Below are 369,701 nucleotides of genomic sequence, written 5' to 3'. Positions count from 1 at the left end.
TCCCAAGCTCCCCATGCGAGGAACTTGCGTATCCGGTATTAGCTACCGTTTCCGGTAGTTATCCCAGTCTTACGGGCAGGTTGCCTACGTGTTACTCACCCGTCCGCCGCTAAGTCAATCAGGAGCAAGCTCCCGATTAACTCCGCTCGACTTGCATGTATTAGGCACGCCGCCAGCGTTCGTCCTGAGCCAGGATCAAACTCTCCAATAAAGTGTTTGACTTGCTCATTGAAACAAACTGACGAGATTTAAATCTCATTGTATTACTCACTCGTTGTTCAGTTTTCAAAGATCAACTTTCGTTATCGTCTTATCGGCGACAACTTTTATATCATATCACTTCAGCAAGCTTAATTGCAAGAAGTAAATCCTTCCATTTCGCTTACCGCCTACCGTTCATCCGGCAGGACATCTAATATATCATATCAACGAGGTTGGGTTCAAGGCGTAAGTTTTTCCAAACTATCTCATCACTTGTACGTTCCAGCTCCGCTCCGTCCCTTTCAAGGTCATTAATTTGCGATAACTTCCGTGGGGCGGATAATTAATATATCATTCTCGCAAGTTAACGTGCAAGGAGCAAATCTTTCCAAGCGTGATCAAACAAAAGTAATTCATTCGCCCTTTAAAAACTTGCATCTTGCAAACAATTGATGCTATAAATGAAGCAAGAGGTGAGTTCACAAATGGAGAATCCACGTGAGTTGTTCCAAATCATGACCCGTCGTTTCGGACTACTAAACCGGAATTGCTGCACCGTAGGCGGCTGCGACATCTCCTTGGTTCAAAGTCATATCTTATATGAGATCGACCATCGCCATAAACCGTCCATGCAGCAGATCGCCGACGCACTCGGTACGGATATTACGACGTTTAGCCGCCAGATCCAATCTCTAACGAAGCTGAACCTGGTAGAGAAAACGACCGACCCCGACGATCGCCGAGTCCAAACCTTATCACTGACTACCGAAGGCAAGTTCATCGCTACGACCATAGATACGCAGATGAATGAATATCTGGATGAGGTCTTTTCCTATATGAGCGAGTTTGAAAAAGAATCCGTCCTCCGTTCCGTTAAGCTATTTAACGATGCCATGGCCAAGTCCAGTAAGTGCTGCGCTCCGGTCACCGGTTGCTAATGTACCAACAAACAAAAGCCGGCTTGCGATTCACACCTTACCGTGAATTCGCCGCCGGCTTTTCGCCATTCGTCAAATATTCATGAATTCAATTGGTTCTCCGCTTCCGCCAATGCCGCCTGATCTTCGGCCAAATCCTCTTTAGCTCGCTCCATCGGCTCGGGATTCATTCGGCCATCAACTTGGGCGATGGCGTTCTCCGCTTTTTCGATAGCGTTGCGGGCGCCCTCCACCGTTTCTTCACTAGGATGCGATTGAGCCTGGGTTACCGCACGATGCGCTTTTTTGACCGACTGCTGCGCGAGTGAGATGGGGTTTTGCGATTGCATGCTGGAAAACGGGTTTTCCATGTTCAGCCTCCTCTAGCGATAATGCTCTTAGGATGCGAAGAAAAGGCTGAAATCATGCACGACGCTAAGCCATATCATCTTTGCCGAAAAGCCTGTTCCTCCCTCTCACGTAGCTCCACACGGCGGATTTTCCCTGTGTTGGTTTTCGGCAAATCATCGATAAATTCAATTTGACGCGGATATTTGTAGGGCGCGGTCCATGTTTTAACATGGGCTTGCAGTTCTTTTACCAATTCAGCGCTGCCCCGGACACCTTCCTTCAGCACTACAAAGGCTTTGACGATATGACCGCGCAGTTCGTCCGGACTCGCTACCGCCGCACATTCCTTCACGGCCGCGTGCTTCATCAACGCCTCTTCCACTTCGAACGGGCCGATCGTATAACCGGAGCTAATAATAATGTCATCCCCGCGTCCCTCGTACCAGAAATACCCTTCCTCGTCTTTTTGTGCCCGATCCCCAGTCACAAAATAAGAGCCGCGAACATTCAGCTCCCTCCGTTCGGGATCCAAATAATACGCTTTGAACAAGGCGGGCATGTCGACATGAACCGCAATATTCCCTACGACTCCGGTTGGCAGAAGCAAACCTTCCTCGTCAACGATTTCCACTACGCCCGGTGAAATGGCTTTGCCCATCGAGCCGAGCCGTATCGGGGTGTCATTCAGGTTTCCGATCAAAAGAGTACTTTCCGTTTGACCATAACCGTCACGGATCGTGATATCAAACACATTTTTGAACTTGCGGATCACTTCCTGGTTTAACGGTTCCCCAGCTGAAACGGCGCTGCGTAGACCGGACAAATCGTAATGCTCGAGTCCATCGGTCTTTGACATGATCCTATACTCCGTTGGTGTACAGCATAATACCCGGATGCCGTATTGTTGAATGAGCTTCAAATACCGCCCCGCTTGGAAAGAACCATGATACACGAATCCCGTCACACCGTTCCCCAGAACCGACAGAAACGGGCTCCAAATCCACTTTTGCCAGCCCGGTGCCGCCGTTGCCCATACGGTATCGTCGTCCCGGATATCCAGCCAGGATCTCGTAATACGTAAATGCGCATACCCCCACCCATGACTGTGCATGACGCCTTTCGGATTTCCTGTCGTTCCGGAAGTATAGGCCAACACAGCCATATCATCGCGATGCGTCTTGACGGCTTCAAAAGTATCCGGCTGCCCATCCATCAGGGCTTCGATCGGGGTCCAGCCGTTCGAGTGCGTGTCCTTCTGTGCGTCGGAACCTACTAATAAGCGGAAGGCGAGCGACGGCAAGTCATCGCCAATCTTATCGACCTCCGCCGTCACGCCATGCCATACGACTACTGCACGCGCCTCAGAATGACGCAGACGGTAAGCCAGGTCCTTCGCCCGCAGCATTTCCGAAGATGGAATGATCGTCACTCCCAACTTCAAGCAAGCCAGGTAGATCGCATAGGCCATAATATGTCGGGGCATCATTACCAACACGCGGTCACCTGGCTGCAATCCCAATTCACTTAATCCGCCGGCTAAACGGTTGGCCATAGCCACCAACTTTCCATACGTAATTTCCTCGTACTCCCCTTGTTCACTGAGCCATTTTAGTGCGATTTTTTCAGGATCATGACGTTCCATTTCCGCGGTAACATTGTAGTATTCGGGAGCGATCCACTGTTCATATGGTTTCAAATTACCAATCCCCTTCAAAACTCACCGTATCGAGTTCTATTTATATGAGAAACTCATCTATGGAACTCATTATACCACGTAATAGTACCAGGTTCTAAAATCAGCCTTATCCAAGTGTGCCAATAAAATGACAATCCCCGTCATAAGTAAAAAAAAGCCCGTGAAGACACGGGGTTATACCTTATTGGCTATTGGTTTTTGTTCGCGGCTTTATTGATTCGTTTCCGTTTAAGCGTCCCTGCTCGTCGCAGCTCGCGCTCCAGTATGGCCTGGCGGTACAACTCCAACAGCTGGCGGCTAGGTTCATCCCAGCCCAGCTGGCTCGCCTCTGCCCGGGCCTCGGCGCCCATCCGGCGCAGCCGCTCGCCGTCTTGCAGCGGCTGCGCCGCCCTTACGAGCCCGTCCGCTGCGCCGGGCTCGTACAGAAAGCCGGTCGTCCCTTCGGCGACCTGCTCCCGGGTGGGCGCGCTGGCGGCGGCGATCACGGGCAAGCCCGAGGCCATCGCCTCCAGCAGCACCAGCCCCAGCGTTTCCGTGGCCGACGGAAACGCAAACACATCGCTCGAGGCATACGCCTCCGCGAGCTCTGTCCCGTGCAGGAAGCCGGTAAACACGGTGCCCGTACCGGCAAAATAAGCTTCCAGCTCAGGGCGATGCGGGCCGTCTCCAACGACGGCCAGCCGGAATCCGCTGGAAGCGGTCAGGAGATCGCGCAGCCGCTCGATCTCCTTCTCCGCCGCCAGGCGGCCGACGTACAGCAGGAGCCGTTTCTCCGGCTCCCCGCCGGACAGCCGCAGGCGCATGGTTTCGCTGCTTCGATGCGGGCCGAACAGCTCCGGATCGACGCCCCGCTTCCATAGCCTCACGTTCCGAAACCGCCGCGCTTCAAGATCCCCCCTCACGGCCTCCGACGTGCAGAGGTTCAGGTCCGCGCGGTTATGCAGCAGACGCAGATAGCCCCATAACGCCGGCTTCAGCCAAGGCAACTTATAGAAATCGGCGTATTGCGGAACGTGGGTATGATAGGAAGCAACAAGGGGATAGCGGCGTCCGAACCAGACGCCGGCGGCGCCTAACATCGCCGGATTCACCACATGAACTACATCCGGCGAGAACGCGCGCAACAGCTTGCCCACCTTGCGCCCAGGCAGCGAAAGGGGAAGATTGGGGTAAAGGAAGAAGCGAAATGACGGGATGCCGTAAATTTGTGCCCCCGCAAAAGCCCCAACACCTTGGTCGGGTGCAATAACGATCACTTCATGGCCCTGCCGTGTAAGCCAACGAATGCAGTGCGTTAACCGAGTAACAACCCCGTTCGTCGACGGAAAAAACGTCTCCGTCACCATCGCGATCTTCATAGACGGCTCGCCTCCTTGTTATCCCCACTTTACGCTGGGGAGCACATTATCCTTCACAACGCGGTCTTGATATCGCACGGCCGTACGAAAAATATCCAGCAGCACCTCGTCCGTCAACAGATTCGGCTCGAGTCCCAGCTCCTGCAGCTTGGTGTTCTTGGCGTGGTAATAGTGGGCTTCTTTTTCGATCCGCGGATTCTCCAAATGGGCGATGCCCACAGGGTATCCTTCACGCTCCGCCACCCGCTTCACTCTCTCGGCCAAATCCAGCACGGAGAACTCCTCCGTAAACTGATTGAACACGCGGAACTCCCCGCGATCCGCCGGATGATTCGCCGAAATCTCTATGCATCGGACCGTATCCGTGATGTTTAGAAATCCCCGGGTTTGCCCGCCACTCCCATACACGGTCAAATCATGCCCAATCGCTGCCTGGATGAGAAACCGGTTCAATGCCGTCCCAAACACTCCATCGTAATCAAAACGGTTGATTAGGAGCGGATCCAGCTGGGTTTCCTCCGTATGCAAGCCATAAACGACACCTTGGTTCAAATCCGTCACCCGGATGCCCCAAACTCGGCACATAAACATCAGGTTGTGGCTGTCATGCACCTTCGACAGGTGATAAAAGGAACCCGGCTGTTTCGGATAAGGCAGCACGTCCTTCCGGCCGTTATGTTCGATTTCGATGTAGCCTTCTTCGATGTCGATATTAGGGGTTCCGTACTCCCCCATCGTCCCCAACTTGATTAAATGACAATCAGGGGCAAACTCGCGAATGGCATAGCCGACATTTAACGTCCCAATGACATTGTTGGCCTGGGTGAACACCGCATGTTCGCGGTCGATCATCGAGTAAGGAGCAGAGCGTTGTTCGGCAAAATGCACGAAGGCATCCGGACGCACCTGGCGCATCACTTCGGCCAGAAAATCATAATGATTCAAGTCGCCGTTGAACACGCGGATCGTTCGTCCCGTCAGCTCCTTCCAGCGTTCCACCCGCTCCTGCAGCGAAGCGATCGGGGTCAAGGAATTGGAGCGCAGCTCCTCGTCCCATTTGCGTCTTGCCATATTATCGATGATGGCCACCTCATGTCCACGTTTGGATAAGTACAGCGCCGTCGGCCACCCGCAAAAACCGTCGCCGCCCGCTACGATCAAGCGCATCGAAATCGACCTCCTTCATGACGTCATGAATAAATTTAGGTTAAACATAACACCCGAATATTAAGGAGGCATAAACTGACCGGACCCAAATTAGGTCGCCTCGTTGCGTATAAACTCACAGCACCATTCGCTTCCAAACTCCGCTAACAAGTCAAAGAACTCTGCCGTGACTATACATTATCTCTCTAGCTTCTTTCTAAAGGAACGTAGAGCCGCTATTTGAGTATTTCTCAGTCATTTCCCAATTTAACGGAACTAGAAGCCGCTATTCGCCTAAAAAGGCAGCTGCTGGGGCCAATTTCGACGAAATAAGGTCTCCTCGTTCCGTTAGAGCTCATAGTTTCGTATTTGCAGCTAAATAACGTCTCTCAGTTCCGTTAGCGATTAGCGGAGTGCTCTCGGCATCTTTTTTCACTCCCCGCCCGTTCGTGCTACAATAAGTATTGTTTGTACATAGGAGAATGAACGATACGGGAGGAGTCACAACAATGGAAGCTTTCGAGGTTCTTCTTGAAAAATACGCCGAATTGGTCATCCGGGTTGGCGTCAATATCCAGCCCGGCCAAAACTTGATGCTTACGGCGCCGCTGGAAACCGTGGACTTTGCACGGTTGCTGGTGGCCAAAGCCTACGACGCGGGAGCCAAATACGTTCACGTCGACTGGGAGGACGAGCAAACGACCCGCATCCGCTACGAGCATGCGTCGGACGAATCCTTGTCCTATTATCCGCAGTGGCTCGCAGACATGGCGGAACAATTCGGGGAGGAAGGCGGCGCGATCCTGCGGGTTAAGGTGCCGGATCCCGAGCTGTTCCAAGGCATCTCATCATCCAAAGTGTCCACCGCGGTCAAAGCAGCGGCCAAAGCACGCGAGAAGCATTCCGCCCAAACGCGCAACAACCGGATCACCTGGTCGCTGATCAAAGCCCCGACCCAGGCCTGGGCGAACAAAGTGTTTGCCGATCTGCCCGAAGAACAACGAATCCCGGCCATGTGGGAGGCGGTATTCCACATGAACCGCGTCGACCGCGAGGATCCGATCGCCGCTTGGCACGAGCATATCAAGCAGTTGAAGGAAAGACAGGAACATATGAATGCCAAGCGGTACAAGAAGCTGCATTACCGCGCTCCGGGCACTGATCTTCAGGTGGAGCTGCCCGAGGGTTATTTATGGCTGGGCGGCGGTGATTACAATGCGGCCGGCGACTATTTCGTCGCTAATATGCCAACTGAGGAAATTTACTCCATGCCGCATCGCACCGGTGTGAACGGTACCGTAGCCAGCACGATGCCGCTGAATTTGAACGGCCAGCTCGTCGAAGGTCTGACGCTGACGTTCAAGGACGGCAAAGTGGTCCGTTATGACGCAAAATCCGGCCGGGAGCATATGGAAAACCTGCTCCATACGGACGAAGGAGCGATGCATCTTGGCGAAATCGCTCTCGTGCCGCACGACTCGCCGATCTCCCGGTTGAACCGGATATTTTACAACACCGGAATCGACGAGAACGCCTCCTGCCACTTTGCTCTCGGCAGCGCTTATCCCGTTAATATCGAAGGCGGCGCCAAGCTAAGCAAAGAAGAATTGCTTGCCAAAGGCGCCAACGTCAGCCTAACGCATGTCGACTTTATGATCGGCTCCGCGGAGCTCGATATCGACGGCGAGCTGGCGGATGGCACGATCGAGCCGGTGTTCCGCCAAGGGAACTGGGCGTAAACCAACCCATTCGTAACGAAAAAGCTCTCCTCTCCGCCAAGCGGAAAGGAGAGCTTTATGTTTCCCTAAGATTTCATCCCGGTGTAAATCTGAACCGCATCTCGCAGAAACTCGGCCATACCTGGCTGGTCCTTATCATAATAAGCTTTAAAGCGCTCATCATCCACGTACATTTGAGCCAGCCCGGCATGAGCTTCTTTGCTGTACTCGCTCCAATAGAACGTCAGCCATTGCTTATGCAAATCAGCGGCTTTCTGGGCAAGTTCGCCGGCGGGGTCGCCCGTCTTGAAAGCCTCAGCCAGAGTAGCATTTACTTCGTTCGACAGCTGCGTCACCTTCTCGTATTCCTCTTCCGTCATGTTCATCAGCTTCCGATTGGACTTCTCGACCTGATCTTCCCCGTATTTTTCGCGGATTTCCCGGCCATATTTCTGCTCGTTTTCCTCGATCAGCTGTTTTTTGAATCCTTGGAATTTTTCTTGATCGCTCATTGAGATTCTCCCTTCCTGCGACGCAATCGTTTTTTCCACATTGGCAATTAAGGCGTCCAATTGCATGCGTTTGTCAAGGAGTTGATTACGGTGTTCTTTCAGCGCACGGGGACCATCAAAACCGGGATCGGTGACGATCGACCGGATAGCCTCAAGGCTTAAGCCCAGCTCCCTATAGAACAAAATCTGCTGCAGCAGATCCACTTCCCGCTGACCGTAGATGCGGTACCCCGACGAATTCGTTCTTGCCGGCTTCAGAATACCGATCTCATCGTAATAACGCAGCGTCCGGGTGCTAATACCGGCAAGCCGGCCCAGCTTCTGAATGGTGTATTCCATGTGCTCACCTCCTGACAACACTCATGATAAACGTTGACGTAACGTGAAGGTCAACTCTTTTTTTATAAGAAATTTTAGCCCCAACTCGGGCGTGCGGCAACCACCGTTTCTCCGGTAAGGATTGCCCGTTCAATCATCATTCCGAGATAATGATCCTGCGCCGCTTCCCATAATCCATAAAAAGCGGGACCGCCTTGAGCATATTCGCCCATCTTCTCCAGACAGGCCGCTATGGCTAGCTCGTCATCATATAATCTGGCCGGCGCAAACGGATTCGTATACAACCACTGTTCTCCGCCCAATATGCCTTGCAGATAGTACCCTTCCTGGTTCTCTTGTTCGCCCTTATTAACCCGCTTTAGCTCCAACTGCAGCGGAATCGTATTCTCTTGTTGGATCAATACCCGCGAATCGAAGATTTCCCCGCGTTCGCCGCGGATGCAGCAATGATTGGAGCGGATCCAGGAGCGATGCTGGTCGCGAGTAAAATCGTAAATCCCCAGCCGATCGCCAAAATCGAGCCAGGCCAGCTCCCGAACGGAAGGGACAAGTCGATCTTCCGCAGGCGGACCGCTGCGCGTCGGTCCCTGCACCCAATTCGAATCAAATCGCATTGCGCGAATCCGCACTTCTTCGAAGGTAGCTCCCAACAGCCGGCGAATCAAGCTGACACCGTGGTACAAGTGAGAGATGGATACGGTTGCCTCAGTGATTCGTCCCAGCCGTCCCGAATCGATCAACTGGAGCCGAGCTTGCTGGAGCGGGTGTAAATGATATTGCTCCGCTACCTGGATCCTTGCGCCTCTCCCGCTTAGCCGCGAGTGAAGCAGCTCCAACCCGGCAAGGTCGGACGCCGGCGGCGTTTCCGAGAGGACGGGAATTCCCGTCTCCGCCAGTTGCAGCAGATAGGACAGCACCTCCGAGCCGCTGACCGCTAACACAATAAAGTCCTGCTGCTCCTGCTGCAGCAGAGCTTCAACCGAGCGGTAGGTCCGCACGCCCCACTGCCGCTCCATCGCCTGCGCTTTCATTTCGTCGCGGACGACCAAACCTCCGATTTGAAATCGATCCGGAAGCGCCTGAGCGATCCGCAAATAGTACTGGGCCCGAAAGCCCGACCCGCCGATGAGGCTGAAAGTGACCGGCATGCTTGCTTCCCTCCTTCGCGTTCTTCACGCCATCGGGTGAAACCGAGGCGCCTTCCTGAGAATGCTCTCCTGCGCGTAAAAGATCGAATCCTTCGGCAGCGGCAACGAAACCGGCTTCCCGGTTGCGGAGGATTCATAAATCGCCATGATGAGCTCGATCGTTTTTCGTCCCTCATTTCCGTCGATCAGTACCTGCCGGCTACCCGTTTCAATGGCGCGCAGCACGTCGTCAATTTGCCCGGCGTGCCCGGTATATTGCAGTGGTGCGACCTCTGCGGCCACTTGCTGGATTTCCGCTTCCAGGTCCGGATTCCGCTCCGGAAAACCACCATCCCCTTCGGCTGATGCGTATACCTGCCACGGCATTCCCACCTTGGCGTGCTCCCCCTGAAAGACAAGCCGCTGTTCTTCGCCATGATGGACGACCGAGCTGGTCACTTGAGCCAGACTACCGTCCGGGAACTTAAGGATCGCGATAGACAAGTCTTCAACCTGCGAATTGCCGTGCGACGTATTGGCGGTTACCGCTAGGACTTCCGAAGGCATCCCTCTGATCCACAGCAGCAAATCCAGATGGTGCACCGCATGATTCATTACACAGCCGCCACCTTCAGCTTCCCACGTTCCCCGCCATTCGACATCGTAATAGCTGCGTCCGCGCCACCAATAGGAATTAGCCTCGGCATGGACGATGCGGCCCGTCAATCCGGTATCGATCACCTGTTTAACCTGGCGGATCGGGTCATAGAAACGGTTTTGTCCGACGATGGATAAGAGTGCATGGCCTCTAGCCGCCGCCTCCAGCATCCGGTCGCATTCAGACAGTGAGGGGGCCATTGGCTTTTCGACCAAGACATGCTTGCCCGCCAACAGGAATGCCGAAGCTAGATTTGCGTGGGTAGACGGAGGGGTGCACAGGGACACCAAATCCACCGAATCAGAGTTCACGATTTCCTCGTAATCCGAATAAATCTCGCAATCCAGGCTAAAACGTTCCTTCAGCTTCTGCGCCTTCTCTCCGCTCCGATCAACCAGCGCCGTGATCCGGCAGCGGTCCCTAAAGCGGGTAAATGCCTCAAGATGCGTTACGGCAATCGAGCCGGTGCCGACAAGGGCGACATTGATCATGATTTCTCTCTCCCCTGGTTGTCTATTTAATCAAATCGGTTGGGTTCATGCCGGTAATTTTTTTGAACAAAGTGCTGAAATAGGGCACGTTCTTGTAGCCGACCCGCTCAGCTACCTCATAGACGAGCATCGTACGCTGCAACAGCAGCTCGCGTGCTTTTTCGATTCGAACCCGGGTCAGATAGTTGTTGAACGTTTCGCCGGTGATGTTTTTGAAAATGATCGACAAGTGGTTGCGTGAAATGTAGAGCTTCTCCGACAACTCCGCCAACGTGATGTCCTCGGCATAATGCTCATGGATATAACCGGTCATGTAATCCACCACCTGCCGGTGTTTGTTGTTTCCCCGCCATTGGCGGCTGCTGCAGATGAGCGTGATTTTGTCCGACAGCCATTCCGTGAGCTGCTCCGGACCGGTCAAACCAACCAGCTCCTTCGTAATCTGTTCACCGGGCACGAGATCATTAAGCAATACGCCGGCTTCATAGAGACAATACGTAAATACCCCCCACAGCTCGCTGGCGAGGATTTGCACCGATTCAGGCGTCATCGCCTTCTGAAGCTCCAACCGGCTCATGTAATCCGCAACCAGCTTCTTGGCCTCCGCTTCCTGAGACGCTTTCATCGCGGAAGCCAATTCCACATAGAACTTGACCGAAAACAAATTGTCCGCGAACACGTAATCGTCTTCGTCCTCTTGATAAGCGTAAAGCGCGTAGGCCGGATCCCGCCGTCCCGCCCTTAACTCGATGGCACGGAACGCTTCCTCCGTCGACTCCGGAATCTGAAGCCATTGCCGCTTAACGCCTCCGATCCCCACTCGTACGACTAGCTTGAGATAACATTTGATCGCATTAATCAGCTTCACGCCCAGCTCATGCAGCTTCTTGTCTAACAGCTCCGCCGGTTCCTCCGGCCGCGGATGGACCATCAACACCGCCCTCGTACTGTGCAGTTCGGTATATTCCACGGAACTGAACATTTTGCGAGCTACCTCGCAAGCGATATTGCGGATCGCAAACCGGAACAGATTCCAGTCCGACAAAGAAAATTCACTGACGCGCGCATCCCGGACCAGGTCGATGCCAATAGTGACATGGCTGAAATCTGTCCAATACCGATAGGGTTCCGGCAGACGACCCGCTTCCCGGTAGGAGCTGTCCAGCGTGCCAACGACGGCAGAACGGACCCACTCTTTTTCGATGAAGGGTTCATATAAGCTGAGCTTACGCTCCATCTCGCCTTGCTTCTGCCGGCTCTCTTCCTCCTCGGTTAGCTCGCCGATCACCTTGGTTAAGATCGTCTTCAGCGTTGGCACGCTAATCGGCTTGGAGACGTAATCGCTGACATTAAAGCGCAGCGCTTGCCGCGCATGTTCGAAATCCGAATAACCGCTGAAAATAATGACCTTACCGTCATACCCGTCCTTGCGCAGCTGTTCGATCATATCGATGCCATTCATCGCCGGCATATAAATGTCCGTGATCACGATATCCGGTTCGGTTCGACGAACCACATCCAGCCCGTCTGCGCCGTTCAGCGCCTCTCCAACCCATTCCGCCCCCAACTGTTCCCACGGAATGGCGCGTTTCATACCTTGCAGCACTTGGCGTTCATCATCGACGATGGCGATTTTCCACATCCTCAATTACCTCCTTGGCTGTTCTCCTAGATGATCTTTACGAGAGTCCCGCTCACGCGGCTGGTCCCGGTTCTATCGGTTCACCAAGCGGGGGCACCGGCGGTTCCAGCAGTTTCGGCAGCGTAATAACGACACGGGTGCCGCCTTCCGCACGTTCGGATAATTCTACGCCGTAAGCGCCTTCAAAGTAACCGGCAATCCGCTCCCTCACATTGCGGACGCCATACCCTCCGGTCCGCCGTTTACGCTCGCGGTCTACGGCCTGTTTCAGTCCAGCGCCGTCGTCTTCGATCGTAATGGTAAGCAAATCCGGCTGCTCCTCCAGTTTGATCCAGACCTTGCCGCAGGAACGTCCATTAAACCCATGGACGATGGCATTTTCCACGAACGGCTGTAGCGTCAGCTTCGGGATAAACAACTCCTGAATGGAGAGCGGCGCATCAATAACGTAGTCCAACTCTCCCCCGCCTCCGGCTTGCCAGCGCAGCTGTTGAATCTCCAGATAGCAGTGGATATGTTCCAGCTCCTCGTCGATCGTAATGAAGCTATTGCCATTGGACAAGCCGATCCGGAACATGCGCCCCATCAGCTCGAGAATCCGGCTCAGCTCGTCTTGCCCTGCTTCAATCGCCATCCAATTCAACTGATCCAGCATATTGTACAGAAAATGAGGGTTAATGTTGGCCTGCAGCGCTTCGATTTCCGCCTTACGCTGCTGTTCATACCGCCGCTGCAGCGAGCGGTACAGCTCTTCGATCTGCTCCATCTGCTTGCGGTACCCGTCGAAGAGATATCCAAATTCGTTCTCGTAATCGTCCGGCAGATCCACGGGATGACCACCGCTGCCGGCAGGGCCACCGCCTCCCACAAAATACTGACGCATCGCCATGACGAGACTCTTGATCGGCTTCGTAAATTGGCGGCTTAAGTAGAGAGTCAGCAGCAATGCCAACAAAATAGCGATAACTCCTATCATGCCGATGACCAGCGCCAGTCGGAAGCTGCCTTTCGTAATTTCGCTCCAAGACGTGATTTCCACGAGCATCCAATGGGAATCGCGCATCTTGGAATACACCAGCAGCGAGTCGCCCAGCTCCCGCTGGCCCCGAATATGCATATACCCGGACTGGTCGGTTTTCACGTCGATCCACTGGGACAGCTCGGTATGCTCCGGAACCTGACCGGTTTTCACCGTCTGCTGCCCCAAAGTGTCAATCATCATCCGGTTGACCGGCGCGGAATGCCCGGCCAGCAGCTGTTCGATCTCCTTCGCTTTGACGTGGACGACCAGCACGCCGAGGTACTTGTCCTCTTCAACAATTTTGCGCGCGAAGCTAAGCACTCGCACATTCCCTTGGAAGCTGGGGATTTCATGCTCACGGGACCAGGCGAAGTCGTTCTTGTCAAGCGCCTCCGCCCACTCCTGTTTGGCCAGATCGCCTAAACCGCGGAATTGGATATAGCTGTTGGCGTCCCCCCGCAGCGGACGCTCCATATATAAGTCGATTCCTTGAATGATCGGAATCGAATAAGTCAGATTGGCTAAGGCACGCTCCACGCTGACGGACCGGCGATGCCGGTCGTATTCGTCCTGCCGGTCGCGCAGAAACGTAATGAGCTCATTATCGCGGGATGTCGACAACGAGATTTGCTCGATCGTCACCAACCGGGTGGTGATTTCGTTGTTGAGCTCGTCCAGCAGCAGCTGCTGATAATGGGAGCTGGTCTTCGCCAGCTCATTGGACGAAATGCGGTAGCTGGCCCAGGCAATACAGGCTAATACGGCTACGATAAAGATGGCAAAACTGCGAAAGAATAAACTATCGATCCGGAACTTCTTGAACGGATTCGTCATGCTCAAGACTGCACTCCCTTCAGGTGTAAGGAAAAAACGGTAAAGCCGCGAAGGAAATTCACGCTTTACCGTTATATAATTGGCCGTCCGCCGTCCCTATCCCTTTATTCCGGTTGTGGCAATCCCCTCGACGAAGTATTTTTGCAAGAACATAAAGATCAAGGTAGCCGGAACGATGGATACGAGCGACATCGCCAGCAGTTGCCCCCATTCCTGAGCCGACTGGGAATCGTTGATCATCCGCAGCGCCAGGCTGACCGTGTATTTATCCACCGAGTTGAGATACAGCAGATGTCCGAGGAAATCGTCCCAGTTCCAAAGGAAGCAGAAGATCATTACGGTCACGATAGCCGGAACCATCAGCGGCATGACGATCCGGAAGTAAATGCCGAACCAGGAACAGCCGTCGATTTTCGCCGATTCATCCAGCTCCTTCGGAATGCCGCGTACGAACTGGATCAACAGGAAGACGAAGAACGTCCCGCCTGCGCCGCCTGCAAGCATATGCGGTACGATAAACGGCCAATACGTGTTCACCCAGCCAAGTTGGTGGAACAAGGCGTATTGCGGAATGATCAGTACCTGCCCCGGCATCATCAAAGTGAGCATAAACAAGGAGAACCAGAGGTTTTTCAGAGGAAAATTCAGTCTCCCGAACCCAAACGCGACAAGCGTGCTGGATACCAGCGTCGCTGCGATGACCGCCGCCTCCAGGGCAAACGTGTTCAGGTAGAAATCGGTAAAGGAATGGCCAGGCACCGAATTCCAGCCTTTAACGAAGTTGCTCCACTGCGGGACCGAAGGAAAAATATTCGGTGAAGCCAGCTCGCCATTTGTTTTGAGCGACGCGCCGATCCACCAAAGCACCGGATAGACCATCACCAGACTGAACGAGATCATGAAGAAGTGCCGGATCAGCGGCTTCCATTTAAAAGTCATTTGGCTTTTCTCCCTTCCGGTTCCGTTTCGTAGAACACCCAGTATTTCGATGTCCCCGCGATGATCAGCGTAGCCACAACGATCATGATCAGCATAATCCAGGCCAAAGCCGAGGAATAACCAAGCTGGTACCGGCTAAACGCCCGCTCGTACAAGTAGAGCGCATAAACATAAGTCGAGTTCATCGGGCCGCCGTTCGTGATGACAAACGCCGAAGTAAACATTTGGAACGCGTTGATGACGCCCATGACCAGGTTGAAGTACAGGACCGGGGACAGCATCGGCAGCGTGATGTTGAAGAACTGGCGAACCTTGCCGGCGCCGTCCACGGCGGAAGCCTCGTACAGATCGCCCGGGATTTGCTTGAGGCCCGCCAGGAAAATGACCATCGACGAACCAAATTGCCAGACCGTAAGCAGAACCAACGTGCTTAACGCCGTATCGGGACTGGTAATCCAGCCTTTCCCCTCAAGGCCAAACGCTCCGATGATTTTGTTGAAGATGCCGTCCACGCCAAAAATATTACGCCACAGCAACGATACGGCGATACTGCCTCCGATCAGTGACGGGAAGTAAATCGCCGTGCGGTACAACCCAATTCCCCGCACCGCCCGGTTCAGCACGATGGCGACAAGCAGCGCCGCGATCAGCTTTAATGGAACCGAAGCCAAAACGTACAGGAACGTAACCTTGACCGAGGTGACGAACTTGGAATCCGCCGTAAATATCAGTTCGTAATTTTTGGTACCTACCCAGTTGATCGGCTCCAACAGCGTGTAATCCGTAAACGAATAGTAAAGCGATAAAATCAGCGGGTACGCGGTCAACCCGAGAAAACCGAGCAACCACGGCGAAATAAATAAATAGCCGGCGACCGGGGCATTCCATCTTTTCAGGAATTGCCGGCGCTTCTTGATTCCTGGCGCGTCTTTGACGGCCAAGGCCGCGGAACTTTTCATGCTTGCTTCACCTCTGCAGTTTCTGAGTGCTTATAACTCAAGTATAGGGCGGGCCCGCGGCCGGTTGTAGAAGAGGAATCCTCGAAATCTTTTAAAATATCACGAAAAAATCAATACATCCGTCGACCCTGCTGATCGGGAATGCCGCTTTTACGATAGAAGTACGTGTTGATTTGATCTCTCCATTCCTTGGCATGCTCCGCCTGCTCCGCCAATCGCTCAGCGACCTGCCGATGCAGCGGTTCTTCGATCAGGCCGGACAATCCCGCCCACAGCTCCGCCAGCTTCCCGGCTTGCTCGACCCCTTCGAAATGGGTATCGTAAATATGCTGGATGACCGTCTTGCCGGATTGCAACACGTGGGTGTAGGGAACGTGATGGAAGAAGAGCAGCAGCTCGTCCGGACAAGTCTCCAGCGTTTCATAGCGACTTTGATTCGGCTCCGCATATTGTGACGTGTAACCCGTTCCCGTCGCGATCGTCCGATCAACGCCGATGCCGCGGCAATCCGCGAAATGATACGTCCCCCACATCGAGTATTCATAACCGTCCACATTAGGACCGTAATGGTGGTTCGGATTCACCATAAAGCCGATGCCCAGCGGGGCCGTATACCTTTCGTAGATACTCCAGGACTCCATGAGGATGCCGCGAATGACCTGGATCACCCGCTCGTCGCTGCCGAATACCAGCCGAATCCATTCATCCGCAATGCCTTCGGCGCTAAGCTCCGGATTCCAAGCCAGCCGCCCGTACCCGTAAAGATTGGCCTGTGCCAGTAAATGCCCGGTCCAGTTGGCGTCGCTGCCGATATTCGATACGGCGGCGAATCCGCTGTAACGGGAGGCGTGCAACGTACCGTCCACGATCCGTTTGACGGTCGATCCTTCGCCTTTCAGATGGCTGTCAAAGTCCAGTACTTCCTTCCACTGGGGTACGAGGTAGCAGACATGGTGTTGCTGCCCGGTATATTCTTGGGTGACCTGAAACTCGATCATTTGGTTCGTCAACGGCATCGCGCCCAGCAGCGGCGATACCGGCTCGCGCACCTGAAAGTCGATCGGACCGTTTTTGATCTGCAAGATGACGTTCTCTTTGAATCGCCCGTCCAGCGGGACGAAATGATCGTAGGCGGCCCGTGCCCGATCCGTCTTGCGGTCTCTCCAGTCCTGCTTGCAGTTGTAAACGAAGCATCGCCAGATCACGAGCCCGCCGTAAGGCTCCAGCGCCTCGGCCAGCATATTGGCGCCGTCGGCATGATCCCGCCCATAGGTGAACGGTCCCGGCCGGTTCTCCGAATCCGCCTTCACCAAGAACCCGCCAAAGTCCGGGATCGTTCGGTAAATCTCCGCTGCGCGTTCGCGCCACCAGGCCGCAACCTCCGGGTCAAGCGGATCGGCGGTAGATAACCCGCCGATTTCCAGCGGGGCCGCGTAATTGATGCTGAGGAACAGCTTGATGCCGTACATGCGGAAGATCTCGGCCACCTTGGCTACCTCTGGCAATAACGCCTCTGTAATCAGCTCGGTTTCGATCCGGTGCACATTCACGTTGTTGATGGCAATCGCATTGATGCCCGTCGAGGCCAGCAACCGCGCGTAGTCGCGAAGGCGCTCCAGGTTCTGCGTGAATCGGTTGTTTTCGTAAAAAATCGAGGAACCGGCATACCCACGCTCAATGCTTCCGTCCATATTGTCCCATTGATTCAGCATCCGGAGCCCATTCACCGGACGTTCCACGATATTTAACCCTTGCAGCGATTGTCCGGTACCGATGCGGCGAAGCACATCAAATGCGCCGTACAGCAAACCGGCGTCGCTATCTGCGCCGATGGCGATCCGCCCAGAACTACCGGGTTCATGCCGCAGAGCATACCCCTCCCGGCCCAGCCTCAAGCCAGCCTCCCCTTCCGGGAACATGCCGTCGATGATCGGACTGCGTCCCAACCGCCCCAGCACAAAGCAAGGAGCATCCCCCGCGTGCTCCAGGACGGAGACCTCACGCCCCAGCATCCCGCTTAATCCTCTGGACAACTCCCGGGCCGCGGTATGCGCCAACGGTTCATCGGTTCCCTCGACGACGATGCCGCGAAATTCGTTGAACTCTTCTCGTCGCTCGCCCGGTTCGATGCTTCGGTACCGTAGCCAAGCGTCATATCCATATTCCGCTTTTGCGGTTACTTTGTTCATGGTTTCTCCCCCTGTCAGATCCAATGAAATAACGGTTCATTCTCGATTACATGAACCGGAAGGGATGGAAAGGCAACGCGGAGCACGCGGGCCAGCCGTTTCATTCCGGGCGTTTCGCTCGGACCATGGCCCAGGAAGATGATCGCTTTGCACCTGCCTTGATAAACGGCGTCACGCACGTACTCCGGTGTTTCCCATTCCGGGCCTTCCCCGGCGATGATCAAGTCAACTTCCCTGAGCAGCGGGATCGCCAGTTCGCCACCGCCCCGGTAACCGACCAGCACTCCCACCTTGCGGCACAGCATTTCCGGATCGCCCGTGAACCGTACATACGGGAGGTTTAGCTTCACTTTCAGCAGGCGTGCCACCTCCTCAAGCGTTGCGGCTTGGAGCTCCAGTACCGCGGAAGCCGGTTGGTATTCGCACACCGCGTCCTGCCAGTCCAGTTCCTCGATCAGCCCGGACGTAATGCCGTCCGGCGTCTCCCGGTGAATACCGTCATGGTACCGTAGCACCGCGAGACCCAGTTCCTCCAGCCGATGCTTCTTATGCCAGACGACAGGGTCCTCTTTCAACGTATTTCCGTCTGAGCGATGGCTGTAAAATACCCCCTCGTGCGAAATCAACAAGTTCGCTCCAAGCGAAACCGCCTGTTCAATGGCCGCCTGCGTCGCCATAAACGTGACGGCGATCCCTCGCACTTCCTCATCCGGCCTGCCGATAACGAGACCGTCGACGGTTTGCTCTATCGATTCCGCCGGCATCAGCCGATCCAGAATATCCTGAATCCGGTACATGATCTCCGCGCCCCCTTCCCCTCACCTCGGTAAAAATCAGCCCGGAACGGGAATCCGGTTCCGGGCTGGGATCGAACGTCTTATTCGTAAGCCGCAGCCGCTTCTTTCAGCTGCTTGTAGGCTTCTTCCGGCGTGATCTTGTTAAAGCTCAATTGATCGTGCACCAGTGGGAAATCCTTATCGATGTAATTCGTCCAACCACCTGCACCGGCAGTCCAGGTTTGACCGTCGATCTCGGTCGCGCGGAGCAGCCCCATGCCGACCTTGTCGACGTCGCTCATGCTGGATTCCAGCGCAGTTGCATTGTCCTTGTTGACCGGCAAGCCCCGAGATGTCTTCAGAATTTGTGCCACTTCAGGATCATTGACGAACCAATTGATGAACGCTTCAGCCTCGGCTTTATGCTCAGAGTTGTCGGAGACTGACAGATACATCGACGGTTTCAGCCAACCGCCGGCTTCTTCCGCCCGCGGCATCGTTACCAACGCGTAAGCGCCTTTCTTAATGCTGTCCCATGCGCTGTAGTTGTTGGAGAAGCTATAACGGAACAAGATTTTCCCTGCGACCATCAGGTCCATTTGCGGGTCAAACTCTTTGTCAGAAGAGTTGACGTCCGCTGGCGGTACCAGCCCTTCCTTGCGAAGCTCCTCGAAATGCTTGGTCCATTCCAGGAAGGACGTTTCATCGATGTTGAACTTCCCGTCTTCCGTAATGACCATGCCTTTGCCTTTACTGTACTGATAAGCCGAGTACATAAAGTAGTTGGCCGCATAATCCTTTGTGAAATATTGACCGTCTGGCAGCTTGCCTTTCAACTCTTTCGCCAGCGCGAAGAAATCATCCCAAGTCCAGCCGTTCTCCGGATTTTTGACGCCCAGCTTATCCAGCGCCGCTTTGTCGTAAATCATCCCGAAAGCAACGGAACCCAGAGGTACGGCGTATTGCGTGCCGTCCAGCTGTCCGCCGGCTAACAGTTTTGGGTCGATCTTCGACACATCAACCGCATCCAGTGGAGCGAGTTGCTTGCGGTTTGCCCAATCCGGCGCCCAACCTGGATCGAGCTGAACGATGTCCGGCGCGTTTTTCGCTGCCGCTTGTGTGGACAGCTTGTCCAAATAACCGTCCATACCGGAGTATTCCGGTTCGAACGTGATGTTCGGATTGTTTTTCGTATACAAATCAAGGGCAGCCAAAGTTGCTTCATGCCGTTCCTGAGACCCCCACCACATGATCCGTAGCTTGACGGGTTCATTCCCCGATCCTGTTGCCGCATTGCCTTCGGATTTTGCTCCCGTCGGCTCTGCCGCATTGTTGTTTCCGCCACCGCAGGCAGCCAGCGACCCGACCAGGGTAACTGCCACCAGCGCCGTCAGTAAACGCTTCCATTTGAACATTGATAACCCTCCCATTTGAATCGTAAGTATCTGCTTTACAACCTTTATAGTAACGACTCCGAATGGAAGTGGGTATGAGAGCAATGCACGATTTGTTTTAAAATTACCCGATAATGTCGATTCACCTAAACCTGCCCTTTCCTTATTTAAAATAAGCTCCAATCCAAGGTTCGCGACAGCCGCTCGATCAACTGCACCCCCGCGATGCTGTTGCCTTTGGGGTTTAAAGCCGGGCCTACGACTCCTATCCCGTATCGTCCGGGCACCAGCGTCAAGATCCCGCCGGACACGCCGCTCTTGGCCGGCAGCCCCGCGCTGATGGCAAATTCGCCGGAGCCGTTGTACATCCCGCAGGTGACCATAAACGTTTTGGCAATCTGCACGTAACGCCGCGGGATCAGCGTCTTTCCCGTCAAAGGATCGGCCCCGTCTAATGCCAGCACCAGCGCCATTCGCGCCAAATCCTCGCAGCAGACCTTGATCGAGCAGTGGCGGAAGTAGATGTCCAGCACCTCTTCCACGCCACAGCCCAAGATCCCTTTATCCAGCAAAAAATAAGCCATCGATCGGTTCAAATGTCCCGTCTCCGACTCTGAGCGGTAAACTTGTTCATCGTAATTCAAACCGGAATTTCCGGCCAATTCCCGAAAAAAATCCAGAATGCGCGCCGACTTCTCCTCCGCATTCGCCCCCTTGATCATCGAGGAGACTACGATCGCGCCGGCGTTGATCAACGGATTAAACGGTATCGCCGGCTGCGCCAGCTCCAGCTTCATGATCGAGTTGAAATGGTCGCCAGTTGGCTCCATCCCTACTTTGGAAAATACGGCGGCTTCCCCATGGTCCATGAGCGCTAGAATCAACGTAAACACCTTCGAAATGCTCTGCTTCAGTTGATCCCATTCGTTCATGACCATGGCGAACCCCCATTCTAAATTACGGCTGATCGTTCAAGCGTTGCTTCGCTAAGCGGATCATCTCCTTGACCATCGAACCGCCGATCGCGCCGCCTACCTTGCCGGCTTTCGCCGAAGTCAAATCGCCATTATCGCCTTCCCTGAGCGTCACGCCTAACGATTTGGCCACTTCATACTTCACGTCATCCGGCCGCTCCGGGTTGATGTTGTACCCCTCGCGCATCATCACTTCCGCCTTGAACCGGCTAAGTCGAACCGCCGGATCCGAATCCTGCTGGCCATTTCCGCCGTTCCCTTTTGTTTGTACCATGGATATCCCTCGCTTTCAAGTGAGAATTATCCAATAGGATTCCCTGTTTACTGGCCCCCCATCCGGTGAACCTTTCTTCATAAATTTAGCGGAATCTGGTAATAGTAGGATCATTGTTTATGAGTTGTGTAGGAGGTGGAGTTATTTTGCACGAAAAAATTAGCGTTGGCCAACTTGCTTCGATTGTCATCTTGTTTCAAATCGGTAGTTCCTCATTATTTCTGCTGGCCAGTGAAGCCAAACATGATGCGTGGATCTCTGTCGCCATTGCGATGATCCTTGGGATGGGCATCCTGATATTTATCACGATGCCGATTCAGAGTCGCGCCCCACATTGGGATCTGATTGAAATACTGACTCGTTATTTCGGCAAATACCTCGGTTTTACGGTAGGCTTGGCTTACGTCGGATATTTCATTTACAAATCGGTTCGTAACGTGAGGGAGTTCGGAGATTTGGTCATTTTGTACCTGCTGCCCGGAACCCCGCTGGACGTCGTGATGATTGTGCTGTTGGCCGTTGGGGCTTACGCCATTATCCAAGGCATCGAAGTATTCTTTCGGGTAGGACAATTAGTGCTTCCCTGGCTGCTGTTGATCTATCTTGTGTTGTTTGGCCTTATGATCGTCTCCGGTCTTGTTAATCTCAAGCAACTGTTGCCCCTAATCGAACAGGGATGGATGCCGATATGGAACGCCGCCGTCCCTGAAGTCATCTCTTTTCCTTTCGGGGAAATGGTCGTATTTCTTATCTTCTGGAAACATGTCACCCAGTTTAACGACTTCAAAAAGTTTACCCTGATTTCCTATACCTTCTCCGGCATTTTTATCGTTCTTACCAATGTGCTGATTATCGCCGTACTAGGTGATTTGTCAGGGGCCTATATCATCCCGTTCATGTTTGGGACCAGCTTGATCGAAATCGGCGGCATTCTGGAACGGATGGATCCGTTCGTTAGCTTGCTGCTCTTCGGAGGTGTTTTCTTCAAGCAGGCGACCTATTATTTGGCGGCGGTTCTGGCCGCGGCGCAGTTGTTCAAAGTAAAACGCCAAGTAATGGTCGTTCCCGTAGGTATAGCTATCTTTGCCGGAGCCAGAATGTTCAAAAGCTATATGGAGCAAATCCAATTTGGCTTTGAACACAACCTGAAATTTCATTTTCCGATTTTTCAGATCGTTTTGCCTATCCTCCTGTTGCTGGTCATGCTCCTTACACAAGGGTTCAAACGCAAACGGGACGCTCCTCAAAATGAATGAAAAGGAGAGAACGACGTAATGCAAAAGCGCAAGGAGAAACACGCCTCGCCTCATCCATTAGCTTTGCGGCTGGAAGATAATCTGGATAGCCTGCGGGCCGCTGCCACCAAACGTTCGGATCTTGTGATCCGTTCTTTTCATGTTCCTGGCAACAGGAACCAAATGGAATGCGCACTAGTATATATCGATGGACTTGTCGACCTCACATCGATCAACGAATCGCTGCTTCACCCACTCATGAACGTCCTATCCGCCCATGCCGGGGATTCGGCGGGAAGATTCGCTGCGATTCAAAACTGCGCTTCTGCTGCAGGGCCTGCTGTTATCGTGGAGGACATGGAATCGCTGTGGCAGCAAATCATGCAGGGGGATACCGTCATTCTCGTGAATGGGTATCCACAAGCCGTCGCGTCAGGCACATCCGGCGGTGAACGAAGAAGCATCACAGAGCCAACAACGCAAAATGTGATCCGCGGTCCAAAGGAAGCATTCACGGAAAGCCTGCGTACGAATACGTCTTTAATCAGCCGCAGGCTAAAATCGCCGAATCTCCGCATCCAAAACAAAGTTATCGGAGAGCAAACCCAAACCAACGTATCTGTTTTATATCTTGAAGGCATTGCGGACGAGTCCGTTGTCCGTGAAATTCAAGAACGCCTCGACCGGATCCAAACCGACGGTATCCTGGAGGGAGGATATATCGAAGAATTTATCGAAGATGCGGCGTTAAGCCCTTTCCCTACGATTTTTAACACGGAACGTCCCGATGCTGCGACGGCTGGCTTGTTGGAGGGACAAATCGCTATCGTCGTTGACGGTTCTCCGTTCGTGCTGCTTGCCCCCGTCACCTTCTTTACTTTTTTCGATTCCAGCGAGGATTATTATCAGCGGTTTTACATCGCTTCGTTCCTGCGTTTGCTCCGTTTCGGCGCTTTTTTCGTCTCTCTGTTGCTGCCCTCATTATATATCGCCGTGACGACGTATCACCCGGAAATGCTGCCCACAACCCTGCTGGTTAGTTTGGTCGCCCAAAGAGAAGGCGTTCCTCTCCCCGGCCTGATCGAGGCGTTCTTGATGGAAATTACGTTCGAAGTGCTAAGGGAGGCGGGAATTCGCATGCCGAAAGCGATCGGCTCAGCGATATCGATCGTGGGGGCGCTCGTACTGGGTCAGGCGGCTGTGGCGGCTGGCCTAATTTCCGCCGCTATGGTCATCATCGTCTCTTTTACGGCGATCTCGAATTTCGTGATCCCGTCCCCGAACCTGTCGGTCACCGTGGGACTTATCCGTTTCGCGTTGATGTTGCTGGCAGGAACCTTGGGACTGTACGGTGTCATGGTCGGGTTGATGCTGCTTTGCATTCACCTTGCTTCCCTACGCTCGTTTGGCGTGCCGTACCTCATGCCGGTCGCTCCCTTGATTTGGACGAATATGAAGGACGTATTCATTCGCTTTCCATTATGGAGCATGCGTACCCGTCCCGACGGCATTGCCGGTAACAACCGGCTACGGCAAAAGAAGTCTCTCAAACCCCAACCCCCCCGGCAGAAACCGGAAAAGGAGTGAAATCATGATTTTTCCACTCAACAGGTTGAAGATGATCTTCGCGTTTGTTATATGCCTTTTCCTTAGCGGATGCTGGAGTCACAAGGAACTGACGGATTTAGCGATCGTGTCGGCAACCGGCGTTGATCGAAAAAATAATCAATGGGAGTTGACCTATCAACTCGTTACTCCGGCTGCCTCCGCTTCAGGCACATCAGGGGGCAATGCGAACTCCGGTCCGCCGATCAGTGTGCTATCGATTCAAGGAGACACCTTGCGGAAGGCACTGGCTAACAATGAATTGGAGAACACGCGTCAGTTACATATCGGGAACAACCGCGTATTCGTAATCGGCGACGAAGCAGCTAAATATGGGCTTTATTCGCTGATTGACACGTACTTGCGGAATCCTCAAGCTAGGGAAACCGTCAACCTTTTCATAACCAAGGATAATCCCCGGATCGTTGTGTCCCAATTGATGTATCTTGAAAAGAACACCGGTGAAGGCATCCACAAGTTGATTGATAGAGAAACCAAAAACACCTCTATCCTTCCAAAAGTCAATATGTACAACTTGGCTACTCAAACGGCGGGAGCGTCCAAATGTGCCGTGATCCCTGAACTGCTGGTTTCCGGAAAAGGCGAGCCAGGTTCAACTAAAGCGCTCGAAAACACAATAACGGCCTCCAAAGTGAAATTGGGTGGGCTGGCTATTTTGAAGAAAGGCAAACTGGTCGGATGGGTCAACCAAAATGAGGCACTTGGAATCGCCTTTATTCGCAATCAGGTGAACAAGGCCGTAATTTCCTTCGAATTTAGCGGAGACAAGGAAGGTCACAAGTCGAAATCCACGTTTGAGATCTCGGACTCCTCCACCCGGCTAAAGATGATTCGCAAGGAAGGGCAGGTCATCGTGACCGCAAACCTGAAAGTGAAAGGCACGATCACGGATACCAACTCCCCATTCGATGCGATTGATCCGGGAGTGGTGAGAGAATTGGAACGTGCTATTGGAGACAAGTTGCTGCGTATCGTTCAGGAGGGGTGGCATGCCGTTAACCGCATGCAGGCGGATGTCGTTGGGTTCGCCGACATTTATCACCGCAAATATCCGCGGAGATGGCAAGCGATCAAAGAGGACTGGGCTGTTGAATTCGCTAAGATTCAATTCGAACCAACGATCAAGGTAACGATTGAACGCGTGGGATTGATGAATCAATCCTATCAGAAGCTAGTAGAGGAATAACGTTTGTTTGACATGAGGTTGACAAATGTCATAGTCCGGCAGACTGATAAAAAAGATAATTTAATCCGATAAATATATTTTATGAAACTTCCTACACTCAAATGAAAAGAAGGCATAGACATGAATTTGGATCAGTATCGCCCGATCATCGAAAAACCGCTTCGAGCTTCCTTGAAACCCGCACAGGAGGTTGGTGTCATCCTGCTATCAGCCTTGTTTGTCGCCGCTGGGCTCGACTTGTTCTTGATCCCACATAAATTGCTGTCCGGGGGGGTTACGGGCGTTGCCTCCATCATCAGTTACTTGACAGGGTGGAATATCTCGATCGTTTACTTTCTGCTTAACGTTCCATTGATATTATGGGGCTGGAAAGCGGTTGGGCGACGTTATATCGTGCTTAGCTGCATCTCCGTCGTCAGTACCACCTGGTTTATCTCTATCATCCCCGAGGTGCAAGTCACCCATGATCCGATTCTTGCGGCGGTATTCGGCGGTATTATTTCAGCGGCGGGCATCGGATTTTCGCTGCGCGTTGGGGGCTCAACCGGAGGCTTTGATATTCTCGGATCCATCGTAACGCGAAAAAGGGACGTTCCCATGGGGAACATCCTCTTTCTGCTCAACGGACTCGTCATTTTGGCGCTCGGCTTTTTTCAAAGCTGGGACTTAGCTCTGTATTCGATGTTATCCACCTTCGTGAAAGGCAAAGTCGTCGATATGATCCATGTTGGGCATATCAAGGTGACCTGCTTCATCATAACGAAACGCAAGGAAGAGATGCTCTGCCAACTGCGTAAGCTACATCATGGCATCACCTGCCTTCATTCCGAAGGCGGATACCGTGAAGAACAGAACTATACGTTGATGACCGTAACGACCCGGTACGAACTGGCGGCCGTCCGAAAAGCCGTGGTTGACACCGACCCTCACGCATTCATGAATGTGGTCCAATCCATTGAGATTCTCGGACGGTTCGCCAGACCGGTCAAATAACTTGGCTTATTTATCTAGCTCATAGATTTGATAAAGTTCGTCAAGCATCAGATTAGCCGCTTTAATACCGCCTGCCGTGTTCCAGATGGCATCGTCGACTTTGTAGGTCTTTTCGTTCTTGACGACGTTCAAATTTTTCCACAAGGGGTCATTTGTCCAGTCCAGCTCGGTCTGATTCGCTTTCCCGTCGCCCGTTTCATAGGTGAAGTAGAACAACCGGTCAGCATCCACTTCCGGCAGCCGTTCCTTGGTGATCTCATCGACAAACGTATCTTTGGCGTTTAGCGTCATTGGATTTCTGGCAATCCCCAACTGTTCAAAAATAATGCCTGAGAACGTGTTCGTGTGGTATACGCGCGTTTTGCCATCCATAAACCGGACAACGGATACGGTATCTTTCAGCTTATCGCCGGCTTTGGACTTAAAGTCGTCAATCCGCGCGTCATAAGCGCTCAACAGCTCGTCGCCTTTGTCGCTCAAGCCCAAGGCTTCCGCATATAATTTGAAATTGTTCATCCAATTTCCCCGCAGGTCTTCGGACATCACCGTAGGAGCGATGGCCTGCAGCTGCTCGTAAACTTTTTCCTGGCGCATTTTGTTGCCGATAATGAGATCGGGCTGCAATCCGGCGATGAGCTCCAGGTTCGGCTGGCTTTCTTCGCCTACGACGGTAACCCCCTCCATTTCATCCTTGATATGGGGGTACCAGGGGTCCCCTGTCCAGGAACGAACCGCTCCAACCGGTTTAACGCCCAATGCGAGCAGCGCTTCCGTTCCTTCGTTGGTCAAAATCACGACCTTTTGCGGCGTCCCCACGATTTCGGTCTCGCCCATCGCATGTTTTACGATTCGTTTGCCATCAGCGTTCGCGTTACCGCTCCCTTTCGCGTTCTCTGCAGCTACGTTCCCCTCTGTTCCGTTATTGTTAGACGCCCCTTGATTCCCGTCCTTCCCGCAACCCGCAACTACGAGCGCAAGCACTAATACAACAAAGGCCCACCAGATGGAACGACCGCGATAAGTGTAAGCCTTACGAGTATGATTCATGATTATTCTCCCCTTCAAAATGAGTCTATCTCTTATCACTGATAATGATTATCATCTTCAAAAAATATAGGGCATTACCGTCCGATTGTCAATACATTAAGAATGATTCTCAACCTCATTGACAGTCTCCTCCCCATCTTCTAAGATTTAATGGACATGATCTATTCGATCGGAAAGTGGGAAAATGCCTCATGAAAGGTTTAGGCTTGTTGATTTGTGCTTTGATCTTGACCGCAGCCCTTGTATGCAGCATCAGCTTTGGCGTGACGGACATCCCTTTCCCTACCATTTGGGAATCCTTTGTCCATCCGAACGGCAGTAACGAACACTTGCTTGTTCAAACGGCCCGTGTGCCGCGCGCTTTTATCGCTGCAGCCGTCGGTGCCTGTCTCGCCGTGGCCGGTGCGCTGATGCAGGTGATCACACGTAACCCGATCGCTTCGCCCAGCACACTGGGCGTCAATTCCGGGGCGGCCTTCTTTATCATCCTGGCATCGGGATGGCTTGGCCTATCGGGCATGCAAGCCTTAACTTGGGTTGCTTTGGTTGGAGCGGCCCTTAGCGGCGCGGTGGTTTTCCTCTTAGGAAGCCTCGGACGAGACGGCATGACGCCGCTTAAGATTACGCTCGCTGGCGCTTCGATGGCGGCGTTCTTTTTCTCGTTAACCCAAGGCTTGATGCTGTCCGACGGCAAAATGTTCGATCAAGTGCTCGTCTGGTTAGTCGGTTCGGTAGCGGGACGAGGAACGGAGCAACTCCTTAACGTCTTACCTTATATGGGGGCTGGGTTCCTCCTTGCCCTTCTGCTGGCTCGACAACTTAACGTACTGGCGATGGGAGATACCGTGGCACAAGGGCTCGGTCAACGTACAGGCCTCATCAAGACGATGGCTGCAATCGCAGTCATCCTGCTTGCCGGAGCCTCTGTGGCCGTGGCCGGACCCATCGCATTTGTCGGAATTATCATTCCGCATATCGTTCGCCACTTCGTCGGCACGGATCACCGCTGGATTCTACCTTATTGCGCTGTATCCGGAGCTTTGCTGCTCGTTTCTGCCGACATCGGCTCCAGATACATTGCCATGCCGAAGGAAGTCCCGGTCGGCGTCATGACCGCGATTTTGGGCGTACCGTTCTTCGTATACATCGCCAGAAAAGGGGTGAAGAACTGATGGCCAAACCTGGTAAAACCTCATCAACCCACATCAATTCATCCCTGCAGGCGAAGAAAAAAAGAACCCTTTGGATTTGCCTGCTCCTGTCCGCCCTTTGTCTCGGTATGATGGTCATCAGTGTGGGGGTCAGTAGCCACTATCTTCCTCCCCAGACCGTCATGAAAGCCTTGTTTGGCATGGCCGAACCCGGCGAACAAGTCATCGTCATGAATCTCCGCTTGCCGCGAATCTTGGTAGCCGTGCTGGTCGGGGCTTCCTTGGCTGTGGCCGGAGCCATTTTGCAAGGCGTCATCCGAAATCCGCTCGCTTCGCCAGACGTTGCCGGGATTACCGAGGGCGCCTCGTTGGGAGCAATCCTGTTTATTTACCTATTCCAGGGTTCCATCTCGATTCACTGGATGCCGCTCGCGTCGATCCTTGGCGCGTTTATCGTCACGGGGTTATTGTACGTGTTGGCCTGGAAGAACGGTGCGTCTCCGCTGCGAATCATCCTCATCGGGATCGGCGTCTCCGCTGCCATTAAATCGGTATCGTATATGCTGATCATTTCCGGTCCGATGCAGCTGGCGAACCAGTCCCTCACGTTCATGACCGGCAGCATCTACGGCGTCTCCTGGGAAAACGACGTGCTGACGCTTCTGCCTTGGACAGCCTTATTGCTGATCCTCACCTGGCTGCAGGCACGCCAAGTCAACATTCAGGCCTTGGGCGACGATATCGCCACCAGCGTTGGCTCGCGCGTACAACTGCAGCGACTGCTGCTGATCGTGCTCAGCGTTTCGCTCGCAGGCGCTGCGGTGGCCATCGGCGGCGCGATCGCCTTTATCGGCCTAATGGCCCCGCACATGGCCCGCAGGCTAACCGGGCCATCCTTCTCCAGCGTGCTCCCGGTCAGCGCGTTGCTTGGAGCATTGATCCTGCTTGTCGCGGATCTGGTTGCGCGGACCGCCTTTTTGCCGCGCGACGTTCCTGCCGGCGTGTTGACGGCGGCGATCGGAGCACCGTTCTTTATGGTACTGCTGTATCGCAACCGAAATCGCTTCTAACGAACGAAAGCCGGCGCCCATTTAAGGGTCGCCGGCTTTCTTTTCATCCTATGTGATTTACGATCCTGCACCCCGGTACCTCTTAACCCCGTAATTCCAGGCGGTCAGGCCGATCGCCAGAAATACGAGGCCTACCAACGGGGTCAGCCAAGCCATTTGCCGCATCTCCTCCCGCTCCAGGAACAGCGAAGCCGGATAGACCCCAACAAAGGCAAACGGTAAAATCCAGGTTAGAAGCACTTGAATCGCCCGGTTGTAAATCGTTACCGGGTACCGCCCATATCCCTGAACGTTATACATCAACGGCAAGATGCCGGTTGGCGCGTCGGAGTAAAACGACAACGAGGTTAGCGTCGTATAGATTCCGGTATATATTGCTACTGCACTGAGCGTAAACAGCAGCATTGCGGGAATCGTCCACCACTCGAAGCTGAGACCTAACTGTCCTCCGCTGATCGCCATGATGATACCTCCGATAATCGAGCCGACTAGCGCCGGTGGGTCCACGTTTTCCAGGAAGATCTGGAACAGGTTATATGCCGGACGTGTCATTATCCGGTCCATTTCGCCTTTGACGATATACCGTTCGCTGAAATTCCATAGATTGACGAAGCAGCTAAACACGCCGAACGGAACCATAAAGAAGCCGTAAACGAACACCACTTCGCTCTCGCTCCAACCGCCCAGGCTGTTGGTGTGCATAAAGATGACAAAGATAAAGATCAGGTTTGTTGCCTGAAAGAGTAAATCGGAGATCACCTCCACCCAGAAGTCGGCGCGGTAGGTCATTCGGGTTTTCATGTAATTTTTTAAGTATTCGCCCATGAGGCCCAAGTAGTACATGCTTCCTTAACCCCCTTGCACGAACAGGCGCTTCCGCGAGGCACGGTACAGCCCAATCATCGGTATGAGTAGGATGACGAACCAGATAACCTGAATACCAAGCACGTTCCAAATCGACGACCCTTGAATCCGACCTGTAAACACCGAACCCGGCAAATACGTGATCGCCTGGAACGGCAGGAACGACATGATGCCGCCAAGCCAAGCTGGAAACAGGCTAATCGGAATGATCAGGCCTGAGAACAAATCAACGACAACCCGTTTCATTCGCATAAAGCCTTCGTTATTTTCCACGAAAAAAGACATAAGCCCTGTAATCACGTTCAGCTGCGAGTTGATCAGAAAGCTGAAGAACAGCATCACGAGAAAACCGATCCAAGCACTGGACTCGGTCGGCAGCTTGACCGGAAATAACAGCATGGCAATCGCCATGCCGGGAACCATCAGCATGATGAAACGGAACATGCCTTCGCCGAGGCCTTGCATCATTTTGACGAGGATATAGTTATAAGGGCGAATAAATTGGATGGCGATGCTACCGTCACGGATGTCCGTGGAGATTTCCCGATCCAGGTTGTTGAAATAGAACGCACGGGCCATCCACGAAACGGCTAAGTAAGTCGTCATCTGCGAGGCAGTAAAACCACCCAGCTCGCCGCCGCTCCCGTAGATCGCCTTCCACGTAAAATAGTAAACCCCGATGTTGAGCGAATAGATCAAGATACCCGAATAGTAGTTCACCCGATACGCCAGCATCGTCAAGAATCGGATGCGGATAAAATCGAGGTACGCCCCCCACTGGTTAGACATGGATGACCGCACCTTCCTTACTCTCCGTTTCCGCGTCCGCCGGTTTATCCGCCGAACCGGATTGGTAAATGCTACGAACGATTTCGTCGGTGTTGGTTTCGATGATTTTGATGTCGGTGATGTCCGCCTGGCCAACAACCTGTCCCAGCACCTCAGAGACACCAATATCCCGCGGGATCCAGACTTTGGCGTTCAGGTCGTTCTCCGCCGTCCAGATCACAGGCAGCGCTCCCGTCCAGCCCCGCAACTGTTCGAGTTTGGTAGCCGTCCCGAACTGGAACAGCACTTCCTTGCCCGTACCCCAACGGTCCTTCAGCTCTTCGAGGCCGCCATCATAAATGATCCGTCCGTCGTCGAGCATAATAACCCGGGAGCAAAGCGCCTCGATATCCTGCAGATCGTGAGTTGTCAACAGAATCGTCGTGCCGTACACGCGGTTCATATCCTTCAGGAAATCGCGAATTTCCGATTTGACCACGATGTCTAAACCAATCGTCGGCTCGTCCAGAAAGACGATCGAAGGATTGTGCAGTAACGCCGCAACCAGCTCGCAACGCATCCGTTGCCCCAAGCTCAGCTTGCGTACCGGGCGGTTCAGTAGTTCCTGTAGCTGAAGGCGTTCCACCAGTTCGTCCAGCCGTTTCTTGTACTCGGCCTGCGGCACCCGGTAGACCTTGCGCAGCAGCTCGAACGACTCGATCACGCCGATGTCCCACCAGAGTTGACTGCGCTGTCCAAAGACGACCCCGATATGCTGCACGAACTTCTCGCGCTCGGCGTGCGGCACGAATCCGCCAACCTTCAAATGTCCCGATGTCGGTACCAAAATACCGGTGAGCATTTTGATCGTCGTCGATTTGCCGGCCCCGTTCTCCCCGATATATCCGCAGATCTCCCCCTCCGGAATCTGAAACGAAATATCTTTCACGGCGGCCACTTCGTTGTATTCCCGCTTAAATAAATCAAGAAAGGCCCCTTTGAGGCCTTCGCGGTTTTTCTGCACCTTAAATGTCTTGCGCAAATCGCGCACTTCAATGGCAGCCATGGGTATCCCTCGCTTTGAATCAATTTATAGTCCGCTAAAAATTATATAGTAACTTCCATCAAAGCACCATACCCTCTTTCCACCATTATCCCTTTTGATCAGAGAACAAGAGTATGCCCGTACGCCCCTTGTCCTTGCTCCCTTAACGAAAGGGATAATCGTGCAAAACAGCAAATAGAAGCACTATGCGATGAACCTGGGCCTATCGCTTTACACTTATAGGTTGAAGCGATAACCAACGCCCCAGATTGTTTCGATATACTGTGGCTTTGACGGATCGCGCTCAATTTTCTCCCTTAATTTGCTTATGTAGACGGTGACGGAAGCCAGGTCGCCCAGCGAGTCCATCCCCCATATTCTTTCGAATAAATCATCCTTTGAAAATACCCGGTTCGGGTGCATCGCCATAAACAGCAGCAAATCGTATTCTTTTCCCGTTAGTGCAAGCTCTACGCCGTTCACCGACACCTTTCGCGACATTTTATCGATATACAAACCGCGAAGGCGAAGTTCGTCTTTGTCTGCCGGGCGTGAATGGTTCGTCAACCGCTCATACCGCGTTAAATGCGCCTTGATACGGGCCATGAGTTCACCTACGCTGAACGGCTTGCTCACGTAATCGTCAGCACCTAAGCCGAGACCGCGGATTTTATCGATGTCTTCCTTCTTGGCGGAAACCATCAGGATTGGGATTTCCTTGGCCTCGCGTACTTGCTTGCAGATTTCATAGCCGTCCACCCCCGGCAACATCAGGTCGAGCACAAGCAGGTCGTACGATTCCGAGAGCGCCAGCTGCAACCCCTCGTCTCCATTAGCGGCGATATCCGCCGCATATCCGCTCGCCTGCAAATAATCCCGCTCCACCTCTGCAATCACGGGATCGTCTTCAATAATCAAAATCCGTTTCATTTACGTTCACCGTCCGTCCGTGAATATGCCTGCCGTGGCAGCGTGAATGAGATCGAAGTTCCCACGCCGGTTTGGCTGTCTGCCCGCACGATGCCGCCGTGCGCTTCGATAATTTGTCGTACGATGGCAAGACCCAGACCGCTGCCGCCGCGACCGCTATGACTGCTCCGCGATGATTCGGCGCGGTAGAACCGCTCGAACACCTTCGGCAATGCCGCTTCATCGATGCCGGCTCCATTGTCCCGGATGCGAACGAGAGCTTCGCGAGGGCTAGCCTCGAGTTCCAGGGTCAAGCGTGGGTCGGGCTTATTCATATAATGCAAACTGTTTTCCGCAATATTCATGAGCACTCGCTTCAGTTTATCCCGATCTGCGACGACGTGAAGCGGGTGCTCGGCGGTGGAGATAAACTTGATCTGCACCTGTGCGAATCGGGGGTCGGTCTTCATTTCTTCACTGAAGCTCTGCAGAAAACCAACTACATCCATCTGCTCGAAGTCAAACGGCAGGCGCTTCAAATCCAGCTTAGAAAAGAGGAAGAGCTCCTCGATCATCCGGTCCATATCATTCGCTTTCTGTCCGATCATCGCGATGTATTTGTCGCGTTTCTCCTCCGTATCGGCCACGCGGTCTTGAAGTCCCTCAACGCAAGCCTTGATCCCGGTGATCGGGGTTTTCAGATCATGTGAAATATTAGACAACATTTCCTTGCGGTTCTCCTCGTACTGGAGTTGTAAATGGATCGAATGTTTCAAACGCTCGCGCATTTCCTCGAAAGCTTCCCCCACTTCGCCAAACTCATCCTTGCGCTGCATCAAAAGCGGATAGTCCAGCTGGCCTTCTTTGATGCGTTCCGCCGCCCGTTTAAGCGTGTACAAGGGGCGTAAAATGCTGCGGGACACGAAAAACGTCAGCAGCAAGTTGGTGAGCGCGACGATAAGCAGAAGCGAAATAAACATCATCGGCATAAACCACGACATTTTGCCGAGCAATGGATTTAAATCCGATAAGAGATATAGGGTTCCGGTGCTCTGATCGCCAAATACGAAGTCTACGCGCTCCGCCTTGTAGCGGCCGCCTATTTCAGGACCCCGGCTCATCATCCATCGAGATCGTCCTTCCTGATCCGTATCGACCCGAGCCAATTCGTCTTCTAAGCCTTTATGATCCACATCGGAGGAGGCATAAGTCACTACGCCGCTCCGGACGATCACGAGACCCGCTTGAAGTCCCTGCAGCGTCTCCCCCGTACCCGCCACGAATTTCGGGTCGGCCAATAGCTCGGGATCCTGCTCGGCAACGAACTTGACCCCGTTCATCAGCTGTTCGCGTTCATTGATCTTCTCCCAAAATTCCGACAATGCATGCCCGTGGAACTGAAAGCCGTCTCCACCCCGGCCAGAAGCGTCTCCGGCGCCGAAGAAGACGCGCGTTAGCACCAGGGCGGTGATCAGCGTCAAAAATAGGGGAATCAACACCATCGCAATGTAGGATAAAATCAATCTTAGTCGGATCGTCATCAGAGGCGGTTCCTTTCAAGGAGATCAGAATGACTTGCGCTCAAATCGGGTGACGCTGCTTACATATGCCATCATACTATAAGCGAGCAAAATGAAAAACGATTGCAGCAATTTGCCGATCCCGGCTCCGTTACCCATCCATGATGCGTACCAATCTGTGTAGGCAAACGGCGACCAGATCGCAATCGCTGGGAACAGAATCGGCAGCAGCTTCGCGGCGGCGAATACGACAATCATGGAGCCCAGAGCAGCGGCGCTATTTGAGAAGAACATCGCAATCCATACCGCGATGAGACTAAGTACCGCCATAGGAACAACGGACACCGCATAGGCGATCAGGTTATCCGTCCATTCCAGCATCGATGATGATGAGAACGTCAGCAGACCGCAGACCGCGGAAGTCACTCCGGCTGCGGCTAAGATCGCTGCTGCAGCCGAGCAGAGCGCCAACGCCTTGGCCGCGAACAGCTTGGCGCGAGTCACGGGGCGCACCAGTGTTAATTTCATCGTTCGAGCGGCTGTCTCGCCGGGAAACAAATCGGCAGCCGAGATAAACAAATAGAGCGGGAGCAAGAACCCGGTTAGCAGATTCAGGGTGATTATGGAGACCTGCCCCCCGAGCGCGGCAGTCAGCCCCATCATACGGCCAAGAGATGAGATGCCTAGTGTTAAAACCACCGGAACTAGGATGGCCAGCGCCAGAACCGCCTTGGTTCTTTTTCGCAACCACAGTTTCTCCACCTCGTTACGCCAGCTAGCCAGCAGTGCGTTCATGTAGATCTTCTCCTTTCCCTGATTGGATCGCATCCAAATAGTAATCTTCCAACGTCACGTCCGGCGGCACCAATTCAAAACGGAGGCCAAAACGAATCAAATCCCCGCGGTGAAGGATTCCAACCGTAGTCACGATCGGTTCAAGATGGCTTAGCATATGGCTGGAGATCACAAAAGCAATCCCCTCTTCACGTGCCAACCTGGAAATCGTTCCGCGAAGCTCCACCATTCCTTCAATATCCAGCCCGTTCGTCGGTTCATCGAGGATCACAAGCCGCGGCTCATGCAGCAAGGCTGCCGCTAGCGCCAGACGCTGCTTCATCCCTAACGAATAGTGCTTCGCCCGTTCGTTCTGATAAGGCGCCAACCCCGTCATTTCCAGTACTTCCTCGATTCGCGAAGCCGGCACATTCGGATAGTAGCGAGCGGCCTGACGAAGGTTCTGCTTCCCCGTCATATAGTCGTACGCATCTGCCGCCTCGATCACGCAACCTACTCGGGTCATCGCCTGCTCGAAGTGGTTATTCAAATCGTAGCCGAATAGCCGAATGGTTCCTTCGTCGGGACGGCAAAGGCCCGTCATCGCCTTAAGCAGGGTTGTTTTGCCAGCCCCATTTTGCCCGAACAGCCCAACGATGTCCCCAGCTTTGACGTTCAGACTTACCTGGCCGATTCCGCGTCCGTTGCCGAAACGTTTACTAACCCCTAGTGCCTCCAAAATCGTCTCCACATCCACCAACTCCTATCGATCCATTCTAGAAAACGATGCCGGGCCGCCTGGCCCGACACCCGGTAACTCCATGATTATCGATGCCAATGCGGCATATGTTCCTGGCGTTCGATCGTTTCGACCTGCTTCCCGGTCAAGTCCACGGTATCCGGCATTGTTTGTCCAAACCCGGACAGATCAAAGCTGGCTTTGACGACGAGCTCATGCGTTTGTCCTGCGTCGTCTGTTCCCCGCACGAGTATTTGTCCTTGCTGGTGTTCTACATATTGTTCCTTGTTGATCTCCGCGTCAAAACGGATATCCTCAACCTTCACGTCCTTCGTTAACACCGGAAAATCGAAATCCGTCATAGAAGGATGCATCGACATCATCCCTGTAGAAGGCGCTCCGGTCATCCCGTGTTCCATGTGTGCATTCTGGCCGCCTTCAGCCATCATTTTGTCGACCGTTGCCATATGTCCGGCTGCGAGGGAGCCTACCGCTTGCACGATCGCTGGAATTTGGCTGCCGGTTAAATGCAGCGAGGTTTGTTTGCCGCCGGATGGCAGTTCCTGCACCGTAGCCAAATCCGTGATGTTACCCACTAAAGCTTCCATCAATTGTTCTGCATGCTGCGGAGGATCAAAGTCCCCGTCACCGAATCGCTTCTCCTCTTCTGCAAGGGGCAGAACTCGATAAATGTCGGCATCGTCGCCGCCAACGAACACCATTTTTCCGTCTTGCTTATACGCTTGGAACGTCTGGGTTCCCGAAGTCCCGGTTACCTCAATGTTAGCACTCAGGGTGTCCTTCTCCTTGTTCAGCTTGACCTCCAACTTCGCGTTCGCAATTGTCTTGCCGTTGTCGGTCACGACAATGCTTCCTTGGTTGGTCAAGCTTGACGCGGTATACGTCTGTTTGATCGCGGACTTATAAGTTTCGTACCCCGACGTTCCCGCCATGGCAGACAATCCGCTGCCGAGCAGCAGGGCGGCCCCGATTCCGAACACCGCTCCTCGCTTCATCCATTTTTGGTTCATCTTCTTCTTCCTTTCCGTATGGTTTTGTCTTTCCTTTATAAGCTTAGCCCACGGCTCTAAAGCGCTTCTAAACGAAATCTAAAAAAAGTATAAAAAAGCCGTCCCAAAGTCGAGTTACAGACTTTGGAACGGCCATTCACTTGTTGTGATCTTCAGTCGGGAGGATCTCTTCGGACCGCTGCTGCAATCCGGTCGATTCGGTTCGTCCAAATCCAACCGGTATATCCCGCCGGTAGCCGCTTGACATCCTCCGGCATATCGAAGCCGCTGGAGAAGTCGCTACCGTCGCCGCCAACCAGGATGACGCGCGTGTTCGCCCGTTCCATGCGGCTCAGGAATTTATCCGGCCATCCCCACAGCCAAGGCGCGATTTTCTCAGGGATGTGCAGCTCGGTGTTTCGACAAGCGTCGGGGATGTATCCCGACCATCCGGAAGCTTCGTAAGACAATAGACACTGTTTCAACGTCGCTTTGGACATGACCCGTGTATCCGGCAGCAGTTCCTTTAAGATGGCGATCGGTTGGTCACCGCCGTAAACAGTCAGCAAGTCCCGCTCTTCCTTCTTTAGGGTAGAGAGGTAAGCGGCAAGTTGCCTACCTTCCTCGGGGTCGTCGCTCTTGATGTGCAACAATAGAGCTTTACCCGAAAAATGCTCCACAACCTCGGGCAACGAGGGCATCAGCCCAACGCCCTTGCCACGGAACGGATACGTCTTGCCTTGATCGGCCGTATATCCGTAACCGATGTCCAGCATTTTCAGCTCGGCCATCGTGTAGTCCTTGGTTGTTCCTTCGGCATTCGTCCGGCAATCCAAAGTCCAATCGTGGAACACAGCGAATTGCTCATCCTTGGTCGGCTTTAGATCCAGCTCCACCATGTCCGCGCCTGCCGCAAACGCCGCTTCCATGGAAGGCAGCGTGTTCTCTAGATACTCATGCTCCGGCTCGTAAATCCGCTCGGCTGTACACGTATCGTTCTCAATCCCTTCCATCGGGAAGGTTTGCGCCAGCCCGCGGTGGGCTAACAGCTTCGCCTCACCGTCGCGGGCGGCGATCAAATGCGGCGTATTGTTCAAATAAACGAATGCGATAAAGAGAAGCACAATCCAAAACGTTCTAGTTCTAAAGATATTCCTGATCTTACGCAAACCAATTCCCCCCCGATCCTCCCCATCCAAATCTTACTCTGTCTCTAATATATATCCGCTTCCTCGGATCGCATTGATCTGGAACGTGTCTCGGCCAAACTTCTTGCGAATCCGATAGATCAGCGTCGTCAGCTCGTCGATCGTCACATCCGGCAGCCCGTCAGGGCCGGGATTGCGGTCGTACCACACCTTTTGCTTGATGTCGTGAATCGTCACCAGGCGGTTCGGGTGCTCATGTAGCAGTCTGAGCAGTAAATATTCTTTTTCGGACATCGAGATTTTGACCCCATCCACGATACACTCGCGTTTCTCCCAATGGATCGTAACCGGTCCCTCCAGCGCCTCCGGATGTGCCGAGCTAACCACCGGCTCAAACTCCAGCGTCTGTTCCCCAGGCGAATAGGAAAAATGCAGTACACTCGTACCCCGCGCTAATTTCAGGATGTCGTTCGTTTCAAGCACGTACGGGGCATGCGCGATCATACGTACCCCGTTCAGCTCCGTACCATGGCGGCTTCCCATATCGTAAGCAACCGCCCGGTCCCCTTCCTTCCGAATCAATAAATGCTTGCGGGAAATAAAAATGTTCGTGAACGCCATATCCGGAAAGTTATCCGAAGAAGTGCGCCCGATTTCCGTCACATCTTGATCCAGATATAAGCAGGTCCCGGGACGAAACGGGTCGCCGCGAAGAATATAAATACAGGCAAAGGTATCCACACCTAGTCCCCTCCAATTGGTCATCCATCATCATCTTATCTTAAGGGACGGGCAAAGAATATGGCAACCGTAGTGATATTATCCTCACAGCTGGCTGATAGAACCCCTCGTTTTTCACCGGGCGTTTTTCTGTTATCATAAGAGGAGAACAAAAGGCGAACACCTGACGAACGGAAATGACCGAGAGAGGAATCAATCCATGAGCTTACAATTAACGCAGCGCGTCATCAAATTGTTATGCGGCCGGATCGCTTACGAGCGTGGAGAGGCTTATTACCGAACCGGCAAGGTAACCTTCCTCCGAATGGACCACGGCTCCCGCGTTTATGAAGCGGCGGTGTCCGGGACCGGCCACTATCATGTTGCGCTGCAGATCGATCAACACGGCGACGTGCATGCGGAATGCAATTGCCCCGCCTTCTACTCTTATAATAACTACTGCAAACATATTGCCGCCGTCTTGCTCGGAGTGCACGACATGCTGCAGGGCGGCAAGTCACCGGTTCGTCCCTCCCGGTCATTACTGCAAGAGGACTGGACGCAGGGCGACGACCTGAATTTCGCAGGGGAGGCTTGGAACGAATCTTTAAGCATGATGCAGAAGAAACAACCCGGCGACATCCCCTCCCGCGATATCTGGATCGCACGAGATATGATGCGCTTGTTCGAAGAGAACGCCCAGCCGCCGCTCCGGACAGGAGTGAGGTTCGACCAGCGGACGCCGCTGGAAGCCGAATTTACGCTCCGACCGGTGCCTTACGGATATCGTAAATACTTGCTCGGACTGGAGCTAAAGATCGGCGAGAAGCGGCTTTACATCGTCAAGAACATTCGTGATTTTCTCGATAAAATCTCGCGGCGCGAGCCGTACAGCTTCTCCAAGCATTTTAATTACGATCCGGAACGTTACGCCTTCAGGCCGGAGGATGAAGCGATCCTGCAGAAACTAGCGGAGATCCAGCGTAATGAGCAGATGTACCAGGAAAGCTTAGGGGGATACACCGCCAAATCCTACGGTCACTCCGATCGATTGCTGCCGGTGCCGCCGTTTTTTTGGGACGGTCTTCTTCCCCTGCTAACTCAGGCACCACTCGTGCATTTGGAACATGACGGCCAAATATGGCCGGGCCTAACGGTGACGAACGAAACCTTGCCGTTAAGTTTTGAGCTTGGTCAGTCCGGTGACGAAAGCTATCAATTTTCCGCACAGGGCCTCGATGAGGTGACGGTGTTGGATGCCTACGGCGTCATTCTGTCGGAAGGCAAGCTTATCCGGCGACCGCCGGCGCAAACCCGTCGTCTCGCCGAGATGAAGCATATGCTCGCAACCGCCCGGAAGCAGCATATCCTGATCTCGCCCGATCAAATTGAGCCTTTCGTAGAACGGGTGCTGCCTGGTCTGATGAAGCTTGGATCGGTAAACGTTGAGCAAAAAGTCGCTTCTCGTATGGTACGAACTCAGTTAAAAGCCCGGGTGTATCTCGACCGGGTCAAAGATCGATTGCTGGCCGGCTTGGAATTCCAATACGGGGATGTTGTGTTCAACCCTTTGGAAGAGCCTGGCTCAAAGAGAGGGACCGATTTGATTCTCCTTCGCGATGGTGAACGGGAGCGGGAAATCCTCGATTTGATGGAGTCCGGCTTGTTTGCGCGAACGGAAAGCGCCTATTTTCTCGACAATGAGGAGGCGGAATACGAGTTCCTGTACCATGTCATGCCGGAACTCGAGAAGCTGGCGGAGATCTATGCGACCTCGGCTGTCAAAACACGGCTGATTCCTGATCTTCGTCCGCCGAAAATTTCCGTTGAAGTGGACGAGCGAACGGATTGGTTGGAGTTCCGCTTCAGCATGACGGGCATCGGTGAATCGGAAATCCGCGGCTTGCTAGAAGCTCTGGAGGAGAAACGTCGCTATTACCGGATGCCCAATGGAGCGCTCATGCCGCTGGAAAGCGAGGAGTTTCAGGACATTGTTCGCTTCTTAAACGAATTCGGTTTGCGCCAAAGCGAGATCCACGGACCGGAGTTCCGGCTGCCGGTACTTCGTGGATTACACATCCGGGATGACCAAGGACAAGGCGGGACGGTGAAGCTCGGCAAAGCTTACCGTGAGCTGCTGCATAACCTGCAGCATCCCGACAATCTGGATTTTCCGGTACCGCCGCAGCTTTCCGACGTACTTCGAGATTACCAGGCCTATGGCTACCAATGGCTGAAAACGATGGCCCACTACCGCTTTGGCGGCATTCTCGCCGACGATATGGGACTAGGAAAGACGCTGCAAAGCATCGCTTTCCTCGTCTCGGTACTGCCGGAAATCGCCGAGTCCGGTCAGCCGGCGCTGATAGTGTCCCCTGCTTCGTTGGTATATAACTGGCGTAATGAGATGACGAAATTCGCTCCGGATATCAAGGCGGTCATCGCCGATGGGAGCAAAGCCGAACGGGTGCGGACGCTGCGTGAAGCGTCGCAGGCGGATGTGATCATCACCTCCTACCCGTTACTGCGCCGCGATATTGAACAGTTTGCCGAACTATCCTTTCATACGTTGATTTTGGACGAAGCCCAAAGCTTCAAAAATTACGCCAGCCAAACGGCCCAAGCGGTGAAGAGCTTACAGGCAAAATACCGGTTCGCCTTGACCGGTACCCCGGTGGAAAATTCGCTGGAAGAATTGTGGTCGATCTTCAGCGCCGTGTTTCCCGAATTATTCCCAAGCCGGCAAGCGTTTAACGATCTATCCCGGGAGACGGTGGCGAAACGAATTCGCCCCTTCCTCTTGCGGCGGTTGAAAATCGACGTGCTGAAGGAGCTTCCGGAGAAGATCGAGTCCCTCCAGGCTTCGGAGTTGCTCCCGGAACAAAAGAAGCTGTACCTTGCCTATTTGGCCAAGCTGCAGCAGGAGACACTCAAACATTTGGACGAGGACACTTTCGGTCAAAACCGCATTCGTATTTTAGCCGGGTTGACCCGGCTGCGGCAGCTTTGCTGTCACCCGTCGCTGTTCGTCGACGGGTATGACGGAGGTTCGGCGAAGTTCGATCAGTTGATGGAAATGATTGAGGAATGCCAAAGCGCCGGCAAGCGCGTGCTGATTTTCTCCCAATTTACGGAGATGCTTGGGCTTATCGGCCGTGAGCTGGGTTATCGGGGGCAACCTTTCTTTTATCTCGACGGAAAAACCCCAGCGGCCGAACGGGTGGAGCTCTGCAACCGATTTAACGACGGAGAACGCGACATGTTCCTGATCTCGCTGAAGGCCGGCGGCACCGGCTTAAACCTGACCGGCGCGGATACGGTCATTCTCTACGATTTATGGTGGAATCCCGCGGTCGAGCAACAGGCCGCAGACCGAGCCCATCGGATCGGACAGAAAAATATCGTTCAGGTCATCCGTCTGGTCGCGCAAGGCACCGTGGAGGATAAAATGTACGAGCTGCAGCAAAAGAAAAAAAACCTCGTCGAAGAGGTACTAAAGCCAGGACAGGAGACGTTATCCGCGCTAACTGAGCGGGAAATTCGCGAAATTCTGATGATTTAGCCCCATCACAAATAAGGGTTCGGGACCGCCATACCGTATTGGCGTTCCCGAACCCTCTTCTTTTACTGCCCCGTAACTTCGAACTCGTAAAGCGAATAGCCGTAAGGTGTCCCCCGCTCGATGCCGTACATGCGGACATACCTCGCCGCCTGGGGAGCCAGAGGAATTTCGTCGAGTCCCCCATCCCCGCTTGAGGTCGAATACACCTCTTGCCAATGCTCGGGCGACCCGCTGTCGCTAGAGATTTCGATTTTATATCGCTTGGCGTAAGCTACCTCCCAGCGCAATTTGACGCCGGTGATTTGCTGCACCGAACCCAGATCAACGTAAATCCATTCCGGGTCATTGCCTTCTCGGCTAGCCCATCTCGTCATCTGGTTACCGTCCACCGCTTTTCCCGATTCGAATCCAACCCCTTCAACCGTGCTGGAGACGGTCGTTTTATTCAGGGCTAGGTTAGGTGCTTCCGGTACCGGTGAGCCTCCAGGTTTCCACCAGTTGCCTGTAAGGAACAGCATATTCAATAAATTGTAGCTGTCACTGAAATAATCCTCTTTTTTGTTCTTCATCCAATCCCAGCCGGCGTTCACCCATGCCTGGTTCGCGGGGTTCGCCGTTCCCGCTGATATGAAGGGAGAGACGAACACCGCGGTGGCATAATCGCCAAAAGCCGTACCGTCAAGTTTATATCCGTTTTTGATGTTAGCCGGAGATCCGCCGGTTTTCCCTTTGATCCAGCCGGCCATTTTATCGGCTAGCGCTTTCGCTCGTGGATCGCCGTAGAAAGCGTAATCCATGACGATGCGCAGCGGCACCCGGCTGGCGTTATAAGCATATTGATTCGTTTCCTTGAACTCGTCCAGATACCATTCCGGAGCCGGCTTCGGCGGATTACCCACCACAAAGTCGGAAATAAGTCCCGTATTCGGCGAATAAGTTGATGTAAACTGCTGGTACACGTCATATAGATTGTCAATTACACGAATCCACGTCTCATCTCCGGTCACCTCGTAAAAGGCTCGCAGATGACTAAGCATCCAATCCGATGGGCGCGTATTCAGGGCGTCTTTGCCGTCCCAATCGCCCAGGTTCAAGCGGTAACCGGACGTCACGTAGCTGGCTTTAATGCCGTCAGTGATCATTTTCTTCGCTTCCTGCAAGTAATTGACGGACCCGCCCGACCCCCATTGATTATGCGCCAAAATCAACGAGTACGCGATATCGAGGTCCCCGTCGGTGGCCGAGCCAAAATGCCCTTGGGCTGCTTTGCTGTCGGCCACAACCCAACCCATCAAGTTCGGGTTGCCGCTGCTTTTGTACGCGCGAGCCGTCTTGAACAGCCCGTCGTAAATCGCCTTGGCGTTCGGATCATATCCGGCCATCAGTACGGTAATAATCATGCCGTAGCCTTGGCCTTCTGAGGAACCGAGCGCCGTAAATCCATCAGGATCGCCGGTGATGTCTCCCTTCACGTAATAACCACCAGGCAAAGAAGTTAAATTACTTTTGAGATAAGTCGCTTTCCAATAGTCATAGTAGGCTGTAACCGCCTGATTCATCGCGGCTTGGGTCACTTGGCTGGGCTTCAAAATGCCCGGATAGCTGACCTGCTGCGGGAACGGCTTCAGTTCGCCAGCTGCGGAAGCCGGAGAAGCCGGACCTACCGCCCCCACGGAGGCCGTAACGAACAGGCATAACAAGAAAAGACAAACCTTTTGGAGCATCATCTCATTCCTCCTCAAATCGAAAGTGTAAACCTAATCTTTCGTTAAGCGTCTTCGGAATTGCTTATCATGAAGCAGCAAGGATGTCTTACTTGTATTTTATTACAAATCCCAACGATAATAAACCGGACAACTCCTTCCGAAACATGATGTTTGTAAATGCGGCGATCGGGATACCCTAAAGAAGGGTAATGCCACCAATGCAGACCGACATAAGGAGGATCAACATGGAACATCAGAATGAACAGGCACGCGATGAGGCCGAGTTGCGGAATAAACTGGACCAACAAGGCGACTCGTTAGCCGAGAAGAAGAAAATGGAGAACGGCGTGGATATCGAACCGGAAGCGGATGAATGGGTCGCCAAGCCGGTGCCGTTTACCGACACGGATTCCGCGAAATAATGGCTGCTTCCACGAACTGTCCGCAGGGCCCGCTTGGGTTCCTGCTTTTTTTATGCCTTTCTTTGCTCCCCGAGAACAGGATAACAGGCTTAGCAGACGAATATCTTTGTATCAGAAGCAAAAATCGACCAAGGAGCGTGGATTTATGGAAGCGTTTGCGAAGGGTCTTCTAAAGGGAAAGACAATCCTGATTACCGGCGGCGGCACAGGACTAGGCCGGGCCATGGCGGAACGGTTCCTGCAGCTCGGGGCGAAGGTCGCCATCTGCGGACGTCGCGAGGAAGTATTGCGCAGCGCGGCTGAGGAGATGACGGCCGGCTGCGGTGGCGAGGTGCTCGCACAGCGCTGCGATGTGCGCGATCCCGAACAGGTACGCGCCTGTGTCGACACCGTTTGGCAACATTTCGGCAGCATCGACGCGCTGGTCAATAACGCGGCTGGTAATTTCATTAGTCCGACGGAACGCTTGTCGCCGCGCGCCGTCGACGCCGTGCTGGGCATTGTGCTGCACGGCACGTTTTATATGACGCTGGAGGTCGGGAAACGTTGGATTGAGCAGGAACGAACAGGGACAATGCTGAATATCGCCACCACCTACGCTTCGACCGGCTCGGGTTACGTCGTACCCTCCGCGGCAGCCAAAGCTGGCGTCTTGGCCCTGACCCGCTCGCTGGCCGTCGAATGGGCTCCTTACGGCATCCGCCAGGTAGCAATTGCTCCCGGTCCGTTTCCGACCGAGGGAGCCTGGTCCCGCCTCTCACCGACGCCAAAACTTGCGGAGAAGATGCTGGGACGCGTCCCGCTTGGCCGAACCGGCCGCCCTGAGGAATTGGCGGACCTAGCCGCCTTTCTACTATCGGACGCCGCAGCCTATATCAATGGGGAGGTCATCACAATTGACGGCGGCGAATGGTTGCGGGGCGCCGGCCAATTCAACGATCTTGCCGAGGTCACGGACGAGGAGTGGGATCGTCTCTCTGAGCTGACGCGCAAGGGGAAATAGATGGCTACTTGGGGAGGGGACAGCAAGAGGCAGGAGTAAAACTAGACCATTTGCTGCTCTTCCTCCCCTCCCCTTTTATTTTTGCGAACCAGCATGAGGATCATCAGGATCACCGGCAACCCTATTTGGATGATGGGGTACCATTTCAGGACGACGTCGATTCCTACCCACAGGTGGTGCGTAAAATTGGGAGAGATAAACGACATCCCGAGAATCGCGATCGCAAACGGGATAACCCACTTTTTATAAGGCGTGCCAGTGATCCGCGAGCCCCCTGCCACCGCCCCGATATAGAAGAGAACCAGCTTGGTTCCCAGTCCGATAAACAGGACGAGTACGAAGAGAATATCCATTCTTTCGAATACCTCAACCAATTCGATCTGCTGTACGACCTGCAATAAAGGGAAAGTGAGCGTCTCCGCCAGCTTTGGGCCTAACACCAGAACATTGATCTGATTGACAAGGATCAGGAATAACGCGGTTAATCCGTATGTGACCAGAATGGACCTGCGGAGCTTCTTTTCATCATGGATCATCGGAAAAAAGACCAGAAACAGCACGGTCTGCCCAAACGGGAATGATATGACGTCTGGAACGTTTTTCATCACGGGTTGAAGTCCGTTCTCCAATACGGGGAGCATGTTCTCGACATGGATCAAGCCAACCCCCGCAATCATCGAGATGAGGATAAAATAACTGATCATGATGAATGGGATCATGACCAGACAGCTCAGAAACACGGCATGAGGTCCATATCGGACGCTGTTGGCGATCACCAGGGTGGCGATCAGGATGATAATCCCAATAGGAGTTCGATTTAATAGCATATAAGAGGCAAGTTCACCTAAATCCCTCAGGTTGCGCGAAGCCTCATAGGCGAAATACGCCGCAAAAACACTACCGAAGACCGTACCGGTAACCTTGCCGAAATAGGTTCGGCATAACTCGAATAAGTCCCGCTTCGGGTCGAGGCGGTGAATGGCCAGATGCATCAGGAGCAGCAGCAACCCGGCCAGCGCCCCCAGGAGCATCACCAGCCAGGCATCCTGCTTCGCTTCGGCGCCGATCTGAAATAAGGTGGTGCTTCCGACCTCGAACAACGCGAAGCTGGAGATAAACTCCGGCAGTCTACTCTTCTTAAAGCCCATGAGGCACGCCTTCCTTCCTTCCTCCGGTTCATTTCTGCTCCGAGTCCTGATTCAACAAAGTATCGAACGATTTTTTGGTCAGGCCGGGACGTTGCAACTTCACCTTTACGCGGATGTCCAATTCGATCCGGGTTAACTCCTCGCCCCAGTCGTTTTGCAGCTTCTTCCATGTCTTCGGATCTTTGCGATGGATTTTATCGGCGAATCCGGGCAAGTCGACCCGCAGTTTACGGCTCGCTTCCCATCCCAATTCGATTTTGCTCCTTATCTCCTCCGCCACCGCCTTTTCGATTACTTTAATGCTCTGCGGCTTGGACAAATCCTCTGCACACATAAATTCCATCAGCAAATCGCCGCTCGCTTCCGTATCCACCTGCATGTTGTAATGCTGCTCCCCGGACCGGATCGGCGTCACCTTGGTTTTGGCGCTGGTAATCCGCACTGTTCCATCTTTTTTCTTGGTCTGAGCTCCCGAGCAGGAGAAGGATAGAGTGCTGCCCTTGACTTGATTCGTCAGCCACGAGATTCCGTAACTCTCGTTGCGGGATAGGTACCCGACGAGCCGGTTTTGATGAAACACACCCAACCGTTCAACCTTCATTTTAACGGGTGGCGAAGTGGTTTTATTGACGTCCAGCGATTCCAACGCCTTGGCGTTTCCTTTCGTGACGATGATCTCCGGTACACCGACCGTCTGTGCGTCGGAAACCAGCTTCTGAGCCATTTGAAATACATTAACGACTGGAAAATAAGAAGAGGAGCTGTTTTGCTTCCGCAAAATCTCGGCCAGAGCCGTACCCGGAATTTTTTCCGGAGGGACCATTTTACGTAATATTTCTCTTGCCTTGCCGTCCGTTACGGCAACGAGCACGGTTTCGCGAGCATCAATGTTGCGAAAATACAAATCGAGGATTTGCTCAATGCCCGTTTCGGCGACCTCCCTCCCGATCACGATGATGTCGGTATGACCGAAATACAACCGGCGCGGGTTTTCCGTATATCCTCGGTCGGCGGCCTCGCGAATCGTATTTCCCTTCGTCGTGAACACGTACACGCTCGGCTGAGAGCCGCCGCCGGCGCTTCCTCCGCCTTGGCTTGCCCCGCTAGCCGACGGGATGATCACCTGATAAGTCATCTCCCATTCATCTCCGCTGCGATCAAAGCCGTTGGCTACGGTAATGCCCAATTCGTCCAACTCCGTGCGGTTCCAGCAGCCTGCCGTCGCCATGCACACAAGGACGGCAGCGCAGCACAACAAGATTCGGCGCATCTCGCACTCTCCTAGGATTTATTTGGGTCCTCTTTCGGACCGTTCCCTTGTCTCACCTGATTTTGGATACTGATATATTCCGGACGCTTATTCATTCTGGGCCAAGGCAAACGGATAAACACATCCTTAATGTTGGACCAGCTTAGCGGAGCGACCGGCAGGAAATAAGGAACTCCAAAAGATTGAAGCGAGACCAAATGCATCAGCAAGGGGATTATGCCGGACAAGATCCCATATAGACCAAAACTCCCTGCCAAAATCATGAGACCGAAGCGAATCAGCCGCACAGCCGACGACATGGCAAACGTAGGAATGACGAAATTAGCAATGGCCGTAAACGACACGATAATGACCATAACGGCAGAGACAAGTCCGGCTTGAACTGCGGCTTGTCCCAATACCAGCGCTCCCACGATCGAAATCGCAGGACCCACTACCCGCGGCATTCGAACGCCGGCTTCCCGAATCACCTCGAAGGTAATTTCCATCAGCATCGCTTCCAGGAGCGCCGGAAGCGGCGTGCCTTCACGCTGGGCCGCGATGCTAATTAGCATCGTGGTGGGGAGCATCTCCGGATGAAACGTCGTAACCGCAATATACAGGGATGGGAGCAGCATCGCGACCAAGAAGGAAAACAAACGAATATTCCGCAGAAAAGAAGAAATATCGTACCTTTGGTAATAGTCTTCGCTGGATAGGAAAAACTTAAAAAACGTCACCGGACAAACCAACGCGAAAGGAGTACCGTCAATAAGGATGGAGACCTGTCCATCCAATAAAGAACCGGCTACGGTATCGGGACGCTCGGTATTTATAATCGTCGGAAACGGGGTGAAGGCACGGTCTTGAATAAACTCTTCGATATAACCGCTCTCCAGAATGCTGTCGGTATCGATGGCATCCAACCGCTTCAAGACTTCCTCCACTACGGAAGCCTGGGCGATTCCCCGGATATAAGCCACGACTACCCGAGTTTGGGTATATGTGCCGATGACACGATTTTCAAGGCGCAAATCCGGCGTTCTCAGCCGTTTGCGGATGAGTGATAAGTTCGTCGAGATGTCTTCCGTAAAACCTTCCTTCGGTCCGCGAATCACGGTCTGGGAGGACGGCTCTTCGACGGATCGTCGCGATCCGCCGGGGATGGATACAAGCAGGGCGCCTTCCACTCCCTCAACGAGGACTACCGCTGCTCCGGTTAGCATGCCGGATAGCATCTCGCGCTCTGTGCTTGCCAGCTTTACGCTTCCCGCGCTAATGGAATCCGCGAACTGCTCCTTCGAACTGGCCTCTCCCCCTTCCTGAATCATGTCTTCGAGGTTACTCATCAGCTCGCTTAACAGCTTAGGATCAGTCAAGCTGTCGATATAACTGACGACAAATTTCTCATTCGCCATTTTGCGGATGTGGACATCCGGGCTGTTTCCTAAAGCTTCCTGGATCATAACGACCGTATCGCTTGGGGGCCCGTCTATTGGACAGCTAGCCGCTTCATTGGGTCCCTCCGTGATCGATTCCGCCTTGTCCTTCCGCCGGATATGGGGCGGCCGATTTCGGTTGATTCTTCTCATTCCGTGCCTCCGGATCTAAGCAGTTGTAATTTGTAATATGTGCCAAATCCAAATTAGGTATGCGTTCGGAGGGGAGAAGTTCACATCCCAACAAAAAAACTCCGGCTAAATGCCGGAGCTTTGCATGTTGTAATCAGCCTGATTATCGCTAGGGTCCAAGGAAGTCTCCCGCTGCATGCGGCGCATACGCTTCGTCCACTCAACCACGAGATAAAACACCAAGAACAATCCCATAAATCCTGCGGAATATCGGTACATTACGGCATAGTTGGTTCCGGAAGCGATAGCTCCCAAAATAACGGCGCCAACAGCGACGCCAAAATCCATGGAGTTATAAAACATGCTGTTAGCGCTCCCGTATTGCTCGGGCTTGCAAGTACGAAGCATCCAGGCTTGAATCGTCGGCTGGATCGCGCCGAAACCTAGTCCGTACAGCAGCGACGATAGGATTAACATTGGCAGGTTCGTTGTGTAGGAAAGGATGAACATACTTGCGATCACGAGTAGCGCGGACGGGATCAGAACGGCGGCATGACCTCTGGCGTCAAAGATCCGCCCGGAGATCGGACGAATGAGGACGACCGTCACCGCGTTAAACAGGAAAAACAATCCGACCTGATCCAAGTGGATAAACTCGCCGAACAGCGCTATAAAACTCAAGAGCCCGCTGTAGGTAACAGCTAGAATCATATTTAGCAGAGCAGGAAACACAAGCCCACGGTTAAACGCCGGACGTTGTTTCGCGTTGGTATCTTCTTCGCCCTGCGTCGCTCTGGGCTGCCGCTGCTCCTTCTCTTTCATCGGCCGAATCGCGGGAAGCGCCCGAGTTAGCAGCAACAACGGAAACATTAGCAGCACGGCAGTTGTCCCTATCAGCGTTAGTGTTCCAAAACCTAACTCCCGCATGACATTCAAGCCGATCATCGGACCGATCGACATGGCCAGGCTACTGGATAACCCGAAGTATCCAATACCTTCCCCCATGCGTTGGAGCGGAATGATCCGCGAGGCAAAGGTTGGCAGCAGCGTACTACCAATACCGAAGCCGATCCCGTAAACGGCCCTGACCAGCAGAAGAGTGCCTACCGATCCGGCAGCGCTGTTGAGGACCGTCGCCACCGCCGCAATAATTAACCCGATGAACAATAGCACATTGGGCGATAGTTTGCGCAGCAGCCCCGCCGCCAGAAACCGCGTTAGGATGGCCGACCCGGCAAATACGCTGGTCACAAGACTAACCTGAAGATCGCTTGCGGCAAACTCGCTTTTTACATAAGACGAAAACGTCGACAATAGCATATGCAAATTTAAGAACAACAAAAAAGCAGAGATCGTTAATGAAATAAACGATCTCGTCCAAAGCCGTTCCGATTCAGGTTGTTGATTCGATGGTAAGCTCATATAATCTCTCTCTCTCCTTCTCCTTGCACTTATTTCTCTACTTCGTCAAATTGGGAGTCGCTGAAATGAACATGAATGCGTTGAAGCAAATCCATCAACAATTCGTACTCCTCACCGCTCATCATCCGCTTGACCTCATCGGTCACGCTTTGCTCGATCGGCGCCGTTTCCCGGATGATCTCCTTCCCCCGCTCCGTACTGTAGACAAAAAAGGATCTACGGTCCTGCCGCCCCGGTTCCTTGAATACCAACCCCTTACTCTCCAGAAGGTCGATAATACGGGTTGTCGTCGGCTTGTCTTTCCCGGTTCGATCCGCGATCTCCTTCTGAATCAAGCCGTTTGCTCTATCGATCTGGTTCAGCACGGACCACTGCTCCGCCGTGATATCATAGCCCTTCAGCCGATGCTGGAGCAAAGCTACGATTTTTCGGTAAGAGACGCCCATGATAAATCCCACCGCCAGTTCGCTTTGCGATTGATCCGTCGTCATACGAATTTCGCCCTCTCATATAGTTGTCATAACAATTATATGTCATTGAACTAATTACGTCAAAGTACGACAAAACTGCTAATGTCTATTTTCCGGTACACTAGGTGATCATCTTCTCCCTTTGCGAGACAGAAGAATACACTACCCTATATGAAATTGAAGGGGATATTCACTTATGAAATCTTCACGGCACTCACGTCATGTCACAAGTAAATGGAAAAAGAACGCGGTCTTAATGCAAAGCAGCAAGCTGCGGGCCTACCTCCCCGAAACTCGCCGATTCAGTAAAGAACATCTATCAAATATGCTAATGAAGCATAAAATGGTCTACGTTAAACCCGTGAACGGCACTTGGGGAAATGGGGTCATGCGAGTGGAATACCGACCTCACCAACGGCAGGGAAGCTACCAATTCCAGCTTGAGAAAATCGTTCGATCCTACGGTTCGATTGACGAGTTATACGCTTCGATCAAGAAGCATAAATTTCGAGGCAGCTACCTCATTCAGCAAGGCATCGATCTTCTCAAATACGACCAACGTCGATTTGACCTGCGCGTTATGGTTCAACGCACCCCGCAGAAAGTCTGGACAACGACAGGGATCATCGGCAGATTAGCTCATCCGAAGAAGATCGTCACCAACTATCACAGCGACGGAAAGCTCGTGGCTGCAGAGAAGTTGCTCACTCCGTATCTGAAGGGTCCTCGCCTCAAGTCATACATGAGTACGCTGCAGGATTTTGGCGAGGATATAGCCGATCACTTGAAGATCACGTTTCCCGGGCTGAGAGAAATCGGGGTAGATGTGGCAATTGACCAAAAGCTGCGTCCCTGGATCCTGGAGGTCAATACTTCCCCTGACCCCTTCATCTTCCGGAAACTGAAGGACAAGAGTATCTTCCGCACGATCATGAAATATGCCCGGGCTTATGGAAAATATAAATAAACACAAACAAACGAAACCGGACGGAAATGGCAATCCTACTGATGCCTTCCGTCCGGTTTTCGTTTGTTCAAGAGCCAAACTGCTTGTAGATTCCCATCAGCTTCCCGGCGGTTTGCTTCCAGCTAAACCGCTCAACGGCATCCTTCCGCGCTTGCCTGGACAACTTCGCAGCCAGCTCGCGATCTCGCGCCAGCTTCAGAATCCACTTGGCATGATCTGCCGGTTTGGCATACGCGTCTACCAGATAACCGTTCGCCCCATGCTTAATGATCTCCCCGATCCCTCCAATATTAGAAGCAACGACGGGAAGCCCAGAAGCCATCGCTTCAACGTTTACGAGTCCAAACGCTTCATGCTCTTGGGAGGGGCATGCGAACAAGTCGGCCTCGCGGAACTTGCGGTGAATGGCGCGATGCGGAACTTTTCCGGTGAACCTCACCGGAACCCCTCTTGCTCGTGCCAACCGTTTTAGTTCCTTTATATAACCTGGCCGGCCGCCTCCGATGACCGTGAGGTCGATCGCTCCATATTCTTGACGAGCGAGTCCGACCGCCCGAATCAGCACCGGGACCCCTTTCCGCGGGATCACCCGGCCGGCGAACAACACGCGGAACCGGCCCCCCGAACGGCTGGCTCTCCCCTCCGCCGGTCTGAACCGGCCGGTATCGACGCCGAGATAGACCTTTCGTAATTTCCCCGCATGGCGAGGGAAACGCGCGGCCAAACTCGCTTTAAGCGAGTCGCTGTTAGCGATGATCAGATCCGCTTTACCCAGACTTTCGTTCACCCGCGCCGTAGATTTTACGAAAGTTAGTGAATGCAGAAATAGGGTAACTGGAGTATGAGGAAACATGGCCTTGATTTTGGCCATGTAATGCGGGCGATTATCGACCTGGATCAAATCGTAGCGCCGTCCCCGGATGTATCGCAAGACCGATGCGATATAGCGGCTTGGGCTGCCGGTGTTTACACGGACGATCGTGAGTCTCCCCATCCTGCTGACATGTGGCAGACCACGGCCTGTTCTGCTGATTAAGGTTACCGTGTGGTTAAGCGCCAGCTGTCTGGCGATAGCCAGCATGCTGATTTCCACGGAACCGCTGCCGGGAACCGGTATTTGCTCGGGCGCCACCATTAATAGGTTCATAGGCTCCTCCTTGTGCATATGGCTTGCATCTATTTACCATATGCACAGATCAAGCCTCCCGCGCCGAGGCAATCACCCAAGCTGTCAGGTCACGCGGAACGTTCCCGTCCCAAAGGCGCAGATTTCCCCCTGGTCCAGCCGGGCATACGCCATCGTCGTCACCGATTTGCGCGATACGTGGACCATCTCCGCAGTCACGGTTATCCGTCCCTGTTCGGCTTTTGCCACATAATTCAAGTTCAAATTCGTTGTGACGACGCTTGCTTCGGGCTTAGCGATCATCGCTAGCAGTCCCATGGCCGAATCGATCAGCGTCGCGTGAACGCCGCCATGCACGATGCCAATCAAATTGAGATGTTGCGGACGGATGTCCAAGGTCATAACTACCCTGCGTTCGTCCGCTTCTTCCACCTGGCAGCCAAGGTAATCGACGAACGAACCGACCGCGGCTTGATTCCAAAGCTCCAGGCGCTGCCGCAGTTCTTCTGAATCCGCTTTCATTTCTTACGACCTCCCGTTCTTGTCGCCGCGTATTTTTCTCGTCCTCGGTTGACTGACCTTTCAAGTCTCCCAAGACCTCCGCTTAATTCGCTCGCGGCGGTTGCTGTCGTTCCGCTTCCTCTTCTACGAGCTTGCGGCGCAGCACTTTACCGGCAAGCGTTTTGGGCAGACTGTCGCGGAACTCATAAACCTTCGGCACTTTGTAGGCGGCCAGCTTTTCCTTGCACCAACGCTTGATGGCGTCCGCATCCGGAGGAGTACCTTCCTTTAAGACAATGTAGGCTTTGACAGTCTCTCCCCGATACGGATCGTAAATACCGGCGACGATCGCCTCCTCCACATCCGGATGCTCAAACAGTACCTCTTCAACTTCACGCGGATAGATGTTATAACCGCCGGCAATAATCAAATCCTTGCGTCGGTCCAGGATATAGAAGTAACCATCCTCATCCATCCGTCCCAAGTCGCCGGTCAGCAACCAACCGTCGCGCAGGGTCTTGTACGTCTCCTCCGGACGGTTCCAATACCCGCGCATCACCTGGGGACCATATACGGCGAGCTCCCCGATTTCACCGACCGGAACTTCCTCGAGCGTGTCCGGATGCACGATCATGGCGTCGGTGTCGGGAAAAGGAATGCCGATCGACCCGCTCTTCCGTGTCTCCCAGATGTTGTTGGCATGGGTGACGGGCGAAGCTTCAGTCAATCCGTAACCTTCGATCAGTTTCCCTCCGGTCACCTCCTCGAACCGGGTCTGCACCTCTAACGGCAGCGGTGCCGCACCGCTTACACACACATTGATCGAGGATAAATCGTACCCCGCGATGTCTTTGTGGTTAATAATAGCCACGTACATCGTCGGCGCACCTGGGAATACCGTAGGTTTCTTGTTATGGATCGTCTGAAGTACCTGATTGATGTCAAAGCGCGGCAGCAGCATCAAAGTACCACCCAAAGCGACCGATTGATTTAACAACACCGTCATCCCGAACACATGAAAAAAAGGAAGCGCGGCCAAATATTTCTCTTTCCCCAGACGGGAACGGTAGAACCAAAGCTGATTTTGTATCGTGTTAGCTACCAAATTCATATGCGTCAGCATGACGCCTTTGGCAAACCCCGTCGTCCCGCCGGTATACTGCAATAAGGCCAAATCCTGTTCAGGATCAAGCTCGACACGGCAGGGCTCAGAGCTTCCGCCGGTAAGAAATGCGGGGAACGCGAGCAGCCGGTCATTGTAGTTTAAATGGACGGCCATTCCGTCTTTCTTTGCCTTGATCGGATAAAGGAGGTTCTTGGGAAAAGGCAAATAATCCTTGATCGATGTCGCAATGATGTATTCCAGCGGGCGCAGCTTTGTCGCTGTCCTCACGCGTTCGACAAGTGGATCGAGCGTGACCATGACGCGGGCACCGGCATCGTTAAGCTGATGTTCCAGTTCCCTAGGCATGTAAAGCGGGTTCGTCATCACCGCAATGCCGCCCATCATCAAGGTTCCGTAATAAGCAATCACTGCCTGCGGGCAATTTGGCAGCATGATGGCTACCCGGTCGCCCTTGCGAATGCCCAGCTTCCGCAGGGCATTCGCAAACCGGTACGTCTGTTCCAACAAAACACGGTACGTCATTTTCTTTCCCATGAATTCCAGAGCCGTTACTTCGGGATACCGATCGGCGGAAAGTTCCAGGAAATGCGCGAGATTTTGCTTTGGATAATCATAGGTGGGCGGTACTTCAGCGGGATAAAACTTCAGCCAAGGTTTCCTTGTCATACGCCTGCCTCCCAACCTCGCAAATTTTACAAAACGTATTTCTCTGCTTCAATCACTTTGGCGGCGATTTGCCGTTTTAATGACAGCGTATTCATCGCCGAACGCTTTGTCAATTTCTTGAGGATGGACAGCTGGGTGCGCAACAGGTCCCCTTGTTCCATGTAGCTTAACGCTTCTTTGGCCCAAGCTTCGATCTTGCCGAATTCTTCGTGGATGAACACACTCGTCATCGCAATTGGCAGCGCCGCTTTATCTTCACCGGCACTCGCAATGAGCTTCTGTGTGCGGAGCAGCGCACTTTCCATCGCATAAATGGCGATCATGATATCCGCCAAGTGGCTCAGTAGCTCTTGCTCACGCTCCAGCTTCAACTGATATTTCTGCACGGCCTGAGCTCCGGCCATCAGGAAGATCTTTTTGGACATGGACAGCAGATGCGCTTCCTCCTCCAGCGTCCCTTCGAAAGTCCGGCTTGGCATCGGCTCCATCAGCTCCAATTGCAGTTTCTGTGCAGCAGGGAGCAGCGGCAGTTCACCTTTCATCGCGCGTTTCACCAAGCTGCCAGGGATCAGAAGGCGGTTGATTTCGTTTGTGCCTTCAAAAATCCGGTTGATCCGCGAGTCGCGGTAAATCCGCTCGATCCGATACTCCTGCGTAAATCCGTAACCGCCGTGGATTTGCACTCCTTCGTCCGCAACGAAATCCAACACCTCTGAGCCGAATACTTTGTTGATTGAGCATTCCAATTGATATTCGGCGATCGCCTTGGCCGATTGATATCCCACGTCGGTACTGCTATGATCCACTTCAGCCAACCCGATATCAAACAGGCCGGCGGTGCGGTACACCATGCTTTCCAGCACGAACGTACGCGTATTCATCTCTGCCAACTTTTTGCCGACCAGCGGGAAGGACGAGATTTTTTGCCCGAATTGGGTCCGCTCGTTGGCGTATTTCGAAGCATATTCGATCGCATCTTTAGAGGAGCCCAAGCAGCCGGCAGCCAATTTGAATCGTCCGATGTTCAGGATGTTAAAGGCGATTAAATGGCCTTTGCCAACTTCCCATAGAAGGTTGTCAACCGGCACCTTCACGTCTTCCAGAATCAACGGGCATGTGGAGGAGCCCTTAATCCCCATCTTCTTCTCTTCCGGTCCGATGCTGACCCCCTCCATGCTCCGCTCCACAATAAACGTGCTGAAGTCCGTGCCGTTCACTTTGGCGTAGACGATGAACACGTCGGCGAAACCGGCATTGGTAATAAACTGCTTAGTGCCGTTCAAAACATAATGCGTGCCATCCTCCGACAACACGGCCGTCGTTTTGGCGCCTAACGCATCGGAGCCCGAGGAAGGCTCCGTCAGGCAATAAGCCGCGAGCAGCTCGCCCGTCGCCAGCTTCGGCAAATATTTCTGCTTCTGCGCTTCGGTCCCAAAATACACGATCGGCAGCGTCCCGATCCCAACATGGGCCCCGGCTGAAAGCGCGAACGAAGAAGCTTTGGTCAGCCTTTCGCTGATCAACGTCGTGCTGACTTTATCGAGCCCCATGCCTCCGTAAGCCTCGGGAACATCAGCGCCGAGCAACCCTACCTCGCCTGCTTTGCGCAGCAAATCAGCGGTCAGCTCGTAATTCAAATGCTCGATCTCCTCGTCCCTCGGGAGGATTTCCGCCTTCACAAATTCCTCCGTCGTCTCCCCAATCATCCGCTGCTCTTCGCTGAAGTCCTCCGGCGTCACAACCCGGTTGCAGTCAATGTCCGCGATGACGAAGCTTCCGCCTGCGATTTTTTCCATCGTTTCGTTGCTCATGCGATCCTCTCCTTCATTTAATTAATGGGATGAACTTCTAATACACCAGCCGCACCCATGCCGCCGCCGATACACATGGACACAACCCCATACCCGCCGCCGCGGCGGCGCAGCTCATGAATCAGCGAGATCGACAACTTCGTGCCCGTACAGCCCAGCGGATGCCCCAACGCGATTGCGCCGCCATTTACGTTCACTTTGTCCTCATCCAAGCCCAACTCGCGGATCACGTGCAGGCATTGGGAGGCGAACGCTTCGTTGATTTCAAACAGATCGACATCCTTCACGGTGATGCCGGCTGCGGAAAGCGCCTTCGGAATCGCCTTCACCGGACCAACGCCCATCAGCTCCGGCTCTACGCCGGCTACCGCAAAGGAACGGAACGTCGCCAGCGGCTGAAGTCCAAGCGATTCCGCTTTCTCCCGGCTCATCACGACGACGGCCGCCGCCCCATCGTTCATCGGGGAAGAGTTCCCCGCAGTCACGGTACCGCCTTGCTTAAAGCTGGGTTTCAGCTTGGCTAGCGCCTCCGCGGTCGTGTCGCCGCGTACGCTTTCGTCGGTGTCGAAGACAAAGCGCTTCGCTTTCACTTTCCCGCGCTCATCCAGGCTGCGATGCTCTGCCTCAAATGGAACGATTTCTTCCTTAAACTTGCCTTCGGCGATCGCTCGTGCCGCCTTCAAATGCGAGTTCAAAGCGAAGCGATCCTGGTCCTCGCGGGAGACGCCAAACCGCTCCGCGACGCGTTCCGCCGTATGGCCCATCGCCATATAAGCCTCGGGCATCTCGGCAACGATCCGCGGATTCGGCGACACCTTAAACCCGGTCATCGGAACATGGCTCATGCTTTCTACTCCGCCGGCAATCAGCACATCGGCCTGCCCGAGCATGATCCGTTCCGCCGCGAAAGCGATCGCCTGAAGTCCGGACGAACAAAAGCGATTGATGGTTAAAGCCGGCACCGTCACCGGAAACCCGGCGTATAAGGACATGATGCGCGCGAAGTTTAGCCCCTGTTCCCCTTCCGGCATCGCGCATCCGATGATGATGTCCTCAACATCCGCTTTGCTAAGGCCGGGAGCGCGCTCCACCGCGGCTTCCAACACGATCTTGCCCAAATCATCGGCGCGCGTTTGGGTCAAGCTGCCTTTCTTGGCTCTGCCCACCGCCGTCCGAGCTGTCGATACGATTACAGCCTCTTTCATCGTCTATTCACTCTCCCCCTCATTTAGTTCCGCAACGGTTTTCCTTTGCTCAGCATGTGCTGCATCCGCTGGCGTGTCTTCGGCTCCCCGCACAAGCTCAGGAACGCTTCGCGTTCCAAATCAAGCATGTATTGCTCCGTTACATACGTTCCCGCCGGCACGTCGCCACCAGCAAGCACATGGGCCAGTTTGTTTGCGATCAGTAGATCGTGGTCGCTGATGTACCCGCCCTCGTGCATGCCAAGTACACCCAGCTGGAGCACCGCTTTCCCTTCGGAACCGACGACGCGGAACTTCGTTTCGGGAATCGGCTCATACCCGCTTCCCGCCAGCTTCAGCACAGCCTGCTTCGCCTCATAGATCGTATGGTCGGGATTCAGCACGACCCGGTCGGAAGGTTTAAGCAGCCCCAGTCGTTTGGCATCATGGCCACTGGTTGAGACGGTGGCAGTGCCCACCGTTTGGAAGTAATGATTGAGATAAGGCTGTATGTCGGCTTCGGCGATGGATGCTTGCTGGCTGGCACGTAGCGCCAGTTCCTTGCAGCCTCCGCCCGCCGGAATCAGTCCAACGCCGACCTCAACGAGCCCGTAATAGGTTTCGGCGGTGGCAATGACCTGATCGGCCGGCATGCAGGCCTCCACTCCGCCGCCCAGCGTCATGCGATGCGGAGCAGCGATCACCGGCTTCTCGAATCGTTTCAAGCGGTACATCGTGTTCTGAAACAGACGAATGATGTCATCGACTTCATCCCATTCCTCGTCCTGCGCTTCCATCAGGAGCAGCATAAGATTGGCGCCTACGCAGAAATTACGCCCTTGATTGGCAATGACAAGGCCTTCGAAGTTATCCCTTACTTCGTCCATGCTTTGCGAGATCATCTGCAAAATATCCGCACCGATCGCATTGTTCGGCGAATGGAACTCCAGGCAGGCCACGCCGTCACCGAGATCGATCAGACTCGCGCCGCTGTTGCTGCGAACAACCTTGTTCTGCGACTTCAGATCGCGAAGCGTAATTTGTTCTGGCGGGAGCTCAACGGGGGTATACCCGCCAACTGCGGCTTGGAATAGAGAGCCGCCGTCTTTTTTGTAGAACGAGGTATTCCCTTCTGCGATCCAATCCTTGACCCAGGCCGGTACCGCCAGCCCTTCGGCCTCCATTTTCTCAACCGAGCGGACTAACCCGATGGCATCCCATGTTTCGAACGGGCCCAACTCCCAGTTGAAGCCCCACTTCATCGCCTCGTCGATTTCGCGGATGCTGTCTGCGATTCCCCCCCGTTTGGCGGCGGAGTAGATCAACACCTGCTTGAGTACATCCCAGGCTAACTGCGAGTAGCGATCCTGAGCACTGAGCAGCGCTTTCGTCTTGGCAGCCGCGCCTTTCGCCAGCTTGGCGGCTTCCAAGGAAGCGGACGCTATCTTGCGTTGCGGGCCGTAGTCCATCGTCTGGAGGTTCAGGGACAAAATCTCGCTCCCCCGTTCCCCCTTAATTTTCCGATAGAAACCCTGCCCGCTCTTCTCCCCAAGCCAGCCCCGAGACACCATATCTTTGAGCGTAGCCGGTGCAGCAAACACCACTTTCTCCGCTTCGTCTGTCACATTTGCGAATACGTTATCGGCCACATGCAGAAACGTATCCAATCCAACTAAATCCAAGGTGCGAAAAGTAGCGCTCTTCGGACGGCCCATCGCCGGTCCGGTGACCGCATCCACCTCTTCGACGGTGTAACCCTTCTCCTCCATCTCACGCAGAGTAACCAGCAGCCCATAAGTGCCGATCCGGTTGGCGATGAAGTTTGGCGTATCTTTCGCGAGCACGACCGTTTTGCCAAGCGTGCGCTCGCAGACACGGCGTATATCAGCGACCAACTTCGGGTCGGTCGTTTGCCCGGGGATGATCTCCAGCAGCTTCATATACCGCGGTGGGTTAAAGAAATGCGTGCCGAGAAAATGCTTCCGAAATTCCTCGGATCTCCCTTCAGCCATCGCGTTGATCGAAATACCCGACGTGTTAGAGCTGACGATCGTTCCCGGTTTCCAGTAGCGTTCTACTTGGGCCAGCAGCTTCTGCTTGACCTCAAGATTCTCGACGACGACCTCGATGACCCAATCCACCTCGGCAATAAGCGCTAGATGATCCTCCAAGTTGCCGGGCGTGATCCGCTGAGCAAAAGCGTTGTCATAAAGCGGGGCGGGTTTCGTCTTAGCCAGCCCGGCGATGGCCGCCGTAGCCAGTCGATTGCGCACGGAAGGATGGTCGAGCGTAAGTCCAGCGGCCATCTCCGCGTCGGTTAACCGCGGAGGGACGATGTCAAGCAGCAGGCAAGGGATCCCTGCGTTTGCCAGTTGGGCAGCAATGCCGGAGCCCATAATGCCGGAGCCGATAACGGCTGCTTTGCGGATCGGTTTGTTCATTTGATCTACCTCCTATTTCAATGGAATTTTCATTGAGATAACACCGGAACCGGTTCGTTTGCCTGTTCGCCAAACACCGATAACTCTAAGATTTCGGCGATGTCCCGTGCCTTCACCTGATCGTCCACTTCCTTGAGTTTCGTGCCATCCTCCAGCATCGTCAGACAGTAAGGGCACGCGCTGCTGATGATACTGGGTCGAACCTCCAGCGCTTGTTCGGTACGGGCCAGGTTGATCCGTTTGCCATCGCTTTCCTCCATCCACATCAGCCCGCCGCCAGCACCGCAACACATCCCGTTCTCCCGCGACCGGGCCATCTCGACCAGCTCCACGCCTGGAACGGCTCGTAGCACCTCCCGCGGCGCGTCGTAGACGCCGTTGTATCGACCGAGATAACAAGAATCATGGTAGGTGACCACCTCATTCACCCGATAGGACGGTTTTAACCGACCCTCTCGGATCAGTTGCTCCAGCAGTTGCGTATGGTGAAGCACTTCCACCTCCTCCAAACCGAATTCGGGATATTCATTTTTCAGCGTATTAAACGTATGAGGGCAAGCGGTGACGATCTTGCGTACGCCATATCGTTGAAACGTCGCAATGTTCTCCAGGCATAGCTGCTGAAACAAGAGCTCATTGCCCATTCGGCGAGGTGTGTCCCCAGAGTTTCGCTCCTCGTTGCCAAGGATGGCGAAATTGACACCGGCTTCGTTCAGTAGCCGGACGAACGCCCGCGTGATTTTCCGGCTGCGTAAATCGTATGAGCCCATCGACCCAACGAAGAACAAAATGTCGAAAGCCGGATTATCCTTGACAGTTGGCACGGGGATTCCCTCCAGCTCGCCGGTCCAGGCGGCGCGGTCATTGCGGCTAATCCCCCAAGGATTGCTTTGGCGCTCGATGTTTTGCATCGCGCGCTGCCCTTCCGCGGGTACGCTGCCCTGCATCAACACCAGATGGCGGCGCAGGTCTACGATTTTGTCAACGTGTTCATTGCCTACCGGGCATTGATCTTCGCAGTTGCGGCAAGTCGTACAAGCCCAGATCTCCTCCTCGGTCATGACGTCGCCGATAAGTTCAAGGTCGGTTACGGCTTTGCCTTGGGCGGCCACCTGCCAAGTCGCCTTCTGCCAATCCAGCGTCGGACGAATGTCGGTCACGCCCGAAGCATCACCCCAAGCCGGTGCCACGTCCCCAGCACCTACCGCTACGGCATGAACGCCAGCGGAGCCGAACACACTCGCCGGCACCCACGGCGATTTACCTGTCACCGCGGCTCCTTTCTCGGTGAGATGATCCCGCAGCTTCGTGATCAGATGCATCGGCGACAGCGTTTTGCCGGTGCTTGCCGCGGGGCATACATTGGTACAGCGGCCGCATTCCACGCAAGCGTAGAAGTCGAGCATTTGCTTTTGCGTGAAGTCCTCGATGTTGCCAACGCCAAAGCTTTCCGCTTCTTCGTCTTCGAGGTTTAGACTTTGCAGCCGGCCATGAGGTTCACGGCGGCGCAACCAGATGTTGATCGGTGCGGTGATCAGATGAAAGTGCTTCGACTGAGGAACATAAACAAGAAAGGATAGCAGGATTAACAGGTGCAGCCACCAGAACACATAGAAGACGGCTTCAGCCACGGTGGAAGGTAGCCCGGCGAATACGGCGGCGATAGCTGACGATACGGGAGCGTACCATGAAAACTCGAGTCCCATCCCGACGCGTTCGAAAGCTAGCGATAACAGTACCGAAACCATTAGCGAGTAAATAAATATCACGACGATGCCCGGTTTCCAACCTTTCTTCAATCGCGGAAGCTTCTCGATATAACGGCGGTAAGCAGCGTAGCCCATGGCGAGCAGAATGGCCAGCGCGGTAAATTCCTGAAACCACCCGAACATCTCATAAGCGGGCAACGGTAAATGGCCTCCGCGCGATAGTCCTTTTACGATTAAATCGATCGCCCCGAACTGCAGCACGATAAATCCGTAGAACACGACAAGGTGCATCAATCCGCTTTTGCGGTCCTTAAGCAGCTTCTTCTGCCCAAACACCTGCGACCAGAACTCGCCTTGGGCGCCTTCTCGCCTTGCGCGAAAATCGATCGGTCGGCCGAGCCGCAGATAAAGGAAGCGGCGGAATACCGCCTGATAGAACAGAAACACGGCGTATCCTGTGACAGCGGCGAATAGCAAAGCGTTTAGCGTTAGCCAAAACGTGACCATGATTCGCACGTCCCTCCTTTTTGGCATTTCATTTCATTGGAAAGATTTCGTTGTTGGATGGTTCATTGGTGGGTTCGTTTGTCGCGGTTGAGATGGGCGCTAGAGTAGGACAACTTCGGTAAGCGTTTACAAAGTGGAGTTTAATTAAAATCTTAAGGATTCAACCTTGACAACCGATGTGTTGTTCCCCTAAGATTAAGAAAATGAATGACGGTTCATTCAGCTGTTTTAAATTTTAACATTGAGGTGGCCCGATGACAAGTAGGAAACAGGAAAAATTTGAAATGATTTTGGATGGCGCGGAAAAAGTCATTGCGGAGAACGGATTTCACGGCTCCCAGGTGTCTAAAATCGCCAAAGAGGCTGGAGTCGCAGACGGTACGATTTATTTATATTTCAAAAATAAGGAGGATATCCTGATCTCCCTCTTTCAAGATCGGTTGGGGAAGCTCGTCGAGCTGTTCCATCAGAGTATCCGCGAAACGAACACGGCCGAGGAAGCACTACGTAAGGTGTGCGAAATCCACTTCACCCATCTGGAGCAGAACGTGAATTTTGCTTATGTCACCCAAATCGAATTGCGCCAAAGCTCTCTAGAGTTGCGCAAGGCCATCGGCCTTGCCGTGAAGCCCTATATCACCTTGATCGAGCATATCTTGAAAAGGGGGATCGAGGAAGGTGCATTCCGTACCGACCTGGATACAAAGCTGTCACGGCAGTTGATTTTCGGAGCGCTGGACGAGGTCGTCACTTCCTGGCTCATTTCAGGCATGAAGTATTCTCTCACTGGCCAGGTGGAGAACACCGTAGACTTTTTTCTGCGTGCGATTAAGAAGTAAATTTCATGCCTAATTCTATTTTTATTTTGAAAGGAGTTGGCAAGCATGCATGTGGTCGTCATCATGAAACAAACTTTTGACACGGAGGAAAAGATCGTCATTACTGACGGGAAAGTTAGTGAAGATGGGGTTAAGTTCGTCATCAATCCTTATGATGAATACGCAGTGGAAGAAGCACTGCGCTTGAAAGAGGCATACGGCGGTACGGTAACGGTCGTATCGGCCGGGCCGGAAAGAACGACGGAAGCGTTGCGCACCGCGTTGGCGATGGGCGCTGACGAAGCCGTACGAATCGCCACAGAGACGCTGGATACGGACGAATATGGGATCTCTCGCCTGCTCGCCGCCTTCCTGCAAACCCTGAACTATGACCTCATTTTAGGCGGCAACTTCTCGGTTGATAACGGGGCGGGTCAAGTCGCTGTGCGGCTCGCCAAACTGCTCGCTCTCCCCCACGTCTCGTCGATCACCGAGTTGATCGTGAGCGGAGACCGCGCAACGGTCGTCCGAGACGCGGAAGGCGACGCTGAAACGCTAGAGGTGACGCTACCCGCCGTATTGACCGCGCAACAAGGATTAAACGAGCCGCGTTATCCTTCCCTTCCCGGGATCATGAAAGCCAAGAAGAAGCCGTTCCGCGAACTGGCGCTGACCGATCTGGAGCTAAGCGAAGGTGATATTAAAGCGAAAACGCAGCGACTTAACCTCTCCTTGCCCCCGGCACGTCAAGCTGGTAAGCTGCTGGCCGGCTCACCCGCCGAGCAAGCGGCGGAATTGGTTCGGTTGCTGCACTCCGAGGCTAAGGTTATTTAAATCAAAAGGAGGCGTTAACTCATGAGCAAAACATACGTGGTGATCGTCGAATCGAAGGACGGAAAACTTCGTCAGGTTTCCTTGGAAGCGCTTCACGCCGCCAATCTGCTGCGGGAGGATGGCGATAACCTCACGGCTGTGCTGCTGGGTCACCAAATGGATGATACGGCAGCCGAACTGGCTCGTCATGTCAACGGCCAAGTATTGGTGGTGGATCATCCCGAGCTCCAAGCCTATCAGCCGGAGTTAGCCTTCGAAGCGGCGATGCAAGCACTGGCCGCCTTGCCGGACGAACCGAGACTGATTCTGCTCGGGCATACGGCCATTGGCCGCGATCTCGCCCCCCAGCTTGCCGCACGGCTTGCCTGCGGGCAAATCTCCGACGTTACCGCCATTACCAAGGACGGCGACGGCATTTCTTTTACACGTCCGCTATATGCGGGCAAAGCCTTTGAGCAAACCAGGCTGTCAGACGGCACCGGAATCGTAACCCTTCGTCCGAACAACCTTCCTCCCGCTGACCCAGCCTCTGCCGCAGGCACAATCGTTCCATTGGAGTTCACTCCGCCTACACCTCTGAGTATCATCCTCAAAGACGTGGTGCGCAAGGTGTCCGGCAAGGTAGATCTCACCGAAGCGAAAATCGTCGTATCCGGAGGACGCGGTGTCAAAAGCGCCGACGGCTTTAAGGTGCTGGAAGAACTGGCAGACAGCCTCGGCGGAGCCGTCGGCGCCTCTCGCGGCGCCTGCGATGCCGGTTACTGCGACTATGCGCTGCAAATCGGCCAAACCGGCAAGGTGGTCACGCCGGAAATTTATATCGCTTGCGGGATCAGCGGTGCGATCCAGCATCTAGCCGGCATGAGCCAATCGCGGATCATTATTGCGATTAACAAAGACCCCGAAGCGCCAATCTTCAAGGTCGCCGACTACGGGATCGTCGGAGATTTATTCGAGGTCGTCCCTTTGTTAACCGAGCAATTCAAGCAAGTTTTCGCTGAACGCACCTCTTAGGAAACGAATGCCTGCATCTTCCGATGCAGGCATTTTCAGCATTTGGAGTTATTGGAACATTTGAAAAAACGACCGCAGCACCTTGCCAAAGCTGCCCATTCTTGTACGGACTTTTCGCGGACGTTCAGAAACGCCTCTCACCGCAAAGCATTGGGGTCCGCCAGGTCTTTTCAATAACTGATGGAACTCCTGGATCTCTCTTTCCCTCCGGTAAAATTCCTCATAATTCATAGGACAACCTCCCTACCTGTAGGACTGGTTACGCCCACTCCTCTGGATATTTCCATTATCTTCTTCAAAAGCAGGAAGAAAAAGAGTATACTATTCCAAAGTCATTTCCCCTTTTTTTGTCGAGAAGTGAGCGATGGGAGCTAAATGGAGGTGTATTGGTGTGTTGACCGCAGAACGTTATATGGCACTGTTGGATCATTATGCCGAGTCAAGAGGCGATTCGGCGGAACCCCGCGAAGTTGAGGTGGCGTTGGATGATTTAACAAAGCTGTTTCACTGTACGGAGCGAAACGTGAAGCTGATTATCCGCAAGCTGCAGGAGGAAGGTCTGATCGAATGGTCTCCTGGGCGGGGGCGCGGGAATCGCTCACGTTTGGTTTTTCGGGCTAACCGGGAAAATTTCATCATTGAACTTGCCCAAAGGCTAGCGGAAAAAGGGGAATATCGATCGGCGTTTGAATTCCTGCACCAGCACGAGGAAGACATCCATGCACGGGAGCGGTTCATTCAATGGCTGAATGACCAGTTTGGGGTGGAAAAACAGCTGGCCGCGGGCCAAAGCTGTAGGGACATCTTTCGCTTACCGGTGTATAAAGCCCCGCTAACATTGGATCCGGCGCATCTGTTTTACGGCTTCGATTCCCATCTCGTGCGGCAAATCTTCGACCGACTGGTTCAGTACGATCAAACGAAGGGCCAGGTCGCCGGCATGATCGCTCATCACTGGGAACATGACGAGACCGGTACGTCTTGGACGTTCCATCTGCGTAAAGGCATCCGTTTCCATCATGGAAAAGAGCTCACCGCCGAGGACGTCGTTTTCACCTTTTCTCGGCTGCGGGAGAATTCGACGAATAGCTGGTTGATGACGACTGTACAGCGAATCGAAGCCCTTGATACGCGAACCGTCTTATTCACATTGCATCAACCGAATTGGCTGCTTCCCCGTCTGCTCTGCTCCTCCTGCGCTTCCGTCCTTCCCGCCGATTTACTCGGTAAGGACGAAAATGCGTTTTGGCAGTTTCCAAGCGGCACGGGCCCTTTCCGGCTCACGCATTGGAGCCCGAACCGGATGGAACTGGAGGTGCATGCAGGATATTTTCTAGGTCGCCCTTATTTGGACGGCGTAACCTTAGTTTTTCTGCCCGACGATATCCCGAATTCCTCCAAGTTGAAGTGGGAGCAGTTGATTGTAAACGATTCGCGAGTTCCCGCCCGGGCCGGTGACGATTGGAAACGCATCGAGACCTTAAGTCGGGGCTCTAGCATGATTTCCTGGAACCGCAATCGACTTGGACCGCAGCAATCGCTCGCTTTTCGACAGGCCGTGAACTTAGTGATCGACCGCCCCGGGATGATTCAGGCCACGGGCAAATCCGGTTATCCGGCGCGTAGCTTCCAACCGACCAATGATACGACTCTGGGCATCCACCGACACGACCCGGCGGCCGCCCGTCAGTTGCTGGAGGAATCGGGATATACAGGCGAGCCTTTCCGCCTGGCAGCCCATCATCTTGAACGAGAGGAAGCAGAGTGGATCAAATCGCAATGCGCTGCGATCGGGATCCCAGTCGAAGTTGTGTACCATAGCAAATCCGAGATGGCAAAATCGGCTGCACGGGAATCCGATGCTATTTTAATGTGCCTCATATTCGCCGAGGACGAGGTGTGCGAACTGGAGAGCTATTTGCAGGAAGACAGCTTCATCCGTCTGCATATGCCGCCGGAGTTAAGCCGCTGGGTGTTTGGCATGGTGGACGAGGTTTTTGCGTCCGACAACCCCGAGAAGCGTCGGGCTTTGCTGCAGCAGATCGAATTACGGCTTCAGGAGGAGGCGCAGGTCACCTTCCTGATCCATAGCATGTTGAACACTTACGTCCACCCGTCCATCCGCGGACTTGTGATCAACAATCTGGGCTGGATGGACTTCAAGGATATTTGGCTCACTTCCATAAGCTAAATTCACTATGAAATTTCGAGGGTTACATGGAAATACGATAAAAAGCGTTTGGTCGATTGACCAAACGCTTTTTTTTCGCAACATAACTGCTCGGCTCCCTATTTGAACACCTTCATGCGGCTCTCGATCGGGGTGAATTCTTTGTCGCCCGCCGGAGCTTCAATCTTGCCAAACGGCATTTGCGCGATCAGCTTCCAACTTTCCGGAACGGCCCATTCCTTACGCACCTCATCGTCGATTAGCGGATTGTAATGCTGCAGGGACGCGCCAATGCCTTCATCCGACAGTGCTGTCCAGACCACATACTGCAGGAGGCCGTTGGATTGCTGTGACCAGACCGGGAAGTTGTCCGCATATAGAGCGAATTGCTTCTGAAGCCCTTCGATTACCGCCTGATCCTCATAGAACAACACGGTACCGCGGCCGGCGCGGAAGGCAGCCATTTTCTCTTCCGTAGGACCAAAGCTGTCCGCCGGAACCACTTTGCGCAACGACTCTTTCGTAATGTCCCAAAGTTTATCATGTTGCTCGCCGAACAATACGACAACCCTGCCGCTTTGCGAGTTAAACGAGGATGGCGAATAAAGCACCGCGTTTTTCACGATCTCCTCGATCCGATCCTCGGAAATCGGAATGTCTTTGCCTATGGCATATATGCTTCTTCTCGTTTTGACGGCATTCCAAAAATCGCTCATTTGTTTCATATCGCTCCGTTTCTGCCTGGTTTAATGGGAATGGAACCCCCCTTAATGTGTCCCATCTTACGAAAAACCAATCCGCTCCGAAGCAGTTCCTTTTACTCGCTAATTAACTTTAACCCCATTGCTGCACCTAAGATAAATGCGATAAACAATAATCGCCGCCACTCCCGGGATTCCCCGTAAAGGATCATCCCTGCGACGGCGCTTCCCGCCGTGCCAATCCCTGTCCATACCGCATAAGCCGTCCCCATGGAGATGGTTCGCATCGCTAAGGTCAGGAACAAGAAGCTGAGCAAAAAACCGCCCGCCATCCAGGCATATGCACCAAAGCTCTTCCGGGTATTGATTTTATTTATCCCAATCACGCCCAGCACCTCGCCAAATCCGGCAACAACAAGCAGAATCCAATCCATCAGTTAGGCCTCCCTTCCTGTTGCGACTCCTCATCGGTTACCAGCTTCAGCCCGACTACGCCGACAAGCAGCAGCAGAATGAGCAACAGCTTGATCCATCGGAACGGTTCCCCAAACAAGGTCATTTCGGCGATCACCGTACCGGCTGTACCAATCCCCGTAAAAACGGCATATACCGTGCCGATCGGAAGCCGGCGTCCGGACAAAATAAGGAGATACATACTCATCACAATGCAGACCGCCGTACCGCTCCAACTTAGCACATCCCCGGCATGCTTTAGACCGATCACCCATCCGATTTCAAATAAGCCGGCGATCCCGACTAACCCCCAATCGCGCTTCATGCTGCAAGACCCTCTCCTTCTGAAAAAAATAAAGCCCGAAAGATATCAAAAAGCGATATCTCCCGGGCTTTTGTCCCTCCGTGTCCACGGCACTTCAACTGCCGCGCGTTCCCTCTTGGACCAGTCCGGCAGTTTGATCCGCCGCGGAACCCTAGGTAACGATTCGAAAGCTATCTTAACCGATTCCCGGTGCGGGGTCAAGCAAAGTTCATATTTTATGTATCAAAATTGCTACTCCAACAAAATGCTGCGTACTTGTAAGTTGTAATCCCATCGACTAACATGGATATTGACAGTTTATTGATGACTTTGATACTGCTAAGGAGTGAAGTAGATGAGTGCCCAACTCTTTTCCCCGTTTACCATCAAACAGGTGACGTTTAATAACCGGATCGTTATGTCTCCCATGTGCCAATATTCTTCCCCTAATCCTGACGGAAAAATCGACGATTGGCACCGGGTCCATTATGCGTCCCGCGCCGTCGGCGGCGTTGGCTTGATCCTAATCGAAGCGACGGCCGTCGTACCGGAAGGTCGGATCACCTATCGGGATCTTGGCATCTGGAGCGATGAACACATCGCCGGGCTGAAGCAGCTCGTAGACCTAGCCCATCAAAATGGCGCTAAGATCGGCATCCAGCTAGCTCATGCCGGACGGAAAGCTGAGCTCGAAGAGACGATCATCGCCCCTTCCGCCATACCGTTCCCGGAGAAGAAAACGCCGAAAGCCGCGGATGCCGAGGATATTCGTCGGATTATCGAAGGCTTCCGCGAAGGAGCCCGCCGCGCCAAAGAGGCCGGTTTTGATGTCATTGAAATCCACGGAGCCCATGGCTATCTGCTGAACGAATTCCTTTCCCCGCTTACCAACCACCGGGAGGACGAATACGGCGGCAATGCCGACGGCCGATACCGGCTTCTGCATGAAGTGATCGAGGCGGTCAATTCGGTTTGGACCGGCCCGTTGTTTGTACGTGTTTCCGCGAACGAGTACGCTCCCGAAGGCAACTCGCTGGAGCAATATATCGATTATGCCCGCCGCATGAAGGCGCAAGGCGTCGATTTGATCGATTGCAGCTCTGGCGGATTGATTCCCGCACAAATTCACGCGTTTCCGGGATATCAAGTGAACTTGGCCGAACAAATTCGCCGCCAGGCGGACATCGCCACCGGTGCCGTTGGCCTCATCAGCGAGCCGAGCCATGCCGAAGAGATTCTCGGCAACGGTCGGGCGGACCTGGTGTTCCTCGGCCGCGAGCTGCTGCGTAACCCTTATTGGGCCTATAATGCCGCCAAAGCACTGCGCACGACGCTTGAGCGTCCGGTACCGTACCAAAGAGCCTAAGTTTCATCCTTCAGTAAAGTGAATTTGTCCATCGAACCGAGGAGTTGTTCTTGAGATATGATGAATCACCGTTCCCCTTCTAGAATTCTGATCATGACGGCCGTAGAAGCTGAGCAACAGGCCGTCCTTCGCGGTCTCGGCAGCTATGATGGCGCCGATGTACAGTTGGCCGGTGTCGGCCCGGCATCGGCCGCGGCGGCAACAGCGGCCGCGCTCGCTCGTGCTGGCCAAGTCGCTGATGGCGCGTACAGTCTCGTCGTCAGCGCCGGGATCGGCGGCGGATTCGCCGAGGTTGCCGGCATGGGTTCGCTCGTCGTTGCGAGCGAAATCATCGCCGCCGACCTCGGCGCGGAAACGCCGGACGGCTTCGCCGGCGTGGACGAGCTGGGCTTCGGCTCGCCCCGTATCGCCGTGGCGGACAAGCTCTCGGCTCGCTGGGCGGAGGCGCTTCGGACCACCGGACTGTCGGTACACTACGGTCCGATCTTGACGTTGTCCACCGTGACAGGAACGGCGGATACGGCACGCTCGCTCATCGAGCGTTACCCCGGCGCCGGTGCCGAAGCGATGGAAGGCTTTGGCGTCGCCGAAGCCGCTCGCCAATTTGGCATTCCCGTGCTGGAGCTGCGCGCCATTTCCAACGCTATTGGTCCGCGTCAGCGGGAATTGTGGAAAATAGGCGATGCCCTGCAGGCTTTAGAGCAAGCTTGTGCAAAACTACCGGAGGTGTTGCTATCATGAAAATCGCTTTTTCTCCCTGTCCAAATGATACCTTTGTGTTCCATGCCTGGGTTCATGGCTTGATCCCGGGTGCGCCTAAACTGGATGTGACCTATGCTGATATTGATATCACGAACGGGTGGGCAGCTTCCGGTACTGGACCTGAAGTGCTGAAAATTTCTTATGCTGCCCTTCCTTGGGTGCTGGACGAGTACGCGTTGCTTCCTTGTGGCGGGGCACTGGGCCGGGGCTGCGGACCGCTGGTTTTGACGGCAGGCGCAGCCTCACCTTCCGCCCTGTCGGGTCGCCGCGTCGCGGTTCCCAGCGAACGGTCCACCGCCTATCTGCTGTTCCGGCTATGGGCAGCGAAGCATGTTCCCGGCGGCATCGGCGAGATCATCGTTATGCCGTTCGATGAGATCATGCCCGCTGTTAAGCGCGGCGACATCGACGCCGGCCTTGTGATCCATGAAGCCCGCTTCACCTATCAAAATTATGGGCTGAACCTGCTCCAGGACCTGGGGAACTGGTGGGAAGCCGACACGGGTTTGCCTATCCCGCTTGGCGCCATCATCGCCCGTCGTTCACTGGACCTTGCTTCGATTGCCCGCTGGACGCGGGAATCCGTGCAATACGCCTGGGCGCATCCGGATGCTTCGGCCGCTTATGTAATGAGCCATGCGCAGGAGATGTCGCCCGAGGTCACGCAAGCACATATCGGACTGTACGTTAACCCGTACACGGCCGATTTAGGCGATGACGGATACGCGGCGATCCGCGGGCTACTGGATCGAGCGGCTGCCGAAGGTTTAGTGCCTAAAGTTGATCCGGCCAAGCTGAAAATTGCCTTTTAGCGCAAAACGGCGGCTTTGATTTTTGACTTCAAAGCCGCCTCATTTATTCACTATTTTGTAACGATTTGACTGATGACACCACGCAGAAGAATATTAGTTACAGTGGATTGTATTTCTTCTCCTTGATCCCGCAAATATATCCAACTATGGTAAATAGATTGAAATGCATGGGATACTGTCTGAGTATCACAGGAAAAACGCACGCCGTGGTCATACAATGTTTGAGCAGCATCGAAATTCTGTTCCCTGAAGGCGAATAGCCGTTCTTTTGAAACCTTGCGAGCAATTAACTCTACGGTTGTTGTATCCATATAAGTTAGAATCGGATATTGAATCATCATTTCGTACATAGCCCCAAACACCTGCAAAATACGTTCCTCGCTTGGTAAATGACTATTGGAATCTAAAATGATATTGAGTTCAGCAAATATTTTCTGCTGTATGTTCTGAACGATGTCTAAATACAGATATTCTTTACTTTCATAAAAGGTATAAAATGAGGCTTTTGCAATGCCGGTGGCTTCTACCAGATCATCAATTGTCACTTTTTTCATCCCGTATGTTGTAAATAGTCTTTCTCCTTCTGTGAGGAGCTTCTCCTTTATTCGCTTCTTCTCCTTTTCGCTAAAACGCGGCATGTCACCATCTCCATGTGTAGTTACTGTTTAAATCGAATGTGTAGAATTTGGCTTCTGTTTTTGGTTGCAGGCAAAATATTCAGTAACCGAAGTATCATAGGCTGACGATCTTTTAAAAGATTTCCTGCACTCCAGTATTGAATCAATTCAACACTTGGATGCAGCCTCTCCATCTCTTTTGCTTGATCGATTCCCCATAAAAAAGTACTGCTAATTTTTTTATGGATAAAATAGCTGTGAACAACATCGAAAAACATATGAGCTCCGGGGTATTGGGTTGCCAAATGTGTCAGTAGTTGCAGCACATCCTGTTCCATGAAATACATAAGCAGGCCCTCTGCAATAATAACGATCTTACTGTTTTCGTAAGGATGGATTTGATCCGTCCATGTTGTGTTTAGTACAGATTGAGGTATAAATTGAAATCGTTCATTTTCAGAAAAAAATCGGCTTCGGAATCGAATTACATCCGGCAGATCAAGATCATACCACTTCAAGAGGCCGTTATCCACTCGGGATATTCGCGTGTCTAATCCTGCTCCCAGATTGATAATAGTCGCGTTTGCATTCTGGGATAGAATACGTTTCACCTCGTCATCAATAATCTTTGTGCGCGATAGAATACCCAATGTTGATATCGAACCACCATCTGTTATTTTATCTTCCAGGTGCAATGTTCTAAGAATTTCTGCTGATTTTTCATCCAAGAAGATGGGGTTCTCCCTTGCGGTTTCAGTAGCACGCGCTACCAAAGGGATAAATAATGTTTCGGATATTGGCGATAAGTCAATGGTATCTATTGTTCCCATCGTTTTCACCCCCATTTTTAAAAATGGTGCCGCAGACAGTACAACTTCTCTGGTCGGGTTTCACATGATTATTCCCGCAGGTCTGACATTCGAACAAACCGTTGCTTAGTGGTACGCGTGTTTGGGAATTGGCTTCAAAGAATCTATCCCTTTTCTTGTCTTGATAAAGCTCAACTTTAAGCAGTGCAAAAAGAACTAGGAGTATGATAAGACCCAATACCGAAGACATCTTCACCAATAGTTGAAACTGCACAAGACTTGTCGTTATCCAAAGTAAGTGGCTGGTTACTGGTATTACGATTAAGCATATGGCTGCTGCGCAAAGTATCTTGTGACCATAGCCGATCGAATTGATTTTTTTCATTCGCCATCCCTTATATATACTATATAAATATTTTAGTATGTATAGTTTATTTGTTATTTTGGCCATTGTCAAGATATCCAAAGTATTACAGTAAATCGTCTGCCTTTCTCCATAAAAAAACAAGGGATCGCTAGGGTTAGCGATCCCTTGTTTTTCGAGCTCCTTGTTTGCTACTCTTCTTCGCAACCTTACGCCCCACCGCCGAACCGTTTGCGATACCCGCACTTCCGGCATAGCTCCTCCACCGCTTCGCGCCGGGAGAACCCATCGTAGAGCCGGTTCGCTCGTTCACCCTCCACAATCTCCGAGAATGGTGTCTGATACACATTCCCAAGGTTGATAACGCCTTCCCCATCCAGACAGCATGGGATCACCGTTCCATCCACAAGAATCCCGGCCTGGTTGCGCAACGCATGGCAGAAGCCTTTTCCATCATCCTCCGGCGCCTGCAGATCCGGCCATTCAAATTCATGATCCTGGTTAAGATAGATCCGCTCGGCTAACCTAACGCCGCTTCCGGGCATAACCTTCTCCTCGATACGGTAATCGAGATCGAATTCTTGTTCGATGATTTCAAGGGTCTCACGATTGCGCATGCGCTGGAGGTTCGTTTCATTGTCCTGGGTCAAATTCCATAGGCGGAAGGAAACAATGAGATCCGATGAAGCGACCGCTTCCCGGACGAAAGATAACACGCTCTTCAGGTAACCTTCCCGGTCGGTTGAGCCTTCATGTCCGTCAAAGCTATGCAGCGAGAAATTCATCTGCCGCAGCGCCGGCTTGCCCAACAGCTTGTGACGAACTTTGGGAAGCAGCGTACCATTGGTTGTAATGTTCACCTTAAAACCTTTTTCATGGCTGATATCGAGCAACTGGTCGATCTTGGGATGCAGCAGCGGCTCGCCTTTTACGTGAAAATAAATATAGTCCGTATGTGGCTTGATATCGTCCAGAATCTTGCGAAAATCCTCAATTTTGATAAACTGCGCCTGACGATGGGTCGGCGGGCAGAAACTGCAGGCCAAGTTACAGATACTGGTCGTTTCGATGTAGAACTTTTTAAACTTTTTCATGGTGACCTACTTCGTTAAAATTTTTAGTTTATGACCTATTCTATCAATTTATCAGCATCAATAAAAGAGCATATGGTCTTTGTCCGCCTTGTAGTAGTCCAGACGATCATTGAGCGTGCCGGTGTGGAATTCGAACATGTGACCGTCCGGGTCTAGAAAATAAATCGATTTCTGATCCCGAAGGTCTCTCTCGCGTCCCGGCAGCACTTCAACATTCAATGCCCGGAGCCGATTCAGAAACGCGTCAAAATCCCCCGCTTCGATAGTAAAAGCGATATGGGTGTAGGTACGATACTCCTTATTCCGTGGAATGTCCTCCTGATTCAGTGCAATCCATAGCCCGTCCAAGTCAAAATAGGCCAGCTTGCGGCCTTTAACTAAAGGGGTCGCCCCAAAGACTTGCTCATAAAACGCCATGGATCGATCCAAATCGGATACGGAAAAGCAGAAATGATTAATGCCCTTAACCTTCAACCGATTTCCCCCTATCAACTTATGGCTTGGGCAGTAATTTGTACGTTTTCCAGAATGATTGGTGTACCTGCGACTATCATATCCTGACCCAGCTCCAACGTCAAAACTACGGGTTCCACCGTGTACAAACGGCCTTCCTGCAACATGCCGTTGATGAAGAGATTTGCGTAGGAGCCTGCACCGGTTCCGGCAAATGCCAACGGCGGGCTGCCCTCGTCATCCGTAAACTGATTGGCGGGAATGTCGACGGTTCCGGTCAAATCGGCAAGGGGCGCATAAAAGTAGCGATACACAGCGGAAGTAACTAGGACGGCGCCTACCGGTGGCCCCGGTGGCCCTTGCGGTCCCGGTACGCCTGGTGGTCCTGCTGGCCCCTCGGGTCCTGCTGGCCCGGCCGCTCCCGGCGCGCCCTGCGACCCCTCGGGCCCCGCTGGCCCGACCGCTCCCGGTGCACCCTGCGGCCCCTCGGGTCCTGCTGGTCCGGCCGCTCCCGGTGCGCCCTGCGGTCCCTCGGGCCCCGCTGGCCCGGCCGCTCCCGGTGCACCCTGCGGCCCCTCGGGTCCTGCTGGCCCGGCCGCTCCCGGTGCACTCTGCGGCCCCTCGGGTCCCGCTGGCCCGACCGCTCCCGGTGCACCCTGCGGTCCCTCGGGTCCTGCTGGCCCGGCCGCTCCCGGTGCACTCTGCGGCCCCTCGGGTCCTGCTGGCCCGGCCGCTCCCGGCGCGCCCTGCGGCCCCTCGGGCCCCGCTGGCTCGGTCGCTCCCGGTGCACCTTGCGGTCCCTCGGGCCCCGCTGGTCCGGCCGCTCCCGGCGAGCCCTGCGGCCCCTCGGGCCCCGCTGGCCCGGCCGCTCCCGGCGAGCCTGGCGGGTCCGCTGGCCCCGGCGGATCGACTGCTCCGCGCGCTTCGTCCGAGGCCGGCATCAGCCCCTTCGCGCTCGCCAGACGCTCCATCCGCCGCAACTCCTGGCGATAGCGCTCCAGGAGTCGCATCGCTTGCCGGATCTGTCTACGCAAAGGGGACACACGTCCTTTACTGCGCCCGCGGCGCTCTCTTGCCGCGGATTTCTTTTTCCTTATGGACGTAGCCAGCCGTTTACGAACGCGGATCTTCCCGCTCAATGCGCCTCTACCCATTCTCATCCGATTCTTCCCCCTGGTCGACCTATCTTCCTTCGAACCTTACTTTCGTATCCTATGATCGACCAGCCGGAGGCGCATGGGCGGATCTCTCGAAGCCAATCCCTTAAATTCCATGTTCAACGGAGGCGTAATGCCGTTTCTATTCAGGCATTCACGACATTATATGTATTGTATCGAATCTATCGATACTATCAAAGATTAGGAGGTGGATTTATGCCTGTAATTAAACCCGTTTTTACAGCGGTAGCTTCCATTCCGGTCGCTTCGGGAGGCGTCATTACGACAACAGTGACGCCAACGGTTACCCGCTACTTTGCTTCCTTGACGCCGGGTATGATCGGCGCAACCGATACAACCATCCCCGCCGCCAGCTTCGTGGACGACGCCGATGCCGCGATTACCGACTTGCCGACGCTCACCGGCAGCGATTACTTTAACGTGTACATCAACGGCGTCATTCAGCAAGCCTCGTTGTCGACACTGTCGACGGCCAGCCTGGTGATGAGCACGGTGGACGTATCGGCCGGGACCCCTATCCAGCTAGAAGTCGGAAGCTTCGGTGGCGTCGCTTCAACAATTACAACGCAGCCCACGATTTCCGCGCCAACGATCACAATCATCACGTAATCGTTATTGACGAGCTGTCCCCCAATCGCATAAAATGGTGCCAACGCAATAAGGCGATGGAGTTCGCCTGAACCGCTCGATTTGAGCTGATGACTCCTACCAGATCCTCTGGTAGGAGTCTGTCTATTTTCAGGAGGTTGATTGCATTGAACATCTTTGCTTTAATCCTCGGCGGTTTCTTCGGGACAATCCTTCGTTATGGGCTGTCCTTCTGGATTCCAACTGCCGGGGCTTTCCCCTTGCCTATACTATTGATCAATTGGGCTGGATGCCTATTTCTCGGCTGGCTTTTTACCGTTGCCGCCATCAGGAATATCCGTCCGAGCGTGCGCATCGGGGCTGGTACCGGGTTCACTGGCGCGTTTACGACATTCTCCACCTTCACGGTGCAGACCGTAGACGCCATACATACCGGACACCTGGCAATAGCACTCGCCTATCTATTGGCCAGTTTGATCGGCGGTCTTCTGATGGCTTGGGCCGGGGTCAATTTAGGCCAAAGAATGCGCATCTCTAAGGCAGGTGAAAACGCATGACCGTCATTGTTGGACTTGGCGGGATCCTCGGAACGCTTCTGCGTTACTATCTAGGGCAGTGGATTTCATCTCGGTCCGCCCATCAGGGCTCGCTTTTCCCTTGGGGAACATGGGTCATCAATCTCAGCGGCTCCCTCCTGCTTGGTATTTTGGCGGGATTGCACACGCAGCATTCGATCCCCGCGTGGATCTGGTTGATGCTCGGAACCGGCTTCTGCGGCGCTTACACGACCTTCTCCACCTTTGGTTACGAGACGATAACGTTGATCGGAAAAGGATATAAACGCCAAGCTGTCCTCTATGTACTTTCCTCTGCGCTGCTTGGCGTGGCTTGTGCTTGGCTGGGCGGCTGGCTTGTAGCATAAATGTAAAGACGACCGAAGCAAGGCATACGCCCGTATAACGATCATGCGTACCGACAGTTGCATACTATACAGCAAATCCGCGATCATGCGAGAAAAGGTGATTTCTTTTGGCCAGTTTTCGTAAAGCTTATTTACTGAAGCAGCGCATTGCCGGAAACATGCTGAGGAAGAACGGAGTCCACGGCATTGGCGTCGGCCTGCGGGACCCCAAACGCCCCAAACGAGGCGCAGCTATCATTGTATATGCCGATGCCCTGTCAACAACCGTCGCCTCCAAAAAAAACGCGAAGTCAAAACGCACCCCCGCTTTACCTCGTTATCTGAAGCCCCGTGACGGCGTGCCGATTCGTATCGTACGCTCTCCCCGCTTCTGTAAACGAGGCAGTAACGGAAATGGCGGTAAGTACACCCGTCGGATCCGACCCGTTGTGGCCGGATACAGTGTTGGAACGGCCGATGCTTCCGGCACGGCCGGCCTCATCGTCAGCAGTGACGCAAACGGGTGCAGCCGCTTGATCCTGAGCAACAACCACGTCCTCGCCGATAACAATACCGGGTGTTTCTCGCCGACGCTCCAGCCCGGCGGCGCCGATGGAGGCACAACCGCCAAAGACCGGATCGGTCAGTTGGAACGTGTCACCAAACTGAGGAAGAAACGGCCGAATTATCTGGATGCGGCGACCGCCAAGCCCTTCAGACGGTCTTTACTAAAGCCGGTTTATGCCGTCTATGGCGCCGTCCCCGGCCATGTCCGTTCCTATAAAATAGGCGACCGCCTCAAAAAAGTCGGCCGCACTACAGGGGTCGTGACCGGCACGGTGGAATCGATTCATACCGATGTACAGGTGGATTACGGGGATTACGGCAATTTGGGGACGATCACCTTCAAGGATCAAAGCGTTATCCGCGGCAAGCGACCGGTCTCCCTGGAAGGCGACTCCGGCTCCGTTTGGCTGACGAACAAAGGTAACCTCGCAGCAGCGGTCAATTTTGCCGGATCGGAGAACGGGATGCTGTCCATCTCCTATCCCATCGAATGGTTTATGCAGGTATTTGGCGCTCGCGTGGCCAAACCGCGTAAAGGCCGGATGCTTCGACCCCAAAGGGGGAAGAGCGGAAAATATATGTGTATCCGACCGTTGCCTGCAAAACTCGTGAAATCCCTACGTCCGATTCACGCTTCTCCCCGCCCTCACCGGCGGCACGTATAGGAAATAATAAAAGCTCCCTAAGGGATTCCTTAGGGAGCTTACAATGTTATTCCATAAAATCCTTCAGCCGCTTGCTTCGGCTTGGATGCCGCAATTTGCGCAGCGCCTTGGCTTCAATCTGGCGAATCCGTTCCCGGGTTACGCCAAACTCCTTACCAACCTCTTCCAAAGTCCGCGTACGGCCGTCATCCATCCCAAAACGCAGCCGCAGCACATTCTCCTCACGTTCAGTCAGCGTATCCAATACTTCCTCTAACTGCTCTTTCAAAAGTTCATACGCCGCAGCTTCCGCCGGTGCCGGAGCATCGTGATCCTCGATGAAGTCGCCTAGGTTCGAATCGTTCTCTTCCCCGATCGGCGTTTCCAGCGATACCGGCTCCTGCGCGATCTTCATGATCTCGCGCACCTTATCCGGCGTCAGATCCATCTCTTTGGCGATTTCCTCCGGAGTTGGCTCGCGCCCAATCTCCTGGAGCAGCTGTCGCGAAATACGGATCAGCTTATTGATGGTTTCCACCATATGCACCGGGATCCGGATCGTTCTGGCTTGGTCAGCGATCGCACGGGTGATGGCCTGACGAATCCACCAAGTCGCGTAGGTGCTGAATTTGAACCCTTTTGAATAATCGAACTTTTCCACCGCTTTGATGAGACCCATATTGCCCTCTTGGATCAGGTCCAGAAAGACCATTCCGCGCCCAACATAACGGCGGGCGATACTTACAACCAATCTCAAGTTCGCTTCGGCCAGACGGCGTTTTGCTTCCTCGTCCCCGTTTTCGATGCGCTGTGCGAGCTGGATTTCCTCCTCCGCAGATAACAGAGGCACCCGTCCGATTTCTTTCAAATACATTCTTACCGGGTCATCGATTTTAATCCCTGGCGGTAACGTCAGATCGTCGGTATATTCCATTTCATTATGCTTCAAGTCCTCAGTCATCTTCCAGACCCCCACCCTAAAAAATGAAAAAAATGCGAAAACCATTCTATATCTCTAAAACCTGTATATCCATTTGACAATTCATTGGTATTATGCTACTATTGAGGAGATTATTGCGTGTGTGCCTTGTGAGTGGCTATCCGTCATTTTACCACAGTTCATTAGCTCATACAAGTTTTATTTTTTATTATGTTCATGGAACGAGACGCTGATCCCTGAGGATCAGCGTTTTTTGCGTCCCTCTATTCTTCTTATTCGACAAAGGTTACTCTCGATCCTCCCAAGCCCGGAGTAATGCACCTTGAAAAATTTCCAAAGGCTGAGCACCGGATACGGCATACTTGCCGCGTAACACGAAGAACGGTACGCCGCGAATCCCGAGCCGTCTCGCTTCGTTCTCATCCTCACGGACTTCATCCGCATACGTATTTTGCTCCAGTACATCCCGAACCGCGGAACCATTCAGGCCAACCTCTTCAGCCAAACGCACTAGCGTTTCATGTTCTCCAATATGCAGGGAATCCGTAAAATAAGCTCGGAATAAGCGCTCGTTCATTTCCTTGGCTTTGCCCTGCTGCCCGGCATAATGCGCCAACCGATGGGCTTCGAACGTATTCGTCGGCACGATCGTATCGAAATTATACGTCAACCCTTCCGTTTGAGCCTGTTGCGCCACATTCCGGTTCGACTCCTGCGCCTGTTGTAGGCTGAGGCCGTATTTGACCGCCAATAATTCATGGATGCTCGATTCCGTGTCCTTTGGAGCACCCGGATCCAGCTCAAAACTGCGGTATACGATTTCGATTTCATCCCGATAATCAAATAATTCCAGCGCTTTCTCCAAGCGGCGTTTGCCGATGTAACAAAACGGACAGACAAAGTCCGACCAAACTTCGATTTTCATGTCAATCTCCTCCTTTTTCCAAACACCCTCTACCGGATCAGTCCCCATTCACGTGCCTGTTCCTCGGTAAGGATAAATTGTTCCTGCTCCCAAACCTCGTCCTCTTTGGTCAGTCCGAACGAAGCTCTGACTTGCGGCCAAATCCCCTTTTCCACCGCTTCACTTTGCGTAATGATGATTTTCAATCCGGATCTTCCTTCCAAGTTAAGAGTTTGTCAATTAAGATTACCCGAATTGAAAACCTTCAAACGTACCTCAATCCGTTACCCCATCCCAATCATATGGAAATTATATGCGTTTATGCAGCGCCTCATTTCGCAAGATGTGACTTGCCTGTCCATGGCGGCTATAATAGGACGTGAAGGATATCTTTTCCATTAGAGGTGATTGGAATGAAAGTTACTTATTGGGGACACTCCTGTATCCAGGTGGACACGGGGAAGCATCGACTCGTCATCGATCCGTATCTAACTGAGAATCCGACCGCTGCAGCGGCCGCCGAAGACATTCAAGCCGATTACGTCCTTCTTACCCACGGTCATTCCGACCATATCGCCGATGCGGAAAGCATCGCCCGGCGAAACAACGCCCCAATTATTGCCATCGTTGAGCTAGCCGATTATTTTGCCACTGCCGGACTGCAAACCGTAGGCATGAACCTTGGGGGTTCTCGCACGTTCCCCTTCGGGAGGCTGAAGTGGGTACCGGCGCTTCACAGTACCTCCGTCAACCGAGACGGCGTAAGCTTATATCTAGGCGTCGCTGCGGGCATTCTGCTCGACTTGGACGGGTTTACATTGTACCATGCGGGCGATACCGCACTTTTTAGCGACATAAAGCTGGTAAGCTCCCGACGGCCGGTCGACTTGGCGTTCTTGCCGATCGGCGACCATTTTACCATGGGACCCAACGATGCTCTGATTGCAGCCGAATGGATTGGTGCCAAACACGTCGTACCTGTGCATTACAATACGTTTGACGCAATCGCCCAAGACGGTGAACGGTTTGCGGCAGAGCTAGAGCGAATCGGTATACAAGGTCACGCCCTGAAACCAGGGGAATCTCTGGATACATTCTAGGCGTTGAAAACAGCAAATTGTTGCGTTTCCTGCAGCAATTTGCTGTTTTTTAATCCGCCAATTCCTTCCCCCGCGTCTCAGTCCCAAGTAAGAACACCGCCAGTGCGCCGACCAGAATCGTCACGAAGAACATCCAGAAGATACTCCCAATCGCGATTTCCCGGGCGACCAACATGCCAACCAGGTACGGGGCGATAATGCCGCCGATTCGGCCAAACGAAGCGGCTAATCCAACACCGGTCGATCGTACTCGGGTCGGGTACAGTTCCGGCGTATAAGCGTACATCCCGCCCCAAGCACCAAGATTAAAGAAGGATAAGCATATGCCAGCCGCGATCAGCATCCCTTCGCTTGTCGCGTTTCCGAACCAAGCCGCGCTGACCGCCGTTAGCAGCAAGTACAACACCAGCACGAACTTGCGACCGAATTTCTCGATGAAATAAGCAGCCGTAAAATATCCCGGCAGTTGGGCTAACGTCATAATTAACACATATTCAAAGCTTTTCACTAGGCTGAAACCTTTCAGTACCATCACCGAAGGCAACCACAAAAACATACCATAGTATGAGAATACGACAGTAAACCACAGAATCCAGAGCATCACGGTCGAGCGGCGGTGCGGAGAAGCCCAAACCGACTTAAACCGTTCCCCGAAGGAAGGCCCCTGCCCTTTACTATTCCTCACCTGCTCCTTAAATCGGACCGGATCCTGAATGGACTTACGCAGATACAGCGCATAGATCGCAGGAACGGCGCCGATGATAAAAGCGGCCTGCCAACCGTAATCCGGAATGATGAAATACGAAATCAATGCCGACGCGATCCATCCTGCGGCCCAGAAGCTTTCCAACAGGACGACGGCTCTTCCGCGTTCAGCAGCTGGGACCGATTCGGACACCAGCGTGGATGCGACAGGCAGCTCCCCGCCGAGGCCAAATCCAGCGATAAAACGCAGCACACACAGCATGGCAAAGCTCGTGGCTGCGGCAGAAAATCCGCTAGCGACGGAGAAAATCAGCAGAGTCCATAACAAGACGGATTTACGTCCGAACTTGTCCGCCATATAACCGGCAATGGCCGCGCCAAAGGCCATCCCTACGGAGTTGATTGCCGTAAAGAAGCCGGTCTGCTGCGGCGTCAAGCTCCATTCCACCGCCAGAGCGGCGGCAATAAACGAAATGATACCGACGTCCATCGCGTCGAACATCCAACTGAGCCCTGCGCTGAACAGCAGCTTCCGCCGTTTTACAGCGGGTTTTCCAGATACGGCCTGTTCTTGAGCATTCAAACGGCTCTCCCCCTATCCCATCTTGTTCTCTCTTTAGCTTATCCAAATAGGCGGTTGATCCATGCTAGGGCGTCATGCCGCTTTTCTTGTTTGATATGGACCGATTTCGAACCACAAAAACGATCCCCAACACGATGAGAAATACGGCATAGGATACGATCAGCTCCCGAAGGTTCACTCCGGGGAAAACAATCGATGCGCTTAATATGCCAAACAACCAAATGCTCGACAGATTACCGACCAGATTGGACCAGGTGTATGATCTCATCTTCAGGTTGGAAATCGCCGACATAAACGAAATCAGATTGTTTGGCATGATCGGAACCGTACGAAGAAAGATCACCGCCCACACCCCGTAGCGGTCCAGCCCTTTTTGCCATTTTTCGTATTTCTGCAGCTTGCCCATCCACTTGCGGTTAAACCAGTCGGCAAAGAAATATCCGCACATCAAATATACAATCATCCCTGCCGCCGTCCCGGCAATCCAGCTCGCCAATAGGCCGTTCATGATCCCCAACAGGGAAATATGCAGCATGACGATCGTAGCAAATGGGAAAACTCCAAAGATCCCCTGCACCACGGCAAGCGGGATGGTGAGAAGGAGGATGGAGTACCCGCCTAGATGGGTCGTCTCCAAAAACCAGTCCGTCAATTGCTTAATCCATTCGTTCAAATGATTCGTTCCCCATTCCCCAAAAACTATTACGCCTGAACGCGGTTCCCCAAGATGATGAGATCCCGTTCCACACCATCCAAATTGGCTACACGGGGCAGGTGTGCCCAACGCTCGAAGCCAAACTTGCCAAGAAGTTTGAGGCTGGGTTCGTTGTGACCAAACACGAAACCGAGCAGCGTATGAACACCAATCCGAGGACAAGCCGCAATCGCCCGAGTCAGCAAGATTCCGCCGATCCCTCGAGATCGGTAAGCTTCGGAGATGTAAATGCTAATCTCCGCCGTACCGTTATAAGCCGGACGCCCGTAGAAAGATTGGAAGCTGAGCCAGGCGATGATCTGCCCCCCGGATTTCATGACCCATAGCGGCCGGAAATCGGGAGAGTGCTCTTCAAACCACTTCTGTCTGGCGTCGACGGTCACCGGCTCCAAGTCGGCCGTGACCATCCTTCCCGCAATGGTTTCATTGTAAATCGAAACGATGGCTGGCAAATCCTCGAGGATCGCGTCCTCAATCCTATAGTCAAAGTCCAAATGTTCGGTCATATGTAAGTGCTCACGATCCTTGAATGATTTTGTTGTAGAGCTTGATCATGCTAAAATGCATGCCTTCATGATACGTCGTAAAGTTGATTAGTTGCCCTACGGTCTCAATCCGGTAGCCGCTGGAAGTCGAATAAGGTTCGATGGGTTCCTTAAGTAGTCCGGATAATACCGTTCTTACCCGTTCAGGCTGTGCTTCCAGCACCGCAAGAATATCGTTCAAACTTGGACTTTCCGAAGTCCATTCCAACGGTGACGTTCCATTGGCAAACAGCTCTTGATAAATCTCCGGAAGCTCCGATGTTCTTCCCGTAAAGGTAAATGCATATTTATCCGTGACTAAGGCAAGATGTCCCAAATTCCATAAAATATGATTGCGGAAACCTGCAGGGACAACCAGCACCTTTTCCTCGGGTAAAGTTCTAGCCAGCTTCAAGGTTTGAGTTCGTACGAATTCAAGCTGCCGCCAAATGGCTTGTTCCATATTCTTCCCCTCCTAGTCGGTTTCGTGCTTAATCTGTACGTAATGTTCCACCGTTGGGAACGGGTCGTAGAAATGATGAAGCAGCGCTTTCCATTCCTGGTATTCGGGCGACTGCCGGAAACCGACCTCATGCGCGGTGATCGACTGCCATCTCACCAGAAGAATATATTTATTCTCCGTCTCCACGCATTTGTGGAGCTCATGTCCCAAATAACCGTCCATCCGACGAATCAGTTTAGAAGCCTTGCGGAAATTGCTCTCGAAATCATTTATCATTCCCGGCTTCACCTGCAGTTGAGCTACTTCAAGAATCATCCTCTACATCCCCTCCGTTCAACTGATTATAGCACGGACTTAGCGCTTTATGAATCCAAATTGCGGCAATTGAACCTTCCCCCATCGCTACGCTAACTTGTTCGGCATGAACCCCCAGATCGCCGGCAGCCCAGACACCGGGTACGCTCGTTTGCTTCGTGCGAGGGTCGGTTTCCACGTGTCGATTGCCGGAAATGGGTACACCCAGCTGAGCCGCTAACCTGGAGTGAACCTCATTGCCGCCAAAAGCGATAAATCCTCGTTCCGCCGCGAAGCTTCGACCATCCTTCAGCATTACGCTGCGGATAAAACCTTCGGTGTGCTGTACCTCGACGATTTCTCCTTCCTCGTAGCGGATCTCCCGTTCCGCCATTAGGTGCAGCAGCTCCGGCGCAACATCCGATCGTTCGTGATTGATATAAGTTAAATCTCGGGTACGTTCCGCCAATAGAAGCGCCATCTCCGCCCCGGTGCGGCCGGCGCCCATTAATACCGTTTTCCGGTCTTGGATCTCGTACCCATCGCAATCTGGGCAGACGTATACGCTCAGCCCTAGCGTTGGAACCATACCTGGGACATCCGGAAAACGATCAAGTACGCCGGTGGCCAAAAGCACCGTCTTGCCGGTATACCCCGTTCCGCTTAGCGTGACAACCTGAAACCGCCCTTCTCGCTTCTCGGCTCCAGTCACCGTATCCAGCACAAATTCCACACCGTAAGATTCCGCTTGTCTTCTTCCCCGGTTGCGAAGCTCTTGGCCCGAAATCCCTTCCGGAAAACCTAACAGGTTATGATACTGTTGACATAACGTCGATCTCCCAAAACCGGCGTCAATAACCAACACTTGGTGCGCCGAATATCGCCCTAATTGGATGGCAGCCTGCAATCCGGCGATTCCGCCTCCTAGGATTAAGCAATCATAAACTTTGGTTTGTTCCATTTGCATGTCCCACTTTCCGCATGATCTTAATTGACTTATGAAATGAAGTTGATGTATAGCCGCATTCCCGTCAGGAGAAATTAAGTGTGAGCCACAAGGAGGTGTAAGTATGGACAAGTTTCTCGTCAAATTGCTTGGAAACGGGATCATCCTCATCGCCATGTTGATGATCTTAAGCAACGCCTCATTTATATCGGCGCTGCTGACAGCTTTAGCGTTGTCCATTCTAGCCTATTTATTCGGGGATCTCTTCGTCCTTCCTCGGACGAACAATAGCATTGCGACCCTTGTGGATGCGCTGCTCGTTTTCGTCTTTCTGTGGGCGATTGCCGCCAACGCGGAGTGGACGTTATCCTTCGGCGAAATGCTGACCATTACGCTGATGGTAGGCGTATTCGAATGGTTCTTGCACGGTTGGCTGCTGCGTGATGGAATTCGCCGGGACAGCAGCGTGAGAGTACGCGATTCACGATAAATGACTTTACAAAAATAAAAGCGCGAGTAAGGAGATCTTCTCTCCATACTTGCGCTTTCTTATTTTTGCAACGTCATTTAACTTCCCAGCATCACGCGGTCGTCGGAAAGCTTGTGTCCGCTGATCCGCTCAAATTCGCCTAGCAGACGTTCCATCGTCAAATCGCGTTTCTTCGTGTCGTCCACGTCGAGGATGATGCGGCCGCCGTCCATCATGATTAGGCGATTGCCCAGCCGAATTGCCTGCTCCATGTTGTGGGTAACCATCAACGTGGTCAACTTCAGTTCGCTGACGATCTCCTGCGTCAGCCTCGTCACCAGCTCGGCGCGGGCCGGGTCCAGCGCGGCGGTATGCTCGTCGAGCAGCAGCACCTGCGGCTCGGTGAACGTCGCCATCAGCAGGCTGAGCGCCTGGCGCTCCCCGCCGGACAACGTGCCGACCTTGGCGCGCAGCCGATTCTCAAGCCCGATACCCAACCGGCGTAACTGCTCCTGGAACATCGCCCGGCGCTTGACATTCACGCCTAAACCGAAGCCGCGTCGTTTCCCACGAGAGAACGCCATTGCCAAATTCTCCTCGATCGTCATATGCGGCGCGGTACCGGCCATAGGGTCCTGGAAGACGCGGCCGATCCACTTGCTTCGGCGATGTTCCGGGAGGTGACCGATGTCGACACCGCCAAGGCGAACCTCGCCGGCATCCGGTTTGATCACGCCGGATATCATATTCATCAGCGTGGATTTACCGGCGCCGTTACTGCCGATGACCGTCACGAAATCGCCCGGACGCAGATGCAGATTGACATCGATCAACGCGATTTTCTCGTCCGGCGACCCGGGGTGAAACAGCTTTGATACCTCGGTTAACTTCAGCATCAGAACCCACCCCCTACGCTCTTATGGCCAGGGGTTTGCGCGATTTCAGCCGCGCGCCGGCGGGCGATCGATTTCTGCTTCATGTTTCTTTGCACAGTCGGAAGCACCAAAGCAATGATGACGATTACGGCGGTGATCACCTTCAAATCCGTTTGCTCCAGCCATTCGATCCGGAGTGCCAAGGCAACAACGACCCGATAAACGATCGATCCAAGCACTGCCGCCAGCGTGGCCCAAAACACCGTCCGCGCCCCAAAGATCGCTTCCCCGATAATGACGGAGGCCAGCCCGATGACGATCATCCCGATGCCGGACGAAATATCGGCGAATCCGGATTGCTGGGCAATCAGCGCCCCGGACAAAGCCACAAGCCCGTTGGACAAACTGAGTCCGAGAATAATGGTATAGTCCGTGTTGGCACCAAAGCTACGGATCATTCGCTTATTGTCACCGGTGGCGCGCAGCGCAAGTCCAAGCTCTGTCCGGAAGAACAGATCTAGCAGCAGCTTGATGGCGATGACTACGATTGGCATGAATACCAGCGGCGACACCGAGCTGAACAACGTGGTCTCCCCAAGCAAGCCCACGTTCGGTTTACCCATGATCCGCATGTTGATGGAATAGAGCGCGATCATCATCAAAATCCCGGACAACAGTCCGTTAATCCGTCCTTTGGTATGGATGAGGCCGGTGATGGCCCCAGCGGCCAAGCCGCCAAGGAAAGCCGCGATCGTGGCGATCCACGGCGAGCTTCCCCCCGTAATCATCACGGCCGCGATGGCTCCGCCGGTCGTAAAGCTTCCGTCCACAGTCAGATCCGGGAAATCGAGAATTCGAAAAGTGATATAGACGCCAAGCGCCATGAGCGCGTACAGCAGGCCGGATTCCAGCGCCCCGAGCAGCGAGTTTAACATGATGAGTACCTCCCCCGAGAATTTAGGAGCGAGTGCTGCCTATTCGATCAGATTGTTGGCCTTATCCGTGATTTGGTCTTTCATAGCGTCCGTCACTTCAATGCCTTGCTCGGCCGCCGCTTTCAGGTTCATGATCAAGTCGAGTTTATCCGGTACGGTGACCTTCAGATCGCCGACTTTTTTCCCGTTTTTCAACACATCCACAGCCATTTGGCCTACTTGGTAACCATGGTCATAATATTTGAAACCGATCGTGGCAAAAGCACCCTTCTCCACCGTATCCCGATCGCTCGAGAAGAAGGGAATGTCGTTCTCGTTAGCCACCTGGATTACGGTACTAACCGCTTCAACGACCATGTTGTCCAGCGTAATGTACAGCGCATCCACCCGGCCAACCAGCGATTCGGCCGCTTGTTTGACTTCCGATGTATTCGTCACCGAGGCTTTGACCAATTTGATGCCGTGGGCGTCCAAAGCTTTCTCGGCATGGTTTGCCATGACGACCGCATTCGGTTCGCCTTGGTTGATGACCAGTCCAACCGATTTCACGTCTTTGAAATTCGCGGCGATGAAGTCCATCAGCTTGGTAATCGCCTCCGGGTTCGTATCGGAAGCGCCGGAGATGTTCCCGCCCGGATGATCCAGATTGTCGACCAATTTGGCATCGATCGGATCCGTTACCGCTGCGAATAGAATCGGCGAGTTCTTGACCTGCTGCGCAACGGCTTGCGCCGGAGGCGTGGCGATCGCGAGGACGAGATCGTACTTCTCGCCGGCGATTTTTTGCGCGATGGTCGTATTGTTCGTTGGATCTCCCTGCGCATTGTTATAATCCAGCTCCAGGTTGTCGCCTTCGACGATACCGGCGTCTTTCAAAGCGGCAAGGAACCCTTCTCTCGTTGCGTCTAGGGAAGGATGCTCCACGATTTGCGAAATCGCGATTTTGTAAGAATCCTTGGTTGGCTCCGCTGCATTTCCCGCTCCCGCGGAATTCTCCGTTCCGGTGCCGCCGGCATTTCCCCCGTTGGCTGCATTCCCCCCGTTCCCGTTTGTATTGTTGCCGCAAGCGACAACGCCCACCAACAGCAGCGACATGGCAAGTAAAACTCCAAGCTTCTTCTTCATATTTCGTTTCCCCTTTCTCTCTCATGAAATGATAAATGATGACCCAGGAAGGTTGAACCAGCAAAACATGATCCGATTAACGCTTTTGTCGATAAAAGGATTAAAGTGTCTATGGACAACCATTCGCCCAACGTGGACACGAAGTATTATTCCTATATTAAATGGTGGTCAATTATCCGTCAACAAAAAAGAGCCAACCTAAGCACGACCGGTACCCCGGCCTTGCTCAGGCAGCTCTTCTTCAACTTCAGATCATTTTTTGGCATCCATATAAATATGTTTAGCCTCGATCGCTTGAGGCGTGATCTCGAGCACGCCAAAGCTGTATTTCGGCTCCCGCCGCTTATCGGTTGGCGAACCAGGGTTGAACCACAAGACACCTCCGCTTTTGGCTAGATAGGGTTTATGGGAGTGACCGAACAGCACGGCGTCCACTGGCTTCCCCGCAAATACGCGCTCGGCATTGTCCTTAGCTCCATGCCCGCCGCCGGGCAGATGGCCGTGAGTCAGCCCGATTCGCCTTCCGCTCAGCTCAAGAATTTTGTGCTGACCGAACCGGCGGATGATGTCCACCGGGTCGTTGTTACCAGCCACCCCGTCGACCGGGGCTATTGCTGCTAACTGTTCATAAACGTCCATGGTCACCCAATCGCCCAGGTGGAGAATCAGGTCGCAGGTTTTAAACGTTTGCCGCAGCTTCGCGGGCAGCTCCGTCCCGCGGCGCGGCATATGCGTATCCGACACGACTCCGATGCGCATAGGCCGTTACCTCAACGGCGAAGCAGCCATACGCACATAGGTGTGCCGCCGCCCGCGGATCGCGATCGATAACGCTTGAATGTTCTCCGGGACGGCCATCCCGGCGAAACCGCCGTCTCCGATATGGAATACGTCCGCCCCCGCCCGTTTAGCGCTGAGCGCAATCTCCCGAACCGTTGCTTCGTCTGCGCCTTCCTGGCTCGTGCCGATCGCCGCTAAGGCCAGGGCACCCCTCGCCTTGACCTCTGCGATGATCTGAGCCAGATCTTCCTCCCGCACGCCGGGAACCGTGCCCGGGGCAGGCAGCAGGACGACGTCCGCGCCGGTTTCGGCGAACCCGATCGCCGCCTCCCGATCAAGGACGCTGCCGCGGGTGCCAGCCCCGTGCATTTTGCCTGCCAGAATCAAACCGCCGAATTCCCGTTTGGCCAAAGTGATCGCCTGCTGGATGCGTTCGTGGGTCACGCCGGTTTTCGGGTTGCCCGTCAGGCAGACGAAATCGCAGCCCAGCCGCTTGGCTTCCGCTAAGCTCCGTGCCGTTGCCCGCCGTCCTTCGGGCAGCTGGTTCAGTGACTCGACCGCTTCGGCAGAGTCATCAACCGGCTCCAGATTGATACCGATCGGCAGCCCCGTCAACCGCTTTAGTTCGGCGATCGGATTTCGCGCCTCTGGCTTCTGTTCCCCGCCGCCGACTTCCGGCGCAAACAAATCCCTAGCCTCGATGCCGCGAACCTGCGGCTGAAACACGTCAAAGACGTTCAACAAGATCATATCCGCACCGAAAGCCTTCGCGAGTTCTGCGTTGGTTAGCTCCGGCAACAGCGGCTGCGACGTGACCACCGTCTCCGCGATCACGGTACGTCCTTCCGCCGCCAACATCGCTCCCTTTAAGGCTTTGCGATCCATTCGCCGGAAATCCGATGCCCGGCAGTCCAATATCCGTTTCAAACTCTACCCCTCCATTCAACGATGAAATGAAACCCATGCTGTGTTCAGTGTAGCATGCCAGGAAACCACAGACTACGCCATTTTCACGAAGATGTGATTCGTTTTAAATAGACTCTGGCCTCATAAGGACGCAGCCGCAAGTGGCGTAAATCCTCATGAACCTGCGGGGCGTAATTGGAGATCAGGAGTTCGATGTCCCGCGGTTTCATGACCTCCTCCGGCCATTCAAATATCGGCTCATCAGCACTAAAGTTTAAAATCACCAACAACCGGCTAGCGTTTAACGAACGGGTAAACACGTAAATTTCCGGATGGTCGGGAAGCAACAGCTCATATTCGCCGTAAACGATCACGGCATGCTGCTTTCTTAATCGAATCAGCTCTTTATAGTAGTGATAGATCGAGTCCGGGTTTCGGCGTGCTTCCTCAACGTTGATCCGATCGTAATTCGGGTTGATACCGATCCAGGGGGCTTCTGCGGTGGTAAAACCGGCCTGCGGCCCGTTATCCCATTGCATGGGGGTTCGAGCGTTATCGCGACTTTTGAGGTGAATCGCTCGAAAGATGTCTGCTTCCGGAACACCCTTTCTTTGTTGCTCCTCATAGAAGTTAAGCGTCTCCACGTCGCGATATTCCTCAATTGAGGCGAACGCGGCGTTGGTCATTCCGATTTCCTCCCCCTGATAAATGTACGGTGTCCCTTCCAGCATATGCAGGAAGGTGGCCAGCATTTTGGCCGATGGGACTCGGTATTCCTCCGAATCGTTACCGAAGCGCGAAACCGAGCGCGGTTGATCGTGGTTGCCTAAATAGTTGGCATTCCAGCCCCGGCCGTGCAGCACCGTCTGCCAGCGGGTGATGACTTCCTTCAAGTCCGTCAGTTTCCACGGAACGACGTCCCATTTACCGCTGCCGGCAGAACCGGCATCCAGAAACATATGCTCAAATTGGAACGTCATATTCAGCTCGCGGCGGTCGTCTCCCACATAGTCCAGCGCCTCCTCGGGGCCTAATCCGGATGTTTCGCCTACCGTCATAATGTCATAGGAATACAGCACGTTATCATATAAGTTTTGCAGGAGGGTATGTACGTCGTCGAGGTTGGAGAAGAGCTCGTAAGCCCGCACCGTCGGCATCTGCTGCGGATTGTGCGCGTCCGGCAGCCCTTTCGCCTTGGCGATATGCGCGATGGCGTCGAACCGGAAGCCGTCCACGCCCTTTTGGAGCCACCACTGGATCATGTCGTGCAACTCGCGGATCACGGCTGGATTTTCCCAGTTCAAATCGGGTTGATGTTTAGAATACAAGTGCAGGTAATATTCGCCAGTCCGTTCGTCGTACTCCCAAACCGAGCCGCTGAAATACGACTCCCAGTTGTTTGGCGCTCCGCCGTTTTTCCCCTGCCGCCAGATGTAATAGTCCCGCTTGGGATTGTCCGTGGACTGACGTGATTCCAGAAACCAGGGATGCTCGTCCGAGGTGTGGTTCAGCACCAGGTCCATCATCAGCTTCATTCCCCGCGCATGCAGACCCTCTAGCAGCTCGTCGAAATCCTCCATCGTGCCGAAGGCGGGATCGATTTTGCAATAATCGCTAATATCATAGCCGTTATCATGCCCGGGCGATTGATAGATGGGACACACCCAAACCACGTCGATCCCAAGGTCCTTCAAATCATCCAGCTTGGACAGAATGCCGCGCAGATCTCCCACTCCGTCCCCGTTCGAATCCTTGAAGCTGATCGGATAGATTTGGTACACGACGCTTTCCTTCCACCAAGTCCGCTTCATGTTCGCCGCCCTTTCTCCATTTTCCTTTAGCTATTTGCACCCGTCCGCATTTGTATTACAAAAAAAGCCCAGGAACCTGAAGTTCCTGAGCTTAACTGTACAACCTTAGGCGTACTGCTCCACCGCCTGCACGTATTTGCGATGCACTTCCGCTCGTTCCGATTCTAGCTTGCGTTTGGCGGTTTCCAGCTCACGTTGCACTTCACTTACCGCCATGGTTTGGTTCCGGACTTGATCCAAGCTGTCGTTGATTCGTCCCTGTACCAGCCAATCCGAGAAGAAATCGTCAAAGAAATAGTCGGAAAATTTCAACAATCCGCCGATTTCCAGATTCGTCGAAATGTTGGCCCCAATGTCTTTGAGCTCGCGCTCAAAACGCTGCAGGCTTTGCCGCGCCGTATGGAGATGGCTCATCGCCTCGTCAATCCGTCCGTGCTTGATGTGCGTGGACAACATCCCGCCTCCCAGCATATCGTACGTCCCCCAATTTTTCGCCGAGCGGAGATCCTCCTCTGCTGCGCTTAAGTCGCGAAGGGCCGATTGGCCTGCGCGTACCGCCTCGTCCACCTCTTTGAGCTCCACAGTGAGGACCGCTTCGCGTTCGACCAGCTCTCTCAGTTCGTAATTCTCCTCCAGGATTTGCCGTTCCTTGGCTTGAAAAACCCGCTCGTATTCGTTCCGCCAAGAACCGAGGTCTAGCAGCCTGCGCTCGATCTCGGAGATTTGACGCTCCATATCCCGAACCGCTGCTTCTGCGGCATCATACCTCACCTTCGCCTCCAGCACTTCCCGCTGCTCCCGATCCAGCTTCTCAGCCTTGTTGCCAAGTACAGTAGCCAGCAAGTTGGATAACGACATCGCCGATAGCTTGCGAACGTCCTCTTCCTCTGCGGCTAACTTCGTCTGCCATCGGTTCCGTTCTTCTTGCAAACCGGACAACTCCTGCTGAAGATCTTTGAGGCGCCGTTGCCATTTCTCCTGGTTCCGGCCTTTCTCCTTGAGCTCTGCCATCCGCGCGTTTAAATCCTCGAACATGCTTGGTTTCTCCCTTCACCGCCGGAAACAACCATCCGGCCTAAGTGGTTTCGATATCATGTTCTACGTTGTTCGATACGGTAATGTTTCAGAGCGCCTGATTCCAAGCCAACGCGCCGTTCGCCTCCGCGCTCTTCACGATTTCCTCGCACAGCCGATGGGTTTCCAGCGAGTCCTGCAACGAGATGGCCGGAACCTTACCTTCGCGAACGCAGCTGATAAAATGATCGATGATTTGCACGAACCCTCGCCGATACAACACCGGATCCCAGTCCTTGAAGGTCGATCGTTTAGCTTCGCCGCCGGCAAAATGCTCGGTGGTATTCAGCCCGTCCACCCGCCACTTCTGGCCGGGGCTCATCGCCTCGAGGATTTCATCGTTGGTCCCCGAGTCGCGATTCATGATTCCGATACAGGTGAAGCCTTCACCTTCCAGTTGGAGTGTGACATGATACAGCTTCCCATCTTGAACCCGAGTTGAGACATGGAAGTTATGAACTTCTCCCGGGGCCAAGAACCGCAGGGTATCCACTACATGAATATAATCATCCAACACGAAGCGGCGGGCGTAGTCCGCTGAAGGAGTACGGTTCTTCTGCAGCAGCACCAACCGACGATCCGGCTGTTCCTTTAAAGCTGCATTCATCGGGGCAAACCGACGGTTAAATCCCGTCATGAGCAGTACGCCTTTCCGTTCAGCCAGATCACTGAGCCGCTTGGACTCCTCGAACTGATAAGCGATCGGCTTATCCACGTAAACGTGGATTCCGTTCTCAATCAGCTGCTCCACAATGGCCGGATGAGACTCCGTCGCCGAGTGGACAAACGCCGCATCTACGCCGGATTTCACCAAGTCATCCACGCTGCCCGACGTTTCCGGGACGCGGTATTTTGCCGCCAACTTGGACCTTGTCTCTGGATTTCGTGTACTAAAGATGAGGTCGATATCCTCCCTCGCCGTAATGACCGGCAAATACGCTTTTTGCGCGATATCGCCGAGTCCAATCATTCCGATGCGCATCCGTTTAGCCTCCTGAAGGTACATTTCGTGAATTCGTTAGGTGGTAATCGTTCCCTACCATTCTGGCACAGGAAAAAGAGGATGTAAATTTGCTGCAGAAAAAAAGTGAACCCCCATGAACCTCATGGGGGCTTGTAGGTACTCCAATATTAAACGAAGGAAGGTCTTCTCAGATCCACGTCTCCCGTGAGGACCTTTACATATTCCTTATCTCCACCTTCAACGGAAGGACCAATATAAAGAATGCCTTTATTGCGACTTGAAATCACATCTCGCCTACCCTGTCCCTTCGTGCTCTTAGCCTCCAACAGCGATGGGGACTGACGTTTCGAAGCTTTGGACACCGAGTTCGATCCTTGTCTGAGTTTCATGTTATCACGCTTCATACCGAATCCCCTCCAAGGATATAATGAATGGTTCGCAAGAGTTCATTATTATGATTTACGATGATGCCTAATTGGTGTTCGGTCAAGTGATGCCTACCGGAAAAATGAACCGAGAGAACATGTTCTTTACCTAAAGGATAGCATAGGATGTATACCTGTTCAACTTCAAGTCGGCTAAAGAAAGCCCATTTTGAGGTTAAATACGCATCTACCACATAAATCGGCTGATGGCCGGACTCCACAAGTGCTTGGTTTTCGTGAAAGGTATAAAACCGGCCTTTTCCGACGTTTCCGCCAACTTGCCCAATTCCGTCATCCCCCTGTGCCTTCCAGAGAGCTGCGCCGGTAACCAGATAATCCGGAGGAGGAAGGATGGACGTCCGGATAGCCTCACTCAAAGCGTTATAACGCTCCTCCTCGTTGGGGATGGATAGATTCTTGTTATAAGTCCAGAAGAGATGCAGGATCCGGCGTTTGCGTTCCAGTTCCAATTCCATTATCGCAATGTCATCGCGCGGGTCTTGGTAACATCCTTCAGCTTGAATGGCTTTCATGAGGAATTGGCAGGCTACAGAAACAGCCGCCTCCTCATTTCCGTCCGTTCGCACCTCGTAATTCAGTAAGGTCAAGCCTTGGAGGTCGGATAAAAGATGATATTCCGATATGTTCTCCCCTTGGATTAGCTCCTCGCTCTCTCTTACTTCTTGAGGGACAATCGCGAACACCCGCCGTCGCCCCAATCTCCCCCAAAACAAACCCATTTCAAAAAGCGTATTATCCCGGGTGATAAAAACAAATTTCCCTCGATAAAGCGCGACGTCATCCGGTGCAAAAATAAAAACTCCAAAATCATTCTTGCGGAGTTGTTTTTCAAGAGACTCCATCGTGTAGTCATTGCCTCCGAATGCGCCGGCATACCATGGGGTGACCTGGGCGTATCGGTTGATTTGGGCATGGATCCCATTCGCGATCGCCATCGCTTCTCTTGAAGATCCAATGAAGACATTTGGCTTTATCACATCCACAGCTCCTTGAAAAACGATTCATCTTTTCCTAATTATACCACTGTGATCCGTTTTGAGTAGCTCTATTTAGCACCTGTTCCCTTTGGGAGCATCACAATTTCCACTCCCGTTTACATACGCCCTTTCGTAGACATCGTGTATAAGTCATTGATGCGAACAGGAATGTCGAAAGCAACATCACAACGCACAAACAACATTTCATTGATATATTCTCGGATTTGTTCAAGCCAATACCGGAAGTAAACAAGCGACTTCGGGTAAGCTTCAATCCTCGATGTATTCTTACGGGATTTCGGAGCGTAAACCAACTTATAGGATATATGCAGGAAATGTTCCCCTGTATTGATTTTGATGCTGTATTGATATCCCCGTTCCCCCACCGTCATCCTGACCCCGTAGAAATGACAGATTCGTTTGTGGAACTCATTGAAGAAATCCCAATATACGTCTGTAAAGTCAATGACAATGCGGTCGATGGTTACAGTGACCCCTTTCATGTGCCGCCCCCTCCCGATTTTTTTCATGAATTTCGGGCTTAATCAGAGGGCAGGTGGCTAGCCTTTAACACATGTCCTTCCCGTTGTGAAATGTTCAGTTCAGTCCTGACAATATAGTGGTCGGACTATCCTGCGAATTTGTTGCGATGCTCTCGACACTATATCCATCGGGGTATCTATTCGCAAAGTTGCGCTTAATTTGGAAAAACCGCAAGAAAACGAAGATAACAAAAACAGGTCAATCATGGTGGTATCTAACCATAATCGACCTGTCTAATGTAACGGAGTGCCGTTATTTAGGTTATAAAATTCAAGCGTTGACGTGCGTACAAACACATTGACGAAATCTCTATACGGGTATTACATGGGTTATATGTGTTTTTGGTTGAATGGTGGGTTCATTCGGCACTGGGTAGCCCCACTAAATAAGAAACCTTGACTGCATGAAGCCAGTCAAGGTAGTAACATTGCCTATTTTCTTTGAAACCGATGTATCCAGTCTCTAATATCTCTCTCATCATGTAGGTATTCATCAGGTGAATCTTTCAAATCTATACCGGATACAATATTTAATAATTCCCATAATTCCTCGTCTTGCACTTCATAATCATCATTCATTACATACTGAGCTGCATAGTCAGCAACCTCTTCTCTTTGAAGTTCGTTAATCAAAACAAGTTGTAATTTAGTTAGCAAATCTTGAATAGAAGGCAGGTTCATAACATCACCATTTTCCAGTGTATTTCCCCTTACTATCAAATTGATAATGAACTTTTTTTCCATTCGTCACTTTTGTATCCGGACGGACTTGTCTTATATTACTTGAATGGTCAACTGTTTCATGCCATGTTCTCTTATTTCCATTTGACGGATTCCACTCCCTAACTACTCGCCTTCCTGCCATTTCGCCTTGTTTTGTTGCAGGTGTTACTTCCCCATAATTCCTAGTTCGACCGTCAGGCAACTCTTTTACAGATGCTTTCCCATACTTTTCTGCCTGCTTATAGTGTGTTTTCAATTTGTCGTATTGGGCAGCACTATGAGCAGCATTTCCCGTCCCCTAAGTTGTAATCTTAAACTTGGGAATAAAGAAGGTGGCAACTGATTCTTCCAATTACCACCATTATATCAGCTTGCCTGACGCTCTGTTAGAGTTGCCGCCGCCCGATACTCTGTCTTGTTTTTCATCATGCTGTAGATGATGTTTACGAGCCTTCTCATGACGCATATCAGGGCTTGCTTCTTCGTCTTGCCTTCGGCTAGCTTCCGTTGGTAGAACTCGTAGAAGACAGGATTCCGTTGCTTTTTGTTTTCACCTTTAGCGACTTGGATTTGTTGAACGGCTAGGTTATGGAATATAGCGTTCAGCACTCGATTGCCTTGTCCGCTTGCTTGGTCTTTGCCCTTGCCGCCCGAACTAAAGCGGACAGGAGCGATTCCTGCGAAACGGGCTAGCTTATCAGCGTTGGAGAAGCGGCGAATGTCTCCAATTTCAGCGACCAGTTCCGCCGCTGTAACGGTACTGATTCCATCCATAGACTGCAACTTAAAGTCGGTTTCAGCCAACACCTGATGAAGCTGTTCTTCCGTCTCTTTAATTAGTTCTCGACTTCGCTTCATGTCCTGAACCATGTTCACGACAAGGAAGTCTCTTGACGCTTGGTAGTTCCGCTTTGTCTCTCCGTCTTTCTTCACCAGTTCCAAGATTTCCTCTGCTTTACGAGTAGAGCAGGCATTTCGGCTTGCTTTGCGGAGATAAATCGCTAGTTCCTCCGCTCCCACCGATTCCAAGTGATGCGGAGCAGGGTACTTCTCCCAAAAGGCTAGAGCCGCTTTACCGTCAATGTCACAGAAGAACTTCTTGTAGGAAGGATAATGATAGCTTAACTGCTGATGTAATTGGTTCTTGAGCGTAGCGGCATGTTTGACAATAGCGTTCCGCCTTGCCACCAGTTGCCCGATTGTCCAATACATATCCTGTGGATTTGCATCCGGCAGTTCATCGAGCCTTGCAAGCAATACCTTGGCGATGCAGTAAGCATCCCAACTATCACTCTTTTGGGTCGTAGCATAACTTTTGCGTTCGTTATAGGACAGAGCAGAATTAACTTCCTTAACGATTTGCTTCTTCTCGACAAGGTGAACGGCTAAGGCTCTGCCATTGCCGCCCGTATCCTCTAATCTATAGACAGGGGTCATTTCTTTTGGCGTATGCTTCTTGACGAACTTCATCAAGTCCTCAAATGCTGATGGCTTATTCTCGATTTGGACTTCGCCCAGTTTCGTATTCCAACAGTCGATAATGACCGCTGTATGATGGGCTTTATGCAGGTCTAAACCAACGTAAACATGACGCATTTTGTAATGCATAAAAGAAATCACCCCTATGTACGAATTGTTAGTTGGCGTGATGGGTAAAGAATGGGGGCAACCTCAGTTCAAGCGTTAACCTTATGGTTCGCATCGGGACGCAAGCCTCTCCAATCAATACTTGTCACAGAATGGCTTCATGTAAGCCATGGGCTTCTATATTTCCATAGCGGTATGTACCGCTATAAAAATCACGTTTGTCCAAGATTCGTTTGATTTGCACTTTAGTAAACAGTCTGCCTTGCCCAGTAGTAAAGCCTTCTTCATTCATAGCTTCGGCAATTTGGGTCAATGACCATGCCGGATGTTCTTCCTTTAGCTGAAATACTTTGCGGACGGTTCGGGCTTGCTTCTCGTCTACTTGGATGTACTTCTGACCATTCTTTGCCTTGTAGCCGAAGGTGGCTCTCCCTCCGGCATAGCCGCCCTGCTCCGCTTTCTTGTAACGCCCTCTGCCTAGCTTAAGGGCGATTTCGAGCCGTTGATACTGGTCAAGCAGTTCCATTAAACCGTTAACCAGGAAATCATTCGGGTCTTTCTTGTAAATACTGTAGGTCGGCTGTTCGATGCTCCGAACGTCCACCCCATGCTTCTTGAATTCTCGATGCACCAACACTTTCACAATGTCAGACCGCCATAAACGGCTTGTGTTGAGGACGACAACTGCATCAATGGGTTGGGTAGACAGGGTGGCTAACATGCTCTGAAAGCCGATTCTATCCACTTCAAGAGCATCTTCGTTAACCTTCGCCCCACTGATACCTTCATCGCTGTATAAGTTCATCAGATTCCATCCTTGCTCCTGACAATAGGAGCGGATTTCATCCTGTTGGTACGCTAAACTGTAGCCATCTTTGGCTTGTCCACTCGTTGACACTCTGACATAACCGATGACATTCATGGTAATTCCTCCCCCACCGTTACAGAAATCTCAATTATTGAAACGGTACTCCGTATCACATCTTTATTATAGAACGGTATTCCGTTGCAATCAATGATTTTCTAGTGATATGATGGAGAAAACACACTACTTACCCGTAACGGTAATGCGTATCGGAGGTAAATATGCCAGTTCGGTTACGTCTTAGAGAAATTCTTGAAGAACGAGGAATAAGTCAACGAGAACTTGCCCGTAGAATGAATATCCGTTCTAGTACCGTCAGTCATCTTTGCTCAGATAAAGTCAATGCCGCTTACTTCGATACATTGGAGCAGATTTGCAGAACGCTTAACATCAGCCTGAACGAACTTCTTGTACTGGAAGATGACTAACCTTTCCCGACAAAATCGCACAGGGGAGCGTTACTGCTTCCTGCCATTGCTTCGCCGCTAGTTCGTTCAGGTCAAGTACATCCTGCATTTTCATTTGATTCTGAATTTGCTTTCGGTAGTAAGGTGAAGTATCTTGCGGTAGAAGTTCTCCTTGCTGAATCTCCTGAACAAGTCGCCCCACCTTCGGGGTGAACTTGGACAAGTCTGAAAGCACAGCACATAGATACTTACTGTTAAACTGCGGTGGAAACTGAACCAGTGAAGCAAGTGGTAGCTTGCCCATAGGTGCATATACAATTTCCATCCTCGTTTGCTCCCCCTTAATTCCCTGCCGCCCAGTCTCCATCAACTGACGCTTCTTGTCATACACCCGACAATAGCCATCCTCCTGACGCTGATGTTTGCCATTGTAATAACGAGTTCCTTTGAACAGTCGTAGCTTGCGACCCTTCGTTGACATTGTAAACAGGTCATTGATGGGAACAGGAATGTCGAAAGCAACATCACAACGCACAAACAGGATTTCGTTGGCATAATCTCGGATTTGTTCAAGCCAAGACCGGAAGTAAACAAGCGACTTCGGGTAGGCTTCGATTCTCAATGTATTCTTACGAGTTTTCGGAGCGTATACCAACTTATAGGAGAGATGCAGGAAATGCTCTCCTGTGTTGATTCTGATTCGGTATTGAAAACCTCTTGCCCCTACCGTCATCTTGACCCCATAGAAATGACAGATTCGTTTATGGAACTCATTGAAGAAGTCCCAGTATACGTCTGTAAAGTCAATGACAATGCGGTCGATGGATACAGTGACCCCTTTCATGTGCCGCCCCCTCCCGATTTTTTTGATGAATTTCGGGCTTAATTAGAGGGCAGGTGGCTAGCCTTTAACACATGACCTTCCCGTTTTGAAATGTTCAGTTCAGTCCTGACAATATAGTTGTCGGGCTATCCTGCGAGTTGGTTGCAATGCTCTCGACACTATATCCATCGGGGTATCTATTCGCAAAGTTGCGATTGATTTCAAAAACCTGTGAGAAAACAAAGATAACAAAAAACAGGGCAATCATGGTGGTATCTGTCCATAATCGACCTATTCGGTGTAACGCTTTTACGTTATTTGGGGTATATTATTCAATCTTCGTTGTGCGTACACCGGATATGATGAAATCTTTATACGGGTATTACATAGGTTATCTGTGATATAGGTTGAATGATGGATTCACTCGTCACCCACCCCCACCAAAAAAAAAGAAACCTTGAAAGGCATAAGCCAATCAAGGTAATCTTGTTATTTAATCTCGGGTTTCATAGTTGTTACCGACTTATAAAAATCGTTTTTTACTTTATCTAAAAAATCTGCAAGTTGATTGGGGTCTTGCTCATTATATCCTTCAATAACCCAACCTAAGGTCTCTGTAGGTGCATTTAACCACGGAGGACTAGACTTCGGCATAAAAAAGACTGTCAAATCTTCATCATACTCATGATTAATTGCCCACGCTAGAAACTCAATCGTTTGCCATCCTTCAAGAGACTGTTCAATATCAAATTTCACATACCAAGTCCCTTCTTCCCATTGACCTGGTTGCGGATTGGTGTGTCCTCCACAACTCCCAATGGTTTGAATGGCTTCAAATGAATTTAATACGTTGACCAAGTTTTTTATATTTTCATCTAGTTCATCCTGCGGTGCTTTCTTTGTATGTTCAGCCATTGAGGTCCTCCTTTATTTATTTTCCTTTCTTACGACCCTGATATTTGTCAGCAGGTGTCCATTGGTCAGGGTAATTTTTAGCACCCTTACTTGTATTACAACTTTTACAAGCCGTTTTCAAGTTAGCAGGGTCATTTGCCCACTTTTGTCGCTCTGCCTGCGTCATGTTTTTGCCACCATTTTGGTAATGGGATTTTAATGACGGGTTATGGTCTGCTTCCGGTTTAACTTTACTGCCGCAATACTGACAAGTATAGTTATCACGCTTCAAGGTTTCATCTCTAGCTTTTTTGGACGGAGTATTTCCATAATGTTTAGAACGATTGTATGCTTCTCCCGTCCCCTTAGCCTTCTTTGACACGCTATTAACAGTTTTTGCGATCTTAACTGCTTTTCGAGCTGTCTTGACCTCGCCCAGTCCAGGAACTGCATTGGATAGTCCATTGCTCAGGATAGCTTTCCCGAGGTTGAGTTTGGTGCCAGTGGATTTGGCTATTGTATAGTCGATCGTTACATCGACCGCGGTCTTCACGATTACCTTACCTGCGTAAATTGCAAGCGGAATCAGGAAGGCGAAGTTCCCTGTCGGGTCGCTATAGGCTAGCGGGTCATTGTGGGCGTAGGTGTACAGATTCAAACTCAGCGGATTCTTTAGGTCGCCTTCAAACGTATCCTCTTGCAAAAAACGCGCTGTAACAGGATCATACCACCGTTGCCCCAGGTTTAACAATCTTGACGTATCATCCCAATATTCCGATGAATATCGGAACGGATTACTTACCGTCTCTTGCTTGTAAAGCGGTTTCCCCCAGATGTCGTACTCGTACTTGTTCTGTATGTTGCCGGCTTGATCCCGGAGTTCGACGACATCGAAATGCCCATTCAGGAGATAAGTCGATCGGGAACCTGAAAAAACATCCACCCGCTCCAAAAGTGAGTTGCCATACACGAATGTAGTAGGGGAGGTATAGAGGGTTCCGTTTAATCTCGATTCGCTGATTAGCTGATCCTCGTCCCAGTAGTACCGGGTCGTTTTGCCGTTCTCGGTTCGCTCATACAGTTGATCGTCCCCGTTGTACTTATAGATCACAATCTTATCGTCTGTCGTCACTTTCGTTAAGCGATTCCATTCATCGTACTCGTAAGTGAAATCTTGAAAGTCGATCGTAGCACTGGTATCGAGGCTTGTGCGATTGCCCCTTGGATCGTAACCATAACTCTCATTAAATTGCGAACTTGTCACTACTCGGCCTAATGGATCATAGGTGTACGAGAATGTCTCTTCGTGATCCGTTCTCGACGTCATATTCCCGTTATAGTCGTAGCTATAGGAATAATTGTTTAGAACGGTTCCGCTTGAATCTTTGTGCTGGACTCCGGCGAGATCAAATCCGTCATAGGTGTATTCTGTTGCTAAACCATTGCCATGGAGAACTTTCTTGATTTTGTCATTTTTGTAGTACTCGTAGCTTGCACTTGTCTGATTTTTGGCCTTAACTGTAGAGACGCGGTTTACATTGTCATAGGTGTAATCAATAACTTGGTTGAATGGAGTAACGATTTTGGTTCTATTGGATCTGAGATCATACTCAAACGTAATACTTTTCGAATCAGGATAAGTCTTTTTCTCCAACAACGAAGTATAAGGATTATAAGCATAGATTGTTGTACCGGTTTGATCCGTCATACGGGTTCTTTTGCCTTCGGCATCATACGTGTAACTCACGCTGTCTGACGGACCCGCACGAGTGAGCAATCGGTTCTTACTGTCGTAAGAATAAGTGAAACGTCGATCCATCCGGTCTATCAGAACGGAGAGATTGCCTTCTTCGTCATAGTACATCTTTTTCGTATTTCCGGTCTCATCCGTATAAGAGATTATATCGCCTCGTTCATCAAACACTTTTTGGATTGTACGATTATCCGGAAACTCAATTCGCGTCTGATTACCAAAGCCGTCATAGAAATAACGGTACTGCTCTTGTTTAGGAGTTAGAACTCCTATTAGTTGGCCGAGTGCGTCGTAATGGTAGTTGGTAATGTTATTTAATGCATCTTGTGTCCGGATTAAATTGCCGGCATTATCGTATGCATTGGTTTGTTTTGAAACAAATACGCCGTTCTCTTTCTCCTTCTCTACCCATACTCTGCCAAGCTTGTCATACGCCCGAAGCACTTCATTTCCTTCTTCGTCGGTCTCTCTAGCGGTGTTGGCAATATCGTCAAAAGAGACAGTGCTGTAGCTGTTGTCCGCATTCGTCGTTCTTATGAGCCGATCCCAGCGATCATAAGAATAGGCCACTCTGTTGCCATTCGGATCCTCTTCCCATATTTTACGGCTGTAATCATCATAACCGGACTTAATCTTGGCATTATACACTCCGTTAATGAACAAGCCCGACTCTATGACTCGCCCTAAAGAATCCCACTTCGTTCTTGTTTTCGCTCCCATTTCACTGGTGGTGTCGATGGTGTTCGCCCTATCGTCATAAGCAACGACAAACGAAGAATTATCCGGATTTATTATTTTCGTTATTCGGTCCAACTTATCATACAAATAACTCGTCAGGTTTCCCCTGGGATCCGTAAAACTTGCCATTGTTCCTGTCAATTTATTGTATGCCGCATTCGTGCTGGCAGTGTGAACTGTTCCGTCGATATCTTTATATGTGGAAGTAGAGCTCGTTGCGAAAGCAGAACCCAATGCCGGATTATATCCATAAGTGGTAACTGCTTCTTTATTACCATCGTAGTCTTTGGATAGTATAACATTGCCGTACGTGTCATAATTATAGGTTGCTCTTTCTAGCAATTGACCCGATGCATTGTTATTCCGTAATTGATAATCGGTCACATCACCCTGAACGTTTCTGGTTATTCCTACATATAATTGCAACCCGCTGTTAACCGGCCAAATTTCCGAATTGCGCAGTTTAGTAACTGGATCATACGTATATCTAACCGTATTATTATAAGGGTCCGTTTCGCTCAAAATATTCCCGTAATCATCGTATGTGACAGAACTGGTTATTCGTTCGGATTGTCCTGCATTGGATGTATAGTAGGATGTCGTTGAAATCGGATATGGAATCTTTCTCGCTTCATCGAATACTTGATCCGTAACTTTCCTGGTAATTAAGTCCGAGCTTTCAAGTCGGGTATTGTATATCATTGGAGCGGTTTGGTCGTTAATGAAATCTTTTTTGTAGTTGTATACCGTCTCTAATTGGTTCATAAAAACTTTCGTCGAAAAATAAGAGTCCGTGTTCGCCGTGCTCCCAATGTCAGTCGGATATACAAAAGATGCCTGGTTAATGTTATGAGTGGTATTATCCGAAAACGTTATGATTTCTCTGCGGGAAGCCAGACGGTATGCCTCATTGACAGAATTCGTACTTGTATAACGTTTCACTGGATTGGATTCAAACTCGTAAACCGTTTTTGCTCCTGTTGGATGGGTGACCCCCGTTAATAATGCATATGGATTCTCTGTAATTGGTGTTGTTCCGGTTAAATCAAATTTTGCGGTTCTGATTTGATAATCATAAGTAGTTACTCTCCCGATGGGGTCAATGATTTGAGTCAATACTTCCTTATTATTTTTCGTTGCTTTATTGTAAACCACTTGACGATCACCCATCGTCAGTATTACTTGTGATGTTGAGTAAGTTATAGAGATCTTATTACCAATTGCATCGATTATCGATGTCAACACGTTACCGTATGCACTTATGTTCGTATAGAAGAATTGTACCGGGTTGCCATAGGCGTCGGATATTTGGATAACTTTCCCTTCAGCATCGAAATATTGCTTGACTCCGCTGATCGAGTCCAAGCGATAGGCCGAGCGTAATCCACTAACGATAAGCGATGTATCTGACTTGAAGCTTAAGTCTTTCCAGGGATAATCCTTTAGATTACCGTTCTCTATCTTGTAAGTACCGCCACTTGCAAGGTGTACAAAAGTCCCATTGTCAAAAGTTAGGTAGGGAATGTTCCAACTCCAGCCCTTACCGATCGGGAACCGTTTATCTTCTACGGGGTCCTTAAGGCGGTTCAAATAGTAACCGCTTGAACCCAGGTAATCATAGTCTGTCCCCGTGCCCGAGACCGTACCGCCCCTATACATTGAGCCAACCGGATATGAGTTGGCTACATTTAATGCTTGACTATACGTTGTATAGGGACCGAAATAGTCGTAGTAAGAATCATAACCTATTAATACTGTTCCGGAAGAAGTTGTTGCGCTCAAATAGGAAGTCTGTACGTACTTTCTGTCATATTGCTTACACATGTCCTCTGTCGCGGTTTTAGTTCCCAAAGCATTATAGGCGCGGTCCCTCTCTGCCTGTGTGGAATAAGTACTGTTAAAAGGCCCCTCCCACCACTCCGCCTCTGTTAACAAAAATTGGCCGGTACTACATACAAACTTATTTTTATAAACATGATAGCTATAGGATAGATAATACTCTGTACGGGTAACGGGCACGTCATAGTATACGAGCGCCCAATAGTCGTAGTAGTCTACACTATTATAAGTAACATCACTCTCATATAGTTGGGACGAGCTGGAATCATAGGTTCGGTTTAAGGCAAAGCTGTTACCGTTACGACCAGGCAGAATCAAGTCCGTTTCCGAATAGGATAAAGCACCGGTGGCAGTTGAAACATTCTCGGCTTCCAACTCGACTTGGTAGGGGGCTTCGTCCATTTTGAACCTGACCAGTTCAAGCTTTGGTTCTTCAGGCTGCGGCGGTAATCCCAATACACGGAAAACGTTATTCTCTCTTAAATCAACATCTTTAACATCAGAAGTGATTGTGCTCTCTGTTTCCTTTGATTTATTGAGGATCGTTCTCTTCTTTGCCTCGATTGCTGCTTGTTCGAAAGGAATATTCTCAGACTTGGATCGACGGATGACCCCTTCAACTTCCTCAAGCGTATAGCCTTCGTCAAGCATCTTCTGAATCTGGTCAGATCCTACATTCCATTCTTGAGCCATGGTAAGCAAATTTCGGGCGGCCGTTTCCTCGTTGAAAACCGTTAATGCAGACTGCATCTCTCGATCTTTTTTTCGGACAATACGGGTTTCTAGCTCCCTGAGAGTCGCATCAGGTTGTTCCCTTTCTTTTATTCCTAGCTTCGTGGCTTTTGATTCTTTACTGGACTGGTTCTTTAGTGTTGCTTCCATACTCCGTTTTTCATTTTCCAGTTGTATTTGGAGTTGGTTATTGATCCATTCGTTTTCCTCCGCTTCAAGCAAGGCCTTTTCATTCTCTTCACGCCGATCTTCATAGATACCTGGGGGTAATATTAGTTGTTCGTCAGTAATGTACTGATTTACTGGCTCGGAATGAACAGCTTCCGGAAAGATGGATATGAGCAACACAGTGACCAATATCCCCGAAATAACTCTCTTCGTTCTAAAAAATATCATAAAAAACCTCCTATCGTATCAAGGCAATTTGCACACAATTCTTTATTCATCAATGATTAATTGTTAAGTACTTTTGAGTGATTGATAGTGTCGATTCATTTGTCTTGAACAGAATATCGTCCACATAAAGCCTTGCGTTTCCGTCCATAGCGATACCACTTACCATAATGTATACCGCTGCACTCACAGCATTTTCCGGTACTATTCCTACTTCATTAAGTTGGATATAGTCGTTCGTAACCGATGGCTGTTCCAAGAACTTGCCGGCGATATATTCTCCCGCTTCGTCATAGAAATCGACATAAAATACAACAGTTGTCCCGCTCAATTCGTCTATACGAAGGTAGCCCTGCAGTTCATAGCTTTTGTTCGCTCCTACAGCCAATGTTTGATACAGCCCTGCAGTCTGCCCTTCAGCGAGTCCTGCAACACTGATTTTCTGAGCTTTTGTCCCGGATTGGACCGGGGTATCCACGATCTCGAAGTCTGCTCGTGCTCCTTCGCTCCATTGCGCACTCCATGAATCACCGACTCCGTCGCCCCCTGTGTACTGTTCGAATCCGCCGTTGCGAAGCAAATTCGCACTGTTCTGCCGTGTACTAAAAGTTAAGGTTACAGCATTGGAAAGTCCGTTCCCTTCCGAATCTTGCACCGAATCCTTTGGGATTGTTAATACAAACATGCTTCCTTCGTTCAGTGAAATTGTGGGGGCAACCGTCAAAACCTGTTGTTCGATTTGCATTGTCGTTTCTACGATTTCTTCTCCACGCTTTAAGGTGATTGCCGAATACTCCGTTCCTGCCGTTACAGGCTTATTGAACGTTACCGTGATTGGTTGTTGCGGATCTACTTCCTGTTCCCCTTCTGTCGGATTTGTCCCCAGCATTTGAAGTTGCGCCGTGCTTGTCTTAAAGAACAGATCATCGACATATACCGTTCCTGTCCCGGTTTCCCCGGTCCCCTCAACCATGACATATACAGCCGCACTTCTGGCATCCGCTGGTACGGTACCTACTCCTTGGAGGTAGACATACCCATCCGTCACAGTTTCCTGTTCCAAAAATTTGCCGGTGATATATTCCCCAGCTTCATCATAGAAGTCAACATAGAAAATGACGATAGCTTCGGTCAATTCGTCTACGCGAAGAAATCCCTGCAACTCATAGTTTTCGTTCGCACCTACAGGCAACGACTGATACAGTGCCGCTGTCATCCCTTCGCTTAGCCCTGTAACGCTTATTTTCTGGGCATTTGTCCCGAATTGGACCGGGTCATTCACGATTTCAAAGTTTGCCTGGACGCCCTCGCTCCATCGCGTACTCCAGAAGTCTCCAACCCCCTCATTTCCCGTGTACTGTTCGAATCCGCCGTTTCGAAGCAAATTCGCGTCATCCTGCCGTGTACTAAAAGATAAGGTTACAGCACTGGAGAGTCCGTTTCCTTCCGAATCTTGCACTGCATCCTTGGGGATTGTTAATATAAACGTGCTTCCTTCGGCCAGTGAAATTGTGGGGGTAACCGTCAAAACCTGTTGTTCCATTTGCATTGTCGTTTCTATTAATTCTTCTCCACGCTTTAAAGTGATTGCCGAATACTCCGTTCCTGCTATTACAGGTTTATTGAATGTTACCGTAATAGGCTGCTGAGGATCTACTTCCTGTTCACCTTCTGTTGGTGTTGCGCCTGAAACTTCTAGCTGTGTATCGCTTGTCTTAAAGAACAAGTTGTCCATGTATACCGTTCCTGTCCCGTCATCGCCAGTTCCTCCGACAGCTACATAGACGGCTGCTTGAACGGCATTCGCCGGTACTACACCTTCACCACGGAGATTCACATACTCGTTCGTAACTGCTGACTGTTCCAAGAACATACCGTTAATATATTCTCCCGCTTCATCATAAAAATCGACATAAAATACAACAGTTGCCCCACTCAATTCGTCTATGCGAAGGTAGCCCTGCAATTCATAGCTTTTGTTCGCCCCAACAGCCATTGCTTGATACAACCCTGCAGTCTGCCCTTCAGCGAGTCTTGAAACACTGATTTTCTGAGCTTTTGACCCGGATTGGACCGGGGTATCCACGATCTCGAAGTCCGCCTGTACGCCTTCGCTCCATCGCGTACTCCATGAATCACCGACTCCCTCGCCCATTGTGTACTGTTCGAATCCGCCATTACGTAGTAAATTCGTAGTATCTCGTGTGGTAAAGATTAAGTTAACATTATTAGGAAGTAGCTCCCCTTCTGCACTAAAAGCACCTTTGGGTATAAATAACGTAAACGTGCTTCCTCCAGGCAGAGGAACTGTTGGTATAATCATCAAAACCTGCTGTTCAATTTGTAATGTCGCTTTAATGATTTCCTCTCCACGCTTTAGTTCGATTGCTCTAGACAATCTTTCAGCCTTTACAATCTTGTTGAATTTTATTGATAGCGGCAGTTGCGGATCTACATCCTGTTCTGAGTCCATAGGATTTGTCTCTACCACTTGAAGCTGGGCAGCGCTTGTTTTAAATAACAGATCATCCACATAGATAGTCCCCGCCCCGTCTTGACCGGTACCTTTAATAGCTATATAAATAACACCCTTATGTGCATTAGCAGGAACAAATCCATGATCATCCAAAGCTATGAATGTCTCTGTTGTTGATGTTTGTTCAATTTCCTTGCTAGAAATGAAAATATTGTTTTGGTCATAAAATTCAATATTAATGGATGCATGAGCATTAACTATAGAATCCACGTGTAAATATCCCATAAATTCATATTTATGAGATGGGGTAAGCGATATTTCCTGGGATATTGCTGCTGCCTTCTCGTTAATTAAACCGGACACATTTAACTTTTGTGAATATAAGCCCGACTTTACTGGCTGATTTGCACCCTCAAAGGTGGCATGGACGCCATCATCTACTCTAACTGACCAACTCTCTGCTACCTCGCTACTTCCGCTATAACGTTCAAATCCTGGGTTTCTTAGTTTATTTCCATTACCTATTAATTTGGCGGTTATCCGATTTCCAGATTTGTCGTAGGTATACTGAATTTGATTTTGATCATCATAAATTAACCTGGTAAGTCGATTTGCTTCATCATACTGATAAGTCTCTGCAAAAACCGGGAGAGAACAAAGAAGTAACAATAGGGTTAGAAAGATCGGAAGGACTCTGAAACATTTCACAAACAATAATTTCATCCCCTTTACATATATTCAATTATCGCTAGGACAAGGAGTACAAAGTGAGTTAAATGGTAACTTGTGGAGGATTTTGAGGATAGGAGAGATTATTAAAATATATTTGTCGTTTCTACTGCCTTTCGATATACTAAGTATAAGGTCATCCTGTTATTAACGATAGAGTTATATTCTGTTATTTATAGTCGATTTATGTTGAAATCATTAATGATTAATAAAGAAATAAATAAAGACATCCTTCGAGTCTCCTCGAGAGGATGCACCAATCCAATCTAGTTTCTCAATTCATAATTGTTATCCTGAAAGCTATTTGTCCCTGGATCACAATCTGTGCTTTCTACTCCTCTATACACCCGCCGATATAGAACACCGATCATAGCCGAGATGAATCCACTCGCCAGCAAATATACACATAGACAATTCCCAGCCCCCCGCTAAAAAGCTCATCAGCAATAGCAAGACCCCAAATAGGAAATTGAGCAGTGCGGCTTGTCATGCGCTTCCGCACTGCGCTGGGTGAACGTTTGGCGGGCGCCCCCGACCAGTTCGGCGAACGGACCGGTCAGCACACAATGACTAGCATCAGAATGGCAGGCGCAAAAGCGATGGTCAATCCGAGAGTACCGATCCACATGGCATGGTTTGATCCAGCACCAACGTGATAAAAGCTACGATATACAAAACATCCGCTACATTGGACAAGGTTTGCGAACTCCATAACCCAAAGAAAGACCGTTTCACCACTTATCACTCCTTCATTCCAAACCAAATAACCCGGGGATCCCGGGGTCAAAAAAACAGGTCAGGTTAAAGAGTGAAGAATCAAATCGGTCTCATGCTTACGCTCCGTTTACAATAGAATGATATGATGAGGAAAAAACGCCGTTTGGCGCATGTAGATACATGGAAAGGAGCTGCACCGCTTGAAGTCTGATCAAGTACCCCCTACTGAGATGGTACAACCGAACCCCGGACGGCTCCGCCGCATGTTCGAGATCTTCGCCGTCTCCTCCAAGCTGGGATTAACCTCTTTTGGCGGACCGATCGCCCATCTTGGCTATTTTCATGAGGAGTATGTGAACAAACGGAAATGGATCGGGGAACAAAAATATGCCGAACTGGTCGCGTTATGCCAATTCCTGCCGGGACCGGCGAGCAGCCAGGTTGGCATGGGCATCGGCCTGTACCGAGGCGGTATAGCCGGCGCTTTGGCAGCTTGGGTCGGTTTCACGCTGCCCTCCGCCGTGGTGCTTGTGCTGTTTGCCCTGCTGCTGCAAGGGACGGCGCTTGCCGACAGCGGTTGGCTGCACGGCCTGAAGCTCACGGCGGTCGCCATCGTCGCTCAGGCGGTGTGGAGCATGGGCGTGAAGCTCGCCGCCGGGCGCAGTCGAGCGACCATCGCCGCCTTGGCCGCCGCCGCCACCTTGCTCTGGCCAAGCGGCCTGACGCAGGTGCTGATCATCGCGGCGTCCGCGCTGGTCGGCTTATGGCTGTACCGCAGCAGCCCAGCCTCAGGTGCTTCGCCTGCACACCCCGGCGAGGAGCCGCAAAACGGCATCCGCCTCCGCCGCTCCTGGGCTGTCGCAAGCCTGGCCGCCTTCGTTGGTTTGCTTGGGCTGCTGCCATTGGTCAGCAGATGGTGGCCGAACCTCGGGCTGCAGCTGTTCGACGTCTTCTACCGTGCGGGCTCGCTCGTCTTCGGCGGCGGTCATGTCGTGTTGCCTTTGTTGCAAAGCGAAGTCGTCCCTCGGGGCTGGATCGGCGAAGCGGACTTCCTGTCCGGATATGGCGCAGCTCAGGCCGTTCCGGGTCCGCTGTTTACCTTCGGCTCCTATCTGGGGGCGTCCATCCACGGCGTCCCCGGCGCCATACTGGCTACCATCGCAATTTTTCTTCCGGCGTTCCTGCTGGTCGTTGGGGTACTTCCCTTCTGGCATCGGCTGCGCGGCATCCCTAAGGTGGGGTACGCGCTTCAGGGCGTAAACGCCGCGGTTGTAGGCATCTTGCTCGCCGCCTTATACGATCCGATCTGGGTGTCCTCCGTGCAGGAAACCGGCGACTTCATCGTCGCTTTGCTGTTATTCGCCATGATAATGTTCTGGAAGCTGCCGCCATGGGTAGTCGTTGTCGCCGGAGCGGCAGGCGGGGCATTTCTCGGTTGGATCGGATAAAGCGGATAGGTTAACTAAGCCGACACGTTAAGGCTCGTAAATCATCTTCCGCGTCATCCCGCCGTCCACCACCAAATGAGCGCCGGTCACGAACGTATTGTCCGGGTGAGTCAAATACAGGCAAGCCCGGGCAATATCCGCCGGAGTTCCAACCCGGCCCGCCGGATGCTGCTCGTGATCGATGTCGCGGAGTGCGCCGTAATCCTCGGTCTCGATCCATCCCGGGCTGATACAGTTCACGCGGATCCCGTCAGGACCAAGCGAAACGGCCAGCGCATGCGTGATCGACACGATGGCCCCCTTGGACGCGGCGTAGGCCTCCGAGCCCGGTTCAGACATGATCGACCGCGTTGAGGAGATGTTCACGATCGCTCCTCCCCGGCCGCTTCCCTTCACTCGCTTCGCCATCTCACGGGAAGCCAGAAACGTACTTCGCACATTCGTGTTCAGGACATCGTCCCATTCCTCCACCGTAAGGTCATAGGTTGATTTAAACCGGGATATTCCCGCATTGTTAATCAGAATATCGATCCGCCCCAGCTCGCGCTCGGCCGTTTCCATCAACCGAACGATATCCGCTTCCTTCCGTACATCACATGGCACGAATAAGGCACGGCCCCCCGCCCGCCGGATCGCCTCAGCAGCCGATCTACCGGTTTCCTCATTCAGCTCCGCCAGCACGACAGACGCGCCTTCCTGGGCGTAAGCTTCCGCGACACCGCGGCCGATGCCTTGGCCCGCTCCTGTTACGATCACCGTTCGATTTGCCAAAGACATCTCTTGAAAGTCACTCCTTATGTCCAACTGCTGCAATGTGTCGGATTAACTCCGGCAGCCACTCGTCCAGCGCTTCGAATCGGTACCCGGCTTCATGCGCTTTCGAATTGTCCATCACCCATGAGGCCGGGATGCCAAACGGAGATTGATGCTCCTGAGCCGTTTCGCGTTCGACCAAGGCCGGTTTACCGGTGATGTTCTCGATTAAACGAAGGATGCCGCCGATCGTAATATTCCCATCCGAGCAGGCGTTCATTGGCCCCGTAACCCCGGTTTCTCCCAGCCAAGCCAGAAATTGGGCCGTCTCTGCTGACGTAATGAAAGACATCGCCGCTTCCAGGTTAGGTACGCCGATCGGCAGCCCTTGCTGTACATGCTCAACATGAAAATGCAGCCGGCGCGTATAATCATCCGGCCCTAAGACGATCGGAATCCGCAGTGCGCTCACCGGAAAATCAGCCTGCTGGAACAAAGCGGCCTCAGCCAGTCGCTTCCCTTCCCCATAATCGAAAGCCTGTTTATCCCCGAGTTTCAGCTCATAACCGTAGGGATCGAAGTCCGCTTCGGCCAAGGGCACTTTGCCTAACTTATAGACCGATAAGGTGGAGGTCAAGATATACTGCCCGACGCGCCCTTTGAATGCCCGCACCGCGGCCAGCGCTTCGTCCGGTGAATAACAGATGTTATCGTACACGACATCCCAGGGCCCGGCCGCAGCCGCTTCCCGTAGGGAGTCCTCGTTGGTTCGGTCCATCCGAAGCTGTGTGACCGGCGCATCAAACCGAACCTCCGCTAGCCCACGTGTGGCTACCGTGACATCATGTCGGCCGGATTCCGCCAGCCGATTGACGAGTCTTTTTCCGAAATAACGCGAGCCGCCTAACACTAATATTTTTGCCATCCCTATTCCTCCTCCATCACCGACAGTTTCCCGTTATCGGGTCGTAAACGTGCTTTTCTTCAAGGACAAGGCGCTTAACATCCCGAAGAAAAAGAACTGCGGATCTCTCACAATCTCGAAATAACCCACAATATAAATCTGTTTGACGTAGATCGTGATGATCGGATAAATCAGCAGCAGGAAGCTGGGCACAAATACAAACGCAAACAGCGGGCGATGGAACTTCCGCCGGTTCGGGAAGCCGTTCAGGAAACTTAAGTACAATCCAAACGCCAACCCGTACACGATTTTGCCGATCAAGCCGTATTCGATTTTATAAAGAGTTTGTGTCTTGTGATTCATCATGTCGGTGAACTGATTTCCGTAATACATCAGCACCAGCGCTCCGATCATCCAGACGAAATAATAGAAATAACCTCTCGAGTTCTTCATGTATCCTACTCTCCCTATGTATGGATCAAAACCAGTAACAATCAAATTTTACCATGAAATGCGGGAGGGTAGCAGGAAGTTTTGTGGGTGGGAGTGACTGCGCTTGAAATCCTAACGGACCTCATAGACCTTATTCGAACCATTTCGTGCGTGTAAAAAATCTAACGGACCCCAATGACGTTATTCATCCTGATTTGTCTCTGTTAGGAGCAAATCCTGGAATATAAGGTCTCTGGAGTCCGTTACTCATCCATTTCAAGCATTCTGACTCATTTAACGTCACCTGAGTCCGTTAGAACAGGACGAAGGTTCCCGATCATCGCATGTGCGACGTGTCGCCCGTCCTCCTCCTCGACCAGCACCAGCCGCGGCCAGCGGCTGAGCCAGGCCTTGCCATTGACACGCTGCCGGAACACAGCGTCATCATGGAAATATGGGCCCTGCCGGACTTGAAGCGACAAGAGGTCAGCCAAACCCAAAGGCGCAAGGATCTCGACCTCTCCCTCAGCGTCTAAGCGAGCGCCCACCGCTGTCGCCGTTTCGGGCCAGCGCTTCATCGCGTCCTCGACCGATAGGTATGGCGCCGCACCATTGCGCAAATGCATGCGCGCCTGATTTTTCGCCGACCAATTCAGCCGCGGGTTGCGTTCGCGTAACTTTGCATCATAGGCTTTCTCCGCCTCTTCATCCAAACACAACGGATCAAAGTAGAGAACATCCGCATCTTGCAGCGGCGTCCGAACGGTATAGCCATGCAGCACATCCCAGACAAAGTTTCGGATATAACCGGCGGCAATGCAGCCTTGGGGCAACCCCATTTCGGCGACAAGACGCAAATCGGCCATCATTTCGGTCTGTTGGCGGATCGCCTCACGCAACCCCTCCGCATCAGCGATTCCCGGCAACATCAGCTTGTCGCCTCCTGCTGCTTTAACGCCTCATCCTTCGGCAGCAGCACAGCGAGCAGACCGATTAGCGGCAGCAAGGAGCAGACCTGCATGATGAACAGGATGCCCGATTGGTCGGCAAAATTGCCAAGCACGGCGGAACCCAAGCCGCCAAGGCCAAACGATAAACCAAAGAACAGGCCCGAGACGAGTCCTACCTTCCCCGGCAACAATTCCTGCGCATATACGACGATGATCGAGAACGCCGAGGACATGATAAAGCCGGCGATCACGACCAGCACGCCTGACCAGAACAAATTGGCATAGGGCAGCAACAGCGAAAACGGCGCGGTCCCGAGAATGGACACCCAAATGATGTTACGCCGACCATAGCGGTCCGCCATCGGTCCACCGAAGAACGTACCGACTGCCGCTGCAGCCAAGAAAGCGAAGATATACCACTGAGCGGTATCCTTGGCTACCCCATAATGATCCATCAGGAAAAACGAATAAAACGTCGAGATGCTGATCGAATACACGTTCTTGGAGAACAGAAGTAGAACCAGCACGGTGATGGCCAGCATGACCTTCCCCCGGCTAAGCCGGCTCTTCGGCTGGGCAACTTCGCCGCCAGTAGCCGCAGATCCGACAGCACGAGGCTTGCGTGGCTTCAGATCTTGCCCGCCATACCATCTCGCTACGTAAAACTGGATGACGATCGCGGCGACCGCCGCCAGGGCGAACCAGGCTACGCTAGTCTGACCCAAAGGGATAAAGATCAAAGCGGACATGATGGGACCTAAGGAAGCGCCGAGGTTCCCGCCGACCTGAAATATGGATTGCGCCAGTCCTCGTCTCGAACCCGCCGCCAAATAAGCTACGCGCGAAGACTCGGGATGGAATACCGACGATCCCAGCCCGATCGAGGTGACCGCGAGCAGGATGAACGCATAGCTTGGGGCAAACGCCAGCATGACGATGCCCGCCAGCGTAAAGCAAACCCCCAGCGGCAGGATGTACGGCCGGGGCCGGACATCCGAGTACAAGCCCACCAAAGGCTGAAACAAGGACGCCGTCATATTCATGGCGAACGAAATCCAGCCGATTTGCCCGTAGGATAAGAGAAGCGATTCGCGCAAGACCGGAAATAAGGCGGGAATTGCCGATTGCATCGTGTCGTTCAACAAATGCACGGTGCTGATTGCGAATAGAATCGGGTACACCGTAAATGCGGGATTTGCCGCTTTGACGGCAGTTGTCTGGTTCATCTTGACCTCACTTCATCTGAATTGAAATGGTTTAATTGGTTATTTGGGAATGTTAGTATCCGGATCCGACCCGAAGCGCTGATTGCGGTTTAACCCGTCAATCGCCAGGATATCCTCCGTACTCAGTTCGAAATCAAATACATCGGCATTTTCGAGGATCCGAGCTTCACGCACCGATTTCGGAATGGTGACCACACCCAGTTGCAAATCCCAACGCAAAATGACCTGGGCCACGGTTTTTCCAACCTTCGCGGCGATGCCTTGCAAGGTTGCATGCTCCAACAAATGGCCTTGACCGAGCGGCGACCAGGCTTCCAATTGAATGCCTTTATCCCGGCAATAGCTCAGCAGATCCTTTTGAGTCAAGTAGGGATGGAACTCCACTTGATTGACCACCGGCACGACCTTCGCTTCGGACAGCAGGTCCTCCAAATGATGAATTTGGAAATTGCTGACGCCAATTGCTCGCACCTTGCCTTCTGCGTACACTTGTTCCAGCGCCCGCCATGTCTCCTTATATTTCCCCTTCACCGGCCAATGTACCAGAAATAAATCCAAATACTCAAGACCCAAGCGCTTTAGGCTGTCGTCAAAAGACTTCAACGTCGTTTCGTACCCCTGCTCCGAGTTCCAGACCTTCGACGTGATAAACACATCTTCCCTTCGGAGGCTATTCTCCCGCAGTGCACTCTGGACGGCTTGGCCCACTCCCTCTTCATTGCGATAAGCGGAAGCGGTGTCAATACTGCGGTATCCATGGCGGATGGCCGACTTGACGGCTTGCACCACTTCATCGCCTTCTTTGGCCTTAAAGACGCCGAGCCCCAGCCAAGGCATTTGGACTCCGTTGTTTAACGTTACGGTATCTTGCAAATGATTAGGCAAAGTAGTCATTGGATAAGTCCTCCTTCATTAAAGGCGATTTCTGGTAATATCCTACATCAAAAGGGCCTAAATGAACAGGGAACAAAAGCAAAAGACTGCCCGAAGGCAGCCTCTTGAGGATCGATATAAGGAGTATCAGGCCGTTTCACGGGACCGGCGCAACTTTTGTCTGGCGCGGTACAACACGATTTTGAAATGGGATAACGAGATGCCCATGAGATCCGCCGATTCCTGATAAGAGAATCCATGCACATCGTAAAGCAGCACCGCATGCTGCTGATTAGGCTGCAGCAAGGACAATTGCGCATAAAGCTCCCGACGGTTCTCCTCGCCGAGCACGGATTTTTCCGGCGTATCCTCGCTCGGATAGCGGTGAAAGAATTCATTTTCGTAAGTAGACGACCGGCTTTCCTTGCGCAACAAGTCGATATAGGCATTGTGGGCAACCCGAAGCAGCCATGCCTTGGCCCTCTTCCCATCCGCCTCGTGAAGATGCATCAGCGCCCGGCAAAAGGTCTCCTGCATCAAATCCTCGGCAACATGCGAATTACGGCACATGCTATACAAATATCGAAATACGTCATTTTTATATTCGCGGTAAAGTAAATCCATAGAACGAGTCTTCATTGGTTGATTCCTCACTTTCTCTCCCAGCTTTCAGGGCAAGGCTCTCTTTCTCTTTTATCTTGATCTTTTAGCATGATCTTTGCCTCGCTTCGTCCATTATGCCGAATAGAGTTTGCGTCCCGTCTAAGAAATTGTTAAGTTTTCCTTAAGAATTTACTGCGTTTTCGTTAAACAAAAAGACGCCTTACGGCGTCATGGAGTAAATCCAGATGAATTTTTCGCGCTGTCTCGGTGTAAACGGACCGTAAAAGCCGTGCGGTATTCGTTACTGTCTGCGGATATCGTACCTTGATGCAGATCCACGATATGCTTGGCGATCGCAAGACCGATGCCGGAACCGCCCGTATGGGAAGCACGCGACTTCTCTACGCGGTAGAAACGGTCGAAGAGATGCGGTAAGTCCGCTGTTGGGATCGGATCGCCGTAATTGACGACCTCCGTGACGATCTCATCGTCCTCCTGCCAACCTCGGATGTCCAAATACTTACCGTCGTGCCCGTACCGAATGGCATTGGTAATCAGATTCTCGTAAACCCGGCGAAGCTTGTCCCCGTCTGCTTGAACGTACAGCGTCCCTTGCAGGTACAACCGGCATTCCATTCCGTTCTCCTGCAGCTGCCAGCCGAAATGAGCGGCCATTTGATGGAGCATTTCCACGAGATTAATCCGCGTAAGCTGCAGCTTCATCTCTTTATTCTGCATCCGGGTGTACTCGAACAAGTCCTGCAGGAGCTGCTTCAATCGAAGCGATTCCTCATAGGCCATGCTGACGTAATAACGCAGCTCGACCTCGTCGCGATAACGGTCCTCTTCGATCAGCCCCAAATAACCAGTAATGGAGGTGAGCGGGGTACGCAAATCATGAGAAACGTTCGTGATCAGTTCGTTTTTCGTTTGTTCCGCCCGTCGCTCGTCCTCGATCGAAGTGACTAGCCGATCAACCATACGATTGATGTCGGTGGCGAGCTGCCCAAGCTGCCCGACGTTCTCCACGGGAATTTTCCGCACGGAACCGGCTTCGATTTTATGTACTTCCTCAATCAGCAGCTCCAGGTACTTCTTCTCATGACGGCGAATGCTGCGGCGGTAAAAATACAATGAAAACAACATGAGAATCGGCACGCCCGTCAAATAATAAGCTTCCGGGAAACCGATGTTCCGGTTAATCCAAAGGACGACGTTGTATACCGTCATGCTCGGGAAGAAGAAAAAGAACAAACGCGCCAGCAAAATGAGCAGGAACAACGAGATTAACGAAGCGACGATCGTCCAAAACAACCAGGCTAGAAAACGCAGGCTAGCTTTCAAGTTTGTAGCCGACCCCCCATACGGTACGAATCAGCTTCTCCCCGTCCATTTCCTTCTCCAGCTTATCCCGGAGACGGCTGATATGCACCGTTACGGAATTGCTGCTATCCAGATATTTATCCTTCCAGATCAGCTCGAAGATCTCCTCGGAACCAAACACCCGCCCGGGATGGCTGGCCAGCAAATACAGAATGCCGAATTCGATGGGCGTCAACTTCAGCGGGTTGCCATCCACCGTCGCGGAATGTGTTTCTTTATCAATCGAAAGCGAGGCAATCTTGATGATATGCTCCTGCGGTGTCTGCGGCGTTCCCGTCGGTTGTGCTGCGTAAGAGGAGCGGCGAAGCAGCGACTTCACGCGAGCGACCAACTCCAGCGGATTAAACGGCTTCACCATATAATCATCCGCTCCGGTCATCAGCCCGGTAATCTTATCCATATCGCCGTCCCTCGCGCTTAACATGAGGATTGGCGTAGTCTGCGATTCGCGAATCTTCATGCAGACGGAGATGCCATCGAGACCGGGAAGCATGACGTCCAGGATCACCAGATCAACCTCATCCTGCTCGGTGATCTCCAGCGCCCGTAAACCGTCCTCCGCCTTCAATACGTCATAACCTTCATTCGTTAAATATATTTCGATCAGTTTTGCGATTTTTTCATCATCATCGACAATCAAAATTCGTTTACTCATTCATCCAATCATCCTTTATTTGAGCTGGTTAGACACGAGCACAGTAACATCATACCATGTCTGTTGCCCCCAGATACAAATAAAAGGTTACAATTTCCCCCGGTTATGGTTTCCAGCGGAAAGGGATGGCGACCCTGAAACTCGAGCCTTTTCCTCTCTCGGAGACGACGGTAATCTCCCCTTCATGGATGTCCACAATTTTCTTGACGATGGAGAGTCCAAGCCCGCTGCCCCCACTGCTGCGTGTGCGGGATTTATCCGCTTTGTAGAAACGCTCGAAGATATGGACCAAATCCGGCTCGGATATGCCAATCCCGTTATCCGTCACGGTGACCACTGCCTTGTCCTCTTGGGTCATCAAGGAAACTCCAATCTCCCCGCCCTCCGGCGTAAACTTGATACCATTGTGCAGCAAATTCATCCACACTTGGCTCAGCAGGTCTTCGGCCCCTTCGACCTCAAGCTTGCTGACATCCAACTGAATTTGAATGTTCTTGGCAAGCCACTGGGGTTCGCAGGCCAGCACCACGTTTTGCAGCTGGCGATCGAGCCGAAACCGGTTCGTCTGCAACGAACCCCGGTCTGCCTCGAGGGAGGATAGCTTCAGCAAATTGTCGCTCATTTGCGATAAGCGGCGGCTTTCCGATTCGATGATCTCCAGGTAATGGTTACGTTTCTCTGGAGACAGATCCGGCCTACGCAAAGCTCTGGCAAATCCGCGAATCGAAGTCAGCGGAGACTGGATCTCATGCGACACATTAGAGATGAAATCCTGTCGCATCGTTTCCATTTGCCCCAGGGCTCCAGCCATTTCGTTAATGCTGTTCACGATGGTTTCGAACTCCCGAAGCTTCTCGAAGCCCTCCAACCGAACGGTAAAATCCCCATTAGCGATGCGGCGTATCCCGTCGATAATGGCATTCAGCATCTTCAGTTGATGAGGCCGTAACAGAAGGGAGATCAGGAAAACGATCAAGAAAAATAACAGGACTCCAAGAACCACATTCAACAGATCCATGACATAAGCAGAATAAGGGGGCCCTGCATTTCGGTAAATCGCCGAGGTAATCCAGCTGGCTAAGGTCCAGGTCGCCCCAAAACCGATGAAGATGAGTAGGACCTGGCCGATTCGGAGCAAAATCTTACCTACTCTCCTCCAGAAGGTCAACGTTCACCCACCTCCAGACGGTAGCCAAGTCCACGAATCGTGCGGATCTTGAATCTGAAGCTCTCCTCGGGGAACCGTTCACGGAGACGATTGATATGCACGTCGAGCGTACGTTCATTCCCCTCGAAATCATACCCCCAAATTTCCTCGATCAACTGCTCTCGGGTGAGAGTGCGCCCCGCATGACTGCCAAGCTTAAACAGCAGCTCGAATTCTTTGAGCGGCAGCGTAATTCGATCTTCGCCGCGATCTGCCTCAAACGTCTTGCGATTCATTCGCAGCGAACCGATCGTTACGGTCTGAGATATCGACACCTGATAACGCTTAAGCAGCGCCTTCACCCGAGCGATGAGCTCTGCCGGTTCGAATGGTTTGACGAGATAATCGTCCGTACCCAGCTCAAAGCCCTTAACCACTTGGCGGGTTTCTCCTTTAGCTGTCAGCATAAGCAGCGGCATCTCATAATCCCGGCGCAGCTCACGACATAACTCCCAGCCGTCCATCTCCGGCATCATGATGTCCAGGATCACCAGGTCGATCCTTTCCGATTCCACCAGAGCTAACGCCTCGCGGCCGTTCCCCGCCTCCTTGATCTGATCCATCCCCGCTTCCTCCAGGAATAGACGAACCAGCTCCCGAATATGCGGGTCGTCGTCAACGACGAGAATTTTAACCATGGTCCTTCCCTTCTTCCTCGTTCGTGAACTCCTCCGTCCCTTCGGCGCTTGCGGCGATTTGCAGCTGCTGCGAGGCAAACTCACGATACATGGCGTGTTGGTGCAGCAGTTGGTCGTGTGTTCCCCTTCCTGTCACTTTCCCTTTTTCGATAAAAATCAGCTGGTCCGCCCCTACGACCGTGGATAGCCGGTGAGCGATCACGATCGTCGTCCGGCCTTGCATCAGATTTTTGAGCGCCTTCTGCACGACGAATTCTGAGCGGCTGTCCAGGCTGGAGGTGGCTTCATCCAGCATGAGGATCTTCGGATCGCGCAGCAGTGCCCGCGCGATCGCGATCCGCTGCCGTTGCCCGCCTGACAGCTTGACCCCGCGTTCACCGACATCGGTATCGAACCCCTTCGGCAGCTCGGCGATAAAGCCGTCGGCATAAGCCATCTTCGCCGCCTGTTGTACTTCCGCTTCGCTAATTTCACGCTCGATGCCGTAGCAAAGATTCTCACGGATCGTTCCGGCGATAATCGGGCTTTCTTGTGAGACGTACCCGATCATGCCGCGCCAGGAGCGAAGTGTAAATGAATCGATCGATTCTTCTCCCAGTCGGATGGTGCCCTGCTGCGGCACATAAAACCGCTCCAGCAGGGAGAATAACGTCGTTTTCCCGCCGCCGCTGGGGCCGACCACCGCCGTTACCGTCCCCGGCTCCATCGTAAAAGAAACCTCCTGGAGCACCGGCTCGTCCGGCTTATACCCGAAGGTGATCCCGTCCACGATCAATGGCCGGTCAGCCTTCGTGATCTCTTGTCCTTCACCGAAAGGCTCCTCCTCCGCATCCAGCGTATGAAGAATCCGCTCGGTCGCCCCTTTCGCTTTCTGCAGTTGGGTGAAGAATGTCGTGAGCTGCGTCATCGGCATGACGATCTGCACAAGATACAAAATAAATGCTACCAATTCCCCGGCTGACAACCCGCCGCTTGCGACCTGCATCCCGCCATAGCCGATCACCACGACAAGCAGCATCATCATAACGAAGGCCATGAACGGGCTAATCCAAGCCATGACTTTGCCTTCGCGCACCCCAAAGGAGAGCAGCTTTCCGATCGCCTGGCTACCGTTTTCGTACTCCTTCCGCTCCGCGTTAGAAGACTTAACCAACCGAATTTCCGATAGGACTTGACTCAAAACCGCCGTAAAAGAGGCCGTCTCGTCTTGCATGGCGAGCGAAATTTTATACATCGTTCGGCCTAACGGCACGAGGATCAAAGCGGCCAAAGGAATCACCGCAAACATGATTAGAGTCATTTTCCAGTTCAAATAGAACAGGACGGCCACCGCGCCGAGGATGGAGATGATTCCGCTGAAAAAGCCGGCAACCTGCTCGGAGATCAACGCTTTGATGATCCCGGTGTCGTTGGTCATCCGGCTGACCGACTCCCCGGTCCGGTTATTGTCGAAGTAGGATACTGGCAAGCGAAGCATTTTATTCCATAAGCGATCCCGGAGACCGGCGACCATTCGCTGTCCCGTATAATTCAACAGAAAGATCGATAAGCCTGAAGCGACGGACATCCCGATGAAAGCGACGCCGATCCAGACGATCTGCAAACCGCTGATCGAAGACAGCGAAAAGCCGTCGACGAGATTCTTCGTGAACATCGGGATCACGAGGCTGACCAGCGTCGACAGCAAGCTGAGCACGATCGCCACGGCAAACAGACGCAGAGGGGGCTTCGTTTCCCGAAGAAGACGAAAAAAAGCTTTGGAGCCTACCCCTCCGTTGTTCACCGTACGATCCGTATCCATCGATTTAGCGTTATTCCTTGGCATGAGATTCTCTTCCCTTCTATCTCTATCTGAAGCAAGATGAGCCGAAAGCGCTGGCCCTAGGAAAAGACTACATTGGGAATGTAAACTGAAGTTAAACCAAACGTGCAAAGAGACTATAGATTTTCCACTTCAACGCTGATGACATGCTCGATCGTACGCAGAAAATGATAAAGCTCCGTCGTATACTCCTTCTCCGATGCGGTAATCACCATATCCACCCGTTGACGTCCTTCCTCCAGATCCTTGATTTTCAGACGTCGGATCCGGTGTTGGTTCGCTTTGGCCTTCCGCCCCTTGTTGTCCTTACGCTCGATAATGCGGATCAACTCCGTCACGTTTCCGTGATCCTCCATGACAATTTTGATGGATACGTCGCGTTGGTTCAGTTTATAGGGTCCAATCCATTTAATAACGTAGGGGACGAAATTCACCGAGAGGATCAGCAAAATGACCGTTAGCCCGGCTTCCAGATAAAATCCGGTCCCGATAGCGATCCCGATTCCCGATGCAGCCCAAATCATCGCCGCAGAGGTGAGGCCGGAAATCCCCTCATTGCTCCGGCGTAGAATCGCTCCAGCCCCCAGGAAACCAATCCCGCTGACGATTTGCGCGGCCAGCCGCATGGGGTCCATGTTCGGATGATCCGGGCCGGCGAATTTGGCGAAGGCTTCAATCGATACGATCGTCACCAGGCAACTGGCGATACAGATGACCATACTCGTTTTGATCCCCAGCGGTTTCTGTTTCAATTGCCGGTCGATTCCGATAAACAAACCAAACAATAGGGCCAAACATAACTTTAAAACCATTTCCAATTCGTTGTACATGATGCGTCGCAACTCCTTCAATTATATAAGGTGAGTATAATTGTATTCGGTAAGCCGGCGCAAATGGATTAATTCCGCCTCGGCGGACAATGAAAGGCAAAAAGAAGTCTGAACCGTCAATGAAACGGCTCAGACTTCTTTTTAGGCAAGATCGTGGAATTAGAACTTCGCTGCCAGCTCGGCTGCGCGTTTTACACCGTCCTGGATGATTTCCTCGGCACGGTCCGGGAATTGGTTGTGTCCCTCAACAACTACGGCTTCCGGATCGTTAATCCCCCAGAAGGCCAGCGTGTTCTTCACATAGTTCAGGGACATTTCCAGCGCGGTCATTGGACCTTCGGAATAAACGCCGCCGCGTGCTTGCAGCAAAGCGACCTTCTTATCGCCAACCAGGCCAACCGGACCTTGTTCGGTGTATTTGAACGTTTTGCCGGCTTGGTTCAGGTAGAACAGGTACGTCAATAGCTGCGCCGGAATGGTGAAGTTCCACAGCGGGAACGCAAACACGACTTTATCGGCTTGCAAGAACTGCTCCAAGTAAGCATTGGCCACTTCGGCGGCTTGTTGCTCCTCTGGCGTAGTTGGCATTCCTTTGCCGACTTTGAACAGCCCGTTCAACATATCCAGGTCATAATACGGCAGGTTAACCTCGAACAGGTTTAACTCAGTAACGACATCCGAGGGATGCGTTTCTTTGTAGGTTTGCAGGAAGCTTTCGTACAGCTTCACAGTGGCGGATTGATCCGCCGGGCGATTATTGGCTTTCACGAATAAAACTTTAGACATATCTAGTTTCCCTCCATTATTCATGTTCTCTATTGTTATCTTCTTTCTTTTTCATAGTTACTTTAAAATAAACTGTAACTAATCGAACAATAGTTATGATAATGGGTAACTAATCATTTGTCAATTACAGTTGCTTGTATTTTTTGCGAACCTGTTCAGCAGCCGCTGTCATTTGCCGCAGGGAGGCGACGGTCTCCTCTTGCCCTCTGGTTTTTAAGCCGCAATCTGGGTTGATCCAAAACAATCCCGGGTCCAGCACTTGAAGCGCGCGCTCGATCAAAGAGACCATCTCGGCTTCGGTTGGTACACGCGGGCTATGGATGTCGTAAACGCCAAGGCCAATCCCGAGCGGGTACGTCTGCTTCTCAAAGCTGTGAATCAACTCGCCATGGCTGCGTGAGGTTTCGATCGAAATGACATCGGCGTCCAACGCTCGGATCTCCTCCAGGATATCTTCAAATTCGCAGTAGCACATATGCGTATGAATTTGCGTTGTATCCAAGACCGAGGAGGTAGTCACCCGGAACGCTTCTACCGCCCAGTCCAGATAGTTCGACCAATCCTTCCTCTTGAGGGGGAGACCTTCGCGCAAGGCGGGCTCGTCCACCTGGATCATCCCGATACCGGCCTGCTCTAACGCTTCGACCTCCTTACGTAAGGCTAAGGCAATTTGATAGGCGACCTGCTCCCGGGATAGATCGCTTCGAACAAATGACCAGTTCAAGATCGTGATCGGTCCCGTTAGCATCCCTTTAACCGGCTTAGCCGTCAGGCTTTGGGCATAGGCGGTTTCCTTGACGGTCATCGGCTCGGCGAACTCGACATCCCCGTAGATCACAGGCGGCTTGACGCAACGCGTACCGTAAGACTGAACCCAGCCCCCCTGCGTAAATGCAAAGCCCGGCAGCTTCTCACCGAAAAATTCCACCATATCGGTGCGTTCAAACTCGCCGTGGACCAACACATCAAGCCCAAGTTCCTCCTGGATCTCGACCCATTTGCGAATCTCCTCCCGGATAAATCCCTCATATTTCTCCCGGCTACACTCGCCTTTACGCCATTTCTGCCGCGCTGCCCGAACCTCGGCGGTCTGCGGGAAACTGCCAATCGTCGTTGTGGGCAGGAACGGAAGCCGCCATGTCGCCTGCTGTAAGAGCCGCCGCTGTGCAAACTCGCTAGTTCGCTCCGCCGGGGCTACAGCAGCCTGCACCGCCGCCGCCCGCACCGCAACACGGCTCCGGGCCGGATCTGCGGCGAGTGCGGCCAGCGCACGGCGGTTCTCCGCGAACTGCACCGGTTCGGGTCCCTCACTGCTTGCCGCCTTGCACAAGCTCGTTAGCTCCTCCAGTTTCTGCTCGGCAAACGCCAGCGCCTCGCGTAACACCGGGGATAAGCGCTCTTCGCCCGCCACGGATACCGGGACGTGCTGCAAGCTGCAGGAAGGCTGCACGATCAACCCCGGTTCTCCGGCTAACATAGAAATCTCTTTCAACAGGCTTAGCGTTTCGTCTAAATCTGTACGCCAAATATTCCGTCCATCGATAAGCCCTGCACCAAGTGTCTTGCCTGCAGGAAATCCGTAGCGACGCAGTGCCTCCAGGTTCCCGTCCCGGCCGTGCACGAAATCCAGTCCCAAGCCATGCACCGGCAGATCTGCAAGCGAAACGTACCTTTCGACGGCATCGAAATACGTTTGCAGCATGATCCGCAGATCAGGGACTTCCCGGGCGATCGTCCGATAAATCAAGTCAAGCCGGCGAACGTCCTCTTCGGTTAGAGAGACGGCCAAAGCCGGTTCGTCCATTTGCACCCATGTGGCGCCAGCCGCTTCCAACTCTCGTAATACCTGTACGTATAAAGGCAATAATTTCTCGATCCAGTCATCGACTTGGTCCGCCGTCTCTCCTTTAGACAATTTCAACAAGGTGAACAACCCAAGCACCACGGGTCTACCTTCTATGCCCAGCTCCTGTTTGGCTTCCAAATAAGCCATAAGCGGGCGGTTGACGATTACCCTCGGATCCCGACGCCCCAGCTCAGGCACGATATAATGGTAGTTGGTATTAAACCACTTCGTCATCTCGCTAGCCGCCGCCTGGTCATTCCCCCGGGCAATGGCGAAATACAGATCCAGCGGCAATTTGTCGCTGTTCCAATCAAACCGCTCCGGTATCAGTCCGAACATCGTCGCAGTGTCTAATACGTGGTCGTAATAGGTAAAATCACCGACCGGGATCACGTCAATCCCCCGATCCCGCTGTAAACGAAGATGACCCAGCCGGATTTCCATCAAGCGATCATGCAGCTCTAACTCTGCAATTTTCCCTGCCCAATAGGCTTCAATTTGCTTCTTCCATTCCCGTTGTCCGCCGATTCTGGGATATCCCAGATTTCCGCTAACTATGTTCATGTTCCCCATGTTGACTTCCTCCTCATCGTTTGGCTTGATGACACCCATAGTTTGCAACACAAAAAAGGTCCCCGATAGCAACATAGGCTAAAGAGGACCTTCGATCATTTGTTCGATGGCTTGCATCTTTAACACCTCCCTATCTCCCGTAGGTACAGCAGTGCCGTTGAAATAGGCAGGTCTCCTGACTTCGGCATCATCGCCGGAAGCGGCCTTCCCGGTGACTTGATCACCAGTGGCATTCGATGCATCCGACTCCTCCGTTACAGTGGCGGGACCGCGCCGGCATTGCACCGGACTTCCCTTTTAAGCTCCGGCCAAGCAAGGCCGGAACACCTATTTCCGCGATATTCGGTTGGAATATACCTCCCATCTTACTTGATGTCCCAGGCGAATACAATACCAAACACATCGGAATTTAAATATTTATGACAACATTTTCGACAACTTTCAAGTGATTAATATCACAATTCGACTCCCAAACCCATCGTACGATGAAACTAATCAAACAAGAATGCCATGGGCTTACACATAAACGACAGAAAGAGGAATGACTCATGAAATCTCGGAACATTCTGAAGTGGTCCTTACTAGGTTTGTCCGGTCTGGTCATGATCGCAGCCGCCTGGTTTGCGTTCCCTTCAGAGGAGCCTCCAGTCCGTGAAGCCGCTCCTCATGAGGAAGCGCAGCATATCAATCATCCGCCAGTCGAGCCGGTCGTCCATCGCGAGAGAAATACCGTACACATCGAGATGACCGCTCAACGAACCGACATTGAGATCTCGGAAGGCGTCATCTATAATGCCTGGACGTTTAACGGAACGGCACCTGGCCCGGTATTGCGCGTAAAGCAAGGCGATCAACTGGAATTTACGCTCAACAATTTAGACCCTGAAATGCCGCATTCGATGGATTTTCACGCCGTCCATGCCGCTCCCAGCCAGAAGTTCGTCGAGGTGATGCCTGACGAGCAAGGAACGTTTACCTATCCTGCAGATACACCCGGCGTGTTCATGTACCATTGCGGAGTAAGTCCAGTACTGCTTCACGTAGCCAACGGAATGTATGGGATGATCATCGTCGAACCGAAGGACGGTTACCCTACGGATGCGGATATCGATCAGGAATATACGATCGTCCAAAGCGAATGGTACGCGGAGAACGATATGGATGCTTTCCAACAAGGCGATCCGGAATATGTCGTATTTAACGGCGATGACCACACGCTAAAAGAACATCCCTTCCTCGCCAAGGTTGGCGATAAGGTTCGGCTTTACGTTGTGAATGTGGGCCCCAACCATGTATCTTCCTTCCATGTGGTCGGCACCACCTTTGATCACGTCTATCTGGATGGTAACCCAAAGAATGAGCTGTACGGCATGCAAACCGTGCTGCTTCCGGCGGGTGGAGGTGCAGTTGTCGAGTTTACCGTCACAGAAGAAGGCGATTATCCGATTTTAACCCATCAACTGAACGACGCTTATTTGGGGGCTACCGCCATCCTGCGGGTGACTCGGGATGGCAAGGATAATGGAGCACCGGCGATGAGCCATTAAGAAACGATAACCCGATTGCAATCTCATGAAAGAGGTGAAGCTCAATGGAACGACAAGAGGCCAAAATCGTTGAATTGGACGTCCGGGAGCAGCTCAAGAGTAAAATGGAGCCGTTCCAGCTGATCATGGACACCGTAAAAACGCTGGGGAAAGACGATATCTTCGTATTGCACGCCACCTTCAAACCCACGCCATTGCTTGGTTTTCTGAAGATGAAGGGGCTCGTCGGCCAATCGGTCATGCACGACAAGGAACATTGGATAACAACGTTTGTCCATAAGAAAAATAAATCCTGGTTGGAGACCGTCGATGAGGCTAAGGTTGCCCCAAAGGCGCAGAACGCTTCGGTCGAACGCTCCTCCAACCTCATTGAACTCGACAACCGCGGACTCGAACCTCCGCAGCCAATGGTGCGAACGCTGGCCGCCTTGGATCGCTGCAAATCTGGCGACGAGGTGCACATTCATAATGACCGGGTACCGGTTTTTTTAATCGAAGAATTAAACAGCTTGGGCTGTACCTACACGGTAGAAGAACAACCGGACGGAACCGCTAAAGTCCAAATCCGCAAACCTTAAGGAGGTGAACCTGATGCCGGCCATGTCCCGCTTGCCCTTTCTATTTATCGTTACGGGGATCTTCGGATTCGTCCTGTTTCACGCCACTTCTTTCATGTCTCTCACGGGCTGGCTCGGTGATGACATTCGAGGCCCGGCCGGCTGGTTCCAGGTCCATCTGTTCGTACTGGGATGGGCGACCATGCTGGCCATGGGGGCTGTCTATCAATTGATTAATGTGATCCTGCAGTCCAACTTATACAGCGAGCGTCTTGGGTATATTCATTACGCGCTGTTTTCCGTAGGGCTGTTCGGACTGCTGTTTGGCTTCATTCAAGGCGATACGTATTGGATCGGCGGTTTTGCGACCGTAGCGTTCTCGGGCATCGTCCTGTTCGTCTGGAACATGGCCGCTACGCTGCGACGAGCCGGAACGTGGAACGCGATCACGATCAGTACGGCTTGCGCGGTCCTGTATCTGCTGCTCACGGGTTTATCCGGTATGGCGATGGGGATTAACTTCGCTACCGGTCTTTATAACAACTTGCACGAAAATCTGTTTGGCACTCACATCTGGCTGGGCACTTTGGGCTGGTTCGGGCTTTTGATTACCGGATTCAGCTATAAGTTATTACCGATGTTTTATTTGTCCCATGATTATCCAACCCGCCTAGAGTACGTCGTCCTAGGTTTCTGGAACGCGGGCGTCTTGCTGGGAGCGACCTCTTTCCTGTTCGGATTGCCGACAGGCTACAAAGTCGCTGCGCTGTTGTTAATCGTCTTGGCCGTACTAAGCTTTAACGTCCATCTGCTGCAAATTCGCAGCAAACGGCATAAGCGCAGCCCCGGCGCAGGCATTGAGTGGACGGTAACGGGGAGCCAAATCTTTGCGATTTTTGCTGTAGTGTTTGCAATACGGGCGCTCGTATCCCCCGATCACTTGCTGGACAGCCGTACCGTGCTTACGGTCGGTTGGGTTTATCTCGGTTGCTGGGTTTCGTTCACCGTACTTGGATACATGTCCAAGATCGTGCCGTTCCTGTGGTGGACCCACAAATACGGTAAACAAGCCGGCCGCCCGGGAACGCCGCTGTTGGCCGATCTGCTTGATGAGCGGAAAGCGAATCTGGGCTTGACCTTGATCCTATGCGCCAATTTAACGGTTCTCGTCGGCCTGGTCCTCGGGTCGCAGGTTGTCATCGCCGCCGGTGGTGCCGTGCTGTCGATGGTTTCGGTGGCGTACATCGCATTGATTGCGCTAGTTTTTGCTCATTAATGACAATATAAACGGAGGTACTATCCATGAGTAGAATTGATCAAATCCGCGAAAGTCTACGTGAAGTTTATGATCCCGAGTTGGGAGTCAATATCGTTGATCTTGGGCTGGTTTACGATATTCGGGAAGAAGAAGACCAGGTATACATCCAAATGACCTTAACAACGCCAGGTTGCCCGATGCATGATACGATCGTCGGTGGCGTTCGCTGGGTGCTCAGCGATCAGCTCGGAATCCAGAATCCGGAGGTCGATATCGTGTGGGAACCGCGCTGGTCACCGGAACACATGTCGGAGGCGGCGAAGGAGCAGTTGGGGTATTTTTGAGGACGGACTAAGCTCATGACCTTATCCTCTAATCAAAAAAAGCTGGCGGCCTCATCTTGTGATGAGCCGTCAGCTTATTATTTTACGATCAAGGTACCTTTCATTTCCTTATGATTCTTACCGCAGGAGATGTTGCAGGAATACTCGAAGGTCCCAGCTTGATCCGCCGTGAAGGTCATCGTCTTGCCACCCCGAACTTCCTTATTGTATCCTTTGATTTTTAGCGAATGCATCCCCTGTGTATTTTCCAGCGTAATCCGCACGGTATCGCCCTGCTTGACCTTGATTTCGGTTGTGTCGTATCCCGATGGGCTGGCATGGACGGTAAACGACTTCACCGGTCCTTTCGCTTCCGTCGCCGGCTCCGAACCGCCGATGTAGCGCCCCGGGGCGTCGGTGCACGCCGATAGCAGAAGCATTCCGCCTAGCAAGCAAACCGCAGCCTTCAGACGATGGTTCATCCGCTTCTCCCCCTTCTTTAACTAGGAACTAATCCTAGTTTAGAACGGATAGCAATCACGACTTGTGATTTCCATCACAACAACATCGCCTGGCATATCCGTACGGAATATCAGCTTCGACGATCGATCCATCCCTGCTCCAGAGCATATCGCGTCAATTGAACCCGATTCTCCAAATGCAGCTTCTGCAGAATGTTTTTCAGATGGTTTTTGACGGTCTGGTCCGAAATGTGCAGGACCCCAGCGATCTCCCGATTGGTCATGCCTTGGGCTACCCAACCAAGGATTTCCCGTTCGCGGGATGTTAACGGAGGTTGTTCGCCGCTTTCCTTCTTGGTCACCGGAAACTCCTGCAAAATACGCAAGGCCAGCTCACTGGACAAAGGCGCTTCATCGCTGGCTATAGCTCTTAAATACTCCAGCCACGTCCCGGGCTCCAGATTTTTGAGCAGATACCCCTGAGCCCCCTGCTTCAGCGCTTCAAACAGATGAGCGGCGTCATCCGACACCGTGATCAGGACGATCTTCACGTAAGGGTAGCGCAGCTTGATCTCACGGGTTGCCTCTAAACCGTCTTTTCCAGGCATACGGATATCCATTAGGATCAAATCAGGCATCCAACGCTCCGTTTGGGCCATCGCCTCATCTCCATTTTCCGCATAAGCCACAATTTCGAACGTTTCATCCTCGGCCAAGATCTCCCCAATGGCTTCCCGCGCATGAGGGTGATCGTCAACGACCAGTACCCGGACCTTCATCACAACCGTCTCCTCCTCGAATTTCGATCGTTGTTCTTCCCGGCCGGGAAGCGACAAGCAATTCCCAACCCATCTCGTTCGCCCGCTCCCGCATAATTTGCAGACCGTAGCGGCCATTCTGAGCATCTTCCGGCGTAAAACCACATCCATGATCGATGATTTTCATGACGAAGTTGTGTTGATCTCCCAATGACGTGATCTCGATATCTTGCACCCTCGCATGCTTCGCTGCATTGACAACCGCTTCTCGCACACAGGATAACAACTCCATCTTCGCTTTCGGCAGCCAATGGGTTTCCTCTAGATGCCAATCCAAACGCAAAGTGAGCTGCTGCTCGGCGGCGATCCGGCGGACGAGCGACGACATTGAAGTTTCATCTGTTTCGCCTTCCTTCACATTCGACGGAATTCGAAGGTCAGATATGGCTTCGCGCACATAACGATTCACTTCATGAATCGTTTTGCGCAGTTCATTCCAGTCATAAGCTCCGTTTGACGCCGGCTGCCGGCGTTCAGCCCGGTCCACTTTCACAGAGAGCAAAAACAACGATTGCGCAATGCCGTCATGAAGCTCCCGTGCCAGTTGTTCCCGCTGTTCCAGCCGAACCTTCAGCGCCCTTTCCCGCTGCAGTTCCTCCTGCATGCGTTCCAGGTAAGCAAACCAGCGGTACAACAAGGTAATGCTCACTGCGAATAAAAGGATCGGCGTTAACACATTACCCAGCTCCATTGACACATAAGGCATGAGAAACTGGTGACGCACCACCTCCCATACCCCGACAACCAACGTCGGAACGATCAAAATCAGCCATTTCGTGAATTTGTAAGACATCAAAGAATCTCCTTTAACCCGTCTTCCATCGACTTAACTTTACTTAAGTCGAGGCCCGGCTGACAAGGTTTAGACAGAATTTTGAATCCTTTCTCCCGTTTGAACCGTAAAATAAAAAAGCAAGGCGGAAGTGCGATTCCGCCCTGCTTTGTATAACGTGCGTTGCCTTACAGCAATTTTTTGATGTCATCCTTGATCGCTTCGGATTGTGGTCCGAACACGACTTGGACTGCGCCTTTGCCGAGTCTCATGACACCCGATGCGCCCAGCTGTTTCAAAGCGGCATCGTTGACCTGTTTATCGTCCTTGACGACGAGGCGAAGGCGGGTAATGCACGCATCCACGGACTCAATGTTATCCGGTCCGCCAATGTTGGCCAGGATTTTGGCCGAACGGTTGTCGCTGCTTACCTTACCTGTTCCGGCAGGGGATTCCTCGACCACTTCGGCAATGTCTTCTGCGTCTTCACGACCTGGCGTTTTCAAATTAAACTTGACGATCATAAAGCGGAAAATCACATAGTAAACGACTGCCGTAACTAGACCAATCGGAATGAGCAGCAACGGCTTGGTCGAGATTTGATAGTTGATCGCATAATCGATGAAACCGGCAGAGAAACCGAAGCCCAGTTTCATGCCGACCGCGTAAGTAACATAAGCCGCGATCCCCGACAGAACAGCGTGAACGGCATAGAGCAGCGGAGCAACGAACATAAAGGCAAACTCCAACGGCTCCGTGATCCCTGTCAGGAAAGAAGCCAATGCGGCCCCCAAGAAAATGGAGCTAACCATTTTGCGTTTTTCCGGTTTAGCCGTATGAATAATCGCAAAGGCAGCGGCCGGAAGACCAAACATCATGATCGGGAAGAAGCCGGTCATGAACATACCCGCCGTTTTGTCGCCGGCGAAGAACCGGTACAAGTCGCCGTGAATGACGTCGCCAGCGGCATTGGTAAAGTCTCCGATTTGGAACCAAACGATCGAGTTGATGATGTGGTGAAGACCAAACGGAATCAGCAAGCGGTTGGCAACGATATGAATAGCCGAACCGAAGCCGCCCAAGCTGGTTACCCAATCTCCGAAGATATCCAGGGCGGTTTGAACCGGGCCCCAAATCAAGCCGAAAATCAACCCGACAACAACCATCGTTATCGCGGTAACCATGGGAACAAAACGTTTGCCGCCGAAGAACCCTAACCAATCCGGCAGCTTGATATTATGGTACCGTTTGTAAAGATAGGCCGAAATGCAACCTACGATAATCCCGCCAAGAACGCCCATGTCCAATTTGGTATCGGCGGATTGCATGAGTCCTGGGAAAATGCCGGGTACTCTACCAAGCACGTTCAGCAAAATCAGATGACCGATAACAGCGGACAAAGCGGCTACCGCGTCTCCGGCCAAACCGATCGCTACGCCGACAGCAAAGATGAGCGGAAGATTGTCGAAGATCGTTCCCCCGCCTGCTGCCAGGAACGGAGCGATATACGTGTTGAGAAATCCCCCTACCCCATCCCCCAGGTGAAAATCCTTGATGTAGTCGATGCTGCCGAACCTGAGCAGAATCGCCGCCGCAGGCAGTGTTGCAACCGGCAGCATCAATGACTTACCGATTTTCTGGAGAAAAGCTAGCATGCACAAACCATCCTTTCCTTACTACCTAAATTTTATTGTAAAACCGCCTTCAAAATGACGTTTCCGCCTGCCGTCACAGGACCGGTGAGGGTTTCCACGCTGTTCGTCACTTCTCCGGCGTTTGTTACTATAATTGGGGAAATCAATGGATACCCCGCCTCACGAATGCTCGCGAGATCGAATTCGATCAGCAGCTGACCCGTTTTCACCTTGTCTCCCACGGCGACATGGGCGGTAAAGCCCTCGCCTTTGAGCGACACCGTATTAATGCCGAGATGGAACAGAAACTGCAAGCCAGACGGATGCTCCATCATCACGGCATGGTTGCTCTTGATGACATGAACGATTTTGCCGTCAAACGGAGCCACCAGCCGTCCTTCGGTGGGCTCGACGGCCAACCCCGGCCCCATATGTCCTCCGGCAAATGCCTCGTCTGGCACTTGCGTGAGCGCCACGGCCTCTCCCGTTAGCGGCGATAAGATCTCTAATACTTGATTCTCGGTGCTTTTCTTTCTCCATTTGGAAAACAAGTGACTCTCCTCCTATCTGACTTCCTATATTCTGGCAACTTTACGGGAACTCTATGCCTGTTCTCGAGTGACCAGGAGAAACGGGCGCAAAAAAATAAGAGCCAAGAAAAGAAGCCTATATAAAGTAGGACTGCTTTCCTTGGCTCATGCCCATTCTAGATCAACGGTAACACGCCAAAAGTCATTTGGTTTTCGGTTATGTGACTATAATAATTCAAGCTCTCCTTAGCGTCAATAGAAAAATTGAAAGCGTTCACGCAATGTCAGATATTCGAAATTTTAACTATCAAATCTCTCCCTTTCTCGTCCTGCTCAAGGCTTCATTGTGCCTGGAACAAAGCCGGCACCTTATCCGGTTCCCAGCCCGGCAGCGAAGTGTGGGCTTGTATCACTTTATAGGTTACGCCGTTATACGTCACGAGTTGATTGACGGTGTATGCGGTATAAGGCGCCCACGTCGCCGGACCCGTACCTGTCGAATCCGTCGTTGCGGTCACTGCGCTGCTCGCCGGAGAGCTGTTGCCGGCCGCGTCTTTCGCCTTCACGGTAAATGTGTAGGAAGTCGAAGGCGCGAGGCTCGTGAGGGTAGCCGACGTCCCAGTCACCGTCGTGGCCAATTGATTGCCATTATACACCTCATATCCGGCCACACCGACGTTATCGGACGAAGCGCTCCAGCTCAGACTCACGCTGGACGAAGTTTTGGCCGTTACCGTAACATTGCCCGGAGCAGTCGGTGCCGTCGTGTCGCCCGGGTTCGTTCCCGGATCGGTCGTTACCGAGAGCGGAGCGCTGGCCTGTGAGACATTGCCCGCCGCATCTCGTGCAACAACCGTAAAGCTATACGCCGTAGCAGGTGCTAAGCCGTTGATCGTTACCGTCGTCCCCGATACGCTGGCGGCTTGCGTTCCGTTCCGGTAGACATTGTACCCAACAACGCCCACGTTATCAGAAGACGGCTGCCAGGTTAACGTCACAGAACTGGACGTTTTGGAGGATGCCGTAACAGAAGTCGGCGCAGTCGGAGCTATCGTATCCACCGGCGGTGTCACGCCTCCGCCCAAGTCGTTTCTCAGCTTAGTTTGCAGCGTTTTGTTACGGTCCCCGCTCAGTTCCCAGAACATCGCGCCGGCGAGGCCGCGATCCTTGATATAATCGGTTTTGAAGCCGACCGATTGCGGATCATCATAGGAGATAAAACGCCGGTTGGACGGATTATACAGGTAAGGCACCTTGGCCGTATCGTTCCAATAACGGGTATACCCGTTTTTATTAATGTAGTTCGCTTCTAAATCGTAGAAATCAAACGAGCCGGCTTCCCAGGTTCCGATGGATGAAGCCCCGCTGGCGCTTTGGTATTGTCCGTTACCCGCGTTGTTTACCCCATCCCAACCGCGACCGTAGAACGGAATGCCAAGCACCAATTTATTCGCAGGCACGCCTGCGTTCAAGTGACCTTGTACCGCCGTGTCGGCATTAAATACCGAAGCGCTTGGGACGCCTGCGTTACCTGCCGCCGGATCGTTGTACAACGGTGCATTGTGAGCAGTAATCTGTTGCCAGCCGCCGTTGAAATCATAGGTCATAATATTGATCCAATCGACGATGGAGGCGATATTGCCTAGCTCCGTATTGCTGACGAAGGAAGGGGAAGCCCCGGAAGCGATCGTCAGCAAATATCTCTTGCCATCGGCAGCCCCGGCCACATCCAGCTTGTTCCGGATTTCCCGCAGCAGCTTCGTATAGTTTTGCTTATCCTCCGAGCGATAACTATTGCCAGGCAACCCGCCGGATACCGGGTATTCCCAGTCCAAATCGATGCCGTCAAAATTGAACTTGCGCAGGAAGTCGACGGCGGAATTGGCGAACGTCTCGCGCGTAACCTGGCTGGCGGCCACATCGCTGAAGCGGTTCGACCAGGTCCACCCGCCCACCGAGATGATCGTCTTCAGGTGTGGATTCACCTGCTTCAGCTTGTTCAGCTGATGGATATTCCCGGCGATAGGCTGATCCCAGGTGTCGCCGGGAAATTGCTTACCGGCATCGATCCAGGGATCACCTAGCACGATCGTGCCATTAGGCACGTTGATGGTTTGTCCTTTCTCGTCTTGAGTCGGCCAGGTTACCGGATTCGGCCCGGCGGGGTCGGGATTGCCATGGCGGCCGTCCCAAGCGATGTCTGCGAAAGCATAATTGATATGGGTGATCTTGGAGGCATCGATATCAAAGACATTAAAATTGCGGGCATAAGCGCCCCAAGATGGATAATAGGCAACGATTTTGTAGGGGTCGGCCGCCTGAGCGGCCTTCGGCTGGAGCAGGCCGCCTGGGAGCAGCAGTGATAAGGCGAGACAGGTCATGGTAAACAACTTCCACTTCTTGGCGAAACTTCGGGTTCTCATTAAATGCATCACTAAAATCCCTCTCTTTCAATCGAAGTTGGAATGGAATAAAGCTAGCAACACCCTTCCTCTTGATTTACCCATTGGATTACGCCTGCCGCGGCCAATCACCTCCTAAAAGTCCCCGCATCTCTACATATCCGTAAGTTTCCAAAGAGAATGTCCCGGCGCCAATCGAAACTCTTCGAAACGCTTACAAATCTATTAAATCATAATAGAATTGGTGAATAAAGGATAAATTTCTATTATTTGATCGCATTCACGCATCACAAAAAAACGCAGCGATCCGAGAAGATCGCTGCGTTTACGGCGTGTGATGACACACGGTTAGGTCAATGTATTCGATTTTTCAAATAGAAATCTAGCTTCCGTCAGCTTCCCCCACGTATTTGTATGAAAATTCATATATCATTCGCTAAATCGGCTGATTTGAACAAAATATACTCGATTTTTCGCATACAAATCCTATTTCTTAACCAGCGGTTCACATCCACTCTAGCTTAACGTTGTCCGTCCGGACGAACCCTTCGGGTCGCAGTCGCCTGGAGCGGGTCATCCGGCCAGTAATGCTTAGGGTAACGGCCCTTCAGATCTTTTTTCACTTCGAAGTACGTGTTTTGCCAAAAACTTCGCAGATCCGAAGTCACCTGAACGGGTCGGCTAGCCGGTGATAACAAGTGAAGCGTAATGGGAACCCGCCCGAACCCGATCCGCGGAGTTTCCATCATGCCGAATACTTCCTGTAGACGGACAGCGGCATAAGGAGCCTGAGGCCCATCGTAATGAATCTGAATTTTGGAACCGCTGGGGACATGTAAATGTGTCGGCGCTTCCGCGTTCAGCTCTTGTTGCTGAGACCAGCTTAACAGGTTCTCCAGAATGTTGTATAGAGAAAGCGCCTGCAGGTCCGCCCGCTTGCGAACGCCGGACAAATACGGCGCCAGCCACGTCTCGGCGGTTGTTCCCAACGACTCGTCGGAGACGTCCGGCCACTCGTTGTTAAGGCGATACAAGAACATGAGGCGCTCCTGCAGCTTCCGAGCCTTCTCCGTCCACGGCAGAATGGCGACGCCTTTGGCGGCGACCGCATCGAGCAATGCCCCCGTGATCTGATCGGGGCTAGGTGCTGGGTCTGGCTGCTCCCTTAGTACGATCGCGCCGAACGTCCGACGGATTCGAGCACGTACCGTACCGGAGACGTCATCCCATTCTGCACTTCGTTCCTCGGCGATTTCCGCCGCGTGATGGCGGTAGAGGTCCTCCTCTTCCAGCGGCGCCGCAAGCAAGATCCGGCCTTCCGCTCCCTCGTCGTCAACCTCGGCAATCGCCAAGAACGCCGCCGAGCCCAGCGAATCCTTGACGAGCAGTTGAGCGCCCCGCCCGTTTCGCAGCAAATACCGCCCGTCTGGACGACGGCTAGCGATCCGATCCGGATAAGCGAAGGAAACAAGCAAGCCGCAGCTGCGGTCAAGGTCCGTTTGAACGGACGATCCGGTCGTGCGGATGGCCGGAGTTATGGCCGGGGCGGCAAGGCCGGCGGTAACAGAGGCGCCGGCCGCTTCTTCGCCGTCCGGCGGCTCGTAATCAGGGTCGTCCGCGGCCTCCGGGACGACCGCTCCGCCGAGCTCGGCGGACGTATCGAGCGAGCCGGACGGTGCATAGCCGTCCGGCTCCGCAAACGCGAGCCGCTCCAGCTCGGCGAGCCGCTGCTCCCACTGGCGGGCGAGCGCGGCGACGCGCCGCAGCTCGTCCGGCCCGGCCGCGCGCCCGGACGCGGCCAGCACCAGCGCCAGCCGGCCGCGCAGATCCGCGTCGCGGCTGGCCGGCCCGCGCAGCAGGTCGCGCTCTTCGAGCAGCGCGGCCAGCGCGCAAGCCGGCGCGCCGAGCCCAAGCTCGCGCGCCCGCAGGAGCATATGCGCCAGGCGCGGGTGCAGCCCGAGCGCGGCCATGCGGCGGCCGTGGGCGGTGATGCGCCCGGCCGCATCCAGCGCGTCCAGCTGGCGCAGCAGCTGGACGGCGCGCGCGTACGGCGCCGGCGGCGGCGCGTCGAGCCACGCCAACTCGTCCGGAGCGGCGGCGCCCCACGCCGCCAGCTCCAGCGCGAGCGGCGCGAGGTCCGCCTCGAGCATTTCCGGCGGCGTCCGCGCCGCCAGCAGGCGGTCCTCCGCCTCGCTCCAGAGGCGGTAGCACACGCCGGGCGCCGTTCGCCCGGCACGCCCCCGCCGCTGGTCGGCGGAGTCGCGGGCCGCGCGCGCCGTCACGAGCCGGCTCATGCCGGTGCGCGGCGAGAACAACGACGTGCGGCGGAGACCGCTGTCGATCACCACCGTCACGCCGTCCACCGTCAGGCTCGACTCGGCGATCGACGTCGCCAGCACGACTTTGCGCCGCCCCGCCGGCGCGGGTTCGATCGCCCGCCGCTGCTCCGCTTGCGGCAGCGCGCCGTACAGCGGCGCCAGCATGACGTCGGCGGGTAACCCGCCGCCCGCCAGCAGCGACTCGGCGCGGCGGATCTCCCGCGCGCCTGGCAGAAACACCAGCACGCTGCCGTCATGCGCCGTTAAGGACCGGCGAACGGCCCGGTCCACCGTACGTTCCAGCGACTCCTTAGGTGTGCCCGGCGCATACACCGTCTCCACCGGGAACATCCGCCCCCGGCTTTGCACGACCGGCGCGCCATCCAGCAAGTCCGCGATCGGCCCGGGGTCTAGCGTCGCCGACATGACCAGCAGCCGCAAATCGTCGCGTAGCAACTGGCGGCTTTGCCAGGCCAATGCCAGTCCGAGATCGGCATGCAAGCTACGCTCATGAAATTCGTCAAAAATAATCAAACCGGTTCCGATCAACGCCGGATCTTGCTGCAGCAGCCGTGTCAATATCCCTTCAGTCACGACCGTAATCCGCGTTTTCGCCGATACCCGGCTGTCTCCCCGCATCCGGTAGCCGACCGTCTCACCAACGGCTTCACCAAGCTGGGATGCCATATATACAGCAGCGGCCCGAGCTGCTAACCGACGCGGTTCCAGCAGCAGGATCCGCTGTCCTTCCATCCAAGGTTCGCTTAGCAGCGACAGCGGCACCCGCGTCGTCTTGCCCGCACCGGGCTCTGCCAGCAGTACGGCAGTTCCCGAACGGCCAAGCGCCGTTTTTAGTTCAGGTATAACTTCATCAATAGGCAAAGGAAGCTTTGTCATGATTCTCTCCTTACGGGTTACACTATGAAAACATTTTACCATATGGAGCAAGGTCTTAAAGGACTGGAGGGCAAACATCATGTTCAAGCTGCTCGTCATTTTTCTACTGATTGCCTTAACCGCATTGTTCGTCATCATGGAGGCTTCCCTGCGTGCCCTGCGCCCACGAACCATCGAGGCTTGGGAACGGGAAGGACGTCGCGGTGCGGCAGCACTCCGGGCCTTGTCGGAACGAATCGATCAGGCATTGTCGACCTGCCAACTGGCGATCACAGCCAACTCGTTGACACTGGGATGGCTTGGCCAACCAGCTGTCCGCAGCGTGCTGTCGCCTTCGTTTGCCTACCTTCCGTTATCCGCCACAGTGGAAACCTTCTTCTCCTTTCTGATTGCCTTCGTGTTGATCACCTACTTGCATGTCGTGCTTGGCGGATTGGTCCCTCAGGTGCTGGCCGCCCAGCGCGGAGAAGCCATCCTCTTGACCGCAGCCCGGCCGCTGTTAGGGCTGAGTACCCTGCTGTCCCCCTTCCTCTGGCTGCTCAATCGTTCCTCCCGCCGTATCGTTTCGCTTCTTGGCCTAAAACCCGCAGCGGAATGGAGCGACGCGCATAGTGAAGAGGAACTGCGGATACTGCTGAGCGAAAGCCTGGAAAGCGGTCAAATCAACAAGAATGAGTACAGCTTCATGAACCGGATCTTCACCTTCGACGAGCTGCTCGCCAAAGACATCATGGTCCCGAGAACCGACATGGTCTGTTTGGATGCGACCAAGTCCCGCGAGGAAAATTTGCGAATCATTCGCCAAGAACAATATACGAGATTCCCTGTTATCCGCCAAAATAAAGACAATATTATCGGCGTCATCAATACGAAAGCGTTATTTCTAGCCCCTGACAATCAGGCGGGGGCTCCTTTGGCTTCGTTGGTCCGGCCGGTGATGACCGTCTCGGAGAACATTCCCCTCCCTGCTTTGCTGACTAAGATGCAAAAGGAACGTACGCATATAGCCGTACTGATCGACGAATACGGCGGAACAAGCGGAATGGTTACGATTGAGGACATTCTGGAGGAAATCGTCGGCGACATTCGGGATGAATTCGATGCGGAGGAAGAGCAGGAAATTACGGAGGTTGCAGCGAATCACCTCATCGTTGACGGCAAAGTTTCGGTTTCGTTAATCAACGATTGGCTGGACGCCGAGTTGGAGGAAGAGGATGCGGATACGATCGGAGGCTGGATCTATGGCCAGAACCTTGATATTGAAGTAGGAACGCAGCTGGTCTATGGGGACTTGCAGTTTACAGTACTGGAACGCGAAGACAGCCGAATCCGCAAAATCGACATCGAGAAGCTGGAGCCTCCCGCCCCCGGCAGCTCCTTCAAACCGGAGAGCAGCGGCGAACCCCGCGAGCCCGAAGCACGCTTGTAAAAGTACCTCCCGCCATGGACCATTAGAAGCAATCGGACGAATGTATGCGAAAAATCGAATAGAATCCAACGTGATCGGCGACTTCTTCGAAATGAATATGATATTTCATATCCATTTGCGCAATTAGAGCACGTAAGAGTAGAATCTATATGAAAAACCGAATAGACTTCGGAATTTTTAACGTCAGTTACATTTTATAAGCGAAAAATCGAATTCAATCTAGGATAAACCAAGGAAGTGAAGCAACATGAAACGCGGTCGTTTTGCACCTACGCCTTCCGGCGACATGCATTTAGGAAATGCCAAGATTGCGCTGTTATCCTGGCTGCAAATGCGTGCGGCCGGAGGGGTCTTCGTGCTGCGCATTGAAGATATCGACACGCAGCGCTCCAAGCCAGAGATCACGGAACGGATCATCACCGATCTTCGCTGGCTGGGACTGGATTGGGATGAAGGTCCGGGCGCTTCAGAAATTTCCGGACCGTACTATCAAAGCCAGCGAACCGAGCTCTATGAGGAAGCACTCGGGAAGCTTGACGCGGACGGACGGCTGTACCCGTGCTTTTGCAGCCGGGCCGAGCTGCTGGCCGTGGCCGGTGCGCCGCACGGATTATCCTCGGAAGGCGCGCCCTATCCCGGCACCTGCCGTAGCTTAAGCGCGGAAGAACGGGAACGTCGGGCGCAGCACAAAGAGCCGTCGCTTCGCTTCGCGATCGACCCTGCGGCCGTCAGCTTCGTCGACGGCATCGCCGGGCCGCAGGTTTTCCCGCCGGGAAGCGGCGGTGATTTTGTGGTGCGGCGAGCCGATCACCTGTACTCTTATCAGCTGGCGGTGACCGTTGACGATGCTCGGATGGGCATCACCGATGTCCTGCGCGGCGACGATCTGCTGGATTCGACTCCGCGTCAGCTTCACCTCTATGCTGCGTTAGGGCTCACGCCGCCGACGTTCGCCCACGCCCCGCTCATTCTCGGCGAGGACGGACGGCGGCTGGCCAAACGTCACGGTGATCTGGGGATCTCCGCGCTCCGTGCCGCCGGCACAAAGCCGGAAACGGTTATCGGCTGGCTCGCCTACATCAGCGGCTTACTTGACCAACCGGAAGACGTATCCGCCAAGGACCTGATTCCCGGCTTCCACTTGGACCGAATATCGCGGGAACCGTTTGTGTTGACCGAAACGATGATACGACAACTGCTTCCCGGTACCTCCCTGTCGTAAGCTGCCCGCCCCAGGCCCCAGCACCATGTACCTCCTACTCCAGCTTCCGGCGGATCGCCTCTTCATACTGCCGGAACGCCGGATTCGTCAGCAGACCGCGCTCGTCAGCCAGCAGGTTTAACCGCAGACGTTGCTCCGACAGTTGCTTCTTCAAGGCCTGCTTCTCCGGCCCCTCCTCACAGGCGGCCAGCAGGTCGGCGAGCCGGACCATCTCCTGCTGCAGCTGGATTTCTTCGGGGACATACCCAGCATTTTTCATCAACTTATAAGCCATCCTGAGGTCCTCCGGAACTCCGGACAAATCTTCAACTTTCAGCGGCTTCCCCTTCCCGGGTAAATCGTCGAACTCCCCGCGCGCCATCGCTTCCGCAATTTTTTGTTCCGCCAACCATGACAGCAAGCCAATTCCTCCCCTCAGGGCTTTTCAGCAGAAATCATTAAAAACATGGGTCTTCGTAATTCATCCACCATTTCAGGAGTGTTTCTCAACATTTCTTCGGAAGGAATGGGTTCATTCACCGCTCTAATCCTGAAACCAGCTTGAATTAAGTTATTGAGATAGGTGGACAACGTTCGGTGATATTTTATCACGTTATCGGTTAGAAATGAGGTTTCACGAACCCCCTCATTCTGGTAGGTATCGACCGCCCAATGCATGCGATTTCCTTGGTCATCATAGTACCAATCTTGTTCGGCTCGAGAAGTGAAAATTGGATGTTCAACGGAAAAAATAAATACACCTTTCGCCTTTAGGCAACGATAAACCTTATTACAGATAGCTTCAAAAGACTCAATATAGTGGAAGGCCAATGAACTAATAACTACGTCGAATTGCGCTTCAGAAAAATGAATATCTTCAATCGGCAGTTTGATAAACGTAATCATAGGGTCATCCGTCAGTTCACGGGCTTTTTGAAGCATTTTCTCGGATAGGTCTACTCCGACCACCGAACTTGCTCTCTGCTCGCGAGCATATCGGCAATGCCACCCAAAACCGCAACCTAAATCCAGGACACTCTTGTTTCGCAAATCGGGTAACAAGGCTTGCAATACATGCCATTCCCCTGCCCCTTCCAGACCTTTCACTGAACGCGGCATTTTTTCATACGCCGAGAAAAAATTCGCATCATCATACTTGTTTTGCTTCATCATCCAGCCCCCTTACATGGTTCATAATCGAGTATCGTTGTACGGGCGCGTCCACGTCAAGAACGCCCGAGAAGGTCATTTCCTGACAGTCTCGGGCTAAGGCATCCAAACTCGGTCGGTCTTTGCTCCCGCACACATACTAGAGCGGCGGCATGACCACAGCAATGCGGTTATCCTCTATAACAGCGACTCTGCCCCATCAATCACGATCCGTGCGCCGGTGATGTGGATCGCTTCATCGGAACCCAGAAAAGCGACGAGATCCGCGACATGTTCCGGTTGGCCCGGTCCGTCCGCCAGGGGCTGCGACCCCTCCGGATATTTAACCGGGATAATGATTTCCTGCAGCTCCTTGCTCTTCTCCGTCGAAGCGTCAATGTTGGTGGAAATGGCGCCTGGGCTGATGGCATTCACGCGAATTTTGAATTGGGCCAGCTCCAGAGCCAGCATTTTGGCAAAAGCCACCTGCCCCGCTTTGGTTGTACTGTAAGCCGACATGCCAAAGCCGGAAAATGTATCATTCCCGTTGATGGAGCTGGTAATGATGATGCTTCCGCCGCCCCGTTGTTTTAAATAGGGGACGGTATATTTTACGGTTAAGAACGTGCCCGTCAGATTGATGCTTAGCGTCTTCTCCCAATCCTCGAAGCTTAAATCTTCGACCGGTGCCAGCTTGCCGTTGATGCCCGCATTAGCGAATACGACATCGATGCCGCCGAAGTGCTCGGCCGCTTCGCGAACCGCCTGCTCAACCCGATGCGGGTCTGCCACATCGACGTCATACGCTTGGGCCGCCCCTTCGCGGATGGCATTGATTTCACGTGCCGCCTGCTCCGTGCGCTCATCCAGCAGATCGAACAACGCCACCTGCGCCCCTTCGCTGGCCAACTTCACCGCCGCCGCCTTACCAATGCCGGAACCGGCTCCGGTGATGATCGCCGTTTTCCCCCGGAACCGTTCGCGATTCGTCGTCTGATTGCTTGTCATGGCTTCACACTCCTGAGATGAAAATGGGTTCTTGGGCGATAATCTTCCTGCCTTTATCCAGATTACCCATTTCGGGGTGTTTTTAAGTCAACCCGACGCGATTACAAATCCCGACGGGCAAAAATCATGCGGGAGATGAGATAAGAAACTACGAGGGCCAGGATCCCCACGCTAGCCCCGAGAAGACCTGTTACAACGGGATGGGTGGAGATGGAAGCCGACAATTGCAAGCTATCTTCGTCGCTCAACAAGTTAGACGAGAGTTGGCTTCCGATCATCACCACGATGATCATCGCCACATTCAAATATTGCGCACCTTTCAAACCCAGCCAATAGTAGATCGGGATATAAATCGCCATAAACACGATTTGCGCCAAGAAGATCCCAAGCATTTGACCGAAGTTGAAAGTTGCCGGCTGGCCATGAACCACGTTCGCCCCGGTGTTTAACAGAATGCAGAACACAAAAGCGATCAGCATTAAAACAAAGGCGGAAACGTATTTGGATAAAACGAGATAACTCCGGCGTACGGGTAAATTGACTAGAAATTGATGATTGGGAAGACGCATATCTGCATTCAGCGCCAGAATCAGCACCATCCCCGGCAGCATGCCGTACAAAGGCGAACCATCCGACTGCACGAACCCGGAGAACACCACCATATAAATGAATAGAAGCCAGAGATACCGCTGCAACAGCAGGAAGTCCTTACGAACAAGATGAATGAGGTTAGGCATTCACTTTCCCCCCTTTTGCCGTAAAATACATAATCTCTTCCAGCGTGGGACGCTCGAACAATGCATGAGTCCCAAACAGGGCATGAGCCCGCTCCTGGTCTTTGGCCAGCGCCTCGAAACCTACTGCCGTTTCCCTTACGCCGATCAATTCCCGTTTTACATCGGTATCCAGGAGTTCGCTGCTCCCCTTAACGATCACGTAGCGTTCCAGTACCTCGTCTTTGCTGTCGGAGAACACCAATTCGCCGCGGTTCAGGAACGTCACGTAATCCGCTACACGATCCAGGTCGGTCGTGAGATGGGTCGAGAACAGAATCGTATTGTTTTCGTCCAAAATATAATCCGCCAACAGATCGAGGAGCTCTCGGCGAAATACGGGGTCTAATCCGGCCGTCGGCTCGTCCATGATCAGCAGCGTCGGATGGTGCGCCAGTGCCAATGCAATGGCAAACTTCATTTTCATCCCTTTGGAGCAATCCTTGATTTTTTTGCGTTTCGGCAGTTCAAACAGCTCCATGTACTTCGTAAACAATGCCTCATCCCAGCGTTCGTAAAAGGGTGCGACGATCCGCTTCATCTGCTCCATTGTCAGATATTCGTAATAAATATTCTCATCGGAGATGTATCCGATCTGTTGCTTGTAACTGCCTTCGTTCCCCGTAACGGGGTGACCAAGAACGTTGATTCGCCCTTCTTCCGGCAACACCATCCCCATGATTGCCTTAATCACCGTGCTTTTCCCCGCTCCGTTAGGCCCAATCAGCCCGGTAATGTACCCTTGCGGTATGGAGAAACTTAATCCCGACAACGCAAAGTTCCCGTAATGCTTGACGAGCCCTTCCACCTCAACTGCATTCATCCTTTAGCGCCTCCTCCTACTTGATCCAATAGTTTGATCCACTCGATCAGTTCATCCGTTGACATCGGAAGGCTTTTGGATTCTTCCAGAACTTCCCGAAGCTTGCTTTCCAGCGCTCTGAGTCGTTGCTCCCGGATAAATTCTTGATTTCCGCCGGAAACGAATGACCCTTTACCGACGACCGAATCGATTAAGCCTTCCTGCTCCAAATCGTTGTAGGCTCGCTTCGTTGTAATGACGCTGATCTGCAAATCCTTAGCCAACTGCCGAATGGAAGGTAACGCTGTCCCCGGCGCCAGCTTACCTTGCAGGATCGCATCGCGAATTTGCGTAACGATCTGCAGATAGATCGGTTCACCCGAGGAATGGGAAAGCAAAATATCCATGCTTCACCTTCTTGACTGGTTATTTTGTTAACAGTGTATATAAACAATATATACATTATTAACACTAAAATCAATTCCTGTTCATAAAAAAACAGCTGTCACTAACAGACAGCTGTCTCGCCTTCGATCTCTATATCATTCGGGTGATCCCTTCATTCAGCTTCGATCGCCTGATGGAACCATTTCAATAGAATCTCCTGAAATTGCTGACGGGGTGTTGGTGTCGCAATCATCCAATCTTCCTCATCCTTGGCGCTATATCGAATCAGCCAGTTCATATGCGTATTGTTCATAAACTGCATCTGCTGCAATTCCCAACACTCTCCGCTGTATGCATAGAACCGGATCTCGCCTTGGGCTAACGGGGTCTTTATACATTTCGCCAAGGCTATACTTCCTTCCATATCGCCCGTCATGTCCGCCAGGAGGGCGGCAAGCTGATTTCGATCCAGCTCTCCAGTCTGGTTCATCACCGTATCAAACTGCTTCTTGGACATCATCAATGCGGGAAGCTCGCCCGGCGTCCGTGAATTCCATTTCATCCGGCCGGCCAACGCGCCGCTAAGCGGCTTCCCCCCGTTTGTCCGTTCGATCGATAAACCGCATGTCTCTTCAGCCAATCTTTCCAACCGGATCACCTGATCGCCAGCGATATGTAGATATTCTTCATAGCTCCGTTTCCCGCATGTGTAGGTCAGGCGGCAAGCTTTGCCTGAGGCGGATGCCACGACCAAATCGTCCAGGACATGCTGCGGTAAGCTTAACCGATCTCCTTGCGTCGATTCCGCCATATAACCCTTACTTCTCAGCGTCTCTCTTACGTCTCCGGTATCCGGGTCGGGCGTCTCCCGCAAAAAGACATGAAAGGGATGGTTCGGATCCAACCATAGGTTTATACCCAGCCGCTCTGCCAAGTACAACCATTCGCTAGCTTGAAGCACCACTTTTTTCTTGCGGGGAGAATCCGTAATCAACATCCGTCCACCTCCTTCAAATTGGGTCTTGCTTACGCAGTTCGACGCAGTAATCATACCACTATTCGATTTCCCGATGCTCGGAAATTTTTGCCAATCTATTACATTGTACCCATGAAAATAGGAGGTGAAGCATAATTTTCATAGAACATGAAACTTTTTAATTCGAATGTCCGTATTAGTTGTATCGGGCGTTCAAACCACGACTTCTGTCCTGAATTGCCTGTTGTCATCAAACATTTATCTAAACATAATGTTTTCTTAATCTTTTTTTAAGATTTATATTCTACAATGTGTACTATGAAACCACTGTATAGAGGTGATTCTTATGAAAATCTTGATCAACTTCCAAAACAACCTGGTACCGGTTTACTTCAATGTCGATAGCAAGCAGCCTGTGCAGCGTACTTTGAAACTACTGACGAGCGCGCTCGAGTACAAATATTATAATGGCAAGCAAGCGTTGCAGAAGTGCCTAAACTCCCTCATCAGCATTGAAATCGAGGGTTCAGAAGCCATCTTGCACAGCAAGAGCGAGTTTGACTCTCTTGCGCTATCTCTCTATTAATCTAGCGGCAAATCCATAGCAAAGGCTCCGTGCTTCAGCTTATCGCTGAATCGCACGGAGCCTTTTTTTCATTTCGTCGATCATCATGAGTTGGACAATTTCCGTTCCTTCGGGCGGCCGCTTCCAAACAGCGACTTCCATCGGAGGGTCGCCGCCGTGATCGCCAGCAGCAAACCGTTCAATACGAACACAATCGGGATGGAGATCCATCCTCCCAGCGCCCCGCCGGCAATGGGCCCAACCATATTCCCGAGTTGGCTGGCCGATTGGTTCAGGCTGAAGGCGCGCCCGCGAAATTCCGGTTTCGTCGCCTGTACGATTAAGGCGTTTAGCGCCGGGAACACGGCGGCAAAGAACAAGCCGTAAACAAAGCGTAACACCCCGAAGCCGACGAGAGAGTGAAAGAAATGCTGCAAAATATTGCCAACTCCGCCGCCGATCAAGCCGATCATCAGCGTATTGCGGTAGCCGATCCGCTCCCCGATCTTGCCCCAGAGTGGAGCAGCGATTACTGTGGAGATTCCCACCGCCGAGAAGATGATGCCTGAGCTAAACGACGCGTTGGAAGCTGAAGCTCCTAGGTCAAGCACGTACAAAGAAAGCAGCGGCTCGAGTACCATCACCGAAGCGGTTACGATGAGGACGACGAACAGCTTCCCCATCAGCGGACGATTGGCCGATGCTTCCTTGAGATCGTCCAGCACATGCGAACGCTCGCGGTTGCGGTCAAAGTTCTGCTCCTTCACGAAGATCAGGGCAATCAATGCCGAGATCAACACAACGCAGCCCGACGCCAAAAACGACTCCCGATAACCGATAAACTTGCTGAGCGAACCGCCGACCAGCGGCCCGATAATGCCTCCTGCCGCCCCGGCCGTCGACATGATTCCAAGCGAATAGCCTACATGCTTCTCCGGCGTATTCGTTGCTACCAGTGCGATGGCGGAAGGCACATATCCAGCCAATAGACCGGATAAAATGCGAACGGCAATCAGCTGATAAGGATCTTTGACGAAGAAGTAAAGGAGGTAAACCGCACTTAAGGCAAACCCGGAACGGAGCAACATCGGCTTCCGGCCATACTTGTCCGATAGGGACCCCCAATACGGAGAGATCAAAGCGCCGGCCAAAAATGTAATGCCGAACGCGACCCCCGACCAAAGGGTTAGATGCTCGGTTACCCCAAGATCGTGCGCGATAAACAAGGACATGAATGGAATGACCATAGAATACGCGGTGCTGCAAAAAAATACGCCAAGCCACAGCACGTACAGATTTCTTTTCCAGGGGAAATTCACTTGATCCACCCCCAGCGTTGTCACTTTCTAGCCCTGGAACAACCCGTTATGTATATTTTAGCACGATTTCTTGTCAAGCGTTTCGGATGATTTCAGATTTCAAGGTTTCCGCGGTATAATGGACTGTGTAATTATAGGATTATCCATACCCTATAACCGCTTTGGTAAACGCTTACTTTGCGTGTGCCTGAGGCGGCATAATGAAAAGGAGCATGAGCGTTATGGCACTGTTTCAATGTCGTTTTTTCTCGGAAGTGTTAGGCCTCAGTACCTCGATGACCGTCATTTTGCCCGAACCCGCACAATCGCAAATCGGGATGTCCGCTCCCGGAGTGGCCGGGCCTTACCCAACCCTCTATCTGCTGCACGGGATGTCGGACGACGATTCCATCTGGTTGCGTCGCACCTCCATCGAGCGTTACGTTTCGGGTTTAGGGCTGGCTGTCGTTATGCCTCAGGTCGATCTGAGCTTCTATTCGGATATGGCCTACGGCAACCGCTACTGGACTTTCGTCAGCGAGGAGCTGCCGCGATTGTGCCGGTCGTTCTTCCCGTTGTCTGAGCGGCGTGAGGATACGTTTGTCGCCGGTCTCTCAATGGGCGGTTACGGCGCCTTCAAGTTGGCGCTGCGCAAGCCGGAGACGTTTGCCGCCGCGGCCAGCTTGTCGGGCGCGCTCGACATCGCGAACAGCCAGCATGGGTTGTCGCCGCTGTTCCAGCGCATTTTCGGCGAGTCTGGGCCGCAGGGGACAGATAACGATCTGCTGACGCTGTTGGACCCGCTCGCTCAAGACTTACAGAACGGCAAGCTGGTTCCCCGGTTGTATCAGTGCTGCGGCACGGAGGATTTCCTGTACGAAGATAACCAGACGTTCCGCGAAGCTTGCACCCGTGCCGGCCTGCCGCTGACCTACGAGGAAGGCCCAGGCTCCCACGAGTGGGGCTATTGGGACGCGAAAATCCAGGACGTGCTGAAATGGCTGCCGATTCAACCGAAGTAAGATAAAAAAATAGCCGGTCGGGAATTATCCCTGACTGGCTATTTTTGTTTGTTCCTGACCTTGCGGGTTGGCCTACTCCCAGTCGCTAGCGTATCGTCTCCGTTGCTCGCCTTTGCCGCGCGTCTCCTGTCGGCCAGCTTTGCTTGATGTTGCGGCTCGCACGGAGCGTTGACGGGATTGCTCCTTTTCCGCCTGAAACTTCAGCTCCCGCTGCGTTTTCAGATAGTTCTCAAACCGTTTGCGCTCAAGCTGTCCGCTTTGCAGGGCCTCCCTGACCGCACAGCCGGCTTCTCGTTGGTGACGACAATCCCCGAAACGGCATTGCTTCGCCAGCTCCTCGATGTCGCCAAACGCCTCGGACCACCCGCCTTCGTCGTCCCACAGCTGCAGCTCCCGCATCCCCGGCGTATCAATCATGACCGCGCCTTGCGGAAGCACAAACAGCTCGCGATGTGTCGTCGTATGCCGTCCCCGGCTGTCGTCCTCACGTATAGCCTGAGTTTTCTGCACTTCCTCCCCTGCCATCCAGTTTAGAATGGTCGACTTTCCGGCCCCAGATGATCCGGTAAGCGCGACCGTAACTCCGGGTTTCAGCAAAACGTCTACTTGCTCCCTGCCTAGGTCCTCCAAAGCGCTGACCGCAATAACGGGCACGCCGGGCGCAATCGATTCCGTCTCGGCGACGTAACGCTCCGGATCATCGCATAAATCGGCTTTGCTCAGCACGATGACCGGTGATGCCCCGCTGTTCCAGGCCATGATCAAATAACGCTCTAATCGGCGAAGATTAAAATCCATGTTCAGCGCGGCGACGAGAAACAGCAGGTCAACATTGGCCGCTACGACTTGTTCCGTCGGCACCGACCCGGCTGCCCGACGGGAGATTCGGCTGCTTCGTGGAAGCAAGCCGTGAATGACGGCATCTCCGTCCGATTCGCTAAGAAAGCGCAATGCGACCCAGTCTCCTACCGCCGGGAACTCACTGCGTTCACCCAGCTCATATTGCAGACGACCACTCATTTCCGCCCAGCCCTCTCCTCGCTCCGAAGCGACCCGATACTTATGGCCGTGATCGGCGATGATCCGCCCGGGCCAGACTTGCTCTATCCCCAGTCCGCGAAAAGCATTCTCCCGCTCCGCGTTCCATCCTAGTTCTTGTAAATTCAATTCCTTTTCCTCCTTGGGCTGCTTGCCTCAAATCAATAATGAATGACCTTCCGACGTTCCGTCTTCTCGTCTCCTTGGCGATCCCATGGCTCGCTGCTGCGGCACCTCGCATGCAGCCATATAAAAAGCCGCGGGGACCCATCGTCCCGCGGCTTCAGTTCAAGGCCCACCGTCACCCTAAGGGGACGGCGGACATAAAAAAGCCGCGGGACGTGATAACGGTCCCGCGGCTTCGCGCTGCTTGCATTCGAATAGACTTCCGCTATTCGATCGGATGCAGCGCCTTATTTTCCCGCCAAGGAGACCGTATTTACGCGCACTTCAAGTACCTTCACCATAAATAACAGCCTCCTTCATAAGAATTTGTACACATCATATAGGATGACGGCGGACTTTGTCAATCCTTTCCTGTCCCGCACGGCTCCTGTTCGTATTGTTCCAGCAGCGCTGGGATTTCATTCAGCTCCGAAATCGTCCGCCAAGGCTTGCCGCCTTCGAGCGTCTCGTCCCAATCGTGCTTGCGCCGCAGCCAAATGCCACGGATCCCCGCCTGCGCTGCTCCCCAGATATCGTTGCGGGGATGGTCGCCAACGATCACTGTCTCCCCTGGCAAGGACCCCAACCGCTCCAGGGCCAGCTCATAAATCCGCCGATCCGGCTTACGGATCTCTACGTCCCCGGACACCACGATCGCATCGAAAAACCGGCGAAGGTGAAGCAGATCGATTTTTGCATGCTGCAAATGACTGTACCCGTTCGTGATGATTCCAAGCCGAAGTCCCTTCGCTCGGCAAGCCTGCAGGGTATGCTCCGTATGGTCCATCGCTTTGGCATGGGTCATATAATGGCGGTCGTAATAGGCCTTCAGCTCCTCTATCGTGGTCTCCTTACGCCAAGGAAGCCAATCGATCAGCTCCTGAAAAAAGCCCTCCTTCGGCCTATATCCATCTTTATCTCGCTCAATCATTTCCGCAACCAGCTCTTCCCGGCGTGTCTCGTCCATCGGTACCAGGCATTCTCGCACGAGTTGCAGCGCGAAGCTGCGAAAGGTGTAATCGCGATCCATCAACGTATTATCCAGGTCAAACAAAACGGCTTTTAGCTGCAATCCACTTTCCCCACTTTCCCCAGTTGTCTCTCTCTATTGTAAAACAGCCTGTCAAACAAAAAGCGCACCCCCGGCTCCCCGGGAATGCGCTTCAACGGTTATATCACCTGTTTCGGACGATGGGTCAACATCATTTCCTGATCAGTTACATACAGCGGGAAGGGAGGCAGCTCTTTCAAGTAATGCTCCCGCAACAACAGTCGGCAATCAACTTCCAACTGGCGCGATTCGTCCAGCACCGGAAGCTTGCCTTGATCCTCAACATAGTTGTCCACGGCGGCTTGCACAAGATCCAGATAATACGGGATCTCGCGTTCTTCTTCCGCAAATATTTCATAGGTTTCTCTCGACAAGAAAAAGCGTTGATCTGTAATTCCGCCCAAATAACGCGACAGGCGTTTCATATCCAGACTTCCGTCCGGCAGCAGCAGCGATAACCGGTTTATGCCGTCAGGCATATCGGCTTCATAACGAAGCACAGCGCGTCGAACTTCGTCCAGCTTAACCTTTATGGCTTCAGGGACCAAGACACGGGCAGGTTTGCGTTTTCTAAACCAGGACAGCATGTTCGGCACCTCCTAAACTTCCTTTAAATTTTAGGTAACCGCTTACACTATTAGTGTACTCTAAAAATGTGGGTTTGAACCTTCGAAATCCAAGATGTCATAGGATTGCCACATCATTCTCCCTTTGCCAAGGCCAGCGGATGGTTGGCAATTCCGAGGTATTTGCGGTAGGATGGAATTGTTTTGAAAAATCGTTTGAAATCTATGTAAATGAGGAGGTTCCCATGCTGGATGTCATCATCATCGGAGCTGGGCCGTGCGGTCTATCGGCAGCCATCGAATGCCAGCGTCGCGGACTGCAGGTGCTTGTTCTAGAGAAACATTGCCTTGTCCATTCCATCTATTCATACCCGACGTATATGCAGTTTTTTAGTACGGCCGAACTGCTGGAAATCGGGGATGTCCCTTTTGCGTCGGCAAATGATAAACCTTTCCGCCATGAGGCGCTGGCCTACTACCGCAAAGTGAGCGATCATTATGACGTACCCGTGTTGGCCTATGAAGAAGCGAATGAAGTCGTGCGGCAGACGGACGGCACGTTTGTGGTCCGCTCAGAGAAACGCGGCGGCGAGCCGGCGGAGTATCAAGCTAGACATGTCATTATCTCGACGGGGTATTTCGATCACCCCAATATTTTAGGCATTCCGGGAGAAAATACCGACAAGGTCACGCATTATTTCCAGGAGGCGCATCCTTATACCGGTACGAAGGTCACGATTATCGGCGGCAGCAACTCCGCGGTGGATGCCGCGCTGGAGCTAGTCCGCGTGAACGCTGAAGTCACCGTCGTGTATCGCGGGGATGACTTGTCCGGGAACATCAAGCCTTGGGTGCGGCCGTTGTTTGAAAGTGCGGTGAGCAAGGGGAAAATCGCCCTGCGTCTGAACTCGCGGGTGATCGAAATCCTACCCGACCGCGTTGTCATTCAAGAGGCAAACGGCGAACGGACGGAGCTCGCCAACGATTTCGTCTTGGCGTTAACCGGGTTCCGTCCCGACCGCAAGCTGTTATTCTCCGCCGGAGTCGACATGGCCGGCGACATGGAGAAGCCGGTGTTCGATCCAGAGACCATGGAGACGAACGTGCCTGGACTTTACGTTGCCGGGGTAATTGCATCCGGACGTAACGCCAACGAGGTCTTCATTGAAACCGGACGCGGCCATGGCAAGCTAATCGCCGAGCATATTCTCGGTTCGAGAGCATCAAGCAACGAATAAGAATTTAACGGATTTCACCGCAGGAGGTGGATCATGAACCAAATCGATATGACAGCCCTGCTTCTTCTGCTGATGGCTGCGCTCGGTATTTTTAGCAATAACATGCCGATTACCGTAGCGATGATCGTACTGCTGCTGCTTCGCGTGCTGCATATGCACTATACCTTCCCTTGGCTGGAGAAATACGGCCTGACGCTTGGCATCGTCATTCTCACCATCGGCGTAATGACGCCCGTCGCCAGCGGCAAAATCTCCATCCAGACGTTGTGGGCTTCCTTCTTCCATTGGAAGTCCCTGCTCGCGATCGGCGTCGGCATGCTTGTCGCCTGGCTTGGCGGCCGCGGCGCAACCCTGATGGGCAATCAGCCGACCGTCGTCGCCGGGTTGCTGATCGGCACGGTGCTCGGCGTCGCTTTCTTCCGCGGCGTCCCCGTTGGCCCTCTGATCGCCGCCGGCATTTTGTCGCTGGTGATCGGGAAGCTGTAGCGGAGCAAAAAAGGTTGTTCTACCGGCAATCGATGCCGGTGAGAACAACCTTTTTTTTATTTTGGGGCTGGTTAGGACGCCCACGATCTGGCCTGCCCTGCTGCACCAAGATATATAGAGTTAGAGTTACTATTTCACCTTATTCCCTCATCATTGCCCGTTTTGAGCCAAAATAGAGCGAAATGATCACCTTAGTTGACACCAAACGCCTTTATTTCGCCCAAACTCCGAGTAATAGAGTTATGTGTTCACCCTAAAGGTCTCATAGAAGCGTCCAATGTGTGGAATAGGGTGATTAGATCACGTTATGTTTCTACAGTAACGGTTGAATACAGGTACGACTGGTGAATAACGGAACTTATTACCGTTATTTCTCCTTATTCAGCTAAATCGGAGACATTAGCAGTAAAATATGTTCTTATTCAGCTCAGAACCGGCAAAAAAACGGCATCCAAGGGGTTAACTCCGAGAAATAACGGAACTTTTTACCCTTATTTCGCCTATCCGGGCTTAAAAGGTTGAAATAACGCCCTTTTAGGGCCTTATTTGTACGAGAGGAGGAAAAGGTGTGCCTTGCCTTGCCTCAACTCCCCTAACCTCTCCTCACCCCAGCTCCCCGCTCTCCGCCGGGCTCAGGTGCTGGATGTTGTATAACTGCGCGTACACGCCGTCCGGGTTCGCCATGAGCTCGTCGTGCGTGCCGCGCTCGGCGATTTCGCCGTTCTTCAGGACGATGATCTGGTCGGCGTGGGTGATCGTCGACAGCCGGTGCGCCACGATCAGCGTCGTGCGGGCGTGCGACAATTGCTGCAACGACTGCTGGATCAGGTGCTCCGACTCCAGGTCGAGCGCGGACGTCGCCTCGTCGAGGACGAGGATCGGCGGATCCTTTAGGAAGACGCGAGCGATGGCAATCCGCTGCTTCTGCCCGCCGGAGAGTTTGACGCCACGCTCTCCGACTTCGGTGTCGTAGCCCTGCGGCAGCTGCATGATGAACTCATGCGCATTGGCCGCGCGGGCGGCCTCGATCACCGCCGCCTCGTCCGCGTCCGGGCGGCCGAATAAGATGTTGTCGCGCACGCTGCCGCTAAACAGGAAATTGTCCTGCAGCACCATGCCGATCCGGCTGCGCAGGCTTTCCATCGTCCAGGCGCGGACGTCCCGGCCGCCCACCGCCAGCGTTCCCCGCTGAACGTCATAGAAACGTGGAATGAGTCCGACCAACGATGATTTCCCGCCCCCGCTCATGCCGACGAACGCGACCGTTTGGCCGGGATTGACTTCGAGCGAGATGTCTTTGAGCACCCAATCGCCGTCTTCGCGATATTTAAACCACACCTCCCGGAACATCACGCCATGGCTACCCTGCGGCAGTACCGCCGCATCCGGCGCATCGTTCATGTCATACGGCTCCTCCAGCAACTCCAGCACCCGTTCCCACGATGCCGAAGCCTGTGTCAACGTCGTTGATGAATTGATCAACCGTCTCAACGGGGCATAAAGCCGATCCAGATAGCCAAAAAAGGCCACAAACGTACCTAACGTCAAATCCCCGTAAATCACCTGATAACCGCCGTATCCGATCACGAGCAGCGGCGCGATGTCGGTGAGCGTGTTGATGATCGCAAATGTCCAGGCGTTCCAGCGGCTGTGGGCTAGCGCTTTTTGCAGAAACCGGCCGTTGGTGCCTTCGAATTTGTTCCGGTCATGCCGTTCCAAGGCAAAGCTGCGGATGACCGAGATGCCCTGAATGCGTTCGTGCAAATAAGCCTGAATCCCGGCAAGTGCCGCGGAGCGGTCTTTGGTCAGCTTCTTCAAGCGCTTGTACAGCACTTTCACTGCGATCGCGTACAATGGGAAAATCGCAATCGCCACAAGCGTCAGCCACGGGTTCAAATAAAACATAAAGCCAAGCACAAACACCAGGGTAAACATGTCGAGCCAAACATTCATCATGCCGACTTCGACGATGTTCTTCGTCTGCTCGGCATCGTTGATGAAGCGGGAGATGATCTCCCCCACCTTCGTATTCTGGTAATACCGAAGCGATAACCGCTGCAGGTGGGCATACAGCTTGTTGCGTAAATCGAATAAGATCCGTGCCGTGATCAGTTGGGCAAAATACTGCCGCGCATATTCCACCGGACCGCGCACGATCACGAATAGAAACAGCGTTGCCCCAAGGATGATTATCAGCTGCGAGACCTTCTGGTCCAGCTCGATCCCGCCGTTCAACAAGATATCGTCCACGACGTATTTCTGCACCAGCGGCAGCAAGGACGGGATACCGAATTTCAGCATCCCGATAAACAAAGTGAGTAAGATCCATTTCGTATAAGGCCTAACGAACGTAAAATAGGCTTTCCAATGTTTCAATTTATGAGCACATCCTCTATTTGTTTCTATCTGGGCTGCACGAATGAAGCCAGCTTTCGTACCAGACTCTCAGCGTATTCGTCCAATCGACGAGCGAGATGCTCCGGCGTTAACGCGTCTAGCCCCAAATCCGGCCACCCTTGGTATACTTCCGGGGGACCCGGCAGCGTTTCGATCAGGCATAGCATATCCCAATAGGGATCGTTTACGTTACATCCGTCCTCCCGAGCTACGGAAAGATAGCTTTCCAAAAAGGCATCTGCCGCCTCCACGCCGTACATTTGTACGAGATTCAATCGGCAATGACCGGTGTCGATCCCGGTTGGGCCCATGCAGGCATTTACCCAATCGACTACGCCGCTAACTTCCCCCTCCTGCCAGAGCACATTCGTTGGATGATAATCGCGATGAATGAACTGCGGCCGGTACGGTGAAGATAGTCCCTGAACGCGGTCGATGATCCTCCCCCACGCCTCGGGAACCCGGGTCCACTCTGGCACAGTCAAACGGGACACCTCGTTGTAAGTAAAATAGCTCCATTCGATCGGCGGACCCTCCGCCGCGTGGATCTCCGCCAGCTTCCAGGCGAGGCCGCCCAGCCAACCCGGCAGATCCGCCGGGTCCAGCACCACCCGACCGGGCAGCCGGGTCATTAGCACGGACGGCAGGCCGCAGGCGCCGCCGTCCGGATCGCAGGCGACCCACCGCGGCGACGACAGTCCCGACGCGCTCGCCACCTGCAACGCAGCCGTCTCGTGCAAAGCGAGCTCCGGCTCTTCTCGCAGCCACTCCGTATTGGTAAATTGCCTCAGTACCGCTTCGTGGCAGTGATCACCCTGTTTTATTTTCAACCCATAAACTGCTGATGAAATGCCGCCCTTCAGGGACGCTGCTGAGATAACCTTAGCCCCTGGACCCACTCGTTCCTCCACCCAGAGGAGCGTTTTCGTCGAAAGCCCAGCGAATTCTCCCACCTGATTCTCATTCATCTCCGGTTGCCCCCTCTCCTTAGATAAAAGCCGATTTTCGCGCTACAAAGCTGAATTTATCCAATGGTTGTGGTATACTCCTTAATAAATTGAGTTGTCGCAAGCATTTCATGGGCAGCTACGAGTAACAGGCCGTTTTAGGAGGATGACCATGTCACGCCGATTTGTGATCGAAGCCGTGATGGTGGCGATATATGGTGAATTGCTGGTGCCGGGTGCGCCTGTGGAATATATTGTACCTTACACCACCGTCATGGAGCTTTATGAATTTCAAAACAGTCCGGAGCCGCTCATGAACGACCCCGTCGACGATATGCACGTGAAGCAGAAAATCAGCGAATTGATCGCTTATCTCGAGGAACCGCTGAACCGCAAGAAACTGGAGCGAGCGCTCACCGTCCCTTGGTCCAAGAGCCCTTCGATCCTGTTCGGCGATCATGTGACCTGGACCGTAGTCAACGCGGTAGACAACGAGCAGTACGGCGAGTTTCTCGATCCGATCGAAACGGAAATCGTGCTGACCGCCCAGCGAGAGAACGTGCCGATCCTGACCGATCAGCTCGAGCTGATCCGGCGGATTATCGAAGCAGAGGTGCCGGTGCAGGTTTACGATATCGGCGATTTCGAATATGCGATGGAAGACAGCATCATTTGATGCTTGATGGGCCGTTCTCGCCCGCTCCATCAAACAAAGGAAAAGGCCCGTAATTGACGGGCCTTTTTGTTCTTTCGTTAGCTTCGAAGCCGCTGAACAACGGCTCAGCCTAATTCAGGGCCGCAGCCTCGTATTCATACTCAATGTCGCCCAATTGCTGATCATAAGTGACATTAAGGTGGTACCCGTCCAGATACCACAAATCCTGGTTCTCCATGTAGAACGTGATGCCCTCTACTTCCGCTTTGAGCCCAGGTGATACAGGCTGATCAACATCAATTCCCAGTGAGAATCCCGGGTGCAGCTTGCCGCCCGCACTATATCGTGCAAAGAAGCGTACGGCCTGCCCCGCCTCAAGTCCAAGCTCCTGCTTAAACCATGCGGCAGCTTCATTACTCACGTTAATCATCCGCTTCTTCCTCCTCTTCATTCATCCCATCTTCTCGGTGACAAATACGAACTTTTCATTCCGTTACATCCAAACTTTTAGCTTTATTGTAGACGAAACTGGGCAAAAAGCCAAACCTTTGTTCGATGTGGTTAGGGATTATTGGATAGTTACTGAGAAAAATAACGTTTGACATCTTCTTTAATGCGGTGCTAAAATCGGGAACATACGAGATCGCTTTCAAGTAATTACCAAATGAGAAAGGGTGAGCACGGTGTTGAAATTCAAATTTATGCCTGCGTATCGCGATGCGCATCACATCAAACAATTAAATACCGGAGCAACCCCTGTAGGCTTGGATGAATCTATGCGCTGACCGCCCCTTATCTTTTAAAGGGTATAAGCGATATCATACACGCGAAGGTTGCTTGCTATAAGTAACGGACGCGACATATGTTATGGTTTTAAGGCATATCGTTTTCGGACGATATGCCTTTTTTGCGGTTTTTTGCTGGTTTAGGACACTTGTAGAGGTTTTCCGGGTAGCTACGCAATCGGGAATCAAAGGAGGAAACCCCATCATGTTTTCGGTATTAAAAAATTTGGGCTGGTTTTTCAAGCGCGAAAAAAGACGTTATATTATCGGCTTGTTCCTGCTCATCCTTGTGGGCGTTGTGGAGCTGGCTCCGCCGCGGCTGCTGGGCAGCGCGATCGATGAGATCGTGGCCGGCACCGTCACTTGGGCTTCGTTAACTCAATATATTTTACTCATTATCGGCGTATTGATCTTAATCTATCTCATCACGTACATATGGATGCATTCCCTGTTTGGGGGATCGAACCTCGTCGAGCGGCTGCTGCGGACCCGGTTCATGAGCCATTTGCTGCGGATGACACCGCCGTTCTTCGAGCGGAGCCGCACCGGCGACCTGATGGCCCGGGCGACCAACGATTTAAGATCGGTTGCTACCACCGTAGGCTTCGGGATGCTGACGCTAACCGACTCGACGGCGTACCTTACCGTGATCTTTCTGGCGATGAGCACGCTGATCAGCTGGAAGCTGACACTAGCTGCGATCATTCCCCTCCCTTTCATCGCCTTAGCGATGAAAATTTATGGGAAGATCATCCACGAGCGTTACACTCTGGCGCAGGATGCCTTTGGGGACATGAACGACCAGGTATTGGAATCCGTAGCCGGCATTCGCGTCATTCGCGCCTATGTGCAGGAACGTCATGATGAACAACGTTTTGCGGATATAACGGAAGACGTTTATAAGAAGAATTTGGCGGTCGCCAAAGTGGATGCTTATTTCGAGCCAACGATCCGTTTATGTGTTGGGCTCAGCTATGCGATTGGTCTCACCTACGGCATTTATCTCGTATTCCATAATGAATTGACCCTGGGCGATCTCGTATCTTTCAACATGTACCTGGGGATGATGATTTGGCCGATGTTTGCAATCGGCGAGCTGATTAACGTCATGCAACGCGGCGGCGCATCGCTGGACCGGGTCAACGAAACGTTGAACGTGAAGCCCGATGTTGAAGACGTTCCGAATCCGGTTCACGTTAAAACGCCGGAGACGATCGTGTTCAAGGATGTCACCTTCCGCTATCCGACTTCGACCATTAACAATCTCGAACAGATCAATTTGACGATTAAACGCGGCGAAACACTGGGCATCGTCGGGCGTACCGGCAGCGGTAAATCCACGTTGCTCAAGCAGCTGTTACACGAATATCCGGCAGGTAGCGGCGAGCTGAGCATCTCCGGCGTGCCGATTCAGCAAATCGCGTTGAACCAGCTTCACGGCTGGATCGGATATGTGCCGCAAGAGCAAATCCTATTCTCTAAGACGGTGCGGCAAAACATCCAGTTCGGCTACCCGGGCGCATCCGATGAGAAGATCCTCGAAGCGATCCGCACGGCTGCCTTCGATCAGGATCTCGGCACGTTATCTGACGGCCTGGATACGCTCGTCGGCGAGAAAGGCGTCGCCCTTTCCGGCGGCCAGAAGCAGCGGGTCTCCCTGGCTCGGGCGTTTATCGCCGATCCGGAGCTCTTAATCCTCGACGACGCCTTGTCTGCCGTTGATGCCCGGACCGAGGCGCGGATCATCGAGAACATCCGCAGTGGGCGCTCCGGCAAAACGACGCTCATCTCCACGCACCGCCTCTCCGCCATCGAACATGCGGATTGGATCGTCGTCTTGGAGAAAGGCAAAATCATCGAAGAAGGTACCCATGAAACGCTGCTGCAGTTAGGCGGCTGGTACCGCGAACAATACGAACGTCAACAGGTGGAATCCAACCTGACTGACGGGGAGGTGTCTTAAAACCATGCACACCCATACGGGAAAAGCACTTTTCAAATACGCCTTAACGGCGAAAAGAACATTTATCCTCGCGCTCGTCATGCTGGCGATCGGCGTGGCTGCCGAACTGGCGGGGCCGTTTATCGCCCGCTCGATGATCGACAATCACATGCTGGCGATCGAGCAACCGTTCTACGAAACAACGGGGCAAGACGCATCTACCGTTGACTACGATGGGCGTACCTTTAAACGGGGCGACCGTTTCGCAGGTAGCGAGGTCAAAGGCACCGAAGTCCGTGTGCTGCAGGTCGGCAGAAGCTTCGTGTTCGTTGATGCGTCCGTCCCGGACGTCTCCGGTGACCGCAGTTACGACAATGGCGTTCTGACCCTGACCGGAAAGAACGGCGTAAGCAGCCAATATCCGGCGCAAAAACTAAGCGCGGCAGGCCTGTTTGCTTTTTACAAACCGGAAGTGCCTGGCATCATGTCGCTCATCATCTGGTACCTCGTGTTTCTGGCCATTTCCATCGTGATGGAATTCGGCAAAACCTACTGGCTGCAATCCTCGGCCAACCAGGTCATCCGCAAGCTGCGTATGGACGTCTATGCTCATATTCAGCGGCTGCCGGTGCATTTTTTCGATAATCTGCCGGCCGGAAAAGTCGTCTCCCGCGTCACCAACGACACGGAGGCGGTAAAGGAATTGTTTATCGCCGTATTGGCGAACTTCTTCTCCGGAATCATCAACATGCTGGGCGTTTACGTCGCTTTGTTTATCCTGGACGTACGGCTCGGACTCATCTGCTTGTTTGTTGTTCCGATCATTTACCTGTGGGTCGTTTACTATCGCAAGTTCGCGACGAAATACAATACGATCATCCGCTCGCGGCTAAGCGAGATCAATGCCATCATTAACGAATCGATCCAGGGGATGTCGATTATCCGAATTTTCCGCCGCGAGTCGCAGACCAAGGAAGAATTCGAGAACCTGAACAATGATTACATGAAACACCAAAACAAGATGTTGAACCTAAACGCGTTCACTTCACACAACCTGGTGAATGTGATTCGTAATCTGGCGTTTGCCACCGTGCTCTGGTATTTCGGCTCGGCGCAGCTTGACGCGACGAGCGCGATATCGCTTGGCGTGCTGTATGCTTTCGTCGACGTACTTGGCCGATTGTTTCAGCCGATTACCGGGATGGTCAATCAGCTCGCCGCCCTCGATTCCTCGATGGTATCCGCCGGACGGGTGTTTGCCCTGATGGACGAACCGGGCGAAGATGTCGTTGATGGTTCGATGCCGCGCTACAAAGGAAATGTAGAGTTTAAGGATGTCTCGTTCGCCTACAAGAAGGACTATGTGCTGAAAAATATCTCCTTCGAGGCGAAGCAAGGTCAGACCGTTGCGTTGGTCGGTCACACGGGCTCCGGCAAAAGCTCGATCATCAACTTGCTCTTCCGGTTTTATGACCCGCAAAAAGGCACGATCACGATCGACGGACAGCCGGTAACGGAGTTGCCGAAGCAATGGATCCGCCAGCATATGGGGATCGTGCTTCAAGATCCGTACCTGTTCACCGGGACGATTCTTTCGAACGTGACGCTGGGGGATGAGCGGATTGCCCGCGAGACGGCGGAGAAAGCGTTGATCGACGTTGGCGCCGACCGGATATTAGCCCACTTGCCAAAAGGCATGGACGAACCGGTCGTGGAAAAGGGCAGCACGCTGTCCGCCGGCGAACGTCAGCTGATCTCCTTCGCTCGGGCGCTTGCGTTCGACCCGGCAATCCTCATTCTCGATGAGGCGACCGCCAACATCGACACGGAAACCGAAGCGCTCATTCAATCCGCGCTGGAGGTACTGAAACGCGGCCGGACGACGTTTATCATCGCCCACCGCCTCTCCACGATTCGCAGCGCCGACCAGATTCTCGTCTTGCACCGCGGCGAAATCGTCGAACGCGGCACGCACGAAGAACTACTCGCCCTGGGCGGACGGTACTATCAAATGTACCGGCTGCAGTTGGGGACTACCGAGGCCCCAGCCGCTCCAGGAGCCGGACCTGCAATCTCGCCGGTAGCGAATCCGAGCTAAATGCATGGGGAAGACAAAAACAACCGTTCCTTCAACCTTAGGAACGGTTGTTTTTTTGATGTAAAGGCAAACGCTTGATTTCAACTTGGCTTTCTGCGTCATACCCCACCCAAATGAGCCAATCGTTGGCTTCCAGGATCTCGATAAACTTACTCAAGCGCGGCATAAGCGGCTCGGCGCTTTCCCCAAGTTTGGCAAGGACCGCTTCGGCAATCTCCCCAACGGTATGCGTTCCGTTGCAGCGGGTCACAACCACACTCCCAAGCTCGTCGAGATGCACGTAAATGATCCGAATCCAGCGAATTGTATATGAAAAACCGAATACAATCCGCCCTTTTCGCCGAATCTAGCAGATTGTATATGAAAAATCGAATAAAAATCGCCCTTTTCGCCGAACCCAGCGAATTGTATATGAAAAACCGAATACATTTCACCCTTTTCGACGAATCCAGCGAATTGTATATGAAAAACCGAATACAATCCGCCCTTTTCGCCGAATCCAGCGAATTGTATATGAAAAACCGAATACAAATCGCCCTTTTCGCCGAATCCAGCGGATTGTATTCGGAATTTCGAGTCCAGGTCTGGCCTTACTCAGGTTCGGCTTGCTTCCGTTCCAGTTCTTTCAACTGGTGAGCGAGCACATTCCGGTCGAAATGCTCGCCGATAAATACAGCCACATCGGGAACATTCCCCTGAGGGGTGACTTTTAAGTAATCGGCTTCCCGGTAGGCATACTGAAACAGGAAACGACTGGCCGTATCCGTAAATCGTAAGACGCCCTTGCCGCGATAGACTTCCCGGGGCAATTCGGCGATAAAACGTTCGAAGTCCTCGCTGTCCACCGGCCCGTCAAAATAGTGCGTGTATACAGTGACATGCTCGTGCGACGCGTGGGTATGTGCGTGGTTGGGATCATGATTATGATCATCGTTGTTATCGTGATTATGATCATGTCTGTGATCCTCGTAGCGAGCATCGTTATGATCATGGCTCTGATCGCGGCTGTGATCATGATGATTGTGTAGAAGATAATGATCCGACTTCTGAGCCGCTTCGCCGTTTTGTATGTACGCTGCACCGCGTTGAGTTGTTGGGTCGATGTTGTTTTGCCCATCTGCCGCCTTCCATAGTAGCGACAAATCCACATCGCATTTCACCGCCGGGATGATTCGGGCATAAGGATTCGTGCGACGCAAGAACTCCGACATTTCCCGCTGACGATCCGGTTCGAGCAAGTCGATTTTGTTCAAAACCAGCACGGAGCCGCACCGGATTTGCTCCACCATGAGCCGGTACGTTTTTCCTTGCTGCGATGCGTGCAAATCGGCCAGATGGGCCGCATCGACGACGGTGACCATCGGCTTAATATCCAATTTGAGATAAAGCGAAACCTCGGTTACCGCATCGAAGATTTCCATCGGATTCCCCGCACCTGTCGCCTCAATCACGATCAAGTCCGGCTTCTCCCCTTCGATCAGTTCTGCCATCTGCACACTTAAGTCGCCGCGAATGGTGCAGCAGATGCATCCGCCCAGCATTTCAGCCATCGGTACTTCGCTTGAAACGAGCAGACCATCGAGGTTCACTTCCCCAATTTCATTCATGATCACGGCCGGACGAAGCCCCTGCTCCATCCAATGACGAATCAACCGCTGGAGCAGCGTCGTTTTGCCGCTTCCTAGAAAACCGGATAATATATAAACGGGTGTCACCATGTTTCCCACCTCATCTCTGATAATCTAAAGCATAAATGCATACGAATGCGAGTTTACACCAACCTTACAGGACATGCAACTACATTTCCCGTACAACCCAAGTCCGTCAAACATGATACAATGTAAATAACATCCAAAGAAAGGAAGCGAACACGATGAGATCCGTCGATGAACACCGGATGGAAGCGCCGGACGAGGTATCATGTCTGGTAATCACCGTCTCGGATACCCGTACGGAAGAGACCGATACGAGCGGTCGGCTGATTCAAGAGCTGCTTCGAGACAACGGGTATCATGTTGCCCGCTATACTATCGTCAAAGACGATTATGACGGCATTCGCCAACTGCTGAGGGAAGCGGCCTCTGACCGAGCGATTGAAGCCGTTCTGCTGAGCGGCGGCACCGGCATCGCTCCGCGGGATACCACCTACGAGGCTGTACGCAGCCTGCTCAACAAGGAGATGCCAGGGTTTGGGGAAATTTTCCGCTACCTTAGCTTTACCGAAGATATCGGTTCGGCCGCCATCCTCAGCCGGGCGATTGCTGGAACGATCGGCGATATGGCCGTCTTCTCCATGCCCGGATCGCAGGGCGCCGTCAAGCTGGCGATGCAGCGCATCATTCTACCCGAGCTGCGTCATGTCATGCGCGAAATCTACAAGAAGTAAAAGGCGAAAAAACCAACTGCTCCCCAGTCCGGAACGAAGGGTAGCGGTTGGTTTTTTTATAGGCAGGCCATTGGCACTTACTCTGGACGATCCCTCATTTGCTCCAGTAACTGTCCGAATACCGCCTTCATTTCCTCCCGGTATTGGCTGTCCTTCTGTGCGCTTGACGCGTAGACTAAAGCGGTGTTGCCCTTGGCTGAGATCAACGAAGCTTGATTGGATACCGAATCGGCCGCGATCTCTCCTTTTCCATTCCCGCTTCCGTAAATTTCGGAGATTTCGCGAATTCGATCCTGCTCATTGGGAAACACATGCACGATGATAAAATGCCGCGCATCTCCGTTAATAAAATAACTGTAGCTAATATTCCCGTCCAGCCCTTCGGCATAGGTTTCATGCGTCAATCGAATCCCCCGCTGCGCGCATTCCGCTTTCAAGGCTTGCAGCATCGCTGTGTTAAGCGTCGTGCCGCTCGTTAGTTGGCGTTCATTCCCCTGCCGGTAGCTTTGCATATTATATTTGCTCATTTCATCCTTGGCTACCCGCTGCAGGTTGCCGCATCCTGTCGTCAATGACAGCGCCACGGCCATTCCCAATCCAACCTTCCACCATCTCATTGGCATCCCATCCTTTACCCTTAGCTTGTAAGCCAGCTTCAGCCGATGGTGTTAGGTTGTCTCAACAGCCCCCAAATTATACCATATGGATGATTAGTTTAAGGAAATGACCTGACGGCCGATGGCTTTGCCGGCCAAAACTGTATTCAGAGCTTCTGGCAACTGCTCTAGCGAGTACTCGGTAATGCCCCCGGTCAGCACCTGTTCCGGCTTCCACTCGCCGGACAGAAGCTGCCAAAGTCGGTGGCGCAGCGGCTCCGGACAAAATACGGAATCGATGCCAAGCAGATTAATCCCCCTCAAAATAAACGGGTACACGGACGTTTCGATCCCACCGCCACCGGTCAGCCCCGACAAGGCTACAGATCCGCCGTAGCGTACCGATTTAAGCAGGTCAGCGGTCATCGCACCGCCCACCGGGTCGACAATTGCAGCCCAACGCTCTTTGCTGAGCACGCCTTTGGCTCCCGAAGCCGCTTCCTCGCGGGAAAGGACTTCGGCTGCACCAAACGCGACCAGCTTCTCCCGCGATTCCGGCTTTCCGGTGACCGCGGTTACGGCGAACCCGAGCCGGCTGAGGATCGCCACGGCCATGCTGCCAACACCGCCGGTGGCGCCTAGGACGAGCACGGGACCTTGTCCGGGCGCCAATCCGTTGTCCAGCAGCCGCCGTACCGACAACGCTGCCGTAAACCCGGCCGTCCCGATCGCCATCGCTTCCCGGGGCGAGAGCCCATCCGGCAGCGCCACCAACCAGTCGCCCGGTACGCGGGCGACCTCGGCGAACCCGCCCTCATGCGTGACGCCCAGCCCATAGCCGGTGCATAGCACCCGATCACCGGGCTGGAATCGTGCATCGCGGGAGGCCATAACCTCTCCGGCCAAGTCGATGCCAGGGATAAACGGATAGGTTTTCACGATTTTTCCCTCCGGAATACTCGCCAAGCCATCTTTATAATTGACACTGGAATAATGTACTTTGATCGTCACGTCGGCATCGGGAAGCGCCGAAACGTCCAACCGCTCGACCCCCGAACGGAACCCGGATTCGTCCTGGTGTACGCGATACGCGCGAAATGGTTGATCCATTCGTATATCCTCCTAAACTCGTTCATCTTCTACTTAACGAAAAAAGCGGCATATGCCGCTTCTTCCGGGTTGAATTTGAAAGCTTCAAATAAAGGTTTAAAAAGTCGGGCTTTCAGCACCTAGAAGGTTGGATAAAGCTAGGGACTGAGTAGCGGAGCGTACATGGAGGTACGTGAGCAACAGAAATGTTACCGTAGGAAACATACATCGGAAGCATCCGCTTGGCCCGGCTGAATTCAAGATTCGAGGTCGAATCCCCTTCTTGGTCCTGCTTCGTGATCAAAAGACGACTTTTTAACTACCTTACAAATAGGGGTTTTCGTGTTTGGCTTGGAGAACCTTCCAACGCCGCTCCACTTCTTGCTCGAATTCCGCCAATGCCTCGGCGTTTTCCGGCTTGGTCAAGTGGCGGGTTTTCCCCATCGTCTTCAACCAATCCGTCAGCGGAACGCGATTGTTCTTCTCTTCCGGATTGTACGTAATCGTCGTTTGCCCATGCTCCACCTCGTACAGCGGGAAGAAGCAGGAGTTGACGGCCGCGTCGATGATATTGGTGCCCTGATCGTCCGGCGAAATCCAGTTGAGCGGGCATGCTATCAGTATTTTACCATAAACCAAGCCTTCGTTCTGCGCGTACCACTGGGCTTTGGCTGCTTTTTTCACCAAATCCTGCGGATAGGCTTCACTGCCGGTAAAGACATAAGGGATATTCGTTGCGGCCATGATTTGCGGTGTGTCTTTGTGCTGGAACGCTTTCCCCTTTTGCACCTTGCCGATGTTCGAGGTGGATGTGCGATGACCGAGCGGCGTCGAATACGACAACTGCGCCCCGGTGTTCATGTATCCCTCGTTATCATACTCGATAATGATCATTTTATGACCGCGCAATGCGGCACCGATCGCCGGCCCCATGCCGATGTCCATCCCGCCGTCACCGGTAACCATGACGAAGGTGAAATCTTCTTTGAGACCTAACTCGTCAAGCTCGCCGCGGCGTTTTCTCTCCCAGAACATTTCGACGACGCCGGACAAGGTGGCCGCCCCGTTCTGGAACAGGTTGTGAATGTAAGTTGCTTTATGAGACGAATACGGATAGCCGGTCGTTACCACCATCGCGCAACCCGTATGGAACAGAGCGACGATATCGCCTTCGATCCCTTTGAAGAACAGCTCCAGACCGGAGAAAATCCCGCAGCCTGGGCAAGCGCCGTGTCCCGGTGCAATTCGCTTCGGTTTCTTTGTTAACGCGCGCAGCGGCGGAATCCGTACACCCAGCTTCCCGGTTTCTTCATTCTTGGTGACCGTGATCAAGCCGGTCTTCAGGTCTTCGAATTTCAGCGGATTCATCACCCGTTTCGGTGTCTTCTCCGGATCCCCTGGCGTATGGCCGTAGTAATCGAACGGGATTTCCACCCGGCCCGCTTTCGCCGCGTCAATCGCCAATTGGAACAAGTGATGCCCGTCCTCGGCATAAAACTCCTTGCCGCCAAGGCCATAAATCCGGCCGATCACCTGAGTCGTATGATTGCCGTGGGTAAACAGAGCGGCTTTGATCTCATTGACCATGTTCCCGCCATAAGCGCCGTAGGAATCGCCGCGGTCGCCAACTGTAATCGCCTTGACGTTCTTCAATGCTTCGGCGATTTGCTTCTGCGGGAAGGGACGAATCATGTTTGGCGCGATCGAGCCGGCTTTGATGCCTTGGCGGCGCAAATCGTCTACAACGTCCTTGATGATCTCGGAGGCCGAGTTCATCAGGAAGACCGCGACTTCTGCATCCTCCATCCGATAGAGATCGAGCATTTGATATTCGCGTCCGGTCAATTCGGCATACTCGCCTGCGATCCGTTCGAAGACATGTTCTGCATTATACATCGCAACAGATTGCTGGTAGCAGTTATTAATGTAATCCGGTTCATTCATGTAAGGGCCAACCGTAATCGGATTGTTGCGGTCGAGCGTATGCGGGAAATTACCCGGTGGCCGATCGCCAACAAATTTCAGAACATCTTCCTGATTGGCGAAGGTGTGTACACGCCGTTTCTGGTGAGAAGTAAAGTATCCATCAGAGGCCACAAGCACAGGTAGCCGGACTTCCGGATCCTCGGCCAGCTTAATCGCCATCAGGTTCATATCGTAGACGGCTTGCGGATCGCGGCACATCAGAATCGGCCAGCCGGTGTTCAGCGCAAAATACAAGTCCGAATGGTCGCCGTGAATATCCAGCGGCCCGGAGATCGAGCGGCAGACCAGGTTCATGACCATCGGAAACCGTGTCCCCGATTGGACCGGCATCTGCTCCAGCATGTATAAATAACCTTGGGCGCTTGTCGCATTGAATACCCGGCCGCCGCCGGTGGAAGCGCCGTAGCAAATACCTGCCGAGCTGTGCTCCCCGTCCGACGGGATCAGCTTGATGTCATGCTGACCGTTCGCTTTCATCAGATCGAGGAATTGGGCTACCTCGGTAGATGGGGAAATCGGAAAATACCCCATAATATGATAATTGATCTGGCTGGCCGCATAGGCTGCCATTTCATTCCCCGACTCATAAACCACGCGCTGCTCGATCGTGCCGGAGCGGCGTTCTTTTTCCAAATCGATCGCCATTGTCAAAATACCACCTTTCCCGCTTAATTAGCGAATCGCCAAATCGAACAGATGCGGCACGCGATGCGAGTCTGCGTACCCCTCTTCTTCCCGCTCCCCGGATAAAGCATCGGTCGGGCAGGCATGAATGCATTTCAAGCAACCTTTGCAATATTGATAGTCGATCCCTTTGAGGAACATTTGCGGACGACCCTTCTTGTCGGGACGCTCCTCCCAGACGAAACAATTATCCGGGCAAACGTTGTCGCATTGGGCGCAATGAATACATGTCTCTTCTTTGAAGTGCGGCATCATCCCGGAACGGGAAATGCTGAGGTCCTTCAGAATGCTGTTCCCCGGATTGATGACGATCCCGCCGATCGGCTGGGTTTCATATCCAAGCACCGGCGTATCCGCCCGGACGAAGGCCGGCATGCTGACACCTTCCGGTAAAGCGAAAGTTTCAAATACAACTTCGTTGTAGCCCCGCTCAAATGTCGCCAAGGCCGGAGCTACCGTTTGCGGATATTTCTTCTCCAGCGATTTGCGGATGACGTCCTTCATCGTTTCCGGATCAAGGAACGGGCAAAGCCGGAACATCGCACCAAGCATCGCCATGTTCACCCGATTCTTCTCTTCCAGCGCGATGCCGGTAGCGTCGATGACCGCGATCGTGCCGCCAATCAGCTTCATTTTCTCCTTCAGTTGCTGAGGGGTTTTGCGCGAATTGACCAGCACCGTACTATCCTCGTAAATCCCGCTGATCACGTTCACCGTCTTCGCCAGCGCCTCTTGAAAAATCCCCACGATATGCGGGCGTTCCACCGGCGACGTATCGCGGATCGGCGTATCCAAATCGCAGAAGCGGATATGCGCCTTTACCGGCGATCCCTTTTTCTCCGAGCCATAAGAAGAAAAGCTGACCCCATTCAGTCCGGCTCCTTCAACCCCGGCTTCGGCCAGCATTTTCCCTGCCAGGTTCGCACCCAGCCCCCCAATGGATTCCAAACGGATTTCAAAAAATCCCAGCTCGTTTAATTTCGGTAATTGTACCACGCGCTTGACTCCCTTCTTCGCAAATGCGAGTTCATCACGACGTAAATAAGTGCAAAACATCACACAAAAAGATATCTTTCTTAATTTTAAAATTTATCATAGATGCGATGTGACTTATGTAACAAAAGTCATATAGACATTCTTGTTTGGGCGAATACACCACACTGTCACGCGATGAATAGGATAGCGCAGAACTAATTTCCAGGAGGAACCTAAAGGATGATTCCAAAGTACCCTTATTACAGTTCCAAAACAGTATGCGAGGAGCAGCCGATCTCCTTCCCGCCACAGCATCAACCGAGACAACCGGGGCTCCAAACGTTGATGGCGCCGCCCCCCATTTCGGAGAATCCCGCTTATGTCGGAAGCGGCAAACTGAAGGACAAGGTCGCCATCCTGACCGGCGGCGACAGCGGGATCGGACGGGCCACGGCTATCGCCTTCGCCAAGGAAGGGGCGGATCTGGCTATCGTGTACCTCTACGAACACGAGGATGCCCAAGCCACCAAGCGGCGCGTTGAAGAGTTGGGCCGACGCTGTCTGCTGATCCCCGGCGATTTGCGTCAAGAAGCTTTCTGCAGAGCCGTTATCCATCATACCCTTCAGCAGTTCGGCAAAATCGATATCTTGGTGCTCAATCAAGCCGTTCAATATCCTCAGGGGCAAGGGATTGAGGCCATTACTACCGAACAGCTGCACCAAACCTACGCTACCAACATTTTCCCTCACTTTTATATGACCAAGGCGGCGCTTCCCTTCTTACGGTCCGGAAGCACAATCATCAGCACGGCTTCGATCACCGCTTACGCCGGCGCACCGTTGCTGATCGATTATTCCTCCACCAAGGGCGCGATCGTCTCCTTCACTCGCTCTCTGGCGCTATCGCTCGTCGATCGGGGCATCCGCGTCAATGCGGTGGCACCGGGACCGATCTGGACCCCGCTGATCCCTTCCAGCTATTCCGCGGAATACGTCTCTACATTCGGCCTCGAAACCCCGATGAAGCGAGCCGGACAGCCGTTTGAGCTGGCACCTGTGTACGTATTCCTGGCCTCCGACGATTCCAGCTTCGTGACCGGGCAAACGATTCACGTCAATGGAGGCGCAATGATTACGAGCTAACGAATGGCGGTAAACGAAAAGCACCCTTTCCGAATGGAAAGAGTGCTTTTCGCATTTCATTTTCGATTTAATGTCCCGCCATCAAGCTGGGATCTGCTTGAGCTCCTTCGACCGCTTGGTCCTTGGCGGCTTCAGGTTGCTGCTTCGGTTTAGACAGCATCAAGGTCAGCAGGAATCCCACCGCCGCGATGCATGCCGCCAGGAAGTAAGTATCTCCAAAGCCGGATGCCGCGGCTTCCAGCGGATTTCCGCCTTGTGCTGCTTTCGTCATATGACTAGTAATCTGCGAGGTTAGATAACCCGTTAGGCCTGCCACCGCAAAGGAGACGATCACCTGTTGCGCGGCCGTCATAAGCGGGGTAACCCGGGCGACCAAATGACGTGGCGCAGAGTTAAGGATATGCGTATTGAGCGGCATCATCGTTAACCCCATGCCACTGCCCAGCAAGCCCAGCGGCACCAGTACCATCGCCAAAGAAGTGTCTGCCGTGATTCGCGACAGCAGGAACAATGCCGTGGATACGACGCCGAGGCCGATAAAAGCCAGCGGACGTGCTCCAACCCGGTCAAACAATCGTCCGCTGATCGGCATGAACAATGCCGACATGAGCGCTTGAGGCAGTAAGAGGATCCCCGTCTCCAGGGCATTGTAGCCTCTCACTTGTTGCAGGTATAACGGAGTAAGAATCATTGAACCGAACAATGCCGCTTGAGCGAACCAGACCAGGATGATCCCCCGGGTAAAATGGGATGAACCGAACACCCGTAGTTCCAGGAGTGGTTGCTTATGTCTAATTTCAACGAGAATGTAAAGAAGTAAGGCAAGGGCTCCGACGCTAAGACCGATGATTGTCGTCGCCGAAGTCCAACTCGTCCCCCCTTCGCTGACTCCATAGGTCAACATCGCAAAAGCGATCGGAGCCAGAATCATCCCTAGTTTATCAAGCTGCGGTGCTTCCCGACGTTCGGACTTAGGCAAGAATCGGAGCCCGATGAGAAAGGCTAGGATCCCGATCGGCAGATTAATCAGAAAAATCCAGTGCCAGCTTACGTTCTCCACCAGCCAACCGGACAATACCGGCCCCAGCGCGGGTGCCAGCAGCATCGGAACGCCTAGTGCCCCCATCACCGCTCCCCGCTTCTCGGGTGGCGCCAATTTAAACACCATCGCAAACCCAATTGGCGATACCATCCCGCCGCCTAGGCCTTGAATGATGCGAAATACGATTAATTGCTCTGGCGTTTGCGCCATGGCGCATAACACGGACCCAACCGTAAACAACGCGATCGTCATGAGAAAAATCCGTTTCTCCCCAAATTTATCGGTCATCCAGCCCGCTAAGGGAATCACGGCAGATAATGCCAACGTATACCCGGTGATCGTCCATTGCACCGTCTTCAAGTCGGTGGCGAAGAAGTCGACCAGTTTCGGTACGGCCACGTTAACTACCGTGCTGTCCAAGATCACCATAATCATCCCGACGATCACGGCCATCAGGGGCGCGATAATCGAACGGATGGAAAATTCCTTGGTTTCGATCGAACTTTCCACAGTTTTTGGCATTCTCTCACTCAGCTTTCTCTTTAGTTTAAACACCGTTTTAAACAATGTTTAAATCAAATTTAAACGGATGCCCCGATTTTGTCAAGACACCGATCTCCGGTAGCTCCTTCAATTTCTGGTTGGCACCCCCATCGCCTTGTTCTTGACACCGCATGTGAAAGCGTATTATGTTGAATTTAAACATCTTTTAATCCTACCTTGACATTTGTTATACTTGGCAGAAGAATGGATGGCATAAAGGAGCGGTACGATGAGCAATTGCGCGGAGGGGCTATCGACCAAACAGAATATCATTCAGGCAACAATGGAGCTCATTAAGACGGAAGGGGCCGATCAGGTCACCTTGCGTAAAATTACCGCTGCTGCCAATGTCAATCTCGCCCTGGTGAATTACTACTTCGGCTCGAAAGACAATTTGATCAACGAAGCGTTAAAGCTATTGTTGACTTCTTTTCAAGCGAACTTTTCCGTTCTGGACGACACCTCGCTTCATCCCAAAGATCGATTGAAGGCGTTTCTGCTACAATATGTTGAGTTGGTGCTTCGATATCCCGGATTACTGCATGAAGTTCTGGGCAAAGGCCGGATTACCTTCGAATCTCGACAGGATTTCACCAGCTTTATGAAAACGACCGGATTCGGCAAGATCAGCGGTACTTTGGAGGAAATTACGGGCGAAACCGATACGGAAATCCTATATATTATGATGATGCAAATTAATGCAGCCGTGTTGTTCCCGCTGGTGTTGTCGAAGCAGATTAAGCACTTGGAGAACCGACCAGGTAAAGAAGCCGTCGAGCGGCAAATCGATATTTTGTTTGCGCACTATTTTGCGAAATATGAGTCCCGTCGTTAACTTGTCGAATCCGGCGGCCAAACCGCCGATTTATAGCGCTTTTTGCGCTTTCCCGAGAAATAATTTCCTAGCAAAAAAGATCGCTCCGCCGGTAAGGCGAGAAGCGATCTTTTTGTGTTGCAGGACGTATCGAACGGCTCTACTCCTCTTGATGGCCCAGATAGTCCTCGATCATCTTTTGCTTTAATTCCCATGCTTCCTGACTTAAGCTGATGCGGTAAAACTCCGGATTCAACTTACGCAGATACTCCGGCCAGAACAAATCCAACTGCTCTCGGTGATACTGACGGATTTGGTCCAGTGTCGGCAGCTCATACACGAGCTGACCATCCACGAAGATCGGTTGCAGCATGGCTACGGCTTCGTAGTTTTTCACCGACTTTTTGATGTAAGGATGTACTGGGTCGAACAACCGAAGGCTGCCGCCCGTCCGTGCTTGCTGCTCCTGCGGAAAACAGATGTAATCCGCAATCGCTTTACCGCTGTCTTTACTAACGATCCGCAGTACGTCCTTCTTGCCCGGGGTCGTGACTTTCTCCGGATTGCCCGAGATTTTGATCGTTGGCTCCATCCGTCCGTCCTTCTCCCGTTCTACAAGCTTATAGACCCCGCCCAGTGCCGGTTGGTCCGCCGCCGTAATCAACTGGGTCCCCACGCCCCAAATATCGATCTTTGCCCCTTGGGCCTTCAGGTTAAAAATCGTATTCTCGTCAAGGTCGTTGGACGCGACGATTTTGACATAAGGCAAGCCGGCATCATCCAACATTTTGCGGGCTTGGATGGAGAGGTAAGCCAAATCGCCGCTGTCTAGGCGGATGCTGCCGAGCCGCTTGCCGGCGGCTTCCAGCATTTTTCCGGTATGAATCGCATGCGGGACGCCGCTTTTCAACGTATCAAACGTATCGACCAGCAGCGAAACCTGATCCGGCAACGCCTTCGCGTATATCTCGAAGGCTTCCTGCTCCGAATCGAAAATCTGCACCCACGAATGAGCGTGCGTCCCTTTGGTTGGAATGCCGAAATTTTCACCGGCCAGCAAATTGGACGTTGCGTCAAAACCAGCTACATAGGCGGCCCGTGCCCCCCAAATAGCCGCATCGGCCTCCTGTGCCCGTCGGGTGCCGAACTCCAGCAGCACGTCGTTCTCGGCGACCCGCTTGACCCGTGATGCTTTGGTGGCGATTAAGGTCTGGAAATTCATGAAGTTTAACAGCGCCGTCTCGACCAGTTGGGTCTCCGTGATCGTCCCTTCCACGCGAATCAACGGCTCGTTCGGGAAGCAAAGTGCGCCTTCCTCCATCGACATCAATGTGCCTTTAAATTCGAACCCGCGCAGAAGGTCCAGAAATTCCGGCTTATAGTGCTCCTCCTGTTTGGCCAAATAAGCTAGATCCTCTTCGGTAAACCGGAGCTGCCGAATATAGTCCACGATCCGCTCCAAGCCTGCAAACACCGCATACCCGTTGCCGAACGGGAGCTTGCGGAAGTAGGCTTCAAACACCGTCTTTCGCAAATGCGTTCCGTTCATCCAATGCGCGTAGATCATATTGATCTGATATTTATCGGTATGCAGTGCTAAACCCGTGGTTGGCATCCCTGTTCATCCTCTCTGGGTGTTGGTTACGGCGGCTCCCAAACTGTTGCGGAAATGGCCCAACGCCCAGGTATGCCCATCCGGGTTGAAGCTGGCTACCGCATCTTCATAAACTGTAATGGCGAATCCTTTGTTGTAGGCGTCCACCGCCGTATGCAGCACGCAAATGTCTGTACACACGCCGATCAGATGCACTTCCGTAATCCCGCGCTCTCGCAGTTTCAGTTCCAGGTCCGTCCCGCAAAACGCGCTATATCTAGTTTTGTCCATCCAATAGATCCGGTCCTGGTTCAGCTTATATACTTCAGCCAAACGGCCATATAAAGCGCGCCCTTCCGTATCCCTCAAATTATGGGGCGGGAATAACTTCGTCTCCGGATGCCACTGATCTTCCCGTTCGTGCAGATCAACGGCCATGACGACAAAATCGCCTTGCGACGCAAAAGACTCCGTCAACCGGCAAATCGCCGGTTCGATGTCGATTGCCGGTTGGCCAACCGGAAGGTTGCCGTCCACAAAATCATTCGTATAATCGATGACGATCAGAGCTTTCATGATCTCACTCTCCCTTCGTACTATCCATTCACCGACAGCCGCTAGTTATGTAGTTCTTGCTTGGGATTAGGTATAGATGGACAGCTGCGGTGTGAAATCGGTAAACCGGTACAACTGGGCAGGACGCTGCGAATACTGGTTGGATAACATCGGTTTGCCCAATTCGTCATGGACTTCCTCCAGTATCCCCTGACGGCTCCGCGTCGATGTAATTTTACGGATAAAATTCAGCTCTGCAAAGTCCGGAACAACGGTTTGAATCACCTGATACAATTCGCCTAACGTAAAATGCGGAGGCAGGAACTGCTTGGCGATCGTTGTATGCAGCATTTGTTGCTGGATGCGTTTATAGGCGTCCTGCAAAATTTCGCGGTGGTCGAAGGCAAGCTGCAAATCCTCCAAGGCCTCGTGAACGGTAAAGAGACCCACTTCCTGTGCATCATCTGCCGATTGTCGTTTCTCCAGCACCCATTCTTCCACCAGCGCGAAAAAGGCATGGGAGATAATCCAACCGCGTGGATCCCGCCCCGGCTTGCTGTACACGCCTAGATACTCCAGATGGGAGCCGTCAACGCCGGTTTCTTCCTTCAGTTCGCGGCGCGCCGTTTCGTACAGCGATTCATCCTCCTGCGAGAAACCGCCCGGCAAAGCCCAGGCACCGGCAAATGGCCAGCTCCGTCGGCGGATCAGCATGACCTTCAGATCAAAGTGCGGCAGCGATTTGGTCGATGCCTTTCGTTCCTGCCTCGTCAACGTAAACATGACGATGTCGGCCGGGATTCCGTCCGGCGTCCGATATTTTTTAACCTCATTAACTACCTGCTTTTGTTCTTCGTTCATCACGTATCACCACATCGTCTAGGATAACGCCGGCCGACCAATAAGTCCGGCATTTGCGAATTCATGCGATATTAACCTGCCGACGGTTCCTTCGCTCATTTCGGCAAACGGAATGTTGCCGTCGATATGCAACCAAGGGTTCCTTCTTCGTTGCGAACCTCGGAGCGTAACGTCATAGTCCGAAAAGTTTCATGCAACGGAAATGCCGACACCACGAGTTCTCCTGTGCGCATCGGACTCAAGAAATTGACATTTAAATGGGTTGTCACGCCGAGCTTGCCCTTAACCGTGGCCACCAGTGTCCCCATCGCTTGATCCATCATGGACGACAGCACACCGCCGTGCACAATGCCCATGGAGTTGAGATGGGCTGCTTCTGCCGTCAGGCCGAGCTCCACTAGCGTTCGATCGGCTGAGATGAGGCGCAGCCCCAAAAGCCCCCAGAACGATTGCTCGTCGCGACGTAGTACTTCTTCACTCCAATTCACGTGTTGCCCCCCTATCCTTGCTTCTCTCTGTATTATAATATTCCGAAGAGATGGTGCTTCAAACAACCACCTCCATAAAAAAAGCGGAGGGATTGCCTCCGCACCGACTGTTTCGCTTTACTCTCCGTAACCGGAGGAGACGGCCGGCTCGCTACCCGACTCGACATTTACTTTGCTGGCTACCGTATCGCGAATGACGGAGACGACCAGCTGGAGCAAATAGTTGATATCGCTTTGGCTTTGCTGGAACTCCGTTACGATCGGAATCCCATCCAGTTCGTCCTGCAGTTCCTCGATTTCGCGTTCGATTTTTTGAACCATCGCTTGATTCTGGAACGTCTCGAATGCGACGATTTCTTTCTGCTTCTTCTTTATCGCACTGATCAGCGTCTGAATGCGTTCATGCTGCTGAACCAGCTTCTCCGCTTTTTGAAACTGCTGTACTTCCTCGCTGGTGCCGATCAATTCGGCCAATTCCTTAGCTTTACTCATAATATCCTCGCGAATCACAAGATCCCGCGAATCGAATTTTGGAATTCCGCAATCGGTTTGATCTTTATGCTGTTCCACCGTTTTTAACCTCCCCTGGGTTACGCCAATTTGGCGGTTTGCTCTACAAGATTGCCTTTGATGTACCAAGTCATCGGATCGGTGATCTCCACTTGAACAAATGTACCGATCAATTCCGCTCCGCCCTCGAAATGAACAAGCTTGTTGCTGCGGGTACGGCCAGACAACACATTGGTGTTGTTCTTGCTTTCGCCTTCGACCAGTACCTCAACGATCTGTCCGCGCTGCTCCTCGTTGCTGACGCGGCTGAATTCATTAATGGTATCGTTCAGCCGAGCAAGCCGTGCCTTTTTCTCTTCCATCTGAACGTTGTCTTCCATCACAGCAGCCGGCGTCCCCTCCCGCGAAGAGTAGACGAACGTATATGCCGAATCGAATCCAACCTCGCGTACAAGGGACAACGTATCCTCGAACTGCTCCTCGGTTTCACCCGGGAATCCGACGATGATATCCGTCGTCAGCACGACATTCGGAATTTTCACTTTGATTTTGCGCACGAGTTCGAGATAATGCTCGCGAGAATACTTCCGACTCATCTTCTTCAACACTTCACTGCTGCCGGATTGCACAGGCAAATGAATGTGCTCCACCAAGTTACCGCCTTTGGCCAGTACATCGATCAACGCATCGTCAAAATCGCGTGGATGCGATGTCATAAACCGGACGCGCGGAATATCGATTTGGCGGATATCGTCCATCAGATGGGCAAAAGTATAGTTAATGTCGGTAAAGTCCTTGCCATACGCATTGACATTTTGCCCGAGCAGCGTCACCTCTTTATAGCCTTGGCGCGCCAGTTCTCGCACCTCTGCAATGACGTCCTCCGGACGACGGCTGCGCTCCTTGCCGCGGGTAAACGGCACGATACAATATGTACAGAACTTGTCGCATCCGTACATGATGTTCACCCACGCCCGCATGCCTTCCCGTTTCTTCGGCAAGTTCTCGATGATGTCGCCTTCCTTGGACCAGACTTCGACCACCATCTCTTTGCTGAACAATGCCTCCTGTATCAGATGCGGCAAACGGTGAATATTATGCGTGCCAAAGATCAGATCCACGAACCCGTGTTTCTGCAGGATGCGCTTGACCACGCCTTCTTCCTGTGACATACAGCCGCAAACGCCCAGCAGCAAATTCGGCTTCTCCGTCTTCAAGCCTTTGAGATGGCCTAATTCGCCAAACACCTTATCCTCTGCATTCTCCCGAATGGCACAGGTATTCAGCAAAATGATATCCGCAACTTTACGATCTTCGGTCGCCCGGTAACCCATAAGCTCCAGCAAACCTTTAATCGTTTCGGTGTCATGCTCGTTCATCTGGCAACCAAATGTATATACGATATAATGCTTGCCGTTACCGATCCCCTTCAGCTCGTCGGGAACCGCGTTCTCGTACAGGACCTGTACGTCTTCTTTCCCCCGCTGCTTCTCCATGCGATGGTTCGGTTCGGACAAAATTTGAATATCCCGGCCTCGGATTCGGATTTTCTTCCCGTGTTCATCCTCCGAAATGACCCGGGCGTCCGAGAAGTCAAAATATTTGGAATAATCTTTCGTTTCCTTAGCCATGTTGCCCGTTCACTCCTTTACCTGATCTATCTTCGTTCCTTATGGGCATCATCATAATACCTAAAAATGCATTACACTAAATTATAACATGGGCGGGCTTGGATATCCAGATAAAGGCCCTCGCCCCGCTAAGCCGGACGCATTCCTGCGAATGATAAATGAAACGCCAAAAGGCCCGTCCGAGAGAACGGGCCTGGTTCGATTCATCGTTTAAAATCCCTTGTATTGTGGTTCTTCGCTTTCCAGCTGCGAGACGCGGCTTTCCACTTGAGTCACGATTTGTTGAGTTTGTTCCGCACATTGCGTAAACAGATCTTTCGCTTGTTGGTTTTGCGTGTTTAAAGCGAATTGCTCCAGGTTCGCTTGTGCACTTTTTAAGGACGCTAAGGTCGTTTTGACTTGAGCTGCTACTGTCATTATTTCACCACCTTTATTTTTGCTTGATGCTTTGAACAAAGCATAATTTCACCTTTCCAAAACGGATTCATACGCGTCATCTTCCTTCCACATTTTGTCTTACTAAATTTACGCATCCCCGCGCATAATTGGGTTATCTCGACTTGGATTGTCTACGAAAGGAGTATTCCCCATGCCGATGTGGTTGGAAGTCATCGTCCGAACGCTGGTGGCTATCGTCGTTTTGTTCATTCTCACCCGTCTGCTCGGAAAAAGGCAAATTTCTCAGCTTACCTTCTTCGAGTATGTTACCGGGATCACGATCGGGAGTATCACCGCCTATATTTCACTGGATATTAACACCGACTGGTATCTCGGATTGATCGCAGTTACCGTCTGGTTTCTCGTCTCCTTCGGTATCGAATTCCTGCAGCTCAAGAGCAAGAAAGCGCGGGATTGGCTCGACAGCAACAGCACGATACTCATTAAAGACGGCAAAGTTTTGGAGGATAACCTGAAGAAGGAGAAGCTGACCAACGAAGAACTCATGGAGCAGCTAAGGAAGAAGAGTATTTTCAAAGTTGCCGAAGTGGAATTTGCAGTTATCGAGCCCGATGGACAGATCAATGCGATGTTGAAGAATGAATATCAGCCTCTCACACCATCCCAATTGGGGATCAAGGTTGCTCCCGAGCATGAGCCGCAAACGGTGATTATCGACGGTAAAATCATGGACGAGCCGCTCGCGACGCTGGGACTCAACCGGAAGTGGCTGAATACCGAGCTGGAGAAGCTTGGCGTTTCGCTGGATAACGTCAATTTGGGGCAAGTCGATGCCTATGGCCAGTTTTACGTTGACTTGTATGACGATCAAATCACCGTACCGCAACCTCAAGAAAAAGCCGTTCTGCTATCTCAGTTAAAAAAGTGCGAAGCCGATCTGGAGCTGTTTGCCCTTTCGACGGACGAAGAAGCGGCGAAGAAGCTCTATGGGGATTGCTCGGCCAACCTGCAGCAGGTCATCGATCAAGTCAAACCGTTATTAATCCAATAGGAGGATGGGGAGCATGGCCAAGAAAAAAAATAAGCAGTTGACCCCGACGCAACAGCAATATCAACGGCTGGCGAATGCTCATGAGCCGAAGCGTCCGGTGGCCGTCAATTGCCTGCGGGCCTTTTTGGTCGGCGGATTGATTTGCCTGATTGGAGAATGCATCCGACAGGCCTTTATCCATTTTGCTGGGATGAGCGAGAAAGCGGCTGCTAATCCGACGGTCGCCATCCTTGTGATCGTCTCCGTCCTACTCACGAGCTTGGGGGTTTATGATAAAATCGCGCAATGGGCTGGGGCCGGTACAGCCGTTCCTGTTACGGGGTTTGCGAACTCGATGGCTTCAACGGCGATCGAACATCGCCCTGAAGGACTGGTGCTTGGGGTCGGTGCAGGGATGTTCCAATTAGCGGGCTCCGTGATCGTATTTGGGACGGTGGCCGCTTTTATCATCGGGTTAATTTATGCCGTGTTTGTCCCAGGGTATGCCGGAGGAGGGCACTAACATGCTGAAGGGCCATCAAAGCTGGGTATTCGAAAACAAGCCAAAAATTATCAGCACGGCCACTGTCGTTGGACCTTTTGAAGGGCAAGGGCCGCTGGCCGAAGATTTCGACGTAATTCATGCGGACCTCTATATGGGCCAAGACAGCTGGGAAAAGGCCGAAAAGACGCTGTTGGAGGAGTCGGCTCAACTGGCGATCAGGCATGCCGGCTTAACCAAGGAGCAGATCCAGTTCTATTTCGGCGGTGATCTGATGAACCAGATCATCAGCAACAGCTTTGCTGCACGGACGCTCAGCATTCCCTACATCGGCATGTTCGGCGCCTGCTCTACCTCGATGGAGACGCTGGCAATGGCTGCTTATGTCGTCAATTCCGGCGGTGCGAAATACGTTGTGGCCGGGACATGCAGCCATAACGGCAGTGTGGAGAAGCAGTTCCGCTACCCGACGGAATATGGTTCACAGAAGCCGCCAACCGCCCAATTCACGGTTACCGGTTCGGGTTCCGCGGTGGTGTCTCCCGAAGGAGATGGGCCATCGATCACATCCGCCACCATCGGCAAGGTTATCGATATGGGGATCACCGACCCGTTTAATATGGGCGCGGCGATGGCTCCGGCGGCCGTCGATACGATTCAAGCCCATTTTCGCGATCTGCAAATCGAACCCTCCTACTACGACTTGATCGTCACCGGAGACTTGTCCAAGGTTGGTTATGCCATCGCCAATGACTTGTTCGTCCGCTACAACATTCCGATCAAGCAAACCACCTATCAGGATTGTGGAATGATGATCTATGATTACGAGAAGCAGCAAGTCCAGGCCGGTGCCAGTGGCTGCGCCTGCTCCGCGGTCGTCACTTACGGGCATTTGCTGAACCGGGTCAAGCGTGGTGAGTTAAAACGAATCCTTGTTGTGGCTACCGGCGCGTTGCTATCTCCCCTTTCCTTTCAACAAGGGGAGAGCATTCCCTGTATTGCCCACGCGGTATCCATTGAGGCGTAAGCTTCACGCCAAAAAGGGCTTGACCCTGGCTTAAGTAGCCTAGGTCAAGCCCTTTGTTTATTCGTTCACCTTATCCGTTCAGTCGACGATTTCCGCCGTATCGCCTGTCTTGGCACCGGCCGCATTCGCTTCGTCCGTGTCGATGTGCATATCAAGTGCAAAGTTGTCGGACACGCGGGCGATGACGTTCTCAAGCACCAAACCGCGTTCGCCGCCCAAGCGAACCTTCAGGAGCTGCTTGTCTTTGATGCCCCATTTCTCCGCATCGGAAGTATGGAAGTGAATATGGCGCGCTGCAACGATTACGCCTTGTTCCAGTTCGATTTCACCAGTAGGTCCTACGACCTTGATGCCAGGTGTGCCTTCAATGTTACCGGACTCGCGCACCGGTGCTTTGACGCCGATGGCGAAGGAATCCGTGCGGGAAATTTCCAATTGGGAAGCCGGACGAGCTGGACCCAAGATGCGGACTTTGTCGAACTGGCCTTTCGATCCGATGACAGCCACTTGTTCATTTGCGGCAAATTGCCCCGGTTGCGACAAAGGCTTGAATTCAGTTAATTGGTAGCCTTGTCCAAACAAAATTTCAATATGCTCCTGCGTCAAATGGATATGACGCGCGGATACGCCGACAGGTACAGTTTTGCTCATGTCTACAAACACTCCTCGTAAATTCTCTATATCGATGACGATTCACATCGCTACTCATTATACACCTAATGACGAAAAAAAGGAAAAGGCGTCCATCGGAAATGGACGCCTTTAACCCCATTATTTAAATTCTGCTACAAGATTGTCAAACTCGCTTTCGGACAACGCCAGCGATTGATATGCCAGCGGCTCTTCCTTGAAGCCGTGTACGAGATCCTCGTAGCTCTTCTTCGCTTTGTTTTGATAGATCAGCCCGGTAATCATGCTGTTTGTCTCCATCAGCTTCGCCATGGCCATCGCCCGGTTGCTTGGATCATAATCCGGAACGGTCTCTAGATTGATGATGTTCTCTTTGAACCAGTCGTACGTGTTCACCTTGTTGAAAGTAACGCATGGGCTAAACACGTTGATCAAGGAGAAGCCTTCGTGCTGGATCCCTTGCTCGATCAGCGACGTGAGCTGCTTCAAATCGCTGGAGAACGACTGGGCCACGAAAGTGGCGCCGGACGCCAAGGCGATTTCAAGCGGTGACAAGGTCGATTCCACCGAGCCTTCCGGGGTACTCTTCGTCTTGAAACCTTCGCCGCTGCGCGGGGAGGTTTGCCCTTTGGTCAACCCGTAAATCTGGTTATCCATCACGATGTAAGTGATGTTGACGTTACGGCGAATCGCATGCACCGTATGGCCCATCCCGATCGCGAAGCCGTCGCCGTCGCCGCCGGAGGCGATAACCGTCAGATCGCGGTTCGCCAGCTTTACACCTTGGGCAATCGGCAGTGCGCGGCCATGAATCCCATGCAGGCCGTAGGCATTAATATATCCAGAAATCCGACCGGAGCAACCAATCCCGGAAATGACGGCAAGGTTCTCTGGTTCAAGACCTACATTCGCCGCGGCGCGTTGGATAGCGGCTTGAATGGAGAAATCGCCGCAGCCCGGACACCAGTTAGGTTTAACGTTGTTACGGAACTCTTTAAACGTTGCCATTTTTCACCAACTCCTCCTGCGCTTTATTCCCGGATGCCTTCTTGCATTCCTCGTAGACTTCCGAAGGAAGGAACGGATTGCCGTTATATTTCAGTACATTCACGATCTTATCGTGGTAGCCGATGTTTTGTTTAATCAAATTCGCCAATTGGCCGGTAGCATTGTTCTCCAGAACGACCACTTTCTTCGCCTTCGCGATTTGCGGCAACACCTGCTCGGTTGGGAACGGATGCATCAGTCGCACGGTCATGTGGTTCGTCTTCACCCCGTCTTCGGACAGGTGTACACGGGCTTGATCAATCGTTCCTCCCGTTGAACCCATGCCGATAATGAGCAGATCCGGTTCGGCGTGTGGCGCTTGCAGGTGAACCGGGTTAGTGACTTCAAGCTGAGCAATCTTCCGTAGACGTTTATCCATCATTTTCTTCCGGTTAACCGTACTTTCCGACGGACGTCCGGATTCATCATGCTCGACCCCGGTCACATGGTGAATGCCATTCTTCTCACCTGGCAATACCCGTGGGGAGATGCCATTCTCCGTGAAGGCATAACGGTTAAACATGCTGGAATCGTCGCGATCCGGAATATCCTTCACAAGGTAGCCGCGATCAATCGAAACCTTGCTGTAATCCAGCATTTCGCACGACTGCTTACCAAGGGATAATTGCAAATCCGTAGCTATGATCACCGGCACTTGGTATTTTTCAGCCAGATTGAAGGCTTCCACTGTATCATAGAAGCATTCTTCGATCGAGCTTGGTGCAATGACGATCTTCGGAATTTCCCCATGCGTGCCATAGATCAGTGCATTGATATCGCTCTGTTCCTGCTTTGTCGGCAAACCTGTACTTGGACCGCCACGCTGCGTATCGACGATAACAACCGGTGTCTCGGTCATCCCAGCCAAGCCGATCGCTTCCATCATCAGGGACAGACCGGGTCCCGCCGATGCCGTCATTGTACGGACACCTGCATAACTCGAACCGATCGCCATCGTAATCGCCGCGATTTCATCCTCCGTTTGTACGACCGTTCCGCCGAATTTCGGCAATTTCTTAATTAAATATTCCATAATTTCAGAAGCCGGTGTAATCGGGTAAGCACTCATAATCCGGCAGCCTGCGGCTACAGCCCCTAAGCCGATCGCATCGTTGCCGATCATGAACAGCTTTTGCTTACCGTCAGCGGGCTCAAGCTTGAATTCCTCCAGAGGACCTCCTGCGAGTTCCAGTACGAAATCCGCTCCCCGTTTGACCGCTTCGATATTCTTCTCAACAATCGCTGGCCCTTTACGGCCGAATTCCTCTTCCACCGCTTTATTGAATACTTCTAGCGGAAGTCCGAGCAACGCCCAGGATGCACCGGAAGCTACCATGTTCTTCATCAGTGAAGTCCCAAGTTCTTCGGCAATACTGGTAATCGGCACCGGGAACAAACGAGCATCCACGCCCTCCGGTACCGTCGGGTTAAACTTGGCATCCGCCACGATCACCCCGCCGCTACGCAGCTCCTGTGCATTCAAATCGATACTTTCTTGGTCAAAAGCGACTAAAATGTCCAAGTCGTCGGAAATCGCGCGAATCGGCTTGGTACTGATCCGGATTTTGTTATTCGTATGACCGCCTTTAATACGGGAGGAGAAATGCCGATACCCGTACAAATAATATCCCAGCCGGTTCAAAGCCGTCGAAAAAATCCGATCCGTACTTTCAACGCCCTCGCCCTGCTGTCCACCGATCTTCCAAGACAATTGACTAATCAAGATCGCCCACCCCTTTAATCGTATCGCAATGGAAAAAATAGAATAATAATGAAGTTTGAATGTTAACGTGCAAGAGGTCACATTCTAACCCCTTGTTTGTGAACATTCTGTTTCAGAGTCATGTCAATTTTATGTCTCAACCTGGTAAAAAGCAAGCGTTTTCTAGCCTTTTTTCATATAGTAGTTTTCGATCAATTCGTTCTCACAATTGGATGAATTAAAGCGCTTACTTGTGAGAAGGCAACCAAGCGCGCAGGAACGCGGCTGCGTTGTCGTACAACCATCCGCGGACAAGCTCTTCCGGATAATATTTGAGCAAAGTATCCTGCCAAACGGTGTAATGTCCCGAATGTCGGAAATCGGTTAAGTGCGATTCAATCCCATCGAAATCGGACCCGAACATTAAGTTAGACGATCCCCCTAACGAACAAATCCGCTCGATATGTGGCAGCAAATCTTTGCTGGACGCGCTTCGCCCCTCTTTAACAAACCACGGTACGGTAGTCACGCCGATTAGACCGCCCAGCTTGATGATCGCCTGGATCTGATCGTCGCGAAGATTCCGGGCATGCGGGCAAACCTGGTACGCGTTGGAATGGGAAGCGATAAACGGCTTGCCGGCTGACTCCGCGAGCTCCTGAAGCTCCCAAAATCCTTTGACCGACAAATGCGAGACATCCAGAATGATTCCGAGCTCATGGCAGAGATTGACCAGCTCCAGACCGGCTGGCGTAAACCCGCCGTTTCGCGGCTCCATGACCCCGTCGGCGGCCCAGTTGGCATAATTCCAGGTCAGTCCGAGAAAGCGAACGCCTTTCTCATAACATACGCGGACATAATGCAAGTTACCCTCCAGCCCGTCCGCCCCTTCCAGCGACAGCAGCCCTCCGATGGCCTCCCCACGCTCCAAGGCATCCAGATCCTCCACAGATTGTACGGGAAGCACCCCCATAGGTTGAACGCGTTCTTGATAGACATCGATTTGTTCTAGGATATGTTCCATTTTCGGGGGGCCCAGCCGCTGAGACAGAAAAATCGCGAACGTTTGCAGCTTCACCCCGCCCTCTTTCAAACGGCGTAGATTTACATCGAGGCGGCGATCCTTCGAAAAATCCAGCTTAGGATCTAGCTGCAGTTTGCTTAAGGCGTCGCAATGAAAATCAATGATCGGTCTCGTCATGATCCTTCCTCCTTCGTTACGTATAGTTTGCCGAAAAAGACAAAAAAGCCTGTCTACGGATGTAAACAGGCATCATCTCTATTAAAACGTTATCTCGGTTCTACGATCAATTTAATAGCGGTACGATCCTCGCCATCGATCACGATGTCGGTAAAGGCTGGAATGCAAATCAAGTCCACGCCGCTTGGCGCGACGAATCCCCGGGCGATCGCTACGGCTTTGATGGCTTGGTTTAGAGCCCCCGCCCCAATGGCCTGAAGTTCAGCAGCGCCACGTTCTCTGAGTACGCCAGCCAACGCGCCGGCAACGGAGTTGGGGTTGGATTTTGCTGAAACCTTTAATACTTCCATGGTTAGTACCTCCCTGGGAATATTCGTTGGATTCCACTACTTAGAAGATATTCGTGAGAATTCGGGATATTCCTTCTTTTTCTCGGAGGAGAAGTTTCGGGAGGCCTTGTTCCTAGGGACTTCCTGGCGTTTCACCGCATCGCCGTGGAATCGTTTTCCGGTTTCCTAATCCATCAACCATTCGTCTTCAAGCAAGCGAATTTTTTGAATTTTCTTCGCCTTCCCCGTGGAGTCATCGATATCGACGATCACGGCGTGGAAATGCCATTTCCCCTCGCAGACTTGAAACCGGACGGGAAGCTGGGTTGTGAACTTGCGCAGCACCGCCGTGCGTTCCATGCCTAGAATGCCTTCGCGTGAGCCGACCATGCCGGCGTCCGTCAAGTAAGCTGTTCCCTGCGGCAGAATCGTATCGTCGTTGCTTTGCACATGCGTATGCGTCCCCACGACAAGCGAGGCACGGCCATCCAGATGCCATCCCATGGCGATTTTTTCTGATGTTGCTTCAGCATGGAAATCGACCAGAATACACTTGTGCTTCTTGGATAGCTGACTAACAATCTCATCAGCAGCCCGGAATGGATCGTCGATCGCCGGCAGAAAAGTACGGCCCATCAAATTCACCACAGCCAGTTCCTTGCCGCCTGCTTTGATCACGGTAAATCCCTGCCCCGGCGTGCCTGGCGGATAATTAGCCGGCCGGACCATGCGCGGCTCGTCATCGATGAAATCGAAAATTTCTTTATTGTCCCATGTGTGGTTGCCCATCGTTAAGCCGTGTACGCCTTGGTCGAAAAACTCTTTGGCGATGTTGGCGTTAATGCCCCGGCCCGCCGCGGCGTTCTCCCCGTTAGCGATAATGATATGCGGGTTATATTTCGATTTTAAATGAGGAAGCGTGGCTTTCAGTGCTTTCCTCCCCGTATTTCCGACGATGTCTCCGATAAAAAGAACTTTCATGGTGGTTCCCTCCTCTGACCAATGACCCTAAGATCGCATGGACTTGGGGTCGTCCAGGCAATGAAAAAGCGGCCCGCGAGGGGCCACTTTTCAGCATAACCTTTACTTGGCGTATTCAACCGCCCGCGTCTCGCGGATGACGGTAACTTTGATATGTCCCGGATAATCCAGTTCACTTTCAATCGTCTTGGTAATGTCACGCGCCAAGCGGAATGCTTCCGCATCGTCGATCTTATCCGGCTGCACCATTACGCGTACCTCGCGGCCCGCCTGAATGGCAAACGATTTCTCGACACCTTCGAACGACTCGGAAATTTCCTCGAGCTTCTCCAACCGCCGAATGTAGGTTTCGAGTGTTTCCCGACGTGCACCCGGTCTTGCCGCCGACAGAGCATCGGCCGCGCCAACCAGCATGGCAATGACAGAGGTGGCTTCGCAATCGCCATGATGAGAGGCAATGCTGTTAATAACCACCGGATGTTCCTTATACTTCTTAGCCAGTTCCACACCGATTTCGACATGAGACCCTTCCACTTCATGATCAAGCGCTTTACCGATATCGTGCAGCAAACCTGCCCGTTTGGCAAGAGCGATGTCTTCGCCCAACTCTCCAGCCATCAATCCGGTCAGATAAGCGACTTCCATCGAGTGTTTCAGTACGTTCTGACCGTAGCTTGTCCGGAACTTGAGTCGTCCCAAAATCTTGATCAAATCCGGATGCAGGGCATGCACGCCCACTTCGAACGTAGCTTGTTCGCCGTATTCGCGAATGCGTTCGTCCACTTCCCTGCGGGATTTCTCGACCATTTCTTCGATCCGGGCCGGATGAATCCGTCCGTCCGCCACCAATTTCTCCAAGGCGGTCCGAGCGATTTCACGGCGAATTGGGTCAAAGCCCGACAAGATCACCGCTTCCGGTGTATCGTCGATAATGAGATCGATCCCAGTCAAGGTTTCGAGTGCGCGGATATTCCGGCCTTCCCGGCCGATGATCCGTCCCTTCATCTCTTCGTTCGGCAGCGTTACGACAGAAACCGTCGTCTCCGCCACATGATCGGCAGCGCAACGTTGAATCGCCAGCGTAATAATCTCGCGGGATTTCTTATCCGCTTCTTCCTTCGCTTGCTGTTCAATGTCTTTAATCATCTGCGCGGTTTCATGGCGTACTTCCTGCTCCACGTTGTTCAAAATGATCGAACGGGCATCTTCCATCGTAAGGTTGGAAATTCGCTCCAGTTCCTGAACCTGACTCTTGTAAATCAAGTCGATTTGCTGTTGTGTTTCTTCGATTCGTTTCTCTTTGCTGACCACTTGCTCTTCTTTACGTTCAAGCGATTCTAATTTTTTATCCAGCGACTCTTCTTTTTGCAACAATCGTCTTTCTTGTCGTTGTATTTCATTCCGACGTTCACGAATGTCTTTATCAGCTTCGGCTCTAAGCTTATGGACTTCGTCCTTAGCTTCCAGAACCGTTTCCTTTTTCAGTGCTTCTGCGTCCTTCTTGGCATTCTCCAAGATTTGACTGGCCGCATGCTCTGCACTGGAAATTTTAGCTTCGGCAAGAGACTTGCGAATAAAATACCCGATCACGAACCCAAAGAATAAAGCGGCTGCAACGAGAACGATCCAGATTCCAGCGTTCAATCTGTTCACCTCCCCGTTGTTTCCTCCAAGGCATTCCTTGGGATGTTTGCAATTGTAGTTACTTTTCGTTTCTAGGTTCATCATTCATACAAAAAATTCATGACTTGCCCATTCAGTTCAGCAGTTCATGCTGCAATGCATGACCCTTCCGCTATTCAAGCGGCGGCACTTTGCCTTCATGATTAGAGAACATAAATCCTATCGCAGACCCATAATTTTGGAAGGAAAAAAAGGGCTTCTCACGATATGGATTCATGTTCATTTTATTATTTGACAAAAGATATTGTCAAGCTAATGACAGGAGTTCCCTCCCGTCCTCTTATTCTTCGTCCCATTCGTCCATTCCATGCATTTGTTCCCGGTTGCCGAGTTCGCGCATAACCCGGGACACAACGCCTCCACTAAATCCACGGCGCTGCAGGAAAGCCCCCGTTTTGCGTTTGCGGTCAAGCGGTTCTCCCGTCGTCCCTTGCCACTTCTTCAATCCTAGCTGAAGAGCGCTCTCAAACTCGTCATCTTCACTAACTTCGCCGAGCGCTTCCTCGATATGCGACTTAGAGACGCCTTTCTGACGTAGTTCATGCTTGACCCACAGCTTTCCCTTTCCACGCAGCTTAACGCGTTGAGAAGCCCATTCCTGAGCGTATACGGCGTCATCCACGTAACCTTCCGACTGAAGGCGGACAAGAACGTCCTGAATCGTCTCCTCACTCCAACCCTTTTCCCCTAGACGTTGCGCGATCTCGTACGTCGTTCGCGGTTTCAAGCTTAGATACTTCACAGCGTCGGCATATCCCTGCTGGCGCTCGTCAGCCGCTACGATTTCCTCTAGGTCTACTTTGGTAAATACCGCGCCTTTAATCATGCGGTATTTGATCATCACGTCCTCATGGACCTCCAACGAATAAACGCCAAATGAGATTCGATAACGATACTTCGGCCGCTTCAGCATCATCACGGACGTAATCACCAGCTCGACGTCCTCGGGGAAGGCGTCCAAACCGGCGGAGTCTTCCGTTTCCGCCCCGTCCGGATCCCGGTTGACATCTCGCGGCCGCGGTTCCCAGAACGACTCGTCGGAAATATCTACGATTTCTTCTTCGCTACGTTGGCCGGAGGAAGATCCGCCTCTTCTACTCGCGGCTTTTCCGCGCGATTGTCCCCACGTACTCACATCAAATCCCTCCGGTTCAGCCTAAGCTATTCATCGATTTCCCAAGTACTGCAAAAGCGCCCTGCCCCGGCGATTTACCGACGGTCAGAGCGCTTGATCATTACGGCTTAACGAGCTTATTCTTCTCCAAGCAGCGCTTGCTCTTCCTCAAGCTCCGCTTCCACTTCGTTGGGCGAAGCCGGAGCTACCGACGTAGTCAAATTACTGGACTCGCGGATCTTCTGCTCAATCGTATTCGCGATCTCCGGATGTTCCTTCAAGAACTGCTTTGCGTTCTCGCGACCTTGTCCAAGGCGTTCGCCGGAATACGAATACCAGGCACCGCTCTTGTCCACGATATCCAGCTCCGTCCCGATATCGATGAGACTGCCTTCTTTGGAAATGCCTTCCCCGTACATGATATCGATCTCGGCCTGTTTGAAAGGAGGAGCGACCTTGTTCTTCACGACTTTGATCCGAGTCCGGTTCCCCACCATGTCGTTGCCCATCTTGATTGTTTCAATACGGCGCACATCCAAACGTACCGTGGAGTAGAACTTCAGCGCGCGTCCGCCTGGCGTCGTCTCCGGGTTGCCGAACATTACGCCAACTTTCTCGCGCAACTGGTTAATAAAGATCGCGATCGTCTTCGACTTGCTGATTGCCCCCGACAGCTTCCGCAGCGCCTGTGACATAAGGCGGGCTTGCAAACCAACGTGCGAGTCCCCCATTTCGCCTTCGATCTCCGCTTTAGGCACCAGTGCCGCAACGGAGTCGATGACGATAACGTCGACCGCGCCGCTGCGCACGAGCGCTTCGGCGATCTCCAACGCTTGTTCCCCCGTATCCGGTTGGGACAGCAGAAGTTCGTCGATGTTCACGCCCAGCTTGCTGGCATAAGACGGGTCCAATGCATGCTCGGCGTCGATGAAGGCAGCTTGTCCACCGATCTTCTGAACTTCAGCGATCGCGTGCAGCGCTACCGTCGTTTTACCGGAAGATTCCGGCCCATAGACTTCGATAATCCGTCCGCGAGGAAGTCCTCCGGTACCCAGGGCGATATCCAAGGCGATCGATCCGCTCGGGACGATCTCTACCTGCATATGCGTTGATTCTCCAAGTTTCATGATTGAACCTTTACCGAATTGCTTTTCTATTTGGCGAAGCGCCATCTCCAGCGCTGCTTTACGATCTGACAATCAGCTCACATCCTTAAATTAGATATAAATCATCGGATACTTAAATAACATAAATTCATTATAATTCATGGCCATTTGTAACTTCTCACGTATATCATTGTACCTTGTTTTGGTATGTTTGCCAAGCGTTTTTTCGAACATACATTCGTAAAAAAAATCTCCCCCTTCCCAAACCTGGACTCAACCCTTCCAAACCCTCCCTTACCGTAAGGGAGGGCCCGCTGCCCTTGGGCATCCCGCAAACTGGACTGACGTTGGAGGGACTGAGGCGCTCGCTAGACGCTCTCCCCTTCCGAGGATTCGCTGACTTTGGCGCATGGCACGCTTTACAAGGCTCTATAGACGCCGTTCCCTTCGGAAATGCGCTCACCACGGCGATAGAGTTATGTTACATCTAGATATGTATGAAATTTCATATATAATTCGTCGAAATTGGCTGTAATTACGGATTATACTCGATTTTTCATATATATTTGCTGATGTTGTCCCACTAGGGCAGGATTATATTCGATTTTTCATACATAACAAGCAAATTAGTTCTCAGGGGGCACCATTATATATGATTTTTCGAACAGATTCTTGCCCCCACCACTCGCACCACAACCTAGTCTGACGACAGCCGGCACTTCCTACTTACTTATCTTGCTTAGTTACCTCTCATTAGTTATCTACTTAATTGCCTCCTTAGTCACTGCTTGGTTCTCACTCTCATCCCCTCCCCATAGTTACTCCAACAACAAAAAAAGAACCGCAGCACAACTGAAACAGTTTGCTACGGTTCTTCCGTGCCTTGATTATATGTCATAATCTTCCATAGTGCAAGCACCTACTTATTCACTTGCCTAGCGTGTTGCCGAAGAGCTTCCCAGCCCAGCCCTTTCGTCCCCAGCCCCTCACTCACTTCTGAATGAAAGGGATAAAGGTCAAAGGGAAGCTGACGATACGCTATTGACGTCATTATCCTGCAACGCTCTCCACAACCGATACAACAATGTCTTTGCGGCACGTAGCCGGATCGTCTCGCGGTTACCCTTGAGGTTCAATTCAAAGACTGAGGTATCCGCACCCCGGCGCGAGATCGCAATGTACACCAAACCGACAGGCTTGCGCTCGGAATGGGCCGGACCCGCCACGCCGGTGATCGACAGACCAAGGTCGGTGCCTACGGTGAGGCGTACCTGTTCCGCCAATACCTTGGCGGTTTCCGCACTGACCGCGCCTGGGGCGCCGTCGCCCTCCAGCAGGTCATGCGGCACGTTCAGCAGCTTCTCCTTCATCTCATTGGAGTAGCACACGATTCCGCCGGAGAACACAGCCGAGCTGCCCGGCAGCGCTGTGAACATTTCCATAAGTAGTCCGCCGGTGCAGCTTTCGGCAGCACTTAGCGTTAATCCGCGAGTAGCCATCAAATCGAGAATCGTCTTCTCGATCGGCTCATCCACGTTAGCGTACAGATGCTCCGGCAGCCGCGAGGCAATCTCCCGCTCCATCGCATCTAGCTTTACCGTCGCATCCGACTCGCTTGCCGCTTTGGTGGATACGCGAATGGTCACTTCGCCCTCCTTCGCATACGGCGCAACCGTCGGATCACTTTGAGCCTGGATGAGGTCGAGCAAATGCGTCTCCAGCGCCGATTCTCCAATCCCGGCGAATTTCAGCATCCGCGAATAAATCGGCATCTCGCCGGTCAGCACATGCTCCAGAATCCAAGGCTTCGCCTGTCGCTCGAACATTGGCTTCATTTCCTTCGGCGGTCCAGGTAACACGATATAAAACTTTCCGTCTACAGAAAGCGCATTGCCCACAGCTAATCCCGTTTCATTCGGAAGCGGTGTGCCTCCTTCAATAGCCAGCGCCTGGCGACGGTTGTTCTCTGTCATCGGGACTCCGCGGCCTTGGAAGAATCGCTCAACGTTCGCCATCGCTTCCGAATCGATATAGAGGGTCCGTCCCAACAGCTCGGCCAGTGCTTCTTTAGTCAAATCGTCCTGCGTCGGACCGATCCCGCCGGTAAAGATCAACACATCGGCCCTCCCCGAGGCCGTTCTCACCGCCTCCGCCAGCCGTTTCATGTTATCTCCAACCACGGTCTGAAAATAAACGTCCATCCCCAACGCCGCAAGTTCTTGCGACAGATACTGCGCATTGGTATTTACAATTTGGCCGAGCAACAGTTCCGTCCCGACCGCGATAATTTCCGCTCTCACCTTCGCATGCCTCCTTCACCTTTCCGGCCGACCGAACGCCAACATCAGTTTATGCTTTGGAAAAAGAAAGCACGCTCTTATTTTTTACGAAATAATCGATGCCCGAATACAGTGTGATGACGGCCGCCAACCACATCGCAACATCGTCGAGCGGGAACGAAAGCCATTCGAATGGAAAGTTGTTCAGCAACAACGCGGAAATCGCGATGATTTGCGTAATGGTCTTCGCCTTCCCCCACTTGCTGGCTGCGATCACGGAGCCCTCCAACAGTGCGACTTCACGCAGGCCGGTTACGGCGAATTCACGGCTGATGATGACGACCGCGATCCAGGCGTCACATTTGCCCATCGCCACAAGACCGATCAGCACGGTGCCAACAAGCAGCTTATCGGCTAGAGGATCAAGCAGCTTGCCTAGATTGGTGACCAGATTATATTTGCGGGCGATGTAGCCGTCGATCCCATCCGTACTGGCCGCAACGATAAACAGAACCGCTGCGATCAACTGATGGACCGGCAGCGAGTAAACGCCGAGCGTAATCTCATGGGACAGCCACCCGGCGTCGACCAGCAAGAAGACCAGCATCACCGGAATCATAAAAATACGGGTTAATGTGATACGGTTGGGCAAATTCACAGGACGGCCTCCCCGGATAGATCATAGTCAAAAGCATGCGTAATCCGCACCTTGGTCAGTTCCCCGAGCCCGACGGGGCAATTCGTAACGAATACCTCGCCGTCAATTTCAGGAGCATCGTATTGCGAGCGGCCCACGTAAACGTCGCTGCGGCCGTCGTAACGCTCGATCAAGACGTCCAGCACCTCGCCGACAAACTTGCCGCTGTTCGCATTAGCAACCTCTCGCTGAATCTCCATCAACGTGTTGGCTCGCCACTCCTTCACAGCCTCGTCAACTTGGTCCGGTAAACGCGACGCCGGCGTATCCTCTTCCTTGGAATAGGTAAAAACGCCAAGCCGATCGAACTTCACCTCGCGCACAAACTCACATAACCGCTCGAAATCCTCCTCGGTTTCCCCGGGGAACCCGACGATCAAGGAAGTGCGCAGCGAAACATTAGGAATCCGTGCACGAATCTTGGCAACTAGCTCACGGATATCACGGTTCCGTCCAGGGCGGCGCATACGCTTCAGAATTGCGTCTTCGCTGTGTTGCAACGGCATATCTACATATTTGCAAATTTTCGGATTCGTCGCCATCATCTCGATCAGCTCGTCCGTAAAAAAGCCGGGGTAAGCGTAATGCAGACGCACCCACTCAATCCCCTCCACCTGGGTTACCCGGTCCATCAGCTCAGCCAGTTTAAACTCCCCATATAAATCGGTACCGTAATTGGTCGAGTCCTGCGCGATAAGGCTGATTTCCTTCACGCCTTGGGCGGCCATGCTTCGCACTTCCTCAAGGACGGATTCCATTGAGCGACTGCGGAACTTCCCGCGCATGATCGGAATGCTGCAGAACGTACAATTGTTGTCACAGCCTTCGGCAATTTTCACGTAAGTCGTATACCGGGCCGTGGTCAGTTTGCGTGGCAGCGCCTGTTCATAATTAAAGACAGGATTGCCAACCAGCGCCGGCTTCTTGCCCTTAAGCGCCTCGTCGACGATCCGGTTGATGTGGTGAAAATCCCCCGTACCGACGATTCCGTCGATCTCCGGCATTTCATCCATTAATGTTTGCTTATATCGCTGCGTCAAACATCCGGAAACGATCAGCGCCTTCAGCCGCCCGCTTTCCTTTAGATCGGCGAGCTCAAGAATCGTGTTGACCGACTCTTCTTTGGCTGCATCGATAAACCCGCAGGTGTTGACGATTATTACGGTTGCGTCTTCGCGATTATCCACCAAAGAGTAGCCACGCTGATCAATCAGGCCCGACATAATTTCCGAGTCAACCAGATTTTTCTCGCAGCCGAGCGTCACGATTTTTACCTTTTCTGTCATGAACCATTTCCCCCATCGCCTAAAAGCCAGAGTTCCCGTCATACGAACGATTGAACAACCTCTACAAGTATAATATTCCAGTACCGATGCTGTCAAAAATATGAAAATGGCCTCCGCAGCTCAAAACCGGCGCCGCAAGAGACCTTTAAGAGGTTGTGCACTTTACGCTCTATTTAAAGTTGGTGAACTGCAAATCCACCGTCAAATCGGCTTTGCGTAACATCTGCATGATCTCCTGCAAATCATCTCTGCTTTTGCCGGTAACGCGAATTTGGTCGCCTTGGATCTGGCTTTTGACCTTCAGCTTGGAGTCGCGGATCAAGATGTTGATTTTCTTGGCATTCTCCTGGTCGATCCCCTGCTTCAGGTTAATCCGCTGCCGTACCGTGCCGAGCGAAGCCGGTTCAATCTTGCCATAATCCAGATTCTTGATCGGCAAGCCTCGCTTGATCATTTTCGATTGCAGGATGTCGATGACGGCGCCCAGCTTATAATCATCGTCGGAAACGATCACCAGCACGTCCTTCTCCAGCTTAAGCTCGCTTTTACTCCCTTTAAAATCAAACCGGTTTGCGATTTCCCGTTCGGTTTGATCGATCGCGTTGGTCAATTCCTGCATGTCCATTTTTGAAACGATGTCGAAAGAATTTTCCGAAGCCATAAGTCACATTCCTTTCTCGGTTTCCAATCTTTTCATAATTAAATTATATGTAAAAAAATTCGCAAAGTCGAGTATCCCTGTCATTGCGGTCTCCTGACAGCCAAAAAAGCGCCGTTAGACCGGACCGGTCTCAACCGCGCTCTTCGTTCTCGAACAAGCAGTTGGCCGGGTTCCCGCCTTCGCTTATTCGCTCCCTGTCGTTGTTTCGTTGTTGGTAACGGTACCGTCGGTTTCGGTCCCCGTATTACCTGCGGTACTGCCGCCAGTCCCATCATCCAAACTGAGGAAGAATCGGGATGTCGTCTTGCCGTCCTCGATCGGTTGTTCCGCTACCGCAATCGCGGTCTTAGCCGAATTCCCCGACAAAATGTACAAACCTTCCGGTACAACGTCATACGTCAGCACGTCGCCGTCTTTGGTTTTTCCGAAATACAGCTTTTCCCCGCTTTTGCTTCCTTTGCGAACTTCTACCCAGCTTTCGCCGCTTGCCGTTATAACGACCTGTACCGGCTGGGTTCCGGGATTTTGAATCTTGTATTTCGTTGTGCTGCCTTCTGTTCCATCCGGGACGACGGTAATTTGATTGCCGGGTTCATTACCCGGGGTTTCATTGCCCCCATTCCCCATATTACCTGCATTGGTGCCGTTGTTCGTCCCCGGATCCGTTACAGTATCCGTCCCGTTTCCGGCGCCCTTGTTTCCGCCCACGGCATCGCCGGCCGTTCCGTTCCCCGCATTCGTGCCATTTTGATTCCCATTTGTTGGCGTTTTCCCTTGAGTCACCGGCGTAGGATCCGGCTCCTTATTCCCCTCGGCTTCATCCTTGTTGTTGCCCCAGACCGAGAAATACATATAAATAACAATTAAAATCAGCACGGCAAACGACCACATCAGCGTGGTGGACAACCATTTCGAGTTGCGATCGTTGTGCTGCCGGCTGCGTCGTTTTTGAATGACCGGTTCCATCGTGGGTTCCGGAGCTGAAGAAGGCACATTTTGCCGATGTTCGGCAAGCAGTTCGTCCGCATCCAAGCCAACGGTTTCCGCATACGTTTTAATAAAAGCCCGAACATAGAAGCTTCCAGGCAGAACCTTATAATCACCCATTTCGATGGCTTCCAAATATCGTTTGCGAATCTTCGTCATTTCCTGTACATCATCCAGCGACAAACCTCTGGCAAGGCGGGCTTCCCTTAACTGCTGGCCCAATTCCGACACGACCATCACCTCCTGCTATGCTATGATTAATTATGCGGCAAACCCTTACAGATCGTCCGTATAAATTGTCGTGAACGTATCGTAAACGATTTGCTCCTCCGGATTGTTACGCAATTCTATAATAATGTCAAAATTGTCATAACTGTATTCAGACTCTTTAACAAATACATCCGGATGCTCTATGACTTTGGTCGAAGGCATGGACATCAACTCCTGTAAGAGCTGATGATGCTTTTCATTGGAACGTAACGTACTGATGATACCGTCTATAATAAATACATTGTGGGGATCCATTTCGTTCTCAGACAATTGGCTGCGTACCGTTTGCCGCAAGAGCGTTGAAGATACAAACGTCCATCGCTTCATGGCGCAGACGCTGCCGGCAATAATCGATTCCGTCTTGCCAACGCGAGGCATGCCTCGGAGTCCAATCACCTGATGTCCTTCCCGCTTAAACACCTCTCCGAGAAAATCAACCAAAATCCCTAGTTCATCCCGAGTAAACCGAAACGTCTTACGGTCATCGGAATCCCGGTCGATGTATCGGCCATGGCGCACGGCCAACAAGTCGACAAGCCGTGGATTGCGTAAAGCGGTCACCGTAATGCTGTCCACCTTGTTCAACAACTGGCTGACTTGATCGATTTTGCCGTCATCGTCCGTTTCCAGAAGTAGTCCTCGAGTCTTACCTTCAACGCCGTTGATCGTCAAAATATTGATCTCCAGCATCCCTAACATGGAAGCGATATCCCCCAAAAGTCCCGGACGATTCTTATGTATTTTGTATTCCAGATACCATTGTTTCTCTACCATCCCAGACACCTTCTCCATATCCTCATGCATCATTCGACAAAATAGGTCTTAATTCCTGCTGTTTTGCAAAAACAATTTGCAAAACATTTCTTACCAATATTGATATTACATGTTCATATGTGTTTTATGATATATAAAATGAAAATGAAAGGCAAGCGGGTGGGAAAAATGGGGGAAAAGCTCCCGGAACGGGAGCTTTTCAAGTGCCAAACTATGCGTTTTTCTTGGCCAACTTCACCATCAAACGGGCGATGGTTTTCCGCTCTTCTTCACTACCGACATCCCAAATTTCTTTGAGGGCACGGTTGGATTCGTTTTGCGGATCGACTTTGTCGTCCAGAAAACCACCGATTTCATAAGCAAGGTTGGCGATCGCCTCTTCGCTGAAACCGGCTTTTTCCGCATGCTCGACGCGTTCACCCAGGAATTTCTTCCATGTATCAAAATTTTTGAGTACCGTTGACATGATTAAATCCTCCTTCGCTTGGCGATTTAAAATCAACAGTCGTAATATGCGAAAAACCCGTGGGTTTTATACGCGAGCCGCGGAATAATGCGGATAGCAAAACCTGCGAATCAAGGGGCGATCAGGTAATCCAGCCGCCATTCGGGCTAATGATCTGTCCCGTGATATAACCCGATTCCGGTAATGCCAAAAAATAAACAAGTGACGAAACCTCCTGCGGCGAACCTAGCCGTCCCGCCGGGATATCCTCCTCCAGCTGGCGGAGTTCTTCCTCGTCAAAGCGTTCCATCATCTCCGTCTTGACCGCGCCCGGAGCCACCGCATTCACGGTGACGCCGGAGGGGGCCAGTTCTTTGGCTAACGCTTTGGTGAATGAATTAACTCCGCCCTTTGCCGCTGAGTACACCGCTTCGCAGGAGCCTCCTGATATTCCCCAAACCGAGGACACGTTGATTATCCGCCCAAAGCGCTGACTGATCATATGCGGCATGAACATCTGGCTGCACAGAAACACGCTTTTTAAATTGACGTTCATCACGTCGTCCCATTCCTCTTCAGTTACATCGGACAGCAGCGCGTAATGCGAGATCCCCGCATTGTTAACCAAAATGTCGGGATACAGCCCGTAATTCTCGAGCCTTTCCTTCATCCGCAAAATTTGCTCCTTGCTCCGCAAATCAGCAGCGACTGTATAAGCCTTGGCTCCAAGCTCTAGGCATTTGCGAGCCACTTCATTCGCCGCCTCGTGCGAGTTCATATAGTGAATGACCACGTTCATGCCGACCGAAGCAAACCGCAGCGCCACCTCGGCGCCGATCCCTCGGCTTGCCCCGGTGATCAGTACGGTCATGTCCGCGATATTCTTTCCTAACCCATGATCAACCGCCATTTACGGACTCACCACGATCGATACGGCCAGCTGTTCCCAATCGATATGCTCGCGCAACCGTGCATTGATGTCTTCCAGAGTAAGCGATTCGTAAAGCGGCAGTACCGCGAAGAGGTCGCCGCCCCGGAAGTTGTAACGGGTGAACTCGTGAGCGATGTTCTCCGGCGAATTCAACATGCGTAAATAACCGCCGATTTTCTTCTTGCGCGCCCGTTCGAAATCTTCTTGATGGAATCCGGAAGCCAGCAGGGCTTCGGTCTCTTCTTTAATCACGGCCAACATCCGGTCCGGATCCTTGGTGTCTCCACCGATCGCTGAGAAAGCGTAATTGGGATTGCTGTTGTATTCATGGCCAAAGCTGTCGGAGATCAGATCCATGTCATACAGCTTTTGATACAGCTTCGTACTGGCCCCAAACAACAGATCGAGCGCCAGCTTCGTGGCGAGGTCTCGGCGCAGCAACTCCTCGCCGGTCAAGCCAAGCCGCGTCTCCTTAAAACCGAACAAGCATTTCGGCTGTGACACCGGCAAGCGGGATTCCCGCCGTTTCTCGGACACTCCCTGCGGCTCTGCCTCAAATAGACGATCAATCGTTCCCTGCGGCTTATATTCTTTCTTCGCCTGATTGTCCCGGACCAGCTTAAACACTTCTTCGGGATCGACCCCCCCAACGACGAACAGCAGCATATTGCTAGGGTGATAAAAGGCATTGTAGCACGTATACAGCGTCTCCTTGGTGATCGTTCCAATCGATTCCACCGTGCCGGCAATATCGATATGAACGGGGTGCACCTTGTACATCGCCTCGATCAAGCCGAAATACACCCGCCAATCCGGGTTATCCCGATACATGCCGATCTCCTGACCGATTATCCCTTTTTCCTTCTCGACGTTCTGGTCGGTAAAGTAAGGGTGCTGCACGAAATTGACCAGCGTTTCCAGGTTAGCCGGAATGTTCTCCGTCGCGGAGAACAGATATACCGTTTGGTCGAAGCTGGTAAAGGCATTAGCGGAAGCGCCTTGAGAAGCAAAAGTGGCAAAAATGTCCCCTTCCGGCTCCTCGAACATCTTATGCTCCAGAAAATGCGCGATGCCATCTGGAACCGCGATGTCCTCCTGCCCTTCTACCCGGAAATGATTATCGATCGATCCGTATTTGGTCGAGAACGTGGCGTATGTTTTCTGGAAGCCCGGTTTGGGAAGCACGTAGACCTGCAGTCCGTTCTCCATCGTTTCGCGATACAGCGTTTCCTGCAAAGCGTCGTAACGTATCGTTTCCATCCGCCTACCCCTCCTTCTGGCCTGTCAAAAAGTATATCGTATCGAGCTGGACGGTTTCCGCGGCCGCCACAACATCCTTCGGCTGCACCTGTTCCACTTGACGGAGCAGTTCCTCCGCCGGACGGTCTTTGCCGGACAAGACGCGGTTGAAATCGTAGGCGATCATTTCAAAAGCGGAATCCTGCATCTCCAGTAAGCTGTTGCGGATCATCGCCTTGGTCTGGGACATTTCCAGCTCGCTGATTTCTCCAGCGCGCATGCTCGCCAGCTGGGCTTCGATAATGCGAAGCGCCTTTTCATAGTTGGCGATTTCAATCCCCGATTGAATGGCAACGATGCCTTTATGCCCGTCGTAACGCGAGGCTGCGTAATAGGCCAAGCTCTCTTTTTCACGGACATTGATAAACAGTTTGGAATGCGGGTAGCTACCGAGAATGCCGTTATACAGCAGCAAAGAAGCGTATCGCTCATCTCCGTAAGTGATCGGCGTGCGGAGGCCCAAGTTTAATTTGCCTTGATTAACATCAAGAGCTTCCTTGACCGTCCGAACTTCACCGCCTCGGATATGGACCTGCTCCGGCTCATATTCCGGCGAGATCGATCGACTCAAGCTGAAGTGCTTGGAGACCAACTCCTCCACCTCGGCTAATGTCGTATCGCCAACCACATACAAGTCCATGTGGGCCTGCTGCAGCCAGTTCTGGTAGGAGGCGTACAAAGACTCCGGCGTAATTCCGTCCAATTGGCTCCGCTCTCCAAGCGGGTGAAGACGGTACGGATCGTCCTTAAACATCTCTTCTGTGCAGCGTTCAGCGGCGTAACGAATCTTATCGTTGATGATCCCTTCCAGCTTCTTGCGGACCGACTCCCGTTCCGAATTGACGTATGTCGAGCGGAAGGCACCGTTTTCCTTGGCTGGTTTGGTCACGACTTCGCCAAGGAAAGCAAAGCTTTGGCCGAGGAGCGAATGGTTGCTCTTCACGAAAGAATCGTTGATTGTATCCATCCGGAACTGAACCATCTGGTAGTTGCCACGTTTATATACATCAAAGCCGAAGCCCGCCCCATACATATGCTCGAGCTGCTCGCGGAACTGCGTGGTTTCCGGGTAGGATTCCGTACCTCGGCGCAGCACGAACGGAGTGAGGGCGGTAGCGGTTACCGTTTGCTCTTGCAGCGGCAATCCCGCGTAGAGGGAAATGGCAAATGTTTTGAATCGGTTGGTCGGCAGGACGTGAAGCCGGATATGGCCTACGGAGCCGCGCTCAAATCGCGTTTTGTTCAAACCCAAAACTCCTTTACTAGAAAGTCAGTTCCATTCTATACCAATTCAAAGGAAAGAAGCAACCTGACGACAAGCGGCTGCTCCTTCGATAATCAACTATTTACATACAGAAAATATGCTCTCCGATCGTCTTGACCTGCGGTCGCGACCAGATCCATTTCGAGGTCGCCGTTCTTGGGTTGAAATAGTAAATGCAGCCTCCCGACGGATCCCAGCCATTTAGCGCCTGCTGTACGGCTTTGCGGGCTTGTTCGTTAGGCTCCAGCCAGATTTGACCGTCCGCAACAGCCGTAAATGCGCCAGGCTGAAAGATGACGCCGGACACGGTGTTAGGAAAACTCGGCGACTTCACCCGGTTCAAGATCACCGCCGCTACGGCAACCTGGCCTTCAAACGGCTCGCCGCGCGACTCCCCGTAAACGGCGTTAGCCATAATCCGCAAATCGTTCTCCGACAATCCCATGGCGTTGGAGGCGGACAGATCCGCGGATTCCGCTTTCACTTTACCTGCACCGCCACCCTCTCCACCGGTTTTATTTCCCGTTCCGGTTTGAGGTTTCGCCGCCCCACCGGCATTGGCGTATTCCATGCCTGGCTTCCAGTTTTTCGTGGCGTTGTAAAGCTTTAACTTCGTTTTGGGGCCAGCGAGGCCATCCGCCTCCATCCCAAACTCCGACTGGAACCATTTGAGGGCGTCACGCGTCTTGGGACCAAAGTAGCTGTCTAACTTACCGTGGTAAAAACCAAGATAAGAAAGCCTCCCCTGCAGCTCATACACGTCTTTCCCGAATGCCCCATAATCGATAACCTGCTCACTGAACGCGGGCTGTGCTTTATAGGTATTGACTTTGCCTTCGTCAAGCGTATGCCGGAGTACGTTCGCTCCGTATCCGATTCCGAACAAAAGCAGCACTAAACCGGAGGCAAACCAGATCTTCGCTTTCTTCATATGTTTAGCTCTACCTCTCTTTTTAGAAGTTGTTCAACAAGGATGGGTGACTTTAGTATGACAAGCGTCGTCCCTTCCTATGCACCCTAAGTTTCGAGTACTCCTAAAAAAAGAAAGGGGAAGGATTCCCCTAATCCTGACAGATCAGGAGGAGATCCTTCCCATTTTGTATTGCTCCATTGACATTAATACTTCTCTTGGTTTACTGCCTTCATAAGGTCCGACGATCCCTCGCGCTTCCATGGAATCGATCAGTCGCGCAGCCCGGGTATAGCCGACGCGCATCCGCCGCTGTAACAGCGAAACGGAGGCTTGCTTCGCTTCTAGCACGATCTGGACGGCTTGATCATAAAGCTCGTCCAACACCTCTTCCGCCTCGTGCACTTCATCGTCGACCTCGGGAACCAAGCTTTCGTCGTATTCGGCTTGACCTTGCCCCCGCACAAAACCTACGATGGTCTCAACTTCCTGGTCGCTCATAAACGCGCCTTGCACCCGTATCGGCTTAGAGGCGCCCATCGGCATATAGAGCATGTCCCCGCGACCTAGCAGCTTCTCGGCGCCCGCCATATCGAGGATCGTCCGTGAATCGACCTGAGAGGATACCCCAAACGCGATCCGCGACGGGATGTTGGCTTTGATGACGCCGGTAATGACGTCGACCGACGGCCGCTGCGTGGCAATAATCAGATGGATGCCGGCAGCACGGGCCATTTGTGCCAGCCGCGCGATGGCATCTTCGACATCGCTGGCCGCGACCATCATCAAGTCCGCCAGCTCGTCCACGATGACCACGATGTAAGGCAAGATGGACTCCGGTCGATCCGCCATCATGTGATTGTAGCCTTCGATGTTCCGCGCTCCCGATTTGGAGAACAACTCATAACGTTTCTCCATCTCAACGACGATTTTCTTAAGTGCCAACGAAGCTCGCCGGGGATCGGTGACAACAGGGGTCAACAGATGCGGAATCCCGTTATAGACATTGAGCTCGACCATTTTGGGGTCGACCATCATAAATTTCACTTCATCCGGCTTTGCTTTGAACAAGATGCTGGTGATAATGCCGTTAATGCATACCGATTTCCCTGAGCCCGTCGCTCCGGCTACCAGAAGGTGAGGCATTTTCGCCAGGTTTCCGACGATCGTCTGACCGGAAATATCGCGCCCGAAAGCAATGCTCAGCTTAGATTCCGCATCCATAAACGTCGGCGTCTCCATCACCTCACGCATCGTGACCAGCGATACCTCGTTGTTCGGCACCTCGATGCCGATTGCGGATTTGCCCGGAATCGGCGCTTCCATACGGATATCTTTAGCGGCTAAGGCCAAGGCAATATCGTCCGTCAAATTGACGATTCGGCTGACCTTCACGCCGATATCCGGCTGAATTTCGTAGCGCGTCACCGCCGGTCCGCGCACAACCTCCAGCACCCGAGCTCGAACGCCAAAGCTTTCGAGCGTGGCCTCCAGCTTGCGGGCGGTCTGCATGTAATCGGCTTGATCACCGGATTTGCCCGCTCCGGCCGGTTTGGAGAGAAGCCGGAAGGAAGGCATTTTATACGGCTTCGGTGCCGGTTTAGGCGGAGGGGGCGGAGCAATTTCTTCGCTAGGGCCAGCAACGCCACCCTCTTCTTCGAGTCCTGACTCGCCACGGTTCACAGCATCGGCGTTCCCTACTAATGCGTCGTCAAACGCATCGTCAGCTTCCCGCTCTGCTAAGGAATCGTCATGGAGGTCGGGGATACCTCGCTCGGCTTCTTCTCCATCCTCATCGTGGTGCAGGCCTTCCCGTTGAATATGATCGAAGAAATCGCGGATGATCGGGCCGGTGTCGTTGCCGCGATGATCCTCCAGTTGACCTCTCTCCGTCCCTTCTTCCTTGCCGATGTAATTCAGCTCATTCCAATTGATTTCCGCTTCAGCGGTATGTTCGGCAGCCTCGACGTCTCCCTGTTCATCCGGATTTGGCGGTTCTATCCCTGGTTCATCCGGTCTTCCCCTAAAATTCAGCAATTGGAAAAATACCGGCTTCTTCCGAGTTGAAGCAATTACAGCCTCGTCATTATCGTGAGGTTCCTCCTCCGGATCATCGTAAGAGGTTACCGCCGGGGTCGATTTCTCTACCCGCTTGGCTTTTCCGCGTACCGGTACAGGACGCAGCATCCGCATTTTCTTCCCAAGACTCTCGCCTAACACGGCCAATTTAGAACGCAATATGCGGAATAGATCAACGTAGGACAGTCCTGTGACCAGCATAAAGCTGATGGCCAGCAGCACGATCATAATCAGCTTGGCACCGGCCATGCCAAACAGAGAGTATAGCAAGGCGAATTCCAGGGCGCCGACATAACCGCCGCTGATATCCAGCCCCAGCAAGCTCATCCCAGAATCGCTCACAGCGGGCTGAAACAACGCCGCTTGCAAATCGCGATGAATCTGGCCGAGAACGTTGCCCGTAGACAAAGGGACTGCCGGAGCCAGTTTATGCTGCATGGCCGAAATCGTACTCATCAATGTCAGCGACAGCACTGCCAGCAGCACGCCGCTGCGGCGGGCGTTCCAGCGATTAGGCCATTTTCGATTAATCATGACAGCTAGTCCTATGTAAATGCCGATCACAGGGATCACAAAATAAAATTTGCCGAGGATCAACGCGGCCATTTTCGATAACGTTCTTCCTACGGCAGCCTCCCCGGACAATGCGATAATGGATAAGGTAATCAGGATGATTCCGTATATTTCGTATTTGAGCATGCTGCCAATGGCAGCCTTCTTCTTCTTCCGTTTCCGTGGCAAACGAAAACACCCCCTAGATGAATATTATACCATAATCACCGAGGGGGGACCTAGAGAAGATACCGTTGACGGCATTTATCTCATTTCAATAAAGTTGGAAAAAAAGCGATTTGCCGCCCGGGCGCCAGCTCCGGGTTCAAATAATCCTCCAGTTGGCAGCGCAGCAACCGTACGATCGTCGCCCGGTTACCGACTTCCATCCGCACCTGCATCAGTACGCCGTTCAACTCGATTTCTCCGTACGCCTCTTGATTCTCTGCATTTTCCCAGTAGGCTTCTTCCGGAAGAATGGTGTAATGGGTCATTGTGTGATCCCTCCCGCTTGTCTCCGGGATTCGATCAACGAATTCAGCTGGGTCAACCCCTCGCCGATACCTCCGATCGCATCGATAAGCCCATACTTCACGGCATCATTGCCTCCAACTGCAGTTCCGATGTCCCGATTTAACTCTCCGGTTTTGAACATCAGCTCCTTGAACAACTCCTCTGTGATATGCGAGTGTGTCGTGACGAACCGCACGACACGCTCCTGCATTTTCTCGATATATTCGAACGTCTGGGGTACCCCGATGACAAGCCCCGTCATGCGAATGGGATGAATGGTCATCGTCGCGCTTTCGGCAATTAGCGAATAATCGGAAGCCACCGCAATCGGAACCCCGATGCTATGTCCCCCTCCGATGACGACAGTAACGGTCGGTTTGGACAAGGAAGCGATCATCTCCGCGATCGCAAGCCCCGCCTCCACATCGCCCCCTACCGTATTGAGAATAATTAACAGTCCTTCGATCCGTGGATTCTGTTCAGCCGCAACCAGTTGAGGAATCAAATGCTCGTATTTGGTTGTTTTATTTTGCGGCGGCAATACCAAATGCCCTTCGATCTGACCGATGATCGTCAAGCAATAAACATTGGATTCACCTGGTGTTGGTACCGCTGTTTGTCCCAGCTGTTGAATCATTTCCGGTACCGTGGCCTCTTTCTTCTCGGCCTCGTTTGGCGGCAGCTCGGATTCGCTGCGAACGGTTGATTTGCTCAGGTCCTTGTTCATGGTCAAGCCTTCCTTTCGGTGTCGGCATATCCGACGAAGTCTCGTTACGCTACGCAACCCTTAGTATGCCGACAACCTTCTTCACTCTATACAAAACATGAAAAAGCCTCCTCTCCTGCAAGGAACCGTCCAATTACCGGCAGGAAAAGAGGCGACTGTGTGCTATACGATTGTTATACTTCCATAATGATCGGCAAGATCATCGGTCTACGGCGCGTTTGCTCATACAAGAATCGGCCGAGCGCATCCTTGACGTTGGTTTTCAACGATGCCCACTCGTTCACGTTCTCGCTCATCAGCTTCTCGAGCGTGCTGGATACGATCCGATTCGCCTCATCCAGAAGCCCTTCCGATTCACGGACATAAACGAAGCCACGGGAAATGATATCCGGACCGGACACGATCGTACCGTCCTGCTTGCTAAGCGTAACGACGACAACCAGGATGCCGTCTTGGGACAACAGCTTGCGGTCGCGCAAAACGATATTGCCGACGTCGCCAACGCCAAGTCCATCGATCAGCACGTTGCCGGCAGGCACTTTCCCTGCTTTACGGGCTACGCCGTTCTGAATCTCGATGGTATCCCCGATATCAACCAGGAAAATGTTATCCGGCTCCACGCCAACCGACTCGCCGAGTAGCGCGTGTCTGCGCAGCATCCGGTATTCCCCGTGGATCGGAATGAAATATTTAGGCCGCATCAAATTCAGCATCAGCTTCAATTCTTCTTGGCTGCCGTGACCCGATACGTGCACGCCGGAGTTCGATCCGCTGTAAATGACTTCCGCGCCGAGGCGGAACAGCTCGTCGATCGTCCGTCCAACATACTTCTCATTGCCCGGTACTGGAGTTGCCGCGATGATAACCGTATCCCCGGGAAGGATATCGACCTTCCGGTGCGTCGAGCGAGCCATCCGCGTTAAAGCGGACATCGGTTCCCCTTGGCTGCCCGTGCACAGAATGACTACGCGGTCCGCCGCCATCTTGTTAACTTCCTCCGGCTCGATGATGATTCCGTCCGGAACGTTCAAATAACCAAGTTCTTCTGCAATCGTTACGACGTTAACCATGCTGCGTCCGATAATCGTCAGCTTCCGGTTCGTTGCGTACGCCGCGTCGATGACTTGTTGAATGCGGTGCACGTTGGAGGCGAAAGTCGCCACAACGACGCGTTGCTTCGCTTTATGAAAAATATCGCTAAGAACGATGCCGACATTCTTCTCCGAAGGCGTGAAGCCCGGTCTCTCCGCATTGGTGCTATCCGATAAAAGTGCTAAAACCCCATTTTTCCCGATTTCGCCCATCCGGTGCAAGTCCGCATATTGATCATTGACTGGGGTATGATCAAATTTGAAGTCGCCGGTATGAACCACGTTGCCTTCCGGGGTTTCGATGCATACGCCAACCGAATCCGGAATACTATGATTTGTCCGGAAGAACGAAGCTTTCATCGTCGTTCCGAGCTCGATCACGGAATCGGCGTTGATCAGCACGCGTTTCGTTTCGCCAAGCAGCCCCGCTTCCTTCAGCTTATTCTCGACAAGCCCTAAAGTCAGTTTTGTTCCGTAAACCGGAACGTTTAAGTTCTTCAACACATATGGCAAACCGCCGATATGGTCTTCGTGTCCGTGCGTCAGCACGATGCCTCTTACTTTATCGCGGTTCTCCGTCAAGTAAGTGATATCGGGAATGACGATGTCGATACCAAGCATGTCCTCTTCCGGAAACTTAAGCCCGGAGTCGATGACCACGATGTCATTGGCATATTGAACGACATACATGTTCTTCCCAATTTCTGCGACGCCGCCCAATGCGAAAATCGTCAATTTTTCATTATTCATTTTTTTAGACAAGTGAATCTAACCCTCCTAATTATTTTGGACGTTGTATCGAAAATTCCTATGGAAATGGCTCCGACCACTGCGTTTGATTACCAATCTTTGATTGCAGGAATAAACAACCGCCTCGATCAAGACGGTCTGGCCGTGTCTCCAAATCATCATCTAAATGGTTGTTCAATCAAGCTATGGTAATGCCACATTGCTTCATCCAGCTTACAGCGATTTAGCATAACGAACTCCGCCTTCGCTTGCTGATGTAAGCCATTCTCTTGAACGAGCCATTTAATTTAAAAATTCACCGCACCCAGTCACTTGAAATCATTATACATGATTAAATTGGCAAAAAACAAGTCAGATGCTTTACCTACGTTTAACGTTACCTTGCACCATGACAAAAAAACCGATGCCTTCGTTGGAGGCATCGGTTTATGGAAATGCAGAACATTTTTGGTTAAAAAGCAAGATGGAACCGTTTAGAGCATGCTGCGAATCCGCAACGCTTCTTCTTCATTCGGCGGTACAAGCGGCAGCCGCACTGAACCAACGGGATGACCGGTCTCGTTTAACGCATATTTCACCGCAACCGGATTCGGGCACTCGAACAAAACCTTGAATAACGGCAGGAGCTCCCGATGCAAACGGCTTGCTTCATCGACATGTCCGTTGAAGAATTGAACGACCATCTCTTTAATCGTGCGGCCAGCAACATGGCTGGCGACGCTGATGACGCCGTAAGCCCCCACTGCCATCGCCGGCAGTGCAGAAGCATCATCCCCCGAGTATACTCTAAAATGGTCTGGTGCCTGAGATACGATCGTGGCGATTTGATCGAGCGGCGCGCATTCCTTGGTAGCCACAATGTTAGGAATCTTCGCCAGCCGCAGCGTCGTATCTACGCTTAAACTGACCACCGTACGGCTCGGTACGTTATACAGAATGATCGGCAAGCTCGTAACGGCCGCGATCGCTTCAAAATGGCGGAAAAGGCCTTCCTGATTCGGCTTATTATAGTACGGGGCGACCAGCAGGATTCCGTCAACGCCGCATTTTTCGGCTTCACGCGTCAAATTTACGGAGTGAGCAGTATCGTTGCTGCCTGTGCCAGCGATGATTTTGCAGCGCCCGGCCACATGCTTCACCGTAAAGGCAAATAATTCAAGCTTTTCTTCGTCCGTTAGCGTAGGGGACTCTCCCGTTGTTCCGCTTACGACAAGGCTATCGGACTGTTGCTCTTCCACCAAATAGTCGATCAGGCTTGCGGTCTGGTCCCAGTCAATTTTCCCTTGATCATTAAAAGGCGTTACCATGGCTGTAATTACTCTTCCGAAATCAATCACGCCATTTCCTCCTCCCGTCTCCCGCTTCGCTTTATTATTACTGCCCTATCAGCATTCCCTGCCTTTTCCCTATGCGATCCAACGATTTCGAGGGTTAACGACCCAGTTCAAATTTGGCATGCAACGCCCGCAGCGCTTGCACCATATCGTCCTTATGCACCAGCACCCAAATCGTGGTATTCGAATCTGCCGATTGCAGAATTTGAATCCCATGCTCGGTCAATGCTTCGACAATTTTTGCCATAATCCCCGGTACCCCGTTAATCCCGCCGCCGATGACCGAAACCTTGGCACAGCCGGTGCAGATTTGAGGTGAAAGCTCCAACGACTTCAATACCGCTTCAGCCTTGGCCGAATCTTTGTCAAACACGGTATAAACGACGCCTGTCGGGGTCACATTAATAAAATCAACGCTGATGTCATTCTCCGCCATCGTCTTAAACACTTGCAATTGCAGGTTATCCGGGCCCTTGCCAGCCGATTCCACCCGAATCTGCGTCACGTTCGCCACGTAAGCGATCCCAGTCACGTAACGGTCTACGATCCCGATCTGGACATCCTTAAACCCTTCGGGGTTAGCGACCAGCGTACCTTCTCCCTGCGAAAAAGTCGATCGCACGCGAACAGGGATCCCCGATTGCATCGCGATTTCCACCGCACGGGGGTGAATGACCTTCGCGCCCTGATGCGCCATGTTGCAGATTTCTGCGTAGCTGACGTATTCCAGCGGCTTCGCATCCTCGACGATCCGCGGATCCGCGGTTAATATCCCATTCACGTCCGTGTATATGTCGACCATCTCAGCGTGCAACGCAGCTCCCAAGGCCGTTGCGGATGTATCGCTACCTCCGCGTCCCAACGTCGTGAAATCGCCGCCCTGATTTTGACCCTGAAATCCCGTCACGATTACGACATCCTTCTGCTTCAGCTCTTCCAGCACCCTTGTAGGGACGATATCCAGAATTCTTGCATTGCCGTACTGGCTGTCCGTTCGGAAACCGGCTTGGGCTCCGGTTAACACGACGGAGGAAATGTTCCGCTCGGTTAACAGACTGCATAGTTTGGCTGCGGAAATAATTTCACCACAAGCCATTAACAAATCTTGTTCGCGAGGCGGCAAATAGCCATCCCCCTCGGCAACCAAATCAAGCAAAGTATCTGTCGCGTAAGGATCGCCTTTGCGGCCCATGGCCGAAACCACCACGACGAGCCGGAAACCGTTATCCAGTTCCCGGCGTACGTGTGAGATGACATGGTCTCTTGCTTCCTTCGTTGAAAGAGACGTGCCACCAAATTTTTGCACCAAAATGCGCATGGATATTCCTCCAGTTAATAAGTGCGGAGTAAAGCGATGACTTCATTCCGTAAGATTTAGTAAGATTAACGAACCCAGAGCTTCGAAAACATACCCCTTCGCCGCAATGATCTCCGCGATTGTAAACGGCATTCCATGCTGCGCCTTTGAGCAAATTGTTCCGATACTTTCTACCTTTGTTGTTGAGTCCGTCCTGAGAAAATCGCGGCGTGTAACGGCCTGCATGGGTTACTTGAGCACCTGGCATGCCCTCTGCTGCCGATTACCCATGAAAGCGTTCGATAATCAGCGGTTGCAGCTGTTTGCCTTCAAGCGCAGCATAGCAAGCTTCAGGTACCAGTTCCATATTGGCTACCAGCGAATTCGGTTTACCGATCGGATTATCTTGACCGAATGGAACGAAATACACGTTTTTAGCCACGATTAATTTAGCGATGTTCGCCAAATTAAAACCTAAACCGTCATTAGTCGACACCGCGATGACGAGTGGACGCCCGTTTCGCAGTTGGGCTTTCGCCGCCATAAGCACGGGACTGTCCGTAACGGCGTTAGCCAACTTGCTCGTGCTCGTTCCCGTGCAGGGCGCGATAACCAAAACGTCGAGCAGCTTGCTTGGACCCAGCGGTTCAGCTTCGACAATTGAAGAAATAATATCATTCCCTGTAATATCTTTCAACTGTTTACGCCAATCTTCTGATTTACCGAAACGGGTGTCGGTCGTAAGCACCGACTGGGATATGATCGGCACAACCTTCGCCCCTCCGTCAACAAAACGCTGAATCTGAGGCATCACCTCAGCAAACGTACAATGCGAGCCCGTAATGGCGTAACCTACCGTTTTTCCCTGCCAATTCACTGTTCATCCCCCCGTAATAAATACTCATCCAAAATCGACTGACAAATCGTATTTGCCATAATAATTCCAGCCGTTTTGGGAGCGACGATACCGGGGATGCCAGGGGCTAAAATCGCCTTGACTCCGCGCTTCTCGGCGAAACGGAAATCCGTCCCACCAGGCGCCGAAGCAAGGTCGATGATCACCGCCGTGCGGGGCAGTTTCGAGATGATTTGCGCTGTGACTATCATAGTCGGAATCGTATTAAAAATCAAGTCAACATCCGCTACGTTAGCGGCCAAATCCCTTGTGGCAAAAGGCTTCCAGCCCATTTGCACCGCTCTGGCCACGTCGTCTTCCCGGCGTACCCCTACCCTTACATTCGCTCCCAAACCCTGCAGCGTAGCCGCCAGCGTAAAACCTGTTCGCCCAATCCCCAGCACGATGCAAGTCGAACCGTGAATGGTAATGTCCGTATTCTGGATCGCCATCATCACGGCGCCTTCCGCTGTCGGAATCGAGTTATAGATGGCGACGTCGTCACGATCGAGCACCTCGATGATCTGGAAACCGTGATCCGTGCTCATTTGCTTCAAGAAGCTTTTGGCAATCCCGGTATAGACCAGTGTGCTTTTTCGAATAGCTGCGAACCATTCGTGTTTGATGACCAGTTGTTCCGCAGAGAACGGCGCTGGGACAACGCCGTGGTCATCGCAACCGATTACCGGAAGGATGATGACGTCGGCACCGGCCAGCAATCCTGGACTTAACGTCTCCTGCGATACTCCCTTCAGCGGGGTCTCCAACCGATCAAAGCCAACAACCCGTACCGTTGCGTCTAGTTCCAGACATTTGTTGATGACCTCCACCTGCCTGGCGTCACCACCGAGGAATACAATCGTTATTCCAGTCAGCATTCTTAGACGGCACTCCTTCCAAGCAACACAGTATAGAGCATCTTATGCCGTTGCCCACGAAGTGGTGAAAAGGGAGGATCCAGGATATGTAAATCGTCATAGCAGCACGATGACTCCCGTTTATCAAGCCGCTTTTTCTTTGCTTTTGAAGAACTTATGGTGTAACTTCAAGATCCTCACACCGGTATCAGCTCTTATTTACCCTCCCTGCTATACTTGGATTTACCTTTATATTGGACGCCCCAAGGCCCGGTTGTTATAAGGACAATGGCGTCATTACAACGAGGTGATCTTGTTGTCGAGTTGGGTGGGCTTACGCCTTCACAGCTATTAATCGCGCTTTCCAAGGGAGCACCTGCTGTGAAAAATGAACATTGGTTAAAAATGATGGGGTGCAGGAGAAGAAGAACATTCGGAATGTAGCTGTAGATTTACGAGACCATACGGAGGGTTAGTTCGGCGCCAAGACATTATTGAAGAACGAGACGCCCAAATGGAGAAGTTAAAGGAGATCGCAGCTGCTGCAGTTCAAGGGAATAGCCACAATAGTATAAGATCGTGCGGTGTTGGGCGGTTTCTCTCATGTACTAGTCCTGGAGAAAACAAGGGACATTTAGGTCGCTATTTCAACCAAATCCCTCTAAATCTCAATAATAGAGGACATTTAGGGCTTAATTCTGAGCTGAACTGGGCCTATTAAGCAACTTTTAAGAGCGATGAATGAAAATAAGGGTAAAAAAGTCCTTTATTTCGGCTATAACCCCTGCTTAACCGAAAATAAGAACCTTTTTTACCCTTATCCACTAGTTACCTACAGAAGAAATGCAGGTTCAAATATGCCCTTTGCTCCTACGCTTTACTTCGTTCCCGTATGGCCAAATCCACCGTCGCCGCGAACGGTCTCAGACAGCTCGTCCACTTGAACGAGATTCACCTCAGGAACGATCTGGAACACCATCTGTGCAATCCGTTCATTCCGCTGAATCACAAACGGCTCCTGCCCGAGGTTGATCAGCAGTACCTTAATTTCGCCGCGATAATCGGCATCGATCGTACCCGGCGTGTTTAGACACGTAATCCCGTGCTTAAAGGCCAGACCGCTGCGCGGACGGATTTGCGCCTCTAGGCCGCCGGGCATCGCAATGGCGATCCCGGTCGGCACGAGGGCACGTTGCCCCGGCTGGAGCGTCAGTTGCTCCGTAACGGCAGCATAGAGGTCAAAGCCGGAGGCTAGCTCCGACATTTTGCGAGGCAGTTCAATATCTTCATTTCCCGCTAAACGGTTAATTTGTACTTCAAACGACAAGTTCATCTCTCCTTACTCCCGAAATCACACGATCCGAGGAACCCACCATCGCAAGCGAAAACGGTTGGCTAAACATAGCCTTCATCACCTGATTGACATCGTCCATCGTCACCGCCTCGATCCGGGCGATCATTTCATCCAAGGTATAATGTCTGCCGAGCATCAACTCGTTCTTGCCGAGTCGATTCATCCGGCTTCCGGTGCTCTCCAGGCTCAAGATCAAGCTCCCCTTCAATTGTTCCTTGCCTTTACTCAGCTCACCGACGGTAATCCCGTTGACCGATACGTCGTGCAGGATCTCCTTGGTCAAGTCCAGCACTTCCTTGGTCTGGCGAGGCGCGGTTCCTGCGTAAACCGTAAATAATCCGCTGTCTGCATGCGAGCTATGATAGGAGTACACGGAATACGCCAAACCGCGTTTCTCGCGAATCTCCTGGAAGAGGCGCGAACTCATGCCACCGCCAATCGCATTGTTAAGCAGCACCATGGCGTACTGCTTCTCTTCGCCAACCGATAATCCCGGAAAAGATAAGCAAATATGGTTCTGCTCTGTTTTCTTGCGATGAAATCGGAGTCCACCAAGAAAATCGGGTGATTCCAACGCGCTGGAACTTCCTCGGTTCGAAAAGTCTCCGAAATATTTCTCTAGCAGATCGATCACGTGATCGTCTATGTTGCCGGCAACGCTGATGACCGTGTTCTCGATCGTGTAGTGCTCCCGCATATATTCCCGAAGATGCTCGGATTCCATTGCGCGAAGCTGCTCCTCGGTTCCTAAAATCGGCAGCGCCAGCGGATGTTCCCCGTAAGCCGCCTGTGACACGAGGTCGTGCACCATATCGTCTGGCGTATCTTCGTACATGGAGATTTCTTCGACGATCACGTTCTTCTCTTTCCGCAACTCTTCCGCATCGAACAAGGAACGGAAAAACATGTCCGACAACACGTCAACCGCGATCGGTAAATGCTCATCCAGCACTTTGGCATAATAACAGGTATATTCCTTTGACGTAAATGCGTTTACATTCCCGCCGATCGCATCAAATTGCTCTGCGATATCCTTGGCGCTGTACCGCTCCGTACCTTTAAATAACATGTGTTCGATGAAATGTGAAATTCCGCCCCGTTCAGGGCTCTCATTGCGGGAGCCGGTTTTGACCCAAATACCGAACGAGACAGAACGACAAGTCGGTATTTTCTCCATAACCACCCGAAGGCCGTTTTTCAATTGCGTTTTCTTCACGAGAGGCCCTCCTAAATGTTTTGCAAAGCATTTCTGTGCATCGTTAATAAATGCATCCCTATCCTACCAAAAAAAGGCGGCAAGCTCAACTCTGAGGAACCTCGGCTTCGATCCGGTCCGGCGACAACGTCTGCTCTACCGTGCCTAGCGTCAGCCCTTTACTTCGGATGGCCTGAATCATCCCCTCAATCGCATCCCGGCTGGATGCCGTCGGATGCATCAGAATGAGCGTTCCCGGCTCCACCTTGCTGCCGATCTTACTGATGATGCTGGATGCCGGCGGGTTTCTCCAATCCACTGTATCCAAGGTCCACAAGACCGTCTTGAGCCCTTGTTCTGCTGCCAGTTTAACGGTTTGCATATTATAATCGCCCGAAGGCGGAGCAAACCAGCGGTTCTCCACGCCCAGCTTCTCCTTCAACAGGTCTTTCGTCTTGGAGATCTCGAGACGAGCCCGGGTTACTTCCAACTGGCTCATATTCGGATGCGAGTAGGCATGATTTTCAATTTGATGACCCCGCCGCTTGATTTCAGCGGCCATCTCTTCATTCTTCTTTAACCAGCTGCCATCGAGGAAGAAGGTAGCTTTCACCTTCGACTTATCCAACGTATCAAGCATAGGCACAAGATATTCGTTGCCCCAGGCGACATTGATCATCAGCGCCGCCATCGGCTTATTCGGATTCCCCCGGTATATCGGCTGGGCACCCAGATCATCCAGATTCACCTTCGGTTTCAGCTCGCGATATACGTATTCGATTTCAGCACCTTCTGGTTGCTGCTTGGCCTTGGCGTAGGTGAGTTCAATATCCACCTCACGGCCGTTATAACCGGGAATGGCTTTCCAGACCCGGTCGACGACGGCGTCCACCGGCGCAATCCGCCGCTTTGCGGCCTCATCTCGGATTTGAGCCAGAAGTGGATCTGGAGCCTTCGTAGCCCCGCCGCTTTCTTGATCTTGCAAGCCTTTAGCGCCAGGGCCTCCGGCCAGGTCGTTAATCAGGCGGAAGGCGAAGCTGCCGCCCTCTCCCTCTGAGCTTTCCGCGACAAAAGCCCGAATGCCAGCAAACTGCCCCAGTATCATGACAAAGGCAATGCATATCGCGATGACCGCAAACTTGTTCCGACCCATGCTGAAGCTCATCCCCTCAAACGGTTTTTGTCCCCATCATATGTTGACAAGCCCGTAGATATGCTTCCTTTCCGGAAGCATTAAAAAAGAGCCAGAATTGATTCATTCTGTCTCTTTTCCCGCAAGGATGGCCTGCGTCGTCAAGCTGCGTTATTTAGTTGGAAGAGGATTTTTCCGTTTCTGCGGTTAGTACCGCTTTGCGGGAAAGATTTATCCGTCCTTGGTTGTCGATCTCGGTTACCTTGACAGTTACCGTATCACCGATCGCCACGACGTCCTCCACTTTAGCTACGCGTTCCGTGGACAACTGGGAAATATGCACCAAACCGTCTTTCCCCGGCAAAATCTCGACGAAAGCGCCGAATTTTTCAATCCGTTTGACGGTACCTACATAAATTTCACCGACCACGACTTCCTTGACGATCCCTTCGATAATCGAACGCGCTTTGCTGTTCATCTCTTCGTTCGTAGAAGCGATAAATACGCGGCCGTCTTGTTCGATATCGATTTTCACGCCGGTTTCCTCGATGATCTTGTTGATGATCTTGCCGCCTGCCCCGATGACATCGCGGATCTTGTCCGGATTGATGTGCATGATAACGATCTTCGGCGCGTAAGGGGACAAATGCTCCTTCGGCTTTTGAATGCGCTCCATCATTTTGGACAGGATAAACATCCGACCTTCTCGGGCTTGTTTCAAAGCATCGGTCAAAATCTGCCGGTCGATTCCGTCGATCTTGATATCCATTTGAATAGCCGTAACGCCTTCCGAAGTGCCTGCCACTTTGAAGTCCATGTCTCCGAGATGATCTTCCATCCCTTGAATGTCAGTCAGGATAGACACGTGCTCGCCGTCTTTAATCAGACCCATCGCCACCCCGGCAACCGGAGCTTTGATCGGAACGCCCGCATCCATCATGGCCAGCGTGCTGGCGCAGATGCTCGCTTGGGACGTCGAACCGTTGGATTCCAATACTTCCGATACAAGACGAATCGTATACGGGAATTCGGTTTCCGGCGGAATCACCTTCGACAACGCGCGTTCGCCTAGAGCGCCGTGACCGATTTCGCGGCGGCCCGGAGCCCGGAGTGGACGAGCTTCACCAACGCTGAACGGCGGGAAGTTATAATGGTGCATAAAGCGCTTGGATTCTTCCAGATCGATGCCGTCAAGAATTTGAACGTCACCCAGTGCCCCCAGCGTACATACGCTCAACGCTTGCGTTTGACCGCGGGTAAACAGACCGGAGCCATGCGTACGTGGCAACAGATTAATATCGCATTCGATCGGACGAATTTCTTCCAATTTACGACCGTCAGGGCGCACTTTATCATGGGTAATCAACCGGCGTACTTCTTCCTTAACGATGTCATGCAAGACTTCCTTCACATCGGCAAGCAATTCCGGCGATTCTATGTATTTCTCTTCGAAATGAGCCACCGTTTCGTCGTTGATGGCATCAATCGCATCCTGACGCGCATGCTTCTCGGCAATTTTCACGGCTTCAACCAGACGATTCTGGGCCAAAGCGCGAACTTCCCGGTTCACATCTTCATTCACTTTATGGAGCTTCACTTGCATCTTCTCTTTGCCGGCTACTTTCACGAGCTCTTCGATGACGGCAACGATATTCTTGATTTCATCATGGCCGAACATGATCGCCTCGAGCATCACCTCTTCAGGCACTTCGTTGGCTTCCGCCTCCACCATCATGATGGCGTCTTTGGTACCGGCTACAACCACGTAAATGTCACTGGCTTCTTGCTCAGCCACGTCCGGATTAATCACGAATTGCCCGTTAACCCGTCCAACCGCTACGCCGCCGATCGGCCCGTTAAACGGAACATCGGAAATGCTCAGCGCTGCAGAAGTCCCAATCATTGCCGCAATTTCCGGCTCGCAGTCTTGATCCACGCTCATGACCAGGTTTACGATTTGCACGTCGTTACGGAATCCTTCCGGGAACAGCGGGCGAATCGGACGGTCGGTCAAGCGGCTAGCCAAAATGGCCTTTTCGCTCGGACGTCCTTCCCGTTTAATGAAGCCACCGGGAATTTTACCGACTGCATAAAGTTTCTCTTCATAATTGACCGTCAACGGGAAAAAGTCCAAGTCCTTGGGCTCCGAAGAGGCCGTAACCGTACAAAGCACCGCCGTATCTCCGTAGCGGACCATGACGGCCGCGTTTGCTTGCTTGGCCAATCGGCCGGTTTCCAAAATGAGAGGTCTCCCCCCCAAATTCATTTTCACTTGATTCTGCATGAAATCCCTCCTTATCACCATTACAAGTTCGGTACTGAGTTCATTATTTCCTGCTTTTCGGCAATTCATAAGATGAACGGCTGTCTAGCAATAGAAAGATGTCCTCATAACAAAAGCTCCTGAAGGAGCTGATCGTGGAAGCTTATCGTAACAAGCCCCTAAATGGGTAAAAAGCAACCCGGCCGCACACGCACGCTTCGCCAGCGTCCGCCATGCAACTAGGCTGCTTTTATCAAACTTTCGAATTAACGACGCAATCCAAGTTTCTCGATCAAAGCGGAGTAACGTCTCACGTCTTTGTTCTTCAGGTAAGCCAACAACTTACGACGTTGACCAACCATCTTCAGAAGACCGCGACGGGAATGATGGTCCTTCTTGTGCGTACGCAAGTGGTCCGTCAAATTCACGATGTTCTCCGTAAGGATAGCAATTTGCACCTCAGGGGATCCGGTATCGGACTCATGAGTTTTGTGCTCTTGGATCAATTGTTGTTTACGTTCTTGAGTCAATGCCATCCTGTTCACCTCCTTTATCTCAAATCGCCGTTAGCCTCGTCGCCGGCGGTGAAACCGCGCAACCAAGCCAAGGTTCTGCTGCCGCTTGGAAAAAACATGTTCTTCCGCATGACAACGTTACATAGTATATCATAGCCGATAGGCAAAGTAAATGCCAAGTCCGGCTTGATTACGGGGAAGTCTTCAGCAGACGTTTAGCGGTATCTGCATCCCGTCCGATTTGGGCGATCAACTCATCCAGCGAAGTGAACTTGCGCTCCTCACGGATATAATGAACCAATTCCACGGACAAGCTCTCATCATAAATCTCACCGGAAAACTCAAATAGATGAGCTTCGAGCCAAAAGATCTTCCCATCCTCATGAAAGGTTGGCTTGACCCCAACGTTCATCACACCGGTGTAGGTGGTGCCGTTGTGGGTAACCCGCACGGCGTATACCCCGCTGGCCGGCACGACATAGTGTTCCGCCAGTTTAAGGTTCGCTGTCGGAAAACCGAGCTGGCGCCCACGCTTTTCACCGTGCATGACCGTCCCTCTCAGCGAGTACGTCCGACCAAACCAGCGATTGGCTAACTCGATTTCGCCCTCCTGCAGTGCCTTACGAATACCCGAGCTGCTGACCTTCTCCCCATCGATCAGGAACGGCGGCACCGTGTTCACGTCCAGAACATTGCCGCTCAACTCGCGAAGCATCCCTGCGTCTCCTTCACCCCGGTAACCATAGCGGAAGTCAAAGCCAACAACCGCCGTGTGTACCTTAAGCGGCACCAAGATCCCGGATACGAAATTTTGCGGACTCACCCGGGAGAAGGCATCGTTAAATTCAACGATATATACGAAATCCACGCCCATTTCCCGTAAAATTCGCTCCTTCTCCTCCGGGGGCGTCAAGTAGCCGTCATAATCGCCTTTCTTCATGACCTCCTTCGGATGCGGATGGAACGTCATGACGGAGGCGGGAAGGCCTAGTTCGCCAGCCAGCCTGACAGCAGAATCAATCACGCTGGCATGCCCCAGGTGAAGCCCATCAAATTGACCGATCGCCAGCACTTGCGGGCGAGCATTTTGTTCAATAAATCGTTCGGTTAGTGGATATGATAATCTTATCGTTTCCATGATCGTGTCACCTGCAATTTCCCTCGGAATGCGCATTTCATGAGTCCTATTCGGGTAAAAACACTTTGACTGCCTTCACAGCCATCGTCTCCTCTTCCACCCGGAAAATGCCTAAAAATTGATGTTCTGGGCTGTAAAGCCGTACGGTTTCACCGCGTTTGACCGCTGGAGATACGACGGTAGAAGACAGCCGTTGACCTTGCAATGCCGCTTTAACCTTATCGGCCTCGACGATATGGGCCGGCAAATGCTCCACAGCTCTATCAACCGGCAGTAAATGCTCTTGCAGCGTTCCGCCCGCGACATGCCTCGCTACCTCGTCCAGCGTCAGACAGTGCGACTCCGCGATGCCGGCCGACATTGTCCGCTTTAACTCGGTCATCGCAGCAGGGACGCCTAGAGCTCGCCCGATATCGACGCACAGTGTGCGGATGTAAGTCCCTTTGGAACATAACGCCCGGAAAGAAATCCGAGGATGAGGTCCTTCCGGATGGAAAGCCAGCAGCTCCAATTCATGAATCGTCACTTCGCGGGGCTTACGCTCCACGGTTTTACCTTCCCGCGCCAACTCATACAATCGCTTGCCGTCTTGCTTCAGTGCGGAATACATCGGCGGAATCTGTGAGATCGTTCCAATGAAACGGGACAATACCTGTCGAACTTCCTCTTCCGTGACCCGAACTTCTTCCACTTGTTCGATGATTTCGCCCGTCATGTCCTCCGTATCCGTAGCAACGCCAAGCACTAGAGTCGCCTCATATTCCTTCGGCAATTCTTGCAAATATTCAACCATTCGCGTTGCGCGACCTAGACATAACGGCAACACGCCTGTGACTGCCGGGTCTAGCGTGCCGGTATGACCGATCCGTTTCATCTTCAGAATGCCGCGGCATTTGGCGACCACATCATGAGAAGTAAACCCAGCCGGCTTGTGGATAGGCAATATGCCTTCGTATGCATTCATAACTGCAGCCTCACTTGTTCCAGAACCCTTGGGATGATCGTCTCCAAGGTACCCTCGATGCGAGCACCAGCAGCACGGACATGTCCGCCTCCACCAAAGCTTTGGGCGACCCTTGCCACATCGACGGTCCCGGCGGATCGCATGCTCACCTTAACGGCATGTTCGTTAATGACTTTAAACAGCAGCCCTACTTCGACCCCTTGAATATTCCGCGGATAATTGACGATGCCTTCCATATCCTCGTGAACCGCACCGGTCGCTTTCAAATCTTCGTCATCTACGGATACCCAGCCAATCTTCCCGTCTTCCGTAAGCTCAAGACCATTTAGTGCCCGGGTCAGTAAGCGCAGCTGCGGCAACGTCATTTGCTCCAGCAACAGCTCGGATAATCCGGGACCGTCTACGCCGTATTCCAACAGTTTGGATGCGGCCGCCATGACCTTCGGCGACGTGTTGGAATACCGAAACCCACCGGTATCCGTCAACAAACCTGTATAAAGCGCTGTTGCAGCCGACTCGTCCAATTCGAGTCCCATATAAGCAAGAAGATCGAATAAGATCTCGGCAGTGGCTGCCGCGCTCGGTACGACGAGATTGACCGAACCGTAAAGATCATTGGTCGGATGATGATCAATATTCAGCAGCTGCGCGCCTTCGGCAAACCATTCGTGCGTGGTACCTACTCGTTTGAAATCGGCGCAATCCACGCAAATCACATGATCAAATTTACGGTCAAGCGGCGTGACCGACAAGTCGAGAATTTCCTCCGCATGCCAAAGGTAACGCATCCGCTTGGGGATCGGCCCTTCGTTGACCATCACGAATTTTTTGCCCAGACATGACAGAAGCCAGCCCACCACAAGGGTGGAACTGACTGCGTCACCGTCCGGCTGAACATGCGACACGATGAGGAAATGATCATTCTGAGTCAAAAACTCCTTGCTCTGACTCAGCTCCCGTTCATAGGTCGTCTGCATAGCCGTCTCCTTCTAGAGGACATCAAAAACTCATCTTTGGATCACGATGTATTTCATGTAGCCATTCGACATCGAATCTTGAACTCACCAGGTCCCTCCGTTGCTCACGTAGGCTTACCTACGCTCCGCTACTCGGTCCCCGGTTCATCCAACCTTCTCGGTACTGAGAAGCTGAGTTTTTGATTCCATTTGAAATATCATTCTTCATGTTACATATCATTCTTCGTGCTCGTGCGTGATTTCGCCGAGAATCTTCTCGATCCGGCTGCCGTAAGCGATGGATTCGTCGATCTTGAAGATCAACTCCGGCGTATGACGCAGCCGAATTCGTTTTCCGATTTCGGTGCGTAAGAAGCCAGTTGCTTTCTCTATCGCTTTTAAGGATTCGTTTTTCTTCTCTTCGTCGCCAAACACACTGAGATAAACTTTGGCCTGTGACAAATCGCTTGTCACATCGACCCCGGTCACCGTGACAAAACCGATGCGCGGATCTTTCAGTTCACTCTGGATGAGCACGCTAAGTTCTTTCTTAATCTGTTCGCCTACGCGGCCGGTACGATTTTTGGCCATTTTAGACACCCACCTTACTTCGGTTCAACCTTTTCCATGATGAACGCCTCAATGACGTCGCCTTCTTTAAGGTCATTGTAATTGTCCAGGGTAATCCCGCACTCGTAACCTTGGGCGACTTCCTTGGCGTCGTCCTTGAAACGTTTCAGTGAATCGATTTTTCCTTCGAATACCACAATCCCGTCGCGAACCAAACGCATTTCCGCAGAGCGGGTTATTTTGCCGGAAGTCACCATACAGCCGGCGATGGTCCCGACTTTGCTGATCTTGAACGTATTGCGGACCTCAGCGTGGCCGATAACGGTTTCCTTGTAAACCGGATCAAGCATCCCTTTCATGGCTTGCTCGATCTCTTCGATCGCATTGTAAATGACGCGATGCAGTCGGATATCGACCTTCTCTTGCTCGGCCGTCGCTTTCGTTTGGTTGTCCGGACGAACGTTGAAACCGATCACGATCGCGTTCGAAGCCGCCGCCAAGATAATGTCGGATTCGGTAATGGCACCGGCACCGCTATGGATGATCTTGACACGAACACCTTCGACTTCGATTTTCTCGAGTGAACTTTTGAGCGCTTCAACCGAACCTTGCACGTCGGCTTTGATGATAACGTTAAGATCTTTAATTTCGCCTTCCTTGATGTGGCGGAACAGATCATCCAGTGTGACGCGCGTATTCGAGCCCAGATCGGACTGACGCTGCGTAATAGCCCGCTTGTCGGCAATTGAACGAGCCTTGCGTTCGTCTTCGAATACCATAAACGGATCGCCGGCTTGAGGCACTTCGTTAAGACCGGTAATTTCCACCGGCGTTGATGGGCCAGCTTCCTTTAAACGACGTCCACGATCGTTAACCATCGCACGAACACGGCCGAAGCAATTACCTGCGACGAAGGCGTCGCCGACTTTCAGCGTCCCGTGCTGAACCAGTATGCGAGCAACCGGACCGCGGGATTTATCAAGTTCGGCTTCGATGACCGCGCCCCGAGCGCGTTTATCCGGGTTGGCTTTGTACTCATTGACTTCCGCTACGAGCAGAATCATTTCAAGTAAGCCTTCCAATCCAAGTTTTTGCTTCGCCGAGACATTGACGAAAATCGTGTCGCCGCCCCATTCTTCCGGCACTAGTCCATATTCTGTCAATTCCTGTTTCACTTTATCCGGATTGGCGTCCGGTTTGTCGATCTTGTTTACAGCAACGATGATTGGCAATCCCGCCGCCTTGGCATGGTTTACCGCTTCGACCGTCTGCGGCATCACACCGTCGTCTGCAGCAACCACAATGATCGTAATATCAGTTAACTGCGCACCGCGAGCACGCATCGCCGTAAACGCCTCGTGGCCCGGGGTATCTAGGAACGTGATCTTCTTGTTGTTGATCTCAACTTGGTAAGCACCGATATGCTGCGTAATCCCGCCGGCTTCGCCGCCGGTCACGTTCGTCGAACGGATGGCGTCAAGCAATGTGGTTTTACCATGGTCGACGTGGCCCATAATGGTCACGACAGGCGGACGTTCCTTCAAATCTGCTTCCTCGTCAACCTCTTCCAGCGTTTCGAAACGGTCTTCTTCAACCGGAATTTTCACTTCGACCTCAACGCCGAAATCTCCAGCAAGCAGCAAGATGGTATCGATGTCGAGCTCTTGGTTGATCGTTGCCATCACACCAAGCAAGATCAGTTTTTTAATAACTTCGGAAGCGTCCTTGTGCAACAATTTGGCGGCTTCGCCAACCGTCATCGTACCGCGTACGATAATCTTCTTCGGCGTATTGTCGATCTTCTCACGTGGTGGCTGCTGCGGGCCTTTGCCGCGTCCGCCCTTGCCACCGCGGTTATTTCTATAATTGCCGCCGTTTCGGTTATCGTCAAAACCTCTTTGGTTTCTGCCGCCATTATTGTTGTTGTTATTTCCTCTTCTCTGACCTTGCCCCTGGCTTTGGCCTTGACCTTGGCCTTGGCGCTGGCCTCCGCCGTTCCCGCCACCATTATTATTATTACTTGGCGTAAAGCTGCGGTTTTGCTGCTGCGGTCCGCGATTTCCGCCACCTTGGCCTTGGCCTTGGCCTTGGCGTTGTCCGCCATCATTACGTGGTTGGCCACCTTGACCTGGTCCCCGGTTGCCTTGCGGGCTCCGGTTCGGGCCAGATGAATTCGTCCCGCCTTGGCCTTGTGGACGAGAACTTTGATGATTACCGCCGTTCGGACGGCTCGATCTTTCCTGAACAGCTGTGCTGCCGCTTGTATTGTTTGGGTTTGTTTTTGGTTTATTATTCATGCTTACCTGCTTTTCCTGTTGATTTTGGTTTTTAACGGGTGCGTTTGCGCTGCTTTGTACTTGGCGTCCATGATCTCCGCGATGACCGGAAGGTTCTCCGGATGAGGCTTTCGGTGTTTGGCTTCCTCCTGCGGAAGCCGGTGCCGGCGATTTGGCAGGAGAATCGTTTCGTCCCGAGTTTTCTCGTTTCGCTGCCGCATTGCTCTTAATATCCTTGAAAAACTGTTCCACACGGCCAACGGTATCGTTCTCCATCACGCTCATGTGATTGTTGACCGGGATATTAAGACGCTTAAGAATCGTAATAATTTCTTTGCTGCTCATGTTGAGCGATTTGGCGTATTCGTACACCCTGAGCTTATCTTGTTTTTCTTGTTTACTCAATATACTCCACCTCCGATGTTTTCAAGATCGCTTTGCGTATCAACTCGGTAAACCCCTGATCGATGAGAGCCAGAACGACCCGTTCCGGCTTGCCGACACTCCCCCCGAGCGTTTCCCGGTCGAAACCAATCATGAGCGGGATCTTGTAGGTCCCGCATTTGTCGCGGAATTTCTTCTGCGTATTGGCTGAAGCATCCCCTGCTAAGATCACAAGCTTAGCTTCTCCCGATCGAATCGCTTTCAGGACGATTTCGTCACCTGTCACCAGTTTACCCGCCCGCATCGCGAGGCCAAGTCCGGACAACGGCTGGGCCTTATTCATCTTCGTCCTCTTCCTCCGCCCGCGCCTGAGCAGCGAGGAATTCATCCTCCACAGCCAGGAAATCGCGAGCCAGCTGCTCATAAACCTCGGCCCCGACCGGAGCTTTCAAAGCACGGTCAAGCGCTCGCGACTTATGGGCAAGCTTGAAACAGGCGGATTTGCCGCAGAGATAGGCGCCTCGACCCGATTTTTTGCCCGTCAGGTCGATGGATACTTCACCCTCTGGAGAACGCACGATGCGGATCAACGCCTTCTTGGGCATCATTTCCTGGCAAGCCACGCATTTGCGCAGCGGTACTTTTCTTTGCTTCATCCTTGCCACCCCCCGATTAGTCCACGGAGATGGAATCCTGAGGCAATTCGCCTAGATCGGTTTTTTCTCTGCCGAATTCCTCTTCCGCTTGGGTTTCGCTCTTAATGTCGATTTTCCAACCGGTCAATTTGGCTGCGAGGCGAGCGTTTTGTCCTTTAATGCCAATCGCCAGCGACAGCTGGTAATCCGGCACAATGACGCGAGCCATTTTCTCCGCCTCAAACACCTGAACTTCGAGCACTTTGGATGGGCTCAGCGCATTCGCAACATACTCCTCGACGCTCTCCGAGTAACGAACGATGTCAATCTTCTCACCGCGAAGTTCATTCACGATTGTTTGTACGCGTGTGCCTTTGGGTCCAACGCAAGAGCCCACAGGATCGACTTCGCTATTGCGCGAGAATACCGCAATCTTGGAACGGAAGCCGGCTTCGCGAGCCACGGAACGAATCTCCACCACACCGTCGAAAATTTCCGGAACCTCCAGCTCGAACAACCGCTTCAGTAAGCCCGGATGCGTACGGGACAGCAAAATTTGCGGTCCTTTCGTCGTGTTTTCCACCTTGGTAATGTACGCTTTAATCCGATCGCCGTGCTTGAACTTCTCGTTAGGCATCAATTCATTCAACGGTAAATGGGCTTCGATCTTGCCGAGATCAACGTAAATGTTGCGCAGATCCTGACGCTGCACGATCCCGGTTACAATATCCTCTTCCTTCTCTACGAACGCATTATAGATAAGTCCGCGTTCCGCTTCGCGAATGCGCTGTGTGACGACCTGTTTGGCGGTTTGTGCCGCAATCCGGCCGAAGTCGCGAGGAGTTACCTCGATTTCGGTAATGTCGTCAAGATGATAGTTGGGATTAATCTCGCGTGCCGCAGGCAGCGAAATTTCCGTGCGCGGATCGAGGACCTCCTCAACTACGAGTTTGCGGGCGTACACCTTAATCGCGCCGGTATGGCGATTCATATCCACACGCACGTTTTGCGCCGTATTAAAGTTTCGCTTGTAGCTTGAAATCAGCGCCGCTTCGATCGCTTCGAACAAGATATCCTTGCTGATCCCTTTGTCCCTTTCCAATTCATTCAAGGCTTCGATAAAATCCATGCTCATTTGCCTCGAGTTCCCCCTTTCATGATTCCCGTAGGTCACACTAGAAAATAATGGCCAATCTTGCGCTGGCTACTTTGTTATATGGAATGGCGTGACCCTTCTTCCCGACTTCGACGACCAATTCGCCGTCCTCGAAGGAAAGAAGTCGGCCTTCAAATTCTTTCAGGCCGTCTACCGGTTCGTATGTAGTAACAAATACGTCTTTGCCGACCGCCTTGGATACATCCTCGGCTTTCTTCAGGGGACGTTCCGCTCCCGGCGAAGACACTTCTAGAAAATAAGCCGACGGAATCGGATCGTTCTCGTCGAGCTTCTCGCTAAGGTATTCGCTGATCCGGCCGCAGTCATCGATATCGATGCCGCCGTCTTTGTCGACGAATACGCGGAGGAACCAGTTACTTCCCTCCTTGACGTATTCCACGTCAACCAGTTCAAAGCCGTTCTCCTCCAAATAAGGCGTGACCATTTTCTCGACGGTCGCTTTGATCTTTGGTGTGCTCAAGCGTACATTACCTCCAATAATTCAATCCTATATACCAAAGATTAAAGAGTGGGTTTCCCCACTCTTTAACAACGGTTCTATCTTCATGATTGCCAAAAAAATTATAACATAGTACATACCAAGTGACAAGTAAAACACCTTTACTGTGTAAGGTTGTTTAAAAAGCCATCTTTCGATCACGAAGGGGAGGCCAGGAGTATATCCGGCGTCGAATCTTGGATTCAACCGGGCCTTCCGTTGCTCACGTACCCAATGCGTACGTTCCGCTACTCAGTCCCTAGTTTCTTCCAACCTTCTCGGTGCTCCAAACCTGTCTTTCTAAACCTTGATTGTAGTCGTTGTTTAAAAAGCCATCTTTCGATCACGAAGGGGAGGCCAGGAGTATATCCGGCGTCGAATCTTATAATTAAAATAATGACAGCTGGTTGCTTTCCGGCAAGCCGCGGAAGCAGCCCATGGAATTCAGAAGCTCGACGATCGTTTTGCTCGCTTTGGATTTCTGCTGGAAGTCCTCGATCGAGAGAAACTCGCCTTGCTCCTTCGCGGCGGCGATATTTTTAGCCGCATTCTCCCCGATGCCGGCAAGCGCCGAGAAAGGAGGAATCAACGAATCGCCGTCCACGATGAATTTGGTAGCGTCCGAGCGATACAGGTCGATCGGTTTGAAATGGAAGCCGCGAGCCGTCATTTCGAGCGCCATCTCCAGGATTGGCAACATATTTTTCTCTTTCGGCAATGCCTGGAAACCCTTCTGCTCGATCTCTTCGATTTTGCGATAAATCGCTTCATACCCTTGACAATACAGCTCGATATCGAAGTCCTCGCCGCGGACCGAGAAATACGTCGCATAATATTCGATCGGGTGATACAGTTTGAAATAAGCGGTCCGCACCGCGGAAATAACGTATGCGGCGGCATGGGCCTTCGGGAACATGTATTGGATCTTCAGGCAAGAGTCGATGTACCATTGCGGCACTTTGCATTTCTTCATTTCCTCGATCCATTCCGGTGTCAGCCCTTTCCCCTTACGAACGCTCTCCGTAATTTTAAAGGCCAATCCTGCATCCATCCCCGCTTTATAGATCAGGAACAACATAATATCGTCCCGACAACCAATTACGGTTTTGATGTTGCAGGTTCCGTTCTTGATCAGCTCCTGCGCGTTCCCAAGCCATACCCCAGTTCCGTGTGATAGACCGGAAATTTGCAGCAAGTCCGCAAAAGAAGAAGGCTGCGATTCAACCAGCATCTGACGAACGAATTTCGTTCCCATTTCCGGAATGCCATAGGTCGCGACCGGTGTGCGGATCTGTTCCGGCGCAACTCCGAGCGATTCCGTCGAGTTGAACATGCTCATGACTTTCGGATCGTTCATCGGGATCGTTTGCGGATCAATTCCGGTTAAATCCTGCAGCATCCGCATCATCGTCGGATCGTCGTGCCCTAGAATATCGAGCTTCAATAGGTTGGCGTCAAAGGCGTGGTAATCGAAATGGGTTGTTTTCCACTCCGCCCCCGTATCATCGGCCGGATATTGCACCGGAGTGATGTCCTCGACTTCGATGTAATCGGGAACGACAACAATCCCGCCGGGATGCTGACCGGTACTGCGCTTAACGCCGGTACACCCCGTCGCCAAGCGGTTCAATTCCGCTCCGCGCCAACTCTTGTTATGTTCCTCTTCGTATTTCTTGGCGAATCCGAATGCCGTTTTCTCCGCAACCGTACCAATGGTACCCGCGCGGAAAACATTCTTCTCCCCGAATAGCACTTTGGTGTAATTGTGGGCCACCGGCTGATATTCGCCGGAGAAGTTAAGGTCAATATCCGGTACTTTATCGCCTTTAAAGCCCAGGAACGTCTCAAATGGGATGTCTTGGCCTTCGCCCTTCAGCTTGCCGCCGCATTTCGGGCAACTCTTGTCGGGAAGGTCAAAGCCGCTAGGCACGCTGCCGTCCAGGAACCATTCGCTGTATTTGCATTCGTGGTTTAAGCAAATATAGTGGGCCGGCAACGGATTCACCTCGGAAATGCCAAGGAATAGTGCGACCACTGACGAACCAACCGACCCCCGGGAGCCGACGAGATAACCGTCTTGGTTCGACTTTTTCACCAGCCGCTCGGAGATCAGATAGTTGGCCGAGAACCCATATTTGATGATCGGCTCCAATTCCTTCTCCAACCGTTTAATGATCACTTCCGGTAAATCATCGCCGTAAACCGATTTGGCTGTATCGTAGCAGGTTCGGCGAATTTCGTCGTCCGCCCCTTCGATAATCGGGGTAAACAGCTTGTCCGGGAACAACTCCAGCTCTTCAAACCTGTCGGCTAGCGCCGCCGTGTTTGTCACGACCACCTCGAAGGCTTTCTCTTTCCCGAGAAAAGCGAACTCCTCCAACATCTCTTCCGTCGTCCGGAAATGCGCGTCCGGCTTGCGAATATCTTTTAAAGGACTGAAGCCGGTGATCCCATGTATCGTAATGTCGCGGTACAGCTTGTCTTTCGGATCCAGGTAATGCACGTTTCCAGTAGCGACAACCGGTCTATCCAGCTTCATGCCAATCTCGACAACTTTGCGGATGGCCGTTTCCAGTTCTGCTGTGCTGCCGACCAACCCTTTTTCCACCAAATGCATGTACATTGTAAGCGGCTGGATTTCAAGCACGTCATAAAATTCAGCGACCGCTTCCGCTTCCTCAACCGACTTGTTCAACACGGCCTCGAAAAACTCGCCCTTCTCACAGCCGGACAGGATCAATAGTCCCTCGCGCATCTCCACCAGCTTAGATTTCGGGATGCACGGTACCCGCTTGAAATATTCGGTATGCGACATCGAAATGAGCTTAAACAGGTTTTTCTTACCGACCTGATTCAACGCATAAATCCCGCAGTGGAACGGACGGGAATTAGACAAGTCCTTCCCCACCTTGTCGTTCAGACGATCTAGGGATTTATACCCTTCGATTTTGGCAGCGTCTTCCAACAGACCGTTCAAAATCTCGCCAAGCGCCAATGTATCATCGATCGCCCGGTGATGGTTCTCCAGCGAAACTTTATATTTGGCGGCCAACGTATTCAGCCGGTGATTCTTCATGGAAGGGAATAGCATCCGGGCTAACTCCAGCGTATCCAGCACTGGATTTTCCATGATCGGAAGCCCCAGTTCCTTCAGCTTGGCATTAACGAAATCATAGTCAAACCGGGCGTTATGAGCGACCAGAATCGAGTCCCCCGCAAACTCGACGAACCGTTTCAACACCGGCTCCACATCGGGTGCGTCCTTCACCATATCGTCGTTAATATTCGTCAGTTGTTGGATATGGTAGGGTATCCGTTCATGCGGATTGACAAAGGTCGCATAGCGATCGATCTCCTTGCCTTCCTGCATCTTCACGGCCGCAATTTCGATGATTTTGTTCTGCGTTACCGATAAGCCGGTGGTCTCGATGTCAAATACGATGTAGGTCGCCGTCTTCAGATCATCCCCTCGCGGGTTCAGCACGACTGCAACATTGTCGTTTACCACATTGGCTTCGACGCCATAGATCATTTTGATGCCGTTTTTCTTCGCTGCCTTCGCCGCATCCGGATAGCTTTGCACGCCGCCGTGATCCGTTACGGCAATCGCCTTATGCCCCCACTTGGCAGCCATCTTCACATAATCGCCAATTGGCGTTACGGCGTCCATCGTGCTCATGGACGTATGCAGATGGAACTCGACGCGTTTCTCTGGAGCATTGTCCTTGCGTCCCGGCGGCGCAGATACTTCGCATAGATCCGACGGGATCATCACTAACTCGGGTACCGGCATAAAGCGATCCATTTCTACTTTGCCCCTCGCTTTGATCCACTTGCCGTTAGCGAGCTGGCCCATGACCTTCAAATCTTCTTTATTCTTGGCGAACAATTTCAGCTGAAGGGAATCGGAGAAATCGGTTAAGAAAAACACAAATAACGTGTTGCCGTTCCGCAACTCCTTGCGGTCCAGGCCAAAGATCGTTCCTTGAATCGTAATTTTCTTCTCTTCGTCTTGAACTTGCTGAATCGGAACGGGCTGCTCCTTGATGTCGTTTCCGAGCTGCAGCTTGATGACTTCTCCTTCAACTTCTTCCGGAGGAGCTTCGACCGCGACGCTCTCCATCATCTGTTGAATGACCTCGCGTTCTTCCTCTACAATCCGTTGTTGGAACTCTTCAAACGCTTCGACGTCAGGTTCGCCGGTTTGCAGCTTGACCCTTAACGGCAGGGCAAAATACGTTTCGTAATAAGCGGTGATCGCTTTATCGATTTGTTTCTTGCGGGCCAATTCCAGCGCCATGGCGTCCCCCAGCGTCACCGTCACCATGTCTCCGTCCACGTCAAACCCGGCTCGGGCCATCCAACCGTTCACCGATGGAATTTGGCGTTTCACCCATTCGAGAAATAGCGACCAATATTCGCCGACGATGTCATTGGCAGACAGATTGGCTCCGTAGTGAAATTCGAAAGTAATGATCGCAATATGCTCCATCCGTTCTCTCACACGCAGGCAAAATGTACGATAGGCCTGGGCCGGAACCAATGTGTCCTTCTGAATGGTGATTCTCCATTCCCGATTGCTGCGGCTGACCTCCACCTTTTCGATATGCCCGTCAAGAAAATACGGGTCGATCAGTGAAGCGGGTACGTCTGCCTGCTTCATCAACAGCTCCAGCCGGTTTCTCTTGTCTTGCGTCTCGGTCATGTCCTCTCCCCTCACCTTGCTAGCTGACTTATTCCCATGAATCGAAAAAAAGGGCCTCCAGCAATTGGCCAGCGGCGTAAAAAGCCTGCAGGCGCTGACTGCCGAAAGCCCTCTTGTGGTTGTACCGTTCGCCTCGCATCCCTAGTTCCCCGGAACTCTAGCGGGACAATAACGCGATAGTTCTTCTTAATAGGCTCTGGCAAAAACGACGGTATGTTTCGCTTCTTCCCCGCAAACGAGACAAGTGCCTTTAACCGTTTGTGGATGGAACGGGATATTGCGGCTAGTCGCTCCCGTCTCTTCTTTTACCTGGCGTTCGCAAGCCTCCGAACCGCACCAACCGGCTAAAGTAAAGCCGCGTTTCTCTTCAATGCTCGCCTTCATTTCATCCAGCGTGTCGACGCTGTAGAAATGCTCTTCACGGAACGCTTTGGCCCGTTCGTACATTTCCTGATGAACTTGTTCCAACATAGCCTGAACCTCTTCGACCAAACGGTCCTGCTGGATGACCTTCTTCTCGCCACTGATACGAGAGACGAGTACGCAAACGCCGTTCTCCATATCCCGAGGCCCGATCTCCAGACGAACCGGAACGCCGCGCATCTCGTATTCGTTAAACTTCCAGCCTGGGCGGAAATCGGAACGATCATCGATGCCGACGCGAATACCGGCTTTCTTCAGCTCGGCGAACAGTTCGTCCGCACGACCTACGACCGCTTCCCATGTTTTTGGCGGGCCGATCGGAATGATCATGACTTGCTTCGGTGCAACCTTCGGCGGCAGTGCCAATCCGCGGTCATCCCCGTGCACCATGATCAGTGAACCGATCAACCGGGTGCTGACGCCCCAAGAGGTCGTGTGAACATATTCGCGAACGTTTTCGCGGTTCAAATATTGAATATCAAACGCCGTAGCAAAGTTGGTTCCGAGATAGTGGGAAGTCCCTGCTTGGACGGCACGTCCATCCTTCATCATCGCTTCGATGGAGTAGGTATCGACGGCTCCGGCAAATTTCTCGGATGGTGTTTTTTGGCCAACGATGACCGGAATCGCCAAGTAGTTTTCCACGAAATCGCGGTAAGTTTCCAGCATCCGCATCGTTTCTTCGCGCGCTTCCTGCTCATTTTCATGCGCGGTATGGCCTTCCTGCCATAGGAATTCGCTCGTGCGAAGGAATGGCAGCGTACGTTTCTCCCAACGGACCACGTTTGCCCACTGGTTGATCAGCACCGGCAGATCACGATAGGACTGGATCCATTTTTCGTACATATGCCCAATCATCGTCTCCGACGTCGGACGGATCGCCAGGCGCTCCTCCAGCTTCTCGCCGGCAGCTTCCGTTACCCAAGGCAGTTCCGGGTTAAAACCCTCGACATGTTCTTTCTCCTTCTGGAAGAAGCTTTCCGGAATAAACAGCGGGAAATAGGCGTTACGGTGGCCCGTTTCCTTAAAGCGGCGGTCCAACTCGGCCTGAATATGCTCCCAGATCTCGTAGCCGTCCGGCTTAAATACGATACAGCCGCGGACCGGCGAGTAATCCATGAGATCCGCTTTTTTGATGACGTCGATGTACCAGCGGGAAAAATCCACTCCCTGCGGGGTGATCTCCGTGACGAATTGTTTCTCCTCGTTTGCCATAAGAACCTTTGTCCTCCCGTTAAAACCACAAGTTTAATGTTCCAACGCGTCGATCAAAGCCACTCCTACCAGGATCAGCCATGAATCAAACGCAAAATATCATTATACGTGACCGCGATCATCAGCAGGAACAGCATCGCAAAACCGATGAAATGCACCATGCCTTCGCGGTTTGGATCAATCGGTTTGCCGCGCAGGGCCTCAACCCCCAAGAATATAAGTCGGCTTCCGTCCAGCGCCGGAATCGGCAACAGGTTGAAAATCCCCAGATAAAGGCTCAAAATCGCTGCCCAATACGTCAATTGCACGATCCCTTGCTTCGCGATTTGGCCGGTAACCTCAAACGTCCGAACCGGGCCTCCCAAATCGTCCATGTTGAAGCGATTGATCAACTGCTGGAAGCCGAGGAAAATCGCCTTGGTCGTGTTGACCATATCCTCTCCAGCGACTTGGAACGTCTCGCCAAAGGAAGCGCTGCGCGTCGGGAACACGGTGACAATCGTACTCCCGATTTTGCCGTCTTCGTTCTCTGCCCCTTTCGGGGTGATCGTCAGATTCAACGTTTCTTCGCCACGTTTGATCGCCCATGTCATCGGTTTGTTTTTCGAAGCTTGAATCATTTCGATCATTTTATTCGCATCGGTTCCCACCGGAGTTCCGTTGATCGTTTCGACGATATCGCCGGTTTGGAGCCCTACTTCCTCGGCCGGCATCCCTTTCATCACCTCGCCGATTTGCAGGTGGCTGGGTTGATCGAGCGGGATTCCCGCCATTTGAATATGCAGGGCAAACAATACGAACGCCAGGATAAAGTTCATCAGCGGACCCGCAAAAATCGATAAGGCACGCTGTCCCACGGTTTTGCTTCCATACTGCCGGTCTCGTGGCGCGATTTGCGTCTCTTTGCCTTTCGTCACCATCATAGCCTGCGGATGCACTTCGTAGGTTAACGTTTCGCCATCCACGTCCAAGCGTACCGCAAGATCGTCTTCGAGGTCGATATGCTGTACCTCGCCCCGGATCACGTTCTTCCGGCTATCCAATCGGTCCAGATAAATCTTCCGGACCTGATCGTTCTCTAGTCGCAAAGCGATGGTTTGTCCGTCCGAAATCTGGATCAACTCCGGATCCTCGCCCGCCATGCGTGCATATCCGCCGAAAGGTAGCAAACGCAAAGTGAACTGGGTCTCGTCCCGTTTGAAAGACAGTAGCTTGGGGCCAAACCCGATGGCAAATTCCCGTACCAAAATTCCGGCACGCTTCGCAAAGAAGTAATGTCCCCATTCATGCACCGTAACGATGACGAAAAACATGAGCACCGTTAAAAATATGATTTTCAGCAATTCCAAGCGTAAGCATCCCCCTTCTGGCCACGGATCGTCCAACGTTACTTTAGATTAATATATTCTCCGATCAGGCACAAGAGAATACCGCCACCCTCAGCATTTGATCACGAAGTGAAACTACGCGCTGATTAGCTGACGCTATTGATCACGGAGCGATGCAACGAAGCAAGCTTGGCTCTTCCGATTTACAGCGTCTCGGCCAAGGCTCGTGCCCAGCGATCGGCCTCGCGAATCGCCTCCAGATCCGGGCGGGCCTGCACTTCATGTTTGGCTAAGGCCGTTTCAATAATGGTCTCGATCTGCAAGAAAGGAATTTCTCCCTTCAAAAATCGGGCGACCGCCGCTTCATTCGCGGCATTATAAACGCTGGTTGCCGTACCTCCTATTTTACCACACTCGAAGGCTAGTCTTAAACAAGGGAACCGGTCAAAGTCCATCTCGCGAAAATGCAACTTCCCGATCTCGGCCAGCGACAACCGTTTCGCTGCGGAAGTCCAGCGATGCGGATAGGTCAACGCATATTGGATCGGTACGCGCATATCGGGCGTTCCGAGCTGGGCGATCACGCTGCCGTCACGATACTCAACGAAGGAGTGGATGATGCTTTCCGGGTGCAACAGAACCCCGATTTGCTCAAAAGGAAGACCGAACAGCCAATGGGCTTCGATCACTTCCAATCCTTTGTTGACCATCGTGGCAGAATCGATAGTGATTTTGGCACCCATTGCCCAGTTGGGATGTTTTAAGGCGTCCTCTACTGTGACGTCCCGCAGTTGCTCTCGCGTCAGATCGCGGAACGAACCGCCGGAAGCAGTCAACGTTATTTGCCTTACTTCTTCAGGGTGTTCGCCGTTCAAACACTGAAAAATGGCGGAATGCTCGCTATCGACAGGTAGCAATGCGACGCCTTTGCGCCGGGCCAGTTCCGTTACCAAGTGCCCGGCCGTTACCAGCGTTTCCTTGTTCGCCAACGCAATATGCTTGCCTTCCTCGATGGCCGCCAACGTTGCAGGCAACCCCGCGCTGCCGACAATGGCCGTCACCACCGTATCGGCATCGGTTCCCGCCGCAACTTCAATCAGCCCCTGATCGCCATAGTGTAGCTCGACACCCTCTGGGAGCTGCGGACGGATCCGATCAGCCAATTCCTTGGTGGCCACAGATGCTTTGCGGGGCCGAAACTCATGGACCTGCCGAGCAAACAACTCGATGTTGGTGCCGGCTGCCAAACCTTCCAGCCGGAATTCCTCGGGATAAGCCCGGATCACATCCAGCGTTTGCGTACCTATGGAACCCGTCGATCCGATCAACGCTATTTTCTTCATGTTGCACCTCGTGTTCACAGAGATTCAAAGAGATCTAAATATATCCATAAACCTGCTAACGGACTGTATCGCCGTTATTGATCTATTTCCCGACTATTTCCCGCTGTAACGGACTCCAGAGTCGTTATTCAGAGTAATAGTCAGCCAACTAGATGCCTTTGGCCCTAATAAGGTCTCTCAGGTCCGTTAGCTTCCAAAACCCTTCTTTGCCACACCAATAAGGTCTCTGGAGTCCGTTAGACCTGCAAAAGAGAATCTGAGCCGCGGAAGGCCCGGCTGAGTACAAGATTCGACGCCGAATCCGCATCACCGAATCCACCTCGTGATGGGAAGCCGATTTTAAATCTACCTTTTCAATAAAGATTTAAAATCGGGTTTTCAGCACCGAGAAGGTTGAATGAAGCTAGGGACTGAGCAGCGCAGCGTAGCTGGAAGCTACGTGAGCAGCGGAAGGCCCGGCTGAGTACAAGATTCGACGCCGAATCCGCCTCATCGAATCCACCTCGTGATGGGAAGCCGATTTTAAATCTACCTTTTCAATAAAGATTTAAAATCGGGTTTTCAGCACCGAGAAGGTTGAATGAAGCTAGGGACTGAGCAGCGCAGCGTAGCTGGAAGCTACGTGAGCAGCGGAAGGCCCGGCTGAGTACAAGATTCGACGCCGAGTCTGCATCACCGAATCCACCTCATGATGGGAAGCCGATTTTAAATCTACCTTGTTAAGGGAGGAGGGTTAGGATATGTATGAACGGGAACACCGCAATCCAACTGTCGCACCGGTCCAGAATCCCGCCATGGCCGGGCAGCAGCTTACCCGAATCCTTAATTCCATAGACGCGTTTGTAAGCCGACTGAATCAGATCGCCAAATTGACCGACCACTGCAGCGGATATCCCGAGTAGCACGGCTCGTCCGACCGTTAGCAATCCACCGGAAGCAAACGCGAAGATCACAGCAACAATGACGGCCAGCAAGACGCCGCCCAGCGCCCCCTCCACGGTTTTGTTCGGGCTGATTGCGGGCCACAGCTTATGCTTACCGAAGCGCCGACCGGTAAAATAAGCTCCCGCATCACTGCTCCATATCGCCGCCAGCATCAGAAACGTCCAGAACAAGCCGTGACCGTCAGCGGTATTACGCGTTTCCGCAATCGCCGCAAATCCGATGCCGACGTAAACCATGCCTAAATACAGCAGAGCAACCTGACCGATCGGCATCTCATTTTTGCTAATGACCGTAACGGCCAAGAAGAGTAGCATAAATAACCACAACACCGCGGAGTCGCCGAGCGGTCTAGCGATGTCGAACAGCCGCCACGGAAACGCAAGATAGATTACGCCTAAGTAACCTAGGATAGCGGGACCTTGGAACGCCGGGATGCGGGTCATTCGCACAAATTCGTAATATCCGATTAGAGCCATAAGCAAAATAAGTACATGATAGAGGGTTCCGCCCAACCAGCACATTCCGAGGAAAAAGCCGCCGGCGATGATGCCCGTAATCAACCGCTGTTTCACCAGTCTACACCTTCCATCGCTAGGTTAATCCGCCGTATCGCCGCGTGCGGCGCTGATACTCTGCTACCGCTTCAACCAAATGATCCTTGCCAAAATCCGGCCACAAGATATCCGTAAACCATAACTCGCTATAGGCCGTTTGCCAGAGCATGAAATTACTTAATCGCAGTTCTCCGCTCGTGCGAATCAGCAAGTCGGGTTCAGGCAAGCCAGCTGAAAGCAACCTGGATTCAATCGTGTCCGTCGTTATATCCTCCACCGACAGCTCACCAGATTGAACAGCCCGGGCTATATCCTTTACACTTTCCGTTATCTCGCGGCGGCTGCCATAATTCAAAGCAAAATTTAAGATCAAGCCGGTATTCTGTTTCGTCCGCTCAATCGCTTCCTCCATGGCGGCAATCGTGTGCTTGGGCAGTTCATCCGTATGTCCCATCATGCGAACCTGGACATTTTTTTCGATCAACTCTTCCAGTTCGATCGCCAGAAACTCCTGCGGGAGCGACATCAGATAATCCACTTCATCCTTCGGCCGTTTCCAGTTTTCCGTCGAGAAAGCATACAGGGTCAAAATGGAAATGCCAAGTTCGTCCGCCGCAATCGTGGCCCGCTTGACGGCTTTCATCCCCGATCGATGACCGACAATTCGCGGCAAACCCAGCCTGCGTGCCCATCTTCCGTTACCGTCCATAATAATCGCGACGTGTTTCGGGATATTGTCCGGGGACAGGCTGACGGATGCCCCAGGATTCTTCTTTTTCCGCCAGGGTTGAAATAACTTGATCATTCCTTTTCCTCCAGCCGATGATGAAAAAGAGACAAAACCCCACCGTAATAGGAGGGGCCGCTTTTTGTCTCTTAAACTTCCATGATCTCTTTTTCTTTCGCAGCGAGGACCTTATCCACTTCCGCGATAAACTTATCCGTCGTTTTCTGAATATCTTCTTGATGTCGGCGCGATTCATCCTCGGAAATATCGGTTTTCTCCAGCTTCTTGATGTCATCGTTCGCGTCGCGGCGGATGTTGCGGATGGCAACCTTCGCTTCTTCACCGAATTTCTTCGTCATCTTCACGAGTTCTACCCGACGTTCTTCGGTCAAGGCTGGGATCGACAAGCGAATCATCGTACCATCGTTCGCCGGGGTTAAACCGAGATCGGATTTCTGAATCGCCCGCTCGATCTCCGATAGCGACGATTTGTCCCAAGGTTGGATCATCAACGTCCGAGAATCCGGCGTGTTAATATTAGCCAATTGGTTGATCGGTGTCGGCGAACCATAGTAATCAACCTGAACCCGATCAAGCAGCGAAGGCGTAGCTCTTCCGGCACGCAGCGTCGCCAGGTCTCTCTTCAAGGCCTGGATCGCTTTGTCCATACGGTCTTCGGCATGTTTCTTAATCGTTTGCGGCATTAATCTACACTCCCTTTGACGATCGTCCCGATTTTCTCACCGAGAACGACGCGCTTAATGTTTCCTTGTTCCGTAATGGCAAAAACAATCAACGGGATATCATTGTCCATACACAGCGAGGAAGCTGTCGAGTCCATGACACCCAGGTTTTTATTCAGTACTTCCAAATAAGTGAGGGATTCATACTTCACCGCGTTTGGATCAACAAACGGATCGGCGGAATAGACGCCATCGACTTTATTCTTCGCCATCAAGATAACTTCCGCTTCGATTTCAGCGGCGCGAAGAGCTGCCGTTGTATCGGTGGAAAAGAACGGATTGCCCGTGCCGGCCGCAAAAATCACGACCCGACCTTTCTCCAAATGGCGAATCGCCCGGCGACGGATGTACGGTTCGGCGATTTGCTGCATCGCGATCGAAGTTTGCACTCGGGTCGGCACCTCGATTTGCTCGAGCGCATCCTGCAAAGCCAGGGAGTTCATCACCGTGGCAAGCATCCCCATATAGTCCGCGGTAGCACGATCAATGCCTTTGGCACTGCCGGCAATCCCGCGCCAAATGTTGCCGCCGCCACAAACGATGGCCACCTGCACGCCCAGCTCTACCACTTCCTTCACCTGCTCGGCGATGGATGCGATCGTCTCGGCGTCGATACCGTAACCGTTTTGACCGGATAACGACTCTCCGCTGACCTTTAAGACAACTCGTTTAAACACTGGCTGTTCCAAATGTATACCTCCACATTGAACTCATTCGCGGGTTAAAAAAGAAGGAACACGGCGTGTTCCAACTTTCCTTCACATGTATGTGAGATGGTTTGCTTATCTGTTCACTTGGGACATAACTTCTTCTACGAAGTTGTCCACCTTTTTCTCCAAGCCTTCGCCGAGTTCATAACGAGCAAAACGACGGATGGTGATATTTTCACCGATCGTGCTGATTTTTTCATTCAACAGCTGAGCGATCGTTTTGTCCGGGTCTTTAACGAAAGGTTGTTCCAACAAACAGAACTCTTCGTAGTACTTGCCGATACGGCCTTCTACCATTTTTTCGACGATCTTCTCCGGCTTGCCTTCATTCAAGGCTTGAGCTTTCAAGATTTCCTTTTCTTTCTCGATTTCCTCTTGAGGAACCTCTTCCCGACGTACGTAACGTGGGCTCATAGCCGCGATATGCATCGCAACGTCGCGAGCAAACTCCTTAAATTGTTCGTTCTTGGCTACGAAGTCCGTTTCACTGTTGATCTCAACGAGAACGCCGATGCGGCCCCCTGCGTGGATATAAGATTCAACTACGCCTTCCGTTGCGATACGGCCCGCTTTATTAGCAGCGGCAGCAAGTCCTTTTTCACGCAAAAATTCAATTGCTTTCGTCATATCGCCGTTTGATTCTTCCAGCGCCTTTTTACAATCCAGCATCCCCGCGCCGGTTTTTTCACGTAGTTCTTTAACCGATTTTGCATCAACAGCCATGTTTAATTCCCTCCATATCGATATATAGGGGTTTTCCCCTTCAAACTAAAGATATAAAACCATCCGCATATGTAATAACATCTTATGGGCCAGCCGATTTTATACCGTCTTCTTCACTTTAAAAAAAGGGTAGTGAGAGGTTTGACACCTACCAACCACCCTTTTCATTTAATTTATCGATTTAGCCTAAGCTATTGCAATTAAGCCGTCGTTTGCTCGCCTTGATGAGCTTCGATCACAGCATCAGCCATCTTACCAGTCAACAGTTTAACCGCGCGAATCGCGTCGTCGTTACCTGGGATGACATAGTCGATTTCGTCCGGATCGCAGTTCGTGTCGACGATACCTACAATTGGGATACCCAATTTGCGAGCTTCGGCAACCGCGATGCGTTCTTTGCGAGGATCGATAACGAACAGAGCGCTAGGCAAGCCCTTCATGTTCTTAATCCCGCCAAGGAACTTCTCAAGACGATCTTTCTCTTTGCGAAGAATGATAACCTCTTTCTTCGGCAATACGGTGAACGTTCCGTCTTCTTCCCAAGCTTCCAGCTTCTTCAAACGGTCGATCCGTTTTTGAATCGTTTGGAAGTTGGTCAGCGTACCGCCCAACCAACGTTGGTTGATGTAGAATTGACCCGCGCGTTCTGCTTCTTCTTTCACGGAGTCTTGAGCTTGTTTCTTCGTGCCTACGAACAGAATCGTACCATTCTCTTCTGCTACGCTCTTAACGAAGTTATAAGCTTCTTCCACTTTCTTGACCGTCTTTTGCAGGTCAATGATATAAATACCGTTTCTTTCAGTGAAGATATAACGATCCATTTTCGGGTTCCAGCGACGAGTCTGGTGACCGAAGTGAACGCCTGCTTCAAGCAGTTGTTTCATGGAGATTACTGCCATCTTCACGCACCTCCTAAGTTTGGTTTTTTTGATGCTTCCTCCGCAGGTTTCATTTCCCGCCAAGACTCCCTCGTTAGAGCGAGCACCCTTGGCGAAATCATCCCGCGTGCGTTATAACACCGTCAATTACTATACCATAAGTAAAAAGGGGATGCAACCGAAGTTTGGCGTAAATTGACGGCAAAAGAAAAAGGCACGCTAGGTGCCTCTCTATATATTATTCCTTAGCTCCCGGAAGCCTTCGGGGAGATCTTTGAAATGATGGAATCGAAGTCCTCGCCTACTTGAAAACGATACGTACCCGCACGAACCTTATAGTTGATCTTCTTGGATACGGCCGTCTTCAAAAACGCGCTCTTGTCCGCGATGACCCCAGCCTGCTCCAAACCTTGCGCTACGCCTTCCAACGTCGTGCCTCCGACGATCTTGTATTCCACCGTCGCCGGCTGAGGCGATTCCGGGTCCACGGGTTGGTTCGTTTCTCCAGTCTTAGCGCCGGACAAGGCTTGTCCATCGCTGGCTCCAGGATCGTTTGGAGTATTGGGAGCCGTTGGCGAATTAGGCTTCGTTGGATCGACCGGCGTAACCGGAGAACTCCCGGTCCCGTTCTCAGACATATCCGATGCTTGACCGGATCGCTCCTGCCATTCCTCTTCCGTTAAGAGCTCTTGATCCACTTCCACGACCTTTAAACCCGCTAGCACCGCAGCGCGTTCAATCTGCTCTCTCGTATAGAGTTCTTTGTTGTTGCCTTGCCCAATCAACATCAATTGGAGAAGCAAAGCTCCTGCGATGAGTCCGCACCCCAATCCTAGCATAAACTGGCGGTTCTTCATCATCGGGACTCCTCCTTCTTGGCCAACTGCAAAATCAGCTGAACCTCACCGCGTTGAAGACCCATCGTTTTGGCGATCATATCGATCGATTTCCCCTTGCCATATAGCTCGAACAGCTCGGGATACCGATCCCTAACCTGTTCTTGCGGCGGCTCCGCTTCCTCCGGCAATGGCGACTCAACTACGGGCAGGCTTTCGGACGTCGCGGCAGCCACAGCTTCAAGCTGTGGCAGCATGCCGGGTAACGCGTGAGTTGTCCCCCCTGGCACCAAGTCAGTAACGACGGCCGACTTCTCCATGGCACTTTCCAGGAGAGCTAGTCGCGTTTCGGCTTGCTTTGCGGAAGCTTCTGTATCGCCCAGACGACGTCGAAGCTCAGCGATTTGCTCCTGCCCGGCTAACTGCTTCGAGACGAAATCCTGCTTCATCTGTGCGACCATATCGATCAATTCTTGGTTTTCATTTTCGATTTCCGCCATGTACTGCTCCAAAGTGGCTTCCAGCTCTCTGGCCATATCCGCTTTAGGTGCCGCAGATTGACGCCCCGGAAGCAGCAGGGCATAGACAAGTGCCGCCGCTCCAAGCAATACGATGTAAAACCAAGGCTCTCCAAATGACAATGTAATCCTCACCTTTTGCGTTGATGTGATCTCTTCTATAAAGACAGGTCGATATGCCGGCCCTTATAAGGGTGTTCCGCTTTATGCTCCTGTCCTTGCTCATCCGACTTGTCCCCGGAGCCTCCGTGTTCCTGTTCCCGCGCGAAAGAACCATTTCCTTCCCGCCTTACGGTCGTATTATGGGCGCTCTCATCCACGCCGGCACTTCGCCGGCGCTCTATCTCGCTGTCCTTTAAGGCTTGAGCCGATAACAGACTTTGGTCGAGAAGAGGTCGATGCTGCTGATCATGCTGAACACGTCCCGCCTCACTGGTCCGAGGGACCGCGATTTGCATTTCCACGGATTTCATATTCATGGGATCACCTCATTTAAAAACGAAGGGAATGGATAATTCGAATATCGTTCCTATGAGTGCCACTACTAGATGTAAGCCGACATGGAAATATCCCCTTCGCTAAAATAAAAGGACATTCGCGAGATGGGCTCCTTAATATACTTGGTATATCTCCCGATGACGATTTTTGAACCGCCGTAAATCATTTTAAGGACGTCAACCCGAGCTTTGCCGGTATCCTCGAGCGCCTTTTCAATCGAGAGCATTCGCTCCTTCATCAGGTTCAATTCCTGCATATTGGATTTCTTGGTCATATTAAGCTTTGACCGCATCTCTACCTTATCCGGGGTCAATTTCCCCATAGAAGCGAGCTGATCCAGCAAAGTAAGCGCCTTCTCCGTCTTGTCCAAATTAGCAAGCTGGTCCTTCACCTGTTGGCGAAGTTCCTGCAACTCGCCCCGTAGCTCCGGCAAAGCTCCTACTTCGATCGAGGTTGTTGTTGACATCGGGTTGCCGATGATCCGCGCGACCACCTTCTCGCCTGCCTGTATGTTTCCTCCAACGATCAAGCCTTTAGCTCCGCTGCAGATCACGTCACGTCCAGCGCGGATATTGGAGTGCATAATGCTCTGTGAAACGATCACATCTTCACCCGCTTGGACGTTACCGTCCTGGATGAACGAGCTCTTAATGTTATGTCCCGCTTTGATCAGACCTTTGTTGTAACCGATAATGCCTCCGGTAATCTCGATGGAACCGTCCGCGATCAATTCAGCCCCCTCAACCCCGCCAACGACGCGAATGTCCCCGGCAGCGCTGATACGAAAACCCGTCAGCACATTCCCGCGGACAACGACCGTTCCTACGAAATCAATATTGCCGATACTGTAATCCACGTCCCCGTTAATTTCATACACCGGGAACACATTCAGCTTGCCTTTCTCTGTTCGCGTCACCAATCCGTCAATTGCGGCATACATCGCGACTTGTTCAGGGTTCAACACGACGTTCTTACCAATTTTAAACCGGGCTTCTTTGCCTTCACGGCAAGGGATCGGTTCACCCGTCACGGCCGTGCCGGGGCGGCCCGGAACAGGAGGCACAAGCTCCGCGATCAGTTGTCCTTTACGGATATTATTGAGCCGCGTGACATCCTTCAAATCCACTTTACCGTCTTCGGATTCTACCGGTCGATGCTGATTGTCATCATCCAGAGAAATCGCGTGACGGATAAAGCCGTTCTCCCCGTGAATCGGTTCTTGACCCATGGCAATCGGGGTTTTGCTAAAAAAGTACTCTTTTGGATTCGCCGCAAAGCGCTTAACGATATCCTCTTGAATTCCAAACTTCAAGCCCTCGCTTTTCAGGAATTGAAGCAGCGCATCCGCCGTACAGGCAAAATCATCTTCCTTCTTTAAAAACTGCAAATAGGCCACCGTCTTATCATCGTTCAGCGTCACGCTCAGGATCTGCTTTAAATCATCCAGAAGCTCCACGAAGCCGTTCCTCCCTCCATCATACACTCGCTTAAAAATAACCCGTCAGTCTTCACGCATCAACAGATCGCGTTGCTTCTCCAAGCTGCCGCGCAGGCGCAATATCGCCTTGGAATGCAGCTGCGAAATCCGCGAGGGTGATAAAGACATGACCTCGGCGATTTCGCTCAGGGATAAATCCTCGTAATACAACAGGGAGACGACCGTACGTTCTTTCTCGGTCAATTTCTCGATCCCTTTCGCGAGGGAATCACGCAGATAAAACTCCCTGACTTTATAATCCGGGTTTTTTGCTTTTTCGTCAACGAGTAAAGTAAGACGAGTCTCCGATTCTTCTTCACGTATCGGATCCTCTAGGGAACAAAGCGTCATGACGGCAACATCTTGGAGCATGCTTTGAAATTCCTTCTCGCTGATATTTAAATAGGAACTCATCTCGGTATCAGTGACAGAGCGGAGATATTGCTGTTCCAAATGCTGGTATCCCTCTTCGATTTTCTTGGCTTTCTCTCTCACGGATCGGGGAACCCAGTCCCCTTGCCGCAGGCCATCCAAAATTGCGCCCCGAACCCGCCAAGAGGCATAGGTTTCGAATTGAAGTCCTCGTTGGTAATCAAACTTTTCGACCGCATCGATCAATCCCATGACACCGTTACTGGCGAGATCGTCCTTGGATACGTTTTTGGGCAAGCCGACAGCGAGACGTCCTGAAACGTAGTCGACAATTGACAGATATTTCTCGATAAGTTGTTTCTTGGCCTCTAAATCGCCGTGCTCTTTCCAACTTTCCCAAAGGTCGGCATGATTCAGAGTGGATGTCTTCCGCTCGTTCAATTGCCTTCACCCTCCTTATTGTTCTGTCAGGTGACGAACGATCTTAACCAGCTCTTCAGGATCTTTGTCGTCAGGTGTCTTTACTAATTTTGGCGGATTCAGTGGCGCAAATGGCATCTCCTCATCCGAAGCGGCCGGAGCAGGCTTTAACAGATCGCCCAGCTGCTCACTTTCATCCGGTGTCAACAAGTCGAGATTCCCGCCTATGCCCTCTTCGGCTACCAAACCTGCCTCGCGAACCGGAGCATAATCTCCCGGCATTTCCTTCAGGAAACCCAGCATCCAGCTTGCCGCAAACGCAAGCAGAAACCAGACGGCAAACGAAATGAGACCCCGGATAAAGCTGGTCATGAACAAATTATTCCCCGCCGAAACGGCAAACGTGATCAGAAATCCGATAAAGCCCGACAACAAGTAATATCTCAATTTTCCTGGCATGGCTACAATTCCTTTATCCCCATTTGTACACTTCGCACATATAAGATCCCCGTCATGCTGTCCAATTCGATGGTTCGGCCATAATTGCCGCCCGTATCTTCCGATAGCAACGGGATGCTTAGCTCGGACAGCTGTTGCTTGCAAGATTCTACATTTCGCGGACCGATTCTCATCGAGTCGCCGCTGCTGGCAAAGGTAAACATTTGTGAACCGCCGGCCATTTTAGCGACGAGCCGGCCAGGCGCCGCACCGAGCTCCAGCAACTTCCGGTAAAGCGCCGGAATTGCGGTATCCGCATATTTAGCGATATTCAACGCCCCTTCCCGGGCGATATCTGAGGAAGGCAGCATCACATGTGCAAGACCGGCAACCTTGAGCTGCGGGTCAAACAAAGTCAGCCCTACACAAGAGCCTAGGCCGGTTGTTCGTATCAGTCCCTGCTGAGTAATGACATTCAACTCGGCCATGCCTACCTTAACGATATATTGCTCATTGATCATGATCAATCGGTACCCCAAGTGCAGCAAAGATTTTAGCGAATGAATCCGGATCAGGAATGAGGAAGAACTGGCCCTCCACCTCATGATGACCTTCGATGAATGTGGTATCAATCAGCAGGGCGGAATCTCCCATTTCACCAAACTGCAGGAGTCCGTAACTTAAGATTGCGCCCGCCATATCTAGGGCCAGGGCAGGAACGGTAGGCGACATCGACAAGGAAGTGAAATCGGCCAGCGAAGACAAATACGACCCGGCCAAAATATTCCCGATTTCCGACAGCGCCGACCACTCCATCTCCGAGAAGGTTTCTTCGTTCTCCACGGTGATGCCGGCCAAACGATGCAGCAGCTTCTTCGCCGCTTCTGGGCTTAGGATGAAGAACAGATTGCCTGGCGCGTCACCTTCCACGCGAAAGAACACCGCCAGCACCAGGTTCTCCGCACCGCCGACGCGATCCGCAATCGCTTCAAACGGTAGCATTTGGACCTTGGGAACGGCCATATCGATCGGCTTGTCCAATAGCTTGGACAGCGCGGTAGCGGCGTTTCCCGCTCCGATATTGCCTACTTCCTTTAAAATGTCCATTTTGAAGTCTTCAAACCCTTTGAACAAATCCACGGTTTAGCCCTCTAAGCTTTCCAATTGAATGATTTCCTTCCGGCTTAAGACTTCCGATAGATTCAACATGACGAGCAGGCGTTCCTCGGAAATACGGGCAACCCCATGAAGATATTTGGCTTTGATGCCCCCGACTACATCCGGTGGGGAGTCGATCAGATCGGAATCCAGATCGATAACGTCATTTGCGGAATCCACGATGAATCCCACTTCCATCTCGTTTGCCGCTACGATAATAATCCGGGTTTGATCGCTGTATTCAGCCTCCGGAAGTCCGAACCGGCCGCGCAAGTCGATCACCGGAATAACCACGCCGCGCAAATTGATAACCCCTTTGACGAACGCATACGTTTTGGGAACGCGAGTAATCGGCATCATGCGCTCAATCGTTTGAACCTTGTCCACGTCGATACCGTATTCCTCATGACCCAATTTAAATACGATGACTTTCAATTCCTCTCCCATGTGGAAACCCTCCTTAGAGTGTAAAACTGGCCTTATTTAATGAAAGCATTCGGATCGATGATGAGTGCAACTTGGCCGTCGCCCAAAATCGTTGCTCCGGCAACCCCTTGCACCGATGGCAGGTACTTACCGAGATTCTTAATAACGATTTCGCTTTGACCGATGAAATCTTCTACCGTTAAGGCAGCCAACCGATCGCCTTTGCGAATGACGACGATTTCCGTTTCCTCTTCGTCGTTCTCGGAGAAGCCTGGAATGTCAAACAACTTGGCGAGCGACATCAAAGGAATATGCGTATCGCGATAAGCCACCATCGTATAGCCGTGGACTTCCCGAACTTGGTCGCGTCGGATTAAGCCGGTTTCGACGATCGAGGACAACGGAATCGCATATTTTTCTGTCCCAACCTTGATCAGCATCGCCGAAATGATCGATAAGGTCAGCGGGAGTTGAACCGAGAACTTCGTACCTGAGCCTAACTTCGATTCGACAGAAACGACACCGCTTAAGGATTCGATTTTGGATTTGACGACGTCAAGTCCAACGCCACGACCGGAAATATCGGAGATGACCTCCGCCGTACTAAAGCCCGGAGCGAACAACAACATAAACACCTGCTCGTCCGTCATCGAGGCGGCTTCGCTTTCTTTCACGACGCCATTTTTGAGCGCCTTTTGCAGAACCTTGCTACGATCGATGCCGTGTCCGTCATCTTCGATTTCGATAAACACGTGATTGCCGCTGTGGAAAGCGCGAAGCTGAACCGTTCCGGTTTCCGGCTTACCTGCAGCAATTCGTTCTTCCGTAGATTCCACCCCGTGGTCCACCGCATTCCGAAGTAAATGCACCAAGGGATCGCCGATCTCGTCGATGACCGTGCGATCCATCTCCGTTTCCGCACCAACGATCTGAAGGTCGATCTTCTTGTCGAGCGATTTTGCCAAATCGCGAACCATCCGCGGGAAGCGGTTGAACACGGTATCGACCGGCACCATCCGCAGTTTCAATACGATGTTCTGCAAATCGCTGCCGACACGACTCATATGCTCGACCGTTTCCGTCAAATCGCCGCGTTTCACTTCGTCGGCTAGCTGCTCTAATCGAGCACGGTCAATCAACAACTCGCTCAGCAGGTTCATCAGTACGTCCAGGCGATCGATATCGACCCGGATCGTCCGGGAAGGAGCTGAGGATCCCCCTGCAGGGCGGGCATTATTCTTCGCCTCAGCAGACGCAGTCGGTTTGGCTGGTGCCTCTTTGCTTGGAGAAGGGGTAGGCGCAGGGGCTGCGGCCTCCGCAGTCGCGGCCGTCTCCTTCACACCGGAAGTGAGCTGCGCCAAGGTCTCATGGTCCAGCGGGGCAACCTGGGCGGAATCGATTTCCGACAGATTTAGGATCATGCTTTGGATCTCGGCAGCCTCTTTTTGCGTTATGTAATAAAGAGAGAAGCTGCGTTCGAATTTTTCTTGCTCGATATCTTGAACGGATGGCGAAGATTTCACGATTTCCCCGTATCTTTCCAGGAGGTCGAAGACGAGGTAAGCGCGTGCTGCCTTCAATTGGCAATCTTCCCGAATCGCCACATCGATGTACATCACTTTATGTCCTTCCGTAATGGACTGCTCCAATACGGAGAATTGATATTGATCCAGCTGGATGGCCGATGGGCCGGAAGCAGCTGTCCCCGTCGCTGCTGGCTTGCTCGCAGCGGAGCTTCCGCCTCCTGCGAAGTCCCCGCGCACGATCGATTGCAGCGAAGCGACGATCTCGCTTACGTCTGCTTTCCCTTCGCCGCCTTGGGTAATGTCCTGCACCATCATTTGCAAGGCATCCAGACTCTTGAACAGGGTATCGAAAATAAACTCCTGCATTTTCAGCTTTTCGTTCCGGACCAGGTCAAGCACGTTTTCCATCTGGTGCGTGAGCGATGACAAATCCTCGAAGCCCATTGTCGCCGCCATGCCTTTCAGCGTATGGGCCGACCGGAAAATCACCTGAACGATGCTGATATCGTCAGGGTTGCTCTCCAGCTCCAGCATTTTTTCGTTTAATGATTGCAAATGATCGTTCGACTCATCGATAAACATGGATAGATACTGATTCATGTCCATGGTGAGGCACCTCCTCCAAGAGATTCCGTTATTTCACAACTTGTACAAGCTTGGGGCCGATTTCGTATAGCGGTAATACATGACTGACGCATTTCTGTTCGATTGCCGAGCGCGGCATTCCGAATACGACGCAGGTCTCTTCGCTCTCGGCAATGGTGGAAGTCACGCCAGCGTCATACAGCCGCTTCATGGCTTTCGCCCCGTCGCTGCCCATCCCGGTTAGCAGTACGATATGACGTTTTAGCGCTTGCAGCGGGAGCAGCGATTCATACAAGACGTCCACCGAAGGTCGATGTCCGTTGCAGGGTTCGGTTCTCGTCAGATGGACGCGGTAACCGCCCGCAGAACCAGGCACAACGTTCAGATGGAAACCTCCCGGAGCAATGTATGCCGTACCACTCTGCAATTCCTGGCCTTCCTCAGCCTCAACGACGTTCAATTCACATAAGCTGTTGAGTCGTTGAGCGAGCGACTTGGTGAAGTTCGGCGGCATATGCTGCACGATGACGATGGGGGACGGAAAGTCGCCCGGAATTTTCTCCAAGACCGCTTTCAGCGCCTTGGGGCCGCCGGTAGATGTACCGATCGCAACCAGATCGGTGAACCCTGCCGGAGAGCGGCGGAGCTCTGGCCGCCCTCTGGCGGCAGCGCCGCCCGCCGTTTCACGGGCGGCGGCCACTTCCGCCGCCGCAGAAGCCGGCGTCGGCGTGGCCTGCCGGGCCGGCGGGGCGGCTTTCGCCCCGCCGACCGGCGATGGCGCGGGCCGCGTCGCTGGCCGCGCGCGCTCCGCCGGCGCCTTCGCAGGGCGCCGGCTTGGGGCCTCCCGGCCGACGCTTGGCGCGGCCGGGTTCGCTGCGGGCAGCCTCGGCTCTGGACGAGGCTGCCCCGCGAGCGGCTGGCGCGCCGCGGCGGAGCCGCCGCTGGCAAGCGCTCGCCCAGCGGGCGGCGCCGGAGTAGCGGCCGCCGCGCTGCCAGGGCCGGAAGCCTCCGCGCCTTGTGCCGGCGGCCTCGGCTCGCCAAGGCCCACTTGCGGCAGCTTGCCTGCCGAAGGCGGCACCGGCGCGCTCGTCTGCGCCGCTGTCCAGGCGTCGCGTCGCGCTTTCGCCTGCATCGCAGCGTGGATCTGCTCGCGCAGCTCGCGTCCCACCTGCTCGATGTCATGCGAACTTGTGGTTGCCGATGGCTTGCGAATGAAGTCGAAAGCGCCTAGTTCCAGCGCCATGATCGTCTCTCGCATGCCCTGCTCGTTAATGCCGGACAACATGATCACCGGCAGCGGATGCTCCTTCATAATAACCTTAAGCGCATCCAGGCCGTTCATTTCCGGCATTTCCACATCCATGGTCACCAAATCCGGCTGGATCCGCGCGATCTGTTCAATCGCTTCGCGTCCGTTTTTCGCCGTCGCCTGAACCTGAAAGGCCTCTTCTTGTTCGATGAGATCCGAGATGATCTTACGCATAAACGCCGAATCGTCTACCACCATCACTCGATAAGTCATCAACGTTCCACCCCTGTTCCTTCACGAAGAATCATTTTGCTAGTTTTAACCATTTATGCATAAATCCCTTGATTCCCGATAAAGTATCCCTCGACTTGGTTTGCGGAACATTCAGATAATCCAAAGCCAAGCGTTGAATGTCTCGCGCTGCCGAGCAACCGGGGAAAGCGATGGAGAAAGGAACCTGTTTTTTGACCGCCTGCATCACATGGGTATCATCGCTGAGATAGCCAAGCGTGGGGATATCCATGTCGAGGAAACGCCCCGCGACCAGTGAAATCTTATCGGCGACCTGTTTGGCTTCATGCTCCCCCGAGACCCGGTTAATGACCAACCGAAACGGTACATCCGCCTCCATTCCGTGTACGACCTTGATTAATGCATAGGCGTCGGTGATCGAGGTCGGCTCCGGTGTCGTAACGACCAGACATTCATCGGCCGCAGTGATGAACTTTAGCGTTTCCTTAGATAATCCTGCTCCGGTATCAAAGAGGATGAAATCCATCTCCTCAGAAATCATCTCGATCTGCGAAGTGAAATAATTGAGATCCCCTTCGGAGAGGGAGAACAAATCGGCAAGTCCCGAGCCCCCCGCAATAAAAGGTAAAGCATGCGAGCCCAGTTCCACGATCTCGGTGATGTCCTTTTCCCCCTTCAGTAGGTGGTACAGGTTATACCTCGGTCTGACGCCCATCAAAACGTCGATATTCGCCATTCCGATATCCGCGTCGAAAAGCAGCACCTTACGTCCTAAAGACTTTAAGGCCAAGGCAAAATTCAACGTGAAGTTGGATTTGCCTACACCGCCCTTGCCGCTGCTCACGGTCAAAATTCGGGCTGATCCTTTGCGGAACTTTGACTCCGCTGGGCCTACATGTGACGATACCAGTTGTCTGAGTGCTTGGGCCTGGTCGCTCATGGCTTCCATTCTCCCAGCAAAATATCAACCAACTGTTTCCCATCTGCCTGAAGCAGATCATCCGGTACATTTTGACCGTTGGTCAGGAATGACAACTTCAGAGGGTACTCATTTAACAGATTATAAATCGAGCCTACCGTTTCCGTTTCATCTAGCTTCGTAAAAATCACCTTATCCAAGTTGTATTTGCTAAAATGCTCGGTGATTCGCTTCATATCCTGTGTTTTGGAGGTCAAGCTGAGAACGAGATACGTCTCGCTGGCATCCGACGGAGCAAGCAAACTATGCAGCTCTGCCACGAACAGCTCATTCAGATAATTCCTCCCTGCGGTGTCCATCAGGATGAGGTCGCAGTGTTCTAACCGTTGCATCGCGCGCTGCACATCCCCGGGAGATTGGACAATCTCAAGTGGAACGTTCAGGATGGAGGCATAGGTTCGCAACTGTTCGATTGCCGAAATTCGATAAGTATCTGCAGTGATGAACCCAACCTTCTTGTGCAATCGAAAGATTTGATCGGCTGCCAGCTTGGCGATGGTTGTCGTTTTTCCTACTCCGGTAGGTCCTGCAATGTAAACGATCCTCGTGTTATCGCCAATCCCCATCCCAATACGGTCATTCAGGAAGCTGCTGACAATGGCTCGCAGTTTGGTTCTCATCTCTTCGCCGCTTAAAGTTTTGCCGGAGCTTAGCCAGTCCTCATAGATCTCTTCGATCCATTTCTCTGTAAGCTCCGAACTCACTTCCTGGTTCATGAGCTGCTGTTGAAAGGAATGCAAGCTCGGCGGCATTTCTCGGCCATCGCCTTGCTTCTTAGCCAGCTGACTGATCCACATCTTCATTTGCCGAATTTCTTCGAGCAAGCGCTCTTCCTTGGCGGAATCTTGGAAAGGTAACGCTGAGGTGGATTCCTGATCGGCTGCACTTTGAAGCGCAGCCTCCAACCGAGCCGATGCTGAGCTCGGCGCTGTGTCTACCGATGCTTGGCGTATTTCCGGTCTAACCGATTGCGGCTTTACGATAGGAGGAATCGGGGTGATGATTGGCTCCTCCCTTTCTTGCAAACCGATCGCCGTCAAAGCGGAGGATGCTGCCGCAACTTGCGGGGAAGCGGTCGACTGTACCAATTGCGACGTTTTGCGATAAGCCTCCGGTACGGTTTGGCGAGCGACCGGAGCAGGTCCCGGCGGCTTTGCCGGAGTCACCGGCATGGCCGGTTTTCCTCTCTGCGCAGGTGCTGCATTCCCCTCGGTAGCGGCGATCACCTCGATCTTCTTCTTCTGGAACATGCCGAGGAAACCGCCAATCTTCATCTCTTTCGTACTCAAGATGACGGCATCCGCTCCTAGTTCGCTGCGGATTTTCAACATGGCGTCAGGCATTGTGTCAACGATATATCGTTTGACTCTCATAAATTCACCACCCCGACACTTTGAATTTCAACATTCGGTTCCAACTCACTGTAGGATAATACCGGAATGTCCTGCATACTCCGCTCGATAACTTGCCGCAAATACATCCGGATTGTCGGCGAGGTGAGCAGGATCGGCTGATGGCCCGTTTGCACTAAACGGTTGATTTGCTCTGTCAGCTTCTGGAATACCGTTTGCGTTGATGCCGGATCCAGCGCCAAATAACTGCCTTGTTCCGTCTGCTGTACGCTCTCGGCGATCTTCTTCTCCAGGGTAGGTCCTACGGTAATGACCCGCATCGTTTCGCCCGGCTGGGTAAACTGTTGCGTAATTTGTCGGGAGAGTGCCTGTCTGACATATTCGGTCAGTACTTCCGGATCCTTGGTGTATGTTCCGTAATCCGCCAGCGTTTCGAAAATCGTCACCATATCGCGAATCGAAATCTTCTCTTTCAACAATTTAGCCAGTACCTTCTGCACGTCACCGATCGACAGTACCGATGGGATTAACTCGTCGACAAGCACGGCATAGTTCTCCTTGAGATTGTCGACCAGGGCTTTGGTCTCTTGACGGCCGAGCAGCTCATGCGCATGCTTCTTGATCAATTCCGTCAAATGGGTGGCCACCACGGATGGCGGATCAACCACGGTGTAACCGGACAATTCCGCCCGATCCTTAGTCGCTTCGTCGATCCATAGAGCCGGAAGACCAAACGCAGGTTCGCGGGTCTCGATACCTGTTATCGTATCGTCATCCATCCCGGGACTCATAGCCAAATAGTGATTAAGTAGTAATTCACCGCCGCCTACGACATTTCCTTTAATTTTGATGACATATTCGTTCGGTTTTAGTTGAATATTGTCGCGAATTCGGATGACGGGAACGACCAAACCTAATTCAAGCGCACATTGGCGCCGAATCATAATGATTCGGTCGAGCAAATCCCCGCCCTGCCCGGTATCGGCCAGCGGAATAAGTCCGTATCCGAATTCGAACTCGATGGGATCAACCTGCAGCAGATTGATGACGCTCTCGGGACTGCGCACCTCTTCGATTTGTTGCTCCTCCTCTTGTTGCTCCTGCTCGATTTGCCGGCGGTCCATATTTTTCTGCATCTTAAGGGCCGCAAAAACCATTAATCCGGCGAATGGATAAGTCGTCCATATCCCGATCGGCGTAAACGTCCCTAGCAGGGCGATCGTCCCGGCTACGATATAGAGCAGCTTCGGATAGGTAAACAGTTGACCCGTAATATCATCCGCCAAGTTCCCTTCAGAGGAAGCGCGCGTCACGATCAACCCGGCCGCCGTGGAAATCAGCAATGCCGGGATCTGGCTGACCAAGCCATCCCCGATCGTCAAGAGCGAGTAAGTCGAAAGCGCATCGGGAAAGCTCATGCCGTGAATCGTCATCCCGATGATAAAGCCCCCGATCAGGTTGATCAGGAGGATGATGATACTCGCGATCGCATCCCCTTTAACGAATTTACTCGCACCGTCCATGGCGCCGTAAAAATCCGCTTCCCGCTCGATCTTGCTGCGGCGCTCACGTGCTTGTTGCTCGTTAATGAGCCCTGCGTTCAAATCGGCATCGATACTCATTTGTTTCCCTGGCATCGCATCCAGTGTAAACCGCGCCGCAACCTCGGCCACGCGTTCCGAGCCTTTGGTAATGACGATAAACTGAACGACCACGAGAATCAGGAAGACGACAAAACCGACAACGGGTTCCCCGTGGGAAACCCATGAACCGAAGGTGGCCACCACGTGGCCGGCTTTGGCCTGTCCCAGAATCAACTTGGTAGTCGACACGTTTAGCGCCAAACGGAATAAAGTCGTGATGAGCAGCATTGCCGGAAAGATGGAAAACTGCAGTGCTTCCTTGGTGTTCATCGAAACAAGCAAAATGATCAGCGCTAACGAAATATTAATGATCAGCAAAATATCCAGCAGCCAAGTCGGGATCGGAACGATCATCAGCAAGACGATGCCAATTATGCCAACAAGAATAAATAGGTCCTTAAATTTCTTCACGTTAGTTCCCCTCCGATCCCATTATGATTTGGCTCTGCCTTTTATTCGGTATACATAAGCCAACACTTCGGCGACAGCTTGAAACAAATCCGCGGGGATCGTATCCCCGATTTCGGTTCGTTGAAACAACGCCCGTGCCAGCGGCTTGTTTTCCATCGTAATCACGCCATGTTCCTTGGCGATTTCTTTAATGCGGAGGGCAACGTAGTCTTGCCCTTTGGCGATGACTTGCGGGGCATCCATTTCAGACCCGTCATACTTTAGAGCGACCGCAAAGTGGGTAGGGTTGGTAATAATGACGTCGGCTTTCGGCACTTCCTGCATCATCCGTTGCAGAGCCATTCGCCGTTGACGTTCCCGAATTTTCCCCTTGATAATCGGATCGCCTTCCATTTTCTTGTATTCATCTTTGATGTCTTGTTTGGACATCTTCAAGCTCTTCTCATGCTCATATCGCTGATACATGTAATCCAGGGCCGCGAGCACAATCAAGGCCGCCGCAATTTTGATCCCCAAATTCATCGTTAGCTGGGCCGCGAAATGAAAAGTATCATCCACCGGTAAATGCCCCAGCGCAGAAAGACTTCCTCGATACCCCCAAATCGTCGAGTAAACGAGATAACCTATAATCAGCAACTTAAAGAGGGTCTTGAGAAATTGTACCAATGACCGCATGGAAAAAATGTTCTTAAATCCTTTGATCGGATCCAGTTTGCTAAACTTCATTTTGAGCGGTTCTCCGATAAACAGGAAACCGATCTGTGCGTAGTTGGCAACGATCGCCACCACCACGACGACCAAGAAGATTGGAGCCAGCAACAATAGCACTTGAACCGTGTAATCCCCCATCATGGTCATCACGTTGGTTTGCGTCACTTCCATCGACAATCGGTTATAGAACACGTCGACGAACAGGCTGACCAACCGTTCCTTGATATAACCGCCGAATGCTGTCAGACATAAGAAGCCCGCCATCAATAGCAAGGCCCCGGTCAATTCCTGGCTTTTGGCCACTTGACCTTTCTTACGGGCGTCCTGACGTTTTTTCGGAGTCGCTTTTTCCGTCTTTTCACCGGCGAACAGCTGCAGATCAAGCGAATACCGATATGACATAGCGATCCTCCATCCTACTTCGGCCTTTGTCCGATCGCACCGAGCAGATCATGCAGCGCACGGAACAACACCTCGAACAAAGATTGAAACGCAACGATAAAGCCAGGTACAAGCACCAACAGAACAAGTAAACCAACAATGATCTTTACCGGAATGCCAATGACAAAAATGTTAAATTGCGGAGCCGTTCGAGCCAAAAAACCTAATGCCACGTCGGTGACGAATAAGGCGACGATAAGCGGAGCCGACATTTGGAATGCCAACAAAAACGCCTGGCTGAAGGTTTGCACGAGAAATTCGGCCAAATCCCCGTTGTAGATTTGCTGAAACAGATCATTAGACAACGGAATCCAGTTATAACTTCGTATGACCGCATCCAGCAAATAATGATGTCCGTTCATGCTGAGGAACATCAACGTAGCTATGATGTACTTCAGGTTCCCTAGAACAGGCGCCGCCGCTCCGGTCATGGGATCGATCACGTTCGCGATCCCGAAACCGATTTGTATGTCGATGAAGGATCCGGCCATTTGAATGACCGAAAAGATCAGATTCGCGACATATCCCATCAGCAGACCGACCAACACCTCACGCAAAATAAACAACACATACCCCAAATCGTTAGGTAACGCTTGATTCGGGCCAATCGTCAACAGAATGACAACCGCAATCATCCCTGAGAAGCCTACCTTAAATGTATTCGGCACCGTTCGAGAAGAAAATATCGGCGAAACTACAAAAAAGGCTGTCATTCGACAAAAAATAAGCATAAAAGTAGAAATTCCGTGCAATAAAGTATCCATCATTGCGGTAACCTAACCGATATAACTAGATAGGTTATTTAGAATCCCATAGGTGAAGTCCACCAGCGTCGTCAAAATCCAAGGACCAAACAACAGCAAAGCGACTAAAACCGCAACGATTTTGGGAACGAAGGCAAGCGTTTGCTCCTGGATTTGGGTCGTTGCCTGAAAAATACTCACCAAGAGCCCCACCACTAGACCGATCAACAGCATCGGCGCGCTGACCTTCAACACGGTATAAACGGCTTGTCCGGCCAAACCGATAATAAATTCCGAACTCATTACCGCTGTTCTCCTTCCCTGAACCCATACCCTTATTCCTAGGTATTAAAGCTGACCAACAGTGATTTGACGATCAAATACCATCCATCCACTAGCACGAACAGTAAGATCTTGAACGGCAGTGAGATCATAACCGGAGGCAGCATCATCATCCCCATCGCCATGAGCACGCTGGATACAACAATATCGATGATTAGAAACGGGATAAAAATCATAAAGCCCATTTGAAACGCCGTTTTCAGTTCGCTGATCGCAAAGGCGGGCACCATAACCGAAATTGGAATGTCCTCGTAGCTTTTGGGCTTTTCCATTTTCGTATAGCCCATAAACAGCTGAAGATCTTTGGTTCTCGTATGCGAGTACATGAACTTCTTCATAGGAACCGCTGCTTTGTCCAAAGCTTCGGATTGGGTAATTTCCCCTTTGATATAAGGCTGAACCGCGACCTCGTTGACGGTAGAGAGCGTTGGGCTCATTACAAATAACGTCAAGAACAAAGCAAGTCCAATCAGCACCTGGTTCGGAGGCATCTGCTGTGTTCCCAAGGAGGTGCGGACAAACCCCAAAACGACGACGATTCGGGTAAAGCTTGTCATTAGCACTAAGATCGCAGGTGCGATGCTCAGTACCGTGATCATTAAGATGATCGACAATGAACTCGTCCCTGACGCCCCGCCCGAGCCTGAATTCCCGATTTGAATCCCGATATTCGGAATCGGATCAACCGGTTCAGCCGATGCGATGGAGACCGCGAGTAGGCTCCATATCGTCAACATCAAGCTGACAATCAACAATTTTCTCTTCATGAATCCCTCGACCGATCTGTAGATTGTTCTTCCGGATCCTGCAATAGTTCCTCCATTTGCCGTTTCCGGTCCGGCATCTTCCGTAATTGCGATTGAAACACCTCATGGAAAGCGACTCCGTCTAGCTCTTCTTCCTCTCGAGGCGGTTCTTTGCGAAAACGGGAGATCAAGCCGGATAAGGTCGACGACAATCCGGCAAATTCCGTTCCTTCTTCTGCGAAGGCATTCACCAGCAAGGCTACCTCGTCCGGCCCGGATATTTTGTCCACCAGGGAAATATCCTCACCGACACCGACAAGATAGATACTCCCCCCGAGTTCAATCACTTGCAGGGATTTGTTCGGTCCGAGGCCAATGGCCCCCAAAGTACGAATCGCACGACTCTGGGATAAATACCGGTTCCTTTTGCCAAGAAAGCGGACCAGTAAGACGATTAAAGCAATGATTAGGCCCAGAACTACGATGACGGTAAACAAGTTCCCCCAAAGGTTGACATCCCCAGAATTAAACGGGGGAGACTCCTGCGGATTATTCATCGCTTAGCTTACACCCCAAGCGTTTTGTTGATCGCTTCGATTACTCGGTCGGATTGGAAAGGCTTCACGATAAAGTCTTTTGCTCCGGCTTGAATCGCATCGATAACCATCGCTTGTTGTCCCATCGCGGAGCACATGATCACTTTCGCGTTCGGGTCCAGCTTCTTAATCTCTTTCAACGCGGCAATACCGTCCATCTCAGGCATCGTAATGTCCATCGTGATCAGATCCGGGTGAAGCTCTTTGAATTTCTCGATGGCTTGTGCGCCGTCTTGTGCTTCACCTACGACTTCAAACCCGTTTTTTGTCAAAATATCACGGATCATCATTCTCATAAATGCTGCGTCGTCTACGATAAGAATTCGGTTAGCCATTGATATAAAATCCTCCCTAAACTTCTACTATTGTAATTTTTGAATGCGGTCCCACTGGCTTACGATATCCGTGACGCGTACGCCGAAGTTTTCATCAATGACGACAACCTCGCCCTTAGCGATCAGTTTGTTATTCACAAGAATATCCACGGGCTCACCGGCGAGCTTGTCCAACTCGATTATGGAGCCTTGGGATAACTCCAGGATATCTTTAATTTGCCGTTGGGTCCTCCCTAATTCTACGGTGACTTTAAGGGGTATGTCCATCAGTAAGTTTAAATTATTTTCATCCACATGACCAAAGGATGGATTTCCCAGATTAGCGAACTGTACAGGCTGTACATTCAAATTACGTCCCGGGGCTGCACCATAATGATGCGGCTCGCCGTAAGGCTGACCTTGAGGCGGATATCCATAAGGCGCCGGTTGCCCATAGCCATATCCATCTTGCATCGGCGGCTGTTGCATCGGCGGCTGCTGCATGGGTTGGGACGGCTGTTGGTAAACCGGTGCCTGCGGTGCTGGCTCAGCATGCGGCGCGGCGGCGGCAGCACTTTCCATGGCGCCTGTATTGGGTTCTGATGCCGACCCACTGATCAAGCTGTCCACCATCTCCTTAGCAAACTTAACCGTAAGCAGTTGCATGATGGTGGAATCGATCAAATCCCCGATCGTTAAACGGAAGGAGATTTTAATGAGCGGATCCGCCTCTGGCAAGCTGCTCAGCCCATGCCCGTCAGACATATTCAGGATATCGATGCCGGGCGGTGAGATATTGACAAACCGGTTAAAAATCGTTGACATCGACGTCGCCGATGAACCCATCATTTGGTTCATGGCTTCCTGTACGGCACTAATATGGATTTCGTTCAATTCTCCCTCTTCGGGATTCCCTTCTCCGCCGAGCATCAGGTCCGCAATGACCTGGGCATCTCTCGTCTTGATGACCAACGAGTTCATCCCTTCAAATCCGTCCACATATTCAACATGGATGGCCACATGCGGTTTTGGAAACTCGGCTTCAAATTGGGCCCGCGTAATGACGGAGACTTTTGGCGTCGTGATGTCCACCTTTTTATTCAACAGAGTGGAAAGCGCCGTAGCCGCACTGCCAAACGTGATGTTCCCGATTTCTCCCAGTGCGTCCTGCTCCAAAGGCGTCAGTACGTCGTTTATGGTCGGCTCTTGAGCCGTATCTTGATTGGCTTGTTTTAGTAAAGCGTCTATCTCTTCCTGGGACAAGTAATCATTGCTCGTCAAGTTCCTCAACTCCTTCGCTGACAATTTCATCGATTTGGATCGCAATCCTATCTTTGATCGTTCCGGGGCTACCGATATACTTCAACCTGTCCCCCACACGGATTTGCAGTCCATCTTGAACGGGTTTGTTCAATGAGATCACGTCACCGACGGATAATCCCAGGAACTCGCGGATGGTGATCTGAGATTCACCCAGCTCCGCAATGATCGGCAGCTTGGCTTTGTTCACCCGATTTCGCAGCGCATCGACTTCTTCAGGTGCACGCGATTTCTTCTGGGAGACAAACCAATGGTGAACCGAAAGTTTAGGCATGATCGGTTCGATCACGACATGCGGTATACATAGGTTAATCATGCCTGACGTATCTCCGATTTTGGTGCTTAGCGAAATCAATGCGATTGTCTCGTTCGGCGATACGATTTGCATAAATTGAGGATTGGTTTCCAGCCCCTCCATCCGCGGATTAATATCCACGATCGTCCTCCAGGCTTCCTGCAAGCTCTCAAAGGCACGGCTGAAAATCCGCTCCATAATGATCGTTTCGATCTCTGTTAGCGTTCCAATCTTCGAAGGTGCCGCTCCGAGGCCTCCCAATAGCCGGTCCAGCATGGCAAAAGCGACGTTGGGATGCACTTCCAGCACCATTCTTCCTTCAAGCGGCTCCGCTTCAAAAATGTTCAAGATCGTCATTTTCGGGATGGAGCGGATAAACTCGTCATAGGGTAGCTGCTCTACCTGAACGACGTTAATTTGTACAAACGTGCGCAACTGAGCTGAAAAATAGGTGGTGAGATAACGGGCAAAGTTCTCATGTATCCGGGTCAAGCTCCGAATATGATCTTTGGAAAATCTCACCGCTCTCTTAAAATCATAAGAGCGGATCTTCTTCTGCGTCTCTTCCTTTTTCAGTTCCTCGGCGTCCATTTCGCCCGACGATAACGCAGCAAGCAGCGCATCGATCTCGTTCTGCGACAACACATCAACCAAACATCTCACCCCCTTAGAAAAATCCGTATTCGTTCGATATCAATTAGATTGTCGTCATGATGAAGTCGGTAATATCGATTTGAATCAATTTCCCTTCCGGCAGTGACTTGTTGATCAGGTTGAGCAATTTGGAGCTTAGATTGTCTTTCCCCAATGCACCTGTCAATTCCTCCGGCTTGGTATCCGCCAACGTTTTAATGATAATGGGTTTGATTTTGTAGTCCTTGATTTTGTCGAAGGCTTCCTTGGAAACCTCATTATCCAATTGGAAAGCAAAATCAATGACCACAACGTAATCCGGCTCGGACAAATTCGTTTTGATGTCGTCGAGCGTTGAAGTGACCTTCACGATCTCGTCCACCGACAATTTCTCCGGTTCAGCTACGCTATTGACAGCAGCATTTACCTCGGTACCAGGCGCGGGTTTATTCATTTGATTCACCAGCAGGAAGGCGGCCAATACGATTAATGTGATTGCAAGCAAAATCGTGATTAGCCAAGGCAGCATTTTTTTCATGACCATTCCTCCGTTTGTTGCACTTTAATAGTTGCTGCGTGGATGCCGATATCCCGATAATACGCTTGGATCATCGCAATAACATCGGCCGCCTTCTCCAGCACGATAATACGCTTCCCTGTGATCAGGGTGACGTAAGTATCCGGCGTTTCTTCTACGGTCTCAATCATGATGGCGTTCAGCCACATTTGAGAACCGTTCAAGCGTGTAACAGAAATCATGATTTCCCTCCTAGGCGATCAAGGAAGCGGGGGAAACAGCCGGGGAAAGGGTTCCCTCCCCCCGGCTACCCCTTCGCTTAACGTTTCAGATTAACTACTTCCTGAAGCACTTCGTCAGAGGTGGTGATGATCCGCGAATTCGCTTGGAAGCCCCGCTGCGCTACGATCATCTCGGTAAATTCTCCCGTCAGATCGACGTTGGACATTTCCAATTGTCCAGAGACGAGAGCGCCGGTCCCGGCTTCCGCATTATTCGGGTTCGTGTAGGCCAACTCGCCGTCAGCTACGGCATTCAGGGACACCCGGTAAAGGTTGCCTCCAATCTTCTCCAAGCCTTCCGGGTTGGTAACTCTGGCCACGCCGATGACGGCTCCCGCTTCCGTCCCACCTTCGGCGTTTTTCAGCATCATTGTTCCGTTAGAAGCGATCGTAAAGGCGGTTACCGCTTCAAAATCGATGGGCTCAATGACATCGCCATCGCTATTACATACTAGCAAACCGTCTGAAGTAACCAGTTGGCCAGATGCATCCAAATGAAAGTCTCCCGCACGAGTCAGGAAAGGAACCTCTTGATCCGCCGTCAGCTTCACGAGGAAAAATCCGTCCCCATCGATCCGTAGATCCAGGGGATTGTTCGTCGTCATCGCGCTGCCGCCGGTATGTAACGTATCGATGGAGCCGATGGATACCCCTAAGCCGATTTGTTTGGCGTTAACGCCACCAGATTCGCCATCAACCGGTGCGGTAACCCCGGCTACCGTCTGGCTCATGATATCCTTAAACATCACGCGTCCGGATTTGAAACCTACTGTATTTACGTTCGCAATATTGTTGCCGATAACGTCAAGCTTGGTTTGAAAGCCGCGCATCCCGGAAACGCCAGAATACATAGATCTTAACATGCGTTCTCATTCCTTCCAGTGATAAAATAACTTGCTTTGGCTGCTTCAGTCGATCCGCAGCCGATGGCTCCCGTAACCGGTCCAGCCATATTAAGAGATGATGACGGCGCTGTCGATTTGCGTGAATACGTTATCCTTCATACTGCTGCCGTCCATTGCGGTAACGACGGTACGATTATTCACATTGACGATAAGGGCCATGTCTTTCAGCAATATCAAGGAATCCTTGGCTCCCTTTGCAGCAGCACTATCTATCGCTGATTCGATCTTGTTCAACTGCTCCGGTTGCAGTTCGATTCCGCGTTGTTCCAACCGCTTCACCGCATGGTTGCTGAAATGGACCAGCCGGTCTTCCAGCATATCCTTGAAATTGGTTCCCGTCGTAGCTGTCGAATGGTTTCTGTTCGGCGTCAGCGCACTAGGTCCGATTCTTCCTGTGTACAGCTGCCCTACTCGGATCGGCCCGTTCATGATGGGTCCGCTCCTTGACCAGCTCCGCCGGTTTCCTCAGCAGGATCACCAACCTGTTCGATATCGGAGATTTTAACTTCCTTATCTCCCACCTTGACGTAGTGAACACCGTCACGAACAATAATGGAATCAACGATACCGCTTTCCTTCTCAACCACAACTTCGGATTGACCTGTCGCAACATCATAGTTACCTGTTTTGGTTGAGCTGACCCAAGTCACCTGTTTTCCAATCAGTCCGGAATCATTGCCTAATGATCGGCCTAGATTGGATAGCTGTTCAGAGATATTGGTCAGTTGCTCTACCGAGGAAAACTGAGCCATTTGAGCGACCATTTGTGTATTATCCATCGGGGATAAGGGATCTTGATTTTGCATTTGGGCCATCATCAGTTTCAGAAAAGCATCTTTGCCCATTTCGTTGGTTTTCGTGCTAGCCTTCTGAACATTGTTCTGCGAATAATTCGGCCACATCACTGAAGGTGAATACGTATCTGCCACGGAGGTACCTCCTTTCTGCTTTTTATGCTCTAGCGACAAAGGAACTGCCGTAGTTTTGCTCCTTGGCTCTGACCTCGGCAACCCACTCGTTCCATTCCTCATTCATATCATGAATGGCCAGAGTATCGTCCTCCATCAGTGGACGGCGTTTTTCACTTTGCTGCTGCCCCGCTCCGCTGCCGGACTGGCGTCCATCATGGTACATATGGGACGACAGTGCCGAGTTTTGCGTGACTTCCAACTTGTTCACCTGAAGCCCCTGGGACTGTAACGCCGTTCTCAGTTGCGCCATTTGCTGCTCCAGAGATTCCTTGGCAAAAGCATGCTCTGTCATGAATTGGGCGGTTAATTGCCCGTTTTGCATCGTAATTCGTACGTCAACTTGTCCTAAATGCTCCGGATAAAGCGAGATTCTCGCTTCAGATACGCCTTTCAGATTCACGATATCCAGCTTGTTAACCAGGAAACCGCTCATTTCTTTGGCGAACTGTTCAACCGGAACCGGCTTGGCTACATGCTTGACGGAAATGATGCCGCTATCCCGGATCGCAAGTTGTCCCGCGGTCACGATTTGTCCTGTTGGAACGGAATCCTCGTGTTCTTTAGGTTCCATCGTTAGGTCGTCAACTGCCGTATCGGTTTCAAGCGCTGAGTAAATCGCGTGAACTGCTGCCGTATTGCTGCCTGTTTTTGTGCTGTGCTGAGCGGTCTGTGCATTCCCTTGATTTAGCATATCGCCGCCCGAGCTGCCTTGTGGGTTAGCTCCTGCACCTTGATTTGCCGTAAGGAATCGCGGGTGTATTCCTCCAACCGATTCGGTTCCTTTTCCGCCATTCAGCTTCGTTTCGGCCGAATCAGGGAGTGTATCCAGCATCCCTTGCAGCGTATCCAGCATGACTCCGGCTTGTCCTTGCGCGTTCGATGTCAGCTTCGCGGTATTCGATTCCGTTGCAGCCAACAATTGCACCAACGCATCCTGTACCGCAAAACGCATCGTCTCTGGCTGTTGCGCCAGCGCCGGCAGTACATTAGCTTCTTCAGCCACCGCTGTTCCCGACGTTGGAGTCGTGTTCGTCTGCTGCAATAAGGTCTGGACATTTTGTAGCCAGCCTTGCAATGCCGCCATCAACGATGGGTCCGCTTGAAGCGCTTCATCCAATTTCGGCAGCTGCTGCAGCAGTCCTTCGATCATGGCTGCTAGCGTACTGTCCGTTGCGTCGGATGTAGCCGCTTCTGTGGTTTTCTGAAGTCCAGCCAAGGTCAGCAGTTGGGCAGAAGTTTGTCCTTCCTGTGGCTGAGCATTGCCAAGCAGCATGGAAAGGAGCTTCTGGTCAAAAGACAATGCCGTATTAGGCGTAACTTCCGACTTGCCTGCCGATCCATACCATAACGAATTAACAGATCCCGCTTTGCTTCCATTTACTTGAGTTACGGTTTGATTCATCTTGTTCTCACCTCCTTTCAAGAGTAATTTTCAGTCCATATTCACTTGCTAACCAATTGATTCAAAATCTTCACCGACGTTTTCTCATCGGTTTTGGCCATTTCCGCCAAAATTTTCGATCGAGTGGTTCCATTGACCGACTTCATGATCTTAAGTCCCTTTTCCGGACTCAGCTTATACGTTTGAAGAATGAGTTTGGCGGCATCTGCCGCAGCCATCGATGAGAAAGTCTGACTGAGCTCGGTATCATCCAGCCCTGTTCCGGTTGTGGCGGCGGCAGCATCCGCAGCCGATTCCATTTTGAGTCTGGACTGCAGTGCGGCGATCGCCAAATCCTCGGACGTATTGACATCCTTCAGCTTGATCGAAATATCGGCTGCCTTCTGTGGATCCATCTTTTCCAAAATGGCCACTTTACTCTCATTACTCATCACACTCAGCATTTGCAGCGTCTCTTCCGTTGACAGCTTGTCGAAGATTGCCGCTGCTTTGCTTGGGCTCATCTCCGCATAGAGATTGGCCAGCTTCTTAACTTCCTTCTGGTAGGCTTCCGCTTCCGTCGATTGTTGCTGTTCATTCTCTTGCTGTTGAACAGTAGCAAGCTGATCCTGTAACTCTTTGACTTTCTCCTGCTGCTGGGACGCTTGCTGGTTCGCCGATTGCAGCTGCGCCTGCTGTTTTGCAAGCTGATCTTTGAGTTCTTTCACAGTCGCCTCGGTACTCTCCTGCTGCTTCTGTTCTTCCTCCGCAGCTTGCTTCAACTCACCCTCTGGAACTTCAGGATCCGGGACCAAATTCTTCACAACGGGAATCCGGTTTCCCCAATCGAACAGCGTATTGCGGAAGTCAATGTTGAATAAGGTTAAAAGCACACCTAACAGGACAACCGTAAAAAGAATAGGGGTCATAAAGAACAGAAAACGCGAGAATCCGCCTCCCGACTCTTCTTCTAATTCTTCATCAAGCACTGTTTTTGCCATCTTGTTTCCCTCCTTCGAACAACCGTATGGGCGCCCGCTTTCCTTATCGGGCTCTCATGGCGAACCGGACCGTGGCCATTTCATCCAGCTCGTTTTGTTCCCGAAGAAGCATATCGTGCTGAAATTTATCCATGGCTTTCTCTTTCGCTTTAAGCCATACCTTCTCGTCCAGCATTTTCCCCTTTAAAACCGTCTTCTTGTGCTCTACCTTCTGTTCGGCTACGCGAATATCGCCTTGCTTCCTCTCGATCGCTTGATCGATGAAGCCCATATATCGTTGAAGTTCCTGCAGTTTGATCATGGAGGCTGTGTTCTCTGCTTCGGCTGCGATCACCGCAGCGATACTGGCTTTCTCCTCCAACAACTGCTCCAGCGAACGTTGCTCCGACTGCAGTTCGCCAACGGCAGCGGACAGCATCCATTCAGCCTGCGTCTTTTCGTTGGATTTCAAATCGACTACTTTTTGATAGACGTAACGGAACTTCATACTTTACGTTTCATCTCCTTGCGAATTCGGAAATTAGCCGTTCCTGCACTTCAGTGAGCTTCACTTTCTCATTGACCCTCTGTTTCGTAAAGTTCCATATCTCTTGGATCGCGCCGATCGCTTCGTCGATATCCGCGTTGGAGCCCGGCTGATACGCACCGATATTGATCAAATCCTCGGAATCCTTATACACGGCCATCAGCCGCTTCAGGTTATCGGCCGCCTCATTCTGGTCGTCCGTCACGATATCCTTCATCACCCGGCTAATGCTCGCCAGAATATCAATCGCGGGAAAATGCCCCTTATTCGCGATCCCGCGGTTCAGCACGATATGGCCGTCCAAGATTCCCCGGACTGCATCGGCAATCGGTTCATTCATATCGTCGCCGTCAACGAGTACGGTGTAGAAAGCGGTAATCGATCCGGTAGGCCCGGTTCCCGCACGCTCCATTAATTTCGGTAATGCAGCAAACACGGAAGGGGTATATCCGCGCATAGCCGGCGGTTCCCCAACTGCTAGTCCTACCTCGCGAAGTGCCATCGCATAGCGAGTAACGGAATCCATCATGAGCATGACGTTAAGGCCGCGATCCCGGAAATACTCAGCGATCGTTGTGGCAATCAAAGCCCCCTTCATCCGGATCAAAGCCGGTTGATCGGAGGTTGCCACGACGACGACGGAACGTTCCAACCCTTCGGGGCCAAGATCCCGTTCAATAAAATCTAGCACCTCACGCCCCCGTTCCCCGACAAGCGCGATCACGTTAACGTCTGCCGAAGTGTTACGAGCGATCATCCCCATCAACGTACTCTTTCCGACCCCGGAGCCGGCGAATATCCCAACCCGCTGGCCTTTGCCGATTGTTAACAGACCATCGATAGCTCGCACCCCGATGCCTATTGGCTCGGTAACTCTCGGACGATTCAGCGGATTCATTGGTTTGTTGTACGTTGAATAATGTCCCATCCTCGATGGCAACAGGGACCCGTCCAGCGGTTGACCCAAGCCATCCAGCACCTTACCGAGCAGTTCGGATCCAACCTGAACGGTCAGCGGTTTGCCGGTCCCGACGACATCACATCCGGGACCAATCGCTTGGAGCTCGCCCAGCGGCATAAGCAACACCTTGTTATCACGAAACCCAACCACTTCGGCTTGGAGTGGTTGAGCGGCCTTGCTGGGGTAGATATAACATAAATCGCCTATGCTGGCGTCCGGGCCTTCGGATTCGACCATCAGCCCGATGACCTGTGTCACTTTCCCGTTGATTCGGATCGGATCAAGTTGCCTAAGGTGATCGATATAACGTTCAGCTCTCAACATCGTCATACGCCTGACCTCGCTCCTCCGTTTGTAGAGAAACCCGCAATAGTTCTTTTTTGATCTCCGACAACTGGGTATCGATTCTGGCGTCAACGCTGCCGAAAGAGGAGCGAATGACACAACCGCGATCCTTCACCGTTGGATCCGGTAGGATCTGAAGTTCGGCCTGCGAGTCGATAGCTAGACTCAGTTCTTCGCGGGCCGCCTGTACGAAAGCGAAGTCGCCCGGCGAAACGCATAACGTTAGAATTCCCTGCTCTCGTTTGCGAGCTAGGCTCTTCTTGATCAGGTCCATCGCGTAATCCGGCTCAAGCTCAAGCTGCTTGTCGATGATTTTCTCGGCTATCGCGCAGCTCAATTCAACCACGAACGGCTCCGCTTCCTGAATGATGCGTTCTTTCTCAACATAAGCATGTTGCAGGACCGAACCGGCTTCGTTCATCATCTCGTCGATGCGGGAGCGCATTGTTTCTTCTGCCTGTGTTTTTCCTTCTTCATAACCCTGATTGAAGCCCTCCGCCTTCAAAGCTTCAATCATATGCTCGTCCTGTTCGCGGCGTTCTTGCCACCAGGCTTCGATTTGCTCGCGGGCTTCGGCTAACATAAGTTCCGCCTGCTCCGCAGCCTCCCTTACCTGGCGTTCGGCAAACTCCTTGGCATCGGCCAGCATTTGTCGTCTCGTTTCTTCTGCTGCAAGATCTTCAACAGAAGGGCTGTGAACGCTCGTTTTCTCGGTTTGTGCAGAAGGTGTGTCCTCAGCAGAGGTATGGATCTTAGCTAAATTTAGTTGTTTTAAGATTTCGACCGGTACGTATTGAGACACCTTGATCAAATTAGACAATGATGTCATCTCCTCCGCCGCGGGCGATAATAATCTCACCGGCTTCTTCCAGTCTGCGGATCGTAGCTACGATGCGGGTTTGTGCCTCTTCCACATCACGCAACCGCACCGGCCCCATGTATTCCATTTCTTCCTTGAATGTCTCGGACATCCGTTTCGACATATTGCGGAAGACGGCCTCGCGGACTTCTTCGCTGGCCACTTTGAGGGCAAGCTGCAAATCGGCGTTCTCGATATCGCGGATAATTCGTTGGATCGAACGATTGTCGATGTTGACGATATCCTCGAAGACGAACATCCGCTTTTTGATTTCTTCGGCCAACTCGGGATCCTGGATTTCCAGCGAGTCGAGGATGGTTCTTTCGGTTCCCCGGTCGACCCCATTCAGAATCTGTACGATGGACTCGATACCGCCAGCGCTGGTGTAATCCTGCGTAACCGTTGCGGAGAGCTTCTGTTCCAGCACGCGTTCGACCTGAGCAATGACCTCCGGTGAAGTACTGTCCATAACCGCGATTCTTCTCGCGACCTCTGCCTGCTTCTCCTGCGGAAGCGAAGACAGGATGGCAGCCGCTTGTTCGAATTGCAAGTAGGACAAAACCAAAGCGATCGTTTGCGCGTTTTCGTTCTGAATAAAGTTGAGAATTTGATTTGGATCTGCCTTACGGGCAAAATCGAAAGGCCGGACCTGCAAAGTTGCGGTCAGGCGGTTGATGATATCCACCGCCTTCGATTGGCCCAGCGCTTTCTCCAGAATTTCCTTGGCGTAATTAATGCCGCCCTGGGTGATATACTCCTGAGCAAGGCAGATCTGGTGAAACTCCGCCATAATCATTTCTTTTTCCGTGCCGTCGACTTTACGAACGTTGGCGATCTCCAGGGTGAGCTGCTCGATCTCATCATCCCGCAAGTGCTTGAAAATTTGCGCTGACACCTCGGGCCCTAACGTAATCAACAATATGGCTGCCTTCTGCTTCCCGCTTAAACCCGGGCTCGATGTTTTTGACAATGCGTTCACCTCTATTCATCAGCCAGCCAGGTGCGAAGCAAGTTAACGAATTCGTCAGGCTTCTTCTTGGCCAACGTTTCCAGTTGTTTGCGCACTTGGTTTTCATTCGTGACCGTATCCAGATTAATGGACGGGAATTCCGGCGTAAGCGGCAAAGCGAGATCTTCTTCCGCTTCCGTCGCTTTCTTGCGGCGGCGGAACAAGACGATTCCGAGACCTGCCAGTGCCAGCAGAGCCGCGCCCCCCACACCCCAGACCAACGGGCTCGACAAACTCAAACCGCTGGTTTGGGTCGCGTCCGAATGGAATGGCTGGGACAACACTGAAACTTTTTTCTGCAATTCTTCGTCTGTATAGGTAGTACCCGAATCTGCCAGGTAGGAACCGACGATGTTTTTTAAGATATTTTCAATCGCGGACTGCGTATTCTCATCCAAAGTATCTTGACCAACTGGTGGTTCAACAGCCACGTTAATGGTTAAATCCTTTATAACGTATGGACTAGCGATAATATCCTTCGTAATCCGATTAACTTCATAGTTGATTGTCGACGAGCTCTCTTCCGAAGACGATCCCCCGCTTGTTTCTGCTGAAGGATAATTAACGACGTCTTCTTGACCGGTACCTGGAACTCCGCTAGTCGGACTAGCCGCTCCGGTATAGCTCTTCTGCACTTTTTGTGCGCTAATTTCGATACCTTTCATATTTTCGGTATCCACCGGTGTTACAAGATTATCCTTCTGGCTAACCTGGTCAAAATTCAGCTTTGAAGCAACCAGCACTTCGATTTTGTCCGGACCGGTTAGTCTGGAAAGGAACTGCTTCACGCTTTGGCGAACATCGCTTTCGAATTTCTTCTGCAGGGCCATGTTCTCCTGAACCGCCGTGGTTAACGACCCCGTTGCTCCACCTTGTCCACTTGGCAACAATACGGTGTCATCACTCGACGAAAGCGAGATATTCTCTACCGGCAAATTCGGAACCGAAGTCTTTACCAAATTGAAATACCCGTCGATGGCTTCCTGATTCGGCCGGTACCCTGGCTTGAACGAGAGGACGATCGAAGCCGACGCCTTCTCCTGGTCTTCCGGGCTGGCGAATACATTCTCCGCTGGAAGGTTGAGAAGCACCTTAGCGTCATTGATTCCCTGCATGCGCTTCAGCAGTTTTTCAACTTCGCCGTTAATGGCGGTTTTATACTTCACGTTAAATTCATTGTCGGTCATGCCGATTAAGGAAGAACTCTCATTAAAGGCATCCAAACCGATTGACCCACTCTGTACGATCCCTTGCGAACCGACATCGACCTTAACCCGTGCTGCTTCCTTGCTAGGCACCGAGATCGTGGAACCGTCCGGTCCCAGCTTGTACGGAACCCCGCTGGATTCTAGGTAATTGATGATTCCTGCCGCATCGGTTGAATCGAGGCCGGTAAATGCCACGTCATATTCCGTTTTGGAAAATTGGATCGTCAGCAGGATGATGGCGAGCAGCGCAAAAGTTACGGTTGCGATAATAAATGTTTTTTGTTTTTTACCAAATTGGTTCCAGTACCCTAGCATTCGATCTCGGTACTGTGTAATTCTCTCATTCACAATGTCACCTCATCCGAGCATGTTCAGTCCTTAAATTTGCGTACGCATAATCTCTTGATAAGCTTCTATCACTTTATTCCGGACTTGCGTAGTCAACTGCAAACTTAACAAGGCTTGCTCCGAGGCGATCATCATCTCATCGGCATTTACTTTCCCTAACAGAAACTGGCTATTCACCTGTTGTACATTGGTTTCCTGTGCAGCAACTCCGTCCAGCGCATCGCTAAGAAAAGAACTGAATTGCTTCATGGATTCCGCAGGCGTGAGATTCTGCGCATTGCCGGACGTTTGCGTTCCTGTCACCGGCTTTAAGGAGTCAAAACTCATTCTCTCGATCAACGTGCAACACTCCTAACTACGAATTATGTTATCTTTTCTAGTCTATTTACCGATTTGCAAGGCTTTGGTAAACATCGCTTTGCTGGCGTTAAGCGCCGTAACGTTAGCTTCATAAGAGCGGGTTGCCGAAATCATGTCTACCATCTCTTTCAAAACATCGACATTCGGCATATAGACATACCCTTCACTGTCTGCATCAGGGTGTGTCGGGTTGTAAACCGGTTTAAATGGCGAGGCATCTTCTTGAATTTTCGTGATTTTTACCCCTTGGCTACTCGCATCCTTACCCATAGCCGAATTCAAGGCACGATCGAAATCCATCTCCTTGGGTGCCATAACAACCGTTTTGCGCCGGTAAGGAACAGCTTTGCCGTCCTCAATCTTGGCCCGAGTCGTATCGGCATTAGCGATATTAGAGGAAATCACGTCCATACGAAGACGTTGTGCGGTTAATGCGGAAGAACTAATCCCAAAACTGTCATTGATATTCAATGCCGATTATCTCCCTTCAACGGCGGTACGCTTCATTTTAATCAAATAATTCATTTGCTCGACATAAGCGTTATATCTCAGTTGATTTTCGGCAAGTTTTGTCATTTCGCTGTCGATATCGACGTTATTCTGGTTGTTGTTCATTGCCGTACTTTGATCCGTGCCTACGACCGGTTCAGGAACCTCGTTCGTTGGACCTATAACGAAATGCCTCACGTTCGTTCTCCTTCCTTGGAGCGCAGGCATACCGTCGTTCATCTCTGCTTGCAGCATGCTTTCAAAAGACACGCTGGATCTTTTAAAGTAAGGGGTGTCCACGTTCGCAATATTATTGGAGATAACCCCTTGCCGAAGATTTGCGGCCTGAATCGCGGTATCAAGCCTGTCAAATCCCACCCCATTCAACAACTGCACATTAGTTCCCCCCTTAGTCTCATTCGATCTTAATCATTAATGATTCTACAAACAATAGACAAATCCTCTTTTTTCGACATTTTTTTTGCTAATTATTGTCTTTTAATTGTCTTTCTTACGTCCTAGACATGAATGCTGTTTAATAATGTCATATATCCTAAGTTTCAAGGAGATTCGACATTATTACAATAAGAAAAAAGCCCTATCTTTCATGACTTTGACATCGTTTTTGGTCAAAAATGAAAATTTTACATAATAATCGTCAAAAACCAACATCATCCATATCTATTAAAATCAATCACCTTTCTAGGAATAAATAAAGACCACCCGCCTAAGATGGCGAAGTGGCCTGAGTTTTTACAATATTGTGAAAAACGGATCAGGTCCTAGCTTGTAAATATCCATTTCTGATTCGAATCAGATGGATTTACAAAATAAATTGACTAAGGTCTCGATCCTGGGCAATATTTCCTAGTTTTTCCTTTACGTATTCCGGAGTGATCACCATTTTCTCGAGCGTCAGCTCTGGAGCTTCAAAGGACAGGTCCTCCAGCAGCTTCTCGAGGATCGTATGCAGCCGTCTGGCTCCAATGTTTTCGGTATTCGTGTTAACCGAAGCCGCAATACGAGCGATTTCATGGATCGCTGTGTCCGAGAACTCAATTTCTAGATTTTCCGTGCGCAGCAGTTCGATGTACTGTTTGGTCAAAGCGTTCTCCGGCTCGGTCAAGATCGATACAAAATCCTCCAGCGATAAGCTGCTCAGCTCAACCCGAATCGGAAAACGCCCTTGTAGCTCGGGGATCAAATCAGATGGCTTAGCAATATGGAAAGCCCCCGCTGCGATAAACAAAATGTAGTCGGTTTTAATCGGTCCGTATTTAGTCATGACCGTTGAGCCTTCCACGATGGGCAGAATATCGCGCTGCACGCCCTCACGGGAAACGTCCGGCCCCGAACCTTGACCTCGACTGGCAACCTTATCGATTTCGTCAATAAAGATGATCCCGGTTTGCTCCGCTCGCGTGACGGCTTCTTGAATCAAATCGTCCTGATCGATCAGCTTAGCTGCTTCCTCCTGCGTCAGTACCTTGCGGGCTTCTTTGACCGTCAGCTTTCTCTTCTTGGTCCGTTTAGGTAGAAGACTGCCGAACATTTCCTGCATGTTCATGCCGAGCTGGTCGTTCCCTTGACCTGCGAACATATCCATCATCGTTGGCGCATTGTCCTCTACTTCGACTTCCACGATATCATTCTCCATTTGGCCGGCCAGCAATTTGAACCGTACTTGACGGCGACGTTCCGTCAGCGTACCATCTTCTTCCGGCTGCTCCTGGTCAGGGGTGCCGTTTCCGTTGCCTCCCCCGAATAACATTTCAAAGGGATTACGCACCCCTTTGGCTTTGCTTTCGGAAGGCACCAGAATGTGAACCAGACGTTCATTCGCAAGCTCTTCGGCCTTGTCCTTCACCTTTTCGGTTCGCTCCAGCTTCACGGTACGGATCGCCGTTTCGATCAGATCGCGCACCATCGACTCGACGTCCCGGCCAACATAACCGACCTCGGTGAACTTCGTCGCTTCCACTTTAATAAATGGGGCGCCGACGAGCTTGGCGAGCCGGCGGGCAATTTCCGTTTTCCCCACACCGGTCGGCCCGATCATCAGAATGTTCTTCGGCACGATCTCATCCTGAACCTCTTCCCGGAGAAGACTACGCCGGTACCGGTTACGCAGAGCGACAGCAACCGATTTTTTGGCTTGCTTTTGCCCTACGATGTATTTATCCAATTCAGCCACGATTTGTCTGGGCGTTAAATTTTTATCGGTCATGATTCGTCCCCCCTGAACACGATAGTTTCAACGGAACCTCAAAGCTCCTCAACAATAATGTTATTGTTGGTATAGACACAAATTTCCGAAGCAATCTGAAGGGATTCTCGAGCAATATCTTTGGCTTCAAGACCCTGGCCATGACGTTTGAGCGCCCGTGCAGCCGACAACGCGAAGTTGCCGCCTGACCCGATTGCCAACACATCGTCATCCGGCTCGATAATTTCCCCGCCGCCGGAAATCAGCAGCATACCGGATTTGTCCATCACGATCATCAATGCCTCCAGCTTGCGCAGCACACGATCTTGCCGCCAATCCTTGGCTAGCTCGACAGCAGCTCTCTGCAAGTTGCCTTGGTGCTCCTCCAGCTTGCCTTCGAATTTTTCGAATAACGTGATGGCATCAGCAACCGAGCCGGCAAAACCAGCCACCACTTGCCCGCGGTATAACCGGCGTACTTTCTTCGCCGTCTGCTTCATCACGACGTTCTGCCCAAACGTAACTTGCCCGTCACCGGCGATGGCCCCTTTGCCATTATGTCGTACAGCGCAAATTGTTGTGGCGTGAAAAGTTAGATCCATGAGTGTTTTGGCACTTCCTTTCTTGAATCTCAACCCTCCCCATCCCTCCCTTACCGTAAGGGAGGGCGCCCGAGGGCCTGCTGCCCTCTGGACTCCCGCAAGGGGAAGAACGTGCGATCGACTGAGGCGCTCCTGAAACGCTGTCCCCTGCGGGGATGCGCTCTAATTCGTGCGCGGAACGCTTTTCCCCCTTCGGGTACGTCTCACTTGGGGTTCTCCTGGGTTACCTGGAGCATTTCGAGAACGTGGGACCGACTGAGGCGCTCCTGAAACGCTGTCCCCTGCGGGGATGCGCTTAACTATGTGCGTGGAACGCTTTCCCTTCGGGATTCGCTTACGTTCTGCTTTATTGGGCTAATTCTATGTGTATGAATATCCTTGCTTTCAGCATAACCCGTTTGCCCCCTAGATTGCAAAAAAACGGTGGATTAACCCAACCGTTCTTCTGCCATAAAGGCTCGCAAGCTATTGAGCGCGCGATGAGCGAGCGCTTCGTTTTTCTCCGCTTTCTTGCGATAGCGGATGTCCAGCTTCGGAAATAAGCCGAAGTTGGCGTTCATCGGCTGGAAGTGCTCGAAGTCCGCGGTGGTAATATAACGCGCCATGCTGCCTAGCGTCGTATCCTCCGGGAAGACGATCCCTTCCGTATCGGCTGCGGCACGGGCGGCGTTGATCCCGGCAATCAAGCCGGACGCGGCGGACTCGACGTAGCCTTCAACGCCGGTCATCTGTCCGGCGAAGAACAAGGTTGGCCGAGTCTTCAATTGATACGTCGGCATCATCAGCCTCGGCGAGTTGATGAACGTGTTGCGGTGCATCACGCCATAGCGGACGAACTCGGCGTTTTCGAGACCTGGGATCATGGAGAAGACGCGTTTTTGCTCGCCCCATTTCAAGTGGGTCTGGAAGCCAACCAGGTTGTACAATGTACCGGCAGCGTTGTCCTGACGCAGCTGTACGACCGCGTGCGGCAACTTCCCGGTATGCGGGTTCACGAGACCAACCGGCTTCATCGGCCCGAACAACGCGGTTTGCTTGCCGCGGCGCATCATGATTTCAATCGGCATGCAGCCTTCAAAGTATACTTCTTTCTCGAAGTCCTTCAGCTGCGCCACTTCTGCGTTAATCAATGCTTCGTAGAAGGCGTCGAATTCCTCTTCGGTCATCGGGCAATTGAGGTAAGCCGCTTCGCCTTTGTCATACCGTGAAGCTAAGTACACTTTGTTCATATCGATCGATTCCTTCTCCACAATCGGAGCGGCGGCATCGTAGAAGTAAAAATAATCCTCACCGGTCAACTTCCGGATCTGCTCCGATAAAGCAGGAGACGTTAGTGGCCCCGTCGCAATAACGACGATCCCTTCTGTCGGAATCTCCGTGATTTCCTCATTCACCACTTCGATCAGCGGGTGCTCACTGAGCGTGCGAGTGATTTCCCCGGAGAAACCGTCCCGATCAACCGCCAGCGCTCCGCCGGCCGGCACCGCGTTACGGTCCGCAGCACCGAGCACCAGCGAGTTCAGCATCCGCATCTCTTCCTTTAGCACGCCAACCGCGTTCGTCAAACCGTTCGCCCGCAGCGAGTTGCTGCAGACCAGCTCGGCGAATTTATCGGTATGATGCGCCGGGGTTTTGACCACCGGACGCATCTCGTACAAGACCACGGGGATCCCTCGGCTCGCGATCTGCCAAGCCGCTTCACTGCCGGCCAGTCCCGCGCCAATGACCGTTACTTTGTTCGTCATTCTCTAATCCCCCCAAAATCCTTGCTGAGTTTCTAAGTTGTCAATGTCCGCAAGTTCTTGCAAGACTCGTCTTAATCATCCGAACCGTCGTCGTTGTCCTCGATCGCTTCCACGTAATCGCAAGCCGTGCATTGGAGTTTCCCGCCTTGCTTGTTCCGTTTCTCCACAAGCAGTGAACCACACTTCGGACAAGGCTTAGGGGACGGTTTATCCCATGAGACGAAATCGCACTCTGGATAACGGTCACAGCCATAGAAAACCCGTCCTTTTTTGCTTCGGCGTTCGACCACATGGCCCTCCTTACATTTCGGGCAGGTGACGCCGATATCCTTAACGATCGGTTTGGTATTGCGGCAATCCGGAAATCCGGAGCATGCCAGGAACTTCCCGAACCGTCCCAATTTATACACCAACGGTTTCCCGCATTTTTCACAAATTTCATCGGAGACTTCGTCTTCGATTTCGACTTCCTTCATTTCTTCTTCTGCAACGCGAAGTCGCTTCTCGAACGATTCATAAAATTCGCCGAGCACCCGTACCCAATCCTCGGAGCCTTCCTCGACATGGTCAAGGTCCTCCTCCATATGAGCGGTAAACTCAACGTCTAGGATCTCCGGGAAGAATTGTTCTGTCTGCTCAATAAGGAGCTCGCCTAGCTCGGTAGGCATGAATTTCTTCTCTTCGATGGCGACGTAGCCGCGTTTTTGAATCGTCTCCAGTGTTGGGGCATACGTACTTGGGCGTCCGATCCCCAGCTCCTCCAGCGTTTTGACCAAACGTGCCTCGGTGTAACGCGGTGGCGGTTGGGTGAAATGCTGTTTCGGTTCGATCGATTCTTTAACCAACACTTCCCCTTTTTGCAGAGGCGGTAAGAATTTATCATCCTCATTGGCGTTCCCATCATCGTTGCCTTCCACGTACACCTTCATGAATCCAGGAAAACGGATTTTCGAGCCAACGGCACGGAAGGTCGCTTCACCTACAGCAATATCGACCGACATCGTGTCCAGCACGGCAGACGTCATTTGGCTGGCCATAAAACGGTCCCAAATCAATTTATACAACCGGTATTGGTCGCGGCTAGTGAATTCCTTCACCGATTCCGGATCGCGCATCGCCGATGTCGGACGAATCGCTTCGTGAGCATCCTGCGCGCTGGCGGCTTTTTTGGAATATTGACGCGGCGTTTCGGGTGCAAAGGCTTCACCGAATTTACCCAGAATATATTCCTTCGCTTCCTCTTGAGCCGAGGCGGCAATTCGCGTTGAGTCCGTACGCATATAGGTGATCAGACCAACGGTTCCCTCTTTGCCGAGGTCAACCCCTTCATAGAGCTGCTGAGCAACGGACATCGTCTTCGCTGCGCGGAAATTCAACTTACGGGCAGCCTCCTGTTGCAGGGAGCTTGTCGTAAACGGCGCAGCCGGATGGCGGAGGCGTTCTTTCTCCTTCACTTCGGCCACGCTAAACTTAGCTTTCTCAATCGATTTCAGGATTTCCTGAACCTGCTGTTCGCTTTGCAGCTCCAGCTTTTGGCCTTGGAACTGGTGAAACTTCGCTTCGAACGCAGAATCTCCGGTTTTCAGCTTCGCCGTAATGCTCCAGTATTCTTCCGGAACAAATTCGGAGATTTCGTTCTCCCGATCCAAGATGATTTTCAACGCAACCGATTGTACGCGGCCAAACGACATCCCTTTTTTGATCTTCTTCCACAGCAGCGGGCTGACCTTGTAACCAACCAACCGATCCAGAATCCGTCTGGCTTGCTGCGCGTTCACAAGATCCATATTGATCTGGCGTGGGGTCTTGAACGCATCTTTCACCGCTTGCTTCGTAATTTCATTAAATACGACACGGCATGTTTCCGTTTGATCCACGTCCAGAACGTGGGCCAGATGCCAGGCAATCGCTTCGCCTTCGCGATCGGGGTCAGCTGCCAGATAGATTTTTTTTACTTTTTTGCTGGCATCCTTTAATTCTTTTAATACGGAACCCTTCCCACGGATCGTAATATACTTCGGACTGAAGTCGTTCTCTACTTCAACCCCAATTTGACTCTTGGGCAAATCGCGAACATGACCCATTGAGGCTTTCACGATGTATTTGCTGCCTAAGTATTTGCCAATCGTTTTCGCCTTGGCAGGCGATTCTACGATGACGAGTGAATCCGCCACAGGTTCGTCCTCCTCTCAAACAATACGAAACTTCATTCAATTTAGTAATCAAGTTCAAAAAGTCAGCTTTTCAGCACCAAGATGGTTGGATGAATTCAAGATTCGATGTCGAATAATCTTCTTGATTCTACTTCGTGATCAAAGAATGACTTTTTGAACTACCTCTCATATAGTCATATATTGGGGCCATTCTTGGTTAGGAAAGGACTATATTAACTGGTACACAGAGCCGGGGAGTTGAACCGCCGTTTTTTTCATGATTAAAGATAACAGAACTGAATGTAAAAGTCCAAAATCCCACCCCGTCTGCACGAGCAAATCATCGAAACTCGTGATGCCCTGCTCCAACATATGGTATATGCGCCGCTCCTCATCTGTCAACTTGTTTCCTGTTACCGCTTCCTTTTTGAATTCCTTCGCGGAAGGTAAAAAGGCCTCGTATTCCTCCCAGATATCCTTGGCTTCGGTGACGATTTTGGCTGCTCCCTGCTTCAGCAGCGACAACGTCCCCCGGCTTTTCGGCGAGGTGACCGGACCCGGGACGGCAAACAAGTCGCGATTGGCCTCCAGCGCCATATCCGCCGTGATCAACGAACCGCTCCGGGCATCGGCTTCCACCACCACGGTACCCCGGCTGATCCCTGCGATGATCCGGTTGCGCTGCGGAAACATCCCGGGATGCCCCGGTGTGCCGATGGGATACTCCGAAACGATGAGCCCTTGCTCGGTAATCCGGCGATACAGCGAGACATGGTCCGGAGGATAAGCGACATCGATGGCGGTACCCAATACGGCTAAGGTCGGCCCGCCGGCTTGCAACGCCGCTTCATGGCAAACCCCGTCGATCCCCCGGGCCATCCCGCTAACGACGGTAATTCCGCGAGCGCTAAGCTCCCCTGCCAAATCTGCAGCTACCTTGCGCCCATAGGCAGTTGGCAATCGCGTGCCCACCATCGCCACGGAGAGGCCGTTAAGCAGCCGTACATCTCCAAGGACATACAAAACCCATGGTGGCCGAGCGGTCTCCTTCATTAAAATAGGATACTCCGAATCCAACCTTGTAATCACCTGTATGCCTTTGAGGCAAAGTTGTTCCATTCGAGCATCAATCCAACCGGCGTTGAACTGTTCCGACAGGTGCAGCGCAAGCTCCCGATCCAGCCCCCGTTCCATCCAATCGGCTGCAGTAAACTCTAGGGCATGCTCCCAATCCTTATCGTATTCAACAATTCGCTGAAGCGATTTCCATCCCACCCCGGGGCATTCATGCAAACCTGCCAAAACCCACTTCTTCTCCACTCCCGAATCCCTCCTCTGAAATAAAAAAAAGCAACCTTCCAAGCCGCTTTGGGCTGAGAAGGTTGCTTACCTTTGCGAATGATTATATCAAAAAAAGATCAATGTGTCGTGCATAAATTCAGAATGCCGCGCTCCTCCAGTACGCTCACAAGCGTCGCGCCCATTTCGGACGGAGTTGGCGCAACCTGAATACCGCAGGACTCCAGCTTGGCGATTTTTTCCTTCGCCGTACCTTTCCCCCCGGAAATGATCGCGCCGGCATGGCCCATCCGTTTGCCCGGAGGCGCCGTTACGCCGCCGATGAACCCGACGACAGGTTTCGTCATGTTCTTCTGGATCCACTCCGCCGCTTCCTCTTCGGCCGTACCACCGATCTCCCCAATCATGATCACGGCGTGCGTGTTATCGTCGTCATTAAACCGGCGCAGAATATCGATGAACTCCGAACCCTTCACGGGGTCCCCGCCGATGCCGACTGCCGAGGATTGGCCGATGCCGCGCGTCGTCAGCTGATGCACCGCTTCATATGTCAACGTGCCGCTGCGCGAAACGACGCCGACATGACCAGGCAAATGGATATACCCCGGCATGATTCCGATCTTGCATTCGCCCGGCGTAATCACGCCCGGACAGTTCGGACCGATCAGAACCGTCTTTTTTCCTTCCATATAACGTTTAACCTTCACCATATCAAGGACCGGAATGCCTTCCGTAATACAAATGACCAGATCCAATTCCGCTTCTACAGCTTCTAGGATCGAATCCGCGGCAAATGCCGGCGGAACATAAATGACGCTGGCGGTAGCGCCAGTCGCTTCCTTGGCTTCGCGAACCGTGTTGAACACCGGCAGGCTGACGGTTTCGCCGCTCTCTAAGGCGATGTCTACCTTCGTGCCGCCCTTGCCCGGCGACGTTCCCCCGACCATTTGCGTGCCGTAGTCGAGTGCCCCCTTGGCATGGAACAACGCGGTTTTCCCGGTGATCCCCTGGGTGATGACCTTCGTATTCTTATCGACCAAAATACTCATATTTCGAGCCTCCCCTTATGGATAGGTGATTGCGTTCTATATGCGTCCGTTAGGATACGAGCGCTACGATTTTCTGGGCACCATCCGCCATCGAATCTGCGGAAACGATCGCAAGTCCCGATTCGGCCAAAATCCGCTTGCCCAAATCAACGTTCGTCCCCTCCAGGCGCACGACGAGCGGGCGGTCCAAACCAACCTGCTTCGCCGCTTCCACGATGCCCGAAGCAATGACGTCGCATTTCATGATACCGCCGAAAATGTTGACAAAAATGCCCTTCACCTTGGCGTCCGACAGGATGATTTTGAACGCTTCCGTTACCTTCTCCGCCGTAGCGCCGCCCCCAACGTCCAGGAAGTTAGCCGGGTCACCGCCGTAGTATTTGATGATGTCCATCGTTGCCATCGCGAGACCCGCCCCATTGACCATACAGCCGATATTGCCATCCAGCGCGATATAGCTGAGGTCAAATTTCGAGGCTTCGATTTCCTTCTCATCTTCTTCCTCCAGGTCGCGCAAAGCCAAAATATCCTTATGGCGGAACAGCGCGTTGGAATCGAAATTGAGCTTCGCGTCGAGTGCCATCACATTTCCGTCACCCGTGACAACCAGCGGATTGATCTCCGCAATGGAGCAATCTTTGTCCACAAATGCTTCATATAAAGCCAGCATAAATTGCGAGGCCTTGCCAACCAATTCGTTTGGAATGTGAATCGCATAAGCCAACCGGCGCGCCTGAAACGGCGTCAAGCCGATAGCCGGGTCGATCGCCTCTTTGAAAATTTTCTCCGGAGTCGCGGCCGCAACCTCTTCGATTTCCGTGCCGCCTTCCTCGGACGCCATCATCGTCACTTGGCCCGTTCCTCGGTCCACGACAACGCCGATGTAATACTCCTTCTTAATATCGCAGCCTTGCTCGATCAAAAGGCGCTTCACTTCTTTGCCCTCCGGCCCCGTCTGATGGGTCACCAGTACCTTACCGAGGATATCCTGAGCATAAGATCTGACCTCATCCAAATTCTTCGCCACTTTTACGCCGCCGGCTTTCCCGCGGCCTCCGGCATGGATTTGCGCCTTGACCACGACAACCGGGGTCCCCAGCGCTACCGCCGCTTCCACAGCTTCCTCGACCGTAAACGCCACACGTCCTTCAGGAACGGCCACGCCGTACTGCTTAAGGACTTCTTTTCCTTGATATTCATGGATATTCATGCGTAAAAATCCTCCTATCAACAGGCGGTATTTAGAGGGTCCAAAAACCAGCGGCTTGTGGTCCCCCTTCTCAAATTACATCAGCTGAAACCCAGAATATTGTACCACTATTTTGAAACGCTTACCTTAAAAAGTTCATGATTTATACACAACTTTTTTATATCGTTTTCATCTCACTTTGAGATGAATAAGTGACGCAGAAAGGTAGAACAGCCGAATTTTCGTTAACCGCTTTCAAAGCTTCGAAGAGTTGGATTCAAAGGGCGAATTTTCAATGAGGCAATCTGCGAACAAATCGTATTGCGCGCGCACACATCTCACCATGAGATGAATTTCGATAAAATTCGGCAATGCCGATACGTGCCGCGTTTGTGAGGTATACGCTTGCCTTTTTACTATTAACCAGAGACATCATGATATTTAGCAAGGCCGTCCATAAATAAGAGCGTTCCGGAGGGGAACAGAGATAGAACTTACCTCTATCGCGCCGCCTCTTTGGCTTTGAAAAGCTTGACAATCGTAACGGTTCGTCCTAGAATACGTGTAACTTCATTAACTGGGATAATAAGGAAGCACCTTTTTCCAATCTGGCCTTGCCCAAGCAAGGATTCGAATCGACATGGAAAGAGGTGTTTTTGTTATGTACGGAAAATTGTACAGCGCTTGCTTATACGGTATTGATGGGGTGATGATCGAGGTCGAGGTCGACTTGTCCAACGGAATCCCGCAAACCAGCATCGTTGGTTTGCCGGACTCCGCGGTTCGTGAAGCGATCGACCGGGTAAGGGCGGCGATCAAAAATTGCGGGTATCGCTTTCCGCTTCAACGCGTCACGATCAATTTGGCGCCAGCCGATCTGCGCAAGGAAGGATCCGCTTTCGATTTGGCCATCGCCCTCGCGTTATTGGCAGCCAGCGATCAGGTGAAACTACCGCCGGAGGAGCGACTGCTCATTATCGGCGAGCTGTCGCTCGACGGCACGCTGCGGCCGGTCCCCGGCGTCTTGTCCATGGTCGATCGAGCACGGCGCGACGGCTTTACCGCCGTCCTGCTGCCGCAAGACAATGCCGCGGAAGCGTTGCTGCTGGGAGGGATTCGAGTCTACGGTCTTAGCCATCTATCGGAGCTGGCTCCCCCCTCACTCGAAGCCCAGCTTCAGACAGCCAGCGCTCTGCATCCTTTGCGTTCTATCCGGGAGCTGGATAAGCAGGAGGAGCAGGCTCCGCTCGTCCTGCAATCGTTGAATCACCTTGAGCAAAAAACCGAAGCCATCGCTACCTCGGTCGATCTTCCCCCATTGCTAGACTATAGCGATGTCTTAGGGCAACGGCAAATCAAACGAGCGCTGACGATTGCTGCCGCCGGTTTCCATAATATCGTGCTGATCGGCCCGCCAGGCACGGGCAAAACGATGCTAGTGCAAAGGCTTCCCTCCATCCTGCCGCCCTTGACGTCGGAAGAATCGCTGGAGGTTACGAAAATATATAGCTCCGCCGGCAAGCTCGGCGACTCCAGTCAAGGTCTGATCCTGCGCCGACCCTTCCGCTCGCCGCATCATACCATCTCCGCCGGAGGCTTGATCGGAGGCGGCGGAATTCCTAAGCCGGGCGAAGTCAGTCTCGCCCACCACGGCGTATTGTTTCTAGACGAGTTGCCGGAGTTTTCCAGAAACGTGCTGGAGGTGCTGCGTCAGCCGCTGGAGGATCGCTTCGTCACGATCAGTCGTTCCCGGGCGTCGTTCACGTTCCCTGCTCATTTTCTGTTGGCCGGTTCATTGAATCCGTGTCCTTGTGGATACCAGGGTGCGGAACCCCCGCTGCCGAAGTGCACCTGTACCCCTTGGCGCATTGCACAATACCGAGAAAAAATATCCGGCCCGCTATTGGACCGGATCGATATGCAGGTAGAGGTCCCCCGTCCTCAGCGGTGGCAGGAGGACTCCCAGCCCCTCGGCTCTGGAGCGATGCGGGAACAGGTGATGGCGGCCGAACGGATCCAGCAGGAACGTTATCACGGAAGCCCAATCACCCGGAACAGCGAGTTGTACGGCAGCCTGCTCCGTCGATTCGCTCCGCTGAACCCCGATGCCGCCAAGCTGCTGCAGGTTTCCTTCGATACGCTGGGCCTTAGCATGCGGGCTTATGATCGAATCATCAAGCTATCGAGAACCATTGCCGATCTCGCTGGGGAGACCCGCATCCGGGCCGAACATGTGGCGGAAGCCATCCAATACCGTCAATTGGATCGTCGGCAAGAGATTGCGGGGTGAGCCGGTTTCATTTCTTCGGAATCACAGGTAAGGGTACAAGGAGTACTCTGCCCTATCCCGACACTTTGCATGATTATCCCGTTTGATCATGTAATTAAGCGTACTAGGGCACCTTACTATCCATCTGAACGAAAGGGATAATCGTGCAATACTACAAATTGGGAACGCCAAACGTGAACCCACTTTAAAAAGCTGCTTCGATATGTTCCAGCGTGATGTCATTATTCTTGCCGAACGTTACGGCCACCACATCAAAACGAATGTTTGCATCCGATTGCCCCGTACGATGAAGATAAACAACGGCCGTGTCACGAACCTGCTTGATTTTCCGGGCGGTGATCGATTCGGCCGGTGTGCCGAAAGCCGCAGCCTGTTGGCTACGGCTCCGTACTTCTACGATGATAAGCGTATTCCCTTTGCGGGCGATAATGTCAATCTCCCCCGTGCGGCAGCGCCAATTTCGCTCTACCACGGTAAACCCGTGCGACAGCAGGTGCTCACAGGCGGCCTGTTCCGCTTTGCGGCCGCGGTCTTTTCGACCGTCTGTTCTTCGCTCATTTACATCGAGGTTACTCAAAGAACAACCCTCTTTCCGCCATTTTATCGGATCGATAAATAAAGGTTAGAATTTCGGCCACCAGGTCAAATAATTCGGAGGGGATTTGCTGATCCAGATCCAGCTTGGACAGTACCTCAACCAAGGCGGCATCCTCCTGGATTGGAATCCCGTGCTCTAAAGCCGCGTCCAGAATCTGATCGGCGATCAAGCCCTTGCCTTTGGCTACGACGACCGGAGCTTCGCCTTGGCCGGGATCGTATTTAAGCGCGACCGCTTTTTTGAAAGCCAAGTCGGAAGCATGCGGGTTCTCCTTCATACGCGGTAATCCACCCCTTTATATACGCTCGGCGCATAAGACATAGGCAGACTGAAATCCGCCTCGACCCCCTCCGCGCTCGTTGGCTGAATCAAAGGTTCGGCTTTCAGCGACAATAGCCGGTACCCTGCCCCCTCCAACGCCAGGCTTACCTCCGCTTGACGAGATTCAAGAAAAGCGCCTGTCGCTTCCTTTTCACTATAAATTTTGAGCAGCACCTTCTTGTCGGCGACCTGCACATCCACCATGATCTGGCCTAGCGCTTTCATCTGTAAATCGAACCACAGCCGGCAATTGTCCGGATCCAGCTCGCCTTTGCGCCCGCGCCGCGACTCGATGTGTACCGCGGCGGTTTGTCGACCGTCCGGTCCGACAAAGGGCAGGAACATCGTGACCTGTGCAAACGGCGCGGTCCGGTCCGTGTTCAGCAGCAGTTGCTGTCCGGTCAACTGCTGGACGAGCTGGCGTGCCGCCTCCTGAAGCGGCGCGGGCAGATCGTCTGAGGCCATCACCTGCAGGAGAAGGCCTTTCAGCGTCTCGTGCGCGGCCGTGCCCGTTGCCGATGTGCCAACGCTGCCGCCGTTGTTGCGGGCGGCTACGGCTACGGCTTCATCGGCGATGCCTGACGGCTGCACTGGGGATTGGCCCGCGCGCGCTTCCGCCGGCGCGGCCGGGTCTTTTCCGGGCGGGGTCAGCCCCTCGCCCGGGGTTGCGCCGCCCGCCGCTGCCACTTGGCGCAGCGGCGTTGGCGCCGCCTCCGGCGCGGCCGCAGGCCCGCTGCCGGCAGCCTGGCCGCCGGGCGCCTCCGCGCCCCCGGCGGCGGCCCGCGCCGAAGCGCCTGCCGCAGGCGGCGCTTCCTGCGCCGCTCCCGCGGCCGGCGTACCCGCCGGCGCGGTCGCGCGCAGCGCCTGCTGCTCGTGCTCCGCACCGAGCAGCTTCAGCACGCGCCCCACCCACGGCTCCGCCGCGGGGGTGGGGTGCGTGCCCGCTGGCGAAGGCCCTGCGGGCCCTTCGCCTTGCGGCGGTATCGCCGCCGAGGCCGGGCCTCCGGCGGCAGCGCCAGCGCCTCCCGTCACGCTTGCAGCGACGGGAGCCCCCCCGACCGGGCCGCTAGACCCCCGGCCCGGTACCGACCCGCCGTCCATGCCCTCCTGGAGCATGGACGCCTGCAGCTCCGCCAGCACGGCCTGCAGCTTCGCGACCAGCGCCCCGCCAGTTCCACCGGCGGCTTGCCCTTGCAGGCCCGGCTGAACCGTCTGCGGCCCGCTCACGGCGTCCGCAAAAGCCCCCTGCCGGGCTAACTGGACCAACCCGGCCGCTTGGTTCGACTGAGCTCCTCCGCCGAGGGGAGTTGCCCCGGCTTGAACCGCAGCCCCTTCGGCCGTTGGGGGATTCGCCCCTGACGCTTGCGAAGCCGTACCGGCCAACGGGAATGTCGACGTTGTCTGCCCCGAAGAAGCCGTCGTCGCTTCCTGCCCCGCTTGGCGTAAGAATCCAGCCATTTGCTCCTCAAGGGAGGAAAGCAAGACGTGCAGCGGCGGCCCAAAAACCGCTTGATGCAGCCCGGCTACCGACTCACCCGTTAACGGCAATCCCCGGCCGAGAGCAATCCCTACCGCTTGAATCCATTCTGACAAAGGCACCCCGGCCGGCTTCTGCCCATTCACTTGCTGCAGGAGCGATAAATTGTCTTTCGTTAACGGAATCCCGCTTTTTTGCATGAGCTGCAGTAAATCCCGGTTCGTTGCGGTATTCTCGAGTCCCAGTGATTCGAGCGCTTTAGCCAAGGAAGCGGCCGACAATACGGCCCCAGGCGCCGACTGTACCGGCTTCAACACCGCTAGTCCGTCCTTGGAATCCGGCTGTACTTGCAAGAGCGTCGTTTCCCCTGGACGCAACGGCGTTTCCAATGCAGCGTGGAGTTTGACGCCTTGCACTTGGATGACGGCTTCTTGCCCATCTTCGGAGACGGACAATACCGTACCGCGGACCACCTGCCCCGTCTTGAGTTCCAGCGACTTGGGTTCTCCGGAACGAACGTCCCCCATCATGCTGCGCAGCAGCGGTCCGATATTCATAAGCTCCCCCCTCACTTCGTTTACGATATGGAAAACCCGCCTCTAACGAGAGCGGGTAAGAAATGCCGGTTAAAACAATGTTTGTTCCTCAACGAACAAATTGCGCATAAAGCTCTTTCGATGCATCGGCGTCGGCCCCAGCGCTTGTATCTGTTCGCGATGCAGCTTCGTCGCATAACCTTTATGTACGGCGATTCCGTATTCGGGATAACGCGCATCCCATTCGCCTTGGCATAAACGGTCTCGCGTGACCTTGGCGATAATGGACGCCGCAGCGATCGATTGGCTGGTGGCGTCTCCCTTGATCACCGAGAGCTGGGGAATTGAAAGGTCCACTTTCTCCGCATCGATCAACAGGAAGTCCGGCCGTACCTGAAGCTTCTCAACCGCCTGCTTCATCGCCCGCCGGGTCGCCTGCTTAATATTAATTTGGTCGATCGTGGCGGCGTCCACAAATCCGATTCCTACCGCAATCGCCTGTTCCATAATGATGTCAAATAGCTTATCGCGTTTCTTCGCGCTGAGTTTCTTCGAATCATCGACATCCTCTAAGATGAGGTCCTGCGGCAAAATCACCGCGGCCGCTACCACGTCTCCAAACAAGCAGCCCCTTCCGACCTCGTCAATCCCCGCGATATGCGAATAGCCCGATTGCCAGTAATCCCGCTCATACTTCAATAAATCGTTCATAGAGCCTCCTTATCCTTCGTGAAACTTCCCCCGTTGCTAGCTGTTCTATGATGATCTCATTCCCCATCCCGGAAATGAGGGAGTCACGCTTGGAGTGCACTCTTCACTCTATCATCTTCATCTATGAATATGAATCTCCCTTCTATTATCGGCTTCTCTCCCTCGATTCTACAGCCTTTCGCCAAAAAAACAAGCCGCCGGCAACCGCCGACGGCTTTAATTCACTAATAAGGCGCTTCCAACGAGTATCGGCCAAGCTTACCCGCCCTCAACTCACGAAGCAGAATGCCTGAAGCTTTCTCCAAATCCACGCGTCCGCCGCTCATGAGACAACCACGCTTACGCCCGACCGCCTCCATAACGGCAACGATTTCGTCTGGATCTTCGGAATCTCGCGGCGCCTGAGCCAGCTCGAATCGCTCCGCAAACGACTCCCAGTAATACCGGACCAAATATTTGACGGCAAAAAAAGCGATGTCTTCCACGTTAAGAATCTCTTCGCGAATCGCTCCTGTCACAGCAAGCCGATAGCCGACGTTTTGATCCTCAAACTTTGGCCACAAGATGCCCGGGGTGTCCAGCAGTTCCATCTCCGAGCCAACCTTAATCCATTGCTGTCCTTTGGTCACGCCGGGACGATCTCCGGTTGCGGCGATTTTGCGTCCTGCCAAGCCATTAATCAACGTCGATTTGCCAACATTCGGGATGCCAACGATTAGTGCACGTACCGCTCGAGGATTAATTCCTTTGGCGATTTGCTTCTCAATCTTCTCTTTCATTAATTCCTTCGCCAGCAGGGGAATTTCCTTCAAGCCTTGCCCGCTTGCTGCGTCCGCCTCAACAGCCAAATAACCTTCCTGCTTAAAAAAAGCGATCCATTGCCTTGTGACCGATGGATCCGCCAAATCGGATTTATTCAACACGATCAAACGGGGTTTCCCCTGTAAAATTTCATCGATCATCGGATTGCGGCTGGACAAGGGCAGGCGTGCATCAAGCAGTTCAATCACTACGTCAATCAGCTTGAGCTTCTCTTGAATCTGCCGGCGTGCCTTGGTCATATGGCCGGGAAACCATTGAATTGTCATTTTCCTTCACCTCATCTATCCCAAGAACGCGCCTTGACCTCACTGTATGCCCATTCGCGCAGAACTCGTCTAGTGCCGAATGAACTGGAGGTCCGAGAGCGGCCAGAACACCAGGTCCGCCCGGCCTACGATATCTCCGTAAGGAACGTAGCCGATCCTCCGGCTGTCCGTACTGTTCGAACGGTTATCCCCCAGTACGAAGACATACCCCTCCGGAACCGATCCGTCCGGAACTAGCTCATTCGGAAAATTCGCTTCCGTATTGTACAGCTCATTATTATTATGCTTCTCAATTACAGCATCTTTAATGTAAGTTTCATCCACAACCTGACCGTTTACGGTAATCGTATCCCCTTCGACTTGAACCGTATCCCCTGGAACGCCGATAACACGTTTAATGAAATCGCGTCCCTCGGATGGAACGTGAAAGACGATGACTTCGCCATGTTTGGGGCCGCGGATATCGTAAATGATTTTGTTCACGATGATACGTTCCCCGGTATGGAAATTCGGCTGCATCGACGGGCCGTCAACGATAAACGGAGCAAAGAAAAGCCAACGAATCAGGAGAACCAGCACAACGGCGATCGCTATAGCTTTCAGCCATTCCAGTGCCTCGCTTTTTTCCTTCTTGCCCGCAGGCGGCGCCTGCACCGTTTCCGGCCCGTCAGGTAGTTGTTCCGCTCGTCCAGAAGACGGCGAAACATCCGGATAGCCCTGTTGTTCTTGCTTCTCCATGGAACGTGACCTCTCCTTATCTCAAAATATGTACTCAAGAAAAAAGTAAAGGGGCTTGATTGGATCCAAGCCCCCTGTTCGTTAACGGAAAATTAACGACGTACTTCTTTAATTCTCGCTGCTTTACCGCGAAGTTCGCGAAGATAATACAACTTCGCACGACGCACTTTACCACGGCGAGCCACTTCGATTTTATCGAGTTTTGGGGAATGAAGCGGGAAAGTTCTTTCCACGCCTACACCGTTGGAAATTTTACGAACCGTAAAAGTTTCGCTGATTCCGCCGCCACGACGCTTGATCACAACACCTTCAAACAATTGGACACGTTCACGAGATCCCTCGATAACCTTAACGAACACTTTCAAAGTGTCCCCAGGACGAAAGCTCGGAATATCCTTGCGAAGCTGTTCTTGCGTAATCGCTTGTACGATATTCATCTAGGACTCCCTCCTTCCACTCAGGTGTTCATGCCTCTTCCGGAGAACCCCTTGTTCTCCTTCATCATCCGCAGCGGACCACCGAATTCACAACAAATTGAATTGTACCATAATACCTTAACCATAGCAAGGAAAATATACTAAGAAACAGGGTTAACCGCGCAACTTCACCTGTTTTTATCCTATCCCGATTTTTCCAAAAAAATGCCTCCAATCCCTTGGAGGCTTAAGTTCTAATCTTAAATTAATGCGATCGCCAGCAGCGTAAACAAGCTGAGCGTCAGGATCTCCTCGTTAGCGCCATAAGGCCCGTAGCCGTAACCGTAAGGCGGAATAAACGCCGAAGTTTGCGCCCGGCCCTTCGCTGATCTTTTCAAATAAACGTTATCCCGGTCAACCTTCACGACCGTGCCTTCATAAACTCCGCCATCCCGGGTTAATATGCGAACCTTCTTGTTCATGCAATGCAGGCAATTATAATAGGCCTCTACCATTCCCCTTGTTCCCCTTCCTATGCAAGCTACTGCATAGTATGAGAACGATGGACGAACGGTATGGGCGACTAGCGGTTAAATGAGGCAACCAATTCGCTTTCTTTCGCGGTCATCTCGACCCAAGCCGGCCGAAATCCGCTTTTTATCGCATTGCGCACCGATTTCAGATTAGACCAGGCTGCACAGTAGAAAGGAACCTTCCCACGCTCCAGAATCTCAACGGCCAAGCGGCTTGTCAAGGCTGCGGCAATCCCCTTTCGGCGATAGGAAGGTAAGACGTCAACCCCGATTTGCCACATCGATTCACCGTCCGCAGAGCATCCAGCCAATCCAATCAGCTTGTTCCCGTCGTAAGCCGCGACCGCCAAGACATCGAGATGTTTTCGCTTTTCGCATAGGGCATTGCTCCATTCCGCCGTATACAAATCGGCAAAATCGTCAGGTCCCAACAATCGCGTCACGAAGTCACATTCTCCTGCCTTTAACATCTGGATATCCGGAAGGAAGTATTCGGCCATAAAGCAAATTCGCCGATTTCTTCGCTGTAGTTCATCGTTGAGCACATGTAAATTTGGAGTCTCAAAGCAATGCTCAATGGGGTACTTGTTAATATAGGACTCTACGACCTCACGGATCTCCGGATGAACGGAAGCCACAATGTTATTTCCGTAAGAAATCAAATTGCAGTAGAAGGGTAAGGTCAAATATTTCCTGGCCTTTGGATGCTCCGTGGATAACACAACCTTGTTTTCCTGTAGATAGAAGTCTTCTTTGCGGCAGTTCGCATCGATGGCGGATTGCTGCATGGCAATATCCAATATCTCTTGATTCGTCATAGACAGAAGCCCTCGATTCGTTCTTTGGTTCTTTGATTATACTTGCCGCGCACAAAAAAGAAACAGACAAATTTCACGCCCGAATTTGCCTGTTTCATCGGTTTGCTCTGGATCGGAGTAGCGGGATTCGAACCCACGGCCTCACCCACCCCAAGGGTGCGCGCTACCTGACTGCGCCATACCCCGATATAGAAGGTGTTTCCATTATAAGCCATAGGCGCGCACCCTCGCAAGAGTCAGACACCTGCCTAAATTCAATTCAAATTGCCGACAAATCCGATGTCATTGGATAAACATCTGGGTAATATTTTTTAAAGACAATAGGTGATTGGAGGAATTATTATGAAAAAAATAGTGTTAGTCATTGCCGCCTGCGCCTTATTAGGCTCCGCATCGGTGGCGGCAGCGGCGCCTACGGCGAAGGCGGTCAAAGCCACCATTAAGTATTTCAATTTCGTGGTGAATGGCCAGACCAAGCTCACTGCCGATGCGCTGGTCTTTAACGGAGCGACTTACGTGCCGATCCGGGATGCCGCAAGCTTGTTCAATTATGAAACGACCTATCATGCAGCCACCAAGTCCATCTCCTTCAGCTCCAAGAATGACTGGATCACGCTGTCCGAGCTGGTCGCTTCGAACGCGCGACTTTCGGCATCGCAATCTGATGATACCCCCAATGTATACGTCATCAGAGCAGGGAATGAGATCGCCTTCAGTCTGAATACCTCTACCCTTAAGGACGGGGAATTCACTTCCGTGATTACGAATGGATCCCATTTGATAAGTGTCAAGAAGGAGCTGGGATCCGTTCTTTTAAGCAAAAAGGACGTCATCGCTGCCGGATATATCGTCCAATAATGGGATACAGAAAAACCCTCGGTTTGAATACCGGGGGTTTTGATTTACCTGGAATTACTCTTCTGATTTAACCGTAGCTTCCTCCTGCAACACCTTCAGCCAGCGCTTGTCCTTCTCTGTCAATTCAAGTCCCTCCAGCAAATCCGGACGGCGCTGCCAGGTCCGGCGAAGCGCCTCTTGCCGCCGCCATTCGTCAACATTGGCATGATGTCCGCTGAGCAGGATCTCCGGCACCTTCCACCCGCGAAATTCAACCGGGCGGGTGTAATGCGGATATTCCAACAAACCGGTACTGAAGGAATCCGTCACCGCACTTGTTTCATTGCCCAACACGCCGGGTAGGAGACGCGTTACACTATCGATTACGACCATCGCGGGAAGTTCACCGCCGGTCAGCACGTAATCCCCGATGGACAACTCATCAGTAACCAAATGCTCGCGAATTCGTTCGTCATAACCTTCATAATGTCCGCAAATAAAGACGAGATGATCTTCCTGGGCTAATTCCTCCGCTTTCTTCTGGGTAAACGTTTCCCCTTGCGGACACATCAGAATAATGCGTGGTGCACGTTTAGGCGCTACTTGTATTGAGGGTTCGAAAGCTTCCTCGCTGGCTGGCTGTCCAAACAAATCCTCAACCGCACGGAAGATCGGTTCCGGCTTGAGCACCATCCCCCCGCCTCCGCCATAAGGGGTGTCGTCAACGCTGCCGTGCTTATTACCCGCGTAATCCCGAAAGTTGATGGCATTTAACGAAACGATGCCCTTTTCGCGGGCTTTTCCAAGAATGCTGCTGCCGAATACGCCGGCGAACATTTCCGGGAACAGGGTCAACACATCCACCCTCATGCTACAACAGCCCTTCCATAATACGCACCTTGATGGTTTTCTCCTTCACGTTGACGTCCAAGACGACGTCATCGATCACCGGGAGCAGCAGCTGTTTGCCGCTTGGCAGCTTGGTCACCCAAACGTCGTTGGCACCTGGCCGTAAGATTTCCACGATTTGGCCCAGATCTTCACCCTCATCGCTCACAACCTGACAGCCGATGATTTCATGGAAATAATATTCGTTCTCCGGTAACTCTACGGATTCCGTCTTGGGTACTTTCAGCTCACGGCCCTTAAGCGGTTCTACCTCATTAATATGGGAAAATTCAGCGAATTTCACGATGTACATCTGTTTGTAAGGCCGGGCCGTTTGTACGGTAACCTCGAGCCTTTCCCCGGTTTCCGGATGAATGATCAGAAGCCGATTTTTCGGAGCAAAACGCACCTCCGGAAAGTCCGTCTGCAGCAGCACTCGAAGCTCCCCGCGAATCCCGTGCGTATTCACGATTTTGCCTACCGACAATAATGAATCCGACATATTAACCTCCCAATAGATTTATCCTGTCATTCTTGCAGCTGAACCATCCGTCCGAAGGATCCTTCTGCTTCAGCATGTACGAAAAAGGGCTAGGACAAACATCCTAACCCACTTTCGTCTACCATTATGAAGTTACCGATCAAGACATGATATCCACGGTGACCCGCTTATCCATCTTGACCGCTGCCGATGCTACGACCGTGCGGAGCGCCTTGGCGATTCTCCCCTGCTTGCCGATGACCTTCCCTACATCGTCGGGATGTACGGAAAGTTCATAAACGATCAGGTGATCCTTCTCCACGACCTCCACACGCACGTCGTCCGGATGATCAACAAGAGCCTTCGCGATAACGCCGACTAATTGTTCCATATACGACCCTCCGAATCAGCAATTATTTCTGCTGTCTAAGCTCATGGAATTTCTTCATAACGCCTGCTTTGCTCAGCAGATTGCGAACGGTATCAGATGCTTGCGCACCATCTTGGAGCCATTTCAATGCTTTTTCTTCATCGATGTTGACTACTGCCGGTTGTGCAACCGGGTTATAGTAACCAATCTCCTCGATAAAACGGCCGTCACGCGGGGAACGAGAATTCGATACCACGATACGGTAGAAAGGAGCTTTATGAGCACCAATACGTTTCAAACGAATACGAACTGCCACGAAATTCACCTCCTTCAAAGAATGAACATTTTAGAATTAACGGAAAGGAAAACGCATCCCTTTGCCGGCTTTACCTAACTGCTTCATCATCTTGTTGCCTTTGCCTTTCGGCCCCATCATATCGGAGAACTGCTTCATCACGCGGCGCATTTCATCAAACTGCTTGATCAAGCGATTGACATCGGCGAGCGTGGTCCCGCTGCCTGCGGCAATCCGTTTGCGCCGGCTATGATTGATCATATCGGGATGTTGCTTCTCCTCTTTGGTCATCGAATGCACGATAGCTTCCACTCGGCCCATTTGCTTCTCGTCAACCTTGACGTTCTGCATCTGTTTCATCTTGCCCATACCCGGAATCATATCCATGAGCTGATCCAGCGGCCCAAGCTTCTTGACCTGATCCATTTGTTCCAGGAAATCATCGAACGTAAACTCCGCATTGCGCATTTTCCGTTCCATTTCCTTCGCTTTTTCAGTGTCGATGTTGGCCTGGGCTTTCTCGATCAGCGACAGCATGTCGCCCATGCCGAGAATCCGGGAAGCCATCCGCTCTGGATGGAACGGCTCCAGCGCATCAATCTTCTCGCCAAGCGCGGCGAATTTGATCGGACAGCCGGTTACGGCTTTGACCGACAACGCCGCACCGCCGCGGGTGTCCCCATCAAGCTTGGTCAGCACAACCCCGGTCAGGGTTAGCTGCTGGTTAAAGCTCTCCGCCACGTTCACCGCATCCTGACCGGTCATGGCGTCCACGACCAACAGGACTTCATCCGGCTTTGTTACCTCATGGATTTGCCGCAGCTCCTCCATCAGCTCTTCGTCAATGTGCAATCGGCCAGCGGTATCGATCAATAGGTAATCGTTGCCGTTGTCCTTGGCATGCTGCAGCGCCTGACGAGCGATTTCAACCGGGCTGTTGCCTTCCGGCAGCGTAAAGACTGGCACTTTGATCTGCTCGCCGAGTACCTGCAGTTGCTTGATCGCCGCGGGACGGTAAATGTCACCCGCTACGAGCAGCGGCCGATGATTCTCTTTCAGCAGCAGTTTGGCCAGCTTGGCCGAGGTCGTCGTCTTACCGGCCCCTTGCAGGCCTGCCATCATGACGACCGTTGGCGGCCGATTACTGCGGGCTAGCTTGGCTTGGCTACCGCCCATGAGCTCAGTCAGCTCTTTGTTGACGATATCGATGATGACCATGCCCGGCGTAAAGCTGTCCATGACCTCCTTGCCGACCGCCTTCTCCTTCACCTTGGCGATGAATTCCTTGACGACTTTAAAGTTGACGTCCGCTTCCAGCAAAGCAAGCCGAACCTCGCGCATCGCTTCGTTGACATCGTCCTCCGATACCTTGCCTTTGCCTCGAAGCTTGCTGAACACACTTTGCAAGCGGCTTGTCAATCCTTCAAATGCCATATGACAGTCACCCCCATTCATTAAGGTAGTTCAGAATGCTGACTTTTTGAACTTGATTTAGCTGTATATCGTCATCTTACAATTGCTCCGCCTCGCGAAGCAAATTTCTTGCCGTTTCTTTATGTAACGGGGACATGCCGCTGTCTTCCATAAGTTGCTCCAGCCGGGACAACACGCCGCTCCGCGCTTCGTGTTTCTTCAATAAACCCAGCTTCTCCTCATATGTTTCCAGCATGCCTTCAGCCCGTTTAATATGCTCATATACCGCCTGGCGGCTAATCTCGAACTCGGCGGCGATTTCGCCCAACGAGAAATCATCGAGAAAATAATATTTTAAGAAGGTCTGCTGTTTCTCCGTAAGCAGCACTTCATAGAAGTCAAACAAAAGGTTGATCCGGTTCGTCTTCTCAAGCCTATTCTCCTGACTCATCTGGGCACCCCCTCCGTCAAGGAAAAACACTTTACAGCGCATCAACTTTTCCTATGATACCGAATGCCGTAGTGGATGTCAAGCATTTTTCCTTAACATGTATACAATTGCCTACCTACTCCATCACTTTGGCAAAAAAGCCGCTTTCCGAATCCTCGGAAAGCGGCTTGAACGTCAATATCAATCCATTAATGATGGGGCAGCAGATAAAGCAAAATCGCAAAGAAGTGTGTCACACTGCCGCCAAGCACGAACAAATGCCAGATCGCGTGGTGGTACGGAAATCCTCGCCATACGTAGAAAACCGTGCCAAGCGTATACGCTAGCCCACCCGCAACCAGCAGGACGATCCCTTGATGTGGCATTGCCACGGTCAGCGGCCCCCAGGCGATGACGATCAACCAACCCATGATTAAGTAGAAGATCGTCGACATGAACAGGAATCTTTTGACGAAGAACGCTTTGAATACGACGCCCAGTAAAGCAATCCCCCAAACGGTTCCGAACAGGCTCCAGCCGAGCGGCCCTCGAACGGCCACCAGCATGAACGGCGTGTACGTTCCCGCGATGTAAATGTAAATGGAGGAATGGTCAAAAAACTCGAACAGGTCTTTCAATTTCCCTTCTTTGAAGCTGTGTACGAGGGTGGAACACAGGTACAGCAGCAGCATGCTCGCTCCGTATATAGTAAAGCTGACGACATGCCAAGCCGTGCCCTTCATGCTGGAAAAAACGATCAGCAATACTAATCCCGCCAAGCTGAGCAAGGCGCCGATCCCGTGAGTGATCGCATTGGCGATTTCCTCGCGACGGTCGTAAGTATGCGTATTGGCCATCCTGTCACCTCCTAAAATCTCTATATAGTCTGTCTTGCCGGGCGTCTGCCTAGGATCATCATACGATGGAGCACCGCCACATGTTACTACTACCGGTTTAAGCCTCTTCCGCCTCTTCCTCATCCGCGATCAAGCCGGCAAACAAGCCATGTACGAACTGCTGGGAATCGAAGGGTTGGAGGTCGTCCATCTTTTCGCCGAGTCCAACGAATTTTACCGGAAGGCTCAGCTCCTGGCGGATGGCAATGACGATCCCGCCTTTAGCGGTGCCGTCCAGCTTTGTGAGCACCAGACCGGTCACGCCGCTCTTCTCGCCAAACAGTTTGGCTTGACTCAGCGCGTTTTGTCCGGTGGTCGCGTCCAGCACCATCAAAACCTCATGCGGAGCGCTTGGAATTTCCCGCTGAATGACGCGGTAAATCTTGTTGAGCTCCTCCATCAAGTTGGACTTATTCTGCAAACGTCCTGCCGTATCGCACAGCAGGATGTCTGCCCCGCGCTGCTTGGCGGCCTGAACCGCGTCGAACATGACCGCCGCCGGATCGGAACCGGCCTGCTGCTTGATCACGTCAACCTGGGCCCGTTTGCCCCAGACCTCCAACTGCTCGATCGCGCCTGCGCGGAACGTGTCCCCAGCGGCCAGAATGACCTTCTTGCCCTGTTGCTTATAATAATGGGCCAACTTGCCGATCGTTGTCGTTTTGCCAACGCCGTTGACGCCGACGAACAAAATGACGCTGATCCCGTCCGTATTCAAATGCATTTCGCTGTCTTCATCACCGCGCAGCAGCTCAGTCAGCTTCTCCGACAGCAACGGCTGCAGCTCCGAAGCGTCCTCGATGCGGCGTTGCTTCACTTCCGCCCGCAGATCGTCGATCAGCTTCAGCACGGTGTTCACGCCGACATCGGCTCCGATTAAAATTTCCTCCAGCTCTTCGAAAAATTCCTCATCGATCTTTTTGCGTCGAGTGACGAGCTCCGTCACTTTTTCAACAAAGCCCTTACGGCTTTTTTCGAGCCCGTCCCGGAATTGTTTGGTTACGGATTCCGTTTTGGATGCAATGCTTTCTTTCAGTTTCTTAAAGAAACTCATAGGGATTATTTCCTCCTTCATCACTTCGAACTCATTATCGCATACCGCGAAGATCCAAGCAATTTCCTGCAACCGCGGCGCGAAAAATAAAAACGTGGCAGGAGAGCCAAGCCATTACCTTGACTCCCAAGCCACCGTAATTTGAATTTGCCTTACGCCTTGCTTAAGCGATTTCGACCGTCTCTTCGTCCTCCAGCTTCACGGAGACGAGCTTGGACACGCCGCCTTCCTCCATGGTCACGCCGTATAGCACATCGGCTTCCTCCATCGTCCCTTTGCGGTGGGTAACCACGATAAACTGCGTCTGTTCGGAGAATTCGCGCAAATACTGGGCGAAACGAGCCACGTTGGCCTCGTCCAACGCGGCTTCGACTTCGTCGAGCACGCAGAAAGGGACGGGTTTCACCTGGAGAATGGCAAACAGCAGGGCCATTGCCGTCAAAGCCCGCTCTCCACCGGAGAGCAGCTGTAAGTTCTGCAGCTTCTTGCCCGGCGGTTGGGCGACCACATCGATCCCCGTATCGAGCAGATTGTCCGGATCAACCAGAATCAGGTCCGCCCGTCCACCGCCAAACAGCTTCGAGAAGACGATCACAAATTCGCGGCGAATGGCATCAAACGTCGTTTTAAAGCGTTTGGACATCTCCTCGTCCATCTCGCGGATGACCTGATACAAGGTGGTTTTCGCTTCAACGAGGTCATCTTTCTGTTCACTGAGGAACTGGTAACGCTCGGATACGCGGTTGTATTCCTCAATCGCACCGAGATTCACATCCCCAAGCAAGGTAATTTGCCGCTTCAGCTCCTTGACTTCCGTTTGGGTTTGCGGCACATCCTCCGGTACGGCATAACGCTGCTTAGCCAATTCATAGCTAAGCTCATAATCCTCAGACAACTTACGCAGGATATTGTCCAGCTCCACGTCGAGACGGTTCGCCTGGATTTCCGTCTGGCGCAGTTGCTCCTCCACGGCCTTCAGCCCAAGCCGCTGCTCCTTCGTTTCGCTTTCGCCTTCCTCCAGCTTCTTCACGAGCACGGCGCGCGAAGCCCGTTCCAGTTCGAGCTGCTCGCTAGCGCGTTCCTTCTTCAGCTTGAAATCGTTGAGCTCTTCCCGTTGCTTGACGGTCTGTTCCTCATTTTGCTGCAAGTCCACTTCGATCGATTGCAAAATCGTGCGATTTTGCCCCAACTCACGCTCCTGAACCTTGAACTCGTTCTCCGCGCGGCGCAGCTGCTCGCGCAGCGACTGGCACTCCTGATCCAGCTTGCCTTCCCGAACTTTCAGATCGGTCAGTAAATCCTGGAGTTCCTCCTTGGCCGACTCGCTTGCTTTACGTGCGAATTCCGCCGCCCGAATCGATTGCTGGACGGTTTGCTCTTCTTTCTCCAGCTCTACGAGACGTTCTTCCGCAGCTTTCTTCGTTGCCTCAAGCTCCTCGAGCTCCTTCAGGTAGTGGCCCTTCTCTTGACCATACAGCTCAAATTGCTCGGAAACGTGACGCCATTCATGATCAACCTGCTTCAGGTCACCAGCGCAAGATTGCTCCTCAACCCGCTTGGCATCGCCGGCTTCGCGCAGTCGCGTCAGCTCGCTTTCCGCCTTAGCCAGTTGGCTGCGAACGTCGGTTATCCCTTTGCGCAGCTTATCCAGCATCTCCTCGCTCTCGCGAATGTCGCTGGCAAGCTGGTCGAGCTGACGTTTACGTCCCAGCAGGTTGCTGTTCTTACGATGCTGAGAGCCCCCGGTCATCGAACCGCCGGCATTCACAACGTCGCCTTCCAACGTCACGATTCGGAAGCGGTATTGCAGCCTTGCCGCCATCTTGTTCGCTCGTTCCAAATCGCTGGCAAAGACGACGTTGCCGAGCAGGCTGCCGACGATATCCGCATACCGCGGCTCATAACCGACCAGTTCTGCGCCGATTCCGACGAATCCGTCCGCCTCTTCCAACTGGCGCTTGTCCCCCGCGGAAATTTGGCGCGGACGGATGACGTCCAGTGGCAGAAATGTTGCACGGCCCAGTTGCCGCTGCTTCAGGAAAGCGATCGCCTGCCGTGATACGGCTTCGTTCTCCATGACGATATGCTGCATAGCGGCGCCCAGCGCCGTTTCTACGGCCAGCTCAAGCTTTTCCGGAACTCGGATCAATTCGGCGACCGCGCCATGCACTCCGGATAATGCCGATTTTTTCGACGCCTTCAGGACTTCCTTAACGCCAAGGACAAACCCGTCGTAGTCGTCCTCCATCTCCTTCATCGTGTCGCGCCGGGAAACCAAACCCTCGCGTTTCTGCTCCCATTTGCGGATATTGCTTTGGCTCTCTTCAACGAGCTTCTGCAGCGAATTCACGCGCTCGCTTTCCTGGATGTACTGTCCCCGCACTTCGGCAATTTCCTTGCCCAGCTTATCCAGCACCTTCTCTAACTCGGCCTTGCTGCCCTTGAGTCTTTCCAGTTCATCCGTCCATTTGATGCCTTCCTCTTCGGCACGTTCCATCCGGCGTTTGACGCTGTCTTTCTGCTGTTCGGCATAATGGATCTCGTTGCGGGATTGCGCCATCCGATTCATGATGTCGAGAAGTTGGCCTTTCAAGCCTTCCTCCTGCACTTGGCTGATGCCGCCGGTCACGCCGATCAGCTTCGCCTCTTCGGCCGCCAGTTCATTGCGCAGCTCGCTAAGCTGCTGTTCTGCTGCGGCGAACTTGGCAGCCATCTGCTCCATTTCTTGCTGCCGCTGGGCGAACCGCTCTTCACTAACCTCCAGAGATTGGCGAAGCTGCTCGCGATTTTGAGTCAGGTTCTTGGCGCGTTCCTTCAAAACCTCGCCATAACCTTCGCTTTTTTCATAGCTTTCGCTATATTCAAGCAACTGTCCTTGCAACAGCTCAATTTTATCCTCCACCTGTCGAAGCGCCAGACGATCGCTCTCCAGTTTGGCATCGTGCGCGGAGACGACGGTTGACAAGGCCAACTGCTCCTCCTGGAGTTTGGCTAGCTTGGCATTGGCCTCGCTCCACGAGGCGTGGATTTGCTCAATCTGATGCACGTATAACGAAATCTCTTTATTTTTCAATTGCTCGCGCAATTCCTTGTATTTGATCGCTTTCTCCGACTGCTCCTTCAGCGGTTCGATCTGATCCTCCAGCTCAACCACTAAATCATTGATGCGCAGCAGATTTTGCTCGGTTTCATCTAACTTGCGGCGGGCGTCACGCTTACGGCTCTTGTATTTCACGATCCCCGAAGCCTCTTCGAAAATACCGCGGCGATCCTCCGAGCGCGTACTCAGAATCTCTTCGATCCGGCCCTGCCCAATGATAGAGTAAGCTTCCTTCCCGATCCCCGTATCCATGAACAGCTCGGTAATATCCTTCAGCCGACAGGACTGTTTGTTGATGAAATATTCACTGTCCCCGCTGCGATGGACCCGCCGGGTGACCGTCACTTCACTGAAATCGAGCGGTAACGCCTGATCGGTGTTGTCCAGCGTTAGCGACACCTCGCTGAAATTTACCGCCTTGCGCGCGTCGCTGCCAGCAAAAATGATATCTTCCATTTTCCCGCCGCGCAAAGATTTGGCGCTTTGTTCCCCGAGCACCCAGCGGATGCCGTCGGAGATGTTGCTCTTACCGCTACCGTTCGGTCCAACCACGGCGGTAATGCCGCGGACGAATTCCATCTCCGTCTTATCGGCGAACGATTTGAAGCCCGCTAACTCTATCCGTTTCAAAAACATACGTTCACTATCACCTCTACCGACTATTGTAACATACCCAAAGCTCCGGCGGACAGGCAATCCGTCTCGTGCAGAAGCCCGGGATGACGCATCCTTTACTCGCTTGAAATTCGATTTCTTTTTTGCTAGTGTGATAGAAAATCCAAACTCTTATATCGGTAAAAGGAGCGCCCTTGATGAGCACGAAGAAACATTCTCGCCTGCCCGGACTGCTCTTCTTCTTATGCCTTGGCCTCGGATCCCTGCTCTCGCCAGCACTGCCGTTGGCTGCCGCCCAGCAGACGCAAGTGCTGGCCTCCGCGAAAGTGACCCTCGACGGGCAGGAAATGGCCTGGACGACTTCGCCGCTGATCCATCGCGGCGTAACCTTTGTACCGCTGCGCGAAGCAGCCGAGCGCCTGGGCGCAGAAGTGAAGTGGAATTCCGCCAAGCACGCTGCCGAGTTGCGAGCTCACGGAGACACGATCTTGCACCGCTCCGGCACGAATCTGTTCACCGTCAACGGGGATCCCCTCCGGACGGGCGGCATATCGATCACTCGCGGTGGCGCGACCCTCGTGCCGCTGCGCGCTTTAGCTGAGGTATTAAAGGCAGACGTCGGTGTCGTTACAACGGATGGAACGATGCACGTTAACTTGACACCGGACCCTGCGTCGATCACCTCTCCCGAGGCGGAGGTGGCCGACCGCTATTTCATCGCTCAGCGGTATTCCGGCATCGCTCTGATTGCCAAAGGAGATCGGATCCTGCTGCGCAAAGGTTACGGATATGACGGCGAGAACCATCTCGTTCGCGCTGACCGCAAATCGCGAATCGCTTCCCTAACCAAATCGTTTACGGCGGCGGCTGTGATGAAGCTGGTGGAAGAAGGACGACTCCGCTTGGACGACACGTTGGCATCATACTATCCCGATTTTCCTTCCGGAGACCGGATTACCATTCACCTCTTGTTGTCGCACCTATCCGGCATCAACCCCAACTTTCCGCGAGAACCGGGCCTATCCTTGCAGGAAACGATTGAGGCCATCCGGGCCAAACCTTTGCGTGTTGAACCGAACAGCAAGTTTATATACAGCAACAGCGGTTATGTCTTGTTGGCTGGGATCATCGAGAAAGCGTCAGGGATGCGTTACGGGGACTATCTGAACCAAAACATTTGGGAGCCTCTGGGCCTGTCCGATACCGGGGAAGCGAAGCCCTCCGTGCCGGTCATCCAAGGATATGTCAGCGCCGGAGATCAGCTGTGGGCACCAGCTGGCCCTTATCTCTCCCAATCCGGCACCGGCACGCTGTATTCTACTGTCGACGACATGCTGACCTGGATCGCCTCATTCGAAACGGAGCAGGTGCTCCGCCAAGCGTCCATCGCGCAAATGTTTACCCCGTATTCAGAAAAAAACTACGGGTATGGCTGGATGATCCGCCAGGAAAACGGAATTACGCGTGTCTTTCACAATGGCAGCGGCACCGGTTACGCCACCGGGATGTCCCGGGAACTTGGCGGCGGGTACACCATCATCTTGCTTGGCAATCACTCTGGCATGGACACACTGACCCATATGACGGAAATCCGCAAGCGTTTGCCTTAGTGGGAGAACTAGATTGCCCTAAGGTATGAATTGCTGAGTTAAGTTGAATTGAATTAATCTGCGGTGATTTTCCGCTAACGCTTGCCAGGATGCTTATTGAGTCAAAAAGCACGGTGTTTTGTAGTTAACGCTGGCTAGCAAGCTTATGGACACCCAATAACCCCTTTTCGGGTAAAAAACTTGCGGATAAGCTTTCCCCTCAGCGTTACAGATTGCTATCCAGAATAAATGCATCAATAGCAACGCGGATCAGCGTTAGAGCCCGCAGGAATCCCCTCTTTCAAAAAAAAGGTCGTCCCGCAAGGTCAGCAAGACCTTGGGGACGACCTTCTTATTTGAGCTATGACTACATGATTAACCTTCAGGCTGAGCGTCCTTGAGCAGATCCAACGCCACGGCAGCCGCCTGTTGCTCGGCTTCCTTCTTAGATCTACCCGTTCCCTGACCAAGCGAACGACCTTCCATGCAAACCTCCGCAACGAATTCGCGTTCATGCGCCGGTCCCCGTTCTTCAACGATCCGGTATTCCAACGCGCCCATGCCGTGATGCTGCGTCAGCTCCTGCAACTCCGTCTTGAAGTCGCTGGTTGCCAGCTTGCCGTCCAGGGTCAATTTAGGAAATACGTGGCGATGAAGAAACGCAGTGACGGCTTCCAGGCCCTGATCCAGGTATAAAGCACCGATAAAGGATTCAAATACGTCCGCAAGCAGCGCCGGACGGGTCCGTCCTCCCGTGAGCTCCTCGCCTTTGCCCAGCAGGACGTATTGCCCAAATTCCAAACTTTCGGCAAATTTGACGAGCGACGGCTCGCAGACGATGGCAGCGCGCAGCTTGGTTAACTCGCCTTCAGGACGATCCGGAAATAACCGATATAAATGCTCCGAAACGGTTAACTCGAGAACGGCGTCACCCAGAAATTCCAGGCGCTCGTTATCCTCATATTGACTGAAGCGATGCTCGTTCACGTATGACGCATGGGTGAAGGCTTGTTTCAGAAGCTGCCGATTTTGGAATGCCAGTTCAAGTTTATGCTGTAACTGCTTCAGATCTCCATTCACCAGACTTAACCCCTTACGCTTCGTATTTCTTCATAATGATCGTGGCGTTATGTCCACCGAATCCAAACGAATTGGACATCGCTACACGCACGTCCGCTCGTCTGGCTTCGTTCGGAACGTAATCCAGATCGCATTCCGGGTCCGGATGCTCCAAATTGATCGTCGGCGGAATGACGCCATGCCCCAGCGTAAGCCCGCAAATGACGCCTTCTACGCCGCCTGCAGCCCCAAGCAAATGGCCGGTCATCGATTTCGTCGAGCTGATGGCCACCTTATAGGCGTGGTCGCCAAGCGCACGCTTGATCGCAATCGTCTCTGAGCGGTCCCCCACCGGTGTCGAAGTACCGTGGGCGTTGATATAATCCACTTCCTCCGGCGCGATGGCGGCATCGCGGATCGCCATCTTCATGCAACGCTCCGGACCGTTAGGGTCTGGCTCCGTCATATGATGGGCATCCCCGCTCAAACCGTAGCCAATAATTTCACCGTAAATTTTGGCGCCGCGCTTCAGCGCATGCTCCAGCGATTCCAAGATCAGTACGCCGGCGCCTTCGCCCATGACGAAGCCGTCGCGTTCCATATCAAACGGCCGGCTGGCTTTTTCCGGTTCATCGTTGCGAGTCGACATCGCCCGCATCGAGCAAAATCCCGCCATGCCGGTCGGACGGATCGTTGCTTCCGCGCCGCCGCAAATCATCACATCGGCATCACCCCGCTGGATGAGCTTGTACGAATCGCCAATGGAATGAGTTCCGGTCGCGCACGCAGTCACCGCCGTCGTGTTCGGGCCCTTTGCCCCGAACAAGATGGATACATGGCCTGAGGCCATATTGGCAATCATCATAGGAATAAAAAATGGGCTGACGCGTTTCGGACCTTTCTCCAGCAAGATATTGTGCTGGTCTTCCCAAGTTCCGAGACCACCGATCCCCGAACCGATCATGACGCCTACCCGCTCCGGGTCGGCCTGCTCGGCGATATTGAGTCCGCTGTCCTTCATTGCGTTAACCGCCGCAGCGGCTGCAAATTGGACGAAGCGGTCCATTTTCCGCGCTTCCTTACGATCAACATAATCCTCAGGATTAAAATCCTTCACGGAAGCGGCTATTTGCGTAGGGTAATCACTGACGTCGAACGCTTCGACTCTCGATACACCGGATTTCCCCTGAATCAGGTTATTCCACAGCGTATCAAGGTCATGGCCAAGCGCCGTCACGACCCCCATTCCCGTAACTACTACTCTATGCTTCAAACACACTCACCTCGTATGGACTTCATGTGTACATCATTCTTGGACTTAAGCACGAATGCTTATAGAGGGTAAAGATGAGGAGAAGTCCCGCCTGCTATGTAGGAGGTACGGGACTTTGGGATGACAATTAGGTATGAGATTGTATGTAGTTTACAACTTCACCTACAGTCGTAATCTTCTCTGCATCTTCGTCGGAAATTTCCAGATCGAATTCATCTTCCAATTCCATCACTAATTCAACTACGTCAAGCGAATCCGCACCCAAGTCGTCTTTGAAAGACGCTTCTAGCGTCACTTCGGCTTCATCAGCGCCGAGGCGATCGACCACAATGCGTTTTACGCGATCTAATACATCGGACATCCGGTTCACCTCCTCTTTGGTATTATAAGAGATTTGAAGTTAAAATGCCATAGAAGCGAAAGGCGCGATTTACATATACATTCCGCCGTCCACGTGCAGCGTCTGTCCGGTCATATAGGCCGCGCTGTCCGAGGCGAGGAATAGTACCGCGCTTGCGATTTCCTCCGGCTGTCCCAAACGGGCCAACGGGATGTCCCCCAGCAATTTCTGGCGATATTCCTCCGGAAGCTCCCCCGTCATATCGGTTTCGATAAATCCGGGAGCGACGCAGTTCACGGTGATTCCGCGCGAAGCCAATTCACGAGCCGATGCTTTTGTCAGACCAATGACTCCGGCCTTAGCGGCGACGTAGTTCGCCTGACCCGCGTTGCCGAGCACGCCAACCACCGAAGAAATGTTGATAATCCGTCCCGAGCGTTGCTTCATCATCGGACGGGTCACGGCTTTGATCCCGTTAAATACGCCCTTCAGGTTCGTCTCGATGACTTGATCAAACTCTTCTTCCTTCATACGCATAATTAAATTATCTCTTGTAATTCCTGCGTTATTCACCAGAATATCGATCCGGCCCCACGCTTCGAGTACGGACTTCACCATTCCCTCGAATTGCTCACTGTTGCCTACATGCGCTTTGGCAGCGTAAGATTTCACACCGAGCGCCTCGATTTCGGAAACGACGCGGGCGGCGGCTTCTTCATTCCCCGCATAGTTCACGACGACGTCGGCTCCTGCCTCGGCCAAAGCCAGCGCAATACTGCGGCCGATCCCGCGGGAGGCCCCCGTCACCAAAGCGGTTTTGCCTTGAAGAGGTTTGCTCATCGGTTCATCTCCTTTCGCCTTGTTTATGAGACGCATCCAAATCAAAACTCCGTCTTGCGGTAACAAAATCTCATCGCCATTCCTTGAGCCCAAACGGCACCTTTGCGGCGAAGGTAAATCCAGGCCCTCTCGGCCAATATTAATTCAGGGCTGCAGCCGTCTGTTCCAAACTCTCCAAGCTGCTGACATTAAAGAGCCGTACGGATTTATCGATTTTCTTAATCAATCCCGTCAAGACGCTGCCGGGGCCGATCTCCACGAAAGTATCCACTCCCTGTGAGAGAAGCCAGCCCACGCTATCCTCCCATAGGACGGGAGAATAAACCTGGCGCAGCAGCAAGTCCTTGATCTCCGCCCCATTTTGCACCGGCCGAGCCGTTACATTTGCCACGACCGGAACCTCAGCGTCTCGGAAAGAGGCAGCGGACAACCGATCGCCCAGCCGCTCGGCTGCCGTCTTCATGAGAGAGGAATGGAACGGTCCGCTCACTTCGAGCAGAATCGCCCGCTTGGCGCCGATCTCCTTCACTCGTTCAACCACAAGGTTAACCCCTTCTTGGCTTCCCGAAACAACGATCTGTCCCGGGCAATTGACATTAGCCAGCTCTACCAGAGCGCCGCCAGCGGTTATGTCTTCACACAGCTGTGCGAGCGCTTCGCGTTCGCCGCCGAGCACCGCAGCCATAGCACCTTGTCCGCCCGGCACGGCTTGTTCCATGTATTCGCCGCGAGCCCGTACGAGCTTGACAGCATCCTCGAAGCTAAGCACGCCAGCGGCCGTCAGGGCGCTGTACTCGCCTAAGCTGTGGCCGGCGACATAGTCCGGTTTGAAGCCCTTCGCCGTAAACGCCTCGTACAGCGCGACGCTGGTCGTCAACAGAGCCGGTTGTGTATTGGCCGTTTGCTTCAGCTCGGTGTCTGGCCCTTCGAAGATCAAGCCGCTGAGCGAAAAACCAAGCTGCTCATCAGCCTTTTCGAAACGAGCCCGAGCAGCTGGCAATGCATCATATATATCCTTGCCCATTCCTACGCTTTGGGAACCCTGTCCCGGAAAAACAAAAGCGATTTTGCCCATCCTGTGCACTCCCTATCGAAAAAAATCAGGTTTATCGCTTACAAACGGTCGCGAGTGGCAACCCGTTGAAGATGTGTCTTACCACACCAGCACAGACGCTCCCCAGGTTAATCCACCCCCGAAGCCAACCAGCAGGATGGTGTCGCCTTCCTTCATCCGACCATCCTCCGCCGCTTCCACCAGTGCCAGCGGAATAGAAGCTGCCGATGTATTCGCGTATTTATCCACGTTGATGACGCATTTATCCTCCGGCAGGTTCAAGCGTTGCATGGCCGATTGGATAATACGGATGTTCGCCTGATGAGGGACAAACAGGTCGATGTCTTCTTTGCTCTTCCCGGCTTTGCGGAGCACTTCCTCGGTTGCCGAGCCCATCACGCGAACGGCAAACTTGAATACTTCACGCCCGTTCATGTAGATATAATGCTTTCGGTCGGCTACGGTAGCTTCCGAAGCCGGCAACCGTGAACCGCCCGCCTCCAGTTTCAGCAATTCGCCGCCGGCGCCTTCCGCGCCCAGATCGAAGGACAAGAATCCACGGCCCTCCGATACTTCTCCAATAATGACGGCCCCAGCTCCATCCCCGAACAACACGCAGGTGTTCCGGTCCGAATAATCCGTGATCCGGGATAGCGTATCCGCTCCAATCACCAGCGCGTTCCGGTACATCCCTGTCTGGATAAACCCATTCGCCGTCGCCATTCCATACACGAACCCCGAGCAGGCGGCGGACAAATCGAAGGCTGCTGCTTTTTTCGCGCCAAGCTTATCCTGCAAAATGCAAGCCGTCGACGGAAACGCCGAATCCGGCGTTACGGTGGCTACAATAATCAGATCCAGCTCATCCGCCGTAAGGCCAGCGGACTTCAAGGCACGAACAGCCGCTTCATAAGCCAGATCGGAGGTTGCTTGCTCCGGCGCGGCAATATGCCGTTCTTTGATCCCCGTACGAGAAACGATCCACTCGTCGTTCGTATCCACTATTTTCTCCAAATCGGCATTCGTCAACACTTTCTCCGGCACGTATTTCCCGGTACCGATAATCCCTACCGAACGTAAATTATTCACTCTCGTCACTCACTTCCCGCTGATTTCCCGTGCTATGCTCTCCGTCAGTTGGCTTTGCAACGCTGTCCGCGCTTGGCGAACGGCATTCTTGATCGCGCCGCCGTCCGAGGACCCGTGTCCTTTTACGACCAGACCGCTAAGGCCAAGAAGGGGGGCGCCGCCATGTTCTTTATAATCCAGCGTCTTCTTCAAACCGCGCAGCGACGGCATCAGTACAGCCGCGGCCAGCTTGTTCTTCAGAGATTTCGAAAATTCCTTTTTTAGAATTGAAAACATTGTGCCCGCCGTACCTTCCAGCGATTTCAGCAAAATGTTACCGGCAAAGCCGTCGCACACGAGTACATCGCAAGCGCCGGTCAAGATATCCCGTGCCTCCACGTTTCCGACGAAATGAATCGGCAATGCCTCAAGGAGCGGATAAGCCGCTTTGGTCAGCTCATTTCCCTTCATCGCTTCCGTGCCGACATTAAGCAACCCCACTCGTGGCTTGGCGATTCCGTGAACCTTTTCCCGGTAAATGCTGCCCATTAACGCATATTGCGCAAGATGCTCCGGCTTGGCATCCATATTAGCGCCTAGATCAAGCGCCAGCACTCCGCGTTCGTCGACCGTCGGAATCATCGGCGCCAATGCCGGCCGTTCGATTCCTTCCATCCGTCCGACCACCAGCAAGCCCGTTGTCATCAGTGCCCCGGTGTTCCCGGCGGAGATCATCGCCTCGGCTTCCCCTTCGCGAACGAGCCGCCCGGCTACGACCATGGACGCGTCCTTTTTGCGGCGTACGGCTTTAACCGGCTCATCCTCCGCATCGATGACTTCGGAAGCGTGTTGTATCCGCAAATTCGCCGGAGCGTCTTGCAGCATCGGCGCAAGCACCTGCTCGTCGCCGACCAGAATGATTTCAGTGTCGCCCCATTCCTTGGCTGCGGCCAACGCGCCTTCGACCGTGCTTTTCGGCGCGTGGTCCCCGCCCATGGCATCAATGGCGATTCTCATGCTGACTTCCTCCTTCTGGATTGTCGTCTCCGGTGGACCGGTAGATGACGAAATTCCCCTGGAATACCATTTCTTCGCCTACGTAGGTAAACACCTCGACCTTAGCTTTGCCCTTGTGGCCGGAACTTGGCCTTACATAAGCTTTCGCAATGCATTTCTCCCCCAGATGAACCGATCGAACAAACCGGATATCCGCAGAGAACGTCAAAGCGATTTCATCGTTAATTACGGCCACGGCTAAAGAATTGGCCTGCGCAAACACATGATGTCCCCGGGCGATTCCCGTCCGGGAGAACACGTGCTCCTCGCGGATTTCAAAGATGGAGATCCCGCTCTTGTCCAATTGCAGATCGACGATTTCCCCGATGACTTCATGCAGCGGCAAGGAACGAACCTGATCGTAAGACCGTTCGGCCATCAGCTTCATCCGTTCCCGGAGTTCGGGGATGCCCAGCTCCATCCGGTCAAGCCGGATCGTCTGGATGCTGACCTTCAGCTGACGGGTGAGCTCTTGGTCCGTAATAAACGGATTCGTTTCTATCATTTGGACGAGTTGCTGCTGCCTCGCCCGCTTTGGCAAACGTTCGATGGGTATCTCCCCCCTGATGATTAACCAAACCATTATGAGTTATCTATAGATCAACGATTCATATATGTAAAATTTGGCGAAGTTCTTTAGAACCTGGTACTAAAATGTAGTATAAAGCATCCCGACCCAAAAGAAAAGCGAAATTGCCATAAACCTTGCGTGAAGCGAGACCACAGAAGGCAAAAAAAATAGCACCTCACCGAAATGAAGTACTACTTTGAGTTGAGTGCCTAAAGCTTATTGGCCAATAATTTCTCTCGATTTGTATGTTCCGCAAACTTTGCATACGTGGTGAGCAAGCTTCAATTCTCCGCATTGTTCACATTTTACCATGCCCGGCACAGCCAATTTGAAATGCGTGCGGCGTTTGTCGCGGCGCGTTTTGGACGTTCTCCGTTGAGGTACTGCCATGGTTCCCACCTCCTTATTCAAGTCAACCCTAACCGGGGCTTTATTCCTTGTTTACTTGCTTATTTTTGAAAAAATCGCCGAGCGCTGCGAGCCGCGGATCGATCACGTCCGTATTGCAGCCGCATTCCTGTTCGTTCAGAACGGTCCCGCAATTCGGGCAAAGCCCTTTGCAGGATTCCTGGCACAAAGCAGCATACGGAAGATGAAGCAACAGCGTTTCTTCCACATACGGCACCAAATCGACTTTGTCGTCGGCGACATATTGCAAGTCTTCGTCTTCTTCCTGCGTCTGCATGTCCGTCTCAGGAGCCTCGCCTTGTTTGAAGCTTTCTGCAAACTCCGCTTGTACGACCTGCTTCAGCGGCTTCAAGCACCGAGAACAAGTCATATCGAGCTCCGCCGTCAGCCTGCCCTTGACATCGACTACGTCTCCGCCAGCGGGTTCCGCCTGCAAATCGACTTGCAGCGGACTCATCGCGAGAATATCCCTGCGACCTTTGACAACACGGCTTACGTCCAAAGTCTGATGAATCTTCACCGGAGCTTCGGACGAGGTCACCTGACGCAAATTAATAAACATCAGCATCACTCCAAACAAACAAAAATTATTATACCGATTTTAAGTAAGTTTTGTCAACAATAAAGCTGTTCTTTCGGTGAAAATGCCGCTGACGGCTCCATCCTTTTAGCTCCGCTATCTTTTCATGGTATATTCATAGGTGAAGAATCCACCCAAATCCCTGGAAAATAAGGAGTAGAACCCTTTGAATATCGTTGGTATCATTGTCGAATATAATCCGCTGCATAACGGTCACGCCCATCATTTCGCCGAAGCCAAGCGGCTTACCGGCGCCGACGCGGTGATCGCCGTGATGAGCGGCGATTTCCTGCAGCGCGGCGAGCCGGCACTCGTCGACAAGTGGGCACGGGCGGAGATGGCTCTCCGCCTCGGAGTCGACGTCGTGCTGGAGCTGCCGGTCGCTTATGCGGCCCAGCCGGCCGAGTGGTTCGCATACGGCGCAGTGGCCTTATTGGATGCGACGGGGGTCACGACGCATCTATGCTTCGGCAGCGAAGCCGGCGCGCTTACGGCGCTGCGGCCGCTGGCCGAGCGGCTGGCCGCCGAGCCGCAGGCGCTGCAGGCGGCCATCGCGGAGGAGCTCGCCACCGGGGCGAGCTACCCCGCGGCCTACGCCGCCGCGGTCGCGCGCACGCTCGGCGGCGATGCCGCCGCAGCGCGATCGCTATTGGAGCAGCCCAACAACAGTTTGGGGCTGCACTACCTGATCGCGCTGCGGCGGCTGGGCAGCGGCATCGCGCCGGCCACCGTCGGGCGCCGGGCCGCAGGGCACGGCGATGTCGCGCCGAAGGACGCGAACATCGCCAGCGCCACGGCCGTGCGGCGGCTGATCGCCGATGGCGGTCTAGCCGCAGCCGCGCCGTATCTCCCGCCGTACACGGCGGAGATCCTCGCCCGCGAGTTCGCGGCGAGCCGCGGGCCCGTGACGTGGGAGAGCTTGGCCGCGCCGCTCTTCCACCAGCTGCTCCTGGCCGCGCCGGAGCAGCTTGCCGCCCTTCACGAGGTGACGGAAGGGCTGGAGTACCGGATCAGAAAAACGCTGCCCCGCCTATCCCAGCCGACGGTGGCCGAGCTGCTAACGCAGCTTAAAACCAAACGCTATACCCATACGAAGCTGCAGCGCATGCTTTTGCATATTCTCTTGCAGCATTCCCGCGAGCTGTTAGCACCCGAAGCGCTGGCTCAAGGCCCGGGTTATCTGCGGGTGCTTGGCTTCAGCGAAGCCGGACAACAGTTGCTAAAGCGGATGAAGCAAACGGCACGGCTGCCGATCATCACAAGAGCCGCCGAGCTCGATCACCCACAGTTGACCCTCGACATCCGGGCGGCTGCCGCCTATGCCAACGCGATGCCGCAGCGCCAGATGGACGAGCTGCTGCGCGAGTATCGCCAGGCACCTCTACGTATAGAAGCGGATTGCCCTGGATTAGGAAGCTTTCGGCTCCAATGAATCCAAATAATTAAGGGCATCGTCCAGCTTTTTCACCGGCACCAGCTTCATTTTCGAGCCGATTTCCTCCGCTTTTGTTTTCGCGTCATTATAGTTTGCCTCCGGCACGAAAAATATTTCCGCCTTCTCCCGGTCCGAAGCCACGATTTTAAACTGGACCCCGCCGATGGCCCCAACCGTCCCGTCTTCGGCAATCGTGCCGGTGCCGGCCACCCGGTAGCCATGACTCAAATCGCCTGGAGTCAGCTGATTGTAAATCTCAAGCGTGAACATCAGACCCGCGGAGGGACCGCCGATCCGCGTGTCTGCAAACTGCACTTCCTTGGCTTGATCGGCCGCCTGTACCTTGCGGAGCTCACCTACGGTCACGCCCAATCCGGCTTTACGTCCTCCGTCGGCCGCTTTGATCTCCACGAGTTCCACCTGCTGATCCAGGGATTTGCCTCCACGCTCCAGCTGGAGTTTCACCTGATCCCCGGGCTGATCGTCTTGCAGCAAGGCGCCGAGATCCTCAAATTGCTTCACCGGCTGACCGTTCACTTTCCGAATGATATCCCCGGGATGGAAATCCCCTTTCGGCTGGCTTTCCTTGGATAAGCCGACGATAAATACGTACTCCGAGACGACGTCGTATTTAACGCCTGCCTTGTTGTAAGCGGCCAAGATCGCGTTCGACTGTGAGCTGCTCATATAATAGCGCTGCTGAGTTTCGTACTCCTCATCATTTCGGTCCGGTTCCTTGCGGACGATTTCGGCATGCTTGTTGAAGCGCGCAGTCGCCAGCATCCACACGTTGGCGTAGCTGACCGAAACGGTCGTCAGCATAAACGTCCCTTTTTCCTCCGAATCCCCCGACTTAATCGAGACCATCGGTTTGATTTCCTCCGCCGTGCCCGGTTGATTGATCATGTACGGGGTCGACATGTAAACGACGACATATACGATCACCGCGATCGTTAGGACGTACAGCCCCGATTTGATCGCTTTGGCTCTGGATTGCCGCATCCGGTTCTCCTCCCTTCCTGTACAACGGCGGAAGAACCTTGTCTTCCGTCCGCATTCGTCTTTATGCGATGCTTCGCTCCATGAAACGGGGTAGTCTGTCCTTAGCCGGTGATGCATAGCATGTACTATGCGCTGATTTGCTATCGGTCTTTATCTAATGACAAAGAAGGTGAATCTATACATATGAATTTCCGACGTTTGGCCACCAGCCCGTTGTCTACGTTGTTGACCGGATTTTTGGCCGTTTTAGTCGTTATTTGCGTCGTTTATGCCCCCGGAGAAGCGTTTAAAGCTTCCGGCGATGGCTTGGCGATCTGGTGGCGGATCGTCTTTCCGGCCCTGCTGCCGTTTGTCGTTCTCTCGCAAATGCTGCTAGCCGCCGGGTTCGCCCACGGATTGGGCACACTGCTCGACCCTTTCACCCGCCGTGTCCTGGGACTGCCCGGATCTTTCGGCTGGTTGCTGCCGCTTGGGATGACCGCTGGCTTCCCCGCCGCAGCCGAAGCGGCCGTCACGCTGCATAAGCAAGGCAAGGTGACCGCGAGGGAAGCCGAACGGCTTGCGGCCGCAGCCCATTTTTGCAGCCCGATGCTGCTCGTCGTGGTGATCGGCGCAGGCTTCGTAGGCAGGCCCGAATTCGGTCTGCTCCTGTTGGCTGTGCACTGGGCTGCGGGTCTGGCTGCGGGCCTTACGCTGCATTTGGTATTTCCGGACCGCTCCGCGTCCACTGCACCTACGGCAGCGCACTCTGCAGCCAAGCCGCGCGTTCCCTTACTGCGCTTGGCCCTACGCCACATGGAAGAGGCTCGCCGCGAGGACGGCCGCAGCTTTGGCAAGCTGCTTGGCGACTCGGTAGCCTCCGGCGTCCAGACGCTGATGATCACCGGAGGATATATGCTTATTTTCGCAGTCGTCATCCACGTTATTCTGTTGGCACTCCCCGACCAAGCTTTTGCGGTTGCCGTAAAGGGGGTACTGGAGGTCCATTTGGGTTCCTATTCGATTTCCGGATTGGCCCCGTCTCTTCCCCCGGCCCTTCTCGCTTCCCTGCTAGGAGCGGCGCTTGGGTGGAGCGGTTTGTGCGCTTATCTGCAGGTACGAGCCATCCTTGGACCGGCTGGCATCGGCGAACGAACATTTCTACTGAATCGCCTTCTGCATGCGGCCTATGCTTATGTCCTTACCTTGCTGCTATGGAAACCGTTCACGCGCTGGGTCCCAGGTGCGCTCCCGGCTTTTGGCGGCGGCGAAAGGGTTCCCGCAGGAAGCGACACCCCGGCCGCCCTGCCTAACTGGCAGCAAACGTTCGGGGTGATGGAATGGCAGCTATGGATGCTGACTTTGCTCACGTTTGGATTGTTGTCCATCGCGCTTCTATGGCGGCGTCAAGACGAGACCTAAGATCAGGCTCCTAACTTGGCCCCAGCTTCTCCTTGAACTTCTCACGCATCGCCCTCTCCACCTCTGGCGGAACGAGATCGCTGACATCCCCATGGAAGCTAGCGATCTCTTTAACGACACTGGAGCTTAAATAGGAATATTTCGGATGCGTCATCATAAAGATCGTCTCGACTTCACTGTTCAACTTATGATTGGTAGACGCCAGCTGCAGTTCATATTCAAAATCGGTAACGGAGCGAATGCCCCGTACGATGACATGGGCCTTTTTATAATCCATGTAATTAACCAGCAGATCCCGAAAGCTGTCGATTTCCACGTTCGGCAAATGGCCGGTAACCTGTGTGAGCAGTTCCTTCCGCTCCTCGACGGTAAATAACGGCTTCTTGCTCAAATTGTTCAACACCGCCACAATCAGCCGATCAAACTGGCGCGAGGCCCGTTGGATAATATCCATATGCCCTTTCGTCACGGGATCAAAGCTGCCTGGATAAACCGCTACCCGCGGTTGCCGCTGTTCGTTCATGTTGTTGCTCCTCCTTGATCGTCGGTTTGAACCGCGTCCGTCTCGGAATCGTAGGTATAAATGGAAACGGCCGTTTCTCCATATTCCGCTTTGCGTATCTGGTTAAAATGCCCAAACCGCTCAGGATAAGCATACGACGATTCGTATTCGAGCACGATCGTTGCCTGCGGTGCGAGCAGCTGCAGCTCGTCCATTTGCTCCATCAGCGCATCCCCATTCTTCATGCGGTAAGGCGGATCCAGGAACACCAGATCGAACACCACATCTCGTTTCGCCAGGGCTTTAAGCGCCCTCTCGGCATCGTTTTTGTACACTTCGGCTATCGCTTCGAATCCAGTTGTCTTCAGGTTTTGACGGACCGTCTCCAAGCTCTTGAAGTCTTTATCGATGAAAACAGCCTTGTCCATGCCGCGGCTTAGGGCTTCGATCCCGAGACCTCCGGTACCCGCAAACAAGTCTAACGCTGCGCCCCCGTCAAAATAGGGCCCAATCATGCTGAATATCGCTTCTTTGACTTTGTCCGTCGTCGGCCTTGTCCCCATGCCGGGAACGGCCTTTAACGCTCTGCCCCTGGCAGTGCCCGAAATCACTCTCATTGGTTTTGTTCACACACCTTTATTATGCCTGGAAAATTCCTGTCGATATCGTACCATAATCCGCCTGGGATTGAAAAACGAAAAAAATCATACGAAATTTTGCGCATCTGAGGTATAAAACCCCACGTCCCGGACAAACTTAGATTATCGACATCACCAAATGTCGTAGACAACCGCGGAGAAGACTTACGTTTCCCCATAAGCTCTTCGTCCGGTTTCTCCTCTCCCATGATGGGCGTCCCGCAAGGGATGCCCGGACAAAAGCCCTTGTAGCTGTTATTTCTACGAGGGCTTTTGTCCTTTTTTTAGTTTCGCTAGAAGTTCCAGCGCTTCTTCTCCGGACGTGGCGGGCGCTGCCAGAAGTACTTCCGCTTCGGAGTATTGCGGGTTTGTAAGCTCAGGTGGAAGATCGGATTGCGGCATAAGCCATACGAGGCGACCCATCCCTTCATCGTAATAGATCTGCCCGAGACGAATCAGGGTTTCCCCCTCATAACGACTAACCAGGAAACCACTTGCAAGATAGCAATCGGGATATACCTGTCCGTTGATCCGTATGGTACCTCTAAATAGATCGTCTCCCTGGTCATAGTAACCGTCCAGAGAAATTTGAATCGGCGGGCTGTACGTCGGGTCTTCCTCCAACCAAGCCACTCCCTCAAGGGTTTTCGTCATTTTAACCGGAGATACGTTTTCGATATACCACCACGTATACATCGCCGCCAGCAGTGCTAGCCCGGCAGTCGCAGGAATCCATAAACTCTTCCGAATCGAAATCCCTCCTTGACGCAGTCCCTTAATCTTCCAACCCATCGTACCACCGCAGCCACTTGAAAACAACAGAATGGGGTATGCCGCGCCCCCAAATCCGGCTCACTAACTCTTCTTATCGAACAACCCCCGCCGGTGCATCACGGTAATGATCCGGTAGAAGTCAACGCTGCCCTGCTCCGGGTTTTGCAGCAACGGCTCTTCCTTGCTGTAATTCACGGCCGCATTCACCGCTTCCTTGGCCCAAGCAGGAATGCCTGGCCGAATCCATTTCTCCAGGTCGGCGATCTGTTTCGCTTGGGCAAGAACCGTTTCTTGAAGCGCTTCGAATTGCTTCCTCTCCTCCGCCGTCATCGGTTCATCTCCTTTCGCTTCATCATATTGAGTCAAGTTATAGGAATCCATTAAGCGGATCAGTTTGTTCGCATACTGCGGGTCTGAGGCGTATCCCGCTGCGGCTACTGCCCGCGCCGCTTCAGCCCCAATCTTTCGAAGCACCCCGGTATACCGTTTAGCCGATAATATTCGGGCGTGGTCCGCAATGGATTCCGCCCAAGACGGGTACTTACGAAAAGCCGCGTTTACCGTTACCGCTCTTCCACCTCGGTATTCGGTTGTGGGCAGAATCAAGCTTCCTACCGGACCGCTGCCCTTAATACCAAACAGATTATGAGCTTCGGTGGCTAATCGACTGGCTCCAAAGTTCGATTCCAAAGCCGCCTGGGCAATCGTCAGCGAGGCCGGAATGCCGCTTTCCTCCGCGCTGGCGACGGCGAGCGGAGCGATTTTCTCGATAAACTTGTTTTTGTCCATTCGCTTATCACCTCCACCTATAGTTTATGAACCCGTTCGGACGAGGGATTGGACCTTTACCTTCTCATCATCCGAAAGATGCATAGCCGAAAGTCCGGAGGGTACCCTAACCATGGTTTCACAACCTAACCTATCTTGAGGAGGTTTTTCATCTTATGTACAACAATGTCAGTCAACAAGTCCGTGAAATTGAACAAACGATGCGCCAATTGGAACAGCAAACCCGCCAAGCTACAATGATGTACCAACAAATGCTGCAGCAGGAGCAGCAAAACGCGATGCAGCTGGAGGAACTAGCTCAGCGCGAGCGCAGAGCGGTTCAAACGATTCAAACCGCCCTGCACGGGCATCAAACCGCAATGCAGCAGTTCCAACGTGTAGCGCAAATTGCCGGGCAACTGGAACATAGCGTGAACTCGATGTCCGGAATCGGAACCAGCTATACTCAGCCTAACGTCGGACAAACCTCCTATAGCACCCAAGGCATTGGTCAAAGCAGCTACAGCGGTGGCAGCATCGGAAGCTTTGGATCGGCCATGAACACCCACATTCCAAGCTCGCCAAGCCCGGGATCGTATAGCCCTATCGGCTCCGGCTCCACAGGTGCTATGAGCTCGATGAGCTCACAAGCCACAGGTTCGCTTGGCTCCGCAAGTTCAATGCGAAGCTTCCAATAACAAGTATCATTACACGGCCGCCTCCAGGGCGGCTGTTCTCTTGTTCCCTCGTCCTCCTTACATTGTGATATAATTGGAAATTATGATGTCATGGGTGGAGGATTTGAATGAGTAAGGTATTCCTGTTTCTGTTCTTATCATGGCTGCTGGGCAATCCTTTTCTCGCCATTATTGTCTTGCTTTTCATCGTTTACTTCATCGATCGGCGTTATGTTGGTTTATTCCCGAGCCTGAGCAAGCCATTGAAGCGCGGCCGCAGCATTTCACGGCTTCGCCAGCAACTGGCCGCCAGCCCTTTCGACGTTTCCGCCAAACGCGAGCTTGCTCGGCTGCTGCTGGAGCGCAAGAAGTATGCCGAGGCCCATCGGCTACTGGAAGAGGCTAAGGAGGCTTCCGAGACGTCGGCGGAGTTTTGGGACGATCTAGGGACAGCCTGTCTGGGACTCGGACGGATCGAGGAAGGCGAGGCCCATATGTTGCACGCCTTAAGCTTGAACGAACGCGTCAAGTACGGACAACCTTATCTGCGGTTAGCTTCCGCCTTCCGTGAGCGCGACCCGCAGAAAGCCCTGCAATACGCTGCCCGTTTCGGCGAGATCCAATCCTCTTCCAGCGAAGCTTATTATTTGCTGGGCAGCCTTTATCAATTGTTGGGCAGCAAAGAGGAGGCCAAGCAGGCTTTTGACGAATCGATCGCGATCTATCGCTCCTTGCCGAAATATAAGAAACGTCAAGAGCGGAGATGGGCGCTACGCAGCTTCCTCAAGCGAGGGACGTTGGGTTAAAATCTGTTAAACACAAAGAACGCCGGCTTCTCTCCTGTTGGAGAAGAAGCCGGCGTTTTTTGATATTCAATTTACTGATTTACGCTGTTTCCTTGTTCGGAGTTCTTGCCGATACGGCGATGGAACGGCCACCAGTTACCTTGCCCGAACATCTTCACCATGACCGGGATCAGGAACGGCAGGACGATCACCGAGTACAACGCCAAGCCGGAAAGCACAAGCGTGGCGATTTGCAGCATCGACATGACGCCGGACGGATACATCGAAGCCATCGTGCCGCCAAGAATAATCGCAGCGGACAAAATGACCGTTCCCATGTTGCGCATCGAATGCAGAATCGCATCGCCGACGTTCCACTCCTTATTTTCGTTAAAGCGGTCCATCAGGAAGATACTGTAGTCGACGCCCAACGCGACCAGCATGACGAACCCGAAGAACGGTGTCGCCCAGCTTACGCCCGAGTAACCGAAGATGTCGACGAAGACCCATTCCGTAAATCCGATCGAAGCGTAGAACGTCAACACCAACGACAGGATAATGTATACCGGCATAACCAGCGAACGAAGCAGCAGCACCAGGATAATGAAGATCCCGGCCAGCATCAGGATCACCGTGCGTGTATAGTCATTGCCCGAAATGTTTTTGAGGTCATTAAACGTACTGGATACGCCGCCGATCGCAACTTTGGCGTTTTCCAGCTGCGTCCCTTTGACTGCGGTCTGTACGGCGGATTCTACCTCACCGATCCGGTCGATGGCTTCCCGACCGTAAGGATTGCTGGAGAAGACCACTTCCAGTTTCATGACTTTGCGGTCTTCGGACAGGTACGTATCAAACACCTGAGTGATCTGTTCGTTCTCAAGCGCTTGCTGCGGAACGTACCAGCCATCCAGCCCATTATCTGTGCTGCCTACCTCTGTCAGGTAATCCTTTGCGGTGTTTAAACCGCCGGACACCTGCTCCAACCCGTCTACGCTCTGGTCCAAACCATCGGTTAATTGCGTGATTTGACCGGAGAACTGGCTGAACCCGGTTTGAATCTGTTCTTGCCCATTTTGAATTTGCGCCAAGCCCGATTCGACCTCCGGCAATTGACCCACGATCTTTCCTTGCCCGTCAGCCGCCTGTACGAGGCCCGATTGCAGCTTCGCCAAACCGGCGACGATCTGGTTCAGACCGCCGGCTAACTGTTTCCCACCGGCCGCCGCTTGAGCATATCCTTGGTTGGCTTGGTTCAGTCCAGCAGCCACTTGCCCGAGCTGTTGTTCCGCTTGCTGCAATCCGGCAGTCAATTGGCCTAAGCCTTTGCCGGTTTCTGTAACCGTACCGCGAATCGTTAAATAATCTTGATCGGCGGCCAATTCAGGGAACTTGCCCTCCAGGCTTGCGAACCGCGCGGTCAATGCGGTTAACCCCTGCGAGGCCGCGCCCAAAGGTTCACGGATCTGCGTGAGACCACCGCTCAAGCCGGAGACGCCTTGAGCTAATTGCTGATACGATCCCAGCAATTGCTCATGGGCGTTCGCCAGATCCTCGGCGCTTTTTTGCGCTTGCTGCAGCCCCTGCTTCAGCTCGCCTGCACCAATTGAACCCTCACGGATCCCTTTCTCGATCGCGGTTAAACCGCCGGAAAGCTGAGAAATCCCGTCCTTCAGCTTGGCGGTACCGTCTACCAGCTTGCCGGTGCTATCCGCGGCTTCCTTGAGCTTTGGTGCGTTTTCGGACAGCGCCTGACTAGCTTCGGACAATCCGTTTTGGATTTTTCCTAGGCCTTCTCCGCCCTCACCTAGCCCCTCACCAACCGTCTTCACCTGATTACTCAAAGCGAAATCCTTGAGGACCTCGCCCGTCGGACGGCTCATGCCGCGAATGCTTGCCACCCCGTCCGTCTTCTCCACCTCACGGCTGATCTTCTCGGATAACGCCATATACTCTGCATTATCCATACGTTCGTCATTTTTGATGACGATAGTGGACGGCAACGACTCGCCAGGCTCGAAGCTCTCGGAGATAATGTTGTAGGCCTTGACCGATTCGTATTCATCGCCGATTTCCTCCATGCTGTTGAAGGAAACGTTGCCGCTATAGGAAATCAGAAACGGCACCGTCACTGCCGCAACGATCAATAACGCCGCCCATGGACGTTTCAAGGAGAAACTTCCAATCGCGCCCCAGAATCGATTTTCCTTATGCTCCAGCGAACCACGCACCGGCCAGAACAGTTTCGTCCCCAGCACTGCCATGAAGAAAGGAACTACAGTTACCAAAGCCAAGAGCATGACCGCAATGCCGACAGCGACAGCGACCGCCGAGCGGTACAGCATAAATTGCGATAAGCCGATCGTCGAGAAGCCGACCAAGACCGCCAGTCCGGAGAAGAACACCGTTTTCCCCGCCTTGCGGTACGTCTGGATAATCGCTTCCCATTTGTCGTCCGTATGCTGCAGCTCTTCCTTAAAGCGGCTGATCAGCAGAATACAATAGTCGGTCCCAATCCCGAACATGACCGCGACCATAAAGATCTGCGTATACGTCGAAATCGGGAAATTGACCGAATCCACCAGAAACGCGACGATGGATTGCGACACCAGATAACTCAGTCCGACGGTTAGCAGCGGAATGAACGGCGCTACCATCGAACGGAAGACCACGAATAGGATCAAGAGAATAAAGATGACCGTAAAATATTCCGATTTCTTCAAGCCCTGCTCCGAGCTGACCACCATATCCTCGTTGATCTGCTTTTGCCCGGTCAGATAATGCTCCACCTTGACTGAATCCAGGCTTTGGTGAATATCCTGTTCGATCTCCTTGAGCGGACGCTGCTCGTCGAGCACTGACAAGGAGGTCAACACTGTATTTCCGTCCTTCGAAATCAGCTTATCCTTCGCTTCCGGCGTGCCAAACGGATCGGTAATCGAAGCGATGCCGATGTCCTCCATATGGTCACGCAGTGTAGTAATTCCTTGTTCAATCTCTTTCTGGTCGGCATCGTCGATGCCTTGTTTGTCATGAAAAACAAGGGCGATTTGTGTCTCTTTCGCTCCGCCTTTCATCTCGGCCACTTCTTTCAAAATAGCGGAGGCTTCGGAAGAGGAATACCCCTCCGGAACGGTAATTTCCCCATTCTCCCGCACCAAATCCCCCATGGGAGGTGCCGTTAACATCAATGTGGCCGCTAAAGTGATCCACAGCAGCAAGATCCACCATCTTGCCTTCAGTATGAATCTCATTTCCCTGTACTCCCTTCGCCGATCAGTCTGGCTAATTTCTCAAAAGCGCTGATAAACCCTTCCACCTCATCCGCATCGAAATGGACTAGATACGTCGAGACCGTGTTCATGATTTGCTCCTGAACAACGTCGTAATTGCGTCTTCCCTGCTCCGTCATGGTCAAGTAAACGACACGCCGATCCTCTTCATCCCGAGTCCGGTGCAAAAAACCTTTATCGACCATCCGCGTGATCATCGCGGTGATGGAACTTTTTCCGACGGCAAACGTATCAGCCAGTTCCGTTGAGGTGCACCTGCCACGGGGGGCGATATACTTCAAAATTTGAAATTGCTCCATGGTGATATCCTCTTGAATAATATCGCGGATTTGCCCGTTTAGTCGTTTGGTAACCTCGAAATAAGCCGCCATATAACGCTCGATCAGCTGCTTCGACTCCAGATTCACCTCCCGAATCCCCCCTGTCTTGGAACAAGAAACTCGTCCTGTTAGTTCTATAGTAAAATAGTTCGACAATGAAACTATAGGCGATTGCCCACCGAAAGTCAAATATCTTTTTGATTGAATTGTCCCCGCAATAAAGAAAGGCTACAGGGTATAACCCCGCAGCCTTTCGAGTCTATTCCTCGTCGTCTTCGTCCACTTCATAAAAGCAACGAAATCGTTCTTCCCCGGATGTTTCATCTTGAAAGCCGGTAATCTGAAATCCGATGCTGCGAAAAAAATCCGCCCCTGCTTCATCGGTAACGGCCTCCATCCGCTCCGGCCCGGCTTCCGTAAGGGCAAGCAGAACTAAGGCACGTCCAAATCCTTTCATCCGCTGTTCCGGATGGACGGCGAGATGCTCGATTTCTAGCGTTCCAGAAGCGTTTACGCGAAATCCGATGATGCCGGCAATCCCACCTTCTTCTTCATAACCGTATAGCTTATAGGTATCGCCTTCCCGGTACAAACGGGCCGCCGTTTCCAGCGCATCCGGATCGAACAAGACCGCGCATTCCAACAACTCCCGAATCGCCGGCTCGTCGACCCTCGCGTTTATGGGTTTAAACATGGAGCCTCCTTAATTTCCGTACGACCGTCTTCATACCCGATCACGACCGTTTGTGCGATTCCGACAAACAATCCATGCTCGACTATTCCCGTCATTGCTTTCAATTCCTCGCTCAAGCGGGCGGGGTCGGCGATTTGGCCAAAGGCCGCATCCACGATGTAGTTCCCGTTATCGGTGACGTACAGCTGATCTCCTTGCATCCTCAATTCGAACGGCACGTCATAGCGACTCTTCAGCTCCCGCAGCGTCCATTCATAGCAAAAAGGGACCAACTCGATCGGCAGCTTGAAACGCCCTAGGTTAGATACCATCTTCCCCTGGTCGGCTATAACGATAAATCGATCGCTATTGATGGCTACCAGCTTCTCCCGAAGCAAAGCTCCGCCGCCGCCTTTAATCAAGGCCATCTGCGGATCAACCTCATCGGCCCCGTCAATCGCCAGATCCAGCCTGTCCACATCCCCTGCTTGAATCAGTGGAATCTGATATTTCTTGGCAAGCTCTTCCGAAGCATTGGAGGTTGCAATCGCACGGATCCGCAAACCGTTCCCTACCCTCTCGCCGATTTTCTCAATCGCATAATAAGCGGTTGACCCCGTACCGAGGCCTACTGTCATTCCGTCCTTGACCCATTCTGCTGCGCGGTAACCCGCCGCCTGTTTGGCATTCATGTCTACCCCTCCAAAATCATGACGATTCGTTCCTTTATCCGCTGAGCTACTCATCTGTCCAGCGACACTCAGCTCCTATCATACCAAAAAAGCCCGGACAATAGAACAGCAGCGTGCCCCTGAAGGGACCGCTGCCGCGAAGGTGCGAGAGTCGGGTTCTGCTCAGCCTTGATGCAAGGGTCTCGCCACTTTGGGACGTTTCCGGGGCTCCTTCGGCTTCGGCTTGATTGCCCCACCGCGCCCTGATTCCGGTTTGACCAGGGTCAAGAGCAGGATGACCGCCACCAACGATACGCCAGCGATGACGAAGAACATCGTCATGTGACCGGCCTTCATCAGCAGCGACATCACGGGCGGTCCCGCAGATACTCCGATAAACCGCATGCTGCTGTATAACGAAGTAATCGTACCGCGCATCTCCTTATCGATTCCCTCAGTGATCAAGGCATCCGAGCTCGGCAGCACGATGCCGATGCCGGATCCGCAGACGATCAGACAAGCGATTACAAAATAGATATTACTGAAAAAACCGATACCGAACAAAGCGCCTGTGGACAAAATCAACCCGGCAACGCCGGACCATTTCATCAGCTTTTTGTCTTTGCCTATCTTTTTTCCAGTAATAAAGGAGGCTAGACATAAAGCTGCCAGCGGAATCGCCAGCACCAGTCCCTTGATCACTCCGTTCAGACCGTGCTTCGTCTCCAATTGCTCGGAGAGATAAAACAGGACGCCAAACAGCAGAAACATGGAGATACAGCCAATTGAAAATATGGCATACAACCAGCGTCCCTTCTGCTTTAAGACCTCTTTGACGGCGGAAACGAACTCACGCAACGGTTTGGCTTGCTCCCGTTTCTTGGGTTCATGCACCAGAAAGAGCACAAGCAATACCGAAATGAGGCAGAGTGCCGGAATGGACAAAAGCGGCGCGTACCAAATCCAAGCGCCAAGCAGGGCGCCTAAAATGGGGCTCAATACTTTACCGAATGTGTTGGAAGTTTCAATCACGCCCAGATTGTGGCTGACTTCTTCTTCGCTTTCAAACAGGTCGCCGACAAGCGGCAACACGATTGGAAAGGCGCCGGCCGCACCGATGCCCTGAAGGAAACGCCCCCCCAGTATCAGCCAATACACAGCTAGCCCATCCGCGAACCAATCCGCTACCCCCGATACGCAGCCTCCGATTCCGGCGATAATCAGGCTGGGTACGATGATTGCTTTACGGCCGAATTTATCGGAGAGATAGCCGGCTATCGGAATCAGCAAGATGGCTACAACGGCATATACGGTGATAAGCATGCTTACTTGAAAGGAGGTAACGTGAAGCTCGCGGGCAATTTGGGGTAAAATCGGAATCAGCATGGAGTTCCCCAGCGTCATAATAAGCGGTATGGATGCCAATGCAATCAAATCGCCACGTTTGCCGACCATCTAACCATCAGGCCACCCTTCACGAAAGAAGTTTAAAACAGACCCGGTTAGTGTGATTCATTTTGCCGAAATTATACCGCTCGTTACGGAAGCAAAGTATAGGTCGATTTTGCCGCTTCCCGGATAAATCGGCTGGGTTCACCGATCGAATAGACTCGCAGCAGGTGCATCGCTCTCGTGCAGGCCGTGTAAAACAGCTTTCTTTCGGCTTCCCTCGTGTATTTACGATCGGACCCGTCATAAATCAGCACCGCGTCGAATTCTACGCCTTTGGCCAGATATGCCGGAATCACATGGACACCCTTCTCGAAGGATAAGGTCGTTTTCTTGATCAGCTTAGCCGGCAGCTTGGCGCTCAGCCGCTCATAAGCGTCTAGGCTTTCCTCCGCCGTTTTACAAATGACAGCAATCGATTCGTACCCGTCCGCGCGCAGTTGACCGATGGTTTCCTCCAGTGAAGCATGAAGCTCGGTAACATCGCCAACGAGGCGAACCTCCGGCTTCGCCCCCTCCCGGTTGAACGGAAGAATCGCTTCCCCGCCGGGAATCATTTCTCGGGTGAACTCGACGATTTGACGCGTGGAACGGTAGCTTTGCTCCAGCGTAATCAGCTCGCTCTCCTCCGCTCCATATAAGTCGCTGAGCACGGAGGATTGCTGCAGCACGGAGGCATGGGCATATATGGCCTGATTCAAATCGCCAAGCGCCGTCATTTTGGCCCTCGGGAACAATCGCTTCAGGAAGAACAGCTGGAACGGCGAATAATCCTGCGCCTCGTCGATGATCACATGACGCATCGAGGTGTTGGATCGGAAACCGAGCAGCAGCTCTTTTAAATAGAGGAATGGCGTAATGTCTTCATAAAAAAGCTCGCCGGCCGCAATTTTTCGCAGCGTTTGTTCGCAGATTTCTTCCCAAAGCTCGGGCAGCCCTTCCGGATTGACCTCGCGAATCATGGACATGTCGCTAAACAGCTGCGTATACAGCCGCGTCACGTCTACGAACCGCAACGATTTGACCCATTTGCGAAGTGGCTTGAGACGGTCGCTGACCACCATTTTGGCAAGGATGGTCTTCTCATCCTCATAGTCACTAAACGAGGTACCTTTCCCTTGCTGCTGCCGCCGCATGCGTTGGTAAGCCCGCTGATAATCCTCCGTATCCAGCAACTGAATTTGTTCTTCCACCCAAGGCTGATCTAGCTCGGATTTCCCGAAGACAGCGATTTCCTTCAGCAACGACTCCTTCAGCAGCTCGCAACGGTTCGCCAGTCGGATCGCCGGATCAAAGGCATAAAATTGCCGGGCAATTTGTTCCGCGCCAACGATTTCCCTTCCCTGGAAGCGCAGCGGTTTGAAGATCATACCTTTCTGCTCCAGCATCTCCTTATACCGCGTGATCGCATGCAGAAACTGCACCGACGATTTAAATCGGATGCCGTTGACCCGCGCTCGATAAGCTTCATCCTCCGGCGCGGAAAGCACGTATTCAATCTGAACGAAAGGATCCTCGAGCTGGAACTCTCTTCCCAGCCGGTGTTCCAGATATTCCTGGAACGTCGTTTGCTGCATGTTTTCCTCGCCTAGTTCAGGAAGCACCGTCGATACGTAACTATTGAACATCGGATTGGGCGAGAACAAAATCATCTGGTCGGCTTGCAGCACCTCCCGGTGCTTGTAGAGCAAGTAGGCGACCCGCTGCAGGGCGGCTGACGTCTTGCCGCTCCCGGCCGCCCCTTGTACGATCAGCATCCGGCTGCGATCGTTGCGGATGATCTTGTTCTGCTCGCGTTGAATCGTTGCCACGATGCTCTTCATTTGCGCATCGGAGCTGCGGCTTAATACTTGCTGCAACAGCTCGTCTCCAATCGTGACGCCGGTGTCGAACATCAGCTTGATGTTGCGACCGTGAATCACGAACTGACGTTTCAGCGACATCGTCCCCGTGATCGTGCCGGATGGCGTTTCATAGGAAGCCGGCCCAGGTACACTGTCATAATAGAGGTTTGAGATGGGCGCACGCCAATCATAAACGAGGAACGTTTCATCCCCCTCCTCGAGCAACGAAGCGATCCCAAGATAGATGGCCTCTTCCGGTTCGCCATCTTCAGCGAAATCAATCCGTCCGAAATAAGGGGATTGCTTCAGCCGTTTCATCTTTCCCAATGCGATGGATGCATGCTGATGGCTTTTCTCCCGCTCCGCAAGCACCTGGGACTGCTGCCGCAAACTGGTGGACGTTTCGCCGACATCGTCCGCTTCACTGAAGTTCACCGTTACCTCGTCCCAGAAATCTTTCCGCATCTCTACAACGTCTCCGCGAACACTGCCAACCTCCCGCTCGAGCTTGCGGATCCGGGCATCGATCTGATCGGCCACGTACTCCACGCGACGTTGTTCTTCCTGCCAAGCCTGATCTGTATGATCCAATTGAATCGCTCCCTTGAATGGCATCTATAACATCCACATACGATATATTGACAATCAACAAGAAATGTGGTAAAATTGACTCAGGTTGATTGTATCTACGAATAAGTAGAATGCAGTCTATTTTTTATTGTATCAAGAAGATCATTACTTATCAATCTATGTTTGCACGATAGGTGACATGAAAGTCCTGCCCAAAAGGCAGGACTTTTTCTTTTGTATCGATTAATCGCCTGCCCCTGCCGCGGAATGGTCGGCTAGCCGGTTAAGACGCTCCAATTGGTGACCATATTCGTACATCTCGGCCGACACGATGGATAAGCGCAGGACGCCTGTCCGCTCTGCCGCATACCGGTCCAGCATCCGCCGCAGGAACTCGTCGTTTTCCGTTTCAAATTGCATAGATTCGCTGTAGCCTGGCTTCAGTTTGTCATCGAACTTCAGCATGACATGCTCGTGAAACTTGGTCAGCTTCTCCAGATGCTCGTCGAATTCCTGGTTTAACTCCGGCGTACGGGCTGCTTGGAAATAATGTTGCTCCACCGCATCCAGCACTTCGAACCCTTTGCGAAGCGTGCGCAGCATCTGCTTGTACACGACCAGTAAACGATGATCGCTAAATTTCGGAGCCTTGATTTTTTTCTGATCTTCCTCCATCAGTTTGTATTTCTCTGCCAGTTGGGCAATCGTATCCTCCAGATCTCGCTTATCGGAACGAAAGACCGCTTCTTTGATCTCGTCGGAAATGGCCGTTCGCAACAACAGTGACAGCCGATCGAAGGTTTGCCGGACTTGCTGCTCGAATTGCACCTTCGGTTTAGGCGGAAACAGAACAATATTGATAATAAAAGCGGAAAAAATACCAATCAAGCTAAGCAAAAATCGGTTCAAAGCAAATTCCCACTGGCCTGATGCCTCCATAACGGAAACGACCGTAACCAGCGTAATGCCGATCGTATCCCCCATCTTCAACTGCAGACAGATCATGATAACCAGAATGCAAACCAGACCAACGGCGATCGGTTCGTTGGAGAACACCATGCCCCCAAGCATAGCCAGGATGGCCCCTAACGTATTCGTCTGCAATTGATCGATCAAGTAACGCCAAGAACGATAAATCGTTGGCTGCATGGCAAAAATCGCGGCGATCGCCGCGATGACCGGCGAAGATAACCCCAGTAGAACGCCAGCGTAAAGAGCCAGTGTAACCGCGACCCCCGTTTTCAGCATTCTTGCACCAAATGTCACTTCCATTCCCCCTACGTTCCACGACACATTCCATTATTTTAAGCGAATTTTTAAGAAATATTAAGGTTCGTTTCAGATATCCTGCGATTTTTTGGTCAAGACTGAAGAAGGCAAGGACCAAATTATTCTAAACGAAGAGGTGAAAAATGTCCATGTTTATGGAGAACTTGAAACCAATAGCCGGCAAATTGACCCTTGCTCTCCTGATTGCTGCCGGATCAACTGCCACGGCAGGCTCCGTGTATGCGGAAACGGGCGCACCGGCGGATCAGCCACCGCAGGCGAATCCAACTCCGTCTCAGATGGAAGCGAATCATCGTCACCCGCACGGTCATTTCCGCGGCGGTCATATCGTGAAAGATACGGCCGAAATGCTAGGTATTGAACCCAAGGCGCTGGTAGGGCAATTGAAGCAGGGCAAAACGCTGCTTCAAATTGTACAAGCCCAAAAAGGCTGGAGCGAAGCCGAATACTTGAAGAAGCTGACCGAAACGGCGAACCGCAATATCGACCAAGCGCTTGCAGAGGGGAAAATCGACAAGGAGAAGGCGGACAGAATCAAGTCCAAGCTCCCTGACAAGCTGAAGAAAGTCATTAACCGCTCGTGGAAGGACCGCGAACCGGGACAGCCTACAGCGGATTACCAGAACAATCAGGTTAATTGGAGCCACCTGCCCCATTGACCCAAAGCATAAACTACGGTTGATCCGCAAAAAAACCGCTGGGCTACCTATACGGTCAGCTCAGCGGCTTTTACGTTTATCAAATCGTTTGAACTTCGCTATTTATTTCTCTGCCGGCGGTTCCGGTTCTGCCGCAATCTTCACTACCGCAGGGGGATGGACCCCAACAGGAACCTCGACGATATCCAGCATAAAGATAAAGATCGGAACGCCGACTATTAATCCCCAGATCCCAAGGAAATGCTCGGAGACCAACAGGATAAGGAAGGTGAAGAAAATCGGCAAATGGGTTTTGTTGGACATGAATTTCGGATTCAGGAAATACGTTTCAACCGCATGAACAACGGCGACCATAATCAGCACATATACGATTTTGATCAATCCGCCGATTTTGAAAGCGATCGCGCAAAGCGGGATCAACGAAATGATAACGCCCATGACCGGAACCAGCCCCAACAGAAAGATCATGATCGCCAAAGCAATCAGGTTCGGAAATCCTAGAATCCATAGGAAGATCGTCGATAAAGAAGCATTGACCAGAGCAATTAAGAATTGAACCTCAATGACTTTGCCGAAGGATTGAACAAACTTCCGTCCAAAGTATTCCAGCTCCTTGAACAGTCCGCCGATCCGACTTTCGCGGAACAGGACTGTAAAATTGGTCACCTTCTCTTTTTCCAGCAACAAGAACAAGCTGAGCACGATGGCGATAAACAGATTCAAACTCCATTCGCCGATATCGGTCAGCGTACTGAGCAAGAAGTCAAAACCATTGTTGATATAAGCCGATAGATCGATATCTTTCAAATATTCAACAATGTAGTTCAGGATCGGGTTATCCATCAGCACCGGAGGATTAGAATAAAAGGATATCACCTGGTTAACCAAATCGGTTAGTTCGGTGAGCAGCACCGGCATATAGTAGTAGATTGCATAGCCAAGCAGTGCGATCAACACGACGTAGATAAACAGGACGGTTACGGTTCGGTTGACGCGAATCACCTTGGCCACATTCCGGCTGATGAAATTGTGCAGCCGATTAATTAAATACGTCAGAATAAATGTGATTAGCAGCATATTGAGCATACTTCGAACGAAATACAGGACGATCACGACAAACAGCAGGGCTAACACCCTACGGAATCCCGCCATTTGAAACAATTCCCTAAAAAACGTCATGAGTCACAACCGGCTCCTTCATGTTTACTGAATAAAAATCCCCTGCGTTAATCTTATGCGAGCCTCTGGCACATTGCAAATGAATCCTTTTAGAACCACACCGGCTTCACGCATACCGGCTTGGATACAGATACGGTCCTGTCGGTAAACGTCAATCGTCCGCTCTCCGGCTCTACCGAAAAAACCGCCAGCAGATTGTCATCCCGGTTCGCTGCAATCAGATACATCCCATCCGGGGTGAGCGAAAAATGCCGTGGATGTCCGCCCTCGCTGGAGACGTGTTCAACGAACGTAAGCCGTCCGCTCTCTGGGTCGATCGCGAACTGCACCAAGCTGTCATGGCCACGATTGGAGCCATAGAGATGACGACCGTCCGCCGAAATAGCCACCTCCGCCGTTGTATTCTCCCCTGTGTATTCAGCCGGCAAAGTTGGCACCGTGTCCTGTAGTGCCAATTTACCGGTCGCCGCATCGTAATGAAAAAACGAAATCGATGAATTCACTTCATTGATGGAATACAACCATTGCCCGTTTGGATGAAAGGCCAGATGGCGCGGACCCGCCCCCGGTGGAGTAGAAGCTTCGCTCTGGTAAACCAGCCGTCCGGTTTCCGGTTCAAACGAATACACCACAAGGCGATCCAATCCCAAATCAGCAACCAACGCGAACCGATTGTCCGGGCTGAATGCCACCGAGTGGGGATGCGGACGATCCTGACGCACCGGGTCGGCACCTTGGCCTTCGTGCTGACGCTCGTCGACCAAGCGGCCCACCGATCCGTCTGCTTGAAGCTCCACAAGGCCGACATTACCGCCGTGATATCCCGACACAACGGCAAAGCGACAGCTTCGGTCGAGCTGGATATGCGAAGAAGAAGGGCGAATTGTAACCTCACGATTCAATTCGCGCAGCTTGCCCACGGCGTCGACATCAAATGCGATGACCTCGCCGATTCGCTCCCCTTCCTTGGTCGTTTCGGAAATGGCGTAAACCTTGCGGTGTTCTGCATCTACGCCAAGAAAGGTGGGGTTCTTCAACCCGGTGGCTTGATCCAGAAGACGAATCTCCCCATTGACCGAATCCATTTCATATACATAAACTCCAGGATCGCTTGTTTCGGCGTACGATCCTACAAATAACAGCAATCGAGGTTGTGAAGCTGACAATTGAATATCCTCCTTCAGGAAAGCTCGTTTGGAATAACATCCTTTATATTTTTTCGTAAATGGACTTAAAAGTCCAGTCTCAACCGAAAAAAGATAAAATTTTTAACATGAATCGGTCACCTACCCAAATTGGTTAAAATATGATATACTGTAAGCGCTTCCGAAAGCATCTTCTAAAGGGGGATTTGGAATGATGAACGTCGGACTCGAAGAAAGGGGTGTCTATGAGGACCTCAATCCTTACGAGACGTATTTCTTCAAGATCGGAGCTCACGGACTGGTTTGCTTTCATGGACGGAATTACAGTATTAAACAGAGATTATCCGCCGAACAGACCTCGAAGCTGATCTCAGACCCTCGCTTTTACCGCATCAGCACAAACTGCTATGTCAACCTGTCCCAGGTCTCCGAAATTCGCGACAATGTCGTATGGTTCCGGGATGAACGGCACGGCATCAAAACGATTCATGTGCCCAGACGCAATCTGGAGCAAATGAAGCGGCTGATCCCGTCACTGCGCGGCAAGGTAACTGCCGGGGTCAATTAACTCTCCGCCCAATGGGATCAGGCCTAACGGCCAAAGAAAAAGCAGCTGACTCGCGTCGTCTCAGACGGCCGGTCGGCTGCTTTTTTCATTGGACTAAGTTATTTCACGTACAGACGGGAGCGTTCCTCCCAAATCTCGCCTGGAAGCAGGCTGAACAATCCGATTTCTTCCGCCGGCAATTCCGCCTTCGGCGCATTCACCAGATTGATTTGCGGCTCTGGGCAGAAGAAGCCTTCCGTAGCGCCGTTATTCCAAATCATCCATTGCTTGTAGGAGGTTCCCACGTCATAAACGAGGGTTTTTCCTAGTTTCGTGTCGGTCAGCTCCATCCGATTTCTGCCGTTTTGCGGCACGGCCGTATAGTGATTATCCATAGAAGCGAAGAACGGAAACACACCCTCCCCCTGCATCTGCAGCTCTTCAGCCGTAAGAGGTTGATAGGATCCAGTTGGGAGCATCCGCTCGCTCATTTGCCAACGCTGTCCGATCGTCAGCTTCACCCGGTAATCCTTCGCTGTACTCTCCGGCGCAAACGGCGCATTCACCGCCGTATGGAAAGCCAACAAGCAAGGCATCTCCTTGTCGCCGTCATTGCGAACGAACACCTGCTGGGCTAAGCCATCGTCGCTTAAAGTGTACTTTAAACGGGCGGTAAATTTGAATGGCAGGTAACGGTACACCTCATGGCTCTCGTTAACGGTTACCTTAACCGTGACATAGCTTTCAAACGGCGTTTGGCCGAAATCCTCGACCTCCCAGGCCGTCGTATGTAAAAATCCATGCAAATGGTTGTGAGTTGCCGCCTCGTTTACCGGAAACTTCAGAACCTCGCCTTTCCATGGGAACAATCCGTCCTCATAGCGGTTTGGGGGAAACAGCACCGGAATACCGTGTACACCCGGGTTGCTCTTGAAAGCTTCCATCTCGCTCTCGCCAGGTTCGCGCAAAAAGCGGTAACCGCTTTCGACATCGCGGAAAGCAATCAAATTGCCGCCGATTTCCGGGAGCATGATCGCCTCATACCGCCCGGATTTAAGCCATACTGCTTTTTCACCTTGATAGGTACCTTCGTAAGCCGTTCTTTGTGCCATGTATGATAATCTCCTTTCATTGCTTAGCTGCTCAACTTGTAATATACCTTAAAGCGCCTCCAAAAGTCACCCCTGTCCGTCACAACGATGCCCCATTCCGCTGGAATCGTCGCCCTCACACATCGCGCAAAATTCGCCGGCCCAAACTCGCGGCCAACACAATCATCGCCGCCCCCACGGCCAACTGCATACCAAACACTTGCGTCCAGGTCGGCCAACCTTCGATCCATTCCAGCACCTGACCGCCTACTAGCGGGCCAAAGAAAGAAGCGACGCCGGTAATGGCCGAGTACATCGCCATGTACATCGGACGTTCTGATTTGGGGGTGTCGCCGATCATAAAGTTAAAGGCCAGTTGGTTAAAGCCGCCGACCCCTACCCCAAATATCATATGAGCGAGGAAGAGCACGGGCAGCATCGGCAAGAAGGACAAGCCGCCCCAGCAGAGAATCGCTAGCGCAATGATCGGCAGCGTCCAGAACAGCAGGCGGCGATTGCTGTAACGCGCGTTCAGGTTCCCCCAAACGTAAAAGCTCGCCATCATAAATACCGTCTGCGTCACATTCAGGAGCGAGATGGTCTGGTAATTGATGTGCAGCAATTCCAGCATCACATACGAATAAAGCGGAACGACGAGGTTCTGCAGGAGCAGGAAACCGGCCAGGAACAACGTCGCCTTCATGAAGGCTCCATCGCGCAGAGGTTTACGCAGCATCGGGAGAAACTTGCTTTCCGCTGAACGCTCGAAGGCCATGTCCGGATAAAACGAAAACACGACGATATTGGCTATAGCACTGATCCAGATCACGATATACAAATAGAAGAACCCTTGTGCCACCGGATAATGATCCAATACCATCCCGCCCAAAAACATGACCAGTGTGCTAAGTGCATTGAGGAACGTATTCCGGATCCCGAAATATCTCCCTCTAACCCGTGCCGGTACAATATCGCTTATCAGCGAGTTCCACAGTATCGCGCCAACCGTATTGAACATAAACGCGACGATATACAGTCCGATAAATCCGGTAACCCAATAACGATGCGGAAAAACAAACGGAACCAAGCCCGTCGCTCCCCACAGAATTCGGTGCATCCCAACGAACAGCACCAGCGCCCATTTGCGGCTGGTTAATCGTTGAATCAGGAAGGCGACCGCGATTTGGGCAATATTCACAAAGGTCGTAATCGCGAGGACGAAGCCGATTTGGGCGGAGTTCGCCCCCAAATATAGCAGAAATCCGGTCAGGAACTGACCGCCAAGCAAGGTTTGAAAGATCGTGGAAGGGACGCCCTCCCAGGTCGCGATCGCCAGGTTGCGGCGCTGGCGTGACGGCTTGCGCTGCACTTGCGTTCTTTGCATGAGGCTGCTCTTCATGATGATGGTAGCTCCTTTAGCTCCTGCCCGAATAGTTCTATCTCTTTTTTTACATACTTCAAGTGTCTCGCTAATCTGAATGAATGGAGTGCTTCTCACCCTATGCGCTATACCTTGAAGTTTGGATTGTTCCTTGCTTGTATGGCCCTGTCGCTCATGCTTGTCACCTCATGCGGCCAGCCGGACCGGCTCCGCTCGAATTCCGTCCCTCCTTCCGATGGATCGCCAGTTAGAACGGAAGCGGTTACGGACGCGGGCGGCACGAGCTGGGTTCCGCTGACGCAAGTGGCTCAAAGCCTGGGCCTGCGGTTGCAAGAAACGGGCGACACGGCCAACCTCGGTTTTTCCGATGTGATGTTTACCGTTCAGCCCAGTCAAAGACATGCCATTTCCTTTGGACAGCCGATTTCCCTGCCCCAGGCGCCAGTGCGCGAAAACGGCCAATTGTATATGACGATGGATGCCGTATCGGCCTTGCTGCAAACGAAAGCCCAAATCGATTCGCGTACGGGGGCTTTGACGTTTGACCGCATTTCCCCGGCGGGTGGCCGCATTCCGCCGCAAACCGGGACCAGCCGCTACGGGATTCTCGGAGTCGCCGATCATCGCGATGAGATGGTCGCCTATGCCAAGCAGTATTTGGGCGTTCCTTATGAATTTGGTGCTTCTCCTTACGAGCAGTCCAAAACGTTCGATTGTTCGTCCTTTACCCGCCATGTCTTCAAAAAATTCGGCCAAGACCTGCCGCGGTTGGCCCGCGATCAAGCCCAAGAAGGCATATCGGTGACGCGCGACCAGCTTCAAGTCGGAGACTTGATCTTCTTCACCGTCCCGGGCCGGTTTAAATCCGACAATGTCGCGGGTCATGTCGGCATCTATATCGGCGACGGCAAGTTCATTCACACTTGGGGCGCCCCGGGCGTTCAAATCAGCCCCCTAGATAGCGGCTATTGGAGTGACGTCATCATTTCCATGCGCCGGATTCGTTAGCAGAAGGGCTTGGGCCCTCCTAATCATAGGCCGGGGAACTGATGGGTTCACCCGGCTTTTTTTATTGTCGACAAGCGATTTCCCTTCGTTACAAATACAAAGTATAATAAATGTATGCATCACTTTCCATATAATATTTATACATCAAAACCCGATGGATTCAGAGGAGAAAGACGATGGACAAGGACAATTTAAAACAGGATTATGAACTGCTGGGGTTACCCGAAAACGCTTCCCGCGAAGAATTGGAGAAGGTATTTGACATTTTGCTCCGTAAATCCCGCTCCCGCCATCCAAGCCCTGGCGAAGCCGAGGAAATCGAACGAAAAATCCAAGCCTACAAGCGGATCGTGGAGACGGAGGAACAGCGAAAAATCGCGGAGTTAAACCAGAAGCGCTATGCGAAGTGGGGCAAATTGGCCGGAACTGCCGAGAAGGTCGACGATTTTTTTCGACTTTACCGAGCTTATGTGATCATTGGACTTATCGCTGTTGTCGCCATTATCTTCGGTACGAACGCTTATCTTGATCACCGCGAAGAACAAAAACGGCTAGCCGCCCTGCCCCCCATCGACCTATCGATCATGATGGTTGGCAATTTTATGACCGACGACCAAAATGGCGGTGTTGACGCCCTAGAGCAAGCCATGACGGCACAGATCCCCGGCTTCAAGCGGGTGGAGATTGAGAATGTGTATTTGCCGCCTCAAGGGGAAGCCGGCGCGAGTTCGGCGGATATGGCCTACCAGCAAAAAGCGATGGCTGTTATAGCTACATCCAGTCCGGATATTTATATTACCGATGCCCCGACCTTCGATTGGCTGTCGAACGGCGGCGCTTTTCTCAGCCTCGACGACGTGGCGAGCGGCGAGCTTAAAGATCTCCTGACCGATGACAACCTCGTCAAGGATGTATCCGACGAAGACAATAACGAGCACGTGTACGGGATTAAGATCACCGACAGCACCCTGGTGAAGGAACTTCCGCTCGGGATGACGGACATGATCATCTCCCTCCGTTCCGACACGAAGAACAAAGACAAAGCGATTCAAATGATGAAGGAGTACTTGGAGAACATCCCTAAGGCGGCGAAATAGCCGTCTTTTTTTCGTGCATTTTTCGGAATTGATTAATTTCAGAGGATGCTATAAAATAACCCTATAAACGCGCGTTTACGAAAGTGGGGACCAACCTTATGCGCAGCGAAGACATAGCTAAACTGGCCGGGGTGTCCCGCAGCACCGTTTCACGGGTAATCAACAATTATCCGAACGTTCCGGAAGCAACACGGGCCAAAGTGCTCCGCGTCATCGAGCAGCACCACTATGAACCTAACAGCTTTGCCCGGGCTCTGGCCGGTAAACGGACGGATACGATCGGCCTGTTCGCCATCAGCATGACGGAGAAGGAAGACACCAGCCGCATCTATCAGAACAGCTACTTTGCCCCAATCGTCGACATGGTCGTCGATACGGCCAACGCCCGCGGCTTCTATGTGCTTATTCATACCGTTTATTCGCCGGGTGATTTTCAGAAGGTAAAGCAAGCCTTCCAACAGAAGCGGATCGACGGCGGGATTCTGGTCGGCACCCAAAAGGACATCGAGCTGGTTCGGGAAATGGTGGACCAGGAAGCGCCGCTGGTGCTCGTTGATTACGACATCGCGGAGATCATGGCGGAGCGGCTGAACAAGAACCACTTGGCCGTCATAAACTCCAATGACTACGAGGGCACGGTCCAGGCGATCGAATACTTGATCGAGCTGGGGCACCGGGAAATCGGCATCTTGAAAGGCAGCATGAATACGTTTTCGGGGCGTGAGCGATACTTAGCCTATGAGCACACATTACAGAAGCACAATTTGCCGTTGCCCGAGGCTTTTATCCTTGAAGGCGAGTTCCTGAAGGAGAGCGCTTATCGCGAAACCCGCAAGCTCATTGAGCAAGGAACCTTACCGACAGCGCTGTTTTGCGCCAACGACGACATGGCTTTTGCGGCGATGGAAGCGTTTGCGGAAAGCGGGGTTCGTGTGCCTGAGCAGTTATCCGTCATCGGCTTTGACGATGTCCAGCTAGCCTCTCGGATCACGCCCAAGCTGACCACTGTTCGACTGCCCGTCGACGAGATGGCAAAGGCCGCCGTAATAAAGGTGCTCGAGCTTTGCGAAACGGAGCAGCCCACGTTCAGCACGGTCAGCTTTCCAACCCGCCTGGTGATCCGGGATTCCTGCCAGCCCCCGGCGGAGTAAGCCGGCGCACCTCCTCCTACAATACGATCAACGATTGTTGGGAGGAATCTTTTTTCAACGAAATAAACGCGCGTTCACAAACGAAGGGAGAGTTCCTATTCATGAAATTCGGAGCATTTGACGATCAACGCAAAGAGTATGTGATCAATACGCCGCAAACCCCTTACCCATGGATTAACTACCTTGGCAATGAGCAATTTTTCGGATTAATCTCCAATACCGCCGGCGGCTACACGTTCTACCGGGATGCACGCCTGCGTCGGTTGACCCGGTACCGCTACAACAACATTCCTCTCGATACCGGCGGACGTTATTACTACCTCCGCGACCATGACAACGGCGATTTCTGGACACCGGGCTGGATGCCGGTGAAGCGCGAGCTGGATTTTTACGAATGCCGTCACGGTTTGGGGTATACCTCGATTACCGGGGAACGCGGCGGGATTTCGGTAACGCAGCTGGCGTTTATTCCGCTTGGCTATAACGGCGAAGTGCATCGCCTGACGGTAAAAAATACGAGCAACGAGACGAAGAAGGTCTCCCTCTTCTCTTTTGCCGAGTTCTGCCTTTGGAACGCCCAGGACGACATGACAAATTTCCAGCGCAACCTGAGTACCGGCGAAGTGGAAGTGCTGGATTCGGTCATTTACCACAAAACCGAATACCGTGAACGCCGGAATCATTATGCGTTCTATTCCGTCAACCGTGACATCGACGGCTTCGACACGGATCGCGAATCCTTCGTCGGACTATATAACGGCTTACACGAGCCGCAAGTCGTCGTGGCTGGCAGAGCCTCCAACTCCGTGGCCAGTGGCTGGTCGCCGATCGGCTCGCACGAAGTGACGATGAAGCTTGCTCCAGGTGAAGAACAAAGCCTGATCTTTGTTCTCGGTTACGTTGAATTGCCGGAAGAAGAGAAATGGGAAGCCCCAAGCGTGATCAACAAAAAACCTGCGCTTGAGATGATCGACAAATTCGCCACGGACGCCGACGTCGACCGGGCCTTGGCCGAGCTGGCTACGTATTGGGACGGCCTGCTGTCCAAATACCAAATCCAAAGCGGCGACGACAAGCTGAACCGCATGGTCAACATCTGGAATCCGTATCAATGTATGGTAACCTTCAACATGTCGCGTTCCGCTTCCTATTTCGAATCCGGAATCGGCCGCGGTATGGGCTTCCGCGACTCCAACCAGGATTTGCTCGGTTTTGTGCATCAAATTCCGGAACGTGCCAGAGAGCGGATTCTCGACATCGCCGCGACCCAGTTTGAAGACGGCAGCGCGTATCACCAATATCAACCGCTTACCAAAAAAGGCAACAACGAGGTCGGCAGCGGCTTCAACGACGATCCGTTGTGGCTGGTGTCCGGAACCGCCGCTTATATTAAGGAAACCGGCGATCTCAGCATTCTCGACGAGCAAGTGCCATTCGACAGCAACCCGGATAACACCGCAACGCTGTTTGAGCATTTGAGACGTTCCTTCTACCATGTCGTACACAACCTGGGACCGCATGGTTTACCGCTGATTGGCCGCGCGGACTGGAACGACTGCTTGAACCTGAACTGCTTCTCCAAGGAGCCGGGTGAATCGTTCCAAACGACCGCGAACATCGAAGGCCGCGTCGCCGAATCCGTATTTATTGCCGGCTTGTTCGTCTTCGTAGGCCCGGACTTCGCTGAAATTTGCCGTATGCGCGGGCTGGACGCCGATGCGACAGATGCGCTCGACTGGATCGAAAAAATGCGCAAAACAACGCTGGAGCACGGCTTTGACGGCGACTGGTTCCTGCGCGCTTACGATCATTATGGCGAGAAAATCGGCAGCAAGGAAAACGCGGAGGGTCAAATCTTCATCGAGCCGCAAGGGATGTGCGTCATGGCTGGCATCGGCGTTGAAGAAGGTTTGGCAGCTAAAGCGCTCACTTCCGTTGAAGAGCGTCTCGATACGAAATACGGTATCGTGCTGCAGCAACCGCCGTATTCGAAGTATTATCTGAACCTGGGCGAAATCTCCAGTTACCCGCCAGGGTACAAAGAAAACGCCGGGATCTTCTGTCACAACAACCCGTGGATTATGATCGCTGAAACCGTATTGGGCCATGGCGATCGGGCGTTTGAGGTCTATTCGAAAATCGCTCCGGCGTACCTCGAAGAGATCAGCGAAGTCCATCGGATGGAGCCATACGTCTATTCGCAAATGATCGCCGGTAAAGACGCGGTACGTCACGGCGAAGCGAAGAACTCCTGGCTCACCGGCACGGCAGCCTGGAACTACGTGGCGATCACGCAGGCGATTCTCGGTATTCAAGCCGACTTCCGCGGCCTGAAGGTTGATCCTTGCATTCCATCCGCTTGGGATGGATACGAAATCACCCGCGTCTTCCGTGGCGACACGTACGTGATCCGCGTGAGCAACCCGAACCATGTGGAAAAAGGCGTAGCCCGCATCACGGTTGACGGCCAGCCGATTCAGGGTAACGTTATCGCCCCGGTTGGCGATGGCGGCGTGCATCAAGTTGAAGTTGTTCTCGGATAAAAAACTTACTACTTTTTCCGACCCAAAAAAGGTACAACCGCTCAGAAATCCTGAGCGATTGTACCTTTTTGATTACAATGAGAAATCTAAGCCTTGGCAGGCTTCATGCCGTTTTCCTCATTCCCCGAGTCCTGACCTTCTATATTTACCTGGACTTTGCGAATAAAGAACGCCAAAACGAAGGCGACCAGCGTAATTCCCGTCGCCACGACGAAGGCAAAATCGATTCCGTTGATCGTCGCGTCTCGGGTGATCAGAGCCACTTGCTGCGCATTAGACGGATCCTTAGGATTGATCCCGGCCGTGAGGATCATCTCCGTCGCCTTCTCCTTGGCGCGAGAGGACATGATTGTCACCAGGAGCGCGGTGCCCAGCGCTCCTGCAATCGTCCGGAGCGTATTGGACATCGCCGTACCATGTGCGTTAAGCCGCGCCGGCAGCTGATTGAGGCCAGCTGTCTGGATCGGCATCATCAGCATGGACATCCCGAACATTCGGGCCGTATACATCAGAATGAGATGCGTATAGGTCGTGCTGTCGGTCAAATTGCTGAATTCCCATGTCGTCACCGCCGTAATCCCCAGCCCAACCACCGCCAGCCAGCGCGCGCCGATTCGGTCGAAGATCATCCCGGTAATCGGGGACATGATCCCCATTAGAATCGCCCCAGGCATAAGTAAAAGACCCGATTCGAGCGGCGAGAAGCCGCGAATCTTCTGCAGGTAAATCGGCAGCAGAATCATTGCCGCGTACATCGCCATCGTAACCACAACGTTAATTATCGTAGTTAACGAAAACATATCGTATCTAAACACGCGGAATTCCAGCAGCGGTTTATCCGATCTCATTTGGCGCCACAGGAATACCCCCAGGGAGACGACGCCGACAATCAGGCTGACGACAACTTCCGTCTCGCCCCAACTGGTGCTGCCGGCTTCGCTAAAGCCATACAAGACGCCGCCAAACCCAATCGTCGATAAAATGATCGACAGAACATCCAGCTTCGGTCGGCCGACTTGGGTTACATTTTTCATAAAGATAAAGCCTAGAAAAATGGACAAAATCGCAAACGGAAAAATGATCCAGAACAAGACGTTCCACGGATGATGTTCAATCACCCATCCGGAAAGCGTTGGACCAACCGCCGGGGCGAAGATCATGGCGATCCCCATCATCCCCATCGCCTGACCGCGTTTCTCAATTGGAAAAATCGTCAGGAATACGACGGTCATCAACGGCATCAGTACGCCGGCTCCGGCAGCCTGGACCAACCGTCCGGCGAGCACTAGCTCGAAGCTGGAACCGATACCGCAAATAAATGTACCGGCCGAAAACAAAATCATCGCGGAGATAAACAGCATCCGCGTCGTGAAACGTTCCATCAAAAAGGCGCTGATTGGGATCAAGACGCCATTCACCAGCATAAATCCGGTCGACAGCCATTGGATGGTAGTTGCTCCCACACCCAAGTCGTCCATCATCTGCGGTAGGGCAACGTTCATTAAGGTTTGGTTCAAAATCGACACAAACGCCCCGATCAGGAGCGCCATGACGATGGGCCATCTCTTGAAATTCGCGTCCTGTACAGCCGCTTCATGGTTCATGGGTTTCTTCTCTCACTTTCTCTAATGACTCTATAATTTTGTGATGCGTTTGCAGCATATGGTCGATGTCTCTCCCGGATGTCTCCAGAACGGTTGTGATCGCCTTCGTATATTCAAGGTCCGTCAGCTGATAAACCTCCATCCCTTTGTCCGTAATCTGCAAGGCAACCGATCTTCGGTCGCTATCCAAACGTGCGCGCACCACCAGTCCTGCTTTCACCAGACGATCGATCACTCCGCTGACCGTACTGTTCCCCATCCGCATCTGATCGGCAAGCTCGGTAACGCCGATTTGCGGGTTGTTCTGAATCCTTTTCAACACCATGAATTGGATACCAGTAATGCCGAAGGGCTCGGCCTGTTTGGATAACAGTTGATAAAACGCTCTTTTCACCTCGCGAAAGGATTCCACGATCTCATGCATGCGTTGCTTTTGATCCAAGCAGCTCTCATCCTTTAAATTTTTGTTTTATAATTTAATATTTCGTATACGAAATATTTCATGACTATATTTAACAAAGGTTCAAGTTTATTGTCAATAAGAAAATTACAAGCCCCAAGGTTCGGCAAAATAAGAACTTTTTCAACTTTGGGTTAGCATTTCTCGGAATATTTCGTCCTATACCCCTGACGTCATGGATGATATAATTATGGTAGAATTCACCTATTACTTAAGGAGGACATGAATCTCATGACATGGTTCAACAGACTTCCCTTATCCGGAAAGATCTCCGCCGCGTGTTATCTCGTGGCTGCGCTCTTTGCCGTCCCATCGCTGATCGTCTTCATCCTGCTGGGACACATCGTCATCGGCATCTTAATGATCGCCGTATTGGCAGCGCTTACTTTCCCGCTTTCGCGCTATCTCCAGAAAGCGCTTACGGGTTCGTTCGATGATATCACCAGCGCTTCCGCAAAAATCGCCAAAGGCGATTTTACCAGCCGAATCTCGGAATCCGGAGGCATGGACGATCTTAGTCGCTCCTTCAACAGCATGGTGGACAAGCTGCGCAAAATCCTGCAGGAGACCTCGGATATCACTCGCAAGGTAATGGACTCCAGCCGGAGCATTTCCGACCGCAACCAAGAGCTGATCGAAGTCATGACCCAAGTCACCCACTCCTCCAGCGAGCTGGCGCTTGGCGCGAACGCCATCTCCGAAGACGTCAGCGGCATGAAAGACGCGATCGGCGAGATTGAACAGAAGGTAAGCAATTACACCGATTCTACCCGTGAAATGAATCAACGGTCCGACGAAATGATTCAACTGGTGGAGCGCGGACGCGAATCCGTCTCGCGGCAAGCGAATGGCATGCGCAAGAACATTGAAGCGACCGAGAAAGTTGCCGATTCCATCGAAGCTTTGGCCAAAAACGCGCAAGGCATTACCAAAATTACCGCGACCATCTCGGAAATAGCCGAACAGACCAACTTGTTGTCATTGAACGCCTCCATTGAGGCCGCACGGGCAGGCGAGCACGGAGCCGGATTTGCAGTGGTTGCCCACGAGGTTCGTAAGCTGGCCGAGGAATCGACCGCATCGACCAAGGAGGTATTCAATCTGGTCCGCAGCATCGAGCTGGATGTGAAGCAGGCGGGGCAAAACATCAAAATCAATGAAGAGGTCGTCCGGCAACAAAGCGAAATGATCCGCGAAGCCGAGCAAATCTTCCAAGAGATCGTCCAAAGTGTTCAATACATCAGCGGGGAGATCGCTGCGTTCTCCAGAGAAAGCGAAGCGATGCTGGAAAGCGCACAGAATATCTCCTCTTCCATTCAGAACATTTCCGCCATTACCGAAGAATCCGCGGCGGGCACTGAACAGGTATCGGCATCCATGAACGAGCAAATCACTTCGATCCGGGCCATGGCCGAGGAATCCGAAGCGATGAAAAATGCGGTGTTCCAGTTGCAAAAGACGATACATATCTTCAAGTTCTAATCGATCACTGCCAAAGCCCAGCCCTTCACTCAAAAGGGGGCTGGGTTTTTTTCTTTTTTTCGGTAAGATAATAGATAGTGAATCGCAAAGAACGGAGGATAGGCAACCATGTCGACGTCTGCCCAATTGGCTCAGTATTATCAAGAATACCGCCACTCGATGACCGCCCTCTCATACCGACTGACCGGATCTTGGTCGGAAGCAGAGGATATCGTGCAGGAAGTGTTCACCGACCTGCAGCAAAACATACAAGCCGACCGTATTCGTCAACCAAAATCCTATTTGATGCGTTCCGTCGTGAATCGTAGTCTAAACGCATTAAAGTCACCTCGTTTGTCTCGAGAGCTTTACACCGGACCCTGGTTACCCGAACCCGTCTTTGATCCGCTTCCGGAGACGCACCTCGACCGCTTGTTGCGGGAGGAGCAAATTTCTTACGCGTTTATGGTGTTGCTGGAACGCCTGACCCCCGACGAAAGAACCGTGTTTGTTCTAAGGGAATCTTTTGCCATGGAGTACGAGGAAATCGCCGAGATTCTGGGGAAAAGTGCGGTAGCCTGCCGGAAGCTGCTGAGCCGAGCTCGGAACAAGATCAAAACCGACCGGGATGCGGCTCCGACTCCTGCTGATGAAAAAACCGTAGCGAAATGGACCGGCGAATTTTTGAAAGCGGCAAAGACCGGAGAGTTTGGCCCGCTCCTCCATTTGATTCGGGAAGATGCGGTACTGATTTCAGACGGAGGCGGCAAAGTACGGGCAGCCATCAATCCCATCCTGTCCAAGGAGCGCGTTATTGCATTCTGGCAAGGGATTCAGGCCAAAGGTTCACTGCAGGGTGAACTGGTTCCTACGCGGATCAACGGGGAAATCGGACTGGTCCATTACCGCGATGGACACGTTATTCACGTGATTCTGTTCGAAGGCGATGCGCACGGACGTATCCTTCGTTTCTACTTGATCAGCAATCCCGATAAAATCTTCAGAGCTCCGTCGGTTTAGTTGTCACAACTCGCTCCCTCCCCTTGTCTTACCTACGTAAGAACAAACAACATCCAATGGAGGGATTCGATATGAAAGTCAGAATGGACCACTATCAAGCCAACCCGAACGTTTACCAGGCGATGAGTCGGTTGGAACGGCAAGTGACCGAGAGCGGACTTGACCGGGTTTTGTACGAGCTGATCAAAATACGCGCATCGCAAATCAACGGCTGCGCTTATTGTCTTGATATGCACACGACGGAAATGCGCCAGCTCGGTGAGAGCGAACAGCGGATTGCCCTGGTCAGCGTTTGGCGGGAAGCTCCTTGCTATACCGATCAAGAGAAAGCGGTGCTGGAGTTGACCGAAGCCGTAACCCGAATCGCCGATGGCGGCGTGCCGCAGGTGGTTTATGACCGGGTCCGCAGCTTTTTCAACGAGAAGGAAACGATGGATCTCATCTTCGCGATCAATGTCATTAACTGCTGGAACCGCATCGCCATCACTACCGGCATGTTTCCCGGCTGCCGCGATGAAGGTTAAACAGTTAAACGCAAAATGCCGATTGGCGAACAAAAAAGACCTGAAGGAGTGAAGCCTCCTTCAGGTCTTTGCTTATGTTATCGCTTCGCTTTCAGTCGAACCATCTTGCTGCTAAAGTCGCCGCGCACCGAGGCCATGGACAAGCCGGCACTCATCAAGCGGTCACCGCCGTATACCTCACCGCTTCCGGCCAACTCATAATCTTTAGCCGGGTCAAGCCCTTGCAGTTTGACGCCGCGCAGTGGGCCGTTGGGTTCTGCGAGCACCCGGAAATAGAACAAGAGCGCTTCCTCTTGATCCGGGCTGACGAACATCCAAGCCGTTTCGTTGCCTTCGAACGGGCTTTGTAGACGATACAAATCACCTTGTTGAACCAATCCGCGAATTTCTTTGTACATCGCGATCTGGCGCTTGGCTGTTTCCTTCTCTTCGTCCGTAAACCGAGTGAGATCCAATTCGTAGCCGAAATTGCCGGACATCGCCACGTCCCCTCGGAACGTCAGCGGAGTCGTTCTCTCCACTTGATGATTCGGCACGGCGGAGATATGCGCCCCCATTGTGGATACCGGATAGACGATACTGGTGCCGTATTGGATTTTCAAGCGCTCCGCCGCATCCGTATCGTCGCTTGTCCAAGTTTGCGGCATGTAATACAGCATACCTGGGTCAAATCGGCCTCCGCCTCCGGAGCAGCTCTCGAACAGGATATGCGAAAATTCGCTCGTCAAGCGTCCCAACAGTTCGTACAGACCCAACATGTATCGGTGAGCTACCTCTCCCTGCCGTTCGGCCGAACTAGCTGCTGATCCGATCTCCGTCATGTTCCGGTTCATATCCCACTTGACGTACGTGATCGGCACCGTGGAGAAGATATCGCTCAGTCGGTCGTACAAGTACTGGCGCACATCGCTGCGCGACATATCCAACACCAGCTGATCGCGCGCTTCCGTGCGTCGCCGCCCCGGGACGTGTAAGCACCAGTCGGGATGGGCCCGGTACAGATCGCTGTCCGGAGAGACCATTTCGGGCTCGAACCAAAGGCCAAACTGCAGTCCGTTGTCCTTGACACGATGGGCTAAGTCCGCCAACCCGTCGGGCAGCTTGCGGCGATCCTCGAACCAGTCGCCCAGCGAGCTGTTATCGCGATCGCGCCGGCCAAACCAGCCGTCATCCAGTACAAAGAGCTCAATGCCCAGCTTGCTGCCTGCTTTGGCGATGGCTTCAATTTTGTCCGCATTGAAATCGAAATACGTCGCTTCCCAGTTGTTGACGAGGATAGGTCGTTCCTGATCGCGGAATTGCCCGCGGCACAACCGGGTCCGATACAGCCGATGATAGGTGCGCGACATCCCTCCAAGCCCTTCGGCGGAATACACAAGCACCGCCTCCGGCGTTTGGAAACTCTCCCCCGGCGCCAGCTTCCAAGTGAAATCAAACGGATTGATCCCGATCGAAACCCGGGTTGTCCCAAACTGCTCGACTTCCGCTTCGGCGGTAAAGTTCCCGCTATAAACCAGGCTGAAGCCGTAAACCTCGCCTTGCTGCTCTGTGGCATCCGGCCGCAGCAACGCCAGGAACGGATTCTGTTGGTGGGAGCTTGAACCGCGGCGGCTGCTGATTCCGGTCACCCCCGGAGCCAGCCGTCTGCGCTGCACATGGCGTTCGCGTGCCCAGGCACCGGACAGGTATAATGCATCATAAGAAGCGTCCGGGAAATCAACTGAGGCGCTAAGTGCACGCTCCAATTGGATCGGTTCACCGCTCTCATTGCGGAGCCGGGCCGATCTGGCGATGGCGTCAAAATCCGCAAACACCGTGTAGCTTAACACGACGGTCAGGCCGGAGATGCGATCCTCCAGCTCCAGCTCCAGCGTTTCCGCCTCGCGATCCTGCTCGACGTAAACGGCAGGAAGCCCCTCAAGAAGCGGCTTCCCCGGGACGATTCGATGGGAGCGATACGTCAACTCCGTCGCCCGGGTGCCATTGGCGAGCCGCACTTGGTAAGCCGGGCGACGGAAGTCGCTTGTCCCGTATTGCGGATATTCCTGCGGTAGGGAGTCCAGCGAGATCGATTTATCCTCCGGGATGGGATTCGGGCTGAATGATGCACGTTCCTGGAAGGTTAACAAACCTTCCAGGTTGCTGTCATGACGAAGCTTGGCACCGAAATACGCATGCGCGGGATACCCGTGTACCAACTGAATCACATAACTCGTATTGCGGGATTGTAAATGGAAAAGGCCTTTCGCTTCATCGAAAATGATAGACATTTCGCGATCCTCCTGGTAGGTTCTTATCTGACTTTATTTGCATTCATCTTACTCCATTCTACTATCATACCCAGGAGGAGTAACGAGAATAAAGTGATCTTCTATATGGATTTTTGTGATTTAATCACGTTTAACTCAATGAGGCCTGTCGCTCATCAAAGTCTCCGTGGCACGTTGAGTTTGGCGATGATAATAACGGTACGACAGCAGGATGCCGATATGCAGCAACGCCAAAACGAAATAAATATTGGCGAACACGGCGGAGCCCTCAAATGGATTCAACGGGTTCCAATGGGATGCGGAGCCGTGGTCTACCGCCTTGCCGTAGAGGCTGGTCGAGACCGCGCCGGACAAAAAGCCCAGCATGGACAACAGCCCCATGCCCACACCGGTCTGCTCCTTGGGCAGGGTGCGGGAAATCGTGTTGGACAACGCCAATTGCATGAACATTTGCCCCACATTGCCCAGGATCAGAATTGCCGCTATCCAGCCTGCTGCCGCCCCGGACACCACCGAAATCAGAGCAAAGCAGCTGATCAGCAGTAGGGACGCTACATAAACAACGAAGGAATTGCCCTTGACGTCTGCGAGCTTCCCCCCTTTACGGCCGAGGATCGCCGATGCGACAGCCCCTGGCACCATGGCAAACCCGATCCAACCGGGAGGAAGCCCGTTCACTTCCGCCAGCAGCTGGGGCGTCAGGAATGGCAGCGCATAACCGATCCCCAAGACGAGCACCGACAGCACTAGCCCGTACGAATAGCTTTTATTCCGAAATAACCGCGGATTCACGAACGGCTGCGAGGCCCCTCGGATTCGCCAAAGAAACAAGAGAAACAGGATCAAACTGCCTAAGTACAGCTCCCACCGCCCATAGGTAACACCGAGCAATAACAACGTGACTGTACTGCCAAGCAGCCCCCCGCCAAGCCAGTCGATCCGAACGGTCTGAATCGGCTCGTCGCTGAGGTACTTACGGTAGAACGGCAAGGTGAACAGCATGAGCATAGGAATACAAAACAACCATCGCCAATCGACCAAACTGACCAGCAGCGCAGACACGACCGGACCCATCGCGCCACCGATCGCGAGTCCCGTGGCTGTAATCCCCAGCGCATACCCGCGGCGCTCGGCAGGGAAATGCCGTACCGGAATGATCATCGCGGCCGCGGGCACCACTGACGCTCCGGCTGACTGCAGCACGCGGCCTAGCAAGACCATCCAATACGCCTGAGCCGACAGTCCGGTTAATGAACCTACACAAAACAAGATTAACCCGAATGTCAGCAGCTTCCTCAACTGAAAAGCATCCGCCAGCTTCCCGTAAATCACGGCCCCGATGGCGTAAATCAAAGCATATGCCGTTGAAACCCAGCTGACCTGGGTCACGGACAAACCGAATTCGCCTTTGATTTCGGGGAGCACGATATTAAACATCGTTGCCCCCATGGATGACAAGATCATCGTAAAAGCCAAAACACGGATCAGTTTCTCGCTCGCCTCGGATGAAACGGCATTTTTCATCATGATCGTCCCCCTGTCGATTTCCTCACAAGTTATTGTATGATTGAATATTAATAATGAAAAATATATATTAATTTATATATTCATAACCTTGAGGATATCGATTGATCGAATTCAAAATAGAGGGGAGTAATCATGCGCATGGAATTACTGCAATTGGAGTATTTCCGCACGGTCGCTCATATGGAGCATATGACCCGAGCCGCCCAAGAGCTGCACATCGCCCAGCCGGCGCTCAGTAAGACGATTGCCAGGCTCGAGGAAGACTTGGGAGTACCGCTGTTCGATCGGCAAAATCGTCAGATTCGGTTAAACGCCTTCGGCAAAGCCTTTTTGAAAAAGGTCGAGACCGCGCTTGACGTCCTCGATGAGGGGCGGCAGGAGGTGGCGGATCTGGCGGGATTGGAGCGCGGCAGCATCCACTTGGCCACAAATACGCTGGGGCGTATTACGACCGCGCTTGGGGCCTTTCGCGAAACTTACCCAGAGGTAAGCTTCCGCATCCTTCAGACTTCGCCGGCATCCGTCGAGGAAATGATCGAGCTGCTGGAAAAAGGCGAGGTCGATCTCTGCTTCACCGCTTCCTCGCTTGATCATCCGGGAGTGTGCGAGCAGCCGGTGTTGGATGCCGAGGTGTTTCTCGCCGTCCCGCCCGGCCACCGCTTGGAGGCAAACAAAAGCGTCCGCCTCGAAGACGTGGCGGACGAACCTTTTATCGAATATAAAGCAGGCCACCCGTTTCGCAAAATGAACGAATCGTTCTGCCTGACTGCGGGCATTCGCCCACGCATCGTCTGCGAGGTGGACGAACCGAACGCGCTTGGCAGCCTCGTCCAGGCCGGATTAGGCGTCGCCTTCGTACCGGCATGCCGGAAGGACGAACGCCCTCCCTACCCGATGCTGCGGATTGAAAGCCCGGAGTGTCGGCGCGTTTTCTCGGTCGCTTGGCTGGAACGCCGATATTTATCCGAAGCCGCACGTCGGTTTCGGCAGTTTCTCGGCGAATATTATAGTGAGGCGTAAAATCGCTTATTGCTTACTTCTGCGCAGCGGTCGCTTAAGAACGCCCCACCCTGCCAACGCCGCGGTCACGAGCGGCAAATACTTGATGCCTCTCAGCCAGGAGAGATCGCCTCTAAACCAAGTGACCGCGGAGATCGCGATGATTTCGCTGAGGACCAATCCGCCAATCAATCCGCCAATCAACGCAGCGATAAACCAAAGTGCTTTTTTCATCGTAAATTCCTCCTAAGAATAGAAAATGACTAATCTTCCGTTTAGTCTGGCAGATTACCGGATTTGGTTCCCACGCGATACGGTGTGGTCAAACCCTCGTAGTTCACCATCATCGTCATCCCGTTGGCCGCATGGCCCAGATTGTGGCAGTGCTCCATCCACAAGCCGGGATTATCCGCTTTGAAGGCCACTTCATATTCCTCTCCGCTGAACAGAAGAACACTGTCCGCATATACGGGACTTCCCGTCAACGGTTTGCCGTTCTTTGTCAAGATCTTAAAGAGATGTCCGTGCAGATGCATCGGATGCGGGCCTCCGAAGGTATGCTTGAACCGGATTTTGATCCACTCTCCTTCCTTCACAAGAAGCGGAGGAATTTCGTGAAATTTCTTACCGTTAATGTCGAGGAGTCCGAGCTTCAGATCATAAACTCGATTGAATTTCATATCAGCGGTGATTCCATCCGCGAGCGGAGTTCCATAATCCGTGAAGTCGAATTGCGGCGCGTCTTTACTCAGCGGCATTGGAAGCGGACCGCTCCCCAACCTAACATTCCAGGCTTTGTGCTCTTTACTGTATACTTCGACCTGTCCGCTTGACGGCATTGTAAACAGCACGTCGTAGCGCTGGCCTCCGCCGATCGGAATCCATTGTTCCCGGAGCATCCCCGGGCCGTGTAAGTCCTGTCCGTCGATTGAGATCACCCGGAAGTCCACACCGGCCACCCCCATCCACTGCACCTCACTAGAGGCGTTGATCAGTCGCAGCCTAACCGTTTCTCCAGGAGCTGCGTCGAGATGCAAGCCACCGGTGAGCCCGTTGGTCAGCTTCAACTTCTCGTTCAGCAATTGCAGCGTAACAGCGTAATCTTGATCGTATTGAAAATCCGACAGCTTCGGCTCGACGATCAGCCGGCCGATCAGCCCTTTACCCGCCTGTTCCGAACTTTGCTGATGGGAATGATACCAGTAAGTCCCCGGATGTCGGGCGATGAATTCATAAGTAAAATGCTCCCCCGGCCAAACGGCATCTTGCGTAACGCCGGCCACACCGTCCTGAGAGCAAGGCAGAATCACCCCATGCCAATGGATCGTGACCCCCTTGTCAATGTCCCGATTGGTTAAAGTTACTTTCACCCGCTCTCCTACCTTGACCCGCAGTTCCGGACCGGGCGAAGTTCCGTTGAACGTCCAGGCCCCCGTCTTTTTCCCGTTTTCCAGGTTTAGAACGGTCTTTGCCGCGGTCAGATCAAAGCTTCTCACCTGATCCAGCTCCCCTTCGGTGGATTCAACCTCCTTCAACTCGGTGCAGGAGATCGCCGCGGCCGATTCGCCGGCTCCAGAGGTTTCGTGACCTTCGCGGCTTTCATGGCCGATAGGATTCGGGGCATCGCCAATTTCGGCTCCATGATGCATTTGGCTCATATCCACTTCCTCCGGATAACGAAGCTCATTGTAGCCGCATGAAGTTAAGAGTAGCAGGGCGCCGAAGCACACACTCCAATGTTTCAACTTATTCAATTTCAAGCCGATTCCGGCCATCTTGTTTTCCTCCTCCTTGTTGGTACGCCCTCATCATATCCGTCAAATGTTGAGAACTTATGACGATCCGTTACGGTTTCAGTGAAATTTCCCGGGTGGGATGGAAAGTGGGTAGAAAGCGGATATAATGAAAAAAACAAGCATGGGAGGACGAACCACAATGCCGCATACCTTACTGCTTGTCGACGATGAGCGTCAAGTCATTGAATTTATGGAACCCTTTTTGCAGCAGGAAGGATTTCTAACCCTCACGGCCGCGACAGGGCGTGAGGCGCTGCACAAAGCCGCTTTGCATAAACCATCGTTAGTTGTGCTCGACTGGATGTTGCCGGAAATGAGCGGAATTGAGGTTTGTCGGGAGCTGCGAAAAACGGGGACGGTCGGAATTATCATGGTAACCGCACGTGTAGAGGAAACCGACAAATTAATAGGACTTGAGGTGGGCGCCGACGACTACATGACCAAGCCGTTTTCTTTGCGCGAGTTGGCCGCCCGTATCCGCTCGGTGTTACGACGGATCGAAGGAAACTCGGGGGTTGAGCAGCTGCTGAACTACGGAGAACTGACGATTTCCGAAGCGCAATGCCGCGTGTGGAAGCGGGACATGGAGATTGCCTTGACACCAACGGAATTCAAGCTACTGCTGACACTCGCCGCAAGACCGGGTATCGTCTACAGCAGGCTACAATTGCTGGCCGCGATGGAAGATGACTTCGCCAATGACGAGCGCACGGCAGACGCCCATATCAGCCGCATCCGCAAAAAAATCGAGGATGATCCGGCCCACCCCGTTTACATCAAAACTGTATACGGGTTTGGTTACCGGTTTGAAGCCCCGCAGCCATGACCGTTTCCCGCAAACTTTTTCTCGTCATCGCCGCTTTTATTTTTGGGGTCAGTTTGATGTTTATGTTTTTCACTTATTTCACGATCCGGGACTCTTTAGAGGTCATGTTGCAATCGTCTAGGACGGAGGAACTGAATCAACTGGAGGAGGAAATCGAGGCTTATTATGAGAAACACGGAAGCTCATGGACCTCGCTGACACCCGCGGATTTGGCACGCCTTGTGCCGGAGGGGAGACTCGCGCCCAGCATCGGCTTGATGGATGCCGAGCGTCGGATGCTGGCGGTCAGCGACGACTTGCCGGTTCGATTGCTCGAGCGACTGGGAATCCACAGAGAGCTCTCCATGGAGGGAAAAACCATCGGTTGGGTTTACTACTACGATTCCGATGTGGCTAATTTGTCCAAGCTGCGAATCGGCACTCCCATCTCGGTCGTTTTCCTTGTTGGAGGCGGGGCGGTTGTTTTTATGCTACTCTCGCTAGGGGCCGCCTTTTTCGTCTCGCGATGGCTCACTTCCCCGTTGCGCCGGCTGGTACCGATCATCGATCGGCTGGGCCGTGGCGAATTCGGGATTCAAGCACCGGTGAACTCCAAAGACGAATACGGCAAGGTTGCGCAAGCGATCAACGGCATGTCTGAGCAGTTGGCGCGAGCCGAAGAAGTTCGCCGGAATCTGGTCGCCGACGTCGCCCATGAGCTGCGTACGCCGCTCACGATCATCCGCGGGAAGCTGGACCTCCTGCAGCAAGGCGGCGGCCAAATTCAGCCGGAGCATCTGCTTCCGATCCAGGACGAAATGATCCGACTCACGCGACTCGTCGGCGACCTGCACCAGCTGTCGTTGGCGGAGGCGGGCAAGCTGCCGCTGGATCTTCGGCCAACGGATATGGGTAAACTGCTGCGAGAAGTCGTGGAGCGAGTAAGCTGGGAAGCGGAGGCCAAGAACATCACGTTGTCCATGAAGGTTATGGGCAACCGCTCGATCGTCTCGGCTGATGCGGAGAGGATGATGCAGGTTTTTCTTAACCTGCTGCACAATGCGATCCGATATACGCCGGAAGACGGACGGGTCATGTTAACGCTGCGGGATGTGGACGTCGCTTCGACGGTCAACCCTAGCCCGAGACCGATGCTGCAGATTCGCGTTCAAGACACAGGCCCCGGCGTCTCCCCCGAACACTTGCCTTATTTGTTCAATCGCTTTTACCGTACGGATGAAGCGCGTTCTCGCCACGCCGGAGGGATGGGGCTGGGACTGGCCATCGCCAAGGAGTTCGTCGCAAACCACCTAGGCACCCTGGAAGCAGAAAGCCGCCCCGGAGAAGGAACGGCTTTTATCGTCACTTTGCCTATTATTGAACGGGAGCACGCCTAATTGTTGGAAGGTTCCATGAATCCGTATATTAGCGTTTTACACGAACCCTCCCATCACGAGTCGGCTCCTTCAACATGATAGCATGACCGGTACGGCTGATTTTTTCGTAGAACAACAGCGGCTCCTTCCGAAAGAAACGTTTAGCGACATGGATGAAGAAGCTCATGTTCACGCCTAGAACGAGGACGGCCAACAGCACCCGGAACAAGCTCGGCATGTCGGCCGGCGGGAAAACTAACAGGCGGTTGAGGCCAAACACTCCCCAATAGAGCAGCCCATAGCGGACGATCAGGGGAAGCAGGCCTACGGTTTGCCGCCCCGCCTTTGTGGCGGACAAATATCGCTGTACGGTTGCGACCAAGCTGCCGGTTGGCTTCTGCTCCCCCTCGTCCGCCGGAAGTCCGACCAGTTGGATCCTTACCATCCACTTGCCAGGCGTCTTCCCGCCGGTCAAATAAGGCATCAACATGAAATATAATCCCGTGGACACGAAATAAGCTTCCTTAACCCCTAACCGATAAATGACGGTCATCAAGGCACCCCAAATCAGATAGTCGAAAAATAAGGCCAGCCCGCGCCGGGTATAGGTCACCCGTTTTGTCGCCAGATTCACCCCCCGGTCCAGATGTTCGATCCGCGGCAAATACCGGGACAGCCATACGGCCAGCAAGAAACCGATCATCCCCCCAAGCGTATTGGTCATCAAGTCGTCGACGTCGAAGACGCGGTACGGATGATCATATATTCCATAGATTCCGGTCAGCTGTGTCACTTCAATCAACAAGGAGAGCAGGAACGACAGGATCAAACTCGTGATCGGGCCTGAGCGAAAATAATACCGAATCAGTATTCCGAAGGGTACGGTCAAGGCTACGTTAAAGATCACCTGCAGGAAAGCCCGCTCCTGAAGAACCCGCCAATAGGTTGACGGCTCCCCAGGAACGATCGCGGTTTCTTTGACAATGTCCTGGAAAAAGTGAAATGGAATCAACTGCAACGCTCCGTCGCTAAGCGGCAGGTTATGGCGACTCGCGGGCAACGGCAGCATAACAAGGAATAGAGCATTCAGCAAGTAAAGCAGAAACAAGTACAACACGAACGCTCTAACCTTATTGACATAACCGTGCCGCCGGTATTGCACGACCAGGAACGGTAAGGTGAACAATAACGCCACAATCGGAAACGCACCGAAAGCATACGTAATGGGAAATAAATAATTGTCTAACATCAAAAGTCAACCCTTTCAATCTGGGTAGTTTGGTTCATTCATCTTAACATAGAACGGAATGCATCCCGTTTAAGTTTAGTTTAAGAATTGGGAAGGATTATCCTATTTCCTTACACGCAAAAAAAAGCAAGCCCTAAGGGCATTCCCTTGGGCTTGCTTTTACATTCATCCGGGGCCTAATTTTCTTCCGTTGAGTCCCCATTCTCTTCCACCGGGTCCGGCTTCGTCGGCGTCACGGAACCGGCCATCGGTCCTGCCGCCTGGTCCGCCTGAAGCTGTGCACGGCGTCGCTCCCGCTCCGCCCGGTTCTTCCGGCGCGCCATCCAGATCGGGATCACGATCAAGGCTGCGATGATGAGCAGCGGCAACGCGCCGGCTGCAAATACGACCAGCCACTGGAAGAAGAGTGACAACACGTCGATGCTGCCTGTCAAAGCCTTTTTCATCCGCTCCAACAGCGGAGTATCGCCGCTTGCCGCCGCTGACAGCTGCGAAACATCGGGCTGGTACACGCGAATCTCAATCGTCGAGAAGGACACATTGCTGTCGATATACCGCATTCTCCCTTTAATCTGCTCGATCTCCGTTTGAATTCGCTCCAGCTCATTCACGAATTCAACCAGTTGCTTGGTTTGGGTCGCTTGTTCGACGAATTTCAAGTACCTCGCTTCCATGGCCTGCTTGACCTTTAAACGGGATTCCAGATCGACATACTCCTCCGAGACATCCTGTCCTAGAATGCTCCGCTGCAACGATTCCGGCTTCAGTCCCTCCAAACGGTCCAGGAACGAGGAGAAGCCTGCCGCCGGGACCTTCAGCACGAAGTTGCCGCCTTGTTCATGCTGCGATTGGTTCTCGGAAAATTCGACGATGTACCCGCCCGCCAGCATCACCAAATTGCGGATCTCCGATTGCGTTTTGGCGTAATCCTTCACTTCCATGACAACGCTCGCCCGATAAATGAGTTTACTGCTAATCCCTGCATCTGAGGCAACTTGTTGAAATCCTGGGGCGGGATTCACCGCCGTATTGCTGCTCCCGCTGCCACCGTCCGCTTTCAGATCCTGTGCAGCGGGCGCTTCAGCCGTATCGGCAGCGACCGCCGCGGTGCTTCCCCCATCCATTTCGCTTTCGGCCGAGCTGGTTGCCTTATTCGCCGCCCCGCTATAGGCTAACGAATTCGAGGCCGCATCATTGCTAGCGCTTCCACAGCCGCCCAGCAACAGCAGAATCACTACGACGATACTCCAAACGGCAACCTGTTTTCCCCTCTTGCCCATAGGTATGACCCCCTACTGTTTCAGGTTTCAAGACTCCCGCACGATGCCGGCTTTGTCGGTTCGCTTTATCTGTTCACCGTGTAAAGTCGTCTCTTACCATCTTAACGCTTCAAGGGTCAAGAAAGTTGCCCGTCCTGCAAAATAAATAACCGTCCCGAAGGACGGTTCGTTTCCAGCTTATTCCTGATATTTACGCAGTACGATCACGGCGTTATGACCGCCGAATCCAAACGAGTTGGACAACCCGATCTCAAGATCGGCCCGGCGGGATTCATGGGGGACGTAGTCCAGATCACATTCCGGGTCAGGATTTACCAGGTTGATGGTCGGCGGGATAAGCCCTTCCTTCAGCGATTGAACCAAGGCGATCGCTTCCGCACCGCCGGCCGCGCCGAACATATGGCCAATCATCGATTTGTTCGCCGTAACTGGAATACGATAGGCGTGTTCGCCAAACGCCTTCTTAATCCCTTTCGTCTCCCCAAGGTCGCCGACATGGGTGCTTGTCGCATGGGCGCTGATCACGTCCACCTGATCCGGCGTAATCCCCGCCGAAGCAAGCGCCCGCTTCATCGCCTGGTAAGCTCCGACGCCTTCGGGATGCGATGCGACAACGTGGTAAGCATCTGAGCTTGCGCCGTAGCCGATCACTTCGCCGTGGATACGTGCTCCCCTCCGCAACGCGTGCGTCAGCGACTCCAGCACGACGATCCCCGCGCCCTCGCTCATCACGAAGCCATCGCGATCGGCGTCAAACGGCCGGCTAGCCTGCTCAGGAGAGTCGTTCCGCTTCGATAACGCGGTCGCATTCCCGAAGCTGGCCAGCGCGAGGGGATGCACCGCCGCTTCCGTACCGCCGGCGATCATCACGTCGGCTTCGCCGCTGCGGATTAAACGGAACGCTTCACCGATCGACGAGTTGCCGATCGAGCAGGCCGTAACCGGCGATAGGGTTTCGCCCAATGCGCCGAAGCGGATGCTGATCTGCGCGGCGGCCATATTGGAGATCATCATCGGCACCAGGCTGGGACTGACCCGGTTCGGTCCGCGCTCATCCAAGACTCTAACATTGTCCGCCAGCGTTTCGATCCCGCCGATGCCTGAACCAACGTATACGCCAAATCGCTCGCGATCCAGTAGTTCCGGTTGCAAGCCGGCATCCTGAACGGCTTGTTCGGCGGCATACAGTGCGTATTGGCAGAAGAGATCCATCTTGCGGGCTTCCTTCCGCCCGAATACCGTCTCGCCGTCAAACCCGCGGACTTGCCCCGCAATCTTGGTGCCAAACGCCGTAACGTCAAAACGATCGATCGGTGAAATCCCGGACCGTCCCTCTTTTAATCCTTGCCAAAATGTATCGACATCATTTCCCAGCGGAGACAAGATCCCCATCCCGGTAATTACAACCCGTTCCATTCGTCATCCTCCTTCAGGTATCGCGACCAGATGCTGCGTGTCGCCAATAAACCTCTAATGTTTTCTATTGTAGCCCCAAAGTATCCTATTACAAGTTTTTAGTTATCCTAGTATAATAGATAACACACTAACGATGTATCCAAGGAGGAGGACATGAGCGGATGAGCACAGAACCGAGATTAGAAGCCTTATCCGAATTTTTAAAAACACAACGCGCCAAACTGCATCCCCATACGGTAGGTTTGCCGGCAGGTTCGCGCCGACGGACACCGGGTTTGCGGCGCGAGGAAGTCGCCCAGCTCGCTGGGGTAAGTACGACGTGGTATACCTGGTTGGAGCAAGGCCGGGATATCAAGGTGTCTCCCTCCGTCCTCGATGCGATTGCCGGAGCGCTTCGACTGAACGCAGACGAGCGTAAGTACCTGTTTGACCTGGCGTCTGACAGCGGTTTTCACCCGGATTGGGTTGAAGAGAAGGATCCCGTGATCAACCCGTCGCTCCATAAAATTTTGCAAGAGTTGAAATATTGCCCGACAATTATCTCCGACCGTCACTGCCATATTGTCGGATGGAATCCCGCCGCCACCCACGTATTCGTAGATTTCGAGCAGATCCCGGATGAGGAACGCAACTTGATCTCCCTCCCTTTTGCCAAGAAGGAACTGCGCAGCCTGGCCGTCAATTGGCCGCATTTCGTCAAGGGCTTCTTGGCCATCTTTCGCGCTTACTATGGACAATACGTCGCAGACCCCTGGTATTCGCAGTTCATCGAAAGAATGTCGCAGCGTTATCCGGATTTCCAGGAGTTGTGGAACCAGAGCGAAGTCAGCGCCGCTCCGGAAGTCATGATTGAATTCCGCCATGCAAAAGCCGGCAAAATGCTATTTAACTTGACCTCGCTTCAAGTACAGGGCGATGCGGATCTACGCTGCAGCATTTATACCCCAATCGAAGGAACGGCGACGGAAGCCAAGCTCAAGAAATTACTAGAGGGAACATGAAAGGATTAGTATTGACAAACTTCGAAGAAATTCGTATTGTGATTCATAGTGATACTGATAATCATTATCATATAAATCAGTGACAAGGAGAATCACGTATGAAGAAGCTGTTTATCCCTTTTATTTTGGCCTTCGCCGTCCTGGCTGGAGCCTGCGGTAACGAATCGGCAAGGCAGGATTCTGCGGCCAATACCCAGAGTAATGCGGCGGCGTCAAATACCCAGGCCGAGAACGCCGCAGGTGGCACGAACGGAAACGACTCCGCGGCAACGGATTCGGCTTCCGATACGGTTACATATCCATCGGAGAACGGTCCCATCGAAATTCCCGCCAATCCGAAACGGATCGTAGCATTGACGAACGCTCCGAACATTGTGGCGTTGGGTGGCTCGCTGGTCGGTGTGGACACCTGGACGATGAAAAACCCGCTCTTCACCGACAAATTAAAAGACATCGCTGTCGTATCGGAAGAGAATCCGGAGCAAATCTTCGCCTTGGAACCCGACCTCATCATTGCCGGGTCGCATATGAAAAATCTCGATAAACTAAGCGAAATTGCGCCGACGATCATTTATACCTGGGGTAAGCTGGACTATTTGGCGCAGCAGGTGGAAATCGGGAAAGTGCTGAACAAGGAAGCGGAAGCTAAAGCCTGGGTCGAGGATTTCACGACCCGTGCCAAAGCAGCAGGCGAAGAGATCAAAGCCAAGATCGGCAAGGACGCCACCGTCTCCGTTTTCGAATATGACACGAAGAACTTCTATGTATTCGGGAACAATTGGGCCCGCGGTACGGAGTTGTTATATCAAATGATGGAACTTAACATGCCGGAAAAAGCGAAGAAGGATGCCTTGGGCCCCGGCTACTACACATTATCGAATGAAATCCTGCCTGAATATGCCGGAGATTACATCGTGCTGAGCCAGAACAAAGAAGCCCAAAACGAGTTTTTGCAATCCAATACGTGGAAGAACATTCCGGCCGTCAAAAACGGCCATGTCATCGAGATCGACACCGCCGCTTCGACATACAGCGATCCGGTCACGCTGGAGTATTTGTTGAAGATCTTTAAGGACGGATTCCTCTCTCTGCCTTAATGCCTCACGCTAAATAAATCAAAAGGGATGAGCCCTTGCTTCCGAACGGAAGGGCTCATCCCTTTTTCATTTATTAAAT

At 52.6% G+C, this 369,701-nt stretch carries 343 protein-coding genes, 1 tRNA gene, 1 rRNA gene, 1 pseudogene and 3 riboswitches (2 of these 349 only partly in view); of the genes and pseudogenes, 67 read left to right on the top strand and 279 right to left on the bottom strand.

The features are described 5' to 3' along the window. Window positions 1-211, bottom strand: a 16S ribosomal RNA gene (locus MKZ15_RS11280); it reaches 1,342 nt to the left of the window's first position. Between the two features lie 475 nt (window positions 212-686). Between MKZ15_RS11280 and MKZ15_RS11275 the strand changes: the two genes are divergently transcribed. Next, window positions 687-1,139, top strand: coding sequence for a MarR family winged helix-turn-helix transcriptional regulator (locus MKZ15_RS11275; RefSeq protein ID WP_155608169.1), 453 nt, complete (start codon window positions 687-689; stop codon window positions 1,137-1,139). Between the two features lie 80 nt (window positions 1,140-1,219). Here MKZ15_RS11275 and MKZ15_RS11270 read toward each other — a convergent pair whose 3' ends face one another. The 4 genes from MKZ15_RS11270 to MKZ15_RS11255 form a co-directional block, all read right to left on the bottom strand. After that, the gene (locus MKZ15_RS11270) at window positions 1,220-1,489 is read right to left on the bottom strand and encodes a hypothetical protein (protein ID WP_339822077.1); all 270 of its coding nucleotides are present in this window, start codon (window positions 1,487-1,489) and stop codon (window positions 1,220-1,222) included. A gap of 74 nt (window positions 1,490-1,563) precedes the next feature. Beyond that, window positions 1,564-3,165, bottom strand: coding sequence for an AMP-binding protein (locus tag MKZ15_RS11265; RefSeq protein WP_193415365.1), 1,602 nt, complete (start codon window positions 3,163-3,165; stop codon window positions 1,564-1,566). Between the two features lie 188 nt (window positions 3,166-3,353). Beyond that, complete coding sequence (locus MKZ15_RS11260; RefSeq protein ID WP_339822074.1) at window positions 3,354-4,523, bottom strand: glycosyltransferase family 1 protein; 1,170 nt, start codon at window positions 4,521-4,523, stop codon at window positions 3,354-3,356. A gap of 18 nt (window positions 4,524-4,541) precedes the next feature. Next, window positions 4,542-5,690 carry an NAD-dependent epimerase/dehydratase family protein gene (locus MKZ15_RS11255; RefSeq protein WP_339822071.1) on the bottom strand — a complete coding sequence of 383 codons (1,149 nt, stop codon included), beginning with the start codon at window positions 5,688-5,690 and terminating at the stop codon, window positions 4,542-4,544. Between the two features lie 488 nt (window positions 5,691-6,178). Between MKZ15_RS11255 and MKZ15_RS11250 the strand changes: the two genes are divergently transcribed. Beyond that, the gene (locus MKZ15_RS11250) at window positions 6,179-7,408 is read left to right on the top strand and encodes an aminopeptidase (RefSeq protein ID WP_339822068.1); all 1,230 of its coding nucleotides are present in this window, start codon (window positions 6,179-6,181) and stop codon (window positions 7,406-7,408) included. Window positions 7,409-7,473: 65 nt separating this feature from the next. Here the strand turns inward: MKZ15_RS11250 and MKZ15_RS11245 are convergent, their stop codons facing one another. The 12 genes from MKZ15_RS11245 to MKZ15_RS11190 form a co-directional block, all read right to left on the bottom strand. Continuing rightward, the gene (locus MKZ15_RS11245; protein WP_213621636.1) at window positions 7,474-8,238 is read right to left on the bottom strand and encodes a MerR family transcriptional regulator; all 765 of its coding nucleotides are present in this window, start codon (window positions 8,236-8,238) and stop codon (window positions 7,474-7,476) included. Between the two features lie 74 nt (window positions 8,239-8,312). Then, a complete protein-coding gene (locus tag MKZ15_RS11240) occupies window positions 8,313-9,386 on the bottom strand; it encodes a Gfo/Idh/MocA family oxidoreductase (RefSeq protein ID WP_339822065.1) in 1,074 nt (357 codons plus the stop codon). A 24-nt stretch (window positions 9,387-9,410) separates the two neighbouring features. Next, on the bottom strand, window positions 9,411-10,514 hold the full coding sequence (locus MKZ15_RS11235; protein WP_339822062.1) for a Gfo/Idh/MocA family oxidoreductase: 1,104 nt from the start codon (window positions 10,512-10,514) through the stop codon (window positions 9,411-9,413). 22 nt (window positions 10,515-10,536) lie between these two features. Next, a complete protein-coding gene (locus tag MKZ15_RS11230; RefSeq protein WP_213621639.1) occupies window positions 10,537-12,156 on the bottom strand; it encodes a response regulator transcription factor in 1,620 nt (539 codons plus the stop codon). Window positions 12,157-12,208: 52 nt separating this feature from the next. Further along, window positions 12,209-14,011 carry a sensor histidine kinase gene (locus tag MKZ15_RS11225; protein ID WP_339822399.1) on the bottom strand — a complete coding sequence of 601 codons (1,803 nt, stop codon included), beginning with the start codon at window positions 14,009-14,011 and terminating at the stop codon, window positions 12,209-12,211. A gap of 96 nt (window positions 14,012-14,107) precedes the next feature. Next, window positions 14,108-14,950 (bottom strand): carbohydrate ABC transporter permease, encoded by an 843-nt coding sequence (locus tag MKZ15_RS11220; RefSeq protein ID WP_155608159.1) that lies wholly within the window; start codon window positions 14,948-14,950, stop codon window positions 14,108-14,110. Then, the gene (locus tag MKZ15_RS11215) at window positions 14,947-15,909 is read right to left on the bottom strand and encodes a sugar ABC transporter permease (protein WP_193415357.1); all 963 of its coding nucleotides are present in this window, start codon (window positions 15,907-15,909) and stop codon (window positions 14,947-14,949) included. The genes MKZ15_RS11220 and MKZ15_RS11215 overlap by 4 nt, the downstream gene beginning before the upstream one ends. 110 nt (window positions 15,910-16,019) lie before the next feature. Further along, the gene (locus MKZ15_RS11210) at window positions 16,020-18,098 is read right to left on the bottom strand and encodes an alpha-glucuronidase family glycosyl hydrolase (protein WP_339822059.1); all 2,079 of its coding nucleotides are present in this window, start codon (window positions 18,096-18,098) and stop codon (window positions 16,020-16,022) included. 14 nt (window positions 18,099-18,112) lie between these two features. Beyond that, window positions 18,113-18,895 (bottom strand): Nif3-like dinuclear metal center hexameric protein, encoded by a 783-nt coding sequence (locus MKZ15_RS11205; RefSeq protein WP_339822056.1) that lies wholly within the window; start codon window positions 18,893-18,895, stop codon window positions 18,113-18,115. Between the two features lie 80 nt (window positions 18,896-18,975). Continuing rightward, window positions 18,976-20,289, bottom strand: a complete 1,314-nt coding sequence (locus MKZ15_RS11200) for an extracellular solute-binding protein (protein ID WP_193415354.1) — start codon at window positions 20,287-20,289, stop codon at window positions 18,976-18,978. Between the two features lie 146 nt (window positions 20,290-20,435). Then, on the bottom strand, window positions 20,436-21,200 hold the full coding sequence (gene glsA, locus MKZ15_RS11195) for a glutaminase A (protein WP_244868338.1): 765 nt from the start codon (window positions 21,198-21,200) through the stop codon (window positions 20,436-20,438). A 25-nt stretch (window positions 21,201-21,225) separates the two neighbouring features. After that, window positions 21,226-21,516, bottom strand: a complete 291-nt coding sequence (locus MKZ15_RS11190; protein WP_155608154.1) for an alpha/beta-type small acid-soluble spore protein — start codon at window positions 21,514-21,516, stop codon at window positions 21,226-21,228. 146 nt (window positions 21,517-21,662) lie between these two features. Here MKZ15_RS11190 and MKZ15_RS11185 point away from each other — a divergent pair, with 146 nt between their 5' ends. The 4 genes from MKZ15_RS11185 to MKZ15_RS11170 all read left to right on the top strand — a co-directional run bounded on the left by MKZ15_RS11185 (window position 21,663) and on the right by MKZ15_RS11170 (window position 26,556). Beyond that, window positions 21,663-22,772 carry a GerAB/ArcD/ProY family transporter gene (locus MKZ15_RS11185; protein ID WP_239483926.1) on the top strand — a complete coding sequence of 370 codons (1,110 nt, stop codon included), beginning with the start codon at window positions 21,663-21,665 and terminating at the stop codon, window positions 22,770-22,772. A gap of 18 nt (window positions 22,773-22,790) precedes the next feature. Continuing rightward, window positions 22,791-24,338, top strand: coding sequence for a spore germination protein (locus MKZ15_RS11180; RefSeq protein ID WP_193415352.1), 1,548 nt, complete (start codon window positions 22,791-22,793; stop codon window positions 24,336-24,338). A gap of 4 nt (window positions 24,339-24,342) precedes the next feature. Then, on the top strand, window positions 24,343-25,563 hold the full coding sequence (locus MKZ15_RS11175) for a Ger(x)C family spore germination protein (protein ID WP_339822048.1): 1,221 nt from the start codon (window positions 24,343-24,345) through the stop codon (window positions 25,561-25,563). A 120-nt stretch (window positions 25,564-25,683) separates the two neighbouring features. Then, window positions 25,684-26,556: a YitT family protein gene (locus MKZ15_RS11170; protein WP_155608150.1), complete on the top strand. Its 873-nt coding sequence runs from the start codon at window positions 25,684-25,686 to the stop codon at window positions 26,554-26,556. 6 nt (window positions 26,557-26,562) lie between these two features. On the opposite strand, the gene MKZ15_RS11165 is transcribed toward MKZ15_RS11170, so the two are convergent. After that, window positions 26,563-27,603: an iron-siderophore ABC transporter substrate-binding protein gene (locus MKZ15_RS11165; RefSeq protein ID WP_339822045.1), complete on the bottom strand. Its 1,041-nt coding sequence runs from the start codon at window positions 27,601-27,603 to the stop codon at window positions 26,563-26,565. 191 nt (window positions 27,604-27,794) lie between these two features. Here MKZ15_RS11165 and MKZ15_RS11160 point away from each other — a divergent pair, with 191 nt between their 5' ends. Continuing rightward, window positions 27,795-28,775 (top strand): iron ABC transporter permease, encoded by a 981-nt coding sequence (locus MKZ15_RS11160; protein WP_339822042.1) that lies wholly within the window; start codon window positions 27,795-27,797, stop codon window positions 28,773-28,775. Further along, on the top strand, window positions 28,775-29,824 hold the full coding sequence (locus MKZ15_RS11155; protein ID WP_339822039.1) for an iron ABC transporter permease: 1,050 nt from the start codon (window positions 28,775-28,777) through the stop codon (window positions 29,822-29,824). Before MKZ15_RS11160 ends, MKZ15_RS11155 begins: the two co-directional genes overlap by 1 nt. A gap of 57 nt (window positions 29,825-29,881) precedes the next feature. On the opposite strand, the gene MKZ15_RS11150 is transcribed toward MKZ15_RS11155, so the two are convergent. From MKZ15_RS11150 to MKZ15_RS11105, 10 genes are all read right to left on the bottom strand, one after another. Further along, on the bottom strand, window positions 29,882-30,667 hold the full coding sequence (locus MKZ15_RS11150) for an ABC-2 family transporter protein (protein ID WP_155608146.1): 786 nt from the start codon (window positions 30,665-30,667) through the stop codon (window positions 29,882-29,884). 6 nt (window positions 30,668-30,673) lie between these two features. After that, a complete protein-coding gene (locus tag MKZ15_RS11145; protein WP_155608145.1) occupies window positions 30,674-31,477 on the bottom strand; it encodes an ABC-2 family transporter protein in 804 nt (267 codons plus the stop codon). Beyond that, complete coding sequence (locus tag MKZ15_RS11140; RefSeq protein WP_339822036.1) at window positions 31,470-32,522, bottom strand: ABC transporter ATP-binding protein; 1,053 nt, start codon at window positions 32,520-32,522, stop codon at window positions 31,470-31,472. Before MKZ15_RS11140 ends, MKZ15_RS11145 begins: the two co-directional genes overlap by 8 nt. A gap of 216 nt (window positions 32,523-32,738) precedes the next feature. Continuing rightward, the gene (locus tag MKZ15_RS11135) at window positions 32,739-33,431 is read right to left on the bottom strand and encodes a response regulator transcription factor (protein WP_339822033.1); all 693 of its coding nucleotides are present in this window, start codon (window positions 33,429-33,431) and stop codon (window positions 32,739-32,741) included. After that, the gene (locus MKZ15_RS11130; protein ID WP_339822030.1) at window positions 33,428-34,951 is read right to left on the bottom strand and encodes a HAMP domain-containing sensor histidine kinase; all 1,524 of its coding nucleotides are present in this window, start codon (window positions 34,949-34,951) and stop codon (window positions 33,428-33,430) included. Before MKZ15_RS11130 ends, MKZ15_RS11135 begins: the two co-directional genes overlap by 4 nt. A 24-nt stretch (window positions 34,952-34,975) precedes the next feature. Continuing rightward, window positions 34,976-35,725, bottom strand: coding sequence for an ABC transporter permease (locus MKZ15_RS11125; RefSeq protein WP_339822027.1), 750 nt, complete (start codon window positions 35,723-35,725; stop codon window positions 34,976-34,978). Continuing rightward, on the bottom strand, window positions 35,706-36,455 hold the full coding sequence (locus tag MKZ15_RS11120) for an ABC transporter ATP-binding protein (RefSeq protein ID WP_339822024.1): 750 nt from the start codon (window positions 36,453-36,455) through the stop codon (window positions 35,706-35,708). The genes MKZ15_RS11125 and MKZ15_RS11120 overlap by 20 nt, the downstream gene beginning before the upstream one ends. A 74-nt stretch (window positions 36,456-36,529) precedes the next feature. After that, window positions 36,530-37,474 (bottom strand): hypothetical protein, encoded by a 945-nt coding sequence (locus MKZ15_RS11115; protein WP_339822021.1) that lies wholly within the window; start codon window positions 37,472-37,474, stop codon window positions 36,530-36,532. A 152-nt stretch (window positions 37,475-37,626) separates the two neighbouring features. Then, on the bottom strand, window positions 37,627-38,622 hold the full coding sequence (locus MKZ15_RS11110; RefSeq protein ID WP_339822018.1) for a glycerophosphodiester phosphodiesterase family protein: 996 nt from the start codon (window positions 38,620-38,622) through the stop codon (window positions 37,627-37,629). Window positions 38,623-38,655: 33 nt separating this feature from the next. Then, the gene (locus tag MKZ15_RS11105) at window positions 38,656-39,366 is read right to left on the bottom strand and encodes an FHA domain-containing protein (protein ID WP_339822016.1); all 711 of its coding nucleotides are present in this window, start codon (window positions 39,364-39,366) and stop codon (window positions 38,656-38,658) included. Window positions 39,367-39,541: 175 nt separating this feature from the next. Between MKZ15_RS11105 and MKZ15_RS11100 the strand changes: the two genes are divergently transcribed. Next, the gene (locus tag MKZ15_RS11100; protein ID WP_339822014.1) at window positions 39,542-42,883 is read left to right on the top strand and encodes an SNF2 helicase associated domain-containing protein; all 3,342 of its coding nucleotides are present in this window, start codon (window positions 39,542-39,544) and stop codon (window positions 42,881-42,883) included. Window positions 42,884-42,945: 62 nt separating this feature from the next. Here MKZ15_RS11100 and MKZ15_RS11095 read toward each other — a convergent pair whose 3' ends face one another. Next, entirely contained in the window at window positions 42,946-43,332 is a 387-nt protein-coding gene (locus MKZ15_RS11095; protein WP_239483931.1) for a discoidin domain-containing protein, read from the bottom strand. Between the two features lie 15 nt (window positions 43,333-43,347). Beyond that, window positions 43,348-44,526 (bottom strand): annotated as a pseudogene (locus tag MKZ15_RS11090) (glycosyl hydrolase family 8); the annotation flags it as partial. 308 nt (window positions 44,527-44,834) lie between these two features. On the opposite strand from MKZ15_RS11090, the gene MKZ15_RS11085 reads away from it, so the two are divergent. Further along, window positions 44,835-45,011: a hypothetical protein gene (locus tag MKZ15_RS11085; RefSeq protein ID WP_167521278.1), complete on the top strand. Its 177-nt coding sequence runs from the start codon at window positions 44,835-44,837 to the stop codon at window positions 45,009-45,011. Between the two features lie 145 nt (window positions 45,012-45,156). Then, a complete protein-coding gene (locus tag MKZ15_RS11080; RefSeq protein ID WP_155608176.1) occupies window positions 45,157-46,014 on the top strand; it encodes an SDR family oxidoreductase in 858 nt (285 codons plus the stop codon). Window positions 46,015-46,055: 41 nt separating this feature from the next. Here the strand turns inward: MKZ15_RS11080 and MKZ15_RS11075 are convergent, their stop codons facing one another. The 5 genes from MKZ15_RS11075 to MKZ15_RS11055 form a co-directional block, all read right to left on the bottom strand. Next, window positions 46,056-47,162, bottom strand: coding sequence for an endospore germination permease (locus MKZ15_RS11075; RefSeq protein WP_339822011.1), 1,107 nt, complete (start codon window positions 47,160-47,162; stop codon window positions 46,056-46,058). Window positions 47,163-47,190: 28 nt separating this feature from the next. Then, the gene (locus tag MKZ15_RS11070) at window positions 47,191-48,432 is read right to left on the bottom strand and encodes a Ger(x)C family spore germination protein (RefSeq protein WP_339822008.1); all 1,242 of its coding nucleotides are present in this window, start codon (window positions 48,430-48,432) and stop codon (window positions 47,191-47,193) included. An 11-nt stretch (window positions 48,433-48,443) separates the two neighbouring features. Further along, on the bottom strand, window positions 48,444-50,003 hold the full coding sequence (locus tag MKZ15_RS11065; protein ID WP_339822005.1) for a spore germination protein: 1,560 nt from the start codon (window positions 50,001-50,003) through the stop codon (window positions 48,444-48,446). A gap of 105 nt (window positions 50,004-50,108) precedes the next feature. Further along, window positions 50,109-51,404 (bottom strand): MFS transporter, encoded by a 1,296-nt coding sequence (locus MKZ15_RS11060; protein ID WP_339822002.1) that lies wholly within the window; start codon window positions 51,402-51,404, stop codon window positions 50,109-50,111. 29 nt (window positions 51,405-51,433) lie between these two features. Further along, window positions 51,434-51,895: a MarR family transcriptional regulator gene (locus tag MKZ15_RS11055; RefSeq protein ID WP_155608130.1), complete on the bottom strand. Its 462-nt coding sequence runs from the start codon at window positions 51,893-51,895 to the stop codon at window positions 51,434-51,436. Between the two features lie 175 nt (window positions 51,896-52,070). On the opposite strand from MKZ15_RS11055, the gene MKZ15_RS11050 reads away from it, so the two are divergent. Continuing rightward, entirely contained in the window at window positions 52,071-52,841 is a 771-nt protein-coding gene (locus tag MKZ15_RS11050) for a YheC/YheD family protein (RefSeq protein ID WP_155608129.1), read from the top strand. A 67-nt stretch (window positions 52,842-52,908) separates the two neighbouring features. On the opposite strand, the gene MKZ15_RS11045 is transcribed toward MKZ15_RS11050, so the two are convergent. The 7 genes from MKZ15_RS11045 to MKZ15_RS11015 all read right to left on the bottom strand — a co-directional run bounded on the left by MKZ15_RS11045 (window position 52,909) and on the right by MKZ15_RS11015 (window position 63,912). After that, the gene (locus MKZ15_RS11045) at window positions 52,909-53,988 is read right to left on the bottom strand and encodes a glycosyltransferase family 4 protein (RefSeq protein WP_339821997.1); all 1,080 of its coding nucleotides are present in this window, start codon (window positions 53,986-53,988) and stop codon (window positions 52,909-52,911) included. Window positions 53,989-54,072: 84 nt separating this feature from the next. After that, window positions 54,073-54,489: a PaaI family thioesterase gene (locus MKZ15_RS11040; protein ID WP_155608127.1), complete on the bottom strand. Its 417-nt coding sequence runs from the start codon at window positions 54,487-54,489 to the stop codon at window positions 54,073-54,075. An 82-nt stretch (window positions 54,490-54,571) separates the two neighbouring features. Continuing rightward, window positions 54,572-56,260 (bottom strand): AMP-binding protein, encoded by a 1,689-nt coding sequence (locus MKZ15_RS11035; protein ID WP_339821992.1) that lies wholly within the window; start codon window positions 56,258-56,260, stop codon window positions 54,572-54,574. Window positions 56,261-56,286: 26 nt separating this feature from the next. Beyond that, a complete protein-coding gene (locus MKZ15_RS11030; RefSeq protein ID WP_339821989.1) occupies window positions 56,287-58,071 on the bottom strand; it encodes an acyl-CoA dehydrogenase family protein in 1,785 nt (594 codons plus the stop codon). 17 nt (window positions 58,072-58,088) lie between these two features. Continuing rightward, a complete protein-coding gene (locus MKZ15_RS11025; protein ID WP_193415334.1) occupies window positions 58,089-59,276 on the bottom strand; it encodes an acetyl-CoA C-acyltransferase in 1,188 nt (395 codons plus the stop codon). 23 nt (window positions 59,277-59,299) lie between these two features. Beyond that, window positions 59,300-61,696 carry a 3-hydroxyacyl-CoA dehydrogenase NAD-binding domain-containing protein gene (locus tag MKZ15_RS11020; RefSeq protein WP_339821986.1) on the bottom strand — a complete coding sequence of 799 codons (2,397 nt, stop codon included), beginning with the start codon at window positions 61,694-61,696 and terminating at the stop codon, window positions 59,300-59,302. A gap of 29 nt (window positions 61,697-61,725) precedes the next feature. Further along, a complete protein-coding gene (locus MKZ15_RS11015; RefSeq protein WP_339821983.1) occupies window positions 61,726-63,912 on the bottom strand; it encodes a (Fe-S)-binding protein in 2,187 nt (728 codons plus the stop codon). A gap of 254 nt (window positions 63,913-64,166) precedes the next feature. Here MKZ15_RS11015 and MKZ15_RS11010 point away from each other — a divergent pair, with 254 nt between their 5' ends. The 3 genes from MKZ15_RS11010 to MKZ15_RS11000 are packed head-to-tail and all read left to right on the top strand — an operon-like array spanning window position 64,167 to window position 66,578. Then, window positions 64,167-64,751 (top strand): TetR/AcrR family transcriptional regulator, encoded by a 585-nt coding sequence (locus MKZ15_RS11010; RefSeq protein ID WP_155608121.1) that lies wholly within the window; start codon window positions 64,167-64,169, stop codon window positions 64,749-64,751. A gap of 45 nt (window positions 64,752-64,796) precedes the next feature. Beyond that, window positions 64,797-65,564 carry an electron transfer flavoprotein subunit beta/FixA family protein gene (locus MKZ15_RS11005; protein ID WP_339821980.1) on the top strand — a complete coding sequence of 256 codons (768 nt, stop codon included), beginning with the start codon at window positions 64,797-64,799 and terminating at the stop codon, window positions 65,562-65,564. Between the two features lie 21 nt (window positions 65,565-65,585). Further along, entirely contained in the window at window positions 65,586-66,578 is a 993-nt protein-coding gene (locus MKZ15_RS11000) for an electron transfer flavoprotein subunit alpha/FixB family protein (RefSeq protein ID WP_193415330.1), read from the top strand. Window positions 66,579-66,626: 48 nt separating this feature from the next. Here the strand turns inward: MKZ15_RS11000 and MKZ15_RS10995 are convergent, their stop codons facing one another. After that, window positions 66,627-66,809, bottom strand: coding sequence for a hypothetical protein (locus tag MKZ15_RS10995; RefSeq protein WP_155608118.1), 183 nt, complete (start codon window positions 66,807-66,809; stop codon window positions 66,627-66,629). Between the two features lie 160 nt (window positions 66,810-66,969). Between MKZ15_RS10995 and MKZ15_RS10990 the strand changes: the two genes are divergently transcribed. Beyond that, entirely contained in the window at window positions 66,970-68,769 is a 1,800-nt protein-coding gene (locus tag MKZ15_RS10990; RefSeq protein WP_339821977.1) for an ABC transporter substrate-binding protein, read from the top strand. A gap of 98 nt (window positions 68,770-68,867) precedes the next feature. Here the strand turns inward: MKZ15_RS10990 and MKZ15_RS10985 are convergent, their stop codons facing one another. The 3 genes from MKZ15_RS10985 to MKZ15_RS10975 all read right to left on the bottom strand — a co-directional run bounded on the left by MKZ15_RS10985 (window position 68,868) and on the right by MKZ15_RS10975 (window position 70,227). Further along, window positions 68,868-69,464 (bottom strand): nitroreductase family protein, encoded by a 597-nt coding sequence (locus MKZ15_RS10985; protein WP_155608511.1) that lies wholly within the window; start codon window positions 69,462-69,464, stop codon window positions 68,868-68,870. A gap of 101 nt (window positions 69,465-69,565) precedes the next feature. Continuing rightward, window positions 69,566-69,883: an SMR family transporter gene (locus MKZ15_RS10980; RefSeq protein WP_155608512.1), complete on the bottom strand. Its 318-nt coding sequence runs from the start codon at window positions 69,881-69,883 to the stop codon at window positions 69,566-69,568. Further along, the gene (locus tag MKZ15_RS10975) at window positions 69,883-70,227 is read right to left on the bottom strand and encodes a multidrug efflux SMR transporter (RefSeq protein WP_155608513.1); all 345 of its coding nucleotides are present in this window, start codon (window positions 70,225-70,227) and stop codon (window positions 69,883-69,885) included. The genes MKZ15_RS10980 and MKZ15_RS10975 overlap by 1 nt, the downstream gene beginning before the upstream one ends. Window positions 70,228-70,284: 57 nt before the next feature. After that, window positions 70,285-70,393, bottom strand: a riboswitch (guanidine-I (ykkC/yxkD leader). Between the two features lie 168 nt (window positions 70,394-70,561). On the opposite strand from MKZ15_RS10975, the gene namA reads away from it, so the two are divergent. Genes namA through MKZ15_RS10960 form a run of 3 tightly spaced genes read left to right on the top strand, consistent with a single transcriptional unit; the run spans window position 70,562 to window position 73,146 of the window. Beyond that, window positions 70,562-71,572, top strand: coding sequence for an NADPH dehydrogenase NamA (namA, locus tag MKZ15_RS10970; RefSeq protein ID WP_339821969.1), 1,011 nt, complete (start codon window positions 70,562-70,564; stop codon window positions 71,570-71,572). Window positions 71,573-71,632: 60 nt separating this feature from the next. Beyond that, on the top strand, window positions 71,633-72,313 hold the full coding sequence (locus MKZ15_RS10965; RefSeq protein WP_155608563.1) for a futalosine hydrolase: 681 nt from the start codon (window positions 71,633-71,635) through the stop codon (window positions 72,311-72,313). Then, entirely contained in the window at window positions 72,310-73,146 is an 837-nt protein-coding gene (locus MKZ15_RS10960) for a 1,4-dihydroxy-6-naphthoate synthase (RefSeq protein WP_193415325.1), read from the top strand. Before MKZ15_RS10965 ends, MKZ15_RS10960 begins: the two co-directional genes overlap by 4 nt. Before the next feature lie 50 nt (window positions 73,147-73,196). Here the strand turns inward: MKZ15_RS10960 and MKZ15_RS10955 are convergent, their stop codons facing one another. The 5 genes from MKZ15_RS10955 to MKZ15_RS10935 form a co-directional block, all read right to left on the bottom strand. Continuing rightward, window positions 73,197-73,784, bottom strand: coding sequence for a TetR/AcrR family transcriptional regulator (locus MKZ15_RS10955; protein WP_339821966.1), 588 nt, complete (start codon window positions 73,782-73,784; stop codon window positions 73,197-73,199). A gap of 20 nt (window positions 73,785-73,804) precedes the next feature. Further along, window positions 73,805-74,593, bottom strand: a complete 789-nt coding sequence (locus MKZ15_RS10950) for a class I SAM-dependent methyltransferase (RefSeq protein WP_339821964.1) — start codon at window positions 74,591-74,593, stop codon at window positions 73,805-73,807. A gap of 552 nt (window positions 74,594-75,145) precedes the next feature. Continuing rightward, complete coding sequence (locus MKZ15_RS10945) at window positions 75,146-76,030, bottom strand: radical SAM/SPASM domain-containing protein (protein ID WP_339821960.1); 885 nt, start codon at window positions 76,028-76,030, stop codon at window positions 75,146-75,148. Between the two features lie 57 nt (window positions 76,031-76,087). Then, window positions 76,088-76,504, bottom strand: a complete 417-nt coding sequence (fosB, locus tag MKZ15_RS10940) for a metallothiol transferase FosB (RefSeq protein ID WP_193415321.1) — start codon at window positions 76,502-76,504, stop codon at window positions 76,088-76,090. A gap of 14 nt (window positions 76,505-76,518) precedes the next feature. Further along, entirely contained in the window at window positions 76,519-77,643 is a 1,125-nt protein-coding gene (locus MKZ15_RS10935) for a DUF4183 domain-containing protein (RefSeq protein WP_339821956.1), read from the bottom strand. Window positions 77,644-77,856: 213 nt separating this feature from the next. On the opposite strand from MKZ15_RS10935, the gene MKZ15_RS10930 reads away from it, so the two are divergent. The 4 genes from MKZ15_RS10930 to MKZ15_RS10915 all read left to right on the top strand — a co-directional run bounded on the left by MKZ15_RS10930 (window position 77,857) and on the right by MKZ15_RS10915 (window position 80,382). Next, entirely contained in the window at window positions 77,857-78,270 is a 414-nt protein-coding gene (locus MKZ15_RS10930) for a DUF4183 domain-containing protein (protein ID WP_155608521.1), read from the top strand. A 43-nt stretch (window positions 78,271-78,313) separates the two neighbouring features. Further along, a riboswitch (Fluoride riboswitch) is annotated at window positions 78,314-78,376 on the top strand. A gap of 40 nt (window positions 78,377-78,416) precedes the next feature. Beyond that, window positions 78,417-78,806: a fluoride efflux transporter CrcB gene (gene crcB, locus MKZ15_RS10925; RefSeq protein WP_240908818.1), complete on the top strand. Its 390-nt coding sequence runs from the start codon at window positions 78,417-78,419 to the stop codon at window positions 78,804-78,806. Beyond that, on the top strand, window positions 78,803-79,171 hold the full coding sequence (gene crcB / locus MKZ15_RS10920) for a fluoride efflux transporter CrcB (RefSeq protein ID WP_339821952.1): 369 nt from the start codon (window positions 78,803-78,805) through the stop codon (window positions 79,169-79,171). Before crcB (MKZ15_RS10925) ends, crcB (MKZ15_RS10920) begins: the two co-directional genes overlap by 4 nt. Before the next feature lie 107 nt (window positions 79,172-79,278). Further along, window positions 79,279-80,382, top strand: coding sequence for a hypothetical protein (locus MKZ15_RS10915; RefSeq protein ID WP_339821949.1), 1,104 nt, complete (start codon window positions 79,279-79,281; stop codon window positions 80,380-80,382). Window positions 80,383-80,428: 46 nt separating this feature from the next. On the opposite strand, the gene rpoD is transcribed toward MKZ15_RS10915, so the two are convergent. The 3 genes from rpoD to MKZ15_RS10900 form a co-directional block, all read right to left on the bottom strand. Then, window positions 80,429-81,322 carry an RNA polymerase sigma factor RpoD gene (gene rpoD / locus MKZ15_RS10910; RefSeq protein ID WP_059045062.1) on the bottom strand — a complete coding sequence of 298 codons (894 nt, stop codon included), beginning with the start codon at window positions 81,320-81,322 and terminating at the stop codon, window positions 80,429-80,431. A gap of 265 nt (window positions 81,323-81,587) precedes the next feature. Continuing rightward, window positions 81,588-82,226, bottom strand: coding sequence for a DsbA family oxidoreductase (locus tag MKZ15_RS10905; protein WP_339821944.1), 639 nt, complete (start codon window positions 82,224-82,226; stop codon window positions 81,588-81,590). 29 nt (window positions 82,227-82,255) lie between these two features. Further along, on the bottom strand, window positions 82,256-82,411 hold the full coding sequence (locus MKZ15_RS10900; RefSeq protein WP_167521295.1) for a hypothetical protein: 156 nt from the start codon (window positions 82,409-82,411) through the stop codon (window positions 82,256-82,258). Window positions 82,412-82,618: 207 nt separating this feature from the next. Here MKZ15_RS10900 and MKZ15_RS10895 point away from each other — a divergent pair, with 207 nt between their 5' ends. Next, window positions 82,619-83,305, top strand: coding sequence for a metal-dependent hydrolase (locus tag MKZ15_RS10895; protein WP_339821941.1), 687 nt, complete (start codon window positions 82,619-82,621; stop codon window positions 83,303-83,305). A 49-nt stretch (window positions 83,306-83,354) separates the two neighbouring features. Here the strand turns inward: MKZ15_RS10895 and MKZ15_RS10890 are convergent, their stop codons facing one another. From MKZ15_RS10890 to MKZ15_RS10865, 6 genes are all read right to left on the bottom strand, one after another. Then, window positions 83,355-84,512 (bottom strand): MFS transporter, encoded by a 1,158-nt coding sequence (locus MKZ15_RS10890; protein WP_213622081.1) that lies wholly within the window; start codon window positions 84,510-84,512, stop codon window positions 83,355-83,357. 145 nt (window positions 84,513-84,657) lie between these two features. Next, complete coding sequence (locus MKZ15_RS10885; RefSeq protein WP_193415315.1) at window positions 84,658-85,266, bottom strand: VTT domain-containing protein; 609 nt, start codon at window positions 85,264-85,266, stop codon at window positions 84,658-84,660. Window positions 85,267-85,295: 29 nt separating this feature from the next. Next, complete coding sequence (locus MKZ15_RS10880; protein ID WP_339821936.1) at window positions 85,296-85,814, bottom strand: N-acetyltransferase family protein; 519 nt, start codon at window positions 85,812-85,814, stop codon at window positions 85,296-85,298. Window positions 85,815-85,824: 10 nt separating this feature from the next. Beyond that, window positions 85,825-86,295, bottom strand: coding sequence for a DinB family protein (locus tag MKZ15_RS10875; protein WP_339821933.1), 471 nt, complete (start codon window positions 86,293-86,295; stop codon window positions 85,825-85,827). A gap of 12 nt (window positions 86,296-86,307) precedes the next feature. Then, window positions 86,308-86,610 carry an antibiotic biosynthesis monooxygenase gene (locus tag MKZ15_RS10870; protein ID WP_155608530.1) on the bottom strand — a complete coding sequence of 101 codons (303 nt, stop codon included), beginning with the start codon at window positions 86,608-86,610 and terminating at the stop codon, window positions 86,308-86,310. After that, window positions 86,600-87,550: an NAD(P)/FAD-dependent oxidoreductase gene (locus MKZ15_RS10865; RefSeq protein WP_155608531.1), complete on the bottom strand. Its 951-nt coding sequence runs from the start codon at window positions 87,548-87,550 to the stop codon at window positions 86,600-86,602. The genes MKZ15_RS10870 and MKZ15_RS10865 overlap by 11 nt, the downstream gene beginning before the upstream one ends. Window positions 87,551-87,659: 109 nt before the next feature. On the opposite strand from MKZ15_RS10865, the gene MKZ15_RS10860 reads away from it, so the two are divergent. Continuing rightward, window positions 87,660-88,025, top strand: a complete 366-nt coding sequence (locus MKZ15_RS10860; RefSeq protein ID WP_193415312.1) for a DUF2512 family protein — start codon at window positions 87,660-87,662, stop codon at window positions 88,023-88,025. Between the two features lie 77 nt (window positions 88,026-88,102). On the opposite strand, the gene MKZ15_RS10855 is transcribed toward MKZ15_RS10860, so the two are convergent. From MKZ15_RS10855 to MKZ15_RS10795, 13 genes are all read right to left on the bottom strand, one after another. Further along, entirely contained in the window at window positions 88,103-88,900 is a 798-nt protein-coding gene (locus MKZ15_RS10855; protein WP_339821929.1) for an ABC transporter ATP-binding protein, read from the bottom strand. Further along, window positions 88,900-89,814 (bottom strand): ABC transporter permease, encoded by a 915-nt coding sequence (locus MKZ15_RS10850; RefSeq protein ID WP_193415310.1) that lies wholly within the window; start codon window positions 89,812-89,814, stop codon window positions 88,900-88,902. Before MKZ15_RS10850 ends, MKZ15_RS10855 begins: the two co-directional genes overlap by 1 nt. Before the next feature lie 39 nt (window positions 89,815-89,853). Further along, window positions 89,854-90,939, bottom strand: a complete 1,086-nt coding sequence (locus MKZ15_RS10845) for an ABC transporter substrate-binding protein (protein WP_213621673.1) — start codon at window positions 90,937-90,939, stop codon at window positions 89,854-89,856. A gap of 252 nt (window positions 90,940-91,191) precedes the next feature. Beyond that, window positions 91,192-91,698: a metallophosphoesterase family protein gene (locus MKZ15_RS10840; protein ID WP_155608536.1), complete on the bottom strand. Its 507-nt coding sequence runs from the start codon at window positions 91,696-91,698 to the stop codon at window positions 91,192-91,194. A gap of 6 nt (window positions 91,699-91,704) precedes the next feature. Then, window positions 91,705-92,646 carry a haloacid dehalogenase-like hydrolase gene (locus MKZ15_RS10835; protein WP_339821924.1) on the bottom strand — a complete coding sequence of 314 codons (942 nt, stop codon included), beginning with the start codon at window positions 92,644-92,646 and terminating at the stop codon, window positions 91,705-91,707. Between the two features lie 83 nt (window positions 92,647-92,729). Then, window positions 92,730-94,436, bottom strand: coding sequence for an alpha-glucosidase (locus MKZ15_RS10830; RefSeq protein ID WP_339821921.1), 1,707 nt, complete (start codon window positions 94,434-94,436; stop codon window positions 92,730-92,732). A 105-nt stretch (window positions 94,437-94,541) separates the two neighbouring features. Continuing rightward, window positions 94,542-95,471 carry a hypothetical protein gene (locus tag MKZ15_RS10825; RefSeq protein WP_339821918.1) on the bottom strand — a complete coding sequence of 310 codons (930 nt, stop codon included), beginning with the start codon at window positions 95,469-95,471 and terminating at the stop codon, window positions 94,542-94,544. Window positions 95,472-95,559: 88 nt separating this feature from the next. Beyond that, window positions 95,560-96,492: a Gfo/Idh/MocA family oxidoreductase gene (locus MKZ15_RS10820; protein ID WP_339821915.1), complete on the bottom strand. Its 933-nt coding sequence runs from the start codon at window positions 96,490-96,492 to the stop codon at window positions 95,560-95,562. A 382-nt stretch (window positions 96,493-96,874) separates the two neighbouring features. Further along, window positions 96,875-97,897, bottom strand: a complete 1,023-nt coding sequence (locus tag MKZ15_RS10815) for a TIR domain-containing protein (RefSeq protein ID WP_339821913.1) — start codon at window positions 97,895-97,897, stop codon at window positions 96,875-96,877. Between the two features lie 116 nt (window positions 97,898-98,013). Continuing rightward, window positions 98,014-98,400: a hypothetical protein gene (locus tag MKZ15_RS10810; protein WP_339821911.1), complete on the bottom strand. Its 387-nt coding sequence runs from the start codon at window positions 98,398-98,400 to the stop codon at window positions 98,014-98,016. Window positions 98,401-98,871: 471 nt separating this feature from the next. Next, the gene (locus MKZ15_RS10805; RefSeq protein WP_339821908.1) at window positions 98,872-99,183 is read right to left on the bottom strand and encodes a DNA-binding protein; all 312 of its coding nucleotides are present in this window, start codon (window positions 99,181-99,183) and stop codon (window positions 98,872-98,874) included. 345 nt (window positions 99,184-99,528) lie between these two features. Beyond that, window positions 99,529-100,770 carry an IS110 family transposase gene (locus MKZ15_RS10800; protein WP_339821905.1) on the bottom strand — a complete coding sequence of 414 codons (1,242 nt, stop codon included), beginning with the start codon at window positions 100,768-100,770 and terminating at the stop codon, window positions 99,529-99,531. Between the two features lie 124 nt (window positions 100,771-100,894). Beyond that, the gene (locus MKZ15_RS10795) at window positions 100,895-101,671 is read right to left on the bottom strand and encodes a recombinase family protein (RefSeq protein ID WP_339821902.1); all 777 of its coding nucleotides are present in this window, start codon (window positions 101,669-101,671) and stop codon (window positions 100,895-100,897) included. A 164-nt stretch (window positions 101,672-101,835) separates the two neighbouring features. Between MKZ15_RS10795 and MKZ15_RS10790 the strand changes: the two genes are divergently transcribed. After that, window positions 101,836-102,042 (top strand): helix-turn-helix transcriptional regulator, encoded by a 207-nt coding sequence (locus MKZ15_RS10790; protein WP_253440783.1) that lies wholly within the window; start codon window positions 101,836-101,838, stop codon window positions 102,040-102,042. Here the strand turns inward: MKZ15_RS10790 and MKZ15_RS10785 are convergent. The 5 genes from MKZ15_RS10785 to MKZ15_RS10765 all read right to left on the bottom strand — a co-directional run bounded on the left by MKZ15_RS10785 (window position 102,005) and on the right by MKZ15_RS10765 (window position 113,133). Continuing rightward, window positions 102,005-102,865, bottom strand: a complete 861-nt coding sequence (locus MKZ15_RS10785; protein ID WP_339821899.1) for a replication initiation factor family protein — start codon at window positions 102,863-102,865, stop codon at window positions 102,005-102,007. The two genes, MKZ15_RS10790 and MKZ15_RS10785, sit on opposite strands and share 38 nt — an antisense overlap. A 468-nt stretch (window positions 102,866-103,333) precedes the next feature. After that, a complete protein-coding gene (locus MKZ15_RS10780) occupies window positions 103,334-103,759 on the bottom strand; it encodes a hypothetical protein (RefSeq protein ID WP_339821896.1) in 426 nt (141 codons plus the stop codon). Window positions 103,760-103,775: 16 nt separating this feature from the next. Then, window positions 103,776-109,196: an RHS repeat-associated core domain-containing protein gene (locus MKZ15_RS10775; RefSeq protein WP_339821894.1), complete on the bottom strand. Its 5,421-nt coding sequence runs from the start codon at window positions 109,194-109,196 to the stop codon at window positions 103,776-103,778. A gap of 49 nt (window positions 109,197-109,245) precedes the next feature. Further along, window positions 109,246-112,392 carry an Ig-like domain-containing protein gene (locus MKZ15_RS10770; RefSeq protein WP_339821891.1) on the bottom strand — a complete coding sequence of 1,049 codons (3,147 nt, stop codon included), beginning with the start codon at window positions 112,390-112,392 and terminating at the stop codon, window positions 109,246-109,248. A gap of 609 nt (window positions 112,393-113,001) precedes the next feature. Further along, window positions 113,002-113,133 carry a hypothetical protein gene (locus MKZ15_RS10765; protein WP_339821888.1) on the bottom strand — a complete coding sequence of 44 codons (132 nt, stop codon included), beginning with the start codon at window positions 113,131-113,133 and terminating at the stop codon, window positions 113,002-113,004. A 212-nt stretch (window positions 113,134-113,345) separates the two neighbouring features. Here MKZ15_RS10765 and chrA point away from each other — a divergent pair, with 212 nt between their 5' ends. Beyond that, window positions 113,346-114,563, top strand: a complete 1,218-nt coding sequence (gene chrA, locus MKZ15_RS10760) for a chromate efflux transporter (protein ID WP_339822392.1) — start codon at window positions 113,346-113,348, stop codon at window positions 114,561-114,563. A 27-nt stretch (window positions 114,564-114,590) separates the two neighbouring features. Here the strand turns inward: chrA and MKZ15_RS10755 are convergent, their stop codons facing one another. The 15 genes from MKZ15_RS10755 to metE form a co-directional block, all read right to left on the bottom strand. Further along, window positions 114,591-115,340 carry a glucose 1-dehydrogenase gene (locus MKZ15_RS10755; RefSeq protein ID WP_339821885.1) on the bottom strand — a complete coding sequence of 250 codons (750 nt, stop codon included), beginning with the start codon at window positions 115,338-115,340 and terminating at the stop codon, window positions 114,591-114,593. Window positions 115,341-115,350: 10 nt separating this feature from the next. Further along, entirely contained in the window at window positions 115,351-116,241 is an 891-nt protein-coding gene (locus MKZ15_RS10750; protein ID WP_339821882.1) for an NAD-dependent epimerase/dehydratase family protein, read from the bottom strand. 33 nt (window positions 116,242-116,274) lie between these two features. Then, the gene (locus MKZ15_RS10745; protein WP_339821878.1) at window positions 116,275-116,673 is read right to left on the bottom strand and encodes a hypothetical protein; all 399 of its coding nucleotides are present in this window, start codon (window positions 116,671-116,673) and stop codon (window positions 116,275-116,277) included. A 269-nt stretch (window positions 116,674-116,942) separates the two neighbouring features. After that, the gene (locus tag MKZ15_RS10740) at window positions 116,943-117,581 is read right to left on the bottom strand and encodes a nucleotidyltransferase family protein (RefSeq protein ID WP_339821875.1); all 639 of its coding nucleotides are present in this window, start codon (window positions 117,579-117,581) and stop codon (window positions 116,943-116,945) included. Then, a complete protein-coding gene (locus MKZ15_RS10735) occupies window positions 117,581-118,828 on the bottom strand; it encodes an MFS transporter (RefSeq protein ID WP_339821873.1) in 1,248 nt (415 codons plus the stop codon). The genes MKZ15_RS10740 and MKZ15_RS10735 overlap by 1 nt, the downstream gene beginning before the upstream one ends. A gap of 39 nt (window positions 118,829-118,867) precedes the next feature. Next, complete coding sequence (locus MKZ15_RS10730; RefSeq protein ID WP_339822390.1) at window positions 118,868-119,713, bottom strand: aldo/keto reductase; 846 nt, start codon at window positions 119,711-119,713, stop codon at window positions 118,868-118,870. Window positions 119,714-119,848: 135 nt separating this feature from the next. Next, on the bottom strand, window positions 119,849-120,340 hold the full coding sequence (locus MKZ15_RS10725; RefSeq protein WP_193415296.1) for a sigma-70 family RNA polymerase sigma factor: 492 nt from the start codon (window positions 120,338-120,340) through the stop codon (window positions 119,849-119,851). A gap of 192 nt (window positions 120,341-120,532) precedes the next feature. Continuing rightward, entirely contained in the window at window positions 120,533-121,648 is a 1,116-nt protein-coding gene (locus tag MKZ15_RS10720; protein ID WP_155608547.1) for a HAMP domain-containing sensor histidine kinase, read from the bottom strand. Beyond that, on the bottom strand, window positions 121,638-122,342 hold the full coding sequence (locus tag MKZ15_RS10715) for a response regulator transcription factor (protein ID WP_339821868.1): 705 nt from the start codon (window positions 122,340-122,342) through the stop codon (window positions 121,638-121,640). The genes MKZ15_RS10720 and MKZ15_RS10715 overlap by 11 nt, the downstream gene beginning before the upstream one ends. Before the next feature lie 103 nt (window positions 122,343-122,445). Continuing rightward, the gene (locus MKZ15_RS10710) at window positions 122,446-123,510 is read right to left on the bottom strand and encodes a HAMP domain-containing sensor histidine kinase (protein WP_339821865.1); all 1,065 of its coding nucleotides are present in this window, start codon (window positions 123,508-123,510) and stop codon (window positions 122,446-122,448) included. Further along, window positions 123,507-124,187, bottom strand: a complete 681-nt coding sequence (locus MKZ15_RS10705; RefSeq protein WP_339821862.1) for a response regulator transcription factor — start codon at window positions 124,185-124,187, stop codon at window positions 123,507-123,509. The genes MKZ15_RS10710 and MKZ15_RS10705 overlap by 4 nt, the downstream gene beginning before the upstream one ends. After that, entirely contained in the window at window positions 124,180-126,012 is a 1,833-nt protein-coding gene (locus MKZ15_RS10700; protein ID WP_339821859.1) for an ABC transporter ATP-binding protein, read from the bottom strand. The genes MKZ15_RS10705 and MKZ15_RS10700 overlap by 8 nt, the downstream gene beginning before the upstream one ends. A 113-nt stretch (window positions 126,013-126,125) precedes the next feature. Next, window positions 126,126-126,839, bottom strand: coding sequence for an MgtC/SapB family protein (locus MKZ15_RS10695; RefSeq protein ID WP_339821856.1), 714 nt, complete (start codon window positions 126,837-126,839; stop codon window positions 126,126-126,128). Window positions 126,840-126,998: 159 nt separating this feature from the next. Then, the gene (locus MKZ15_RS10690) at window positions 126,999-127,625 is read right to left on the bottom strand and encodes an FMN-dependent NADH-azoreductase (RefSeq protein WP_155608553.1); all 627 of its coding nucleotides are present in this window, start codon (window positions 127,623-127,625) and stop codon (window positions 126,999-127,001) included. A 124-nt stretch (window positions 127,626-127,749) separates the two neighbouring features. Beyond that, window positions 127,750-130,035, bottom strand: a complete 2,286-nt coding sequence (gene metE / locus MKZ15_RS10685; protein ID WP_339822388.1) for a 5-methyltetrahydropteroyltriglutamate--homocysteine S-methyltransferase — start codon at window positions 130,033-130,035, stop codon at window positions 127,750-127,752. Between the two features lie 156 nt (window positions 130,036-130,191). Beyond that, window positions 130,192-130,390: riboswitch (cobalamin riboswitch) on the bottom strand. Between the two features lie 202 nt (window positions 130,391-130,592). Between metE and MKZ15_RS10680 the strand changes: the two genes are divergently transcribed. From MKZ15_RS10680 to MKZ15_RS10665, 4 genes are read left to right on the top strand one after another with little or no spacing between them, the layout of a single operon-like run. Next, window positions 130,593-131,591: a multicopper oxidase domain-containing protein gene (locus MKZ15_RS10680; protein WP_339821852.1), complete on the top strand. Its 999-nt coding sequence runs from the start codon at window positions 130,593-130,595 to the stop codon at window positions 131,589-131,591. Between the two features lie 44 nt (window positions 131,592-131,635). Then, complete coding sequence (locus MKZ15_RS10675; RefSeq protein WP_339821849.1) at window positions 131,636-132,169, top strand: DUF2249 domain-containing protein; 534 nt, start codon at window positions 131,636-131,638, stop codon at window positions 132,167-132,169. 13 nt (window positions 132,170-132,182) lie between these two features. Next, window positions 132,183-133,424, top strand: a complete 1,242-nt coding sequence (locus MKZ15_RS10670) for a hypothetical protein (protein ID WP_193415289.1) — start codon at window positions 132,183-132,185, stop codon at window positions 133,422-133,424. A gap of 26 nt (window positions 133,425-133,450) precedes the next feature. Next, window positions 133,451-133,750, top strand: coding sequence for an iron-sulfur cluster assembly protein (locus MKZ15_RS10665; RefSeq protein ID WP_155608557.1), 300 nt, complete (start codon window positions 133,451-133,453; stop codon window positions 133,748-133,750). A 77-nt stretch (window positions 133,751-133,827) separates the two neighbouring features. On the opposite strand, the gene MKZ15_RS10660 is transcribed toward MKZ15_RS10665, so the two are convergent. The 7 genes from MKZ15_RS10660 to hrpB all read right to left on the bottom strand — a co-directional run bounded on the left by MKZ15_RS10660 (window position 133,828) and on the right by hrpB (window position 143,561). Beyond that, a complete protein-coding gene (locus tag MKZ15_RS10660; RefSeq protein WP_193415287.1) occupies window positions 133,828-134,211 on the bottom strand; it encodes a cupredoxin domain-containing protein in 384 nt (127 codons plus the stop codon). A gap of 110 nt (window positions 134,212-134,321) precedes the next feature. Continuing rightward, the gene (locus MKZ15_RS10655) at window positions 134,322-134,969 is read right to left on the bottom strand and encodes a response regulator transcription factor (protein ID WP_193415398.1); all 648 of its coding nucleotides are present in this window, start codon (window positions 134,967-134,969) and stop codon (window positions 134,322-134,324) included. Next, on the bottom strand, window positions 134,944-135,801 hold the full coding sequence (locus tag MKZ15_RS10650) for a histidine kinase (RefSeq protein ID WP_339821843.1): 858 nt from the start codon (window positions 135,799-135,801) through the stop codon (window positions 134,944-134,946). The genes MKZ15_RS10655 and MKZ15_RS10650 overlap by 26 nt, the downstream gene beginning before the upstream one ends. Window positions 135,802-135,968: 167 nt before the next feature. Then, entirely contained in the window at window positions 135,969-137,435 is a 1,467-nt protein-coding gene (gene nagE / locus MKZ15_RS10645; RefSeq protein ID WP_213621688.1) for an N-acetylglucosamine-specific PTS transporter subunit IIBC, read from the bottom strand. A 32-nt stretch (window positions 137,436-137,467) separates the two neighbouring features. After that, window positions 137,468-137,965 carry a PTS glucose transporter subunit IIA gene (locus MKZ15_RS10640; protein ID WP_155608561.1) on the bottom strand — a complete coding sequence of 166 codons (498 nt, stop codon included), beginning with the start codon at window positions 137,963-137,965 and terminating at the stop codon, window positions 137,468-137,470. Between the two features lie 320 nt (window positions 137,966-138,285). Further along, window positions 138,286-140,376, bottom strand: a complete 2,091-nt coding sequence (locus MKZ15_RS10635) for a glycosyl hydrolase family 18 protein (protein WP_339821839.1) — start codon at window positions 140,374-140,376, stop codon at window positions 138,286-138,288. Between the two features lie 491 nt (window positions 140,377-140,867). Beyond that, complete coding sequence (gene hrpB, locus MKZ15_RS10630) at window positions 140,868-143,561, bottom strand: ATP-dependent helicase HrpB (RefSeq protein ID WP_339822384.1); 2,694 nt, start codon at window positions 143,559-143,561, stop codon at window positions 140,868-140,870. Window positions 143,562-143,640: 79 nt separating this feature from the next. On the opposite strand from hrpB, the gene MKZ15_RS10625 reads away from it, so the two are divergent. Next, window positions 143,641-144,990, top strand: coding sequence for a hemolysin family protein (locus MKZ15_RS10625; protein WP_339821836.1), 1,350 nt, complete (start codon window positions 143,641-143,643; stop codon window positions 144,988-144,990). A gap of 247 nt (window positions 144,991-145,237) precedes the next feature. Next, the gene (gluQRS, locus tag MKZ15_RS10620; protein WP_339821833.1) at window positions 145,238-146,212 is read left to right on the top strand and encodes a tRNA glutamyl-Q(34) synthetase GluQRS; all 975 of its coding nucleotides are present in this window, start codon (window positions 145,238-145,240) and stop codon (window positions 146,210-146,212) included. A gap of 34 nt (window positions 146,213-146,246) precedes the next feature. On the opposite strand, the gene MKZ15_RS10615 is transcribed toward gluQRS, so the two are convergent. The 7 genes from MKZ15_RS10615 to MKZ15_RS10585 form a co-directional block, all read right to left on the bottom strand. Further along, entirely contained in the window at window positions 146,247-146,618 is a 372-nt protein-coding gene (locus MKZ15_RS10615) for a DnaJ family domain-containing protein (protein ID WP_339822382.1), read from the bottom strand. An 8-nt stretch (window positions 146,619-146,626) separates the two neighbouring features. Beyond that, the gene (locus tag MKZ15_RS10610) at window positions 146,627-147,361 is read right to left on the bottom strand and encodes a class I SAM-dependent methyltransferase (RefSeq protein WP_339821829.1); all 735 of its coding nucleotides are present in this window, start codon (window positions 147,359-147,361) and stop codon (window positions 146,627-146,629) included. Between the two features lie 177 nt (window positions 147,362-147,538). After that, window positions 147,539-148,348 (bottom strand): SDR family NAD(P)-dependent oxidoreductase, encoded by an 810-nt coding sequence (locus MKZ15_RS10605; protein WP_339821827.1) that lies wholly within the window; start codon window positions 148,346-148,348, stop codon window positions 147,539-147,541. A gap of 101 nt (window positions 148,349-148,449) precedes the next feature. Further along, window positions 148,450-149,085 (bottom strand): ABC-2 transporter permease, encoded by a 636-nt coding sequence (locus tag MKZ15_RS10600; protein WP_339821824.1) that lies wholly within the window; start codon window positions 149,083-149,085, stop codon window positions 148,450-148,452. Next, window positions 149,078-149,944, bottom strand: coding sequence for an ABC transporter ATP-binding protein (locus MKZ15_RS10595; RefSeq protein WP_193415279.1), 867 nt, complete (start codon window positions 149,942-149,944; stop codon window positions 149,078-149,080). Before MKZ15_RS10595 ends, MKZ15_RS10600 begins: the two co-directional genes overlap by 8 nt. Continuing rightward, window positions 149,941-150,330 (bottom strand): GntR family transcriptional regulator, encoded by a 390-nt coding sequence (locus MKZ15_RS10590; RefSeq protein WP_155608828.1) that lies wholly within the window; start codon window positions 150,328-150,330, stop codon window positions 149,941-149,943. Before MKZ15_RS10590 ends, MKZ15_RS10595 begins: the two co-directional genes overlap by 4 nt. A 152-nt stretch (window positions 150,331-150,482) precedes the next feature. Then, complete coding sequence (locus tag MKZ15_RS10585; protein WP_339821819.1) at window positions 150,483-151,307, bottom strand: hypothetical protein; 825 nt, start codon at window positions 151,305-151,307, stop codon at window positions 150,483-150,485. Window positions 151,308-151,632: 325 nt separating this feature from the next. Here MKZ15_RS10585 and MKZ15_RS10580 point away from each other — a divergent pair, with 325 nt between their 5' ends. After that, window positions 151,633-151,872 carry a hypothetical protein gene (locus MKZ15_RS10580; RefSeq protein ID WP_155608826.1) on the top strand — a complete coding sequence of 80 codons (240 nt, stop codon included), beginning with the start codon at window positions 151,633-151,635 and terminating at the stop codon, window positions 151,870-151,872. Window positions 151,873-151,955: 83 nt separating this feature from the next. Here the strand turns inward: MKZ15_RS10580 and MKZ15_RS10575 are convergent, their stop codons facing one another. Further along, window positions 151,956-153,170, bottom strand: coding sequence for an MFS transporter (locus MKZ15_RS10575; protein ID WP_339821815.1), 1,215 nt, complete (start codon window positions 153,168-153,170; stop codon window positions 151,956-151,958). Window positions 153,171-153,391: 221 nt separating this feature from the next. On the opposite strand from MKZ15_RS10575, the gene MKZ15_RS10570 reads away from it, so the two are divergent. After that, the gene (locus MKZ15_RS10570) at window positions 153,392-154,171 is read left to right on the top strand and encodes an alpha/beta hydrolase family protein (protein WP_193415276.1); all 780 of its coding nucleotides are present in this window, start codon (window positions 153,392-153,394) and stop codon (window positions 154,169-154,171) included. A gap of 72 nt (window positions 154,172-154,243) precedes the next feature. Here MKZ15_RS10570 and rsgA read toward each other — a convergent pair whose 3' ends face one another. The 3 genes from rsgA to MKZ15_RS10555 form a co-directional block, all read right to left on the bottom strand. After that, window positions 154,244-155,338 (bottom strand): ribosome small subunit-dependent GTPase A, encoded by a 1,095-nt coding sequence (rsgA, locus tag MKZ15_RS10565; protein WP_339821811.1) that lies wholly within the window; start codon window positions 155,336-155,338, stop codon window positions 154,244-154,246. A 397-nt stretch (window positions 155,339-155,735) separates the two neighbouring features. Next, window positions 155,736-156,446 (bottom strand): HAD family hydrolase, encoded by a 711-nt coding sequence (locus tag MKZ15_RS10560; protein ID WP_213621695.1) that lies wholly within the window; start codon window positions 156,444-156,446, stop codon window positions 155,736-155,738. 98 nt (window positions 156,447-156,544) lie between these two features. Beyond that, window positions 156,545-157,012: a DUF3939 domain-containing protein gene (locus tag MKZ15_RS10555; protein ID WP_155608823.1), complete on the bottom strand. Its 468-nt coding sequence runs from the start codon at window positions 157,010-157,012 to the stop codon at window positions 156,545-156,547. A gap of 224 nt (window positions 157,013-157,236) precedes the next feature. Here MKZ15_RS10555 and MKZ15_RS10550 point away from each other — a divergent pair, with 224 nt between their 5' ends. Both MKZ15_RS10550 and MKZ15_RS10545 read left to right on the top strand, forming a co-directional pair. Then, entirely contained in the window at window positions 157,237-158,229 is a 993-nt protein-coding gene (locus tag MKZ15_RS10550) for a YpdA family putative bacillithiol disulfide reductase (protein WP_155608822.1), read from the top strand. A gap of 33 nt (window positions 158,230-158,262) precedes the next feature. Further along, window positions 158,263-158,715: a DUF441 domain-containing protein gene (locus tag MKZ15_RS10545; RefSeq protein ID WP_155608821.1), complete on the top strand. Its 453-nt coding sequence runs from the start codon at window positions 158,263-158,265 to the stop codon at window positions 158,713-158,715. Between the two features lie 603 nt (window positions 158,716-159,318). Here MKZ15_RS10545 and MKZ15_RS10540 read toward each other — a convergent pair. Both MKZ15_RS10540 and MKZ15_RS10535 read right to left on the bottom strand, forming a co-directional pair. Beyond that, window positions 159,319-161,091 carry an ABC transporter ATP-binding protein gene (locus MKZ15_RS10540; protein WP_339821805.1) on the bottom strand — a complete coding sequence of 591 codons (1,773 nt, stop codon included), beginning with the start codon at window positions 161,089-161,091 and terminating at the stop codon, window positions 159,319-159,321. 26 nt (window positions 161,092-161,117) lie between these two features. Continuing rightward, complete coding sequence (locus MKZ15_RS10535) at window positions 161,118-162,080, bottom strand: aminoglycoside phosphotransferase family protein (protein ID WP_339821802.1); 963 nt, start codon at window positions 162,078-162,080, stop codon at window positions 161,118-161,120. A 151-nt stretch (window positions 162,081-162,231) separates the two neighbouring features. Here MKZ15_RS10535 and MKZ15_RS10530 point away from each other — a divergent pair, with 151 nt between their 5' ends. Continuing rightward, on the top strand, window positions 162,232-162,735 hold the full coding sequence (locus MKZ15_RS10530; protein ID WP_059045177.1) for a hypothetical protein: 504 nt from the start codon (window positions 162,232-162,234) through the stop codon (window positions 162,733-162,735). A gap of 109 nt (window positions 162,736-162,844) precedes the next feature. Here MKZ15_RS10530 and MKZ15_RS10525 read toward each other — a convergent pair whose 3' ends face one another. Then, complete coding sequence (locus MKZ15_RS10525; protein WP_155608818.1) at window positions 162,845-163,144, bottom strand: HesB/YadR/YfhF family protein; 300 nt, start codon at window positions 163,142-163,144, stop codon at window positions 162,845-162,847. A gap of 560 nt (window positions 163,145-163,704) precedes the next feature. Here MKZ15_RS10525 and MKZ15_RS10520 point away from each other — a divergent pair. Then, a complete protein-coding gene (locus MKZ15_RS10520) occupies window positions 163,705-165,462 on the top strand; it encodes an ABC transporter transmembrane domain-containing protein (RefSeq protein ID WP_339821799.1) in 1,758 nt (585 codons plus the stop codon). A 4-nt stretch (window positions 165,463-165,466) separates the two neighbouring features. Beyond that, a complete protein-coding gene (locus MKZ15_RS10515; protein ID WP_339821797.1) occupies window positions 165,467-167,539 on the top strand; it encodes an ABC transporter ATP-binding protein in 2,073 nt (690 codons plus the stop codon). A gap of 37 nt (window positions 167,540-167,576) precedes the next feature. Here the strand turns inward: MKZ15_RS10515 and MKZ15_RS10510 are convergent, their stop codons facing one another. Then, window positions 167,577-167,819, bottom strand: a complete 243-nt coding sequence (locus MKZ15_RS10510) for a PqqD family protein (RefSeq protein WP_339821794.1) — start codon at window positions 167,817-167,819, stop codon at window positions 167,577-167,579. A gap of 310 nt (window positions 167,820-168,129) precedes the next feature. Then, window positions 168,130-169,257, bottom strand: coding sequence for a GTP-binding protein (locus MKZ15_RS10505; RefSeq protein ID WP_339821791.1), 1,128 nt, complete (start codon window positions 169,255-169,257; stop codon window positions 168,130-168,132). A gap of 155 nt (window positions 169,258-169,412) precedes the next feature. Here MKZ15_RS10505 and MKZ15_RS10500 point away from each other — a divergent pair, with 155 nt between their 5' ends. Next, complete coding sequence (locus MKZ15_RS10500) at window positions 169,413-169,925, top strand: molybdenum cofactor biosynthesis protein B (protein WP_193415268.1); 513 nt, start codon at window positions 169,413-169,415, stop codon at window positions 169,923-169,925. A 77-nt stretch (window positions 169,926-170,002) separates the two neighbouring features. On the opposite strand, the gene MKZ15_RS10495 is transcribed toward MKZ15_RS10500, so the two are convergent. From MKZ15_RS10495 to MKZ15_RS10480, 4 genes are all read right to left on the bottom strand, one after another. Next, window positions 170,003-170,542 (bottom strand): hypothetical protein, encoded by a 540-nt coding sequence (locus tag MKZ15_RS10495; protein ID WP_339821787.1) that lies wholly within the window; start codon window positions 170,540-170,542, stop codon window positions 170,003-170,005. A gap of 93 nt (window positions 170,543-170,635) precedes the next feature. Next, the gene (locus MKZ15_RS10490; protein WP_155607973.1) at window positions 170,636-171,631 is read right to left on the bottom strand and encodes an acryloyl-CoA reductase; all 996 of its coding nucleotides are present in this window, start codon (window positions 171,629-171,631) and stop codon (window positions 170,636-170,638) included. A 303-nt stretch (window positions 171,632-171,934) separates the two neighbouring features. After that, window positions 171,935-174,241: a thiamine pyrophosphate-dependent enzyme gene (locus MKZ15_RS10485; RefSeq protein WP_193415265.1), complete on the bottom strand. Its 2,307-nt coding sequence runs from the start codon at window positions 174,239-174,241 to the stop codon at window positions 171,935-171,937. A 27-nt stretch (window positions 174,242-174,268) separates the two neighbouring features. Next, window positions 174,269-175,276, bottom strand: coding sequence for a 2-oxoacid:acceptor oxidoreductase family protein (locus MKZ15_RS10480; protein ID WP_193415264.1), 1,008 nt, complete (start codon window positions 175,274-175,276; stop codon window positions 174,269-174,271). 219 nt (window positions 175,277-175,495) lie between these two features. Between MKZ15_RS10480 and MKZ15_RS10475 the strand changes: the two genes are divergently transcribed. Next, window positions 175,496-176,398 carry an SDR family oxidoreductase gene (locus MKZ15_RS10475; protein ID WP_213621703.1) on the top strand — a complete coding sequence of 301 codons (903 nt, stop codon included), beginning with the start codon at window positions 175,496-175,498 and terminating at the stop codon, window positions 176,396-176,398. 67 nt (window positions 176,399-176,465) lie between these two features. Here MKZ15_RS10475 and MKZ15_RS10470 read toward each other — a convergent pair whose 3' ends face one another. Continuing rightward, complete coding sequence (locus tag MKZ15_RS10470) at window positions 176,466-177,962, bottom strand: DHA2 family efflux MFS transporter permease subunit (protein WP_339821783.1); 1,497 nt, start codon at window positions 177,960-177,962, stop codon at window positions 176,466-176,468. A gap of 250 nt (window positions 177,963-178,212) precedes the next feature. Between MKZ15_RS10470 and MKZ15_RS10465 the strand changes: the two genes are divergently transcribed. Beyond that, the gene (locus tag MKZ15_RS10465; RefSeq protein ID WP_155607977.1) at window positions 178,213-178,818 is read left to right on the top strand and encodes a TetR family transcriptional regulator; all 606 of its coding nucleotides are present in this window, start codon (window positions 178,213-178,215) and stop codon (window positions 178,816-178,818) included. A gap of 139 nt (window positions 178,819-178,957) precedes the next feature. On the opposite strand, the gene MKZ15_RS10460 is transcribed toward MKZ15_RS10465, so the two are convergent. The 7 genes from MKZ15_RS10460 to MKZ15_RS10430 all read right to left on the bottom strand — a co-directional run bounded on the left by MKZ15_RS10460 (window position 178,958) and on the right by MKZ15_RS10430 (window position 184,853). Further along, a complete protein-coding gene (locus MKZ15_RS10460) occupies window positions 178,958-180,412 on the bottom strand; it encodes a nicotinate phosphoribosyltransferase (protein ID WP_213621705.1) in 1,455 nt (484 codons plus the stop codon). 6 nt (window positions 180,413-180,418) lie between these two features. Beyond that, window positions 180,419-180,967 carry an isochorismatase family cysteine hydrolase gene (locus MKZ15_RS10455; RefSeq protein ID WP_213621706.1) on the bottom strand — a complete coding sequence of 183 codons (549 nt, stop codon included), beginning with the start codon at window positions 180,965-180,967 and terminating at the stop codon, window positions 180,419-180,421. 66 nt (window positions 180,968-181,033) lie between these two features. Then, window positions 181,034-181,807 carry an NUDIX domain-containing protein gene (locus MKZ15_RS10450; RefSeq protein WP_193415260.1) on the bottom strand — a complete coding sequence of 258 codons (774 nt, stop codon included), beginning with the start codon at window positions 181,805-181,807 and terminating at the stop codon, window positions 181,034-181,036. 95 nt (window positions 181,808-181,902) lie between these two features. Continuing rightward, window positions 181,903-182,295 carry a PaaI family thioesterase gene (locus MKZ15_RS10445; RefSeq protein ID WP_213621708.1) on the bottom strand — a complete coding sequence of 131 codons (393 nt, stop codon included), beginning with the start codon at window positions 182,293-182,295 and terminating at the stop codon, window positions 181,903-181,905. Between the two features lie 117 nt (window positions 182,296-182,412). Continuing rightward, window positions 182,413-182,865, bottom strand: a complete 453-nt coding sequence (locus tag MKZ15_RS10440) for a YlbF family regulator (protein WP_213621709.1) — start codon at window positions 182,863-182,865, stop codon at window positions 182,413-182,415. Between the two features lie 20 nt (window positions 182,866-182,885). Then, window positions 182,886-184,436: a tRNA (N6-isopentenyl adenosine(37)-C2)-methylthiotransferase MiaB gene (gene miaB / locus MKZ15_RS10435; protein WP_339821776.1), complete on the bottom strand. Its 1,551-nt coding sequence runs from the start codon at window positions 184,434-184,436 to the stop codon at window positions 182,886-182,888. A 210-nt stretch (window positions 184,437-184,646) separates the two neighbouring features. Continuing rightward, window positions 184,647-184,853, bottom strand: coding sequence for a DUF1657 domain-containing protein (locus MKZ15_RS10430; protein ID WP_155607982.1), 207 nt, complete (start codon window positions 184,851-184,853; stop codon window positions 184,647-184,649). A gap of 172 nt (window positions 184,854-185,025) precedes the next feature. Here MKZ15_RS10430 and MKZ15_RS10425 point away from each other — a divergent pair, with 172 nt between their 5' ends. The 3 genes from MKZ15_RS10425 to spoVAD are packed head-to-tail and all read left to right on the top strand — an operon-like array spanning window position 185,026 to window position 187,394. Further along, window positions 185,026-185,886 (top strand): DUF421 domain-containing protein, encoded by an 861-nt coding sequence (locus MKZ15_RS10425; protein WP_339821772.1) that lies wholly within the window; start codon window positions 185,026-185,028, stop codon window positions 185,884-185,886. Window positions 185,887-185,899: 13 nt separating this feature from the next. Beyond that, window positions 185,900-186,388 carry a stage V sporulation protein AC gene (gene spoVAC, locus MKZ15_RS10420; RefSeq protein ID WP_155607984.1) on the top strand — a complete coding sequence of 163 codons (489 nt, stop codon included), beginning with the start codon at window positions 185,900-185,902 and terminating at the stop codon, window positions 186,386-186,388. 1 nt (window position 186,389) lies between these two features. Then, entirely contained in the window at window positions 186,390-187,394 is a 1,005-nt protein-coding gene (gene spoVAD / locus MKZ15_RS10415) for a stage V sporulation protein AD (protein ID WP_339821770.1), read from the top strand. A 78-nt stretch (window positions 187,395-187,472) separates the two neighbouring features. Here spoVAD and MKZ15_RS10410 read toward each other — a convergent pair whose 3' ends face one another. The 96 genes from MKZ15_RS10410 to sucC all read right to left on the bottom strand — a co-directional run bounded on the left by MKZ15_RS10410 (window position 187,473) and on the right by sucC (window position 290,122). After that, entirely contained in the window at window positions 187,473-188,045 is a 573-nt protein-coding gene (locus tag MKZ15_RS10410; protein ID WP_339821767.1) for a phosphate propanoyltransferase, read from the bottom strand. A 120-nt stretch (window positions 188,046-188,165) separates the two neighbouring features. Next, entirely contained in the window at window positions 188,166-189,032 is an 867-nt protein-coding gene (locus MKZ15_RS10405; RefSeq protein ID WP_155607987.1) for a 2-oxoacid:ferredoxin oxidoreductase subunit beta, read from the bottom strand. After that, window positions 189,019-190,794: a 2-oxoacid:acceptor oxidoreductase subunit alpha gene (locus MKZ15_RS10400; RefSeq protein WP_155607988.1), complete on the bottom strand. Its 1,776-nt coding sequence runs from the start codon at window positions 190,792-190,794 to the stop codon at window positions 189,019-189,021. Before MKZ15_RS10400 ends, MKZ15_RS10405 begins: the two co-directional genes overlap by 14 nt. 226 nt (window positions 190,795-191,020) lie before the next feature. Next, entirely contained in the window at window positions 191,021-191,974 is a 954-nt protein-coding gene (locus MKZ15_RS10395) for a membrane dipeptidase (RefSeq protein ID WP_339821762.1), read from the bottom strand. An 89-nt stretch (window positions 191,975-192,063) separates the two neighbouring features. Then, complete coding sequence (locus MKZ15_RS10390) at window positions 192,064-192,324, bottom strand: stage V sporulation protein S (protein ID WP_006286829.1); 261 nt, start codon at window positions 192,322-192,324, stop codon at window positions 192,064-192,066. A gap of 165 nt (window positions 192,325-192,489) precedes the next feature. Next, window positions 192,490-193,284: a TIGR00282 family metallophosphoesterase gene (locus tag MKZ15_RS10385; RefSeq protein WP_155607990.1), complete on the bottom strand. Its 795-nt coding sequence runs from the start codon at window positions 193,282-193,284 to the stop codon at window positions 192,490-192,492. 102 nt (window positions 193,285-193,386) lie between these two features. Next, on the bottom strand, window positions 193,387-194,928 hold the full coding sequence (rny, locus tag MKZ15_RS10380; RefSeq protein ID WP_155607991.1) for a ribonuclease Y: 1,542 nt from the start codon (window positions 194,926-194,928) through the stop codon (window positions 193,387-193,389). 319 nt (window positions 194,929-195,247) lie between these two features. Beyond that, window positions 195,248-196,102: a RecX family transcriptional regulator gene (locus MKZ15_RS10375; protein ID WP_213621715.1), complete on the bottom strand. Its 855-nt coding sequence runs from the start codon at window positions 196,100-196,102 to the stop codon at window positions 195,248-195,250. Window positions 196,103-196,218: 116 nt separating this feature from the next. Continuing rightward, window positions 196,219-197,280 (bottom strand): recombinase RecA, encoded by a 1,062-nt coding sequence (recA, locus tag MKZ15_RS10370; RefSeq protein WP_155607992.1) that lies wholly within the window; start codon window positions 197,278-197,280, stop codon window positions 196,219-196,221. A gap of 923 nt (window positions 197,281-198,203) precedes the next feature. Beyond that, window positions 198,204-199,487: a competence/damage-inducible protein A gene (locus MKZ15_RS10365; protein ID WP_339821755.1), complete on the bottom strand. Its 1,284-nt coding sequence runs from the start codon at window positions 199,485-199,487 to the stop codon at window positions 198,204-198,206. 49 nt (window positions 199,488-199,536) lie between these two features. Further along, window positions 199,537-200,124, bottom strand: a complete 588-nt coding sequence (pgsA, locus tag MKZ15_RS10360; RefSeq protein WP_339821753.1) for a CDP-diacylglycerol--glycerol-3-phosphate 3-phosphatidyltransferase — start codon at window positions 200,122-200,124, stop codon at window positions 199,537-199,539. After that, window positions 200,121-201,449 (bottom strand): 30S ribosomal protein S12 methylthiotransferase RimO, encoded by a 1,329-nt coding sequence (rimO, locus tag MKZ15_RS10355; RefSeq protein WP_155607993.1) that lies wholly within the window; start codon window positions 201,447-201,449, stop codon window positions 200,121-200,123. The genes pgsA and rimO overlap by 4 nt, the downstream gene beginning before the upstream one ends. 169 nt (window positions 201,450-201,618) lie before the next feature. After that, window positions 201,619-202,110, bottom strand: coding sequence for a YajQ family cyclic di-GMP-binding protein (locus MKZ15_RS10350; RefSeq protein WP_155607994.1), 492 nt, complete (start codon window positions 202,108-202,110; stop codon window positions 201,619-201,621). Between the two features lie 183 nt (window positions 202,111-202,293). Further along, on the bottom strand, window positions 202,294-203,328 hold the full coding sequence (locus MKZ15_RS10345) for a RodZ family helix-turn-helix domain-containing protein (protein ID WP_339821749.1): 1,035 nt from the start codon (window positions 203,326-203,328) through the stop codon (window positions 202,294-202,296). A gap of 45 nt (window positions 203,329-203,373) precedes the next feature. Then, a complete protein-coding gene (locus MKZ15_RS10340; RefSeq protein ID WP_193415246.1) occupies window positions 203,374-204,141 on the bottom strand; it encodes a DUF3388 domain-containing protein in 768 nt (255 codons plus the stop codon). A gap of 211 nt (window positions 204,142-204,352) precedes the next feature. Further along, entirely contained in the window at window positions 204,353-204,607 is a 255-nt protein-coding gene (locus MKZ15_RS10335) for a DUF3243 domain-containing protein (RefSeq protein WP_155607997.1), read from the bottom strand. Between the two features lie 121 nt (window positions 204,608-204,728). Beyond that, window positions 204,729-205,496 carry a 3-oxoacyl-ACP reductase FabG gene (fabG, locus tag MKZ15_RS10330; RefSeq protein ID WP_213621717.1) on the bottom strand — a complete coding sequence of 256 codons (768 nt, stop codon included), beginning with the start codon at window positions 205,494-205,496 and terminating at the stop codon, window positions 204,729-204,731. Beyond that, window positions 205,497-206,777, bottom strand: coding sequence for a pitrilysin family protein (locus MKZ15_RS10325; RefSeq protein WP_339821744.1), 1,281 nt, complete (start codon window positions 206,775-206,777; stop codon window positions 205,497-205,499). 4 nt (window positions 206,778-206,781) lie between these two features. After that, a complete protein-coding gene (locus MKZ15_RS10320) occupies window positions 206,782-208,062 on the bottom strand; it encodes a pitrilysin family protein (protein ID WP_155608000.1) in 1,281 nt (426 codons plus the stop codon). Between the two features lie 100 nt (window positions 208,063-208,162). After that, window positions 208,163-209,011: a spore cortex-lytic enzyme gene (sleB, locus tag MKZ15_RS10315; protein WP_155608001.1), complete on the bottom strand. Its 849-nt coding sequence runs from the start codon at window positions 209,009-209,011 to the stop codon at window positions 208,163-208,165. Window positions 209,012-209,155: 144 nt separating this feature from the next. Continuing rightward, the gene (locus tag MKZ15_RS10310; RefSeq protein ID WP_339821741.1) at window positions 209,156-211,810 is read right to left on the bottom strand and encodes a DNA translocase FtsK 4TM domain-containing protein; all 2,655 of its coding nucleotides are present in this window, start codon (window positions 211,808-211,810) and stop codon (window positions 209,156-209,158) included. Window positions 211,811-211,890: 80 nt separating this feature from the next. Continuing rightward, window positions 211,891-212,115, bottom strand: coding sequence for a YlzJ-like family protein (locus MKZ15_RS10305; RefSeq protein WP_339821738.1), 225 nt, complete (start codon window positions 212,113-212,115; stop codon window positions 211,891-211,893). Then, the gene (locus MKZ15_RS10300) at window positions 212,112-212,861 is read right to left on the bottom strand and encodes an ATP-dependent Clp protease proteolytic subunit (RefSeq protein ID WP_239483948.1); all 750 of its coding nucleotides are present in this window, start codon (window positions 212,859-212,861) and stop codon (window positions 212,112-212,114) included. Before MKZ15_RS10300 ends, MKZ15_RS10305 begins: the two co-directional genes overlap by 4 nt. A gap of 173 nt (window positions 212,862-213,034) precedes the next feature. Then, window positions 213,035-214,714 (bottom strand): ribonuclease J, encoded by a 1,680-nt coding sequence (locus MKZ15_RS10295; protein WP_155608005.1) that lies wholly within the window; start codon window positions 214,712-214,714, stop codon window positions 213,035-213,037. Window positions 214,715-215,175: 461 nt separating this feature from the next. Then, a complete protein-coding gene (gene dapA / locus MKZ15_RS10290; protein ID WP_193415393.1) occupies window positions 215,176-216,036 on the bottom strand; it encodes a 4-hydroxy-tetrahydrodipicolinate synthase in 861 nt (286 codons plus the stop codon). Window positions 216,037-216,133: 97 nt separating this feature from the next. Continuing rightward, on the bottom strand, window positions 216,134-217,354 hold the full coding sequence (dapG, locus tag MKZ15_RS10285) for an aspartate kinase (protein WP_339821733.1): 1,221 nt from the start codon (window positions 217,352-217,354) through the stop codon (window positions 216,134-216,136). A gap of 262 nt (window positions 217,355-217,616) precedes the next feature. Next, a complete protein-coding gene (locus MKZ15_RS10280) occupies window positions 217,617-218,210 on the bottom strand; it encodes a dipicolinate synthase subunit B (protein WP_193415242.1) in 594 nt (197 codons plus the stop codon). Next, the gene (dpsA, locus tag MKZ15_RS10275; RefSeq protein WP_193415241.1) at window positions 218,207-219,106 is read right to left on the bottom strand and encodes a dipicolinate synthase subunit DpsA; all 900 of its coding nucleotides are present in this window, start codon (window positions 219,104-219,106) and stop codon (window positions 218,207-218,209) included. The genes MKZ15_RS10280 and dpsA overlap by 4 nt, the downstream gene beginning before the upstream one ends. A gap of 856 nt (window positions 219,107-219,962) precedes the next feature. After that, window positions 219,963-220,412: a dUTP diphosphatase gene (dut, locus tag MKZ15_RS10270; protein WP_193415240.1), complete on the bottom strand. Its 450-nt coding sequence runs from the start codon at window positions 220,410-220,412 to the stop codon at window positions 219,963-219,965. Beyond that, window positions 220,402-221,655 carry a pitrilysin family protein gene (locus tag MKZ15_RS10265; protein ID WP_193415239.1) on the bottom strand — a complete coding sequence of 418 codons (1,254 nt, stop codon included), beginning with the start codon at window positions 221,653-221,655 and terminating at the stop codon, window positions 220,402-220,404. Before MKZ15_RS10265 ends, dut begins: the two co-directional genes overlap by 11 nt. Before the next feature lie 85 nt (window positions 221,656-221,740). Continuing rightward, complete coding sequence (locus MKZ15_RS10260; protein ID WP_339821729.1) at window positions 221,741-222,787, bottom strand: polysaccharide deacetylase family protein; 1,047 nt, start codon at window positions 222,785-222,787, stop codon at window positions 221,741-221,743. A 154-nt stretch (window positions 222,788-222,941) separates the two neighbouring features. Further along, a complete protein-coding gene (pnp, locus tag MKZ15_RS10255) occupies window positions 222,942-225,050 on the bottom strand; it encodes a polyribonucleotide nucleotidyltransferase (RefSeq protein WP_213621718.1) in 2,109 nt (702 codons plus the stop codon). Window positions 225,051-225,295: 245 nt separating this feature from the next. Further along, entirely contained in the window at window positions 225,296-225,565 is a 270-nt protein-coding gene (gene rpsO / locus MKZ15_RS10250; RefSeq protein ID WP_018752384.1) for a 30S ribosomal protein S15, read from the bottom strand. 169 nt (window positions 225,566-225,734) lie between these two features. Then, window positions 225,735-226,682, bottom strand: coding sequence for a bifunctional riboflavin kinase/FAD synthetase (locus tag MKZ15_RS10245; RefSeq protein ID WP_155608009.1), 948 nt, complete (start codon window positions 226,680-226,682; stop codon window positions 225,735-225,737). A 46-nt stretch (window positions 226,683-226,728) separates the two neighbouring features. Then, window positions 226,729-227,646: a tRNA pseudouridine(55) synthase TruB gene (truB, locus tag MKZ15_RS10240; protein WP_155608010.1), complete on the bottom strand. Its 918-nt coding sequence runs from the start codon at window positions 227,644-227,646 to the stop codon at window positions 226,729-226,731. Continuing rightward, a complete protein-coding gene (locus MKZ15_RS10235; protein ID WP_213621719.1) occupies window positions 227,643-228,623 on the bottom strand; it encodes a bifunctional oligoribonuclease/PAP phosphatase NrnA in 981 nt (326 codons plus the stop codon). The genes truB and MKZ15_RS10235 overlap by 4 nt, the downstream gene beginning before the upstream one ends. Window positions 228,624-228,839: 216 nt before the next feature. Further along, window positions 228,840-229,193 (bottom strand): 30S ribosome-binding factor RbfA, encoded by a 354-nt coding sequence (gene rbfA, locus MKZ15_RS10230; protein WP_155608012.1) that lies wholly within the window; start codon window positions 229,191-229,193, stop codon window positions 228,840-228,842. 14 nt (window positions 229,194-229,207) lie between these two features. After that, on the bottom strand, window positions 229,208-231,853 hold the full coding sequence (gene infB, locus MKZ15_RS10225; protein WP_339821726.1) for a translation initiation factor IF-2: 2,646 nt from the start codon (window positions 231,851-231,853) through the stop codon (window positions 229,208-229,210). Continuing rightward, window positions 231,846-232,175, bottom strand: a complete 330-nt coding sequence (locus MKZ15_RS10220) for a ribosomal L7Ae/L30e/S12e/Gadd45 family protein (RefSeq protein WP_155608014.1) — start codon at window positions 232,173-232,175, stop codon at window positions 231,846-231,848. The genes infB and MKZ15_RS10220 overlap by 8 nt, the downstream gene beginning before the upstream one ends. After that, window positions 232,168-232,488 (bottom strand): YlxR family protein, encoded by a 321-nt coding sequence (locus MKZ15_RS10215; protein WP_155608015.1) that lies wholly within the window; start codon window positions 232,486-232,488, stop codon window positions 232,168-232,170. The genes MKZ15_RS10220 and MKZ15_RS10215 overlap by 8 nt, the downstream gene beginning before the upstream one ends. A gap of 16 nt (window positions 232,489-232,504) precedes the next feature. Next, complete coding sequence (gene nusA / locus MKZ15_RS10210) at window positions 232,505-233,602, bottom strand: transcription termination factor NusA (RefSeq protein WP_155608016.1); 1,098 nt, start codon at window positions 233,600-233,602, stop codon at window positions 232,505-232,507. A gap of 40 nt (window positions 233,603-233,642) precedes the next feature. Further along, window positions 233,643-234,104, bottom strand: a complete 462-nt coding sequence (gene rimP / locus MKZ15_RS10205) for a ribosome maturation factor RimP (protein ID WP_339821720.1) — start codon at window positions 234,102-234,104, stop codon at window positions 233,643-233,645. A 406-nt stretch (window positions 234,105-234,510) separates the two neighbouring features. Continuing rightward, complete coding sequence (locus MKZ15_RS10200) at window positions 234,511-238,827, bottom strand: PolC-type DNA polymerase III (protein WP_339821717.1); 4,317 nt, start codon at window positions 238,825-238,827, stop codon at window positions 234,511-234,513. Between the two features lie 186 nt (window positions 238,828-239,013). After that, window positions 239,014-240,465 (bottom strand): proline--tRNA ligase, encoded by a 1,452-nt coding sequence (proS, locus tag MKZ15_RS10195; protein ID WP_155608019.1) that lies wholly within the window; start codon window positions 240,463-240,465, stop codon window positions 239,014-239,016. A 74-nt stretch (window positions 240,466-240,539) separates the two neighbouring features. Then, entirely contained in the window at window positions 240,540-241,814 is a 1,275-nt protein-coding gene (gene rseP, locus MKZ15_RS10190; RefSeq protein WP_155608020.1) for an RIP metalloprotease RseP, read from the bottom strand. A 182-nt stretch (window positions 241,815-241,996) separates the two neighbouring features. Continuing rightward, window positions 241,997-243,136, bottom strand: a complete 1,140-nt coding sequence (locus MKZ15_RS10185; protein WP_155608021.1) for a 1-deoxy-D-xylulose-5-phosphate reductoisomerase — start codon at window positions 243,134-243,136, stop codon at window positions 241,997-241,999. Between the two features lie 719 nt (window positions 243,137-243,855). Continuing rightward, complete coding sequence (locus MKZ15_RS10180) at window positions 243,856-244,653, bottom strand: phosphatidate cytidylyltransferase (protein WP_193415231.1); 798 nt, start codon at window positions 244,651-244,653, stop codon at window positions 243,856-243,858. Between the two features lie 19 nt (window positions 244,654-244,672). After that, on the bottom strand, window positions 244,673-245,440 hold the full coding sequence (locus tag MKZ15_RS10175) for an isoprenyl transferase (RefSeq protein WP_155608023.1): 768 nt from the start codon (window positions 245,438-245,440) through the stop codon (window positions 244,673-244,675). Between the two features lie 71 nt (window positions 245,441-245,511). Continuing rightward, window positions 245,512-246,066: a ribosome recycling factor gene (gene frr / locus MKZ15_RS10170; RefSeq protein WP_155608024.1), complete on the bottom strand. Its 555-nt coding sequence runs from the start codon at window positions 246,064-246,066 to the stop codon at window positions 245,512-245,514. After that, window positions 246,066-246,794: a UMP kinase gene (gene pyrH / locus MKZ15_RS10165; RefSeq protein ID WP_155608025.1), complete on the bottom strand. Its 729-nt coding sequence runs from the start codon at window positions 246,792-246,794 to the stop codon at window positions 246,066-246,068. Before pyrH ends, frr begins: the two co-directional genes overlap by 1 nt. A 93-nt stretch (window positions 246,795-246,887) precedes the next feature. Further along, window positions 246,888-247,538: a translation elongation factor Ts gene (gene tsf / locus MKZ15_RS10160; protein ID WP_339821715.1), complete on the bottom strand. Its 651-nt coding sequence runs from the start codon at window positions 247,536-247,538 to the stop codon at window positions 246,888-246,890. A 200-nt stretch (window positions 247,539-247,738) separates the two neighbouring features. After that, the gene (rpsB, locus tag MKZ15_RS10155) at window positions 247,739-248,437 is read right to left on the bottom strand and encodes a 30S ribosomal protein S2 (protein WP_155608027.1); all 699 of its coding nucleotides are present in this window, start codon (window positions 248,435-248,437) and stop codon (window positions 247,739-247,741) included. A gap of 224 nt (window positions 248,438-248,661) precedes the next feature. After that, window positions 248,662-249,276 carry a hypothetical protein gene (locus tag MKZ15_RS10150; protein WP_339821712.1) on the bottom strand — a complete coding sequence of 205 codons (615 nt, stop codon included), beginning with the start codon at window positions 249,274-249,276 and terminating at the stop codon, window positions 248,662-248,664. Further along, window positions 249,273-249,893 (bottom strand): hypothetical protein, encoded by a 621-nt coding sequence (locus MKZ15_RS10145; protein WP_339821709.1) that lies wholly within the window; start codon window positions 249,891-249,893, stop codon window positions 249,273-249,275. The genes MKZ15_RS10150 and MKZ15_RS10145 overlap by 4 nt, the downstream gene beginning before the upstream one ends. A gap of 35 nt (window positions 249,894-249,928) precedes the next feature. Further along, entirely contained in the window at window positions 249,929-250,249 is a 321-nt protein-coding gene (locus MKZ15_RS10140) for a hypothetical protein (protein ID WP_155608030.1), read from the bottom strand. 65 nt (window positions 250,250-250,314) lie between these two features. After that, the gene (locus MKZ15_RS10135) at window positions 250,315-251,724 is read right to left on the bottom strand and encodes a FapA family protein (RefSeq protein WP_193415227.1); all 1,410 of its coding nucleotides are present in this window, start codon (window positions 251,722-251,724) and stop codon (window positions 250,315-250,317) included. A 45-nt stretch (window positions 251,725-251,769) separates the two neighbouring features. Beyond that, window positions 251,770-252,558, bottom strand: a complete 789-nt coding sequence (locus tag MKZ15_RS10130) for a FliA/WhiG family RNA polymerase sigma factor (RefSeq protein WP_339821706.1) — start codon at window positions 252,556-252,558, stop codon at window positions 251,770-251,772. Between the two features lie 15 nt (window positions 252,559-252,573). After that, a complete protein-coding gene (locus MKZ15_RS10125) occupies window positions 252,574-252,996 on the bottom strand; it encodes a hypothetical protein (protein WP_155608032.1) in 423 nt (140 codons plus the stop codon). 2 nt (window positions 252,997-252,998) lie between these two features. Continuing rightward, window positions 252,999-253,496 (bottom strand): chemotaxis protein CheD, encoded by a 498-nt coding sequence (locus MKZ15_RS10120; protein WP_155608033.1) that lies wholly within the window; start codon window positions 253,494-253,496, stop codon window positions 252,999-253,001. Beyond that, a complete protein-coding gene (locus tag MKZ15_RS10115; protein ID WP_193415226.1) occupies window positions 253,486-254,115 on the bottom strand; it encodes a chemotaxis protein CheC in 630 nt (209 codons plus the stop codon). The genes MKZ15_RS10120 and MKZ15_RS10115 overlap by 11 nt, the downstream gene beginning before the upstream one ends. Window positions 254,116-254,118: 3 nt before the next feature. Beyond that, on the bottom strand, window positions 254,119-254,580 hold the full coding sequence (locus MKZ15_RS10110) for a chemotaxis protein CheW (RefSeq protein ID WP_155608034.1): 462 nt from the start codon (window positions 254,578-254,580) through the stop codon (window positions 254,119-254,121). Window positions 254,581-254,612: 32 nt separating this feature from the next. Further along, window positions 254,613-256,691 (bottom strand): chemotaxis protein CheA, encoded by a 2,079-nt coding sequence (locus MKZ15_RS10105; RefSeq protein ID WP_213621725.1) that lies wholly within the window; start codon window positions 256,689-256,691, stop codon window positions 254,613-254,615. A 28-nt stretch (window positions 256,692-256,719) separates the two neighbouring features. Next, a complete protein-coding gene (gene cheB / locus MKZ15_RS10100) occupies window positions 256,720-258,195 on the bottom strand; it encodes a chemotaxis-specific protein-glutamate methyltransferase CheB (protein ID WP_339821700.1) in 1,476 nt (491 codons plus the stop codon). A gap of 28 nt (window positions 258,196-258,223) precedes the next feature. After that, window positions 258,224-259,111 carry a MinD/ParA family protein gene (locus MKZ15_RS10095; RefSeq protein WP_155607306.1) on the bottom strand — a complete coding sequence of 296 codons (888 nt, stop codon included), beginning with the start codon at window positions 259,109-259,111 and terminating at the stop codon, window positions 258,224-258,226. Further along, window positions 259,108-260,523, bottom strand: coding sequence for a flagellar biosynthesis protein FlhF (gene flhF / locus MKZ15_RS10090; RefSeq protein ID WP_339821696.1), 1,416 nt, complete (start codon window positions 260,521-260,523; stop codon window positions 259,108-259,110). The genes MKZ15_RS10095 and flhF overlap by 4 nt, the downstream gene beginning before the upstream one ends. After that, complete coding sequence (gene flhA, locus MKZ15_RS10085; protein WP_193415221.1) at window positions 260,520-262,556, bottom strand: flagellar biosynthesis protein FlhA; 2,037 nt, start codon at window positions 262,554-262,556, stop codon at window positions 260,520-260,522. Before flhA ends, flhF begins: the two co-directional genes overlap by 4 nt. A gap of 21 nt (window positions 262,557-262,577) precedes the next feature. Continuing rightward, the gene (gene flhB / locus MKZ15_RS10080; RefSeq protein ID WP_193415220.1) at window positions 262,578-263,669 is read right to left on the bottom strand and encodes a flagellar biosynthesis protein FlhB; all 1,092 of its coding nucleotides are present in this window, start codon (window positions 263,667-263,669) and stop codon (window positions 262,578-262,580) included. Window positions 263,670-263,683: 14 nt separating this feature from the next. After that, window positions 263,684-264,472 carry a flagellar biosynthetic protein FliR gene (gene fliR, locus MKZ15_RS10075; RefSeq protein ID WP_193415219.1) on the bottom strand — a complete coding sequence of 263 codons (789 nt, stop codon included), beginning with the start codon at window positions 264,470-264,472 and terminating at the stop codon, window positions 263,684-263,686. 12 nt (window positions 264,473-264,484) lie between these two features. Next, window positions 264,485-264,754, bottom strand: coding sequence for a flagellar biosynthesis protein FliQ (fliQ, locus tag MKZ15_RS10070; RefSeq protein ID WP_059045330.1), 270 nt, complete (start codon window positions 264,752-264,754; stop codon window positions 264,485-264,487). A 38-nt stretch (window positions 264,755-264,792) separates the two neighbouring features. Continuing rightward, complete coding sequence (gene fliP, locus MKZ15_RS10065; protein ID WP_193415218.1) at window positions 264,793-265,560, bottom strand: flagellar type III secretion system pore protein FliP; 768 nt, start codon at window positions 265,558-265,560, stop codon at window positions 264,793-264,795. After that, the gene (locus MKZ15_RS10060) at window positions 265,557-266,096 is read right to left on the bottom strand and encodes a flagellar biosynthetic protein FliO (RefSeq protein WP_213621728.1); all 540 of its coding nucleotides are present in this window, start codon (window positions 266,094-266,096) and stop codon (window positions 265,557-265,559) included. Before MKZ15_RS10060 ends, fliP begins: the two co-directional genes overlap by 4 nt. An 8-nt stretch (window positions 266,097-266,104) precedes the next feature. Further along, a complete protein-coding gene (locus tag MKZ15_RS10055; protein ID WP_009223016.1) occupies window positions 266,105-266,470 on the bottom strand; it encodes a response regulator in 366 nt (121 codons plus the stop codon). Window positions 266,471-266,497: 27 nt separating this feature from the next. Further along, complete coding sequence (gene fliY, locus MKZ15_RS10050) at window positions 266,498-267,730, bottom strand: flagellar motor switch phosphatase FliY (protein ID WP_193415217.1); 1,233 nt, start codon at window positions 267,728-267,730, stop codon at window positions 266,498-266,500. Further along, the gene (gene fliM, locus MKZ15_RS10045) at window positions 267,717-268,718 is read right to left on the bottom strand and encodes a flagellar motor switch protein FliM (protein ID WP_193415216.1); all 1,002 of its coding nucleotides are present in this window, start codon (window positions 268,716-268,718) and stop codon (window positions 267,717-267,719) included. The genes fliY and fliM overlap by 14 nt, the downstream gene beginning before the upstream one ends. 43 nt (window positions 268,719-268,761) lie before the next feature. After that, window positions 268,762-269,235, bottom strand: a complete 474-nt coding sequence (locus MKZ15_RS10040; RefSeq protein WP_193415215.1) for a flagellar basal body-associated FliL family protein — start codon at window positions 269,233-269,235, stop codon at window positions 268,762-268,764. After that, a complete protein-coding gene (locus tag MKZ15_RS10035) occupies window positions 269,232-269,456 on the bottom strand; it encodes a flagellar FlbD family protein (protein WP_155607315.1) in 225 nt (74 codons plus the stop codon). Before MKZ15_RS10035 ends, MKZ15_RS10040 begins: the two co-directional genes overlap by 4 nt. A 77-nt stretch (window positions 269,457-269,533) precedes the next feature. After that, entirely contained in the window at window positions 269,534-270,358 is an 825-nt protein-coding gene (gene flgG, locus MKZ15_RS10030; protein ID WP_193415214.1) for a flagellar basal body rod protein FlgG, read from the bottom strand. A gap of 90 nt (window positions 270,359-270,448) precedes the next feature. Continuing rightward, on the bottom strand, window positions 270,449-270,829 hold the full coding sequence (locus tag MKZ15_RS10025; protein WP_193415213.1) for a TIGR02530 family flagellar biosynthesis protein: 381 nt from the start codon (window positions 270,827-270,829) through the stop codon (window positions 270,449-270,451). After that, window positions 270,826-271,329 carry a flagellar hook capping FlgD N-terminal domain-containing protein gene (locus MKZ15_RS10020; RefSeq protein ID WP_193415212.1) on the bottom strand — a complete coding sequence of 168 codons (504 nt, stop codon included), beginning with the start codon at window positions 271,327-271,329 and terminating at the stop codon, window positions 270,826-270,828. The genes MKZ15_RS10025 and MKZ15_RS10020 overlap by 4 nt, the downstream gene beginning before the upstream one ends. Before the next feature lie 22 nt (window positions 271,330-271,351). Continuing rightward, the gene (locus MKZ15_RS10015; protein ID WP_339821687.1) at window positions 271,352-272,773 is read right to left on the bottom strand and encodes a flagellar hook-length control protein FliK; all 1,422 of its coding nucleotides are present in this window, start codon (window positions 272,771-272,773) and stop codon (window positions 271,352-271,354) included. A 41-nt stretch (window positions 272,774-272,814) separates the two neighbouring features. Further along, a complete protein-coding gene (locus MKZ15_RS10010; protein WP_339821684.1) occupies window positions 272,815-273,753 on the bottom strand; it encodes a hypothetical protein in 939 nt (312 codons plus the stop codon). A 43-nt stretch (window positions 273,754-273,796) separates the two neighbouring features. Further along, entirely contained in the window at window positions 273,797-274,240 is a 444-nt protein-coding gene (gene fliJ, locus MKZ15_RS10005; protein ID WP_155607320.1) for a flagellar export protein FliJ, read from the bottom strand. A gap of 10 nt (window positions 274,241-274,250) precedes the next feature. Beyond that, window positions 274,251-275,570, bottom strand: a complete 1,320-nt coding sequence (gene fliI, locus MKZ15_RS10000) for a flagellar protein export ATPase FliI (RefSeq protein WP_339821680.1) — start codon at window positions 275,568-275,570, stop codon at window positions 274,251-274,253. After that, complete coding sequence (locus MKZ15_RS09995) at window positions 275,551-276,405, bottom strand: FliH/SctL family protein (protein ID WP_193415208.1); 855 nt, start codon at window positions 276,403-276,405, stop codon at window positions 275,551-275,553. Before MKZ15_RS09995 ends, fliI begins: the two co-directional genes overlap by 20 nt. Beyond that, on the bottom strand, window positions 276,398-277,414 hold the full coding sequence (gene fliG, locus MKZ15_RS09990; RefSeq protein WP_155607323.1) for a flagellar motor switch protein FliG: 1,017 nt from the start codon (window positions 277,412-277,414) through the stop codon (window positions 276,398-276,400). The genes MKZ15_RS09995 and fliG overlap by 8 nt, the downstream gene beginning before the upstream one ends. Before the next feature lie 11 nt (window positions 277,415-277,425). After that, window positions 277,426-279,009, bottom strand: coding sequence for a flagellar basal-body MS-ring/collar protein FliF (fliF, locus tag MKZ15_RS09985; RefSeq protein WP_193415207.1), 1,584 nt, complete (start codon window positions 279,007-279,009; stop codon window positions 277,426-277,428). Between the two features lie 30 nt (window positions 279,010-279,039). Then, window positions 279,040-279,348 carry a flagellar hook-basal body complex protein FliE gene (gene fliE / locus MKZ15_RS09980; protein ID WP_339821673.1) on the bottom strand — a complete coding sequence of 103 codons (309 nt, stop codon included), beginning with the start codon at window positions 279,346-279,348 and terminating at the stop codon, window positions 279,040-279,042. A 42-nt stretch (window positions 279,349-279,390) separates the two neighbouring features. After that, window positions 279,391-279,840 (bottom strand): flagellar basal body rod protein FlgC, encoded by a 450-nt coding sequence (gene flgC, locus MKZ15_RS09975; RefSeq protein ID WP_155607324.1) that lies wholly within the window; start codon window positions 279,838-279,840, stop codon window positions 279,391-279,393. A gap of 6 nt (window positions 279,841-279,846) precedes the next feature. Beyond that, window positions 279,847-280,254 (bottom strand): flagellar basal body rod protein FlgB, encoded by a 408-nt coding sequence (gene flgB, locus MKZ15_RS09970; RefSeq protein ID WP_193415206.1) that lies wholly within the window; start codon window positions 280,252-280,254, stop codon window positions 279,847-279,849. A 427-nt stretch (window positions 280,255-280,681) separates the two neighbouring features. After that, window positions 280,682-282,085 carry an ATP-dependent protease ATPase subunit HslU gene (hslU, locus tag MKZ15_RS09965; protein WP_339821671.1) on the bottom strand — a complete coding sequence of 468 codons (1,404 nt, stop codon included), beginning with the start codon at window positions 282,083-282,085 and terminating at the stop codon, window positions 280,682-280,684. A 38-nt stretch (window positions 282,086-282,123) separates the two neighbouring features. Beyond that, window positions 282,124-282,666 carry an ATP-dependent protease subunit HslV gene (hslV, locus tag MKZ15_RS09960; RefSeq protein WP_155607411.1) on the bottom strand — a complete coding sequence of 181 codons (543 nt, stop codon included), beginning with the start codon at window positions 282,664-282,666 and terminating at the stop codon, window positions 282,124-282,126. 428 nt (window positions 282,667-283,094) lie between these two features. After that, window positions 283,095-284,411, bottom strand: a complete 1,317-nt coding sequence (gene trmFO / locus MKZ15_RS09955; RefSeq protein WP_213621733.1) for a methylenetetrahydrofolate--tRNA-(uracil(54)-C(5))-methyltransferase (FADH(2)-oxidizing) TrmFO — start codon at window positions 284,409-284,411, stop codon at window positions 283,095-283,097. 71 nt (window positions 284,412-284,482) lie between these two features. Continuing rightward, window positions 284,483-286,585, bottom strand: coding sequence for a type I DNA topoisomerase (topA, locus tag MKZ15_RS09950; protein WP_193415203.1), 2,103 nt, complete (start codon window positions 286,583-286,585; stop codon window positions 284,483-284,485). A gap of 207 nt (window positions 286,586-286,792) precedes the next feature. Further along, the gene (gene dprA, locus MKZ15_RS09945; protein ID WP_339821665.1) at window positions 286,793-287,884 is read right to left on the bottom strand and encodes a DNA-processing protein DprA; all 1,092 of its coding nucleotides are present in this window, start codon (window positions 287,882-287,884) and stop codon (window positions 286,793-286,795) included. Window positions 287,885-287,982: 98 nt separating this feature from the next. Next, complete coding sequence (sucD, locus tag MKZ15_RS09940; protein ID WP_155607328.1) at window positions 287,983-288,912, bottom strand: succinate--CoA ligase subunit alpha; 930 nt, start codon at window positions 288,910-288,912, stop codon at window positions 287,983-287,985. A 49-nt stretch (window positions 288,913-288,961) separates the two neighbouring features. After that, on the bottom strand, window positions 288,962-290,122 hold the full coding sequence (gene sucC, locus MKZ15_RS09935; RefSeq protein WP_339821661.1) for an ADP-forming succinate--CoA ligase subunit beta: 1,161 nt from the start codon (window positions 290,120-290,122) through the stop codon (window positions 288,962-288,964). Window positions 290,123-290,762: 640 nt separating this feature from the next. Here sucC and MKZ15_RS09930 point away from each other — a divergent pair. Continuing rightward, window positions 290,763-292,391 carry a YifB family Mg chelatase-like AAA ATPase gene (locus MKZ15_RS09930; protein WP_339821658.1) on the top strand — a complete coding sequence of 543 codons (1,629 nt, stop codon included), beginning with the start codon at window positions 290,763-290,765 and terminating at the stop codon, window positions 292,389-292,391. 184 nt (window positions 292,392-292,575) lie between these two features. Here the strand turns inward: MKZ15_RS09930 and MKZ15_RS09925 are convergent, their stop codons facing one another. The 10 genes from MKZ15_RS09925 to MKZ15_RS09880 all read right to left on the bottom strand — a co-directional run bounded on the left by MKZ15_RS09925 (window position 292,576) and on the right by MKZ15_RS09880 (window position 299,814). Continuing rightward, the gene (locus MKZ15_RS09925) at window positions 292,576-292,968 is read right to left on the bottom strand and encodes a YraN family protein (protein WP_339821655.1); all 393 of its coding nucleotides are present in this window, start codon (window positions 292,966-292,968) and stop codon (window positions 292,576-292,578) included. Beyond that, the gene (locus MKZ15_RS09920) at window positions 292,961-293,266 is read right to left on the bottom strand and encodes an EscU/YscU/HrcU family type III secretion system export apparatus switch protein (protein ID WP_155607332.1); all 306 of its coding nucleotides are present in this window, start codon (window positions 293,264-293,266) and stop codon (window positions 292,961-292,963) included. The genes MKZ15_RS09925 and MKZ15_RS09920 overlap by 8 nt, the downstream gene beginning before the upstream one ends. Beyond that, window positions 293,263-295,344 carry a flagellar hook-length control protein FliK gene (locus MKZ15_RS09915; RefSeq protein WP_339821652.1) on the bottom strand — a complete coding sequence of 694 codons (2,082 nt, stop codon included), beginning with the start codon at window positions 295,342-295,344 and terminating at the stop codon, window positions 293,263-293,265. The genes MKZ15_RS09920 and MKZ15_RS09915 overlap by 4 nt, the downstream gene beginning before the upstream one ends. Before the next feature lie 69 nt (window positions 295,345-295,413). Then, on the bottom strand, window positions 295,414-296,034 hold the full coding sequence (locus tag MKZ15_RS09910; RefSeq protein WP_155607334.1) for a ribonuclease HII: 621 nt from the start codon (window positions 296,032-296,034) through the stop codon (window positions 295,414-295,416). A 224-nt stretch (window positions 296,035-296,258) separates the two neighbouring features. Further along, window positions 296,259-297,122: a ribosome biogenesis GTPase YlqF gene (gene ylqF / locus MKZ15_RS09905; protein ID WP_155607335.1), complete on the bottom strand. Its 864-nt coding sequence runs from the start codon at window positions 297,120-297,122 to the stop codon at window positions 296,259-296,261. Window positions 297,123-297,191: 69 nt separating this feature from the next. Further along, window positions 297,192-297,860, bottom strand: a complete 669-nt coding sequence (gene lepB, locus MKZ15_RS09900; protein WP_339821648.1) for a signal peptidase I — start codon at window positions 297,858-297,860, stop codon at window positions 297,192-297,194. A gap of 92 nt (window positions 297,861-297,952) precedes the next feature. Continuing rightward, window positions 297,953-298,297 (bottom strand): 50S ribosomal protein L19, encoded by a 345-nt coding sequence (rplS, locus tag MKZ15_RS09895; protein ID WP_155607337.1) that lies wholly within the window; start codon window positions 298,295-298,297, stop codon window positions 297,953-297,955. A gap of 239 nt (window positions 298,298-298,536) precedes the next feature. Beyond that, entirely contained in the window at window positions 298,537-298,791 is a 255-nt protein-coding gene (locus MKZ15_RS09890) for a hypothetical protein (RefSeq protein ID WP_155607338.1), read from the bottom strand. 68 nt (window positions 298,792-298,859) lie between these two features. After that, window positions 298,860-299,627, bottom strand: coding sequence for a GNAT family N-acetyltransferase (locus MKZ15_RS09885; RefSeq protein WP_193415195.1), 768 nt, complete (start codon window positions 299,625-299,627; stop codon window positions 298,860-298,862). 108 nt (window positions 299,628-299,735) lie between these two features. Further along, window positions 299,736-299,814, bottom strand: a tRNA-Pro gene (locus tag MKZ15_RS09880). Window positions 299,815-299,969: 155 nt separating this feature from the next. On the opposite strand from MKZ15_RS09880, the gene MKZ15_RS09875 reads away from it, so the two are divergent. Next, window positions 299,970-300,485: a stalk domain-containing protein gene (locus tag MKZ15_RS09875; RefSeq protein WP_193415194.1), complete on the top strand. Its 516-nt coding sequence runs from the start codon at window positions 299,970-299,972 to the stop codon at window positions 300,483-300,485. Between the two features lie 54 nt (window positions 300,486-300,539). Here MKZ15_RS09875 and trmD read toward each other — a convergent pair whose 3' ends face one another. The 9 genes from trmD to smc all read right to left on the bottom strand — a co-directional run bounded on the left by trmD (window position 300,540) and on the right by smc (window position 310,027). Further along, window positions 300,540-301,334, bottom strand: coding sequence for a tRNA (guanosine(37)-N1)-methyltransferase TrmD (trmD, locus tag MKZ15_RS09870; RefSeq protein WP_339821645.1), 795 nt, complete (start codon window positions 301,332-301,334; stop codon window positions 300,540-300,542). 1 nt (window position 301,335) lies between these two features. Beyond that, window positions 301,336-301,854 (bottom strand): ribosome maturation factor RimM, encoded by a 519-nt coding sequence (gene rimM, locus MKZ15_RS09865; protein ID WP_339821643.1) that lies wholly within the window; start codon window positions 301,852-301,854, stop codon window positions 301,336-301,338. A gap of 139 nt (window positions 301,855-301,993) precedes the next feature. Further along, window positions 301,994-302,224, bottom strand: a complete 231-nt coding sequence (locus MKZ15_RS09860; RefSeq protein WP_059045410.1) for a KH domain-containing protein — start codon at window positions 302,222-302,224, stop codon at window positions 301,994-301,996. Window positions 302,225-302,246: 22 nt separating this feature from the next. Then, window positions 302,247-302,519 (bottom strand): 30S ribosomal protein S16, encoded by a 273-nt coding sequence (rpsP, locus tag MKZ15_RS09855; RefSeq protein ID WP_059045412.1) that lies wholly within the window; start codon window positions 302,517-302,519, stop codon window positions 302,247-302,249. Window positions 302,520-302,555: 36 nt separating this feature from the next. Further along, window positions 302,556-303,932: a signal recognition particle protein gene (gene ffh, locus MKZ15_RS09850; protein WP_155607366.1), complete on the bottom strand. Its 1,377-nt coding sequence runs from the start codon at window positions 303,930-303,932 to the stop codon at window positions 302,556-302,558. Window positions 303,933-304,008: 76 nt separating this feature from the next. Continuing rightward, entirely contained in the window at window positions 304,009-304,362 is a 354-nt protein-coding gene (locus tag MKZ15_RS09845; protein ID WP_155607367.1) for a putative DNA-binding protein, read from the bottom strand. Window positions 304,363-304,550: 188 nt separating this feature from the next. Beyond that, window positions 304,551-305,198, bottom strand: coding sequence for a hemolysin III family protein (locus MKZ15_RS09840; RefSeq protein WP_155607368.1), 648 nt, complete (start codon window positions 305,196-305,198; stop codon window positions 304,551-304,553). Window positions 305,199-305,295: 97 nt separating this feature from the next. Next, window positions 305,296-306,291, bottom strand: a complete 996-nt coding sequence (gene ftsY, locus MKZ15_RS09835) for a signal recognition particle-docking protein FtsY (protein WP_339821638.1) — start codon at window positions 306,289-306,291, stop codon at window positions 305,296-305,298. 163 nt (window positions 306,292-306,454) lie between these two features. Continuing rightward, complete coding sequence (gene smc, locus MKZ15_RS09830) at window positions 306,455-310,027, bottom strand: chromosome segregation protein SMC (protein WP_339821636.1); 3,573 nt, start codon at window positions 310,025-310,027, stop codon at window positions 306,455-306,457. A gap of 176 nt (window positions 310,028-310,203) precedes the next feature. Between smc and MKZ15_RS09825 the strand changes: the two genes are divergently transcribed. Continuing rightward, on the top strand, window positions 310,204-311,616 hold the full coding sequence (locus tag MKZ15_RS09825; RefSeq protein ID WP_339821633.1) for a serine hydrolase: 1,413 nt from the start codon (window positions 310,204-310,206) through the stop codon (window positions 311,614-311,616). Window positions 311,617-311,970: 354 nt separating this feature from the next. Here MKZ15_RS09825 and rnc read toward each other — a convergent pair whose 3' ends face one another. The 10 genes from rnc to MKZ15_RS09775 all read right to left on the bottom strand — a co-directional run bounded on the left by rnc (window position 311,971) and on the right by MKZ15_RS09775 (window position 319,826). Next, a complete protein-coding gene (gene rnc, locus MKZ15_RS09820) occupies window positions 311,971-312,675 on the bottom strand; it encodes a ribonuclease III (protein ID WP_339821630.1) in 705 nt (234 codons plus the stop codon). 13 nt (window positions 312,676-312,688) lie between these two features. Beyond that, the gene (fabF, locus tag MKZ15_RS09815) at window positions 312,689-313,927 is read right to left on the bottom strand and encodes a beta-ketoacyl-ACP synthase II (protein ID WP_339821627.1); all 1,239 of its coding nucleotides are present in this window, start codon (window positions 313,925-313,927) and stop codon (window positions 312,689-312,691) included. A gap of 127 nt (window positions 313,928-314,054) precedes the next feature. Next, on the bottom strand, window positions 314,055-314,288 hold the full coding sequence (acpP, locus tag MKZ15_RS09810; RefSeq protein WP_018750834.1) for an acyl carrier protein: 234 nt from the start codon (window positions 314,286-314,288) through the stop codon (window positions 314,055-314,057). A 69-nt stretch (window positions 314,289-314,357) separates the two neighbouring features. Beyond that, window positions 314,358-315,107: a 3-oxoacyl-ACP reductase FabG gene (gene fabG / locus MKZ15_RS09805; RefSeq protein ID WP_155607374.1), complete on the bottom strand. Its 750-nt coding sequence runs from the start codon at window positions 315,105-315,107 to the stop codon at window positions 314,358-314,360. 139 nt (window positions 315,108-315,246) lie between these two features. Next, window positions 315,247-316,182 carry an ACP S-malonyltransferase gene (gene fabD / locus MKZ15_RS09800; RefSeq protein ID WP_339821620.1) on the bottom strand — a complete coding sequence of 312 codons (936 nt, stop codon included), beginning with the start codon at window positions 316,180-316,182 and terminating at the stop codon, window positions 315,247-315,249. A 78-nt stretch (window positions 316,183-316,260) separates the two neighbouring features. Then, window positions 316,261-317,250, bottom strand: coding sequence for a beta-ketoacyl-ACP synthase III (locus MKZ15_RS09795; RefSeq protein ID WP_193415187.1), 990 nt, complete (start codon window positions 317,248-317,250; stop codon window positions 316,261-316,263). Between the two features lie 9 nt (window positions 317,251-317,259). Continuing rightward, window positions 317,260-318,246 carry a phosphate acyltransferase PlsX gene (plsX, locus tag MKZ15_RS09790; protein WP_155607376.1) on the bottom strand — a complete coding sequence of 329 codons (987 nt, stop codon included), beginning with the start codon at window positions 318,244-318,246 and terminating at the stop codon, window positions 317,260-317,262. After that, window positions 318,230-318,826 (bottom strand): transcription factor FapR, encoded by a 597-nt coding sequence (gene fapR, locus MKZ15_RS09785; protein ID WP_193415186.1) that lies wholly within the window; start codon window positions 318,824-318,826, stop codon window positions 318,230-318,232. The genes plsX and fapR overlap by 17 nt, the downstream gene beginning before the upstream one ends. A 246-nt stretch (window positions 318,827-319,072) precedes the next feature. Further along, window positions 319,073-319,246, bottom strand: coding sequence for a 50S ribosomal protein L32 (rpmF, locus tag MKZ15_RS09780; RefSeq protein ID WP_009222962.1), 174 nt, complete (start codon window positions 319,244-319,246; stop codon window positions 319,073-319,075). Window positions 319,247-319,286: 40 nt separating this feature from the next. Then, complete coding sequence (locus tag MKZ15_RS09775; RefSeq protein WP_213621746.1) at window positions 319,287-319,826, bottom strand: DUF177 domain-containing protein; 540 nt, start codon at window positions 319,824-319,826, stop codon at window positions 319,287-319,289. A 184-nt stretch (window positions 319,827-320,010) separates the two neighbouring features. Between MKZ15_RS09775 and MKZ15_RS09770 the strand changes: the two genes are divergently transcribed. Then, window positions 320,011-321,276, top strand: a complete 1,266-nt coding sequence (locus tag MKZ15_RS09770; RefSeq protein WP_339821610.1) for a nucleotidyltransferase — start codon at window positions 320,011-320,013, stop codon at window positions 321,274-321,276. Here MKZ15_RS09770 and MKZ15_RS09765 read toward each other — a convergent pair. Then, window positions 321,253-322,281 (bottom strand): SepM family pheromone-processing serine protease, encoded by a 1,029-nt coding sequence (locus MKZ15_RS09765; protein ID WP_193415184.1) that lies wholly within the window; start codon window positions 322,279-322,281, stop codon window positions 321,253-321,255. The two genes, MKZ15_RS09770 and MKZ15_RS09765, sit on opposite strands and share 24 nt — an antisense overlap. A 183-nt stretch (window positions 322,282-322,464) precedes the next feature. On the opposite strand from MKZ15_RS09765, the gene MKZ15_RS09760 reads away from it, so the two are divergent. Continuing rightward, window positions 322,465-323,682 carry a nucleoside recognition domain-containing protein gene (locus MKZ15_RS09760; protein ID WP_339821606.1) on the top strand — a complete coding sequence of 406 codons (1,218 nt, stop codon included), beginning with the start codon at window positions 322,465-322,467 and terminating at the stop codon, window positions 323,680-323,682. 10 nt (window positions 323,683-323,692) lie between these two features. On the opposite strand, the gene coaD is transcribed toward MKZ15_RS09760, so the two are convergent. From coaD to MKZ15_RS09740, 4 genes are all read right to left on the bottom strand, one after another. Then, entirely contained in the window at window positions 323,693-324,205 is a 513-nt protein-coding gene (coaD, locus tag MKZ15_RS09755; RefSeq protein ID WP_155607381.1) for a pantetheine-phosphate adenylyltransferase, read from the bottom strand. Continuing rightward, the gene (rsmD, locus tag MKZ15_RS09750) at window positions 324,202-324,801 is read right to left on the bottom strand and encodes a 16S rRNA (guanine(966)-N(2))-methyltransferase RsmD (RefSeq protein ID WP_339821602.1); all 600 of its coding nucleotides are present in this window, start codon (window positions 324,799-324,801) and stop codon (window positions 324,202-324,204) included. Before rsmD ends, coaD begins: the two co-directional genes overlap by 4 nt. Window positions 324,802-325,083: 282 nt before the next feature. Next, window positions 325,084-325,614 carry a hypothetical protein gene (locus tag MKZ15_RS09745; protein ID WP_213621750.1) on the bottom strand — a complete coding sequence of 177 codons (531 nt, stop codon included), beginning with the start codon at window positions 325,612-325,614 and terminating at the stop codon, window positions 325,084-325,086. A 63-nt stretch (window positions 325,615-325,677) separates the two neighbouring features. Next, window positions 325,678-326,385 carry a glucosaminidase domain-containing protein gene (locus tag MKZ15_RS09740; RefSeq protein WP_339821598.1) on the bottom strand — a complete coding sequence of 236 codons (708 nt, stop codon included), beginning with the start codon at window positions 326,383-326,385 and terminating at the stop codon, window positions 325,678-325,680. A gap of 155 nt (window positions 326,386-326,540) precedes the next feature. Between MKZ15_RS09740 and MKZ15_RS09735 the strand changes: the two genes are divergently transcribed. Next, window positions 326,541-327,062 carry a hypothetical protein gene (locus MKZ15_RS09735; RefSeq protein WP_240908769.1) on the top strand — a complete coding sequence of 174 codons (522 nt, stop codon included), beginning with the start codon at window positions 326,541-326,543 and terminating at the stop codon, window positions 327,060-327,062. A gap of 107 nt (window positions 327,063-327,169) precedes the next feature. Then, entirely contained in the window at window positions 327,170-327,847 is a 678-nt protein-coding gene (locus MKZ15_RS09730; protein ID WP_155607386.1) for a tetratricopeptide repeat protein, read from the top strand. A 71-nt stretch (window positions 327,848-327,918) separates the two neighbouring features. Here MKZ15_RS09730 and MKZ15_RS09725 read toward each other — a convergent pair whose 3' ends face one another. From MKZ15_RS09725 to MKZ15_RS09695, 7 genes are all read right to left on the bottom strand, one after another. After that, window positions 327,919-331,080, bottom strand: a complete 3,162-nt coding sequence (locus MKZ15_RS09725; protein ID WP_339821594.1) for an MMPL family transporter — start codon at window positions 331,078-331,080, stop codon at window positions 327,919-327,921. Continuing rightward, the gene (locus MKZ15_RS09720) at window positions 331,077-331,526 is read right to left on the bottom strand and encodes a MarR family transcriptional regulator (protein WP_244868345.1); all 450 of its coding nucleotides are present in this window, start codon (window positions 331,524-331,526) and stop codon (window positions 331,077-331,079) included. The genes MKZ15_RS09725 and MKZ15_RS09720 overlap by 4 nt, the downstream gene beginning before the upstream one ends. A 172-nt stretch (window positions 331,527-331,698) precedes the next feature. Then, window positions 331,699-332,133, bottom strand: a complete 435-nt coding sequence (locus MKZ15_RS09715; protein WP_339821590.1) for a GNAT family N-acetyltransferase — start codon at window positions 332,131-332,133, stop codon at window positions 331,699-331,701. Continuing rightward, window positions 332,118-332,804, bottom strand: coding sequence for a ribose-5-phosphate isomerase RpiA (gene rpiA, locus MKZ15_RS09710; RefSeq protein ID WP_339821588.1), 687 nt, complete (start codon window positions 332,802-332,804; stop codon window positions 332,118-332,120). The genes MKZ15_RS09715 and rpiA overlap by 16 nt, the downstream gene beginning before the upstream one ends. Window positions 332,805-332,966: 162 nt before the next feature. Beyond that, window positions 332,967-334,238, bottom strand: a complete 1,272-nt coding sequence (locus MKZ15_RS09705; protein WP_339821585.1) for an MFS transporter — start codon at window positions 334,236-334,238, stop codon at window positions 332,967-332,969. 83 nt (window positions 334,239-334,321) lie between these two features. Further along, window positions 334,322-336,691, bottom strand: coding sequence for an RNA polymerase recycling motor HelD (helD, locus tag MKZ15_RS09700; RefSeq protein WP_339821582.1), 2,370 nt, complete (start codon window positions 336,689-336,691; stop codon window positions 334,322-334,324). A 198-nt stretch (window positions 336,692-336,889) separates the two neighbouring features. After that, entirely contained in the window at window positions 336,890-337,912 is a 1,023-nt protein-coding gene (locus MKZ15_RS09695) for an aromatic acid exporter family protein (protein ID WP_244868346.1), read from the bottom strand. A 146-nt stretch (window positions 337,913-338,058) separates the two neighbouring features. Between MKZ15_RS09695 and MKZ15_RS09690 the strand changes: the two genes are divergently transcribed. After that, a complete protein-coding gene (locus tag MKZ15_RS09690; protein ID WP_193415173.1) occupies window positions 338,059-338,595 on the top strand; it encodes a hypothetical protein in 537 nt (178 codons plus the stop codon). 102 nt (window positions 338,596-338,697) lie between these two features. On the opposite strand, the gene MKZ15_RS09685 is transcribed toward MKZ15_RS09690, so the two are convergent. Together MKZ15_RS09685 and MKZ15_RS09680 are read right to left on the bottom strand one after the other, a co-directional pair. Next, window positions 338,698-339,774, bottom strand: coding sequence for an AI-2E family transporter (locus MKZ15_RS09685; protein WP_193415172.1), 1,077 nt, complete (start codon window positions 339,772-339,774; stop codon window positions 338,698-338,700). Window positions 339,775-339,863: 89 nt separating this feature from the next. Beyond that, entirely contained in the window at window positions 339,864-340,946 is a 1,083-nt protein-coding gene (locus MKZ15_RS09680; protein ID WP_339822380.1) for a lactonase family protein, read from the bottom strand. A gap of 184 nt (window positions 340,947-341,130) precedes the next feature. Here MKZ15_RS09680 and MKZ15_RS09675 point away from each other — a divergent pair, with 184 nt between their 5' ends. Then, window positions 341,131-341,487 carry a LytTR family transcriptional regulator DNA-binding domain-containing protein gene (locus MKZ15_RS09675; protein WP_193415171.1) on the top strand — a complete coding sequence of 119 codons (357 nt, stop codon included), beginning with the start codon at window positions 341,131-341,133 and terminating at the stop codon, window positions 341,485-341,487. Between the two features lie 98 nt (window positions 341,488-341,585). On the opposite strand, the gene MKZ15_RS09670 is transcribed toward MKZ15_RS09675, so the two are convergent. Together MKZ15_RS09670 and MKZ15_RS09665 are read right to left on the bottom strand one after the other, a co-directional pair. Then, window positions 341,586-342,578 (bottom strand): aldose 1-epimerase, encoded by a 993-nt coding sequence (locus MKZ15_RS09670; protein WP_155607397.1) that lies wholly within the window; start codon window positions 342,576-342,578, stop codon window positions 341,586-341,588. A 115-nt stretch (window positions 342,579-342,693) separates the two neighbouring features. Then, window positions 342,694-343,956, bottom strand: a complete 1,263-nt coding sequence (locus tag MKZ15_RS09665) for an MFS transporter (protein ID WP_339821578.1) — start codon at window positions 343,954-343,956, stop codon at window positions 342,694-342,696. Window positions 343,957-344,058: 102 nt separating this feature from the next. On the opposite strand from MKZ15_RS09665, the gene MKZ15_RS09660 reads away from it, so the two are divergent. The 4 genes from MKZ15_RS09660 (at window position 344,059) to MKZ15_RS09645 (ending at window position 349,737) form a co-directional block, all read left to right on the top strand. Further along, window positions 344,059-344,946 (top strand): C40 family peptidase, encoded by an 888-nt coding sequence (locus MKZ15_RS09660; RefSeq protein WP_155607399.1) that lies wholly within the window; start codon window positions 344,059-344,061, stop codon window positions 344,944-344,946. Window positions 344,947-345,122: 176 nt separating this feature from the next. Further along, window positions 345,123-346,043 (top strand): molecular chaperone DnaJ, encoded by a 921-nt coding sequence (locus MKZ15_RS09655; RefSeq protein ID WP_339821574.1) that lies wholly within the window; start codon window positions 345,123-345,125, stop codon window positions 346,041-346,043. Between the two features lie 98 nt (window positions 346,044-346,141). Then, window positions 346,142-347,194 carry a LacI family DNA-binding transcriptional regulator gene (locus tag MKZ15_RS09650; protein WP_339821571.1) on the top strand — a complete coding sequence of 351 codons (1,053 nt, stop codon included), beginning with the start codon at window positions 346,142-346,144 and terminating at the stop codon, window positions 347,192-347,194. Window positions 347,195-347,295: 101 nt separating this feature from the next. Continuing rightward, window positions 347,296-349,737 carry a glycosyl transferase gene (locus tag MKZ15_RS09645; protein ID WP_155607402.1) on the top strand — a complete coding sequence of 814 codons (2,442 nt, stop codon included), beginning with the start codon at window positions 347,296-347,298 and terminating at the stop codon, window positions 349,735-349,737. Between the two features lie 86 nt (window positions 349,738-349,823). Here the strand turns inward: MKZ15_RS09645 and MKZ15_RS09640 are convergent, their stop codons facing one another. Further along, on the bottom strand, window positions 349,824-351,341 hold the full coding sequence (locus MKZ15_RS09640; protein WP_339821565.1) for a DHA2 family efflux MFS transporter permease subunit: 1,518 nt from the start codon (window positions 351,339-351,341) through the stop codon (window positions 349,824-349,826). Next, on the bottom strand, window positions 351,331-351,783 hold the full coding sequence (locus MKZ15_RS09635; protein ID WP_239483643.1) for a MarR family transcriptional regulator: 453 nt from the start codon (window positions 351,781-351,783) through the stop codon (window positions 351,331-351,333). The genes MKZ15_RS09640 and MKZ15_RS09635 overlap by 11 nt, the downstream gene beginning before the upstream one ends. Before the next feature lie 249 nt (window positions 351,784-352,032). Between MKZ15_RS09635 and MKZ15_RS09630 the strand changes: the two genes are divergently transcribed. The 3 genes from MKZ15_RS09630 to MKZ15_RS09620 all read left to right on the top strand — a co-directional run bounded on the left by MKZ15_RS09630 (window position 352,033) and on the right by MKZ15_RS09620 (window position 354,806). Continuing rightward, window positions 352,033-353,283, top strand: coding sequence for a methyl-accepting chemotaxis protein (locus MKZ15_RS09630; RefSeq protein WP_339821563.1), 1,251 nt, complete (start codon window positions 352,033-352,035; stop codon window positions 353,281-353,283). Window positions 353,284-353,391: 108 nt separating this feature from the next. Next, window positions 353,392-354,282, top strand: a complete 891-nt coding sequence (gene sigJ / locus MKZ15_RS09625; protein ID WP_213621765.1) for an RNA polymerase sigma factor SigJ — start codon at window positions 353,392-353,394, stop codon at window positions 354,280-354,282. Window positions 354,283-354,353: 71 nt separating this feature from the next. Then, the gene (locus MKZ15_RS09620; protein ID WP_193415162.1) at window positions 354,354-354,806 is read left to right on the top strand and encodes a carboxymuconolactone decarboxylase family protein; all 453 of its coding nucleotides are present in this window, start codon (window positions 354,354-354,356) and stop codon (window positions 354,804-354,806) included. Window positions 354,807-354,883: 77 nt separating this feature from the next. Here MKZ15_RS09620 and MKZ15_RS09615 read toward each other — a convergent pair whose 3' ends face one another. Together MKZ15_RS09615 and MKZ15_RS09610 are read right to left on the bottom strand one after the other, a co-directional pair. Continuing rightward, window positions 354,884-357,076: an alpha-galactosidase gene (locus tag MKZ15_RS09615; RefSeq protein ID WP_339821558.1), complete on the bottom strand. Its 2,193-nt coding sequence runs from the start codon at window positions 357,074-357,076 to the stop codon at window positions 354,884-354,886. Window positions 357,077-357,211: 135 nt separating this feature from the next. Further along, window positions 357,212-358,600 carry an MFS transporter gene (locus MKZ15_RS09610; RefSeq protein ID WP_339822377.1) on the bottom strand — a complete coding sequence of 463 codons (1,389 nt, stop codon included), beginning with the start codon at window positions 358,598-358,600 and terminating at the stop codon, window positions 357,212-357,214. A gap of 141 nt (window positions 358,601-358,741) precedes the next feature. On the opposite strand from MKZ15_RS09610, the gene MKZ15_RS09605 reads away from it, so the two are divergent. After that, window positions 358,742-359,623 (top strand): LysR family transcriptional regulator, encoded by an 882-nt coding sequence (locus MKZ15_RS09605; protein ID WP_213622093.1) that lies wholly within the window; start codon window positions 358,742-358,744, stop codon window positions 359,621-359,623. Between the two features lie 6 nt (window positions 359,624-359,629). Here MKZ15_RS09605 and MKZ15_RS09600 read toward each other — a convergent pair whose 3' ends face one another. Together MKZ15_RS09600 and MKZ15_RS09595 are read right to left on the bottom strand one after the other, a co-directional pair. Continuing rightward, window positions 359,630-359,836: a DUF5957 family protein gene (locus tag MKZ15_RS09600; RefSeq protein WP_213621767.1), complete on the bottom strand. Its 207-nt coding sequence runs from the start codon at window positions 359,834-359,836 to the stop codon at window positions 359,630-359,632. 41 nt (window positions 359,837-359,877) lie between these two features. Then, window positions 359,878-361,377 carry a multicopper oxidase family protein gene (locus tag MKZ15_RS09595; protein ID WP_339821554.1) on the bottom strand — a complete coding sequence of 500 codons (1,500 nt, stop codon included), beginning with the start codon at window positions 361,375-361,377 and terminating at the stop codon, window positions 359,878-359,880. A 160-nt stretch (window positions 361,378-361,537) separates the two neighbouring features. On the opposite strand from MKZ15_RS09595, the gene MKZ15_RS09590 reads away from it, so the two are divergent. Further along, window positions 361,538-362,224, top strand: a complete 687-nt coding sequence (locus MKZ15_RS09590) for a response regulator transcription factor (protein ID WP_339821551.1) — start codon at window positions 361,538-361,540, stop codon at window positions 362,222-362,224. Between the two features lie 56 nt (window positions 362,225-362,280). Beyond that, on the top strand, window positions 362,281-363,600 hold the full coding sequence (locus tag MKZ15_RS09585) for an ATP-binding protein (protein WP_339821548.1): 1,320 nt from the start codon (window positions 362,281-362,283) through the stop codon (window positions 363,598-363,600). A 28-nt stretch (window positions 363,601-363,628) separates the two neighbouring features. Here MKZ15_RS09585 and MKZ15_RS09580 read toward each other — a convergent pair whose 3' ends face one another. The 3 genes from MKZ15_RS09580 to fabF (MKZ15_RS09570) all read right to left on the bottom strand — a co-directional run bounded on the left by MKZ15_RS09580 (window position 363,629) and on the right by fabF (MKZ15_RS09570) (window position 367,524). Further along, complete coding sequence (locus MKZ15_RS09580) at window positions 363,629-364,828, bottom strand: VanZ family protein (protein WP_213621769.1); 1,200 nt, start codon at window positions 364,826-364,828, stop codon at window positions 363,629-363,631. Between the two features lie 176 nt (window positions 364,829-365,004). Beyond that, window positions 365,005-366,108, bottom strand: a complete 1,104-nt coding sequence (locus tag MKZ15_RS09575; protein WP_339821544.1) for a DUF4349 domain-containing protein — start codon at window positions 366,106-366,108, stop codon at window positions 365,005-365,007. A 177-nt stretch (window positions 366,109-366,285) separates the two neighbouring features. Further along, a complete protein-coding gene (gene fabF, locus MKZ15_RS09570) occupies window positions 366,286-367,524 on the bottom strand; it encodes a beta-ketoacyl-ACP synthase II (RefSeq protein ID WP_339821542.1) in 1,239 nt (412 codons plus the stop codon). Window positions 367,525-367,685: 161 nt separating this feature from the next. Between fabF (MKZ15_RS09570) and MKZ15_RS09565 the strand changes: the two genes are divergently transcribed. Together MKZ15_RS09565 and MKZ15_RS09560 are read left to right on the top strand one after the other, a co-directional pair. Then, window positions 367,686-368,525: a helix-turn-helix transcriptional regulator gene (locus tag MKZ15_RS09565; RefSeq protein WP_155605231.1), complete on the top strand. Its 840-nt coding sequence runs from the start codon at window positions 367,686-367,688 to the stop codon at window positions 368,523-368,525. 98 nt (window positions 368,526-368,623) lie between these two features. After that, complete coding sequence (locus tag MKZ15_RS09560) at window positions 368,624-369,622, top strand: iron-hydroxamate ABC transporter substrate-binding protein (protein WP_339821539.1); 999 nt, start codon at window positions 368,624-368,626, stop codon at window positions 369,620-369,622. A gap of 73 nt (window positions 369,623-369,695) precedes the next feature. Here the strand turns inward: MKZ15_RS09560 and MKZ15_RS09555 are convergent, their stop codons facing one another. Beyond that, window positions 369,696-369,701, bottom strand: partial view of a glycoside hydrolase family 3 C-terminal domain-containing protein gene (locus MKZ15_RS09555; RefSeq protein WP_339821536.1) — the end only. 2,793 nt of this gene lie beyond the right edge of the window; the window shows 6 of its 2,799 coding nt (coding positions 2,794-2,799); the start codon falls outside the window, past its right edge; it ends in the stop codon at window positions 369,696-369,698.

The organism is Paenibacillus sp. FSL R7-0216 (assembly GCF_037969915.1).
GTDB classification, from domain to species: Bacteria; Bacillota; Bacilli; order Paenibacillales; family Paenibacillaceae; genus Fontibacillus; species Fontibacillus rhizolycopersici.
This window is presented reverse-complemented; position numbering and strand designations above follow the sequence as displayed.

Excerpts from the sequence above, each read along its gene's own strand:
- MKZ15_RS11275 (WP_155608169.1), top strand. The coding sequence starts at position 687 with ATGGAGAATCCACGTGAGTTGTTCCAAATCATGACCCGTCGTTTCGGA.
- MKZ15_RS11270 (WP_339822077.1), bottom strand. The coding sequence starts at position 1,489 with ATGGAAAACCCGTTTTCCAGCATGCAATCGCAAAACCCCATCTCACTC.
- MKZ15_RS11260 (WP_339822074.1), bottom strand. The coding sequence starts at position 4,523 with ATGAAGATCGCGATGGTGACGGAGACGTTTTTTCCGTCGACGAACGGG.
- MKZ15_RS11255 (WP_339822071.1), bottom strand. The coding sequence starts at position 5,690 with ATGCGCTTGATCGTAGCGGGCGGCGACGGTTTTTGCGGGTGGCCGACG.
- MKZ15_RS11250 (WP_339822068.1), top strand. The coding sequence starts at position 6,179 with ATGGAAGCTTTCGAGGTTCTTCTTGAAAAATACGCCGAATTGGTCATC.
- MKZ15_RS11245 (WP_213621636.1), bottom strand. The coding sequence starts at position 8,238 with ATGGAATACACCATTCAGAAGCTGGGCCGGCTTGCCGGTATTAGCACC.
- MKZ15_RS11240 (WP_339822065.1), bottom strand. The coding sequence starts at position 9,386 with ATGCCGGTCACTTTCAGCCTCATCGGCGGGTCGGGCTTTCGGGCCCAG.
- MKZ15_RS11235 (WP_339822062.1), bottom strand. The coding sequence starts at position 10,514 with ATGATCAATGTCGCCCTTGTCGGCACCGGCTCGATTGCCGTAACGCAT.
- MKZ15_RS11230 (WP_213621639.1), bottom strand. The coding sequence starts at position 12,156 with ATGTGGAAAATCGCCATCGTCGATGATGAACGCCAAGTGCTGCAAGGT.
- MKZ15_RS11225 (WP_339822399.1), bottom strand. The coding sequence starts at position 14,011 with ATGACGAATCCGTTCAAGAAGTTCCGGATCGATAGTTTATTCTTTCGC.
- MKZ15_RS11220 (WP_155608159.1), bottom strand. The coding sequence starts at position 14,950 with ATGACTTTTAAATGGAAGCCGCTGATCCGGCACTTCTTCATGATCTCG.
- MKZ15_RS11215 (WP_193415357.1), bottom strand. The coding sequence starts at position 15,909 with ATGAAAAGTTCCGCGGCCTTGGCCGTCAAAGACGCGCCAGGAATCAAG.
- MKZ15_RS11210 (WP_339822059.1), bottom strand. The coding sequence starts at position 18,098 with ATGAACAAAGTAACCGCAAAAGCGGAATATGGATATGACGCTTGGCTA.
- MKZ15_RS11205 (WP_339822056.1), bottom strand. The coding sequence starts at position 18,895 with ATGTACCGGATTCAGGATATTCTGGATCGGCTGATGCCGGCGGAATCG.
- MKZ15_RS11200 (WP_193415354.1), bottom strand. The coding sequence starts at position 20,289 with ATGTTCAAATGGAAGCGTTTACTGACGGCGCTGGTGGCAGTTACCCTG.
- glsA (WP_244868338.1), bottom strand. The coding sequence starts at position 21,200 with ATGAACGAATGGGATCAACTGAAGCAGAGCATTTCGAAGGTGTTTACG.
- MKZ15_RS11190 (WP_155608154.1), bottom strand. The coding sequence starts at position 21,516 with ATGGTACAAACAAAAGGGAACGGCGGAAATGGCCAGCAGGATTCGGAT.
- MKZ15_RS11180 (WP_193415352.1), top strand. The coding sequence starts at position 22,791 with ATGCAAAAGCGCAAGGAGAAACACGCCTCGCCTCATCCATTAGCTTTG.
- MKZ15_RS11175 (WP_339822048.1), top strand. The coding sequence starts at position 24,343 with ATGATTTTTCCACTCAACAGGTTGAAGATGATCTTCGCGTTTGTTATA.
- MKZ15_RS11170 (WP_155608150.1), top strand. The coding sequence starts at position 25,684 with ATGAATTTGGATCAGTATCGCCCGATCATCGAAAAACCGCTTCGAGCT.
- MKZ15_RS11165 (WP_339822045.1), bottom strand. The coding sequence starts at position 27,603 with ATGAATCATACTCGTAAGGCTTACACTTATCGCGGTCGTTCCATCTGG.
- MKZ15_RS11160 (WP_339822042.1), top strand. The coding sequence starts at position 27,795 with ATGAAAGGTTTAGGCTTGTTGATTTGTGCTTTGATCTTGACCGCAGCC.
- MKZ15_RS11155 (WP_339822039.1), top strand. The coding sequence starts at position 28,775 with ATGGCCAAACCTGGTAAAACCTCATCAACCCACATCAATTCATCCCTG.
- MKZ15_RS11150 (WP_155608146.1), bottom strand. The coding sequence starts at position 30,667 with ATGTACTACTTGGGCCTCATGGGCGAATACTTAAAAAATTACATGAAA.
- MKZ15_RS11145 (WP_155608145.1), bottom strand. The coding sequence starts at position 31,477 with ATGTCTAACCAGTGGGGGGCGTACCTCGATTTTATCCGCATCCGATTC.
- MKZ15_RS11140 (WP_339822036.1), bottom strand. The coding sequence starts at position 32,522 with ATGGCTGCCATTGAAGTGCGCGATTTGCGCAAGACATTTAAGGTGCAG.
- MKZ15_RS11135 (WP_339822033.1), bottom strand. The coding sequence starts at position 33,431 with ATGAAACGGATTTTGATTATTGAAGACGATCCCGTGATTGCAGAGGTG.
- MKZ15_RS11130 (WP_339822030.1), bottom strand. The coding sequence starts at position 34,951 with ATGACGATCCGACTAAGATTGATTTTATCCTACATTGCGATGGTGTTG.
- MKZ15_RS11125 (WP_339822027.1), bottom strand. The coding sequence starts at position 35,725 with ATGAACGCACTGCTGGCTAGCTGGCGTAACGAGGTGGAGAAACTGTGG.
- MKZ15_RS11115 (WP_339822021.1), bottom strand. The coding sequence starts at position 37,474 with ATGAACCAAAAATGGATGAAGCGAGGAGCGGTGTTCGGAATCGGGGCC.
- MKZ15_RS11105 (WP_339822016.1), bottom strand. The coding sequence starts at position 39,366 with ATGACCAATTGGAGGGGACTAGGTGTGGATACCTTTGCCTGTATTTAT.
- MKZ15_RS11100 (WP_339822014.1), top strand. The coding sequence starts at position 39,542 with ATGAGCTTACAATTAACGCAGCGCGTCATCAAATTGTTATGCGGCCGG.
- MKZ15_RS11085 (WP_167521278.1), top strand. The coding sequence starts at position 44,835 with ATGGAACATCAGAATGAACAGGCACGCGATGAGGCCGAGTTGCGGAAT.
- MKZ15_RS11080 (WP_155608176.1), top strand. The coding sequence starts at position 45,157 with ATGGAAGCGTTTGCGAAGGGTCTTCTAAAGGGAAAGACAATCCTGATT.
- MKZ15_RS11075 (WP_339822011.1), bottom strand. The coding sequence starts at position 47,162 with ATGGGCTTTAAGAAGAGTAGACTGCCGGAGTTTATCTCCAGCTTCGCG.
- MKZ15_RS11070 (WP_339822008.1), bottom strand. The coding sequence starts at position 48,432 with ATGCGCCGAATCTTGTTGTGCTGCGCTGCCGTCCTTGTGTGCATGGCG.
- MKZ15_RS11065 (WP_339822005.1), bottom strand. The coding sequence starts at position 50,003 with ATGAGAAGAATCAACCGAAATCGGCCGCCCCATATCCGGCGGAAGGAC.
- MKZ15_RS11060 (WP_339822002.1), bottom strand. The coding sequence starts at position 51,404 with ATGAGCTTACCATCGAATCAACAACCTGAATCGGAACGGCTTTGGACG.
- MKZ15_RS11055 (WP_155608130.1), bottom strand. The coding sequence starts at position 51,895 with ATGACGACGGATCAATCGCAAAGCGAACTGGCGGTGGGATTTATCATG.
- MKZ15_RS11050 (WP_155608129.1), top strand. The coding sequence starts at position 52,071 with ATGAAATCTTCACGGCACTCACGTCATGTCACAAGTAAATGGAAAAAG.
- MKZ15_RS11045 (WP_339821997.1), bottom strand. The coding sequence starts at position 53,988 with ATGAACCTATTAATGGTGGCGCCCGAGCAAATACCGGTTCCCGGCAGC.
- MKZ15_RS11040 (WP_155608127.1), bottom strand. The coding sequence starts at position 54,489 with ATGAAAGCGGATTCAGAAGAACTGCGGCAGCGCCTGGAGCTTTGGAAT.
- MKZ15_RS11035 (WP_339821992.1), bottom strand. The coding sequence starts at position 56,260 with ATGACAAGGAAACCTTGGCTGAAGTTTTATCCCGCTGAAGTACCGCCC.
- MKZ15_RS11030 (WP_339821989.1), bottom strand. The coding sequence starts at position 58,071 with ATGAGCAACGAAACGATGGAAAAAATCGCAGGCGGAAGCTTCGTCATC.
- MKZ15_RS11025 (WP_193415334.1), bottom strand. The coding sequence starts at position 59,276 with ATGAAAGAGGCTGTAATCGTATCGACAGCTCGGACGGCGGTGGGCAGA.
- MKZ15_RS11020 (WP_339821986.1), bottom strand. The coding sequence starts at position 61,696 with ATGAACAAACCGATCCGCAAAGCAGCCGTTATCGGCTCCGGCATTATG.
- MKZ15_RS11015 (WP_339821983.1), bottom strand. The coding sequence starts at position 63,912 with ATGGTCACGTTTTGGCTAACGCTAAACGCTTTGCTATTCGCCGCTGTC.
- MKZ15_RS11010 (WP_155608121.1), top strand. The coding sequence starts at position 64,167 with ATGACAAGTAGGAAACAGGAAAAATTTGAAATGATTTTGGATGGCGCG.
- MKZ15_RS11005 (WP_339821980.1), top strand. The coding sequence starts at position 64,797 with ATGCATGTGGTCGTCATCATGAAACAAACTTTTGACACGGAGGAAAAG.
- MKZ15_RS11000 (WP_193415330.1), top strand. The coding sequence starts at position 65,586 with ATGAGCAAAACATACGTGGTGATCGTCGAATCGAAGGACGGAAAACTT.
- MKZ15_RS10995 (WP_155608118.1), bottom strand. The coding sequence starts at position 66,809 with ATGAATTATGAGGAATTTTACCGGAGGGAAAGAGAGATCCAGGAGTTC.
- MKZ15_RS10985 (WP_155608511.1), bottom strand. The coding sequence starts at position 69,464 with ATGAGCGATTTTTGGAATGCCGTCAAAACGAGAAGAAGCATATATGCC.
- MKZ15_RS10980 (WP_155608512.1), bottom strand. The coding sequence starts at position 69,883 with ATGGATTGGATTCTGCTTGTTGTTGCCGGATTTGGCGAGGTGCTGGGC.
- MKZ15_RS10975 (WP_155608513.1), bottom strand. The coding sequence starts at position 70,227 with ATGAAGCGCGATTGGGGGTTAGTCGGGATCGCCGGCTTATTTGAAATC.
- namA (WP_339821969.1), top strand. The coding sequence starts at position 70,562 with ATGAGTGCCCAACTCTTTTCCCCGTTTACCATCAAACAGGTGACGTTT.
- MKZ15_RS10965 (WP_155608563.1), top strand. The coding sequence starts at position 71,633 with ATGAATCACCGTTCCCCTTCTAGAATTCTGATCATGACGGCCGTAGAA.
- MKZ15_RS10960 (WP_193415325.1), top strand. The coding sequence starts at position 72,310 with ATGAAAATCGCTTTTTCTCCCTGTCCAAATGATACCTTTGTGTTCCAT.
- MKZ15_RS10955 (WP_339821966.1), bottom strand. The coding sequence starts at position 73,784 with ATGCCGCGTTTTAGCGAAAAGGAGAAGAAGCGAATAAAGGAGAAGCTC.
- MKZ15_RS10950 (WP_339821964.1), bottom strand. The coding sequence starts at position 74,593 with ATGGGAACAATAGATACCATTGACTTATCGCCAATATCCGAAACATTA.
- MKZ15_RS10945 (WP_339821960.1), bottom strand. The coding sequence starts at position 76,030 with ATGAAAAAGTTTAAAAAGTTCTACATCGAAACGACCAGTATCTGTAAC.
- MKZ15_RS10935 (WP_339821956.1), bottom strand. The coding sequence starts at position 77,643 with ATGAGAATGGGTAGAGGCGCATTGAGCGGGAAGATCCGCGTTCGTAAA.
- MKZ15_RS10930 (WP_155608521.1), top strand. The coding sequence starts at position 77,857 with ATGCCTGTAATTAAACCCGTTTTTACAGCGGTAGCTTCCATTCCGGTC.
- crcB (WP_339821952.1), top strand. The coding sequence starts at position 78,803 with ATGACCGTCATTGTTGGACTTGGCGGGATCCTCGGAACGCTTCTGCGT.
- rpoD (WP_059045062.1), bottom strand. The coding sequence starts at position 81,322 with ATGACTGAGGACTTGAAGCATAATGAAATGGAATATACCGACGATCTG.
- MKZ15_RS10905 (WP_339821944.1), bottom strand. The coding sequence starts at position 82,226 with ATGAAAATCGAAGTTTGGTCGGACTTTGTCTGTCCGTTTTGTTACATC.
- MKZ15_RS10895 (WP_339821941.1), top strand. The coding sequence starts at position 82,619 with ATGAAAGTTACTTATTGGGGACACTCCTGTATCCAGGTGGACACGGGG.
- MKZ15_RS10890 (WP_213622081.1), bottom strand. The coding sequence starts at position 84,512 with ATGTTCGACGCGATGGACGTCGGTATCATTTCGTTTATTGCCGCCGCT.
- MKZ15_RS10880 (WP_339821936.1), bottom strand. The coding sequence starts at position 85,814 with ATGACCGAACATTTGGACTTTGACTATAGGATTGAGGACGCGATCCTC.
- MKZ15_RS10875 (WP_339821933.1), bottom strand. The coding sequence starts at position 86,295 with ATGGAACAAGCCATTTGGCGGCAGCTTGAATTCGTACGAACTCAAACC.
- MKZ15_RS10870 (WP_155608530.1), bottom strand. The coding sequence starts at position 86,610 with ATGATTCTTGAAGTAGCTCAACTGCAGGTGAAGCCGGGAATGATAAAT.
- MKZ15_RS10865 (WP_155608531.1), bottom strand. The coding sequence starts at position 87,550 with ATGGAACAAACCAAAGTTTATGATTGCTTAATCCTAGGAGGCGGAATC.
- MKZ15_RS10860 (WP_193415312.1), top strand. The coding sequence starts at position 87,660 with ATGGACAAGTTTCTCGTCAAATTGCTTGGAAACGGGATCATCCTCATC.
- MKZ15_RS10855 (WP_339821929.1), bottom strand. The coding sequence starts at position 88,900 with ATGCTGAAGTTAACCGAGGTATCAAAGCTGTTTCACCCCGGGTCGCCG.
- MKZ15_RS10850 (WP_193415310.1), bottom strand. The coding sequence starts at position 89,814 with ATGTTAAACTCGCTGCTCGGGGCGCTGGAATCCGGCCTGCTGTACGCG.
- MKZ15_RS10845 (WP_213621673.1), bottom strand. The coding sequence starts at position 90,939 with ATGAAGAAGAAGCTTGGAGTTTTACTTGCCATGTCGCTGCTGTTGGTG.
- MKZ15_RS10840 (WP_155608536.1), bottom strand. The coding sequence starts at position 91,698 with ATGCGCATCGGAGTCGTGTCGGATACGCATATGCCGCGCCGCGGGACG.
- MKZ15_RS10830 (WP_339821921.1), bottom strand. The coding sequence starts at position 94,436 with ATGAAGCGGACTTGGTGGAAGGAAAGCGTCGTGTACCAAATCTATCCG.
- MKZ15_RS10825 (WP_339821918.1), bottom strand. The coding sequence starts at position 95,471 with ATGTTCGAGGATTTAAACGCGCGGATGGCAGAGCTCAAGGAGAAAGGC.
- MKZ15_RS10820 (WP_339821915.1), bottom strand. The coding sequence starts at position 96,492 with ATGCGCATCGGAATGATTGGACTCGGCGATATCGCGCAAAAAGCGTAT.
- MKZ15_RS10810 (WP_339821911.1), bottom strand. The coding sequence starts at position 98,400 with ATGAAAGGGGTCACTGTAACCATCGACCGCATTGTCATTGACTTTACA.
- MKZ15_RS10805 (WP_339821908.1), bottom strand. The coding sequence starts at position 99,183 with ATGGAAAAAAAGTTCATTATCAATTTGATAGTAAGGGGAAATACACTG.
- MKZ15_RS10800 (WP_339821905.1), bottom strand. The coding sequence starts at position 100,770 with ATGCATTACAAAATGCGTCATGTTTACGTTGGTTTAGACCTGCATAAA.
- MKZ15_RS10795 (WP_339821902.1), bottom strand. The coding sequence starts at position 101,671 with ATGAATGTCATCGGTTATGTCAGAGTGTCAACGAGTGGACAAGCCAAA.
- MKZ15_RS10790 (WP_253440783.1), top strand. The coding sequence starts at position 101,836 with ATGCCAGTTCGGTTACGTCTTAGAGAAATTCTTGAAGAACGAGGAATA.
- MKZ15_RS10785 (WP_339821899.1), bottom strand. The coding sequence starts at position 102,865 with ATGAAAGGGGTCACTGTATCCATCGACCGCATTGTCATTGACTTTACA.
- MKZ15_RS10780 (WP_339821896.1), bottom strand. The coding sequence starts at position 103,759 with ATGGCTGAACATACAAAGAAAGCACCGCAGGATGAACTAGATGAAAAT.
- MKZ15_RS10775 (WP_339821894.1), bottom strand. The coding sequence starts at position 109,196 with ATGATATTTTTTAGAACGAAGAGAGTTATTTCGGGGATATTGGTCACT.
- MKZ15_RS10770 (WP_339821891.1), bottom strand. The coding sequence starts at position 112,392 with ATGAAATTATTGTTTGTGAAATGTTTCAGAGTCCTTCCGATCTTTCTA.
- chrA (WP_339822392.1), top strand. The coding sequence starts at position 113,346 with ATGGTACAACCGAACCCCGGACGGCTCCGCCGCATGTTCGAGATCTTC.
- MKZ15_RS10755 (WP_339821885.1), bottom strand. The coding sequence starts at position 115,340 with ATGTCTTTGGCAAATCGAACGGTGATCGTAACAGGAGCGGGCCAAGGC.
- MKZ15_RS10750 (WP_339821882.1), bottom strand. The coding sequence starts at position 116,241 with ATGGCAAAAATATTAGTGTTAGGCGGCTCGCGTTATTTCGGAAAAAGA.
- MKZ15_RS10745 (WP_339821878.1), bottom strand. The coding sequence starts at position 116,673 with ATGAAGAACTCGAGAGGTTATTTCTATTATTTCGTCTGGATGATCGGA.
- MKZ15_RS10740 (WP_339821875.1), bottom strand. The coding sequence starts at position 117,581 with ATGTTGCCGGGAATCGCTGATGCGGAGGGGTTGCGTGAGGCGATCCGC.
- MKZ15_RS10735 (WP_339821873.1), bottom strand. The coding sequence starts at position 118,828 with ATGAACCAGACAACTGCCGTCAAAGCGGCAAATCCCGCATTTACGGTG.
- MKZ15_RS10725 (WP_193415296.1), bottom strand. The coding sequence starts at position 120,340 with ATGAAGACTCGTTCTATGGATTTACTTTACCGCGAATATAAAAATGAC.
- MKZ15_RS10715 (WP_339821868.1), bottom strand. The coding sequence starts at position 122,342 with ATGAGTAAACGAATTTTGATTGTCGATGATGATGAAAAAATCGCAAAA.
- MKZ15_RS10705 (WP_339821862.1), bottom strand. The coding sequence starts at position 124,187 with ATGGTTAAAATTCTCGTCGTTGACGACGACCCGCATATTCGGGAGCTG.
- MKZ15_RS10700 (WP_339821859.1), bottom strand. The coding sequence starts at position 126,012 with ATGCCAAGGAATAACGCTAAATCGATGGATACGGATCGTACGGTGAAC.
- MKZ15_RS10695 (WP_339821856.1), bottom strand. The coding sequence starts at position 126,839 with ATGTACAACGAATTGGAAATGGTTTTAAAGTTATGTTTGGCCCTATTG.
- MKZ15_RS10690 (WP_155608553.1), bottom strand. The coding sequence starts at position 127,625 with ATGTCTAAAGTTTTATTCGTGAAAGCCAATAATCGCCCGGCGGATCAA.
- metE (WP_339822388.1), bottom strand. The coding sequence starts at position 130,035 with ATGAACATAGTTAGCGGAAATCTGGGATATCCCAGAATCGGCGGACAA.
- MKZ15_RS10680 (WP_339821852.1), top strand. The coding sequence starts at position 130,593 with ATGAAATCTCGGAACATTCTGAAGTGGTCCTTACTAGGTTTGTCCGGT.
- MKZ15_RS10675 (WP_339821849.1), top strand. The coding sequence starts at position 131,636 with ATGGAACGACAAGAGGCCAAAATCGTTGAATTGGACGTCCGGGAGCAG.
- MKZ15_RS10670 (WP_193415289.1), top strand. The coding sequence starts at position 132,183 with ATGCCGGCCATGTCCCGCTTGCCCTTTCTATTTATCGTTACGGGGATC.
- MKZ15_RS10665 (WP_155608557.1), top strand. The coding sequence starts at position 133,451 with ATGAGTAGAATTGATCAAATCCGCGAAAGTCTACGTGAAGTTTATGAT.
- MKZ15_RS10660 (WP_193415287.1), bottom strand. The coding sequence starts at position 134,211 with ATGAACCATCGTCTGAAGGCTGCGGTTTGCTTGCTAGGCGGAATGCTT.
- MKZ15_RS10655 (WP_193415398.1), bottom strand. The coding sequence starts at position 134,969 with ATGAAGGTCCGGGTACTGGTCGTTGACGATCACCCTCATGCGCGGGAA.
- MKZ15_RS10650 (WP_339821843.1), bottom strand. The coding sequence starts at position 135,801 with ATGTCTTACAAATTCACGAAATGGCTGATTTTGATCGTTCCGACGTTG.
- nagE (WP_213621688.1), bottom strand. The coding sequence starts at position 137,435 with ATGCTAGCTTTTCTCCAGAAAATCGGTAAGTCATTGATGCTGCCGGTT.
- MKZ15_RS10635 (WP_339821839.1), bottom strand. The coding sequence starts at position 140,376 with ATGCATTTAATGAGAACCCGAAGTTTCGCCAAGAAGTGGAAGTTGTTT.
- hrpB (WP_339822384.1), bottom strand. The coding sequence starts at position 143,561 with ATGACAAAGCTTCCTTTGCCTATTGATGAAGTTATACCTGAACTAAAA.
- MKZ15_RS10625 (WP_339821836.1), top strand. The coding sequence starts at position 143,641 with ATGTTCAAGCTGCTCGTCATTTTTCTACTGATTGCCTTAACCGCATTG.
- gluQRS (WP_339821833.1), top strand. The coding sequence starts at position 145,238 with ATGAAACGCGGTCGTTTTGCACCTACGCCTTCCGGCGACATGCATTTA.
- MKZ15_RS10610 (WP_339821829.1), bottom strand. The coding sequence starts at position 147,361 with ATGAAGCAAAACAAGTATGATGATGCGAATTTTTTCTCGGCGTATGAA.
- MKZ15_RS10605 (WP_339821827.1), bottom strand. The coding sequence starts at position 148,348 with ATGACAAGCAATCAGACGACGAATCGCGAACGGTTCCGGGGGAAAACG.
- MKZ15_RS10600 (WP_339821824.1), bottom strand. The coding sequence starts at position 149,085 with ATGCCTAACCTCATTCATCTTGTTCGTAAGGACTTCCTGCTGTTGCAG.
- MKZ15_RS10595 (WP_193415279.1), bottom strand. The coding sequence starts at position 149,944 with ATGAATGCAGTTGAGGTGGAAGGGCTCGTCAAGCATTACGGGAACTTT.
- MKZ15_RS10590 (WP_155608828.1), bottom strand. The coding sequence starts at position 150,330 with ATGGATATTTTGCTTTCCCATTCCTCGGGTGAACCGATCTATCTGCAG.
- MKZ15_RS10585 (WP_339821819.1), bottom strand. The coding sequence starts at position 151,307 with ATGTTGATTACGGATTCTCCCCGCAAGAAAAAAGTGGTGCTTCAAGCT.
- MKZ15_RS10580 (WP_155608826.1), top strand. The coding sequence starts at position 151,633 with ATGAAAATCTTGATCAACTTCCAAAACAACCTGGTACCGGTTTACTTC.
- MKZ15_RS10570 (WP_193415276.1), top strand. The coding sequence starts at position 153,392 with ATGGCACTGTTTCAATGTCGTTTTTTCTCGGAAGTGTTAGGCCTCAGT.
- MKZ15_RS10555 (WP_155608823.1), bottom strand. The coding sequence starts at position 157,012 with ATGCTGTCCTGGTTTAGAAAACGCAAACCTGCCCGTGTCTTGGTCCCT.
- MKZ15_RS10550 (WP_155608822.1), top strand. The coding sequence starts at position 157,237 with ATGCTGGATGTCATCATCATCGGAGCTGGGCCGTGCGGTCTATCGGCA.
- MKZ15_RS10545 (WP_155608821.1), top strand. The coding sequence starts at position 158,263 with ATGAACCAAATCGATATGACAGCCCTGCTTCTTCTGCTGATGGCTGCG.
- MKZ15_RS10535 (WP_339821802.1), bottom strand. The coding sequence starts at position 162,080 with ATGAATGAGAATCAGGTGGGAGAATTCGCTGGGCTTTCGACGAAAACG.
- MKZ15_RS10530 (WP_059045177.1), top strand. The coding sequence starts at position 162,232 with ATGTCACGCCGATTTGTGATCGAAGCCGTGATGGTGGCGATATATGGT.
- MKZ15_RS10525 (WP_155608818.1), bottom strand. The coding sequence starts at position 163,144 with ATGATTAACGTGAGTAATGAAGCTGCCGCATGGTTTAAGCAGGAGCTT.
- MKZ15_RS10520 (WP_339821799.1), top strand. The coding sequence starts at position 163,705 with ATGTTTTCGGTATTAAAAAATTTGGGCTGGTTTTTCAAGCGCGAAAAA.
- MKZ15_RS10515 (WP_339821797.1), top strand. The coding sequence starts at position 165,467 with ATGCACACCCATACGGGAAAAGCACTTTTCAAATACGCCTTAACGGCG.
- MKZ15_RS10505 (WP_339821791.1), bottom strand. The coding sequence starts at position 169,257 with ATGGTGACACCCGTTTATATATTATCCGGTTTTCTAGGAAGCGGCAAA.
- MKZ15_RS10500 (WP_193415268.1), top strand. The coding sequence starts at position 169,413 with ATGAGATCCGTCGATGAACACCGGATGGAAGCGCCGGACGAGGTATCA.
- MKZ15_RS10495 (WP_339821787.1), bottom strand. The coding sequence starts at position 170,542 with ATGAGATGGTGGAAGGTTGGATTGGGAATGGCCGTGGCGCTGTCATTG.
- MKZ15_RS10490 (WP_155607973.1), bottom strand. The coding sequence starts at position 171,631 with ATGGATCAACCATTTCGCGCGTATCGCGTACACCAGGACGAATCCGGG.
- MKZ15_RS10485 (WP_193415265.1), bottom strand. The coding sequence starts at position 174,241 with ATGGCGATCGATTTGGAAAAAGAACGCCGCTCCGGCACGATCGAGCAG.
- MKZ15_RS10475 (WP_213621703.1), top strand. The coding sequence starts at position 175,496 with ATGATTCCAAAGTACCCTTATTACAGTTCCAAAACAGTATGCGAGGAG.
- MKZ15_RS10470 (WP_339821783.1), bottom strand. The coding sequence starts at position 177,962 with ATGCCAAAAACTGTGGAAAGTTCGATCGAAACCAAGGAATTTTCCATC.
- MKZ15_RS10465 (WP_155607977.1), top strand. The coding sequence starts at position 178,213 with ATGAGCAATTGCGCGGAGGGGCTATCGACCAAACAGAATATCATTCAG.
- MKZ15_RS10460 (WP_213621705.1), bottom strand. The coding sequence starts at position 180,412 with ATGCCAACCACGGGTTTAGCACTGCATACCGATAAATATCAGATCAAT.
- MKZ15_RS10455 (WP_213621706.1), bottom strand. The coding sequence starts at position 180,967 with ATGAAAGCTCTGATCGTCATCGATTATACGAATGATTTTGTGGACGGC.
- MKZ15_RS10450 (WP_193415260.1), bottom strand. The coding sequence starts at position 181,807 with ATGAACGAAGAACAAAAGCAGGTAGTTAATGAGGTTAAAAAATATCGG.
- miaB (WP_339821776.1), bottom strand. The coding sequence starts at position 184,436 with ATGGCTAAGGAAACGAAAGATTATTCCAAATATTTTGACTTCTCGGAC.
- MKZ15_RS10430 (WP_155607982.1), bottom strand. The coding sequence starts at position 184,853 with ATGACAGTAGCAGCTCAAGTCAAAACGACCTTAGCGTCCTTAAAAAGT.
- MKZ15_RS10425 (WP_339821772.1), top strand. The coding sequence starts at position 185,026 with ATGCCGATGTGGTTGGAAGTCATCGTCCGAACGCTGGTGGCTATCGTC.
- spoVAC (WP_155607984.1), top strand. The coding sequence starts at position 185,900 with ATGGCCAAGAAAAAAAATAAGCAGTTGACCCCGACGCAACAGCAATAT.
- spoVAD (WP_339821770.1), top strand. The coding sequence starts at position 186,390 with ATGCTGAAGGGCCATCAAAGCTGGGTATTCGAAAACAAGCCAAAAATT.
- MKZ15_RS10410 (WP_339821767.1), bottom strand. The coding sequence starts at position 188,045 with ATGAGCAAAACTGTACCTGTCGGCGTATCCGCGCGTCATATCCATTTG.
- MKZ15_RS10405 (WP_155607987.1), bottom strand. The coding sequence starts at position 189,032 with ATGGCAACGTTTAAAGAGTTCCGTAACAACGTTAAACCTAACTGGTGT.
- MKZ15_RS10395 (WP_339821762.1), bottom strand. The coding sequence starts at position 191,974 with ATGACGAGACCGATCATTGATTTTCATTGCGACGCCTTAAGCAAACTG.
- MKZ15_RS10390 (WP_006286829.1), bottom strand. The coding sequence starts at position 192,324 with ATGGAAGTATTAAAGGTTTCAGCAAAATCCAACCCCAACTCCGTTGCC.
- MKZ15_RS10385 (WP_155607990.1), bottom strand. The coding sequence starts at position 193,284 with ATGAAAGTTCTTTTTATCGGAGACATCGTCGGAAATACGGGGAGGAAA.
- rimO (WP_155607993.1), bottom strand. The coding sequence starts at position 201,449 with ATGACAGAAAAGGTAAAAATCGTGACGCTCGGCTGCGAGAAAAATCTG.
- MKZ15_RS10350 (WP_155607994.1), bottom strand. The coding sequence starts at position 202,110 with ATGGCTTCGGAAAATTCTTTCGACATCGTTTCAAAAATGGACATGCAG.
- MKZ15_RS10340 (WP_193415246.1), bottom strand. The coding sequence starts at position 204,141 with ATGGTAGAGAAACAATGGTATCTGGAATACAAAATACATAAGAATCGT.
- MKZ15_RS10335 (WP_155607997.1), bottom strand. The coding sequence starts at position 204,607 with ATGTCAACGGTACTCAAAAATTTTGATACATGGAAGAAATTCCTGGGT.
- fabG (WP_213621717.1), bottom strand. The coding sequence starts at position 205,496 with ATGGCGGTTGATCATGGGTTAGGAAAGAATATCGCGGACATGACCGTA.
- MKZ15_RS10325 (WP_339821744.1), bottom strand. The coding sequence starts at position 206,777 with ATGGAAACGATACGTTACGACGCTTTGCAGGAAACGCTGTATCGCGAA.
- sleB (WP_155608001.1), bottom strand. The coding sequence starts at position 209,011 with ATGAAGAAAGCGAAGATCTGGTTTGCCTCCGGTTTAGTGCTGCTTTTG.
- MKZ15_RS10305 (WP_339821738.1), bottom strand. The coding sequence starts at position 212,115 with ATGACCCATTACACCATTCTTCCGGAAGAAGCCTACTGGGAAAATGCA.
- MKZ15_RS10300 (WP_239483948.1), bottom strand. The coding sequence starts at position 212,861 with ATGAACAAGGACCTGAGCAAATCAACCGTTCGCAGCGAATCCGAGCTG.
- dapG (WP_339821733.1), bottom strand. The coding sequence starts at position 217,354 with ATGCGCATTTTGGTGCAAAAATTTGGTGGCACGTCTCTTTCAACGAAG.
- dpsA (WP_193415241.1), bottom strand. The coding sequence starts at position 219,106 with ATGCTGACTGGAATAACGATTGTATTCCTCGGTGGTGACGCCAGGCAG.
- MKZ15_RS10260 (WP_339821729.1), bottom strand. The coding sequence starts at position 222,787 with ATGGGTCGGAACAAGTTTGCGGTCATCGCGATATGCATTGCCTTTGTC.
- pnp (WP_213621718.1), bottom strand. The coding sequence starts at position 225,050 with ATGCAGAATCAAGTGAAAATGAATTTGGGGGGGAGACCTCTCATTTTG.
- rpsO (WP_018752384.1), bottom strand. The coding sequence starts at position 225,565 with ATGGCATTGACTCAAGAACGTAAACAACAATTGATCCAAGAGCACAAA.
- MKZ15_RS10245 (WP_155608009.1), bottom strand. The coding sequence starts at position 226,682 with ATGGAAACGATAAGATTATCATATCCACTAACCGAACGATTTATTGAA.
- truB (WP_155608010.1), bottom strand. The coding sequence starts at position 227,646 with ATGAATGCATACGAAGGCATATTGCCTATCCACAAGCCGGCTGGGTTT.
- MKZ15_RS10235 (WP_213621719.1), bottom strand. The coding sequence starts at position 228,623 with ATGCAGACGACCTATGAACGGGAGCTGAGTCAGAGCAAGGAGTTTTTG.
- rbfA (WP_155608012.1), bottom strand. The coding sequence starts at position 229,193 with ATGGCCAAAAATCGTACCGGCCGCGTAGGCGAACAGATTAAGAAAGAA.
- MKZ15_RS10220 (WP_155608014.1), bottom strand. The coding sequence starts at position 232,175 with ATGAATAAGGCCCAGCCGTTGTCCGGACTTGGCCTCGCGATGCGGGCG.
- MKZ15_RS10215 (WP_155608015.1), bottom strand. The coding sequence starts at position 232,488 with ATGAAGCAAAGAAAAGTACCGCTGCGCAAATGCGTGGCTTGCCAGGAA.
- nusA (WP_155608016.1), bottom strand. The coding sequence starts at position 233,602 with ATGAGCATGGATTTTATCGAAGCCTTGAATGAATTGGAAAGGGACAAA.
- MKZ15_RS10200 (WP_339821717.1), bottom strand. The coding sequence starts at position 238,827 with ATGACCGAGACGCAAGACAAGAGAAACCGGCTGGAGCTGTTGATGAAG.
- proS (WP_155608019.1), bottom strand. The coding sequence starts at position 240,465 with ATGGCAAACGAGGAGAAACAATTCGTCACGGAGATCACCCCGCAGGGA.
- MKZ15_RS10185 (WP_155608021.1), bottom strand. The coding sequence starts at position 243,136 with ATGAAGAAAATAGCGTTGATCGGATCGACGGGTTCCATAGGTACGCAA.
- MKZ15_RS10175 (WP_155608023.1), bottom strand. The coding sequence starts at position 245,440 with ATGATCAAGTTATTTCAACCCTGGCGGAAAAAGAAGAATCCTGGGGCA.
- frr (WP_155608024.1), bottom strand. The coding sequence starts at position 246,066 with ATGCCGCAAACGATTAAGAAACATGCCGAAGACCGTATGGACAAAGCG.
- tsf (WP_339821715.1), bottom strand. The coding sequence starts at position 247,538 with ATGGCTGTTGATGCAAAATCGGTTAAAGAACTACGTGAAAAAACCGGC.
- rpsB (WP_155608027.1), bottom strand. The coding sequence starts at position 248,437 with ATGGCAGTAATCTCCATGAAACAACTGCTTGAAGCAGGCGTTCACTTC.
- MKZ15_RS10150 (WP_339821712.1), bottom strand. The coding sequence starts at position 249,276 with ATGATGAAGAACCGCCAGTTTATGCTAGGATTGGGGTGCGGACTCATC.
- MKZ15_RS10140 (WP_155608030.1), bottom strand. The coding sequence starts at position 250,249 with ATGAATATGAAATCCGTGGAAATGCAAATCGCGGTCCCTCGGACCAGT.
- MKZ15_RS10125 (WP_155608032.1), bottom strand. The coding sequence starts at position 252,996 with ATGCCAGGAAAATTGAGATATTACTTGTTGTCGGGCTTTATCGGATTT.
- MKZ15_RS10120 (WP_155608033.1), bottom strand. The coding sequence starts at position 253,496 with ATGATCAATGAGCAATATATCGTTAAGGTAGGCATGGCCGAGTTGAAT.
- MKZ15_RS10110 (WP_155608034.1), bottom strand. The coding sequence starts at position 254,580 with ATGGGAGAGGAATTGAAAGTCATCGTATTTAAATTGGGTCATGAGGAA.
- MKZ15_RS10105 (WP_213621725.1), bottom strand. The coding sequence starts at position 256,691 with ATGGACATGAATCAGTATCTATCCATGTTTATCGATGAGTCGAACGAT.
- MKZ15_RS10095 (WP_155607306.1), bottom strand. The coding sequence starts at position 259,111 with ATGAGCGACCAGGCCCAAGCACTCAGACAACTGGTATCGTCACATGTA.
- flhF (WP_339821696.1), bottom strand. The coding sequence starts at position 260,523 with ATGAGAGTCAAACGATATATCGTTGACACAATGCCTGACGCCATGTTG.
- flhB (WP_193415220.1), bottom strand. The coding sequence starts at position 263,669 with ATGTCATATCGGTATTCGCTTGATCTGCAGCTGTTCGCCGGTGAAAAG.
- fliR (WP_193415219.1), bottom strand. The coding sequence starts at position 264,472 with ATGGATACTTTATTGCACGGAATTTCTACTTTTATGCTTATTTTTTGT.
- fliQ (WP_059045330.1), bottom strand. The coding sequence starts at position 264,754 with ATGAGTTCGGAATTTATTATCGGTTTGGCCGGACAAGCCGTTTATACC.
- fliP (WP_193415218.1), bottom strand. The coding sequence starts at position 265,560 with ATGAAGAGAAAATTGTTGATTGTCAGCTTGATGTTGACGATATGGAGC.
- MKZ15_RS10060 (WP_213621728.1), bottom strand. The coding sequence starts at position 266,096 with ATGAATAATCCGCAGGAGTCTCCCCCGTTTAATTCTGGGGATGTCAAC.
- MKZ15_RS10055 (WP_009223016.1), bottom strand. The coding sequence starts at position 266,470 with ATGGCTAACCGAATTCTTATCGTAGACGACGCAGCATTTATGAGAATG.
- MKZ15_RS10040 (WP_193415215.1), bottom strand. The coding sequence starts at position 269,235 with ATGAAAAAAATGCTGCCTTGGCTAATCACGATTTTGCTTGCAATCACA.
- MKZ15_RS10035 (WP_155607315.1), bottom strand. The coding sequence starts at position 269,456 with ATGATTTCTGTTACACGCTTGAACGGTTCTCAAATGTGGCTGAACGCC.
- flgG (WP_193415214.1), bottom strand. The coding sequence starts at position 270,358 with ATGTTAAGATCTATGTATTCTGGCGTTTCCGGGATGCGCGGCTTTCAA.
- MKZ15_RS10025 (WP_193415213.1), bottom strand. The coding sequence starts at position 270,829 with ATGAACGGGCCGATCCGAGTAGGGCAGCTGTACACAGGAAGAATCGGA.
- MKZ15_RS10015 (WP_339821687.1), bottom strand. The coding sequence starts at position 272,773 with ATGAATCAAACCGTAACTCAAGTAAATGGAAGCAAAGCGGGATCTGTT.
- MKZ15_RS10010 (WP_339821684.1), bottom strand. The coding sequence starts at position 273,753 with ATGGCAAAAACAGTGCTTGATGAAGAATTAGAAGAAGAGTCGGGAGGC.
- fliJ (WP_155607320.1), bottom strand. The coding sequence starts at position 274,240 with ATGAAGTTCCGTTACGTCTATCAAAAAGTAGTCGATTTGAAATCCAAC.
- fliI (WP_339821680.1), bottom strand. The coding sequence starts at position 275,570 with ATGACGATGTTGAGAGCTGAACGTTATATCGATCACCTTAGGCAACTT.
- hslU (WP_339821671.1), bottom strand. The coding sequence starts at position 282,085 with ATGACCGATAAAAATTTAACGCCCAGACAAATCGTGGCTGAATTGGAT.
- hslV (WP_155607411.1), bottom strand. The coding sequence starts at position 282,666 with ATGGATCTAACTTTTCACGCCACAACAATTTGCGCTGTACGACATAAT.
- trmFO (WP_213621733.1), bottom strand. The coding sequence starts at position 284,411 with ATGACGAACAAAGTAACGGTCATTGGCGCGGGACTGGCCGGCAGTGAA.
- sucD (WP_155607328.1), bottom strand. The coding sequence starts at position 288,912 with ATGAGTATTTTGGTCGATAAGAATACGAAGGTCATCACCCAGGGGATC.
- sucC (WP_339821661.1), bottom strand. The coding sequence starts at position 290,122 with ATGAATATCCATGAATATCAAGGAAAAGAAGTCCTTAAGCAGTACGGC.
- MKZ15_RS09930 (WP_339821658.1), top strand. The coding sequence starts at position 290,763 with ATGTACGGAAAATTGTACAGCGCTTGCTTATACGGTATTGATGGGGTG.
- MKZ15_RS09920 (WP_155607332.1), bottom strand. The coding sequence starts at position 293,266 with ATGAAGGAGAACCCGCATGCTTCCGACTTGGCTTTCAAAAAAGCGGTC.
- MKZ15_RS09915 (WP_339821652.1), bottom strand. The coding sequence starts at position 295,344 with ATGAATATCGGACCGCTGCTGCGCAGCATGATGGGGGACGTTCGTTCC.
- MKZ15_RS09910 (WP_155607334.1), bottom strand. The coding sequence starts at position 296,034 with ATGAACGATTTATTGAAGTATGAGCGGGATTACTGGCAATCGGGCTAT.
- ylqF (WP_155607335.1), bottom strand. The coding sequence starts at position 297,122 with ATGACAATTCAATGGTTTCCCGGCCATATGACCAAGGCACGCCGGCAG.
- lepB (WP_339821648.1), bottom strand. The coding sequence starts at position 297,860 with ATGGAGAAGCAAGAACAACAGGGCTATCCGGATGTTTCGCCGTCTTCT.
- rplS (WP_155607337.1), bottom strand. The coding sequence starts at position 298,297 with ATGAATATCGTACAAGCGATTACGCAAGAACAGCTTCGCAAGGATATT.
- MKZ15_RS09890 (WP_155607338.1), bottom strand. The coding sequence starts at position 298,791 with ATGGTAGAGGCCTATTATAATTGCCTGCATTGCATGAACAAGAAGGTT.
- MKZ15_RS09885 (WP_193415195.1), bottom strand. The coding sequence starts at position 299,627 with ATGACGAATCAAGAGATATTGGATATTGCCATGCAGCAATCCGCCATC.
- MKZ15_RS09875 (WP_193415194.1), top strand. The coding sequence starts at position 299,970 with ATGAAAAAAATAGTGTTAGTCATTGCCGCCTGCGCCTTATTAGGCTCC.
- trmD (WP_339821645.1), bottom strand. The coding sequence starts at position 301,334 with ATGAGGGTGGATGTGTTGACCCTGTTCCCGGAAATGTTCGCCGGCGTA.
- rimM (WP_339821643.1), bottom strand. The coding sequence starts at position 301,854 with ATGTCGGATTCATTATTGTCGGTAGGCAAAATCGTGAATACGCACGGG.
- MKZ15_RS09860 (WP_059045410.1), bottom strand. The coding sequence starts at position 302,224 with ATGGAACAATTAGTCGGCGTTATCGCGAAGGCTCTTGTTGATCATCCG.
- ffh (WP_155607366.1), bottom strand. The coding sequence starts at position 303,932 with ATGGCATTTGAAGGATTGACAAGCCGCTTGCAAAGTGTGTTCAGCAAG.
- MKZ15_RS09845 (WP_155607367.1), bottom strand. The coding sequence starts at position 304,362 with ATGAGTCAGGAGAATAGGCTTGAGAAGACGAACCGGATCAACCTTTTG.
- MKZ15_RS09840 (WP_155607368.1), bottom strand. The coding sequence starts at position 305,198 with ATGGCCAATACGCATACTTACGACCGTCGCGAGGAAATCGCCAATGCG.
- ftsY (WP_339821638.1), bottom strand. The coding sequence starts at position 306,291 with ATGAGTTTCTTTAAGAAACTGAAAGAAAGCATTGCATCCAAAACGGAA.
- smc (WP_339821636.1), bottom strand. The coding sequence starts at position 310,027 with ATGTTTTTGAAACGGATAGAGTTAGCGGGCTTCAAATCGTTCGCCGAT.
- MKZ15_RS09825 (WP_339821633.1), top strand. The coding sequence starts at position 310,204 with ATGAGCACGAAGAAACATTCTCGCCTGCCCGGACTGCTCTTCTTCTTA.
- acpP (WP_018750834.1), bottom strand. The coding sequence starts at position 314,288 with ATGTCCGATGTATTAGATCGCGTAAAACGCATTGTGGTCGATCGCCTC.
- fabG (WP_155607374.1), bottom strand. The coding sequence starts at position 315,107 with ATGAGCAAACCTCTTCAAGGCAAAACCGCTTTGGTGACGGGGGCCTCC.
- fabD (WP_339821620.1), bottom strand. The coding sequence starts at position 316,182 with ATGGGCAAAATCGCTTTTGTTTTTCCGGGACAGGGTTCCCAAAGCGTA.
- plsX (WP_155607376.1), bottom strand. The coding sequence starts at position 318,246 with ATGAGAATCGCCATTGATGCCATGGGCGGGGACCACGCGCCGAAAAGC.
- rpmF (WP_009222962.1), bottom strand. The coding sequence starts at position 319,246 with ATGGCAGTACCTCAACGGAGAACGTCCAAAACGCGCCGCGACAAACGC.
- MKZ15_RS09775 (WP_213621746.1), bottom strand. The coding sequence starts at position 319,826 with ATGTTTATTAATTTGCGTCAGGTGACCTCGTCCGAAGCTCCGGTGAAG.
- MKZ15_RS09765 (WP_193415184.1), bottom strand. The coding sequence starts at position 322,281 with ATGCGGCAATCCAGAGCCAAAGCGATCAAATCGGGGCTGTACGTCCTA.
- MKZ15_RS09760 (WP_339821606.1), top strand. The coding sequence starts at position 322,465 with ATGAATTTCCGACGTTTGGCCACCAGCCCGTTGTCTACGTTGTTGACC.
- coaD (WP_155607381.1), bottom strand. The coding sequence starts at position 324,205 with ATGAACGAACAGCGGCAACCGCGGGTAGCGGTTTATCCAGGCAGCTTT.
- rsmD (WP_339821602.1), bottom strand. The coding sequence starts at position 324,801 with ATGAGAGTGATTTCGGGCACTGCCAGGGGCAGAGCGTTAAAGGCCGTT.
- MKZ15_RS09745 (WP_213621750.1), bottom strand. The coding sequence starts at position 325,614 with ATGGGTTGGAAGATTAAGGGACTGCGTCAAGGAGGGATTTCGATTCGG.
- MKZ15_RS09740 (WP_339821598.1), bottom strand. The coding sequence starts at position 326,385 with ATGGACAAAAACAAGTTTATCGAGAAAATCGCTCCGCTCGCCGTCGCC.
- MKZ15_RS09735 (WP_240908769.1), top strand. The coding sequence starts at position 326,541 with ATGTACAACAATGTCAGTCAACAAGTCCGTGAAATTGAACAAACGATG.
- MKZ15_RS09730 (WP_155607386.1), top strand. The coding sequence starts at position 327,170 with ATGAGTAAGGTATTCCTGTTTCTGTTCTTATCATGGCTGCTGGGCAAT.
- MKZ15_RS09725 (WP_339821594.1), bottom strand. The coding sequence starts at position 331,080 with ATGAGATTCATACTGAAGGCAAGATGGTGGATCTTGCTGCTGTGGATC.
- MKZ15_RS09715 (WP_339821590.1), bottom strand. The coding sequence starts at position 332,133 with ATGTTTAAACCCATAAACGCGAGGGTCGACGAGCCGGCGATTCGGGAG.
- rpiA (WP_339821588.1), bottom strand. The coding sequence starts at position 332,804 with ATGAATGCCAAACAGGCGGCGGGTTACCGCGCAGCAGAATGGGTCAAG.
- MKZ15_RS09705 (WP_339821585.1), bottom strand. The coding sequence starts at position 334,238 with ATGGTCGGCAAACGTGGCGATTTGATTGCATTGGCATCCATACCGCTT.
- helD (WP_339821582.1), bottom strand. The coding sequence starts at position 336,691 with ATGCCATTCAAGGGAGCGATTCAATTGGATCATACAGATCAGGCTTGG.
- MKZ15_RS09690 (WP_193415173.1), top strand. The coding sequence starts at position 338,059 with ATGTCCATGTTTATGGAGAACTTGAAACCAATAGCCGGCAAATTGACC.
- MKZ15_RS09685 (WP_193415172.1), bottom strand. The coding sequence starts at position 339,774 with ATGACGTTTTTTAGGGAATTGTTTCAAATGGCGGGATTCCGTAGGGTG.
- MKZ15_RS09675 (WP_193415171.1), top strand. The coding sequence starts at position 341,131 with ATGATGAACGTCGGACTCGAAGAAAGGGGTGTCTATGAGGACCTCAAT.
- MKZ15_RS09670 (WP_155607397.1), bottom strand. The coding sequence starts at position 342,578 with ATGGCACAAAGAACGGCTTACGAAGGTACCTATCAAGGTGAAAAAGCA.
- MKZ15_RS09665 (WP_339821578.1), bottom strand. The coding sequence starts at position 343,956 with ATGAAGAGCAGCCTCATGCAAAGAACGCAAGTGCAGCGCAAGCCGTCA.
- MKZ15_RS09660 (WP_155607399.1), top strand. The coding sequence starts at position 344,059 with ATGCGCTATACCTTGAAGTTTGGATTGTTCCTTGCTTGTATGGCCCTG.
- MKZ15_RS09655 (WP_339821574.1), top strand. The coding sequence starts at position 345,123 with ATGGACAAGGACAATTTAAAACAGGATTATGAACTGCTGGGGTTACCC.
- MKZ15_RS09650 (WP_339821571.1), top strand. The coding sequence starts at position 346,142 with ATGCGCAGCGAAGACATAGCTAAACTGGCCGGGGTGTCCCGCAGCACC.
- MKZ15_RS09645 (WP_155607402.1), top strand. The coding sequence starts at position 347,296 with ATGAAATTCGGAGCATTTGACGATCAACGCAAAGAGTATGTGATCAAT.
- MKZ15_RS09640 (WP_339821565.1), bottom strand. The coding sequence starts at position 351,341 with ATGAACCATGAAGCGGCTGTACAGGACGCGAATTTCAAGAGATGGCCC.
- MKZ15_RS09630 (WP_339821563.1), top strand. The coding sequence starts at position 352,033 with ATGACATGGTTCAACAGACTTCCCTTATCCGGAAAGATCTCCGCCGCG.
- sigJ (WP_213621765.1), top strand. The coding sequence starts at position 353,392 with ATGTCGACGTCTGCCCAATTGGCTCAGTATTATCAAGAATACCGCCAC.
- MKZ15_RS09620 (WP_193415162.1), top strand. The coding sequence starts at position 354,354 with ATGAAAGTCAGAATGGACCACTATCAAGCCAACCCGAACGTTTACCAG.
- MKZ15_RS09615 (WP_339821558.1), bottom strand. The coding sequence starts at position 357,076 with ATGTCTATCATTTTCGATGAAGCGAAAGGCCTTTTCCATTTACAATCC.
- MKZ15_RS09610 (WP_339822377.1), bottom strand. The coding sequence starts at position 358,600 with ATGAAAAATGCCGTTTCATCCGAGGCGAGCGAGAAACTGATCCGTGTT.
- MKZ15_RS09605 (WP_213622093.1), top strand. The coding sequence starts at position 358,742 with ATGGAATTACTGCAATTGGAGTATTTCCGCACGGTCGCTCATATGGAG.
- MKZ15_RS09600 (WP_213621767.1), bottom strand. The coding sequence starts at position 359,836 with ATGAAAAAAGCACTTTGGTTTATCGCTGCGTTGATTGGCGGATTGATT.
- MKZ15_RS09595 (WP_339821554.1), bottom strand. The coding sequence starts at position 361,377 with ATGGCCGGAATCGGCTTGAAATTGAATAAGTTGAAACATTGGAGTGTG.
- MKZ15_RS09590 (WP_339821551.1), top strand. The coding sequence starts at position 361,538 with ATGCCGCATACCTTACTGCTTGTCGACGATGAGCGTCAAGTCATTGAA.
- MKZ15_RS09585 (WP_339821548.1), top strand. The coding sequence starts at position 362,281 with ATGTTTATGTTTTTCACTTATTTCACGATCCGGGACTCTTTAGAGGTC.
- MKZ15_RS09580 (WP_213621769.1), bottom strand. The coding sequence starts at position 364,828 with ATGTTAGACAATTATTTATTTCCCATTACGTATGCTTTCGGTGCGTTT.
- MKZ15_RS09575 (WP_339821544.1), bottom strand. The coding sequence starts at position 366,108 with ATGGGCAAGAGGGGAAAACAGGTTGCCGTTTGGAGTATCGTCGTAGTG.
- fabF (WP_339821542.1), bottom strand. The coding sequence starts at position 367,524 with ATGGAACGGGTTGTAATTACCGGGATGGGGATCTTGTCTCCGCTGGGA.
- MKZ15_RS09565 (WP_155605231.1), top strand. The coding sequence starts at position 367,686 with ATGAGCACAGAACCGAGATTAGAAGCCTTATCCGAATTTTTAAAAACA.
- MKZ15_RS09560 (WP_339821539.1), top strand. The coding sequence starts at position 368,624 with ATGAAGAAGCTGTTTATCCCTTTTATTTTGGCCTTCGCCGTCCTGGCT.